At 34.4% G+C, this 461,373-nt stretch carries 392 protein-coding genes and 1 tRNA gene (1 of these 393 cut by a window edge); 152 read left to right on the top strand and 241 right to left on the bottom strand.

The window, feature by feature from the left end; translation table 11 throughout:
• On the bottom strand, positions 1–961 hold the start of the coding sequence (locus Q4566_RS02265) for a glutamine synthetase III (protein ID WP_303417820.1). 1,226 nt of this gene lie to the left of the window's left edge; only the first 961 of its 2,187 coding nucleotides appear in the window; its start codon is at positions 959–961; the stop codon falls past the left edge of the window.
• A gap of 266 nt (positions 962–1,227) precedes the next feature.
• On the opposite strand from Q4566_RS02265, the gene Q4566_RS02260 reads away from it, so the two are divergent.
• A complete protein-coding gene (locus Q4566_RS02260; RefSeq protein ID WP_303417818.1) occupies positions 1,228–2,250 on the top strand; it encodes a glutamine synthetase beta-grasp domain-containing protein in 1,023 nt (340 codons plus the stop codon).
• Between the two features lie 557 nt (positions 2,251–2,807).
• Positions 2,808–4,880 carry a T9SS type A sorting domain-containing protein gene (locus Q4566_RS02255; protein ID WP_303417817.1) on the top strand — a complete coding sequence of 691 codons (2,073 nt, stop codon included), beginning with the start codon at positions 2,808–2,810 and terminating at the stop codon, positions 4,878–4,880.
• Between the two features lie 119 nt (positions 4,881–4,999).
• Here the strand turns inward: Q4566_RS02255 and Q4566_RS02250 are convergent, their stop codons facing one another.
• Complete coding sequence (locus Q4566_RS02250) at positions 5,000–5,944, bottom strand: calcium/sodium antiporter (RefSeq protein ID WP_303417815.1); 945 nt, start codon at positions 5,942–5,944, stop codon at positions 5,000–5,002.
• Between the two features lie 128 nt (positions 5,945–6,072).
• On the opposite strand from Q4566_RS02250, the gene Q4566_RS02245 reads away from it, so the two are divergent.
• Positions 6,073–6,225: an SsrA-binding protein gene (locus tag Q4566_RS02245; protein WP_303417812.1), complete on the top strand. Its 153-nt coding sequence runs from the start codon at positions 6,073–6,075 to the stop codon at positions 6,223–6,225.
• Here the strand turns inward: Q4566_RS02245 and mazG are convergent, their stop codons facing one another.
• The 9 genes from mazG to Q4566_RS02200 form a co-directional block, all read right to left on the bottom strand.
• A complete protein-coding gene (gene mazG, locus Q4566_RS02240; protein ID WP_303417811.1) occupies positions 6,226–6,999 on the bottom strand; it encodes a nucleoside triphosphate pyrophosphohydrolase in 774 nt (257 codons plus the stop codon).
• Between the two features lie 254 nt (positions 7,000–7,253).
• Positions 7,254–9,524, bottom strand: coding sequence for an aconitate hydratase (locus Q4566_RS02235; protein WP_303417809.1), 2,271 nt, complete (start codon positions 9,522–9,524; stop codon positions 7,254–7,256).
• A 190-nt stretch (positions 9,525–9,714) separates the two neighbouring features.
• Positions 9,715–12,075 (bottom strand): penicillin-binding protein 1C, encoded by a 2,361-nt coding sequence (gene pbpC, locus Q4566_RS02230; protein ID WP_303417807.1) that lies wholly within the window; start codon positions 12,073–12,075, stop codon positions 9,715–9,717.
• Between the two features lie 17 nt (positions 12,076–12,092).
• Positions 12,093–17,588: an alpha-2-macroglobulin gene (locus Q4566_RS02225; RefSeq protein WP_303417805.1), complete on the bottom strand. Its 5,496-nt coding sequence runs from the start codon at positions 17,586–17,588 to the stop codon at positions 12,093–12,095.
• 277 nt (positions 17,589–17,865) lie between these two features.
• Positions 17,866–20,643, bottom strand: coding sequence for a bifunctional aconitate hydratase 2/2-methylisocitrate dehydratase (locus Q4566_RS02220; RefSeq protein ID WP_303417803.1), 2,778 nt, complete (start codon positions 20,641–20,643; stop codon positions 17,866–17,868).
• A gap of 418 nt (positions 20,644–21,061) precedes the next feature.
• The gene (locus Q4566_RS02215) at positions 21,062–22,015 is read right to left on the bottom strand and encodes a MoxR family ATPase (protein ID WP_303417801.1); all 954 of its coding nucleotides are present in this window, start codon (positions 22,013–22,015) and stop codon (positions 21,062–21,064) included.
• A 3-nt stretch (positions 22,016–22,018) separates the two neighbouring features.
• Positions 22,019–23,473 (bottom strand): peptidylprolyl isomerase, encoded by a 1,455-nt coding sequence (locus Q4566_RS02210; protein WP_303417799.1) that lies wholly within the window; start codon positions 23,471–23,473, stop codon positions 22,019–22,021.
• The gene (locus Q4566_RS02205) at positions 23,436–24,284 is read right to left on the bottom strand and encodes a peptidyl-prolyl cis-trans isomerase (protein WP_303417797.1); all 849 of its coding nucleotides are present in this window, start codon (positions 24,282–24,284) and stop codon (positions 23,436–23,438) included. Before Q4566_RS02205 ends, Q4566_RS02210 begins: the two co-directional genes overlap by 38 nt.
• A 5-nt stretch (positions 24,285–24,289) precedes the next feature.
• The gene (locus Q4566_RS02200) at positions 24,290–26,245 is read right to left on the bottom strand and encodes a peptidylprolyl isomerase (protein ID WP_303417795.1); all 1,956 of its coding nucleotides are present in this window, start codon (positions 26,243–26,245) and stop codon (positions 24,290–24,292) included.
• 159 nt (positions 26,246–26,404) lie between these two features.
• Between Q4566_RS02200 and Q4566_RS02195 the strand changes: the two genes are divergently transcribed.
• Positions 26,405–26,644, top strand: a complete 240-nt coding sequence (locus Q4566_RS02195; RefSeq protein WP_303417793.1) for a hypothetical protein — start codon at positions 26,405–26,407, stop codon at positions 26,642–26,644.
• 16 nt (positions 26,645–26,660) lie between these two features.
• Here the strand turns inward: Q4566_RS02195 and Q4566_RS02190 are convergent, their stop codons facing one another.
• From Q4566_RS02190 to bshC, 5 genes are all read right to left on the bottom strand, one after another.
• Complete coding sequence (locus tag Q4566_RS02190) at positions 26,661–26,888, bottom strand: DUF3820 family protein (protein WP_216068329.1); 228 nt, start codon at positions 26,886–26,888, stop codon at positions 26,661–26,663.
• Between the two features lie 34 nt (positions 26,889–26,922).
• A complete protein-coding gene (locus Q4566_RS02185; protein ID WP_303417791.1) occupies positions 26,923–28,860 on the bottom strand; it encodes a LysM peptidoglycan-binding domain-containing protein in 1,938 nt (645 codons plus the stop codon).
• A 182-nt stretch (positions 28,861–29,042) separates the two neighbouring features.
• Positions 29,043–30,578, bottom strand: a complete 1,536-nt coding sequence (guaA, locus tag Q4566_RS02180; RefSeq protein ID WP_303417789.1) for a glutamine-hydrolyzing GMP synthase — start codon at positions 30,576–30,578, stop codon at positions 29,043–29,045.
• Between the two features lie 60 nt (positions 30,579–30,638).
• Positions 30,639–32,012, bottom strand: coding sequence for an aminotransferase class V-fold PLP-dependent enzyme (locus Q4566_RS02175; RefSeq protein ID WP_303417787.1), 1,374 nt, complete (start codon positions 32,010–32,012; stop codon positions 30,639–30,641).
• Between the two features lie 180 nt (positions 32,013–32,192).
• Complete coding sequence (bshC, locus tag Q4566_RS02170; protein WP_303417785.1) at positions 32,193–33,794, bottom strand: bacillithiol biosynthesis cysteine-adding enzyme BshC; 1,602 nt, start codon at positions 33,792–33,794, stop codon at positions 32,193–32,195.
• A 326-nt stretch (positions 33,795–34,120) separates the two neighbouring features.
• Here bshC and Q4566_RS02165 point away from each other — a divergent pair, with 326 nt between their 5' ends.
• The gene (locus Q4566_RS02165; RefSeq protein ID WP_303417783.1) at positions 34,121–35,389 is read left to right on the top strand and encodes a carboxypeptidase-like regulatory domain-containing protein; all 1,269 of its coding nucleotides are present in this window, start codon (positions 34,121–34,123) and stop codon (positions 35,387–35,389) included.
• A gap of 239 nt (positions 35,390–35,628) precedes the next feature.
• Here the strand turns inward: Q4566_RS02165 and Q4566_RS02160 are convergent, their stop codons facing one another.
• The 17 genes from Q4566_RS02160 to Q4566_RS02080 all read right to left on the bottom strand — a co-directional run bounded on the left by Q4566_RS02160 (position 35,629) and on the right by Q4566_RS02080 (position 62,693).
• Positions 35,629–36,693: an endonuclease/exonuclease/phosphatase family protein gene (locus tag Q4566_RS02160; protein WP_303417780.1), complete on the bottom strand. Its 1,065-nt coding sequence runs from the start codon at positions 36,691–36,693 to the stop codon at positions 35,629–35,631.
• Between the two features lie 15 nt (positions 36,694–36,708).
• Positions 36,709–39,312, bottom strand: coding sequence for a DNA gyrase/topoisomerase IV subunit A (locus Q4566_RS02155; protein WP_303417778.1), 2,604 nt, complete (start codon positions 39,310–39,312; stop codon positions 36,709–36,711).
• Positions 39,313–39,315: 3 nt separating this feature from the next.
• Entirely contained in the window at positions 39,316–39,459 is a 144-nt protein-coding gene (locus Q4566_RS02150) for a hypothetical protein (RefSeq protein ID WP_303417776.1), read from the bottom strand.
• Between the two features lie 177 nt (positions 39,460–39,636).
• Positions 39,637–41,487 carry a DNA topoisomerase IV subunit B gene (locus Q4566_RS02145; RefSeq protein ID WP_303417775.1) on the bottom strand — a complete coding sequence of 617 codons (1,851 nt, stop codon included), beginning with the start codon at positions 41,485–41,487 and terminating at the stop codon, positions 39,637–39,639.
• Between the two features lie 110 nt (positions 41,488–41,597).
• Positions 41,598–42,509, bottom strand: coding sequence for a DMT family transporter (locus Q4566_RS02140; protein ID WP_303417773.1), 912 nt, complete (start codon positions 42,507–42,509; stop codon positions 41,598–41,600).
• Between the two features lie 323 nt (positions 42,510–42,832).
• On the bottom strand, positions 42,833–44,263 hold the full coding sequence (locus Q4566_RS02135) for a rubredoxin (protein WP_303417772.1): 1,431 nt from the start codon (positions 44,261–44,263) through the stop codon (positions 42,833–42,835).
• Positions 44,263–47,784: a nitrate reductase gene (locus tag Q4566_RS02130; protein ID WP_303417770.1), complete on the bottom strand. Its 3,522-nt coding sequence runs from the start codon at positions 47,782–47,784 to the stop codon at positions 44,263–44,265. The genes Q4566_RS02135 and Q4566_RS02130 overlap by 1 nt, the downstream gene beginning before the upstream one ends.
• Positions 47,785–48,457: 673 nt before the next feature.
• Positions 48,458–49,948, bottom strand: coding sequence for a nitrate/nitrite transporter (locus Q4566_RS02125; RefSeq protein WP_303417768.1), 1,491 nt, complete (start codon positions 49,946–49,948; stop codon positions 48,458–48,460).
• A 437-nt stretch (positions 49,949–50,385) separates the two neighbouring features.
• On the bottom strand, positions 50,386–50,970 hold the full coding sequence (locus tag Q4566_RS02120) for a toxin-antitoxin system YwqK family antitoxin (protein WP_303417766.1): 585 nt from the start codon (positions 50,968–50,970) through the stop codon (positions 50,386–50,388).
• Between the two features lie 193 nt (positions 50,971–51,163).
• Positions 51,164–51,772 carry a toxin-antitoxin system YwqK family antitoxin gene (locus Q4566_RS02115; protein WP_303417764.1) on the bottom strand — a complete coding sequence of 203 codons (609 nt, stop codon included), beginning with the start codon at positions 51,770–51,772 and terminating at the stop codon, positions 51,164–51,166.
• Positions 51,769–53,499, bottom strand: coding sequence for a type VI secretion system tube protein TssD (tssD, locus tag Q4566_RS02110; RefSeq protein WP_303417762.1), 1,731 nt, complete (start codon positions 53,497–53,499; stop codon positions 51,769–51,771). The genes Q4566_RS02115 and tssD overlap by 4 nt, the downstream gene beginning before the upstream one ends.
• 371 nt (positions 53,500–53,870) lie before the next feature.
• Positions 53,871–54,536 (bottom strand): response regulator transcription factor, encoded by a 666-nt coding sequence (locus Q4566_RS02105; RefSeq protein ID WP_303417760.1) that lies wholly within the window; start codon positions 54,534–54,536, stop codon positions 53,871–53,873.
• Between the two features lie 84 nt (positions 54,537–54,620).
• On the bottom strand, positions 54,621–56,435 hold the full coding sequence (locus tag Q4566_RS02100) for an ATP-binding protein (RefSeq protein WP_303417758.1): 1,815 nt from the start codon (positions 56,433–56,435) through the stop codon (positions 54,621–54,623).
• 11 nt (positions 56,436–56,446) lie between these two features.
• Positions 56,447–57,031, bottom strand: a complete 585-nt coding sequence (locus Q4566_RS02095) for a DUF4202 domain-containing protein (RefSeq protein WP_303417756.1) — start codon at positions 57,029–57,031, stop codon at positions 56,447–56,449.
• A 22-nt stretch (positions 57,032–57,053) separates the two neighbouring features.
• Entirely contained in the window at positions 57,054–57,437 is a 384-nt protein-coding gene (nirD, locus tag Q4566_RS02090; RefSeq protein WP_303417754.1) for a nitrite reductase small subunit NirD, read from the bottom strand.
• Positions 57,438–57,722: 285 nt separating this feature from the next.
• Positions 57,723–60,242: a nitrite reductase large subunit NirB gene (gene nirB / locus Q4566_RS02085; protein ID WP_303417753.1), complete on the bottom strand. Its 2,520-nt coding sequence runs from the start codon at positions 60,240–60,242 to the stop codon at positions 57,723–57,725.
• Positions 60,243–60,398: 156 nt separating this feature from the next.
• Entirely contained in the window at positions 60,399–62,693 is a 2,295-nt protein-coding gene (locus Q4566_RS02080) for an FdhF/YdeP family oxidoreductase (protein WP_303417751.1), read from the bottom strand.
• A gap of 124 nt (positions 62,694–62,817) precedes the next feature.
• Between Q4566_RS02080 and Q4566_RS02075 the strand changes: the two genes are divergently transcribed.
• On the top strand, positions 62,818–63,843 hold the full coding sequence (locus tag Q4566_RS02075; protein WP_303417750.1) for a LacI family DNA-binding transcriptional regulator: 1,026 nt from the start codon (positions 62,818–62,820) through the stop codon (positions 63,841–63,843).
• 135 nt (positions 63,844–63,978) lie between these two features.
• Here Q4566_RS02075 and xylE read toward each other — a convergent pair whose 3' ends face one another.
• The 7 genes from xylE to Q4566_RS02040 all read right to left on the bottom strand — a co-directional run bounded on the left by xylE (position 63,979) and on the right by Q4566_RS02040 (position 74,147).
• Positions 63,979–65,361, bottom strand: a complete 1,383-nt coding sequence (gene xylE / locus Q4566_RS02070) for a D-xylose transporter XylE (protein ID WP_303417749.1) — start codon at positions 65,359–65,361, stop codon at positions 63,979–63,981.
• On the bottom strand, positions 65,361–66,686 hold the full coding sequence (gene xylA, locus Q4566_RS02065) for a xylose isomerase (RefSeq protein ID WP_303417748.1): 1,326 nt from the start codon (positions 66,684–66,686) through the stop codon (positions 65,361–65,363). Before xylA ends, xylE begins: the two co-directional genes overlap by 1 nt.
• Before the next feature lie 22 nt (positions 66,687–66,708).
• Complete coding sequence (locus Q4566_RS02060) at positions 66,709–68,193, bottom strand: xylulokinase (protein WP_303418123.1); 1,485 nt, start codon at positions 68,191–68,193, stop codon at positions 66,709–66,711.
• 227 nt (positions 68,194–68,420) lie between these two features.
• Positions 68,421–69,383 (bottom strand): YheT family hydrolase, encoded by a 963-nt coding sequence (locus Q4566_RS02055; protein WP_303417746.1) that lies wholly within the window; start codon positions 69,381–69,383, stop codon positions 68,421–68,423.
• A gap of 190 nt (positions 69,384–69,573) precedes the next feature.
• Positions 69,574–71,205, bottom strand: a complete 1,632-nt coding sequence (gene ade, locus Q4566_RS02050; RefSeq protein WP_303417744.1) for an adenine deaminase — start codon at positions 71,203–71,205, stop codon at positions 69,574–69,576.
• Between the two features lie 217 nt (positions 71,206–71,422).
• On the bottom strand, positions 71,423–72,742 hold the full coding sequence (tilS, locus tag Q4566_RS02045) for a tRNA lysidine(34) synthetase TilS (RefSeq protein WP_303417742.1): 1,320 nt from the start codon (positions 72,740–72,742) through the stop codon (positions 71,423–71,425).
• Positions 72,743–72,848: 106 nt separating this feature from the next.
• The gene (locus tag Q4566_RS02040; protein ID WP_303417740.1) at positions 72,849–74,147 is read right to left on the bottom strand and encodes an anthranilate synthase component I family protein; all 1,299 of its coding nucleotides are present in this window, start codon (positions 74,145–74,147) and stop codon (positions 72,849–72,851) included.
• Between the two features lie 79 nt (positions 74,148–74,226).
• Here Q4566_RS02040 and Q4566_RS02035 point away from each other — a divergent pair, with 79 nt between their 5' ends.
• Together Q4566_RS02035 and Q4566_RS02030 are read left to right on the top strand one after the other, a co-directional pair.
• Positions 74,227–75,117, top strand: a complete 891-nt coding sequence (locus tag Q4566_RS02035; RefSeq protein WP_303417738.1) for an aldose 1-epimerase family protein — start codon at positions 74,227–74,229, stop codon at positions 75,115–75,117.
• A 99-nt stretch (positions 75,118–75,216) separates the two neighbouring features.
• Positions 75,217–76,572, top strand: coding sequence for a DEAD/DEAH box helicase (locus tag Q4566_RS02030; RefSeq protein ID WP_303417736.1), 1,356 nt, complete (start codon positions 75,217–75,219; stop codon positions 76,570–76,572).
• 68 nt (positions 76,573–76,640) lie between these two features.
• Here the strand turns inward: Q4566_RS02030 and lpdA are convergent, their stop codons facing one another.
• Positions 76,641–78,041: a dihydrolipoyl dehydrogenase gene (gene lpdA, locus Q4566_RS02025; protein ID WP_303417735.1), complete on the bottom strand. Its 1,401-nt coding sequence runs from the start codon at positions 78,039–78,041 to the stop codon at positions 76,641–76,643.
• A gap of 304 nt (positions 78,042–78,345) precedes the next feature.
• Here lpdA and Q4566_RS02020 point away from each other — a divergent pair, with 304 nt between their 5' ends.
• The 3 genes from Q4566_RS02020 (at position 78,346) to Q4566_RS02010 (ending at position 79,725) form a co-directional block, all read left to right on the top strand.
• Positions 78,346–78,555 (top strand): dodecin, encoded by a 210-nt coding sequence (locus Q4566_RS02020; RefSeq protein ID WP_303417733.1) that lies wholly within the window; start codon positions 78,346–78,348, stop codon positions 78,553–78,555.
• Positions 78,556–78,639: 84 nt separating this feature from the next.
• Positions 78,640–79,098, top strand: a complete 459-nt coding sequence (gene smpB, locus Q4566_RS02015) for an SsrA-binding protein SmpB (RefSeq protein WP_303417731.1) — start codon at positions 78,640–78,642, stop codon at positions 79,096–79,098.
• Positions 79,099–79,149: 51 nt separating this feature from the next.
• Positions 79,150–79,725 carry a hypothetical protein gene (locus tag Q4566_RS02010; protein WP_303417728.1) on the top strand — a complete coding sequence of 192 codons (576 nt, stop codon included), beginning with the start codon at positions 79,150–79,152 and terminating at the stop codon, positions 79,723–79,725.
• A gap of 142 nt (positions 79,726–79,867) precedes the next feature.
• On the opposite strand, the gene Q4566_RS02005 is transcribed toward Q4566_RS02010, so the two are convergent.
• Entirely contained in the window at positions 79,868–80,509 is a 642-nt protein-coding gene (locus Q4566_RS02005; RefSeq protein ID WP_303417726.1) for a protein-L-isoaspartate(D-aspartate) O-methyltransferase, read from the bottom strand.
• 156 nt (positions 80,510–80,665) lie between these two features.
• Here Q4566_RS02005 and Q4566_RS02000 point away from each other — a divergent pair, with 156 nt between their 5' ends.
• The 8 genes from Q4566_RS02000 to Q4566_RS01965 all read left to right on the top strand — a co-directional run bounded on the left by Q4566_RS02000 (position 80,666) and on the right by Q4566_RS01965 (position 90,887).
• The gene (locus tag Q4566_RS02000) at positions 80,666–81,625 is read left to right on the top strand and encodes a Gfo/Idh/MocA family protein (protein WP_303417724.1); all 960 of its coding nucleotides are present in this window, start codon (positions 80,666–80,668) and stop codon (positions 81,623–81,625) included.
• A complete protein-coding gene (locus Q4566_RS01995) occupies positions 81,626–82,519 on the top strand; it encodes a 3-hydroxyacyl-CoA dehydrogenase family protein (protein ID WP_303417722.1) in 894 nt (297 codons plus the stop codon). It begins immediately after the preceding gene.
• Positions 82,520–82,591: 72 nt separating this feature from the next.
• The gene (locus Q4566_RS01990; RefSeq protein ID WP_303417721.1) at positions 82,592–83,260 is read left to right on the top strand and encodes a YggS family pyridoxal phosphate-dependent enzyme; all 669 of its coding nucleotides are present in this window, start codon (positions 82,592–82,594) and stop codon (positions 83,258–83,260) included.
• Positions 83,261–83,443: 183 nt separating this feature from the next.
• Positions 83,444–84,811, top strand: a complete 1,368-nt coding sequence (locus tag Q4566_RS01985; protein WP_303417720.1) for an exonuclease domain-containing protein — start codon at positions 83,444–83,446, stop codon at positions 84,809–84,811.
• A gap of 35 nt (positions 84,812–84,846) precedes the next feature.
• Positions 84,847–85,695, top strand: a complete 849-nt coding sequence (locus tag Q4566_RS01980; protein WP_303417719.1) for an ion transporter — start codon at positions 84,847–84,849, stop codon at positions 85,693–85,695.
• A 255-nt stretch (positions 85,696–85,950) separates the two neighbouring features.
• Positions 85,951–86,874: a tRNA (adenosine(37)-N6)-dimethylallyltransferase MiaA gene (gene miaA, locus Q4566_RS01975; protein ID WP_303418121.1), complete on the top strand. Its 924-nt coding sequence runs from the start codon at positions 85,951–85,953 to the stop codon at positions 86,872–86,874.
• A 133-nt stretch (positions 86,875–87,007) separates the two neighbouring features.
• Positions 87,008–87,562, top strand: coding sequence for a DUF2911 domain-containing protein (locus tag Q4566_RS01970; protein ID WP_303417718.1), 555 nt, complete (start codon positions 87,008–87,010; stop codon positions 87,560–87,562).
• 154 nt (positions 87,563–87,716) lie between these two features.
• The gene (locus tag Q4566_RS01965) at positions 87,717–90,887 is read left to right on the top strand and encodes a hypothetical protein (RefSeq protein ID WP_303417717.1); all 3,171 of its coding nucleotides are present in this window, start codon (positions 87,717–87,719) and stop codon (positions 90,885–90,887) included.
• 110 nt (positions 90,888–90,997) lie between these two features.
• Here the strand turns inward: Q4566_RS01965 and Q4566_RS01960 are convergent, their stop codons facing one another.
• The 9 genes from Q4566_RS01960 to Q4566_RS01920 form a co-directional block, all read right to left on the bottom strand.
• Complete coding sequence (locus Q4566_RS01960) at positions 90,998–91,576, bottom strand: phosphatase PAP2 family protein (RefSeq protein ID WP_303417716.1); 579 nt, start codon at positions 91,574–91,576, stop codon at positions 90,998–91,000.
• A gap of 10 nt (positions 91,577–91,586) precedes the next feature.
• Positions 91,587–91,814: a hypothetical protein gene (locus Q4566_RS01955; protein ID WP_303417714.1), complete on the bottom strand. Its 228-nt coding sequence runs from the start codon at positions 91,812–91,814 to the stop codon at positions 91,587–91,589.
• Between the two features lie 5 nt (positions 91,815–91,819).
• Positions 91,820–93,202 carry an MATE family efflux transporter gene (locus Q4566_RS01950; RefSeq protein ID WP_303417712.1) on the bottom strand — a complete coding sequence of 461 codons (1,383 nt, stop codon included), beginning with the start codon at positions 93,200–93,202 and terminating at the stop codon, positions 91,820–91,822.
• Positions 93,203–93,272: 70 nt separating this feature from the next.
• Positions 93,273–94,214, bottom strand: coding sequence for a nitronate monooxygenase family protein (locus tag Q4566_RS01945; protein ID WP_303417710.1), 942 nt, complete (start codon positions 94,212–94,214; stop codon positions 93,273–93,275).
• Positions 94,214–95,857: a S8 family serine peptidase gene (locus tag Q4566_RS01940; protein ID WP_303417708.1), complete on the bottom strand. Its 1,644-nt coding sequence runs from the start codon at positions 95,855–95,857 to the stop codon at positions 94,214–94,216. Before Q4566_RS01940 ends, Q4566_RS01945 begins: the two co-directional genes overlap by 1 nt.
• A 25-nt stretch (positions 95,858–95,882) precedes the next feature.
• Positions 95,883–97,070: a tRNA 2-thiouridine(34) synthase MnmA gene (gene mnmA, locus Q4566_RS01935; RefSeq protein ID WP_303417706.1), complete on the bottom strand. Its 1,188-nt coding sequence runs from the start codon at positions 97,068–97,070 to the stop codon at positions 95,883–95,885.
• 453 nt (positions 97,071–97,523) lie between these two features.
• Positions 97,524–98,228 carry a toxin-antitoxin system YwqK family antitoxin gene (locus Q4566_RS01930; RefSeq protein ID WP_303417704.1) on the bottom strand — a complete coding sequence of 235 codons (705 nt, stop codon included), beginning with the start codon at positions 98,226–98,228 and terminating at the stop codon, positions 97,524–97,526.
• A gap of 317 nt (positions 98,229–98,545) precedes the next feature.
• Positions 98,546–100,438: a membrane protein insertase YidC gene (gene yidC / locus Q4566_RS01925; protein WP_303417702.1), complete on the bottom strand. Its 1,893-nt coding sequence runs from the start codon at positions 100,436–100,438 to the stop codon at positions 98,546–98,548.
• Positions 100,439–100,555: 117 nt separating this feature from the next.
• Positions 100,556–102,196 carry a CTP synthase gene (locus tag Q4566_RS01920; RefSeq protein ID WP_303417700.1) on the bottom strand — a complete coding sequence of 547 codons (1,641 nt, stop codon included), beginning with the start codon at positions 102,194–102,196 and terminating at the stop codon, positions 100,556–100,558.
• 221 nt (positions 102,197–102,417) lie between these two features.
• Here Q4566_RS01920 and Q4566_RS01915 point away from each other — a divergent pair, with 221 nt between their 5' ends.
• On the top strand, positions 102,418–102,795 hold the full coding sequence (locus tag Q4566_RS01915; RefSeq protein WP_303417697.1) for a PH domain-containing protein: 378 nt from the start codon (positions 102,418–102,420) through the stop codon (positions 102,793–102,795).
• 1 nt (position 102,796) lies between these two features.
• Here Q4566_RS01915 and Q4566_RS01910 read toward each other — a convergent pair whose 3' ends face one another.
• Together Q4566_RS01910 and folE are read right to left on the bottom strand one after the other, a co-directional pair.
• Positions 102,797–103,066 carry a hypothetical protein gene (locus tag Q4566_RS01910; protein WP_303417695.1) on the bottom strand — a complete coding sequence of 90 codons (270 nt, stop codon included), beginning with the start codon at positions 103,064–103,066 and terminating at the stop codon, positions 102,797–102,799.
• Positions 103,067–103,112: 46 nt separating this feature from the next.
• Positions 103,113–103,700 carry a GTP cyclohydrolase I FolE gene (gene folE, locus Q4566_RS01905; protein ID WP_303417693.1) on the bottom strand — a complete coding sequence of 196 codons (588 nt, stop codon included), beginning with the start codon at positions 103,698–103,700 and terminating at the stop codon, positions 103,113–103,115.
• A gap of 436 nt (positions 103,701–104,136) precedes the next feature.
• Between folE and Q4566_RS01900 the strand changes: the two genes are divergently transcribed.
• Positions 104,137–104,799 carry an ABC transporter ATP-binding protein gene (locus Q4566_RS01900; RefSeq protein WP_303417691.1) on the top strand — a complete coding sequence of 221 codons (663 nt, stop codon included), beginning with the start codon at positions 104,137–104,139 and terminating at the stop codon, positions 104,797–104,799.
• Here Q4566_RS01900 and Q4566_RS01895 read toward each other — a convergent pair.
• The gene (locus Q4566_RS01895) at positions 104,796–105,968 is read right to left on the bottom strand and encodes a nitrate/nitrite transporter (protein ID WP_303417689.1); all 1,173 of its coding nucleotides are present in this window, start codon (positions 105,966–105,968) and stop codon (positions 104,796–104,798) included. The two genes, Q4566_RS01900 and Q4566_RS01895, sit on opposite strands and share 4 nt — an antisense overlap.
• 122 nt (positions 105,969–106,090) lie before the next feature.
• Positions 106,091–106,903 carry a hypothetical protein gene (locus Q4566_RS01890; protein ID WP_303417687.1) on the bottom strand — a complete coding sequence of 271 codons (813 nt, stop codon included), beginning with the start codon at positions 106,901–106,903 and terminating at the stop codon, positions 106,091–106,093.
• 239 nt (positions 106,904–107,142) lie between these two features.
• On the opposite strand from Q4566_RS01890, the gene Q4566_RS01885 reads away from it, so the two are divergent.
• Positions 107,143–107,907 (top strand): TIGR02757 family protein, encoded by a 765-nt coding sequence (locus Q4566_RS01885; RefSeq protein WP_303417685.1) that lies wholly within the window; start codon positions 107,143–107,145, stop codon positions 107,905–107,907.
• Between the two features lie 42 nt (positions 107,908–107,949).
• Positions 107,950–109,443, top strand: coding sequence for a S10 family peptidase (locus Q4566_RS01880; protein WP_303417683.1), 1,494 nt, complete (start codon positions 107,950–107,952; stop codon positions 109,441–109,443).
• Positions 109,444–109,520: 77 nt separating this feature from the next.
• Here the strand turns inward: Q4566_RS01880 and Q4566_RS01875 are convergent, their stop codons facing one another.
• Positions 109,521–111,413: a peptidase M61 gene (locus Q4566_RS01875; RefSeq protein WP_303417681.1), complete on the bottom strand. Its 1,893-nt coding sequence runs from the start codon at positions 111,411–111,413 to the stop codon at positions 109,521–109,523.
• An 83-nt stretch (positions 111,414–111,496) separates the two neighbouring features.
• Here Q4566_RS01875 and Q4566_RS01870 point away from each other — a divergent pair, with 83 nt between their 5' ends.
• The 6 genes from Q4566_RS01870 (at position 111,497) to Q4566_RS01845 (ending at position 117,699) form a co-directional block, all read left to right on the top strand.
• On the top strand, positions 111,497–112,504 hold the full coding sequence (locus tag Q4566_RS01870; RefSeq protein ID WP_303417679.1) for a glycosyltransferase family 2 protein: 1,008 nt from the start codon (positions 111,497–111,499) through the stop codon (positions 112,502–112,504).
• A gap of 41 nt (positions 112,505–112,545) precedes the next feature.
• A complete protein-coding gene (locus tag Q4566_RS01865; protein ID WP_303417677.1) occupies positions 112,546–114,471 on the top strand; it encodes a BatA domain-containing protein in 1,926 nt (641 codons plus the stop codon).
• On the top strand, positions 114,468–115,724 hold the full coding sequence (locus tag Q4566_RS01860; RefSeq protein WP_303417675.1) for a dihydroorotase family protein: 1,257 nt from the start codon (positions 114,468–114,470) through the stop codon (positions 115,722–115,724). The genes Q4566_RS01865 and Q4566_RS01860 overlap by 4 nt, the downstream gene beginning before the upstream one ends.
• A gap of 6 nt (positions 115,725–115,730) precedes the next feature.
• Positions 115,731–116,063 carry a hypothetical protein gene (locus Q4566_RS01855; protein WP_303417673.1) on the top strand — a complete coding sequence of 111 codons (333 nt, stop codon included), beginning with the start codon at positions 115,731–115,733 and terminating at the stop codon, positions 116,061–116,063.
• Between the two features lies 1 nt (position 116,064).
• On the top strand, positions 116,065–116,724 hold the full coding sequence (locus tag Q4566_RS01850) for an alpha/beta hydrolase (RefSeq protein WP_303417671.1): 660 nt from the start codon (positions 116,065–116,067) through the stop codon (positions 116,722–116,724).
• Between the two features lie 99 nt (positions 116,725–116,823).
• Positions 116,824–117,699 (top strand): alpha/beta hydrolase, encoded by an 876-nt coding sequence (locus Q4566_RS01845; protein WP_303417669.1) that lies wholly within the window; start codon positions 116,824–116,826, stop codon positions 117,697–117,699.
• A 249-nt stretch (positions 117,700–117,948) separates the two neighbouring features.
• On the opposite strand, the gene Q4566_RS01840 is transcribed toward Q4566_RS01845, so the two are convergent.
• The gene (locus Q4566_RS01840; RefSeq protein WP_303417668.1) at positions 117,949–118,920 is read right to left on the bottom strand and encodes a type I phosphomannose isomerase catalytic subunit; all 972 of its coding nucleotides are present in this window, start codon (positions 118,918–118,920) and stop codon (positions 117,949–117,951) included.
• A 106-nt stretch (positions 118,921–119,026) separates the two neighbouring features.
• Entirely contained in the window at positions 119,027–121,402 is a 2,376-nt protein-coding gene (locus tag Q4566_RS01835; protein ID WP_303417666.1) for an outer membrane beta-barrel family protein, read from the bottom strand.
• Between the two features lie 238 nt (positions 121,403–121,640).
• On the opposite strand from Q4566_RS01835, the gene Q4566_RS01830 reads away from it, so the two are divergent.
• The gene (locus Q4566_RS01830; protein ID WP_303417664.1) at positions 121,641–122,675 is read left to right on the top strand and encodes a sensor histidine kinase; all 1,035 of its coding nucleotides are present in this window, start codon (positions 121,641–121,643) and stop codon (positions 122,673–122,675) included.
• Positions 122,672–123,358 carry a LytTR family DNA-binding domain-containing protein gene (locus Q4566_RS01825; RefSeq protein ID WP_303417662.1) on the top strand — a complete coding sequence of 229 codons (687 nt, stop codon included), beginning with the start codon at positions 122,672–122,674 and terminating at the stop codon, positions 123,356–123,358. The genes Q4566_RS01830 and Q4566_RS01825 overlap by 4 nt, the downstream gene beginning before the upstream one ends.
• A gap of 438 nt (positions 123,359–123,796) precedes the next feature.
• On the opposite strand, the gene secDF is transcribed toward Q4566_RS01825, so the two are convergent.
• The 3 genes from secDF to Q4566_RS01810 form a co-directional block, all read right to left on the bottom strand.
• Positions 123,797–126,796, bottom strand: a complete 3,000-nt coding sequence (gene secDF, locus Q4566_RS01820; RefSeq protein ID WP_303417660.1) for a protein translocase subunit SecDF — start codon at positions 126,794–126,796, stop codon at positions 123,797–123,799.
• Between the two features lie 187 nt (positions 126,797–126,983).
• Positions 126,984–127,598 (bottom strand): hypothetical protein, encoded by a 615-nt coding sequence (locus Q4566_RS01815; RefSeq protein WP_303417658.1) that lies wholly within the window; start codon positions 127,596–127,598, stop codon positions 126,984–126,986.
• 124 nt (positions 127,599–127,722) lie between these two features.
• Positions 127,723–128,802, bottom strand: coding sequence for an acyltransferase (locus Q4566_RS01810; RefSeq protein ID WP_303417656.1), 1,080 nt, complete (start codon positions 128,800–128,802; stop codon positions 127,723–127,725).
• A 334-nt stretch (positions 128,803–129,136) separates the two neighbouring features.
• Here Q4566_RS01810 and Q4566_RS01805 point away from each other — a divergent pair, with 334 nt between their 5' ends.
• Positions 129,137–133,237 (top strand): LamG-like jellyroll fold domain-containing protein, encoded by a 4,101-nt coding sequence (locus tag Q4566_RS01805; RefSeq protein ID WP_303417654.1) that lies wholly within the window; start codon positions 129,137–129,139, stop codon positions 133,235–133,237.
• A 35-nt stretch (positions 133,238–133,272) separates the two neighbouring features.
• On the opposite strand, the gene hisS is transcribed toward Q4566_RS01805, so the two are convergent.
• The 5 genes from hisS to rpsF form a co-directional block, all read right to left on the bottom strand.
• Positions 133,273–134,655, bottom strand: coding sequence for a histidine--tRNA ligase (hisS, locus tag Q4566_RS01800; protein WP_303417652.1), 1,383 nt, complete (start codon positions 134,653–134,655; stop codon positions 133,273–133,275).
• A gap of 125 nt (positions 134,656–134,780) precedes the next feature.
• Positions 134,781–135,248, bottom strand: a complete 468-nt coding sequence (locus tag Q4566_RS01795; RefSeq protein WP_303417650.1) for a DUF6495 family protein — start codon at positions 135,246–135,248, stop codon at positions 134,781–134,783.
• A 168-nt stretch (positions 135,249–135,416) separates the two neighbouring features.
• Entirely contained in the window at positions 135,417–135,860 is a 444-nt protein-coding gene (rplI, locus tag Q4566_RS01790) for a 50S ribosomal protein L9 (protein ID WP_303417648.1), read from the bottom strand.
• A gap of 13 nt (positions 135,861–135,873) precedes the next feature.
• On the bottom strand, positions 135,874–136,170 hold the full coding sequence (rpsR, locus tag Q4566_RS01785) for a 30S ribosomal protein S18 (RefSeq protein WP_019388303.1): 297 nt from the start codon (positions 136,168–136,170) through the stop codon (positions 135,874–135,876).
• A 2-nt stretch (positions 136,171–136,172) separates the two neighbouring features.
• Positions 136,173–136,511 (bottom strand): 30S ribosomal protein S6, encoded by a 339-nt coding sequence (rpsF, locus tag Q4566_RS01780; protein WP_216068231.1) that lies wholly within the window; start codon positions 136,509–136,511, stop codon positions 136,173–136,175.
• Positions 136,512–136,719: 208 nt separating this feature from the next.
• Between rpsF and Q4566_RS01775 the strand changes: the two genes are divergently transcribed.
• Positions 136,720–137,415 carry a LytTR family DNA-binding domain-containing protein gene (locus Q4566_RS01775; RefSeq protein ID WP_150937514.1) on the top strand — a complete coding sequence of 232 codons (696 nt, stop codon included), beginning with the start codon at positions 136,720–136,722 and terminating at the stop codon, positions 137,413–137,415.
• Between the two features lie 97 nt (positions 137,416–137,512).
• Here Q4566_RS01775 and priA read toward each other — a convergent pair whose 3' ends face one another.
• From priA to nadC, 3 genes are all read right to left on the bottom strand, one after another.
• Entirely contained in the window at positions 137,513–139,966 is a 2,454-nt protein-coding gene (priA, locus tag Q4566_RS01770; RefSeq protein WP_303417643.1) for a primosomal protein N', read from the bottom strand.
• Between the two features lie 3 nt (positions 139,967–139,969).
• On the bottom strand, positions 139,970–140,911 hold the full coding sequence (locus Q4566_RS01765; RefSeq protein ID WP_303417641.1) for a YihY/virulence factor BrkB family protein: 942 nt from the start codon (positions 140,909–140,911) through the stop codon (positions 139,970–139,972).
• 144 nt (positions 140,912–141,055) lie between these two features.
• The gene (gene nadC, locus Q4566_RS01760) at positions 141,056–141,916 is read right to left on the bottom strand and encodes a carboxylating nicotinate-nucleotide diphosphorylase (RefSeq protein WP_303417639.1); all 861 of its coding nucleotides are present in this window, start codon (positions 141,914–141,916) and stop codon (positions 141,056–141,058) included.
• A 126-nt stretch (positions 141,917–142,042) separates the two neighbouring features.
• Between nadC and rlmH the strand changes: the two genes are divergently transcribed.
• Entirely contained in the window at positions 142,043–142,516 is a 474-nt protein-coding gene (gene rlmH, locus Q4566_RS01755; protein WP_303417637.1) for a 23S rRNA (pseudouridine(1915)-N(3))-methyltransferase RlmH, read from the top strand.
• 77 nt (positions 142,517–142,593) lie between these two features.
• Here rlmH and hpf read toward each other — a convergent pair whose 3' ends face one another.
• Entirely contained in the window at positions 142,594–142,893 is a 300-nt protein-coding gene (gene hpf / locus Q4566_RS01750; protein ID WP_303417635.1) for a ribosome hibernation-promoting factor, HPF/YfiA family, read from the bottom strand.
• A 170-nt stretch (positions 142,894–143,063) separates the two neighbouring features.
• Here hpf and Q4566_RS01745 point away from each other — a divergent pair, with 170 nt between their 5' ends.
• The 4 genes from Q4566_RS01745 to Q4566_RS01730 all read left to right on the top strand — a co-directional run bounded on the left by Q4566_RS01745 (position 143,064) and on the right by Q4566_RS01730 (position 147,765).
• Positions 143,064–143,639, top strand: coding sequence for a non-canonical purine NTP diphosphatase (locus Q4566_RS01745; RefSeq protein ID WP_303417634.1), 576 nt, complete (start codon positions 143,064–143,066; stop codon positions 143,637–143,639).
• A gap of 133 nt (positions 143,640–143,772) precedes the next feature.
• Positions 143,773–145,992, top strand: a complete 2,220-nt coding sequence (locus Q4566_RS01740) for a bifunctional (p)ppGpp synthetase/guanosine-3',5'-bis(diphosphate) 3'-pyrophosphohydrolase (protein ID WP_303417632.1) — start codon at positions 143,773–143,775, stop codon at positions 145,990–145,992.
• Positions 145,993–146,020: 28 nt separating this feature from the next.
• Positions 146,021–146,479, top strand: coding sequence for a Fur family transcriptional regulator (locus Q4566_RS01735; RefSeq protein WP_303417630.1), 459 nt, complete (start codon positions 146,021–146,023; stop codon positions 146,477–146,479).
• Positions 146,480–146,487: 8 nt separating this feature from the next.
• A complete protein-coding gene (locus Q4566_RS01730; RefSeq protein WP_303417628.1) occupies positions 146,488–147,765 on the top strand; it encodes an adenylosuccinate synthase in 1,278 nt (425 codons plus the stop codon).
• Between the two features lie 76 nt (positions 147,766–147,841).
• Here the strand turns inward: Q4566_RS01730 and Q4566_RS01725 are convergent, their stop codons facing one another.
• The 4 genes from Q4566_RS01725 to Q4566_RS01710 form a co-directional block, all read right to left on the bottom strand.
• Positions 147,842–148,435: a hypothetical protein gene (locus tag Q4566_RS01725; RefSeq protein ID WP_303417625.1), complete on the bottom strand. Its 594-nt coding sequence runs from the start codon at positions 148,433–148,435 to the stop codon at positions 147,842–147,844.
• 10 nt (positions 148,436–148,445) lie between these two features.
• Positions 148,446–148,925, bottom strand: coding sequence for a hypothetical protein (locus Q4566_RS01720; protein ID WP_303417623.1), 480 nt, complete (start codon positions 148,923–148,925; stop codon positions 148,446–148,448).
• Between the two features lie 95 nt (positions 148,926–149,020).
• Positions 149,021–149,494 (bottom strand): hypothetical protein, encoded by a 474-nt coding sequence (locus tag Q4566_RS01715; protein ID WP_303417621.1) that lies wholly within the window; start codon positions 149,492–149,494, stop codon positions 149,021–149,023.
• Between the two features lie 91 nt (positions 149,495–149,585).
• Positions 149,586–150,446, bottom strand: coding sequence for a DUF4412 domain-containing protein (locus Q4566_RS01710; RefSeq protein ID WP_303417619.1), 861 nt, complete (start codon positions 150,444–150,446; stop codon positions 149,586–149,588).
• Between the two features lie 959 nt (positions 150,447–151,405).
• On the opposite strand from Q4566_RS01710, the gene Q4566_RS01705 reads away from it, so the two are divergent.
• From Q4566_RS01705 to Q4566_RS01665, 9 genes are all read left to right on the top strand, one after another.
• Positions 151,406–152,143 carry a LytTR family DNA-binding domain-containing protein gene (locus tag Q4566_RS01705; RefSeq protein WP_303417617.1) on the top strand — a complete coding sequence of 246 codons (738 nt, stop codon included), beginning with the start codon at positions 151,406–151,408 and terminating at the stop codon, positions 152,141–152,143.
• A gap of 231 nt (positions 152,144–152,374) precedes the next feature.
• Positions 152,375–153,841: a histidine kinase gene (locus Q4566_RS01700; protein ID WP_303417615.1), complete on the top strand. Its 1,467-nt coding sequence runs from the start codon at positions 152,375–152,377 to the stop codon at positions 153,839–153,841.
• Between the two features lie 188 nt (positions 153,842–154,029).
• Complete coding sequence (locus Q4566_RS01695; RefSeq protein WP_303417613.1) at positions 154,030–156,168, top strand: OstA-like protein; 2,139 nt, start codon at positions 154,030–154,032, stop codon at positions 156,166–156,168.
• 11 nt (positions 156,169–156,179) lie between these two features.
• Entirely contained in the window at positions 156,180–157,364 is a 1,185-nt protein-coding gene (locus Q4566_RS01690) for an aspartate aminotransferase family protein (RefSeq protein WP_303417611.1), read from the top strand.
• 156 nt (positions 157,365–157,520) lie between these two features.
• Positions 157,521–158,909 (top strand): tetratricopeptide repeat protein, encoded by a 1,389-nt coding sequence (locus Q4566_RS01685; protein ID WP_303418119.1) that lies wholly within the window; start codon positions 157,521–157,523, stop codon positions 158,907–158,909.
• A gap of 50 nt (positions 158,910–158,959) precedes the next feature.
• Positions 158,960–159,880 (top strand): DUF368 domain-containing protein, encoded by a 921-nt coding sequence (locus tag Q4566_RS01680; RefSeq protein ID WP_303417609.1) that lies wholly within the window; start codon positions 158,960–158,962, stop codon positions 159,878–159,880.
• Positions 159,880–160,896, top strand: coding sequence for a DUF368 domain-containing protein (locus tag Q4566_RS01675; RefSeq protein WP_303417607.1), 1,017 nt, complete (start codon positions 159,880–159,882; stop codon positions 160,894–160,896). The genes Q4566_RS01680 and Q4566_RS01675 overlap by 1 nt, the downstream gene beginning before the upstream one ends.
• Positions 160,893–161,633, top strand: a complete 741-nt coding sequence (locus Q4566_RS01670) for a shikimate dehydrogenase (protein WP_303417605.1) — start codon at positions 160,893–160,895, stop codon at positions 161,631–161,633. Before Q4566_RS01675 ends, Q4566_RS01670 begins: the two co-directional genes overlap by 4 nt.
• 105 nt (positions 161,634–161,738) lie before the next feature.
• Positions 161,739–163,733 carry a DUF349 domain-containing protein gene (locus Q4566_RS01665; RefSeq protein WP_303417603.1) on the top strand — a complete coding sequence of 665 codons (1,995 nt, stop codon included), beginning with the start codon at positions 161,739–161,741 and terminating at the stop codon, positions 163,731–163,733.
• Positions 163,734–164,135: 402 nt separating this feature from the next.
• On the opposite strand, the gene Q4566_RS01660 is transcribed toward Q4566_RS01665, so the two are convergent.
• Complete coding sequence (locus Q4566_RS01660; RefSeq protein ID WP_303417600.1) at positions 164,136–164,738, bottom strand: hypothetical protein; 603 nt, start codon at positions 164,736–164,738, stop codon at positions 164,136–164,138.
• Between the two features lie 975 nt (positions 164,739–165,713).
• Between Q4566_RS01660 and Q4566_RS01655 the strand changes: the two genes are divergently transcribed.
• A complete protein-coding gene (locus Q4566_RS01655) occupies positions 165,714–168,005 on the top strand; it encodes an inorganic phosphate transporter (protein ID WP_303417598.1) in 2,292 nt (763 codons plus the stop codon).
• Positions 168,006–168,039: 34 nt separating this feature from the next.
• On the opposite strand, the gene Q4566_RS01650 is transcribed toward Q4566_RS01655, so the two are convergent.
• The 3 genes from Q4566_RS01650 to Q4566_RS01640 form a co-directional block, all read right to left on the bottom strand.
• Positions 168,040–169,272 (bottom strand): hypothetical protein, encoded by a 1,233-nt coding sequence (locus Q4566_RS01650; protein ID WP_303417596.1) that lies wholly within the window; start codon positions 169,270–169,272, stop codon positions 168,040–168,042.
• A 661-nt stretch (positions 169,273–169,933) separates the two neighbouring features.
• Positions 169,934–170,007: transfer RNA gene (locus tag Q4566_RS01645), tRNA-Arg, on the bottom strand.
• Positions 170,008–170,198: 191 nt separating this feature from the next.
• Positions 170,199–171,827, bottom strand: coding sequence for a sodium/sugar symporter (locus Q4566_RS01640; protein WP_303417594.1), 1,629 nt, complete (start codon positions 171,825–171,827; stop codon positions 170,199–170,201).
• A 126-nt stretch (positions 171,828–171,953) separates the two neighbouring features.
• On the opposite strand from Q4566_RS01640, the gene Q4566_RS01635 reads away from it, so the two are divergent.
• From Q4566_RS01635 to Q4566_RS01595, 9 genes are all read left to right on the top strand, one after another.
• A complete protein-coding gene (locus Q4566_RS01635) occupies positions 171,954–172,946 on the top strand; it encodes a GntR family transcriptional regulator (RefSeq protein WP_303417592.1) in 993 nt (330 codons plus the stop codon).
• A 12-nt stretch (positions 172,947–172,958) separates the two neighbouring features.
• Positions 172,959–173,849 (top strand): aldose 1-epimerase, encoded by an 891-nt coding sequence (locus Q4566_RS01630; RefSeq protein WP_303417590.1) that lies wholly within the window; start codon positions 172,959–172,961, stop codon positions 173,847–173,849.
• A gap of 12 nt (positions 173,850–173,861) precedes the next feature.
• Positions 173,862–175,010: a galactokinase gene (galK, locus tag Q4566_RS01625; RefSeq protein WP_303417588.1), complete on the top strand. Its 1,149-nt coding sequence runs from the start codon at positions 173,862–173,864 to the stop codon at positions 175,008–175,010.
• A gap of 18 nt (positions 175,011–175,028) precedes the next feature.
• A complete protein-coding gene (locus tag Q4566_RS01620) occupies positions 175,029–176,051 on the top strand; it encodes a UDP-glucose--hexose-1-phosphate uridylyltransferase (protein ID WP_303417586.1) in 1,023 nt (340 codons plus the stop codon).
• A 309-nt stretch (positions 176,052–176,360) separates the two neighbouring features.
• Entirely contained in the window at positions 176,361–177,116 is a 756-nt protein-coding gene (locus Q4566_RS01615; protein ID WP_303417584.1) for a hypothetical protein, read from the top strand.
• Positions 177,117–177,201: 85 nt separating this feature from the next.
• Positions 177,202–178,764, top strand: a complete 1,563-nt coding sequence (locus Q4566_RS01610; protein ID WP_303417582.1) for a hypothetical protein — start codon at positions 177,202–177,204, stop codon at positions 178,762–178,764.
• A 103-nt stretch (positions 178,765–178,867) separates the two neighbouring features.
• Positions 178,868–179,746 carry a hypothetical protein gene (locus tag Q4566_RS01605; RefSeq protein ID WP_303417580.1) on the top strand — a complete coding sequence of 293 codons (879 nt, stop codon included), beginning with the start codon at positions 178,868–178,870 and terminating at the stop codon, positions 179,744–179,746.
• A 306-nt stretch (positions 179,747–180,052) separates the two neighbouring features.
• A complete protein-coding gene (locus tag Q4566_RS01600) occupies positions 180,053–180,292 on the top strand; it encodes a type II toxin-antitoxin system ParD family antitoxin (protein ID WP_303417578.1) in 240 nt (79 codons plus the stop codon).
• Positions 180,285–180,572, top strand: coding sequence for a type II toxin-antitoxin system RelE/ParE family toxin (locus Q4566_RS01595; RefSeq protein ID WP_303417576.1), 288 nt, complete (start codon positions 180,285–180,287; stop codon positions 180,570–180,572). Before Q4566_RS01600 ends, Q4566_RS01595 begins: the two co-directional genes overlap by 8 nt.
• Positions 180,573–180,818: 246 nt before the next feature.
• Here the strand turns inward: Q4566_RS01595 and Q4566_RS01590 are convergent, their stop codons facing one another.
• From Q4566_RS01590 to glyA, 7 genes are all read right to left on the bottom strand, one after another.
• The gene (locus tag Q4566_RS01590; RefSeq protein WP_303417574.1) at positions 180,819–181,520 is read right to left on the bottom strand and encodes an aromatic aminobenezylarsenical efflux permease ArsG family transporter; all 702 of its coding nucleotides are present in this window, start codon (positions 181,518–181,520) and stop codon (positions 180,819–180,821) included.
• Entirely contained in the window at positions 181,521–181,961 is a 441-nt protein-coding gene (locus Q4566_RS01585) for a nitrophenyl compound nitroreductase subunit ArsF family protein (RefSeq protein ID WP_303417572.1), read from the bottom strand.
• Positions 181,962–181,981: 20 nt separating this feature from the next.
• Complete coding sequence (locus tag Q4566_RS01580) at positions 181,982–182,956, bottom strand: permease (RefSeq protein ID WP_303417570.1); 975 nt, start codon at positions 182,954–182,956, stop codon at positions 181,982–181,984.
• Between the two features lies 1 nt (position 182,957).
• A complete protein-coding gene (locus Q4566_RS01575) occupies positions 182,958–183,356 on the bottom strand; it encodes an OsmC family protein (protein WP_303417568.1) in 399 nt (132 codons plus the stop codon).
• Between the two features lie 7 nt (positions 183,357–183,363).
• Entirely contained in the window at positions 183,364–183,600 is a 237-nt protein-coding gene (locus tag Q4566_RS01570) for a thioredoxin family protein (RefSeq protein WP_303417566.1), read from the bottom strand.
• Between the two features lie 50 nt (positions 183,601–183,650).
• Entirely contained in the window at positions 183,651–183,956 is a 306-nt protein-coding gene (locus tag Q4566_RS01565) for a helix-turn-helix transcriptional regulator (protein WP_303418117.1), read from the bottom strand.
• A 183-nt stretch (positions 183,957–184,139) separates the two neighbouring features.
• Positions 184,140–185,411 carry a serine hydroxymethyltransferase gene (gene glyA, locus Q4566_RS01560; RefSeq protein WP_303417564.1) on the bottom strand — a complete coding sequence of 424 codons (1,272 nt, stop codon included), beginning with the start codon at positions 185,409–185,411 and terminating at the stop codon, positions 184,140–184,142.
• Between the two features lie 199 nt (positions 185,412–185,610).
• Here glyA and fahA point away from each other — a divergent pair, with 199 nt between their 5' ends.
• Positions 185,611–186,897 carry a fumarylacetoacetase gene (gene fahA, locus Q4566_RS01555; protein WP_303417562.1) on the top strand — a complete coding sequence of 429 codons (1,287 nt, stop codon included), beginning with the start codon at positions 185,611–185,613 and terminating at the stop codon, positions 186,895–186,897.
• A 203-nt stretch (positions 186,898–187,100) separates the two neighbouring features.
• Here the strand turns inward: fahA and Q4566_RS01550 are convergent, their stop codons facing one another.
• From Q4566_RS01550 to Q4566_RS01540, 3 genes are all read right to left on the bottom strand, one after another.
• The gene (locus Q4566_RS01550; protein WP_303417561.1) at positions 187,101–187,514 is read right to left on the bottom strand and encodes a gamma-glutamylcyclotransferase; all 414 of its coding nucleotides are present in this window, start codon (positions 187,512–187,514) and stop codon (positions 187,101–187,103) included.
• 12 nt (positions 187,515–187,526) lie between these two features.
• On the bottom strand, positions 187,527–187,922 hold the full coding sequence (gene ytxJ, locus Q4566_RS01545; RefSeq protein ID WP_303417560.1) for a bacillithiol system redox-active protein YtxJ: 396 nt from the start codon (positions 187,920–187,922) through the stop codon (positions 187,527–187,529).
• Between the two features lie 215 nt (positions 187,923–188,137).
• Entirely contained in the window at positions 188,138–191,170 is a 3,033-nt protein-coding gene (locus tag Q4566_RS01540) for a T9SS type A sorting domain-containing protein (protein WP_303417559.1), read from the bottom strand.
• Positions 191,171–191,542: 372 nt separating this feature from the next.
• Here Q4566_RS01540 and clpB point away from each other — a divergent pair, with 372 nt between their 5' ends.
• From clpB to deoD, 4 genes are all read left to right on the top strand, one after another.
• The gene (clpB, locus tag Q4566_RS01535) at positions 191,543–194,149 is read left to right on the top strand and encodes an ATP-dependent chaperone ClpB (RefSeq protein ID WP_303417558.1); all 2,607 of its coding nucleotides are present in this window, start codon (positions 191,543–191,545) and stop codon (positions 194,147–194,149) included.
• 347 nt (positions 194,150–194,496) lie between these two features.
• On the top strand, positions 194,497–195,255 hold the full coding sequence (deoC, locus tag Q4566_RS01530) for a deoxyribose-phosphate aldolase (protein ID WP_303417556.1): 759 nt from the start codon (positions 194,497–194,499) through the stop codon (positions 195,253–195,255).
• 132 nt (positions 195,256–195,387) lie between these two features.
• Entirely contained in the window at positions 195,388–196,053 is a 666-nt protein-coding gene (gene deoC / locus Q4566_RS01525) for a deoxyribose-phosphate aldolase (protein ID WP_303417553.1), read from the top strand.
• Positions 196,054–196,064: 11 nt separating this feature from the next.
• Positions 196,065–196,763: a purine-nucleoside phosphorylase gene (gene deoD / locus Q4566_RS01520; protein WP_303417551.1), complete on the top strand. Its 699-nt coding sequence runs from the start codon at positions 196,065–196,067 to the stop codon at positions 196,761–196,763.
• 339 nt (positions 196,764–197,102) lie between these two features.
• Here the strand turns inward: deoD and Q4566_RS01515 are convergent, their stop codons facing one another.
• The 6 genes from Q4566_RS01515 to Q4566_RS01490 form a co-directional block, all read right to left on the bottom strand.
• The gene (locus Q4566_RS01515; protein ID WP_303417549.1) at positions 197,103–198,647 is read right to left on the bottom strand and encodes a RagB/SusD family nutrient uptake outer membrane protein; all 1,545 of its coding nucleotides are present in this window, start codon (positions 198,645–198,647) and stop codon (positions 197,103–197,105) included.
• A gap of 25 nt (positions 198,648–198,672) precedes the next feature.
• Positions 198,673–201,747 carry a TonB-dependent receptor gene (locus tag Q4566_RS01510; protein ID WP_303417546.1) on the bottom strand — a complete coding sequence of 1,025 codons (3,075 nt, stop codon included), beginning with the start codon at positions 201,745–201,747 and terminating at the stop codon, positions 198,673–198,675.
• Between the two features lie 538 nt (positions 201,748–202,285).
• The gene (locus Q4566_RS01505) at positions 202,286–203,134 is read right to left on the bottom strand and encodes a biotin-dependent carboxyltransferase family protein (protein WP_303417544.1); all 849 of its coding nucleotides are present in this window, start codon (positions 203,132–203,134) and stop codon (positions 202,286–202,288) included.
• Entirely contained in the window at positions 203,127–203,855 is a 729-nt protein-coding gene (gene pxpB / locus Q4566_RS01500; RefSeq protein ID WP_303417542.1) for a 5-oxoprolinase subunit PxpB, read from the bottom strand. The genes Q4566_RS01505 and pxpB overlap by 8 nt, the downstream gene beginning before the upstream one ends.
• 1 nt (position 203,856) lies before the next feature.
• Complete coding sequence (gene pxpA / locus Q4566_RS01495; RefSeq protein WP_303417540.1) at positions 203,857–204,594, bottom strand: 5-oxoprolinase subunit PxpA; 738 nt, start codon at positions 204,592–204,594, stop codon at positions 203,857–203,859.
• A 62-nt stretch (positions 204,595–204,656) separates the two neighbouring features.
• Positions 204,657–205,775, bottom strand: a complete 1,119-nt coding sequence (locus tag Q4566_RS01490; protein ID WP_303417538.1) for a DUF2891 domain-containing protein — start codon at positions 205,773–205,775, stop codon at positions 204,657–204,659.
• A 246-nt stretch (positions 205,776–206,021) separates the two neighbouring features.
• Between Q4566_RS01490 and Q4566_RS01485 the strand changes: the two genes are divergently transcribed.
• Positions 206,022–206,558: a DUF5004 domain-containing protein gene (locus tag Q4566_RS01485; protein WP_303417535.1), complete on the top strand. Its 537-nt coding sequence runs from the start codon at positions 206,022–206,024 to the stop codon at positions 206,556–206,558.
• Positions 206,559–206,631: 73 nt separating this feature from the next.
• On the opposite strand, the gene Q4566_RS01480 is transcribed toward Q4566_RS01485, so the two are convergent.
• From Q4566_RS01480 to Q4566_RS01375, 22 genes are all read right to left on the bottom strand, one after another.
• Positions 206,632–208,167, bottom strand: a complete 1,536-nt coding sequence (locus Q4566_RS01480; protein WP_303417534.1) for a YifB family Mg chelatase-like AAA ATPase — start codon at positions 208,165–208,167, stop codon at positions 206,632–206,634.
• 72 nt (positions 208,168–208,239) lie between these two features.
• Positions 208,240–210,360, bottom strand: a complete 2,121-nt coding sequence (locus Q4566_RS01475; RefSeq protein ID WP_303417532.1) for an OmpA family protein — start codon at positions 210,358–210,360, stop codon at positions 208,240–208,242.
• A gap of 12 nt (positions 210,361–210,372) precedes the next feature.
• Entirely contained in the window at positions 210,373–211,311 is a 939-nt protein-coding gene (locus Q4566_RS01470) for a type IX secretion system membrane protein PorP/SprF (RefSeq protein WP_303417530.1), read from the bottom strand.
• A 23-nt stretch (positions 211,312–211,334) separates the two neighbouring features.
• On the bottom strand, positions 211,335–215,318 hold the full coding sequence (locus Q4566_RS01465; protein WP_303417528.1) for a gliding motility-associated C-terminal domain-containing protein: 3,984 nt from the start codon (positions 215,316–215,318) through the stop codon (positions 211,335–211,337).
• A 258-nt stretch (positions 215,319–215,576) separates the two neighbouring features.
• Positions 215,577–216,851: an alginate export family protein gene (locus Q4566_RS01460; protein WP_303417526.1), complete on the bottom strand. Its 1,275-nt coding sequence runs from the start codon at positions 216,849–216,851 to the stop codon at positions 215,577–215,579.
• Between the two features lie 159 nt (positions 216,852–217,010).
• Positions 217,011–217,844 carry an ABC transporter ATP-binding protein gene (locus tag Q4566_RS01455; RefSeq protein ID WP_303417523.1) on the bottom strand — a complete coding sequence of 278 codons (834 nt, stop codon included), beginning with the start codon at positions 217,842–217,844 and terminating at the stop codon, positions 217,011–217,013.
• 8 nt (positions 217,845–217,852) lie between these two features.
• Positions 217,853–218,701, bottom strand: coding sequence for an ABC transporter ATP-binding protein (locus Q4566_RS01450; RefSeq protein ID WP_303417521.1), 849 nt, complete (start codon positions 218,699–218,701; stop codon positions 217,853–217,855).
• Positions 218,702–218,777: 76 nt separating this feature from the next.
• Positions 218,778–219,884 (bottom strand): ABC transporter permease, encoded by a 1,107-nt coding sequence (locus Q4566_RS01445; protein ID WP_303417519.1) that lies wholly within the window; start codon positions 219,882–219,884, stop codon positions 218,778–218,780.
• A gap of 79 nt (positions 219,885–219,963) precedes the next feature.
• Entirely contained in the window at positions 219,964–221,358 is a 1,395-nt protein-coding gene (locus Q4566_RS01440) for a CmpA/NrtA family ABC transporter substrate-binding protein (RefSeq protein ID WP_303417517.1), read from the bottom strand.
• Positions 221,359–221,904: 546 nt separating this feature from the next.
• Positions 221,905–222,612, bottom strand: coding sequence for a cytochrome c3 family protein (locus Q4566_RS01435; protein WP_303417515.1), 708 nt, complete (start codon positions 222,610–222,612; stop codon positions 221,905–221,907).
• Between the two features lie 18 nt (positions 222,613–222,630).
• Positions 222,631–223,659 (bottom strand): ferredoxin--NADP reductase, encoded by a 1,029-nt coding sequence (locus Q4566_RS01430; protein WP_303417513.1) that lies wholly within the window; start codon positions 223,657–223,659, stop codon positions 222,631–222,633.
• Positions 223,660–223,666: 7 nt separating this feature from the next.
• Entirely contained in the window at positions 223,667–224,032 is a 366-nt protein-coding gene (locus Q4566_RS01425; RefSeq protein ID WP_303417512.1) for a hypothetical protein, read from the bottom strand.
• 217 nt (positions 224,033–224,249) lie between these two features.
• A complete protein-coding gene (locus tag Q4566_RS01420; RefSeq protein ID WP_303417510.1) occupies positions 224,250–225,065 on the bottom strand; it encodes a DUF3365 domain-containing protein in 816 nt (271 codons plus the stop codon).
• Positions 225,066–225,081: 16 nt separating this feature from the next.
• On the bottom strand, positions 225,082–225,495 hold the full coding sequence (locus tag Q4566_RS01415) for a globin family protein (protein WP_303417508.1): 414 nt from the start codon (positions 225,493–225,495) through the stop codon (positions 225,082–225,084).
• A 191-nt stretch (positions 225,496–225,686) separates the two neighbouring features.
• On the bottom strand, positions 225,687–226,436 hold the full coding sequence (locus tag Q4566_RS01410) for a Crp/Fnr family transcriptional regulator (protein WP_303417506.1): 750 nt from the start codon (positions 226,434–226,436) through the stop codon (positions 225,687–225,689).
• A 142-nt stretch (positions 226,437–226,578) separates the two neighbouring features.
• On the bottom strand, positions 226,579–227,802 hold the full coding sequence (gene dsrP, locus Q4566_RS01405; RefSeq protein WP_303417503.1) for a sulfate reduction electron transfer complex DsrMKJOP subunit DsrP: 1,224 nt from the start codon (positions 227,800–227,802) through the stop codon (positions 226,579–226,581).
• 360 nt (positions 227,803–228,162) lie between these two features.
• On the bottom strand, positions 228,163–229,308 hold the full coding sequence (locus tag Q4566_RS01400; protein WP_303417502.1) for a 4Fe-4S dicluster domain-containing protein: 1,146 nt from the start codon (positions 229,306–229,308) through the stop codon (positions 228,163–228,165).
• Positions 229,309–229,341: 33 nt separating this feature from the next.
• Entirely contained in the window at positions 229,342–229,950 is a 609-nt protein-coding gene (locus tag Q4566_RS01395) for a cytochrome c3 family protein (protein WP_303417500.1), read from the bottom strand.
• 7 nt (positions 229,951–229,957) lie between these two features.
• Entirely contained in the window at positions 229,958–230,656 is a 699-nt protein-coding gene (locus Q4566_RS01390; protein ID WP_303417498.1) for a nitrate reductase cytochrome c-type subunit, read from the bottom strand.
• A 2-nt stretch (positions 230,657–230,658) separates the two neighbouring features.
• Positions 230,659–231,915 (bottom strand): molybdopterin-dependent oxidoreductase, encoded by a 1,257-nt coding sequence (locus Q4566_RS17050; protein ID WP_368506586.1) that lies wholly within the window; start codon positions 231,913–231,915, stop codon positions 230,659–230,661.
• Between the two features lie 18 nt (positions 231,916–231,933).
• Entirely contained in the window at positions 231,934–232,986 is a 1,053-nt protein-coding gene (locus Q4566_RS17045) for a molybdopterin-dependent oxidoreductase (RefSeq protein WP_368506585.1), read from the bottom strand.
• A gap of 2 nt (positions 232,987–232,988) precedes the next feature.
• Entirely contained in the window at positions 232,989–233,228 is a 240-nt protein-coding gene (locus Q4566_RS01375; protein ID WP_150937563.1) for a hypothetical protein, read from the bottom strand.
• A 135-nt stretch (positions 233,229–233,363) separates the two neighbouring features.
• Here Q4566_RS01375 and glp point away from each other — a divergent pair, with 135 nt between their 5' ends.
• The 11 genes from glp to Q4566_RS01320 all read left to right on the top strand — a co-directional run bounded on the left by glp (position 233,364) and on the right by Q4566_RS01320 (position 243,503).
• Positions 233,364–234,542, top strand: coding sequence for a gephyrin-like molybdotransferase Glp (gene glp / locus Q4566_RS01370; protein ID WP_303417491.1), 1,179 nt, complete (start codon positions 233,364–233,366; stop codon positions 234,540–234,542).
• 10 nt (positions 234,543–234,552) lie between these two features.
• Positions 234,553–234,891 (top strand): winged helix-turn-helix domain-containing protein, encoded by a 339-nt coding sequence (locus Q4566_RS01365; RefSeq protein WP_303417489.1) that lies wholly within the window; start codon positions 234,553–234,555, stop codon positions 234,889–234,891.
• Between the two features lie 94 nt (positions 234,892–234,985).
• A complete protein-coding gene (locus tag Q4566_RS01360) occupies positions 234,986–235,726 on the top strand; it encodes a sulfite exporter TauE/SafE family protein (RefSeq protein WP_303417487.1) in 741 nt (246 codons plus the stop codon).
• Positions 235,727–236,341, top strand: a complete 615-nt coding sequence (locus Q4566_RS01355) for a molybdenum cofactor guanylyltransferase (RefSeq protein WP_303417486.1) — start codon at positions 235,727–235,729, stop codon at positions 236,339–236,341. It abuts the gene before it with no gap.
• A 175-nt stretch (positions 236,342–236,516) separates the two neighbouring features.
• Complete coding sequence (locus Q4566_RS01350; RefSeq protein WP_303417484.1) at positions 236,517–236,750, top strand: MoaD/ThiS family protein; 234 nt, start codon at positions 236,517–236,519, stop codon at positions 236,748–236,750.
• Between the two features lie 116 nt (positions 236,751–236,866).
• Positions 236,867–237,952: a HesA/MoeB/ThiF family protein gene (gene moeB / locus Q4566_RS01345; protein ID WP_303417482.1), complete on the top strand. Its 1,086-nt coding sequence runs from the start codon at positions 236,867–236,869 to the stop codon at positions 237,950–237,952.
• 1 nt (position 237,953) lies between these two features.
• The gene (locus Q4566_RS01340; protein WP_303417480.1) at positions 237,954–238,397 is read left to right on the top strand and encodes a molybdenum cofactor biosynthesis protein MoaE; all 444 of its coding nucleotides are present in this window, start codon (positions 237,954–237,956) and stop codon (positions 238,395–238,397) included.
• Between the two features lie 107 nt (positions 238,398–238,504).
• The gene (locus tag Q4566_RS01335) at positions 238,505–238,852 is read left to right on the top strand and encodes a four helix bundle protein (RefSeq protein ID WP_303417478.1); all 348 of its coding nucleotides are present in this window, start codon (positions 238,505–238,507) and stop codon (positions 238,850–238,852) included.
• A gap of 33 nt (positions 238,853–238,885) precedes the next feature.
• Entirely contained in the window at positions 238,886–239,797 is a 912-nt protein-coding gene (moaCB, locus tag Q4566_RS01330; RefSeq protein WP_303417476.1) for a bifunctional molybdenum cofactor biosynthesis protein MoaC/MoaB, read from the top strand.
• A gap of 112 nt (positions 239,798–239,909) precedes the next feature.
• Positions 239,910–240,908 carry a GTP 3',8-cyclase MoaA gene (gene moaA, locus Q4566_RS01325; protein ID WP_303417474.1) on the top strand — a complete coding sequence of 333 codons (999 nt, stop codon included), beginning with the start codon at positions 239,910–239,912 and terminating at the stop codon, positions 240,906–240,908.
• 366 nt (positions 240,909–241,274) lie between these two features.
• Complete coding sequence (locus Q4566_RS01320) at positions 241,275–243,503, top strand: nitric-oxide reductase large subunit (RefSeq protein WP_303417472.1); 2,229 nt, start codon at positions 241,275–241,277, stop codon at positions 243,501–243,503.
• A gap of 191 nt (positions 243,504–243,694) precedes the next feature.
• Here the strand turns inward: Q4566_RS01320 and Q4566_RS01315 are convergent, their stop codons facing one another.
• The 5 genes from Q4566_RS01315 to Q4566_RS01295 form a co-directional block, all read right to left on the bottom strand.
• Positions 243,695–246,730 (bottom strand): ankyrin repeat domain-containing protein, encoded by a 3,036-nt coding sequence (locus Q4566_RS01315; RefSeq protein WP_303417470.1) that lies wholly within the window; start codon positions 246,728–246,730, stop codon positions 243,695–243,697.
• 776 nt (positions 246,731–247,506) lie between these two features.
• Positions 247,507–247,995, bottom strand: coding sequence for an SRPBCC family protein (locus tag Q4566_RS01310; RefSeq protein WP_303417468.1), 489 nt, complete (start codon positions 247,993–247,995; stop codon positions 247,507–247,509).
• A gap of 99 nt (positions 247,996–248,094) precedes the next feature.
• Positions 248,095–249,189, bottom strand: coding sequence for a redox-regulated ATPase YchF (ychF, locus tag Q4566_RS01305; protein ID WP_303417466.1), 1,095 nt, complete (start codon positions 249,187–249,189; stop codon positions 248,095–248,097).
• A 330-nt stretch (positions 249,190–249,519) separates the two neighbouring features.
• Positions 249,520–250,020 carry a hypothetical protein gene (locus Q4566_RS01300; RefSeq protein WP_303417465.1) on the bottom strand — a complete coding sequence of 167 codons (501 nt, stop codon included), beginning with the start codon at positions 250,018–250,020 and terminating at the stop codon, positions 249,520–249,522.
• A 450-nt stretch (positions 250,021–250,470) separates the two neighbouring features.
• Positions 250,471–250,824, bottom strand: coding sequence for a 4Fe-4S dicluster domain-containing protein (locus Q4566_RS01295; RefSeq protein WP_303417463.1), 354 nt, complete (start codon positions 250,822–250,824; stop codon positions 250,471–250,473).
• A gap of 68 nt (positions 250,825–250,892) precedes the next feature.
• Here Q4566_RS01295 and Q4566_RS01290 point away from each other — a divergent pair, with 68 nt between their 5' ends.
• The 7 genes from Q4566_RS01290 (at position 250,893) to Q4566_RS01260 (ending at position 258,566) form a co-directional block, all read left to right on the top strand.
• Positions 250,893–251,951, top strand: a complete 1,059-nt coding sequence (locus Q4566_RS01290; RefSeq protein ID WP_303417461.1) for an acyl-CoA reductase — start codon at positions 250,893–250,895, stop codon at positions 251,949–251,951.
• Positions 251,952–252,027: 76 nt separating this feature from the next.
• Positions 252,028–253,092 (top strand): 3-phosphoserine/phosphohydroxythreonine transaminase, encoded by a 1,065-nt coding sequence (serC, locus tag Q4566_RS01285; protein ID WP_303417459.1) that lies wholly within the window; start codon positions 252,028–252,030, stop codon positions 253,090–253,092.
• A 100-nt stretch (positions 253,093–253,192) separates the two neighbouring features.
• Positions 253,193–254,143 (top strand): D-2-hydroxyacid dehydrogenase, encoded by a 951-nt coding sequence (locus Q4566_RS01280; RefSeq protein WP_303417458.1) that lies wholly within the window; start codon positions 253,193–253,195, stop codon positions 254,141–254,143.
• 190 nt (positions 254,144–254,333) lie between these two features.
• Positions 254,334–254,972 carry a DUF937 domain-containing protein gene (locus Q4566_RS01275; RefSeq protein WP_303417456.1) on the top strand — a complete coding sequence of 213 codons (639 nt, stop codon included), beginning with the start codon at positions 254,334–254,336 and terminating at the stop codon, positions 254,970–254,972.
• Positions 254,973–255,144: 172 nt separating this feature from the next.
• Positions 255,145–255,585 (top strand): DUF6146 family protein, encoded by a 441-nt coding sequence (locus Q4566_RS01270; protein ID WP_303417454.1) that lies wholly within the window; start codon positions 255,145–255,147, stop codon positions 255,583–255,585.
• A gap of 27 nt (positions 255,586–255,612) precedes the next feature.
• Positions 255,613–255,924, top strand: coding sequence for a DUF6787 family protein (locus Q4566_RS01265; protein WP_252723250.1), 312 nt, complete (start codon positions 255,613–255,615; stop codon positions 255,922–255,924).
• Between the two features lie 392 nt (positions 255,925–256,316).
• Positions 256,317–258,566, top strand: coding sequence for a TonB-dependent receptor (locus tag Q4566_RS01260; RefSeq protein ID WP_303417451.1), 2,250 nt, complete (start codon positions 256,317–256,319; stop codon positions 258,564–258,566).
• Between the two features lie 84 nt (positions 258,567–258,650).
• Here the strand turns inward: Q4566_RS01260 and guaB are convergent, their stop codons facing one another.
• The 8 genes from guaB to Q4566_RS01220 form a co-directional block, all read right to left on the bottom strand.
• Positions 258,651–260,123, bottom strand: a complete 1,473-nt coding sequence (guaB, locus tag Q4566_RS01255; protein ID WP_303417449.1) for an IMP dehydrogenase — start codon at positions 260,121–260,123, stop codon at positions 258,651–258,653.
• A 77-nt stretch (positions 260,124–260,200) separates the two neighbouring features.
• Complete coding sequence (locus Q4566_RS01250) at positions 260,201–260,899, bottom strand: Insecticidal toxin complex protein (RefSeq protein ID WP_303417447.1); 699 nt, start codon at positions 260,897–260,899, stop codon at positions 260,201–260,203.
• Between the two features lie 37 nt (positions 260,900–260,936).
• Entirely contained in the window at positions 260,937–263,360 is a 2,424-nt protein-coding gene (locus Q4566_RS01245; protein ID WP_303417446.1) for a TonB-dependent receptor domain-containing protein, read from the bottom strand.
• The gene (locus tag Q4566_RS01240; RefSeq protein WP_303417444.1) at positions 263,341–264,699 is read right to left on the bottom strand and encodes an HTTM domain-containing protein; all 1,359 of its coding nucleotides are present in this window, start codon (positions 264,697–264,699) and stop codon (positions 263,341–263,343) included. Before Q4566_RS01240 ends, Q4566_RS01245 begins: the two co-directional genes overlap by 20 nt.
• Before the next feature lie 76 nt (positions 264,700–264,775).
• Positions 264,776–265,879 carry an imelysin family protein gene (locus tag Q4566_RS01235; protein WP_303417443.1) on the bottom strand — a complete coding sequence of 368 codons (1,104 nt, stop codon included), beginning with the start codon at positions 265,877–265,879 and terminating at the stop codon, positions 264,776–264,778.
• Positions 265,880–265,956: 77 nt separating this feature from the next.
• Positions 265,957–267,165: a DUF4856 domain-containing protein gene (locus Q4566_RS01230; RefSeq protein ID WP_303417441.1), complete on the bottom strand. Its 1,209-nt coding sequence runs from the start codon at positions 267,163–267,165 to the stop codon at positions 265,957–265,959.
• A gap of 130 nt (positions 267,166–267,295) precedes the next feature.
• Entirely contained in the window at positions 267,296–268,159 is an 864-nt protein-coding gene (locus Q4566_RS01225) for a hydroxymethylglutaryl-CoA lyase (protein WP_303417439.1), read from the bottom strand.
• Between the two features lie 188 nt (positions 268,160–268,347).
• Positions 268,348–269,379, bottom strand: coding sequence for a quinone-dependent dihydroorotate dehydrogenase (locus tag Q4566_RS01220; protein WP_303417437.1), 1,032 nt, complete (start codon positions 269,377–269,379; stop codon positions 268,348–268,350).
• Positions 269,380–269,542: 163 nt separating this feature from the next.
• Here Q4566_RS01220 and pepT point away from each other — a divergent pair, with 163 nt between their 5' ends.
• Genes pepT through cysK form a run of 3 tightly spaced genes read left to right on the top strand, consistent with a single transcriptional unit; the run spans position 269,543 to position 272,309 of the window.
• On the top strand, positions 269,543–270,781 hold the full coding sequence (pepT, locus tag Q4566_RS01215; protein ID WP_303417435.1) for a peptidase T: 1,239 nt from the start codon (positions 269,543–269,545) through the stop codon (positions 270,779–270,781).
• 60 nt (positions 270,782–270,841) lie between these two features.
• On the top strand, positions 270,842–271,351 hold the full coding sequence (gene eco, locus Q4566_RS01210) for a serine protease inhibitor ecotin (protein ID WP_303417434.1): 510 nt from the start codon (positions 270,842–270,844) through the stop codon (positions 271,349–271,351).
• A gap of 49 nt (positions 271,352–271,400) precedes the next feature.
• Positions 271,401–272,309, top strand: coding sequence for a cysteine synthase A (gene cysK, locus Q4566_RS01205; RefSeq protein WP_303417432.1), 909 nt, complete (start codon positions 271,401–271,403; stop codon positions 272,307–272,309).
• A gap of 475 nt (positions 272,310–272,784) precedes the next feature.
• Here the strand turns inward: cysK and proB are convergent, their stop codons facing one another.
• From proB to nusB, 6 genes are all read right to left on the bottom strand, one after another.
• Entirely contained in the window at positions 272,785–273,555 is a 771-nt protein-coding gene (proB, locus tag Q4566_RS01200; RefSeq protein ID WP_303417431.1) for a glutamate 5-kinase, read from the bottom strand.
• Positions 273,556–273,559: 4 nt separating this feature from the next.
• Positions 273,560–274,366 (bottom strand): pyrroline-5-carboxylate reductase, encoded by an 807-nt coding sequence (gene proC, locus Q4566_RS01195; protein WP_303417430.1) that lies wholly within the window; start codon positions 274,364–274,366, stop codon positions 273,560–273,562.
• 274 nt (positions 274,367–274,640) lie between these two features.
• Complete coding sequence (locus Q4566_RS01185; RefSeq protein ID WP_303417425.1) at positions 274,641–275,081, bottom strand: GNAT family N-acetyltransferase; 441 nt, start codon at positions 275,079–275,081, stop codon at positions 274,641–274,643.
• A gap of 380 nt (positions 275,082–275,461) precedes the next feature.
• The gene (gene yajC, locus Q4566_RS01180) at positions 275,462–275,752 is read right to left on the bottom strand and encodes a preprotein translocase subunit YajC (RefSeq protein WP_216068892.1); all 291 of its coding nucleotides are present in this window, start codon (positions 275,750–275,752) and stop codon (positions 275,462–275,464) included.
• Positions 275,753–275,782: 30 nt separating this feature from the next.
• The gene (locus Q4566_RS01175; RefSeq protein ID WP_303417419.1) at positions 275,783–276,241 is read right to left on the bottom strand and encodes a DUF1573 domain-containing protein; all 459 of its coding nucleotides are present in this window, start codon (positions 276,239–276,241) and stop codon (positions 275,783–275,785) included.
• Positions 276,242–276,337: 96 nt separating this feature from the next.
• Positions 276,338–277,285 (bottom strand): transcription antitermination factor NusB, encoded by a 948-nt coding sequence (gene nusB, locus Q4566_RS01170; protein WP_303417417.1) that lies wholly within the window; start codon positions 277,283–277,285, stop codon positions 276,338–276,340.
• A 201-nt stretch (positions 277,286–277,486) separates the two neighbouring features.
• Here nusB and Q4566_RS01165 point away from each other — a divergent pair, with 201 nt between their 5' ends.
• Positions 277,487–279,250: an ABC transporter ATP-binding protein gene (locus Q4566_RS01165; protein ID WP_303417416.1), complete on the top strand. Its 1,764-nt coding sequence runs from the start codon at positions 277,487–277,489 to the stop codon at positions 279,248–279,250.
• A gap of 154 nt (positions 279,251–279,404) precedes the next feature.
• Positions 279,405–279,788 carry a PUR family DNA/RNA-binding protein gene (locus tag Q4566_RS01160; RefSeq protein ID WP_303417414.1) on the top strand — a complete coding sequence of 128 codons (384 nt, stop codon included), beginning with the start codon at positions 279,405–279,407 and terminating at the stop codon, positions 279,786–279,788.
• Between the two features lie 56 nt (positions 279,789–279,844).
• On the opposite strand, the gene Q4566_RS01155 is transcribed toward Q4566_RS01160, so the two are convergent.
• Positions 279,845–280,861, bottom strand: a complete 1,017-nt coding sequence (locus Q4566_RS01155; protein WP_303417412.1) for a lysophospholipid acyltransferase family protein — start codon at positions 280,859–280,861, stop codon at positions 279,845–279,847.
• A gap of 76 nt (positions 280,862–280,937) precedes the next feature.
• Positions 280,938–281,273 carry a tRNA-binding protein gene (locus tag Q4566_RS01150; RefSeq protein ID WP_303417410.1) on the bottom strand — a complete coding sequence of 112 codons (336 nt, stop codon included), beginning with the start codon at positions 281,271–281,273 and terminating at the stop codon, positions 280,938–280,940.
• Between the two features lie 1,038 nt (positions 281,274–282,311).
• Here Q4566_RS01150 and Q4566_RS01145 point away from each other — a divergent pair.
• Positions 282,312–286,430 carry an Ig-like domain-containing protein gene (locus Q4566_RS01145; protein WP_303417409.1) on the top strand — a complete coding sequence of 1,373 codons (4,119 nt, stop codon included), beginning with the start codon at positions 282,312–282,314 and terminating at the stop codon, positions 286,428–286,430.
• Between the two features lie 159 nt (positions 286,431–286,589).
• Positions 286,590–287,147, top strand: coding sequence for a thioredoxin family protein (locus Q4566_RS01140; RefSeq protein ID WP_303417407.1), 558 nt, complete (start codon positions 286,590–286,592; stop codon positions 287,145–287,147).
• Here the strand turns inward: Q4566_RS01140 and Q4566_RS01135 are convergent.
• The 4 genes from Q4566_RS01135 to recQ form a co-directional block, all read right to left on the bottom strand.
• Positions 287,144–287,629 carry a GNAT family N-acetyltransferase gene (locus tag Q4566_RS01135; protein ID WP_303417405.1) on the bottom strand — a complete coding sequence of 162 codons (486 nt, stop codon included), beginning with the start codon at positions 287,627–287,629 and terminating at the stop codon, positions 287,144–287,146. The genes Q4566_RS01140 and Q4566_RS01135 overlap by 4 nt on opposite strands.
• 16 nt (positions 287,630–287,645) lie before the next feature.
• Complete coding sequence (locus Q4566_RS01130) at positions 287,646–288,176, bottom strand: YfiT family bacillithiol transferase (protein ID WP_303417403.1); 531 nt, start codon at positions 288,174–288,176, stop codon at positions 287,646–287,648.
• A gap of 116 nt (positions 288,177–288,292) precedes the next feature.
• Positions 288,293–289,225 (bottom strand): peptidylprolyl isomerase, encoded by a 933-nt coding sequence (locus tag Q4566_RS01125; protein ID WP_303417401.1) that lies wholly within the window; start codon positions 289,223–289,225, stop codon positions 288,293–288,295.
• Positions 289,226–289,392: 167 nt separating this feature from the next.
• Positions 289,393–291,597: a DNA helicase RecQ gene (gene recQ / locus Q4566_RS01120; protein WP_303417399.1), complete on the bottom strand. Its 2,205-nt coding sequence runs from the start codon at positions 291,595–291,597 to the stop codon at positions 289,393–289,395.
• 250 nt (positions 291,598–291,847) lie between these two features.
• Between recQ and Q4566_RS01115 the strand changes: the two genes are divergently transcribed.
• The 4 genes from Q4566_RS01115 to lptB all read left to right on the top strand — a co-directional run bounded on the left by Q4566_RS01115 (position 291,848) and on the right by lptB (position 294,744).
• Positions 291,848–292,765: an SIS domain-containing protein gene (locus Q4566_RS01115; RefSeq protein WP_408056940.1), complete on the top strand. Its 918-nt coding sequence runs from the start codon at positions 291,848–291,850 to the stop codon at positions 292,763–292,765.
• Positions 292,765–293,592 carry a twin-arginine translocase subunit TatC gene (tatC, locus tag Q4566_RS01110; RefSeq protein ID WP_303417396.1) on the top strand — a complete coding sequence of 276 codons (828 nt, stop codon included), beginning with the start codon at positions 292,765–292,767 and terminating at the stop codon, positions 293,590–293,592. The genes Q4566_RS01115 and tatC overlap by 1 nt, the downstream gene beginning before the upstream one ends.
• Positions 293,582–293,929, top strand: coding sequence for a carboxymuconolactone decarboxylase family protein (locus Q4566_RS01105; protein WP_303417394.1), 348 nt, complete (start codon positions 293,582–293,584; stop codon positions 293,927–293,929). The genes tatC and Q4566_RS01105 overlap by 11 nt, the downstream gene beginning before the upstream one ends.
• Positions 293,930–294,003: 74 nt before the next feature.
• The gene (gene lptB, locus Q4566_RS01100) at positions 294,004–294,744 is read left to right on the top strand and encodes an LPS export ABC transporter ATP-binding protein (RefSeq protein WP_303417392.1); all 741 of its coding nucleotides are present in this window, start codon (positions 294,004–294,006) and stop codon (positions 294,742–294,744) included.
• 180 nt (positions 294,745–294,924) lie between these two features.
• On the opposite strand, the gene Q4566_RS01095 is transcribed toward lptB, so the two are convergent.
• Together Q4566_RS01095 and Q4566_RS01090 are read right to left on the bottom strand one after the other, a co-directional pair.
• Positions 294,925–295,806 carry a DUF808 domain-containing protein gene (locus Q4566_RS01095; RefSeq protein ID WP_303417391.1) on the bottom strand — a complete coding sequence of 294 codons (882 nt, stop codon included), beginning with the start codon at positions 295,804–295,806 and terminating at the stop codon, positions 294,925–294,927.
• 5 nt (positions 295,807–295,811) lie between these two features.
• A complete protein-coding gene (locus Q4566_RS01090) occupies positions 295,812–296,561 on the bottom strand; it encodes a phosphatidylcholine/phosphatidylserine synthase (protein WP_303417390.1) in 750 nt (249 codons plus the stop codon).
• Between the two features lie 116 nt (positions 296,562–296,677).
• Here Q4566_RS01090 and Q4566_RS01085 point away from each other — a divergent pair, with 116 nt between their 5' ends.
• On the top strand, positions 296,678–297,748 hold the full coding sequence (locus Q4566_RS01085) for a PorV/PorQ family protein (RefSeq protein ID WP_408056939.1): 1,071 nt from the start codon (positions 296,678–296,680) through the stop codon (positions 297,746–297,748).
• Positions 297,745–298,944, top strand: coding sequence for a DUF4105 domain-containing protein (locus Q4566_RS01080; protein WP_303417389.1), 1,200 nt, complete (start codon positions 297,745–297,747; stop codon positions 298,942–298,944). Before Q4566_RS01085 ends, Q4566_RS01080 begins: the two co-directional genes overlap by 4 nt.
• 9 nt (positions 298,945–298,953) lie before the next feature.
• Here the strand turns inward: Q4566_RS01080 and Q4566_RS01075 are convergent, their stop codons facing one another.
• The 44 genes from Q4566_RS01075 to Q4566_RS00860 all read right to left on the bottom strand — a co-directional run bounded on the left by Q4566_RS01075 (position 298,954) and on the right by Q4566_RS00860 (position 349,545).
• Complete coding sequence (locus Q4566_RS01075) at positions 298,954–300,345, bottom strand: exopolysaccharide biosynthesis polyprenyl glycosylphosphotransferase (protein ID WP_303417388.1); 1,392 nt, start codon at positions 300,343–300,345, stop codon at positions 298,954–298,956.
• A 56-nt stretch (positions 300,346–300,401) separates the two neighbouring features.
• Positions 300,402–301,412 (bottom strand): glycosyltransferase family 4 protein, encoded by a 1,011-nt coding sequence (locus tag Q4566_RS01070; protein ID WP_303417387.1) that lies wholly within the window; start codon positions 301,410–301,412, stop codon positions 300,402–300,404.
• 42 nt (positions 301,413–301,454) lie between these two features.
• Positions 301,455–302,813 carry an O-antigen ligase gene (locus Q4566_RS01065; protein ID WP_303417386.1) on the bottom strand — a complete coding sequence of 453 codons (1,359 nt, stop codon included), beginning with the start codon at positions 302,811–302,813 and terminating at the stop codon, positions 301,455–301,457.
• Positions 302,810–303,886 (bottom strand): glycosyltransferase, encoded by a 1,077-nt coding sequence (locus Q4566_RS01060; protein ID WP_303417383.1) that lies wholly within the window; start codon positions 303,884–303,886, stop codon positions 302,810–302,812. Before Q4566_RS01060 ends, Q4566_RS01065 begins: the two co-directional genes overlap by 4 nt.
• 766 nt (positions 303,887–304,652) lie before the next feature.
• Entirely contained in the window at positions 304,653–305,594 is a 942-nt protein-coding gene (locus tag Q4566_RS01055) for a hypothetical protein (RefSeq protein ID WP_303417381.1), read from the bottom strand.
• A 38-nt stretch (positions 305,595–305,632) separates the two neighbouring features.
• Entirely contained in the window at positions 305,633–306,574 is a 942-nt protein-coding gene (locus Q4566_RS01050; protein ID WP_303417379.1) for a hypothetical protein, read from the bottom strand.
• A 79-nt stretch (positions 306,575–306,653) separates the two neighbouring features.
• A complete protein-coding gene (locus tag Q4566_RS01045) occupies positions 306,654–307,487 on the bottom strand; it encodes a hypothetical protein (protein WP_303417378.1) in 834 nt (277 codons plus the stop codon).
• Positions 307,471–311,091: a glycoside hydrolase family protein gene (locus Q4566_RS01040; RefSeq protein WP_303417377.1), complete on the bottom strand. Its 3,621-nt coding sequence runs from the start codon at positions 311,089–311,091 to the stop codon at positions 307,471–307,473. The genes Q4566_RS01045 and Q4566_RS01040 overlap by 17 nt, the downstream gene beginning before the upstream one ends.
• Before the next feature lie 18 nt (positions 311,092–311,109).
• Positions 311,110–311,589, bottom strand: a complete 480-nt coding sequence (locus tag Q4566_RS17040) for a PAAR domain-containing protein (protein WP_368506584.1) — start codon at positions 311,587–311,589, stop codon at positions 311,110–311,112.
• A gap of 609 nt (positions 311,590–312,198) precedes the next feature.
• Positions 312,199–313,311: a glycosyltransferase family 4 protein gene (locus Q4566_RS01030; protein WP_303417375.1), complete on the bottom strand. Its 1,113-nt coding sequence runs from the start codon at positions 313,309–313,311 to the stop codon at positions 312,199–312,201.
• Positions 313,308–314,303 (bottom strand): glycosyltransferase family 2 protein, encoded by a 996-nt coding sequence (locus tag Q4566_RS01025; protein ID WP_303417373.1) that lies wholly within the window; start codon positions 314,301–314,303, stop codon positions 313,308–313,310. The genes Q4566_RS01030 and Q4566_RS01025 overlap by 4 nt, the downstream gene beginning before the upstream one ends.
• 19 nt (positions 314,304–314,322) lie before the next feature.
• Positions 314,323–315,123, bottom strand: coding sequence for a sulfotransferase domain-containing protein (locus Q4566_RS01020; RefSeq protein WP_303417371.1), 801 nt, complete (start codon positions 315,121–315,123; stop codon positions 314,323–314,325).
• Position 315,124: 1 nt separating this feature from the next.
• Positions 315,125–316,654: a glycosyltransferase family 2 protein gene (locus Q4566_RS01015; protein ID WP_303417369.1), complete on the bottom strand. Its 1,530-nt coding sequence runs from the start codon at positions 316,652–316,654 to the stop codon at positions 315,125–315,127.
• Positions 316,651–317,793, bottom strand: a complete 1,143-nt coding sequence (locus tag Q4566_RS01010; protein ID WP_303417367.1) for a glycosyltransferase family 4 protein — start codon at positions 317,791–317,793, stop codon at positions 316,651–316,653. Before Q4566_RS01010 ends, Q4566_RS01015 begins: the two co-directional genes overlap by 4 nt.
• Positions 317,790–318,677 carry a hypothetical protein gene (locus tag Q4566_RS01005; RefSeq protein ID WP_303417364.1) on the bottom strand — a complete coding sequence of 296 codons (888 nt, stop codon included), beginning with the start codon at positions 318,675–318,677 and terminating at the stop codon, positions 317,790–317,792. Before Q4566_RS01005 ends, Q4566_RS01010 begins: the two co-directional genes overlap by 4 nt.
• Positions 318,678–320,111: an MBOAT family protein gene (locus Q4566_RS01000; protein ID WP_303417361.1), complete on the bottom strand. Its 1,434-nt coding sequence runs from the start codon at positions 320,109–320,111 to the stop codon at positions 318,678–318,680. It lies immediately after the preceding gene.
• Positions 320,112–320,116: 5 nt separating this feature from the next.
• Positions 320,117–321,202 carry a glycosyltransferase family 4 protein gene (locus Q4566_RS00995; RefSeq protein WP_303417359.1) on the bottom strand — a complete coding sequence of 362 codons (1,086 nt, stop codon included), beginning with the start codon at positions 321,200–321,202 and terminating at the stop codon, positions 320,117–320,119.
• Positions 321,193–322,578 (bottom strand): CDP-glycerol glycerophosphotransferase family protein, encoded by a 1,386-nt coding sequence (locus tag Q4566_RS00990; protein WP_303417358.1) that lies wholly within the window; start codon positions 322,576–322,578, stop codon positions 321,193–321,195. The genes Q4566_RS00995 and Q4566_RS00990 overlap by 10 nt, the downstream gene beginning before the upstream one ends.
• The gene (neuC, locus tag Q4566_RS00985) at positions 322,575–323,708 is read right to left on the bottom strand and encodes a UDP-N-acetylglucosamine 2-epimerase (RefSeq protein ID WP_303417356.1); all 1,134 of its coding nucleotides are present in this window, start codon (positions 323,706–323,708) and stop codon (positions 322,575–322,577) included. The genes Q4566_RS00990 and neuC overlap by 4 nt, the downstream gene beginning before the upstream one ends.
• A complete protein-coding gene (gene neuB, locus Q4566_RS00980) occupies positions 323,701–324,744 on the bottom strand; it encodes an N-acetylneuraminate synthase (RefSeq protein WP_303417354.1) in 1,044 nt (347 codons plus the stop codon). The genes neuC and neuB overlap by 8 nt, the downstream gene beginning before the upstream one ends.
• Entirely contained in the window at positions 324,737–325,402 is a 666-nt protein-coding gene (locus Q4566_RS00975) for a cytidylyltransferase domain-containing protein (RefSeq protein WP_303417352.1), read from the bottom strand. Before Q4566_RS00975 ends, neuB begins: the two co-directional genes overlap by 8 nt.
• 27 nt (positions 325,403–325,429) lie before the next feature.
• Positions 325,430–326,314, bottom strand: coding sequence for an alpha-1,2-fucosyltransferase (locus Q4566_RS00970; protein ID WP_303417350.1), 885 nt, complete (start codon positions 326,312–326,314; stop codon positions 325,430–325,432).
• A 31-nt stretch (positions 326,315–326,345) separates the two neighbouring features.
• Positions 326,346–327,206, bottom strand: coding sequence for a glycosyltransferase family A protein (locus Q4566_RS00965; RefSeq protein WP_303417348.1), 861 nt, complete (start codon positions 327,204–327,206; stop codon positions 326,346–326,348).
• A 17-nt stretch (positions 327,207–327,223) separates the two neighbouring features.
• Complete coding sequence (locus tag Q4566_RS00960) at positions 327,224–328,126, bottom strand: glycosyltransferase family 2 protein (RefSeq protein WP_303417346.1); 903 nt, start codon at positions 328,124–328,126, stop codon at positions 327,224–327,226.
• 4 nt (positions 328,127–328,130) lie between these two features.
• Positions 328,131–329,141, bottom strand: coding sequence for a glycosyltransferase family A protein (locus Q4566_RS00955; protein WP_303417344.1), 1,011 nt, complete (start codon positions 329,139–329,141; stop codon positions 328,131–328,133).
• 13 nt (positions 329,142–329,154) lie between these two features.
• Positions 329,155–329,916 (bottom strand): hypothetical protein, encoded by a 762-nt coding sequence (locus Q4566_RS00950; RefSeq protein WP_303417343.1) that lies wholly within the window; start codon positions 329,914–329,916, stop codon positions 329,155–329,157.
• Complete coding sequence (locus Q4566_RS00945) at positions 329,913–331,115, bottom strand: hypothetical protein (protein ID WP_303417341.1); 1,203 nt, start codon at positions 331,113–331,115, stop codon at positions 329,913–329,915. The genes Q4566_RS00950 and Q4566_RS00945 overlap by 4 nt, the downstream gene beginning before the upstream one ends.
• Entirely contained in the window at positions 331,112–332,005 is an 894-nt protein-coding gene (locus Q4566_RS00940) for a glycosyltransferase family 2 protein (RefSeq protein WP_303417340.1), read from the bottom strand. Before Q4566_RS00940 ends, Q4566_RS00945 begins: the two co-directional genes overlap by 4 nt.
• Positions 332,006–332,016: 11 nt before the next feature.
• Entirely contained in the window at positions 332,017–332,943 is a 927-nt protein-coding gene (locus tag Q4566_RS00935) for a glycosyltransferase family 2 protein (protein WP_303417338.1), read from the bottom strand.
• 43 nt (positions 332,944–332,986) lie between these two features.
• On the bottom strand, positions 332,987–333,949 hold the full coding sequence (locus tag Q4566_RS00930) for a sulfotransferase domain-containing protein (RefSeq protein WP_303417336.1): 963 nt from the start codon (positions 333,947–333,949) through the stop codon (positions 332,987–332,989).
• Between the two features lie 6 nt (positions 333,950–333,955).
• Positions 333,956–335,197 (bottom strand): glycosyltransferase, encoded by a 1,242-nt coding sequence (locus Q4566_RS00925; RefSeq protein WP_303417334.1) that lies wholly within the window; start codon positions 335,195–335,197, stop codon positions 333,956–333,958.
• Positions 335,198–335,204: 7 nt separating this feature from the next.
• The gene (locus Q4566_RS00920) at positions 335,205–336,227 is read right to left on the bottom strand and encodes an acyltransferase (RefSeq protein WP_303417332.1); all 1,023 of its coding nucleotides are present in this window, start codon (positions 336,225–336,227) and stop codon (positions 335,205–335,207) included.
• Positions 336,224–337,246, bottom strand: coding sequence for a glycosyltransferase (locus Q4566_RS00915; protein ID WP_303417330.1), 1,023 nt, complete (start codon positions 337,244–337,246; stop codon positions 336,224–336,226). The genes Q4566_RS00920 and Q4566_RS00915 overlap by 4 nt, the downstream gene beginning before the upstream one ends.
• On the bottom strand, positions 337,243–338,160 hold the full coding sequence (locus Q4566_RS00910; RefSeq protein WP_303417328.1) for a glycosyltransferase family 2 protein: 918 nt from the start codon (positions 338,158–338,160) through the stop codon (positions 337,243–337,245). The genes Q4566_RS00915 and Q4566_RS00910 overlap by 4 nt, the downstream gene beginning before the upstream one ends.
• Before the next feature lie 236 nt (positions 338,161–338,396).
• On the bottom strand, positions 338,397–339,503 hold the full coding sequence (locus Q4566_RS00905; protein WP_303417326.1) for a glycosyltransferase: 1,107 nt from the start codon (positions 339,501–339,503) through the stop codon (positions 338,397–338,399).
• A 109-nt stretch (positions 339,504–339,612) separates the two neighbouring features.
• Positions 339,613–340,533, bottom strand: a complete 921-nt coding sequence (locus Q4566_RS00900; RefSeq protein WP_303417324.1) for a glycosyltransferase — start codon at positions 340,531–340,533, stop codon at positions 339,613–339,615.
• The gene (locus Q4566_RS00895) at positions 340,524–341,336 is read right to left on the bottom strand and encodes a sulfotransferase domain-containing protein (RefSeq protein WP_303417322.1); all 813 of its coding nucleotides are present in this window, start codon (positions 341,334–341,336) and stop codon (positions 340,524–340,526) included. The genes Q4566_RS00900 and Q4566_RS00895 overlap by 10 nt, the downstream gene beginning before the upstream one ends.
• Positions 341,337–342,020 (bottom strand): WbqC family protein, encoded by a 684-nt coding sequence (locus tag Q4566_RS00890; RefSeq protein ID WP_303417320.1) that lies wholly within the window; start codon positions 342,018–342,020, stop codon positions 341,337–341,339.
• Positions 342,021–342,033: 13 nt separating this feature from the next.
• Complete coding sequence (locus tag Q4566_RS00885) at positions 342,034–343,110, bottom strand: DegT/DnrJ/EryC1/StrS aminotransferase family protein (protein ID WP_303417318.1); 1,077 nt, start codon at positions 343,108–343,110, stop codon at positions 342,034–342,036.
• Positions 343,107–343,751 (bottom strand): sulfotransferase, encoded by a 645-nt coding sequence (locus tag Q4566_RS00880; protein WP_303417316.1) that lies wholly within the window; start codon positions 343,749–343,751, stop codon positions 343,107–343,109. The genes Q4566_RS00885 and Q4566_RS00880 overlap by 4 nt, the downstream gene beginning before the upstream one ends.
• Positions 343,752–343,757: 6 nt before the next feature.
• The gene (locus Q4566_RS00875) at positions 343,758–344,984 is read right to left on the bottom strand and encodes an ABC transporter ATP-binding protein (RefSeq protein ID WP_303417314.1); all 1,227 of its coding nucleotides are present in this window, start codon (positions 344,982–344,984) and stop codon (positions 343,758–343,760) included.
• A gap of 274 nt (positions 344,985–345,258) precedes the next feature.
• Complete coding sequence (locus Q4566_RS00870; protein ID WP_303417312.1) at positions 345,259–346,104, bottom strand: ABC transporter permease; 846 nt, start codon at positions 346,102–346,104, stop codon at positions 345,259–345,261.
• A 161-nt stretch (positions 346,105–346,265) separates the two neighbouring features.
• Positions 346,266–348,734: an exopolysaccharide transport family protein gene (locus Q4566_RS00865; protein WP_303417309.1), complete on the bottom strand. Its 2,469-nt coding sequence runs from the start codon at positions 348,732–348,734 to the stop codon at positions 346,266–346,268.
• Between the two features lie 10 nt (positions 348,735–348,744).
• Positions 348,745–349,545 carry a polysaccharide biosynthesis/export family protein gene (locus tag Q4566_RS00860; protein WP_303417307.1) on the bottom strand — a complete coding sequence of 267 codons (801 nt, stop codon included), beginning with the start codon at positions 349,543–349,545 and terminating at the stop codon, positions 348,745–348,747.
• Positions 349,546–349,646: 101 nt separating this feature from the next.
• Between Q4566_RS00860 and Q4566_RS00855 the strand changes: the two genes are divergently transcribed.
• Positions 349,647–351,509 (top strand): ABC-F family ATP-binding cassette domain-containing protein, encoded by a 1,863-nt coding sequence (locus tag Q4566_RS00855; RefSeq protein ID WP_303417305.1) that lies wholly within the window; start codon positions 349,647–349,649, stop codon positions 351,507–351,509.
• Positions 351,510–351,830: 321 nt separating this feature from the next.
• Entirely contained in the window at positions 351,831–352,604 is a 774-nt protein-coding gene (locus tag Q4566_RS00850) for an O-methyltransferase (RefSeq protein WP_303417303.1), read from the top strand.
• Positions 352,605–352,950: 346 nt separating this feature from the next.
• On the opposite strand, the gene tpiA is transcribed toward Q4566_RS00850, so the two are convergent.
• The 5 genes from tpiA to Q4566_RS00825 all read right to left on the bottom strand — a co-directional run bounded on the left by tpiA (position 352,951) and on the right by Q4566_RS00825 (position 357,046).
• Positions 352,951–353,700 carry a triose-phosphate isomerase gene (gene tpiA / locus Q4566_RS00845; protein ID WP_303417302.1) on the bottom strand — a complete coding sequence of 250 codons (750 nt, stop codon included), beginning with the start codon at positions 353,698–353,700 and terminating at the stop codon, positions 352,951–352,953.
• Positions 353,701–353,732: 32 nt separating this feature from the next.
• Complete coding sequence (locus Q4566_RS00840) at positions 353,733–354,224, bottom strand: TlpA disulfide reductase family protein (protein ID WP_303417300.1); 492 nt, start codon at positions 354,222–354,224, stop codon at positions 353,733–353,735.
• A 67-nt stretch (positions 354,225–354,291) separates the two neighbouring features.
• On the bottom strand, positions 354,292–355,368 hold the full coding sequence (locus Q4566_RS00835; RefSeq protein WP_303417298.1) for an ABC transporter permease: 1,077 nt from the start codon (positions 355,366–355,368) through the stop codon (positions 354,292–354,294).
• 41 nt (positions 355,369–355,409) lie between these two features.
• A complete protein-coding gene (locus Q4566_RS00830) occupies positions 355,410–356,504 on the bottom strand; it encodes a BT_3928 family protein (protein ID WP_303417296.1) in 1,095 nt (364 codons plus the stop codon).
• On the bottom strand, positions 356,501–357,046 hold the full coding sequence (locus tag Q4566_RS00825) for a DUF1599 domain-containing protein (protein WP_303417294.1): 546 nt from the start codon (positions 357,044–357,046) through the stop codon (positions 356,501–356,503). Before Q4566_RS00825 ends, Q4566_RS00830 begins: the two co-directional genes overlap by 4 nt.
• A gap of 104 nt (positions 357,047–357,150) precedes the next feature.
• On the opposite strand from Q4566_RS00825, the gene folP reads away from it, so the two are divergent.
• From folP to cdaA, 3 genes are read left to right on the top strand one after another with little or no spacing between them, the layout of a single operon-like run.
• The gene (gene folP / locus Q4566_RS00820; protein ID WP_303418112.1) at positions 357,151–357,975 is read left to right on the top strand and encodes a dihydropteroate synthase; all 825 of its coding nucleotides are present in this window, start codon (positions 357,151–357,153) and stop codon (positions 357,973–357,975) included.
• A gap of 6 nt (positions 357,976–357,981) precedes the next feature.
• Positions 357,982–358,641, top strand: a complete 660-nt coding sequence (locus Q4566_RS00815; protein WP_303417292.1) for a hypothetical protein — start codon at positions 357,982–357,984, stop codon at positions 358,639–358,641.
• 47 nt (positions 358,642–358,688) lie between these two features.
• A complete protein-coding gene (cdaA, locus tag Q4566_RS00810; protein WP_303417290.1) occupies positions 358,689–359,474 on the top strand; it encodes a diadenylate cyclase CdaA in 786 nt (261 codons plus the stop codon).
• Between the two features lie 142 nt (positions 359,475–359,616).
• Here the strand turns inward: cdaA and Q4566_RS00805 are convergent, their stop codons facing one another.
• From Q4566_RS00805 to truA, 12 genes are all read right to left on the bottom strand, one after another.
• Positions 359,617–359,853: a type II toxin-antitoxin system RelE/ParE family toxin gene (locus Q4566_RS00805; RefSeq protein WP_303417288.1), complete on the bottom strand. Its 237-nt coding sequence runs from the start codon at positions 359,851–359,853 to the stop codon at positions 359,617–359,619.
• A gap of 85 nt (positions 359,854–359,938) precedes the next feature.
• Positions 359,939–360,091 carry a type II toxin-antitoxin system ParD family antitoxin gene (locus Q4566_RS17085; RefSeq protein ID WP_408056938.1) on the bottom strand — a complete coding sequence of 51 codons (153 nt, stop codon included), beginning with the start codon at positions 360,089–360,091 and terminating at the stop codon, positions 359,939–359,941.
• A gap of 57 nt (positions 360,092–360,148) precedes the next feature.
• Positions 360,149–360,562, bottom strand: a complete 414-nt coding sequence (locus Q4566_RS00795; protein ID WP_303417286.1) for a hypothetical protein — start codon at positions 360,560–360,562, stop codon at positions 360,149–360,151.
• 151 nt (positions 360,563–360,713) lie between these two features.
• On the bottom strand, positions 360,714–361,292 hold the full coding sequence (locus Q4566_RS00790) for an NAD(P)H-dependent oxidoreductase (RefSeq protein WP_303417283.1): 579 nt from the start codon (positions 361,290–361,292) through the stop codon (positions 360,714–360,716).
• Between the two features lie 63 nt (positions 361,293–361,355).
• Positions 361,356–361,919, bottom strand: coding sequence for a Crp/Fnr family transcriptional regulator (locus Q4566_RS00785; RefSeq protein ID WP_303417281.1), 564 nt, complete (start codon positions 361,917–361,919; stop codon positions 361,356–361,358).
• 154 nt (positions 361,920–362,073) lie between these two features.
• Positions 362,074–362,529, bottom strand: coding sequence for a GNAT family N-acetyltransferase (locus Q4566_RS00780; RefSeq protein ID WP_303417279.1), 456 nt, complete (start codon positions 362,527–362,529; stop codon positions 362,074–362,076).
• Positions 362,530–362,806: 277 nt separating this feature from the next.
• The gene (locus tag Q4566_RS00775; protein ID WP_303417278.1) at positions 362,807–363,367 is read right to left on the bottom strand and encodes an isochorismatase family protein; all 561 of its coding nucleotides are present in this window, start codon (positions 363,365–363,367) and stop codon (positions 362,807–362,809) included.
• Positions 363,368–363,498: 131 nt separating this feature from the next.
• Positions 363,499–364,152, bottom strand: coding sequence for a sterol desaturase family protein (locus tag Q4566_RS00770; RefSeq protein ID WP_303417276.1), 654 nt, complete (start codon positions 364,150–364,152; stop codon positions 363,499–363,501).
• A gap of 263 nt (positions 364,153–364,415) precedes the next feature.
• On the bottom strand, positions 364,416–364,700 hold the full coding sequence (locus Q4566_RS00765; RefSeq protein ID WP_216068244.1) for an addiction module antidote protein: 285 nt from the start codon (positions 364,698–364,700) through the stop codon (positions 364,416–364,418).
• A 3-nt stretch (positions 364,701–364,703) separates the two neighbouring features.
• Positions 364,704–365,003, bottom strand: coding sequence for a type II toxin-antitoxin system RelE/ParE family toxin (locus Q4566_RS00760; RefSeq protein WP_303417273.1), 300 nt, complete (start codon positions 365,001–365,003; stop codon positions 364,704–364,706).
• Between the two features lie 110 nt (positions 365,004–365,113).
• Positions 365,114–366,883, bottom strand: coding sequence for an ABC transporter ATP-binding protein (locus Q4566_RS00755; protein ID WP_303417271.1), 1,770 nt, complete (start codon positions 366,881–366,883; stop codon positions 365,114–365,116).
• Between the two features lie 8 nt (positions 366,884–366,891).
• Positions 366,892–367,635, bottom strand: coding sequence for a tRNA pseudouridine(38-40) synthase TruA (gene truA, locus Q4566_RS00750; protein ID WP_303417269.1), 744 nt, complete (start codon positions 367,633–367,635; stop codon positions 366,892–366,894).
• Positions 367,636–367,722: 87 nt separating this feature from the next.
• Between truA and Q4566_RS00745 the strand changes: the two genes are divergently transcribed.
• A complete protein-coding gene (locus Q4566_RS00745) occupies positions 367,723–368,229 on the top strand; it encodes a metallophosphoesterase (protein ID WP_303417267.1) in 507 nt (168 codons plus the stop codon).
• A 163-nt stretch (positions 368,230–368,392) separates the two neighbouring features.
• Complete coding sequence (locus Q4566_RS00740) at positions 368,393–368,821, top strand: peptidylprolyl isomerase (RefSeq protein ID WP_216068179.1); 429 nt, start codon at positions 368,393–368,395, stop codon at positions 368,819–368,821.
• A gap of 451 nt (positions 368,822–369,272) precedes the next feature.
• Here the strand turns inward: Q4566_RS00740 and Q4566_RS00735 are convergent, their stop codons facing one another.
• The 6 genes from Q4566_RS00735 to Q4566_RS00710 form a co-directional block, all read right to left on the bottom strand.
• Positions 369,273–370,157 (bottom strand): carbohydrate kinase family protein, encoded by an 885-nt coding sequence (locus tag Q4566_RS00735; protein ID WP_303417263.1) that lies wholly within the window; start codon positions 370,155–370,157, stop codon positions 369,273–369,275.
• 414 nt (positions 370,158–370,571) lie between these two features.
• Positions 370,572–371,846 carry a glycosyltransferase gene (locus tag Q4566_RS00730; RefSeq protein ID WP_303417261.1) on the bottom strand — a complete coding sequence of 425 codons (1,275 nt, stop codon included), beginning with the start codon at positions 371,844–371,846 and terminating at the stop codon, positions 370,572–370,574.
• Between the two features lie 19 nt (positions 371,847–371,865).
• On the bottom strand, positions 371,866–373,962 hold the full coding sequence (locus Q4566_RS00725; RefSeq protein ID WP_303417259.1) for an HAD-IIB family hydrolase: 2,097 nt from the start codon (positions 373,960–373,962) through the stop codon (positions 371,866–371,868).
• 220 nt (positions 373,963–374,182) lie between these two features.
• Positions 374,183–375,640, bottom strand: coding sequence for a magnesium chelatase (locus tag Q4566_RS00720; protein ID WP_303417257.1), 1,458 nt, complete (start codon positions 375,638–375,640; stop codon positions 374,183–374,185).
• A 211-nt stretch (positions 375,641–375,851) separates the two neighbouring features.
• Positions 375,852–376,979, bottom strand: coding sequence for a VWA domain-containing protein (locus Q4566_RS00715; RefSeq protein ID WP_303417255.1), 1,128 nt, complete (start codon positions 376,977–376,979; stop codon positions 375,852–375,854).
• Between the two features lie 465 nt (positions 376,980–377,444).
• On the bottom strand, positions 377,445–378,122 hold the full coding sequence (locus Q4566_RS00710; protein ID WP_303418110.1) for a Crp/Fnr family transcriptional regulator: 678 nt from the start codon (positions 378,120–378,122) through the stop codon (positions 377,445–377,447).
• A 110-nt stretch (positions 378,123–378,232) separates the two neighbouring features.
• Here Q4566_RS00710 and Q4566_RS00705 point away from each other — a divergent pair, with 110 nt between their 5' ends.
• The 14 genes from Q4566_RS00705 to Q4566_RS00640 all read left to right on the top strand — a co-directional run bounded on the left by Q4566_RS00705 (position 378,233) and on the right by Q4566_RS00640 (position 393,029).
• Entirely contained in the window at positions 378,233–380,626 is a 2,394-nt protein-coding gene (locus tag Q4566_RS00705; RefSeq protein ID WP_303417253.1) for a heavy metal translocating P-type ATPase metal-binding domain-containing protein, read from the top strand.
• Between the two features lie 69 nt (positions 380,627–380,695).
• Positions 380,696–380,881, top strand: a complete 186-nt coding sequence (ccoS, locus tag Q4566_RS00700) for a cbb3-type cytochrome oxidase assembly protein CcoS (protein WP_303417250.1) — start codon at positions 380,696–380,698, stop codon at positions 380,879–380,881.
• Positions 380,882–380,890: 9 nt separating this feature from the next.
• Entirely contained in the window at positions 380,891–383,080 is a 2,190-nt protein-coding gene (gene ccoN, locus Q4566_RS00695) for a cytochrome-c oxidase, cbb3-type subunit I (RefSeq protein WP_303417248.1), read from the top strand.
• A 22-nt stretch (positions 383,081–383,102) separates the two neighbouring features.
• Complete coding sequence (locus tag Q4566_RS00690; protein WP_303417247.1) at positions 383,103–383,291, top strand: CcoQ/FixQ family Cbb3-type cytochrome c oxidase assembly chaperone; 189 nt, start codon at positions 383,103–383,105, stop codon at positions 383,289–383,291.
• Positions 383,288–384,295, top strand: coding sequence for a cbb3-type cytochrome c oxidase N-terminal domain-containing protein (locus Q4566_RS00685; RefSeq protein ID WP_303417246.1), 1,008 nt, complete (start codon positions 383,288–383,290; stop codon positions 384,293–384,295). Before Q4566_RS00690 ends, Q4566_RS00685 begins: the two co-directional genes overlap by 4 nt.
• A gap of 73 nt (positions 384,296–384,368) precedes the next feature.
• Positions 384,369–385,793: a cytochrome c oxidase accessory protein CcoG gene (gene ccoG / locus Q4566_RS00680; protein WP_303417245.1), complete on the top strand. Its 1,425-nt coding sequence runs from the start codon at positions 384,369–384,371 to the stop codon at positions 385,791–385,793.
• Between the two features lie 172 nt (positions 385,794–385,965).
• A complete protein-coding gene (locus Q4566_RS00675; protein ID WP_303417243.1) occupies positions 385,966–386,268 on the top strand; it encodes a nucleotidyltransferase family protein in 303 nt (100 codons plus the stop codon).
• The gene (locus Q4566_RS00670; RefSeq protein ID WP_303417241.1) at positions 386,258–386,593 is read left to right on the top strand and encodes a DUF86 domain-containing protein; all 336 of its coding nucleotides are present in this window, start codon (positions 386,258–386,260) and stop codon (positions 386,591–386,593) included. Before Q4566_RS00675 ends, Q4566_RS00670 begins: the two co-directional genes overlap by 11 nt.
• 48 nt (positions 386,594–386,641) lie before the next feature.
• On the top strand, positions 386,642–387,088 hold the full coding sequence (locus Q4566_RS00665; RefSeq protein ID WP_303417239.1) for a FixH family protein: 447 nt from the start codon (positions 386,642–386,644) through the stop codon (positions 387,086–387,088).
• A 1-nt stretch (position 387,089) separates the two neighbouring features.
• Positions 387,090–387,791, top strand: a complete 702-nt coding sequence (locus Q4566_RS00660; RefSeq protein WP_303417237.1) for a sulfite exporter TauE/SafE family protein — start codon at positions 387,090–387,092, stop codon at positions 387,789–387,791.
• A 137-nt stretch (positions 387,792–387,928) separates the two neighbouring features.
• Positions 387,929–388,603 (top strand): TetR/AcrR family transcriptional regulator, encoded by a 675-nt coding sequence (locus Q4566_RS00655; protein ID WP_303417234.1) that lies wholly within the window; start codon positions 387,929–387,931, stop codon positions 388,601–388,603.
• 2 nt (positions 388,604–388,605) lie between these two features.
• Positions 388,606–390,273 (top strand): peptidase domain-containing ABC transporter, encoded by a 1,668-nt coding sequence (locus Q4566_RS00650; RefSeq protein ID WP_303417232.1) that lies wholly within the window; start codon positions 388,606–388,608, stop codon positions 390,271–390,273.
• 3 nt (positions 390,274–390,276) lie between these two features.
• Positions 390,277–391,632, top strand: a complete 1,356-nt coding sequence (locus tag Q4566_RS00645) for an HlyD family secretion protein (protein WP_303417230.1) — start codon at positions 390,277–390,279, stop codon at positions 391,630–391,632.
• Between the two features lie 2 nt (positions 391,633–391,634).
• Positions 391,635–393,029 carry a TolC family protein gene (locus tag Q4566_RS00640; protein WP_303417229.1) on the top strand — a complete coding sequence of 465 codons (1,395 nt, stop codon included), beginning with the start codon at positions 391,635–391,637 and terminating at the stop codon, positions 393,027–393,029.
• A 98-nt stretch (positions 393,030–393,127) separates the two neighbouring features.
• Here Q4566_RS00640 and Q4566_RS00635 read toward each other — a convergent pair whose 3' ends face one another.
• Together Q4566_RS00635 and hemN are read right to left on the bottom strand one after the other, a co-directional pair.
• Entirely contained in the window at positions 393,128–393,961 is an 834-nt protein-coding gene (locus Q4566_RS00635) for a universal stress protein (RefSeq protein WP_303417228.1), read from the bottom strand.
• 206 nt (positions 393,962–394,167) lie between these two features.
• Complete coding sequence (gene hemN / locus Q4566_RS00630) at positions 394,168–395,532, bottom strand: oxygen-independent coproporphyrinogen III oxidase (RefSeq protein ID WP_303417227.1); 1,365 nt, start codon at positions 395,530–395,532, stop codon at positions 394,168–394,170.
• A 192-nt stretch (positions 395,533–395,724) separates the two neighbouring features.
• Here hemN and Q4566_RS00625 point away from each other — a divergent pair, with 192 nt between their 5' ends.
• The 8 genes from Q4566_RS00625 to Q4566_RS00590 all read left to right on the top strand — a co-directional run bounded on the left by Q4566_RS00625 (position 395,725) and on the right by Q4566_RS00590 (position 404,798).
• A complete protein-coding gene (locus Q4566_RS00625; RefSeq protein WP_303417226.1) occupies positions 395,725–396,354 on the top strand; it encodes a YceI family protein in 630 nt (209 codons plus the stop codon).
• A gap of 177 nt (positions 396,355–396,531) precedes the next feature.
• On the top strand, positions 396,532–397,062 hold the full coding sequence (locus Q4566_RS00620; RefSeq protein ID WP_303417224.1) for an RNA polymerase sigma factor: 531 nt from the start codon (positions 396,532–396,534) through the stop codon (positions 397,060–397,062).
• Position 397,063: 1 nt separating this feature from the next.
• Positions 397,064–397,867, top strand: a complete 804-nt coding sequence (locus Q4566_RS00615; protein ID WP_303417222.1) for an anti-sigma factor — start codon at positions 397,064–397,066, stop codon at positions 397,865–397,867.
• Between the two features lie 52 nt (positions 397,868–397,919).
• Positions 397,920–398,882, top strand: coding sequence for a hypothetical protein (locus tag Q4566_RS00610; protein ID WP_303417221.1), 963 nt, complete (start codon positions 397,920–397,922; stop codon positions 398,880–398,882).
• Positions 398,875–400,050 (top strand): hypothetical protein, encoded by a 1,176-nt coding sequence (locus tag Q4566_RS00605; RefSeq protein ID WP_303417220.1) that lies wholly within the window; start codon positions 398,875–398,877, stop codon positions 400,048–400,050. Before Q4566_RS00610 ends, Q4566_RS00605 begins: the two co-directional genes overlap by 8 nt.
• A gap of 82 nt (positions 400,051–400,132) precedes the next feature.
• Positions 400,133–401,503, top strand: coding sequence for an aldehyde dehydrogenase (locus tag Q4566_RS00600; RefSeq protein ID WP_303417218.1), 1,371 nt, complete (start codon positions 400,133–400,135; stop codon positions 401,501–401,503).
• Positions 401,504–401,980: 477 nt separating this feature from the next.
• Positions 401,981–404,032, top strand: a complete 2,052-nt coding sequence (locus tag Q4566_RS00595; RefSeq protein ID WP_408056937.1) for a M3 family metallopeptidase — start codon at positions 401,981–401,983, stop codon at positions 404,030–404,032.
• 112 nt (positions 404,033–404,144) lie between these two features.
• Positions 404,145–404,798: a peroxiredoxin-like family protein gene (locus Q4566_RS00590; protein WP_303417215.1), complete on the top strand. Its 654-nt coding sequence runs from the start codon at positions 404,145–404,147 to the stop codon at positions 404,796–404,798.
• A gap of 17 nt (positions 404,799–404,815) precedes the next feature.
• On the opposite strand, the gene Q4566_RS00585 is transcribed toward Q4566_RS00590, so the two are convergent.
• A complete protein-coding gene (locus Q4566_RS00585; protein ID WP_303417213.1) occupies positions 404,816–405,157 on the bottom strand; it encodes a DUF190 domain-containing protein in 342 nt (113 codons plus the stop codon).
• Positions 405,135–406,457, bottom strand: coding sequence for a voltage-gated chloride channel family protein (locus Q4566_RS00580; RefSeq protein ID WP_303417211.1), 1,323 nt, complete (start codon positions 406,455–406,457; stop codon positions 405,135–405,137). The genes Q4566_RS00585 and Q4566_RS00580 overlap by 23 nt, the downstream gene beginning before the upstream one ends.
• A gap of 271 nt (positions 406,458–406,728) precedes the next feature.
• Between Q4566_RS00580 and Q4566_RS00575 the strand changes: the two genes are divergently transcribed.
• Positions 406,729–407,154, top strand: a complete 426-nt coding sequence (locus Q4566_RS00575; protein WP_303417209.1) for a hypothetical protein — start codon at positions 406,729–406,731, stop codon at positions 407,152–407,154.
• Positions 407,155–407,235: 81 nt separating this feature from the next.
• Positions 407,236–407,589, top strand: a complete 354-nt coding sequence (locus tag Q4566_RS00570) for a DUF1801 domain-containing protein (RefSeq protein ID WP_303417207.1) — start codon at positions 407,236–407,238, stop codon at positions 407,587–407,589.
• Between the two features lie 185 nt (positions 407,590–407,774).
• Here Q4566_RS00570 and Q4566_RS00565 read toward each other — a convergent pair whose 3' ends face one another.
• The 4 genes from Q4566_RS00565 to Q4566_RS00550 all read right to left on the bottom strand — a co-directional run bounded on the left by Q4566_RS00565 (position 407,775) and on the right by Q4566_RS00550 (position 412,639).
• Positions 407,775–410,021, bottom strand: a complete 2,247-nt coding sequence (locus tag Q4566_RS00565) for a TonB-dependent receptor plug domain-containing protein (RefSeq protein WP_303417205.1) — start codon at positions 410,019–410,021, stop codon at positions 407,775–407,777.
• Entirely contained in the window at positions 410,021–411,313 is a 1,293-nt protein-coding gene (locus tag Q4566_RS00560) for a cell surface protein (protein ID WP_303417203.1), read from the bottom strand. Before Q4566_RS00560 ends, Q4566_RS00565 begins: the two co-directional genes overlap by 1 nt.
• Positions 411,314–411,407: 94 nt before the next feature.
• Positions 411,408–411,962 (bottom strand): DUF4331 family protein, encoded by a 555-nt coding sequence (locus tag Q4566_RS00555; protein ID WP_303417201.1) that lies wholly within the window; start codon positions 411,960–411,962, stop codon positions 411,408–411,410.
• A 26-nt stretch (positions 411,963–411,988) separates the two neighbouring features.
• Positions 411,989–412,639 (bottom strand): DUF4331 family protein, encoded by a 651-nt coding sequence (locus Q4566_RS00550; RefSeq protein ID WP_303417199.1) that lies wholly within the window; start codon positions 412,637–412,639, stop codon positions 411,989–411,991.
• A gap of 147 nt (positions 412,640–412,786) precedes the next feature.
• Between Q4566_RS00550 and Q4566_RS00545 the strand changes: the two genes are divergently transcribed.
• Together Q4566_RS00545 and lpxD are read left to right on the top strand one after the other, a co-directional pair.
• Positions 412,787–413,959: an LETM1-related biofilm-associated protein gene (locus tag Q4566_RS00545; RefSeq protein ID WP_303417197.1), complete on the top strand. Its 1,173-nt coding sequence runs from the start codon at positions 412,787–412,789 to the stop codon at positions 413,957–413,959.
• A gap of 61 nt (positions 413,960–414,020) precedes the next feature.
• On the top strand, positions 414,021–415,013 hold the full coding sequence (gene lpxD / locus Q4566_RS00540; protein ID WP_303417194.1) for a UDP-3-O-(3-hydroxymyristoyl)glucosamine N-acyltransferase: 993 nt from the start codon (positions 414,021–414,023) through the stop codon (positions 415,011–415,013).
• 3 nt (positions 415,014–415,016) lie between these two features.
• Here lpxD and Q4566_RS00535 read toward each other — a convergent pair whose 3' ends face one another.
• The 5 genes from Q4566_RS00535 to Q4566_RS00515 all read right to left on the bottom strand — a co-directional run bounded on the left by Q4566_RS00535 (position 415,017) and on the right by Q4566_RS00515 (position 419,162).
• Positions 415,017–415,772, bottom strand: coding sequence for a LytTR family DNA-binding domain-containing protein (locus tag Q4566_RS00535; protein ID WP_303417193.1), 756 nt, complete (start codon positions 415,770–415,772; stop codon positions 415,017–415,019).
• Between the two features lie 197 nt (positions 415,773–415,969).
• Positions 415,970–416,287 carry a 2TM domain-containing protein gene (locus Q4566_RS00530; protein WP_303417191.1) on the bottom strand — a complete coding sequence of 106 codons (318 nt, stop codon included), beginning with the start codon at positions 416,285–416,287 and terminating at the stop codon, positions 415,970–415,972.
• Between the two features lie 2 nt (positions 416,288–416,289).
• On the bottom strand, positions 416,290–416,607 hold the full coding sequence (locus Q4566_RS00525) for a 2TM domain-containing protein (RefSeq protein ID WP_303417190.1): 318 nt from the start codon (positions 416,605–416,607) through the stop codon (positions 416,290–416,292).
• 173 nt (positions 416,608–416,780) lie between these two features.
• Positions 416,781–418,118, bottom strand: coding sequence for a histidine kinase (locus tag Q4566_RS00520; protein ID WP_303417188.1), 1,338 nt, complete (start codon positions 418,116–418,118; stop codon positions 416,781–416,783).
• A 312-nt stretch (positions 418,119–418,430) separates the two neighbouring features.
• Complete coding sequence (locus tag Q4566_RS00515; protein WP_303417186.1) at positions 418,431–419,162, bottom strand: energy transducer TonB; 732 nt, start codon at positions 419,160–419,162, stop codon at positions 418,431–418,433.
• A 488-nt stretch (positions 419,163–419,650) separates the two neighbouring features.
• Here Q4566_RS00515 and Q4566_RS00510 point away from each other — a divergent pair, with 488 nt between their 5' ends.
• Positions 419,651–420,145, top strand: a complete 495-nt coding sequence (locus tag Q4566_RS00510; protein ID WP_303417184.1) for an RNA polymerase sigma factor — start codon at positions 419,651–419,653, stop codon at positions 420,143–420,145.
• 4 nt (positions 420,146–420,149) lie between these two features.
• The gene (locus Q4566_RS00505; protein ID WP_303417182.1) at positions 420,150–420,782 is read left to right on the top strand and encodes a hypothetical protein; all 633 of its coding nucleotides are present in this window, start codon (positions 420,150–420,152) and stop codon (positions 420,780–420,782) included.
• Between the two features lie 59 nt (positions 420,783–420,841).
• Here the strand turns inward: Q4566_RS00505 and Q4566_RS00500 are convergent, their stop codons facing one another.
• Both Q4566_RS00500 and Q4566_RS00495 read right to left on the bottom strand, forming a co-directional pair.
• The gene (locus Q4566_RS00500; protein WP_303417180.1) at positions 420,842–421,462 is read right to left on the bottom strand and encodes a pseudouridine synthase; all 621 of its coding nucleotides are present in this window, start codon (positions 421,460–421,462) and stop codon (positions 420,842–420,844) included.
• Entirely contained in the window at positions 421,449–423,752 is a 2,304-nt protein-coding gene (locus Q4566_RS00495) for a type IA DNA topoisomerase (protein ID WP_303417178.1), read from the bottom strand. The genes Q4566_RS00500 and Q4566_RS00495 overlap by 14 nt, the downstream gene beginning before the upstream one ends.
• A 258-nt stretch (positions 423,753–424,010) precedes the next feature.
• On the opposite strand from Q4566_RS00495, the gene Q4566_RS00490 reads away from it, so the two are divergent.
• From Q4566_RS00490 to Q4566_RS00475, 4 genes are all read left to right on the top strand, one after another.
• Positions 424,011–425,624 carry an arylsulfatase gene (locus tag Q4566_RS00490; protein WP_303417176.1) on the top strand — a complete coding sequence of 538 codons (1,614 nt, stop codon included), beginning with the start codon at positions 424,011–424,013 and terminating at the stop codon, positions 425,622–425,624.
• 317 nt (positions 425,625–425,941) lie between these two features.
• Positions 425,942–427,420, top strand: a complete 1,479-nt coding sequence (locus Q4566_RS00485) for an arylsulfatase (protein ID WP_303417175.1) — start codon at positions 425,942–425,944, stop codon at positions 427,418–427,420.
• 147 nt (positions 427,421–427,567) lie between these two features.
• On the top strand, positions 427,568–429,121 hold the full coding sequence (locus Q4566_RS00480; protein ID WP_303417174.1) for an arylsulfatase: 1,554 nt from the start codon (positions 427,568–427,570) through the stop codon (positions 429,119–429,121).
• A 439-nt stretch (positions 429,122–429,560) separates the two neighbouring features.
• Positions 429,561–429,920, top strand: a complete 360-nt coding sequence (locus Q4566_RS00475; protein WP_303417172.1) for a hypothetical protein — start codon at positions 429,561–429,563, stop codon at positions 429,918–429,920.
• Between the two features lie 57 nt (positions 429,921–429,977).
• Here the strand turns inward: Q4566_RS00475 and Q4566_RS00470 are convergent, their stop codons facing one another.
• From Q4566_RS00470 to Q4566_RS00450, 5 genes are all read right to left on the bottom strand, one after another.
• Complete coding sequence (locus Q4566_RS00470; RefSeq protein WP_303417170.1) at positions 429,978–430,247, bottom strand: hypothetical protein; 270 nt, start codon at positions 430,245–430,247, stop codon at positions 429,978–429,980.
• A 226-nt stretch (positions 430,248–430,473) separates the two neighbouring features.
• The gene (locus Q4566_RS00465) at positions 430,474–430,860 is read right to left on the bottom strand and encodes a rhodanese-like domain-containing protein (RefSeq protein ID WP_303417168.1); all 387 of its coding nucleotides are present in this window, start codon (positions 430,858–430,860) and stop codon (positions 430,474–430,476) included.
• Between the two features lie 8 nt (positions 430,861–430,868).
• On the bottom strand, positions 430,869–431,183 hold the full coding sequence (locus Q4566_RS00460) for a rhodanese-like domain-containing protein (protein ID WP_303417166.1): 315 nt from the start codon (positions 431,181–431,183) through the stop codon (positions 430,869–430,871).
• A gap of 105 nt (positions 431,184–431,288) precedes the next feature.
• On the bottom strand, positions 431,289–431,906 hold the full coding sequence (locus tag Q4566_RS00455) for a thioredoxin family protein (protein ID WP_303417164.1): 618 nt from the start codon (positions 431,904–431,906) through the stop codon (positions 431,289–431,291).
• Between the two features lie 12 nt (positions 431,907–431,918).
• Positions 431,919–432,455, bottom strand: a complete 537-nt coding sequence (locus tag Q4566_RS00450) for a TlpA disulfide reductase family protein (RefSeq protein WP_303417162.1) — start codon at positions 432,453–432,455, stop codon at positions 431,919–431,921.
• 259 nt (positions 432,456–432,714) lie between these two features.
• On the opposite strand from Q4566_RS00450, the gene Q4566_RS00445 reads away from it, so the two are divergent.
• The 12 genes from Q4566_RS00445 to Q4566_RS00390 all read left to right on the top strand — a co-directional run bounded on the left by Q4566_RS00445 (position 432,715) and on the right by Q4566_RS00390 (position 443,260).
• A complete protein-coding gene (locus Q4566_RS00445) occupies positions 432,715–434,121 on the top strand; it encodes an anthranilate synthase component I family protein (protein ID WP_303417160.1) in 1,407 nt (468 codons plus the stop codon).
• A 63-nt stretch (positions 434,122–434,184) separates the two neighbouring features.
• Positions 434,185–434,751, top strand: coding sequence for an aminodeoxychorismate/anthranilate synthase component II (locus Q4566_RS00440; RefSeq protein ID WP_303417158.1), 567 nt, complete (start codon positions 434,185–434,187; stop codon positions 434,749–434,751).
• A gap of 84 nt (positions 434,752–434,835) precedes the next feature.
• Positions 434,836–435,828 carry an anthranilate phosphoribosyltransferase gene (gene trpD / locus Q4566_RS00435; RefSeq protein ID WP_303417156.1) on the top strand — a complete coding sequence of 331 codons (993 nt, stop codon included), beginning with the start codon at positions 434,836–434,838 and terminating at the stop codon, positions 435,826–435,828.
• 77 nt (positions 435,829–435,905) lie between these two features.
• Complete coding sequence (gene trpC / locus Q4566_RS00430; RefSeq protein ID WP_303417154.1) at positions 435,906–436,688, top strand: indole-3-glycerol phosphate synthase TrpC; 783 nt, start codon at positions 435,906–435,908, stop codon at positions 436,686–436,688.
• Between the two features lie 133 nt (positions 436,689–436,821).
• Positions 436,822–437,478 carry a phosphoribosylanthranilate isomerase gene (locus Q4566_RS00425; protein ID WP_303418109.1) on the top strand — a complete coding sequence of 219 codons (657 nt, stop codon included), beginning with the start codon at positions 436,822–436,824 and terminating at the stop codon, positions 437,476–437,478.
• The gene (gene trpB / locus Q4566_RS00420; RefSeq protein ID WP_303417152.1) at positions 437,475–438,656 is read left to right on the top strand and encodes a tryptophan synthase subunit beta; all 1,182 of its coding nucleotides are present in this window, start codon (positions 437,475–437,477) and stop codon (positions 438,654–438,656) included. The genes Q4566_RS00425 and trpB overlap by 4 nt, the downstream gene beginning before the upstream one ends.
• 43 nt (positions 438,657–438,699) lie before the next feature.
• A complete protein-coding gene (locus tag Q4566_RS00415; RefSeq protein WP_303417150.1) occupies positions 438,700–438,984 on the top strand; it encodes a GIY-YIG nuclease family protein in 285 nt (94 codons plus the stop codon).
• A gap of 55 nt (positions 438,985–439,039) precedes the next feature.
• On the top strand, positions 439,040–439,804 hold the full coding sequence (trpA, locus tag Q4566_RS00410; protein ID WP_303417148.1) for a tryptophan synthase subunit alpha: 765 nt from the start codon (positions 439,040–439,042) through the stop codon (positions 439,802–439,804).
• Positions 439,805–439,915: 111 nt separating this feature from the next.
• Positions 439,916–441,079: a hypothetical protein gene (locus tag Q4566_RS00405; RefSeq protein WP_303417146.1), complete on the top strand. Its 1,164-nt coding sequence runs from the start codon at positions 439,916–439,918 to the stop codon at positions 441,077–441,079.
• An 83-nt stretch (positions 441,080–441,162) separates the two neighbouring features.
• Entirely contained in the window at positions 441,163–442,434 is a 1,272-nt protein-coding gene (locus Q4566_RS00400) for an NAD(P)/FAD-dependent oxidoreductase (RefSeq protein ID WP_303417144.1), read from the top strand.
• Positions 442,434–442,883, top strand: coding sequence for a tRNA (cytidine(34)-2'-O)-methyltransferase (locus Q4566_RS00395; protein WP_303417142.1), 450 nt, complete (start codon positions 442,434–442,436; stop codon positions 442,881–442,883). Before Q4566_RS00400 ends, Q4566_RS00395 begins: the two co-directional genes overlap by 1 nt.
• Before the next feature lie 77 nt (positions 442,884–442,960).
• Positions 442,961–443,260 carry a hypothetical protein gene (locus Q4566_RS00390; protein WP_303417140.1) on the top strand — a complete coding sequence of 100 codons (300 nt, stop codon included), beginning with the start codon at positions 442,961–442,963 and terminating at the stop codon, positions 443,258–443,260.
• Positions 443,261–443,394: 134 nt separating this feature from the next.
• Here the strand turns inward: Q4566_RS00390 and Q4566_RS00385 are convergent, their stop codons facing one another.
• Together Q4566_RS00385 and Q4566_RS00380 are read right to left on the bottom strand one after the other, a co-directional pair.
• The gene (locus Q4566_RS00385; protein WP_303417138.1) at positions 443,395–444,369 is read right to left on the bottom strand and encodes an FAD:protein FMN transferase; all 975 of its coding nucleotides are present in this window, start codon (positions 444,367–444,369) and stop codon (positions 443,395–443,397) included.
• Positions 444,370–444,381: 12 nt separating this feature from the next.
• Positions 444,382–444,759, bottom strand: coding sequence for a Na(+)-translocating NADH-quinone reductase subunit F (locus Q4566_RS00380; protein ID WP_303417136.1), 378 nt, complete (start codon positions 444,757–444,759; stop codon positions 444,382–444,384).
• Positions 444,760–445,186: 427 nt separating this feature from the next.
• Between Q4566_RS00380 and Q4566_RS00375 the strand changes: the two genes are divergently transcribed.
• Complete coding sequence (locus tag Q4566_RS00375; RefSeq protein WP_303417134.1) at positions 445,187–445,645, top strand: Na(+)-translocating NADH-quinone reductase subunit F; 459 nt, start codon at positions 445,187–445,189, stop codon at positions 445,643–445,645.
• A 70-nt stretch (positions 445,646–445,715) separates the two neighbouring features.
• Here Q4566_RS00375 and nqrF read toward each other — a convergent pair whose 3' ends face one another.
• The 6 genes from nqrF to Q4566_RS00345 all read right to left on the bottom strand — a co-directional run bounded on the left by nqrF (position 445,716) and on the right by Q4566_RS00345 (position 451,845).
• Entirely contained in the window at positions 445,716–447,023 is a 1,308-nt protein-coding gene (gene nqrF / locus Q4566_RS00370; protein WP_303417132.1) for an NADH:ubiquinone reductase (Na(+)-transporting) subunit F, read from the bottom strand.
• Position 447,024: 1 nt separating this feature from the next.
• Entirely contained in the window at positions 447,025–447,747 is a 723-nt protein-coding gene (gene nqrE / locus Q4566_RS00365; RefSeq protein ID WP_303417130.1) for an NADH:ubiquinone reductase (Na(+)-transporting) subunit E, read from the bottom strand.
• Between the two features lie 73 nt (positions 447,748–447,820).
• On the bottom strand, positions 447,821–448,468 hold the full coding sequence (locus tag Q4566_RS00360) for an NADH:ubiquinone reductase (Na(+)-transporting) subunit D (RefSeq protein ID WP_303417128.1): 648 nt from the start codon (positions 448,466–448,468) through the stop codon (positions 447,821–447,823).
• A gap of 3 nt (positions 448,469–448,471) precedes the next feature.
• The gene (locus Q4566_RS00355) at positions 448,472–449,224 is read right to left on the bottom strand and encodes a Na(+)-translocating NADH-quinone reductase subunit C (protein WP_303417127.1); all 753 of its coding nucleotides are present in this window, start codon (positions 449,222–449,224) and stop codon (positions 448,472–448,474) included.
• 2 nt (positions 449,225–449,226) lie between these two features.
• Positions 449,227–450,453 (bottom strand): NADH:ubiquinone reductase (Na(+)-transporting) subunit B, encoded by a 1,227-nt coding sequence (locus Q4566_RS00350; RefSeq protein WP_303417125.1) that lies wholly within the window; start codon positions 450,451–450,453, stop codon positions 449,227–449,229.
• A 36-nt stretch (positions 450,454–450,489) separates the two neighbouring features.
• Positions 450,490–451,845, bottom strand: a complete 1,356-nt coding sequence (locus tag Q4566_RS00345; RefSeq protein WP_303417123.1) for a Na(+)-translocating NADH-quinone reductase subunit A — start codon at positions 451,843–451,845, stop codon at positions 450,490–450,492.
• A 164-nt stretch (positions 451,846–452,009) separates the two neighbouring features.
• Here Q4566_RS00345 and Q4566_RS00340 point away from each other — a divergent pair, with 164 nt between their 5' ends.
• The 3 genes from Q4566_RS00340 (at position 452,010) to Q4566_RS00330 (ending at position 455,376) form a co-directional block, all read left to right on the top strand.
• The gene (locus Q4566_RS00340; protein WP_303417121.1) at positions 452,010–453,260 is read left to right on the top strand and encodes a DUF5103 domain-containing protein; all 1,251 of its coding nucleotides are present in this window, start codon (positions 452,010–452,012) and stop codon (positions 453,258–453,260) included.
• A gap of 106 nt (positions 453,261–453,366) precedes the next feature.
• Positions 453,367–453,753, top strand: a complete 387-nt coding sequence (gene apaG / locus Q4566_RS00335; RefSeq protein ID WP_303417120.1) for a Co2+/Mg2+ efflux protein ApaG — start codon at positions 453,367–453,369, stop codon at positions 453,751–453,753.
• 129 nt (positions 453,754–453,882) lie between these two features.
• Positions 453,883–455,376 carry a YfcC family protein gene (locus tag Q4566_RS00330; RefSeq protein WP_303417118.1) on the top strand — a complete coding sequence of 498 codons (1,494 nt, stop codon included), beginning with the start codon at positions 453,883–453,885 and terminating at the stop codon, positions 455,374–455,376.
• Here the strand turns inward: Q4566_RS00330 and Q4566_RS00325 are convergent.
• Positions 455,367–456,380, bottom strand: coding sequence for a DUF6695 family protein (locus tag Q4566_RS00325; RefSeq protein WP_303417116.1), 1,014 nt, complete (start codon positions 456,378–456,380; stop codon positions 455,367–455,369). The genes Q4566_RS00330 and Q4566_RS00325 overlap by 10 nt on opposite strands.
• Complete coding sequence (locus tag Q4566_RS00320; protein WP_303417114.1) at positions 456,373–457,101, bottom strand: NRDE family protein; 729 nt, start codon at positions 457,099–457,101, stop codon at positions 456,373–456,375. Before Q4566_RS00320 ends, Q4566_RS00325 begins: the two co-directional genes overlap by 8 nt.
• Before the next feature lie 216 nt (positions 457,102–457,317).
• Between Q4566_RS00320 and Q4566_RS00315 the strand changes: the two genes are divergently transcribed.
• A complete protein-coding gene (locus tag Q4566_RS00315) occupies positions 457,318–458,274 on the top strand; it encodes a tetratricopeptide repeat protein (RefSeq protein ID WP_303417112.1) in 957 nt (318 codons plus the stop codon).
• A 3-nt stretch (positions 458,275–458,277) separates the two neighbouring features.
• Here the strand turns inward: Q4566_RS00315 and rsmG are convergent, their stop codons facing one another.
• Positions 458,278–458,907 carry a 16S rRNA (guanine(527)-N(7))-methyltransferase RsmG gene (rsmG, locus tag Q4566_RS00310; RefSeq protein ID WP_303417110.1) on the bottom strand — a complete coding sequence of 210 codons (630 nt, stop codon included), beginning with the start codon at positions 458,905–458,907 and terminating at the stop codon, positions 458,278–458,280.
• 143 nt (positions 458,908–459,050) lie between these two features.
• On the opposite strand from rsmG, the gene Q4566_RS00305 reads away from it, so the two are divergent.
• Complete coding sequence (locus tag Q4566_RS00305) at positions 459,051–460,145, top strand: acyl-CoA desaturase (protein WP_303417108.1); 1,095 nt, start codon at positions 459,051–459,053, stop codon at positions 460,143–460,145.
• 34 nt (positions 460,146–460,179) lie between these two features.
• Positions 460,180–461,367, top strand: a complete 1,188-nt coding sequence (locus Q4566_RS00300) for a pyridoxal phosphate-dependent aminotransferase (protein ID WP_303417106.1) — start codon at positions 460,180–460,182, stop codon at positions 461,365–461,367.
• Positions 461,368–461,373: the final 6 nt, after the last annotated feature.

Raw genomic sequence — 461,373 nt, 5'->3', positions numbered from 1 at the left:
GCTTGGATGCCACACGCCCCATAATATCCATTAATAAGGAATTATGATCGACAGCTAAATTGGCTTCTTCAAAAATTGGAGCGACTTCAAATTGATTCGGGGCCACTTCATTATGCCTGGTCTTTACAGGTATCCCTAAAAGCATACATTCAATTTCCAACTCTTTCATAAAATTCAACGCCCTGTTAGGAATTGAACCAAAATAATGATCATCAAGTTGTTGCCCTTTTGCTGATGAATGCCCTAATAAAGTACGTCCAGTTAGCATGATGTCTGGACGACTGGCTGCTAACATTTTATCAATTAGAAAATACTCTTGCTCCCAACCCAGTGAAGATGTTACTTTTTTTACATTTTTATCGAAATATTTACAAACCGCAGTAGCAGCTTCATCAACCGCACTCAGCGCACGTAAAAGCGGCGTTTTATAATCTAAAGCTTCCCCTGTATAGGCCACAAAAATTGTTGGAATACAAAGTGTTGTTCCGTAAATAAACGCAGGCGATGTAGGATCCCATGCCGTATACCCTCTGGCTTCAAAGGTATTTCTAATACCTCCGTGAGGGAAACTAGACGCATCAGGTTCTTGCTGAACTAACTGGGAGCCTCCAAATTTTTCAATAGCCAAATCATCACCTATAGTTTCAAAAAAAGCATCATGTTTTTCCGCAGTTGTCCCTGTTAATGGTTGAAACCAATGCGTGTAATGGGTTACATTTTTAGACAAGGCCCAATCTTTCATTGAAGATGCTACTTGATCGGCAATATTTCTGTCAATTTTTTTACCAAACTGAACAGCATTTTGTACGCCAACAAACGCATCTTTTGTTAAATACTGACGCATGGTAGTTAAACTGAATACATTATTTCCAAATAATTCAGATCGACGCCCTACCTCTTCTATTTTTATAGGACTATAAGCTAACGATTCTTTTACAGCATGAAATCTAAGTGTTGACATTTTATTAAAACTTTAATAAATAAATTATAACACAAAAATAGTTAGGTTTTACCAATAAAAAGCCTTCAACTTTGAATTTTATTGTTAACACTTTTTCAGTATTTACATAAAAATTTAAACTTTTTTCTAGATAAGCCGTAAAAAAATAGGGTATAAATAAAAACAAGTCGACCTTAAGTTAAAAGACCCCTATAAATTTCAATTGAAAACATAAAAAATTATATTTGTGATATTATAACTAATATTACATTTATTAAATATTCATTATGGCAAAAATTAAATTAGAATACCTTTGGTTAGATGGTTACTTCCCAACTCAAAACTTGAGAAGTAAAACTAAGGTAGAAGAGCATGAAAACTTTCAAGGAACTTTAGAAGAAATTGGAAACTGGTCTTTTGACGGATCTTCAACAAAACAAGCTGAAGGTGGATCGTCTGACTGTTTATTAGTTCCTGTTGCTATTTACCCTGATCCAGATAGAATCAATGGTTATTTAGTAATGACTGAAGTTATGAATGCTGATGGAACTCCGCACGTTTCTAACGGTAGATCTACGATTGATGATGCGGATGATGATTTCTGGTTTGGTTTTGAACAAGAATACTTTATCATGGATACTGCAACACAATTACCTTTAGGATTCCCTGTAGGTGGTTACCCTGCTCCACAAGGTATGTATTACTGCTCTGTTGGTGGTAAAAACACACATGGTAGAGATTTAGTAGAAGAGCATGCTGATTTATGTATTGATGCTGGTTTAAACTTTGAAGGTATTAACCAAGAAGTTGCTTCTGGACAATGGGAATTCCAATTATTCGCAAAAGGTGCTAAGAAAGCTGGAGACGAAATTTGGATCGCTAGATACTTACTAGACCGTTTAACTGAAAAGTATGGTTACTATATTGAGTACCACCCAAAACCACTTGGTAAGGATATGGACTGGAATGGTTCTGGTATGCACGCAAACTTCTCTAATACAACATTAAGAACTTGTGGAAGTAAAGAAACTTACGCTGCTATTTGTGAGTCTTTCAGACCTTTCGTAAAAGAACATATAGCTGTTTACGGTGAATTTAACGACCAACGTTTAACTGGATTACACGAAACTGCTGCTATTACAGATTTCTCTTGGGGAGTTTCTGATAGAGGCGCGTCAATCCGTATTCCATTAATCGCTGTTGAAAAAGGATACAAAGGATGGTTAGAAGACAGAAGACCTGCTTCTAATGGTGATCCATACAAAATTGCAGCAAGAATTATCAAAACAGTAAAAACTGCTAAGATCTAATTCTTAATGTTATAAAAACATTTTGCTCATAATAAAAGGCTAACATGATATTCATGTTAGCCTTTTATTTTTTATAGAATACCCTGTGATTTTAAGAATCATTCCTAAGTACACTGTTTATGAAAAACAAGTATTAACATATATAGATTTAAGTCCTCATATTAAAACCTCTTTAATTTATAGTAAAAAAACCTCAAGTCAAAATTAATCTGACCTTTATTAAGGTGGCTCCATTTTTATCGCATTACCCCTTCAAATTTTCAAGATAGAAATATTCTACTAGCCATTAATTTTTAATTCTTAGCGCTAGATCACAATAAACAACGTAGTAAAACGTTCAAAGGAAATAAATATTTGTGTAGTATTTTTAACATTAAATTAAAGAGTTTTTTCCCGCGTATCCAGCCCTATATATATCAGAACTGTGAAAACCGACAATACTCCCCTAATAACACCAATATTACCTATTCATTACAACTAAAAGCAACTTCGTTAAACTAATTTTACTATCAAAAAACAACTACAACCATTAAAAAACCCCCTTAAATCATTTTCACATGCTACCAAAAAAACAACCTTCCACAAAACTTGTGAGCCTCATTTTTATTGTTTGCTTACATGTATGCTTCCAACATAGCTATGCTCAGAAAAGCATAGGCGATGCAGGCGTAAGCTTCGACAATTCACTAAACGATCCACTATATCCATTTATGAACGAATGGCAAAAATCAGGCGTTGAAGGCGGAATTCCAGAAAAAAATTCACTACCAATATTATTACATCTAAACCCTACTAATTCGGAAGGTATTCAAAATGCCATTAACCAACTAAACACCAATGGTTCTCCTGGTGTTATTCTATTAAAAAAAGGAACCTACCAAATAGACAAACCCATTCATTTAAAATCGAATGTGATTTTACGGGGTGAAGCCAAAGAAGATGTACACTTACAAGTTACTATTCGTTCGAACGGAACTAACGACGAACAATCTTTTATTTTCTCCAATGTAAATAAATCTGGCTTAGAAGACCTTTTTTTTGAATATATTCCTGAAAGAAATATTACTATATATGACGACAGAAATATGCCCACAAGTTCATACTGTGGAGACCCTTGCTTTAGCAACAGCCCAGATGGCCTGCAAAACATGTATGTTTCCTTTGTTACCATAGAAAACGACTCAAAAAACTGCTGGGTAAACAATTGTATTTTTAAGAATGCTGGCTCCGACCCCTTAGAAATTAGAGGAGACCACAACACCTTTAGAAATAACTTTATCGACGCCTGCTTCAACAAAGGTGGTGGCGGAAATGGCTACTACGACATTCGAGGTAATTACAACCTTTTTTACAATGAAAAAGTTAGAAGAATACGCCATTTTACCATTCAGCAAAAAGCGAAATACAATGTAGTCATAGCTTGCGATTTAGAAGTAGACGTAAATTTCCACAATGGGGATGAAGGCTATAACCTAGTGGAAGCTAATAAAATTCATAGTGATTGGTGGCGTTCTTGGTCTGCTTTTGCAAGCGGTGGCTCCCAATGCGGACACGATAAACCGGGCCCGAATAATATTATTTTTAACAATATCCTTTCCGGAAAAAATAACCCAGAACGTTTTGGTGGAAGCGACAAAGTATTTGTTTTCGATCAATATTCCGAACCTCGATTATTACGCAACACTCCACCAACGGGAAGTACTTTCTACCCTGTAGTATTAACCAGCGACCAACCAGATTCCAGTAACAACAATGAGTGTGTAGTTGTAGAAAACAACGGTGTGGTAGTTGTAGAAGCAGAAAATTATATTAGTCAAACCGAGAATAATACTAGAAAATGGTTTAGACAAGATGGTAACATTACTACCCCAACTCCAGACCCTGACCCTAGCCATGCCTCATCTGCTAGTGGCGGAAGTTATGTAGAAATACTACCAGATACTCGAGTAACACATGCCGACCCTTTACAATCGGGAACTAACTTCTCCAATATTCCTGGCAAACTAGGTGTCTTAGATTACAAAATAAAATTTAATACGCCAGGAAGGTACTTTGTATGGGTACGTAGTTATTCTTCCGGTTCAGAAGACAACGGTATTCATGTTGGTTTAAACGGACAATGGCCTGCTTCCGGACAAAAAATGCAATGGTGCGGAAATAAAAACCAATGGGCTTGGGAAAGCAAACAAAGAACAGATGCGAACCATTGTGGTGAAGTACAGAAAATATACTTAGATATACCATCGGCAGGAATTCATACGGTTTCCTTTTCCATGCGAGAAGATGGTTTTGAGTTCGATAAGTTTATTTTAACACAGACTTACACCAAACCAACGGGCACAGGTCCAAACGAGAGTCGAGAAGGAAATTGTGCTTTCTTATCTACAGCAGATTTAAAACACAAAACTCCTAAAATTAAAATATATCCTAACCCAGCATCCCACATTTTGAACATAGAAAGAACAAATTCTAACGAAGTTCAGGCTAAAATCAGGAATGCCTTAGGTAAAGTAATTTTAGAGACCAAAATAAGTAACAAACTACAACAATTGGACGTATCTCTTTTGCCATCGGGGATTTATATCGTTTCTTTAGATGAAGAAAAATATTTCAGATTTATAAAACGATAAATCATATGGTAAAGTATAAAAAGCTGTTTTAAAAGAAAATTACTATCCAAAGAAATACATACTCTTCAGCTGGTATAATCATCCTTTAAAGCAGTTTTTTTTATAAAAATCAGAAATTATTACTTAGCCGTAAACAACAAAAACATAAACACGCCATAGCCAATTACTAAAACAAGACCTTTTATGCGATTTATTTGATACATTTTTGGCAGGAAAACTAAAGGAATTAAAACGCCAGCAAAGCCTAGCATCCAGTAAATATCATTTGAAAGGATTTCTGAAGCAGTAACTGGAATAGGTTTTATCAAAGCTGTTAACCCCAACACCGAGCCGATGTTAAAAATATTTGAACCAATTAAATTTCCTAACGAAATTGCTTTTTCTTGTTTTGCAGCAGCTATTACTGAAGCTGCTAATTCTGGGACACTTGTTCCAATTGCTATTAGAGAAACTCCTATAACAGCTTCACTAACCCCCATAGATAAGGCTATTTCTTTAGAGCCTTCTACTAACCATTCACTTCCAAAATAAAGTGCTGCTGCCCCGATTAATAGCCAAATAATAATTTTAAAATTTGAAACTACGGCTAAAGAATCATCAACCTCCTCTACCACCGTATCTTTCTTTGCATTTTTAATCAGTACAACTAAAAACAAAATAAGTCCGCCGAATAAAACGGCGCCTTCAACAGCAGATAATACATGGTCATTTTTCAAAAAATAAAATAACACCATCGAAAATAGCATCATGGCTGGCCAATTCAATTTATAAAACGATTTATCAACATCAATAACGCTAACCAGTGCTGTAATTCCCAATACAAGGCCAATATTCGCAATATTAGACCCTATAACATTGTTTATTGCAATTGCGGGAGAACCTGAAAGCGCAGCCTGTAAGCTAACTAATAATTCTGGAGCAGAAGTTGCGAATGACACGACGGTCATTCCAATAACCATTTTAGAAATATTAAATTTAAAAGATAATGCTACTGAAGAACGTACTAAAAACTCGCCTCCTAATACTAATAAAATAAAACCAAGGGCAACCCAAAGTATACTCATAAAATAAATTTTATTGCGAAGATAATATAACACTTACGGTTATACTATGCTCTATTAATTTTTTATATGATCTTAAACCAAATTATTTTAGTCTATTACCCTAGGATAAGTTTTCCTATTTTTGTGATATGAAAAAACAACTTTTTAAGTTATTAGCAAAAATTAATAAGGCTGTACTTCCTAGTTACTCTAAACAGAAATTAGACATTTCTAAAGCGAATAAATTTCAAATGGCTGTAATTGGTTGGCGATGGTATGTGACCAAACGTGCCTTAGATTAATTAAAGCGTTTTAGCCTCTTCCCAAAACACATCCATTTCAGCTAAAGTCATCTCTTTTAATGGTTTATTTAATGATTTTGCTTTCTCTTCAAGGTATTGAAAGCGTTTAGAGAATTTCTTGTTAGTGCGTTCTAAGGCATTTTCAGGATTGATATTTAAAAATCGTGCATAATTCACCATTGAAAAAAGCACATCACCATACTCACTTTCCATAGCATCAGCATCTCCCTTTTCAACCTCGACTTTAAATTCATTCAATTCTTCCTCTACTTTTTCCCAGACTTGATGTGGTGCTTCCCAATCGAAACCAACACCGGCTACTTTTTCCTGAATGCGATTTGCTTTCACTAGAGCAGGTAAACTTTTAGGCACACCTTCTAATACACTTTTTTTCCCTTCTTTAAGCTTTAGGTTTTCCCAATTTCGTTTTACATCTTCTTCATTTTCAACCTTCACATCACCATAAATATGCGGGTGCCTGTGAATTAACTTTTCACAAATACCGTTACAAACATCGGCAATATCGAAATCGCTAGTTTCACTACCTATTTTAGAATAGAATACGATATGTAAAAGCACGTCTCCTAATTCTTTTTTCACTTCCTCTAAATCCTTATCTAAAATCGCATCACCAAGTTCGTAAGTTTCTTCAATGGTTAAATGTCTTAGAGTTTCCATGGTTTGCTTTTTATCCCACGGACATTGCTCACGCAATTCATCCATAATAGTAAGTAAACGATCGAAAGCTTTTAGTTGATTTTCTCTGGTATTCATGTAAAGTGTTTTTGTAAAAATACAATTTTGATGATTTTTAATACCGAATTTGCCTAATAGTTTAAATGCTGCGTTAGGGATTGAACGTTTGTTTGAGCTCTTTTTGTGTTGTTGCACCTATACAACGCAAAAAAGCGAGTCGTGAAAGCCCGACCCTTGTGGTAACGCCAAACAGCGAACTTAAGCATCGGTAAAAATTCAAATAAAAAAATCCAGCCGTGAAAGCTGGATTTTTAATATTTACTGTGAATGGCCTATGATGCGTTTTGCTTCTTAATTAAATTTAATGCAGAACCTTCATTATACCAGGCAATTTGTGCCGCGTTGTATGTGTGATTTAAAGAAATAACATCCTTTGAACCATCGGCATGAACAACCTCTAGTGTTAATGGCTTATCTGGTGCGAATTCGTTTAAATCTGTAAAATTAAAGGTATCATCTTCTTTAATTAAATCATAGTCATCTTCATTATTAAAAGTTAAGCCTAACATCCCTTGCTTTTTAAGGTTTGTTTCGTGAATACGTGCAAAAGATTTCACTATAACTGCTGCAACACCTAAATGTCTTGGCTCCATAGCGGCATGCTCACGAGAAGAACCTTCACCATAATTATGATCACCAACAACTATGGTTGGAATGCCTGCTGCTTTATAAGCTCTTGCTGTATCAGGCACACCAGCATAATCACCAGTAAGCTGATTTTTCACAAAGTTTGTTTTATCATTATATGCATTAACTGCACCAATTAAACAATTGTTAGAAATATTATCTAAATGACCACGGAAACGCAACCAAGGTCCAGCCATAGAAATATGATCTGTCGTACATTTTCCGAATGCTTTAATTAAAAGTTTAGCACCTTCAATTTTGTTTCCTATTGGCTCGAAGGGTGTTAAAAGTTGAAGCCTTTCTGAATCGTCACTTACTTTAACTTCAACATGACTGCCGTCTTTCTCTGGGGCTAAGTATCCGTTATCTTTAACCTCAAAACCTTTTGGAGGCAATTCCCATCCTGTTGGTTCTTCAAACATCACTTCTTGCCCATCTTCATTAATCAATTTATCTGTGATAGGATTGAAATCTAAACGCCCTGCAATAGCTATTGCTGCAGTTATTTCTGGTGAAGCAACAAAGGCATGTGTATTTGGGTTACCATCGGCACGTTTGGCAAAGTTTCTATTAAAAGAATGTACAATACTATTTTTTGGTGCATTTTTAGGGTCACTATATCTAGCCCATTGTCCGATACATGGTCCACAAGCATTGGTAAATATTTTAGCGTCTAACTTCTCGAATATCCCAAGAATACCATCACGATCGGCCGTATAACGTACTTGCTCTGAACCTGGATTAATTCCTAATTCAGATTTCATTTTCAGCCCTTTATCTAAAGCTTGTTGGGCGATCGAGGATGCTCTTGATAAATCTTCATAAGAAGAATTGGTACAAGACCCTATTAATCCCCACTCCACTTTTATTGGCCAATCATTTGCTTTAGCTTTTTCAGTCATTGAAGCCCCAACTTCTGTAGACAAATCTGGTGTAAACGGCCCGTTTAATAAAGGCCCTAGTTCCGTTAAATTGATTTCAATAACTTCATCAAAATATTTTTCTGGATTTGCATAGACTTCATCATCTCCAGTTAAATGCTCTTTAACTTTGTTTGCAGCATCTGCAATATCAGCTCTATCTGTAGAACGTAAATAACGTTCCATAGATTCGTCGTAACCAAATGTTGACGTTGTAGCACCGATTTCAGCACCCATGTTACAAATAGTTCCTTTTCCTGTACAAGACATCGCCGTTGCTCCAGGTCCAAAATATTCTACAATTGCTCCTGTTCCTCCTTTTACAGTAAGAATTTCAGCAACTTTTAAAATCACATCTTTTGGCGCTGTCCAACCCGATAATTTTCCAGTTAACTTAACACCAATTAATTTTGGAAATTTAAGCTCCCAAGCCATTCCGGCCATCACATCTACAGCATCGGCACCACCTACTCCAATGGCCACCATACCTAATCCTCCTGCATTTACAGTATGTGAATCTGTACCAATCATCATCCCTCCTGGGAATGCATAGTTTTCTAATACTACTTGATGAATAATTCCTGCACCAGGTTTCCAAAAGCCGATACCATATTTATTAGAAACAGATTCTAAAAATTGAAACACTTCACTACTAACGCTGTTCGCGTGTTTCAAATCTTTAGCAGCACCTTCTTTTGCTTGAATTAAGTGGTCACAATGTACCGTTGTAGGTACTGCAACCTTAGGTTTACCAGCTTGCATAAATTGCAACAATGCCATTTGGGCTGTTGCATCTTGACAAGCAATTCTATCTGGCGCAAAATCAACGTAGTCTTTTCCTCTGGTGAAAACTTTCGTTGGATTTCCATCCCATAAGTGGGAATATAATATCTTTTCTGAAAGTGTTAGCGGTTTACCTACAATCTCTCGAGCCTTATTTACACGCTCTGCCATATTGCTGTAAAGCCCTTTTATCATATCAATATCAAATGCCATAAAATAAATTTTAAGTTTGTTTAAATAATTAATACAAGGTACGAAATAAAGGAGGATTATAAAAAAAGGTTTTTTGCTCAAATGAAGTTATATTGAGCACTATCGAGAGCCTATTTAGATTTTTTATTGATAATTATCTGAAATTGAAGTAAAAAACACAAAACGAATATTCCTTTTCACAAAACTAACTTTATTTCACATTGAATTTCTTTACGATAGAACGGCCATTTTCATCCAGTGCTGTTACACTATGAAACCCTGAAGTTAAACTGATAGCGATTTCATTAAAGTTTTGAGTAGATTTTAGAAAAGTATCATCCAGATACCAATAAATTTCAGCTTCGGGGTTGGTGTGTGCGATTTTAAAAACAACCTTATTTCTTTCACCTGTAAGTCCCTTGGGTACAATTATAGTATTCGTATTTAAAGGTTCTGTAAATGCCATTACAGGAGTTTCCTCTCCATCACAACCATCTTTTAAAGGTGGTAAATATTTATAATCTGTATTATTACGTTTATAATACCAAGCCATTAAAGGAGGTAAAACGAATTGAGAAGTTTTAATCATATCATCTAACCTTTCACACGAAGCATTCACTCTATATGTTTGGTCTGTATTTAAATAAACCAACTTGTGGTACTGGCATAAATCGGTATCTAACCCTTTTGCAGGCACTTGCTTCATAGTAAACGGACAAATATCTGATGCTAATTGTCCACTTTTTGTACAAATTTTTGTTTCTAACACATCATCTAGTGGCGCTAAAAACCATTCCGATTTTGGCAATACATCGAACAAATCAAACATGACTGGTGCGGCTGCAGAAACACCGGTCATTCCTGGCCTACCCTCACCATCGGCATTGCCTACCCAAACACCAACTACATAATTTGATGTAACGCCAACACTCCAAGCATCACGGTTACCAAAACTGGTGCCGGTTTTCCAGGCTATTTCTTGAGCGGACTCGAAATAACGCCAAGAATTATCAATACCAGGTCGATTTAATTCTTTCATCGCTTCAAAACCAAAATAAATACTTCCCGCATTAAAAATTTCTTTGTCAAAATTAAAGGCTCCTAAATCTGATTGAAAATCACTGGAAAAATCTGCCTTTTGAAATTCTTTAGTATAATACTGACTTGAATTTTCATTAAAATGATTTAAAGTGCTCGCTAGGTTGCTATACGCGTTACATATGTCCCACAAATTGGATTCGCTGCCTCCAAGAATTACCGAAAGGCCGTAATGGTCTGCCCCTTTATTTATATTTGATAATTCTAATTTTTGTAAAATATCGTAAAACCTAGTCATTCCAAAGGTTTTCAACATTCTTACGGCAGGTATATTTAAAGATTTCGCCAGTGCTTCCTTGGCAGATACGGCACCTAAATATTTTAAGGTGAAATTTTCTGGCTTATAATCTCCAATTGTAGTTGGTACATCTGCTAATAACGTTTCTGGCAACAATTCTCCAGCATCCAACATAGCCATGTATAAAAATGGCTTTAAAACGCTCCCAGTACTCCTTGGCGCTAAAATGATATCAACATCTTTTTGATGCTCCTTTGTTGTGTTTGTATTACCGATATAGCTTAATACTTTTTTTCTTTTTACATCTAAAATTAATACCGCCATATTATTAACGCCATTTTCAGCTTGTAGGTTGTGATGCCTGTCAACAATTTGTAACGCTAATTCTTGTAGATGCACATCAATAGAACTTTTAACACGTTTTCCTTTTTGTGTTTTCACTATATTTTGCAGTAAATGCGGCCCTATTTGAGGTAATTTTTCAGGTTTACTAGGTATGCTTTCTTCTATTGATAACTGATAAGTAATTTCATCGATGACTTTCGCTTCTAGCAACTTTTTTAATAGTCTATTTCTTTTTTCTATAAGCGGTTCTACATTTTTACCAGGATAGAGTAAACTAGGTGCGTTAGGTAACACCGCTAATAATGCGCTTTGCCCCCATGACAATTTGTGAGGTGCTATATTAAAATAGCGCCACGATGCGGCCTCCAATCCCACCACGTTTCCTCCATAAGGTGCATTTGAAACATAAGTATTTAAAATTTCTTCTTTTGAATCTCTTAACTCCAAACGGGTGGCTAAAATGATTTCTATAATTTTCTCAAAATAAGACCGTGATTGATTCTTTCTTGATAACCGTATGACTTGCTGCGTAATGGTACTACCACCTCGAACAACTTTCCCTGCTTTTAGATTTGCACTGAAAGCCTTAAACATAGAGGCAGGATTAAAACCAGGATGTTTATAAAAATACCCATCTTCAAATTGTGTGATACAGTGCTTGAACTTATTAGGTACAGAATCTAATGTTGGAAAACGCCATTGACCATCATCTGCAATTAAAGCCCCTATTAACTGACCATCATTACTTTCTAAAATTGTAGATGTTGGCGCATTAAACATCCTATTGGGCAAGCAAAAGGCATAGATAACAACTATAACGAGCAACAAAATCGCTTTAAATTTATTTTTTAATAAATAAAATTTCAAGTGACTAAATATGCCTTTATTCATTGAAGCTATAATTTGATTTATTCGGTTACTTTAACCCATCGCCCTTGATTTCTTACAAAATAATCTTGGTCGTACATCGCTTCCGCCTGAATACCTGGTAAATAATAACTCCCTAAATAAGATGCGTTTAATAATACTTTAAATGATTTTTCTTGACCCGGTGCCATATCGAAATAAAAATTAACCCGATCATCCCTAATATCTTCATGAGTAATCGAACTATTTAAACTAGATCCCGTATTAAACCTCGAATTAACAATCTCCCAACCCGAAGGAAATAGTGCCTTTAAAGCGACATCATTTACTTTAGAACCTGTGTGATTACCCAACACAATATGTGCTACAAAATTTGTTCCTTGACTTAGGTTTGAAACATCTACATATTGTCCTGATTTATCGGTGAAAGCCATATTAACAGTCATATTCTTTTCAATTGTTTTTTCACTTCCAATTGGTAATATCCCTTCATTAATCAGCCTAACATAAATCAGGTTATCATTTTTGTTTTCAATTTTAATGGCATTATGGCCGCTATGCACCTTAAAATCATCAAGGATTACTGCTTTATTGGTTTTAACAGATTGATTTTTGCTTCCGTTAAGGTTATAAACTACGTTAATGCCTTTATTTCCGACGTAAGTCGCATATTTAGACATAGCCAACAGACAATATGAAGTCGTTTGTGTACTCATATAGTTTTTACTGGATAATTCCGAAGCGATTATGTCTGCTATCGTTTTAGCCTTTAAACTTTCTTCTAAAAGCACATAGGTTTCTAAAATCATCGCTAGATTTCGGTGTTTAGAACCATAATTACTAGTACTTGATTCTATGCCTTCTAAATCTACATTAACATCAAAATCGCGTATTAAGTCTTTCGCTACAGATTTTTTACCTGACAAGGCATAAGCTGCAGCTAATCGTAATTTAGCAATATGGTTTAATTTACCTTGATTTGCCAATTCGCGAAACCTATTCATTGAGGATTTATCGGCTTGTTTAGCTAATGCAAGTGTGTACAAACGGTATGCTTGTGCCAATTCATTACTTGAAGCACTCCAACGCTTAGCTTCTATCTCTTGGTATTTTATCCATCTTGTTTTAAAATCGAGCGGTAGAACAAATCCTTTTTTCTCTGCTTCAATTAAAAAATGTCCAACGTAACTAGTTGACCAATCGTTTGCATAATTTTGATTTTGCCAATAAGAAAAACCACCATTAGACTTTTGAAATTTAGCCAACTTATCGATAGCTTGCTGAATGTTTTTCTGAGTTTTATCCTTTTTTTCTTCAGAAATCTTAAAAACATCGTTAATATAAAGCTGAGGAAAAGCGGCAGATGTCGTTTGCTCTACGCAACCATGAGGATAAGCAATTAAATATTCTAACCTACTTGCAAAGTCGATTGAAGGAAAAGCTGAAATTTCTAATTTAGCTCCATTTGTGCCTTCAACACCAAAAGTATCGAAAGAAATGGTTTGTATTCCGTTAGGTTCAACAGCAACATCTGTAGTTTCAAGAGTTTCTGGGTTAGGGTTAAAAGCGTCTAACTCCAACTTATAAGAGGCTTTTTCGCCGTGGCCACTTACATTTATATCAATTTCACCAATACCATCTTTAAGAACTTCTACATCAAAATAGGCCATTTTCTCATCTGGACTAGAAAAATACAAGGATTTAGTAGACTTTCCTATAATCTTAAAAACATCATTAAGCTTAATAGATACATTTACATTTTTAATTTTATTTTCCATAGCAAAAACCGTTACCGGAATTCTAACTTTTTCGCCAGGAGCGACCTTTCTTGCAATAGATGCTAAAACCATTAATGGTTTACGAACCGGAGTAGATTTTTCTGAACTCCCATACGCCTCGATATCTGGATTATGCGCCACGACCATCGTTTTTACAGCGCCAATATATTTTGGTATTTTGATTTTATGTGTTTCTGTTTTTTTAGCATCCAGTTTAAACGGCCCTTGATAAATCACCACAGGTTTAAATCTGTTTGCTTTTTTATTTTTACTAGCATGAAGCATACCATCACCCCCAATACTAAAAACCTGATTAATATTCCCTCCGAAAGCACCAATAACATCATCATAAATATCCCAAGTTTTCACGCCTAAAGCTTCTTTTTGATAAAAAACATCCCAAGGATTAGGTGTTTTAAATCGCGATAAATCCAATAAACCTTCGTCTACGATTGCAATAGAATAGGTCATTGGAATTCCGTTTGCTTCGGACACTTTAATAGTAACATCTTTTTCAGGAGCTAAAACATCAGGCATCCTAATTTCTGGCTGAAGCTTTGTTTCGGGGTTTTCAACATTGATCCCAGCTAAACCAAACATACGTATAGGCAAATCGTTCTTGGTATTATTATGGTTTTGCAATAAACTAATGTTGATATAAACATTAGGCGTCATATCAGTTGTTATTGGCAGCTCAAACTTTGTATCACCTTTACCTGCCTTTACCCATAACGACTTAATAACACCCGAACCATTTTCAACAGTTACTAAAGCTCTACCAGAACCTGACGATGGAAATGTAACAAGGGCTTTCTCACCAACCTTATAATCCGTTTTATCTGTTGAAAAAGAAAGCATGGTTGCCGCTGAAGGATCACCTTTTCTAGCTTTTCCAGCCCAACCTGGCCAGTCTATAAATACTGTTTTCCCTGTTGAATGTCCAGATTCTTTATTATACACATATACTAAATAGCGCCCCCATTCTGGGTATTTTAATTCAAAATCAAAAGTACCTTTACCTTCAGAATTTGTAGAAACTGTTGTTGAGAATGCTTCGTCTCTATCTAAACTGGTATCAAAAGAAGATAAGTTGTCCTCATCTTCATTCCACCACCAATTATAATTCACTTTAAAAATAGTTACTTTTAAATCTTCAACAGCGGTTGGTTTTCCATGAGCATCTACAGTAGCTATTTCGAATTTATGTTTTGTATCGGTTAGCAACATATCTCTTGCAGCATCGCCTTTTGGTGTTAATAGTCCAACATAAGAACTGTATGAGGCATAATTTGCGGAAAAAGCATCTGTACTGAAATCGCCTCCTTCTTCATATACTTTTGAAACAAATGTCGCCTTTAGTAATCCAGGTGCGCTATTACCTGTACTTGGATGAAATGAAAATTTAGCTTTACCGTCGCTATCAATAGTATTGTTAAAAACGGTTTGTTCTTTTCCTGAAAACGTTTTTGTTGGGTCATCAAATTCATAACTAGGAAAAGCTTTAAAGTTTGTTTTTATTGAATTGAATGTTACCGTAACATCAGCCTGTAGATTTTTAGCAACAGCACCATGTAACCATGTTGCTTCGAGATCCCCATTAACCTCCTTATTCGTAATAACCTTATCAGGGATTGAAGTTTTAATTTTTAACCTATTGGGTTTAATAAATTCTATTCTTAATTTTTTAGTAAAAACAGCGCCTCCAACACTAACTTTAGCCATCCAAGACCCTGTATAACTATCGGAATATGTAGGTACTGTAAATTTGTAAAAGTTATTTAACCCATTAGTATTAACGGCTGAAAAATACAAGGAACCAGCAGGTTCAAAAACTTCTAACTTAACGGGGTGATTTTCTGGCAGCTTATTGTTTTTATCATTTAACATAAATGATAAATGCAATGTATCTCCAGGTCTCCAAACACCACGTTCACCATAAATAAAGCCTTTTAAGCCCCGTTTTAATTTGGCTCCATCCACATCAAATTTACTTACAGATAAAGCATTCCCATCATTTAACTTCACATAAGTACTTATGTTGTTTTTTGTAACAACTGCAAAATATGCCTTTGATGATGCCGGAAATGTTAATTTACCTTCAGCATCGGATTTTTGCCTACCTATTAATTGCTGTTGGTAATTATAAAATTTAACCTCGGCATCTGAAATAGGGTTTGTTGTAATAATATCACTAACTGCTATAAAATAATTATTATTACTGCCTTGCTTAACAATAACACCAATGTTTGATGCCAGTATATTGGTACTCACTTTTTTATTCCTATAATAAGAATGCTCACATGGATTCTCTGACGCTCTCCAATTGTATTCATTATCACCTTCACCATAATATGCATTATCCCAATTACTACTCGCAGCTTCTTCTTGATCGTAATTTATAACGGTTTCAATGATTTCACTATCATCTCCATTTTCACATTTAAAATTAGAATATTGCTTATTGAAACTAATCTCCACACGATAGATTGCACCTGGATCTGGATTTATTATTTCTTTTAAATCTACCGCATAGGATCTCCAATTGGATAAATCTGCCTCGTATTTAGATAGATTAATTGTTTTTTTAGCTATTGGTCTGGCCACACGTAAAAGTTCCTCACTACCTTTTAAATCATTATTTTGAAGAAACTGCAATACATTATCTTCAAAAATTTTAATAACAGTAATATCAACAGCCTTTAAATTGACAGCTTCAAAATTAAATTTGAGATTTTCTGAAGTTGGTAATATTGTACCATTTTGCAATAATTTCACCTGAGGTTTAATATCTTCAAATGTAATTTCCTTTCTTAAAGAGCGCTTAAGTTTATAGCCATATAAGTTTATAATACCACTATGTATCGTTAGTGTTTCGCTCTCTTTAATATCTCCAACATACACTCTAACCACATTATTAATAAAAGAAAAGGATAAATTATTTCTATCTCCAATCGTAATAAAACCATCTAAATTAAAGTTCTTCTTAACTGGGTCTGAAAAATTGATTTCTACGTATTTATTTTCATCAAAAACATTGATATCTATGACTTCAAAATTATTTTTTCCTGGTATGTTAAAAGTGTAATCACCTTCTGTATCAATGTCAAAATCACTTCCATCCCACTCTATTTCTATAGGACTATCTTTTTCAAAACGTTGAATACTATCTATTATAAATTTAAAATAATGCCCTTCTACTTGCTCCGTTAGTATTTTTATTGGCAACGATTTTCCTTTTTGTTTTACTGTAATAAGTTTTTCTGCAATAGCCTTCAAAATATTATCGCTAGCGCGTAATGTGCCATTTAAATATTGCCAATCTCTAGAATAGCTTTCTAAATTATTAGTGATGACTTGAAAATCTTGTTTTATGGTTTTTATATCAAAAACAAAGGTTTTATAATCATTGCTAACGTCCTGTACTGCGCCTAGATCTAATTTAAAAGTGTATCTAGTATCTGAATCAAATTTTTTTTCTGGAATAAAAGCTATAGTTCTATTGTTTAATGCGACAACTTTACCGGGTACTTTAGGAGATACTTTTAAGATACTATTATCAAGTTCTACTTCCGATGAGATATCTTTCATAGGACTCATTAAAACAACTTTAATATCTGCTTTTGCAGACACAACCCCAGATGTTACTTCAAAGATATAATCTTTAAATTTTTGAATATTATTAAGGGTGTCATTAGATTCGTCTTTGCACCCTGATAAAACTAGGATTGCTAATATTAAGATTCTTGAGAAATATTTCATGAATTATGGTTAGGTTGGTTGTTAATAGATCAGACAAATAAAAAACAAATAATGTCCTTCTTTATTAAAGCTGGCAAAAATATGAAAAATCTTTTCAACTATAAGATTATAGCTACAAATAATATTTTTAAAAACTGTAAATTAGACAAGTACCATTTTTCCCAAGCATAAAAAACAGAGAACTAGCAAAATAGCAATGAATCCTTACTAACTAAAAGCATAAAAAAAGCCTGAGCAAAAACTCAGGCTTCTAATTTATAATAATATAATCTATGTATTATACTGCTAATAACTTACTTGAAGGTTTAAACTTCGTTAAGTTAATGCCTTTTACTGCAGCTTGATATTCTTCTAAATTAGGTGTTCTTCCTAAAATTGTAGATAAAACTACTACTGGCGTTGAAGATAATAAAGACTCACCTTTTTTCTCACCAGAATCTTTTACAACTCTTCCTTGGAATAAACGTGTAGAAGTAGCCATAACCGTATCACCTGGTTCTGCTTTTTCTTGGTTACCCATACAAAGGTTACAACCAGGACGCTCTAAGTACAACATGTTTTCATATTTAGTACGTGCCGCAGCCTTAGGATCGTTATCGTCAAACTCAAATCCTGAATAGCGTTGTAATACTTCCCAATCGCCTTCAGCTTTCAATTCATCTACAATATTATAAGTTGGAGGAGCCACTACTAACGGCGCCTTAAATTCAACTTTACCTTGTAAAGCTTCAATGTTTTTCAACATTTGAGCTAAGATTTGCATGTCTCCTTTGTGCACCATACAAGATCCGATAAAACCTAAATCTACTTGTTTCGTTCCGCCGTAGAAAGATAATGGTCTAATCGTATCATGCGTATAACGTTTAGAAACGTCATCATTATTTACATCTGGATCAGCAATCATTGGTTCTTCAATCTTTTCAAGATCGATCTCAACTTCAGCAAAATATTTAGCATTCGCATCTGGAGCTAAAGCTGGTTTTTCACCAGATTTAATCTCTGCAATTCGCTTATCTGCAATAGCAATTAAACCTTTAAGAACGTCCAATTTATTGTCCATTCCTTTATCAATCATGATTTGGATTCTGCTCTTAGCAATTTCTAATGATTCGATTAAAGTTTCGTCTTCAGAAATACAGATAGACGCTTTTGCTTTCATCTCTGCTGTCCAATCTGTAAACGTAAATGCTTGATCGGCAGTAAGTGTACCTAAGTGCACTTCAATAATTCTACCTTGGAAAACGTTATCTCCACCAAATTGAGCAAGCATTTGTTGTTGTGTTGCGTGAACCACATCACGGAAATCCATATAAGGCTTCATTTCACCTTTAAAAGTTACTTTAACCGATTGTGGAATTGGCATTGAAGCTTCACCTGTAGCAAGTGCTAAAGCAACCGTTCCTGAATCTGCACCAAAAGCAACACCTTTAGACATTCTTGTATGTGAATCACCACCAATAATAATAGCCCAATCATCTACTGTAATATCATTAAGCACCTTGTGAATTACATCGGTCATTGGTTTGTACTTATGCTCTGGATCACGAGCAGTAATTAAACCAAAGTCATTCATAAATTTCATTAATCTAGGAATGTTTGCTTTCGATTTATTATCCCAAACTGAAGCCGTATGACATCCAGATTGGTAAGCACCATCAACAATTGGAGAAATAATAGTCGCTGCCATCATCTCTAATTCTTGAGAAGTCATTAACCCAGTAGTATCTTGAGAACCTACAATATTAACTTCAACACGAACATCAGACCCCGTATGTAAAACTTTACCAGGTGTTGTTCCAACCGCATTTTTATTGAATATTTTTTCAACAGCAGTAAGTCCTTGTCCTTCAATAGAAATTTCTTTTGAAGGCGCGTAAACTGGTACGACATCAATACCTAATACTTTAGAAGCAAAAGTTTGAAGTTTTTTACCGAAAACTACGGCATAAGACCCACCAGCTTTAATAAATTCAGCTTTTTGAGGTGTTAATGATGCCGAAATATCCATTAATTCCTGATCACCATTATATAATTTTTTCTCTTTTGTATTTACTGTAAGCACCGTTCCAGTTGCAACAGAATATGCTTCTTCTAAAACAGGATCTCCATTTTCATCACGAATTACGTTTCCTTCAGCATCTGTTTTCTTAACCCAGTTTTTAAGGTCAATTCCAATACCTCCAGTTACACCAACGGTTGTTAAGAAAATTGGTGAAATTCCGTTAGTTCCAGCAATAATTGGAGCGATATTAATAAATGGCACATATGGGCTCGCTTTTTTACCAGTCCATAAAGCTACATTGTTCACACCTGACATTCTTGATGAACCAACCCCCATGGTACCTTTCTCGGCAATTAACATCACACGTTTATCTGGATGTTTTGCTTGTAAAGCTTTTAATTCGGCTTGTTGTTCTTTGTTGTGCTCAAAGATACACTGCCCGTGAAGTTCACGATCTGATCTTGAATGCGCATCACCACCTGGAGATAATAAATCTGTAGAGATATCACCTACTCCAGCAATAAATGTTACGATTTCTATTTCCTCTTCAATTTCTGGAAGTTTAGTAAAAAATTCTGCTTTAGCATAACTTTCAATAAGTTCTTTCGCTATTGCACTACCTTCGTTGTATGCTTTTTCTAAACGTGCCATATCGGCTTCATATAAGAAAACTTGAGTCTTTAAAACTTCAGCGGCATCTTTTGCAATAGCAGCGTCATCGCCTAGCGCTAAATCTAAAAGCACCTCAATAGACGGTCCGCCTTTCATGTGTCCTAGTTGCTCAAGAGCAAAAGCAGGAGTGATTTCCTTTACAACCGATTCTCCTAGAATGATTTCTTTTAAAAACTTAGCTTTTACACCAGCAGCACTAGTTGTTCCTGGTAAAACATTATAGATAAAAAAGTTTAGAGAATCTTCTCTATACTGGTTATCTAAATCTTTAATTTGCTCAATAATGTTATTGAGTAATTCAGCACCATCAATAGGCTTAGGGTGAAGACCTTGTTCTTTTCTTTCTTCAATCTCCTTGATGTAATCGTTATAAGTGTTCATATAATAGAATTAATTCTGGTTCGGTATTAAATTTCGCTTAAAGTCCAGTAGATACAGGACTATAATTTTCTCAACTTAACTTTAAAATTTGATAACAACTTTTTGAGTGTTTTACACTAGTTAAGTCATGCGAAATGCCGCAAATAATTTTCGGCTTCGCAAAGTACAAAATTAAAAGCTTATTTTTAAAAGGAATTTGGGTAATACGACGTCTAATAATATCAAATTATTATTGTGACATAATTCCTTAAAATGATTTAATTTTTACTATTTATTTTGAGCTAAAATTGAATATTTGACAAGTCCTTAACTAAAAAATGCCCTTGTGATATATTGAAAACCATTACTAATAAAGGTATTTAACCAAAATAGAATAGTAATCTAAAGAAATATGTAAGTCTTTTCCGTTTTTAGAACACTAAAATAAGCTTCTAATAATTTGTTCTTCGGAAACACCTTCCGCCTCGGCTTTGTAGTTTTTTATGATTCTATGTCTTAAAATACCATAAGCGACCGCTTGAACATTTTCAATGTCTGGAGAAAATTTCCCTTGAATAGCAGCATGTGTTTTTGCTGCAAGAATTAAATTTTGAGACGCTCTTGGTCCTGCCCCCCAATCGATAAATTTTTCAACTAATTCTGGAGCAGTTTCTCCATTTGGTCTTGTTTTTCCAACTAACGACACTGCATATTCGATAACATTATCTGCTACAGGAATTCTTCTAATTAAATGTTGAAAATCAACAATCTGTTGGGCTGAAAACAATGCGTTAACTGTAATATTATTATCGGTAGTTGTTGATTTTACAACCTGAACTTCTTCATCGAAAGTTGGATAATCCAGATTAATCGCAAACATAAAACGATCTAATTGCGCTTCTGGTAAAGGGTATGTTCCTTCCTGCTCAATCGGGTTCTGTGTTGCCAACACAAAATAAGGCAAGTTTAATTTATAATGATTCCCAGCTACAGTAACAGCGCGTTCTTGCATCGCTTCTAATAAAGCTGCTTGGGTTTTTGGAGGCGTTCTATTAATCTCATCTGCTAAAATAATATTTGAAAAAATAGGGCCTTTAATGAATTTAAAACGTCGGTCTTCATCAAGGATCTCACTACCTAAAATATCACTAGGCATTAAATCTGGCGTAAACTGTATGCGTTTAAAATCAAGACCTAAAGCTTGGGCAATGGTATTTACCATTAAGGTTTTTGCTAAACCAGGTACGCCTATTAGTAAGGAATGCCCGCCAGAGAAAATAGAAATTAAAATTTGAGTAACAACTTCATCTTGGCCAATGATAACTTTTCCAATTTCAGTTTTTAAACTCTTAAATTGCTTGACAAATGATTCTATTGCTGCTACGTCTGACATACTTTATTTTTTTAACCAATTTCCTTTAAAATCACAATCCCTATACTTTCCTGTAATTTTAATATAAGTATCTAAAATATGTTCTTTTTGCCATTGATCAATAGCTTTTATTTTTTTCTCGTCAAGCGCTAATTCCTTAATTTTTAAATAATCTCTTCCGTAATCTGCTTTATGCTCGTCAACTCTATCTGTAATTTTTAAAATTTTAAATTTCACTTTCCCAGTTCTATCTTCCTCTCTTAAAACCAAACTAAGCTCATCATCTTTTAGGTTTTGAATTTGAGAATACAATTCAGGATCCATTCTTGTTAGTTCAAAATTATAATCTTGTGTGGTTGGGTTTATTAATTGTCCGCCATCATTTTTAGTTTCCTTTTCATCACTCACTTCTCTTGCTGCATCTGCAAAAGAAATTTCACCATCAATAATCCTTTTTCTCACTTTCTCTAAACGATCTTTTGCTTCAGCAACAGCTTTATCAGAAACTTTAGGTATTAAAAGGATATGTGCCACATCATATTCTTGTCCTCTAATTTTTTCGAGCATAATAATATGGTAACCATAATCGGTTGCAAACGGTTCAGAGATCTGACCTTCCTCTAAAGAAAAAGCCACTTGTCTAAATTCCTTTACCATTTTAGGTTTCTTCTTATTTAAAGTGTACTTCCCTCCTTTACTTGCCGATCCTGGATCATCTGAATACAATACCGCTTTAGAGCGAAAACTTGCACCGTTAATTTCGATATCCGATTTAAACCCGTTTAAACGGTCTATAATTTTTTGCTTTTCTTCTTCGGAAACTTGTGGTTCTGCAACAATTTGCGCCACTTTAAGTTCTGTTCCAAAAGTAGGGCGATCCTCCTCTTCGATGTTATTAAAAAACGTTCTTACCTCTTCTGGGGTAATTTCAACACTTTCAACGATATGAGCTTGCATTTTTTGAGCTAACTCATTCGCCTTATTAATTTCGAACATATCTTCTCTAAAACTTTTCTCATCTTCCTTATTATAGAATTCTAAAAGTTTCTCCATAGAACCATTTGTTTGCTGTAAAAACTGTTCTATTTGATAATCAACATTTCTTCTAATTTCAGCATCAGAAACAGGAATACTATCTTGAATCGCATGGTGCGCATAAAGTTTACGCTCCAACATTAACCCAAACAATTCGCAATCTTCTATTCCATCAACAGAGCCACCAGCGGCCTTAATTTGTTCTCTTTCCTTATTAATATCAGAGTCTAAAACAATATAATTACCAACTACAGCGGCCACACCATCAACTTTCCTTGCATTTTGAGTTTTAATCGTGTCCACTTTTTTAACCACATCCTGCTCCACTTCATCTTCAATGATTTCCTGTGCAGACACTACGCCCACAAAAAAGAACGTCATGCTTAAAACCAATATATGTTTCAAATTATTTATAAATTTCAAATTGTTTATTTTTAATGGCATCTTTTGTGATATCTTTTTCTAACTCTTTTATTAATTCAAGCTTGCGTTTGTTAATTACTATTTGATCAATAGTTGGCTTAACATACTCTAACGGTGCGGTGTTATTACGTAATAACACATCGTTAATTTGCATCAAATATACTCCTAATGAATCTTTGAGTTGTATAAAATTAGATTTTTTTAACAGTTCATCTTTATTTTCAGAATTTACTGCTGGAATTTTATTTATAACCTGACTTAATTTTATCCAGATGGAATCATTTAATGAATAGGATTTAAACTGTATTGATATGGAATCTAACAGGTTTTTATCTTGTCTATCGTACCTCTGAAAACGCTCCTTAATATCGCTATAATTGATAATATTTTCATCAACATTAATGTATCTGAACTTAATAAGTTCTTCATTTAATTTGAAAATATCTTTATTAGTTTTATAATAACTATCAGCTTCTTCTAACGTGACTAAAGTATCTACACTTCGTTTTACCAGTGCTTCAATATAAGCTTTTATGTATAAATCATTTTTATATTGCACAATGAGTTTATTGAAAGCGTCTTGCTTTTCCTGACTTAAATTTAACATCGCACCATCAACCAAAAGCTGTTGTGTTGCCCAACGGTTTATAAAATTATGAACAATTAAGGTACTATCCGTTTTAGAAGCCCCTTCAGGCACTAATCCTTTAATATCATCATGATATAAATAACTAGTATTAACACGTGCCAAAGCATCAATCTCTTCCGATTTATTGAAATAATCGCAGGACACCATTAAACTAACTAATACTATACTAATTACTATACGCACACTTTTTATTTAAGTTGTTCTTTTACTTTTTTGAAAACATCTTGATTCACAGTTACCTCGTATTTTGTCGATAACTCATCAATCCATTTTTCTTCTTTTACGGCCTGATAATCATTAACAACTTGCCCCTGAGCTTCCTCAAAAGTTTTTTGTTTTTCAGGAAACACCTCGTTTACTACAACGACTACATAACCATCATTATGCTTAAATATTTTGGAAACACCTTTCTTAAACTCAAAATCTTTTGGAAGCCCTTGATGATCGGCTTCAACGACATCTGATGTAAAGATAATTTCAATAATATCATTAGTATTAACTTCGGACTTAATAGTTTCTAAATCCTTATTTTCTTCTAATAATTTAGATACTTTTTTTAGTGTTTTTTTCTTGGGTGAAGCTGCTATTATCGCGTCAATACGCTCTGGAAAAAAATAATCTTCTTTATGCGTCTCATAGTAATTTTTAATAGCAACAGAATCTGTTTGGGCTGTGTTCCAAATCGTGCTTTCCATTAGTTCAAACAATAACAAACCGTCCCTATATTCGTGCACTACGGAAGCATATTCTGAATTCTCAGTTTCTAAATTTTCCTCCTGATAAGTTATTAAATTATTTTTCAGAAAAGATTGATACTTTTCATCTACCAAAGTACTAATTGGTATTTGCTTTCTTGATTGACGTTGGGTTTCGAGTAAGTAATCTCCAAAATCCTTATAATTAATTTGTTTTTTACCGATAGTGAGCATTGGTTTTTCTGAAATAAAATCACTTGGTAATTTCCAAGAGTTTTTAAAATAATCGTCATTTAAAATAGACTCAAAATAGGATAACGATAATTGCTCATCACTAATACCATACTTTGCTTTCAAGTTATCCACAAGTGCCTGATCAATTAACTTAGACCTTGAGTCGCGCTGAACTTTGGTAATTAACTCAGGTTTCATAGTTTCAAAATTAGGTACAAGCTTTATATCATATAACTTTACAATATGCCAACCGAATTGCGTTTGAAATGGTTTTGAAATATCTCGAACCTTTTCTAAACTAAAGGCGACATTTTCAAATTCTTGAGCACTTAATTGCCCTCTACTAAAAGCCCTTAATTTACCTCCTTTAGGCGCCGAATTTTTATCTTCTGAAAATTGTTTGGCTAAAGCTTCAAATGCTTCACCTTGATTTATTTTAGCATAGATTTCATTGATTCTTTCTTCTGCTTTATTCACAATTGAATCGTTAGCATCGCTGTTAGCCATAATCATGATATGCCCTACTTCGCGCTCACCTTCAGATTTTCTTTTGTCAATTACATTTAAAATGTGATATCCAAATCGTGTTCTAAACGGCATAGAAATTCCTCCTACAGGTGTATTGTAAGCAACAGATTCAAACTCGTAAACCATTTTGAAACCAGAAAAATAACCTAAAGTTTCTCCATAAACTGTTTTTCCGTTATGAACTTCCTTTCTAACCTCTTCAAATCCTTCGTTTAACGTTCTTTCCCGTAATTTTAAAATTTGATTGTAGGCCGCTATAGTGTCTTGCGGACTAGCATTTTCAGAAACTTTTACTAGGATGTGATTCGCGTTTACATCGTAAGTCATGCGTTCGTAGGCCTCTTCAACCAAGGCATCGGTAACTTTCGAATCTGATAGGTAACTTTTAGCAAGTTGTTTTTTATAACTTTCTAGTTCCTTTTGGTAGCCAGGCTTTTCGTGAAAACCCAAACTTCTGGCCTCTTTAATCTTCAGCTTATAATTGGTAAAAAGCTTTAAATATTCATCTACATCTTTTTGCGATTCGTCTTGAACCAAATCTAAATTCTTCTGATAAACTCTAATAAATTCGGAAGCATACACAGAATCACTCCCTACGGTAAATAAAACAGCTTCTTTTGAAGATTGTGCTACTGCACTAAAAACGACCAATAAAGAAAGAAATGTGAAAAAATGTTTGATTTTCATGGAGTCAAAAATATTTTAAAAGATACAAAAATAGCAATATAAACGTATCTCACAAGTTGTTTAATGAACGTTTGAATACAACTTATATTTCACCTTGTTTTATAAATTCTAAACCTAATATTTATGTACTTTTACCCTGCAATTTAATAAAAGCTTCAGATGCGCAAACTCAAACTTATTTGGGACTTTCATGGGCCTAACGCCGAGAAAACAGCAGAACACCATAACATTCACTTAAAGGACTATATTAAACTGGAAAATCTTGATATTTCAATAACTGGAGTTTCAAACCTTAGTGATATGCATAGCATCGCCTTTTTAGTGGTAAATGAAAGCGAAATGAAACCAATTCGTGACGCCTTAAAACCGCATCGCGGACAAGTTTATTCGGAGGAATAAAACAATTAGGTTTAATTTACTTTGGAAACTGTCGTTTAATATTCCTAATAATATCTTCTAAACCATTAAGTTTTAATTCGTATACCTGTTCTAACATCACGCCAAGTTTCCCTTTAGGAAAACCTTTACTGTGATACCACACCACATAATATTCTGGTAAATCGATTAAGAAACGATCTTTATATTTACCAAAAGGCATTTTTGTATGCGCTAAATCTATAAGAAATTGTTTATCTGGAAGCATCGGTTTATTATTTGAAAGTTAAAATTTAGAAGAATTAATCTCCCACTTTAACAATCGTTAAATTCTCATGCTTTACCAAGTAAGCCGAATCATTATAATACCCTCCCATATACTGCTTTTTATAGGCGAATTTATTCTCTACATATTCAGTTAATGGCGCTTGCATTGTTGACATATATAGATCCTTTGAAGAAGCTAAACGTAGTCCGATGTCCATGGTTAAATCGAAACCTTTTACAGCCCTTTTACTTGGAATGGTTTTATATTGTTTCTTATAAGATTTCACAAAAGAAATGTTATCAGTTTCATTATATTCTTTAGATCCTGAGGCAAAGTGAAATTGTAATTTAGACAAGTGGGTGTTATTAATTTGATCACCCTCAAACGCAGAGTTTATATTGGTTGTCACCAAAATAATTTCAATCCCTTCTTGTTTTAATTCCGGATCTGCTTTACGAATTAAAGACGCCAAAATACTGGTAATATTAGAAGCAAAACCTTCATTATTGGTTTCTAAAAACACAAAGTTTTTCCCTGGTTTTAAACCTTTACTAACCACTTCTCGAGTTGCAAAGAATTCATCTTTTCCTTTTTTGTCTTTTCTAGAATGCACTTCACTTGCCGTAGGAAAATCTTGTTTTAATGAATTGGCTACAGCTGAATTTTTAGAATCTGATACAATAAGCACGTTATAATTAATCGTATCTGATTTCACAAAATTTATGATCTTCTTTTTCAATAATTCATCTGAAGGTCGCGACTGAAATACATTATCTCTTAACTTTAAATTTAAACCAATCGGTGAAACCACAGGAACATGATTTGCATTCAGTTCTGAAGCCACTTTATCAAAACACAGTGATGTTAGCGGCCCAATAACAGCATCCACATCTTTAAAGTTGTTCTTCTGAATTATATTAGAAACTTCTCCAACTGAATTCTTTGTATCATAAACATCTACTTTTAAAGAAATTCCAAGTTTTTTTAGAGAATCGATTGCTACTAAAACACCTGAATAAAAATCTAAAGAAGCATTTAAATAAGGGTCACTACTAATACTCTTTTTTGTATTTGTAATAGAATCAAAGTCAACACGATTTAACCTGAAGGGTAACATAATTGCTAAACGCTTTGTTTTACGATCAGAAATACTATCAACAAGGTTTACTTTTTCAGCGACCGAACCACCAACTATTGCGGGTATATCTTCAGAAAAAGGAATTTTTAAAATCATTCCTGACTTTAACCCTGTTTCAGCTAAACCTGGATTAAGTGCCTCAATTTCAGATTGCTCTAAATTCAGCTTTAATTTCAGCCTATAAAAACCTTCTTTTGGTAAAACTTTGTAATAACTGTATTTTTCATCAATTTCTTTCTCTTCAGAATCCTCTACATTTGGCACATTTAAAACTTGACCTTCTTTTAAAACCTCTCCCATATCTGGGTTTAAAGTTTCCAATTCTTTTAATGTAATGCCAAATTTATAAGCTACTCGCCATTTCCCTTCCTTTGGCAGCACGGTATACGTTTTCGTTGGACTAACTTCCTCTACTACTTTTACTGTTTTATAAACAGGGATATCAATTTTATCACCTTTTCGTAAAGGGCTGGAATACAAAAAAGTGTTATATTTTTTTATATCAGCTTCTTCAACATCATACATTTTGGCTAAACTGTACAAGGTTTCTTTTCGTTTTACACGATGGGGCTTAAGTTTTTCAAATTCCCTGGTAACTGTAGTAGTTGTCTCGGGCTTTTCAGCTTTAGAAATAGGAATAATTAAGATCGTATTCGGTTTTAAACCTTTTTTGGCATCTGGATTTAACTTATAAATTTCTGAAGTTGGAACGTAATAACGTTTTGCTAACCCTTCTACGGTTTCGCCTTCTTTTACGTTATGTGTGCTAAAATTTTGAGCCTTAACACAAGTAAAACTAAACACAAAAACCAGTACTAATAATATTCTATTCATAGTTTGTTATAATCTGCTGAGATAAATATAATAAAACGCTAATAAGTTCGCGGTATTACATTAATTTAAAATAAAAAAAAAGGATGCCATAAACATCCTTTTTCATTTATCATATAGTATGCCAAAACCAAAATTATGTATTTAATCCTTAAACACAAAATTTAATGGTTATAGTCAATATCTTATTCCCATTCAATGGTAGCTGGTGGTTTAGAGCTAATATCGTAAACAACTCTATTAACACCTTTTACCTTATTAATGATGTCATTTGATGTTTTTTGTAAAAACTCATAAGGTAAATTTACCCAGTCGGCAGTCATACCATCAGTACTTTCTACAGCTCTAAGCGCGACACATTTTTCATAGGTACGCTCATCGCCCATAACCCCAACACTGTTTACCGGAAGCAACATCGCCCCAGCTTGCCAAACTTTATCGTATAGCCCCCAAGATTTAAGTCCGTTAATAAAAATAGCATCAACCTCTTGAAGGATACGTACTTTTTCAGCAGTAATATCTCCTAGAATACGAATCCCTAAACCTGGACCAGGAAATGGATGACGCCCTAGCAATTCAGGATCAATTCCTAAAGTGGCTCCAACACGTCTTACCTCATCTTTAAAGATTGCTCTTAAAGGTTCAACGATTTTAAGTTTCATAAAATCTGGTAAGCCCCCTACATTATGGTGACTTTTTATAGTTGCTGAAGGGCCTCCTGTAGCAGAAACACTTTCAATAACATCTGGATAAATGGTTCCTTGAGCTAACCACTTAACATCTTCTAATTTATGGGCCTCATCATCAAAAACTTCAATAAAAGCATTTCCGATAGCCTTACGTTTTAATTCTGGATCTTCAAGTCCTTTTAAAGCTAGGAGAAAACGATCGGAAGCATCTACTCCCTTTACATTAAGTCCCATACCTTCGTATTGCTTTAAAACACTTTCAAATTCGTTTTTACGAAGTAAGCCGTTATTTACGAAAATACAATATAAATTATCGCCAATAGCTTTGTTTAAAAGTACAGCAGCGACGGTAGAATCTACACCTCCTGAAAGTCCTAAAACAACTTTATCACTACCAACTTTTTCTTGAATGGCTTCAACAGTTTCTTCAACAAACGAATCTGGTGTCCAATCTTGCTGAAGTCCAGCAATACTCACTAAAAAGTTTTCTAATAATTGTTTCCCATCTGTAGAGTGATATACTTCTGGGTGAAATTGAATCGCGTAAGTTTCCTCGCCATCAATTCTATATGCTGCATTTTCCACATCGTGAGTACTTGCAATTAAAACACCATTTTCAGGAAGTTTTTTAATCGTATCACTGTGGCTCATCCAAACTTGGCTTCCCGTATGGATATGTGCAAAAAATGGCTCGTTATTTTTGATAAACGATAAGTTAGCACGACCATATTCTCTTGTGTTTGATGGTGCGACTTCCCCGCCTGAAAAATGTGCCAAATATTGTGCGCCATAACAAACAGCTAGCATTGGTTTAACACCTCTAATCTCTGATAATTCAGGATGTAAAGCATCTTCTCCTCTTACTGAGTTTGGGCTACCAGAAAGAATTACAGCTTTGTATTCTTCTAAGTTGCTTGGAATTTTATTAAATGGATGTATTTCGGAGTAAATGTTGAGTTCTCTAACTCGACGAGCAATAAGCTGCGTGTATTGCGATCCGAAGTCTAAAATTAGTACCTTATCATGTTGCATGCGCAAAAATAGGAATTGATTTTTTATTGACGAATTACACGCCACTTTTTTTATATTTTTTTAGGACATTGTCTCTAAAATCATTCGAATATCTTCTTCTGTTGTATCTGGATTAATAAAACAAAAACGTGAAACGGTTTCAAAACTATCACCAGTTTTCCATTTTGTAGGTGTTACTAAAGCAAATCCAGATTCGTGATTCTTGTAAGTCCAATGCTTATAATCATCAGGGTTCCAACCAAGTCGCCTGTACAACACACAAGATAAACTAGGATCTCTAACAAGTTCTACATGTGGCATCGATTCAATTAATCGTCCTGCTATTTGTGCCAATTCAATACCGCGTTCTACAGCTTCTTTATATCTATCTGTACCGTGCATGGCTAATGAAAACCATAAAGGCAGGCCACGAACACGGCGTGTAAGCTGTATTTGGTAATCGGTTGGATTAAATCCGTGCGCACCTTCATCTTTAAAAATATCAAGGTATGACCCTTCTTGAGCATGTGCTTTTTTGGCTAATTCCGGTTTTTTATAAATAACTGCACCACAATCGTAGGGTGAAAACATCCATTTATGCGGATCGATAGTAATACTATCGGCTCTTTCAATACCTTTAAATAAATGCTTCACTGAATCGGCCATTAAAGCACCTCCGCCATAAGCAGCATCGACATGAAACCATAAATCTTCGGCTTCACAAACCTCGGCGATACCTTCCAAATCATCTATAATTCCGGCATTTGTGGTACCTCCTGTTCCAACGACGGCAAATAAACGTTGTTTTTCTACTTCTGTTAAGGCGTTTATCGTTTCTTGAAGTGCCTCCTTTTCTAAACAATCTTCTGTATCTACGAGTACCACATCAATATCTGCTACTTTTGCCATCGCTTTTACAGAAGAATGTGCGCCAATAGAAGTGATTATAAGTCCTTTTTGAGACTGGTGTTTTTCATCGCTATTTCTCCAATTTTCACGAGCTGTAACTATAGCCGATAAGTTAGCGGCAGTTCCTCCACTTGTAAAAACGCCAAAAGCACCATCTGGTAATCCTGTTAAAGACACCATCCAACGCATGGCTTCGTTTTCGCAAAAGATACCACCAGCACCTTCCATCCAATACGCGCCATGAATACTTGAAGCCGAAGTAATTAAATCGAACATGATGGCAGCTCTTGTAGGTGAGGCTGGCACAAATGCCAAATGTCTTGGGTGATCTACAGGTACGTTGGCTACAGCTAAATGTTTACGCCATAACTTAAAAGCATATTCTCCACCAATACCTTTTTCGGTAACAGTTTCACCAACTAAGGCTTTTAATTCTTCTTCTTTTTTAGGTTTTCCTATTTTAGTTGTTGTAGACGAAACTCTATCGATAACATATTTCATGGTATCCATAGTCATTTCTACTAAATCAAAATCAATCTTATGCATTTAAGTTAAATTTAAATATCGATTTCAAAATTAAGCTTATCATTAGAAACCATGAAATTTTAGAAGCAATTAAATTGAAAAGAGAAAACCCTCCAATTGTAAATCTCACCTTTTGATGGTGGTTTCAGGAACTAAATTAATTTAAACTCGCACAATTCTTAACTAAAGTTATAAGTCGCCTTATAAAGTGATTATTGAAAACTCACCACTCAACGGTTCTAGACTCTCAATTAAATTAGGAATGAGTGATTCACCGTATTCCATATAAAACTGTGAAAAATTGGTGTTACGTTCTTGTAAGCTTTTATTTGGAAATAATTCATTTTGAATATCTGTCATGCGCAAAACCTGATCAGATAATTTTCGTTTTTGAGCTTTTAGCAAGCGTTTCTCTAAATTTTCTAAACCTTTTATTTGTTTCACTTCTTGAGCTTTTACAGCGCCTAAAAACGATTTATCGGTTTGCTCGGCAAGTTCATACATCCCTTTAAACTGTTCTTGAAGGTGTTTTTTCTGTTTTGAAAAATCTATATCTATGTTAGAAACGTCTCTAACTTTTTTATTGATAAAAGTACTCTGCTTCAAAAATAAATTTTCAGTTGAAATGTCTAAATTCTCTAATTTTTTAAGCTGATTTTCTGTCTGAATTAATACCGAATTCCTTAATAACAACATCGGAAAAGGCACATCTACTTCATTGAAAAAATCTTTTAACTGAAACCAATACGCTAATTCACCACCGCCACCAATATAACACAGGTTTGGCAAGACCACTTCTTGATATAACGGACGCATAATCACGTTTGGCGAAAAACGTTCAGGGTGATTCTTGAGGTGTTTTATTAAATCGTTTTCGTTCCAAGTGATATTTGAGTTTAAAACTTTGTAAATACCATCTTCAAAAACAATACGTTCTCGTAAATTTTTAGCAATGTAAAACAGGTTGATTTCTCTAGGGTTCACCTGAATTTTATAATCTTCGGATACTTCGGCTAGCTTATCATTCGTTTTTGAAACTGCTTTAAAAGACACTTGATTCAGCAGTTCATTTTCCATGTATGGAACGAACTCCTTTTTCAAGCTGGCATCATTAGCGTCAATAATCACCAAACCATAGTCTTGAAATAAAGCATTGGCTAGAAAACGTGTGGCTTCAGCCAAATTATCATGCTTTAAATAGGCTGCTTCAAACAACTTTTTAATAGCTTCAGCATTTGAGCTATGTCCCAGTTCTTCTGAAAACACTTCAAAAACGGCTTTTAATCCTTCCGTAGATAATTCTCCAACTGCTCCGGCTGCTTCACGATTCCATTGTACTTTCTTTCCGTTGAAATTAAAATAATTTATTTCCTCAAAATCATGATCTTCCGTAGCCATCCAGTACACAGGTACAAAATTACTTTCAGGATATTTCAGCTTTAATTCTTTAGAAAGATTTATAGCTGAAACAATTTTGTACAGAAAATAAAGTGGTCCTGTAAACAAATTAAGCTGATGTCCTGTGGTTACCGTAAAGCTGTTTTCGGCACTTAACAACTCAATATGACTTGAAGTCAATTCTGAAGTTTCAAAATCTTGATATTGATTTTTCAACGCCGAAACTAAAATCGCTCGTGTTTCAACACTAAAAGATTGGCCTTTTTCTTCTATTTGCTTCTGGAAAGCATCAATTTCAGGAAACCTGTTATAAAAAGGTTTCAGTTCTGGTTTTTCAGCTAAATAATCACAAATTAAGGTTGAAAAATAGCCTGTTTTATAGAATGGTAGGGTTTTATGCTGCATATGCCACTTAAAAATCACGTAAATATACTGTTATTCTATTTTAGCAAATCTAAAAATTAAGTTAAGATGTATATCCTGAAATTAACACTCATGTTATTCCATGGTTAAATTGAAATCTGATTTTTCACTTAGAGTCCTAAATCTCACCATGGATAACTTAAATTTATTAGAAGAAGAACTAGAACTTTAGTTGTTTTTATGAAAACCCTTACACAACAACCTAAACAAGCACCTAAACAAGCACCTAAATAGTAAGCGAAAGCACTGATATTTAGGTTTTTATTGCGTTTTTTCGTATATTATAAGTCCATCTAAACTTTTATACTATGAAAAAACAAACCATAATTAGCGCGTTATCCGTGTTCGCTCTATTCTTTATGTGGACGACCATCATTATAGCGCAAGAAAAAACAACTGAAATTTTCCGTGAAATTGAAGGCAAAGTTATTGACGCTGAATCTCATAATGATTTAGTTTTTGCGGATATTGTTATCGAAGATTCAAATATTAGCACAGTAACCAATAGTGATGGGCATTTTGCTTTAAAAATCCCAGAGGCTTACTTGAACGGTACCATTGCAATCTCTTATCTGGGTTATGAAAAAATAACACTACCTGTTTCAGAATTTGAAGACCATATAAAAATTCGTTTACATCCAGTCACTACAGCGCTAGCCGAAGTTAGCATTGTTACGACACCAAAAAACGCCGAAGCCATAGTACGCGAATGTTTAAGCAAAAAGAGTAGTCTTTACAATAATCAAAACACCTTAATGACGGCTTTTTACCGTGAAAGCATAAAGAAACGAAGAAGAAATGCTTCTTTATCTGAAGCCGTTGTTCGTATTCACAAAAAGCCATATGATAATTTAAGCCGTGATTACATCGAACTGGTTAAAGCTCGAAAAACCACAGATTATGACAAACTAGACACCCTAGCTTTAAAATTACAAGGCGGTCCTTTTAGTAATCTCTATACCGATATGATTAAATATCCAGAGTATATATTTAACAACGAATCGATACCTCATTATAATTTTAATTTTGATAGCGCTACAAAAATTAATGATCGTTTAATTTATGTGATTAATTTTAAGCAAAAAGAGCATTTAAACACGCCTTTATACTACGGTAAACTATTTATAGATGCTGAAACCTTAGCATTAACAAACGCAGTTTACAGTTTAAATATATCAAATAGAACACTCTCTAGTGAATACTTTGTTCGCAAAAAACCTCGAAGAGCAGAAGTGTATCCAACAGAAACGGCCTATCGCGTAAATTACAGAACCAAAAATGGAAAATGGCATTACGCCTATAGTAATATTTCACTAACTTTTAAAGTGAATTGGGAAGGCAAACTTTTTAACAGTACCTATACCTTAAATAGTGAAATGGCCGTGACCGATTGGGAAATTAATGAAAACAAACTGACTAAAAATAGAAGTCAGATTTTAAGACCAACCACCATTTTAACTGAAAAAGCTTCAGGATTTTCAGACCCTCGATTTTGGGGTGCCTATAACATTATTGAACCTGAAAAATCCATTCAATCGGCGATTAAGAAGATTCAAAAACAGTTGAAGCGTACTTAAAATAGTGCTTCTGAAGACACCATTCACAACAACATTCTATAAAAAACCACCTAGCATTTAGGTGGTTTTTTTATGACTTATTTTTTGTTGACGGCACGAGCGTGACACTCGCGATAGCGTGGCTTTCTCATTTATTGCTTACTCTTGTAGGCACGGACTAAATGTCCGCGCTATCAACGTTCCGAATTTCGTTAGGAACGATAGCTGACTTTAATCTTGGAACCTTAAACTTTTAATATTTAACTTCTAATATCGTGAACTGTTTTCAATTTTAAATACACAAGTATCGGTTCATGATCAGACAACTTTAAATTAAAATTTTTATGAGCAATGACTTCAAAGTTAGCATCAGGTAGTATATAATCTAGACGCATAGGATAACCTAATAAATTATAAGTTTCACCAAAACCAGAGCCTGCTTCTAAGAACGAATCTTGCCTGTCTTTGCTTATAGTTTTATAGGTTTTAGAAAAAGGCGTCGCATTAAAATCACCACATACAATACTTCTTCCGTTAAATTCTTGAAAACTTTCTTGTAATAGCTCCGTTTGGGCACTTTTCATTTTTTGCCCTTTATCTATTTTAGGGTAAACCGCTTTTAAACCGTTTTCAGTAAAGAAATTAGAATCGATTTCAACACTAAAGGATTGTAAGTGTATACTATAAACCCTTATTATTTCATTTTTATACTGAATATCGGCATACATGGCATTATTTGCCGTATTCGGAAAATCAACATAGCCTTTGTTTACTATAGGAAATTTAGATAAAATAACCTGTATGGATTTTCCAATACCCTTTCTTTGTCCGAGAAATGTATAAGGATAGTTTGGGAAGTCCTTTACATCCGCACTCCAAAACTCTTGAAACATTACTATATCGGCATTTTGATTTTTAACAAATGCTGACATGGTTTCTATCCTCACTTTTCTTTGATCACGATCCCTATCACTCGTATGCCCTGCACCTCCCGCACTTCTTACGTTAAAAGTTAAAATAGACATGGTGTCTACTAACTCAACATTTTCGTTAAAGTTAAAGTTGAATTTAAAAAAAGAAACATGAGTGAAACCATAAACCACTAAAGCTAAAAGCACAAAAACGGCTTGCTTACGCTTTCTCAAGGCTAGATAAATGAAAATAATTACATTTAAAACAACGATACCAGGCAGCCCAACAGATAAAACTAAGGACAGTACATTTTCATAACAGAGGGTTACAAAACAAGCAAAAATCAAGGAAATCGGCACTAAAAAATAGACCAAGCGGCTTAATCCTAAGAAAAATTTTTTAATAAAATTCAAGGGAATCGCTCATTTTTAGAACAAGGTTGGCTGTGAATCGTCATCCCGTTTATCTTCTGAAGACACCTCAGTTTCATCGACAACCTCTACATCATCAGCATGAACTTCATCTGGAGATTCATAAGGCAAAGGATCTAATAAATTTACTTGATTCACTTTGTCTTTTGTCAGTTGGTTTCCTAAAGCACTTATCCCTTTAACAGCAATAAATTCCTCAAGGTTAAGCTCTAAGTTTTCTTTTCTTTCTTTTCCGCGTTCTTTGGCAAAAACCACTTCAGCCATAGGACGCCAGTCGGTAGAAACGATTTCTAATTGTGAATTCGGATCTTCAGGAATAAAACTTTCTTCTTTTCCTTCTTGTTCAATTAAGAAGCGTTTAACGTAATACAATTCTTTTTCACCATTAAAATAAACCACAGAAATTGGTTTTTTAGGCTGCCATTTTTCCATAACAATCATATCGTTATCAAAATGCATGGTCACTTCTGGTGTTACGGTTTTGAGCGTACCCGATTGTGAAATGATGAGTAATTTATCTTCACCTCGAAATTCACCAATGAGTTCGCCACGGCCATCAACATTTAAACGTTGTACCGTATCATCGAACCAAATTTTACGAGGTTTTAAGGTTGAAACCCCTTTTTCTTTAAGTTCTACACGCTTTACAGGGTATTTAGTAACTAAATTCCCTTTGGAAACTCTACCTTTTATAAGAATATCGGCAAAATCTATATCCCATTTAAGCTTTTTAATACTTCCTGCTTGACGTAGTAAGACAGTAACCACTTCTGCTTCTCCGTTAGGGTTTGCCGAAAAATATAAACCAACAGATCCTTTGGTTCCGTTAGTTAAATCGTACTCTCTATCTCGTGTTACGCTGGTAACAGCAAAACGTTTAATATATGAAGGACCGCCTTTACCATCACGATAAATGAAGTTATAAATGGTACGCTTATCTTTTTTCTTGAATACGGAAACATGAATAATGTCTTTACCAATAAAGGTTTTGGCATCGACTTTAGTCACCATCATTTTACCTTCTTTGGTAAAAACGATGATATCATCTATATCACTACAATCGCCAACGTATTCATCACGTCTAAGCGATGTTCCAATAAAACCTTCAGCTCTATTTACGTAAAGCTTCGTGTTACGAATCACTACTTTAGTAGCGTCGACATCATCAAATACTCTTATTTCTGTTTTACGCTCTCTACCTTCACCATAATCCTTTTTAAGTCTCGTGAAATAAGCGATAGCATAATCGATAAGATTAGCCAAGTGATTTTTAATTTCAGCAATCTGTTCTTCTAGAGCATCAATTTTTTGCTGAGCTTTATCGATATCAAATTTTGAAATACGTTTAATTCGAATCTCTGTTAACCGCACAATATCTTCTTCGGTAACAGCGCGTTTTAAATGCTTGATGTGTGGTTGTAGTCCTTTATCGATAGCACTAATAACACCTTCCCAAGTTTCTTCTTCCTCAATATCACGGTAAATTCTATTTTCAATAAAAATACGTTCCAAGGAAGCAAAATGCCACTGTTCTTCAAATTCGCCCAGTTTAATTTCAAGCTCTTGCTTTAATAGCTGAACCGTATTATCTGTAGAACGGCGAAGCATTTCAGTAACACCAACAAATAAAGGCTTGTTATCTTCAATAACACAACCTAACGGCGAAATAGACGACTCACAGCTTGTAAAAGCATATAAAGCATCAATGGTTTTATCTGGCGATAATCCTGCTGGAAGATGTATTAATATTTCAACTTCGGCAGCTGTATTATCCTCAATTTTTTTGACTTTAATTTTACCCTTATCATTCGCCTTTAATATCGAATCAATTAACGACGAGGTTGTTGTACTGAAAGGTAACTCGGTAATCACCAAAGTGTTTTTATCAAGCTGAGAAATTTTAGCACGAACACGTACCTTCCCGCCTCTTAAGCCATCATTATAATTTGAAAAATCGGCAATTCCCGCAGTTGGGAAATCTGGTAATATGGTAAAACGCTTGCCTTGTAAATGTTTTATTGAAGCTTCTATAAGTTCAATAAAATTATGTGGTAATATTTTTGTTGAAAGTCCAACGGCAATACCTTCGCCGCCTTGAGCTAACAACAACGGAAACATAACCGGTAAGTTTACGGGCTCTTTTCTTCGTCCGTCGTAACTGGCTTGCCACTCGGTAATTTTAGGATTAAAAACCACATCAAGCCCGAATTTAGAAATACGAGCTTCAATATAACGTGAAGCAGCGGCTCTGTCTCCCGTTAATATATTTCCCCAGTTTCCCTGGGTATCAATTAATAAGTCTTTCTGGCCAATTTGCACCATGGCATCAGCTATACTGGCATCACCGTGAGGGTGATACTGCATGGTATGACCAACAATATTGGCTACTTTATTGTAACGCCCATCATCCAAATCTTTCATAGAATGCATGATGCGGCGTTGTACGGGTTTAAAACCGTCTTCTATAGCAGGAACGGCACGTTCTAAAATAACGTAAGAAGCATAATCTAAAAACCAATCTTTATACATTCCCGTGATACGGGTAATGGTTTCTTGAGGTTCGTCTTGTTCGTTAATTAAATCGTCTCCGTTTTCAGTCATTAATTACTTTTTTTCTGGTTTTGGTTTGCCATTAAGCATTACTCTACCACGCGCTTGTAGTCTCAATACTTGATCTTTAGCTGGGTGTACATGTAAATACTCGTATGAACGTACTACTTCTAATTCTTCTTTCTTTGCGTATAACATCTTAGTTAAGTTTTGGCTCCCACGAAAGTAGGATGTTTTTCAAATTAATTTATCTATTTTTTTAACGCTGCAAAGTTACGTTTTCAGACAAATTTCTTAACTATTTTTAACTAAAATTTATTACCAATTTACACCTTATTTTTATTCTAAATAAAGTGCCTAAAAAAATTATATTATTTACTCGATGATATCTAATTCAACTTTTAGATTGTCGATGATAAATTCTTGCCTTGAAGGTGTGTTTTTCCCCATATAAAACTCTAGCAATTCTTCTATAGACATGTTATGATCTAACATAATCGGGTCTAATCGAATGTCTTCACCTATAAAATGCTTAAACTCATCTGGAGAAATTTCACCAAGCCCTTTAAATCGTGTGATTTCTGGTTTTGGTTTTAGTTTTTCTATGGCATTTCTTCGTTCTTCTTCTGAATAACAATAAATAGTTTCCTTTTTATTTCTAACACGGAATAGAGGCGTTTGTAAAATATACAAATGCCCTTCCTTAATCACTTCTGGAAAAAACTGAAGAAAGAAAGTAATTAACAATAAACGAATGTGCATACCATCAACATCGGCATCGGTAGCAATCACCACATTATTATAGCGTAAATCCTCTAAAGATTCCTCTATATTTAAAGCGGCTTGAAGCAAATTAAACTCTTCATTCTCGTAAACAATTTTCTTCGTTAAGCCATAACAGTTTAATGGTTTCCCTTTTAAACTAAAAACGGCTTGTGTATTTACGTCTCGTGATTTGGTAATACTACCAGAAGCCGAATCTCCCTCGGTTATAAACAAAGTAGTTTCCAGGTTTCTTGCATTTTTAGTATCACCAAAGTGTACACGACAATCTCGTAATTTTTTATTGTGAAGACTTGCTTTTTTAGCTCGGTCTTTCGCTAATTTTCTAATACCTGAAAGCTCTTTCCTTTCACGTTCGGCCTGAAGTATTTTACGTTGAAGCTTATCAGCTGTTTCTTGATTTTTATGTAAATAGTTATCTAAATAACGCTTTATAAAATCATTAATATAAGTTCGAACCGTAGGCAATTCGCCACCCATATCGGTAGATCCTAATTTCGTTTTCGTCTGACTTTCAAATACAGGCTCCATCACTTTAATGGCGATAGCACTTACTACAGATTTCCTAATATCGGAAGCGTCGTAGTTTTTTCCGTAGAATTCTCTTATGGTTTTTACTATGGACTCCCTAAACGCGTTTAAGTGCGTCCCTCCTTGTGTTGTATTTTGACCGTTAACAAAAGAATGGTATTCTTCGCTGTATTGGGTTTTACTATGTGTAATGGCGATTTCAATATCGTCTCCTCTTAAGTGAATAATAGGATACAAACGATCGGATTCATTAATATTTTCGCTTAATAAATCTTTTAATCCGTTTTCACTGTAATATTTTTCACCGTTAAAAACAATGGTTAAACCAGGGTTTAAGTACACATAATTTTTAAGCATTTTCACTATATATTCACTTCGGAATTTATAGTTTTTGAAAATGATATCATCAGGAATAAACGATACTTTGGTACCTTTTCGACGAGAAGTTTCTTCTAAAAACTCTTCATTTGTAAGGTTACCTTGCTCAAATTCCGCGGAAGCGCTCTTATTATCACGCGTTGATTCTACTCTAAAAAATGAAGACAACGCATTTACTGCTTTGGTACCTACACCATTTAAACCTACTGATTTCTTGAAGGCTTTAGAGTCGTACTTCCCTCCGGTGTTCATTTTAGAAACCACATCGACTACTTTTCCTAAAGGGATACCACGACCGTAATCTCGAACCGTTACTTTGGTACCTTGAATAGAAATTTCGATGGTTTTCCCAGCTCCCATAACATATTCATCAATGGAGTTATCTAGAACTTCTTTAAGTAGAATGTAAATACCATCGTCTGGAGAAGACCCATCACCGAGTTTTCCAATATACATTCCTGGACGCATACGGATATGTTCTTTCCAGTCTAATGAACGAATATTGTCTTCGGTGTAGTTAGAGTTTTCAGCCATTAATAAGAGATGTGGTTAAGATAGGATGCTAATATAGCACAACCTGATAAAAAATGAAACAGCATAGCCACAAAGTAATTAACAATACATATTAATTCATTGTTGAGAACCTAATTAGCTTGCTTTTCCTTCTTAAGAGACACTACCAAAATACCGACAATCACCACTAAAGCTCCAAAAAACTGTAAACCTGTTAAAACTTCATTCAAGAAAATAGAAGCCAAAATTATAGTTGAAATTGGCCCAATTCCTGCCACAATAGCAAAATTTGAAGAGCTAATCATTTTTATAGACGTAGAAACCAAAAAAGAAGGAATCACTGTAGCGAATACCGCGATAATAAACCCTAAAGCATAAACTTCCCATGAAAAACCGAATAAATCCACATCGCTCACGATACTGTAATGAATAAATACACTCACACAAGACACGATCATGGCGTAAGCCGTAAATTTCACAACGCCAAACTTAGGTATTAACCATCCGCTACCAACTAAGTACGTCGCATAAGTTATAGCGCTTAACAACACAAAGGCTCCACCTAAAAAGCTATCACTTCCAGACAAGGCTACTTCATCCCAAAAGGCAATAACAACCCCAATATAGGTTAAAGCAATCGCTAAGGACTGTATTTTGGTTATTGGTCGTTTTAAAAACACGCGATTTAAGATTAAAACGATTGTTGGATATAAAAATAAAATGATACGCTCTAAACTGGCTTTGATGTATTTAAGTCCAACAAAGTCAAAATAACTCGCCAAGTAATAGCCCACGACTCCAAAAAAGATCAACCATAAATAATCGCTTTTGGCAATAACAGCCTCACTTTTTTTCTTACTATACACGAAAGCAATAACCACATAAATTGGAAATGAAAATAGCATACGTAACAACAAGATGCTAATAGGATCGACATTGTAATTGTAAGCTAACTTCACCATAACGGCTTTTGATGAAAAAAGCACCACGCCTAAAACACCAATAAGCACACCATACCAAAATTGTTTTGTATTTGTTTCCATGAAGCTAAAATAAGTGTGTGCTTTCTCACAAACATTAAAAAAAAGCAAATAATACGATGTTCAGAAGTAAAAAAAGTACGCTAAATTTTGTTCGCTTAAAATATGCCAGGTTAGAGATAATCTTAAAGTGACCTATTTATCTTAAAAAAGACTATGGAAACTTAACGACTTATCAAATATCTATAAAAAGTAATGCGATATCTCTAGCACTAGTGTAGATTATTTAAATACAAACCCAAGCATATTTAAAACACATCCAGCGCCTATGAGACATCGCATTCGAGCAAAAGTATTCGCTAATTTCCTTATAAACTCTTGTTTTTTTATTTTACTAAGACCTTCTTTTCAAAACTACTTTTAGAGGCCTCACAAAGTGAACATTCATAAGTAGCTGGCAAATCTACAAAAGGGGTATTTGGCGCAATATCTTGCGTGATATCACCGTAAACTTCGTTGTAAATTGTTAAACATTCTGAACATTGATAAACCTCTTCCTCTGAAGTTTCTTTCTTTACCACTTCAGCTTCTTCCTCTTCACGTTCTGTTCCTAATTGTTCAAAATACAACTGACTTAATTCCATTAACAAACCTGGCAATTCTACCTTATCCACATCTTGAACATGCATGATATATTTCTGCGTGTTCGGATCGAAGTTTTTGGCGTATAAAAGATTGTAAGTGTCCCTTATTTTAAAATCCCCCTTAAGATCAGGTTGTTTATTTTTTTCAATTACGATTGAGGTGAAATTATAAGTATCACTTTCGTAACTTGTAATTCCGAAGGTTAAACCATAGGTACTAATGTCATTCTGGTCAAAATTAGTTACCAAATACTTTTTAAGATTTAAAGCATCAGGATCGTTCACAGGCAGGTGCCAGTTCATTTCCAACATGGAATGACGTACGTTTATACCGTATTTCCCTAGAAACTTCTCCCATTGTAACTTTGATTTCTGCGGAATTCCTTTCACAATAAAAGACTTCCAAGGCGTAATCGAAATTTTACCAATTTTATTTTCTGAACACAATTCACACATCGCCTTCAGAAATTTTAAATCGTAACGGTTATTTCTCCAATATAAACCTAACCAATAACGGTCTGTACCAATTCTATTCATGCCCTCATAGTAAGGAAAAGGATAAAAAGGCACTTCTAAGGTTTTATCAACCGTTCTGTTATTGGTATCTACCGCATCGCTCACCAATTCGAAAACGGTTTCGATAGTTTCTGGCTCTTCCTGTAAAATGTTTTCGATAGCAATTTCTATCTTATCCATATCCCAGCTATAAATAAGCGCCGGATACATAAGTGTTTTTTTCCAACCAGGAAGTCTAACATACAAATACCAATAATCTTCGTGTTCGGAAGCTATAAAATTCACATTCCCCGTAAATAAAGGTACCAACCGTTGTTTTGGGTCTGTGATATTTACTCTTAATTTTAATTTATGTTTAAACTGCTCTAAAATGTACAAATAGCGGTCACTTGTTAACCAAGACGTACTTGGTAAAATTTCAGCAGAAACATAAGACGATGCGATATTTTGAATACCGTCGCGTTTAGGTTTTATAAATTGTATTTTACTAAATTGATCAAACTTGCTTTCATCAATTTGTTCTGGAAAAATAATATCTTGTCGAGAACCGAATGAAATCGCATCTAAACCTAAGCTTTCAGCAGCTTCACAAATGTATTTTAACTCGCCTGGGGATAATACACCTCCGTTAATTTTAATTCTATATGGTTCGTCCATTATGCTAATACTTTTGAATTTTGAAGTATTTCTCTAACTTCAGTTTTACAACTTCCACATCCTAACCCTGCGCCTGTTTTATTACATAATTCTGTAAAATCAACACAACCTTTAGCAATAGCCTCTTCAATGTTTCCTGCACCAACTTGACTACAAGAACATACTAATTTACCTAAAACAGGTGCGTCATTTGAGGACCCTCTTAGCAATGTATTTCGCTTATCGGCCATTTCAATCTTACTTTCAATCATAGTTTTAAATTCGGCGAATTCATTTTTATCACCCATTAAAACCGCACCAACTAATAAGTCATCTTTTACGATACACTTTTTATAATAGCGCTTCTTAAGATCGGTGAATATGATTTCTTCATAACTATCATCATTTTCAGGAACATCAATATCACCAATACTACAAAGATTTAAATCGTTGAATTTCAGTATATTCATTAACACTGAACCATCATATGCACAGCTAATATCTCCTGCAATAAAGTTTGCTAAAATAGTCGCTTGTTCTTCGGCTGCTGAAGTAATTCCGAATAATCTATTATTGTATTCTGCAATTTCACCAATAGCAAAAATATCTTTATGTGAAGATTCCAAATGCTGATTCACTTTAACCCCACGGCTACAAGAAATACCATTTGCTCTAGCAATATCTACATTAGGAATGGTTCCAATAGCATAAACAATCGCATTGGCCGTAATAAACTTACCACTTTTAAGGGTGATATTTAATTCACCAGTATCTTCATCATCAAACACGGTACTTACCTCGTTATCGAAGTAAATTTGAATACCACGTTCTTGAACATCTAAAGCCAATAATTTACTTGACACTTTATCCAATTGACGCTCCATTAAACGTGATGCACGCTGAATAATGGTAATTTTAGCATTTTTATGCTTCATTGCAGCCGCTAACTCTAATCCTAACAACCCTCCACCAACTATAACAACATGTTGTTCTTCTGGAGGTAAATTAGTAGCATCTAGATACGCTTTAAACCTATCAGCATCGCTTTTATTACGCATTGTAAAACGTCCAGGTAAATCAATTTGAACATCTTTAGGAATAAAAGGACGACTTCCTGTTGCTAAAATAAGCTTATCAAAGGTGTGTTCTTCATTATTACTATCGGTAACCTTTTTGTTTTCCTTATCAATTTTTAAAATTGAGCGTTCCGGATGTAAGTGAATATTAAGTTTACTTAACTCCAGTTCTTTAATTTTAAGAAGTTGCTCCCATGATAATTCTTCGGTCACATACTCTGGTAATAAAACCCTATTGTAAAATAAGTTTGGCTCTTTTGAAAATACGTGAATTTCATCCACTTCATTGTATTCTCTATAGTTTTGAACAAAACGGAATGCCGCTGCTCCAGCCCCTACAATAATAATTTTTTCTACCGGTTTTTTATATTTTGAAACGGCTACACGTGTGAATTTAAAATCTGGTTCTTTTGACGTTGGATCAACATGTGTATTTGTTAAATTGTTGGCTCTGTTTAAGTCACTTTGCAATTGCTTACCCCAGTGCATTGGTAAGAAAACCACCCCCTTTTTAATGGTATCGGTAATTTTTGCACGCACTCTAACCATACCATTTTCACCTGAAATCTCGGTAATATCGCCATCTTTAATTTTATTTAAAAAGGCGTCTACAGGGTTAATTTCTAAAACAGGAGTTGGGTAATGTGTTTTTAGACGAGATACTTTCCCTGTTTTGGTCATGGTGTGCCATTGATCACGAACACGACCCGTAGTTAGAATAAGCGGATAATCATCGTTCGGTTGCACCGAAGTGTTTTCAATGGTACTTGGTAGGTTAAATTGTGCCTTTTGCGTTGGCGTATAAAACTTTTTATCTTCAAATAATCTAGGCGTTCCTGGGTGTCTGTATTCTGGAACTGGCCATTGAAAAGTACCTTCGTTTTTTAAACGGTCGTAGTTTAAGAAAGACACATCAATATTGGTTCCTTTGGTCATGGAAGCGTATTCATCATAAATTTCGCTAGCATTGCTGAAGTTAAAACCTCTGAAGCCCATTCGTTGTGCAAAATCACAAAATATTTCAACATCTGGTCTTGCTTCTCCCGGAGCATCAATTTCTTTAGGAAGGTATGAAATACGTCTTTCAGAATTCGTCATGGTTCCTTCTTTCTCTAGCCATCCTGCAGCAGGAAGTACTAAATCGGCAAAATCTACGGTATCTGACTTATGCGAAATATCTTGAACCACAACAAACTTAGCGTTTTTCATAGCACGCTCTATACGGTTTGAGTTTGGCAAACTCACTAAGGGGTTTGTACAAGCAATCCAAACCGCTTTCAGTTTTCCGCTTTCTAGAGCATCAAACATTTCAGTTGCAGTAAGCCCTGGTTTTGGATTGATTTTATCTACACCCCAGAATTGCGCTACTTCACGACGGTGCTCTTCATTCATTAAATCTTTATGCACCGCTAATAAATTAGCCATACCTCCTACTTCACGTCCGCCCATTGCGTTTGGCTGACCAGTAAGTGAAAAAGGACCAGCTCCTGGTTTTCCAACTTGCCCCGTGATAAGTGATAAATTTAAAAGGGATACATTTTTATCGGTACCCACTACACTTTGGTTGAGTCCCATGGCCCACATGGAAATAAATCCTTTTGAAAGCCCGATATATTTTGCTGCTTTTCTAATATCATCTTCAGAAACACCACATAATTTTGAAGCTTTTCTTAAAGAGGTTTGAAAAATTAAGTCTTTATAATCATCAAATCCGTCGGTATGTTCTTTGATAAATTTTTCATCTATTAGTCCGCTTTTATACAAACATCTCGCAATGGCATTGTATAAAATCACATCGGTTCCCGGAAGTAATTGTAAATGCAGATCGGCAAAGTTTGCTGAATCTGTTTTCCTAGGATCTACAACTATAATTTTTACATCTGGGTTCTCTTCTTTTCGTTTTTCAATACGTCTAAAAAGAATGGGATGACACCATGCTGGATTAGCTCCAGAAATTAAAAAAGTATCTGCCAATTCAATATCTGCATAAGAAATAGGTACAGAATCTTCTCCAAATGTTTTCTTGTAACCAACCACTGCAGAACTCATACAAAGGCGAGAGTTGGTATCTATATTATTGGTTCCTAAAAAACCTTTAGTTAGTTTGTTTGCAATGTAATATTCTTCTGTTAAACTCTGTCCAGACACATAAAAAGCAACACTATCTGGGCCATGTTTTTTTATAATAGATTTAAAAACACTTGCTGCACGATCTAAAGCATCGTCCCAACTTACACGCTCTCTTGGGTGTGAGCGACTCCATCGCATTTCTGGGTATAAAATTCTATCGGAGGTATCGTTAGCCACGTAATGCAGGTTCATACCTTTTGAACAAAGCATCCCTCGGTTTACCGGGTGATCTTTATCCCCTTCAACAAGCACCTTGTTATTACTGTCCTTTTTAACAATAATTCCGCAGCCTACACCACAATATGAACACGTTGTTTTAACTTCGTTTTTAATCATTCAGACAAAGATTTTATACTAAATAATACATTATAATTTCAGAAAACAAATACTCCATTCATTATTCTGAATAACACAAAATGGCTACTATATACTTTTATATCAATAAAAAATAGGCCATTTTTTTCGCTTTTTTAGCTAGCTATAACTAACTATCAAGAACTCACTTTTGAATTCCACTAAGCTATCATTTTAACTTCCACAAATAAGGCATTGTTAAAAAAAACTACCGTAGCCACAACCACTATGGCTCCAATTATGAAAAACCATTAGACACTACGGTAGCTAAAACTGCAAATAATACAGCATTACATTATGTCAACAAAACAAACCTTTCGTTGCTATGAATGATAGCACATTTTAACAACTTCTGGTTATACTTTTACATGTCTTAAAGAACAGATCTCACTTATTTTAAAACACTTAAAACTGAAACTGTAATCTTTATTTCATGATGTTTAATGAACTCATTTTATTTTTAATCTACGTAAAATTAAGTATAAATACTTAATTTAAGAATTCATAATTAAGTAATTTAAAATAATTACTAGATTAACAAATAATGATTAGCCATTTTAACGATTTACTAAAAATCGATGCTGCATTATTGCTATAATTACAAAAAAGTGAATTTAACTAAACCACAAGAACTTAAACACTAATCAAACAAGACTTAACCATTCTCGTTCTCGAATTTATTTACTAACTGAGGTGTTGCTTTATCAGCCATTTTTTGAACTACGCGATGCATCCAAATTAAACATACCGCAGACAATACAAGCATTAAAATCCAACAGCTCGACCATAGCCCAGTACCTTCTAATAAGTAACCAAATATGATCGGACAAAAGAAACCTCCCAGTCCACCAAGCACGCCTACCATACCACCAACTACACCAACTTCCTCAGGAAAATAATCTGGAATATGCTTATAAACTGCCGCTTTACCAATACCCCAAATAGATCCAATAATAATCGCTACAATAGCGAAAATCCATAGGTTCGCTTGGAAGAAAATATGTGTATTTCCTTTAGCAATAAGTTGCTTCTTTTTAACCACATCTCCTTTTTGAACAAGTACTTCTTGCCATGATTCTTTCTTTGGAAAAATATGAAAGCCTTCATCTACATTTGCTAGTTCGTCAGTTTTGGCTTTAACAGCATATTTCACACCTTCAACTTCAATATAATTTGGAGTAACATCGGTTACTGTTCCTGAAGCTTTCGCCATAATTCCCTTACCTGCCGCGTAAATATCCATTTTTGGTACAATTAAAATAGCACTAAAAATCAACGAAGACCCTAACACCCAGTACATCACTTTTCTTGCTCCAACTCTATCCGACAACCATCCACCAAAGGCTCTAATAATCCCTGAAGGCAAACTAAAACAAGAGGCTAATATTCCTGCTGTAACTAAATCTAATGCATAAACATTTGTGTAATAAGGAACTAACCAACCTGCAAAAGCTACAAAACAACCAAATACTAAAAAGTAGTACAATCCGAAACGCCATACACGCACACTTTTAAGTGGCACTAGCATCGCTTTTATAGTTTTAGAACTTGAGGCTGGTTTTTTATTTTTTGTAGTTAAGAAAAACACCACCGCCATAAGCACTAAAACTCCAGCGTATATTCTTGGCATATCTCTCCAACCGTCTAAATTTGTTTTATTATCTGTAAGAAAATTTAAAAGTTTTGGCCCAACTAAGGTAGTTATAGCCGCACCAGCGTTACCAGCACCAAAAATCCCTAATGCTACACCTTGCTTTTCTTTAGGAAACCAAATTGAAGAAAAAGCAATACCAACCGCAAAGCTTGCTCCTGCGATTCCAAAACCTAAACTACATAATGCAAAAGACCAAAAATCATTTGCATAAGACAGCAAATACATAGGAATCGCACATAATAGCAACAATCCTGTAAATACAGGCTTACCACCTAATTTATCGGTTAAAACACCTGCTGGCAATCTAAAAATAGCTCCAGTCAATACTGGAATACCTATTAACCAACCTATCTCCACAGCACTCCAAGAAAAAACTTGATTATCTACTAAAAAAGTAACTAATATTCCATTTAACAACCATGCTGCAAAACAGAACGTAAACGCTAAAGTATTTATAAACAGTGTTTTATTTGCTCCTTGTGTTGTATTCATTTCAAATTTATTTAAAATTTATCACACCGATTTGGTGCTTACTAACAAGGCGAAATTAAGTATAAATACTTAATTTTTACATCTAAAAACTACGTAATTAAGTAAAATTATGAGTTTAACAATTATAGATTCATGATTTTGAAGAATTATTAAAAGGATTCATTAATTCTCATATAATTTAATAGAATAGCTAATTTACTTATGCGCAAGAGCACTGTAAATCGCAAAAATAACAAGCATCATTGAAGTATCTTGATATCTCTTTTTGTAACTGTTATTCGTTTTCACTTTTGTCATCCCATAAACTGGAATCACGCTTCCCAAACCCATAGGACTATTTCATCAAGTGAATAAGTAGACACAACCTGAATAATATAATCTGTGATTCACAAAAATTACTTGAATAAACAATTAGTTGCAATTTTTAATGTGGTAATTTACTTTTCTAACGACACACCACTTTCATAGTAAATGGTAGTTATGACATTTCCATCCTTATCATATTCACACCACTTTCCTTCTTTTTTACCATTTTTATAACTGCCTTCCTCTTTTAAAGCACCAGTTTCATAATAGTAATCTTTAAATTTTCCTTCACCTGAATTACCAAATGTTGTTTTGTATAATTCACAGCCTTTAACATCGTAAACAGAGTATTCACCTATAGCAAGCCCTAGTTTCCAGTTTTGAGTTTTTACTAATTTGCTTTTATAGTAAGTTTTCCATAAGCCTGTTTTATAACCTTTTGACATCAACCCTTTTTTTATTAAGCTAGTATGTATATACAAGCCTTTCATATCAGATTCATCATTAGGATAGGTTTCAGTTATATCGAATATTTCTTCAGAATCTAGTGGGCGATTGTTTGATTTTCTTAGATAAACTGTTTTTCCATTTTCATTGTCCTCTTTCTTTATGATTAAATGAGAGAAGGTGAGATTATTTGGTTTTTCAGGTGCAATTCTTTGAGCTAACACTAAAAAAGAATTAATCATTAATAATAAAATTAATATTTTTTTCATTTTTTTTTTTAAGATTTATAAAATTTCAGAATATCATCTTGTAGTGCCTTCCATTGAAATTTCCAGAAAGATTCTCTTGCAACATTATAATCCATAAAATTTTCTGTGGAAGCCTTTTCAAATTTAAATAAGTTTGTTTAGTGAATATTTAGATTACTTCTAACAAAATTATAAAGTTCTCTACTTGAAAAAACTACTTTTCTAAAGGCACACCACTTTCATAGTAAACAGTAGTTATGACATTTCCATCCTTATCATATTTACACCACTTTCCTTCTTTTTTGCCATTTTTATAACTGCCTTCCTCCTTTAAAACACCAGAATCATAATAGTAATCCTTAAATTTACCATCACCTGAATTTCCAAAGGTTGTGTTGTATAATTCATTGCCTTTAGTGCTGTACACGGCATATTTTCCAATAAGTAAGCCTTTTTTATAATTTATGCTTTTTACAAGTTTGTTGTTATAGGTTGTTTTCCATAAGCCATTTTTATGACATAACCTTAAATATCCAGTTGCAATATACCCTGTATGGGTACCTATAGAGAAATCGGACTTAGCTCTTATTATGTCATTTGTTTGGTTTTCTTTAGAATTTGACTTTCTCACTTTATAATAAATCGCATAAAAATTATCACTAATTTCTAAATCTTTATATGTATAACACTCTACCCCCTTAATAATTTCTGAATCTAAGTAAAGTGAATTAATAAAAATCGGTGGTGCTTGAATATTTTTGTTTTGCCCTAAAAGACTAAAACTTAAAAACAAAAAACTTAAGTGTATATATGTATTTCTCATTTATTATAGAATTTTAATACATCTTCTTGTAGACTCTTCCATTGAAACTTCCAAAAAGATTTACCTTTATTATTATAATCCATAAAATTATCAGTTTCAGCCTGTTTAAACTTATACAAGTTTCTATTTAGTGTATATAAAGCCGAATTGATAACTCTCATTTCATCACTATAGGGCTCCCAAAGCTTTCTAATTTCTTCCTTAGTATATCCCCCTGTTTTAATTATTTTATCAAAATAACCGTCAATTTCGGCTTTTCTATAATTATAGGAAATAACTTCTTCTGCTGTCAAATCCTCCTCTTCCTTAAAAGAATGCTCTAAACCTGCAACATGAGCAATTTCATGAGCGAATGTTTCTTTATGCCAAAGATTTGTTTCAAAGATGACTAGATTTTTGGAATCAATATCACCCAAGTTTCCATAACCTCCAGCTCCAGGACTACTATCCTTTTTCACATTTTTTAATGGCGAAAGAAATACTGTAATCCCTCTGTTTTTATATGCTTTTGGATGTTGCTTTTTAAATTCAGCGTCAAACTTATCTAATAAACTACCTTTAAAAGCACAGCCCTCATCAACAATAAGGTCGTCAGAAATCCATTTCTCTTCATCTATAATTACATCATAAACATGACCAATATGACATTGTAATAAGGCTTGGTTTAAAGACTGCTCGTTTAAATATTTCTGTAAGTTTTGTAAATCACCGTTTATATCTTTGTTATTATCTCCAAAACCTTGTGCGTGGTCCATCATATTTTCAATGATTTGCTTGTCTCTTTCAGTAGAAACACCTCTTAAAACACGAACAGGCGTAATATTAAAGTGTAACTGTTCGTGATTAGCATTTTTAAACACATTTAACTTTCCGACTTCATTATTATCTTTATCTAATAATGAAATGACTACATCATTGTTTAACGGTGTTTCACAGACTACGGTTATTTCCTTACAATTAGCTTCAGATAGTTTCAATTCATTAGGTATAAATTTAACCCCGCTTTTGGGAGGTAGTTTTATAATGTCTGTGTCTTTTACATTACCTTCTATTTCCGTAATTACTAAATTTAGCTTTACATTTTCTTGATTAGGAAACATACTTAACCATGGAACAAAGTAATCTTGGTCATGAATTTTGGTTGGGGTGTATTCTTTTTTTAGTTTTTGGTAATTTTCAGATATTACTTCATATTCATCTCGCATCCAATCGAAACCAAACTCACCTTTATAAGTATCTAATCGTTCAAATTTTGCTATAAACTTCAGAGCTAATTCCTCTTCAACTTCTTCTGTTTCTTCTCGTGTTATTAAATTAACATCCTCGCTTGGAAAAGTAGTTCTCCATTTGGCAGAGTATTCCGTTAGAGTTTGAGGATCTTTAACACCTGCTGCAGTAATTTCAAGAGTTTCACTCATCGGCTCACTCCCTATTGATGAAAAATTATTTTTCCAATTTACAAGGTGGCAATCATAGAAATTAATTTTACGTGTTTGCCCACCTAAAACAATAGGATAAATATGCACTTCAATTTGTTTCGCTTGATTGGGAGCAAAAGCCCATTCTTCAAAATCAAGATCCTTTCTAGATTCAACAACTAATTTAAGCCCTGTAAACACGGGGTTCTGAGAAGGTCTTCCGTTATAATCTGCTTCTTGGTTAAAACTAAAAGTAAACCATAGTAGATTTATTTCCTTTCTGTCTATTATTAATTTTGCTTTTACCATTTTTTATTTTTCATTCCTTATATGAATTTGAATGATTTTGAAACCACAAGTTTCATGTAAAATATTTCTTTCAAATATAAGATAAATAGCACAAATAAATAATATTGTTTTTTATGAAGAATTAACTCAGTCCACTTTTAAGGTTGATCTTTTATAAAACTTATTCAAATAATCCGTATTCAAACAATTAGTAAGTGAATGGACTAAGCGCTTTCGTCTGTATCCTTTTGAGAAAAAAAGGAAATTAATATGCTTAGTAAGCTAGTCAAATCATCACCTATTTACCCTGGAATAAAGGCATAAAAAAATCCCAAGACCATTAAAACCTAGGGATTTTCACTTTATTTTTAATAAAAATAAAACAAGGAGAGTTAAACCAAGTCAAACTCTTTAGCCTTATTACTTAGTTCCATTAGATTTTTAACTTCTAATTTTTTCATAAGGTTAAAACGATGTACTTCAGCAGTACGTTTACTTATTTGAAGTTCTTCAGCAATATCTTTATTATTTTTAAGCTGTAATACTAAATTAAGTATTTGTTTTTCACGCTTAGTTAATTTAAACGGATCTTTTTTTATCTGTTTCTCTTCAACAACAGCAGTATTAGTATTGCCGTTTACAAAGTTATTCATGATGATTGCAGAAACGTCTCCCGTAAAATATTTTCCACCAGCAGCGACATTATTCAATGCTTTTAAAAATTCTTCTTTACTGGCACCTTTTAATAAATACCCGTCGGCTCCAGCTTGGATTGCTTTTAAAACATATTCTTCCGAATCATGCATAGACAGTACTAATGTACGAACATCCGAGTACATTTTATTTATCTCCCCTACCACTTCAATACCATTCATTTCTGGCATTCTAATATCCACAATTAAAACATGTGGCTTGTTTTCAGCGATAATCTCTAAAGCCTCTTTTCCGTTCGAAGCTTCAGCAATGACTTTGACTCCAGATTGATCTTCCAAAAGCGCTCTAATCCCATCTCTAACCAATACATGATCGTCTGCAAGCACAACATTAATAATATCCATAAATTCCATTTATAAGTACAAAAATAGTAAAATTAAGTAAAACTACGTATTTATTATTTCAACACTGTTATTTTTATCTAGCCTCTACTTTAACGGAATATTTAAAGTAACACGTGTCCCTTTTCCTATTTCAGAATTTAAAAAGAAACGACCATCAATATACTTGATACGCTCCCTCATAAAAGTCATGCCCATTCCGCCATCTCCATTCTTGACATTCTTGATATTCTTTGGATCGAAACCTTTACCGTTATCATCGATAACAATGCTTAAAATATCTTTACTATGCGATAAAGCGACCAATATATGAGAGGTTTCAGCATATTTAATCGCATTATTAATAGCCTCCTGCGTGATGCGATAAATATTAATTTCTACTAAGGAATCTAAACGCTGATTAAAATCGGTTTTATTAAAAAGCATAATTTGTTTTCCTGTAAGTTTAGCTAATTCTTGGGTTAATTTGGCTATAGCAGGCACAATACCATGATCGGTTAATTCTGGTGGTGCCAAATTAAAAGTAGCTGTTCTAATCCCTTTAATAATATCGCTGGCCAGCACTTTTAGGTTTTCAATTTTAGCAGTGGCCTTTTCAATATTACTCGTATCAATACTCTCTAAATTATATTTTAAACCCGTAAGCATTTGTCCGATACCATCATGCACATCCTTGGCTATCCTATTCTGTTCTTTTTCTTGGTTTTCAATAATTTTACTAGAAATGATCTTTTGCTGATTCATTTTCTCCTCAAAACTCGCCGTTGTCAACCTGTCAATTTCTAACTGAGCTTCCTTTCTGTCTGTAATTTCAGAAGCTATTATAAGCAGTTCCGATCGATCTTCCGTTGGACTATAAGGAATAATAGCCATTTCCAACCAGACATCATCGCCCTCCTTTGTACTAGCCTTCACTTCACCTTGCCAACCTGTTTTCTTATATTTTGTAATCAAGTCCTCAATCATGACTTGCTCAGTTTCTTCTTGAGATAAAACCGTCCAAAACAAACCTATATCAGTCATTTTAGAATACTTAAAAAGGCGAGAAAACTTATTTCCCATATGCACGATATGGCCATTTGGCAAAATTCGAGCAAACAGTAAAGTATCATCCATCGCACGGCTTAAAGCACGTAATTCTTTTATGGACTTCTCTTTTGCCAAACTAAGCTCATCGGCATCGAAAGCCATTTTCTTGGCACGTTTTTCAGCAAATAAGAGTTCCGAAAGAGCTGATTTAACCGATTTTGCTGCAGGCCAAAAAATAAACAAAAACTCTCCTAATAAAATGATTAAAGTTAGCCCAGTAAGCCACATTTCTAACCTTCGTAACCAATCTACTTTTTTAGCAGCTTCAAGATCGTATTGATTCACAATATCATCCATCAGCAATAAAAAATCACTCTCCTTTTCTTTAACTACATCAATTTCTTTCGCAAAATTTGAGATAGGCGCCTCTGGATTTTCTTCTATTATAGAAATAATAGAATTAGAAGCAAAACCTATTTTATCAAAAACCGGATTCAAAATCGAGAATCTAGCACGAATCTCTTCAGTATTTTCAGCCGGAAGCCCTAAACTATCACTTCCGTTTTGAAGTGCGTAATGCGACAGTTTCCAAAGATCAAGTGTTTCTTTAATCTTATTCTTAAGTAAAACTCTGGTTTCTAAACTATTTCCTGTAGACAGTGAAACCACATCTTTTGTCAGTTTCTGACTAAGCATACGTTGTCTTCCCGCCACATTTATGACCGAAGAATCCGTTTCCTGATCGGAAAGGTGGTTACGAATAAGAATTTGGCTAAGAATTACAGAAACCGCAATGGCACTTAATGCAATAATATAAAGCCGGCTTAATTTATCAAACGTTCTTTGGTCTAATGAATTTCCGTGCTTTGTCATATATTACATCATTATGAAATTGCTTTTTTAACGAGCGCTAAACTTTTTTCCGAATAAGGCAATTGTAAAGCAGCCTCATGTCCGTTTTCAGACATCTTAACCCAAGTTTTCTTAAGAATGTCTATAATTTTTTCGTCGTCATGCTTTGCGGCAAACTCATCGAAATAGTAATCTAAAAACACTAAGCAAATCGTGTCTTCTAGAATTTGAGTTTCCTCATTCTTTTTAATCAGTTTTTTATTGACTAACAAAGAAACGCGATCTATAAACTGCTGGTCGAAACCTACTTGTTCCAAGATTTCAGCAGTTATTTCCGCATGCATTTTTTTTAATGTTTCACGCCACTTTAAATACCCTACACGATCCATAGGATATTCGTCTCTTGCTATTTTCCAACGGCAAATATGCTGTGCGCGTGCTGCGATTTGAAGGGCTTTAGACGCATCGGGATAAAACTGTAATAACTTCCTAGTCATACGTTGCGAATACAACAATTCCTTAGGGTATGCCATCCCAGCAACCTGGTATGTATTCGTGTCTTCTGCGTTTTTTTTATCTATTAAAGCTATAGCTGTTTCAAATCTTGTAGGCTTCATATGTGTATTGTATTACTTTTCATTAATCTGAAAAGCCAATATACACATTTCCCTTTTCAATTTTAACAGGATAGGTGGCAATTTTTAAATCTTCGCCAGCCATATTCGAACCATCTTCTAACGAGAAGTTCTTTTTATGCATTGGGCAAGCCACTTTAGGAATACCGTCTTTATCTCCAATCATACCTAGAGAAAGGACCATTTCCATTTTATGCGGACATAAATTTTGAGACGCATACCATTTACCAGTTCTTGTAAAATTATAAACCGCAATTTGCTTTGTTTTATATTTGATACAAGCACCACTATTTTCAGGAAAATCTTCAACCACACCTACTTTAAACCAGTCCTTAACTTGCTCCTCCGACACCGATTGGTATTGATCTAGTATATCTTGCTCTTGCATATCTCTTTATTTTGTTGATTTATTGTTTTTGTTTGTTCGTTTATGTGTTGAATTCTTTAATCGACATTTCTATTACATAATTCAACACCTAAACAAACATAATTTATTTTGGGCGTTACCACAAGGGTCGGGCTTTCCGCTATATCTTTTTTATCGTGCCTCAAAAAAGGATGCCGCTTCAATCCCTAACGCAGTCCAGTTAGCAGTTTTCAGTATCAGTTTTCAGCTGAGTCTAATCCGCAAACAATGAACTTTTCACTTTTCACTTTTCACTTTTAACTTTATTTAGTTCCAAGCTTTAGGCATTTTTTGATCACGCATTGGTACAAAGGCTAAATTATCATCTGTATCATCAGAATTCACGAAATGTTTGAAACGTTTCATCATTTCTGGATCTTCAATCGCTTGTTTCCACTCACACTCATACTTATTAACTAAACCTTGCATCTCAGCATCCAATTCTTCAGCAATCCCTAAAGAATCTTCAATAACCACTTGTTTTAAGTATTCAATACCTCCTTCAAGTTTTTCTAACCAAGGCGCCGTTCTTACTAATGGTCCCGCAGTTCTAATGTAGAACATTAAAAATCTATCTAAGTATTTAATTGCTGTTTCATCATCTAATTGTTCAGCGAATAATATGGCATGTTTTGGAGTTGCTCCACCGTTACCACATACATATAAATTCCATCCACCTTCAACAGCAATTAATCCGAAATCTTTACCTCTAGCTTCAGCACATTCTCTAATACATCCTGAAACACCACCTTTTAATTTATGCGGCGAACGTAATCCTCTATATCTATTTTCAATATCTATAGCAAAGGTTACACTTTCGTGCATGCCGTAACGACACCAAGTCGAACCCACACAACTTTTTACTGTTCTAAGTGATTTACCGTAAGCATGACCACTTTCGAAACCAGCATCAATTAATTCTTTCCAGATTAAAGGTAATTCATGAATTTGTGCTCCGAATAAATCAATACGTTGACCACCCGTTATTTTTGTATATAAATCGTATTTCTTAGCAACCTCACCAATAACAATTAATTGGTCTGGTGTAATTTCTCCACCCGCAACTCTTGGCACTACAGAGTACGTTCCGTTACGTTGGATGTTTGCTAAATACTTATCATTTGTATCTTGAATAGCCACTTGACGGTTTGGAGTTTCCATCGTAATGGTAGCAAAAATAGATGCTAACGCTGGCTTACAAGTCTCACAACCATGACCTTCACCAAATAAGTTTAAGGCTTCGTCATAATCGGCTACTTTATTTACTTTTATTAAATCGTAAAGCTCCTGACGGTTAAAACTAAAGTGCTCACATAAAACTTCTTTAACTTCTTTTCCTTGCGATTTTAAAGTCTCGTTTACTAAATCGACAACCATTGGCTTACAACCACCACAACCCGTAGTCGCTTTCGTTTTAGCAATAACATCACCTAAGTTTTCACAACCTTCTTCAGTTATTGAACAACAAATATCTCCTTTAGTCACACTTTCACAAGAACAAACTTGCGCAGCGTCTGGAATATCTAAAACACTTCCAAAAGAAGAACCTCCTTCACCTCTAGAACCGATTACTAATTCTTCAGCATCTTCAGGAATTGGTAATCCGTTTAAATATATTTGATGGAACATATTATAATCTGAAGCATCTCCAATTAAGATACCTCCTAATAACATTTTACCATCGTGACTAATATTTACACGTTTGTATAAATTCTTAGTTTTATTCTCAAAAATAATTGAATAGCCTTTTTCAACTGGCATAAACGGCTCTCCAAAACTTGCTACATCCACACCAATTAATTTTAATTTGGTAGACATATCAATCTCTTCTTCCATAACGGCCTCGATATTCCCTATAATCTGATTTACAGCAACCTCAGCCATATCATAACCTGGAGCTACTAAACCATAAATCATATTATTATAAAGAGCTACCTCTCCAATGGCGAATATCTCAGGATCCGAAGTTTGCATTTTGTTATTCACAACAATACCACCACGTACGCCCATTTTCAAATCACAGGTTTTCCCTAGCTCATCACGAGGTCTAATCCCTGCAGAAACAACAAGCATCTCTACATCAATCTTATCATATTCACCAAACTCCATCCCTGTAATGCTATCATCACCAAGAATTTTATTAGTAGCTTTAGATAAATGCACGTTAATCCCTAAAGATTCAATTTTCTCTTGCAGTACTTTACTACCACGCGTATCTAACTGTCTCGGCATTAATTTAGGAGCAAACTCAACAACATGAGGTTCAAACCCCATATCTTTAACTGCTTTGGCAGCCTCTAAACCTAATAAACCACCACCAAGAACAGCTGCTTTAACCACTTCTTTGCGGTCTCCTATAATTTCTTTAGCATAAGCAAGCATATCCTCAAGATCTTCAATCGTTCTATAAACGAAAACACCTTTCTTTTCTATACCATTAATATTAGGTACAAATGGTGCCGATCCTGTGGCTAAAACCAAATAATCGTACTTATAATTCTCATCCTTAGTTGTTGTAATTTTCTTTGAAGAACGGTGAATATCCGTAATACGTTCACCGGTTATCAACTCAACACCGTGCTCTTCATACCATGATCTAGGCGCCATCTCTAAAGCCTTAGCATCCTGATTTTCAAAAAATTCACTCAAGTGAACACGATCGTAAGCAGGTCTTGGCTCTTCACCAAAAACTGTTATTTTATAGTTTTTACTTTTAGCTTGCTCTACAAATTTTTCACAAAATTTATAGCCTACCATTCCGTTTCCAACAACAATTATTTGTTTCATAATTACGTATTTGAAAACAAAACTAAGTATTTATACTTATTTTGAACTATCTTTTTCTAAGAATTTTTCACACAATACGTATTATTGCTAATTTCTCAAATTGATTTATGAATAATTGCTTATTACAAAAATTAAGGGTTGAGTTTTAATGAAATCTTAAACATTCTCTATTGTGATAGCGATGCTCTTGGATGCGGGCGTTTTAGCTGTGTGTGCAAAACTATCTAAAGGCACTAAAACATTAGTTTCTGGAAAATACGTAGCGCAGCAATTTTTAGGAATATCGTAACCCACCACTTTAAAACTACTTACTTTTCTAATGGTACCGTTAAACTCAGATTTTAAATTAACTAACTGATGTTCAGCCAACCCGCGTGATTTCATGTCTTCTCGATTCATAAAAATTACCCGTCTTCCATTAAAAACACCACGGTAGCGATCGTCTAACCCATAAATAGTTGTATTAAATTGATCATGGCTACGAATAGTCATCATGATGAGTTCACCGTCCTTTAATTTCCATTCAGGCATCTTGTTAATCGAAAAATTCGCTTTACCTGTTTTCGTATGAAACTTTCTAACACGAGCACCGTTTGGCAGATAAAACCCTGAAGGATTTTTTAATCTTTTATTATAATCTTCAAAACCAGCAACCACTTCTTCAATATCATCACGCACCAAATTGTAATCATCTTTATATTGTAACCAATTAATTTTGGAGCGCTCTTTAAGCGTGGCATGAGCGATACCACATACTACAGCAACTTCACTAAGTAGTGCTGTGGAGCAAGGTTCCAAAACGCCGGCTGTAGAACTTACCACACCCATGGAATTCTCTACGCTTTGTTTTTGCAATCCAGATTTCTGATAATCTTTTTCGGTTCTTCCCAAACAAGGAAATATTAAAGCTTCCTTCCCTGTAACCAGATGCGAACGATTTAACTTCGTACTAACGTGTACCGTTAAATTACAGTTTGATAACGCTTTCGCGGAATAGACCGTATCTGGTACTGCGGATATAAAATTACCCCCAAGACCAAAGAAAACTTTAGCCTTTTTCTCATGCATCGCTTTAATGGCATCAATAACCGAATAACCATGCTTTACACTGGGTTTAAATCCATATTTAGATTCTATTTTATCTAAAAAAGCTTGTGGTGCAGCTTCCCAAATCCCAACAGTACGATCGCCTTGCACATTGGAATGCCCTCTAACCGGACAAGTGCCTGCGCCTTCCTTACCTATGCTTCCTTTTAAAAGTAACAGATTTACCACTTCTCGAATATTATCTACGGCGTTTTCATGCTGCGTCAACCCCATGGCCCAACAGATAATGATTTTCTTTTTATTAAGAATCAAATCAAAAACCTGATCAAATATTGCTCTTGAAATTCCTGAAGCCTCTAAGCAATCTTCAAAATTATAGGTTTTTAAATCCGCTATAAAAGCATCATAACCATCTGTAAATTCATTTATAAAATCTTGATCAAATACATTTCCTTTTTGTTCTTCCGCAGCTAATAATTTCAACAAAACAGCTTTAAAAAAAGCCACATCACCATTAATAGTTACGGGTACAAACACATCGGCCAATTCGGTACCACCGGTTAATAATTTAATTGGGTTTTGCGGATTCGTAAATTTTACTAAACCAACCTCTGGCAACGGATTTATAGCTACAATTTTACCGCCATTATTTTTACATTTTTCTAAGGCTGTTAGCATACGCGGATGGTTTGTTCCTGGGTTTTGCCCAACCACTAAAACCAATTCAGCTTTATACAAATCATCTAAAGTCACCGAGCCTTTACCTATACCTAAGGTTTCCGACAAAGCGCTTCCACTGGCTTCATGACACATATTCGAACAGTCTGGCAAATTAGATGTTCCGTATTCGCGCACAAATAATTGATACAAAAAAGCAGCTTCGTTAGTCGTTCTTCCGGAGGTATAAAAAACCGCTTCATCAGGGTTATCCAAAGCATTTAAATGTGTACCCACTTTATTAAAAGCTTCTTCCCAAGAAATGGGTTTGTAGTGTGTTTCGCCTTGAGAAAGATACATGGGTTCAGCTAATCGCCCAGATTTTCCAATTTCAAAATCTGTCCAACTTGCTAATTCATCTACACTATGCTCTGCAAAAAAATTGGCTCCAATGGTTTTATTCTGGGCTTCTTCAGCAATGGCTTTTATACCGTTTTCGCAAAATTCACCCATAGCAGAACGCTCATCATCGGGATCTGGCCAGGCGCATCCCGGACAATCAAATCCCCCTTTTTGGTTCATTTTTCTACCTAATTTAAAAGCATCAGCAATATTCATATACTTCGAAACCTGACTCATGGCAGCTGTAAGGCCACCAAACCCCACACTGTGTTTAGGTAGTTCAGTGATTTTCAAGTTTTCAAAATCTTCTGGTGTTAGTGCCTTTTTTTCAGCAGTTTTACTCATAATAGTTTGTTTAGTTAGTCCAAATATCGCGTTTTTAAATCAATATGAAAAAACCAAAAGAGCCACCTGTATAGAAAAGAAAAATATTTGTTCTAAATTGTACCCCATTTACTTTGTCAGCCACATGAAAAAAAGAATCACTTTAAAAGATATTGCGCAAACCTTTAATGTATCTATAGCGACCGTATCCAAAGCGTTAAAAGACAGCCATGAAATTAGCGCTAAAACCAAGACTAAAATTCAAGAGTATGCCAAAGAACACCACTACAAACCTAATGTTACAGCGCTTCATCTACTAAATAAAAACACAAAAACAATAGGCGTTGTGATCCCTAATATTTTAAATACTTTTTTTGCCAAAGTATTTATTGGTATTGAACACATTGCGTCTCAAAATGGTTACCATTTGGTATCTTGTATTTCGAATGAATCGTTTGAAAAAGAGGTTAAAACAATCGATTTATTAAAGCATGGCCATTTGGACGGCATCATCATTTCTTTGGCTGAAGAAACACAATTGAAGCAAAATTTCACCCATTTAAAGAATACCTTAAACGAAGGTATTCCAATAGTGATGTTCGATCGTGTTTCAGACGAGTTGGATTGCGACAAGGTGATTGTTAACGATCTTGAGGGCGCATTTCATGCCACAAATCACCTTATTAAATCAGGCTGTAAAAAAGTCGCTTTAATTTCTGTTATTGATAATTTAAGTGTTGGAAAACTACGTGTGGAAGGCTATAGAAAAGCACTAAACCAATGTAACATCCCTATAGATGAACGTATAATTGTGCGTATTGGCAAGTATGAAGATTTCGACACTGCACTTAAAATTATTCTATCTGACAAAAGTATTGATGGTTTATTATGTTTAGAAGAAAGCGCCGCGGTTAATGCCTTAAGTTTAGTAAAAAAGATGGGGTACAACATTCCTGAAGATTTATCTATCGCTTGTTTTACCAACGGAAAGTTGTTACAACATGTTACGCCTTCTATTTCGGCTATTAGTCAGCATGGGAAACACATTGGGGAAACGGCGGTAAAAATGCTTATAGATCGCATTGAAAACGAAGCAAACCCCAAGCCTTTTGAAACCAAAGTGATTAAGACCAGTTTAATTGAACGCGAGACGACAAAACGACTGAATTAGCTTTTTTTCACACACAATACATAGAGCAGCTACAATAGTCAAGACCGAAGTAAAATTTCTTAAATCAAAAAAGCCTCAACACTAAAATCATTGAGGCTTTTTACCAGCTACTAATCTAACTTAACAAAAGTTAACTTACTTTTTCCATAAACTTTCCATCTCTTCAAGAGTTTTCCCTTTTGTTTCAGGTACCATTTTCCAAACAAAAATGGCTGAAAGTATACTCATAATTCCGTAAAACAGATAAGTACCTCCACTACTAAACTCCATCATTGGTGGATACGTAGACGATATAAAGAAATTAGCCGCCCACTGAGCTGCAACCGCAATCGCAATGGCCTGACTACGTATTTTATTTGGGAATATTTCTGATATAAGCACCCAACAGATTGGTCCCCAACTCATCATAAACGATGCGGTATAAATAATAATAAACACCAAAGTCCCCATACCAATAATGTTTTGGAATGCTAATATGGAAATGGCAATCATACCAATGGCCATACCTATTGAACCAGTAATAAGCAGTGGTTTTCTACCCCACCTATCTACAGTCATAATCGCTACCACGGTAAATACCACGTTTATTAGGCCCATGATGATAGTTTGAAGCATCGATGCATCTTTTGCAGCACCCATACTTTCAAAAATTCGTGGTGCATAATATAGTGCTACATTAATACCTACAAATTGCTGAAATACAGATAATAATACACCTATTATAATCACCACTTTTCCGTATGAAAATAATTCCCCCTTAGTTGCTGACCCAACAGAATTTTTAATATCTACCAGAACCTCTTTAGCTTTATCAACACCATTAAACTTTGTAAGTGTCGCTAATGCTTCTGCATCTTTTCCTTGCAAAGCTAAATATCTTGGTGTTTCAGGCATAAAAAACATGAGTATCACAAAAATGGATGCTGGAATGGCTTCGGATAAAAACATGCGTCTCCATCCTATTTCATTAATCCACTCGATGGTTTGTCCGTCGGCAATACCCCAATTCACAAAATAAACCACAAGCATTCCGAAGATGATAGCAAATTGATTAAGTGACACCAGTTTCCCTCGGATGTCTGCAGGAGCAATTTCACCAATATACATCGGGCAAACCGCTGAGGCTAAACCTACACCAATACCACCTACGATTCTATAAAAGTTGAACATCCACAGTAACCCCATAGATGGCACGCCTTTTTCAAAAAATAAAAACTCAGGATTACCAGAACCTAATGCCGATAATAAAAACAAGACACCAGCAATAATTAAGGCTTTTTTTCTACCGAATTTTGAAGATACGAATCCTGAAATTGCACCACCCACAATACAACCAATTAAGGCTGAAGATACCGTTACACCATGTAAAAAAGAACTCAATCCTTGACTATCAATTAAGAACGCTTGAATTGATTTTTCAGCACCAGAAATAACAGCAGTATCATAACCAAATAACAAACCTCCAAGGGTCGCAACTAGGGTCACTACATAAATATAAAATTTATTTTGAGCTGCCATTATATGTATTGATTAATGATATTCTCAAACAATTCTTGTTTACCACTTTGTAAAGACAGCTCACCGTTTTCTTGGGCAATTTTATACAAATCTGTTAACTCTAATTTCCCTTCTTCAAAAGCTTTTCCTTTTCCAGAATCGAATGAACTGTAACGTGCTTCTCTTAATTTTTCATAAGGTGAAGAGGTCATGATTTTATCTGCAATCATTAAAGCACGAGCAAACGTATCAGCACCACCAATATGAGCATGGAAAACATCATCTAAATCGGTTGAATTTCTTCTAATTTTAGCATCAAAATTGATACCTCCACCTTGTAAACCACCAGCTTTTAAGAATACTAGCATAGCTTCAGTCGTTTCTTGAATGTTATTAGGAAACTGATCTGTATCCCATCCGTTTTGGTAGTCGCCACGGTTAGCATCCATACTACCTAACATCCCTGCTTTAGCGGCTACTTCAATTTCATGCTGAAAGGTGTGCTGCGCTAAAGTGGCGTGATTTACTTCTATATTTATTTTGAAATCTTTATCTAAACCATATTCACGCAAGAATCCAATTGCTGTAGCCGAATCAAAATCATATTGATGTTTCATAGGCTCCATAGGTTTTGGTTCAATAAAAAAGTTTCCTTTAAAACCTTGAGCACGGGCATAATCTCTTGCCATACCTAAAAAGCGTCCCATGTGGTCTAATTCACGGCCCATATCGGTGTTCAACAAAGACATATAACCTTCACGACCTCCCCAGAACACATAATTTTCACCACCTAACTTTATAGTGGCATCTAAAGCCAATTTAATCTGACCGCCAGCACGAGCCACCACGTCAAAATCAGGATTAGTAGAAGCACCGTTCATGTATCTCGGATTAGAAAAACAGTTGGCTGTTCCCCAAAGTAATTTTACTCCCGAAGCCGCTTGTTTCTCTTTAATATAATCGGTAATAGCGTCTAACCTACTTTCATGCTCACCAAAGGTAGCCCCTTCACGTACCAAGTCGATATCATGAAAACAGTAGTAATCGAACCCCATTTTCGTGATGAATTCAAAGGCTGCATCAGCCTTTTCTTTTGCTGCTTGAATAGCATCAGTTGGTTGATCCCAAGGAAAGTTAATCGTGCCTGGTCCAAATGGATCACCACCAGTGCCACAGAACGTATGCCAGTAAGAAATGGCAAATCTAAAATGTTCGCGCATTGTTTTACCCGCAACAACTTGCTCTGGGTTGTAATATTTAAATGCTAAAGGATTATCAGAGTCCTTGCCTTCATACTTTATTTCCCCTATACCTTTATAGTATTCTTTGTTTCCTATAGTTGCCATAACTTATTAAGTTTATTTTAGTTTAATTATGATTTAATAAAAGTTCTAATTGTTTTTTCCAGTTTTTATAAGCCTCGATGTAAGGCTCCTTATTCCCTAAAGGCTTGTAAGTCATCACATGGTCATTGTTTGTAATGTGATCTCCAAACGTTTTAAAGTCTCCATTAGTTAATCCAACAGCTCTTGCAGCTCCAATTGCCCCCGTAGTATTATAAATTTCAATATCATGCCCAATTAATGTCGCCACGGTATTTGAAAATATTTCAGACCTAAAAAGATTATCATTTCCTGCTCGAATCACCTTAATTTCAGCATGGTCATTTTTCAGAATTTCCATACCATAAACAAATGAAAAAGCAATCCCTTCAAGCGCAGCTCGACACAAATGGCCTTCATCATGTATATTTAAATTAAGGTTGAAAAAGTGTGTTCCAATGGTTTTGTTATCTAGCATCCGTTCTGCACCATTTCCGAAAGGAATTACGCAAACACCTTCAGACCCTACGGGCACTTCATTAGCCTTCTCATTCATCGCTTCATAAGAGCTTGAAGCTAAATTATCTTTCAACCAACGGTATTGAATCCCTGCGCCGTTAATACACAACAACTTTCCTAAGTTTGCATTCTCACTGGTATAATTTACATGTGCAAAATGATTTATTCGCGAGGCTTCTTTAGATTTTTTCTGATTGGTTACAGCATAAATAACACCTGAAGTCCCACCAGTAGCGGCTACTTCACCATCATTAAAAACGTTTAAAGACAAAGCGTTATTAGGTTGATCGCCAGCACGATAAGTAATAGGAATACCTACAGGAAGCCCTGTTTCTTCAGCGCCTTTTTCATTCACGTGACATTGTGCTGTAAAGTTTTCAACAATATCTGGTGTTAAAGCAGTATCAACCCCATAATATTCTAACAACCAATTGGCAACCTCATCTTTATTATAATCCCATAAAATGCCTTCTGAAAGTCCGTTTTTAGTGGTATTCATCTCTCCGGTTAATTTTAACGCTATAAAATCGCCAGGTAACATGTATTTATAAATTTTTGAATATACTTCTGGCTGATGATCTCTTACCCACTTCAATTTTGAAGCTGTAAAATTTCCTGGAGAATTTAGTAACTCGGAAGTACATTTATCATGACCTAAATCATCAAACGCCTTATTCCCAATTTCTACTGAACGGCTATCACACCAAATAATAGAATTTCTTAACGGTTCTCCAGCTTTATCAACGACAACCAAACCATGCATTTGATAAGAAATACCAATGCCTTGAATTTTTGAAGCATCAATATGAGCCTCTTTTATTGCTCGTTTTGTGGCTATACAAATGTATTCCCACCACATATTTGGGTCTTGCTCGGCCCAATTTAATTCTGGCGCCAAAATTTCCATCTCATTGGAAGGCTCGTTAAGTGAAATTATTTGCTGCCCAGTAGAGGCATCTACTATAGCCACTTTCACTGAAGAGCTTCCTAAATCGTATCCTATATAGTACAAACTATTATGTATTAATTGTTGAAGTCTTCTCAAATTTAGTAATTAGAGTGCCTTATTTAGACAGAAGCATCCAAATTTTAAGGAAATACAACAAAACACAAAACAACATATAATACTGAAAACAAACACTTTACATGATTAAAATACTACACTCAAACGTTTAAGTAAAAAACAGTTATAGCTTTTGTAGTGCTTGTGTTAATAGAGTATCAATCTGAAAATATTGTCTATTTTTCTAAGGAAGAAATAAAGTCTAACGCACGACTTTCATTGTAATAAATATTTTTTTTGGAGATAAAACCCACATGACCACCATATTTTGGCATTTCTAAATGTAAAAAATCATTTTCCTTTGCCTCCTTTACAGGGTAACATTCATGAGACAAAAAGGAATCATTTAACGCATTGATAATCAGGGTTGGTGTTTTAATTTTTGGAAGAAATTGTAAACTACTGGATTTTGTATAATAATCTAAGCCATCTTTAAAACCATGAGCTTGAGCCGTATAAACATTATCAAAATCAAATAATGTTTTTATAGACGCAATGGTATCCTCACTTAAATCTTCTTGAAAGCGTTTTTGCTTATTTTTTAAAGATTCCGAAAGATGTTTTAAAAACCGGTCATGGAATAACTTATTTTTTAAAGTATGTAGTTCTTTAGCTGAACCATGCAAGTAACAAGGTGCCGAAACCGCAATGGCAGCCTTTATTTGCGTCGGAACTCCATCGCGCTCACCTAAATATTTAAGAATCATATTGGCTCCTAAACTGATGCCTTTCAAGTAAATTTCTGCATAGTTTTTTTCTTTTAGAATGTGATTTATCACATCTTCTAAGTCTTCCGTAGCACCAGAATGATAACTTCTATATTTCAAGTTGGTTTCCCCACTACATCCCCGAAAGTTAACGCAAACGGCATCAATACCATTTTCATTGAAGAGTTTGGCTGTACCTGTCATATACGGACGCTTCCCATTACCTTCCAAACCGTGCAGTAAAATGATTAATTTATTTGATTTTTCTTCGGAATAGCTCCAATCTAAATCTAAAAAATCGCCGTCACGCAAGATCATGCGTTCACGCTCTTGTTCTAAATCTACGCGACGCACTAATCCGGAATATACTGTTGAAACAAAGCCGTTGCGGAATAAGAAGAATGGTTTGTATGTGGAATTGAGTATGGGCATGTTTTGACTGTTGACTGTTGACTGTTGACTGTTGACTGTTGACTGTTGACTGTTGACTGTTGACTGTTGAAAAAAACAACTTTTATTTTATACTTCAGCGTTTTAAATTTATTAATTATCAGCTTTTAATCACTAATTATCAACCGAACTCCTCAGCTGGTTAATAAAATTTTTAATTATAACCTTTTAACTATTCATTAAAACCCACTTCCAAATCTGTAAACTTAAAACCTGTTCCATCAAACAGGCCTTTATCACTAAGTTTTAACGATGGAATAACGAGCAAAGCCATAAACGACAGCGTCATATACGGTGCTTTTAAAGTACTTCCTAATGTTTTTGCCATTTCATCGAGTTCGGCGTAAGCGTTCCCGATGGTTTCACCGTCTTGGTCACTCATAATTCCTGCTACGGGAAGCGGGACTATTTTTTCTTCGGAAGAAGACGCCGCACAAACACCACCTTTGTGTTTAATGATTAAATTCACCGCTTTACAAATCGCTTCATCACTCACTCCAACCACCACAATATTATGCGAATCGTGCCCTACGGAAGCCGCAATAGCCCCTTCCTTCAAACCAAAATTCTTGATAAAAGCTAAGGCTGGTGGCTGGTTTTGATAACGGTTTACCACAGCCATTTTAAGAACATCCGTTTCGGTGTTAGAAACTAAATTTCCGTTTTCAATGGTTGCTTTTTCAATTATTGCGTTTGTGATTAACTGGTCTTCTAAGGCTTCAATAACACGTATTTCTTTAGCCGAAGAAGGTATTTCAAATTCAGAAACTGTTTTAGCATCACAATGGAAATTATTCAAGTTTTCAAAAGCAACGGTTTCAATTAAAGATTTTCCTTGGCTAAAAACCAAATCGCCATTCACATAGGTTTGAAGTGTTTTAAAATTCACAAGATCTTCAAGAACTATCAAATCGGCGGCATCACCAACTTTTAGTTGTCCCACATCCAAATTATAGTGTTTTACAGGATTTACACAAGCCATTTTTAAGACTTTAAACAAGTCCACACCCTTTTTAACGGCTCTCGCACATAATTGGTTGATATGTCCGATAAGCAAATCGTCTGGATGCTTATCATCACTACAAAACATCATATTTTCAAAATGCTTTGGCGCTAAATCGATTAAAGCTTCAAAATTTTTGGCGGCACTCCCCTCTCTAATCAAGATTTTCATGCCCTTTTGGAGCTTCTCTTGGCCTTCCTCGAAAGTAAAACTTTCATGATCGGTATAAATCCCTGCGCTAATGTATTTATCGAGTTTTTCGCCAACAACACCTGGGGCGTGACCATCCACAGGTTTATTGAAGTGTTTGGCCCAAGCTATTTTTTTCAGCACTTCGTCATCGTCAAAAATAACGCCTGGGTAATTCATCATTTCCGCGAGGTATTTGATGTCGTCTGACTCTAAAAGGGTTTTAATGTCATCGGAATTAATAGTTGCTCCGGCGGATTCAAAAGTGGTTGCGGGTACGCAGGATGGTGCTCCGAAATTGAATTTAAAAGGTACCTTTTTACCGTTTTCAATCATAAATTTCACACCTTCAACCCCTAAAACATTAGCAATTTCATGCGGATCGGAAACCGTAGAAACCGTACCATGAACCACCGCCATTTTAGCGAACTCGCTAGGCACTAGCATCGAACTTTCTATGTGAATGTGTGCATCTACAAAGCCAGGCAAAATATAATGTTCTACATCATGGTCTTTTTCTGTGATAGAAACTATTTTTCCGTTTTCTACCTGAATTTCTCCTTTGTAAATTCGTTTGTTTTCTATGCCAACAATCTGTCCTTGTAGTTTCAAAATGCTTCGTTTTAATTTTATATAATTGTATTTACTTTTCGTCAAACAGAACTCGGTTTGGTGACACATCATTTCTTTGTTGTCATTCCGAGGAATCGAGGAATCTCATGAATCATTAAGAGATTCTTCAGTCGTACCTCCTTCTGAATGACAAACCATCAATTTGTTATGAGACCCTGAATCAAGTTCAGGGTGACGCAGGACTTCTTTCTTGTCATTACAACTTTTCCAAAACCTCTATTTTCAATATACCTTCAGTGTCTGGCGTCACTTTAAAACGATTATCTGCACGCCTATTCACCACCCATACAATGTCTTCTCCAGAACATAATAACCAAGTATTTTCTTTATCTAAAAGCGATAATTTTTCATCTTTAAAATACTTACTCAACTTCTTTTTTCCAGTCATCCCTAACGGATAAAACACATCGCCTTCTTGTTTTTTACGTAATGTTAAAGGAAACTTCAAAAGTGCTTTATCTACATAAATACAATTAGTATGTGTTTCTGAAATCTCTTCTACTTCAGAAAAAATCAGGGTTCCTAATGCGGTTTCTACCTTTTTCTCTGCTTCTGAAATTTGAATTTCTACTTCAGTTTCAGATTGCATTTCACTCAACAGTAAATGCTCGCGATTTTTCAATAAACGGTATGTATTTGAATAAATTTGTTTGCCTGTTTCAGCATCCAAAAGGTGTAGCACATCATCCCATTCTGTAAATCCGAATTCCTTAAAAGCTTCATACAAATACGGTTTCGGATTTTCTTTTTGTTTGAATTCTGAAATTTTAAACTTCACAATTCCGTTGTCAATGCTTTCTATACTTTTATTTAAAAAACCATCGACGGCGTCCTCCACAATCACCGCTGTATCTTGTAAGTTGTGCAAAGTATTGTCAAAACTCTTTAGTAAACTGGGGTTGATTTCTTTTAAAATCGGAATCACCTCATGACGCAACTTGTTACGTAAATATTTCACCGATTTATTACTGCTATCATCTCGCCATTGGATGCTATGTTCTTTGGCAAAAGCTTCTATATTTTCACTTGAAAACGGCAACAACGGACGCACAAACTTACCGTTTACTTCGGGAATTCCCGTTAAACCTTCTAAACCTGTACCTCTTGTGAAATTGATTAAAAACGTTTCTAAATTATCATCAGCATGATGAGCAGTTAAAATATAATCGTAACCCAATTGTTGCGACAATTCTTCGAACCAATTATACCGCAGTTCGCGGGCTGCCATTTGAATGGAACGTTTATGGTCTTGACTGTATTTTTCGGTGTCAAAATTTTGAACAAACACTTCTAAGCCTAAGTTTTCTGCTAATTTTTGCACAAAACTTTCATCGGCATCACTTTCATCTCCTCGTAAATTAAAATTACAATGTGCTAAGGCGATATTCAGATTTAATTGACGGCATAAATGTGTTAAAACAACGCTATCAATTCCGCCAGAAATAGCAATTAAAAGTTTACTTTCATTTAAGAATTTAAGTCTATTTTCGATATGATTTTTTAAAATTGCTAGCATAGTATCAAATATACAACTTTAGTGAAAATGAGTGTTTTTTAGCGTATCGCTTTTATGACTAAATTCCTGAAATGAGGATTAAAAAACCATTAACACAACTAACCCGTTAGTCTTTTTGCTCCAAAACCTCGCGCATGGCTTTGGCTTTAATGAGACACTCTTCATACTCTTTAAGGGCATCACTTTTGGCTGTAATGGCACTTCCCACAGAATACGACACGTATTTTTTACTAGCATTATACAAAATACTTCTAATCACCACATTAAAATCGAAATCGTTACTCGGGTTAAAATAACCAATCGCCCCTGAATACACACCACGCTTGGTTTCTTCTAAGTTTTCAATAATTTTCATGGCGGAAATTTTAGGCGCGCCAGTCATACTTCCCATTGGGAATGTACTCTTGATAATATCTACAGGATGTGTGTTTTTCTCAACCTTTGATGTGACTGTCGAAATCATTTGGTGGACTTGATCGAAGGTATATATTTTGCATAATTCAGTCACTTTTACACTTCCTTTTATGGCCGTTTTTGATAAATCGTTACGCACCAAATCAACAATCATGATATTTTCGCTACGCTCCTTTTCATCTTTAGCCAAATCAATTTTAAGTTGTTCGTCTTTTTTAGGGTTTTTAGAGCGTTTTGAAGTACCCTTTATAGGTTCGGAAATCATTAACTCACCTTCCTTTTTCAAATAGCGTTCTGGCGAAGCACTCAACACAAACTTATCGCTCATTTTTATAAAAGCAGCAAATGGCGGTTTGGAAATAGCATTTAACCTTTTATATGTTTCTAAAGGGTTTATCTGGGTGTTTTCAGCATAAAATTCCTGACAAAAATTGGCTTCGTAAATCGCACCATGCTGAATGTGTTTAAGCATGGTATTCACCTTTTCGCAATAGGCATCTTTATGAATGCGAAGTTTAATTTTCAGGTCTTCAAAAGGTGTTTCTTCAATATTTTCTTCGGAAGTATTTATCATTTCAATATCAGCTTCCAGTTCATCATCAACCGCATTTAAATACTGAATTTCAACACTATTTCCTATAAAAAGAAACAGTTTTTTCGGCTGAAAAAAGAACAAATCCGGAAACCCTAAACCATCATAGTTTTCAGATTTTAAAACTTCAACATCATTTTTTAAATCGTACGTTAAATATCCGAAAATCCAGTCGTTAACTTGAGATTGATATTCTTTCAGCTTTTCAAAACCATCAAAATAATCTGTTTGAATACTGGTGAAAGCATCTACAGCCAAAACGGCATCGTAACTAGAATAATTCTGAGCATAATTGTTAGAATCTAACCATACGACATCGTCAAATTGCTGACTCCAAAGCAGCGCTTTTTCCTTAAACTGCTGAATATCTTCTAGATTATGAATTTCTTTTGTTCTCAAGCGTACAATTTATGCCGTAAAGTTAGTTAGAATACTTAAAAAAAGACAAGTTTTGTATCTTAGTTTAAAATTTCCTTTCATGTTTACATTAGAAAACGATTTACTTAAAATAGCCGTTAAAAAAAACGGTGCCGAATTATGCCAAATACAGTCTACAAAACATGACACCCAATTTATGTGGGACGCGAATCCTGATGTTTGGGGCAGTTTTGCTCCGAATTTATTTCCAATTATCGGTGCTTTAAAAAATGGTTCATATCATTTTTCAGGTGAATCGTACAGCCTTCCGAAGCATGGCATCATAAGAAACAACACTGATATTGAGCTACATGAGCAAAGCAAAAACAGTTTAACTTTTAAGCTGATTTACAACAATGACACTTTAAAAGTTTATCCTTTTAAATTTGAATTCTATTTAACTTACACGCTTAAAAATTCTACCATAACATTAACACATAGCATTAAAAATGTAGACTCAAAAACCATGTATTTTTCTCTAGGCGGTCACCCCGCTTTTAAATGTCCGCTTAATGCTGATGAAATTTACGAGGACTACCAACTTGAATTTGAACACGAAGAAAACTCTAGCACCCATCTTATAAACATGGAAAACGGTTTGATTTCTTCTGAAACCAAGCCTATTTTCAATGCTAGTAAAACCTTAGCATTAACCCATGATTTATTTAATGCCGATGCCCTTATTTTTAAAGATTTGAAATCTAAAAAAGTGACGCTTAAAAGTAAAAATCATGGCGCCATTTTATCGGTTTCTTATAAAGATTTCCCCTACTTAGGTATTTGGGCAAAACCAACGGGCGACTACGTTTGTATTGAACCGTGGTTGGGTATTGCAGATCATGAAAACACCAATCAGGATTTCAAAACAAAAGAAGGGATCTTGCAATTAGAACTTAACAAAACGTTTGCAGCAAGTTATACTATTGAAATAGACCCAAAGCATTTAACTTAAATAGAATAATAAACGTAACTTTGCCTGCAAAATAGCATACCAAGACTTACTTCTACTAAAAAAGTAGGTCGAAAATTATTCACGGAAACCTCCTTTTTTATGGCTCAATTTCAAGATTTAAATTTAAACACGCCTTTATATAACGCCTTAGACGATTTAGGTTTTACAACGCCAACACCTATTCAAGAACAAGCTTTTAATGTGGTGAGTTCTGGTAAAGATGTGGTAGGAATTGCGCAAACGGGAACAGGTAAAACATTTGCTTACATGTTGCCAATTCTTAGAAACTTGAAGTTTTCGATGCAAGAAAATCCAAGAGTTTTAGTTTTAGTACCTACTCGTGAATTGGTGGTTCAAGTGGTTGATGAAATTGAAAAACTTTCAAAATACATTAATAATCGCGTTTTAGGGGTTTACGGTGGCACCAACATTAATACCCAAAAACAAGCTATCGCTCAAGGCATTGACATTTTAGTAGCCACACCAGGACGCTTATACGATTTAGCTTTAAGCCGTGTTTTACAGCTGAAATCCATTCAGAAATTAGTGATTGATGAAGTTGATGTGATGCTAGATTTAGGATTTAGACACCAATTAATCAATATTTTTGATATCCTACCGGAACGCCGTCAAAACATCATGTTTTCGGCTACAATGACTCAAGATGTTGATTTATTAATAAACGATTTCTTTAAAACTCCAGAGCGCGTTTCTATTGCCATTTCGGGAACGCCTTTAGAAAACATCAATCAGACGCGTTACGATGTACCGAACTTTTACACGAAAGTTAATTTATTAACGCATTTATTGAGAGATGAAGATACCTACAACAAGGTGCTTATTTTCGTGGCGTTTAAACGCATGGCCGATCGCTTATTTGAACAATTAGATGAATTTTTCAAAGAAGAATTATGCGTGATTCACTCTAACAAAACACAGAATTACCGTTTACGTAGTATTGAACAATTTCGAGAAGGTCAAAATCGTATACTAATCGCTACCGATGTGATGGCTCGTGGTTTGGATATTGATAATGTTTCACACGTTATTAATTTTGACACGCCAGAATATCCTGAAAATTATATGCACCGTATTGGTAGAACTGGTCGTGCCGAACGTTTGGGAGAAGCCTTAGTTTTTTCTACAAAAAACGAACAAGAGTCTATTGAAAATATTGAAGCTTTAATGAAAATGGAAATTCCGTTGTTGGAAATTCCTGAAGACGTTCAAATTTCAACAGAACTTATCGAAGAAGAGCGTCCGCAAATAAAAGAGCGAAACAACCCTACTAAACGCAAAGATGAAGATGCTCCTGGCCCGGCTTTTCATGACAAGTCAGAAAAGAATTCTAAGGAAAATTTAGGAGGTTCTTACAAATTCAAAATCGCTGCTAAATACAAAAAGCCTAAAACTAGAGGGGACAAGAATTATAATAAGCGTAATAAAAAGAAGTAATTATTTGCAGAAAATAAAAAAAGAGGCCCAAACAGCCTCTTTTTTTTATACTCAATAAAATGTTATTCTTAGATATGCAAAGCACGATCTTCGGTAGCAGCAAGCGCCGCTTCTTTAATCGCTTCAGTAAATGTTGGGTGAGCGTGAGACATACGCGATACGTCTTCCGCGGAAGCGCGATATTCCATCGCTACTACAGCTTCAGCAATCATATCGGCAGCACGTGCACCAACCATATGTACTCCTAAAATTTCATCGGTCGTTTTATCCGCTAAGATTTTTACAAACCCGTCTAAATCCATACTCGCTCTACTTCTACCTAAAGCACGCATTGGGAAAGACCCCGTTTTGTAAGCTACACCAGCTTCTTTTAACTGCTCTTCAGTTTTACCAACTGTAGCAACTTCTGGCCATGTGTAAACGACACCTGGAATTAAGTTATAATCAATATGTGGTTTTTGACCTGCTAAAGTTTCAGCAACAAAAACGCCTTCTTCTTCAGCTTTATGAGCTAACATCGCGCCTTTAACAACATCACCAATCGCATAAATGTTTGATGCGCTAGTTTGTAAGTGATCGTTAACTTCTACACGACCTCCTTCGTCTAGCTTCACACCAGCTGCTTCAGCATTTAAACCGTCAGTATAAGGGCGACGACCCACAGAAACTAAACAGTAATCACCTTTGATTTCTACTTCTTCGCCTTTTTTATTATCTGCTTTAATTACAACCTCGTCTCCAACAGTTTCAACAGACTTTACTTTATGAGACAAGTTCATTTTAAACTTCGCCTTTTTAAGTACTTTATTTAATTCTTTAGATAAACCAGCATCCATAGTAGGGATGATTCTATCCATATATTCAACAACAGTAACCTCAGCACCTAAACGTTTGTACACTTGACCTAACTCTAAACCAATAACGCCACCACCAATAACCACTAAATGTTTAGGGATTTCTTTTAATTTTAAAGCTTCGGTAGAGGTAATCACACGCTCTTTATCTAATTTGATAAACGGTAAGCTAGATGGCTTACTTCCTGTTGCGATAATGGTATTTTTTGCTTCAATTTCAGTCGACTCTTCGCCTTCAATGGTAATGTGAGTCGCATCTTTAAAACTTCCTAAACCTTGATATACATCAATGTTATTTTTCTTCATAAGGAAGTCGATACCTCCAGTAGTTTGGTCTACAACAGATTGCTTACGTGCAATCATTTTTTCCAAATTCACTTTAATGTCACCTGGAATTTCAATACCATGCTCTTCAAAATGCTTAACCGCATCTTCGTAGTGGTGAGAAGAATCTAAAAGTGCTTTACTTGGGATACATCCCACGTTTAAACAGGTTCCACCCAGCGTTGCATATTTCTCTATAATGGCCGTTTTCATGCCTAATTGCGCGCAACGAATCGCTGCTACATATCCTCCAGGACCCGAGCCAATAACGGCTACATCGTATGAATTCATAATATATTTTTGAAATTATCTTAAATTAATGTCAGAATCAAAAATACGAATGTTTTACGCTTCAACAATAAAAATTAGGGCTTTATAACTTGAATTTATAATTTCTAAATTTAAAGTATGGTATATTCCTAAATATCCTAAAAATCATTCTAAATACAAGTTTTCTTCTATCAAAATCCACATTACATATAGCACCATTATTCTTTATAAAGTTTAAACTATCAGCAAGTAATCACTATAAAACTTATATTATCGTTAACAATTTTGTATTTTATATCAATTAACTTTTAACACCTTTTTTATTATGGAAGATCATATTTATAAAATTATTGAAATTGTTGGCACCTCTAATAAATCCAGTGACGATGCCGTGACGAATGCCTTAAATAAAGCATCAAAATCAATTCAAAACTTAAGATGGTTTGAAGTTACCAATACCCGAGGCAGCATTGAAGACGGAAAAGTGGACCGATGGCAAGTGACTATCAGGCTAGGATTTACCATGAATGGCTAAATTCTAAATAAAGCACAACAAAATTATCAACGAAAACGCAGTTTATAGAAGTCACAAATTAAAAATTGTTTAGTTTTGTGCTTCATGCAAAAGAAAATAAACATACAGAATAAAAAAGCACGGTTTCAATATGAAATTTTAGATAAGTACACGGCGGGCATTGTGCTCACAGGTACCGAAATAAAATCCATTAGAAACAGTCGGGCTTCTATTGCCGAAAGCTTTTGTGAATTTAATGAGAAGGGCGAACTTTTTGTGATTAATATGACCATTGAGGAATACATTTATGGCACCTACTACAACCATAAACCAAAAGCAGAGCGCAAACTTTTACTAAACAAAAAAGAGCTTAAAAAGTTAAATAAGGAAGTTCAAAATACGGGACTCACCATTATTCCGTTACGCATGTTTATTACAGATCGCGGTTTTGCCAAACTAGACATCGCCTTAGCTAAAGGTAAAAAACTCTATGATAAACGTGAATCTATTAAAGATCGTGATAACAAAAGAAACTTAGATCGGGTTAAAAAAATATATAAGTAATTTATAATTTTGGCGTTAAAGTTGATACTTATTGAAAAATCAATTCATACCATGATGTTAAAAAGCCTTACCTTTTTTTTAATTTTTATAACTGTCCTTAATTTAAACGCTCAAGACCAAAAGCAAATAGACACCAGTACTGTTAAAAAAGCAGTTTTTACTGTAGATAAGGAATCGACTTTAACATTAGACAGTACTATAAAGACATATTACAAGGTTGTTTCTGCAAAAAAAGATACCGTAAGAAACTGGAAACAGTTTAAACATTTATTTAAAAAAGACGCGAAACTTATCCCTAGCGGAAAAGATAAAATGGGCGTTTACCACGTAAGTTATTTATCGCCAGACGACTACAAGAAAAAATCTGGTGATTGGTTTAAAGCCAATGGCTTTATTCAAAAAGAAGTCCATCGTAAAACAGAAATTTTCGGAAACATGGCGCAGGTGTTTAGCACCTTTGAAGCCTATCACGATTTGTCTGATGAAGAACCTTTTTTACGTGGTATCAATAGTTTTCAGCTTTTATACGATGAAGAACGCTGGTGGATTATTAATATCTTTTGGACCCACGAAACGTATCGTCACCTCATCCCAAAAGACTACTTACCTAGAAAAGGGAGAAGCTAGTTTTTAATTGAATATTATTATCTAGTTATTGGTTGTTAGTTATTAGTTACTTGAGCTTACTCATAAGTGGTTATTTCAGAGAAACTGACAGCGAGTTTTCTAGACAAAGATTTTCACAGATTATTTTTCGCTTCGCAATTTATTAATTTTTATCCTCTAATAAAGGTACAAACCTAAATTCGCCAAATTCCTCCTGCTCAAATTCTTTAGGTCCCTTTCTGGTAAACATCGTCATAACCTGTACATCATCTCCAACTGGAATAACCAATCGCGCGCCTACTTTAAGTTGCTTCAATAAAGCTTTTGGCACAAAAGGTGCACCGGCCGTTACAATAATACCATCAAAAGGCGCTTCTTCAGCTAAACCTATATAACCATCTCCAAAAATTAATTTTTTAGCACGGTAACCTAATTTTGGTAAAAACCGACTTGTTATTTTAAACAATTCATTTTGACGCTCAATACTGTAAACTCTTGCTCCTAATTCACAAAGTACAGCGGTTTGGTACCCGCTTCCTGTTCCTATTTCTAGAATTTTGTCACCTCTTTTTATTTGAAGTAATTCCGATTGAAAAGCCACCGTATAGGGCTGAGAAATGGTTTGATCGGCTGCAATAGGAAAAGCCTTATCTTGATATGCATGGTCTAAAAAACTGGAATCCATGAATAAATGACGTGGAATATTTCCAATCGCTTTTAAAACGTTTTGATCTTTTATCCCTTTGTTAATTAACACGTTAACAAGTTGCTGTCGTAATCCCTGATGTCTAAATGTATCTTTCAATTTGGCTGGAGGTTTGGCATACAAAAATAAGGCAACCTTTTTAAGAGCACCCCTTTTTTTAAAATTTATTTTTCATTTTATTAAAGGAAAAAATAAGCTTCAAATACACAATATCATGTTTTAATTATCTTATTTTTGTTGAAAACCTAAATAATTATGCTAAAAGCTGGAGTACTAGGTGCGGGACACTTAGGTAAAATTCATTTAAGACTGCTTAATCAATCTGAAAAATACAATCTTATTGGTTTTTATGATGCCGATGAAGAAAACGGTAAAAAGGTTGAAGCCGAATTTGGTTATAAATTTTTCAACTCGATTGACGCCCTAATCGATGCGGTTGATATCGTAGATATTGTTACCCCTACACTTTCGCATTACGATTGTGCAAAACAAGCCATTTCCAAAGGCAAACATATATTTATAGAGAAACCTATTACGAATACCGTTGAAGAAGCCGAACACATTCGTGAACTTCTAGCCGAACATAATTTACGCGGACAAGTAGGACACGTAGAGCGTTTTAACCCGGCGTTTATCGCGATAAAAGACGATATTAAGTCTCCTATGTTTATCGAAACGCATCGTTTGGCTGAATTTAATCCTAGAGGAACCGATGTACCCGTGGTTTTAGATTTAATGATTCACGATATCGACATTATATTAAGTATTGTAAAATCTAAAGTAAAACACGTTTCGGCAAGTGGCGTTTCAGTAATAAGTGAAACACCAGATATTGCCAATGCAAGATTAGAATTTGAAAATGGCTGTGTGGCGAACTTAACTGCCAGTCGTATTTCACTTAAAAAAATGCGTAAAGCACGTTTTTTCCAAAAGGACGCTTATATTTCAGTTGATTTCTTAACTAAGAAATGTGAGGTTGTAAAAATGAAAGACGCTCCTGAAAACCCTGGAGATTTCGATATGATTCTTCAAAATGCTGAAGGCGTAAAAAAACAAATCTATTTTGACAACCCTGAAGTGCCAGACAGCAACTCTATTTTAGATGAATTAGAAACTTTTGCTGACGCGGTGAATAACAACGAAACGCCAATTGTGTCTTTACATGACGGTACCGAGGCACTTCGCGTAGCCACTCAAATTATAAACTGTTTCTAAATGAAAAATGTTGCAGTTATAGGCGCAGGAACTATGGGCAACGGTATTGCGCATACGTTTGCGCAAAGCGGATTTAAGGTGAACCTGATTGATGTCAATAACGATGCTTTAAAAAAAGGCATTCAAACAATTACGACCAACCTGGATCGTATGGTGAACAAAGAAAAGATCACGGAAACGGATAAAACAACCACTTTAAGCCACATAAAAACATTTACCAATTTAAATGAAGGGGTTTCTAACGCTGATTTAATTGTTGAAGCAGCCACAGAAAATTTAGAATTAAAACTTAAGATATTTAAAGACATAGATGAAGCTTGTTCAGATAGCACCATTTTAGCGACAAACACCTCCTCTATCTCTATCACTCAAATTGCAGCAGCCACATCAAAACCAGAACGTGTGATAGGCATGCATTTTATGAATCCGGTGCCCATCATGACATTGGTGGAAATCATTCGAGGCTACAACACCAGTGATGCAGTTACAAATAGTATCATGGCACTTTCTAAAACCTTAGGAAAAGAACCAGTTGAAGTAAACGACTATCCAGGCTTTGTTGCGAATCGCATTTTAATGCCTATGCTAAACGAATCGATTGAAACCTTATACAATGGCGTGGCTGGTGTTTATGAAATCGACACCGTTATGAAACTAGGTATGGCACACCCCATGGGACCTTTACAATTAGCAGATTTTATTGGTTTAGACGTGTGTTTATCGATTCTGAATGTGATGTATGACGGTTTTAAAAACCCGAAATACGCACCCTGCCCCCTATTGGTAAACATGGTTCGCGCAGGAAAATTAGGTGTAAAATCTGGTGAAGGTTTTTATGACTATTCTGAACACAGAAAGGCCGAAAAAATTGCGGCACAATTTCTAAAATCTTAATTTTCATTCCCTCTAATCAAAAATGAAGCTTCTTGTGAGTTTTATAAATTAACAAGAAAAACAAAATATATAATGAGCATTTCAGAAAACCTGAAAAACATAAAATCTACGCTTCCAGATCATGTTACTTTGGTCGCGGTTTCTAAAACCAAACCCGTAAGCGATTTAATGGAAGCTTACAACGCTGGTCAGCGTATTTTTGGAGAGAATAAAATCCAAGAAATGGCCGAAAAACATGAAATCATGCCAAAGGACATTCAGTGGCATATGATTGGTCATGTTCAGCGAAATAAAGTGAAATACATGGCAGAATTTGTGTCGTTAATTCATGGCGTTGATAATTTCAAACTGTTAAAAGAAATTAATAAGCAAGCTGAAAAACACGAAAGAACCATAAACTGTTTGCTTCAGATTAAAATCGCTTCAGAAGATTCTAAATTCGGAATGACATTATCAGAAGCTGAAGCTATCATGCAATCGGAAGACTTTTCAGCATTAAAAAACATTAAAGTAACCGGTGTCATGGGCATGGCAACTTTTACGGAAGATGAAGCTCAAATTAAATCAGAATTTAATAAATTAAAATCTGCTTTTGATAGCTTAAAAAACATAGAACACCTTAACTTTAAACCTGAAACTATAAGCATGGGCATGAGTGGCGATTATAAATTAGCTATAGATTGTGGCAGCACCATGGTTCGTGTGGGAAGTAGTATATTTGGGCATAGGGAGTATCATTGACGGGTGACCTTTGACTGTTGACCTTTGACTGTTGACCTTTGACTGTTGACCTTTGACTATTGACTATTGACTATTGACTATTGAAAAATGATTATTAATATTGATAAGTTAACTTTTAACGACATAACTACTTAACTCCCTAACTACTTTAACTACTTAACTCCAAAACCACAAACTCATATATTGTACGCCATACTAGACATAGAAACCACCGGAGGAAAATTTAACGAAGAAGGCATTACCGAAATAGCTATCTATAAATTTGACGGTCACGAGGTGGTTGATCAGTTTATAAGCTTAATCAATCCTGAGCGTGAAATTCAGCCTTTTGTAGTAAATCTTACAGGTATTAACAGCAATATGCTTAAGAATGCCCCTAAGTTTTATGAGGTTGCGAAGCGTATCGTTGAAATTACCGAAGGCTGTATTTTAGTCGCCCACAACGCACAATTTGATTATAGAATTTTATCTACAGAGTTCCGTCGTTTAGGATTTGATTATGAACGTAAATCCTTATGTACAGTTGAACTTTCTAAAGATTTAATTCCCGGTCAGGCTTCTTACAGCTTAGGAAAACTAGTGCGTTCACTAGGCATTCCTGTTACCGACAGGCACCGTGCTTCTGGTGATGCCTTAGCAACCGTAAAACTATTCAAATTACTGCTAGATAAAGACACGACTAAAACAATCATCAAAAACGCCATTCGTTTAAGTCCGAAACAAAAACTAACCCCAAAACACCTTGATATTATTGCCGAAATGCCTTCTATCACAGGCGTATATTATATGCATCAGGAAGATGGTGATATTATATATATTGGGAAAAGTAACAATATAAAAAAACGTGTTAATCAGCATTTTACGAACAATAGTTCGAAAGGCAAAAAACTTCAATCAAAAGTTTCTGCAGTCACCTACGAAGCTACAGGAAGTGAATTGGTAGCACTTTTAAAAGAAAGCGAAGCTATAAAACGATTAAAACCAAAGTTTAATCGTGCGTTGCGACGCTCTGTCTTCACTTATGCCTTATATAGCTTTGTTGATGAAAAGGGCTATGTAAATTTAAAAGTAGATAAGGCAGACGGACGAAAAAAAGCCATCACGACTTTTAGTAATTTACAAAGTGGTAAAAGTTTTATAACACGAGCAGTTGAAGAATTTCAATTGTGTCAAAAACTTGCTGGCCTTTACAAAACGAAATCCAGTTGTTTTCATTATGATATTAAAACCTGTAATGGTGCTTGTATTCAAAAGGAATCTCCTGAAGACTATAACACGCGTGTTCAATCGCTTATCTCGAAATACAGCTACGCCAACAAAAACATGGTTGTTATCGATCGCGGTCGAGACATTGACGAACGTAGTGCCATACTCATAGAAAACGGGGTTTTTAAAGGTATCGGTTTCTATAATCTTAACTACCAAATCAATAACATAGAAGTTCTGGAATCCATAATAACTCCCATGGAAAACAATCGCGATTCACAACATATTATTCAAAGCTATTTGCGTAAAAATAAACGTTTAAAAATAGTTGAATTAGGCAATTAATAAGTACCAATAATTCTTTTCTTACTTTTGAATTTATGAGCAGTCAAAAAACATCCTGGAAACAAAAACTTCATGAAATTATTTATGAAGCCGACACTCCTGCTGGAAAGCTTTTTGATGTTATTTTACTCATCACCATCATTGCCAGTATCTTATTGGTTATGCTGGAAAGCGTTAAAAGTATCGATGAAGAGTACCATGCCTTTCTAAACATTTCAGAATGGATCATTACCATTCTTTTTACCATAGAATACGTCATTCGTGTAGTTACTGTAAAAAAGCCCATCCGCTATATTTTTAGTTTTTATGGCATCATTGATTTACTGTCAACCATACCAAAATACATTTCACTTTTTTTCGGAGGCATCCATGCTTTGGCGGCTTTAAGAGCCCTTCGCTTACTGCGCGTGTTTAGAATATTAAAACTCGCCCGTTATTTAGGCGCATCTAAAAACCTTGTGAACGCATTAAAGGCTAGCCGTGCCAAAATAGCGGTATTCCTATTTGCGGTAATTATTATTGCTATCATTTTAGGCACTATCATGTATTTAATTGAAGGCGAAGAAAACGGCTTTACAAACATCCCAAGAAGTGTGTATTGGTGTATCGTAACCCTCACCACCGTTGGATTTGGAGATATTGCACCCCAAACCCCTCTAGGTCAATTTATCGCCGCTATAGTAATGGTTTTAGGTTATGGAATTATCGCCGTACCTACAGGAATTGTATCCGCAGAATACACGAGCCAAACCAATAAAAAACCCGAAACTACAGGCCCACCAGAGCCACTCATTCATTTGAATTCTCAGTCCTGCTCTAATTGTACTGCCGAGAAACATAAAGACGGAGCAAAATTTTGCTACCGTTGTGGTGAAAAACTGTAAAAGTATTTGGGCGTTACCACGCTCTGGCGCGGTCAGGCTTTCCGTTGCAATCTTTTTAAAATTCTTTGTTTGATGTTTGTGTTAATTGGTGAACTTATCGCGTTTTTTGAATGTGTATTTTTAAGCTCATGTTTTAAAAAGGATTTCCACTACAATCCTTAACGCAGGCCAACTTTCAAAAGATATTTTTAACTCCAAACATTTGGCTAATCCGTTTTTCAATATAACTTTACAAAATATCTAAAAACGACCATCATAAATTCAGAATCCAAATACCTCATTAGCATTGTTGGGCCTACCGCCATTGGAAAAACAGCACTCAGTATTAAACTGGCGCAACATTTTAATACCGAAATTATTTCAGCCGATTCAAGGCAGTTTTTCAAAGAAATGAGCATTGGTACCGCAGCGCCAACTCTAGAAGAACGCGCTGCTGCCCCACACCATTTTATTCAACATAAATCCATTCAAGAAAATTATAATGTGGGAGCTTTCGAAAAAGACGCACTTGCTTGCTTGGAGGACTTATTCAAAAAACATGATGTTGTGATTATGGTTGGCGGATCAGGACTATATGTTGATGCTGCGGTAAAAGGATTAGATTACTTCCCAGAAGTAGACCCAAAAATACGTGAAGGGTTAAATAATGACTTAGAATCTAAAGGTTTAGAGTATTTACAAAACCAACTTAAGGAATTAGACCCCAAAAGTTACGAAACCATTGCAATTGATAATCCGCATCGCGTAATTAGAGCCTTAGAGATTTGTATAGGTTCAGATAAACCATATTCCTCATTTTTAAATAAAGGCAAAGAAAAGCGGCACTTTAAGACGATAACTGTAGGGTTAAAAGCCGATAGAGAAATCATATACAACCGCATCAACCAGCGCGTAGATATTATGATGGAACAAGGTCTACTAGAAGAAGCAAAAGGTTTAATAGAGTTTCAGAGCTTGAATGCCTTAAATACCGTTGGATACAAAGAAATTTTCAACTATTTAAATGACGAATGGACTTTAGATTTTGCCATTTCCGAAATCAAAAAGAACTCTCGTCGTTTTGCTAAACGTCAACTCACTTGGTTTAAACGAAATGAACACACCTTGTGGTTTGATTATTTGGAAGATTTAGGAAATATTATAAACGCTATAAACGAAAGTATCTCAAAAAATAATTAAGATATTTAGCAAAGCAATTAATATCACTTTAAACTTTAAGGAAATTATAACAATATCAAATAAAATAACATTTGCACCTTAGTAGTTATCTCATTTAATTTATCTTTATCACCTATTTAATTATTCATACCCTATGAACACCTTTTTAAAGCGCGTCTTAATTCTATTATCTATAGTAGCCTTAGGATTATTTTTATATTCTGTTTTTGTTGAAAATATTTTCGCGCCTCGATTGAGTCCAGAGGACACCGTAGAATTTAAATTAAATGATTTAGAACTTGAGGTGTTTTACAACAGACCATACAAAAAAGGACGTGAAATTTTTGGAGCCCTGGTGCCTTATAATCAAGTATGGCGTACTGGTGCAAATGAAGCCACTACTTTTGAAACCAACCAAGATCTAGAAATTAATGGGATGCCATTAGCTCCTGGTAAATATACATTATGGACCGTTCCAAAGGATTCTACTTGGACGGTCATTTTTAATTCAAAACAATACAAATGGGGTGTCAATGCAGAAATGCAACCAATGTGGGACCCTAATTACGATGTGATTACCACCAACGTTCCTGTTCAAAAATTGGATAATGATGTGGAGCAATTCACGATTGCATTCGACAATTCAACAGATAACCTTTTCCTAACGATGGCTTGGGATGATGTTAAAATTAGTCTTCCTTTAAAATAACCTCATAACCAGCTACTTAAAACACAATACGAACTAAATAAAGTTTACGGATAAATATAATTAACAAAAAAACTGCGTAAAACTCAAATAATTCATTTGTAGCTTACGCAGTTTTAATTTTTCAGAAAACCACTCGCTATCAATAATATCATAAATGATTGAATTAACTTCAAAAATACAAGCCGAATTACAAGTCATAATAACCAAAGCTATTGCAGATGGCAAACTAAACAAAGAAACGACCCGCATGGTGATAATTCGCTTTTCTGAATCGTTCAATCATTTATTAGTTTATGCACACGATAGTTGGGACTTAGACTATGATTACTCCGATATTATTGAAGATAGTGAAAAGGAACTGGAGGCACGTTTAGGACATATTAGTATTCAGGAGTGGATAGATATTGCCGATGAAGCTTTTGATAATCAAGATAAACTAGATACCGATTACACCAATCAAGCGCTTACTTTGGCGGAACGGTATGAGGATTTTTGGCCTATCATTCACTTTAATCATCATGAAGATGGTTTGTATAAGTCATTTTTAATTGTTTTGCGCGAGCGTTTACTTGAGCAAATTAATGATGCCGTAGCCGAAGTTGCATGTCAAAACAGCGACACTTTCACCCACTTGGTAGGTTTTGTGATGAATGAGATGATATTTGACGATAGCGATAATAGCAATCATATTTGTGCTTTCACTTTCCCCCAAGCCAAGGCTCCCTTCCACAAAACTCATCTACTCTTGCCAAAAATTAAAATTACGTACCCCTTTGCGAAGGTTGTAGATGATGGCTTTATATTGTTATACCCCAAAGGAAGTGTACTGAATAAAAATAATGAAGAAGAAAGCAATGCCTACTATTTAAAGTTGGCAGACATGGATTTGGTAGTACCTAATAAGCGACAAAAAAATAAGTTTGTTTTTAGACTAAAGACCGAAACCGAGAACTGGGAGTTATCTAACAATTATAGTGAGGGAGAATGGATTAAACCTGCCCTTGAACTTTATGCCGATTTGAATAAAATGGCAGGTGTTCAACCTAAATTAGCACCTAGCGATGAAGTGCCTGACCCGATGCAAGACAAACAAGAATTTGCTACATGGCTTAAACATTTTGTTGATGGCAAAATGAATATGCATTATAAACAAATTAATCAAATATTAACTTTTAAAGAAGCTTCTATTCAGCTTATAGCCGATATGTGTTCAAGCAGCAAGAAACACTACGAAACCATTCTTGAAAAATGGGCCGAAGCAGAACTGGAGAAAGGTAATTATCAAAAATGCATTGATATCTTAAAAAATCATCCCGAAATTGGTGAGTATGAAAATGCGAAATTGGTAGAAAGTTATTACCACCTCGGCGATCAGTCGATGGTTGCTTGTTTTAATGCCATTAAGTTTTACAAGCCTAAAAATGAAGTGTCGGTGTATCATTGGGTAAATGAGGTGAAGCTTCGCCAAGCTGGTGATTCGAGCTTGCGTTCAGAAGAAGAAATGCTTGCTGAGATTGACGCCTTCATTCAAAAATACACCAGTTATGCAATGGAAAGCTCAGGCTACCTAGCTTTGTGTCGTTTATATACCTTGCAGGGTAAAAAGTCCGAGGCTATAAAAGCACTGGCTAATGTTGATTTTTCCACCGCTCGTTACCTTCGTTTTGCACGTACCGAATTTAAAGACGAATCAGATTTAATAAATGTTATTGAAGAATATGAAACGCGTCAGCTAAGTAAGCAGAAAACAGAAGCAACTTTTGAAGCCATTACTGTTTCGGCCCCTCGCGACGAGGATAAATATGAATGCGACCTGCAACCTCAACAACAGCTTAAACAATATGTTGAGAAAGAAGAAGATTTCGACGATATGTCATGCAATTGGATCATGCCACTAAATGAACATCGTTTTGTGACTTTCAACGAAAAAGAAGGGGTGTTTTTAGTAGAAAGAAAAGCCGATGGAGAATTGGTAAAAACAGCTACTGTTACCGAGGAGCTACCACACAACCCATCGCCACCAAGCTATGCCAATGGCGAGTTGTATATTCCTTTCAGGAAAAAGGGCATTGCCAAATACGTATTGCAAGGTGACGAATTTGTATTTGCAGAAATACTACAAAGCCCACAAATATTCGATATTTCGGCCCTATGTGTGTCTGGCGATTATTTATACGCAGTTAATAACGATTTTTTAGAGGTCTATTCCATTAAAAATGGTGAATTTAAATTAATATCTGAGCCGCTATATATTGGTTTAGAATTTGGCATGCACATTTATGGCAATCTTTTAATTATCGATAATTATGCATTGGCGCTTATCGATATCTCAGATGCTACCAAACCTGCATATTTATCACGTATTTCAGATACTACCAAAGGCGAAAATGGCTATGTGGCAGTAATAGATAATTACCTTGTTTGTTCTTCGGTTTTCGATATATCAGATTTAAGTGCACCAAAACATTTGCTATACTTGGGTGATGAAGTAACACCTGTTATTGATTTTACAGGTTCCATTCCAAAAAGTGTTTTTGCATCGGCCAGTTACCCTATGCTAAAGCAATTGGTGGTGGAAAATGGCAAGGTGCAAATAAAAAAATGGATTTCGTGTACAGACGAAGATGGCGAAGATGAAACCTATATAACATCGAATTTAGCTGTTTTTTGCTTTAAAGATCGTATGTTAACATGGACAGATTTTCGAAATACTCACTTTGAGTTGGTGGATGCGCCACCATTGGAGCTTCCAGAAAAAATAAACTTTCAGTCATACGCAAGCTTTGCTATCAACTATATGCTTGAAGACATTCACAAGTCGCAACCCGATTTTTTAATTGGAAAATTTGTACTTGATGCTTTTGATAGTAGTATATCTATACAAATTCATCCATGCTCATCACTTGTAACTATTAGCGATGGTTATACACAAGGAAGAACGATACCTATTTGCAAATTAAGATTTAGCTACTATAATTATTGTAAAGAAATACTTGGAAAACCGTTCGACGAGGATAAAATGCGTTTTGTACTCGATTTAGATGTATTAAAGGAGCAAATTTTAAACAGTGCCTTGTTTAAGAAAATGCAATCGAAGCACATTTATTTAAATATAGGTAAAAGCAGAGAAATAATAACAAATCTCGAAAAACCATGGCAACCATTTATCGCATCTTTTAATAATGATGTAGCAAATCCTGTTATTGAAAACAAGGAACTGAATGCATCTTCATTAGCACATCTTTTAATAGATAACTTTGAGCATGACCATAAATTTGATAGTTCAATAGACTACGAATTTGTTACTCAGCCGAAAATTAGTTAGTATAATTCAATGGTAATTGCCTAAAATACAGATAACACTCACTAGGTTCTAGCTTGCTAACAAAGGTTGCTCTAATTCAATTGGTTGTGTATAAAACATAAACACTAGAATTAAACAACTTTAGGTTTTGCAAAGCGTTTCAACATGTATTTTGCTATAAAGTAAAACAAGGTCCCTCCAAGAACCCCAAAGGTTAATCCGCAAAGGATATCTAACGGGTAGTGCACACCAACATAAATTCTACTATACGCCACAATTAAGCTCCAAAAGATTAAAATAATCATAAGGTATTTGTAGTATGGCTTTAGCATGAGTCCAGCAAAAATGGCTGCTGCCATAGAGTTTGATGCATGACCTGAGAAAAATCCATATTTACCACAACGCACGGCTATAAAACGCACTTGATCGGCGATACTTGGTTCACGACAAGGTCTCAAGCGTTGAAACCCGCGTTTAAAAGCATTGGTAGTTTGATCGGTAAACGTAATCATTAAAGCAATTACAACAACACAAATCAGTAATGACTTAAGTCCAAATTTCTTATAAATTAAGTATAATAAGATCGCGTAAAGCGGAACAAAAGTAAGTTCATCGGTTATTAGTAACCAAAGGCTATCCCAAGTTGAAGATCCTAAGTTATTTAAGTATAAAAATAATTCTGTGTCGTACTTTAATAATTCTTCTATCATATAAAATAAACTAATCTTCGTATTTCGCTACTTCATTATCGTAAAAGTCACTGGCTAATTTAATAGCATTTTCAGTTTCAGACTCTAATTCCTTTTGGTCTTCAGCATCAAAATCTTCAAACCATTCAACCTCATCATTTTCAAGGTTGATTATGAAACGTGGGAATTCGGTATGAATAACATAAATAGCATTAGGGAATTCAGTATTATCACCTAAAATAAACTTTGGAAGACTCATTTTTCTTATGATTTGTTGTTTGACAAAATTAACCTTTTCGTTAAATAATTAAACCTTATATACAATAAAATCGCAGCAGTTGTTAACCCTGCTAAAAGCCCGATCCAAATACCAAAACTACCGTAAGCCTCTTCTTTCCCTAAAAACCAGGAGATTGGAAACCCGATGAGCCAATATGAAATAAAAGTTATTATTGTTGGTATTTTCACATCCTGCAATCCCCGAAGTGCGCCTAAAACCATAACTTGAATACTATCACTTATTTGAAAAATGGCAGCTGCAATTAATAATTTTGAAGCAATACCAACAACTTCTTGGTTGTCTAACAAGTTTTCAGCATCATCATAATCCACATAAATCTTAGGCAATTCCGTATGAAAAATAAAGAATATAATCGCAAAAAGCGTGGCTAATAAAACACTCATTAAAAACAATGAAAAGGCAATACGGCGTAACTCAAAATATGCTTTTAATCCTTTTTGATTTCCTACACGTATCATGGCTGCTACACTTAATCCTGTAGCCACCATAAAAGTCATCGAACTTAAGTTTAAAGCAATCTGATTGGCCGCTTGCGGATTTTTACCCAATAAACCACTAAGCCAAACGGCAGATGTAAAAATAGCAACTTCAAAAAACATTTGCATGGCACTTGGCGCCCCCAAATCAAGAAGTTTTCTAAGCATGAGTTTATCTAAAATAAAGAACTTAATGTGTGTTACATAAGCTTTCGACTTCTCTTTTCCTTTTAACAAATACCATATGTACCAGACCATAACAAATCTAGAGATTAAGGTACCGTAAGCCGCGCCGACAAGTCCGTATTCAGGGAAACCAAATTTCCCAAAAATGAAGAGGTAATTTAAAACGATGTTAATTACGTTACCAAGAAGGGTTGCATACATAGGATATTTGGTCATTGACATGCCATCGCTAAACTGTTTAAACCCCTGAAAAACAACTAAGGGAATCAAAGAAAAAGCGACTAAATCTAAGTATGGAATAGCTAATTCGACAACCTCAACCGGCTGTTTCATTAAATACATTAAAGGTTTCGCAAAGAATACTAATAAAAAAAGTAGAACACCGATAACGGTACACAAAAACAAGCCATTTTTAAAAGCCGATTTCCCTTTAATAAAATCATTAGCAGCATCGTACTCTGCTATTAAAGGCGTTATAGCTGTTGAAAAACCAATGCCTAAAGACATGGCAATAAACATAAAACTATTACCTAAAGAGACTGCTGCAAGCTCGGCTGTTCCCAGTTGCCCCACCATGATATTATCTACAAAACTCACAAAAGTATGTCCCAACATACCCAACATCACCGGTGCAGCGAGTTGCCAATTGTATTTAAATTCTTTGGTGTATTGAGATAATTGCATGCTGCAAAAGTAGCCTTATTTTACGGAAATTTATGGAAAACTATAAAAAGTAAAAAGCCGATTATTTCACTTAATTAATATTCAGATTTTGATTTTTAGCATGATCAAACTCTTCAATAATAGCTTTTACAATTTCTGAAACTGGTTTTATATCATGAATCAACCCTGAAATTTGTCCGATTTCCAATTCCCCTTCAATTAAATCGCCTTCAAACATGCCCTTTTTAGCACGAGCTCTTCCTAAAAGAATTTTAAGATCCTGAACGGTTGGCGATGATTTATACAAATCTTGCACCTGATTGAAGAAATTATTTTTCAACAATCTTACAGGAGCCAATTCTTTTAAAGTGAGTTGCGTATCGCCTTCTTTAGCTTCAACAACAGCGTTTTTAAAGGACTGGTGTGCAGAACTTTCTTCACTAGCTACAAATCGACTGCCAATTTGCACCCCATCGGCTCCTAAAATCATAGTCGCTAACATGGCTTTTCCTGTGGCAATGCCTCCAGCAGCAATTAAAGGGATTTCAACCTGCTCCTTCACCATTGGAATCAAAGTTAATGTGGTTGTTTCATCCCTTCCGTTGTGACCTCCAGCTTCAAAACCTTCGGCAACAATAGCATCAACCCCAGCTTCTTGAGCTTTTAAAGCAAATTTCACACTACTAACTACATGAACAACAGTCACACCACGTTCTTGCAACCAAGACGTCCAGGTTTTAGGGTTTCCTGCGGAAGTAAACACAATTTTCACCCCCTCTTCAATTATAATGTCCATGATTTCCTGAATATTAGGATACAACATAGGTACATTAACCCCAAAAGGTTTATCTGTGGCTTTTTTACATTTCTGAATGTGTTCACGCAGCACTTCAGGGTACATAGACCCTGCGCCTATAAGTCCTAAAACACCGGAGTTACTGGCTGCCGACGCGAGGCGCCAACCACTATTCCAAACCATACCTGCTTGAATGATCGGGTATTTTATGTTGAATAAGTTGGTAATACGATTCATTATTTTTTTATGATTTTGAAGGATCTTGTTTCATTTTCCTTTTGAAGTTTACCCAAATACATGCCTTGTGGCAAATGACTTAATGAAACACCTTTCTTACTATCCACAAAAGTATCTAAAACCAAAACACCTAATACATTATATAACTTCAACTCTGCATTACTTAAACCTGAACCAAATTCAATAAACAGATTTGAGTTTACAGGATTCGGGTATATTTTAAAGGTCAAATAACTCAATTCAGTACTAGACAATCCCTTTTGTAAGGCTTGATATAAATCGGGAATACCATAACCCAATTGAAAATCTGGCATATTAAACTGTGATCCCGATTCTCTAATTAAAGTCATTATTTCTGTATGGGTTTTATTGGGCAGAGCTTGCATTAAACACGCCACACCACCAGCCATTATTGGTGCGCTAAAAGAAGTTCCATTGTTTTGTACCATAATATCATTCCTATCTATAAGGTAAGGTCTGTAACCTCTGGCAACAACATCTGGCTTTTGGGAGGGTTGAATCGTACTTCCAACAGAACTAAAACTTGTATACTGCCCTAAATCATCTACCGCTCCCACAGATAAAACATTAGGAGAGTCTGCCGGAGCACCAACCCCTGAATTACCCGAGTTCCCTGCTGAAGTCACTAAAAGCAAGCCTTTTTCAAAAGCGATATTAGATCCCTTTGTTATAAAAGCGGTGTTACCGTCCATATCGGCACTCGTATAGCTATAATTTGGATAATTAGGGCCGTAATCTTTATATCCTAAAGACGTATTTATGATATCAACACCTAAACTATCTGCACGTTCGGCGGCTTCAACCCAATAACTTTCTTCTACGGGGTTTTCATCCTTTCCATCCTCGGTTCTAAACAAATAATATGTCGCATCTGGAGCCGTACCTACATATTCATCTGTTACAAAACCGGCCATACTGCTTAAAACCTGAGTACCATGGCTAATATTTCCAGGAGCTGGTACGTAAGCATAAACATCAACCGTTCTATCTACAAAATCGTAACCTCCTTTTAAATTGCCGGCTGTTTTTAAACGCTGAAAAGCCGTCATCGTATTTACGTTTGTAAATGCCGCATCCAATACTGCAATGGTAATGCCTTCGCCCGTAAAATCATCTTGATGTAATTGATTGGCAGCAATCATTTCTACTTGATTTTGAGTATTTCCATAAACAAAATCTACCGTTATGTTTTCTAAGCTGAATTTATCTGCTACCTGAGCTGTTTTTGAATATAAACTACGTTTAGCATTTAAACTTTTATCTGCAAAATCAATATAATCTATAAATGAAAATGACGGATTGGAACTTAAATTATCGATGTCTATTTTTAAACCTCTAATGTGAACCGCATTAAACCATTTTGACTTGGCTAAAACCGAAATTCCTGAAGCATTTTTGAGTTGGTCGATGTAGTTCTCATTTACAGGTACATCCCTAAAATCGATAGCAATGCCATCTTTACTTTTTCTATCAATCGCTTTTTGAGAAAGTATGCTTATCGGATTGCTTATAGAAGCCGATACATTTTCCTTATCTACTAAATAAACCCAAGCATCTTGAACCTGTGAGAATACAAGACATTGAAAAAGAAGAACACTTAAACACAGTAACTTTTTTTTCATAGTCAAAATATTAGGTGATGCTAAATTACGAAATTACTCCCGAGCCTATAAGTTCATCTTCTAGGTACCAAGCCACAAACTGCCCTTCGGTAATAGCCGATTGATAGTTTTCGAAAGACACATACATACCGTTTTCAACTTTATAAAGTGTTGCGGATTCTAAAGCTTGTCTGTAACGAATTCTAGCTTGTACTTCCAAAGTTTCGCCATTATTTAGTTCTAAATCTTCACGAACCCAATGCAATTCTTCATTACTTACAAACAGCGCTTTTTTATATAAACCAGGGTGTTCTTTCCCTTGTCCTGTGTAAATGACGTTTTCCTTAACATCGGTATCAATTACGAATAAAGGTTCTACTGTTCCTCCAACACCTAGACCTTTACGTTGTCCTTTAGTAAAATAATGGGCGCCTTGATGTTTTCCAACTATTTTTCCTAAATCAATTTTATAATCAATTTTACGAGATAAATAAGCTAATTTTTCTTCTACGGAATTGAATTCTGGTTCCTCACGATCATAAATACTTTGGTCGCTAGATACTTCAACAATAACACCTTCTTTTGGTTTTAATTGCTGTTGAAGAAAATCAGGGAGTTTTACCTTACCTATGAAGCAAAGTCCTTGTGAGTCCTTTTTATCTGCGGTAACTAAATCTAATTTGGCAGCAATTTCGCGAACCTCTGGTTTTGTGAGCTCACCAATTGGAAATAACGACTTTGCCAATTGCGCTTGTGACAACTGACATAAAAAATACGACTGATCCTTATTACCATCTACACCAGCAAGTAACTGGTAAATAGCTTCACCATCCTTCTGAATGGTTCCTTTTCTACAATAATGTCCTGTTGCTACATAATCTGCACCTAAATCCAAGGCAATTTTCATGAACACATCAAACTTAATTTCACGATTACATAAAACATCTGGATTTGGTGTTCTACCTTTTTCGTATTCATTAAACATGTAATCAACAATACGTTCTTTATACTGCTCGCTTAAATCTACCGTTTGAAATGGAATACCTAATTTTTCTGCGACCAACATCGCATCATTACTATCATCTAACCACGGACATTCATTAGAAATCGTAACAGAATCGTCATGCCAGTTTTTCATAAACAAGCCAATAACTTCATAGCCTTGCTCCATTAAAAGGTATGCTGCGACGCTAGAATCCACGCCACCTGAAAGTCCAATAATTACTCGTTTCATTCTTAAAAAATTAGGGCACAAAGATACATATAATTACAAGATTGGTACACCTAAATTATTATATCAAACACAATAAAAGCTATTATTTTTTAACATTTTAACAAATAAAACACCGATAAAGTTGTTATTTCATATATTAATTGCTATATTTATACGACATCAATAGTAATATTAGAACTACACATTCAAAATATATTAGTTTTTTGCATGTTTTTTCTTACAAATTGATTATCTTTACTTTTAGATGCAAGATTATAATTTAATAAAAGTAAAATAGAACAAGTAAAGCTCACCATAATTTTTGTGGGTCTTTTAAAATAATACAGTAGATGATAATAAATCCCATCTATTGAAAAAGAAAAGTTAGTTAGTTTTGGTTTGTTAGTTTGTAGACAATATTTCATTCTTTCCTTCCTCGGATTATTGTCTATAAAAAAAGAGAACTCCTTAAAATTAAGGAGTTTTTTTTGTGCGTTTAGCTGTGTAAGAAAAGTTCTTTTCGTTAACCAATTTTCCATTTTCATAGAATTTCCAGACTCCTGTTTTCTTTCCTCTTTTAAAAACACCTTCAGATATTATTTGGCCTTTTGGATTATAGGATTTAGAAACACCATGAAGTTCATCATTTTCATACTCACTTTCGGTTAGCACCAAATTGGTATCTGTATAGGTGTAAGAAATACCTTCTAGCTTACCGTTGGAGTACTGTTTTCTTTCCGCAACAGCGCCATTAGGATAATACACTAAACGTTCTCCTATAAGCTCACCATTGCTATTATAAGTTTCTAGAGTTAATATTTCATCTGAATTTTTCTGATAGTATTTCCAAGTACCAATATGTAATTTACCATTCATTTGGCCTTCGCTAATCACTTTTCCGTTGGATGCTAAAAATTTAACATCAGCAATATTAGAGGTGTCATTAAACAATTTTGTAGCCGACAGTACGGCCTGCTTCTTATATTTTTTATAAAACTTAAAAAGTCCTACTTCTTTCCCGTGTTTAAATTGACCTTCATACCTTAAGATATTCGTGTCTTCGAAATATTTTTTCCAAACACCGTCACGCTTACCATCAGCATCAATTTGATTAATGCCTTGAGCAAAAGTTTGTTGACTTATAAATAAAACAACCAATAAACCTAATATCCTTTTCATAATTTAATTTATTTACAACGCTTCCGCGGAAATTATACTTTATAAACCTTTGAACAACTAAATTCTTATCGTATTGAATCTGACAATATTCAGCTCAGCATTGAGCAACATAAAAATTTAGATTTATACCGAATTTGACACACTATCTCATGACTACTTCAAACAAATAACTTATAATGCGACCCTGAAATAAATTCAGCGTGACGCCATGTTCCTTTAATTTTTAACAGATCGATCTGTTAAAAATTAAAGACATTTTTATAACAAAAAAGCTGCCAAAATAAATTTCAGCAGCTTTTAAAATATATCAAATGGTATTATTTACCTTTTTTCTGAGCTTTTTGTTGGGCTTCAGCCTGCTCCATCATATCTGCCATTTTCTTTTGGAAACGGTTTTGCTTCTTAGGCTTTTTCTTATTCTCTTGAATTTGAGCATGAATTTTATCTTCATCAAGAATAAAGTTCTTAATGACTAAGATAATTCCAATACTAATTAAGTTTGAAATGAAATAGTATAAACTCAAACCAGATGCGTAGTTGTTAAAGAAAAACAACATCATAATTGGTGAGAAATACATCATATACTTCATCATTTTAGCCATATCTGGCATACCTTCTTGCTGTGGTTGCGATTGCATATTCTGTCCAGTCGTTAAACGCATGTAGAAGAAAATGGCAATAGAAGCTAAAATTGGAAACAAACTCACGTGACTTCCATAAAAAGGAATCGTAAACGGTAATTCTGCAATAACATCATAAGATGATAAATCGTCTACCCAAAGAAACGGTTTTTGTCTTAAATCAAATGCTGAAGGGAAAAACTGAAATAAAGCATAGAAAACCGGTAATTGCACTAAAGCTGGTAAACATCCTGCCATTGGACTAGCTCCTGCTTTAGTTTGCAATGCCATAGTTTCCTGTTGCGCTTTCATTTTATTGTTCTTGTGCTTTTCACGAATCTCATCCAATTCAGGTTTTAAAATCTTCATTTTAGCCTGTGATAAGAATTGTTTGTATTGCACGAAAGACAATAATATTTTAACCAAAATAGTCATTACCACAATAGCGATACCGTAAGGCATAAACCCTCCAAGGAAACCAAACAATGGCATGAAAATATAGCGGTTAATCCAGCCGAAAATCCCCCATCCAAAAGGTACTAATTCATCAAGATTTCTATCATAAGCATTTAAAACCTTAAAATCATTAGGACCGAAATACCAATCCATTGTTTCGTTAATTTCACCACCTTGTAAAACTAAAGGCATTTTAGCTGCAAAATCTTTTGTGTAAACCGTATCGATATCTTCATCATCAACAAGGTTTTCAGTTTTTATATTAGCTGTTTTAAACGCTTTATCAGTTAATAAAACTGAAGAAAAGAAATGTTGTTTAAAACCAATCCAAGTGACATCTTCAATATCCTTGTCTGCATCTCTAGCGCCAGTATAATTATCTTTTCCATCTTCATATTCGTAATGCACATCGGTATACCTGTTTTCATAGGTGATACTCTTAGCGTGACGGAACCCTTTAATTTTCCAATCCAGATTAATTTCAGACGAACTATTGATAACATTGCTTAATCCTTGAGAACGCACAGCGAAATCAATCATGTAATCGCCTTCTTTAATCTCGTAACGGTACTCTAAAAACTTGCTTTCTGAAACTTTAAGCTTCATAGAAACCACAGTCACATCACCATTTTTAGTCACTTCAGGAATAAACGGTAAATCTTTTGTATTTAAGATGCGACTATCAGTCGTTCCGAAATTAATATTGAAAGATGAATTTTTATCCTGAATTAAATAAATAGGAAGCGAATCGTAATCTACAAACTGCTTTAAACGTACTTCTGAAAGATAACCACCTTTACTGCTGAATTTTAGTTCAAATAAATCACTTTCAACAGTGGTTTCTTCACCTTTAGATTGTATTGCTGAATAAGCAAAAGCACCTAATTTATTTTTTAATTCAATTTGTTGTAGTGAATCTACACCAGAACCTGTAGCATAATCTGAAGCTGTTGTTACGGCTGTTTCTTGATCTACTTTTGCTTTTTGTTCGGCTGCAACATGCTCTTCTTTAGCTTTCTTTTGCGCTTCAATTTCTTCTGGTGTTGGCTGATTTTGCCATAACATGTAACCTAGAATACCGAAAATAAGCACAAAACCTATTATCGAATTAAGATCTAATTTTTTTTCTTCCATATTTTAATTGGTGCCATTTTAATCGTTTTTAAGTTGGATAAATGAGGGTTTATCTGTTTTTAAAATGACAAAGTATTTGTTATAATCTCTATTGGTTAATCAATAAACTATCCAATTTTATTTTTTTGCCATACTGGCACTTCTTTTTCCTCTGCTGTTTGTTAGAGCTGCCTTTACAAAAGCTACAAATAAAGGGTGTGGGTTAGCCACCGTACTCTTGTATTCAGGGTGGTATTGCACACCAACAAACCAAGGGTGTTCTGGAATCTCTACAATCTCAACTAAACCAGTGTCTGGGTTCAATCCAGTTGCTTTCATACCCGCATCTTCCAATTGGTCTTTATATTTTCCGTTGAATTCATAACGGTGTCTATGACGCTCGCTAATACTTTCTGACTTATAAATATCACGAATGACAGAACCTAATTTTAAATCACAAGCCCAAGCTCCTAAACGCATGGTTCCACCTTTATCGGTAATTGTTTTTTGATCTTCCATCAAATCAATTACAGGATTTTTTGTAGTTGAATTCATTTCTGAAGATGCTGCATCTTCAATACCTAGTACGTTTCTAGCGAATTCAATAACCGCCATTTGCATACCTAAACAAATCCCTAAGAAAGGCACATTGTTTTCACGCACATATTGAACGGCATCAATTTTCCCATCGATACCACGCTCTCCAAAACCTGGAGCTACTAAAACACCGTCTAAATGGCCTAGTTTCAAATGCGCATTATCTTTATTTATATACTCTGAATGAACAGATTCTACTTTAACTTTCACTTCATTTTCCGCTCCAGCGTGAATAAAAGCTTCTAAAATCGATTTATAAGAATCTTGTAACTCTACGTACTTACCAATTAATCCGATAGTAATTTCAGATTTCGGATTTTTATGACGGTGTACAAACTGATTCCATCTTTCGATATCTGGAACATCACTTTGAAGTGCTAATTTCTCAAGGACTACTTTATCTAAACCTTCCTCTAGCATTAAGTTAGGTACATCGTAAATAGTAGAAGCGTCAATAGATTGAATAACAGCATTTTCTTTTACGTTACAGAATAACGCCAGTTTACGACGTAAATCTTTTGGTAAGTTATGCTCGGTTCTACAAACTAAAATATCAGCTTGAACTCCACTCTCCATTAAGGTTTTAACACTGTGTTGTGTAGGTTTCGTTTTTAACTCGCCTGCAGCTGATAAAAAGGGTACTAAAGTTAAATGAATAACAATACCGTTATTTTCACCTAAATCCCAACGTAGCTGACGTACTGCTTCAATGTATGGTAAAGACTCAATATCACCAACGGTACCACCAATTTCGGTAATCACGATATCATAATCGCCAGATTTACCTAAAATTTGGATACGTTCTTTAATTTCATCTGTAATATGAGGAACCACCTGAACTGTTTTTCCTAAAAACTCACCACGACGCTCTTTTTCGATAACGCTTTGGTAAATTCTACCAGTAGTGACGTTATTAGCTTGGCTTGTTGCACGGTTCAAAAAACGCTCGTAATGTCCTAAATCTAAATCAGTTTCAGCGCCATCTTCAGTCACATAACATTCGCCATGTTCGTAAGGATTTAATGTGCCCGGATCAACGTTGATATACGGATCTAATTTTTGAATGGTAACTCGGTAACCCTGAGCTTGTAACAGTTTAGCAAGCGATGCTGCTATAATTCCTTTACCTAAGGAAGATGTAACTCCACCGGTTACAAAGATGTATTTTGTAGTACTTGTCATGTTGCGCTTTTAAACGCAGGCAAATTTACGAAATTTTAATAGTTATTTGAGCGGTATTTGTAAACAATATTTTATCCGCCATTTTAAATGATAACTCTCGCAAATTCCTTCAATTGAAAATTTTTCAGCTATTTTAGTGTTATTATTAAAACAACATACAAAAAGGGCGCTATTTAAGCATAGATTTAACTTAAATCACCCACTTTTTAAAATAAAATAACATGGGTTTACTAAATAAACTAATAGGAAATGCAAGTGAAGTTTCTTCTGAAAAACTGAATGAAAAATACGGAAGACTTCTTATTGAAAATGAAGACATTGAATTAGGTTTTAAACTTTTACGTGACACCTTTATGTTTACCACGAAACGTCTAATCATAATTGATGTTCAAGGTATTACTGGCAGCAAAGTGGAATACAAATCGCTACCATATAAAAATATTTCAAGATTTTCTCTTGAAACCGCAGGCACTTTTGATTTGGATGCCGAATTAAAAATTTGGATTTCTAGCGAAAATGAACCTTCAATAAGCAAGAAATTTAATAAAAGTGTAGATGTTTACGAAGTTCAGAAACATTTAGCTTCTAAAGTGATGTAATTTACGCGGTTTTATCTTTTTTAATCACATAGGTATAAAACCACATGATTGTAAAAGTTGGAATAATATCTAATCCAGGCATAGCCTCTTCAACGAATGAAACAACGCCTGCAACACGACCGGCTTTTCCTTTGTACATTTTAGTCATAAGCCAACCCGAAACTGGTGCCCAAATAATATCAGACAACTCACCTACCCCAGGAAAAAAATAAGAGAGACAACCTATCGCATCAAACACAATACTAAGAATGAGTTTTTTATTTTTATTCATTTAGCAACTTTTATTTTATATGCTTTAAACAAGAAACACGCCAAATTTATTTTCCTATCAGTTTTAAGAATTCATTTCGAGTTTCAATTTTTTCAAACTGACCTCTAAAGCCTGATGTGGTTGTTAAAGAATTTTGTTTCTGCACCCCACGCATCATCATACACATGTGAGAAGCTTCTATAACCACAGCAACACCTTGCGGTTTTAGTGTGTCGTTAATACAATCTAAAATCTGTTTTGTTAACCGCTCTTGAACCTGTAAACGTCTTGCAAAAACATCTACAATTCTAGGCAACTTACTTAAACCTACTATTTGTCCGTCGGGAATATAAGCAATATGTGCCTTTCCGAAAAAAGGTAGAATGTGATGTTCACATAAAGAATACAATTCAATATCCTTTACAATAACCATTTCATTATAAGACTCTTTGAACATGGCTCCTTTTAAAATTTCAACGGGATCTTGATCGTAACCCTGGGTTAAAAATTGCATTGCCTTGGCTGCGCGTTCGGGTGTTTTTAGTAAGCCTTCACGCTGGGTATCTTCTCCTAAATCTTCGATAATATGCTTGTAGCGGTTGGTAACACCATCGGTAACCTCATCATTATATTCTTCAAAACTTTTGTAGGCCATATATTAAATATTGACTATTGATTAATTATTATTTATTATTTGGTTGGATATATAAAACATGGATTTTCCTAGAAAATATCCAATAAGGCAAAGAGTAGAAAGTACAACAATGCTTGTCACTAAAATTTTCACGGGTTTATTTGTGTCTTTTCTTAAGACAATTATTCCGTTAAAAATGGGTGAGAAAAATTCCATAAATGGTTAATGGTTAATGGTTAATGGTTAATGGTTAATGGTTAATGGTTAATGAAAGTTGAGGCTTTATTTTCAAACTAAATAAATTAATTATTAACTTTTCACTTTTAATTTTTAACTTTTAACTTCCAACTTTAACTCCCCTAAATATATACCTCTTAAAACAGATAACACAAAAAAAGTAAACTTAATTGTCCATAACGCTTTAAAGTAGTAAATTCACCCCTATTATTTTCTATAGATGATTCAAGCAAAAAACATTCATAAATTTTACGACGATTTACAAGTTTTAAAAGGCGTAGATATTCATATCAAAAAAGGAGAAGTTGTTTCTATAGTTGGTGCTTCTGGTGCAGGAAAGACCACTTTATTGCAAATTTTAGGAACTTTAGATCGTGCTTCTTCGCGAAAACCATTTGAATTACGCATCAATAAAACTAAAATTAATGATTTAAAAGATAAAGCCCTTGCTAAGTTTAGAAACGAGCATATCGGTTTTATTTTTCAGTTTCATCAATTACTACCAGAATTTACAGCTCTTGAAAATGTATGTTTGCCTGCATTTATAAAAGGCACCAATAAAGCTGATGCTGAAAAACGAGGAAAAGAACTCCTAGATTTCTTAGGACTATCACACCGGTACGACCACAAGCCTAACGAACTTTCGGGAGGAGAACAACAACGTGTTGCCGTAGCTAGAGCCCTGATTAATAGCCCAGATTTAATTTTCGCCGATGAACCTTCAGGAAATTTAGATAGCGAATCTGCTGAAAACCTTCATAATTTATTCTTCAAACTTCGTGATGAATTCGGACAAACATTCGTAATAGTAACGCACAATGAAGATTTAGCCAATATGGCCGATAGAAAATTAACCATGGTTGATGGAAATATAACGAGTTAAACCTCTCGCTTTTTGAGTAATGCAGCAACTCCTAAAAGAGGCCCGATAGCAAGTATCACAAAAATATATTCCATTGAAACATAACTACTTAAATTATTTAAAAGCATAATACTTACAATAGTTATACAGTAACCTATACAATTTACTATAGTTAAGGCAGTTCCTTTAAACTCAGGGTTCACCGTTTGCGCTATTAATGTAGAAAACAACGGCGAATCTGCTATAACCACCATACCCCAAAACGCGATAATCGCAATAAAAATTACTTCGGAAGTGATCTGGAAAAACAACGGTGACACCAAACAACAAATTCCTGATAAAATTAAGGCTACTAAAGCAACACGCTTCGTTTGAAACTTCTCAGATAAATAGCCTGATATCACGCAAGCTATTCCGCCTAGAGCGATAATACAGAAACTTAACACCGAAATATTAAAACCTGCGTTGGGATGTGTCTTAACATAAGTTGTTAAAAGCAAGGGTACGAATGCCCAAAACGCATAAAGTTCCCACATATGCCCGAAGTATCCAAAAGCCGCTGAACGAAAATCACCATTTCTAAATATTTTAAACAATACCGATAAATCGATCGCTTTCGCGGATTTTCTAAAAGGGCCGTCGGGAACAAAAACTAAAATTAAAACACCTCCTAATAAAGCTAAAGCTGAAGTAATATAAACTATATTTTGCCAAGCTATAAAATGACTAAACCCTTTTAATAAGTGCGGAAAGGCAGTACCTATAACAAGCGCACCAACTAAAAAGCCAAGAGATTTCCCTAAGCCTTTTTGATAATAATCGGCTGCTATTTTCATGCCTACAGGGTAAATGCCTGCCAAGAAGAACCCCGTTAAGAACCTCAGCACCACCAAAGTATGAATACTATGTCCTTTAAGAACAACCAAACCATTGAAAAATGCTCCTAAAAGCGCACTCACAAAAAAAACTTTTGAAGGTGAAAACCTATCGGTAATCGTAAAAAAAGCAAATAGAAAAGTACCAATGATAAACCCAAACTGCACTGCTGAAGTTAAAAGCCCTAAGGCAGACGGTTCTAAATTAAAGGTAGAAATTAAATCAGTAATAACCCCATTTCCTGCAAACCACAAAGAGGTACAGCAAAATTGAGAAAAAACAATGGTGGGTAGAATTACTTTGGAGTGGTTCAAATTAATGGTTTTGGGAATGTTTTGTCGTGGTTAAACATCAAAGTTAACATTAAAAAATGAACCCTATTAAAAGTAAAGTTTGAACCGCTTAGACACGATTCAAACTTATACTTATAATTTATTTAGTCCACAAAAGGGTAAGTCGTTCCTAAAACAGTAATGGTTTTATCGGCATAATCTAATTTGATATCCTTAAACAAACCAACATCAAGAGATAGAATCCCCGATTTAACTTGGCGCGGCAATAATACAAAGTGAAGTGACTCATCGACAGTCAAGGTATAATCAACGCCTTTTGAACTTTCGCCAGATTGCTTACCATCTAGTAAATATTCATCATCCCAGATATGTAATGGGGTATCGAAACCTGAAACCCACGTTCTCATAGAATCTTCGTTATACTGAATGCTTTCTCCAGTTTCGGTGGTAATTTTTCCATCATTAATGGTAACACCGTATTCTAAAAAGCCATCTGCATTTTCACCTAAATTTTCAGCCACATGCGTTCCTTCAACTTTATAATCTTCATGGTAGTAATTTTCAAATGTAGAAGTGTGTACACTACCCTCTTGACGATACCAGTTTGTAGATACAATAGTCACGATTCCTTTACGCGTAATACCGTCCTCGCATAAAAGTCCTTCGCCAAAATCGACTGTAATTGTTTTTGGAAAAGAAATTAAATCAAAAGGTTCAATAGTAATATCTGGTGAATTTTTAGCTCCAGAAATTTTAGACGTTTGCGAATTTTCAGAAGTTAATACGGCATCTCCGGTATTATTTCCAATATCCTGAAAGATTTGATTCACAAAAGCATATTCTCTAACAGCCTCAATGCTATCATCTGGATTTGCAGCATTTTTCACATCATCTACATCTTCCTGATCACAGGCTATAAAAAGTAATGCTAAAATGGGTACAATTAGTTTTTTCATAAGTTTCTGTGTTTTAGTTTCTAGGGAAATAACGTGTTTTGATTAAAATTTAGTTCATTCAATGAACGAAAAAGCTGTATTTCCAATAAAATACAGCTGTTTATCGACGATTTTTTACCGTTCAAAGATATAAAAACCAATTTACTTTTAAACGAACTGACCACAGCACACTTCTTAAATCATATAATAAACAGTACTTTTGAATTTATAAATTAATGTTGAATCACAATCCTTTTCACTTGAACACTACGGAATTAAAAGAATTTTTAGACGCTAAAGTCATTGAGTACAACAATCCCAAGTTTATTGAAAGTGACCCAATTCAAATTCCGCATCGTTTTTCCCTAAAAGAAGACATCGAAATCTCATCCTTTTTAACAGCAACCATAGCATGGGGAAACCGTAAAATGATAATAAAGAATGCCGATCGTATGATGGAATTACTTGGAAATTCACCTTACGATTTCATCATCAACCATAAAGAAAATGACTTAGATGCTTTTCATGGCTTTGTGCATCGCACCTTTAATTCTGAAGATTTAACCTACTTTATCAAATCTTTAAGGAACATCTATCAAAACCACGGTGGCCTGGAAGCCGTTTTTCTAAAACACCTTACGGAAAACAACATGCAACTGGCTATTCATGAGTTTAAAAAAACCTTCTTCTCTATTGAGCACCCTTCTAGAACATTAAAGCATGTAGGAGATCCTAAAAAAGGTTCGGCAGCTAAAAGATTGAATATGATGTTACGCTGGCTGGTGAGAAACGACCAAGCGGGTGTAGATTTTGGCATCTGGAAAACCATTTCGCCCTCCGAATTATCATGTCCTTTAGATGTACATTCCGGTAATGTTGCTCGAAAATTAGGCTTACTTACCCGAAAGCAGAATGATGCCAAAGCTTTGTTAGAATTAGACACCGCTTTGCGGGAATTAGACTCCAAAGACCCTGTTAAATATGACTTTGCCCTTTTTGGACTAGGTGTTTTTGAAGGATTTTAAAATCCGTTTTCATTACCTTTGAGTTTAAAAACTTGAATACTTATGAAGCGATCACTACTTTTTTTATTTGCCTTATTCTTCTTTTCTGCATTTTCTCAGTCTCGAAAAATTCCTGTTGACACCATGGTTGTAACCACGAATACAACCACAATAAAAGGTCAAAGCATATCCTATAAAGCTACCACAGGAACGCAGCCTGTTTGGAATAAAAAAGGTGATCCCATTGCCACACTTTACTACACCTATTACGAACGCAATAACGTTAAGGATAAAGCCAATCGCCCCTTAGTTTTTTCATTTAATGGCGGACCAGGTTCTGCTTCCGTTTGGATGCATATTGCATATACGGGCCCAAAAGTTATAAACCTCGATGATGAAGGTTATCCAGTACAACCTTACGGCGTAAAAGATAACCCCAACTCTATTTTAGATGTGGCCGATATTGTTTACGTAAATCCTGTAAACACGGGCTATTCAAGAATGATTGCCGATAAAGATGGTAAACTTCCAGAGCGCGATACCTTTTTTGGTATTAACGCTGATATTAAATATCTAGCAGAATGGATGAATACCTTTGTTTCTAGAAAAAGCCGTTGGGAATCTCCTAAATATATTATTGGTGAAAGTTACGGAGGCACTCGAGTTATGGGTTTAGCTAACGAACTACAATCTAACCAATGGATGTATCTTAATGGGGTTATTATGGTTTCTCCTGCCGATTATAAATTATACAGCACTGGTCAGCCTATCTACGCTTCATTAAACTTGCCATATTTTACTGCTGCCGCTTGGTATCATAAAGTATTACCTGCTGAACTGCAACAAAAAGATTTATTAGAAATTCTTCCTGAAGTTGAAAATTATGCCATAAACAACTTCATTCCGGCACTGGCTAAAGGTGGTTCTATTTCGGAAACTGAAAAACAACAAATCGCTAAAAAAGTAGCCTACTACTCAGGTTTATCTGAAAAAGAAATCATTCAACATAATTTAGAAGTACCTAACAGCTATTTCTGGAAAGCATTACTTCGGGATAAAACAGGGCAAACAATCGGGCGTTTAGATTCTAGATATTTAGGCATTGACAAAACAGAATCTGGTAACTCTCCAGATTATAATGCCGAAATCTCTTCATGGTCGCACTCCTTTACACCGGCCATAAATTATTATATAAGAGAACATTTAAATTTTAAAACCGACATAAAATATAACATGTTTGGAGATGTACACCCATGGGATAGAAGAAACGATAATGTAAGAGAAGGGCTAAGAGAAGCTATGGCACAAAACCCGTATTTAAAAGTGCTTGTCCAATCCGGGTATTATGATGGCGCGACAACTTATTTTGCCGCAAAATATACCACGTGGCAAGTCGATCCGAGCGGGAAAATGAAAGACCGTTTTACATTCAAAGGTTACCGTAGCGGACATATGATGTACCTTAGAAAAGACGATTTAATCTCTGCAAACGATGACATTCGTGAGTTTATAAAAAATGCATCAAGCAACGGAAAGGCTGCGAAATACACAAATTAAAACAAAAAAAACGATTGGTGAACACAGTTCACCAATCGTTTTTTTACTTAACTTCTTAACTACTTAGCTCCTAAAAACTACCCTCGCAACCATGCTTCACGCAATGATTTTTGAGCAGCAGTAGCATCAGCCTTTTCGCTAAGGCCTTCACCTGAAACGTATGTCTTGGTCACTTTCGTTTTTATAACTTTCTCTACGCCATCACGAACTACAACAACATCAATATCTTGCCCTACTTCCCAAGTGTAAATTTCTTGTAGAATGGTATTTGCATTTTGAAAAGTCATTGGTTTTCCTCCAACAGTTTTTAGAATATCGTTTGGTAATACACCTTGCTCTACCCAGAAACTATTACCTGCAACCTGCTCGGTAAAAAAGATAACACCTTTTTCAGGATCTCCAGTAACTATAGGTGCTCCGTCCATAATAATATAGTTACCTTCAACTTGACCATCTTTAATTTCAAGGCCTACTTTATCAAAAAACGCGCTATAATCAATTGGAATATCACCAATTACGTGCATTTCAAAAAAATCACCTAAAGAAGGATAAGTCATCGCTACAATTTCATCGAATAATTTATCATCTTCAAATGGTTTGTCTTTACCATATTTATTTGATAATTCTTTCATAAGAGACAAAACACCACGATTACCATCACTTTCTTCGCGCATGATTATATCAATACACATGCCGATTAAAGCCCCCTTATTATACACATTTAAGTACTGATCTTTATAAGGTTCCTTAGTAACGTTTTCACTCATTATGGTAAAACTCATGGTATCATCCATTTGTTTTGAATAACTGATTTTTTCCATAATAGTGTTATAAAATTCCGCCTCATCAACTAAACCTTGATTGATTTGAAATAAAGTGGCAAAATATTCAGTAACTCCTTCATACATCCATAAGTGTTTAGAGAATGTTGGGTTGTTATAATCAAAATATTGAACATCTTCAGAGTGTACACTTAAAGGCGTTACGATATGAAAAAATTCATGTGAAACCACATCAATCATATTTTTAGATAAAGCGGCAGCTGACATATCATCCGGGAAAACCACAACGGTAGATGTATGATGCTCTAAAGCACCAAAACCTTTTGGCGAGTCTTCTTTACCTTCAGATAAATACAAGAAAATATCATATCTAGAAGTCGCATTAATATCACCTAAATACGCTTTTTGAGCTTCCATCATTTTGTAAACCGTTTCTTTTAACGATTTTGCAGAATGTGATTTACTTGGTGAATAAACGCTTAAAACAATTTTTATGTCTCCAACCTGAAATGTTTCAACGTCTAAATCTCCATACATCAATGGGTTGTCGGTAATATCAAAATACTTTTGGGCGATATAACTTGATGTCGTTGTATTTCCGTCTTCGCTCGTTTTAGATCCTACTTCTTGTAAAGCTGCTGAGCGCACAAATTTTGACGGACTTGTAATATCGACTTTATATTGATTCGTTTTTAAAGAATCAAAATACCCAATAAAACCATGTAAATTTAAGACGAAGTTGTTTTCCTCAATATTCGTTCCTGAAGGTGAAAATGGTGTTTCGTGACCAATACCGCCTTCTTCTTCTATATCGAAAGTATCATTTATTAAATAGCTGATCTTATCCAATTCCTTAGCATTAGAAATCGTCCAAGTATTATCATCTACATTTTTAACAGTCATTTCCTTACCATTATAATCGTAGGCTTTGATATCATCCACATACTTTCCAAAATCACTAACAGCATAAGTTCCAGGGACCACTTTAGGCAATCTATAAGTCACTTCATCAACTGTAAAACGTCCTGGATTTACCGTTACTGGAACACGGTCTTCATTAATATGAACCAAGTCCAACGAAGTTTCGATTGGTGTATTTACAGCTAAATCATTTGCTGATGTTTTTTTGGTACCACAACTGGCCAATATTAAGCCTGTAAGGGTTAAGGCTAAAAATCTGTTTTTCATGTATTCTTTTTTTTATTAAAATAGATGCGCAAAATACTATTTATGAACGGGTGCATTCGCTAAGGTTTTGTTAAATTCGCGACATGCAGACACCTCTTGTTAGTATTTTAATTCCGTTTAAAAATACTGAAAATTATATTACGAATTGTCTTACTTCGATAATTAGGCAAAGTTACAGTCATTGGGAATTGCTTATTGTAGACGATCATTCTACAGATAACAGTTTTGATATCGTTGAAAAATTTGCTTCTGAAGACCATCGCATCAAGCTTTTAAAAAATTCAGGAAGCGGCATTATTGATGCTTTAAGACTTGCTTTCCATCATAGTAAAGGCGATTTTATTACTAGAATGGATAGTGATGATGTGATGCGTCCAAATAAAATTGCTGTTTTAGCTGAAAATTTAATGGCCTACGGAAAACAGCATGTCGCCCTAGGAAAAGTGCATTATTTTGCTGAAAATGGTATAAAAGCAGGTTATAAAAGTTATGAGCTTTGGCTGAATGCTTTAACCAAAAAAGGCAGCAACTATTCTGAAATTTATAAAGAATGCGTTATTCCTTCTCCTTGCTGGATGGTACATCGTGAAGATTTAATAGCTTGTGAGGCTTTTTACCCCAATATTTACCCTGAAGATTACGACTTGGCTTTCAGGTTTTACAAGTATAATTTTAAATGCATACCCTGTGACGCCGTTTTACATGATTGGCGCGATTATAGTGATCGTACCTCACGAACTCATGAACATTATGCCGAGAATCATTTTATAGCTATTAAACTGAAATATTTTCTAGAGCTCGACTACCAAAAAGATAAAACTTTAGTGGTTTGGGGTGCTGGTAACAAAGGCAAAACCATCGCAAAAAAACTAACTGCTTTAAATATTCCGTTTGAGTGGATTTGCGATAACCCTAAAAAAATTGGTAAAGATATCTACGGCACGGTTTTGAAACCATTTCGCTTCTTAGAAGACATTGAAAACCCTCAAAGCATTATTAGCGTTGCTAATAAAGATGAGCAAAAAGTCATTTTAGAATACATGAATCAGTTGAAATTAAAAGCCATTGAAGATTATGTTTTCTTTTGTTAATGCCAAAAAATTATGTACGTTTGATTAATCTACAATAAGATATGCAGTTTAAACACCCCGAACTTCTTTACGCCTTATTTTTACTGCTCATTCCTATCATTGTTCACCTATTTCAACTTCGTAAATTTCAGCGTGAAGATTTTACCAATGTGGCCTTTTTAAAGGAAGCCACGCTTCAAACACGAAAAAGTTCGCAAATAAAAAAGTGGCTCATTCTGCTTACTCGCATGCTTTTATTAGCAGCATTAGTTTTTGCATTTGCACAGCCCTATACCTCAAAGAAAAGCAGTTTTAACACTGAAAAAGAAACGATTATCTACCTTGACAATTCCTTTAGCATGCAAGCCAAAGGGAATCAAGGTGCTCTATTAAAACGTGCGGTTCAAGATATTATCACGAACGTTTCAGAAGAAGAAAACATCACTTTAATCACTAATAATCAGGTTTTTAAAAACACCACCATTACTGCGATTAAAAACGATTTATTAAAACTAGATTACGCGGCTACTCAACTCACTTCACAAGCTGCCTTATTAAAAAGTAAAACATTTTTTACTAAGCAAAATGGTACTTTAAAAAATCTGATTTTTATATCCGATTTTCAACAAGATAATTCTGAGTTTAACATTGAACCTGATTCGTTAACCCAAATTCATCTGGTAAAGCTAGAGGCTGTAAATAAAAACAACATTGCTATTGATAGTGCTTTCATTTCTAAAACAAACGCTAATAATTTAGAACTTTCGGTCTCTTTAAAAAACAGTGGAGCAGCCATTGAAAACTTACCCATGTCACTTTTTAATGACGATAAGTTAATCGCAAAAACATCCGTAGCTATAATCAAGGCAAGTGAAACAACATTTACTCTACCCACAAACGCCATTATAAATGGTAAAATCACCATTGAAGATGCCAGTTTGCAGTTTGACAACACCTTATTTTTCAACATTAATAAAGCCTCAAAAATTAATGTACTTGCTATTAATGCTGCAGATGATGTTTTTCTAAAACGTATTTACACTGATGATGAATTCAATTACACTTCAACCACAGAAAAGCAGTTAAACTTTAATCTTATTGACAAACAACATCTTATAATCTTAAATGAATTGGAAGCGGTTTCAACAGCAATGATTTCAGCTTTAAAACTGTTTACAAACCAAGGAGGTTCCCTTGTAGTGATTCCTTCTGAAAATGTTCAACTAAATTCATACAACCAATTATTAAATAATTATGGCGCACAGTTTACAAAACACATTCCTTTAGAAAAGCGCATTACCACAATAAATTATAGCCACCCACTTTATAACAACGGGGTTTTTGAGAAACAAGTTAAAAACTTTCAGTATCCAAAAGTATCCAGTTATTATGGCGTTATTTCTAATGGAGCTTCAAACGCCTTACAATTGGAAGACGGCAAACCGTTTTTAACACAACTGAATCACACCTATGCGTTTTCAGCTCCAATAAACGATGCTAATTCAAGCTTTAAAAACTCACCGCTTATTGTTCCTACCCTATTCAATATGGCGAAGCAAAGTTTTAAAACGCCTCATTTATATTTTACTCTAGACGAGGAAAACACTTTTGATGTCGAAACACAAATGCAACAAGATGCAGTTTTATCATTAGTTAAAGAAGACATTAACCTGATTCCTAGACAACAATATTTTAACAATAAAGTGGTTGTACAAACCTCAGAAGAACCTTCAGTGGCAGGAATTTACACCGTAATGAACAAAGCTGAAGCCATAAAAAACATAAGTTATAATTACAATAGAAGCGAAAGTGCTTTGAATTACCGCAATCTATCCGATTTAAAACAAGTTACCGTGAGCGATTCAGTCACTAAAATTTTCGACACCATAAAAAGTGACACAAAAATTAATGCCCTGTGGAAATGGTTTGTTATTTTTGCACTAGCGTTATTGATTATTGAATTGCTCATCTTAAAATTCTTTAAATGAACATACTTATAAAATCGGCCACGATTATTGATTCTAAAAGCGAATTTCACAATTCCACCCAGGATTTATTAATTGAAAATGGCGTGATTACTAAGATTGCCCAAACCATTAAAAATCCTAATAATTATCAAGAAATCACTCTTGACAACCTTCACATTTCACAAGGTTGGTTTGATAGTGGCGTCAGTTTTGGAGAACCAGGTTGGGAAGAACGAGAAACCATTGCAAACGGACTAAAAACCGCAGCGCTTTCTGGATTTACTACCGTTGCATTAAATGCGAATAGTAGTCCGGTTATTGATTCAAACGCTAACATTACGTTTATAAAATCTAAGTCGTTTAATAACGCGGTAAACCTTTTACCAATTGGTGCTTTAACGGTAGCGAGTAAGGGCGAAGATTTAGCCGAGCTTTATGACATGAGTTCTGCTGGAGCCGTTGCTTTTTACGATTACAAAAAACCTATTTCTAATCCGAATTTAATGAAAATTGCTTTGCAATACGCTAGTAATTTCGGAGGCTTGGTATTTTCTTATCCGCAAGAAAACCGCATTGCAGGAAAAGGTGTTGTCCACGAGCATATTGCTAGCACCCGTTTAGGCTTGAAAGGCATTCCTGCTTTAGCTGAAGAAATGCAAATCGCTAGAGACTTGTTTTTACTAGAATACACCGGTGGAAAACTTCATATTCCAACGGTTTCTACGGAAAAATCAGTGGCGCTTATTCGTGAGGCCAAAAAGAAGAAACTAGACGTGACCTGTAGTGTGGCGATTCATAATTTATACTTTACAGATGAAACGCTTAGCGATTTTAATACACACTTTAAGGTATTACCGCCATTACGTACTCAAACGGATGCCGATGCCTTAATTGAAGGTGTAAAAGATGGCACGATTGATATGGTTACTTCAGACCACAATCCGTTAAATATTGAGCTTAAGAAAATAGAATTTGATTACGCCGATTACGGAACCATTGGTTTAGAAAGTGCCTTTGGAGCTTTGCAAAATTTATTCACCACTAAAAAAACCATCGATATTCTCACCAAAGGCAAAAGTCGCTTTGGCATAGAATCTTCATTAATCGGTGAAGGAAATACGGCAAACCTCTCTCTTTTTAATCCGGACAAAAAAGCTGCGTTTACTAAAAACGACATGGCTTCAAAATCTAAGAATGCCATTTTTGAAAACGAAGTTCTAAAAGGAAGCGTTTATGGCATCATTGCAAATAATCAAGTGGTTTTAAAACCATAATGACACATGACAGAACAAGACATTGAAAAAGGGCGTAAAAACGCCATAATTAGTTATATCACCATATTTGGAGTTATCATCGCCTATTATTTAAATGCTGAAAACAAATCTGCTTTTGCAAGTTTTCACATCAGACAATCATTAGGACTTTGGCTAACGTTCTTTGCTTTAGGCTATATTGTTGGAGCTTTCGACAATTGGCTTATTACCTCTGCCTTTTATTTGTTTTTTGCTGTACTTTTTATTTACGGCTTTTCAAACGCATTGGCGAGAAAAACACGACCAGCACCTTTAGTTGGTGCTTTTTATCAAAAAATATTTTCAAACTTAGGAAAATAATATGGCAAACACATCCCTTTCATTAGAACACGTTATAAGAAAATCAAGTTTAACTGAAAATGCACCGTTATTAATCATGATGCATGGATATGGTAGTGATGAAAATGATTTGTTTTCATTTGCTACAGAGCTTCCAGAAGAACTATTTATCATTTCAGTAAAAGCGCCTTACCCAATGCAACCTTTCGGTAATGCCTGGTATGCCATCAATTTTGATGCTGAAAAAGGCAAATGGAACGATATCGAACAAGCTAAACAATCCCGTGATTTAATCGCGAACTTTATTGATGAAGCTATTGCTGCTTACCCTGTAAACAAGGATAATGTGTCTCTTTTAGGTTTTAGTCAAGGAAGTATTTTGAGTTATGGTGTAGCACTAACATACCCTGAAAAAGTAAAGAATATTGTCGCTTTAAGTGGGTATTTAGTTCACGATATTTTTCCTGAAGATTTAGAAAGTAAAGACTATTCGAATTTAGATTTTTATTGCTCGCATGGTAGCGTAGACCAAGTTATTTCTATTGATTGGGCCAGACAAACGACTCCATTTTTAAACCAACTCAACATTAAAAATCAGTATTCGGAGTTTCCTGTAGGTCATGGCGTAGCGCCTCAGAACTTTTTCGAGTTTAAGGAATGGCTAACAAAGCGTATTGGCTAATTACTTTTCTCATTTAACCTTCGTGGTTTCTATAACTCTATACATTCCATAAAAAGAATCTTATTGTATAATCTGATTAATCAAAATTTAAAGATTCTAATGAAAAGCTTTATTCCTTTAATTATTTTTTTGATCAGTTTTAGTTTTCAGGGCTGTGCTCAAAAACAAAACTTTTCTAAGGTTAAATACCCTGAAGGTTATAAAGCTCAAATTGATGTTGTTTACACCAAGGTCAATGGCTGGGAAGGCCGTATAGATTTATACACCAATCCAAAGGCTACGCAGCCAACGCCTATTGTTATTAACATTCATGGTGGAGGCTGGAATCATGGTAACAAAGAATCTCAAACTGCTTATGGCTCATTTTTTAAAAATGGTTATGCCGTAGCTAATGTAGAATATCGTCTAACTAACGTTGCACCTGCTCCAGCAGCGATTGAAGATGTGAGGTGTGCTTTAATCTACATCCATAAAAATGCCAAATCCTTAAATGTAGACCCAAGTAAAATTGTAGTTATGGGAGGCTCCGCTGGGGCACATTTAGCCCTTATGACTGGATTATTAGGAAATGATACAACTTTTGATTCCAATTGTAAATACAGTGGTAATATAAAAGTAGCCGCGATAATAGATAAATATGCGCCCACAGATTTAACTATTTTACACAAAGTGGGGTCTTCAAAAGAATGGCTAAGTGGGAATTATCTTGACAGGGACTTTGTAGCATCTGTTTCTCCCCTTTATTACATCACAAAAGACAGTCCGCCAATCATTATCGTTCATGGCGATAAAGACCCTACGGTACCTTATTCCCAATCCGTAAAACTTTATAAAAAGTTACAGGAAAATCATGTGAAAAGTGAATTCATTACGATTAAAAATGGAAAACATGGTGGTTTTTCAAAGTCCCAAAAAACATATTTCACTAAAAAATTGTGGGTGTTTTTAAAAGAACTAGGGTTAACGAATGAATAAACTCTTTCTTTTATAGCTGTAAAAAAATAAAAAAAGCCCAAACAATTTGCTTGAGCTTCTAATATTCTAAAATTTTATTTTGTGTATCCGTTTTGTAACCTAAACATTGTATTTACGTCATTCCGAATTTATTTCGGAATCTCATAAAGCTGATAATTAATATATTGTGATGAGAACCTGAAACAAGTTCAGGTTGACGATAACAATTATGTCACATTACGGATAATCAGAAATTTTTCAATGCTAACATTACATAAAAACCTCAATACATTTCGCACCATCAGATTTAAGTGTTACCGAATCAATTGCTGCTGGTAACAATATGGTTTCTCCAGTTTTAATGGTATCATTTGAATTGTTGCAATGAAGTTCCAAAGTCCCTTCTACACATATGTAAATAACGAAGGAATCTAAAGTGCTGTAATCACGATTTAATTCGCCATCAACCTCTATAATATTGGTTTTAAAATATGGAGAATTCACTAAAGTATTAGTCTCGTTTTTACCTATTTCATACGATGTTCTATAGTTATCATGTACTTTATAATCTAAAACATCTATAGCTAAATCGTTATGTAAGTCACGTTTTTCTCCTGTTTTAGCATCTACCCTATCATAATCGTAAATACGGTAAGTTACATCTGAAGTTTGTTGAATTTCGGCTAATAAAACACCCGCACCAATAGCATGCACACGCCCAGTTGGTATATAAAAGGTATCACCACTTTTCACATTTTCATGATGCATAACATCTAAAATAGTATTATTTTCAAGATGTTTTTTATAGTCTTCCTGAGAAACCTCCTGATCAAACCCCACAATAAGCTCTGAGTTTTCATCGGCTTGCATCACGTACCACATTTCATTTTTACCAAATGAATTATGACGTTCTTTAGCGATTTCATTGCTTGGATGCACTTGTATAGAAAGTGGTGTTTTAGCGTCTATAAATTTTATAAGTAGCGGAAAATCATTTCCAAACTCTTTATAAACCTTTTCTCCTACAAAATCACCTTTATATTCTGAAATTAAATCTTTAAGTGTTTTTCCTTGTAAATTTCCTTGAGTAACTTCAGTTTCGTCACCAGGCACATCTGAAATCTCCCAAGATTCACCAATATTCTCTTCTGTATACTCTTTTAGTAATTCGGTTTTCAGTTTCTCACCGCCCCAAATTCTATATTTAAATAATGGTGAAAATTTTAAAGGATATAATTTCATACTAATGTAGGTTTATGTTAAAGTAAGTTGTTTACACAAAATTACATATTTTAAAAAAACCTTTTCATGTGTTTTAGCAGGAAATATCTAATGAATTTATAAAAATCTAGCGTCTTCCACCAGAATACTCCATGGCATCGCCTTTTCCGAAGCCGTAGCTAAATCCGAAGGTTACAAAGCGTCCGCGTTGTCTATGACTATAAGCTTCAAAATCATCTTGAATGGTAACACTTTCATTATATCGTGATTCAAACACATCACGCACACTCATGCTAACAACACCTTTTCCTTTTAAAATCTTTTTACGTAGACCTAAGTCTAAAAAGGCAATAGCGCTCACTTCGCTTTGTAGCGTACGGTAAGCGGAATTATAATTAGAAGTGGCTTCAAAATCAATATCAGCAGGTAATCTTAATTTGGCTAAAATTTTATAATTCCATTGGTTACCTTTAAAATCAAATACTGTTGACTCGTAACTACCCTCACGCGTAAAATGATTGTAATTAAAATCGACATTAAAGCTTAACCAGTTTACAGGAGCAAATTTGGTATTAAACTCAATACCTACTGTACTATTGGTTCCAATATTTTCAGGACGTGTAACAATAACATTATCAACCGACGTTTGTACGCGTTCAATCACCTCTGAGGTATACCTATGGAATAAACCAAAGTTTAAGGATGTCTTACCAACATCAAAAATACTGGTAATCTCATAAGAATCTGTGAATTCTGGCTGTAAATCTGGATTTCCTTGACGAATATTAAAGTTATTTCTTATGTTAAAAAACGGATTTAAATCCCAGAGTCTTGGTCGGTAAATACGGTTAGAATACCCTGCTTGTAACGACACTGCATCTGAAACTTTATAAGAGGTATGAATGCTAGGAAACAGGTTGGAATAATCCTGACTGTTATCTTCATCGGTATCTACTAAGTAAGTATCTACCTGAGTATATTCGTATCTTAACCCAGGTTTAACACCCCATTTTCCATTCTTGTATGCTCCGGTAGCATAAATACCTAGCACATTTTGATCAAACTCAAAAACATTGGTAAGTCCTAAATTCGTTTCATAATTACCATTTATCAAATCCTGAACTTCATAATCGTTGCTTACATCATTAATCACATATTGCGCACCGGTTTCCATACTCCATTTTTCCGAAAACGGCTTGGTATAATCTATTTTAAACGTATACGTATTTTCACCAAACTCGGTTCTGGTTTTTTGAGAAGCATCTCTATCATCTCCAGAAATGGTTTCGTCGGTGAATGTGGAGTTTTGATCCTTGCTAAAAGAACGTCCCGTAGCACTAATTAATAAATCATGATCTTCATGATCTTTAAAATCTCTTTTATATTGCAGTTCGTATTGCCATTTCGGATTAGAAGCTTCAGTTGTTTCAGAACGCTTCCACTCAGAATCTAAGTTATCATTAACATCAAATAACTGGTAATTATTATCAGAAGGCTGATCTTCATCTTCAAAAGCATAATTCCCCGAAAGGGTGAATACATTATCATCATTTAGGTAATAATCAGTTCCTAAGGTGATGGTATAAAATTTCTCGTTTCTATATTCATCACCAATATTATAAAGGGTAGTATTGTTTATTAAATCTTCGTTGATATACTCATTATCTTGTGGTCTTGAACGTCGCCCTAAACCCATTTGTGTAAATAAGTTGAATTTCTCTGAACGTTTATTTAAACTCACACCAACGCTGTTATTATCAGGTACACCCGCATTTAAACTTACCGAACCATTAACCCCTTTACGTTCTTCTTTTTTGATGATAATATTAATAATTCCTGAAGTTCCTTCAGCTTCATATTTTGCAGAAGGGTTTGTAATTACTTCAATTTTTTCAATCATATCGGAAGTAATACTTCCTAAAGAACCAGAATCTTCTGTCAAAATAGAAGGTTTTCCATTGATTAATACCTGAACCCCTTGACTGCCTCGCAAACTGATGTCACCATCAATATTCACACTTACTGAAGGCACATTACCTAACACTTCTAAGGCACTCGCACCTGTGTTACTAATATCTCTTCCTACATTAAAAACACGTTTATCCAGCTTAAATTCGTTTCTTGACACCTCTGCTCTAACGACTACTTCATTCAATTGTTCAGTATCTTCAGTTAAAAGCACCACACCAAGGTTTACTTTGTTGTTCTTTACTTCAAACTGTTTAATAGATTTAGAAATAAAACCCATATAGCTCACTTGAACATAAAAATTACTAACCTCAGTCTCTAACGTAAATTTCCCATTGTCTTCGGTAATAGAACCTGAAAGCGCCTCATTAGTAGCACTGTCTACTACCGCTACAGTTGCAAACGCTAACGGTTGCTTGCTGTTTTCTTCTACAACCTGCCCCTTTATTTGAATATTTTGAGCAGCACTTGTAAAGCCTAATAACAAGGTTAAACTTAATGTTAAAAGCGTTGAAGATGTTTTTAAATGTATCATTCCTAAAGTTTGGTTTGTGCAAAAATGTCCATTTTATTTCGAAAAGTTAGATTGTATTCTGTAAACGACAATTTCTTTCCAGTGAACAGCAGGTACGCACGAAAAATCCCATTGGACTTGGCGTTTATGAGGTCTTAAATCTTTATCTGAATTAAAACCCAATTACGTTTGCATGCTTATTACTGCTGTTTACAGAAACCACTTTTTATTATTGTGGTTTATATTGTAATTTCGGAACATGCTAAAAGAAAGGACTTTTAAAAAAATAACTTTAAGGGAAATACTGTTCCAAATCGTATTACATGCACTTGTGTTTATTTTTTACGCTTACGACGGAAAAACAAGAACATTTGATTTTGAAGCTTACCGTATATCCTCGTTTTTCAATTACGCCTTAGCTGGATTGATGATTAGTTACATTTTAATCCCAACATTTTTTTACAAGAAGAAATATTTAATTTTTAGTTTAAATTTAATTTTAGTCATCGTTATTGTTATTCTTACTGAAGAATTTATACTTGAAAAAATGTTTTTCCCAAATACGAAGCGCTCCAACTCCTTCCCTGGTGTGTTTTATATGCTTGCTGATATTCTACCGATTATCACGATTTTATCGGGCTTTAAATTTACCTGGGATGCTATTGTAAAACAACGTCAGGTTGAAAAATTAACCTCTCACATTCAAGAAAGTGAACTTCAGTTTTTAAAATCGCAAATCAATCCACATTTTCTATTCAATAATCTGAACAATTTATATTCTTACGCCATTGAATCGTCGCCAAAAACACCCGTAATCATTTTAGAGTTAAGCTCTGTTTTAAGGTATATGCTTTATGAATGTAAAGCGCGTTACGTTTCAATCGTCAAGGAAATCGAACATTTAAAAAACTTTACGCAGCTTAATGAGCTTCAAATAGAAGAACGTGGCGTTATTAATTTTTCTTCGGAAAATATTAATTCTCAATATGAAATTGCCCCGCTTATTTTAGTGGTTTTTATTGAAAACGCCTTTAAACACAGTCAGTCAGCGCAATCTGAAAACATTGAAATTGACATTAAAATTTCAATGGAAGACGATCTACTTCATTTTCACTGTAGAAATAATTTCATGCCTTTCAATAAACCAGATAACCTAACACATGGCATTGGTTTAAAAAACGTAAAAAAACGTTTAAATTTACTTTATCCAAATGCTCATGAATTAACAATAAGTGATTCTGATAACGTCTACGATATTCAATTAACTTTAAAGCTTCATAAAATAGCCGAATGATAACTTGTATTATAATTGAAGACCAACCGCCAGCACAACGTATTTTAAAAAAATACATTAGTGACGTGGACTTCCTTACTTTAAAAGGTGTGTTTTCGGATGCGATTCAGGCTATAGAATTTCTAAAAACAGAAGCTATCGATTTGATGTTTCTAGATATTCATTTACCTAAAATTTCTGGTATTGAATTTCTTAAGAGCTCTAACAATGTTCCGCAAGTGATATTAACCACGGCGTTTTCAGAATATGCTTTAGAAAGTTACGAACTTAATGTGGTTGATTATTTATTGAAACCTTTTTCGTTTCAGCGGTTTTTTCAGGCGGTTTCAAAAGTACCTTCAAAAGAACCAGAAAACACATCCGAAGCACCTAAGGAAATCTTTATCAAATCAGGCTACGAGCACATCAAAATCATTATTGATGATATTTTATTTATTGAATCGGACTCAGATTATACTGAAATCATCACTGCTCATAAAAAATACTTATCACACGAACCTTTACGCCATTGGATTGAAGTTCTACCTCAAAATCAATTTTACCGTATACACAAGTCTTATATTTTAAACATTCAGAAAATAGAGAAACTGGTAAGTAATTTGGTGTATTTACAAGGTAATTTTAAAATCCCTATGGGACGTGCTTACAAGGATCACTTCACGAAAAATATATTAAAGCTATAAACTAGTTATTGGTTTTTGGGTGTTGGTTTCTGGATGCTTACTCTTGTTTAGCTATAACACGGAGATGCACAGAGGATTTCACAGAGAGACACCAAGCTTATTTTTGACACGAATTTTCACGAATTCTCACTAATTTTCATGCGCTACACCTTGGCGGCTTAGTGCTTTGGCGAGAAATCATGTTGCTTGTTGGATGCTTACTCTTGCGTGGCTATTACACAGAGCTTCGCTGAGATTTCACAGAGTTACACTGAGGTTTTTTTCGCATCTCAGAACAAATTGAAATGCCTAAATAGTCTTGACCATTTTTAATTATTAATTTTTCACTATTAATTATTACGCCTAGCACCTTGGCGAGAAATTATATTACTTGTTAGAAAATAAAAAAAGCCTGTTAACTTTCGCTAACAGGCTTACAATTTATAAGTATGCTAATTTCTAGCTTTCTAGAACTGCTTTCTTTTTGTTTGATTTATCAACTGTTTCATACATAACAGGAGTTGCGATAAATAATGATGAATACGTACCAACGATAACACCAACTATTAAGGCAAACATAAATCCTCTAATAGAATCTCCACCAAAAATAAAGATGGCTAATAACACGACTAACGTTGTTAAAGAAGTATTTAATGTTCTACTTAAAGTACTACTTAAAGATACATCTACAACCTTATCAAAATGCCATGATGTGTGCTCGTTAAGATATTCACGAACTCTATCGAATACGACCACCGTATCATTTAATGAGTAACCAATTACCGTTAGTATCGCGGCTATAAATGCTTGGTTAATTTCCATGTTAAATGGCATGAATTTGTAAGTTAAAGAGAACACACCCAATACAATAACAACATCGTGGAATACTGCGATTACAGCTCCTAAAGAGAATTGCCATTTCTTAAAACGGAATAAGATGTATAAGAACACAACAATTAATGACCCTAATACAGCCCATAAAGAAGCTTGTTTGATATCATCTGCAATTGTTGGCGATACTTTATAAGTTTCTAATAAACCAACTTGCTTGTTTTCATCATTTAAATCGATGAATTCTTCATATGAAATCCCTTCTAAATATGGTACTAAAGCAGTGTATAGTTTTGATCTAATCTCTTCATCAGCCTCTGTACCAGTTTCATTTACTTTATGTTTTGTCGTAATTTTTAATTGGTTAGAAGAACCAAACGTTTTAGCGTCTGCACTACCAAATACAGCAGGATCAGATAAAACATTTGTAATTTCTGAAGAAGAAACAGCCTGTGCAAAACGTACTTGATACGTTCTACCTCCAACGAAATCGACACCTTGATCTAGACCATTAGTTAATAAAGAACCAATAGATAATACGATTAAAGAACCAGAAATGATGTAAGCAATTTTACGTTTCTTTAAGAATTCAATATTGATATTTCTGAAAAGGTTTTTAGTAAGTCCTGTTGAGAACTCTAATTTACCACCTTTATTTGCGTACCAATCAATTAATAATCTTGTAATAAAGATTGCTGTAAATAAAGACGTTGCGATACCAATTAATAACGTCGTTGCGAAACCTTTAATTGGTCCTGTACCGAATACAAATAAAATCAAGGCTGTTAAACCAGTTGTAATATTCGCATCTAAGATAGAAGATAAAGCATTTCCAAATCCGTCTTTAATAGCTTCTGCTTGCCCCTTACCTTTAGATAATTCTTCTCGAATACGCTCGAAGATAAGTACGTTGGCATCCACAGACATACCAATAGTTAACACGATACCAGCAATACCAGGCAAGGTTAACACGGCGCCTAATCCAGATAATACACCAAAAATTAATAGGATGTTTAATAACATCGCGATATCTGCAAATCCACCAGATTTTCCGTAATAGAAAACCATCCATAATAATACTAATGCTAATGCAATCATGAAAGACATGGTTCCACTTTCAATGGCTTCTTTACCTAAAGAAGGTCCAACAACTTCACTAGAAATAATATCTGCAGAAGCAGGTAATTTACCAGCACGTAATACGTTTGCTAAATCGATCGCTTCGTTTAAACTAAAATCTCCAGAGATAGAAGAACTACCACCTGCAATAGGACCAGTTGTTACACCTGGCGCAGAATATACCACGTTATCTAAAACAATAGCAATCTGACTTCCTTGTGCATATGCGTTTCCGGTCATTTCTTCCCAAATCTTAGCTCCTTTTGCATTCATTTGCATAGAAACTTCAGATTTTCCAACAGCACTAAATTGGTTTCTAGCGTCTGTTACTACATCGCCACTTAATGGTGGAATATTTTCTCTGTTACCAACTAAGGCATATAAATCTACTAACTCACTATTTTTTTCTGGCTTACCAAAAGCGAATCTTACGTAACGTTGTTCTGATGGTAATAAAGCTCTAACTTCTTTTTTGTTTAAGTAATCAAGAACAGTCGCTTTATCTTTAATTTCAAATTTTGCAATAATTGGTCCACCTGGGTAACCTTGACCTCTAATTAAATCGAAAATAGGGTTTACAGCAGCAACTGCAGTAGAATCTGTTTCAGCATCACCTAATAAATCATCAATTTGAGAAGATTGCGCATCTTCTTCATCTTCAGACTTAGCTTCACCTGCATCAGATTTAGGGTTAACAATATCTTTTAATGTTTCGTTAGCTTGTGCTAAAAACGGAAAGAATTGCTCCCCTTTGTAAGCATCCCAAAATTCTAATTGGGCTGTACTTTGTAATAAACTTGTAGCACGTTCAACATCTTTAACCCCTGGTAATTCAACAAGAATACGACCAGATGTCCCTAAACGTTGAATGTTAGGTGACGTTACACCAAACTCATCAATACGCTTACGTAATACTTCGAATGCAGAAACGATAGACTCGTCAATTTTTCTTTCGATAACCACTTTTACATCATCGTCAGACATACTTCCGTCGATTTCACCATCTAGTGCTTTCGTGTAAAAAATATCTGGAGATGCTAATTTTGTATCGCCTTTAATAGCATCAAAAGCTGTAAAGAAATCTTCTAAATAGGTGTTTTGCCCATTTTTTTGAAGTTCTGTAGCATCTTCTAAAGCTTTATTAAAAGTAGGATCGGCTGTATTGTTTGCTAATCCTTTTAAGATGTCATTTACAGAAACTTGAAGAATAACGTTAATACCACCTTTTAAGTCAAGACCTAAATTCATGGCCTTTTGTTTCACTTCGTTATAAGTGAATTTTGCGATACCCATATGATATACGGTATCTGTAGCGATAGATTGCAAGTAGTTAGATTCCTCTTGACTACGTTTCGCGTGATAATTTTCTTCTGAAGATGGAATTTTAGCAGCAGCTAATTCCACAGCTTCTTTTTCAATTTGATTTGCTTTGAATGTGAATGATAATTGATAAATACTTACCAAACCAAACAATAAAGCAAACAATTTTACTAGTCCTTTGTTTTGCATTATATAATTTTTACGTCAATTTTTTAATCGGGCAAATATAGAATTTACCTTAATATTTGACAATGTTTTATGAATTAAGATTTTAGGCTTCAATTTCTAACTTAATGAAGCGTAATTTGAGTTTTAAAAAAGTGAAGAATTCTGTGTATTGTAGTACCTATTAACAAGTGTGACACAGTAAATTCTTTTAACTCAAGGGGCCCGCCCTAACCTCTGGAATCGCATGTAAATCTTCACCTATAGTAAATGTAACATGCTCACGTACTTTATAAGTTGTTTTATAAACCGAACTGGCGTTTATATATTCTAAATCGCCAGAGGATATACTTGTATTTGGATCTAAAAAACGATCACTTTTAGTTTCAACTTGTAATACGATATTACCATCGAAATCCCAACCAGTATCATTAGCCGATTGTATTTCATAGATGTCTAAGTTGTATTTAAGGATTGAATCATCTATAGGCGATTCACCAGAAGGTGTTTCATTATTAGCAAAAGAAAGTGCTAAGTAATCTTCATTAGTAAAAGCCCTTTTTATGCTAGAAACATCGGCATCACTGTAATAGCTTATTTTTAGCTTTCCGTTTTCTTGAGCTTTTACTTTTATATGGCTTCCACCGGCAGCAAGCAATTGATTTTTAACCACCTCAATTGTATGTTGCACCTCATGTGATGTTAATTCAACATCTGTAAACTGCAGTACAATTTCCTGATTAGGCACCGCTATTTGTTGTTGTGAAACAACTCCAAATAAGGTTAAAGTAAAAATTAACGCGCTAACGCACCATCTTGCTCTCATGGCGCCAAATATAAAAAAATAAAGACTTTATTACTACTGTCTTTGAAGAATTATGATTTTAATTGAGAACAATATATCATTTTAATATTTTAAGTGGTTTTCCTGATTTAAGAAAAAATAAAAATCACTTTTTAGTGCCATAACCTATAAGCATCAAAGAATACTTTGGAAAGACCTTGACTATAATTTTGGCTAAAACAACACTTGATACAACAATTAATACGGTAAAAAACACATAAGCCAACCAAGGAAACTTAATATAATGTATAAATGAATCATGAATCACAAATAAAAAATTAAGAATATATCCATGCAAAAAGAAAATAGGAAAACTAATTTTTGCTAATGTGTCTATAAAGGGATGCTTATAATCTTCAAACCTATGCAACCATACCATAAAGAACAAACACATAGCTAGTTTCTGAAATAACATAAGATCTATAGTTCCATTGATTTCATTAAAATCGGCATGATAATTACCTGTATAACCTAAATAGGCCTGATAAATAGCTAAACCTAACACCAACAACAACAAGTACAAATCCCTATTGTTTAACCACTTATAAATATGATCTTTATACTTAGCGCAAAGCATTCCTAATAAATAAATAGGCGTAAAATAAACCAAAGAATGTATAGCTTGATATGCTCTAATTTTTTCATAAGGCCTATGAATAAACATGGCTATTGTTAACAAAACAACTATAATTATAACTTGATAATTCAGTTTTAATTTAATAAACTTTATATGTAAAGGTGATAATAAAAATAACAACATGGCAAACGGTATGTACCAATAGGCTACCATATGTCCGCCACTTATTAAGTATTTAATTATTGAAATTAAATAATGTGCAATAGAATCATTTGCTAAGGTATAATTAAGAAAAGTAGCATTCCAATAATCAGGTTTCAACAATAAATATAGAATTATTGGGACTATCGACAAGAAAAGATATGGCAAAAGAATCCGTTTCACTTTGCTCTTTAAAAACGTTTTAAATTCAAAACGTTGATAAAAAATTGTGTAAAACAAAAACCCAGAAATAAACACAAAATTAATAGTTCCTCCAGACACTAAATTCTTAATTACTTTTTCAAAAAAAGTGTTCGTATGAACTAAAGAAACATCAAAGGCATGTGAAGCAACAACAAAAATAATAGCTAAAGCTCTGTAATGATTTATTGAGTTTATAAACTGCATATTTAAGAATAAAAATATTGAAATAAATATACCCCAAACGCATTGAACACTTTAATTTTATAGACTTAAACCCTAAAAAGACGTTATCTTGAGAAATAAGGCACTTTTTTAGGAAAAAAGATCTCAAAAGTTATCATCCTATTATTTATTCAATAGGTAGTTTATTCAATAGAATTCACCTTAAAGCATGAGCACAAACTCTTCTTACGAACTAAATATGAATATCTTAGCGATATAAAAACAACCTCTGTTTTTCCGGTTTATTTGTTTACAAAGAAATTACACCATATATTGCAATACATAACTAGTCCCCTCGCTACTAACCAACTCTCACATGAATAAAACTACCTTCTACCAAAGGTTGCTATTGCCTTTATTTGTATTCTTTTTTACAGCATATTCATTTTCTCAAAACTCGTCTGGTATTTACGATAGTGACGGCGATGGTATTTATGACAATGTAGATATTGATGACGATAATGACGGGATTCCTGATACTGTTGAGGAAAACGCCTGTAGTCTCGCTAGTGGCTCTAATATAACCGAGTTTATCTTTCTTAATGAAACTTTTGGAACAGGCACAGGACGTGGACAAATAGGTGTGAATTCTCCTTATGTTGCTACGACAGGTTACTGCTATGAAGATGGGGTTAAAACTTCACCTAGTGGGTGTAGTGGCAATAATACAAGTGTAAACGATGGAGAATATACGCTTACGAGCCATATAACTAAAGGTGTAGCCGGTGAGCCTGTTGGACCGAACGATGAAGTTGCAACATGGGCGTGGAATGCCTGGGAACCTATTGAAGATCATACCTTTGGAGATACCAATGGTAGAATGGCACTTTTCAACGCCGAAAATGCACCTGGAAATGTTTTCTATAGAACTGAACTTAATGGACTAATTGCTAGTGTTCCTATAACCTATAGCTTTGCTGCAATTAATGTGGACAAGACAACAGGCACAAGAAGCCAGCCCGAAATAACAGTAAACTTTTACGAATCTAATGGTTCTACATTAATAGCAAGTGAAAATACTGGTAAAATTTTCAGGTGCTCACACTTTACAGATACTAATCAAGATGACTCTTCCTGCAGTATTTCAGAATGGCAAGAATATACCTTTTCCCTAACCACTGGGCAAACCACCATTATCGTAGAGTTTGTAAATACAGCACCTGGAGGACTAGGAAATGATTTAGCCCTAGATGACATTATTGTAAAACAATCACTTTGTGACTCGGATGGTGACGGCATTGCGAATGTTTACGATTTGGATTCGGACAATGATGGTATCCCTGATGTTGTTGAAGGCTACTTGGGTATTGCTTCTTTAAGCAACGGTCAAGGCTTCTTAACACTAACTTCAACCAATGATTCTAATCAAGATGGACTTTTAGATAGTTTGAATGGTTATACTATAAACGAATTAATAAATTCAGACACAGACAATACCCCAAATTATCTAGATTTAGATAGTGATAATGATGGTGTATTTGACGTGGATGAAGCTGGATTTACAAATACTATTGGTAGTATAGACTACCAAAATGGAGACGGCGACAGTAACGGGAATGGTTTTGGTGATGGTACAGATTCAGAAACCTTTCAAGGCTCAGCTCCTGGCTATGGCGATGGTATTTTAGATGTTTTTGATTCTAACCCTGGAGCATACGGTATTACCAATCAAGGAACAGGTTCATTTTACGCCTTAAATTCAGATACTGATGGAATACCAGATTACATGGATCCTACAACTGGCTCAGTTCATGATTATTTAGGTGATGATATTCTAGAACAATTAGCTTATACCAATGGTAGGTTGGACGATACTACCGATAGTGATGGTGATGGTATTGTAGCCTCTAGAGATACAAACGACAATCTATTTGGCTCTCCAAGAAACATAGACGGCAGTTACAGCCTATACTTCGATGGAAGAAACGATTATGTAGAAGATGCATCTGTAGATTTTTCAACCGGAACCGGTGGTACTATCATGGCTTTTATCAAAAAAGAAGGCACGAATACTCAAGGAGACAACCAATTAATTGCTGGTAAAAACAACTTTTATTTAAGAATTGATTCCAGCAATAAAATTATTGGTTTTATCGGTGCAAATCGTCTTGAGTCCACAACAACAATCACCGATGGTATTTGGACACATGTCGCTTTCACAACAAAAGCTAACGAAACCAAACTCTATATAAATGGTATTGAGGAAGCTTCTACAGCATCCTTTAGTGGCGTTGATAATTCTGGTGATTTCACTATTGGCAAAGCTGTAGCCACAGATGATCTTTATTTTAGAGGAGAAATGGATGAAGTTCGTATTTTTAATGAAGCCTTAACTTCTGAAGAAATTAAGCGTATAGTGTATCAAGAATTAGATGATGTAAATAATTTCAACAGTGGTAAAAGCCTACCTTTTGTAATATCTGACAATACTTTAGGTGGAAAACTCATTAAATACTATAAAATGGACACCTATACTGGCGCTATCTTAGACGATAAAAAAACTTCAGGTAGAGATGTTACTGGTGCCATCATGTATAATTTTAAAAATATCTACAACCAAAAAGCACCTCTACCTTACGTTACCAAGGCTGATGGAGACTGGACAAATACGAGCACTTGGTTATATGGTGACGAATGGGATATTCATGGTAAAATGAATGACTCATTAGATGCTTCCATTGTTCACATACAGCATGATGTAATTATGGATGGCACTTACGAAACCCAAGGCACCGCCGGTATCATAGTCGATGCAGGAAAAACACTTGAGGTGCCCAATTCTAAGGGGCTTTACAATAGTTTCTCTCTAGAATTAAATGGTACGATTAATTTAATTGACGAATCACAACTCATCCAAACAGAAGGTAGTTTTATAACACCATTTAGCTCAGGAAAATTAAAACGCATACAATACGGCGCATCCAGTGTTTACGAATATAACTATTGGTCTTCCCCTGTAGGTAATGGAGCTAATACTGTTTTAAACGCTCAATATACAGTTGGTGATATTATAAACAATGTAGCTTTTTCTAGTTCTGGGTACAACGGTAAACCTACCCCGGTGACCGTTGCAGATTATTGGATATGGACTTACCCTAATAAACCTGCAAACAATATCAATCTGTGGGAACATGCAAGAAGTAACGGAACAATAAAAGCTGGTGAAGGTTTCACCATGAAAGGTACTGGAGCAAGTAGTTCAACGCAACCTTACCAATTTGAAGGCTTGCCATTTAATGGTGACATAAGTTTAACTATAGATAAAGGCAATGAATATTTGGTTGGTAACCCTTATGCTTCAGCATTAGATACCCATGCTTTTATTGACGACAATTTAAACCTTTCTAACGGAGGAAATAATACGCAAAACATTATAAACGGTGCCATTTATATTTGGGATCATATTTCTACACATTCTCATCAAACTAAAAAATACGAAGGCGGTTATTCTATAATAACTAAAGCAGGTGAAACTGAAGCCATCTCTAACGATACACGTATTAATGTGACCAATGTAAAAGGCAAAACAGCAAAACGCTATATACCCGTTGGGCAAGGTTTTTTCGTATCAACAATAAATTATACACATAAAGATTTAAAAGACGTTGATATTGACGGTGGAAACCTTATTTTTAAAAATAGCCAACGTGCATTTATAAAAGAAACTAGTCCCGATTCTGAGTTCTTAAAAACGACCGATTCAAAATCAAAAAATAATGATTTAAAAATAAGTTCTGATACTCGAGCCAAAATAAGACTAGGCTTTAATTCGCCAGAAGGTTATGTTCGCGAATTATTATTAGGAACCGACGAAAATGCTTCAATAGCATACGATTTAGGTTATGAAGCACCTCTAATTGAATCCAATAGCGAAGATTTATATTGGATGTTTAGTGACGCTAAACTCATCATACAAGCTATACAAAACTTTGATGATGTTAGTTTAAAGCTTCCTTTAGGATTAAAAATTTCAACGGAAGGATTGGCCACTATTAAAATTGATGCCCTAGAAAATATTAACGATCAAACTGAGGTGTATTTATTTGACAATCATTTAAACACCTATCATGATTTAAAAAGTAACGATTTTGAAGTTTATCTAACACCTGGTGAATACAACGACCGTTTCGAAATCAGTTTCTCAACAGATTCCACTTTAAGCAATGAAACTATCGAAGGAAGTCATATTAGTGTATCTTTCAATAATGATAAAGACCGTTTAGTGATTCATAATCCGAATTCTAAACAAATACAAAGTGTCACATTGTTTAATTTATTAGGACAATCTGTTGGTGATTTAAAAATTTCGGAAGATTCAACTTATAATGAATTCAACATCAAACAGCGTACTGGTGTGTACATTGTAAAATTAAAAACCACAGAAGGGGCCATCTCAAAGAAGATTATTGTAAACTAGATAAAACGAAAATTACTTATAAAAAAAGTCCTGAATTAATTTTCAGGACTTTTTACTTTTAATATTAGGTCTTCGATGGAGACTTTATCTTGTTCCCCTGAAATCATATTTTTTAAGGTAAACTGATTGGCCTTTATTTCTTCATCGCCCACTAAAACCACAAACGGAATTTCACGCTTATTGGCATGATTCATTTGTTTTTTCATTTTTGCCGAATCAGGATATAACTCCGCATTAACTCCATTTTTTCTTAAGGCTTTAATCGCTTTCAAACTGAACAAGGCTTCTTTATCACCAAAGTTTATAAATAAAACTTCAACATTTTTATTAACGGTTTCAGGGAATAATCCGAGTTCTTCTAAAACCAGATAAATACGGTCTAGTCCGAAACTTATTCCAACCCCACTCACATCTTTCAATCCGAATATACCAGTTAAATCGTCGTAACGACCACCGCCACCAATAGAACCCATTTGTACGTTTTCTGGCGCAGACACTTCAAAAATAGCACCTGTGTAATAATTTAAACCTCTAGCTAAAGTCACATCCAATTGTAATTTAGCTGCAGATAAACCTAATTCCGAAATCGCGCCATCGATAAATGCCAATTCTTCAATACCTTTTAAACCTTCTTCGGAAGTACTTAAAATACTTTTTAAACTTTCAATTTGAGATTCAAACGTACCAGAAAGTGTAAATAAAGGCTGAAGTTTAGAAATACCTTCTTCTGAAATACCCTTACCTAACATTTCTTCCTTTACCTTCTCCTCGCCTATTTTATCCAATTTATCCAAAGCTACCGTGAAATCAATAAGTTTATCACTAGCTCCAATGACTTCGGCAATTCCAGAAAGTATTTTTCTGTTGTTGATTTTAATCGTAACACCTTCTAATTTTAAGGCTGAAAAAACAGTATCGTAAAGCTGAATAAACTCAACTTCTTGCCACAATGATTTTGACCCCACCACATCGGCATCGCACTGAAAAAACTCTCTAAAACGCCCTTTTTGAGGCCTATCGGCTCTCCAAACTGGTTGAATTTGGTAACGTTTAAAAGGAAATTCAATCTCGTTTTGGTGTTGCACCACGTAACGTGCAAAAGGTACCGTTAAATCGTAACGCAAGGCCTTTTCTGATATTGAAGGTGTTATTTTAGTAGAATCTTTTTCAGCGTAAGCTTGGGCATTGGCTTTGGCTAAAAAATCTCCAGAATTTAATATTTTAAAAATTAAGCGATCGCCTTCATCACCATATTTCCCCATTAGGGTACTAGAATTTTCAAAGCTTGGCGTTTCAATAGGTTGAAAACCGAAAGATTGAAAAGCTCCTCTTATGGTGTTAAAAATATAGTTTCTCTTAGCGACTTGTTCTGGATTAAAATCTCTTGTGCCTTTTGGTATACTTGGTTTTTGAGCCATACAAATGCCTGCGAAGGCAGGTATCTTTTAATTGTTAATAGTAATATTTTCTTGCCCCCACACACAATCACATTAGTAGCTATATGATGCGGACAAACAAAAATACTGGTTTCGTTTTAAATAGTTTAATTAATTATCTTATCAAAATAATTAAACAAATCCCCCTTCGTGATAACAGCACCTTGTTCAATCATTTTAAATTTATCAAGGTTTTTATCGTCTGTATAATCCTTATCAGCTTGTAAAAACTCAACATTATCGTCCATTAAATTATTACGTAGCCACTCGTAACCTTCGGCCGTTGTAATATCTTGATCATTTTTAATGTTCACAACGATAGCTTGCATGTTCTCAGCACCTAATTTAAATAAATACATATGCTGCGCCGAAATATGCTCCATATATTCAGCAGTATTTAAGACGCCTTCCCAAATTAAATCACTAAACACATCCAATTCCATTTCTGCTAAATCGGGTTTGTTTTCTTTTAAATTGGCCCACTCTTCACCTGTAATAGACTGTGTGGCTAAAAAGTTTATAAATTCTTGTTCCAATTCTTCGAATTGTTCTTTTGTAAGTCTTGAATATTTCATTTAAAAAAATCTATGGATAATACCTCTTAAATATGCCTTGTTTCATAAAACAAACCTATTAAAAAAGGCATGCAAATTTATGAAATATCTCTTAGTTCTTAGAAATTATAAAGCATAAAAAAACCACTCGAAATGAGTGGTTTAATTTTATTGTAAAGCGTTTAGCGATTAAGCTTGAGCAACAACTTCGAATTCTAAATCTACAGTTACTTCTCTGTGTAAACGAATAACGGCAGTATATTTACCTAAACGTTTAACTGTAGTAACAGTGATGAATTTTTTCTCAATTGATTGACCTTCTTTTTCTAAAGCTTCAGCTAAATCGATGTTGTTTACAGAACCAAATAATTTGTCTCCTGTTCCAACTTTAGCTGGTATTTTAATTTCTAATGCTTTAAGTGCATCTGCAATCTTATTAGCATCATCAACTATTTTCTTTTCTTTAAAAGCACGTTGCTTTAAGTTCTCAGCTAACACTTTCTTTGCAGAAATAGTTGCTAAAATTGCCTGACCTTGAGGAATTAAAAAGTTTCTACCATAACCGTTCTTAACTGTTACAACATCGTCTTTAAATCCTAAATTTTCAACGTCTTGTTTTAATATAAGTTCCATTGTTATCGGTATTTTATTTTAATAAATCTGCTACATAAGGCATTAAAGCTAAGTGACGCGCTCTTTTTACAGCTACAGACACTTTTCTTTGATACTTTAATGAAGTTCCTGTTAAACGTCTTGGTAAAATTTTACCTTGCTCGTTTACAAACTTTAATAAGAAATCTGGATCTTTATAATCGATATATTTAATACCAGATTTTTTGAAACGACAATATTTCTTTTGCTTATTTGTTTCAATATTAAGAGGCGTTAAATATCTAATTTCGCCGTCTTTTTTTCCTTTTGATTGTTGTTCTATTGATGACATAATTAAGCTTTTTGTTTAAGTTTTTCTCTTCTTCTCTCTGCCCAAGAAACAGCGTGCTTATCTAAAGCTACTGTTAAATAACGCATAAAACGCTCGTCACGTCTAAACTCTACTTCTAAAGCATCAATTACTTCTCCAGATACAGTGTATTGGAATAAGTGATAAAAACCACTTTTCTTGTTTTGAATTGGGTAGGCTAATTTTTTTAGTCCCCAATCTTCTTTAGCTATCATCTTAGCGCCGTTAGAAACAAGAAAATCTTCGTATTTCTTTACTGTTTCCTTTACCTGATCTTCAGATAAAACGGGATTTAAGATGAAAACAGTTTCATAATGATTCATAAAAATCGTATTTTATTGTTAAAAATTGGCTGCAAAAGTAAATAAATTCTATATATTACACAACAAAATCGGAGCTTTATTTCCCTAACAAATTTTTAGTGTAAAAAAACGATAAAATACTTAACCAACAACGCTTTACCGATGTTTTTTGGTTTTTAACCGAATTTTTTGTATTATTGTCGATACCTTAACCGAAATATAAATTGTTATGACTTTAAACTGTGTAGTGGTAGACGATTCAGCAATACAACGTCTCTCTATTGTTAAATTAGTCGAGAACCACCCCTCTCTCAACCTAATTGCCGAATACAGTAGTGCTTTAGAAACAAAAAATGGTTTAAACACCCATCAAGTAGATTTAATTTTTTTAGACATTGAAATGCCAGTGTTAAACGGATTTGAACTTTTAGACGTATTAAATAATAAGCCGCAAATTATTTTTGTAACTGGTAAAACCGAATACGCCTTTAAAGCTTTCAATTACGACGCAACCGATTATTTACACAAACCAATTACAAGAGAACGTTTTAACACGTCTGTAGACAAAGCTTTAGAGCAACATAGGTTGACTCAAGACTTTAGTGAAGAAGATGGAGAACACATTTTTGTAAAAAGTAATCTTAAAAAACGTAAAGTATACATTAAAGACATTAAGTGGATTGAAGCCCTTGGTGATTATGTAAAACTTGTTACCGAAGAAAACAGTTTAGTTGTACTTTCTACAATGAAATCTTTTGAAGCTGAATTGCCAGAGGGTAAATTCTTAAGGATTCATAAATCGTATATTGTTAATTTGGATAAAATTGACAGATTCAACAGTAAAAACGTTGAAGTTGGCGCTTATGAAATTCCTCTAAGCAGAAACAAGAAAACACAATTAGTAGACGCTTTAAATAATATTTAAAGTTCATACCAATTTTACAATATTATAAATGTGATGAGATCCCAACCTACGTCGGGACTAATTCAATCACAAAATTTGCTAACAAATTTTTATTTCATTAGAAGTTATCGACATTTAAAATTACTCTAACAGATCTAAAATCTTTTACACTAAAGAAGCTATTGTTTATTTTAATGATAGCTTCTTTTGTTTTTGCTAAAGATTGTTGCTTCGGGATTTTCACTAAAATATTTTTATGAAACTGATTCCTTATACGTGCCACAGGTGGTGCTTCTGGCCCCAATACATGCTCCCCAAAAACCTGTCGTAATGATTTAGCAAACCAAATAGAAGCCGTTTCCACACGATTGTAATCTTTATGCTTTAAAGTAATTTTTATCTGTTTAAACACTGGCGGATATTTAAAATTATAACGATCGTTCATTTGTTCTTTAAACATATCGCTATAATTACTAGTAGACACCTGTTGTAAAATATTATGGTGCGGATTGTACGTTTGAATCAACACCTTCCCACGCTCTTCGGTACGCCCTGCTCTACCTGAAACCTGCAACATCAATTGAAAACTACGTTCGTGAGCTCTAAAATCAGGAAAATTCAACATATTATCAGCATTCATAATACCCACCAATTTGACGTTTCTAAAATCTAAACCTTTGGTAAGCATTTGTGTACCCACAAGAATATCAATTTCTTGCTGCTCTAACGCCGTTATAATTTTTTCGTAACCATATTTGCCACGCGTGGTATCTAAATCCATTCGCGCTACTTTATAATCTGGAAACAACACCTTTACCTCTTCTTCAATCTGTTCGGTTCCAAAACCTTTACTATCGATATCTTGTCCGCCACACGCCAAACAATCTTGTATCATGGCCGAATGATAACCACAATAATGACAGCGTAATTGATTTCTATATTGATGAAACGTTAAACTGACATCACAATTAGGGCATTCCGGTGCATGTCCGCAGGTTTTACACTCTACGATTGGCGAAAATCCGCGACGGTTTTGAAACAATATGATTTGATGCCCTTCCGCCAAGGTTTCAGTCATTTCTTCGATAAGTCTATCGCTAAAATGCCCTTTCATACGTTTCTTTTTCTGCTTCTCTTTTATATCTACCAACTCGATGTCTGGCATCAACACATTATTATAACGCACAGACAATTCAACAAAACCATATTTATTTTGTTTCGCGTTATAGAAGCTCTCTAAGCTTGGTGTGGCTGAACCTAACAAGGTTTTTCCTTGATGTAAATGTGATAACACTACAGCAGCATCTCTAGCTTGATAGCGTGGTGCTGGATCAAACTGCTTAAAAGATTGTTCGTGTTCTTCATCAACCACAATGAGCCCTAAATTATTAAAAGGTAAAAAAATAGACGAGCGCGCTCCCAATACAATTTGCGCTTTCGCGGAATTATTAAGCACATGATTCCAAACCTCAACACGTTCTTGAACGGAGTATTTAGAATGAAAAACCGCGACTTGCTCTCCGAAATAATTCTGAAGCCTCGAAATTAATTGTGTTGTTAATGCAATTTCAGGAAGTAGATACAATACTTGTTTTCCTTGGTTAATCACCTCTTCAATAAGCTTCACATAAACTTCAGTTTTCCCTGAAGAGGTTACACCATGTAATAAGGTCACGTTCTGAGTTTCAAAACTGGTTTTTATTTCTTCTAAAGCCAGTTCTTGATGTTCGTTTAAACTTTTTGAAGATTCGGTATCTTCACCAGAATATTCAACACGGTCGGTTTGTATATGATATTCTTCAAGAATACCTTTATCTATAAGCGTCTTTACAATAGACGACGACGCCCCGCTTTCAGCAACTAAATCGGTAACCTTTACTGGTTTTTTAGTTTTTGCCGAAATTGAAAATAACGTTAAAACCACTTCTCGCTGTTTGTGCGCGCGACTTAATTCTTCCATCAATTCATGAAGCGCCCTTTCACTGGTATAACTCATGTGTAGTTTTACATAGCGCACCAATTTAGGCTTGTACTTTTCATAAACTTCTTCCTCTACAGAAATCGCGTCTTTTTCAATAAGCCCTTTTATAACAGGAAGCACATTCTTTTTACCTAGAATATTAGAAATATCATGAATTTTCAATGAAGACTGATGCTGCAGCGCTTCATAAATTAAAAACTCATCATCTTTTAAAATAGATTCATCAATAATATTCACAGTGTTTTTAGAAACAACCGTTTCACTCTCAAGAATAAAAGCACTCGGTAAAGCGGCTCGCATGACATCGCCAAGTGTACACATGTAATAACTCGCTATCCATTGCCAAAATTTTAATTGCTGACTATTAACAACGGGTTTATCATCTAGAATTTGCTGAATATCTTTAGCCTCATAGGCCGCTGGCTCATCCTTATGAATACTAAAAACAATACCTGTATATATTTTAGATTTCCCGAAAGGTACCGCAACACGCATGCCTGGTTTTAAAAAAGCTGCTTCCGCCGGTGTTACCGTATAAGTAAACAGTTTTTTTAAAGGAATAGGAATAATGACATCTATAAAATCTAACATAAACTAATTCGTTTTTCTAAGTTTATTCAAAGACGCATTCAACTCATAACCCAATAATAAAATATTAGAATTTAACCATAAATATAAAAGAAGAATTAAAAGCGCACCGATGGAACCATATAGCTTGTTGTACTGACTAAAATTCTCGATATATACCCCAAATAAAAAGGATGTTATGATAATGAGCAAGGTTGTAAAAAGCGCTCCAGCCGAGAAAAACCGCGATTCTTTTCCTTCTTTGGTTCCAAAATAATAAAGAGTAGAAACCGATAAATACACCATAGTAACAAAGAAAGCAGACTGCACCATTTTGGTCCAAAATACCGCTTTGGCTTCAGCCTCAAAACCGTCACCCCGAAACACACTTAACATTTCTTGAACCACATAAATCTGAACATACCCCAAAATCGCAATTGTAAAGATGAGTAAAAATGCCAAAATTAAAGCAATTCCAAGTGCATATAAATACTGTCTAAATGCTGTTCGTGTGATCTGCTCATGATAAGAACTTTCAAAACCCGTAAATACCGCATTTACACCATTTGCCATTAATAATACCGACAAAAGAAAAACGGAAGAAAGTAAACCGCCTCGTTGCGATTGCTCTATGTTTTCAAAAATATTTTCAAAGAAAAAATCGGATGTTGTTGCAGGTAGAAACGATTCTAAAAAAACTAAAAATTCATGCTTAAAATTATCCACCGGAATGTAAGGGATGATAATTAAAATAAAAAGTAAGAAAGGAAAAATAGCGGTAAAAAAACTAAAAGCAATAGCACTCGCCCGCGTTGTTACGGCACCTTTAATAATTCCTGTAATGTAAAGCTCTATGAGGTCGTAAAGCGTTAAGCCTTCTAAACCTGGAAGCTTTATACGTTTTAGAAACCGAACCAAAAGATTAACAACCGGAATTTTTTCAAGTTTATCTTCAATTGGTTTAGTCATTAATAACTTGCTTTTGTTGATTACACAAAGTTATTAAAATAAAAAGTGTCTTTGAGTAATTAAGCTTACTAATTAAAAGTGAAGGCATCTTGATTTTTAATTTTTCATAAAAATCAAGATGCACGCATTCAAAAAACAATAAAATTACTTTACCGCTTTTAAGCTTAAGTCCATATTATGAACCGAATGCGTTAAAGCACCAGATGAAATGTAATTCACCCCACACTCCGCATAATGTCTAATAGTAGCTTCGTTTATATTTCCAGAAGATTCAGTAAGACATTTATCTCCTATAATTTTTACAGCTTTTCTAGTGTCTTCATAATCGAAGTTATCAAGTAAAATTCTGTAAATCCCATCATTTTGTAGAATTTCTTCAACTTCCATAAGGTTTCTAGCTTCTACCATGATTTGTAAATCCTTTCCAGTTTCCTGCAAGTAGTCTTTAGTCATTTCGATAGCTTTCGTGATGCCACCTGCAAAATCGATGTGATTATCTTTTAGCATAATCATATCATATAAAGCAAATCTATGGTTTTCACCACCACCAATTTTTACAGCCCACTTCTCTAGAACTCGAATACCTGGGGTTGTTTTACGAGTGTCTAAAATTCTAGTTTTAGTCCCTTCTAATAAATCAACAAACATTCTAGTTTTAGTAGCAATAGCACTCATACGCTGCATGGCGTTAAGCACGGTACGCTCTGCTTTTAAGATAGATTGAGTTGGCCCTTCAATGTACATAACGACATCGCCGTAAGTTACCTCTGTACCGTCTTCAATACGAATATCTAATTTCAAGTTTTTATCTACATAAGCAAAGACCTTCTTGGCGAAATTAACACCGCCAATAATACCTTTATCTTTTACTAAAAGCTTAGCTTTCCCTCTAGCATTTTCAGGGATACAGGCTAATGAACTATGATCTCCATCTCCAACATCCTCTCTAATCGCATTAGAAATAATCATTTTCAACTCCGAATCAAACTGCTCTTGTGTAATCATAAATAAATCTTGTTTGCAGCAAAAATAATAAATAGATTCACTTAATTAAATTTTACATTTACGAAATTTTGAATTTATTCTTATTTTAATGCATTATTCATAAAATGCTACAGATATTTTTAACTTATGACGATTAAACTTATTGCGATTGGAAAAACTGATAATAAACAACTTACGTTATTAATTAACGATTATATTAAACGTTTGGGGTTCTACATTAAGTTCAATTTAGAGGTTATTCCTGATATCAAAAATTCTAAGAATTTAAGTGAAGATCAGCAGAAAAAAAAGGAAGGAGAGCTGATTTTGAGCAAGATAAATACTACAGACGCCTTGATCTTATTAGATGAGAACGGAAAACAACATGATTCTGTAGCCTTTTCAAATTACTTACAGAAACATATGAATTCTGGGATTAAGCAAATCGTTTTCGTAATTGGAGGGCCTTATGGTTTTTCGGAAGATGTTTATCAAAAAGCGAATGGGAAAATATCATTATCTAAAATGACATTTTCCCATCAAATGATTCGCCTATTTTTTATTGAACAGCTTTATAGAGGTTTCACTATTTTAAGAAATGAACCTTATCACCACAGATGATTCAGTTTGCAGTCTCAGTTCTCAGTCTCAGCTATAAATAAGCTAAAACTTCTCGAGCATCCTTAAAGCTATTTATATTAATGTGTTTTATAAATTTCTTTTCTCTTTTTCAACTGACGTTCTAAATCTGAAATAGTCTCTCTAACGGATACTTCAAAATTACGTTCATTGGAGGTTGCGAATATTCTTGGTCCTGGCAAACTCAACTCAATATTACAAATTTTACCTGCATCATGATCTTTTTCATCTTGTTTAAAATGTACTTCTGCACTTATAAGAAATTCGTATCTGTTGAATATTTTTTCTAATTTTTCTTTTGTAAACTCTGAAAGTGTTTCACTCACATCTACTCCTACATATTGAAAATTTACTGTCATAATCATGCTCTTTTAATGTTAATAATCTATCCGAAGATACATGATTTTCGAATAATTCAATACAACAATTGTCATAAAAAGGTATTAAAATTTTAACTAGAATCACTTCTTGTCCATTTTCATATTGTCCATTATAATCTTACTTTTGAAAACCTTAATCCTATGATACTATGCAACTCGTTTTCGCTACTAACAATACAAATAAAGTAAAAGAAGTTCAAGCTTTAATTCCGGAACACATTACATTGTTAAGTCTGAAAGATATTGGTTGCTTAGAAGATATTCCCGAAACTCAAGATACCATTGAAGGTAATGCCATTCAAAAAGCCAACTATGTTAAAGCACATTATGGTTACGATTGTTTTGCAGACGACACAGGTCTAGAGGTTGAATCTCTAAATGGCGCTCCAGGAGTTTACTCAGCGCGTTATGCTGGAGAACAAAAAGACGCTACCGATAACATGAATAAGCTTCTCGCTGAACTTGACAATAAAAACAATAGAAAAGCGCAGTTTAAAACAGTTATCGCATTACATGTTAATAACGAATTACAAACCTTTACAGGAATTTGTGAAGGTGAAATTACAACAAGTAAAACTGGCGCCGAAGGTTTTGGTTACGATCCTATCTTTAAACCCCAAGGCTACGCCGAAACTTTTGCCGAAATGCCACTTAGCATAAAAAATAGTATTGGCCACCGTGGGAAAGCCGTTTCTCAACTCGTTGCCTTTTTAAACAAAAAATAACGAAACCGCTATAATTTTCAATTATTGTAGTTCAACTCTGATAATTTCAATTTAGACTCCATTTTTAGCTTAGAATCGTTAAAAAAACAAGGCGCTTGTTGCCTGTTAATATTCTTTATGTTACTTTTAAATTATGACAGAGGAAGCTATTGAAAAAGAGAATGCAACCATTGCAAAGGCCTACAAAGAGCTACTTAAGGTTAGTTACACCACACTTTCTAGTGAGGATAAAAAACTAATTAGAAGTGCTTTTGAAGTCGCTTTGGATGGGCATAAAAACCAACGAAGAAAATCGGGAGAAGCTTACATCTTCCACCCTATCGCTGTGGCCAAAATTGTGGCACAAGAAATTGGATTAGACGCGACTTCTATTGCAGCAGCATTACTTCATGATGTTGTTGAAGATAGCCCCGATTACGAGATAAAAGATATTGAAAACCGCTTTGGAAAAACCATTGCTAGGATTGTTGAAGGCCTTACTAAAATTTCATCGCTTAGTAAAGAGAAAGACATGGACGTGTCTTTACAGGCAGAAAATTTCCGTAAGATGCTATTGACGCTTAATGATGATGTTCGCGTAATCATTATAAAAATAGCAGACAGATTGCATAATATGCAAACCATGGATTCGATGCGCCCTGATAAACAGGACAAAATTGCTTCTGAAACCTTATATATTTATGCACCGCTTGCACACCGTATTGGTTTATACAATATAAAAACGCAACTCGAGGATTTAAGTTTAAAATACACCGAACCAGATGTATACAACGATATTCTTCATAAAATAAAAGAAAGCAAAGAAGAGCAGGATCTTTACATCGAACAGTTTAGTGACGTCGTAAAGAAAGCTCTGGATAAAGAAAACTTTGAATATTCTATAAAAGGACGGCCAAAATCTATTTTCTCAATTAGAAAGAAAATGATGAATCAAGGTGTTTCCTTTGATGAAGTCTACGATAAATTCGCCATTAGAATTATCTATAAAAGTGAGTTGAGCGATGAAAAATTCCAAGCTTGGAAAATATACTCGATCGTAACGGATCACTTTAGACCTAATCCAATGCGTTTACGCGACTGGATTACTTCCCCTAAAACAACGGGATACGAAGCACTGCATATTACTGTCATGGGCCCTAAAGGCCGTTGGGTTGAAGTTCAGGTGCGTAGTGAACGTATGAATGAAATTGCTGAAAAAGGTTATGCTGCTCACTACAAATACAAGCACGATAAAGAAAAAGAAGATAGCCTTGAGAGCTGGATTAACAGATTACAAGAAGCGCTAGAAAGCCCTGAAATTAACGCTGTTGATTTTGTTGAGCAGTTTAAACTCAACTTATATTCACAAGAAATATTTGTATTTACTCCAAACGGAGATTTAAAATCGCTTCCTAAAGGTGCGACTTCTTTAGATTTTGCTTTTAGTATTCATACCGAAATAGGTATGAAGACCAGAGGTGCTAAAGTTAATGGTAAACTAGTGCCTTTAAGCCATGTTTTGGAAACTGGCGATCAGGTGGAAATCTTAACTTCCGAAAGCGCTAAACCAAATCCGAACTGGTTGGATTATTCCACAACGGCTAGAGCACGAGGAAAAATTAAATCAGCTCTAAAAGAAGATAGAAAACGTATTGGCGAAGATGGAAAAGAGATTTTACGTCGTAAATTAAAGCAGTTAAAAATTACGCTTAATGAACGAACTATTAATGAATTGGTTAAGTACTTTAAACTAAAAACCAGTTTAGACCTTTTCTATCGTGTTGGCATAGGTTCTATTGATAACGTGATGATTAAAAACTTTGCAGCCTCGCGTAGCAATGCTTTAATGTCTTTTATCAAAAGTAAAATCACCAGAAAAGCAACGATTCCGAAAGAAGAACTGGATCGAAACGAAGTTACTACAAATTTTGACTCCTTAGTTTTTGGAAAGGAATCTGAAAAACTAGATTACAAACTGGCCAATTGCTGCAACCCCATTCCAGGCGATCATGTTTTTGGCTTTTTAACAGTTTCCGAAGGCATTAAAGTACATAAAAAGAACTGTCCGAATGCTTTAAGTTTACAGTCAAACTACGCATACCGTATCATGACAGCGCGTTGGGTAGATTCTTCTCAGCAAGAGTTTATGGCGCAGATTAAATTAACGGGTATCGACCATATCGGACTTGTAAATGAAATCACAACCATCGTTTCAGAAAACATGCATGTTAATATGAAAAGCATTAGTTTTGAAAGTGATGATGGTTTATTCTCTGGAAAAATCAATGTTGTTGTGAAAAATAATACCATAATTAAAAAGCTTTTAGAAAAACTTAAAAAAATTAATGGTATAGATAAGGTTACTAGAGTGTAAAAAATGTGTAAATTTGCCCACGGAAATTATGAATGCAAAAACCGATACAAAGAATCAAGACATCGTAAAGAGTGTATTTACTAGCTTTTTAGAAAACAAAGGGCACCGTAAAACACCAGAACGTTACGCTATCTTACAGGAAATTTATAATAGTGAAGAGCATTTCGATATAGAATCTCTATATCTTAATATGAAAAATAAAAAGTACCGCGTATCTCGCGCAACACTTTACAACACTATAGAATTGCTTTTAGAATGTGGTTTGGTAAGAAAGCACCAATTTGGTCAAAACCAAGCACATTACGAGAAATCTTACTTCGACAGACAACACGACCACGTTATTCTTACAGACACCGGTGAAGTTATAGAGTTTTGCGACCCTAGAATTGAATCGATCAAAAAAACAATTGAAGAAGTTTTCGATATAAAAATTAACAACCACTCGCTCTATTTTTACGGAAATAGAAAATCAGAAACAAATAACTAATATTCACAATGGCAGTAGACTTACTACTAGGATTACAATGGGGAGACGAAGGCAAAGGAAAAATTGTTGACGTCCTTACCAAAGACTATAATATCATAGCACGTTTTCAAGGCGGGCCAAATGCAGGTCACACTTTAGTTTTCAACGGTAAAAAACACGTATTACATACCATTCCTTCTGGAATTTTTCATGATGATGCTACGAATTTAGTAGGAAACGGTGTTGTTATAGATCCTGTGATTTTTAAAGGTGAACTAGACAAACTTGAAGAGCAAAATGTAGATTATAGAAAATCTTTACACATTTCAAGAAAAGCACATATTATCTTACCAACGCACCGTTTATTAGATGCGGCAAGTGAAGCCTCAAAAGGGAAAGCGAAAATTGGATCAACACTTAAAGGTATTGGCCCAACTTATATGGATAAAACCGGAAGAAACGGAATTCGTGTAGGTGATTTAGAACTTAGCGATTGGAAAGAACGTTATAGAGCATTAGCCGATAAACATGAGGCGATGATTAAATTCTATAATGTAGAAATTGAATACAACTTAGCAGAATTAGAGGTTGAATTTTTTAAAGCAGTAGACGTTTTAAAATCTTTAAAATTAATTGATTCTGAAGAATATATTTATCAAGCACAAAAGTCTGGGCAAACCATTCTTGCTGAAGGAGCTCAAGGCTCTTTATTAGATATTGATTTTGGAACGTATCCATTTGTAACGTCTAGTAACACGACTGCTGCAGGAGCTTGTACTGGTTTAGGTGTTGCGCCTAATCAAATTGGCGAAGTTTTCGGGATTTTCAAAGCTTACACTACACGTGTTGGTTCTGGCCCATTCCCAACCGAACTTTTTGATGAAGACGGTGCGACTATGGCTAAAGTTGGTAACGAATTCGGTGCGACTACTGGAAGACCAAGACGTTGTGGTTGGTTAGACCTTGTTGCCTTGAGATACGCTTGTCAAGTTAATGGTGTAACACAATTAATGATGATGAAAGGTGATGTACTTTCTGGTTTTAAAACCTTAAAAGTATGTACATCATATAAATATAAAGGCGAAGAAATCACACATCTTCCTTACAACATCGAACCAGAAAACTTGGAACCTGTTTATTCTGAATTTAGCGGATGGAACGAAGATTTAACAGAAATGTCTGAAGCTTCTCAAATGCCAAAAGCTTTAAACGGTTATATCGAATTTTTAGAAAAAGAATTAGAAATCCCTATTACTATTGTTTCTGTTGGACCAGACAGAAAGCAAACTATTTTTAGAAAGAAGTAATATTTTTTTAATAAAAAGAAGAGGCTGCCTGAAAAGACAGCCTCTTCTTTTTTAAGGCAGTTTGAGAGACACTACTTTATTTTATTTCAGCATCTTTCATCCAAAAATAACCTTCCACTGTTAATTTCTCTCCCATATTATTTAGCACATACCCTTTGACCTCAACCAATAAACCAAAATTTTCATTATTAACCGAAAGATTCGATTGAGTAATTATCTTCCCTGTGACATTTATGTATGGATCAAATTCATCATTACTACCTTTAGAGTCAAACCATAATTCAGGCTCTAAATCTTGTAAATCACCAGTATCATCCAAAAAAATTCGATCCACAGTAAGATCGTGTTCACCATCAATAACTTCCCTCCATTTTAAATTTTCAGGTACACTGTATCTAAAATCGAAACGTAAATTTTCATTCCCACCGTACAAACCGATTCTATAATCGCTGTCTAACCATGCGCCATAAGCAAGACCAAAAACAGAGGTTCCTGTTTCTTTAACTGTTTTTCCGTCAGGATAGGTAAATTCAAAATTAAAACCATTATCTGTGTTTAATTGAGATGCGTAATCAAAAACTTGATCATTTGAGTCATCACCATCATCTTTATCACAAGATATGACAGTTATCAATAGGGACAGGAATACAATAAATTTTAGATATTTCATCTTCTTAAATTTATTTTACGTTAAACTTCATATTAAATGGCCTAATACTCCCCTTAACTTTTTGTCCTGAGGATGGTGTTAATTGAAATGTAATTTCATAGCTACCTTTTTTAAAAGAACGCCCATTATCTGATAATTTTTGTAAAACAGGAATCGCATCAAAAGCCTCTATAGGTACAAACATATCACCTGGTAACCATGGCCAATTGGCTCGTGATGTTGTAGAAACTGTTTTACCATTGTATTTTACCACAGTTTTCATATCGAACAGCACAAACTGATCTGGTTTAGCGTTGCTTTTGAAATTAAAATTAATGGTATACACTCCCGTTTTAAAAGCTTTAAATAACTCAACTGGAGAATTTTGTTTTATACTACTGGTTTTCGACACACCTTTCACTGAAAGATTCCCCTCAATAGATTGTGAAAAAGAAATCACTGAACATAACATACATGCTGTAACAAGCACTCTTAACTTTACTAGTTTCATAATTTTTATTTTTTAAAATTTAATTATTATTTAATTTATTGATCTATCCTTATCTAGTCTAGTTGTACATTTTTTTTTAGAGACAAGGTATCAAACTATAAGTCTGCTAGAATTTTTTTTGCTGCTTTAATGGTAAGGTCTTTATACTCACCTTTAACGTGTCCCAAATCTTTAGAGATTGTTAGGTGAATAAGATTTTTATTAGCATAAGTAGATACCTGACCTGTGTTTGGCATATAAAAAGCTTCTTCTCCAAGCCCCTGTATGCGTTCCTTATTTTTAAGATAACTCATAGATGTTTCAAAATTCTTGGCTTTTCCAGCCCCCAATACAACAACAAGCATTGCCCTAGACTCAACATCACCAATATTAAATTTATAAAAACAAGTAGGATAAGAAGAGCCACTAGTTTCTTTACGAAAATTGTTTGCTTCAGGTATTAGCGCTTTTATATAAGCTTCCGTGAGATAATTGCACGGATCAATTTCGGATGAATTTTGGTCTCTTTTTTTATCATTTCCACAAGAGAATATGGTTATAAAAAAAGTAATGGCGAATAGTGTTTTCATGTTATTAATTTTTAATATTCATTATCATTTTGTTTAAATTAAATTTTAGTTCTAAGTCATTAATCTAAACGGAACACCTTTTGTTGTAAGGCTAGTCGTTTGGCGAATTCATAGTCCCCACATTCATAAATTGATAATCGCTCACAGCGATATCTTTTGATTCTTCCTCAAAACCAACACACTCCATTTTAAAAGTATCTTTAGACTTCTTTTTACTCATGTAAACCATTTCCATTACCATGCCTTTTTCTATATTTTTAAGCAACTTAGGATCGAAACCATTTGGTATATTTTTTTGAGAGGAACTAAAGTTAAAATCAAAACTCACAGGCGAATTTTCATAAATATAAAGTTCTATATCCGCCTCATCGCTTTCAATTTTATAACCTTGACAATGATGTCCTAAGATTTTCTTTTTGCCAATTTTATTATAAGTAAATTTATTTTCAGTGTCTACCTCATCGTCAACCACATCCACAATATCCATGTTATCCATTGAAGTAACAGAGCCCATTTTGCTAGCTCCAGAATCCATAAACATGACATTTACATTTAGTTCACTGTCCAATACCATAAACATATTCATACTGGAGTCATTGGGGTTTGGATTCACCCCTAGAGCTTCCCCAGCCTCCATTAAATAATAATCTATGAGCATGTCACCTTTGTCGGTAATCATTTTTAAAGAATATCTCCAATTAAAAGAATAGGTTTCTGGTAGTATCGAAGCATCTTCCATTTTTACAGATTTTCCGTTTCCTTTAAAATTGACATCAAATATTTTATCAACACCCTCGCTTGATTTTTCAGCAACCCTTTCAGCTGTTCTATCAAGAACAGTTTCTTCTGCAGCAGCTTCTACACGAGCTTTTAATTTTCTAAGAAACTGAGCTTCACTCCTGGTTGGTAGTAAAAAGATTACTATTACAAATAATAAGATTTGATTTTTCATTTTAGTAAAATTTAATGTTAGTGTTCCATTTACTTAAACCATTACATCGATATAAATTTTGAGAACTAGTAGTATCGCCAGGAGCAGGATTTAGTAACTAAGCGCTACCTCTAAAAGAGAATTTAATTCAATTTCGCTCATATCTTTTCTACTCTCTCCGAGTATTCTATCCATTCGGCTTTGCTTCCAGTTGGCACACATTTTCCGTTTTTGACTATAGTATCTATATACTCATTCACAGCTTTTTTTTACCACAACACAGTTTTCCGATGTTGGTTTGGAGGCATTAACCTCTATGGCACCTAAATAAGCATTAAGTTCTGTGTTTATTTCCGTCACCCAATTGGTACCGCATTCATTCGATGAAATTGAATCACCATACAATCCTACGCAACTACTTCACACCATAACATGGGTTAAACACGAGATTACCATTAGTTCATTAAATGTTTTGTTTTTAAATTTTGTCTGTTGTTTTTGGTTTATAACATCAAATTTACATTAGGAAAGTATCCTTTTTTTATAGAATTTTATAGTTGGTTAGAAATACTGTATAGTTGTAATTACAACTCGTAAACCTTGTTAAACATCTCATAATGTAAACATTGAAACATAAACACATCATCAAGGTTATAGCGAATACCTTTAATAATATTTTTGTTAGCACTCGACAGCGCTATCCTTACTATTTTTATTTTCTGAACCCTTGCAGTAACTCGAATAATTACATTTTAACAACTGAATACGATTTACTTCAAAGTATAAAAACGAAATCATGGTCGATCATTTTAACTTCTATGTAATAAATTTTGTAAATTGAATCTTTCACGCTAATTACCATAGGTTTACAATTGATACACTCATTCATGTAATTGGTACTTTAAATGGTACCAATTATAAGGTTTGAATACATAAATTACTGTAAGCTTACTATATTTAGTAATCAAACCGAATTCAAAATGATAAAAGCTATTATTGTTGATGACGAACTTAATGCCATCAAAAGCCTTCAATGGGAAATAGAGAATTTTTGCCAGGGCATAGAGATATGTGATAGTTTTACGGACCCAATTGAAGCTATTTCGGCTATAAATTATTTAAAGCCTGATTGTGTTTTTCTCGATATTGAAATGCCTGAAATGGATGGGTTTCAATTGTTACAAAATTTAAAATATAGAAATTTCGACTTAATAATTACCACGGCTTTTGATAATTATGCCATTAAAGCATTTAAAGAATCGGCCATTGATTACCTACTAAAACCAATAGATTCTGACGATTTACAAAACGCAGTTGCTCGAATTAAGGTTAACAAAAACAAAAACCTCCTTGGACAGGAATTAAAAAGTGTTTTGAAAAATTTTATGTCGAATAACTCTAAAATAGCTTTACCACTCGCAGGCAAAACCATTTTTATAAATGCAGATGATATTTGTTATTGTAAGGCAGATGGTAATTACTGCGAAATTTATTTTAAAGATGACACTTCCAAAATGTTATCAAAAAAAATTAAAGAAGTTGAAGAACTTATTAATAGCATTGCATTTTTTAGAGTTCATAATTCCTATCTAGTTAACCTAACACATGTTAAAGAATTTATAAAAAGTGATGGCCAATATTTGGTTTTAGAAAACGGGAATTCCATACCCGTAGCACGATCCAAAAAAGAAACTTTATTAAAGAGATTAAGTCATTAACATCTCTTTAGTCAATAAAAACTCGATATGGCTCTTTACTTACTTTTCTAAAGATACCGAAATGGTCATTTTTATATTAATCATATTATTTGTACTTTCTATTTATCATATTTTACTTTATTTTCAACATAAAAACAGTAACAGTTATTACAAGATAGGATTTGAAAATTTATATAATGAAAATAGGTTTTCCACTGATACAAACTGTAATTCTAAAACTAGATTACTAAAATGATTCCTTTTAAAGAGTTTACAGTATTATTTTCAGGGTTTTTAATCACCTTGTCTGTATATCATTTTCTATTGTATTTTCAGCATAAAGATAAAGTTTACCTCTACTACAGCCTGTACACCTTTTTAATTTTCACGGCCAATTACCCTAACACCGAAAACTCGGCTTTTTTAGATGCCACGAACGATAATGACCCATACATGCAACTCCTTATAATCCCTCGAGAATGGATATATAATACACTCTATTTAATGTTTGCCAAAGCATTAGTAGAGTTACACATCTATAAAAAAAACTGGAATAAGGTTTTAAATATTAGCATGTTTGTTTTCTTTATATCCTTATTTATTTTGGTGATATACGCGGTATTAACTAAAAATTATTACGTTGTTGGCTTTGCATTTTCTTACTTCTTCTCACCCGTTATTGCAGTATTAGCTTTAATTAGTTTTTATATACTTTATGGCTTAAAAACCCCCTTAAAATACTATGTACTTATAGGGTCTTTTATATATCTAGTTACAGCTGAATATGCTTTTTTCTTTGCAAGTGGTTATAAAATGGTTACCATTATATTTTCCATTGGCGTAATAATTGAAAACATCCTATTCTCTTTAGCATTGGGGCATAAACAAAAACTAATTTTAGAAGAAAAAAATGTATCGCAACTCAAATTAATCGGTCAACTTAAAGAGAATGAAAATTTACGAGACAAAGTACAGGATCAATTAGTACAAGATTTAATTTTATTTAAAGAAAAAGCCAAAAACGAAAAACTATTAACACTAAAAGAAAAATGGAGTAAGGAAATAGCAGAATTAAAAATAACTTCACTTAGAAGTCAGATGAATCCTCATTTTATTTTTAACTCACTAAATTCTATTAAAATGTATATTATTAATAATGAGAAAGAAAATGCGGTATATTACCTCAATAAATTCTCAAAACTTATTAGAAAAATATTAAGCTCTACCCAGGAAAAAGAAATTAGTTTGGCTGATGAAATTGAAACTATGGAATTGTACGTCAATATAGAAAACATCCGATTTAACAATGAAATAAATTTCGTTTTAGAAATAGAAGAAAACCTAAACCTAGACACTATTAAAATTCCTGCGCTTATATTACAACCTTTTATTGAAAATGCAATCTGGCATGGCCTTGCTTCCAAAAAAGAGGATAAAAAACTATTTATCATGGTTAAAAAATCAGGTTTATCACATTTAAATATTTCAATTGCTGATAATGGAATAGGCCGAAAAAAATCAGCTAAAATAAAAGAAAAGAAAATTTACAAAAGTGAATCTTTAGGAATCAAACTTACAGAAGAGCGCCTTTCTAATTTTGCTAAGGAACATAATGGCAATTATTCTATAATTTTCACAGACTTGTATCATGACAATACCAACTCGCCTGGCACCAAAGTTGTTTTAAAAGTTCCACTTACAAAAGTAAGTCCGTTATAATATTAAGTCATATTAAAATACTTCAATAAAAACAAAAAGTAGCCAAATCAAAAAACTATAACATAGTTACAATTATTAAGGTTTAACTAATAAATTTAATCACTTACTTAAAGCTTGAATTATTTAGGTCTAAACAATATCATAAAACATTATTTTTATCGTTATTTTTGCCTCAAATTTTTTACACTTTGAACAAACTTCAAGTTTTACTATTAATCTTTGTTATAGGTTTTGTTTCAGTTAACGGCGCTCAAGAAAAACGAAAAATTCAAATTGAGTACGCGGGAAAACTCACTATTGATGAAGAAAACTATCCAGGCGCGAAGGTTCTAACACGCGACGATAAGCAGCAAGTACATATTATTCATGGCGGTTCAAACATGTGGTGCGACAAAGCCATTCATTATGGTGAAGAAAATTTCGTTGAAGCCTATGGTAATGTATCTGTGAAACAAGGAGACACCATTAATATGACTTCTAAATATGTAGAATATAGTGGTATCACAGAATTAGCTTTTGCCAGTGGCGATGTGGTTTTAACAGACCCCCACTCTACCATTTCTTCAGACACCCTATACTTTGATCGTGTAAAACAACAAGCTTTTTATAGAAACGGCGGTAAGGTTGTAAAAGATTCTTCAGGCACTATTACAAGTAAAATTGGTCGTTATTACATGGATATTAAAAAATATCAGTTTGTAAACGATGTGGTTTTAGTTAACAAAGAATCAACCATAAATTCAGATTTTTTTGATTTTTACTCCGATTCTGGTTTTGCTTACCTATTCGGACCATCAACCATCACTACCGAAACTAGCAAAACCTATTGTGAAAAAGGGTTTTACGACACCAAATTAGAGGTTGGTTATGCGCTAAAAAATGCTAAAATAGATTACGACAACCGTATCGTTGAAGGTGATAGTTTGTTTTTTGATAACAATAAAAGTTTCGCTTCAGCAACCAATAACATCAAGGTTACCGATACGCTTAATAACAGTATAATTAAAGGGCACTATGCCGAAGTTTTTAAAGAAAAAGATTCGCTATTCATCACAAAACGCGCCTTAGCGATTACCGTACAGGAAAAGGATTCTGTTTTTATGCATGCCGATAAAATTATGGTTACTGGCAAACCAGATAATCGCATTATTAACGCCTATTACAACGCGAAAATATTTAAATCGGATATTACGGGGAAATCAGATTCTATCCACGCGAACCAAAAAACAGGTCTCACCAAGTTAATAAACATTCCACGTTTATCTGCAGGTGATAAATTTTCAACAGCAAGAAAACCGATTCTTTGGAATTTTGAAAACCAAATGACTGGAGACACCATTCACCTGATTTCAAACAGTAAAACGGAAAAAATAGACTCACTCTTGGTTTTTAATCATTCCTTTATCATTAGTAAAGATACCTTAAGTGACAACGGTTATAATCAAATTTATGGTTTACGATTGGTCGGACTTTTTAATGACGAGAATGCGCTACGAGAGGTTAATATCATTAAAAATGCAGAATCAATTTTTTATGCAAGAAACGAAAAACAAGAACTCATAGGAATAGACAAAGCTAAATCTGGTAGCATTAAAATTTTATTTGCTGAAGGCGATATTGAAGAGTACTCTAGATTTAATCAAGTAGATGGTGATTTAATTCCTGAATCTAAATACCCTAAAAAAGATAAATTTTTAAAAGGTTTTGATTGGCGGGAAGATGAACGCCCAACAAGTGTGGAAGATTTATTTAGTGACGATCCTCCTTTAGAACTCCCTGTTATAAAAGGCTTAGATGATTATATCCCTTCAGGCGAATTCTTTGATGAGGCTATGCAGGAACGCATAAAATTAGCAGGAAAAGGTGAACCTCACAAAAATAAAGCGGCTCGTAATATTCCGAAGAAAACAGAAAACTTATTAGAATTCCCTAATGAATTTAGCCACTCAAAATGGCTAAAAAATGGCATCAATGCAGATATTAGCCCTATGAAAACCCCTAATAATGACGTATCCGATCTTATCAAGGGAACAGGAACAGGTGACGGTCACATTTTCCAAATTATTAATAAAACATATGGCACATTCAAATTTTCAGTTTGGATGAAGGGAAAAGGAAAAACGAGACTTAGATTGCAACGTGCTGATACAAACTATGCCGTTTATGCAACATTACCAATAACAGTAACCAATGAATGGAAGGAATACACATTAATTGGACATAAAAGTAACGATGGCAGTAAGCTTAGATGTTTAATTAGTGATCTTCAAACAGATGACTCCATCTATGTTTGGGGCGCTAAACTTATTGAAGTTTTAGAGGAATAAATCAAAAGCGAATGACTTCAGATTTTCTTAAATATCAAGCACAAACAACTACACATCCCTTAGCGATGGAAGTTTCTCATGCCAATGGTTCGTATATTTATGATACCAATAACAAGAGGTATTTAGATTTTGTAGCAGGAGTTTCTGCTTGTCCCTTAGGTCATAACCACCCTAAAGTTATCGATGCCATAAAAACCCAGCTTGACAAATACATGCATGTTATGGTGTATGGCGAGTACGCGCAACAACCAGCTGTAGAACTCACAAAACTCATCGCAAGTCACTTACCTGCACCTTTTGAAAAAACATACTTAACAAACTCTGGAACAGAAGCCATTGAAGGCGCCTTAAAATTAGCCAAACGTGCTACTGGGCGTACCGAAATAATAGCTGCAAACCATGCCTATCATGGTAATACCATGGGCGCTATGAGTGTTATGGGGTACGAAGAGCGAAAACGTGCTTTTAGACCATTATTACCAGATGTACGCTTTATTAACTTTAATAATGAAGAGGACTTAAAGCTAATAACGAAAAATACAGCTTGTGTAATTTTAGAAACCATACAAGGAGGGGCTGGCTTTATAGAACCCACAAATGATTATTTAACAAAAGTTAAAGCGCAGTGTACTAAAGTTGGTGCGCTTTTAATTTTAGACGAAATACAACCAGGTATAGGTCGAACAGGGAAACTTTTCGGATTTGAAAACTACAATTGTATTCCAGATATTATTGTTACAGGAAAAGGACTAGGCGGTGGCATGCCTATTGGCGCTTTTACAGCTTCCAGTGCGCTCATGGATTTATTACAAGACAATCCCAAACTTGGCCATATCACAACCTTTGGCGGGCATCCTGTCATTGCAGCTTCAGCATTAGCAACATTAAAAGAAATTACCGAGTCCAATTTAATGTCACAAGCATTAGAAAAAGAAGCCCTTTTTAGAAAGCTTCTTGTGCACCCTTTAATCTCAGAAATACGCGGAAAAGGCCTGATGCTGGCGTTGATTTTACCCGATTTAGATAAGGTAAACCAACTCATTTTAACAGCACAAGATCAAGGTTTAATCTTATTCTGGCTCTTATTTGAGCCTAAAGCAGTAAGAATTACCCCGCCATTAACCATTTCAAACAGTGAAATTACCGAAGGTTGTCAAGTTATTTTAAGTATTCTTGACGAAATCCTTGATGTCTAACAAAAATTTAACTTATTGATTATCAGTAAAAAACAAATAAATACTCGACGAAACACTACTTTTGTTGATTACTTTGTTGAAAACATTTAGTCGAATTACGACTAACCTTTAAATAGAATAGTAACTTTAATAAAGTTGAACCTCACAAATGTGCTTATGGAGTTTAGTCATGATGACAACAAAAATTTGCCGCTTACCAAGTTTGAATCGATGTTAAAAACAAACCATGTTTTATTCTTTGATTCAGAAGAATTTGAAAACATCATTCATCATTACCTGAACCAAGGTAAAATAGCTCTAGCAAAAAAAGCTATAAAATTAGGATTAGATCAACACCCTTCTTCAATTAACTTAAGACTTTTTAAAGTTGAAATATTTGTTTTTGAAGATAAGTTAGATGAAGCTGATAACTTATTAAGTGAGTTATATAGTTTGGATCCTAATAATGAGGAAATTTACATTCAGAAAGCTAATATCTATTCTAAAAAAGACGATCATGAACAAGCTATAGTTGTACTTAAACAGGCACTGAAGCTAACAGACGATGTGGTTGATCTATATTCCTTAATTGGAATGGAGTATTTATTTCTAGACAATTTTGAAGAAGCTAAAACCTACTTCATGAAATGTCTCGAAACAGATTTAGACGACTACTCTGCCCTTTACAACATTATTTACTGCTTTGAATTTTTAGAGCAGCACGAAGATGCGATTTCATATTTAAACTTATTTTTAGATAAAAATCCATACTGCGAAGTGGCTTGGCATCAATTGGGAAAACAATATTACCTTTTAAAAGATTACAAAAAAGCCTTAGCGGCTTACGATTTTGCAATCATTTCAGATGATACTTTTGTTGGTGCTTACTTGGAGCGTGGTAAAGTTCTAGAAAAACTAAAACGCTACAAAGACGCGATTGAAAATTATACCATAACCTTAAGCTTAGACGATCCAACCTCTTTTGCGTTATTGCGCATTGGTAATTGTCATGAAAAATTAGGGGATCTTGAATTGGCTTTACAATATTATGATAGAACCGTTCATGAAGATCCTTTATTAGACAAAGGCTGGATTGCCATAACAAAATTTCACAACAAAAAACACGATTTTCAAAAAGCACTATATTATATCAATAAAGCGATTAATATAGATTCTGAAAATGTTATTTATTGGAAATTATACTCGCAAATTAATCACCGGTTAAGTTTATTTGAAGAAGCCGAACGTGGTTACAAGAAAACCTTAGAGCTAGGGAATTACGAATTAAACACCTGGTTATCACGTGGAGATTTATTAATTAAATTAGGTGAAGCTGAAGCTGCCATTTATAATTTTGAACAAGCGATTGAATTTTATCCTGAAAATGCTGAAATTGAATACCGCTTAGCAGGACTTTACTTTCAGTTAAATGAAAATGACAAAGGGACTTTTCATTTAAAAAACGGACTTAAATACAACGAAGAATACTATTTCATTATTGATGAACTTTTCCCGAAAATTTCTAACAAAAGGTTAGTTAAAAAGATTCTAAAAACAAATCTGTAACAAAACGTTTAATTAATTTGTATACCTTTGGTTTTGTTAAAAAATCAAGCATGCAAAGACGTTTAAGTGATTATTTAATCATTACTTTTAAAGGGCTAGCCATGGGAGCTGCCGATGCTGTTCCAGGTGTTTCTGGCGGTACGATAGCTTTTATATCTGGAATCTATGAAGAATTAATTTCAACCATAAGTAATATTAATGGCGCACTATTTAAAACACTTTTCAATAAAGGTTTTAAAGATTTCTGGACGCAGCTAAATGGTAATTTCATATTGGCGCTCATGACTGGTATTATCATCAGTTTTGTAACCTTTATGAAACTCGCCAGTTACCTGCTCATTCATCATCCTGTTTTAATATGGTCCTTCTTTTTCGGACTCATAGTTGCTAGTATTTATTTTGTTGGAAAACAAATTACAAAATGGAATACAGCCACAATTGTATCATTAATTATAGGCGCCGCTGTGGCTTTTTATATTAGCAAACTACCTTCACTAGGAACAAATGAAAGTTCATGGTTTTTATGCATTGCTGGAGCTATTGCCATTTGCGCCATGATACTCCCAGGCATCTCAGGATCATTTATCCTTATCATTCTTGGGGCTTATAAAACCCTAAGTGATGCCTTTCATGATCTCGATATAAAAAAAATTGCCATTTTTGCTATTGGTGCACTAGTTGGTCTTTTAAGTTTTAGCCATGTCTTAAAATGGCTTTTTAAAAATTATCACAACATCACCCTAGCGGTTTTAACAGGATTTATTTTTGGTTCGTTAAACAAAGTTTGGCCTTGGAAAAACACCTTAACTTGGCACACCAATTCAAAAGGTATTAAAACACCACTATTACAGGAAAGTATTTCACCATTAAATTTTGAAGGTGATAACCATTTGCTTTATGCAATAGCTTTAATAATTTTAGGTTTTTTAACTATTTTTATACTTGAAAAGTTAGGCTCGAAAAAACAATAATGCAAAGTACCCGAACACTTACCGATAAACTTTTTCTAGTTCTAAAAGGATTAGGCATGGGTGCTGCGAATAAAGTCCCTGGAGTTTCTGGTGGTGTGGTTGCTTTTGTTGCTGGTTTCTATGAAGAATTCATATACTCGCTAAAAAAAGTTAACAAAAAAGCCTTCGCATTACTACTAAACGGCCGCTTTAAAAGTTTTTATCATTACATAAACGGACGCTTTTTAAGCCTCTTATTCCTAGGTATGGTGATTAGTTACTTTAGTATTTCTAAAGTACTCGATTACTTAATCCAACACCATGAACTTTACGTTTGGAGTGTTTTCTTCGGAATGATTATCGGCTCCATCTACTACATTCATAAAGACTTTGACGATTGGAACCCTAAAACATATCTATCGCTAACCATTGGTATACTATTAGGGTTAAGCATTAGTTTCTTAAACCCTGCTACCGAAAACAGTAACTTATGGTTTGTTTTTTTCTGCGGAATTATTAGCGTATCGGGAATGACACTTCCAGGGTTTTCAGGCTCGTTCATTTTAATGCTTTTAGGTAATTATGTGTTACTATTAGTAGACTCGGTAAACGCACTGTACGATACCATGTCAGAAATTTTTGTAGGTGATTTTAGTTTTACGGAAAATACCCAGCGCATTCAAATGCTAAAAATATTAGTAGTTTTCACTTTAGGGTCTATTACTGGATTGGTAACTTTCTCTCACATGTTAAGCTATATTTTAAAGCATTATAAAAGCATTACTTTGTCTTCTATAATAGGGTTTATCGTGGGTTCTTTAGGCGTTGTTTGGCCATGGAAAAAAACTATTTTTAAAACGCATGAAAGTGGCAACCTTTTATTAGATTCTCGTGGACAAAGAATAATTCATAATTACGAACGTTTTATTCCCGAACTAAACACCGAAACATCTATCGCTATTGGCTTCATCATCATTGGCATTGCCATGGTGTTGGTGTTGCAGTGGTACGGACAAAAAACTAAAAAAACAGCATGAACAAATTAGGACTTCTAGGTAAAAATATTTCATACTCCTTTTCAAGAGCATACTTTAAAGAGAAATTCGAAAAAGAACACATTGAAAACACCTCATACGAAAACTTCGATATTGAAAACATCAACAAGTTTCAGGATATTATAAAGCAAACTGAAGGCTTAAAAGGTTTAAATGTGACCATTCCATACAAAGAAGCCGTGATGCCTTACCTCGATGAAATAAACGAACAAGCCAAAGCCATTGGCGCGGTGAACACCATTAAAATCACCAAAAAAGGCAAATTAGTGGGCTACAATACCGATTGCTACGGGTTTAAAAAGACCATTGAACCGTTCATTAAACCGCACCATAAAAAAGCCTTGATTTTAGGTACAGGTGGCGCAAGTAAAGCAGTGATTTACAGCTTAAAAGAACTGGGGTTAACTTGCCATTATGTATCTAGAAAACTATCGGAACATGTTCAATTTTCTTATGATACCTTAACCCAAGAAGACGTTAAAAATCATGAAGTTATAGTAAACTGTACACCACTTGGCACCTTCCCCGATATTGAAGACTGCCCTAATATTCCTTACGAAGGTATTACAGATAAACATTTACTTTTCGACTTAATTTACAATCCTGAGGAAACAGCATTTTTAAGTGCTGGGAAAAGAAATGGAGCCACAATAGTGAATGGCGCTAACATGTTAAAACTACAAGCAGAAAAATCTTGGTCTATTTGGGACCTTTATTAAAACCTTTATAAATAAGTTAAAACACTTGCTAGTACTTTGTTTATACTATACTTGTTAGTATCTTTAAAGTCGAAAATAATTAATTGAACCTTAACATTTTTAAAAATGTCTGACAACGAGAAATCACAAAAAGTAGAAGAAGTGGATGCTAATAATTCTAATGAAAATTCAGTAGAGTTAAATGAAAATCAAAACATAGAATCAACATCCAATGAGGTAGATGAAACTGAAAAACCTGTTGTTGACACCCCTGAAAATACAGAATCGAAAGAAGATGACTCATCTACTTCAAATGAAGAACAAGATGAATTACTTAACGAAATAGACGAATCTAACGCCGAGGATGCCGAAGATGAAGGCAATAAGGATCGTCATAAAATTGAAGTCAAAGAATACGACTCGATGTCTTTAGAAGCCTTAGCCATTGAATTAGAAAGGCTTCTAGAAACTGAGAAAATTCAAGCGATTCGCACGCATGTGAACAGCATAAATAACGAGTTTAAATTAAAATTACAGTCTATTATAGATGAAAAGAAAGAAGATTTCTTGAATGATGGCGGTAATGAAATTGACTTCTATTATTCTTCTCCTGTTCAAAAACGCTATAAAGATGCTTACAAAGTTTACAGAACGAAACTGAATAACCATTATCAGAGTTTAGAAAAAAACCTGAAGCAAAATCTTGAAGACAAACTTGAAATTATTGAAGAATTAAAAGGCTTAATTAATGTTGAAGAAAACATTAACACAACCTATAAACACTTTAAAGATTTACAAGAACGTTGGAGAAAAACGGGCCCTATTCCTCGAGATAAATATAATAATGCTTGGAACAGTTACCACCACCACGTGGAATTGTTTTACGATTTTCTACACTTAAATAGAGATTTACGTGATTTAGATTTTAAACATAATCTAGAGAAGAAATTATTAATTATTGAACGTGCCGAAGAGTTATCGAAAGATGATAATGTGATGCGTGCTTTTAGAGAACTACAAGAGTTACACAAAATGTGGAAAGAAGAACTCGGTCCTGTAGGATTAGAGCATCGCGAAGCTATCTGGGAACGCTTTAAAGCGGCTACAAAAATTATAAATGACAAACGCCACAGCTATTATCAAGAAATAGATAAAGTTTACGAAAAAAACCTAGAGAAAAAACTAGAGATCATTGCAAACATTGAGGCAGTAAGTGCCCAAGGTGCAAAGTCACACGGTGGTTTACAAAAGAAAATAAAGCAAATTGAAGCATTGCGCGAAGATTTTTTTAATGCCGGAAAAGTACCTTTAAAAGTTAACGAAGCCACATGGGCTAAGTTCAAAGAGGCTGTTAGAACGTTCAACAGACAAAAAAACAGCTTTTACAAAGACTTAAAGAAAGAGCAATATAAAAACCTTCAGTTAAAATTAGATTTAATCCAGGTTGCCGAAGATAATAAAGAAAGTGACGATTTTGAAACTGTAACACCGTTGATGAAAAAAATTCAAGGTGATTGGAAGAAAATTGGTCATGTGCCAAGAAAGGATAGTGACAAAATTTGGAAACAATTTAAAGCTGCTTGCAATTTTTATTTTGATAGAATTCACGCGAAACGAAATGCTGCAAGTGCAGAGCAGACCGAAGCTTACACCAAGAAAAATGAGCTACTAAATAGCTTAAAAACACTTGAATTACCAAAGGACAAGGAAGCGGGAATTGAGGCCATAAAAGAACAAATTAAGACTTGGCAAGAGCTTGGGCGTGTTCCTCAAGACAAACGCTATATTGATGGTAAGTTTCAAAAGAGTATTGACCAGTTGCTTGCCACATTAGACCTAGATAAGAATGAAGCTGAAATCATTAAGTACGAAAATAAATTAGAAGTACTTAATGCTGCCGATGATGATAATAGAAACCTAGACAACGAACGTATTTTTATTAGAAAGAAAATAGACGAAGTGAAAGGTCAGATCAACCAGTTGGAAAACAATTTACAGTTTTTCACTAATGTTGAAGATGATAATCCGCTTGTGAAAGAAGTTCACAACAATATCAAAATTCACGAGGATTCTTTAGAATTGTGGAAAACGAAACTTAAAAAAATTAAAGACCTTTACTAGTAGCAAAGTCTATTTTAAAACAGTTATAAGAAACCGAAAACCCTGTGAATGCTTAAAATTCACAGGGTTTTACTATATATAATGATCTACTTGGGCATATTTGAATTTTCATAAGGTTTTCTTAAAGAGGATTAACTGCTGCAGGTAACCACACCTGCAGCAGATCCATTAATCCTTAAAAATCAAACTAACTTTATGAAAAAATGTAATCTGTTATAATTACATTACAAATTTACGCCGGATTTAGAAACTTTATAGCGACATGCGGTGTCGGTGTTTTAATAAAGCTAAACATAGTCCCTCGAGTCTAGCCTATTCGATTTGTTTAGGCTATAAAATGATTGGTATAAAAAAAGGTGACCTCTTTTAGGGTCACCTTTTTCAAATATACTAATTTAAGGTTTATATGTTTTTTTCAACTGTTCTACCTGCAGAGTTCAATACGATTTTATATCTACCTTGTCCCAAATCCTCTAATTTATAGACTTTTTCTATATTATTAGTGCTTTTAATTTTTTCAGAAACAACAAGTTGAGAATTCATACTATTGTTCTTAGTAAAATAAATATTAACGTCTAAATCTTCATTATCAAGATTTAACTTACTTATATAAACTAAATCATTCGAAACTCTAAGGAAAGGCTTGTAAACAACTTTTTCTTCGTTCTTGTTAAAAACGGCAACTCCAGAATTTAACGTAAATGGAATTTCATTAATTTCAAGATCTTTATCAACCTCAAATAGATAGTTTCCGTCAGGTAAAAAGGTTAAATCAAAGTTTTTCTTATATCTACCAGTAGTTTCAATAGTTTCAGTATAAAGCACAGAACCATTCGTATCTTTAATTGATACAGCACTACCTTGTTTTGCGTAATTCAAAGTTAAGGTGGTGTTGTTCCCTTCAACAATAATACCGTCTGCAGGAGCATCAGCAAAACTTGCCATAGTACCAAATAAAGCTAGCATTAAAAATCCTTTTCTCGTGTTTTTCAAAATGTTATTCATAATATATAATTTACTTATTTAATTAATTACAGTCTTAAAAATTATAATTTGTTTTAATTACACTACAAATTTACATCTAGAGCAAAGCTTGTATGGCGACATGACGTGTCGGTATTGGATTACATAATCTCAAACTCTTAGCTACAAGGAACAAGAATCACTTATAGATCCTACTTTAAGCCGTATTTTAGAGACATAGAAATAAACTGAAACAGAATTCTAAAAACAATATAAAGTTTAAGATAGAAAATGATATTCATGAGAACTCAAGAACATCTTCCGAAGTCAACTGCAAATAAAACTGAAGATTAACTTTTACATTTCACCCCCTTAACTAGGCAAAACTCTATTTATAGAGAAACTATTAAAAACCGAAAACCCTACAGAAACAAAATTTCTACAGGGTTTTACTATATATAATGATCTACTTGGGCGTATTTGAATTTTCATAAGTTATTTTAAAAAAGATTAACTGCTGCAGGTAACCACACCTACAGCAGCTCCATTAATCTTTTAAAAACCAAACTAAACTAACTTTATGAAAAAATGTAATCTGTTATAATTACAGGACAAATTTACGCCAGGTTTAGAGGTTTCATGGCGACATATGGTGTCGTATTAATAAAAACAGAATTAATATGCCTTAACCTAAAAACAACACCAACACAACCAATTAACAACATAAAAATCAAACAATTATGATTAATAACATTTATAATTGTTATATTTAAACAGCGGTTAATTTCTTCTGAGTTTCAATATAAATACCCCTCTATAATAATGAGAAATTTAAATGTATCATTCTTGTTCTTATTTATTTTAATCAAATTCACACTCACATTAGTTACAAATAAAAAACAAATAGAAACCGACACGTCTTCAAATTACCATTCAATTAAAATTTTAATGAATTCATTTTTTAGGGCTCCCACTCATGACCAAAACTCATAACCAGAGAAAACACAAAGTATTATAATGGAAAACCTATATTTATTTATCGTAATCATTCTATTTGTTTTGGCCATCACCGACCTTATTATTGGTGTGAGTAATGATGCCGTAAACTTTCTCACCTCAGCTCTAGGGTCAAAGGCAGGCTCTTTCAAAATGATTATGATTATTGCCACATTAGGCATCATGTTTGGCTCGGTTTTTTCTGGAGGCATGATGGAAATCGCTAGAAGTGGTGTTTTTAATCCGTCCTACTTTAGCATGGAAGAAGTGATGTACCTCTTTGCTGCAGTCATGATAACTGATATTATCCTCCTTGACTTCTTTAATACGGTAGCCATGCCAACCTCAACTACGGTATCAATAGTTTTTAATTTATTAGGAGCGGCTATAGGCATTTCGTTTTTTTCAGTCTTAAATAAAGATGGTTCTTTAGCCTCATGGGGAGATTACATAAACGCTGCTGGGGCCTTAACCATTATAATCGGCATCTTCCTATCTGTTGCTATTGCTTTTGTTGTTGGATGGTTTGTACAATATGTTACTAGGGTTATTGTTTCCTTCGATTACGGAAAAACGATGAGGAGTTTTGCTTCTGTTTTCGGTTCAATTTCTGTTGCGCTCATTTCAAATTTTATAATCATAAAAGGACTAACAGGTATCCCTGGGGTTAATCAAAACGTTGTTGAAACTATTCAAGAGCATTCAGGTCTTGTTAGTATTCTAGCATTTATATTATCTTTCTTAGTTTTTCGGATTATTCTACGCGTTAGCAAAGGATTTAACATCTATAGATTTATTGTGTTACTGGGTACTTTCGCTCTAGCTATGGCTTTTGCTAGTAACGATCTAGTTAATTTTATTGGTGTACCCATTGCTGGTTACGATGTCTATTTAAATTGGCTAAATTCTGGAGTGCCTGCGAACGAATATCAAATGACATCCTTATCTGAACCTGTAAAATCTAATCCGTTATTTCTAGTAGGGGCTGGTATTATCATGTCACTAACCTTATGGTTTTCAAAAAAGGCAAAATCTGTAGTGAAAACCGCAGTCGATTTAGGGCGCCAAGAGGAAGGTCAAGAACGTTTTGAAGGCAATGAGCTTTCTAGAAGTATTGTTTCTAGAATTTCAAAAATGGCAAACACGGCAGCTAAAATAATCCCAGACCATACCTGGCAAAAAATCAATAAAAGATTTGTAGATAATACGCCGTCGCCCCATTATGAGTTAGCAAGTGATCGTCCTGCTTTCGATATGGTAAGAGCCGCAGTAAACCTCATTGTAGCTGCAGGTCTTATTTTAGTGGCGACATCCTTTAAATTACCGCTTTCAACAACTTTTGTATCTTTTATGGTTTTAATGGGGACTTCGCTTGCCGATAAAGCTTGGTCACAAGGCAGCTCTGTGTATCGTGTTTCTGGAGTACTAAGTGTTGTGGGCGGATGGTTTTTAACAGCAGTAATGGCTTTGACCGCTTCTATTATAACTGCTTCTTTACTCATCAATTTTAAATTATGGGCTCTTATTCCATTATTAATTATTACCATTATTTTACTTTTTAAAAGCTTAATATTTTACCGAAATAATAGATTAAAAGCCGAAATAAACCTTGAAATGGCAGATGTTTGGTTTAAATCTGATTTCTTTAAAATTGAACATGAAATCAGAAATAAACTTAGTTTTATAATGAAACGCATAGATAAGTCCTATCATGAAATGATTGATGCACTTATAAATTCAGATTTAAAAAAAATTAAAAGGCAAGCCATGTTATTAGAAGACATAAAAGCTACTAACGAAAATTACAAGTTTAAACTTACACAACAAATAAAATCGGTTCCCAAAGAATTTCGGGAAGGCGGGAAGGCTTTGCTTTACATTCATGAATTGCAAGAATCTATGTTAGAAAATTTTGAAAGCATTTCTACAAGCGTTAAAAAGCACATACAAAATTTACATCCTAAATTAGAAGCCGAACAAACTATTTTACTGACTTCAAGCAAAGAACAAATAAGACTCTATTTAAATCAAATAATAATTTGCCTTGAACATGACCGTATAACGGAAGCAGATTATATTCAGTTTAAAACCGTTAAAAATGATATTGTTAAAAATCTTGATATGGCTATATCAAATCAAATTTCTTGGGCTACAGATAAAAAGTTAAGCGGAAAAAATAGCGAATTAATTCTAACCATTCTATTTGAAAATAAGAACTTAATTCAAGAACTTTCAAAAGTCGTTAAACTGTTTTACAAACTAAAATCGGGTGATTATAATAATTTAATTGGTAAGGTATTATCTGAAACTTAAATTAACAAGCTCATACCTTAAAATATCATAACCTTTAAAAGAAAAACATAAACCCAAAACTAATACGTAAAGCATCACGTTTTTGGGTTTGATCAAAAGGTGTCGTTCCAACATCTCCATTCATATTGAGAGATTTCACGCCATAATCCATTTCTAAACCAATAGTCATTCTGTCGTAAGCATCATACATCATGTTTAAAATACCATAATACTGCTTGTGGTTGAAATCACCTGCCACATCAATCAACTCATCTCTTAAATCATCTACAATCACATATCTTTCAGAATCAGATAAGGTGAAATTAGTCATTCCAAACACGGCATTGGCGTGCCATTTTTCAGTGATAAAATATTCATAAGCCATCCAACCCCCAAAGGCAGGTGTTGCTTTAAATTCGTTATTTACAGCAGGGTAACCGTCGTAACCAAAACCAGCAATGGTGGTTAAGTAAGAGGAAATACCTTTTCCGCCTACTAATTGATATTGAAAACTATTCCGATTAGGTTTATAAATACCACTTAAAGTGAGTCCGTAACCTATAAAATTATCTTCATCACCATCAAGTTTATAATTGATACTACGTAAAAGCGAAGCCGCTCTAAGGTGTCCCCATGGCTTCTTATAAGTTACCGCAAATGTCACATCGGGTGTACTTTGTCGTGCTTCTTCAATGAAAGGTTGGAGCTCTTCATAAGCATAAAAATCATCTTGAGGGGCTTCTAAACTTATTTCATATTTCCAATCTGTATTTTTAAAAGTGTTCATGTACTTTATGTGTGGATTACGAAGCCATATTCCAGAAGGCGGCCCCTCCCACTCCATGATATTGGGCCAAAGATCTTCATCTCCAAAATTATTCCAGTTCTGCCCTATTTGCCAATGCTCAGTTTCTACATAAGCCTTTCTTAGTCTTAAACGCCCATCGCCTCCCCAAAAATCCGATTCAACAATCGCTTTTATTTTTTTCCCATTCGGCATCACCACCAAAGTTTCCCATTTGATTTGCGTCTGATACAAATCGACATTCAAGCTATTAGCATCATCACTGCCAAATACATTTATTTTCCCAACATTAAAAGTATCTGAATCTTGCAAACCTCCAAAGACATCAAAATACCCGTTAAGTTTCATATTAACCCCCAAACTACTTTTAAAGCGCGGGGCTTCATTGACAGAATCTTTAGAAGTCACCGTTAAAAAGCGCTCCTGAGCTGAAGCAGAAATAAGGAAGAAGAGGAAAAATAAATAAGGGTACAACTGCTTCATGAACAAATATTTAAAATTTAACTTTAAAAAATAAAAGACTCACTATTAAATGATTATAACTTAATACCTCTTTCAAATATAATTAAAAATTAGTTTAGTTGAATTCTTCATCTTAGATGAGATGTCAATATAAGTAAAACTGATTGCCCTTTCACTAAAAAAACGGCTTCAGGCTGTCCTAATATACAAGCCTCAATAAATAAAATCGAGATAGGCTAAGTTATTTCTTAATAAAAAGATTAAGATTAGAGTTATCGCATGTGTGTGTGTTTCAATATCCATGTCAATAACTACACCTTGCTCTAATTTACCAAAACGATATATAGGATAAAGCCACTTATTCTTCGATCTCTTATTAGGTAAAGTTACCTCGTATTCTACTACGGCATTATTATTTTTCTCTTTAATATTACATGGAGTCTCCTTAATATTGGGTCGTGTTGAAAGAAACAGTTATAAAATATGTTTTATAACTGTTTCATAATTATTTAATATAATTCCACTTCGAATCTAGTAACCAATTGTATATCCAGACGATAGCAAAAGTGATTAGGCATTTCATTCTAACTTTCAGAAAGAAAGCTGTTGATATTTTTCATGGGGGCTAGTTCAAAATAGAGATAAAACAAAAAAGCTCCACTATTTCTAGTGAAGCTTTTCGTGAGCCCTTCAGGATTCGAACCTGAGACCGCCTCCTTAGAAGGGAGGTGCTCTATCCAGCTGAGCTAAGAGCCCTAAAGAAAATCAATTTTGATTTCCGGTGTGCAAATATAAAATTAACTATATATCTAACCAAAAAAAAGTTGATAATTTTCATTAAAAAGTTTAATTTATAAAAACATCTTGATTTCCTGAACATTAAAGAAACCTAAAAAGCACAAAGGCACCATTAAACGGTGCCTTTGTGCTTTTACTTAAAAAAATATCTACCAAAATAACGCATACAACACGGTTAAAATGATACAAACTACAAATGAGCCTATATTAAAGCCTGGTGATGTTTTAAATAATTCCTTAGACAATTCAATTCCTTTTGGATCATCTGCCCCCTTATTTTGCAAGTAACTTAATAACATGATAATTGCCATCGTTAATAAAGCGGTTATTCCCATTTGGTGCATCCAAGGCTCCAATATTGGAATCGGTAAAAACTTAAGAGCTAATGCAATTGGAATTGACGCAATCGCTCCCCAAATAGCAGCATTGTTTGTTGTTTTTTTCCAGAATAGCCCCAACATGAATACCGCTAAGATACCCGGACTCACAATTCCGGTATATTCTTGGATGAATTGAAAAGCTTGATCGATACCACCTAATAATGGCGCTACAATTACAGCTATTATTAATGCTACAGCAGCAGAAATACGTCCCACGTTTACAGTTTCCTTATCGTTAGCATTCTTATTGATGTACTGCTTATAGATATCCATAGTAAATATAGTGGATGTTGAATTTAACATAGATGCTAAAGAAGAAACAACTGCCGCTGCTAAAGCCGCAAAAGCAACACCTTTAAGACCTACTGGTAAAAACTGCAATAACCAAGGGTAAGCTTTATCTGCTTGTTCTGCAGATGGTACATTTAACATAGCATCTTGCCCTAAATTAGCCATGATCTCAGGATCATTTACCATAACGTAAGCTGCAATACCAGGAATCACTACAATTAGAGGAATAATTAACTTTAAAAATGCCGCTAAAAGAATACCTTTTTGAGATTCTCTTAACGATTTTGCTGCTAGAGTTCGTTGAATAATATATTGGTTAAAACCCCAATAGTATAAATTCGCAACCCAAAGTCCGCCGACTAATACCCAAATACCAGGTAAATTATTATAATTATCATTGGTTTCATCAAGAATCATATGAAACTTTTCTGGAGCCGCTTCCAAAACTTTTGAAAAACCGGCTATCATACCTTCTCCTCCAGAAACTGTATTTAAAGCCAAATAAGTCGTTGCCAAACCTCCAAGCACTAAAAATACAACTTGAATGACATCAGTCCATGCCACTGCCGATAATCCTCCATATAACGAATAGGCTGCTGCAAATAATGCCAAACCAATAATGGCATACATCATATCAACCCCCATAATAGTTTCAATGGCCAAACCACCCAAATAAAGTACAGAAGCTAAATTCACAAAAATGTAAAGTGCCAGCCAAAATACCGCTAAAATGGTTTTTAGGTTTGTAGAAAATCGTTTTTCCACAAATTCGGGAATGGTATAAAGTCCTTTCTCAATAAAAATGGGTAAAAAATACTTACCTACAATAATTAAAGTTAAAGCTGCCATCCATTCATAAGACGCAATTGCAATACCTAGAGCAAATCCAGATCCAGACATTCCAATAAATTGTTCTGCTGAAATATTTGCCGCAATAAGCGAAGTTCCTATAGCCCACCATGGTAGGGATTTACTTGCCAAGAAGTAATCTTCGGCATTTTTTTGATGGCCTTCTTTATCTCTAGAAACCCAAAGACCGACGCCTAAAATTAATACGGCATAAGCAATAAAGACTACATAGTCCCAGAAATGAAATCCTGCTGTCATAATTAGTTAGTTTATTAGTTAAGTTGGCTCCAAATATAGAGATTTATTTATAAAAACCTTATAAGAAATTAAAAAAACCCAACTAGTAGGGTCTAGTAGGTTTTTTTTATATCTTTGTAAAATACCATGATAGAAATAAAGAAAAATATAAGTATTCCTAAATACAAGCAAATCATTAATGCTATCGAGCAAGCTATAGCTAAAGGTCAACTAAAAAAAAACGACCAACTACCATCGATAAATAGCATCAAGGATTCTCAAAAATTGTCGAGAGACACCGTTTTAATGGCTTATAACGACTTAAGAAACAGAGGTATCATTCAATCTGTAGTGGGTAAAGGCTACTTTGTTTCAAGTGAGCATATTAATATTCAACAAAAAATATTTTTACTTTTTGATGAATTAAACCCTTTTAAGGAGGATCTTTATAATTCTTTTTTAAGTCATTTAGGTAGGCACGTCCAAGTTGATATTTTCTTTCATCATTTTAACGAAAAAAGTTTTGCTAAACTTATTAATGACCATGCTGGTGACTACAATTATTACGTGATTATGCCAGCGCTGTTAAAAAACACAAGTAAAGCCATTAAAACACTTTCTAAGGAGGAAGTTTATATTTTAGATCAAGTGCATGATGATTTATTGGATTACAATGCCATATATCAAGATTTTGAGGAGGATATTTTAAGCAATCTCAATAAAGCTCAACATCTAATCAAAAAATATAAACGATTAATATTAGTCTTCAATGCTAAAAAACAACCAGAAGGTATGCGCGTTGGTTTTATTAAGTTTTGTAAACAACACCAAATAGCTTTTGATGTTATCAACTATTTTGAAGCCGAAACATTAGAAAAGTCTACTTTATATATTACTCCAGATGATCGCAGTCTACTAAGTATCATTAAAAGCTCGAAAAAACAAAACTTAAAGCTCGCAAAAGACATTGGTGTGATTTCCTATAATGAAACGCTTTTAAAAGAAGTTGTTGAAGACGGAATAACAACGATTTCAACCGATTTTAATTTCATGGGAAAACGTTTAGCTGAAATGATCTTAAACAAAGAACATATTCAATTAAAAAACCCAAATAATATCATAATTAGAAACTCATTATAACTCCGTAAACTCGTGTATAAAATAAAACATAATAAAGAACTAAATATTTTAGAATTTGATAATTCAGATTCTAAAACTTATGCTAAAATTAACCTAAATGAAGGAGCGTCATTACAAGTTTTTACATTTAAGGGTCTTGAAATTATTAAAGATTTAGCACCATTAACCTATAAGGACACTTATGCTTCGGCTATTCTTTTTCCGTTTGCAAATAGAATTAAAGACGGTTCTTACACCTTTAATGACAAACCCTTTCAGTTTAACATTAACCAAATAGAAGAAAACAATGCCCTTCACGGTTTGGTTTACGACAAAACTTTTCAAATTCTAGAAACTAACTCAGATGCCGATTCTGCAACTGTAATACTAGAATACACAGAAGAAAAAGAATCCGTTGGTTTTCCTTATTCGTTTAGTGTAACACTTAAATATACTTTTAATAAAAATGGCTTAAGTCTCGAGTTTTCAGCCAAAAACACAAGCGATAAACCTTTTCCTTTTACGCTTGGCTGGCACCCTTATTTTTCTTGCGAAGACTTACATAACAGTACGCTTTATTTTGACAGCACTAAGAAACTCATTATCGGGGATAGAAATATTGGTACTGGTATCGAAAACATTGAAGCTGTTGACGGATTCCAAATAAAAGATCAACAACTTGATGATTGTTGGATACTCAATAAAGGGGACGTTGTTTATAAAACACCTAACTATCAATTTGAGTTAACATCAAGCGTTAAAAACAACTTTTTACAAGCCTATACACCGCCATCAAAAAATGTGATAGCTATTGAACCCACTACAGGTGTTTCCGATAGTTTTAACAATAAAATCGGCCTTCAAACATTAGCTCCAAATTCTAAATACAATATTATTTGGACTCTTAAAATCGACAACAACTAAAAGCACACTATAATGAGTAATTCACTAATTAATGATGTAAAAAAAGTTTACATCGACACGTTTAATAAAGAGCCTTTATTGATATTCTCTCCTGGGCGTATTAATATTATAGGTGAGCACACCGATTATAATGATGGTTTTGTATTTCCAGCAGCAGTAAATAAGGGCATAGTCGCTGGCATAGAAAAAAGTGACTCAAACATATCAACGGCTTATGCTTTAGATAAGGACAGTAAAATTGAATTTAAATTGGATGAACTAAAACCTTCTAAGGAAGGCAGTTGGCAGAACTATGTATTTGGTGTCATTGCCGAAATCCAAAACCGAAATAAAACTATAGGAAACTTTAATATAGCTTTTAAAGGAGATATTCCTGGTGGCGCAGGCATGTCCTCTTCTGCTGCCTTAGAGAACTCTGTAGCCTTTGGTTTAAATGAACTCTTCAACTTAGGGCTATCTAAGGAAGATATGATTTTTATTTCGCAAAAAGCCGAACATAACTATGTTGGTGTTAACTGTGGAATCATGGACCAATACGCTAGTATGTTTGGTATAAAGGATAATGCTCTGCATTTGGATTGTAGAACCATAAAAGCACAACCGTACAAAATTGATTTTAAAGACCATCAACTGATGTTAATTAATACCAATGTAAAACATAGCTTATCGGACAGTGCTTATAACGACCGCCGTTCTGCCTGCGAAAGTGTATCAGAACTATTAGGCATCAAAGCTTTAAGAGATGCTACTGAAGCTGATTTGGAAACTATTAAAGACCAAGTAGCACCAGAGAATTACCAAAAAGCATTGTTTGTTATTCAAGAAAACAAAAGAACTCAACAAGCCGCTAAAGCCATTGAAAATGATGACTTAGAAAGCTTAGGGAAATTAATTTATGCGTCACACGATGGTTTACAAAACCAATATAAAGTGAGTTGCGAGGAATTAGATTTTCTAGTTAATCAAGCAAAAGGAAATAAACATGTTCTAGGTGCTAGAATGATGGGTGGGGGCTTTGGTGGTTGCACCATTAATTTAGTGGCAAAATCTGAAGCTAAAGCTTTTTCTGAAACAGCTTCAATCGCTTATAAAAAAGAATTCAATAAAGATTGTTCTGTTTACTTCATAGAACTTTCTGAAGGCACACACCTTATAAAATAAAAATAATATTCTTTCAAAATGAAAAATACAGACTTACAAGATTATTCACATAAACGTTATAACATCCTAACCGGCGAATGGGTTTTGGTATCGCCACACCGTGCTAAGCGTCCGTGGCAAGGGCAAAACGAAGCTGTTTCTAATGAAAAACGTCCGAGTTACGACGATTCTTGTTATTTATGTGCAGGAAACACAAGAATTAATGGTGAAGTTAACCCAGATTACAAAGACGTTTTTGTTTTTACTAATGATTTTGCGGCACTTCAAAAAGATTCTAAAACTTTTGATGTAAATGACGGTTTACTAGTAGCACAAAGTGAAACTGGTATTTGTAAGGTGATTTGCTTTAGTCCTGACCACTCCAAGAGTTTGGCTGACATGACGCCTTCTGAAATTCAGAAAGTGGTTTTTGCATGGCAAAACGAGTTTAAAGATTTAGCCGAAAAACCAGATATTAATTACGTACAAATATTTGAAAACAAGGGCGCAGTAATGGGCTGTAGCAATCCGCATCCACACGGCCAAATCTGGAGCCAGTCAACACTTCCAAACGAAGTAGACAAAAAAAACACACAACAGCTTAATTATTACAACAAAAATAAGCGCAGTTTATTAGGTGATTATTTAACTCAAGAATTAGAGAAACAAGAGCGCATCATTTTTGAAAATGATGGCTTTGTTGTGCTAGTCCCTTTTTGGGCTGTTTGGCCATTTGAGACCATGATAGTTCCTAAAAAACCACAAGCTAATATTCTTGACATGAACGATCAAGAAACTTTACAGTATGCAGAAGCTATTGCTGTCATCACTAAGGCTTATGATAAACTATTCAACACCTCATTCCCATACTCTAGTGGTATACATCAATCGCCAACCGACGGCAATGAAAACAAACACTGGCATTGGCACATGAGTTTTTACCCACCACTTTTAAGAAGTGCTTCAGTTAAAAAATTCATGGTTGGTTATGAAATGTTTGGTTCGCCACAACGCGACATTACCGCTGAAACCGCCGTAAAAATGCTTCGCGAATTGCTTTAAATTAAAAATCCACAACTACTTATACCAATTTAATTATATAATGTCGTATTCTTAATTTAAATTATTTTTTGTTCAGATGAAATAGAAAATTCAAGCATAGCCTTAGCTACGGTTTTATTTTATATTGAAATATGGGCGAAAAAGAAACAAATTATATGCGACATTATATGGTTCAATTGGTCTTATTACTACCTTAAACCCTTGATGTTAACGCATCAAGGGTTTATAATTTAATAATGTTAATTCTTCATTAAAACGAACGTTAAAGTCTCTTAATAAAATACTTTCAAAAGTGATAATAGACTTAATTTGAGTAACCAATCATTACCAACTATCGTGAAAAAACTCAACTGGCTACTATTACTTTTCCCTTTAACAATGGTATCTCAACAAATAAATGGTAAAGTATACGACAGTGAAACTACAGTAAAAGGGATTGCCGTTTATAATCTTAGTGAATTTTCAAAAGCTTTTACAGACGATTATGGCAACTTTACCCTTAAAGCATCAGTAAACGATACCATATCCTTCCACTCTACTTTTCATAACAAAAAGATCGTCATTTTAAAAGAAGAAGATTTTGGTCGAGTTATGGTTATTGAGCTTCAGAAAACAATTAATGCACTTAAAGAAATATTAATTTCAAACAACAGTAACCATAAACCCTTTAATGAAGATAAAGCTGAAAAAACCATAAAAGAAGAAATCACTAAAGACTCTAAAGCGAATCCGCACTTATACGGTACCTCTTCAAATTATGGTCTTGATTTTGTACGCTTGTATAAATTATTGTTCAAACCTGAAAAGTCTAAAAATCAACCAGAGGTTATTAATGCTAAAAATTTAGATTCTCTTTTTCAGCATGATGATTTTTTCAACAAAAAACTATTAAATGAAGATCTTAAAATCCCCGAAAGTTTGTCTCAGCAATTTTTCGATTACACAGAAGCTCAAGCTATCGATAAAAAACTACTTACGCCTTCCAACAAGCTTCTACTTTTAGATCAACTTTATACTTTCAGCACATCCTATTTAAAAATACTCGAAGAAGCAAGGAAAAACTAACGTTGTTTTATATAATTTACTGCATTTCATACTAAATCATAGCTTCAAAAGTTATATTTTTAGCCATCCAAAACTTACGCTTTTAATGAAACGTTATTTATATTTTTTTATCACTCTTACCTTTTTAACCCTTTGGAGCTCTTGCCGTAAAGATTTTGAATTTTCACCAAGCACCGGAAGTTTGCATTTTTCAAAAGACACCGTGTATTTGGACACCGTTTTTACAAATATTGGATCCAGTACTTATAATTTAAAGGTTTACAACAACAGTGATGACGATATCTCTATCCCAACCGTGAAACTTGCTTTAGGAGATGCTTCAAATTACAGATTAAGCGTGGATGGTATTACTGGAAAAACCTTTGAAGACATAGAGATTCAAGCGAACGATAGCTTATTTATTTTTGTAGAATCTACCATTGATATTAATAGTCTACCCAGTTTAGATGGCACTTTTCTATACACCGATCAAATTGAATTTGATGCTGGTTCAAACCTTCAAAAAGTAGAATTGGTGACTCTTGTTCAAGATGCCGTTTTTATTTATCCAGATCGTGACAATACCACTAAAGTCATTGAAACTTTAAAATTAAACATTGATGGTGAAATTGTGGAAACCAACATTGAAGGTCGTGAACTTTTACCTTCGGAGCTTACTTTTACAAACGAAAAACCGTACGTTATTTATGGTTTTGCCGCCGTTCCGGAAAGTGAAACATTAACCATTGAGGCTGGCGCTCGCATACATTTTCATGAAAACTCTGGAATTATGGTGCTTAATGAAGCTTCGATAAATGTAAATGGCGCTTATAGCAACGATCAAGATCTATTAGAAAACGAAGTCATTTTTGAAGGCGACCGTTTAGAGCCAGATTTCTCTGAAGTTCCAGGCCAATGGAGTGCTATTTGGCTTTTTGATGGCAGTAAAAATAACAGTATCAATTATGCAACCATAAAGAATGCTACTGCCGGAATTATTAGTGATGGCAACCCATTAGAGGCTAACGATAAACTTAAAATCACAAACAGTAAAATATACAACTCAAGTAGCTACGGGATATTAGGACGTAATACTTCCATAAACGCCGAAAATGTAGTGATTAATAATTCAGGTTTATCATCTTTTGCTGGAACTATTGGCGGAAAATACAATTTCACCCACAGTACACTAGCTAATTACTGGAACTATGGGTTTAGACAATTCCCAACGGTTTTACTTAATAATTACACGTTTGATGAAGATGGTAATATTCTTGCAGCCGATTTAACCGAAGCAAATTTTAACAATTGCATAATCTATGGCGATGAAAATATCGAGTTTTTAGTAGATGAAGTTGAAGACGACCAGGTTGAATTCAACTTTAAATTCACAAACTGCTTGGTGCGTTTTAATGATAGCAATGACGAATTTGATGGTGAAAATTATGATTTTACAAACACCACGCATTACGAAAATAACCTGTTTAACGAAGATCCTAATTTTAAAGATACCGATTTAAACCTAATGATTATTGGCGATGAATCTGCAGCTATTAATAAGGGCAATGCGAGTTTTGCTTCACAAGTTCCTTTTGATATATTAAATGTGAATAGAACAGCTACTCCCGATTTAGGCGCTTATCAGCATGTTACTTTTGAGAAAGAGTAGATTTGATATCTTGGTTTTAAAGGAAATATGAATATTGATGAATTTAGCGGTTGGCTTAAGGGGTTATATATCCTATAGTTATGTTTCATAAATAAAGACACTTTTGAAAATCAATTATAAAAAGATAGCATCAGCACTACCAATTATTGGAGCGATCCTTCTAATGATAATTATCCGATTAATTCCTGAAAAGTATTCCTTGGATTTCTTATTGATTTCCATTGTCCTACTTTGTAGCATTGGAATATATCTTTATGCATCCAAAACACACTATAAAACATTATTAAGAGTATTTGCGGTCTATATTTTTATAAATTTTTTAATATTTCCCTTATTATACCTTTCGTTACTAAAAGTAAACCCTGAAAGTTTTAAGATTGAAAATTCTATTTCGAAATCTGAACAAACTATTTCTATAACTGATTTAGAAAACAGTTACAGTCCAAAGAATTTAAAATCTAATTTACTTGTAGTAAATAGCCTTCTTGAAGAAACTGGAGCAGAACTTGATGTAAATATTTCGGTCTTAAATAACGGGAACACTATAAAAACAAAGTTGTATTTACTATCTAAAGACTGTCATTCAGTTAAAGCAAGAAGGCCAATGTACAAGGCTTGCTTAAATATATGTGACTTTGCTGGAAACAAAATTACATCTATTCTAGACAAAAATGAAGGATGTTTATTAAACCCAAAACAAGTAACTGTTCGTGAATTCATAAATCTAGAAAAGGACAAAATCAATAAACGAATAAAACAGTTTGATAAAGAGCATAAGGAAATCACAGAAAAAGGAAATTACTGGACTTATAACCAGTTACTTTCATATAGTATTAATACGTTTTCAACAGGAAACTTTATCCCTATAAGTAAACTTGCAAACATTCTATTTTATTTACATTTCTTCATAGGAAATGGGATACTACTTACTATATTAATTGCCTTTATTCAAAAAACGCTGGAAAAAGGAAAAGAAACATAACACTATATATAGCAAATAGGGCGATTAATACTTAATCTAAAAGTTCTTGTCTAATTACAAAGTCGCCAAATCTTTTGATTTGGTATTAAAAAAGAAAAATTAAAACAAAATAAAAAGATTTGACTTGTGCCTATACTGAAAATATCCGCTTGTTTTCTACCCAACTTGCCATATATTTAACGTTAGCAACAATCTAACCCCTCCTGAATAAAGGCTACATAATTTTACGTTAGTCAGAATTTGGTAGTTGTCAATAATTTTGAGACGATTCATATTTGATGTATATTTACACCAAATAATAAAATTATGTCAAGACAAAGCATATCATTTACAAAACCGAATGACGAATGGTTAAAAGCTCAAGTAGACAACAAAGAATATTCAAGCAAAAGTGAATTAGTTAATGACTTGATTAGACAAGCTAGAAAACAACAGGTTCAAATTGACTGGATTAGAGCAAAACTTGAAAAAGCTGAAAATAGTGGATTTACGGACGATACCAAAGAAAGTATTTTAGCGCAATCAAAGTCCTTCCTTAATGGCTAAATACAAGCTAACCAACGAAGCAAAAAATGACTTGATTAGGATTCATCATTATGGTGTTAAAAAGTTTGGAATGACCCAAGCTGACAAATATTTCGAATCCTTATTTGAATATTTTGACATTATTTCCGAACGTCCTTTTTCATTCGAATCAGTTGACTATATAAAAAAAGATTATCGACGTTGCGTATGCGGTGTTGATAGTATTTACTATAAAATAAATGAAAATATTGTCGAAATAATGGCAATCGTCGGAAGACAAGATATAAAAAACTACAGTTGATAACACCATGTGTAAAACATAGCTAAATTAGACTTCTCCAGAGTTTTTTTCTTATTTTCCGAGTCCGCTAAATTTTATCCTTAAAAATATTCCCTTTTTACACACTACGTTCCATATACATAATCCGTTAACTAGCATTCCAGTAATACACCATAAAATAAGAAACAGTTTACCTATTCTGATTAGAGTATTTTTATTAAATCTCATAAAACAAAGGATAACGACTCTCTAAATATTGTTATTCAATTAGATAAAAAATATAAACATATAATAGACCCCTGTGATTATAAAAACCACACCTGCAATAACACGCATTACTGATTCTATTTTTGCTATTTTCTCGTAAAACACACCAATTTTCCCTGCTGCAAAAGCCAAAAGATATGTAAAAAGTATAACAGGTAAACCGGTGCCAAATGCAAATACTACAGGCAAATACAAGCCATCTACAGATGCTATAGTCATTGGTATAAGCATTCCAAAAAATAAAGCTCCGCTATATGGACAAAACGCTAGAGCAAAAATTACACCTATAACAAACGCTCCTAGCAGCCCTTTATCCTTAAACTTTTCAGATAATTTTTCTAGAAAATTGGATTTACCTAAAAAATGTAGCTTGATAATATTAAGCATAATTAAACCAATTATAATTAGTAGCGGCCCTAAAAACTTTTCACCATTCTGGTTAAAAAATCGTGCTATTTGAAACTTACTCGCTCCAAAATAAAGTATTAAACCTATGGCAGTATAACTAAACCCTCTTCCTAAAGAATACATTAATCCGCTTAAAAAGACTTTTCGTTTACTTGAAATGTTTTTAGAAATAAATGCTGTCGCGGTAATATTGGTTGCTAGAGGACACGGACTAATGGCTGTCATTAGTCCGAGTATTAATGCTGAAAAAACCGGGCTATTATAGTGCTCTAAAAGCGATTGCAAAAAATCCATTTAAAGCTTTTTTAGTTCAGCATCAATTTTTGCTTTTAAGCCTTTTGAAAAATCAGCTTGATCGTTACCATTCATAAAAGCAAATTGCGTTAAATCCATTTGTGCTTCCTTTCCGTTTATTATGACGTTTAAAAACAAAGAAGTTCCAGAAGCTTCAAATTTATTAACAATATTACTATTAATTTCATCGTCTATATTTATAACTTTCAATTCAATTTTATCTTCTTGAAGCGCTTTTGAAAAATAAGTGTTTAATGTATATCTCGTATTCGCTTCAATAGCATTACAGGTCATACATCTATTTGTAGAATGAAAATCAATCACTTCAATTTTTGAAACCGATTGATCTAATGAAGTTAGTTCTTTTTTAGGCTGATGGTTGCAAGCTGATAAAAAGAATCCGAGAGCTAAAACTACTAAAATTTTGATATTCTTATACATGAGTTTAAATGATTATGGGGTTATAATATGAGATTGAATACATATCCAGAAATGATAATACAGAGTGTTACCACAGCAAAAAAGATGGCAATTAATTTTAACGACATTACTTTTTTAAGTAAAGTAGCTTCAGGAATTGATAAACCTACAGTCGCCATCATAAAAGCGATGGCGGTACCTAATGGCACACCTTTAGCCACAAAAACCTGAATAACCGGAACAATTCCAGCCGCATTGGCATACATGGGTACTGCTATGATTACCGCAAGCGGAACCGTCCACCATTCTCCACCTCCTAAATACTGATTAAAAAAGTTTTCAGGCACATAACCATGCATAGCTGCACCAATGGCAATACCTATAATAACATACACTAATACATTTTTGACAATATCCCAAGCTCCGTTAACTATTTCAGGTAGTCTTTGGGTAAACGTTCTATTTTCTTCCTTATAGGCCGCTTGATTCAGTTTATTATCAAGAATCTTTTTAACCCAATCGGATAGTAGAGGTTCTAACTTAAACTTCCCAAGAACCCACCCGCCTAGAGTTCCTAATAAAACACCAGATCCTACATAAATTAAAGTAGCCTTTAAACCAAACATCCCTAGAAACATGGCTATAGCAACTTCGTTTACTAATGGGGATGTTATTAGAAAAGAAAAAGTAACCCCTAAAGGAATCCCGCCTTGCACAAACCCAATAAATAAAGGTACTGACGAGCAAGAACAAAACGGTGTAATGGCTCCAAAAATTGAAGACAAAAAATATTCTAGGCCGTAAAGCTTCTTTTTATTTAGATAGTTTTTTAGCTTTTCAATAGGGAAATAAGTATTTACAATACCCATTATAAACACTACAAGAAACAATAGGATAAGAATTTTTATGGTGTCAAACACAAAAAAATTCAAAGCAGTTCCTAAATGTGTTTCTGCACCTATATTAAAAGCCGAATATATAAGCCAATCAGCAAAATTTTGTAACCATTGAAACATTTTATAATTTATTTACTTGTCCAGAAATCGATGAAGATAATTTCACTGTATTGTATATGGTACCATGTTTCTCAAGATTCTTTTTTAAGAGGTCTGTATTCAGTTTCTCATCACTACTGTGAATGACTAAATTGTAAATAATATCATCCATTCTTGGCGGATTTTCCAGCCGTTTAGCACTCACTTCAAGTGCTGCCTTGGTATAACTAAATTTCATCATTGAAGAAAAACGTTCTACATTTTTTAACATACAAGCCGCAAACGCTCCAAGAAACAATTCTGCTGGGTTTGGTAAAATGTCAGCAGTTTTTGATGTGGTACCAAATTTAATTTTTGACTCTTTAATATCAATTTCAGCATCCTGCTTCGATACCGAAGAAGCTTGAATTTTATAATGCATGATTATTTTAATTTAAAAGTTCTAATACTTCAGTTTTTGAAGGCACTCTCCCTTTAATTGTAACCACGTCATCTATAACCAATGCTGGTGTTGACATGACATTGAACTTCATAATTTCCATGATGTCTTCAACTTTCTCTATGGTTGCATCAATATTATTCTCTTGAACTACGGTTTTTACGACACCTGTCATAGTTTGACATTTTGGACAACCAGTGCCTAATATTTTAATTGATTTACTCATGATTTTAAAATTTGTTAATCGCCAATAAGCGATAATGTTATTAAAATATATTAATCGAAAAATTGCTTAAACAACATTTGAGCAAGACTCCAATTTTCTTTATTAATACAATATTTTATTTTAGGAGGTTTTAATTCACCTTGAATAAGGCCAGCATTCTTTAACTCCTTAAGATGCTGAGAAATTGTAGATTGAGCCAAGGGAAAAACTTCAACTAAATCACCAGTAAAACAACACGATTGATTTTCTAAATGTTTCAAAATAGCCAATCGCGTAGGGTGACTTAAAGCTTTAGCGAATTTCGCTAAGCTCACTGTTTCATCTTCGTACACTATGGATTCTAAACTTCTTTGCATCACAGACTACTTCTTATTGCTTATCGCAAATTTACGATAGGCTTTTCGTTAAAAACATGATATATATCAGTTCACAATGAAAAAGACGCACACTTTGTAAAACAAAAAAATCCTGCTTCACGCAGGATTTTTTATTATCAGCTCAAAAAATATTCAAGCTCTATTATTATATTTTAAAGTGCATTACACGAATAAAGGCTGATCCTTCATCATGTCATTTACCTTTACTTTTACAGCTTCTAAAACCGCTTCATCTTCAAAATTGGTGATCACTTCATCAATTAATTCAACAATAACTTTCATGTCTTCTTCTTTTAAACCACGTGATGTTACTGCAGCAGTTCCTAATCGAATACCTGAAGTTACAAATGGTGACTTATCATCAAAAGGCACCATGTTTTTGTTTACGGTAATATCAGCTTTTACTAAAGCTTGTTCAGCATCTTTACCAGATAAGTTTTTATTACGTAAATCAATCAACATACAGTGGTTATCTGTTCCGTCTGAAATGATTTTATAATCTTTAGCCACTAAACCATCAGCAAGAGTTGCAGCATTTTGCTTCACTTGTAATTGGTAGTGTAAAAAATCGTCTGTTAAAGCTTCACCAAAAGCAATTGCTTTAGCAGCGATGATGTGCTCTAATGGTCCACCTTGATTTCCTGGGAAAACCGCAGAATCTAATAAAGAAGACATTTTACGTAAGTTTCCGTTTTTAAGTGTAATTCCGAAAGGGTTATCAAAATCTTGCCCCATCATAATCATTCCACCTCTAGGACCTCTTAAAGTCTTGTGCGTTGTTGTTGTTACAATATGACAGTGTGGTAAAGGATCATTTAAAATACCTTTAGCAATAAGTCCTGCAGGGTGTGAAATATCTGCCATTAAAATAGCACCAACGCTATCAGCAATCACTCTAAAACGTTTAAAATCGATATCACGAGAGTAAGCAGAAGCACCAGCAATAATTAATTTTGGCTGCTCTTTAGTTGCAATCTCTTGAATTTTATCATAGTTTAAAACACCTGTTTCTTGTTCTACACCGTAAAACACAGGGTTATAAAGTTTACCAGAAAAGTTTACTGGCGAACCGTGAGTTAGGTGACCACCGTGAGATAAATCGAAACCTAATATCTTATCACCTGGATTTAAACAAGCGTGATAAACGGCTGTGTTTGCTTGACTTCCAGAGTGCGGTTGCACATTTACATATGCCGCTCCGAATAGTGCCTTAGCACGATCTATTGCAATTTGTTCTACTTCATCAACAACTTCACAACCTCCATAATAACGCTTTCCAGGATACCCTTCGGCGTATTTGTTAGTTAGCACAGATCCTGCAGCTTCCATCACTTGTGGGCTTACAAAGTTTTCTGATGCAATAAGTTCTAAACCATGTAATTGGCGTTCTTTTTCAGCTTGAATAAGTTCAAAAATTTGTTCGTCGCGTTGCATAAAATTATATTCTGATTAAATGTTCGGCAAAAATAGCAAATAGATAGTTAAAAGCATTAAAAAACATAGATTTACTTGTAAGTTTTTAAACATCTTATTAACTGTTAAAGCTTACTTATATTTTATTCAATTTTTCCTTTTAAAATAAAAAAAATGTGTAGGTTTGATAAGAATACAATAACATTTAAAAAATTAGGTTATGCCATTAACAGCTAACAACCCAGATAGAAAATCGTGGTTACACGTAGATAAAAATTCCGATTTCCCAATTCAGAATATTCCGTTTGGTGTGTTTTTAACACGCGACGACATCATTACTATAGGTACCCGAATTGGTGATACCGCAATAGATTTAGGGGCTTTACATCAATTAGGATATTTTAGTGATATCCCTTTAACCGATGATATCTTTCTACAAGATTCTTTAAATGATTTTATTGCCGACGGCAGAAAAACATGGCGTGCTGTAAGAAACAGAATTGCTGAAGTTTTTGATGCTGAAAATGACACGCTTAAAAACAACTCGAAACATAAGGAAACCATTCTTTTTAGATTGGATGAGATTGAAATGCAATTGCCTGTTCAAATTGGCGATTACACCGATTTTTACTCAAGCATGGAGCACGCTACGAACGTAGGTTTAATGTTTAGAGATCAAGATCATGCGTTATTACCAAACTGGCTACATATTCCTATTGGATATCACGGTAGAAGTTCTTCTATCATTCCGTCTGGGATTCCTGTACACAGACCCAAAGGACAAATACTACCAGAAGGCTCTGACCAACCTATTTTAGCTGCGAGTAATTCGGTAGATTTTGAATTAGAAATGGCTTTTATCACAACAGATGCCAACGATTTAGGTGAATCGATTCCAACGAAGGAAGCTGAAGAATATATTTTCGGATTGGTTTTATTCAACGATTGGAGCGCTAGAGACATTCAAAAGTGGGAATACATTCCATTAGGACCATTTTTAGCAAAGAACTTCGCTTCTTCAATATCACCATGGATTGTCACTTTGGATGCCTTGGAACCTTACCGTGTTGAGAGTCCGAAACCTATTAAGCCACAATTAGATTATTTAAAATACGAAGGAAAGAAGAGTTACGATATTAATTTAGAAGTGGCGATTCAACCTAAAGGTGCTAAAGAAACTGTAGTTAGTAAATCCAATTTCAAATATATGTATTGGAATATGGTACAGCAGTTAGCACACCACACCATTAACGGTTGCCCTATTAATTCAGGTGATATGATGGGTAGTGGAACTATTTCTGGCCCTTCGGAAGACAGTTTTGGCTCTATGTTAGAACTCACTAAAAATGGCGAAAAACCATTAAAAATGAAAGACGGCAGTACTAGAAAATACATTAATGATAATGATACCGTTATCATGCGTGGACACTGTGAAAAAGACGGCACTAGAATTGGTTTTGGAGAAGTTTCTACAAAACTACTTCCTGTTTACAAGAAGAAAAAATAGATTTTGTGTTTTAAACAGGCATAAATCATATTAAAAAAAGGCTATTCATAAATTACTGAATAGCCTTTTTTTGCACTTTATTCTGAAGGTGTTTCAGAATCTGATCGTATTGATGTCTTATCTTTAAGAGAACCTGAAATCGAAGATTCAAAGCAGTGAATCAAGTTCAGGTTGACGAAGTATTTACTTTACAGACAGTCTTTTTATTTCCCACAATTTTTAAGAAAATCACCAGAGACAATTTGCTCTAGGTCTTCAACGCTATGGTTATAAAAATATACCCAAGCCTTCACCACAGAACCATCTTCAATATATATTGGTACTACGCTTCTTTCAAACAAATTAGGTTCACGGGAATTCATATCAATACCTTCATAGGCGTCTAATGCCTTAAAAACAATATCAAAATCGTAAATCTTAAAAAGGGAACCGTAGACCTTATCAGTGTCGTTTTTACTTTCAACAGCCCCCGGGAACCAAGAAATGCGATACAGCTTACCATGAAAATAACCGCTACCAACTAACTCAGAATACATAGCCAAGAATTTAGACTTATTATTATCTACATCCTTTAACAAGGTTCCGTAAACAAAAATATATTGAGATTCTGCGGCCATAGTTCCTATGAATTAGACAAAAGCTCCTAAATCAACACTGCTAATCGCGCCATGAGATTCATGAGCCACCACTTCCCCATTTTTAATCACTAACAGCTGTGGTGATTCATGACGCACCTGAAACTTGTAACCTGTTTCGTTAGACACTTCTCTATAATTTAATAAATCTAGATAGTATAAATCTAAATCGTCCTCGGTTAAACCATATGCAGAAACAAATTGCTTCATCGACATCCTACTAATTCCACAGGTTGTAGAATGTTTAAATATAACCTGTGTCTTTGTTTTAGATTTTTCCTCGATCTCATCTAACTGTGACACATTTACTAAAGGAATCCATGGTAAAACCTTTTCTTCCTTTTTCTCTTTCCCTTCAGATGACCCGAATAATTTATTTAATAAACTCATAATCAATCGTTTTAAAAAATTCCGCGTAAGCGAAAATTTGAATATTATTTTCTAATTTCACAGTAAGTCGTTAACTTATATAAATCTTACATCTAGAAAACGGCAGCTAAAAATATACATTTAGGATACTTTTTTATAATTAAGTTATAATTCATTTCGCTAATCTTACAAATTATACGAAAGTTATTTCACTAATATTAAAACGCTGAAGGCCTCTAATATTTTAAAAACTTAGCAGTGTTTTTATTGTTTTTTGTATTTACATTAAGAATGTAGAAACCATCATTAAATTTAGATATATCTATTCTATTAGAATCGAAAGTTTTAAGCTTCAACACTTCTTGACCAACAGAATTATAAATGGATATAGATTGCACATCATTTAAAACATTGGTATTATTTATAACTAAGTCTTTCGTCTTGGTATCATAAAAAACTGACAGGTTTTGGTTTTCGTACTCCTCTGTTGCTAAACTATTGTTTTCCTGAAATGCAATAACATATTGATCTTCGTAGCTGTTTTTTTGTAAAAACAATTCCGCAGTCTCATCTTTTAAATTATAATAAGAGTTCGTGTAATTATCTTTCAAGAAAACGTTTAAATCTTCCGGAACATTTTCCATTTTACTAATAGCAAATTTATATAAACCACCATCCGTTACTTTAATAGTGACTGGTAACTCATCTTCAATGTTAATATTAGATAAAGCTTGAATGACTAATTTTTCATCATTTAATACCCAATACATCTCATTATCTTTCTCTTCGTATAATTTACCATCATACCCTTTATCATATCCAGTAGTTCCGTTTTCAGAGTCGTACCCTAACCCTAAAAAGCTTTGAAAATGATTAGGATCTGTAAAAGATAACCACATTTTTGGTCTTAGATCGGTACTATTAGATGTTTTTGCTGATTTACTATTTGTGTTTTTATAGAATATAGGCGCATCTGATGCATCTGATTCTTTAGCAAATATTCTTTGTTGGTTATTGAAAACAATATTCCCTGTATTGTCAATAGGCACAAAGAAACCTTGGGCTACAGCAATATTACCCGTAGGTGCCCCTTTTGCAGCAAAACTAGTCCCACTAGTAAGCCCCGACATATCAGCTGTTGCAGCGGCGGTTCCCATTAATGAATTGTAAGTGGCATATCCACCTATATATTTAACTAGATAATGACTATTATTTGTTGTTGCCTGTTCCCAGAAATATAAAGTCCCTTCTATAACCGAAGTATTGTCAGCTATAAATTGATTTGCATTTAAAGCCGAAGAGTACGGATTTCCTATTAAAATCTCATTACCAGCAGTAACAGATATAGAATAATTACCATCGTTAGGCGTGCCTTTAAACACATATTCTTGTTCAGGATCTGAAGTCCCAGACCCCTTCATACTATAGCCAATACCTGGAAATAAACTAGTAGTTGCTGTAATTTTTTGCCATGCGGTATACGTATTTATCAATCCATTATACTTGTATAACCACCTCGTACTAAGCGTTATTGGAGATGTGCTTGCATCAGCATCATGGCTACTACTAAAATTGATTACCCCAGTGGCATCTTCTAAATTTTCAATTTGCCAAGCTCCACCAGTATTTACTGGAGCACTCCAATAATTATAACTAAACAAATTGTTTGTTCCTTGTTGCCTTTTTACTAAAACGCCTGCACCTGAGTTAGATGTTGTACTAGAATGGTTTTGAATAAGTTGTGCTTCACCTAATAAATCGATAACACCATCAACAACAACTTGGTTATCCACTTCTAGTAACTCTCCATCAGCAACATGTAACGTCCCTCCAGATTCCACTTCTACTTCACGTACATAAGCATGAGAAGAAAGTGTACCAGGTGCACCAGATTTTACTGTTAATTTTAAACATTGATCCGTAGTATTATTTGGAACATTCCCTGCACCAGAACCATTAAAAAACGACGTGCCATCCCAAACAATTTGGTCTAAATACCTAAGCGTAAAATAATCTCCATTACTAAAATCTACCCCAGTTATGGTAACTGTAGTGCCAGGGCTACTACCTAAGTCATACACCGTAGTAGGTGAAGAAAAATCAATATCATCATCAATAACAAATTCTAAGTTTTGACAACTTTGTTTACCTGACAAATCGATACCTGATAAATCTAAAGTAACAGTTACAGTACCCAAATCACCTATTTTATTAACACCCCATATAGAGTTTAGCTGTTCTTTATATGTTGAAGTATTAGTAGAAAACGAATAATCCTTAGTGTTTTCACCCCAAAATAAATAATCACCATTAGAAAGCGCAGAAGCATTATTTATTCTAACAATACCTGTACCCTGAGAATCGGTATGCAAATTAGAGCCATCAACACGACCTATACCAGCTACATTATGATCACAATTTCCATTCGCAGCATCATCTTGTGTATATAAATCGTTGTCAGTAAGTGTGGTACCGTATTTAGCAGAAACATAATTGTTAATAATAATAAATTCAGCCTCATTAATTTCTCTATCAAACACTATAATTTCGCACATGTCGCCATTATAATAGTTACTAGGAACACGATTAGCACCCAACCAAGCAACTATATTATTAGTGTTTACAGTACGAGTGACCCCAGCTAGACTAGCTGGAATTACAAGCCCGCCATTATTATAAAACACAAACTCATTTGAACTTGAGCCACCTATAGGAAAAACAACAGCTCCTACACGTAAAGCTGTAGAAGATGGCAAAGTCCTCCCATACCTTTGGCCATTTACAGCGACACTAATTTCATTAGTATTATTAGTTAAATTAATTCGCTGTCCAGAGGTTGAAATATCATTAACATCATTTCCATGATAAAGCAGATTTTGACTTCCAGAATTAGACCCTTCACCTACAAATATATAGGTTCTGTCTTTGCTACCAGATGGCAAATTACTATGGTCAGAAATATTCATGTACTCACTAGTTACACTTGTAAAATGTACAGCAGGATAACCATTGTGTTGGGCCGTTTCATAACTAGGCGCATTAACTGAAATAGCATCATTATTATCACCACTTTGATCAAGCCAGGAAGACACATTTTCTCCATTTAAAGCATCAACACCTGTAGAAGATTCAACTCCAGCATCAGCACGTAGCCAAAGCATTAAATTTGCGGCTCCATCACCTACGCCGCCTGGGCCCGTTTGAGAATTAACATTTAAAAAAAAGGCAAAGCATACCAATAATGGTAATAGGTTTTTGGGGCAGGACATAATTTATAGGTTGAGAGTTGGTATTTTTATATTATCATGATAATATGCAGCACAATTTACATATTAATATCAATATTCCTATTATTAGACGCCTTTTCAACACACTAAACATTATATACTCGAATAAAAAAATAACACTTTAATCTAAAAACAATGCAATACCTCACAAAAAACCATATTGTTTTCTAATGTGAAGTTAAGCCCCTATGGAAATACAAGCGTTTAAAAAAGACAAAAAGTCAGCTAAAAATTAGTGATAAGCGACATATTGTCGGATAAATCCTATTGGTAGGATTATTGACATTATGTGATTGTAAATGAAAAAGAATTAAGATTTCCGTCTTCGCGGAAATGTAAAAAAATAATAATCAAATGAATTTAAACAATTATACCATAAAATCGCAAGAGGCCATACAGCAAGCGCAGCAAATCGCGCAGGGTTTCGGGCATCAGCAAATTGAAAACGAACACATCTTCAAAGGTATTTTTGAAGTTGATGAAAACGTTTTACCATTCTTATTAAAAAAATTGAATGTAAATGTTTCTATTTTAGAACAAGCCTTAGACAAGCAAGTTGAAAGTTTTTCGAAAGTTTCAGGAGGAGAACTGATGCTTTCTCGTGAGGCTGGAAAAACCTTAAACGAAGCAGCAATCATCGCTAAAAAAATGAAAGATGATTATGTTTCCGTAGAACATTTAATCCTTGCTGTTTTAAAATCTAACAGCAAAATTTCACAAATGTTGAAAGATCAAGGCGTAACTGAAAAAGGCCTAACTGCTGCTATAATCGAATTACGTCAAGGTGAAAATGTAACATCTCAAAGTCAGGAAGACACTTATAATTCACTTAACAAATACGCTAAAAACTTAAATCAGTTAGCCAAAGACGGAAAACTAGACCCAGTCATTGGTCGTGATGAAGAAATTAGACGAATACTTCAAATTTTATCACGTAGAACAAAAAATAACCCGATTCTAGTAGGTGAACCTGGTACAGGTAAAACAGCTATTGCTGAAGGTTTAGCGCATCGTATTATCGATGGTGACATCCCTGAAAACCTAAAAGACAAACAAATTTTCGCCTTAGATATGGGTGCGCTTATTGCTGGCGCCAAATATAAAGGTGAATTTGAAGAGCGTTTAAAAGCCGTGATCAAGGAAGTAACAACAAGTAATGGTGATATCGTACTATTTATTGACGAAATTCACACGCTTGTGGGCGCTGGTGGCGGACAAGGCGCTATGGATGCTGCAAATATTTTAAAACCAGCTTTAGCCCGTGGTGAACTGCGCGCTATTGGAGCCACAACATTAGATGAATACCAAAAATACTTTGAAAAAGACAAAGCCTTAGAGCGTCGTTTCCAAAAAGTGATGGTTGATGAACCAGACAACGAAAGTGCGATTTCAATTCTTCGTGGTATTAAAGAAAAATATGAAACACACCATAAAGTTCGTATCAAAGATGAAGCAATTATTGGTGCTGTAGAGTTATCTTCTAGATACATTACGAACCGATTTTTACCAGACAAAGCAATCGACTTAATGGATGAGGCTGCATCAAAACTACGCATGGAAATTAATTCTAAACCTGAAGAATTGGATGTTTTAGACCGTAAAATCATGCAACTTGAAATTGAAATAGAAGCTATTAAACGCGAAAAGGACGAAACAAAATTAAAGTCTTTACGTGCTGATTTAGCCAATATTAAAGAATCAAGAAATGAAATAAATGCGAAATGGAAGAGTGAAAAAGAAGTTGTTGACAACATCCAAAACACGAAGCAAGATATTGAAAACTTTAAATTAGAAGCTGAAAGAGCTGAGCGTGAAGGTGATTATGGAAAAGTAGCCGAGTTACGCTACGGAAAAATAAAAGAAGCTCAAGAACAACTTGAAATTTTACAAGAAAAACTAAAAGAACAGGCTGAAACTTCATTAATTAAAGAGGAAGTGACTTATGATGATATTGCTGAAGTGGTTGCTAAATGGACCGGTATTCCAGTAACTAAGATGCTGCAAAGTGAACGTGAAAAACTTCTTAAATTGGAAGATGAACTTCACAAGCGTGTAGTTGGTCAAGAAGAAGCGATTGAAGCCGTGAGTGATGCCGTGCGTAGGAGCCGTGCCGGATTACAAAATCCCCATAAACCTATCGGAACGTTTTTATTCTTAGGAACCACAGGTGTTGGTAAAACAGAACTCGCTAAAGCTCTGGCCGAATACCTCTTTGATGATGAAAACGCCATGACAAGAATTGACATGAGTGAATATCAAGAGCGTCATGCCGTAAGTCGTTTAGTTGGTGCACCTCCAGGGTACGTAGGTTATGATGAGGGCGGACAATTAACTGAAGCCGTAAGACGAAAACCTTATTCTGTAGTACTTCTTGATGAGATTGAAAAAGCGCACCCTGATACCTTTAATATTTTATTACAGGTTTTAGATGAAGGCCACTTAACAGACAATAAGGGTCGTGTGGCTGATTTCAAAAACACGATTATCATCATGACCTCTAACATGGGTAGTCAAATTATTCAAGAACGTTTTGAGGCTGTTAAAGACATTGAAACTGCCATTGAAGGTGCGAAAGTTGATGTGTTAGCCTTATTAAAACAAACGGTTAGACCAGAATTTTTAAATCGTATTGACGACACCGTGATGTTTACGCCTTTAAGTAAGGAAAATATTGTCGAGATTGTAGGTTTACAACTTAAAGGCATCACTAAAATGATTGGTGAACAAGGCATAACATTTGACGCCACACAAGAAGCTATTAATTATTTAGCTGAAAAAGGATATAATCCTGAATACGGAGCACGACCTGTAAAACGTGTGATACAGAAAGAAGTATTAAATGCTTTGAGTAAAGAAATTCTAGCAGGAAAAGTAACCACAGACAGTGTCATTCTGCTAGACGCTTTTGATGACGAACTTGTATTTAGAAATCAAGGAGATTTAGTTCAAGAAGAATTCTAAAAAAAATCATAATTTAACAAGAAAAAAAGCACATAACCCTCTTAATTCTAAGCAATTAACAACAAAAGCAACAGGAATATTATTGTATTATTCTTGTTGCTTTTTACTTTTTACAACCATATTCTTAATTATTTAGTAAAAAAAACTTAAATAATAAAATTTTGAAGGATGTTTTCTACGATTTACACATCCACTTTACCGTTAATCTAAAATACATATAAAAAGGATTAATTAATTTGATTTATACCCTAGATTAGCCTTATAATTTACCCCTAAAAGCTTTTTTATTTCTATGATAACTTGTTATCCTCAAGAAATAGATTACTAAAAAACTAATTATAAGCTAAATGAACATTAATGCCCACCTAGATTACACGCTCTTAGAATCAACAACTACAGAACGTGAAATAATAGATCTATGCAATAAAGCTAGAGAGAATAACTATTTTGGTATTTGCGTTAACGGGTCCTATGTATCATTAGTAAAGCAATTTTTAATAGATACCGATATTAAAGTATCGACTGTTGTGGGTTTTCCATTAGGCTGCTCCACTACAAAATCAAAAATTTATGAAGCCCAACAAGCTTTAGAAGATGGTGCTGAAGAAATTGGAATGGTAGTAAATTTGGGTTATGTAAAAAGCAAAAACTATGTTTCTGTTTTAAAAGACATCAGTGATGTAAAAATGGCTATAGGAGACACGCCATTAAAAGTCATTATCGAGATTTCAGAATTAAACAAAAATGAAATTGTTAGAGTTAGTGAAATCTGTATAGATGCTAGAGCTGACTTTATAGAAACTTCTACTGGATTTTCAAAAAGTGGCGCGACACTTACCGCTATAAAAATCATCAAAAAAACCATTAAAGATGCTGCTCAGATAAAAGCATCAGGCGATATTCTTGATTATGAATCGGCCGTAAAATATCTAGAAGTTGGCGCCGATCGCTTAGGCATTTCAACCTCATTTAAGGGTCTGAACAATAATACGCGTCAGCAAAGAAACAGTAAAATCTACAAGCAGTACTTAGAATCGGCAGCAAAAAAATCTGAAGGAGCCGACCTAAATACAAGTTCTAAAGAAACAACAATCAATAAGCTTTAATAAATTTCTTCACCCCCTATTTATCACAGGAATTGTGCTTAACTAGAAAAATGTTAATACCTTTGGAATAACAGGTACTATTTATGCATTTCAATGCTTGAATGACAATCCTTTTCATCCAAAAGTTAAGACATGAATCCTTTTAGTCAATACATCGACCACACCCTTCTTAAAGCAACAGCATCAACATTAGACATTATTAAGCTCTGTGAAGAAGCTAAACAATATCAGTTTTTCTCAGTTTGCGTTAACAGTTGCTATGTAAGTTTAGCAAAAGCATCATTATCTGAAAGTCAAGTAAAGGTATGCTCAGTAATCGGGTTTCCTTTGGGAGCTATGTCTACTGCAACTAAAGTATCTGAAACAGCTCAAGCTTTAAAGGATGGAGCCGATGAAATTGATATGGTTATAAATGTAGGTTTCCTTAAAAGTAAAGCTTTTGATACTGTTGAAAAAGAGATAAAAGCTATCAAAAGTATCATGCCTAATAAAGTTTTAAAAGTTATTCTAGAGACTTGTTATTTAGATGATTCCGAAATATTAAAAGCCAGCGAAATAGCTATAAAAGCAGGAGCTGATTTTATAAAAACATCCACAGGATTTGGAACCCGTGGGGCAAGTACGCATGATATAAAAATCATGAAAAGCGCCCTAAAAGGTGATGTAAAAATAAAAGCTTCAGGAGGCATTCGCGATGCAGAAACCGCTTTAGAATATATAAATTTAGGCGTTAAACGACTTGGAACTTCTTCAGGAATCGCCATTGTAAATGGCACAACATCAAAATCTGACTATTAAAAAGAAAGACTATGAGCGTACATATAGAAGCAAAACAAGGAGACATCGCAGAAACGATTCTATTACCAGGAGACCCCTTGCGTGCCAAATGGATTGCTGAAACTTTTTTAAAAAACCCCGTTTGCTTTAATAAAGTGCGTAATATGTTTGGTTACACCGGCAGCTACAAAGGCAAAAAAGTATCAGTCATGGGCACTGGCATGGGAATTCCATCTATATCTATATATGCACACGAACTGATTAGTGATTACGGTGTAAAAAACTTAATTCGCGTTGGTAGTGCGGGGTCTTACCAAAAAGAAGTCAAAATTAGAGATATTGTCTTTGCTATGGCCGCTTCTTCAAATTCTGGTTTAAACGAATTGCGCTTTAATGGTGCCGACTACGCGCCTACAGCAAATTTCGAGCTCTTTCAAAAAGCATTAGACGCCGCTAAAGAAAAGAATATTCCTGTAAAAGCGGGTAATATTTTTAGTTCGGATGAATTTTATGCCGATGATTTTGAATCTTATAAAAAATGGTCAAAATTCGGTGTGCTTTGTGTAGAAATGGAAACCGCTGGTTTATATACGGTTGCCGCAAAGCACAATGTGAAAGCGCTTTCTATATTAACCATATCAGACTCTTTAGTAACTGGGGAACGCACCACTAGTTTAGAACGCGAAACAACCTTTAAAGATATGGTTGATATTGCTTTGGAATTAGCTTAAGCAGATCTTCAAATAAACATTCTACAAATCCTAATACAACCTAAATACACCATGCGAGTGCGTTGCACTTTTTATGGTACTCTTTCTTCATGTCCTATAATTGCATTATTTAGGTATTCGTCTTTATATTTTTGAAATACACAAATTACAGCGTAGTATAAATCCACCTATAAACACTTTCACCATATCAAATACTCATCAACATTTCACGCAAAACTCATATTATTAATTCGATCGAAACTTCGTTTTAAAAATCTTAATATAAAAACAAAAAAAAAGCTGGCCTAAAATAGACCAGCTTTTAAAAAACTTAATTATAAATTTAAGTTATACCCTTACTTAGTTTGTTAAGTTAGGATTTCTCTGAATTTCATCTTGAGGAATTGGAGTATCATAATCAACACTAGCATTCCAGTCTGGCTTAGCACCTTCAAGACCAGAAGGTCCAAATACCACATCACCTAAGTCTCTACGTTTGATGTCATACCATCTTTTACACTCAAAAGCTAATTCAATTCTACGTTCTTCAATAACATCTGCAATAGTTGCAGTTCCAGAAAAATCTGCAGGTACAGCACTAGCAGCTATTGTTTCAGGCACATAACCTCCATTTGTTGTAGCCCCACCTTTTCTAGCTCTTTCTCTCACTTCATTAATATACTTTACTGCATTCGCATTATCTCCTGCCTCAACAGCACACTCAGCAGCAATTAATAAAATCTCTGCATAACGCATCATAGGGTATTTGATACTTGTTGCACGCTTATCTCCTCTAGCAAAAGGTCCTGGGAAACGTGTATACTTAGCAATATATGGCACGTTAGCTGCATGTTCATGACCACTAATTGTAAAGTTTGTATAATCTACAGTGAACTTATCTTCACCTACAGTAATAGTAGCTTCTGTTTGAAAACTTACACGTGTTCTGTAATCAGCAGGATCAAAAGAATTATAAACTTCTAATTTTGGTACAGCAACAGACCAAGCTTCATCACCTCTAATACCAGTCATTGGTGCTACTTGATCATATGCATTATCATCAGCTTCAACAGCATTATAATCTAAAGTAAAGATCATTTCAGGAGAATTACCAGCTTCATCACCATCAAATAAATTTTGGAAATTATTATCTAAAGAATAAACACCACTATCAATAACCTTTTTTGCATAAGTATTTGCCGTAGCAAAATCGTTAGCAGAACCAAAATCTGATGTTGCTCTTGTTAAATATACTAGTGCTAAATAAGAACTTGCAGCTCCATTAGAAGGAATTCCTGATGCAGCAGTAGCTTCTGGCAACCATTGCTCAGCATATTCTAAATCGGCAATAATCTTCTCATAAACCTCAGCTTCCGGTGTACAACCAATACTTCTATAAAATTCAGCATTTGTTCCATCAATCGGTTCATCAATGTAAGGCACATCACCAAATAAACGTACTAAGTGAAAATAATACCATGCTCTAATAAAATAAGCTTGAGCTGTAACAGGATTTTTTAAAGCATCATCTGCATCAACATCTTCAGCACCAGCAATGGCATTATTAGCAGCTGCAATACCTAAATAAATTCTTCTCCATGGATCGTAAACCATTTCGTTGTTACCAGAAATAGAATGCATATCCTGTTCTAACCTTACTGTTTGACCTGATTGCAGGTTAACCATATCAGAACGTAACATTAATGCCACTGATAATTTTCTACCCCAAATTTCTTCGTTAATCGCATGCGTCATTGCACCATCAACTGCAATTTGAATGTCGTCTGGTGTGTTAAAGAATCCATCAGGAGATAATAACCCAACTGGTTCCTCTTCCAAATCCGAACATCCCATTATTGATAATCCCATTACCAATAACCATATTATATATTTCGTATTTTTCATTATTTATAATTTTTTAAAATGATTCTTAAAATGTTAAGTTTAAGCTGAAACTGTAAGATCTAACTGTTGGATAAGATCCAAAATCAAAACCTCTCGTTGTATTTCTTGCTTGGTCATTTCCATTGGTACCACCTTGAGCTCCAAAGTAGCTTACTTCAGGATCTAAACCAGAGTAGTCTGTCCATGTAAATAAATTTTGACCACTTACAGATAATCTTAATCTTTCAATACCAATGTTTTCTAAAACTTGAGAAGATAAGTTGTATCCTATAGCTAAGTTTTTTAAACGAACGTAGCTTCCATCCTCAACAAAACGAGAAGAAATTTCTCTAAAACTCGCATTACCTACACGTGGCTCATTAGTGTCAGTATTTGTAGGAGTCCAAGCATTGTTATAATAATCGTAAGTTGTATTCGCATCACCATTATTTAACTGAACTTGAGTCATGTTAAAGATTTCATTTCCTTGAGACCCTTGGAAAAAGATATTTGCATCCCAGTTTTTATACGTAAAGTTGTTTGTGAAACCCCATGTAAAATCTGGATTTGGATTACCAATCATAGTTCTATCCGCATCATCGATTTCTCCATCCGCTTCTAAATCTCTAAATAGAGGCTCACCAGGAACTGGATTTCCAGAACCATCTTTAGAAGCTGGAATCACTGCAGTACCTTCAGGAAGTGCTCCACCTTGGTAAACACCAGCATAATCAAATCCCCAGAATTGTCCAACTTCTTCTCCTTCTCTTAACACGTAAGTATCATTAACACTAAAGTAATTAGGTGCACCATTACCGAACCAATCATCTCCATTAATTAAAGACGTTACTTTATTTACGTTTTTAGAGAATACAAAATCAGTCGACCAAGTAAAGTTATCGTTAGTAATGTTATTAGAAGTTAAGAAAACTTCAAAACCAGTATTATTCATAGTTCCAACATTCACTAAAGATTCGTTGTTGTAGAAACCTAAATAATCAGGTTGCCCTCTATTAACCATAATTAAATCTTCCGTATCAATATTATAGTAATCTAAAGAAAGCGTAATTCTATTATTTAAAAATCCGAAATCTAAACCGAAATTAGTTTGAATAGAAGTTTCCCATTTTAAATTTGGGTTTGCCATTTGGTATGGTGTAATCGCAGCTACAGTAGAACCTGCACTTGAAGCATATATAACTTCAGCACTTGCTAAAGATTGGTATGGTGCAATAGAAGGGTTACCCGTTTCACCATAACTTGCTCTAAACTTTAAGTTAGAAATAGCGTTGCTATCCTTTAAAAAGTTTTCATTAGAAATTTTCCAACCTAAGGCCGCTGATGGGAAATTTGCATATTTTTTGTTCTCTGCGAAGTTAGAAGCTCCATCACGTCTTAAAGTTGCAGTAAGTAAGTACTTATCTTTGATATCAAAGTTTAATCTACCAAATACCGACTGAATCGTACGTTCATTAGTATAAATTTGTCCAGAAGTTGGTTGAATCAAACTAGTTGCAGTATATAAACCATAGTAAGAGAATGAATCTGAGATAGTACCAATACCTTCGTTATAAGAACTTTGGTTTGTATTCTTTTGGTAAGAGTAACCTCCTAATAAAGTTAATACACTCTCCCCTATCTCCCTGTTGTAAGTCAAATAGTTTTCACTTAGGATACTCTTTGATTTCCAATTTTGCATAATAGCACGACCTTGCTCTGTACCAGCTGTTATTTCTAAGCTACGAGGCATATAAATTCCTCTGAAAGTGTTTTCATCACTAACACCAAAAGTAGTTTTGAAGTTTAAACCTTCTAATATATCGTAACTAGCATATAAATTTGCTCTAAAGTTTTCGATTTCAGTATCGTCATCTCTTTGTGTTGCAACAGCATATGGATTATCTACCTCGTCACCAATAGCATTATTTGTCGAGAAAGAACCATCACCTTCATACACACCTTTATCTGGAGCAAAACGCATCGCTAAAGTAACCACATCATCACCACCAACAGTTACCGAACCGTTAGACTGTGTACTTACACCACTCTTTTGGCTTGCACCACCTACTAAATTCACTCCTACTTTTAATTTATCAGTAACTTGAGCATCTAAGTTTGATAAGAAAGTAAGTCTTTCATAATCAGAATTTACTAAAATACCATCTTGAGCATAGTATGTTGTAGATGCATAATATCTTACTTTTTCAGTACCACCTGAAACAGCTAATTGATGGTTTGCAACGCTACCATTTCTGTAAATCATATCTTGCCAATCAGTATCATATTCTCCTTGTGGATACGCATTAGAGTTTCCTTGATTTGCACGAATATCATTTTGGTAAGCAGCAAAATCATTTGCATTTAATAAATCTAATCTATTAGAAGTGTTTTGTACTTGGTAAGTTGAGTTAAAGTCGATATTTAATTTACCTACTTTACCTTTCTTAGTTGTTACTAATACCACACCATTAGCACCTTGCGAACCATAAATCGCAGTGGCTGATGCATCTTTTAAGATTTGCATAGACTCAATATCACCCGCTTGTGGCATTGTACCTCCTACGAATCCATCAACAACGATAAGCGGAGCACTACTTGCATTAATAGAAGTATTACCTCTAATTTTAATACTGATAGGAGCACCTGGCTCACCACCGTTATTAGATTGTACATCTACACCTGCAGCACGACCTTGTAATGCTTGAGAAGCATCTAACACAGGAAATGCTGTTAATTCTTCTTGTTTTACTGAAGAAACAGCTCCTGTAACGTCACTCTTTTTACGAGCTCCATATCCTACTACAACAACTTCCTCAAGTTGACTAGCGTCTTCAACCATAACTACGTTTATAGACTTTTGACCTGTAACAGTTATAGATTGTTTAACATAACCGATGTAAGAAAACTGAAGCACATCTCCTGGCTTTACGTCTAATGTGAAACCTCCATCAAAGTCTGTTGCCGTTCCGGTGGTAGTTTTGGCAATAATCACATTAATACCCGGAATAGGCGTGTTGTTTTCATCTGTTACAGTACCGGACAACTGGTATCCGTCCTGTGCAAACAATGATATATTGAATATCATCATTAACATTAATGTTAGTTTAGTTTTTAAATTCATTTGTTAATTTTTTTTGTTAATAAAATAATTAGTCTATGGTAAACCAATCTGGTTTTTTAAACTGGTCCACCAATTTAGCGTTGCTAATATATGTTATTAATATGTTAAAATCACAATCATTGTAGCAGAAATCTAAAAATCATGGCAAAAAAATCTCGATATGATAAATAAACCCCTTAAAATTTTAGATATAGATAGTTTCTTTTTTATGTTATTTTAACTAAAATATATGAAATATTAACCCTTAAAATAATTATAGGTTTCAATTTGAAAGCATTATCACTAAATTCAAATAATTTAAAATAAATAAAATGAATATTATTTATACTAAATCTAAACCTAGACTTACTAAATATTACCAAATAGTTAATGATTTTTAACCAAACTGTTAAGCTACTGAAACCGTAAATTCATTAAGCGTGATTATACACAACTACTAATCAATACATTATATAAAACATCATATAATTCAGTAACTACCAGAGATTTCACAACCACTTGTAAAAAGGAAATTTTAATAAAAAAAAGAAAAGTTAATTTAATGATCCAGTTTAAAATTACATGTCTGACCAGTATACTTTTGAGAAAGCAATTCTATACTACTAGATTTTAATTGCAAGACTCTAGGATAACCACCTGTAGTTTGGCAGTCGCGCATTAAAACTATTAATTTTCCAGAAGGAGTTAACTGGACAGTTCCAGGTAGAACTGGAGATGTAATAATGGCTTCTAAGGAATTCTCTAGTAGTTCCTCCAATTGATAAGCCATTCTATTATTATGACTAGAAATACTAAACTCAAAAGAAGTTAATTTTTTTTGCTGTGCTTTAGACAGCAAATCAAACTCCGGACCTTTATTAACCAGTAATTCTGTTTTATTAAAGTATTCATGATTCACTTTTAATACTGCATGATGATTAAAATTATTATCAATGTAGGTATGAATGGATAATTCGTCTCCATTTTTAATCACAGCGCTTGGAGTTACACCTAGATACATACTACGACTACCTAAAACCACCTCACCCTGAAAACCACCTTTTACCGCTAAATAAGTTCTAAAACCAATTTTTGGTGCCGAAAAACTTAAAATATCACCAGCATTTATTTTTAACAACTTATAAGTTGGGACTTTCTTTCTATTCACTTTTGGCTGCATAGAGGCTCCAGAAATACAAATAAAGGTATCGCATTGAAATTCTAGCTGTGCACCAACCATAGTCATTTCAAGAACAGCTGAATTTTCATCATTCCCTAAAAGCGCATTGGCTAATTTTAAAGCTTGAGGGTCCATAGCTCCAGAATACGGGACACCAAATTCTTGAACACCAAATCGCCCTAAATCTTGAATTGTAGAATAAAACCCGTGTTTTAAAACTTTAATCATGGCGTACCTCGCTTTCTATTTGATATACTTCTGCATCTACCAAAATTTTGATATCGTTATATTCTTTTAAACTGACGCCATAAAATTGAATGCGGTCGCCGGATTTTGCAAAACATGGCGGTTTCAAATTTGGGTTAAAAAAATCAACGGGTGTTTGCCCAATAATATTCCAACCTCCCGGACTTTGAGAAGGGTAAATCCCTGTTTGGTTACCCCCAATGGCTACAGCCCCTTTTTCAATAACCATCCTTGGCATAGCTTTTCTAGGTGTGCTTAATGTTTCATCTAAACCTCCCAAATATAAAAACCCTGGTAAAAACCCAATAAAATAAACCGTATACAATACTTGAGTGTGTCGCTTTACAATTTCAGATTTTGACAAATTTTTAGTTTCCGACAGATCATTTAAATCCAAACCAAACACATCATCATAACAGACTGGAACACGCCAAATATTAGATTTTATTTCTGAAACAATTTCTTCTGAATTATAAATACTTTTTAAAACAACCACTTCGGTTTCAAATGAAATCGTATCGTTGAATACAATTAAAAGTGATTGATAGGCAGAACGTACTTCTTGAATATTTTCTACATCAGAAACATTAATCTTTTCTTTAAACCCTAGAACATCCTCAAGGATAGTTTCCAAAATCTGTTTTGGCCATTCTACCAAAATTGCTTGTTCTCCAAAAGATTTATATGAGAGTTTAAACGACATTTTAAATTATTTGAATCCCTTTAGACTTTAAGCGCTTTGTTAAGGATGAAATTAAAGCATAAGCATCAGGGTTATCACCGTGCACACAAATGGTGTCTGCTTTTATATTAGCAAACTCACCTGCAATTGTTTTTACTTTTTCAGCTGAAATCATATTAAAAACATGATCAAACATGGTATCAGAATCTTTTATAAGCGCATTAGCTTCTGTTCTTGAAACCAAAGTTAAATCTGAATTATAATTACGATCTGCAAAAGCTTCATACATGATTGGAATTTGATTCTCAATCGCCAATTTAGCAATCACAGAATTGTAAGGCACATAAAGCCGAACACGCAACATTAAACTCTTCATTACTTCTATAATGACATGAGCTATTTTTTCATCGACAGCTGCTAAATTATACAAAGCACCATGTGGTTTTACATGATGCAAACGCAAATGTTCTTTATCTAAAACGCTTATTAGATCTTTAATTTGATTTTTTATAGACGTATACAAGGCAATGCAAGGCATTTCAACAGCTTTTCTTCCAAAGTTTTCCATATCGGGAAATGAAGGATGCGCACCAATTTTCACACCATGTTTTTTAGCCAATTTCGAAACCGCTTTCATAGTTTCCAAATCGCCTGCATGACCGCCGCAAGCAATATTACATGAAGATATGTATGGCATGAGTTCGGCCTCATTTCCAATTCCCTCTCCTATATCTGCATTAATGTCTATGCGTGTTTCCATGTATTATTATTTTTGTAGAGCGTCCATTATTGTAGACCCAAACAATAACAAGATACTAATAATTAATTTTCTTCTGATGCGTGTAATGCATAAATAGCAAAACTCCCTAGCCAATGTCCGCCTTCATAACTGTCTTCAAAAATACTTGGCAACGAATAGTTAATACTGTGATTAGCTATATTTTTTAAATGATTAAACTCTGGCAAACCTTCGGCTATCTTATAAAAATTCCAGGCTCTAGAAAAATTAACACCGTCTAAGTGCACTAAATGACCATCTGTTCTATCTGAAACTTTTCCTGGTTCTAATTTGTAATTTTTATCCTTTAATTGTGGTAAAAACTTATTTATCCATGTTAGAAATTCTTGTTTTGAAAGCAAACGTTTCATTAATGCCGCCTCTTCAAGACATGGAGATAAAAAATCACTTCCGCTAGGTTCCCAGCTTATTGGACAATTTTCGTCTAACAAATAGAAGTGTTTAGCGCGAGTAGTAATAGCTCCTTTAAGAGCTTCATTATTTACAGTAGTAGCATAATCGTAAGCAAAAGACAATCCGAAAGCTGTGTTGGTGTGCGTTCCTACACGTAAAGGATAATTTAATTTAGGTAAAAAATCAATATATTTTTCAACAATTAAAAGAGTTAGAGGCTCTAAATTTTCTTCTAAATCTCTAGCCGTGGAATCATCCCAGCTATGTAGTTCTTCTGCTAATTTTAAAAGCCATGCCCAGCCATAGGTACGCTCATAATTTTTATTATGCTTTCCTTTAAAATACGCTACTTCAGCTTGAATATTTTCTTTAGACATATTGTGTAGAAGCCGCTTCTTTATAGTATCGGCATTTTCTAAATTTGGAAAAGATTTTAATAAACACACCAAACTCCAATGGCCATGTACTGCAGAATGCCAATCGAAACAACCATAAAATGCAGGGTGTAATACATGAGGTGTTTGTAAATCTTCATCAGCTCCTAATGTTTGTGATAAGCGGTTTGGATATTCTATATTAATGCAATGCATTGGTAATTCTGCCAACTTATTCGCATGAGCTAAATCTAACTTAGGGATTTCCGCTATAGCTACAGTCTCTAATTCATCAGGTTTTAAAGCCTGCTTTTTCTTTGACTGATTACAACTAGAAATGATGACAACTAAAAAAAATAAAAAATAATTTTTCATAATATTTGAACAAAAGTAGGATTCCGAAAAGCAATTAATTACACATACAAAACTAAAGCATTAAACGAATTATTCTTCATCTCCTCATCTTTTTTATTCATTATCCAATACAACACAACGCACAACCGACTGAATAACAAAACACTATACTCTTCAAATCCTTAAAACTAAAAAAACTCATTTTATTAACGCAACTATTCTCATCGGCCAGCATCTTATTGATAACAAATTAAAAACCCAAGTACAATGAACAAATCAATTTTAGTATTAAGGAGCATCCTTACTTTAACTTTTCTAAGTGTATTAACAGTAAGCTGTAGCGATGACAATGACGATGATATTTGTAATGATCCAATAGTGGGTGAGCTTACAGAATATGAAGCCGATTTTTCAGGTTACTGGACATTGAAAAGTATCGTTGTAGATGAAGAAATTGACTTGACTGATGATGACATAGACAATCCAAGTTCAGATGTTTACTCGCAATATGATGAGTGCCTACAAGACACTGCTTACGAATTTAGCAGCGATAGAGCATATAGTTTTGAGCAAGGTAAAAATGCTGATGACTGCGAGGTACAGAACGAGACAAATGGTACATGGAAACTAGGTCAAGACAATATACTAACTATTGTTTCAAACTGTTTAACAGGTAACACTGTTCTTGACTTAAATGATGATCTTACAGAATTCTCATTTAAAAGCTCATTACCATACGAAGATGTAAACGGCAATAAATTAAATCTTAACACCGTATCAACTTACGAAAAAACATCAAATTAATTAATACCATTAACCCTTAAAGACATTCAAAAAAGGTCGTCTAAACATTTGTTTTTTAGACGACCTCTTTATTTTATCCCAACCAACCTTCACGGTCTAAGCTTCTGTACTGAATAGCTTCACTAATATGGGTGCCATTTATATCTTTAGAACCTTCTAAATCTGCAATGGTTCTAGATACTTTTAAAATTCTATCATACGCTCTTGCGGAAAGGTTTAAGCGTTCCATAGCTGTTTTTAGTAAGTTTTTTGAAACATCATCTAAAGCACAATGTTTACGAATTTGCTTCGTATTCATTTGAGCATTATAATGCACGGTTTCTGAATCTGAAAAACGCTCCGTTTGAATTTCTCGAGCTTTCGTTACGCGTTCCCTTATAGCTACAGACGTTTCGCTTTTTCGTTCATCTGAAAGTTTTTCAAAAGGGACTGGTGTGACTTCAATATGAATATCAATTCTGTCAAGCAAAGGTCCAGAAACCTTACTTAAATACCGCTGCATTTCAGCTGGGCTAGAGGTTACTGGCGCACTAGGATCATTAAAATATCCTCCCGGACTCGGATTCATACTCGCCACCAACATAAACGACGACGGGTAAGTTACCGTAAATTTCGCCCTAGAAATAGTGACTTCGCGATCTTCAAGCGGTTGACGCATCACCTCTAAAACCTCTCGTTTAAATTCTGGCAATTCATCAAGAAATAAAACACCGTTATGTGACAAAGAAATTTCGCCAGGTTGTGGGTAACTTCCGCCGCCAACAAGTGCGACGTTCGAAATTGTGTGATGCGGACTCCTAAAAGGCCGTTGCGCCATCAACCCGGTGTCTTTTACACGCCCTACTACCGAGTGTATTTTAGTGGTTTCCAAGGCTTCATGAAGCGTCATTGGAGGTAAAATACTAGGCAAGCGTTTGGCTAACATGGTTTTTCCTGCCCCTGGCGGACCAATTAAAATGATATTATGGCCACCGGCTGCTGCAATTTCCATACAACGTTTAATGCCTTCTTGACCTTTAACGTCGCTGAAGTCAAATTCAGGAAAATTTAAACTTTTATTGAATTCTTCACGTGTATTAATAATGGTTTGTTCTAACGGCTCTCCTTTGTCAAAAAAATCAATAACTTGTTTGATATTATCAACTCCAAAAACCTCTAAATTATCAACAATAGCAGCTTCTTTAGCATTAGAATGAGGAAGTATGAATCCTTTAAAACCTTCCTCCCTAGCCTTCACCGCTATAGGTAAAGCGCCTTTTATGGGGTGAATACTACCATCTAAAGACAATTCACCCATAATTAAATAGTGGTCTAAATTTTCAGCTTTAATTTGCTTGGAAGCAGTTAAAATTCCAATAGCCAAGGTTAAATCGTAAGCACTACCTTCTTTTCTTAAGTCGGCAGGTGCCATATTAATCGTTATTTTCTTCCCTGGAATTTTATAACCGTTATTTTGAAGCGCTGCCGCAATACGAAAGTTACTTTCCTTAATCGCATTATCTGGCAAACCTACCAAATGATAACCAATTCCGCTATCTACATTGACCTCAACAGTAATTGTGGACGCCTCAACACCAAAAACGGCGCTGGCAAAAACTTTTTTAAGCATAAATATTATTTATGCAATAAATGTAAGAAAAGTAATTACATTAAAGAAAGAAATAACATAAGTTAAATCTAATTATAATAATTCCTTAATTACGAATTCCGATCTTCTATTAATTTCGTGTTGTTCTTCACTACAAGCATCTTCTGTGATACACTTTTGCAAAGGCTGGGATTCACCGTATCCTACCGCCACGATACGTGAGGCCTCAATACCTTTTGAAACTAAATATTCTTTGGTTGATGTGGCTCTTTTTTGAGATAAATCTTTGTTATAAGCTTCATTACCTCGAATATCGGTGTGCGAACCTATTTCAATTTTCATATTCGGGTATTTCGTCATTAAATCTACTACCGGCTGCACTATTTTTTTAACTTCCTTACGGATGTACCAAAGCTTATAATCAAAATTTATATCGTCCGTTTCAATAACAAGCTTATTCGTTTTATCATCCTTTTTAATACGAGGTTCTGATGCTATAATGTCTTGATAGCGTTCCGCTTTCTTTTTAGTCTCTAACCTAATATTTTCTTGTAATTCCCTTTGCCTTGCTTGTTCTAACTGCATTTCTCTTTCTACTTCTTTTTTCTTAATTGCAGCTAAGGATTCCAGTACTAAAGACACATCGGTTGTTGCATTGCGCTCATCTCCTATTTTTATTTTACGTGAGGCTTCTTGGTATCCTTCTGCAGTTGCTTTAACAACGATCGTAATTTCACAACTAATCTCATCTTTAAATGCACCATCTTCCTGGGTTGTATGATCTCCAATAACGGTACTGCTATCCCTAGAAACCAAGGTAATCGTTACCGTGGCGTTGCTAATAAATGCTTCGGTATCTTTATCGGTTACAATACCTTTTAGATATTGCTTACAATTTTCTATGATTAAGGGTTTAGACTCTTCAAAACTATAAATATCATCACTTCCATTACCTTCCGGTCTATTTGATGAAACATATCCTTTTTTAAATGTTTCATCTAGAAAAAATGCAAAATCGTCATAACCTGAGTTAAGCGGTAATCCTAAATTATCAGGTGCTTCAAAGGCTCCTCCCTTTTGTTTTGCCCAAAACACATCTAAACCACCAAAACCGAATTGCCCGTTTGATGAAAAATATAAATCACCATTAGCGGCTATATAAGGAAATTGTTCGCGGTGTTCAGTATTTATATTTGCACCTAAATTAACTGGATTTCCATAAGTATCATCTTCATTAATATCGACATAAAACAAATCGAATTCACCCAAAGTTCCAGGCATGTCTGAAGCAAAATACAAACGTTTTCCGTCAGGACTTAACGCAGGATGTTCCACTGAAAAATCATCACCATTAAATGGCAACGCAACAATATCACCCCATACACCATCAATTAATCTGGCTTTAAATAATTTTAAATGTGTTACTAATTCATCATCTTTAACCTCTTTGCCTTTACTGTAGTTATTTCTAGTAAAATACATGGTTTTAAGATCTTTAGTAAAAGCCACTGTACCTTCATGCAGTTTGGTATTCACCTTATCGGAAATACTTTTAGAAGCCGTGTCCCCCTTCAATATACTGTCCTTTGGAATGCTATAAATATCTAAAAACGGTTGATTATTCCAGCCGTAGTAATCACTAAAAATATTCCTTTTACTAACTTTCTTTTTTGCAGCAGCAAACACTAAATAATCGTTATAAGGCATCATTCCAAATTCTGAATATTCAGAATTAATCGCCAAATTTTTCAAAATATATCGATTACCAATAGCTATGATATTTTCCTGTTTTATAACCTCTTTATCAAATAAGGTTATCCCTAACGTATCGCCTTTTTCGACAAGAAACTCTCTATTAACACTATTTGCATCTGCATAGTTTCCAGAAGCTTTAAGGGCTTGAACATATTTAAATACATGCGCATCTATTTTATGCCCACGTTTGCTATTTACTAAATAACCATAAAGTCTGGCAGACGCCTTGAGATCGCCAACATTATAGTAGCATGTTGCCAAGTTTTCAATAACTTCAGGAATTCTTTGTTTGCTATTTATTTCTTCATAAAGCGGAATGGCTTTAGCAAAATGTGAGCGCTCAAAATAAGCGTTCGCTTTTCTTAGGTCACTATTAAAAATCTTTTTTGAAGCTTGTTTTTCCTGAGAAAACCCAGAAAGCATAAGCAATAATGTAAATATTGGTAGTAATTTTTTCATCAATAATTTTTTTTAGAAAAATCTTGGAGACTTTTTATAACCTGCATTCAAATCAAACAGAGAAACATCAAACAATAACACAATTTCATGAGAACCATTATTATAATTAGAAAACTCGGAAACCGTAGCATCATACGAATAAGCCACTTTAAATGAAGGCGTAACTCTAAACCCAACGAGCGCACTAATAGCGTCATCTAAACGATAGGAAAGCCCCGCTTCAACACGGTCATACATCAAGGCACTAACAGACAAATCCACATTTACTGGTGCGCCTTTTACGGCCCTTACCATAAATGAAGGTTTCAATTTAAAATTATCGTTTATAGGAAACACATAACCACCTATCATGTAAAAATGTATTTCCTCTTTTCCTTGATTCGTAACCACTATAGCATCATCAGAATGACTGGTACGTAAAAAGTTTGGAGCAGACACTCCAACATAATAACTATCTGTAAAATAGTAAGCTCCAGCTCCTATGGTTGGATACACCTCATTAACATCATTAGTAAATGTTGGATCGTTAGGATCTATTAACATGCCCGTAAAAGCGGTATCATAAAGGGTAAAACCAGCTTTCAATCCCAATGATAGTTTGGAGTTATCACTTATATCCAAAACATAAGCAAAATCTGCATTAATATTATTTTCATTTATTTCGATAACATCTTCTCCGATTTGATCGGAAGTAAAGGTGATTCCCATTTCAATCTTTTCACTAAAAGGAGTATGTGCAAAAAAGGATAATGTTCTTGGGCTTCCTATAGAATTCACCCACTGCTTACGGTAATTAGCTCCTAAATTTACAACGCCTAAATTACTCGTCGCATAGGCAGGATTTACAACACTCATATTCGTGGTGTATTGTGTAAATTGTGTGTCTTGCTGTGCCATTGTTACATGACATAACAATAGAAAAAACAAAACAGATTTTATATATTTTGACATTTGCAGGTTGGTATTACGAATGGTTATAGTTTTAAATAAACTTGTCCTTGATATGGTTTTGTATCAAATCGATTAAAATTAATGACATAGAAATAAACGCCAGATGGCAGTACTTTTCCGCTTAAAAACCCAGATTGGTTACTTTCACCATCCCAGAAACCAACTTCTATATCGCCTTTAAAAACAACTCGTCCATATCTGTTATAGATTTCTATTTTATAATCTGGGTAAACAAATTCTATATTTTTCAATTCAAAAGTATCATTGATGCGATCTCCGTTGGGAGAAAAAGCATCTGGAATCACTAATTCACTAGGGTCACAAATGGTTAAATCAACCGTAATTGGAGTTGCACTACTTTCACAGATAATGCTTTCTTCTGAGAACGATGCATTCAATTCATAAACAGCATAATAAACACCATTTTCTAAAACAGTATCGTTATCAAGGCGGTTTCTAGTAGAAACATCATCAGAGTCATACCAAACCAAAGTATGGTTTTCAGGTATTGTAAATGACATATTTCCAGAATCGTCCTCAGCTAAATCTGAAATTACTTTTTCTTCAATACCACAAAATTCAATAATTTCTGAATTTGGTACAGGTGTTTCAACATCAACTAGAGCAATAACCACCTCTAACATGGGACTTAAACAAGAGTCTACCTCAATCATTGAAAAATAAGAAACACCATCTTGAAGACTTTCTGTTCCTGATAAAGGATTATTATTTTCATCAAACCACAATACGATTTCTCCTCCCAAATACACATCATTCAAAGTTGGTGAGCTACTACTGCAATGAAGTTGTTTAAAATCGCTAATAGAAAGTGTTGGTGCAATTAAAGTGTAATTTACTAAAGTCCTCTCAACACTTTCACAGCCTCGTATTACAGCTTGTGAAGCGTAAAGGTTTCCTGAAATTGAAGACAGTTCAATAGTACCATCCATAGGAGTTGCAATAGTTTCATCTTCATAAATTAAAATAGTGCTTGAGGTTTGAGTCTCTAAAACATCTACTAAGTTTTGAACGGTAGGATTACTCTCCGAACAAAATGTTACAGCTGAAATCACAGGTTTTGAAGCACTATCTTGAAGCGAGAAATTAACCGCGATTATATCACTAGCACAAGTCCCTCCTATAATTTGCTGCACATAAACGGGGCTACTTACATTTTTAAGAAGTTCTGTTGAAGCTAAAACGTTTGTTCCTGAAGCATCTGAAAAATACGAAAGCACGCCTTCTCGATAAATCGATGAAGCTTCAAAAGTTAAATCTTCTAAAGTATAAACCGATCCTCCTGCTGTACAAAACGTATTGGTTAGAGGTTCTGGGTTTGGAGCCACATTGCTTATCGTAAAAACAACTTGAACACGAGCGCTCTCACACCCCTCACTTGTTGATTGCGTTACCCAGTATTCTTTTGTTTCATCTAAGGCTAATGCTGTACTCGTGTATTCTGGTCCGGTTTCAGAAGTAAACCATTCAAGCATGGCATCAACTTCTGTTTCTACCGCTAAATCACTTATAGTTGGCGTAGCTGAAGCACAAAATTGATTAGATAATGGTGTTGGTGTGACTGACTGATCTACAAAAGTAATTTCAGCAGCTGTTCTACTTGCACTTACACAACCACCAGGAATTGTGATCTCTGCCCAATATGAATTAGTTGCATCTATAACATCTGATGTGTTATAAGCTACACCTCCTGTTTCAGAGTCATACCAAATAATATCTTGATCTGAAGTATCTAAATCTGAAACCGTATGAGTCACTAGGTTACAAAAAACATTAGCTTGTAAAACTAATGAAGAAGCATTGGTTGTTTCTGAAACCGTTATGTCTTCTGTTCCTAAATCGCAACCTGTGATAGTGCTTTTCATTAGCGCTTTAAAAGTCTCATCTCCAGTTAGCTCATAAGTATCGGCTAATACAACGTCATTTAAATCTGTTATTACAATATCAACATCTGAACCTGCAGAAATTGACAAATCACCCAATGTTACTGGGCCATTTAATAAGCAAAATTCAAAATTATTTTTAATCAATTTAGTAGGTTCCGGCGTTCCTATTCTAAATATTAATCGTGCATCAAAAATATGAGTAGTCCCCATTTTGGTCAATCCAATATCGATACCTTGAGCCGCATAATTATCCAATTCAGCTTGACTTAAGCCTCTACAAAGCGCATTATCATTTTGCTCACTATGTATCACAAATACATAATCACCATCAGGAAGCAAACTCACATCGTTGGCGTTTGAAATATTGATATCTATACCATCTCCCTGTGTATTATTTATTAAAGAAACACTAGGGTTTCTTGGAGCGAATTGCTGCGGCTCACTGCCATACTGATAGATATCAAAAGTTACTGGGTTATAGTCAATAAACTCGTTTGGAGGGCTATTAAAACCAAATTGCACGCTTGAAGCATCACATATATTATCTGGCACAATACTAAAAACAGGGTTTTCAGGTGCTGGAATATTTAGCGAAAAAAGCACGTTAATCGGATTACAATGCACAAAACTATTCGTATTGTAAAATACCAATTGATTATCACCCAACATAAAACGATTGCCTGAAACATGCGCTATCCCATTTCCGTTGGAAAAGGTGACCTCATCTGTATAATTTACTGCATTTATAGCGTATGAAACGTTATGCACCCCTTCTAAAGGCACAAAATTAGAATCGACTGCATCTAAATAAGTGATTAACACATCGTCAAGCTCACAGCCTGTTGTAGAACTTACCGATATGGGTGGATCTAAAAACATATCAAATGCTTTAGAAGGTACTACAATTTCCGATGCACAAAGAAGTCCGAAACCACAAGGTGGCTTTATCAATGTTATGTCGTTCAAGACGATAGTTAATTGTTCACTTGCCACCAAACTAAGTTCTGGATAAAGGCTAAAATCTGCCCTGCCATTAACAAAATCTACACCTTTTATATTGTTTTGTGTTCCTAAACTATTTCCTGAAACCGTATAGGCCAGATTGTAAGTACCATTGCTTAAAAGAGAACTATCATAATTTATAACAACATCACCAGTACACGCAACATCCAGATTTCCATGCAACACAAGTTGCTTTTCAATACACAATGTAAAAACACTCGTTTGTTCTTCGCAAATAGGATGCTCAGGTAACACCCGATAAGAAAACTTGTAAATTCCTGGTCCGAAATTATTATAAATATTCTCTACATCAATTTCAAAATCAGTTCCGCTAGTAATTTCTCCTGTAGAAACAAGATTAGCATCCTGCCATTCTCCATTTGAATCCGCATTCAATAACCTTGAAAAAAGATTTAGATCTCGCAAGCCAGACATATCATCTGTTTCACAAAGCAACAAATCTATAGGCGCCCCGGGACTGGGAGATCTTCTTACTTCCACATCTATAGTTGCAGAACTTGAAGCACAGCCATTAACTTCTGGTACAGTATAAGTAAAAGTATAAGTTCCAATAGGCACCTCACCGAAATTAAAAAACTCACCAGACAATACGCCATTGGCAATATTCCCAGGATCTTCCGTCCAAGTACCTCCAGTATCTGGCTCAACCAAAACATTTACAGTATCAATAAAAATGAATAAATCTATAATATTAGCATCATCGTCATCATCGGTTTTTAAAACTTGACAAACATTATTTCTTCCAGGGTTTTGGTTACTTTCCCCTGGATAGCCTCCTAAATGTATAGTTACTGTAGCTTTACTGGAATCGCAAGCAGAATTCCTATAAGTAAATTGATGCGCTCCAAACCTATTAATACTCCAAAGATTTAACTCCCCTGTAGTCGTATTTAAAGCATTAGAATTAAAATTACTCTCAGAAACCCACGTTCCTCCTGGTGTTTCTCCTGATAATAAATCGAAAAGATTGTAAGCTTGTAAACTTGGGTCTGTTTCTTTATCACAAATTGTAATTTCTGAACCAGTACCAGCACATTGAGCTATAGCAGAAAATGAACTTAGAAAAATGATGCTAATCAAAATGCAGCGAAATCTATAGCAAAAAAAAGTATTCATTCTATATAAAATTATGTTAAAAAACGCGCAATATATATAAAAACAATTAACAAACTGCTGTTTTCTTAACTATAAGCGTATTTCTCAATATATTTTACGATGAACGGTAAACTTCTAATCTTTTTTATTTTCAAACAAAAAATCCCGCCGAAGCGGGATTCTAGTAAACTCGTTTTGAAACTAATAATCAGTTTACATAATGTCATTCTTTTAATCAATGTTTTAGTTTAAAAATTTAGGTTTAAATACTAACATCGCCCATGCCCAGTTTTGAATGTTATCAGCATCTGCTTCTGGAACGCCTTTTAACTCATACATACCATCGGCAGCAAACATTTGAGAGTAACCTATTTGCAAAGCATAGCCTTTAAATTGCTTAGCGAAAACTAAATCTAACTCTGTACCCAATGCTTTATCACCGCTAGGTAATTCCTGTTGTCCACTAAAGTTTAATGCTTTTACTAAAAGGCTAGTAGTTTCGTTGAATTTAAAATTGGCACTAACATGAATATCAACTAAACCAATAGAATTCGCATGGTTTCCTACGTAGAAATAATCCATAAAACCATTGAATTTATGATTGGTTCCGTATAATGGGAAGAAAGCACTAGTATTAGCGACATCACTTTCACCGTTACCACTAATAATTTCACCACCAAGACCTAAAGTAATTTTATCAGAAGCTTTAAATCCGAAATCTAAACTAGATAAATAACCACCTTTTACATCTTTGTATGAAGTACCGTAAATAGCTTCACCGGTTTGCAAGTATAAATTAGCTGCTAAAGAAAATGCATTTTTCCCATATTTTAAATGCACACCCATAGTTTGTAAATTAGCAACATCATTTAAACCTGCAGCATCATCTTGAAACCCGTTATTCATTAATAATAAGCTTCCTGAAAACGCCCCCCATTTCTGACTTAAATGCGCCATATACATGGTTTTATAAGAGAAAAACCCTGAAGTATTGTATTCGTTTCCTTCTGAAATAAACCCTGTTGGATTTGAGTAATCTTGGTTAAAGGCTAAAGCCACATCTAAAGCAAAGTCATTTTTCTTATATGTGATTAATCCTGCATCGTGGTTACGACCTTGTTGTGCCCAGTCTAAGCCACCTAAAATACGTTGATCATCATAAGACAAAACCTGACGTCCTAATTTTGTATTCCAACCTGAACCTAATTTTATTTCAGCCCAAGCTTCAAAAATTCCAAATGAATTGTTTTGATCGTAAGGCAAAATTTGTCTGTTTTCACCCCAAACAAATACATCTTGTAAACTAATATACGCCTTATAAGTCTCCGACTCATACCCCGCATTTAAACGCACTCTGGTAGAAATTCCGTAACCCGGTTCTGAAGCTTCTGGAATTAATGTACCAAAACCGTTACGGTATTCTGTTCTTGGTCTTAATTGTCCGTCTATAGAAAATTGTGCTTGTGCAAATTGAATCGCAGCAAAAAGTAGCGCAAAAAGTAAGTATTGTTTTCTCATGTTGTTTTTTTTAAGTTTGATTGTTTGTTATTTTTTGTTATTTTTTGTTATGGTTTATTTATAAAATTCACCAAATATAAAAGTACGAAAATACATAGAGCATGACAATTATCATGTCGTATTAAATATTAAAATCGCAATCTATATAGGGTATTTTTATTAATGCTCTAGAAAATCAATTAAATGTTTTCTGTATTTGTAATAATCGTCATGTTCTAAAACTGACTTTCTGGTTCTAGGTCTCTCGAAATCAATGTTTAAAATATCACCAATTTTAGCTTTAGGACCACTCGTCATCATCACCACGCGATCAGCTAAGAATATCGCTTCATCAACATCGTGGGTAATCATCACGGCCGTAATTTTTTCTTTGTTCCAGATCTCAATTAGAATATCTTGAAGTTCTCCTCTGGTTAAAGAATCTAACATTCCAAAAGGCTCATCCAGAAGTAATACTTTTGGTTTAATAGCAAATGCTCTTGCAATACCTACACGTTGCTGCATCCCTTGAGACAAATCACTGGCTTTTTTATGAAAAGCATCTTCCAAACCTACTTTTTGCAAATAATATTTGGCTACATCTTGACGTTGGGCTTTAGTAGCATGTGGAAAAACTTGATCGACACCTAATAAAACATTTTGAAGTGCGGTCATCCAAGGCATTAAACTTGGCGATTGAAAAATCACACCACGATCTGGTCCAGGACCTTGAATGTGCTTGCTTAATACTGAAATACTTCCTCCTGAAATCGGATTTAAACCTGCAATCATAGAGAGCATAGTCGTCTTTCCACATCCTGAATGCCCAATAATCGTTACAAATTCTTCCTTTTTTATTTGAAGATTTAGGTCTTCTAACACCACATAATCGCCTTTAGATGTTGGATACACTTTCTTTAAATCTTTTAAATCTAGCATGACTTCAGATGAAGGAAAAACTTCTGGTTGCGTAATCACACGTTTCGGGGTATTTTCTATAATATTTGTAGTCATTTTTCTAATTATTTAAAGCGTCCAACAAAACTTTTAGGTTCTAATTCTGGTAATTCAAAAACTTCTTGAGCTTCTGATTTACGGTCATTTCCGATCTCCATTAAGTATTCAATAATGGAGTTTCTAGTTTCCTTAAAACTCTCGTTATCGTTTAATTCGGTTTTATCACGAGGGCGTTCAATATCAATTTTAAATTCTGGTCCTAAAGTGGCTTTTGGCCCTGGTTTTAAAGGAATAATACGGTCTGCCATATAAATTCCTTCATCAACATCGTTAGTAATTAGTAAGGCTGTACGCTTATCTTTTCCCCAGATATTTAAAATTTCATCTTGAAGATTTCCACGAGTTAAAGCATCTAGCGCTCCTAAAGGCTCATCCATAATAATCATCTCTGGTTTCATAGCTAAAGCTCTAGCTACAGCAACACGCTGGCGCATCCCTCCGGACAATTCATTGGGGCGTTTGTTAATCGCATGTGATAAGCCTACCATTTCAACATAATCCTTAACGATCTCATTTAACTCTTTTTTGCTCTTCTTCGGAAAGGCTTCTTTCACAGCCATATATATATTTTGAGCTACAGTTAACCAAGGTAACAGTGAGTAATTCTGAAAAATCACACCACGTTCGTGACTCGTTCCAACTACGGGTTCTCCTTTAAATAAAACCTCACCACTTGTTGGTTGTATGAGTCCGTTTATAAGATTAACTAAAGTTGTTTTTCCACTTCCTGTGAACCCTACGATCGCTACAAACTCACCTTCCTCGATGGTTAAATTGATGTTTGAAAGTACTTCGGTTTCGTTTTCACCCTGACCGTAAGATTTATATATATTTTTTAATTCTAAATAAGCCATTTCTCTAATGTTTAATTGTTGATTCGTTTATTTGTTGAATTGCTAATCGTTTTACTGATTAAAAATTTCAACTCAATTATATCGCATCTGATTTATTAAACGATACCCAGTTTTGAATGGTAAGCATGATGCGATCTAATAAGAATCCGATGATACCGATAACAAACATGGCTACGATAATTTTTGAATTTGAATCGTTGGCTCCGTTTTGAAATTCCTCCCAAACAAACAACCCTAAACCTGGACTCTGTGCTAATAATTCAATGGCAATTAAAACCATCCATGCTACTGATAACGTAATCTTTAAACCTGTAAATATTAATGGTAAAGACGAGGGCAAGATCACTTTAAAAACTTTTTGCATCGGTCCTAATTTCAAGACTTTGGCCACGTTGATATAATCTTTATCTACTGAGGCTACACCCATAGCTGTATTTACTAAAGTTGCCCACATCGAACAGAATCCAACACTAATAAAGGAGATAATGAACGAGCTATCTTCGGTAGAATCAATTAAAATGGTTTTTACAATCATGAACACTAACAAGTACCAAACTACAGGCGATACAGGCTTAAAAATTTGAATAAACCAGTTGAAAGCACTTTTTAACGTCGGACTTAATCCTATAAATATTCCTATTGGTATTGCTATAATTAAGGCTAATAAAAATCCTGCGAATACCGTTTTTAAACTCATCACGATTTGATCGATAAAAGAAGGTCTACCTGTATAAGTAATCGGGTCTTTACCCGCAGCAATACGTTTTTCGTTTAAAGCCGCTGTTTTTTCAATAAACGCTGCTTTATCAGCTCTAATAATGTTGTGATCTCTAATTAAAGACTGGTAAGAATCCCAAACTTGACCAGGAGATGGTAAAGTGTTTGGCTGGCAGCTAATATCTCCAGAAGCGATACATGTGCGCATAGCCTCAGCAGCTTCTGGCCCTTGATCAACTAACGCCGTTTGAATTTTATAATTAGCTTCTCTTTCATATAAGGCTCTTGACCCCAATTGCCACAGTCCGATAAATAAAAGAATAGAAGCAAGCGGTACAACTACTTTACGTAAAAATTTTACAAAATCTTCTTTCTCTAACTTCCCCGTGAATAGATCCTTTAAGGTGGTTAAAAAACCGAATCCCATAAATTTGGATACTTTTTCTAATGTTATACTTTGCTTCATAACTCTTATTTATTTGATTAGTGATTATCTAATAAGGAACTTCTTAACTCCTAAACTTCTATGCTTCTTAATTTTTTAATTACTGTACTGCTTCGTCTTTGTTTCCTATCTTGAAACTGTTGATGTATGATATTGGATCTTTACCATCATAAGTAGTTCCGTCTATAAAGTCTGCTGTTGCTGGCTTGTAACCGTCTGTTGTTGGAATATCTCCTGCAGGAATGTTTCCTTCTTCTACTAAAAGCTTAGCCGCTTTAGTCCAGATATCTGGTCTGTAAATATCTTTGATCGTTTCAGCATACCAATTTGCTGGTTTCGCTTCAGGAATTTGTCCCCATCTACGCATTTGCGTTAAGAACCAAATACCATCTGAATAGAAAGGATAGGTTGCGTTGTATTTGTAGAATACGTTGAAATCTGCCATATCACGCTTATCACCTTTTTCAAATTCGAATGTTCCTGTCATAGAGTTTGCAATTACTGCTTCATCAGCTCCAACATATTGAGACATTGATAAGATTTTCACTGCTTCTGCTCTATTTCCTGGCTCATCTAACCATTTTCCCGCTCTAATTAAGGCTTTTGTAACAGCGATAGCTGTATTAGGATTTTCTTCAACAAACTTCTCAGTCATTACAAACACTTTCTCTGGGTTGTTTTTCCAGATGTCTAAGTTGGTTACTACAGGTACGCCAATACCTTTAAAAACAGCTTGTTGATTCCATGGCTCACCTACACAATATCCGTGAATTGTTCCTGCTTCAAGGGTCGCTGGCATTTGTGGCGGAGGCGTAACAGATAGTAAAACATCAGCATCAATTTGTCCTTGAACATTATCAGCTGTATACATACCAGGATTAATTCCTGCAGCAGCTAACCAATATCTAATTTCGTAGTTGTGTGTAGATACTGGAAATACCATACCCATTTTAAAAGGTTTCCCTGAATTTTTATATTCTGTAATTACTGGCTTTAAAGCATCGGCCTTAATTGGATGAACGGGTTTTCCATCAGATCCATTTGGTACGTTAGGCTTCATTTTTGACCAAACATCGTTTGAAACTGTAATCGCGTTTCCGTTTAAGTCCATTGAAAAAGCTGTTACTAATTTTGCTTGTCTTCCAAAACCTGCACCTGCTGCAATTGGCTGACCGGCTAACATGTGTGAACCATCTAACTGACCATCAATGACACGGTCTAATACGTTTTTCCAGTTTGATTGTGCTTCCACAGAAACAAATAAACCTTCATCCTCAAAAAATCCTTTTTCCTTAGCAATTGCTAAAGGCGCCATATCTGTTAATTTGATAAAACCAAAAGTTAATTGTGGTTTTTCTATTTCTAATGATTTTGTTTTTGAAGTTTCAGGAACTACATTTTCAGCTATAGTTTCCTTTTTTTCTTTATTACCACAAGAAAACAGCAATGCCGCTACTGGTAAGATTAAAGTTGATTTTTTGAATAGTGATTTCATGTTGTTTGATTTTGATTAAACTAAGTATTAATACTTATACATGGCAAATATATAAGTAGTACTGCTTTTAACTTATGGATATAACCATAAACAAACCTCTTTTTAAACCACATTAAAACATGCCATAAAACATATTTTAAACATAAAACACTAATAAACAGTATTGTAAATTAAATTCAACATACTTAATTGCCATCCTCACCACATACGTAGAACACTTAGTTTTTAAAATTTTAATCCGTTTTTTAAGTATTTTTTTCAATAAAATATCTAAACAAAGACTCTTGAAACGAATAAAATACGTAGTTATCTTAAAAACAGTCTCAATTACACATGCGGCATTAGCAAATCATTACAAAAACAATTCAACTATTTTACTTTCACATGACACACTTAACCTTCATTCAATAAAAATCATCACACCTAACACATATAGTTTTAAGCAAACGAATTATTAGTCCATAAAAAAACCAGCCTTTAATTTATAAAGACTGGTTAATAACCTTGTTTTGAACACAAAGCTCTAATTCATTTTAGCAACAAGATTTACTTATCTAAACTTTCAAGCCAAGCTTCCTGAGAAAGTGCCTTATATTTTTTATGATCTCCATAAGGGTCTTTTCCACCATCAAAATAGGCCTTAATGTATTTCATAGGTATGGTATCTTTTAACTTTTCAGGTACATCATACTTATGATTTCCATGAAAATCATGACATTGAATACAAGTATTCCAGGCTTCTTGAGCAATTAATTTTTGATGAGAAACATCTAAAGGGTCATCTTCTACCTCTAAATCTTGATGACAGTTCATGCAATAATTAATATTCGCTACCGAAACACGCTCGTTGCCATGTTCGGAATGACAAGTGATACAAGTTGTCGCATCAATATGTGTAATCGCTTCCTTAAATCGAGGTTCAGAAAACCGATACGTCGGATGCCTATCGTTAGCACGGTCGTGACATTGTAAACAGTTATCTACTGTAACATCTTGCGTCCCAAATTCAACACCATGTTCTCTAGCGCCTACAGCATGAGAGATATTAGACTGTACTTGTTGCAATAAGTTTCCTTTAGCATCGGCGTGACAAGCAAAACAGTTAAGTTCCTGGTGCCCGGTATTCATTGGACCAATAGACACATACGACTCTGTAGAGTCTAAAGTTAAAATATAAAACAATGCCCCGCCCAGCACCAAACCAATGATACTTCCTAAAACTTGTCTTTTTCGTAACGGACTTACTTTAAACATTTAATTACAGACTTTAATTTATAATTCAATTACTACTTTTTCAGACACAGGATAACTCACACAGGTTAAAATTGCACCACTTGCCACCTCACTTTCAGGCAACAAATGCCCTTCAACCATTTGAACTTCGCCTTCCACGCATTGTGCTTTACAAGTGGAACACATGCCGGAGCGGCATGAATATGGAATAACGATATTCTTAGACATGGCTTGCTGCAGAATAGACTGATCTCCCCTAACTTTTAACTCATGGGTTTTACCATCATGTTTTAAACTCACTTCACAGAGCAAATTTTTCCCTGAAACTTTTACCGTAGGACTTTTAAATACCTCTAATTTTATTTTTTCTCGAGTTACACCATTTACATAGAGTATCTCTTTAATTTTTTCCATATAACCAGAGGGACCACAAATCATATATTCATGATTTTCATAACTCAAACCATGTTTAGAAAAAAGCGCATCTATTAGCACCGTTGTAGCTAAGCCTGTATGGTAATTACCCCCACCTTGAGCATTAAAAGATATAATATGTTCTACAGCAAATTTTTCAGGATAAGAAGCCTCTAAAACTTTAATTTCTTCATGAAAAATTATAGAACCCATGTTTTGATTGGCGTAGATTAATAGCACTTTAGAATTTTTCTCCTGAGTAAGTATGGATTTTACAATAGAAAACATAGGGGTTATACCGCTACCGCCTGCAAACAACACATACTGCTTTTTAGCTTTAGCATCTGGCTCAACACAGAACGTACCAGCTGGAGGACCGACTTCAATTTTATCGCCTGCACTTAAAAAATCGTGTACATAATTTGAAATTAAACCTTCCTCGACGCGCTTGATGGTTATTTTCAAGTCCTTATCGGTATAAGGGTTGCTACTAAAAGAATATGCACGATTATGTTTGACGCCTTCAATTGGAATCTTTATGGTTAAAAACTGCCCCGGCTTGTACTTTAACTTCCTAAAAAAGTTTCCGTTTTTAAAACAAATACTTACCGCATCGTCTGTTTCTTTAATTATATCTTTTATTAATAGCTTCATTCTTCATTTATTTATAATAAAACACCATAACCACATGAAACAACAGCAATATACTCACCATCATAGACAGAGCGACATGAGTTATCATCCAGCCTTTAAACCAAGCATCACTACGACTCTTAATCACATCTAGATTGAGGTAACCTAGCAAGGTATTTGAGAAAAACACATATGAAAGCAGCAATAAATAACCGTAACCTAATGCCAAACTATGGAAGTAAAAAAACAACGGACTTATTGCGCCTAACCACTTGTGAATGATTTGCATGGTCATCGCGTGTTTACGCCATTTTACAACCGTCCGCGTTAGCGTAAGCATCCATTGAAAGCAAATAAACAGCGCCAAAACCAAGCCAGACCAGCGTTTATACATTTGGTCCTGCTGCAATAACTCCAGCCATTCCCATGAAAGTCCTAAAAAGTATTGCAGAAAGTAAGCGCAAAGCAACAGCAATCCCAATACCGTGGATTTATTCGTACTTAATACCATAAATAGTTATGATTGTTTGTTTGTTGTCATTGAAAAACACAACCTTTTAATTTTATAATAAAACCTTACGGAAGGCTGCGTTAATCTTATTGATTTCTTTTTACTCAGAAGTTACTACCAAATGCTTCACCGTTTCGTATGAAGACAGCTTTTTCACGCTATCTAAAAACACTTCAGCTGAAGGCAAATAGAAGCCTTCTTCTGGCCATTTATCACCTATCTCTGGTTTTTCACTTGATTTAAAATTTTCAATTTCATCTAAGTATTCCATGTAAACATCTACTGTCCCTTTAGCATAAGAACTCAGTACATCCACCGTTTCCTTATAGGTTAAAGAGTCTTTTGGGTATTGCCAAGTTGTGGCTCCCATGACATCACCTAATTTCCAATCAGATTTGGTCGTTTGCGGGTGCTTATTGTGACAGGTTACGCAGGCATCTGCACTGGCTAAATCTGCAAACATGGCCGTATGCAATTTCTGGTCTTCATCAAAGAAAAACTGCGGTTTGTGGTCTTTTTTAATTTGAGTAAAAAGTTCGGCTTGTTTGCCTTCAAACTTATTCGCGGCGTTCACCGGAAAATCAGAACCCAAATACAAGCCTAAAGGCACTGGGCTCTTTCTAAGGCTCGTTGCGACACCACGTAAAAATAATGCTGGTAAGGGCCCCGCTTCTACGTCGTCTTTTCTCCAATCTTCATCAAACTTCATCCCTTGAATTTTTCCTTTACCAACAATGGCTTTGGTGTATAGAGTTCTAGTTACATCATTTTCTTTAGAGACCATTTCTAACACCTCTTCTACCGAAAAAGCATTTTCAACAGTAGCCGTATCCGCTTTATCTTCCGGTACACCCCCGCAAGAATGTAACATACAAATACTCGTTCCTAATAAAATGGTTTTTAATAGTATTCTCATAATTACTTAGTTTTAATTAATATGCAGCTTCAATCATCACACTTGACATGGTTCCATAAACCTCAGCCCAAGCGTCTTTAACTTCAGGTGTAAAATCATCACCCAAGCCTGCGGCAAGCGTACCCAATAATGCAGCACCTACAGTCTCGTAATGTGAAGGCTCTACCTTATAGGCTACATGGCGCTTACCTAAATCTTTTAAAACTGGAATTAATGCATCTAAATTATTAAGGCCAGCAACGGCCGCTCCAAGCATAGTCATTAACTTATTACCTTGAGTTTTCATCGCATCATCGTCGCTAGGAAACAAAGGCTTTAATTTAGGATCGAGTTCGAATAGTTTTGTATAGAATATTTCTGCGGCAGCAGGTGCTATAGGTTTTACTTTTTCAAAAGAGTCTTGTACAAGAGTAACTGTTTTTGCTTCCATAAATTATAAATGTTTTAGGTTTGATTAGGTTTTTAATAAGTATTAATACTTACCTAAAACAAATGTAAAATGTATATGGCTAACCAATTATGAAATAAAGCAGACTTAAAGAAGCTTTTATTCCATATTAAAACATGTTAAAACGCAGAAGTTAAAAAAAGAGCAAAAAAAAAGGGTCTAAGCCCAAAACATTAAATATCTAGAAAATAATTATGGTCGTTAATCTCTTGTTTGAGCAAGCGCACATCTGGAATTCCAATTTTTTTCCCTTTTGCTGAAATAAGATTTTCCTTTTTTAGAGCTGAAAAAATGCGAATCACCTGTTCTTCCGTAGTTCCTGCATAATCTGCATATTCCTTACGGCTTAAAGGTAATTTTAAGAAACCATTTAAATCACCAAACTTGCGATGTAAATATAGTAAGGTATCAATAACACGTTCGCGCACCGTCATTTGAGAAATAGACTTGACTTTATTTTCACTTCTATTGAGTTCATTAGCATAAAACAACATCATATTATAAGCAAACTGCGGATTTTCAAGTAAGGCTTCCTGAAGTTCGTCTTTTGAAAAATAACACAATACCGTATCCTGTAACGCAATGGCTCCAATAGAATAATACTCTTCGGTACCAAAACCACGATGCCCGATAATCTCACCTTCTTTAGCAAAACGAACAATTTGCTCTCTTCCGTTAATTCCCGTTCTAAATACTTTAACGGTTCCTTTAAGTATAAAAAAGAGTCCATTTACAGGAGCGCCCTCCATAATAAACTGCTGTCCTTTTTTACATTTTAAAGTGTTTTTGCTTTTTACGAAAGTAGAATCTAATGCCGTAGACAAACTGCTTTTTATTAAACAGTTTTGATTTAGGCAAGCTTCACAAGACACATCGTTTAACGATTTGTTTCTTGAATTGGAATGTAAAGCTGATAAAGGCATAAAAGTGATATCTTTTTCAAAATTAAGTAATAATACTTAGTTTTAAAAACTATTACTTATTTTTAGGAGTCTAATAAAAAACACCAATTGAAATTATTCAATTGATGTTTTGCAGCCTTTATATTCAGAAATCAGGAAGAGACTAAGCTTCCTTCTTGTATCTCAAATTACCTAATTCGATACCTATGGCTGTTTTAGCAAGTATCGTAAACACAAAAGCACCCATAGCCCAAATACCTAGAGTCACGCCTATTTCTATACCTGTAGGTGTGTATTCAACAATTTTACCATAAGGCCCTGGAATAAAACCAGGCACAATTAATCCGAAACCTTTTTCAATCCAAATAGCCACAAACAAGAGGAAACAACAAAAGAAAAGCACTCTAAAATTATTTCTTAATTTATGAAAGGTTAACAACACAGTAGCCAATACATTCATAGGAATAGCCGTCCAAATCCATGGTAGTAAAGCATCCTTTCCGTGTAAACCAAAATACAAATAATAAGCACTTTCACTGTGATGCGTGGGCGCATAAAACTCTTTGAATAACTCTGAAACTAACATAATTAAGTTAATTTGTGCGGCTACAGTAACTACCATAGCGATTTTTCTAAGGGTTTTATCTTGAACCTTAAATTCGGTAAAGTTTCTAATAATAGCTAAAACTAATATGATTAACGCGGGACCGGCAGCAAATGCAGAAGCCAGGAAACGCGGACCTAATAAGGCATTATTCCAAAACGGACGCGCCTGTAAACCTTGATACAAAAAGGCGGTAACCAAGTGAATACCAACTGCCCAAAACACCGATAGAATAGCTCCAGGAACATAAACACTAGACTTCGCTTCTTTACCTTGATAATGTCTAAAAAGTATATACAACGGAATGGTTATATTCAAAAACAGATAACCATTAAGCACTAAAACATCCCAAGTTAGCATGGAATTGGGAAAATTAAACACCCCTATTCCAGGCAACATGTGCCATAACACCGAAGGACCACCCATATCAGCTACCACAAAGGCTAAACACATGAGTAAGGCCGCCACTGCGAGCCCTTCACCTATTAAAACAGCTTGTTTAAAATCTACATCATGCAAAACATAGGTGGGCATAACAAGCATTACGGCAGCCGCTGCAACCCCAACTAAAAATGTGAAATTAGAGATATAAAGTCCCCAACTCACACGATCGGTCATTCCAGTAACACTTAAACCTTCATTCAATTGAATGGAATAACAATACATTCCCACCAACATGATAAAAGTTAACGCACCCATCCAAATATGATACCTCAAAGAACCGCGCGTTATCGTAGCTAAACTGTCCTTAACCAAACTTCTAAAAACTTTAAATGTACTCATGTTGTAAATTATTCTTTTTATTTTGGATGATCTATTTTATACTTTTTGTGCGTTACCACAAGGGTCGGGCTTTACGTTGCAATCTTTTTAAAACCGATGTCTTTAAAACTTTACAGACATCATACTATTCTTAAACTTCTGAACTTCCACACATACTTTCTCGCCTTTTAAAAAGGATTTCCACTACAATCCCTAACGCCGGTACCGTATGACTGTTTAATCGTTTATTTGTTTATTCATTTAACCGATCTACCTTTTCAACGTTTCAACTCAACTATTCCTAGTTGAAGTTTATTATTTTATCCGGTTCGCCCGATTAAACATTTCAACGATTAAACGCATAAACAATTCAACAACATTCTAATCCATAAAATACCAGAACTTAGGCTCTGTACCTAAATCTTCCTTCAGTCTAAATACTTTCTTATTCTCTAAAACCCACCTAATCGTACTTTTAGGGTCTAATAAATTCCCAAAAATTCGTGCACCTGTTGGGCAAGCTTCAACGCAAGCAGGATTTTTACCCGCTCTTGAACGCTGCACGCAGAACGTACATTTTTCCATTACCCCTTTCTTACGCATGCGGTTTCCTAAGTAATGCTGGTTGTGATTAATTTCCTTTTCAGGAACTTCAGGTTTACTCCAATTAAAGCGTCGGCCATCATAAGGACAAGCCGCCATACAATAACGACAGCCTACGCACCAATCATAATCAACTACTACGAGGCCATCATCTTCACGCCAGGTCGCTTGCACCGGACAAACCTCAACACAAGGTGGATTATCACAATGAAAACACTGGGTTCCCATGTAAAAATGACCTTCCGCAGGGACTTCATGGTAATAATTATCATCAGCTTCATTGAAATTAAAACCTTGGCCGTCTTTCATCTCATGAATTCTAATGTATTGCATTTCAGAATTGCGGTCTTGGTTATTCTCCTCAACACAAGCATTCACGCAATCCATATAACCTTGACACTTCGAAATATTAAAAGCATAACCAAACAAGACATCTTCCTCTGCATTTTGCGAAGACATACTTAAATTTTTCCCTGTTCTTAATTCGTAAGAGCGCATTAAACGATCAACCGTAGCACCTTTTTCATCATCAGACATCAATTTATAGTTCCCCTTAAATTGTTCTTCCCAATCTATTTGCGCTTTTTCTTTACTTTCATCACCACCAATTACACTACATGATGTACTCACAGCTCCTGCTCCAATAAGTAAACTCGCTGTTAATTTCTTAAACGCCGTACGCCTGTCCATTTTCACATCAAAAACCTGATCGAAGCCATCCTTTTTGGTTTCTTCGCCTATAGAAGCATTGATAGCCGCTTCAGCAAACTCGGCATCGGTCATTTGATACCCATCAGAATCAACGGTATCAGGCTTAGCGTGCGAACCACAACCACCCGAGGTTTTTCCGCAGCCACAAGACCCAGACCCCGAAGGTGTTTCGTTATTTCTACCAAAATTTAAAGAAAACCACTTTTTACTCATGCCTTAAATGTTTTAAAATCTTCGTACTATTTTCTATTTTCTTTCTTCTTCTGTAACCGTGTTAAATCGTGCCGGCCATCTCGACTCAAAGCCTGGTTGGTGTGGATTATGACAGTTCACACAAGTCATTGCCGCTCGTGGCGGCGCCCAGCCCCCAATACGTTTACCATGTGCCCCACCTTTCCAATCTTCAAATTGTTTGCTATGACACTGGCTACACAATTGATAACTCTTATTAAAATCTATATCATTGCCTGTCAAGCTTTTTAATTCGTTCATGTTATTGGGGTTATGGCAAGTCACACAATTCATAGCATTTTCATTGGCGTGTACCAATTTCATATCCCAATGTGCCTTCTGCACCCCTTCAGTATGCATATCACTTAATGGTTTCGAATGACATTCGGTGCAAGCATAGGATCTGATTTCACTTTTTCGTTCCGGAATTAAAAACGTATGACCACCTTCGGTGATTTCAATCATTTTCATGTCCTCTAAATATTTTTCAGACGAAATAGAAGTCCCTTGATAATTTTCACCCTCAGCATTAATCTTTTCAATAACGCCATGGTACTCGCCTTCTCCATGTTTGCATGAAAAAAAACTTATCAAGATAATAAAGCCATAAATTATTCTATTCATAATATATCTATTGCACTTCATTGGTATGCATTCTTTTAAAAGTTCCTATATCGGTCATTTCCTTATTATTAGGCACATGACATTGACGGCAATTAATACGTTCAGGATGTGTTACCCTAATTTCCTTTGGCGCAGCAGGTCCCGCATGGCAGGCCAAACAATTTTCATGCAATTGAATTTGATGCGGAATAATTGGCGGACTCGTTAAAAGGGCATTGTTCACACCTGCTTCTGGCGCTTTCATCTTCTTGAAATTGTTAGCTACAAACAATTTATCGGTTTGTTCTGGCACGTGACATTGTCTACAGTTTACAAGCTCCGGATGAGGCGTTACTGGTGCATAAGCACTAAACTTATCTACAAAGCCACCATTTTGATGACATTTTAAACACACATTCTCCCCCATACTACGCTCATTAGCCACAGGATGCGGAATACTTGGCGGTGCACCATGAAACGCTCTATTATCATAGTACGTATCTAAAGACCTCTGGTGCGCTTCATCAATTGGCATATTGCCATAATCCCAAGCATATTCAGCACGTTTAAAAACACCAGACTCCGATGGAATTGCGGAAATATGTTCATTAGTTTCAAGTGGAATATAGGCTTCCTCAAGTCCTTCTTGATAACTATAACCCCAAATAAGAATGAAAGCTATAAAAAGCACTACAAAAAACGATATGATACCCATTCTCTTTTTCATCCTTATACTTTTTCAACTTTAACAGCACATTTTTTATAATCGGGTTCTTTAGAAATCGGACAAAAAGCATCTAAGGTCACATCATTAATTAGCATATTTTCATCAAAGAAAGGCACAAAAACCTGCCCTTTAGTTGGTAAACCTCTTTCGTTAATTGATGCAGGCAACACACAAGACCCTCGTCTTGAAGTTACTTTTATCTTTTCCCCATTTACAATTCCTAAACTTACCGCATCATCAGGATGAAATTCCACATAAGCATGTGGCATCGCTTTATGAAGCACCGGAATTCTTCGCGTCATAGACCCAGTATGCCAATGTTCTATCACACGTCCTGTATTTAGCCAGAATGGATATTCGGCATCAGGAACTTCGGGAGCAGGCTCGTAAGGACGTTGCCAAATTACAGCCCGACCATCTGGTTTTCCGTAAAAATGAAAGGCTTTATCGTTAGTACATGCTGGATCATATTTTGCATTAAAACGCCATTGCGTAGATTTCCCATTCACATAAGGCCAAATAACACCAGACTCCTTTTTAAGAACCTCTAAAGGCGCCATACCATGTTTTGCCCCTTCATGAAATTGGCGGTACTCGTTAAAAATTTCTTCCACGTGATTTTCTCTAGAATATGGAAATAATTCACCATAACCCATGCGTTTGGCTACTTCAATAAACATCCAGGCATCTGGCATGGTATCTCCTGGTCCTTCAACCATTTGTTGCCAATACTGGGTTCTACGTTCGGAATTTCCGTATAATCCACCTTTTTCGATATGCCAAGATGCAGGTAATATCACGTCAGCCACATCAGAAGTTGGCGTAGGAAACACATCTGAAACCACCACAAAACAAGAATCTTTTTGCATTCCCGGACGGTAACGACTTGTTTTAGGCAAGGATACTAATGGGTTCGTAGCTTGTGTCCATATAAATTTTATATCACCACGATCTACTGCTCGAAACATTTCGGTAGCGTGATAAGTTGGTTTAGAAGGAATACGCTCCACGGGTACTTTCCATATTTTAGCCGCCATTTCACGATCCTTAGCGTTTGTTACAACACCGTGAGGTAATTTATGCGTAAAAGTCCCAACTTCCCTAGCTGTTCCGCAAGCAGACGGTTGTCCCGTTAAAGAAAATGGTCCGTTACCAGGTTGCGAAATCTTACCAGTTAATAGGTGAATATTATAAACTAAATTGTTAATCCAAGTTCCTCGTGTATGCTGATTCATACCCATACACCAATACGAAACCACTTTTGTGTTTGGGTTTCCTTAAATTTCGGCCAGGTATTTAATATCTTTCACAGATACTCCTGAGTATTTTGATACTTTTTCTGGTGTATAATCTTCTAAAAAGTCTTTATAAGCTTCAAAATCAATTGGAGTAGGTTTATCTTCAAAGGCATAATTATCTTCCAAACCATAACCCATATCTGTTAAACCCTTATTGAAATTCACATGGTTTTCAACAAAAGATTTATTCACCCAACCATTATTGATGATTTCATAACAAATGGCATTGGCGACCGCCAAATCTGTTTGTGGTTCAAATAAAATCGATTTATTTGAAGCCATACTCGAACGCGTGGTTCTAGTTGCAAAGTCGATGATTTTAGCCCCTCTTCTATTCTTTTGCTCTAACATTCTAGAGAATAAAACCGGGTGCATTTCAGCCATATTATTACCCCAAGTGATAAAATAATCAGCGTGGTCAATATCCTCGTAGCAGCCCATAGGCTCATCGGCACCAAAACTGGTTAAAAAACCTGTTACCGCACTTGCCATACACAAACGGGCATTACAATCTAAGTTATTGGTTCCAATAGCCCCCTTCATTAATTTAGAAGCCACATAACCTTCAGGAATCGTGGACTGCCCAGAGGTATACATGGCTACCGAATCTTTACCATGAGTATCCATGGTTTCTTTCATTTTATTAGCCACAATATCCAGGGCCTCACTAATGGGTGTTTGTACGTATTTGCCGTTTTTCTTAACCAAGGCGTGCGTTAAACGGTCTTCCGCTTGAATACACATAATTTGGTGATAGCCTTTAACACAAAGCAGCCCCTTATTCACCGAAGAATTAGGATCCCCCTTAACCGCAACCGCCTTTCCTTTATCCACGCCAATTAAGACACCACAACCGACACCACAAAAACGACAAGGGCCTTTTTTCCAGTCCAAGTCGCCGCCATTAGGTAAATCACGCTCCTGTTCATCTGCAAATATGATTCCTGGAAACATGGTTGCTGCAGCCGTCATCGCCGACATGATGGCCATTTTTTTTATAAAACTACGTCTGTTGGTTAACGAGGTATACATACTTAATTGCTTTTAGGTGTATCAAATCCAGAAACCATTGCCAACAGTTTTAAACTGGCAATAGATTCTATCTGTTCTTTTAAATTTTTATCTTCGGAAATATCGTTGGTATCAGTAACCACTATAAGTAAATCTTCATTCTCTGCAGGAATAACTTCGCAGTGACTTAAATTAGTTAAAGCTGCATGTAGTTCAGCCTTTTTACCGTCTTGTGGATGTGCTAAATAGCTTTTTATTGGCATATTCTTAGTTTCACTATTGGTTTTCTAAATTTATGATAAAATTATGTTAAATAAAAATAAATAAACTGACATTTATCATGTTTCAAAAGAAAATGAATTCGCTATATTTGTACAGACATAACGAATCCAAACACCATGATTTCTATTTCCGAAGCGATTTCTATAGTGAAAAATGATAGAAAACAACTTATAAAAAAATGCACTAAACCTGTTGACAAGGCTGGAGGATACCTGCTTTTTGAAGATGTAAAATCTCCTATTAATATGCCCCCATTCAGACAGTCGGCTATGGATGGTTATGCATTAAATCGTCATGATAAATTATCTTATAAATTAATAGGAGAAATTAAAGCTGGTGATGCCGTTCGTCTAAAATTAAACCCAGGAGAAGCTGTTCGTATATTCACGGGCGCTGCAGTTCCAGATTCTGCCAATGCGGTGATGATGCAAGAAAAGGTGCAAAATCATGGCGAAACCATAGACATTGAACATCAAATTGATTTGGAACTCAATATTCGTCCGCTAGGCGAGCAAGTTAAAACCGGAGATATTGCTTTAAAAAAAGGCACAAAACTCACTCCTGCGGCTATTGGCTACCTCCTATCTTTAGGAATCACTGAAGTTTCAGTTTATAAAAAACCAAACATTGCTCTGGTTACAACAGGTAACGAACTTGTAGAACCCGGACTAGAACTTACCCACGGGAAAATTTACGAAAGTAATTCAAGAATGCTTCTAAGCGCGCTTTATAACTTGAAGTTTTACGACATCACTTTATATAAAGTTGAAGATGATTACAATAAAACCGTTTCAACCCTAGAAACAGCTATAAATGATAATGACTTGGTTCTCATAACAGGAGGTATTTCCGTTGGAGATTACGATTTTGTTGGAAAAGCATTAAGTGAATTACATGTTGAAGAACTTTTTTACAAGGTGAAACAAAAGCCTGGAAAACCTTTATTCTACGGAAAGAAAGAAGACACGCAAATTTTTGCCCTTCCGGGGAATCCTGCTGCGGCGCTCACCTGTTTCTACGTGTATGTTTACATTGCTTTGCAAAACTTGATGGGTCGCGACGACACAGAGCTTCCAAGAATTCCGGCAACTTCTACTTCGTCATTTAAGAAGCGTGGCGATCGTCCGCAATTTTTAAAAGCCATTTATCAAAATGATACCGTTGAAATTTTAGAAGGACAAAATTCATCCATGCTACAAACATTTGCGCTTTCAAACGCATTGGTACACATGCCTGGTGAAGTTTCTGAAATAAATGAAGGGGATACTGTTGAAGTCATCATACTTCCGCAATAAAAAACAAACTATGGGATACAAAATTAAAAGTCGCATTTGGATAGAATCAGACGATAATGTACTTCTCGGTGAAGGTCGCGTGCATTTGCTAAAAGCCATTCACGAAACCGGTTCGCTCTCAAAAGGCGCAAAATCACTGAACATTTCATACAAAAAAGCTTGGGGTCTCTTAGATTCTGTAAACAAATCGGCTAAAGAACCCGTAACCATCAATTCTGTCGGCGGCAAAGGCGGCGGCGGTGTACAACTTACAGATTACGGCAAATCATTAATTGAAACTTTTGATGAGATTAATAAAAACTGCTGGAAGTTCTTGGATGAGCAGGTAGCTAAATTTGAAACCTTGTAACAATGAAGTGCCTAAAATTAATAGTACTTAAAGTGTACTAAAGTTTAAGACAATCACGCTCAACCTGAAAGCTCAAACTTGAAACCTGAAAAAAATGTTGGAAACCGAAAACATATACTTCTTCTTAGCAATCTTACCTATCGTATCCTTCCTCTACGCGAGTGTTGGTCATGGTGGTGCGAGTGGTTATTTGGCACTTATGGCGCTGTTTTCCTTTGCTCCTGAATCTATGAAACCCACAGCTTTATTGCTGAATTTATTCGTGGCAGGCATATCGTTTTACTATTATTATAAAGCTGGCTATTTTAATAAAAAACTGTTTTTATACTTTGCTATCGCTTCCATTCCGTTAGCTTTTTTAGGCGGCACTATTGAAGTCGATGCTTCTATTTACAAAAAGATTTTAGCCGTTTTATTGATATTCGCCATTTTAAAAATGCTGAATGTTTTCGGAAAAGAAAGTGACAAAATAAAAGACGTTAAACTCTGGCAAGGACTAATCGTTGGCGGTATTATTGGTTTCTTTTCGGGACTTATTGGCATTGGTGGCGGTATTATTTTAACCCCTATAATTTTACTTTTACACTGGGGAAAAATGAAAGAAGCCGCAGCGGTTTCTGCACTGTTTATTTGGGTGAATTCGGCAGCGGGGTTAATCGGACAAATAAGTAGTGGTGTGACCATTGAAAAAGAGAGTTTTCTTTTAGTTGCCATTGCGCTCGTAGGCGGAATTTTAGGTGGTTACTACGGAAGCAAAAAAATAAACAACAAGATACTACGATACATATTAGCCTTTGTACTTAGTATAGCATGTGCTAAATTATTTTTCACATAAATGATAGATAAAAAAGACATCACAGGCATCATTTTATCTGGCGGAAAAAGTAGCCGCATGGGTTCCGATAAAGGTTTTTTACACCTTAACGGAAAAGCATTTGTGCAATACAGTATAGATGCCCTTAAACCTTTAGTTTCTGAAATCATCATCGTTTCCGACCATACCGAATATGATAAATTTGGATACCGAAGAATTACAGACACTATTAAAAATGCAGGGCCTGTGGCAGGAATTTCAGCAGGTTTGGAAGCTTCTAAAACAGCATATAATCTTGTTTTGAGTTGTGATATTCCACTGATTACTTCTGAAATTTTAGAAAAACTGATCCAAAATGCCGATGCTGAACATGACATCATTCAAATAGAAAGTCAAGGAAAAACCATGCCTTTGATTGCATTATATAAAAAATCGTGTGGTTCTATTTTTAGAAAATTAGTTGAACAAGATGAAAGACGTTTGCGTGTTGCCGTGAACTCCTGTAAGGTGAAAAATGTGGTTTTAGAATCGAAATATGAAAAAACGACGATGAATGTGAATACCCAAGAAGAATTAAAACAATTGAGCGTTGCCTTTAGCCACTCACTGGATTGTACCAATAAAACGAATAAATAACTATAAAAATGAGCAGGTTATACAAAAAGAATTAGAGTACGTCATTCTAAACTTGATTCAGAATCGCATCATATTGATAAACAATCATTATGAGAACCTGAAATCGAAGATTCTACGAAGTTAATCAAGTTCAGGTTGACGACAACTTTACTTTTTAGACAGCCTCTATTGAAAGATGCTATTAAACATTAAATATTTCGGACAAATTGCTGAAGTCTCGCAAAAAGATGAAGAGCGTTTAGAGTTTTCAGGAAAGTCTATCTCTGAGCTTTTAGAACTTTTATATTCAAAATATGAAGGCCTGAAAACAAAAGATTTTCAAATAGCCCAAAATCAAGAATTGGTTTCTGAAGCGACAAAAATCACAGGAGCAGAAATTGCTTTGTTACCGCCTTTTGCGGGAGGATAATTTATAATTGTTTAACAGTTAATTTGTTTAATCGGCTAAACGATTAAACGGTTCAACGCATAAACAAAAGTACAACTATAAAGGAGGAGATTCCTGCCTTCGCAGGAATAAAATTTATGAGATACAACAGACATATCATTTTATCTGAAATTGGTCAAGAAGGCCAGGATAAGATTTCTAAAGCCAAAGTATTAGCTATTGGTGCTGGTGGACTCGGGTGTCCGATTTTGCAATATCTCGCTGCGGCTGGGGTTGGTACACTTGGTATTATAGATTTTGATACGGTAGACCTTTCTAACCTTCAGCGTCAGGTTTTATTCGGAACGGCTTCCTTAAGCAAAAACAAAGCCCTTGCTGCCAAAGAACGTTTGGCCGATTTAAACGGCGACATCACCATTATCACCTACCCTGAAAAATTAACACATAAAAACGCCATCGCTTTATTCGAACAATACGATATTATTGTTGATGGTTCCGATAATTTTGAAACGCGCTATTTGGTCAACGATGCCTGCGTTATCACCAATAAACCGCTTGTTTTTGGCTCGATTTACAAGTTTGAAGGTCAGGTTTCGGTGTTTAACTATCAAAATGGTCCTTCGTACCGCTGTTTGTTCCCAAGTCCTCCAGAACAAGGTGCCGTACCCAACTGTTCAGAAATTGGAGTTTTAGGGGTGCTTCCGGGTATTATAGGTACCATGCAAGCCAATGAAGTTTTAAAAATTATTTTGGGCATTGGTCAAGTGCTTTCTGGCAAATTACTATGCTATAATGCCTTAACCCTTCAAAACCTCATTTTAAAAATTCAACGCTCGGAAGAAGCGATTCAATCAGTTTTAAAAGACAAAGCAAATTTTCACAACAAGCATGTTGAAACTGTAAATTGTGCATTAGAACCCGATTCTGTTTCTATTGCAGACATTAAATTAGACGAAAACATACAGTTTGTAGACGTTCGCGAAGCTCATGAGCAACCTAAAGTTGAAGGCGTTTCAGTAATTGATATTCCTTTAAGTGAACTGGAAGACGAGTACATCAACATAGACCCCTCTAAAAAAACCTATGTGTTTTGCCAAGCGGGAATACGTAGTCAGAGAGCCGTTGAAATCCTTGAGGAAATTGGCGTCCCAAACTGTTTCAGCATCGAAGAAGGCGCTTCAGAAATAAAATATTATTTAGAAAAACATCATAAACTTTCATAACATGGAAACCAAAAAACCTAAAAACGTCTTTAGAGACGGCGCGATTTCCTCAGATTTCATAGGAAATTCCATTTACAAACACCAAACTAAAACAAGTATTGGTGCCCATAATATTTTCTTAGGACAAGTGCGTGCCGATGACATTGACGGAAAAACCGTTGCCGCTATAGAATACACAGCCTATGAAGACATGGCTAACCAGAAATTCCACGACATACGCGAATCTGCTTTCGAGAAATTCGACTTAACGTGTATGCACATTTACCATAGTTTAGGTACGGTAAAAGCTGGTGAAATTTGCTTATTCGTATTCGTTTCTTCACCAAGACGAAAAGTGGTTTTTGAAGCCCTAGAATATATTGTAGAAGCGATAAAGGCTGATGTTCCTGTTTTTGGAAAGGAGATTTTTGAAGATGACAGCCACACTTGGAAGGTTAATAATTGATTATTTTTTATTGACTATTGATTATTACCTAGCAACCTCTTGAAATTTAATAGTGATTATTTTTTAATGATTATTAATTAGCAGAAACTTAAAAAAATTGATTATTCATGAAAGAAGCCTTAAAAGTGAGAACTAAAGTTTTTGCTCACAATTGTGTTAAAACAACAGGACAGTTTCCCAATAGCTATTTAGCCAATCACATCAAAGGACAATTAATTAGATGCTCCACCTCGGTCGCTGCGAATTATCGTGCAACTTGTGTCGCTCAATCAAAAGCCAGTTTTATTGCAAAAATCAGCATCGTTATTGAGGAGGTTGATGAGTCAAATTTTTGGATAGAATTTGCCATTGATGAAAATATCATCCAAAAAGAAAGCGTTGCTCATATCTTGCAAGAATCTCGAGAGTTAACCTCAATCTTCATGGCTTCAAGAAAAACAGCAAGTACCAAATAATAAATTATCAATAATAAATAATAAATTTCAAAAATGGTCGACATCACCCACAAAAACACCACACTACGCATCGCAACCGCACAAGCTGTGGTAAAAGTTAGTAAACAAGAAACTATTGAAGCAATTAAAAACGATACGGTTCCTAAAGGAAATGTCTTTGCCATGAGTAAAGCAGCTGGACTTTTAGGTGTAAAACGCACACCAGATATTTTACCCGATTGCCACCCCCTACCAATTGAATTTACCGGTGTGGAATACGAAATAAACGACTTAGAGATTTCAGTGATATTTACGGTAAAAACCATATATAAAACTGGCGTTGAGGTAGAAGCTATGCATGGCGCGAGTGTTGTGGCTTTAAACATGTATGACATGCTTAAACCTATTGATAAAGGCATCGAAATTCACGCTATTAAATTGCTAAATAAAAAAGGTGGTAAATCGGACTTTAATGACAAATTCAGAAAAGATTTAACCGCTGCGGTTGTGGTTTGCAGCGATACCATTTCTGCAGGACACAAAGAAGATAAAGCAGGAAAAGCAATTATTGCTAAACTCGAATCATGTGGTGTAAAAATTTCTGAATACGTGATTATCCCTGATGAAAAAGATGTGATTCAGCAAAAAGCAAAAAGTTACCAAGCACAAGGTATCGATATGGTGATTTACACAGGTGGGACCGGACTTTCAGGTCGAGATGTGACCCCCGAAGCCTTAATTCCGATTTTAGATAGACGTATTCCTGGTATTGAGGAAGCTATTCGCAGCTACGGACAAGAACGCACGCCATTTTCTATGCTATCAAGAAGTGTTGCAGGTACTATTGAAGACACACTAATTTTAGCCTTACCAGGTTCAACAAACGGCGCAAAAGAATCAATGGATGCTATTTTTCCAGGGGTTTTACATAGTTTTCGTATTTTAAAAGGAGCGAGACATGATTAAAGTTGGTTATTAGTTGTTGGTTGTTAGTTACTTGATTATAAACATCTAACTACTTTAACTTCTTAACTACTTAACTATTTAATTTCTTAACTCCTTAACAACAAAAAAAAAAATGAAAAACATACTACAAGATTCCCACGGCAGAGACCACGCCTACCTGCGTATCTCTCTAATTGAACGCTGTAATTTAAGGTGTACCTACTGCATGCCCGAGGAAGGTGTTAAACTCTCTCCGAAAAGTAATTTAATGACATACGAGGAGATTTACCAAATCGCCAAAACTTTCGTAGATCATGGGGTTACAAAAATCAGATTAACAGGCGGCGAACCTTTAATTCGGAAAGATATTCCAGTAATTTTGGAGAAACTGGCAACGCTTCCGGTGGAATTATCCATCACCTCAAATGCGGTGATTATCGATAAGTTTATTCCAGTTTTAAAAAAATATGGCGTTATGAAAATAAACGTAAGTTTAGACTCTTTAGATGAAAGTAAGTTTAAACACATCACCCGTCGCCATGAGTTTAAACGTGTTTATGACAACATTCTACTTTTAGTTAAAGAAGGTTTTACGGTAAAAATCAATGCGGTTTTAATGAAGGATTTCAATGAAAACGAAATCATTGATTTTATTAACTTCACTAAAGATTTACCAGTTTCGGTACGTTTTATAGAATTCATGCCTTTTGATGGCAACAAGTGGGATATGAGTAAAATGGTGTCTTATGCCGATGTCATGAAACTCGTACATGCCTCATTTGAAGAACACCAAGTAGAACGCTTGCAAGATGCGCCTAATGACACCTCTAAAAACTATAAAATATCAGGTTACCAAGGTTCTTTTGCTATTATTAGCTCGGTAAGTAATCCATTTTGTGATTCTTGTAACCGGTTACGTTTAACGGCTAACGGACAATTAAAAAACTGTTTGTTCTCCTCTACAGAGTCTGATTTATTAACCACGCTTCGCGAAGGAAAATCTATAGAACCAGTTATAAAAAAAGCGGTGTTAGCCAAATTTAAAGTCCGTGGCGGTATGGATACCCTAAAAAAACTTCAAGAGCCTGAATTACATACAAAAAACAGGAGTATGACTGCTATTGGTGGGTAGACTGTTTGTTGTTGAAATGTTTAGTTGCTTAATCGTCTAAATTTGATAGAGCTAGCTTGTCGCTAGTGGCTATTAATTCACAGCTATACGCAAATCAATAAAAACTCTACACCTCTCTCATAACTTTCTTGTTATTTAATTAAATAAGCCCTCCTCTTTCTCTTTTTACTCCATTTTTTCAAAATAAAAAATCTTAAAATTTTAATTAGGATAAATTTGTCCTTTATTGGTTTTAATTCTAAATTTGCTCCAATACAATGAGTCTTCTAAATGTAAATCGTTTAAAGAAACCTCAACAAAAACACACTGAAAATCTTTATCAAAACTGCTTAACAATCAATAATAAACCATATAAATAAATTTAAAATGAAAAAAACATGGATTGCATTTATTAGTGTCGTTGTTTTATCCTTCATCACACTAATTTGGATTGGTACCGAGGTGTATCAAACCCAGCCCCCTATACCTGATCAGGTTATTGTGAAAGAAACCAATGCCGTTTTATACACCAAAGCAGATATTCAAACCGGACAAAATGTTTGGGAATCTATTGGTGGTATGGAAGTCGGTTCTATTTGGGGACACGGAAGTTACGTAGCACCCGATTGGACGGCCGATTGGATTCACAGAGAAGCCGTTTACATGTTAAATACTTGGGCTCAAGCCGATTTTAATAAAAGTTACGACAACTTAGGTGTTGAACAAAAAGCTGCTATAAAAGCACGTTTAATTAAAGATATTAGAACAAATACTTTTAATGAAACAGACAAATCGATTACTATTTCTAAAGCACGACTAGAAGCTGTTCAGGAAAACATTAAACATTACACATCTATATTTTCTGAAGGAAAAGCAGAATATGCCATTCCTAAAGGCGCTTTAACTAATCCTGAAAAGTTAGAACAACTTAACGCCTTTTTATTTTGGACTTCTTGGGCTGCAAGTACCAACCGTCCTGAAAAAGATTACACCTACACGTCTAACTGGCCACACGAACCTTTAATAGATAATAACATTACAGATGATTCTGTAATCTGGTCGGGGTTATCAATTGTATTGTTGTTATTATTCATAGGAATTCTTACCTACTACTACTTATTAAACCATGAAAAAGGAGAGCTTATTGACAAGCCTGAAACCGATCCTTTAACAGGATTGAAGCTTTTTAAATCACAAAAAACCATCTTAAAATACTTTATTGTTATTTCGTTATTAATAGCCTTACAGGTTATTTTAGGTGCTGCGACTGTACATTATACGGTTGAAGGTCAGGCGTTTTTTGGTTTCGAATTATCGCAATACTTACCTTATTCTATTACAAGAACATGGCACACACAATTGGCTGTATTCTGGATTGCCGCAACTTGGCTAGCCACAGGATTATTTTTAGCGCCTATGATTTCTGGTAAGGAAATGAAATACCAACGGTTTGGGGTTAATTTCTTATTCTTTGCATTGCTAATCATTGTTTTAGGCTCTATGGCTGGCGAATGGTTAGGTGTACATCAATTTTTAGATTTAACAACCAATTTCTTCTTTGGCCACCAAGGTTATGAATACATGGACTTAGGTCGTTTCTGGCAAATATTCTTAGGTATCGGATTAATCCTTTGGGTAATTATGGTAAGTCGTCACATTATTTATGCGATTCGTAAAAATGATCCTTCAAAACATTTATTAATCATCTTATTAATATCTGTAATGGCTATTGGGATGTTCTTTTTCAGCGGATTGATGTATGGTGAAAACAGTAGCTTACCAGTTATTAATTACTGGAGATGGTGGTTGGTTCACCTTTGGGTAGAAGGTTTCTTTGAAGTTTTTGCTACCGTAGTGATTGCATACATTTTTTCTCAAATGAAAATCATTTCAGCTAAAACTGCGGGGCGTGTTTCTGTTGCCTCTGCTTCAATCTTTTTAGCTGGTGGAATTATTGGAACGTTACACCACCTTTATTACTCTGGAACTCCGGTACAAGCCATTGCTTTAGGAGCGACATTTAGTGCTTTAGAAGTAGTACCATTAACGCTGATGGGCTTCGAAATTAGAGAAAGCTGGAGTCATTTAAAAAGCACCCCATGGATGCAAAAATACAAATGGCCTATATTTTTCTTTATAGCCGTTTCATTCTGGAACTTTGTAGGTGCAGGTGTCTTCGGGTTCTTAATTAATCCCCCAATTGCCTTGTATTATATTCAAGGATTAAACACGACTGCAGTACATGCACACACCGCTTTATTTGGGGTGTATGGTATGCTTGGTATGGGATTCATTTTAATCTGTTTACGTTTTTATTCTGATAGAGTTTGGCAAAGTAAAAAACTCAAACGTGCCTTCTGGTTTTTAAATATTGGATTGGTTGCCATGGTGGTTTTCAGCTTACTTCCTATTGGCGTTATTCAAGCGTATACCTCGATAACTCAAGGTTATTCATTTGCTAGAGATTCAGATTTATTATATGCTGAACCTATACAAACTTTAAAATGGATGCGTATTATTGGTGATATCATCTTCTCTGTTGGTATCTTCTACTTCTGTTGGTTTACTATTGAAGAAACGATTTACAACTTCAAAAGGAAACAAGTAAATAAATAAGTGTTTTTTTTAGAAAAAATGCTGAAATAAAAAATCAGTATCGAATAACAATCTAGCGTTATTTGGTACTGATTTTTTTGTTTAGAATTGTATGATTAAAACTAAAATCATACAATTCATTTTTGCGAATATCAATAAAAAACCTCAGATTGCTCTAAGGTTTATAACTACGATACTTATACGTCTGTTATTTAGTGAATAATACCGCTAAACTCCCATTTTATAACCTCATCAGGATCATTATCTATAAGGTGCTTAGCAACATTACGGTGTAAAATAATGGTTGGTAAATGTTCTTTTAATCGAAATAACAAGTTATCATTAACTTTTTCTGTATCAATAGCTAATTCGCAACGAATACCATGTTTAGGGCCGTTCTCTTTAAATATAGAAGCCGGGAAGGCCCCGCAAGCAACAGCGTCTAGAATATTTATCGCAAAATAGTTCTCCCAAACGGTTTTGTCTTTTTCGCTTTTAATAATTACAGGAAACGTTTGCAATGTAGTTACGCCTGCTTCTTCAAGCATATCGATAAACCTTTTAGACATTACCAGAATTTTACCATTATAAAAATCAAGTAGTGTGTCTCCAGATTTTGCATTAGTAGTAAATGCAAGAGGTTCTACGGCTGCTGTTATTTTAGTTCCAGATATAAAATCAAGCGTACTAGTTACTCCTTTTGGAGCTTTTAAACTAAAATTAGAATCATCCTCTTTTAATATAAAATACATGTTTTTATCTTCAAGAGACATCTTTTTTCGTTTATTAAAAAAGACCGTTAAAGCTTGTGCTTTAGACTCGTATAATCGTCTGCTTTCTTTTTTATCTCCACCAATAATACCTGTTTGATAACTATATTCATGATCTTCATTTTCAAACGAGAATGATCCTGTATTGTAAAAGGCTTTTACCTCTAGCTTTATAAATGAGTTTGCTTCGGTATCTTCTACATATTCTTCTAATTCTATGTTTTTTTTATGATCCTGATTTAGGATAAATAAAAACAATTCATTGTCATGAAAGTTTGCAAAATCGTTATCATTAAGAAAATCTGCTTTGGTATATTCTCGTTCTAACGCATTTATAACATAAGGCAACATTTCATGTATATCATTTAATAATGCATACATACAAGCAATATTAAAACTCATAACACCTCTAGCACTTCTAGATTCTTCAACTTTACTAAAATACGGACTTAAAACCTCAAGACCTTCTTTTAATTGACCGCTAACACAGTAAGCCATAACAAGATTACCGATAATATTATCTGCCAACATTCTGTTTGGTTTGAAAGATTCTTTATGATCTAAAAACACATCGATGGTTTTTTGTACCTGACCGAGTCTTATTAAACTCATAATAAGAATATTTAAAGAATTGTTATTTGCTTTTAATACCAAGGCACGGTTTGCATAAACAGCTGCTTCGGAATAATTTGATTTAAAGAAATAATGCGCCTCCGCTAATCGTAAAATCACTGTAAAATCATCTGGATATGCTAAAGTGATAGCCGCTTCCATATCTATAATTTGCTCCCATGCTTTCTGTGCTCCATATCTTAAAAATTTGATTTTAAGCAATTCATGCTCTGGAGCCGTGGCACCTGTTTGAATAAGTAAATCAATTAAGGTATTATCATCTGCTTTATGTGCTAAAATTAATGGATTATCGCCATTTTTTCGCTTGGCATTTACATCTGCGGAAGCATTAATTAACAATTTAGAAATTTGAATAGCTTTGTTTTCTACAGCATAATGTAATGGCATTGTTCCTTCTTCCCAACCTGTATTAATAATGCAAGAGTTCGGATTTGCATGATACTCCAAAAGTAGTTTTACAACTGCGATATACTTTTCGTTGTCTCCTCTAGCATAAGAGCATACTCGATCTAAAATGGTATGGCCGTCGTTATCGCTATGGTTTACATCGATTCCTTTTTTTAGTAATATTTCTAGAAGATTTTTTTCTTCGGAAACAAAAAATAATAAGTTTTTATTTGATTCTGTATTAATGTAATTAATATCTACAAGATCAGATTGAATGCACTCTATTAAAACATCGACATTATTTTCTGCTTTATTAAAAAGTGCTTCAGTATCATATAGAATGCCTTTGCTTTTGCATAATTTAAGCACCGATAAATCTTTCTTTTCTAATGCGTTTTCGGTAATGCTTTGAATAATAGAAGCGTCTGGTATTAGTCCTTCATTTAGAAGATTCTCAATAAGTTCAAGATCTGTATTACTAATAGCTTCTAATAAAGCGGCTCTGTGTTCTTTTCTGTTTATTAATTGATTAATACCTTTTTTAACAGATTCAGAAGCAGATTCTAAAATCGCATCCAATAGTTCTTCAAAATACCCTTCCTCTACATAGCCTTCCTCCTCATACTCTGTTTTATAAGCCTCAAGAACTTTTAGTATGTTTTGTTGAATATTAGAATCTTCGGTATGGTGTAAAGCTGGTGCAAAAAGTTCGTCCATTTCATCGCCTCCGTCTTTATTAAGCATATCGCCAGAAGCTTTTTCTAATAATTTTAATAAAGATTCAGATTCGAAATTAGGGAAATAATCATCTATTAAATTATCAAGCGTGGTATTACCCCAAAATCGGTGACCCGCATCATAATACTCGCAAGCTTCATAAAATTGATCTACAATAGCAAGCTGTGCAGCGACATCTTTTCTTTTAATAATTTCTTCAGCAACTAAACCTGTCGCTTGAAAATTAAAATAGATATTCTGTAATGTCATCTGAAAAACAGAAACCAATGTCGTAGATGATATATTATCTATATGTTTTAGAAGATATTCGTCTAGTACCTCCACGGCTACCAAACTTTCGTCTTTCATTTTCACACCAAGATACCGTGTAAAAGGGTGGTTATCTCTTGAAGAATAAGCATCTACTAGTGTTTTTAAGGTAAGTAGGTTTTTCTCGAAAACAGAAACATCTTCCGTTTTTAACTGTTCCATAGCAATGGAAAAAACAGAAAGGTGATCTGGTTTCTCTGCTTCTTTGTACTCTGCTTCTAATTTAGCCTTAATAACCATGTTTATTTCCTGTTCTGCTGCTGCTTCACTTTCAAAATGAGTGATTTCGATCGAAGGTGTTGCTTCAGATACACCATGAACTACAATACTGTAATTCTTTATTAATGTTATCAGAACATATTGATTTTTTGTATCTCTATTTTGAATGAAATATTTTTCTGTTGGATTCATGAAAATGATGTTTGTATAGCTAAAAGTCTGTTTTATTTCTGCTGCAAAATACATTTATTTTAAACTTTTTTTTACCCTGTATTCAGGGTTTTTAGCAGCTATACAAGAAAAGTGTAGAACACCTTTTAACATGTAAAAGGGTGTGATTTACTCTACAAAACCAGTAATAGCAATAGATTTGTAATAATCGTAGTATTCAAACACCCTTCAGGTTTTTAAAACCTGAAGGGTGTTTTCCTCCGATAGCACCGACTTATAATCTGTGACTAAATAAATACTCTACAACACTCATTTACCACAAATGCTCTTCAAAGCTTAAAACTAAATACAGAACTATTAAATTCAACTGAAAAACACTTTCCTTTCTTTAAACTTCCTGATGACTATATAGGTTAAATAAAAACTGCTCCAAATAGTGTCTAACTTTTTGGGCATCTCCAATCTCTATTAAGGCTTTCTCATTTATTGCTTACTCTTGTGAGCACGGACCACAAGTCCGAGCTATCAACGTTTCTTTTATTGTTGTTCGAGCCATCGGGAATCTGATTTATTAACCACGCTACGTGAAGGAAAATCTATAGAACCCGTTATTCAAAAAGCGGTGTTAGCCAAATTTAAAGTCCGTGGCGGCATGGATACACTTAAAAAACTTCAAGAACCCGAATTACATAGTAAAAATTGGAGTATGACTGCTATTGGTGGGTAAATATAATTGTTAAAGCTTTTATTTATTTAATCGTGTAATTGCACAACCTTGCTTCGAACTTTTGCAGTTGCTAAATAGCCAAATAGGGCGAGGTATAATCGTCAGCACTTTCACTTTCTGCTATAAATTTTAAAGTTTTAATGCGTGATTTTAAAAGCTTGGTAATATAACGCTTCAGAAACAACCAATCTACTAGTTTCCCTAAGATGCCGTAAGGTGATTCAAAAATAAACCTATGAGTCATGAGGGTTATACCGTTTATTTCCTCAAAAATATGTTCGTGACGATAAGACTTAAACACGCCTAAAACCATTTCATTTACAAAATAATTCGGACGATCAAAGGCGACAATTTTAGTAGTGAGATGCTGAGCGACCCCAAAATGATTGGCTTCCCAGCTGATCCACTCCCCTTTCTCAATGAGTCCAGATGTTTTACCAGCAATAGGAGTCTCATTGGTACGTTTAAGAGACTCTTTAAGAATCGTAATATTTCGGGATAAGTCGAAACATGTTTTTATATCAGAATTGATTTCTGACTCTAAAAGGATTGTAGCCATTTTTTAGGTTAAGGTTGGACTAGTTTGGTGCACAAACTTAATCAAAATCCCTTTCCAACAAAATTTAACTTACATTTAACATAAAACTTAACATTAAATTTACACATTAAATAAGAAATGCATTACATCTCCATCTTTTACGATGTAATTCTTGCCTTCAACACGCATTTTCCCTGCTTCTTTAACTTTAGCCTCGCTACCTAATTCAACATAGTCATTGTAAGCGATAACTTCTGCACGGATAAACCCTTTTTCGAAATCGGTATGAATAACACCGGCTGCCTGTGGTGCCGTAGCTCCAATATCAACAGTCCAAGCGCGAACCTCCTTAACGCCAGCAGTAAAGTAAGTTTGCTGATTTAATAATTTATAAGCACCACGAATTAATTTTGCGGAACCTGCTTCTTCTAATCCGATGTCTTGAAGAAACATTTGACGCTCTTCGTAATCTTCTAATTCGTTAATATCAGCTTCAGTTCCAACCGCTAAAACAATCACTTCTGCATTTTCATCTTTAACAGCTTCCTTAACTTGCTCTACATAATCATTTCCGGAAACAGCAGCACCTTCATCTACATTACAAACATACATTACTGGTTTATCTGTAATAAACTGTGATGGCACAACAAACTCTTCATAATCATCTTCTGAAAACTCTAAAGCTCTTACTGAAACTCCTGCTTCTAACCCTGCTTTAATTTTTAATAAAACAGCTTCTTCCTTTTGAGCTTCTTTATTTCCTGTTTTTGCAGCACGTTTAACTTTTTCTAATTTCTTATCGGCAGTTTCAAGGTCTTTCAATTGAAGTTCCATATCTATCGTTTCCTTGTCACGAATCGGATTTACATTACCATCAACGTGCACGATATTATCGTTATCGAAACAACGTAAAACATGTAAAATAGCATCTGTTTCACGAATATTTGCTAAGAATTGATTTCCTAAACCTTCACCTTTACTGGCTCCTTTTACTAATCCCGCAATATCAACAATTTCAACAGTTGCAGGTAAAACACGCTCTGGATTTACCAAAGATTCTAATTTCTCTAAACGCGGATCTGGAACGTTTACCACACCAATATTTGGTTCTATGGTACAAAACGGAAAGTTAGCACTCTGCGCTTTGGCATTTGATAAACAATTGAATAACGTTGATTTTCCTACGTTTGGTAACCCGACTATACCTGCTTTCATGTGATATATTTTTTTTCATTTCCGTGTAAACGGAAATCTTTTAATAACAAAATTTAAAAAGATTCCTACTTTCGTTGGAATTCATTTTGCGAGCCTGCCTTTTCGGTAGACGGGTGCAAATGTAGTTAATTCCTTTATTATTTTTTGTAACAATTTTAAGCTTTAATTACTGAATCTTTAAATTCTAGTTTAATGAAAACTATATATCTTATGATTATTGAATTCACTCATTAACGATAATGAACTAAACCCGCTTCAATCGGAATAAAAAAAATCCTAAGTGCTAAACCCAGAATTTTATGATAATGATTATAAAACAAAAATAACGCTTTATATAAATAGCATTATTAGCGTTAACACCACTCCAAAAGCTGTAAAATACATGCCTTTTTTAAAGATTTTAGTTTTGGGCAGAAACATCCAAAAAGATGATATAGCGAAAAAGAAAAGCGACACCCCAGAAAACACATTCAACCAAAACAAAGGCTCTTGTGATGTGGCTTTATGTAAATGGGTCATTCTATTTAGTACATAAGGTAATTCTGCTTTAGTATATTTAGCAACACCTGTGGTTTTATTATATTGACCGTTTTTAAACAAAATTAAATCGCCTTCAGTTTTTTCTGCTTTAAAACGTTTAATTTTTAAAGCGCGACCAAGTGCTTCGCCTCTTAAATTTGGTTTGATTGTTTTTTCTACTTCAATTTTATTTTTTAAGAAATCGGTGTTTCTAAAGATTAAAATAACACCACTTAAAGAGTAAACAATCATCACTCCTATTAAGAAAAAGCCTAAATAACGATGTATTATACGCATCCATTTACTTGTCATACTATATTTTTTTGGGGTTAGACTAAACGATTTTGCAATAGTTTAATCAAGATTAAAAAAAATATCCCAAGCAAAAGCTCAGGATATTTTAATCAAATATAAGTTTTATTTTAAATAGCTGCCTCTTGTGTTTTTATAAATTCCCCTACAGCATCTTTTTTAGTTAATGATACTCCAAAACTAAAACCATTTAAGTCCATAAAAACATACTATAAGCAAGTCCGTGACTAACCACGTTGACCGCTATCACATTGTCATAGTTAATTATAATTTTGAAAAAATAAACGTAAAAAAGGCTGGTAGTACGGTAACTAGTAAAGTAACTAAGTGTTTCTTTAAGCGTTGGTTTGCTGAATATGTAAATATTTTTTTTTGACTGAATACTACTAGAAACAAAAAAAGACCACCATTTCCGGCAGTCTTTCTTCAAATATATTAAAAGATCTTTAATTATCCATCAGGATGCATAAATTTCTGTTTTGCTAATAATTCCTCTTCAGTTTCTACATGATCATCATCAGGAACACAACAATCTACTGGGCATACCGCCGCACATTGAGGTTCGTCATGGAAACCTTTACACTCTGTACATTTATCTGGTACGATGTAGTAAAGCTCGTCACTAATAGGTTCTTGAGCTTCATCAGCATCAACTTCAGTTCCATTTGTTAATACTACTGTTCCGTCCAAACTTGTACCATCTTTGTAGCGCCAATCATCTGCACCTTCATAAATTGCCGTATTCGGGCATTCCGGTTCACATGCACCACAATTTATACATTCGTCTGTTATTATAATTGCCATAGCGTTTTTTTCTTTCTAAATTTGCAATAGCAAAAATAACGCCTAAACCTTTCATAACCAAATTCAGAATGCAATTACAAGAAAGAATTAATGCTTTTATAAAATTAGGAGATTTTTTAAGGCAATTTTCTAACGAAGTTGTCCAAAAGGATGATATTGTTGAACACAATGATATTTTCTTCGATGGCTTTAAACATCAGTTAAAATTAGCAGAAGAACATAACGGCTGGTTTACTCAAGAAAACATGCGCTTTGCATTAAAATCATGGTCTGACGCCTTAACGCTTGAGAATCTGAACACTTGGTTAAAACCTTATCAAGTTGAAAAGTTGAATCCGAAAACTGTCGCCATAATAATGGCCGGAAACATACCACTTGTAGGGTTTCACGATTTTTTATCGGTTCTAATTACGGGACATCATGTTTTGGTGAAGCAGTCTTCAAACGACAAACACCTACTACCCTATCTGGCTAAATATTTGGAATTTGTGGAGCCTCAGTTTAAAGGTAAAATTAACTTTACGGAAGGGAAAGTAGAAAATTTTGATGCTGTTATCGCCACAGGAAGCAATAATACGGCACGTTATTTTGAATATTATTTTAAAGATAAACCTTCCATTATAAGAAATAACAGAAATTCAGTCGCTGTTTTAACTGGTGATGAATCTGAAGCTGACCTAAAAAACCTATCGGAAGACATTTTTAGATACTACGGATTAGGCTGCCGAAACGTTTCGAAACTCTACCTACCAAAAAATTACAATTTCGATGCGTTCTTTGAAGGCATGTACCACTGGCATCCTATTATCAATAAAGCCAAATACGCGAATAATTACGACTACAATAAAGCGGTCTATTTAATGAGTGAATTTGACATGCTAGAAAACGGCTTTTTCATGATTAAAGAAGACGAAAGTTTAGCCTCGCCTATTGCTACTGTTTTCTATGAATATTATGAAAATAAAACGCAATTAGAAGAAAAACTAAAAGCAAATAAACAGCAAATTCAATGCATTGTGTCTAACGGATTTACAAAAAGCGAAATCGCTTTTGGAGCCACTCAAAAACCTCAACTTTGGGAATATGCAGATGACGTGGATTCTGTTGAATTTTTATTAGCGATTTGACAAAACTTTTAAAGAATTTTTAATTAAAAATCAGGAATTAATTAAGACCTTTACATCTTAATTTTTACCAAGAAAAATGAAAAAACATAACTTTAGTGCAGGACCTAGTATTTTACCACAAGAAGTTTTATTAAAAGCTTCAGGGGCAATTGTAGATTATAATAACAGTGGATTATCCTTAATTGAAATCTCTCACAGAAGTAAAGATTTTGTAGAGATTATGGAAAACGCTAGAGCGTTAGCTTTAGAGCTTTTAGGTTTAGAAGGAAAAGGTTATACAGCTTTATTTTTACAAGGTGGTGCTAGTACGCAGTTTTTAATGACAGCATTAAATCTTTTAGAGAAAAAAGCAGGTTATATAAATACAGGTGCTTGGAGTGGAAAAGCGATTAAAGAAGCTAAGAAAGTAGGAGAAATTATCGACGTAGCTTCTTCTGCCGATGCGAACTTTAATTACATCCCTAAAGGATTTGAAATTCCTTCAGATTTAGATTACTTACACTATACTTCAAACAACACTATTTTCGGAACCCAGTTTAAGGATATCCCTCAAACAGATGTGTCTTTAGTATGTGATATGAGTAGTGATATTTTCTCAACGACTTTAGATTATTCAAAATTCGCTTTAATATATGCAGGTGCTCAAAAAAATATGGGGCAAGCAGGTACAACGCTTGTTGTTGTAAAAGACGAAATTTTAGGTAAAGTATCTCGTGACATCCCATCAATCTTAGATTACCAATTACACATCAAAGCAGGCAGTATGTATAACACGCCTCCTGTATTCCCAGTATACACTTCTATGTTAACTTTAGAGTGGTTAAAAGGACTAGGTGGTATTGCTGGAATTCAAGAAGAAAACGAAAAGAAAGCAACTTTAATGTATTCTGAAATTGATTTAAATCCATTGTTCAAAGGATTTGCTGCAAAAGAAGATCGTTCAACAATGAATGCAACATTTAACTTAACAAACGAAAGTTTAAAAGATACTTTTGATGCTATGCTTAAGGAAGCAGGAATTAGTGGTGTAAACGGGCACAGAAGTGTTGGTGGCTACAGAGCATCTATGTACAACGCTTTACCTTTAGACAGCGTAAAAGCGTTAGTAGAAGTGATGAATGAATTAGAAGCTAAAGCATAAATAGTTTTTTTATTTCCACGAAAGTGGAAATCTTATAAAGCTACCTATAAATTAAACATAAAAGATTTTCGCTTTCGCGGAAAAAATAAATAACAAAACAATGAAAGTATTAGCAAACGACGGTATTTCACAAAGTGGTATCGATGCCTTAGAAAAAGCAGGATACGAAGTAATCACTACTACCGTAGCACAAGAGCAATTAATCAATTATATCAACGAAAAAGACATCGCTGTTTTATTAGTTAGAAGTGCAACTACTGTACGTCAAGACTTAATCGACGCTTGTCCAGGATTAAAAATCATTGGACGTGGTGGTGTTGGTATGGATAATATCGATGTAGCCTACGCCAGAGAAAAAGGACTTAGCGTTATTAACACGCCAGCAGCTTCTTCGCACTCTGTTGCCGAGTTAGTATTTGGTCACTTTTTTGGATTAGCACGTTTCTTACATAACTCAAACAGAGATATGCCGTTAGAAGGTGATCAAAACTTTAAAGGTTTAAAGAAAGCTTACGCTAAAGGAACAGAATTAAAAGGTAAGACTTTAGGTGTTTTAGGTTTTGGTCGTATTGGTCAAGCAACTGCTAAGGTAGCTTTAGGAGCAGGTATGAAAGTTGTAGCTTTCGATCCTTTCTTAGAAAAAGCGAACCTAGAATTAAATTTCTTTGACGGACAAAAAGTAAGTTTTGAAATTGAAACGATTTCTAAAGAAGAAGTTTTAAAACAAGCTGATTTCATCTCATTACACGTTCCAGCACAAGATGGTTACGTTATTGATGAAGCAGAATTTAACATCATGAAAGACGGTGTAATCATCGCTAACGCAGCACGTGGCGGTGTAGTTAACGAAGTTGCCCTTGTAAAAGCCTTAGAAAGTGGTAAAGTTTCTAGAGCAGCTTTAGATGTTTTTGAAAAAGAACCTAAACCAGAAATTCAGTTATTAATGAACCCAGCTTTATCTTTAACACCTCATACTGGTGCAGCAACTAACGAAGCACAAGATAGAATTGGTACTGAATTAGCAGAACAAATTATTAGTATTCTTGGATAAGATTTTTATTGAAGCTTCGTGCTTCAGTAAACTTGGGTAGTTGGTTACTTTGACCACAAGCTGTTCGATGTAGTCCATAGCTACCAAAACATTCAAATTGAGATATTTAAAAGTCCTAGCATGAAAATGTTAGGACTTTTTTTGTACCTTAAACCTTCATTTAAAATTTAATTAATTAAACCTAAAAATCATGTCTGGAATATTAGATTTATTAAACAGCGACCTCGGAAAATCCATTGTTAGTGGTGTTGCTGGTCAAACCAATCAACCTCAAAATAAAACGCAAGACGTTTTAACCATGGCGCTCCCTTTATTAACAGCTGCTATGAAACGTAACGCCAACTCACCTCAAGGAGCTGAGGGCCTTATGAATGCTTTAAACAGCAAACACGATGGTAGCATATTAGACAACCTGGGAGGCTTTTTTGAAGGCGGTGTAGATTCTAACGTCATCAACGATGGCGGAAACATTCTTGGTCATGTATTAGGCTCAAAACAACAACATATTGAAAACACTTTAGGTGCCAAATCTGGTATGGATGCCAATTCGGTAAGCCAAATGCTAAAAATAGCAGCGCCGCTCCTGTTAGGCGTTTTAGGTAAACAAAGCAGACAAAACAACGTAAGCAGCACTAACGACTTAGGAAACCTTTTAGGAGGACTTGTGAGTGGTAATTCAGCGGGACAAGAGCAAAACTTTTTGGAAACCTTATTAGATGCCGATGGTGATGGAAGCGTTATTGACGATGTCGCAGGCATGATGTTAGGTGGCGACAAAAGTAAAAACGATCTTGGTGGTATGCTAGGCAGTTTGTTTGGCGGAAAATAACCGAGAAATATAAGATAAATAATGAGCCTGTGTTTGAATTGAAATTTTAACACAGGCTCTTTTTATACATGACGACAAATTCAAGTTTATTTTGTTTTTTGTATCTTAATATTTCATATTAAAATTGTGGCTATAATTCTAAACGCGTCAATTAAAATAACCTAATCATTTCATGAAGTATATTCTTTATTTTTTACTTATTGTTGGATTTATACTCAGTTGTAAAACTTCAAAACCTTCAACAGCGTCTAAAAAAGATGAAAACCTTGAAGCCCTGAAACAAAATGACACAGTCACTATTGCTAACAAAGAAGAAGAATACGAGATCATCATTATCGAACCCGGATTTAATTATTGGGTAGCTAGCCAAGCCCAACCTAGAGGGTTTTATTCTCAAACTTTTTTAGAAAATAGAAACCAGTTATACGTTATAGAATGGAATCAACGTGTTTTACAACCACAACGGTATCCTCCAAATTTATATGAATTACAAATTAATTACGACCAAGGTACCGACTATGGTTACGAAGTAAACTACCTCCTTTATAATTATTTTATATATTTTCAACTCACCTACAAACAAAGATTAGGGCCTTTTGTTCCTAGGATTTAATTAAGATTTAATTACTTTTGCAGCCAAATGAAATTTGTGGAAAAACTAAAAGCACGTTGGGATATTGAACATAACTGGGAAATCATAGTTATTTTGATTGTGTTCTCAGTAACGGGTTCGACAGCATCCTACATAGGAAAACCTATATTACGCTATCTAAGTATTACTACCGAAAACTTCGGAACTTTTGGGTATTGGGTGATTCGTATTCTTTTGTTATTCGTCATGTATCAATTCATGCTTGTCTTTTTTGGATGGCTATTTGGACAACATAAATTTTTCTGGAATTTCGAAAAGAAAATGCTACGCAGAATTGGGTTAAAGCGATTTGTAGATTAATGATTCCTTTTCAGGAACATATAATTTTTAGAATACTTACTTTATGCTTGGTCTCAACTTTAATGTTTCCTGCTGCAACAAAGCTTGCTCATATATTCGAACACCAGAATCACGAAGTTTGTGAAGGTGATAATACGACACATTTTCATCAAGTTGACTTAGATTGTGAGTTTCAAAAGTTTCAAATAATCCATAATATAAAGGCCTCAAACAACCATTTCGAACTTGTTCCACTTAAAGAAAAACAAGAAAAAATGGCTGATTCATATCTCTTTTTAAGTAAGTTTCAAAGGCTCCACTTTTCACTTCGAGGCCCACCTTCACTAACTTAATATACGATCAATTACTGACACTCATTCAGTAAAATTCATTATTAATTTAAGTGAATAGCTATGAAATTACTATTAAATACCCTGCTATTATTAGCAATAACGAGTATCTATGCTCAAAATAACATACAAGGTGTTGTTACAGATACTAATACCAACGAAAAATTAGAACTAGTAAATATTTACATTTCTGAACTTGAAAAAGGTACGACTACCGATGTTCAAGGCCATTTCACTTTAGAGGATTTACCTTCAGGAAACTACAATGTTGTTTTTTCAATGATTGGCTATGAAAAACAATCTGTAAAAGTAAAACTCCCTCAAAATAACGGCTTAGAAATTAGCTTAAAGGCATCCGCTATTGAGATGGAAAGCGTAATTATTTCTACGCCATTTCATAAACTACAACGTGATAATGTCATGAAGGTAGAACATGAAACAGTTGAAAACTTAAAAGCCAATGGTGCGCTCACTTTAGCTGAAGGAATTTCTAATATCGCTGGTGTTGAAAGCGTAACCACAGGGCTGGGTATTGGAAAACCTGTAATTAGAGGCTTAAGCTCTAACCGTGTTCTAGTGTTTACACAAGGGGTGCGTTTGGAGAATCAACAATTCGGTGGTGAGCACGGCTTAGGAATTAATGATGCTGGTATTGAAAGTGTTGAAGTTATTAAAGGCCCAGCTTCCCTACTTTACGGTAGTGATGCTCTTGGTGGTGTTTTATATTTAAACCCTGAAAAATTCGCTGCTCAAGATTCGGTTGAAGGTGATGTTGGTGCTAATTATTTCAGCAATACACAAGGGTACAACACCAATGTTGGTTATAAATCGTCAGCTAATAATTTTAAATTTTTAGTACGAGGAAGTGTTGCTGAGCATTCAGATTATGAAACTGCCAATTACCGTGCGACAAACACACGTTTTAAAGAAAAAGATTTTAAAGCAGGAATTGGCTATCAAGTGAATACCTTTAAAACGGAATTTCGCTACAATGTAAATAGTGCCGTATTAGGAATTCCTGAAGGTATTGGTGAACAATCTACGAACAAAACCCCCTTACTTCCGTATCAAGATATTACCAATCATGTATTTAGTTCGAAATCGACTGTGTTTTTTGAAAATTCAAAATTAGACATCAATTTAGGGTACATCTATAACGATAGAAAAGAGTTTGAAGATGAACACGATCACGATGATCACAATCACGATCACGATGATCACGATCACGATCATGATGATCATGATGATGACGATGAGCATGAGCATGAAGAAGCGGCACTCCATATGAAATTGAAAACTGCCAATTACGATATCAAATACCACTTGCCTACTTTAGGAAAATTTGAAACTATTGTGGGTGTTCAAGGTATGAATCAACTAAACACAAACTATGGTGAGGAGGTATTAATTCCAGATGCAACTACAAACGATTTTGGGGTTCTTGGTGTTTCTCACATTCACTTTAAAAAAGCCGATGTACAACTAGGACTGCGTTTTGACCACAGAAATATTAACACCCTAGATGGTTTAAACCGAAATTTCAATAGCATTAACGGCGCTTTAGGCGTTAAAACAAACCTTACAGACAATATTACAGCGAGAGTAAATGTTGCTACTGGATTTAGAGCTCCTAATTTATCTGAATTGACTTCAGATGGTGTTCACCATGGTACTAACCGTTATGAGATTGGTAATGCAGATTTAGACAGCGAGCAAAACATTCAAACTGATATTGCTTTAGAATATAAAAGTGAACATTTTGAGTTATTTGCAAATGGTTTTTACAACCTCGTTAACAACTACATTTTCTTATCTCCTACAGGAACCGAAATAGATCACACCGCTGTTTATGAATATGCTCAGGATGATGCCGCCTTATATGGTGGTGAATTTGGATTACACATTCACCCACATCCTTTAGATTGGCTACATTTTGAAAGCAGTTTTGAAATGGTTACCGGAAAACAACGTAATGATGATTATTTACCATTAATCCCTGCCAATTCCTTAACGAATGTTATAAGGGCTGAATTTGAAAAACCTTGGTTCCAAAAAGGTTATACTTTTATTAAACTAAGAACCACTTTCGATCAAAATAACGTAAGCCAATTTGAAACACCAACACTTGGTTACAACTTATTAAGTGCAGGTATCGGCGGAAGTTTCTCTTTGTTTAGTAAAGAACTTTCAGTGGTAATTTCAGGAAACAACTTAACCAATAAAACCTATTTTGACCACCTATCACGTTTAAAATCTGAAGGTATTTATAATATGGGAAGAAACATTACTGTTGGATTTACTTATCATTTATAGATAAATAAACAAAAACCTTTATAAAACAAAAAAAGCTATACATATCTCGTATAGCTTTTTTTTATGCATATAATAAATTAGACTCTACCTAGAATAATTAGGAGCCTCCTTAGTAATTGTAACATCATGTGGGTGACTTTCAGCAATACCCGAAGCTGTTATTTTTACAAAAGCTGAGTTGTTTTTCTGATCTTCAATAGTTGCAGCACCACAATAGCCCATACCTGCTCTTAATCCACCAATAAATTGATGCATCGTCGCATACAGTTCTCCTTTATAAGGAACACGTCCTTCAATACCTTCTGGAACTAATTTTAAGCTATCATCTTCTTTGCCTTGAAAGTAACGGTCTTTTGAACCGTTTTTCATAGCCTCTACAGAGCCCATGCCGCGGTAAGATTTAAAACGACGTCCGTTAAATAGAATAACCTCTCCTGGTGCTTCTTTAGTTCCTGCTAGCAAAGAACCTAACATGATAGAATCTGCCCCAGCAGCAATCGCTTTAGGAATGTCTCCTGTAAAACGAATACCACCATCTGCAATTACAGGAACTCCAGATCCCTTTAAGGCTTCTGCTACATTTAGTACGGCCGATAATTGTGGGTATCCTACACCCGCAACGACACGTGTTGTACAAATTGATCCTGGACCAATACCTACTTTTACCGCATCTGCTCCAGCTGCTACTAAATCTAACGCTGCTTTTTCAGTAACAATATTACCTGCAACCACGTCTAAATTTGGAAATTCAGCTTTTACTTCTTTTAATTTATTTAATATATTAATAGAGTGACCGTGAGCAGAATCTAACACTACGGCATCAACGCCAGCAGCAACCAACGCTCTTACACGATCTATACAGTCTGGTGTTACACCTATAGCAGCTGCAACCCTCAACCTTCCATATTCATCTTTATTAGCACTAGGGTTTTCTCTAACTTTAATAATATCTCTAAAAGTTATTAAACCTACCAACTTATTGTTTGCATTAACAACAGGTAGTTTTTCTACCTTATTATCTTGCAATATATCTTCAGCTTGTTTTAATGAAGTCCCTTCCTTTACTGTAATTAAGCCTTTAGAAGTCATCACTTCAGAAATTAATCGCTTTTCGTTTCTTTCGAATCTTAAATCACGATTTGTAACAATCCCAACTAATTCATTTTCAGAATCTATTACAGGAATACCACCAATTTTATGTTCAGCCATCAAATTATTGGCATCTAAAACCGTATCGGTAGCTTTGATCGTCACAGGTTCTAAAATCATTCCGGCTTCCGAACGTTTTACTTTCTTAACCTCTAAGGCCTGCTCTTCAATGGACATGTTTTTATGTAAAACACCGATTCCTCCTTCACGAGCCATAGCTATAGCCATTGCAGACTCCGTTACCGTATCCATTGCAGCAGATATGATTGGTGTATTTAAAGGAATATTTCTTGAGAATTTCGAAGTGATATTTACCGTGTTTGGTAACACTTCTGAATAGGCTGGTACTAAAAGTACGTCATCGTAAGTAAGACCTTCTCCTAGAATTTTGTTTTGATGTGAAATCATGATGCAATTACAGTTTAATTGCGTGCAAATATACGTTATTTAATCACATTAAACTTTGATGCAACGTTAAAATATTACTAATCATTTTTACAGTAATCTCTTAACACATGAAGCGCGTAATAATATCTGTTATCTGTTTCACTGATATCAGATTTAAAGCGAATCTCTTTAGGTACTAAAACTTTATAAAAACCTTTACCTTTTGCCATGCGCTCTATCGTACGAAGTCCTTTTTCATCAATACCTTCATAAATGCTCTTTAACCAAATATATTGTTCTTTATGGATTATGGCTTCGTCCCATTTCAAAGCGGTATCAGATTTTAAAACGTCTTCATCTAAATACAAGGACTTCAAAGTTTCGAAAGCATGGTTAAAAACGGTTTCACTGCCCTGGTATGCATAAGATTTGACACTTTTTGTTGTAAATATGCAAAAAGGAAAAGCATTTATTAGACGTAATTTATTTGATATGAAATACGCCATTTTAGGCCAAACGACCTCACACCCTCTTTCTTCCATCGTTGTAAAATACCATACGTAAAAATCGCGACGCTCCTTTATGGTTTTATATTCTGAAAAATAATTGTGCTGTAGGTTATAAATATTAGCATTCTGCCAAACCTGAGTATTGTGTTTACGGTCAGATTTTAACCAGTCTGAAGCACTTAAATCACTTTTGCCGTTTACTTTTTCAAAGGCATTAATTGATTTCCATTCTTTAGCATGCCCCAAAAAACATAACAAAAGAAAGCCTACTGAAAAGATGTATCGCATGACATATGGGTTTAAGACTTAAAAATACGAGTTATTTTTAAATTTTTATTTCCAAAGTAGCATACCAGTTTCTAGGTGCTGAAGGAATAATACCAGGCCCCGGGTAACCCGTTGCACGGCGTGTAAAGTAACTGTTGTCTAAAACATTGTTTAAACCCGTTTCTAATTTAAATCTTTTATAGCTATAAGACAGTGAGATATCTAAAACATCGTAAGCTGGGATTTCACCAATAACCCCGCTTAAACTTGGAGTTACAGAATTTGTTGCATCGGTAAATTGACTTCCTAAATAGGTATACTGAATACTTCCTAATACGTTTTTATAACCACCACGTAAGCCTGTTTTTAAATTTAAATCTGGCACAAACTCCACTTTATTCCCTTGAACTCCTAATTGCTCTGAATGTGTATATTCTGAAGCTATTATAGAAGTATTGATAAAATAATTCAGTTTAAAATCGCTATTTAATCCAACAATAGATTTCAAATTAAAATCGAATAAAGATTCTACGCCATACATCACAGCATCACCAATATTGCCACGTTCAGCAACAATTCGCCCATCGGGAAGCACGGTTTGGACGAAACCAATTCTATCCTTATAAAACAAGCCAAAAACACCCAAATCGTAAGATAGAAAGCTTTTGTAAGTACCACGTATGCCCATATCTGCAGTAAAACCACTTTCATCGCTAATATCTGGATTAATAGTAAATGCGGGATTAGTTACATTAATATCTGAAAATGTTACCGAACGGTAATTCTGTGAAATATTCCCATAAAATTCTAAGTTCGCATTAGCTTTATAACTTAAACCCAAACCTAATAAAACAAAGGCGCGTTCATAATTTTGATCTTCTTCAACAGTTTCTTCAAAAATGACGTTTCCTGCATTATCCAAATTAAAATTCTTATAATAACCATCACTTTGGGTTTTGATATATTCAAAACGGAATCCTGGTGTCACAGAAAATTTATCGGTCACATAGAATATATTTTCACCAAAAACTGATACATTAAAATTCGGTAAATCAAATTGAGATTGGTTCGTATAATACGGAAAATCATCAGTTGCTACATCAAAATCAGGACCAATACCATCACTACCCGGCCCTTGCTCTTGGAAGTTATTAGCTTTATAAAACTTGGTTCCTATTAAAAACGTGGCATCCTTATCGGAAATTTGATATTTACTTAATAATCGTGATTCAAATCCGAAATTATTAAAATCACCAACAATTAAATCACGAACACCTCCAGGATCAGCTTGATTCACTCGATTGGTACGAAAACCTAAGGCCTTCCTAGATGCTTGTAAGCCGAAAAAATTAAAGGTGAAATTGGTGTTTTCTGTAAATTCGTGCGCCAATTTCAAATTATAAAGCAACCAATTCACTTTAAACCAGTTTCTTTCTCTATTACTTTGTAGCGGATCTTCTTCAAACATGTCGTCGGTTAAACCACCTGCTTGTTGCGCCAAATAATGTAGATAAGAAACATCACCTGTTAATGCCGTTTTATTATTAAACTGATACCCTATTTGAGCGAAAACATTTTTTGATTCAAACTCGGAATTCGGTCGAAACCCATCCCCTTTTTTATAATTAAAATAACTGTAGTAACTCCATTTATCTTTAGTACCACTTAAACTGGTAAAATTCGTGTACAAACCGAAGCTTCCAACCGTGTTTCTAGTAATGACCTCAATGGGTTTATTTGGATTGGGCTCCTTCATTTTGAAGTTTATCAAACCTCCAAATTGTGTTCCGTATTGTAAAGAAGCAGCTCCACGAATGACTTGAATTTCGGCTAAACCTTCTGATGCTGGGGTATAATAACTCTCTGGATACCCCAAAACATCGGCACTGATGTCATAACCGTTTTGGCGGGTATTAAAATTGGCTGTACGATTCGGGTCTAAACCACGACCACCAACATTTAACTGCAATCCCGCATCATCATTTTGGTAAATATTTAAACCTGCAACCTGACTGAAAATTTGACGCGCATTGTTAGAAGCTAGATTCGCCATAGATTGATCGACTAGAACCACTTCGGTCTTTTTTCCTGCGTAAATAGCGGTTTCTTCAACATCATTTAGGCGTTGCATCTCAAAAATCTTTTCTTTTCTAGCGGTAATTTCAACTTCGGAAAGTTTTGTGGTTAGATCATGTAATTCAATCTTTAAATTTTCGGCTTCTGAAGTGTTTATTGTGATTTCTTGCGTTTCATATTCAAAAGAAAAAAATACTAAGGTTAGTTCTTTTTTAGCGGTTTGAAAACTAAAATGCCCTATGACATCTGAAACAGCCATTTCACCTGAGGCCTTATCGTATACCTGAACATCGGCAACAGGTTTTTGAGTTTTTGAAAACACAACAACCCCGTTTACTGGGTTTTGTGCATAGAGAGAGATGCTAAAAATTAGCGAAAAAATTAACTTATAAGCCTTTAATGTCATCGTTAAAAGGTAAAATCCAGTGCTTGGGTTTAAATGATTCTTTTTCTTGGTACAAATCTACTGTTTTATCTATATATGGCGCGCTTAATCTGCCATTTAATGCCACATAACTTTCAACAAAAACTTGTACATTTTTATGGCCTTGTGCTGTAAAATGATCGCCTAAATAATGGGCGTATTCTAAAATAAAATCAGGTTGAGATCCCATTTGCTTTTCCTGAAAAGGAGTTAAAAAGTCCTTATTATCTACATAAAAAAAGTTGCCTGTTTTAGCATCAACAATTTTGAAGGTTGACATGCCCAATTTTTCCATAAGCATGACGCGCCATGAAAAACGGTAACCTTCTTCGGTCCAAAAAAGCTCCCCGGGGTATAATAAATACCGAAACGGAAACGCCAATTGAAAAACGAAAAACAACCCGATAAAAGCAATAAGCGGCCTTTTGAACCTGTATTTATAATAGGGTTTGGCTGAAACAAGAGTTGAAGGCGTAATATTCTGAAATAAATCTTTTATGAGATTAATAATCTTTTTATGAAATCCTGCTTCAAAGAAAATTAATGTAGAGGCAATCATCACAAAAGGAAACATCCCTATAGGAAACAAAACACGCGTAAATACATGAAATACGACTACCAATAAAAAAGCGAATTTTCGCGTGGGTTTATAAAGTAACAAAAAGGGAATGGCTAAATCATATAGCATCCCGCTCCAACTCATGGCGTATTGAAACCAAGTTTGATGCATTAAGGTATCGCCTATTAACGGTAGATCGTATTTAGAGGGCAACCAAATTTTTAAAGGCATCGCCTTAAATAACCAATCACTATTTAATTTAGCCAATCCCGCATAAAAATACACAATACCTAAAAGTAGTTTTACGGCATCAATAGTCCATTTTGGGATGTTTTGATAAGATCGTTTTCTGATTAAGTTATCTATTGAAAGCTGAGCATTAGCAGGTAATAAAATCATTAAAAACCCCATTAAACTAATAAAATAATAATGATTGAGGTAGGTGGTTTTATCCATCAATTCAATGTAAGTAAAACTGATAAAAAACGTAATGATTGCGAATCTGTATTTCAAACCAATCGCCACAAAAATGGCTGAAACCATGCAAATTATAAAAAGCAAGTAAGTATAATCTCCAAGCGGTTTTACCCACTCAAAACCATAATAAGAAAAGTGAAATTTTGGCTGAATGTATAAGGTTTCTATCCAACCGTGGTACCAAAACCGAATCATGCCATAGCACATCATAAAACCAAAAAGCATACGAAACACCGCTAGTGGTGCTGCATTCGTGTACTGATTAAAATATGATTTTAAAGTCATAGCCTTAAATGTGAAAAAGCTATCTACAAAGATTTTTACTTTATAGATAGCTTTAAAATATGAGTTTTATATGATACTAATCACCATCAGCATCAACGTAATCTACGCTAACATCAAAAGCTTGAAGCATATCTACTTTTAAAGAAACTACTATTAACTGTAAAGCATCATAAGCTTCGGTCATTTTAGTGTTATCTGTGTTTATTTGATCATAAAAATTGGCATTTAAGCCATTTAATTTTGTTTTAGCATCACTAAATTGCGTCGTGATTTTTGAAACTAAATCGTTACGATCTAAAAATTCTAAATAAGTTTTAAAACTTTCACCTATTGTTGTTGAAGCATAAGGCTTTCCGTTAAAAACATCTAATGATGCTGAAAGTGCGTCTTCAGCTAATTCTTGAGAATAGATTTTACTGTATAAACCTTCTACCGTATCAGGTAAGGGTGTGCTTGAAAAATTGCCAGCAGGGATTCCTATTTTATTAGCGCGAAGTCCTTTTTCAAAATAAAACACATAATCATTAGTCATTTTATTCAATGCACTTGTTGCTGTATTTCCGGTTTCTGAAACAAAGGTATCTCGGTAAGAAGACGTCCAATCGTTTAACACGATTTCTGTTAACGCTTGCATCTGATCAATAACATCAGATAAATACGTTTGATATTTCGCGTCTGTGTATTTTGTAACAATAGCAGCATCATCAACTGCAACCCCATATAATAAATAATCTACCGCAGGAAAACCTACTGCATCAATATTATGTGGATGTGCTAAATCGTATGAACCATTAGTGATATTGGCTTCAACTTCCTGAATTGAAGTTGGATACACATTCATTTGAGAACCATAAAGTAAGGATTCGGCTTTACCAATATTAAACATTTCAACAGATTGCCACACTTTATAAGCGGCGAACCAAGAACCTCTTAAAGTTTCCAAGTTCGTTTGATCTGGAATCGCAATAAAATTATCCTTATCAGTCTGTAGTGTTTTAAGTTTTGAGTTTAAATCTTGAAAAGCAGGAATGATAATATTATCAGCTAAATTCACTAATAATTCACCTCTATCATAGGAATCCGTTCCGCTAGTAGGGTTATCATCTGAAGAAGATGAACTACAAGCATTAAATAATATAACGATGGTTAGGGCTAGAAAAACTTTTCTCAATGTAAACATATCTTAAAATATTGGCAAAAATAGCAAAAACAGCAAATGTATCATTAAAATACATTTGCTGTTTATAAAAATCTCTTTTAGTTAGATGCGTCAGCTGCAGCTTCAGTTGTGAAACCAAATCTTGCAGAAATATCATCAGATAATTCATCTAAAGTAGCTTCTGAAACTCCCCAAAAACCATTGTCCCCCATTAAATCAGCTAGCATCCCATCAACTTCAGCCTTTGTAAAATAAGGGCCATCGGTTGCGATATCTCTAGTAAACTGTAAACTATAAATAAACCCGTAAGCTTCAGATAAGGCGTGAAACGCAGAACCTTTATCGGCTGCTAAATTATTTTTTCCAGCTTGTAAATAGTAAACGGCACGCACAGCAGGAACCAAAGAAATACTTTCTCTTAAAATTTCAACTTGCTCATCACGTACAGTATACTCTCCTTCTGTAATGGCGGCTCTACCTAATTTAAAAGCGTTGTAAACATCCACATCTAAACCTTCAAAATCAGGATCTGAACTTACACGGTCTAAATATTCGCTTAAAAATTGGTCTGCACCTAATTCTGGTACAGCAGGATTAGCTTCGTTTCCAAATAAATAACCATAAGCTTCATCCCATTTGTGCTCCATGGTTGTATAATTTTTACCAGATTCTAAAACTTCAGCATCGTTATTTTCGATATTTTCCCCTGCATCTAAAACAGAAGTACTTAAGTAGTTATTTAAAATTTGGTCTATCATTAAACCTCCTATAAGCCCTTTAGCAAATGCTTGGTTATATTCTAATCCTTCGGCGTTTACGTAACGTATAGTTGTACCGTTTGCTTGCAAGATTGCACCTGCTTTACCTTCAGCAGCTACATCATTCCAGCTTTGAAATACAACATCAACTTGTTCTGAAATCCAAGTATCAAAATCATCTTTAATCGCATTAGCTTCTGTACTATTTGCAGAGAAATAATCTGTAGACGCAGCCACTTTACTTCTCACGCTTTTATCTGAAGCATTCAAATCTGAATTTGAAAAATCATCTCCATTTTCAACATGGGCAAACATAGCGTCAATTTGAGCTTCTGTAGAACCATTATCTTTTAATGCAGTAACAATTTCTTCTGCCATTTGAATTCTAGTAGTTTGACCTGAGAAGCTTACTGTTGAACTTCCTTCTCTTTCAAACACATAAGTTGCAGGAGCAACAACATTGTTTCCATTATCTCCACTGTCATCATCACTTGAACATGATTGAAATAAAGCAGATACTACAAATAGACTTAAAACTAATTTTTTCATTATAAACTAAATATTGGTTTTTATTCTTATTTAGACTGACTTGTAATAGTCGTCCGTTTTCGGCCACAAATATATAACTGAAATTCAGCTACACAAAATTTATTTAGATTAGATTTAAATAAATATTGAATTAATAATAAAACTTGAAAATTTTTGAAGCTTCATTAAAGGCGCTCTCAAAACTAAGGGCATTCAGGTTATTTTTATGTTTAGTAGTAAAGTAAGAGAGTAATTTTTCAGTGGGCATGTTGCCAATAAGTTCATCTTTAGCCATGGGACAGCCTCCAAAACCTTGAATGGCGCCATCAAATCGTGTACAACCGGCGTTGTGCGCGGCATCAATTTTTTCAAACCAAGTTTTTGGGTTCGTATGCAGGTGTGCACCAAATTCTATTTGAGAATATTCAGGAATTAAATTAGAAAATAAATAATCAATCGTTTCTGGTGTTGAAGTCCCTACCGTATCACTTAATGATAATATTTTCACGCCCATTTTGGCTAATTTTTCGGTCCACTCGCCTACAATATCAACATTCCAAGGGTCTCCATACGGATTTCCAAATCCCATTGAAATATAAACGACCACTTCTTTATTGGCCCGATCGGCGATTTCTAAAATTTCTGAAAGGGTCACTACAGATTGTGCGATGGTTTTATGCGTATTCCGCATTTGGAAGTTTTCTGAAATTGAAAACGGATAGCCTAAATAATCAATTTCTTTATGCTGACTCGCATCTACAGCACCACGAGTATTGGCAATAATAGCCAAAAGTTTACTGCTTGTCTTACTTAAATCTAATTGCGATAAAACTTCAGCAGTATCAACCATTTGCGGAATAGCCTTTGGTGACACGAAGCTTCCGAAGTCAATGGCATCATAACCAACACGTAATAATGACTGGATATATTGAACCTTTTGAGCTGTTGGAATAAATTGTTTTATGCCCTGCATGGCATCTCTAGGGCATTCAATAATTTTTATTGGTGCAGACATAAACTTCTTAATGGAAGATAAAAGTAATATTTATTATTTAATAATTTGAAAACGCTAAACACATCTCTTTAAAATACGTGTAAGTAAAAGCAAAAGATAGCATATCGTCACCCTGAATTTAATTCAAGGCGCTTCATAAATCGTATTATCAATATAATGAGATACCAAATCGCGTTCGGCATGACGCGTTATTGCTTTAAAACCGCCTTATTAATTTCCTTAATCAAACCAGGGCCTTCATAAATAAATCCTGTATAAATTTGAACTAAATCAGCTCCTGCTTCTAACTTTTCAAGGGCATCTTTTCCTGAATGCACACCGCCTACACCTATTATTGGGAAAGCTTTATTACTTTTTTCCGAAAGGTATTTAATAACAGCTGTACTTTTTTCTTTAACCGGTTGTCCACTTAAACCACCGTTTCCTATAGATTCTAACAATTCATCTGAAGCTTTTAAACCACTCCTATCCGTAGACGTGTTACTAGCAATAACGCCATCAAGTTGTGTTTCATTAACCAATTCGATGATTTCATCCAACTGCACATTATTTAAATCTGGAGCAATTTTTAGGACAATCGGTTTTTGCTTCTCAAACGTTTTGTTTGCTGTTTGCACGGCACCAATTAATTCTAACAGATAATCTTTATCATTTAATTTGGCGTGACTCCCTACGTTAGGGCAGCTTACATTAAGTACAAAATAATCAACATAAGGATGTAGCGCGTTAAAACACTCTAAATAATCTTTGGTATAATCTTCAGGCTGTGTCGTCGTATTTTTTCCAATATTACCTCCAATAATGAGTTTGCCTTGATTATTCTTCAACTGAGAAATAGCAGCCTCTAAACCTTCATTATTAAAACCCATACGATTGATAATCCCTTGGTCTTCTTTTAATCTGAACAAGCGTTTCTTCGGATTTCCTTCTTGACCTTTAGGTGTTACGGTTCCTATTTCAATAAAACCAAATCCGAAATTAGCCAATTCATTATAAAGCACGGCGTTTTTATCAAATCCTGCTGCTAACCCCACTGGGTTTTTAAATGTTAATCCGAATAATTTTCGTTCCAGACGCTTGTCGTCAATAACATATAAACTTCTAAAAATAGCTGAAACACCAGGGATTTTAGAAGTGATTTTAATTAAAGAAAAGGTAAAATGATGAATTTTTTCAGGATCGAACAAGAAAAATAACGGGCGAAGTAAAAGTTTGTACATCTTTATTATTTGTGCAAAAATACCGCTAATTAATCTAAATAAAAAATCAACCAATTGTTAAGCCCAAAAAAATTAATATTCGTAATTTAGAACTTCAATTTTCAAACAATTATAACCCTGAAAACCAATAGGTTTACAAGTTAATCCCTTAATTTATTATAGAATGATATCAAAAGAACACATCATAAAACGTTTTATTAGCTATGTAACCATAGATACTGAATCTGATCCAACCTCAAATACCACACCGAGCACCGAAAAGCAATGGGATTTAGCCAATAAACTGGTTGAAGAATTAAAAACCATTGGCCTATCTGATGTTAGTATTGATGAAAATGCCTATATCATGGCCACCTTGCCTAGCAATGTCGATCATGAGGTTCCAACTATTGGCTTTGTATCGCACTTTGATACCTCTCCAGATTTTACGGGAGCTCACGTAAATCCGCAAATTATAGATAAGTATGACGGTAAAGATATTGTACTAAACGAAGCTGAAAATATCGTGTTATCGCCAGATTATTTTGAGGATTTAAATCTTTATGTAGGACAGACCTTAATTACAACAGACGGCACCACACTTTTAGGCGCCGATGATAAAGCTGGAATTTGTGAAATTATTTCGGCTATGGAGTACTTAATTAATCATCCCGAAATTAAACATGGTGCAATTAAAGTTGGTTTCACACCAGATGAAGAAATTGGTAGAGGAGCTCACAAATTTGATGTCAAAAAATTTGGAGCAGACTGGGCTTACACCATGGATGGCAGCCAAATTGGCGAGCTGGAATATGAAAATTTTAATGCTGCAGGCGCTGTTGTAAAAGTAAAAGGGAAGATTGTTCATCCAGGTTATGCTAAAGGTAAAATGATAAATTCGATGTACATCGCTACCGAGTTTATTAATTCCTTACCTAGACTGGAGACTCCAGAGCATACTGAAGAATACCAAGGTTTTTTCCATTTACATAATATGAAAGGTGAAGTTGAAGAAACCGTATTAGAGTATATCATTCGTGATCATGATAAAGGGCATTTTGAAGCGCGAAAAGAAATGATGCTGAAACTTACGAATGAGCTCAATTCGCAATATGGTTATGAGGTGGTTTCTACTGAAATTAAAGATCAATATTTCAACATGCTTGAAAAAATTGAACCCGTAATGCATATTGTAGATATTGCTGAAGAAGCCATGAAGCAAGTTGGCATAAAGCCACTTATAAAAGCCATTCGTGGCGGAACTGACGGCGCACAATTAAGCTATATGGGCTTACCTTGCCCAAATATTTTTGCTGGCGGACATAATTTTCATGGCCGCTACGAGTACGTTCCTGTGAAAAGCATGATAAAAGCCACAGAAGTGATTTGTAAAATCGCAGAGCTTACCGCTAAAAAGGAATAGTTATTGTAAAGTTGACAGTCTAATAACCTAGAATGGGTGCATTCTATAAAAACAAAAATTATGAAATTTAATATTTTAATCCTTTCCATAGTACTATTGGTTTGCAGCTGTAAAGCACAAAACCCAACAAATAAAAATGAAACGAATATGTCTAAACCTGAAACAACCACTCACGATATTAGTATGTATCCCGAAGCGAGCGACAACCAACTTAGACATATTATAAATCTTCCAAAAACAGATGATGATTTTGGTTATAAAGTAGAAATCTATGCTGGAAAAATGGCCGAAGTAGATTGTAATCAAAGTTCGCTATCAGCCTCTTTTACCAAAGAAACAGTATCTGGTTGGGGGTATTCATATTATAACCTTGATACGAATGGCCAAGTTATAAGTACAAGACGCATGTGCCCAGATAATTCAAAACATCAAGCCTTTGTACAAACACCTGGTGAAATTATACGTTATAACAGCAAATTACCTATTGTAATTTACACGCCTAAAGGTTATGAAGTGCGTTATAAAATTTGGTCAAGAAACACAACTGAAAAAACAGCTATCGTCCAGTAATTTAAAACAAGATCCTATTAAATAAGTCATCAATACTATAAAATATATCATGAAAATTAATAACATATTAGAAAGTATAGGCAATACACCCGTTGTACGCTTAAGTAAATTGTTTCCCGAAGCAAACGTTTGGATGAAACTTGAAAAGGCAAATCCTGGAGGTAGTATTAAAGATAGAATTGCACTTTCTATGATTGAAGATGCTGAAAAGAAAAACCTTTTAAGCAAAGACACACAAATTATTGAGCCTACGTCTGGAAATACTGGTGTTGGTTTAGCTATGGTTTGTGCTATAAAAGGCTACCAACTTACTTTGGTGATGCCAGAATCGATGTCTATTGAAAGACGTGCCTTAATGGCGGCTTACGGCGCTAATTTAGTTTTAACACCTAAAGAAGAAGGTTTAGGGGGCACTATTGCTAAAGCTAACGAATTGGCTGAAACCACTAAAAATTCATGGATGCCATCGCAATTTACCAATCCATCAAACCCTGAAATTCATAGAAAAACAACGGCTTTAGAAATCGCTAAAGATTTCCCTGATGGTTTAGACTATTTCATCACTGGTGTTGGAACCGGTGGTCATATTACAGGAATTGCAGAGGTGTTGAAAAAAGAATATGCTAATTTAAAAGTCCTTGCCGTAGAACCTGATGATTCGCCAATTATTTCTGGAGGCGAAGCTGGGCCGCATCCTTTACAGGGTATCGGACCAGGTTTTTTCCCTGAAGTATTCAATAAGGAGGCCATAGATGGAGCCGTTAGAATCACTAAAGAAGAAGCTTTCGCTGAAGTTAAAAAGATTGCTAAAACTGAAGGTGTTTTGGTTGGAATCTCTACAGGAGCTTCCTTAGCAGCAGTTAGAAAACAATTATCTAATTTCAAAGAAGGCGATGTTGTTCTAACTATGAATTATGACACGGGTGAACGCTACCTTTCTATTGAAGGTTTGTTGTAACCCCTCATCTTTCAAAAACTAAAAAGATACGTACTGTTCAAAACCCACTCAGTATTTTTTTTACAAAACGAAGATATTAAAGTGATTGATATTTAACCTTGAAGACCCTTCAGGTTTTTGAAACCTGAAGGGTCTGATTACATTAATAACATTGCGATTAAAAACTTATCAATATTAGTAAAAATCAATCTCACCTGCGCCTGTCTAGCGATAGGCAAGCTCGATTTGAGAAACTACTAAAAAACTAAAAAAGCTTCCTCTAACGGGAAGCTTTTTTAATACCAATTTAATTGTATAATGTCGTATTTTTAATTTGAATTATTTTTTGTTCAGATGAAATAGAAAATTCAAGCATAGCAGTAGCTACGGTTTTATTTTATATTGAAATATGGACGAAAAAGAAACAAATTATATGCGATATTATATGGTTGAAATGGTATAATATCAGACAATATATAAATAGTGTCTACATGATTTATAAAGATACCTTAGTACCTACATCTTTTCCATCGATAATATCGATAATGGTATTTGGATTTGTACCATTTGCAATATAGGTTGGAATATTTTTAGCTGCAGCAGCTTGGGCATAATCTAATTTAGATCCCATTCCGCCTCGGCCTTCACCTTCAGCTTTGTTACTACTTTTAATATAGCGTCCTAAATCATCATCAGGATCTACATTAGATATTAAATTACTTTCTTCAGATTCTGGATGCCCTGAGTAAAGTCCGTCGATATCCGTTAAAATAATAAGTTTATCAGCTTGAATTAATTGTGCAATTAAACTTGCCAATTCATCATTATCTGAGAACATCGAATTTCTTACTGATACAGCATCATCTTCATTTGCAATTGGAACGACACCTTCTTGCATTAAGCCTTCTACGCAGTTAATCATATTTTCTCTATGAACTCCAGGAGAAAAATCACGCTTAGTAGGTAACACCTGCGCACATTTAATTCCGTAATCATAAAAAATATTATAATACAAACGCATCATTCTTGGTTGTCCTATTGAAGAATACACTTGACGGCGCTGTGCCTTATTTTTTATTTTAGATTTACCTAATACCTCTTTACCTGCAATTACAGATCCTGAGGATACTAAAATTACCATGATATCTCTTTCGTAAAGCTCGGCAATTTGTCTAACTAAATTTCTTAATACTGGTCTAACAATTCTGTTATCCTTGTTGGTCATCACATTGGTACCAACTTTAATTACTACTCTTTCCTTATACATCTTATTAATGTTCTTCTCCTAATTCTATTGCACGATTAAATGCAGCATAAGCAGCATCCCTAATTAACACATCTACTTTATTGTCTTCCAAAGAATTCAATGCCGCTCTAGTTGTTCCTCCTTTAGAGGCCACACGGTCCATCCACTCTCTCGGTGTAATATCCGATTGACTAAAAAGCTCTACAGCTCCGGCAAAAGTTTGTGTCACTAATGTGGTGCCGTCCTCTTTTGAAAAGCCCATCTCTGCAGCAGCCTTCATCATGCTTTCCATAAAAAAGAAAACATATGCTGGACCACTTCCAGAAATACCTGTTGAAGCATCTATAAAGTTTTCATTAGATACTTTAAGCGATTTCCCTGTAGTACTTAACAACGTTTCTACTGCTGAAGCTTCGTCACTTGATACTTCGGCTGAAGCCACAAACGACGTTAACCCCTTACCTATTTGTGCAGGTAAATTAGGCATGGCTCTTACAACCTTGTCTAAACCAGACATTTTTTGCATGGCAGCTATTGTAACACCCGCCATTACCGACACAATGATTTGTTCCTTATTAGTGTAAGGCTTAATATTTTCAAAAACGCTTTCGGCGTGAAATGGTTTAACGGCAATAAAAATAATATCTGCCGATGGCACACATTCTTTTAAATCTCTATGAGCATCAAAATATGGAATTTCATCAAGTTCCTTTAGCTTTTCTTCGCTATTATCAAGAACCATAATGTTATTATTATTTAGAAGTTTTGACTTCGACATGCCCTCGGCATAGGTTAATCCCATATTTCCGGCTCCGATTACTAGTACTTTCATGTGTTTTTTAACTTATTTTATTTAATTAATAGCTTGTATTTTATTTAGTTTTAGACGAACAGCATGTGATTGTTTTGATCTTTTACTTCCTTATAATAAGTCTCCTTATTCGTACGAAGTGTTTTAACGGGCATTCCAAAAAGATACTTTTTAATAGAAGTAACTTTGGTTATTAATTGACCCATTTTTATGCTATATCGTTTTTCGTATTCTGTTTGACGTTTAATATATAAAATTTTCATGTATTAGGTTTTAAATTTAATGCAATTAATCTTTATTTTCTAGTTAATCGCATTTCAATATTACGAGCCTCAAACCCCTCATCTTCAAATAACTTAATCATAGGGTTATCTTTATTAATATGTATTGCTATGGCTCCTCTGCAATACCTTTTGGTATGTTTTATCAATTCAGAGGTTATTCCTTGTCCTCTATACTCCTCTTTAACAGCTATATAAACTAAAATATTTTCAGATAAATATTCGTTCATACCTGTTTTATTTACAACTACTGCTCCTACAATATTGTTTTCATGCTCCATTATAAACACATACCCTCCAAGCCCTGCTATTTCTTTAGCGGCATATAGCAAAGACTTCCTAATGGCGCTTTTAGAATCTCTAAAATCACCAGAATTAGCATAAATAAAATTAGCCGTTCGGTTAATATCGTTAATTGACAACCTTGTAAAGGCATCAAATGTTTTTATTGTCATTGACTTGGTTTCGGACATAAAAATAGGTTACATCTAAGTTATAGATACAACAAGACGTGTTTTAAAATAAAATTTACCTATTAAATAGCACTGAAATAGAATCAAGCGCATCTAAAAGGTAATCATTTAAAAGTGAATTTGATAATGAAAAGTGACGCTAACGTGAAGGTGGAATGAATTTGTCAGATTGGTTTCTAAAAACTAGAAAGTTGAAGTTAAATATTCTGCAATTCTTTTCATTTATTCCTTTTCTCATTGTCCAAATTTACGTAAATATACCCCTAATAGCAAATTTGAAACGTTAAGAAATTTTAACAGGAAAAGTATGATGCAAAAAAAAGCCCCCAAATTGGGAGCTTTTTCAAACATTTAAAAAATGATTATTTTTTTTCTGGAGCATTCAATTTTGTACTCATCTCCATTGAAATTGCAGATTTATCAAATTTCAATTTTCCAGACATGGTTTCTAAAACACAACTTCCGTCTTTATCATTTAATTCTAAAACTTTAGCATGTAAACCACTTTTTGTGATTACTTTATCGCCGCGTTTTAAATCTGCTGCAAATTTCTTTTCTTTTTTTGCGCGTTTCATTTGCGGTGCAATCATAAAGAAATACACAACCACAAACATTAATACAAATGGCAGTAAACTACCTATACCTTCACTCATTATTTATAGATTTAGCTGTTAAGCTGTTATTTAACTTTTGGCAGCTTCTGGTTTCACAAAGGCAGAAATTTTAACAACTTCAGTTCCTTTTTCAGTATTAGCTGTAACAGTAATTGATTTAGTGATTTTATTAGATCCGCTACCGTTAAATTTTACTGTAAATTTTCCGCTAGCTCCTGGTGCTAATGGTTCTCTACTCCAATCCTCAGGCACAGTACAACCACAAGAACTTTTAATATCGGTAATTACTAAAGGTGCATCACCAGTATTTGTATAACTAAAAACAGTTTCAACAGGTGTTTTAGCTTCTATTTCACCAAAATCATGCTCTGTCTTATCAAATTCTAATACTGGAAAATTTGAAGCGACAGCATCACGTTCGGCAGCTGCTGCTACGTTCGTTTCATCAATTTTTGCTGCTGCATTATCTTTACAAGATGTAAATGCGATTAAACATAACGTGCTCAATCCTAAAATTATTTTTTTCATTTTCCTTCTCTTTTTGGGTTTGGTGCGTAAAAATAGTAATTATTTATACTATTAAAAATTTTTGCAATTTTCTTAACAGATATTATAAGTAACACCTTACATCAAGCCTCGACCAATTTTATTTAAAGTGCCCTCTGCCTCATATTCCTTGACTAGCTTATCTAAAATACCATTAATGAATATGCTACTTTTTGGTGTTGAATACTCTTTAGATATTTCCAAATACTCGTTCATCGTTACTTTCACTGGGATCGATGGGAAGTTTTTAATCTCAGAAATGGCCATTTGCAATAGTACATAATCCACATTTGCAATACGTTCTGCATCCCAGTTTTGGGTTTTAAGCTCGATTTCCTTATTTATTGCCGATCTATTTAATAAAGTCTTTTTGAATAAGGTTGTCGCAAACTGCTTATCTTCAATATCTTTATATAATTTTGGTGTAAAATGCTTTTCAGGAGAAGTAACTTTAGCTTTTCTAAGCAACTTTAAAATGGTCGTGTTTACAGTTGGCAAATCATCTAACCATGTTAAATTTTTATCTTCTATATATTCGTATAACTTTTCGTTTGGTGCAATGATATCCTTAAATACATCTACAATAAAAGTACGATCTTCTTTAAAGTCTGATACACGCGTTCTCATGTACTCTGCATATAAATCGCTTGACGTGATGGCTTTAAAAACAACATCAACATACTCATTATCCAATGCCCAATTAATATGCGCATTGCCTTTAATCTCGTCTTCTAATTGAATATTGTCTTTTAAGAGTTTTAAAAGTTCGTTATTTACAAACTTTCGGTTCGGATCTTTATCCTCTTTAGTTGCAAGATGCTTGTTTTGTTTCTTCTGTAAATCGTCTTCAGCTCTTTTTTGTACTTCAATCAATAAAGAAATGATTAAAAGGTACAAATTGTACATGTTTTCAATACTGTAGATTAGAAACTTTTGATCTTTACTAAAATCATCACTTTCACTTCCTTTGAATGCATACATGGTTTGCATTACTTTTACACGAATATGTCTTCTGCTTAACATCATTACAAAGAACTTTAATTTAAAAAGGTGAAGCTTTTTATTGTTTTTACGCCGCAAAAATAACACTATATTTAAAAACAAATACAGTAATTTATGTTTTATTATCATAAAATAGCTTTAACGATATTTAACAATTAGCCCAAAACTAGAAAGACGTTAATTATCATTTATACCCTATATTTGCGCTACTATTTTAAAGATTAAATGAAAGAATTACAGCACCTAAATAAATACTTTTTTAAATACAAATCACATCTATTAATAGGTATTGTAATTACAATTATTGCTAGGATTTTTCTGCTTTTTACGCCGCGTTACGTCAAAGAAATCTTTGTAATTATAGAGAATTATTTAAAAGGTGGTGTTTCTGAAGCCTCTATTAAAGCCGATTTAACCGAAGTGATTTTATACATTGTTGGAGCAGCCATTATTGGAGGTATTCTTACTTTCTTTATGAGGCAAACCATTATTAATGTATCTCGTTATATTGAGTACGATTTAAAAAATGAAATTTACGAGCAATACCAAAAACTCTCTTTAAACTTCTATAAGAAAAACAGAACTGGTGATTTAATGAACCGCATTACAGAAGATGTTGGTCGTGTGCGCATGTATGCAGGCCCTGCTATCATGTATAGTATCAACACGGTAGCACTTTTCGTTATTGTGATTATTTACATGTTTAACGCGTCACCAAAACTAACGCTTTACACCATTTTACCCTTACCTATTTTATCGGTTATTATTTATAAACTGAGTAAAGAAATCCACAAACGCAGTACGATAGTTCAAGAATACTTATCTAAACTTTCAACCTTTACACAAGAATCTTTTAGCGGAATTTCAGTAATAAAAGCCTATGGTATGGAACCGCAAACTGCTGAAAATTTCAATACACTTGCTAAGGAAAGCAAAGACAAACAAATAGATTTAACTAAAGTGCAGGCATGGTTTTTTCCTATGATGATTTTACTTATAGGCGTGAGTAACTTACTCGTTATTTATATTGGAGGTATGCAATATATAGATGGTGAGATTGAAAGCATTGGTACCATAGCGGAGTTTATCATTTATGTGAATATGCTAACCTGGCCGGTGGCAACTGTAGGTTGGGTCACTTCAATTGTACAGCAAGCTGAAGCTTCTCAAAAACGAATTAATGAGTTCTTAAACATTGAACCTGAAATTAGAAACCATACCGATCATCATACCGAAATAATTGGAAATATTGATTTCAAAGACGTACATTTCACTTACGACGATACGAATATTAAAGCTTTAAAAGGCATTAACTTTAATATTAAAGAAGGAGAAACTCTTGCGATTCTAGGTAAAACGGGCTCTGGAAAATCAACGGTGCTAGATTTAGTAGGGCGCCTTTACGATATTGATAAAGGATCTATTCTGATTAACGGTACTGAAATTGATAAACTTAATTTAAATGATCTAAGAAATAGTATCGGCTATGTACCACAGGATGCTTTTCTTTTTTCCGATAGTATAAAAACAAATATCAAATTTGGGAACCAAGCCGCTAGCGATGAAGATGTTATTGAAGCTGCCAAAAACGCACAGGTTCATAAAAACATTATCAAATTCAACAAAGGTTATGACACTGTTTTAGGCGAGCGGGGCATTACGCTATCTGGCGGACAAAAACAGCGTGTTTCCATAGCCAGAGCGATTATAAAATCTCCAAAAATATTATTGTTCGACGATTGCTTATCTGCCGTAGATACCGAAACGGAAGAGAAAATACTAAAGAATATTAATAAACTTTCTAAAGGAAGAACGAGTATTATTGTGAGTCACCGTGTATCATCAGCGAAAAATGCAGATAAAATTATTGTACTGGAAGATGGTAAAATTGTTCAAGAAGGCACACATGAGAGTTTAATAAATGTAGAAGGCTATTACAATCATCTTTATTTAAAACAACTTAGCGAAAATACTGCTAACCCACTGTAAATCTTTCAAGTAAAATAGCCACCTCAACCATATCATTTAATTAAACGCAAAGAAATAGGACAATTCAAAAAGAAACCTCAAAATTTGTTGCTTAGTAACGGTTTTTTTTAGATTTTTGATACAATTATGATTATAAATAAATTTCAATTCAATTATGAATAATAACGGTATGATGGAGAAAGAGGAAATTTTTTCAAAAGTTTTAAGAGCAGGAAGACGCACTTATTTTTTTGATGTAAGAGCTACTAAAGCAGATGATTACTACTTAACAATCACAGAAAGTAAAAAGTTCACAAACGACGACGGATCATTTCATTACAAAAAACATAAAATTTATATTTATAAGGAAGATTTTTCAGAATTTAAAGAGATTTTAACTGAAATGACGGATTATATCATCAATGAAAAAGGTGATGAAGTTATTAGCGAACGTCACCAAAAAGACTTCAAGAAAGACTACGACCCTACAAGTCGTGTTACTGAAGATGAATTAAAAACACCAGACAGCTTTACAGATATTAGCTTTGACGATATTTAATATGAAAGCATCATAAAATTCAAAACCGTTAAACTTAGTTTAGCGGTTTTTTTATGCTATAATTTCACCGCTAACAATACGACAGCCAAACTGGCCAAAACGTAAGCCAAAGCTATATAAAATCCAAAAAACAGACCTACAACTAACGCTGTTAACAATAACCATAGTGGTCCTAAAACAATAGTGACTGCAAAACGGAAAGTGGCTACAAATTCAAGTTCCTTAATTTTTGGCTGGGCATAATACTTCCAAACCGCATAGGGCATAATAAAGTTGCAAATCAGTAAAAAACGAAAAAACTTTTTTATAGCTACGAAGCTATCCTTTGGTTTCGTTACTGGCGCTTTAAAATCATTTTTTATACAAGCATTCACGGCTTGTGGTTTTAGGAAATCTACATTTAAAGCTTCTAATTTACTAAGTGTTTCAGCATAATTATCAATAGGAATATTAGCTGTTAGCTCAGAAAGTTCTGATTGAATTCTAGATTTTAACTGTACCACATCTTTGTTACGTTCTCCAGTATAAAAGTCTTTAGCATTTACAGGTTCTCCAAAATATATAGAAGCACTATCAGGAAACTTTAAGGGGCTTTCATAATTTAAACCCATAGGAATTAACTGCAAATCGGTTTTTGGGTGTTTCTCTAAAGTATCTAATACAATTCTTGTAAACCCCTTACTTAACGGCCGAACCGTGCGTCTTAAATCATGTCCACCTTCAGGAAATATTACCACTGTTTCTCCTCTACTTAGTAGTTTGGTACAGTTTTCAAAAATTGCATTGTTATTGGTTAGATTCCCCCAACCATCACGAATACGGTACACTGGAAGCATTTGAAAAACATGAAATAATTTCGCTAATAATGGTTTTGTAAATACCCCGGCTCGTGTTAAAAAATAGAAAAAACGCTTAAACCGTACTGCTACTAAAAGCGGGTCTATTAAACCATTTTGGTGATTGCCTAAAATAAGAACAGGTTTGTCTTTAGGTACACGTTCCTTATTGTAAACGGTTATTTTTTTGAAATAGAAAAACATCCCTAAATTCATATAGCCTCTTACAATACTCAAAAAAAAATACTTCAAACTACTTTTGCTTCTAACGGTTATTTATTGAACCCCAATAATATGGAGTTTTCAATTAAAATTAATTCACGGGAGTTCCGTTTTTAACTTTAGTTTCAGGGTTTAAAAGTAATACATCTTTACCATTAACAACACCAATTACCAAACAATCACTCATGAATTTAGCAATTTGCTTCCTAGGAAAATTAACCACAGCAACAATTTGTCGGTTAATCAAATCTTCTTTATTGTAAAGTGTTGTGATTTGTGCTGAAGTTTTTTTTAATCCCAATTCTCCAAAATCAATGTATAATTGATAAGCGGGATTTCTAGCCTCAGGAAAATCATGTACTTCTAAAATGGTCCCTATACGTAGGTCTACTTTTGTAAAATCATCAAAAGTTATTAGGTCTTTCATTTTTTAAAAATACAAATATTGAAAAGTTGATTCACTATTTTTTTAAAATTATATACACACACCCATAAAATCATGCAAACGATCTGAAAAACATCGCTTGTCATATATTAAATTCAGTAGTATTTCCACAAAATTTCATAGCAACCTTCGTCTTAAAAAACGCAACATATTAGCTATAAACAGATAGTAAGCAAGTTGGTAATTTTATTGACTAAAAAAACAAGTAAACATCTTCCTACAGCAAAAAAATTAAACATAAAAGCGTGTATCAAGTTTTTGTCTAGTCGAATTCCCAAAAAAACTAACTGTTTATCGGTGCGGTTTATTTTTGTCGAGTTATAATCTAGTTTAAAACCATTGATTAACAGGTGTTTACAAATAATTTTGAATTCGGATAGTTAACCACATCCAGAATACCCTAACTACTAAATAAATACATTATGAAAAAAACGAACGTGTTATTAGCCTATTTTGGCATGAAAACCCAAATTCTAAAAGAAAAATTTCTTATATCATTTCGCATTTCAGCATCAAGCGAAGAAAACTATTCACCCATATTAATCCCCAAAAGCTGAGCGCTTATTTTACTATCCCCTAAAACTTATTTGATAAATATTTAGGACCTGCATAGTGAAACATGACTTACTCAAAATCAATGTCTTTCATAAGCTAACCTGTCTGCTTCTAACATTTTACACATCGATTTTACAAAAAGTAAATACTTAGAATTTATTCAGATATTAACTTACATAGACATGCAATACCAAATAAACCTAGGATCAATACAGCACAAAACCAACTCGGCAAAATAATTTGCCATCCAATTTCTTCAAGCATTTAAAGTCTAAAAAAGATAAAAAACACCTATCACCACTAAGTGTTCTTAAAATCAGACATTCAAAAGCAAGAATTTTGGATCATTTCTAACTAAATAATACCTAAACAATGAAAAACAAAAACAAATGGATACTGGGTATAGGCCTCCTATATTACAGTACGGGATTTTCCCAAAATGTTAACGTCGACGTTAACTTAAACATGAAACACTCCGTGGATAATGTGTCTGACTTCGGTCGAGAACGACACATGACTATCCATTCTACCCCCTTTGAAAACGATTGGAACGGAGAAGAAGACAAGCTGGATTACTTAATTAATGATTTAGGAGTTTACTTTGGAAGAGAAACCGGATCGGCAACTTGGAAAATGCAAGGTGTAGAAGAAGACCCAAACAACCCAGGATGGGCAAATGAAGCCCAAATGGTCGAACATTCTAACGGCTTGAAAGCATGGGAATCATCAGCAGATTTCATTTCAAGACAACAGTATGTAAGTAAAACCAACAACATGATTATGGGAATTAACGATACCAGCCCAATGTACTCAAACCTATCTTGGTTTCCAGGATTTGGTAAGGGAAAAGATGGCTGGTTTGTTAAGGATGTAGATGCTGCAGCAGATTGGGTAGGTAAATACATGGATCATTATTTTGCAAAATCTCCAGGAGCTCCGGGAAATAAACTTCCTAAATACTGGGAATGTTATAACGAGCCAGACATGAATTTCATGAACCCCTCTTTTGGTATGATTGTCTCTAGTTTGGAAAAAAACTGGGAGTATCACAAGCTAGTAGCACAAGAGGTTCGTGATAGACTAGGAAGCCAAGCGCCATTAATTGGAGGTATGACGCAAGGACAGCACGACTTTTTCAAACAAGATGGTATTCCTTCCCGTACCGATGGACAGTTTTGGTACGACAACTCTAGCCCAGAAGCCAATGCATTATACGACAACATGCTTTCTGGTGTAAACGGTTGGCCTAAAGCATGGGACAGAAGAGGTGACGATTGGTGGCAATGGGATTATCTATGGCAAGGATTTATCGATTATGCTGGTGCCGATATGGATTTCTACGGCGTACATATTTACGACTGGCCAAATGCAACAGATGCGCAAGCAACGACAAGATCAGGAGGACATACAGCAGCGATGTTAGATTTACTAGAATGGTATGATAACAATCAGTTTGGATCAAAAAAAGATATTGTTTTATCAGAATTTGGAGCTGTAAACACTTCGTACATCAATAGTCTTCCAGATAGACGTCGTGATTGGGAATTTTTAAAACCTTTCAACCAAATGTTTATGCAGTTTTTAGAGCGTCCTTCTCATGTAGTGATGAGTATGCCATTTGCACCTGCAAAAGCAGTCTGGGGAGCACATTTTAAAAACGCTACAACCGTACAACGTTATGATGGTGCCACACTTTTTGAACCAAAAGGTCAATGGACAGGAGATCAAGCTACTTGGACTATGAATGAACCAACAGGTGGTTGGGACTGGAGTCCTATCATTTATTATTTCCAACTATGGAAAGATGTTGAAGGTACACGTATTGATACCAAATCTAACAACCTTGATGTTCAAGTCGATGCTTATGTAAAAGACAAACATGTTTACTTAATTCTGAATAATGCTGAAGCAGATTCTAAAACTATAAACTTAAATACTTTTAATACAGCTGCAGCAAATAGCGTAACAAATGTAGAAATGCGTCACTTATTTTTCAACCCAAACCTTGGAAGCCAAGGGGAACCTGATTATGTGATCGCGAATTTAACTGATGCACCAACACAAGTGACATTAAAACCAAATTCTACAATTGTTTTAGACTATACTTACTCAAATAACGTGGTAATAGACAAAGAATCGAAAGAAACAAAATACATGTCTGTGCCGCTTACTACAGCGAAAAACTCTAGAGGTACGCAATTATGTCGATTGGAAGGGGTTAACAACTTTACAACTACAATCCCTAATGTTGCAAAACCATCAAAAGGGGAAGCTGTCGTTAGAATTGGTGGGTTTTTCTATAACCCTACCGATGGCTCAACTGGTATTGGAGGTACTATGAAAGTACATTCTTTATTGGTAAATGGCAATGAAGTGGTTCAAAATGGCCCGATGCTCGTTAACCCTCGTGGTTATGTTAAAGGTGGCTGGAAAGGTGGCTGGTTTGGTGTATTAGAAATAGATGTACCAGCAGACTACTTAGTTGATGGTGAAAATACCATTTATTTTAGACGTCAACAACAAGCAGATTTCACTTCAGTAATGTTGCAAGTTTGGGATATGGATGAAGATCCAGGACGTACTGATGCAGCAAACATAGATTTAGTGTCTATCGATTTAGGTAGTGATACCGAATCCTTAATGAATGGAAACAATTTAGCTATCGTACCAACTTTCACTCCGGAAGATGCAACAAATAAAGCATTAGTTTGGACTTCGTCTGATACAAGTGTTGCTACCGTAGATGAAAATGGTATTGTTACAGCAGTTGCCGATTCAGGTACGGCTATAATCACAGCCACAAGCACACAATCGGCTAGCATTCTTGATACGAAAACTATTGAGGTGATGCCTTACCAGGAATCAGAGGTGACTTCCATAGAAATTCTAGAAGGTGATGCCATCACAACAGATCACTATGTAAATACACCACTAACTTTACAATTAAACCCTGCTCCTAACAATGCTCCTGAAATTGAATGGACTTCAAGTAACGAAAATATTGTTGAAGTACTTCCTTCAGGAAAAGTTGTTGGTAAAGTCATTGGATCTTCAGCAATAATCACAGCTAAAGTTAAAGGAACCAATATTTCTGATGCGATTACAGTTAGTGTTCGTATTGCAGGAAATGAAACGGTATTTACCAATGCTTTACCTGATTTTATTCGTCCGTTTACTACGGCCGCTGTAGATGTTCCTATTTCAGCTATGGGAGCGCGTACCGTTATGGTGGAGTTATTAAATGGCTCAACAGTTTTAGGTTCTGGAACTGAAAACGTAAACGTCATGGGTGATGATACTGTGTCTGTGACTTATAATTTAGCTAGCGCTCCTGCTGCGGGAACCGGGTATGCCTTTAGAGTAAGTCTAAAAGATGGAAACACCGTTTTAGACACCAAAACGAAAGATATCGAAATTAAAGATCATATTGGTGTTGCTTCCGTGACTATTGAAGATGGACTACCAGCTGTTGAAACTGGAAAAATGATTACACGATCTGCGACTGTTTTACCAAGCGACGCTTTTAATAAAGACATTATCTGGAGTTCTAGTAACACGGCAGTTGCCACAGTCGATTCAAGTACAGGTGAAATTACAGGAATGTCAGCAGGTGATGCTACGATTAGAGCAACCTCAGCAGAATCAAATACGATTTATGATGAAGTTTTAATTACAGTACAGTCTGATGAAGTTTCGGTTCCTGTAACTTCAATTGATTTACCAGCAACAGCACACTTATTCCCTGACGGAAACAAAACACTAACCGCTACCCTTAATCCTTCTTTCACTACAGAAAAGGATGTTGTTTGGTTTTCAAATAATAGTACGGTATCGGTAGACCAAAACGGAGTGATTACCGCTGGATTAACAGACGGAACAGCAATTATAACAGCGACATCAGCTTCAAATTCTAGTATCTCTGCGACATGTACAGTTTCGGTTTCTAAAACCATTTATATTGAAGCTGAAACTTTAGTAAATACTGATGGAGCCTCTAGTGGAATGGTTGTTAGTCCTAACGGATTTAACAACAATACTTCTGGAGACTGGGCAGATTACACCGTAGACATTCCGGCAAGCGGATCGTATTCTATTAAATATCATGTTGGTTCACCTAATACCACAGGAATTGGTGTAAACATCTACGTTGATGGTGTACTATTAAACACAACATCACTTTCAGGAACGGGTGATTGGGATACCTATGTAACCCAAGACGGATCGGGAGATGTCGATATCTCTAGCGGCACACGCACCATTCGTTTTGAATCGACCGGGGCGACAGAATGGCAATGGAATGCCGATTGGTTTAGCTTAACATTCAATGGAACGCTTTCGGTTGGAGATAAAAAACTAGACAATATTTCTGTTTACCCGAATCCTACTCATGGCAACGTGGTTATAGAAGGGGTGAATACGACATCTACTGTAGAAATATTCAATATTCAGGGAAGTTTAATTAAAAGAATAAACGTTCTAGAGAGCCGTGTTAACATCGATCTAACAGGTTATCAAAACGGACTCTATTTAATTCGAGTTACCGATGAAGGTGTGAGTGATTTATTTAAAATCATTAAAAAATAAACATATTAAAATACATTTTGTTACTATTAATTAGTTAAGTACAAGGAGGTTGCTTTTATAGCAGCCTCTTTGTCATTTATAACGATCTCTAAAAAGAAATTAAGTACATCATTTTACAAAAACACAAATATTCACGAACTTTGGATAAACATTTTTATCATGGCAGACACACCTTCAAACATGTTACCCTTGGGCACAGAAGCCCCATTTTTTGAACTTCCAGATACTGTAAGCGGCAATGCTTTAAGTTTAAATGCTTTAAAAGGCGCAAAAGGAACCGTTATCATGTTTATTTGTAACCATTGTCCGTTTGTTATTCATATTAATAAAGAAATTGTAAATATAGCGAACGCTTACGCGGAAAAAGGCATTGGTTTTATTGCTATTTCAAGTAATGATGCGGTTAATTATCCTCAAGATGGCCCTGAAAAAATGCATGTACATGCGAAAAATGCAAACTATCCATTTCCGTATTTGTACGATGAAACCCAGCGTGTAGCAAAAGCCTATGATGCCGCTTGTACCCCTGACTTTTATCTGTTCGATCAAGATTTAAAACTTTCCTATCGGGGACAATTAGACGACTCCAGACCAGGAAACGCCAAAGCTGTTACAGGGAAAGATTTAAAGCAGGCCTTAGACTGTTTACTAGACGCTAAAAAAAATACAGCCACTCAAAAACCAAGTATTGGTTGTAGTATTAAGTGGAAAAATTAATTAAGCTTTAATTGCCAAATGCCAACATGCTGCCAAGTATCAAATTTATAACCAACCTCTTTTAAGTGGGCTACTTTTTCGAAACCAAATTTCTCATGCAGTTTGACACTCGCCTCATTAGGAATGGTAAGCACTCCTAATACCGTATGAAAATCACGTTCAATTAATTGGGCTATCAATTCAGCATATAGTTTAGTACCTATTTCCTTACCATGTGTATCATGTTTCACATAAACTGTGGATTCAACCACATCGTTGTAAGCCGCCTTCGGACGAAATCGGCTACCATAAGCATAGCCTAAAATCTCGTTATTTTCTTCAAACACGATAAAGGGGTAATCTTTATAAATGTTATTTATTTTGTCCTGAAACTCTTCTAATGTTAATGCATCAATATCAAAAGTAGCTACGGAATTTAAAACATAATAATTGTATATATCTAATATTTCTTGAGTGTCTTGTTTCTTGAGGGATCTTATCATTTTAATTATTTTCTTTTCATTTTAAAACATTTTCAATATGTGCATAATGGTGGTCACTATGCCAGGCATAATTACCTATTTGATAATTGAGTTTTACCTCACTGTTTGTTTCAGGATGAATAAAGCTTTTGTTTAAATCTACTTCCGTTAAGGTTTTCAATAAGTATACCAACTTAAAATGTATAGCTTTTATATGTTGCAAAGACATTTCAATTGGTGCCGATTTAGAATCTATAAGTTCTGCCCAAAGTTCTTCAAAATAGGTTTTTATCACAGGTTTATCTTCAGTAAGTGCCCATTTAAATCTTGTATAGCTATGATGGTGACTATCGGAAATATGGTGAACCACCTGCCTAATCGTCCAACCGTTCGGTCTATAAACGGTATCTAATTGGTCGTCGCTTAACCCGCTAACTAACTTTTCCAACCGATTTGGAAATACTTCTAAAACAGAAATCCAATTTTTAATAATTTCTTCGGAAATGTTTTCAGGACATTCAAAATGACCAATAGGATATTTTAGTTTCTCCAAATCTTGATTTGTCATATAGGATTCTTCTTTCAAAATAGAAACATGAAGTTACATAATTAAAATGTACCACAAAAAAAAGCTGCTTAAAAATTGATTTTAAACAGCCCTTTATTATTTATAATTAAAACGCCTTACTTAACGTCCATTAATTCTACATCAAAAACTAAAGTAGCATCAGCGGGAATAACGCCTCCTGCCCCTCTACTTCCGTATCCTAAATGACTTGGAATAACAAAACGTGCTTTATCACCTACATTCAATAGTTGAATACCTTCATCCCAACCTGAGATTACTTGTCCCATTCCTAAAGGAAAATCGATTGGCGCATTACGCTTGTATGAAGAATCGAAAACGGTTCCATCAGATAACTGTCCTTTATAATGCACAGAAACTGTTTTACCTTTTTCAGCCTTGGCACCATCACCCTTTTGAATGATTTGGTAACGTAATCCGCTATCCGTTTTATTAAAACCTGTCGCTAGTTTATCTAATTCTGCTTCTGCAGCAGCTTTTGCTTCAGCCAAACGTTTTTCTCTAGAACCTTCAAAAGTTCTAAAAGCTTCAACAGCTTTAAACGCTTCCGCTTCGGCTCCAACACGGATAATTTCTAAAGAATCGATTTTATCACCTTGAGCAATAGCATCAACCACATCTTGTCCTTCAACAACTTTACCAAAAACGGTATGTTTATTATCTAACCAAGACGTTTCAACATGTGTTATAAAAAACTGACTTCCATTCGTTCCAGGACCTGCATTGGCCATAGATAAAACACCTGGGCCATCATGTTTTAAATCTGGATGAAACTCATCGTCAAATTGATATCCAGGGTTTCCAGAACCAGAACCTTGTGGGCATCCACCTTGAACCATAAAATCAGGAATTACTCTATGGAATTTTAAACCATCGTAGTATTTTGTTCCTTGAGGTTTTACTGAATTTTCTAAGTTTCCTTCTGCTAAAGCAACAAAGTTACCAACTGTACCTGGTGTTTTTTGAAACTCTAAAGCAACAAGAATTTCTCCTTTTGTTGTATTAAATTTTGCGTATAATCCGTCTTGCATTGTTCTATTTTTTAAGAAAGCACAAAGATAGTGATTGCATTAAGATTAATAAATTTAGAAAAGCTTTTTTTAACGACTAAAATCTACTTAACTACTTTAAAAAAACACCTTAACTCCTATACTACTTAACTCCTATACTACTTAACTACTATTAACTCCTAAACTACTTAATTCGCCACTTCACTAATAAACTTAATACGATACAACCTCAATTCTTCATCATCATAATCACCATCAAACTCATCGATAGCTGCAGTAATATTATCAGATTCCGATTCCATGAAATAATCATGAATTTCCTCTTGCTGGTCTTCATCTAAAATATCATGAATCCAGTAATCGATATTTAGCTTAGTACCTGAATAAACGATGGCTTCCATTTCCTTAATAAAATCTTCCATCGACATCCCTTTAGAGGATGCAATATCATCAAGCGGTAGTTTTCTATCGATATTCTGAATGATATAGAGTTTATTTGCTGAATTTGTTCCTGTCGATTTTACAACCAAATCATCTGGTCTTGTGATCTCGTTTTCTTCAACATATTTGGCGATGAGCTCCACAAAGCTTTTTCCATACTTTTTTGCTTTACCGTCACCAACACCGTGAACATTAGCCAATTCTGCTAAAGTTATTGGGTATTTTAAGGCCATATCTTCTAACGAAGGGTCTTGAAAAATCACGAAAGGTGGTACACCAAGTTTCTTGGCGTTCTTTTTACGTAAATCTTTAAGCATGCCCATAAGGGTTTCGTCGGCAACAGCACCACTAGCTTTTTGAGCGGTAATGATACTACCATCTTCCTGTTCGCCTTCAAAAATGTGATCTTCGGTCATTATAAACGAGTTCGGATTTTCGATAAAATCACGTCCAGCATCAGTCAGTTTTATAACACCATAAGTTTCAATGTCTTTTTTAAGATAACCAGCCACTAGAGCTTGTCTTAAAAGTGCCATCCAATATTTCTTATCGTGATTTTTTCCTGTACCAAAAAATGGTTGCTCGTTCGTTTTATGTGAGTTGATTAAAGCGTTTTCCTGACCAACAATAACGTTTACTAAGTCTTTCGACTTGTATTTCGCGTTGGTATCACGAATCACTTCAAGTAATAATTTAGCTTCAGTTTGCGCTTCAGTTTTCTTTTTAGGATGTCTTACGTTATCATCCATATCACCACCTTCACCGGTTTCATTGTCAAATTCTTCACCAAAATAATGAAGAATAAATTTTCTACGCGAAATAGATGTTTCCGCGAAAGCGACCACCTCTTGCAATAGGGCTTGTCCGATTTCTTGCTCGGCCACTGGCTTTCCAGACATGAATTTTTCTAACTTCTCGATATCTTTATAAGCATAATAAGCCAAACAATGGCCTTCGCCACCATCACGACCAGCACGACCAGTTTCTTGGTAATAACTTTCTATACTTTTTGGAATATCATGGTGAATTACAAAACGCACATCTGGTTTATCGATCCCCATTCCGAAAGCAATAGTTGCGACCACCACATCAACATCTTCCATAAGGAATTTATCTTGATGGCTCGAACGTGTTTTGGCGTCTAACCCTGCGTGATAAGGCACCGCATTGATTCCGTTTACTTGTAGAACTTGCGCTAATTCTTCAACGCGTTTTCTACTTAAACAGTAAACAATACCAGATTTACCGTCATTTTGTTTTATGAAACGAATGATATCGGCATCAACATTTTTAGTTTTTGGCCGTACCTCATAATATAAATTAGGTCTATTAAAAGATGCTTTAAAAGTATTTGCATCATGAATACCTAAATTTTTAATAATATCTTCTTGAACTTTAGGCGTTGCCGTAGCTGTTAAACCAATAATCGGAATATTATCGCCAATACGTTTAATAATATGACGTAAATTCCTGTATTCGGGTCTAAAATCATGTCCCCATTCACTAATACAATGGGCTTCATCAATGGCCATGAAAGAAATTTTCACAGACCTTAGAAATTCAACATTTTCCTCCTTAGTTAAGGATTCTGGCGCGACATATAACAACTTGGTTACCCCGTTGGTGATATCCTCTTTTACCTGTTTAATTTCTGTTTTGTTTAATGAAGAGTTTAAAACATGGGCAATTCCTTCTTCTTTGGAAACACCACGAATGGCATCAACTTGATTTTTCATTAAAGCAATTAAAGGCGACACCACAATGGCTGTTCCTTCTTGCATTAATGCTGGTAATTGGTAACATAGAGATTTACCACCACCAGTTGGCATGATCACAAAAGTGTGGTGCCCTGATAATATACTTTCTACAACTCCTTCTTGTAGCCCTTTGAATTGATTAAATCCAAAATACTTTTTTAAAGCTGCATGTAAGTCTTCTTTTGCTATTGACATCAATTTAAAATAATTAATTTACTTGCTTCTTCTTTTTAAAATAACTAAAATCAAAGAACTAATTTATTTAATGTAATTAAAGATCCCTCATTTATTTTTTCGTTAGTTTTGTAACGAAAATTCAAATTACATTTAAAATTCAATTCTGATTATTACTTAAAGATACTAAAATCTTTAAAAATCAACTCAAAAATACGAAATTTTGAAAGACAAACAGTCTATTATTAATATTGCGAAGCAGACCATTGAAATGCAAAGTCAGGCTATTTTAAACTTATCTAGCCTTGTAACCGATGAGTTTGCTAACGCCGTTGATCTTGTATATAACTCCAAAGGTCGTGTTATTATTACAGGGATAGGAAAAAGTGCCATTATAGGAAACAAAATTGTAGCGACTTTAAACTCTACAGGAACCCCTGCTGTTTTTATGCATGCTGCCGATGCCATTCATGGTGATTTAGGTCTTATCCTAAAAGATGACGTTGTTATATGCCTATCTAAAAGTGGAAATACTCCTGAAATTAAGGTAATTGTTCCGCTAATAAAACGCGCTAAAAACAAATTAATCGCCATTACTGGAAATAAAGATTCTTTTTTAGGACAACATTCCGATTATGTACTAAATGCCTATACCGAAAAAGAAGCTTGCCCTAATAATTTAGCGCCTACTACAAGTACCACTGCCCAATTAGTGGTTGGTGATGCTTTAGCGATTTGCTTGCTCGAATTAAGAGGATTTACAAGTAACGATTTTGCTAAATACCACCCAGGAGGTGCCTTAGGAAAGAAATTATATTTAACCGTTCGTGATATTTCTTCGGTGAACGAAAAGCCACAAATTGGCCCGAATACGAGTATTAAGGAGGTGATTATTGAAATTACCGAAAAAATGCTTGGGGTAACTGCCGTTGTTGAAAACAACAAAATTATAGGTATTATTACCGATGGTGATTTACGTAGAATGTTAACCAAAGTAGACGACTTTTCAAATTTAACAGCAAAAGATATTATGGGTGCAAACCCAAAACGTATTGAAGCCAAAGCCATGGCTATTGAAGCTTTAGAAGTTATGGAAAGTAATGAAATTTCACAATTACTTGTGGAAGACGAAGGCAATTATGCAGGTGTTGTTCATCTACATGATTTAATAAAAGAAGGCATCATATAATGGCGAAAAAAAATATTAACGAGATGTCTTTTCTAGATCATCTTGAAGATTTAAGATGGCATCTTATTCGAATTTGTGGCGCTGTTATACTCATTGGGACTCTGGCTTTTATTTTTAGCCGATTTATTTTTAACGAGATTATTTTCGCGCCTTTAAACATGAGTTTCCCGACTTATGATTTTCTGTGTAAAACAGCAAATTTTCTAGGGTTAGACACGACCTTCTGTAATGAAAAAATCCCACTAATTCTACAAAACAGAACCATGGCTGGGCAGTTTTCCGCAGATATCTGGACCGCCATTTTGGGTGGTTTTATCATATCATTCCCTTATATTATTTATCAATTATGGAAGTTTGTAAGCCCTGGTTTGCACAGTAGCGAGCGTAAACATTCTAGAGGATTTATTATTATTTCATCCGTATTATTCTTTATAGGTGTCCTTTTTGGCTACTACATTGTAACACCTTTATCGATTAACTTTTTGGCGAATTATAGCATTTCCGAAATGGTAGATAATCAAATTGATATCAGTTCTTACATTGCTTTGGTAAGGTCTTCAGCCTTAGCCTCCGGACTTATATTTGAACTACCAATCATCATTTATTTCTTTACTAAAATAGGTTTAGTCACACCAGAAATATTAAAGAAATATAGAAAATACGCTTTGGTTATTGTTTTAATTCTTTCTGCAATTATTACACCACCAGATATTGCCAGTCAGGTTATTGTAGCCATTCCGATATTAATTTTATATCAAGTAAGCATACTTATTTCTAGAATTGTAGTTAGAAATCAAAAACGAAAAGAAAAGCAGCATGTCAAATAAAGTTCAGGAATTCAACGACTACCGTGCTAAAATGAACGACAAAATTTTAGCCGATAATAATAAAATTATAAAACGCATCTTTAACCTAGATACTAACGCTTTCGCGGAAGGTGCCTTAGATGTGAAAACAAAAGAATTACTAGGTTTGGTGGCTTCTACCGTTTTACGCTGCGACGACTGTGTGAAATACCACTTGGAAACAGCTTATAATTTAGGTTTGAAAAAGGAAGAAGTTGTTGAAGCTTTAGGCATTGCAACTTTGGTTGGAGGAACAATAGTTATTCCACACTTACGACGTGCTTATGAGTTTTGGGACGACCTAGAATCTCAAAGTTAAACAAAATATAAATCCGAAATTTGCTTATTTAGTCTGTATCATTTTACTATTTTTAGCGTTCAGTATATAACATTATGATTTTAAAAGCTCAAAATTTAATGAAGTCCTATAGCGGACGAAAAGTTGTTAAAGACGTCTCCCTTGAGGTAAGGCAAGGTGAAATTGTTGGTCTTTTAGGCCCTAACGGTGCTGGAAAAACAACTTCTTTTTACATGATAGTAGGCTTGATAAAACCTAATGGCGGACATATATACTTAGAAGATACTGAAATCACCAAATACCCCATGTATAAACGTGCCCAAAACGGTATTGGTTACTTAGCTCAAGAAGCTTCAGTATTTAGAAAATTAAGTATTGAAGATAATATTTTAAGCGTACTGCAACTTACTAAATTGAGTAAAAAAGAGCAGCTACACAAAATGGAATCGCTTATTGAAGAGTTTAGTTTACAACACATTCGTAAAAGCCGTGGCGATTTATTATCTGGTGGCGAGCGTAGACGTACAGAAATTGCACGTGCCTTAGCAACCGATCCTAATTTTATATTATTGGATGAACCTTTCGCAGGGGTTGACCCTGTTGCCGTTGAAGATATTCAGCGTATTGTAGCGCAACTTACCAAAAAGAACATTGGTATTCTTATTACCGACCACAACGTACAAGAAACCCTTGCTATTACCGACAGAACCTATTTAATGTTTGAAGGTAGCATCCTTAAAGCAGGAAAACCTGAAGAATTAGCCAGCGATGAAATGGTACGTAAAGTATATTTAGGTCAGAATTTTGAATTGCGTAAAAAGAAGATTCGCGAGTAAATAAGCATGTTGATTCATTGTGACGGAAGACAGATGACGGGAGATTACCATTGAAAAAAAAAATCTACTGGCGTTGGAAATTTGTTGATTTTTTGAATTGGGGATTTTGACGGGAGACGGGAGATGAATGACCTTTGACCTTTGACTCTTGACTCTTGACAAATTATTCACTTTTAATTATTAATTTTTAATTAACGTAAGAATTCGCTTAAAACCTTCAATCACTAAAAACGCTGCTAAACCAATTAAAAGTCCTAAAATAAACTCTCTAACAAAACCTGGTAACACATCTAAAAAGTGATGAAACATATCTATGTTGTGTGCAAAAATACCTCCTGCAACAAGTAACAAGGCAATCGTTCCAATTATAGACAGGCCTTTAATTACCCAGGGTAACGTTTTTATAAGCAGATTTCCAGTAACATAGGACACACTTTTTTTGTTATCGTTTAGACTAATCAACTTAAAGCCAAAATCGTCCATTCTTACAATCAATGCAACAATACCATAAACACCAATGGTAGCTAAAAAAGCAATAACTGAAACCACAAGAATTTGAGATAGTAGGGGCTCTCCAACCACTGATCCAAGAGCAATTATCACAATTTCAACAGATAAAATAAAATCGGTTACTATAGCTGCTTTCACTTTCTTTTTTTCAACCGCAAGTTGTTCTGCTTCAGTAAGATTTACTTTTGTAATTACAGGTCTTTCGTGTTCACTTTTATGAGGAAAGACATAATGAATAACCTTTTCAACCCCTTCAAAAGCTAAATAAACCCCTCCTAAAATTAAAGCTAAAGTGACGCCCCAAGGCGCAAAAGCACTTAACAAAAAGGCAATCGGTAAAATGATTAACTTATTTAATGCAGAGCCTTTGGTAATCGCCCATAAAACAGGAAGTTCTCGAGAAGCGAGAAAACCCGTTGCCTTTTCCGCATTCACGGCTAAATCATCTCCTAAAATCCCTGCTGTTTTTTTAGCTGAAATTTTACTCATCACTACCACATCGTCCATTAAACTAGCGATATCATCCAATAATGCAAAAAAACCTGAAGCCATTTATTCTATTTTGAAGTTGAATTATCTATAACCGACATGATAATGTAAAACAAAATAATTACCGGTATGGCGATATATTTTAAAACCACCATAAACACCAAACTTAATATTAAAAACACATAACGAATGGCATTTCCTTTAAAGCGGAAATCCTTAAACTTTAAAGCAAATAGTTTCATACTCATGTTTAACAGGTAACAACTTAAAATGGTAAGCCCTATTAAAAACCATTTGTTTAAAATGATTGCATTGATAAAATCGTTATTCTGATATTCTAAAATTAAAGGTAGACCTAAAATTAGTATGGTATTTGCAGGTGTAGGCAAACCTTTAAAGTAAGACTGTTGCTCGGTATCGATATTAAATTTAGCCAAACGGTACGCCGAACCAAGCGTGATTAGGAGTCCGAAAAACGGCAAAAGCATTTCGAATTCTAAATTAGAAAGACTAAACCCAGTAGTTTCCACGGCATCCAAATCATTCCAAGCAGGAATAGACAATTCCAATAGCTTATACATGACAATTCCTGGCACTAAACCACTGGTTACCATATCGGCTAAAGAATCTAACTGTAAGCCCAATTCACTAGAAACTTTAAGTTTTCGAGCTGCAAAACCATCAAAGAAATCAAAGAATATTCCTAAAAACACAAAAAAAGCAGCGCTTACTAAATTATCATTCACTGCTAAAATTACGGCAACACTTCCACTCAATAGGTTTAAAAGCGTTAATGCATTTGGAATATGTTTCTTCATTTCTAAATTCTAATTTTCAGTAAAAATAACAAACAATTTGAGTCTTTAACAATATCTATATCAATTTGCAGTTTATAGGTTTATAAATAATGTGCATCTTTGTAAAAAATTCGCGATTGAAAGCCTACATTACCACATTTTTTTGTGTGATAACTTTTTCTTTATTCAGCCAAACCGTTAGAAAATACTCCAACGAGTTTATGAATATTGGTGTTGATGCCGCTGCTTTAGGTATGAGTAATGCCGTAACTTCGCATTCAGCCGACGTGAATTCAGGCTATTGGAATCCCGCAGGACTTTTAAAATTAGAAGACAGTCAAGCGTCACTCATGCACTCCAGCTATTTTGCGAATATTGCAAACTACGATTATGCTGCTTTTGCTATGCCTATAGACGACAGAAGTGCCGTTGGTTTTTCACTTATCCGTTTTGCAGTAGATGACATTTTAAACACTACTCAACTTATAGACGCTCAAGGAAACATTAACTACGACCGTATTAGTTTATTTTCAACAGCCGATTACGGATTAACATTTTCTTACGCCAGACACATGCCTGTTCAAGGTCTGAATTACGGTGTTAATGCAAAAGTGATAAGACGAATTATTGGCGATTTTGCCACTTCTTGGGGTTTCGGACTCGATTTCGGAATGCAATTTGAAACCAATAACAATTGGAAATTTGGTGTAATGGCACGAGATATCACCACCACTTTTAATGCTTGGGCTATTGATGAAGAGGAATTTAAAACCATTAGTGATGCCATTCCTGGTCAGAATCAAGAATTACCGGAAACCACTGAAATTACGATACCAAAACTACAGGTTGGTGTTTCCAAAAAAGTGAATTTTAATTATGATTATAGCTTGCTTACTTCGGTAAATTTGAATGTACGCTTTGAAGAAAATAACGATATCATATCCACAGAAGTAGCTAGTATTAACCCAGCGCTTGGTTTTGAGTTTGGCTATATCGATATGGTTTACTTACGCGGTGGGATGGGTAATTTTCAAAATGAATTGCAAATAGATAATTCTGAACAGGTAAGTTTTCAACCTACTTTTGGTGTCGGGTTTCAATATAAAGGCATTCAAGTGGATTATGCTTTTACAGATATTGGCGACCAAAGTGTGGCTTTATACTCTAACGTTTTTTCTTTAAAACTTGACTTTAGTATTTTTAGATGATGCAAAAAACACTAAGCTTTCTACTCTTCCTCTTAACAATTCAATTTTCTTTCGGGCAACACGATCAACTGTCTGAAACCGCTACGGTAAGCGTGCTTACTGTAGGACCTGGAAAACATTTAAACGATGCTTTTGGCCATAGTGGCTTTAGAATTAAAGATCGTTTATCTGGACTTGATGTGGTTTATGGCTATGGAGAATACGACTTCGACTCACCTAACTTTTATTTAAAATTTGCCCAAGGCAAACTAAATTATTTAATAAGTAAAACAGAATTCAATCGGTTTTATCAAACCTACCGCTACTACGACCGCTCGATTGACGAGCAAGTTTTAAATCTTTCGCAAGCGGAAAAACAAAAATTATACGATTTTCTAATCAACAATTACAAACCTGAAAACCGCGGGTATTTGTATGATTTCTTTTTTGATAATTGCGCCACTAAAATCAAAGATGTTACTAACCTTGCTGTAAACAACAGTATTAGCTTCAACAAACCTGACGATTTTAAGGATGCTACCTTCCGTACTTTAATTCAAGATGAATTGGTTAAAAACTCTTGGGGCAGCTTGGGTATTGATATTTGTTTAGGTTCAGTGATTGATAGAACAGCATCTCCTGAGGATCATATGTTTCTGCCTAAAAACATTTACAAATTCTTTGAGAATGCAACCATTCACAATAACAAAACACCTCTTGTTGCTGAAAGCCGAAATTTGTATACTCAGAAAGATTCAACAAAAGACAATTCTTTTTTTAGCAGTCCCCTATTCATTTTAGGTTTGATAAGTTGCTTCATTATTTTTATTACTTACAAAGATTATACAAACAAAAAACAAAGCAAGTGGTTAGACATTACTTTGTTTAGCATTACTGGCATAATAGGCATACTTATTCTCCTACTTTGGTTTGCAACAGACCATAAAGGCACGCACCAAAACTACAACCTACTTTGGGCTTTTGCTCTTAATATTTTCGTAATCGGACAGTTTTTTAAGGACAAGCCTGCATCATGGTTCGTAAAATACGTGAAGCTGTTAATTATCCTTTTATGCCTCATGATACTGCATTGGATTATAGGTGTTCAAGTTTTTGCTATCGGGCTTATTCCTGTGGTGATTGCTCTGTTGGTTCGGTATGTTTTTTTAGTAGTAGGAGTAGTTCAGGAGTTAAGGAGTTCAGGAGTTAAGGAGTGAGCGAGTTTACTATTGTCCTCTTAGAAACACTACAGTACTCATGGTTTTTACTAATATGATAAAGTCTAGGAAAAATCCGCGATGCTTGATGTAGTATAAATCATACTGAAGTTTTAATAAACTATCATCTAAAGAAGACCCGTAGCGCGTTTTAACTTGTGCCCAGCCTGTAAGTCCTGGCTTTACAATATGTCTTGTTTCGTAAAAAGGCAATTCTTTCGATAATTCATCTACAAAAACAGCACGTTCTGGTCTTGGGCCAATAAAACTCATTTCTCCTTTTAAAACGTTGATGAATTGCGGAAACTCATCTAACCTCGTATGCCTCATAAATTTACCAAAGGAAGTAATACGACTATCTCCTTTTTTTGACCAAACTGGACCTGAACTTTCAGCGTTTTTAATCATCGTTCGGTACTTAATAATTTTAAACACCTTTCCATTTTTTCCAATACGCTCTTGCACATAGAAAAGTGGCCCCCGATTCCCTAAAAGGTTTCCAACTAAAATGAGGGGAAGAAAAAGTAACCCAATAGAAATTCCAGAAATAGACAATAACAAATCGAATACTCGTCTGAAAAACAAGTACAATTTATTTTGATTGTTTCTACTGAAAGGAAAGTATTTGTAAAAATCTTTACCCACAAACTGAACAGGCACCCGTTGCGTCATTTCCTCATACACATTGGTGTATTCGTTAATAGGAAAACCAGCCTCTAACAAGGTTATAAGGGTACTATAAACTTCAGTGGTAATAGCTTCAGAATTATAACTGGCTACTATAACTTCCGAAATACCTTCAGATTGAATGATATTTTCTATCTCTTCAGGAGGATATTCATTAACGCCATCGAGCGTTATTTCATTTTGTTTCTGTATATCACAGTTCACAAAAGCGACAATCTTATAATTCGGATCGGTTTCATTAAAGGCGTCTATAATCTTCTCAATAGTACCAACTTCACCAATAATTAAAACTTTTTTATGAAATCTTGGGGAGGCAATAAACACGATGTAAGCCCACCTCCAAACAAAAAGCGCTACGACTATAGAGAAATAAAAAACGAGAATTTGAAGTCTGTTATTAGGTAAAACAGGCGTGTAAAACGGTGTTAATAAATAAAACAACACCGTTACAGAAGCTGTTATACCAATTCCAAAAGAAATTTTTTCAATTTTACTAGATTTCTGTAAATCGTAAAGTTCGAAAACAGATCCGAAAATAGAAATGTATAAAACCAATACAAAAACCCATGTCCAATTCTCCTTATTTATGGTAAAATAATCAAAATGAAGCACATGACTTACTAAATACAATACACCGAGTACAGAAAGTATATCAAAAAGACGTAATAATATTTTACGTTCAGAGATATTAAAATGTATATTACTTTTAGGCATGGATTAAGCTTTTGAGGGGCCATAAAGATAACAAGTATATTTAACTAGGCCTTGTTTTAGCTAAAGACTTTAAGCCAGTGTTTTTCAACTTGCTCCCAATCGTACTGTTCCATATCTTGACGCGCCTTTTGGGTCATCTTTTCTACTTTAGAAGGATGAACCACTACCCTTGAAATAACTTTAACCAAAGCATCTACAGAATTTGGCGCTACCAAAACACCATTTTCTTCATTTTTAATAAGGAAAGGCATGCCTCCAACATTTGTAGAAACCACAAATAAACCTAAGGCCATAGCTTCAATGACACTAACGGGCATATTATCAACATTCGTGGTATTAATAAAAACATTGTAGTCTTTTGACAAGGCAATCCATTCTGGTTTCGATAACTTCCCAGTAAAGGTAACGGCAACACCTAAACTTTCAGCATGATTTTTGGTTTTCTGAAAACTCCCATCAACATCTGGGCCCACCATACATAATTCGGCCGCTATGTTTTCATCGTTTAAAGCTTTTAAAAGATCTACTGCCAACATGGGATTATAAATTTCTGAAAAAGAACGTACCCAAAGTAACTTGACTTTATCAAAACATCGCGATTCAAACGGATAATTTTTTAGCTCGATCGTATTAGGTATACAGATGATATTATGATACCCTAAAGCTTCAAAATTTGATTTAGTATAATTGGACGGTGCTACATTCACATAAGCATTTTTAAACAATGTTTTAGATAAGTTAGGCGATTTTTTTAAACGATTAGGTAGATTTCCACCGTGTAAAATAGGGATGTATTTCAAGTTAAGTTTTGAACACAATTTAGCACACAAATAAGCATAGTAGAAATTTTGTGTGCTGTAAGTGTCTATTAATACATAATCAAGCGATTTTCTATATTTCCAAACATGCCCTAACATATCTAATAACCTCGCCAACTTATTTTCTTTTTTTGATGCTGTGATTACCTTAAAACCAGAATTTCCTAATAACCGACTTAAGGTATCAACAGTCGTTACCGTCTTATTCTTAGTGGCCAATTGGTTACCTATGTATAAAATTGTTTTCATAAACGTTCTATCGCGTTGGTATGAAGTGGGTATACCATTTCACTAAGATACTGGTTTCAGTTCGGAATTTTTTGGGTTTTTAGACTTATACGTAATGTTTAAAAGTGATAGCGCATAAATAAAACCTGGAGCAGCAATGCGCATCGCCGAATGATTAATCGTTAGGAACCAGAAAAAGTAGAATGAAAAGAAAAATAAATTTTGCCTGTTTCTGATTCTATAAAGTAATGGCGTAAATAGTAAAATGGCAAATGCAATAAGTCCAAACAAACCATGTTCGGCCACAATACGACTCATCTCGTTATGAGAAGCTGCCTCTACACCGGTTTCATTTAAACGTATTTCCTTTATTTTCCCTACTCCAACGCCTAGAAAAGGATGATCCATAAATTCACTAAATTCCTGAGTCAATAAATCGGCACGTCCTGTTGTTACATCTTCCTTTTCTCTACCTGCTGCATCTTGGTTAGCATAACGTTTATCTAAAAATCCACTGGTTTGAATCGAACTCACCAACCAAATAAAAATGATGGCTCCAGAAAAGATAAGGGATAAAAATTTAATTCTGAATTTCGTTTTTAAGTTACCCTTTAAATAATACAGACCTAAAAAACTTAAAATCATAACCACCCCAGTGATTACCCCACCCCTACTAAAGGTAGCCAAAGCTCGAAAGCTCATCAAACCTAAAAGAAATAAGTCGAAGCCTTTGTGTGCTAATCCCTCCTTAGATAAAAAGAAACGTACGGCTAATACAAAAATGCCTATTCCTAAAACTGATGCTACTTGATTTGGTCCAAACCCACCTGAGGCCGCGAAATTAGATCCTGTACTGGTAATCACCTCCTTTAAGTCGGGCGTATACAAAAACAGATAAGTAGTGGTACTTATTAGTGGTAATAAAAACGCCCATAAAATAATTTTCATCTGCTCCATAGTCACCGTACGCCGGTAGCAAAAAATTGCTGCAACCCCCAAGCTTACTGGTCCGCTTAAATTAAAGGCAATAGCTTTTCTAATATTCGTTTCAAAGCCCATCTCGGAAACAGCTACAAAAATACCAGGAATCAGTAAAAAGATATACACTACATAAATTAAAGACTGCCTTGAAAACCCATTACTTAAAATGCCCATTACAGAAAACACAATAACCAAGTATTTACTCGCCTCATAGAATACGGTTCCTCCATTCATCCTCAAAAACACCTCAACACCAACCACATAGGCACAAGCGATTAAAACATAAAATGATTTATATTTTGCTGAAGCTTTTAAAATTTTATAACTAAAAAAAGCTGTTGTAAATAAAAAGTACAGTAGAGCTAGTGGCCTAAAGAGATAGACTCCAATAGCCAAAACTATATGAAAACCGAGCAGTTTGTAAAATAAGTTCAGTTTCATGGTTTATTTGAATTATAAATGGTGATTAAAACTTCTATAACACCGGTTTCTGAAAACTCACTTAACACTTTGGCGTTTAAATTTTCAGCTGCGACCACTCTTAAATTTTCATTTTCAATATAAGTTGCAATAGCTTGAGCTAAAGCTTCGGGATGCTTAGGGGCTACTAAAAGTCCTTCGTCTTCCGTTGAAATTACTTTATGGCAGTCTCCCACTTGAGTAGCCACCACAGCTAGTTTTGCTAAACCGTATTCTAACAGCGCCAAAGGTAAGCCTTCAGACTTTGAAGCCAACACACCAATATCGCCCTGCCTTAAAATATGGTTAACATCTGTACAACTTCCGTAAAGGAAAATATTTTCCTCTAAATTATTTTTCGAAATAAAACCTTTAATTTCAGTAGCATAATCATCTTGAAAATCTTTCCCGAGTAAATGTAGCGTCCATTCTGAGTGTTTTTTCAAAACCTTCTTAAAGGCTTTTAATAAATTTAAATGGTCTTTTTGCGGACGTAAATTTGCTAAACAAACGATACGCTTATTTTTTACACCTTTTAGCGTTGTTTGCTGTTTACTACTAGTCACTTGAGCAAAATTAGGCAAATATGCCACCGGTGTATTAAGTAAATTATTTTTGGCCCAAGCTTCCAAATTAGTATTCACTGTAATGATATAATTAAACCATCTCGAGCACTTTTTTAACACAAATAGCGGACGGTTTTCTAAAAACTCACTGTTTCCATAATGGTCATGCCAAACTAAAACTAATTTCGGATTCAGTATTTTGACTAAGGTTGCTAAAAAGAAAGATGTCGCATGGGCATGAATCACATCAATATGATGCTCTTTTACAAAAGTACTTAAACGTTTTATCGCAGTGATATCGATGGTTTTCTTTCTGTTTAAAAACAAATACTCAACATCTTTGGAAATACTTGCTTTAAGCAGTCCTTCTTTACGTGTCGCGCATAAAAACGAACCCTCCAAACGCGTTGCTAAAGCATTGGCATAATTCACTGCCATACGTTCAGCACCCCCTGCATTTAAAGAATCTATTAGTTGTAATACCCGCACACCTGCTTTTTAGGGTTTAAATATAATTGTATTATTGGTAAGGGCATGGGTTATGGGTAGTTTTTTGTTCGATTGGTTGTTTATTAGGGTTGTCGGTTTCTAGTTATTGGTTTTTGGTTGCTTACTCTTGAGAAGTTATTACGCGGAGATACTCTGATATTTCACAGAGGGGCACTGAGGAGTAACCAGACACAGATTGCACTGATTTGCACAGATTTATTCACGTTTCAGATTGAAGCCTTCTTGATGTAATTTATGCCTATCAGAAAGGTTCTCGACTCCAATTAAAATGGCTTCTTCTTTCGTCAGGAATGAAAACTTGAAACATGAAACTTGAAACCTAGTACAGAGATTAGATGTCTCATTTAAATACCTCCCGCCGACTAAACAGTTAAACAAATATACGATTAAACAACCAGCCTGAATTTAGACACGAATTTCACTAATTATCACTAATTTTTTCGTGCTACACCTTGCGACTTTGTGCCTTTGCGAGATACTATTACGCGGAGATGCATGGAGAGTTCACAGAGTGACACGGAGGGTTGTATTGAATATTGAATAATTATTATTGATTATTTGGGGTTTTGTTACTTGAGGAGAGGTTTATTTGTTTAATCGTTGAATTGTTTAACCGTGATTGGGATGTTATATAACTACACATCTGTAAAAGAAAAGCCTATAGTTAGACCAACTTTTGGATGAATGTATGCAATTAAAATTTTACACCTCATAATTCACCTAGGACTTTGATTATCTAAAGTGCTTAATTTTTCAGGATACACATTTTACTTTCTGAAATCTTCTCAGGGATCGTTTTTAATTGTTCAAATCCTTCTCCTGATGGAATTTTTTTCATATCAATTCCCTGCTTAATGTTACACTCATAAGTTTTAGCTTCTTGCCAGTTTGTTTTTTGAAATAGGGTTTTATCTAGCTCCCAGTTTTTATCCCCAGTAAATTTAATGTAATGGAACGCTTGAAAATTTCCGCCATCAGGAAATACAGTATGTAAAACAAATGTATTTTTATCCTCTTTTGAAGGGTAAATGTCCTTAATTATATTTCCTCCGTCCTCTGAAAAATTAACACTTTTCAAAGCAAACACATAGCTATTGTTTTCTTTACAGAAGAAATATAACTCATTTCCCTTATAAGGCTTATTACTCACCACTTTATCCTGAATACCATCATTATTAATGTCTATATCTTTAATAAAAAAGTCCTTATTATTTTTAAAGACCGTGAGTGATTTGACCTCACTATTTAATTTTGAGTAATAATCTATCAGTGAATATTTTAAAGGTTTTCCCTTAACATAATCTATAATAAACCAGGGATCTTTAAAGCCTTTCTTGTTTATTGTAATACCTTCTTTATCGAAAGAAAAACTGTTTTTTGAAGAAAACACAACATCTTTAACATTCAGAATCTTCGTGATTTCCGCCATATAAAAACTAGCATCATCAGCTATTGTGTAAAAGTTATCAGCTCCGTGTTTCTTTTTTAACATTTCTATTTCTGCCTTATTTGGCATGACGAAAATGACAGTAGGTTCGGCAATTATAGTATCGTTGAACGCATTGGAGTAAGCTCTTTTATTTAAGGCTAGACTAGCTGGTTTAGTATTTATAGTTTTTGTCTTTTCTTGTAAGCAAGAAAAGAAAACACAAACTGGTAGAATTAATAATATTATAAGTTTTTTCATTTTTTAAACCTCAGTAACTGTATTACAATTGCCCCAATTTATCTAACCCAATTAAGATTCGTATTATCATACTCCTTAAATGAAACCTCACCAAACTGCTCTTGGGTAAATATTTTTTCTGGTAATTCTTTATTCGGGTTTCTTCTATCGGTATAATTTAAAACCTGTTTGTACAGGTATATATCTTGAGTAGGTTTAGCATACTTAAATGTTATGCTGTTAGCAACAAACAACCATCCATCACATAAAGACTCTTCAATTGTAAAAGAATTGTTTTTAAAAGTGATGTTACTGAAACCTTCCGCAGGGCACCCGCTTGCTTCTACATTAGAAATGATATTATTACTTTGTTTCCATATATTAAAATCACCATTCTCATTAATTAAAATAGACAACAAATAATCATTAGATTGCTTCTCCTTAAAGACAAGAAAAGCATCGTTTTCTCCATCATTATTTATATCGTACACATATTCTTCAAGTAGTAAAAAACCTATTTTATTATAATCTTCAATTTGGGCTTTTATAGTGATTTTTTCATGATTATAATCCTCCTTTACAGTTATGTAGTTTTCAATGTTTTTTGTAGAAATCACTTCAAAATCATCAGGCAAGTACCATGTACCTGTATCGGAATATAATTTTAAGCTAATATTTTCTATTTCTTGATTAAAAAACTTAACACCTTCAAAGGTAACATCACCTTCTTTTTCTTTAAAGGAACTGTAGGTATAGCTTAGGGTTTCAATGCCATAATTAACGGTTATAGTACGCTCTTCATCATTTACAGAAATAGTAGTATTTAGGACATCACAAGGTGAATAAATAATAAATTCTTCTTGTGCATTTTCTGTTAATTTATGCCATACTCCGAATAAAGCTAATTCAGATGTTTTTATATTATCAATATTCGATTCTGTTTTATTTTTAGTTTCACAAGAAACAAGAACAAAAACTACAATTATTAATAGTGGTTTCATATTTTATTTTCATCTTCAGTTTCACTGGTCACTTTCAGTCAATCAAAACCCATGAACTAAAGTTTGAGCTTCAAAATTATCATCCTGGAAAAACATGTTTCTCTAAAACTATCTTTCCCCCTTCCTGTTTTAAAATAAATTCAAAACCACCGTTCTCTTGGGAAATATAAATACGCACTCGATTTTCTTCAATTTTATAATCCGTACTGAAGGTTTCAGAATCTGTATGAATCAAAGATTTTTCCGGGAAATTACTTAAGAGAAATCCCTCGAGATTTGTTTCAGTTTTATATATAGCTTCATAAACTTCTTCAAAAGACATATTTGTGAATCGGCATGTCAATTGCAAAGAATCTTCATAAATAGATTTTCCACTATTATTTTCTTCACAAGAACAGTTTATTGAATACAAACAAGATGAACCAGACTTCTGTTTATCTAAGCTTTCAAAGTGCTCCTTTTTAGATTCTAATTCACTCTTTCTAAGTTCAGCATATTTTGGAGCAAAAATATCACCTTGTGATTCTGTAATGTTCCATACTAGAGCATTACCTTTTTTGAAAAGTACTGCTTTCCCTGTAGCACTTTGATCATAATGGCCAACAAAATCAACAAAAATAGTATCACCTTTAACGGTTCCATTTATATTATTTGTTTTATCTCTATAATAACAATCAATTCTAGCTCCATTTTTAACAATAGCACAGTATTTTCCTGTCAATACATTTCCTGTTTGAATCAAATCAAGAGTAAACACTCTATTCAAATAAGAATTATCTTCAGCTGAATATTGCCAACTCCATGATCCTGTTGATTCTATATTATTTTTGTCAGAGTTCATTTTACACCCCCCACAAAAAGATAATACAACAAGTAATATTGAATAGATTTTAATATTAAGGTTTTGATTCATATATGTTATTTTTAAAAATATTAATTTCGGCTTGTCTCCTCCTGGTTAACCCAAAAACGCCACCATTATTAACATCTATCATTTCATTTGCGCCTTCAATATACTTTTTTTGATTAATATTCTGTTTAATTTTCGTATCACCTTTATTTACTCCTCCTACACTTAAAAATGATTTTCCAGTATTGAATAGTAAACTTACTAGTGCGTCAAACTCATGTTGATATAATGGAACTTTAATTTCTTCTTTTACAGCTTGCTCAAAAGGCTCTAAATCTTCATTGAAGATTAATTCCGCTTCACTTTTAGTAATTCCATTTTTAAACTGATCAGGTAACTCAAATGACTCGCATTTCGCTTTTTTAATTAAATGCCCATAACCAATTGTACAATAGTCTTCTGAGTCATTATATGCTTCTAACTTCAAATTCTCCCATTTCTTTATAAAGTCAATTCCTTTTTGACTTATTTTTAACTCATCTATGTCTTTTCTAGGTACTTCTATAATTGATTCAAATGTATCTTTGTATGCCAGTTTTAAGATATCTAGACCATCAATCAAATCCTCTCTTCTTTTAAACGGCAATATAGAATTTGATAGTTGTTTATTTAAATTAAACCCTCTCGAACCATCATATATTTCTAAATGAAGCATATATACTTCGTATCCCGATATTATAGATTTATACCATGTTCTTAAATTTCCAGTTTTACCTAAAAATTGAGCTTTTTTTATGATATCTCCCTTTTTTAAGTTTACAGTAGAATTTTCGACCTCTCCATACCTAGCAATAAACTTTTTACCTAACTTACTTTCATGCAATATAGTTATTGCACCAGTGCCATCAGCAAAACTAGTTGAAATACTTAACACCACTCCCTCACACATTGATATAACATCAGAATAGGGATGAGTATATAAATCTCTACCAGCATGTTTCCTATTCCCATTATCCCTATTTGATTTAAAAGTTGCTTGATGCCCCTCAGCTTTATCCCCCCAATAAAATTTTTTATGAATCCCCAATTTATCATTAGTCGGCCTATTTCTCAAAGGAAAAATCACATCTGCATCAATTAATTTACCCTGTAAATACATCCCCCGCATCTGCCGTACAAAACTATTCACATTAAAATGCCATAGCATGTCTGAACTTGGTAAACGGCGGGTTTCGGGCGCTTTGTATTTCCCTTTTTTGTATTCTTGGTCTAAAGCATCTTTTTGAGCATCTAAATCGGCTTGTTTTTTTTCTTTTTCTACGCCTTCAGGCATATCTTTAGGATGAACAAAAGGCTTTGTGTCTATTTTGGCTTTTTTGTTTTCATATTCCTTGTCCTTTTCCGTCGTTTTAGGCGTGTAGGTCGTATTTTGTAGTTCTTGCCAAAACATGAGGTTTTGGGTTTTCTCCACCAAATGCTCTAATTCAGCATCACGTTTTTGCTCTAGAAGCTTCTTTTTATTGAGGTCTTTTTCTAAATCAATGCCCAGTTTATAAAACTCTTCGGCTTCCGATTTAATCGCTTCTGGGGTGTAGCTCCACTCACTTTTGTGCTTGACTACCATTTTCCCCATACGCTCCGATTTCTGCGGGTCATGTTGTGCGCATAAGAACTCCATAGGTGTGAGTACCCCGTTGCCATCTTCGTCTACCATTTTCCAAGCTTCATCAATGAAGACATCGGTTTTTGGAGATTTATGATAATCCTTCATCGCATAAACATACTCACTACCGGCATCGTAAGTTTCAAAACCAAAATTTCGCCATATAAAAGGGTTGATATCCTCTATATCCACATCATCAGCCTTTATCCACCCGGTATGCTGATAATGTGCTTTTTCATATTCATAACTTTCCTTTACGAAGTACCATTGTTGTCCGTCATCATCAGTAATGGTGATTTCTGGTTTCCCTTTAAGTTCTATGTCTTTTTTAAAGGTATTCCCGCTTTCGTGAGGTATAAGAGGTTCTTTAATATAAATATGACAACTATCCGAATCCAAAATGGTTTCTAACCCAGAAGTAACTGTCTCACCTGCTTTTAATTTTAATAATGATTTATCTATCCAAAATTCTTGATTCCAAAAAGGCGGTTCTATAATAATTTGTCTAAGATTACCTGTATCGGTGTCGTGAAAATAAACAAAATCACCTTTGGTTAACAGACCATTAAATTGCTTATTGACATACTCAAAACTACCCGCATCAATTTCATATCTGGTTCTGCTATGATTACATATTCTATCTTTGATATAGACTATCTTTCCTTTAGAATTTTTACCTAAATGTTTAGCAGAGAGGTATTTCTCTTTATCAATAACACGAATAAGACTTTTAACCTTTACTTGCACATAGTCTCCTTTGGCTTGGGTAACACGAACCGGTGTCCCAGCCTTGAGTTCCTTTTTGCTTTTTAAATAAGGTTCTAAAGTTGTCCCTGACAATAGCTTATAACGCAGGAAATTATCTTCACCATCACCGGCACAATTATCTAATAAGGCAGAGACATCGGTATCATCAGCATCAGTAAAAAGCTCCACGTGACTGGCATATTTTTTTTCATGCTTTCGGAAACCAAATACCCCCACATAAGCCACCGTTTGCCCTGCTTTCACAGGAATATCGCAAGCTATTATTTTATCGGTATCCATGGAGCTATCCACTATTTTATGCTCTTCAAAATCACGAACTTGTACATAACCTCGGTATGCCCTTTCTGAGCTCTTGACCTTTACCCATTTCTTGTCTTCAGATTCTGAATTTTCGATAATTGTAACCTCGGTACCTTTTGGAATCACGTCAATACAAGTCCCGATGTCTGATTTTTCAATAGAACTAGTCTTTATATCATAGCATAATGCACCAATTTTTAGTGTTTTGTTTAAAGGAGTGCCCTGCTTTTTGCTCCCACCAGTAGTGGTATTCGTCTCTTTATCATAAGTTATTTTATACTTAGCTGATTCTCCTGGAACCAACTTTAAACAATTGGAATGAATATGAATGTCTTTATAAATGGTATTTGTAAAAGGATCGGTGTAGCTATAGCTATAATATTTTTTTTCTTCAGAAGTTTTTTTTGAGTTATACGCAATAGCCCAATCAGCTAATAAAGATTCACTATTACGAGTAACAATATGATTTTTGGGTATGAGCACGATTTCCGGACCGCGTGTTTTTCCTTTTTCAGCAGAAGCCGATCGCCCCCTCACCCCTTTTGGTGTATTGGAGGATTTAATTTTGGTCACTTTTTCACTAAGGAAGTCTGGTATCTCCAGATGATTAGTTTCGATATCAAACTGACTCGCTATATGATGGTACAGACTGTAAAAAGTCATTTCATGTCCTTTCGCACTCTTATACTCATGTTGTAAGAGCACAAACCCATTGGAATAGATTTCAGGGCGCTCATGTTCACTTTTTAAATACTCCGACGGTAATTTGAAAGCAATAATTCGCGCATCGCTTATAGCAACTAAGGCTGCCAATGGGGTTTCAACATGCACGCCACCGTGCCAAGTATTGTAACTACTTAGTGGGTAATTACCAAAAGCACTTGATGTTTTACGTTGATCTAGGTTGCTGTCTTTTTGGGGATATAAAAATTTCAATGGGTGACTTCGTAAGGGTTAAACACTAAAACTGAAATCACCTAAAAAGCCGTTTTCTTTAGCTTCTTCTTGGTTTTTCTGCTGTTGTTTTGTGGCTTCTGTCACAAGTTTTCCTTGACCTGTAAGCACCGACAATGCACGTTCTGAAAGTTTAATTTCTGGATGCTCTATCCGATCCACCGGTGCCAGGCTAGACGGTGTGCCTGTACCCGCATTCACCAGTACGTTAGACTCTCCAATGGTTATGGTACCTCCATGAGCCGTACCACTCCCAAGTGTCGCTACTGGCATGCCGTTAATAAACACATTAGACTCACCGCTAATGATAACGTCTGGTGGCCCTACACAAACGCAGGTACTTCCCACAGTAGCTACGGGTTTTCCGTTTACAAAAACATTTGCAATTCCTTGTGATACGGGGCCTCCAACATGAGGCACCGTCCCTGAGCACATCGGGCAAACATGCATACTCCCCATGGTGGCGATTGGTCCAGGCATAATTTTTTTGTTTAGTTGGTTATTTTTTTATTGAACTAGAAATTTAACTTTGTAGTTAATAATTTTCACAAATGTAGGAAAATATTTCTTATATTGGGTGGTGATTTAGTTAGTACACGGAGATTCGCAGGGATACACGGAGATTCACTGAGTTTTTTTAGATACAGATTGCACTGATTTGCACTGATTTTACTTCGAAACTTTATTTTTGACACGAATTTCACTAATTATCACTAATTTTTAAGTGCTACACATTGGCGAATTTTTGCCTTTACGAGATACTATTATTTTAGTTACTTGATATTAGTTTTTGGTTTTTGGTCGCATACTCTTGAGAGGTTACGACTTCGTCTGTCTGCCGGTATGCACGCTCGAACACCAGTTCTATTGATAGTTCGTGACGGCCTGTGTAACTGTTCAACTAAAAACTCCAATTAAAATGGCTTCTTCTTTCGTCAGGAATGAAAACATGAAACTTAAAAACTGAGACTGGGACTGAGACTGAGACTGAGACTGAGACTGGGACTGGGACTGGGACCGAAACTAGATGTCACATTTAAACACCTAACCTCGATTAAACGATTCAACAAATAAACAATTCAACACCCATTACAGTAACTTAACAATCTCCTCATCAAAGCGATCTAAAGTGTATTGCTGTGACCAACTGGCTGCGGCTTGCGACATCTCCTGTAGAACATGCTCGGCATTTAATAATGCTAGTATTTTTGCACAATCCGCGCTTAAATCGTTTTCTAATAAAATACCTCTAATTCCTTCATCTAACATGTAGGGCACACAGGAAACCGATGTTGCGATAGGTATGGCGCCAAAAAACATGGCTTCTGCTAGGGCTTTGGGCCAGCCTTCTGATTTGGAAGGTAAAATAGAAAAATGTGCAGTTTTTATGGCTTCTTTAACTGTACTTTGCGGTTGATTGCCATGAAGGATAGCGATATGCTCTAAATTATGGTCTGCGATATAACTTTCTAGACTTTCTCTTAAAACACCTTCACCATAAAGATCTAAGGTTACTAGTTTGCCATGCTTACGTAAGGCTTCCACCAACTGAATCGCTACCAAAGGTTGTTTTCCCTGGGCTAAAGTACCCACAAATACAAATTTTAGATTATTTGAATAATCTCTAACCATTGGCTTTTCTATTTCTAAATTTTTATAAGAAGCCGTAAAAAACGGTTTGATATTTTTACTTTGGTTAGGCCAATCCCCATAAACCAACACCTGCATGTTTTTAGTAAAAACCGTGTTGCTTAAAATCCATTTTTGAAGGTTATAACTTAAGGGTTGTTTGGCTTTGGGATCCCAATTGCCTGCGTATTTAGCGGTTTTTGGTTTCTTTGGAAATAAAATTTGTACTAGGCAACCTAGTAAACCTATGTTTCCAGGGCATCTTAGGTGGATGTGGTCTGTTTTACGCATGACCCGATAAATCATTAGTAATATTTTTGGAATAACAAAAAACGACCGTATCACATTATTAAGCGAGGTCACATCAAAGTTTGGAATTTCAACAATTTTAATATTGGAATGTATATATGCCGTTTCTATAGGTAATAAATCTTCATTAGACACTGGCGCTAAAATGACTATTTCGTCAACATGCTTAGCCCATAAATTCATTTCCCGAACATAAGGCGCGTAGGCATAGAGCTGACCTCCTTCCTTTTTATGTATGGCATGGGTTATAACACTAAATGTCATCGCTTAACTTTTGGCGGATTGAAAAGTAAAGATAACCAACCCACAACTCTCCCAAAACTTTCTGTTAGAGCTTCTTGTTTTTTATTGGTGGTTAGCACATTTGTAAATCGAATGGCTGTTAATACAAAAGCAGTGGCGTGCCACTTAAATTTGGCTTTTAATGTAGGTTTTGGGTACTTCACCCGCCAGACATACCAGCCATTCCGAAGCACCATTTTTCCATATTTGTATTGGTTTGGGCGACCTGAAGCATCGTGGTAATGCGATAATTTAGCCTGAGTATTCACAAATAATTTGCCCTTTTTAGCTAAACGTAGAGAAAAATCAGCATCTTCATAGAGTCCGTAGCCTTCAAAATAATTAGAAAAATTTTGAGTATAAAAAACGGCTTTCCGATAAGAAGCAACCCCGCCCATAATAAGCTCCACGGGATATATATTTCCTGATGGTGGTAAAAAACCAATGGAACGCCCGTGTGAAAATGTAGGCATAAAACCAGGTGGCACATCTGGTAAGAGTCCGAAAGGTTTTCTAATTTTAAAACGCGCCGGTTCGGTTCGCATCCAGCCATCATAATAGAACTTATGGTCTTGATTTAAATGATCTGATTTATTCCAGTCTACCTCATTAACAATATAGCCACCAACCGCTAGAGCCTCTTGTTTTTCATTATAAGTCCCTATGAGCTTTTCAAAGTAATCTATCTCTAAAACCGTATCATCATCCAAAAAACAAACCACCTCCATAGCTTTACTTACCTTAGTAATACCAAAATTACGCTGTTTGGTGAGTCCGCGATGCGTGTCATCGACCTTAAAATATTGTAAGTTTTTAAAGGAATTGGACTCCAGCATGTTTTGCGTTGCGGTATCTAATGAGCCATCAATGATTAAAATTTCATTTGGATACAGGCTTTGCTCCTTCACCGAATCTAATAATTTCAGTAAGGGTTCTGGGCGCATGTAGGTGCAGATGATTAGGCTGAAGTTCATTTTTATCAGAATTGTTATTTTAAATATATCCCATTTTTTTTCTTAAAGGATAGGCCCCCCACTTAACACCTAACCTTTGCAAAATATTAAAATTTCCACTTCTGTTAATTGGATTAAATTTACCTGTTTGTGGTTGGGCATCCCATATATTTTTTCCCAATGTTTCTTCTTTATAAAAAGATGTATTAATAACTTTTACTTCATCCATCTTTTTTAAAACAACATTTATATCCGCTTCAGAATTAAAAAAGATCATTAAATTCTTCAGTGTTTTTCTATCACGCTTTACCAAATCTTCATAACGCATAAGGTAAAACTCTTCCAAATCAGGCAACTCTTTTAATACTTTTTTGGCATATTTTCTAGAATACGTGTACTGATATACCCCAAAAGGAAGAATAAATCGCTTAAATTTAGTCTTAAAATCAGACTTCCTTAAATTCATACCTTTAAACAAAGAGAACAAACAATCTTTTGGATCTCTAAAAGAAATTACATGATAATCATTTGGAAACAAATTCAAACAGTCTGAAGCCCCTGAAAAACTCGTGTATTTTATAAGCTTGGAAAGATTTGAATCTGTTAGTTTTTCACGTAAGCCTCCAATAAATAAATTATCTAAAAACACTGAAGCTCGATTACTCTTATAGTTTTGGTTACGTGATGAAATATAACTCTTCAAGATAGGGGCAAAAGGAATTTCACTACGAAGACCTAATGGAGTCTCACTTTCTTTTATACTCCTGATAACCTCAGCTATAAAATTATGTCCTGAACGAGGAGATTGAGAATATAAAAATATAATTTTTTTATCTTCCATATTAAAAGTTATGTTTAATCTTTTCTACCCAATACAAACTTCTTGTCCAACGCTTTTTAAACACTTTATGGTACTTTATAGGGTTTTTAATAGACTGTTTAGTGTAGAACTTGATAAATAGTAAAGTCTTATACCCCAAAATTTGCTCCTTCGTTTGATGCTTTATCATACTATACAGTACTGTTGGAGAAGGCTTAGGTTGCAACGCATCCTCTGTCCAAGGTTGCTTAAAAGTGGTTCTAAATCCCCCAACAGGCGCTTTTAAATGCAATATCTTTAAGTTTGGGTGATAAATGATGTCAGCTCCCGCTTTCCTAAGTTGCATCCCAAAATCTACATCCTCTCCATAACCATGTTCTAAAGCTAGGTCAAATTTTACAGATTTTAATAGTTCTGAACTTATGATACTGCAACCACCACCAAAGGTAGGCCACTGGACTGTTGTTTCTATTTTTTCAATTTCATCTTTTTGTAAATAAGACATGGAAAGTGTAGAGGTACCGCTAACCTGAATAAAATTTAATGCGTTTTGAATTAAATTGGCTTCAAAAACATTATCATCATCTGCTAAATATACAAATTCGGAAGTCACACTTTTTAATGCTAAATTCCGAGCATTACATACTCCTGTTTGTTGTATAAAATGGTGTTTAATTTGAAAAGGCCACTCCTCTTCTTGAATAAAAGGCAATTGGGTGTTATCACCTGGCTCTGGATTTTGCTCCACCACAATCACTTTTTTCGGTAAAACTGTTTGTTTAGTCAAATCTTTTAAAACATTATACAGGTAATTGGCCCGTCCTATGGTAGGAATGATGACATCGATACTAGGTGGTTCTAGACTAGACTTTAGTTCTAGGGGAGTATCATTGATTTTAAATTTTGATAATCTTCTTTTTAAGCTAAGCGCTCCTAAAACACTAAAAAGTGTCCATTGTTTTTCATAAATGAGCAGGTTTAAGAATAATAAGCCTACCCAAACACTTTTATAATGCTGTTTTACAAATTTAAAAAGGTTTTTTATGGAACTCATTTCTTCTGAAATAACCACATCACTTTGAACCAATTTAGGGTCTGAATAACACCATAAACCCTGAGGCATGGCTAGTTTAGCTATGGAACATAAGGCATAGCTAAAATTAGTATCATTCACGACATATTGAAATTGTAGCAGGTTGCTTGCTTTGATACAGCCTACTTGTCCAGACATTTGCCAGGTGGGATAACATACTTTTTTGTTTACAGCAATAAATGGGGACTGTTCTACATAACCAATTTGTGGTGGTAAAAAGGCATTCGAACTAAAGGACAGCACTTTTTTATGAATAGCTGGAATGTTGGCGATATAATCCAAATCCAATTGTTCTGCTAAAGACTCATGCTGCCAAACCAATAAAGACTCTGGATTTTGACTAGCAAAAGCATAAAGCACTTCTATTATAGATTGCTTTGGAGAAAAGTCCAAAACCGTTTGCTTCGCTTCAGAAAAGACACGAAGTACTTGTTGGTTGTTATGAGTAACAATAATCATGAATTTAAAATCTTTTTATAAAATTCAACCGACTGCCGTGCTACCAATTCATGGCTAAAAACTTGTACAACTTTTTTTCTTGCTGATTGACCAAAATTGACACGAAGATTATCATCTTCTAGAAGCTCTAAGATTCGCTTAGCATAATCCTGGTATTCCGTCGGGTGGACCAAAAAACCTTCCAGGGCATCTTCAATCATTTCATTGGCCCAGCCTATGTTTGATGCTACTATGGCTTTTTCCATGGCCATGGCCTCTAACCAAGATACTGGAAGTGCTTCCGCAAAGGTAGGAAATACACAAACTGTAGCTTCTTGAATTAAATTTTGCATTTCAGAATACGGCACAGCACCTAAATAACGGACTTTCTGCATAGCAGAACTATTAAATAAGGGTTGCATGAGTGCCCAAGTAGAATGATATCCTGTTTGAATATCTCCACTATCTTTTCCTACCAAAAGAAGCTCTACCTCTTTATTTTTTTTATGCACCTGATTAAATATTTCCGGAAGCTCTAAAAGCCCTTTTTTTCTAATGAGTGTTCCAAAATAGAGTATGGTCTCTTTTTTTAAACTAGAAGCACTCGGTGTAAAACGTTTTATATCAATACCATTCGGGATTACCGTAAAATCTCTATTTAGACCGAAAAGCTTGTTGGTAAGATTTCCTGTATATTCACTCACACTAATGAGCCCATCAGCTTTCTTTAAGGCGCGTCTTTCTAAAAACTTGTTTTTAAGCTTCACCTTACGTTTATCATGGTGACAAAAATAAGTATCGCTTCCATTTTGGCGAATAACAAGAGGACATTTAGGCTGCACAAAACTCGTAAACCCGGTCCAATCTGGCGCTTCTACAAGGTCTATTTTTTTTTCAGCATATAAATTATTGATTAAGCGTTCTACTTTTTTTTGCGTTAAGAACAAGGAAAGCCCCTTTACTTTAATATTTTTAATTTTAAAAAAATGTATGCCAGCGTCCTCAAAATAATCATCTTGATCTTGTCCATAAACTAAAATAGATACTCGGTGCCCTTGTTCAACTAAAGCTTTAGCCAAACTTACAATACTGGTACCAATACCACCAGCTGAACCTGTTTTAGGGTGCGGGTATTCTGGGGTTAGAAAGGCAATGTTCATAAATTCAATCTTTTAATCAACAAATTGGTAAAAACTAAAGCGCCCTCTTCATTTAAATGACTACAATTTTGAAATAATGAATGTTCTGGTATAGCTTTTGAAAAATCAACAAAATTTGGAAGTTTCCGTTTTAATTTTAAAATATAACTACTAGTCTTATAACCTGAACAAAAAGGAGCACAAAAATAGGTGACTTCAATATTGTTAGCCTTACATATAGCATCAATTTCAATAATATTTTTATTAGATTCTGCAATTGTTTTTGGCAAACCTCCTACAACACCATTTCTTCTCATTATTCCATTTAGAGGTACAAAGCCATCTTCAAAATTAATATTGGACTTTTTATCTATAGCACTAGCAATAACTTCTCGAAAACCTATTCGATAATCATTTGTAACATACCTGTAAAATGGTATATAGTAATTTTTGTGAAAATCGGCATCTACTCTTTTTAAATAATCTTTTATCACGGAGTTGTTGCGTATGTAGGGTAGTGACTGAGAACGAACGATATCGGAATTAGATTCAAAATTATAGATATAATCTACCTGAACAAATAGTCGTTCTATTTTAACTTTATTTTCAACCAAAAGTCTCAAAAAAATAGTCATATCATCTAACTTGGCTCCTTGTGTACCCAAGTTTAATGTACGCCTTCCGGTTTGATTTTCAATTTCAGAGCTTATAACAAAATTTTCAACTCTAGAGCTCCCTAAAAACACATAATCCAATTTTTCATTTTCATCCAAACTTAATATATACTGTGTTTTATTTCTTGGGAAAGCATTTTTATAAACCTCTGTATAAAGTAAATCCAGTAAGCATAACAAGAGGATAATGCTAATCAAAATAAACAAGCAATATTTTAAAAATTTAGTCATTTAAAATTGAAAATATATAAAATCGGAATGTGTAGAATAAACACCTAAAACAATAATAGCTAAAATAGTTAAACCTAAATTGAAAGAACAAAGCTTCCCGAAAAAAGGCGTTTCCCGTTTCTTAGAAAACCATTCTGCGAACACAAAACTAGACAGCAACAATAAAGCTTCTACAGCGTACCGTTCTATTGACAAATATTGTATTGTAAAAATTTGGTTCGTTACTAAATGTTCTAAATAAGCAAAAGCATCATTAATTGTATTAGCTCGAAAAAAAACCCAAGCCAATGCAACCAATAAAAATGTAAAGATGATATTAACGCCCTGTATGAGTCCGTTTTTATTCAAACTCAATGAAACCGTATCTAAGTACTCTCTGTTTTTATTAAACAACAATAAGGGTAAAAAATACAGCGCATGTAAAAAGCCCCAAAATACGAAAGTCCAATTCGCACCATGCCAAAACCCACTTACTGCAAAAATGATAAAAACATTACGTATGGTAAGCGCTAAAGATCCTCTACTTCCTCCTAAAGGAATATATAAGTAATCACGAAACCAAGTAGAGAGTGATATGTGCCATTTCCTCCAAAATTCGGCAATATTTCTAGAGAAATAAGGGTAATTAAAATTCTGTTTCAAATCAAACCCAAGTAACCTAGAAACTCCGATTGCTATATCTGAGTACCCTGAAAAATCACCATAAATTTGAAAAGAAAAATATACCGCTCCTAATAACAAACTCAATGAATTCATGTTATGATAATCATCGAAAATAACATTCACATAAGTCGCACAAGTATCAGCTATTACAATTTTCTTAAATAAACCCCATACTATCAAATGTGAACCAGAAACAGCTGTATTATAGTCAAACACTCTTTTTTTTGAAAACTGAGGTAGTAAATGTGATGCTCTTTCAATCGGTCCCGCCACGAGTTGCGGAAAAAAAGAAACAAAAGCAGCGAAATTTATAAATGAATGTGTTGGCTCTATTTTATTTCGATACACATCAATAGTATAACTCATAGTCTGAAAGGTATAAAACGAAATACCCACGGGTAAAATAATTTTCACAGAATATAAATTAACATGTACCCCCATTTCACTCCACAGCTCCACCCAACTTTCGATAAAAAAATTATAATACTTGAAAAAGCCCAATAAACCCAAATTAACAACAAGGCTGATGCCTAAAATTAATTTTCTTTTTGCTTGTTTTTTTTCTGCTCCTAAATACTTTCCACAATAAAAGTCAACAACCGTACTAAAGGCTATGAGCGTAAGAAACCTCCAATCCCACCAACCGTAGAACACATAGCTAGCCAGTAACAAGAAAATATTTTGCTTATTAATATTTCGCTTTAAAGGAAACCAATAAACAAAAAACACGACGCTAAAAAATAAAAGAAAAGTAAAAGAATTAAAAAACATAATTATTAATCTAATAACTTTATATAATTCTCTACCATTGTACTGATTGAAAATCTATTTACAATTAAAGGTCTTGTATCTCCTATAATTCGTTTCTTTCCAGACACAACCTCTTCTAATAAACAAGCTAATGCTCGCTGATTTTTTGTTTCAAAAATAAAACCATTTTTTAAATGCTCTATTGCTTCCAGGTTTCCGCCTACAGGTGTCGTAATTACCGGAACATTAGCTGCTAAACTTTCTAAAATAGACAAACTAAAACATTCCATATGGGTGGGCTGTAAGAGGTAATCATAATTCTTATATAAAGCTTTTAAGTTCGATTGACTCCCTTTAAAACTAAATACACGCTCTATATTTTTATCAGATACTAAAGTAAGTAATTCTTCTTTGTAAGGCCCATCACCATACACATCAATATTTAATTGATTTTTTATTGATTTTGGCAATAAGTAAACGGCACGTATCAAATCCTGAATCCCTTTCGACTCTCTTAAGTGAGATACAACTAAAAAACTAGGGTTCATTAGATTTCTTTCTGCTGTTTTGGGTATGATATTATCTATTAGCACACCGTTATAAATGGTTTGCGTTTTTAATTTTAAAAACTGCCCAAAATCATTTATAATAGCCTCACTCGTATAATTAGAAACTCCAATAAAAACATCTATATTTTTAGAATATAATAGCCCTTTTAGACGTTTTTTAATACGCTTTTTTAAAGGATAGCCATCTATCGGTCTAGGGTTATGATCTATCGTAATTATTTTTGATTTTTGCAGTTTTTTAACCGTACTAAAAAACGAAGTACATAATTCCACAAAATGCGTCATTATATGCGTGTAACAAACATCATTTTTATTAATGTAGCTAATAAAACTGGACTCTAAGTTTATATGGTTTGCTGGAATAATATGAAAACGATCATAGTCGCCATAACTAGCCGAATTAGGAAAAAACCAATCGACTATAATGTTACTCTCTTGACAAGCCTTTTGAAAGGCCCAAAAAAAATAATCCATACCACCAACCCTGTCTTCCAAAAGTTCGTAATTACAAATTACGGCGATATGTTTCGGTTTTATGTCCATGATTTTAAACTAGAAACTAATCGTTTATTTGTTTCACCCAAGGAGACACCAACTTGTTGTTGAATAAAGTTTTTTCGATTTAAATAATCTTTATCATTATTTAAATAATCAGAAATTGCTTGAATTAACTCTTTCGTGTTTTTTACAATCTTTGAAGACTTACTATTTACTAAATGTTGAATATGCGCGTACCCTAAAAAGCGTTGATCATCATATAATTCGTTATTCTCATTTCCAAAAACAGGATTAATTACAGGTTTATCAAACAACATAAAATCTAAACTCATTGTTGAAAGCATATTAATATTCAAATCTGAATACTCCAATAAGGCTCTTAATTGTCTAACATCATCAATCGTTGGTATGCGCTGCGACCAAGATTCTTGATGATTCGCACGTACCTGAATCCATTTTGGAAAATTCCACTTGATAAATGGAAACTTTTCAACAAGGTTTTGAAAACGAATTGGGTCTTCGGCAGGAGATGTTCTTACAATAAAATTAACTAATGTAATGTCCTTTTTAACAATGGCCGATGCAATAGTTTCTATATAAAGTTCATCATTTTTACTAGTTGAAATATCACCACAACTAAAACAAATGGTTTTTAAATTTGTATCTAAATTGAAGTATTTAATAAACTCTGATTTAGAAACCTTATAATTTGACATTACATAAGGCACAAATTGCGGGGTTCCAACTTCCTTTATTTGTTCTGCTTTAATAGCTGAATAGAACTGTAGTAAATCCTGTTTCATTAAATTACTCCAAACCAAATAATAATCGAAATTTGCAGCCATCCTGCCTTTTGAAGCTAAGTTATCCCAACTAAAAATAAAAGCAGCTGTTTTTATTCTTATTTTTTGTGTTGCATATACTAAAGGGGCGATATAAGGTGGTCTTTGATGTGTAAAAAACAATAAATTAAATTGTTCTTTCTCTAATAAACTAATATAATCTTTTGTGATTACGTGATTACTAAACGTAGCATTTTGAAATTTTTGAAGCCTTTGGATACTTTTTTCTGAATACCAAACCGTAGTTAACTTATAAATAATACGTGTTGCATAGCCACGTGTTGTTCTAAATTTAGAATAATTCGTCTTTAAATTATCTTGAATACCTAAGTTTCCATTTTGATGTAATTTAAGGTGGGCTATCTCTTTCGCTTTTCTGAAAAACCAAGTTTTAAAAGTTTCTTCAAAAACATCTAGCTCAATAACTCTTGTACTTGTATGGTCTTTATAAGTTTCCTTAGGCAAGCATGACAAAATAACCACTTCGTCAAAACTTTCTTTCGCATAAAGTAGAAAATCACTCAAAATAAAATTTCTAAAGCCTACACCGTCAGTAATTACCAATCCTAATTTCTTCATAAAAACGCTCTAAATTGTTTTTGATGATTTGTATTCCAAAGCGAATCTGATTTTATAACTTTTAAAAACTCCTCAGCACTATTACCTGTTCCGAAATTGTTGGATTCACACGACGTTTTATATTTTTTTACTTGCTTAATACTATTTACAATATTAGCAACAGTATAATCTGAATTTATAATTGTACTTGAAAACACTCTATTATTTTGACGGGTACCAATATTTATTGTAGGAATCCCATAATAGGGCGCTTCACGAACCCCCGCACTACTATTCCCTATTATAAACTCAGCGTTTTTTAATAAAGTTAAAAAATACTCAAACCGAATAGAAGGAAATACTTTAAAACTTGACTGACCATAAAGTTTTTGGTAAGCATTTAAAATAGCTTGACTTCCCATATCATTATTAGGAAAAACAACTACATAATTTTTCTGACTGTCAATTAATGCCTCTACAAAATAATTAGCATATTCCGCCATCTGTTGATGTTCAGTAGTTACTGGGTGAAACATGGCAACCGCATAGGTTTCAAAAGGAATCTCGTAATACGATTTAACAGTATTTAAATCTGGTAAGGTATTAGAAAACATGATATCTACATCAGGAGAACCAATACTATAAATAGATTCAGGCAACTCCCCCATTTGCTCTAATAGCAATTTCGCTTTATCATTGGCTACAAAGTGAATATGACTCATTTTACTGGTAGCATGACGCAACAACTCATCTATAGTTCCCGATAATTCACCACCTTCTACATGAGCTACTAAAATATTATTTAAACTACCTACTATAGCACCTGCCAAAGCTTCAACCCTGTCCCCATGAATGACGATTAAATCGGGTTCTATTTTTTTAACAAATTCTGAAAACCCAGTTATTGTTTTGGCCAAAGTTAAGTCCATGCTGGCTTCATTCGTATCATTTTTAAATGTAGAAATATTTTTAAAGCCACAACGTTCTACCTCAATAAGGGTGTAACCATAAGTTTCTAGGAGATGCATACCGGTAACAAAAATATGAGCTTCAAAATCACAATGGCTTTCGGTAATTTCAATAAGCGGCTTCATTTTACCAAAATCGGCACGGGTCCCCGTTAAAAATGCTATTTTTTTTACTTTATTCAATATCCTCCCATGTTAATTGCTCATCTTTCTCTATAGTTCGAGTTGCTTTTTTTCCTATAATACTTTCAAAATTTTCTGCTAAAATTTCACCTGTACCTGGTCGTTTTACCCAAATATTGTTTTTTGTAAAAATAGCACCTTTTTTAATATTTGAGATGCTACAAACCGTTGCGAAAGCAAAATCGATAGTAACCTGCTCTTCTTTAGCCGGTTGTTTAGTTCCTCCTCGCATTAAGGCCATTTCATGACTATCTACAATAAGGTTTTTACAAGCGCTTTCGTCCATACTACAGATAATATCTGGCCCTTGACGTTGCATATGGTCGGTAAAATGGCGCTCTAAAACAGAAGCTCCTAAAGCTACGGCACCTAGACAGGCATTATTATTTAAGGTATGATCACTTAATCCAAACACTTTATCTGGAAAAGCCTTATGCAATTCCAACATAGCTCCAAAACGTACTAAATGCGTTGGCGTCGGATAAAGATTAGTAGTATGAAGAAGTGCCACAGGCACACTATACTTATCAAAAATAGCTACTGCTTTTTTTACGCTTTCAATGGTATTCATTCCAGTACTCAAGATGACCGGCTTGCCAAATTGAGCAATATGTTCTAACAACGGATAGTTATTACATTCTCCAGAACCAATTTTATAAGCAGACACCCCAAATTTCTCTAAGCGTTCTGCTGCTGCACGTGAAAATGGTGTAGAAATAAAAATTATACCTTTACTTTCTACATACTTTTTAAGTTCTAATTCATCGGATTCGTTAAGAGCGCAGCGTTCCATGATTTCATATATGGAAATTTCTGCATTCCCAGGAATCACTTGTTTGGCTACCGCACTCATTTCATCTTCAACAATGTGAGTTTGGTGTTTTATAACCTCTACACCAGCTCTATGAGCAGCATCAACCATTTCTTTAGCAACTTGCAAGGAACCTTCATGATTGATACCTATTTCTGCTATAACCAATGGTGGAAAATCTTGACCTATTTTACGCCCAGCGATTTCTATAAATGGATTACTCATTTTTATATTTTTGAAGCATAAACTCCGCCATATCAAAATCAATTTGCGTATCAATATCAATAGATGCAAAAGGGTGATTAACGATTAGCGGGTATGCATTTTTTGTAATTATTATATTTTCAAATATGTGTTTTGATTTTGTAATATACAACAAACCATTTTCAAAAAACAATGGCTCTAAATCTTGACTACGTTGCCCTACATTATAATTGTACGGTAAGAATTCATCATTTTTAATCTTTCCAAATTTGTGATAATTTCTAGATACCGTAAATAAACTATCACAGTTTCTATCATTGAATTGTTGAAAAGCTATGCGCAACAAATCTTTTGGACGCAAGGGGTTCGTAGGTTGTAATAAAATCACATTTTCAATAGCACTTTCTATAGATTCTAACACGTGTTTTATTGCTGTAACTGTGGGCTCAAAATCTCCAGCTAAATGTTCCGGTCTATCGATAACAAAAGCACCATGATCAATAGCTATATCTTTTATTTGTTTATCATCTGTAGAAACATAAACAGCATCTATAAATTCATGTTGTTTAGCAAAATTTATACTATGAACTAACAAAGGAATACCTCCCAATAATTTAATGTTTTTATGAGGTAATCGTTTGGAGTTTCCTCTTGCTGGGATTATGGCTATAGTTTTCAATTTAATTATTTTCTTCCTATTAATTTTTTAATTATTTTTTTTTGTTTTTTTAACTGAAACCTTCTGAAAATATTTAATACTGTCTTGAGTCTTACCCAATTCTCCTTTACAAATAAGTGACCAATACTTTAATTTTATTTTTTCTTTTTCAGCATTAAAAACCTCCCATCGTTCAGGATAATAATCTTTATCATCGTTCTGTATCCTAAATTTACCTCTAAAATTTTGAACTGGCCTAACAACTCGCTTTTCTTCTTTCTCCCCTAACCAAGCGAGCCACCATGAAAAAGTAGAATTACTTATAACAAAATCATCACATAAACTCCCCAGAGCAAGCTGTTCTATCACTGTAGAATTTTCTACAAATATTGCATTTGGCAAAAAATCAAAGTGTTTTTTACAATAAGCAATATCATCGCTAGTAAAAATCAATATTCTTTCTTTCCAATCCTTAAAGTTCTTTGTTATACCTAGAAAGTAGTATTTATAATCTAATTGATAATAATAAGGATGGTTTACAAAATCACCTCGTCTAACAGAAATTAAAATATTCTTTTTTGATAATACCTTGTTGTATTTCTCTTTTACCTTCTTAATAATTTCAGGTTGAATTTTAAGACAGTTTTTAACAACCTCGATATCAAAATATTTTTCAGATTGAAACCAGCCATTTAAATCGTAATTACCATCTTTTACTACAATATCAGAATAATAATAGCCTTGTTCTTTAACAGTTTGATAATTTCTGTGTGGGTCGTACAAGTTGAAATCAAATTTAAAACAAGAGGCGTACTTCCATTTTGGAAAAGCAAACGCATGACCATTTTTAGTTGCTATACTGATGGTTGAAGCTATTTGAAATAATTGATTACCAAAGTTCCCTTTGTTACCTAATCTAGAATAAATTATCATAAAATATTTCTTAATCGACTTTATACAGGACTCACCTTTTTACCTTCCTCCTTACTCTTCTAATCAAAGAAAAAACATCTAATAAAGCTGAATCTAAAAGCAATAAAAATAATTTCTTAGTTGTCAAATAAATTAATGGATTTCTAATTTTATTTTTTAAATGAAAATTTTCAAAACACAAGTCATAGTCATTTAATGCTTTGTATTTATTTTTATGCTTATTAAATATATATAACCTCGAATCATATCCGTAATTGTCCTTTACAACTGTTCTGTTTAAAGAAAATTCTTTTATTCTATAAAAAAAATGACAGCTGTCTAATTTTACAACATCTCCTCCTTTTTTTAAAAGATTAATCCAAAACTCCCAGTCCTCCAATCCCTTTTTCAGGTTGATATCATATCCTCCAATTTCATTCCAATCGTCCTTCTTAAATACAGCTGAACAATGAATCATATTCTGATATAGTAAATTTTCATAATTATAAACACCTAAATTCCAACTTTTTTTTGGTTTATTTAAAAGATATGAACTTCCGTATACGACTTTAACATTTATATTCGAGCTAATAATCTTATAACATTCTTCTAAATAATTGCCGCTTATCATATCATCTGCATCAAGTGGTAAAATATACTTACTTTGACTAAGAGATATAGCTTTATTCCTTGCCGAACTAACACCCGAATTTTCTTGATAATAATATATAAATCGTGCATCCTTTTTTATCCATTGATTAATTACATCCTTAGAATTATCCGTGCTTCCATCATCCACAATAATGCACTCAAAATCTTCTAAAGATTGTAATGAAACCGATTCTAAGGCATCTGTCACATATTCCGAATAGTTAAAACATGTAATAATAACTGAAATTTTAGTTTTTTTCATCTGAATAATTTAAAGCCCTAAGATTTCCAATATATTTTAGTCTGAGCAATGTTTTGATATAATTTATATTCGTTTTGAGTTAATCTATTTACACTTTTTGTTAATTGTAACATATTAACTAGAACATCCCCCAAGGCCTGTAAAACAGCTAACAACGCTTTAAAATCCCCTTTAAAGACTTTTAATTTCAACTGCATCCAAAGGGTATAAACCAATTTTCTAGGGATTTCTTGTAAAGGATAAAACAAAATATACAAATACCAACCCGACCTTAAAGAACGTCTTAGTCTAACTGTATAATCTTTTTGTTTTTTTCTTGCTTTCACATTTACCCGATGATGCACTAAAACATCTGGAACAAACCAGACTTCCCAATTATTTTTAAATAATTGAAAACTTGCAAACTCTTCCTCGCCATAAAAAACAAACCAATCTGGATAATTTGGTATACTTCTCCAGGCAGCCATACGCCAAACATGACCGCACCCAACAAATCCTTTTACCCTTTTATTTACTAATTTATGACTCACGTTATCAGGCAGTATTTCTCCCCAAAAGATTCTAAAAGCAATTACTGCACATTTTTTATTAGATTCAAATACACTCTTTATTTTTTGCAAAGAATTTTTAGACACTATATGAGCGTCATCATCTAAGGTTATCGCGTATTTGGCCCTAGTCAGGTTTAGCAGTCGGTTTCTACTAAAAATAAGCCCTTTAGATTTTTTGTTTTTAATTAAGTGAATGGATTTATAATTACTTTTTATAAATTCTGAAGTCCCATCAGAAGAACCATCATCGCAAATAATAAACTCCACATATCTGTTTTCAATAAAATCAGCTAACCCCTTAAGGGTTTCCTTTAAATCTGGAAGCCTGTTTTTAGTAGTTATTAAGATGGAAAAATCTGGGAGGTTCATATACTTAGTATCTATCTATCATTTCTTTTGGCAGACTCTTCCATTTTAAAAATATTTTATAAAAAAAAGGAATAGAAATAAATTTAACGAACAATCTATTTTTAAAAAAGAACATAATTTTATTTGACTTTTTATTTGTTCTAAAATTAGAATTAATATCCTCGTCAAACTGCTCTTTTTTATACGGGACTACCATCCAATCTTCCACCGTGTTACCCATGTGATAAGCAAAGTTGTCTTGCGTTGTTAAACGCCAATACCCTTTAGCTAATGGAGTTTTATCTAGGTATGCTTCACTAATTCCTCCTAATTTAAAACCTAAATAAGAGGTGATTTCTGAAAACATATCTTTTTTATAAGTTGCCACAAAGTGTCCTGAACCGACCAATACACTTAAGCCTTTACTTAACTCCAATCCTAAACTATATTTTAAATAATCTTGATTATAGTTTCTTTTCCAGCCAATACTATCATAGAACATTTCTAAGCCTTTTGGGTTTTTAACTGGTAAAAATTTTAATTTAGAATTAAAAAGATTATCATAAATGACATTACCACAATGAGCTTCAAACATTTTAAATTGAGGCACCAGACCAACAACACCAGCTTTAGGCGCCTTACTGAAAACCTTAATTGTTTCTTGCTGCCAATTTGGTAGAAATAAAACATCAGCATCTGAAATAGTTACTAATTCAATATTATTTCCTACCAAGCCCTTTAAAATAGCATTTAATTTCCCTATGTTTTCCGTATGAATAAGTTCTTGAATGACTTTAGCATCAAATAACGCCCCTAAATACTCTTGAACCACCTGACTGCTACCATTATTTACAATAGTTATAAAAGTTCTACCATGAATAGTTTTTAACAGGGATTCAATACATAATTTAAAAACTTCAAAACTATCTTTAAAATAACCTTCATGATTTGGTATATAAACGGGAATAATTACCTGGTGAAGATAACCAGAGGACTTGATTGAAGTGTCTTTATTTGGATTTAATCCTATGCGCATAAAACTACTACCTTTAGTTTGCCTTTAAATTAGTTGTGACACCAACACGGGAATAAAACCCTTCCTGAGGGGAGAATGTAATGTTAAAAAACTCAAACATAGTTTTATATGTTTCAATAACATTCAAATTATCATTTTCCAATTCAAAATATTTTATTTTCGGGTACTTATTTTTAAACTTTCTTGCTTGCAAATCACTTTCTTTAACATACCATTTTAAATAATTAATTTCTTTTTCTATAAAATATTTTGGTTTTCCGAATTTAAAAATCTTTTTATTGTATTTACTTTTAAACAACCTATTTAAAAAAAATAATACTCTATATTCTAATTTAAATATTAAAGACAGACTTGTTTCTGGTTTTTCCATTAAAGGCGTATACATCCAATTTTTTCCGTTAAAATTTAGAGGCGTGGTGTCTATTCTATGAAAGCTTTTTACAATATCGTCTAAATTTCTCTTTAAGTAAATAACACCTATTTCAGAATGAGGAACTCTATTCACAATTTCCCAGGCAAAACCTTTAATAAAAGCATGATTTGTTTCAAAATAAACCTCTCCGTAATTAACGGATTCTTGTATTACTTCTATTTTTTCATGAAGTAAAGTCAACAAAAGATTTTTATTCCCTTTTAAATATTCAAACATTGGCTTGCCATTCATTACTGGGTGGGGTTCATGGTAAGCCCTTACATTATTACAACAATTCAAAATATTTGCTAAATAATGAGACCCTGACCTGCCGGTATTTATACAAAAAACATATTTTATCATGAAAGCATAATATTTAAAGCTTTTTTAAAATTGTCATCACTAAAATAATCACCAAAAGGATTTACGGGTTGATTTGAATTTATTCTATCTTTTATCAAATTTAGGAGTTTGACTTTCAAATCATCTAAATCATTCATATCTGCAATAAATTTATCATCTGTAATGATATTACGCAATTCACTCTTCTCTGGTGACACACAAAGAACTGGTTTATGATAATTAGCCAAGAAAGCAGATTTACCGACTAAAATATTACAATAATAAGGACCATTTTCTAAAATGATTACGATATCACTTTCATGAACCTGTTCATATGATGAATTTGAAAAACCAATAGTTTCTAAAATATGAATATTAGAAACACCTTTAAATCTTGATTTTAAATCTTTCAATCCGTCACCTTTGGCTCTTATAATGAATTCTGTTAGCTCCTTATATTCCGAGTTTTCTTGTATTATACACTCATAAGCCAACAGTAAATTCATTAAATTTCTACCATACATCAATGCTCCATGGTATGAAATACTTATTTTTTTTTGCTTTTTTCTTACTTGACTCTCATCTGACATATCAAAAACAGAAGTGTCAAACTGATGCGGCAACGTATGAAACTTTTTTTTAGAAGCAAATAAATGCTGTAAATCGTGAGACATAAATTTTGCTGTACTAGCACAGGATTTAGATTGTTCCACGACCTCCATCACCTGCTTTAAGCGAAATAAATCTAATTTTGAAGGTGTTTTATTTGCTCCAACATACCATGCTAAGGGGTAGGGGTCGTGAAAAATTAAGGTTGCGCGTTTCAGAATAGGAAGATTATGAGTAGCCAAAATAGATTCATGTTCTGTGCCAGAGCTTGTTATTAAAATATGATCATAACTATCATGATTTATTGAGGCAATAAATTTTCCATATTGCTTTTGGATATAACGCTCATTCAAAGAAACATGAAACAACCTCCAGTAAAACCAGTTGATGAAAGTTACATAAAATGGTCTTATATTATTTACAATATGCTTATTCACACTATTAACAGGCAATAAATCTAAAGCATCTTCTGTGTCTCTATGAATGATGTAGCAAACATCAATGATGGCTTCTGGGTAGGCCATTCGTAATTTTACTATTAAGGATCTAGTTACTATTCCAGCACTTGTACCACTAACTCTTAAGTCTTGTGCTATTACTAAAAACCTCATACAATACTTCTTTTAATCTTCGAAAATAACGATAAAAACCTAGGATATTTAGAAAAACGAATATATAAAACAATGAGTTTTAACCACCGTCCAGGTGTCTTTTTATTATTGCACTGCACTTTTTCAAGTCGTTCAAACAAAGTATTGACTAAATTAACAGGGTATTTCTTTCCATAATTCTCAAGCAAATACACATAAAATTTAAACCAAGCTTCATTTTTATCAAGTGAGTCAACCTGGCCGGTAATATTTATATCACTTAATCTAAAGTACATAAACGCTTCGTTAATGCTATAAATATTTTTACCCCTTGAAAATTCAACAACTGCTAATGTATCACTAGACCAAGCCAAGGGAAAATTTTTAAACCTAATAGCATTCACTACCTCTTTTTTAAAAATATATTCACTTAGTGAACTTCTAGTTCCCCCTTTATATTTTCGCTTTAAAAAATCAACAGCCGTTTCTAAATTTGGATGAATGTATTGTTTAGAAACCTGTTCACCTTTAGTATTCACTACAACAGATGCATATCTAATAACACTAATTTTTAATTGATTTATTTCGTCTATATGCTTATAAAAAGCTTCAACAAAATTATCACTAATTGTATCGTCATCACCTAAAATCATCACCCAAGTTTCACCTTGTACCATTTCTAAACAACGTTCCCATTGTTGGGTAAGTGATATACCTCCTAAATTAGAATCGAATCGTTTATACTGATAAGCTAACTTCCCCTTGTATTTTTCTAGTAGATTTTTAGGGTTTTCTGAGCTAGCATCATCACCTATGTACACCGTAAAGGCTTTATTCGTCTGGTTTTGTAACGACAGTAAAGTCGATTCGAAAAAAGCATATTTATAATAAGGTATGACTATGGCGAGCATATTTTATTTGCTTATTCTATTTTGGATTTGAATTTCAAAAAAAACGGAAATAATTTTCTAGAGATTTTTAACAACCCTAAAATTTTCAGTGTTTTTTTTATCATTAACCCTGTTTGATAAGGGTATGATGATTTTACTATTTGTAATCTTGCTTTTAAGGCCTTTTGTTCGACGTAATATCTTGAGATCAAAACTTTTGAAAGCCCATAAAATTCATCTTTATTTAAGATGGTTTTAAACATATCAAAAGCTATCATTTGATCAGGAAGTAAGCTGCGAGATTTTGTTCTTCCTTCTGGGTTTCTCCTATACAAAGCTAGTGGTTTATCTACAAAATAAACCAATGGATTCAATTTAAATATTTGAACCCACACAATCCAATCTTCTTGTGCTGTTAAATTTGTAGGAAAGTGAATTTCATCAAATAACGAAGTTTCAAATATAGCACAATGTATAGGAATCGAGAAGGAGGCATTCCATTCATACAGCAAACTTTCAAACGTAAAAAGGTCTTTTCTTAAAAAGCAATAGGGGCCGGTTGTTTTATTGGTATTAAGCAAAAACATTCTAAAATTTGACAATACAAGCTGTTTATTATCATTAGGTAACAGTTCAAGAGCATTCAATGATAATTCAAGCTTTTTTGAGTCTAAAAAATCATCTGCATCTAAAAATTGAATATAATTTCCTTTTACTTTTTCTATTGCAAAATTCCTAGCGGAACTTACACCTCCATTTTTCTTATGAAAATATTTAAACCTGTCATCTTTATAAACCCATTCTTGAGCAATCTTTTCTGAATCATCTGTACTACCATCATTAATAATAAGACATTCCCAATTTTGATAGGTTTGATTATAAACTGAAAGTAAAGACTCGTTTAAATATTTTCCTTGATTATAACAGGGGATAATTATGGAAATTAAAGGGCTACTCATTTACTATATTTGTAAATTAAATTATTGTTTCTTGTTAGAGAATTTAGCTAACGTTTAGTTCTTTATCAATTCTGGGATATGCTTCAAAAGCAGAATATACAGTAAAATTAAAGTAATCGAAAATATTCTGAATTCTAAGTAGCTCTTCTTTTGAAAACTTACTAAAAAAAGATTCTAACTGTAAATTAGCATCATCCTGATAATCTTTATTGAAATTAGAATGACTTGGTTTTTTAAAGTTAAAATTTCTCAATTTTTCAATATTAAAATCAATGTTAATCGCTTTAAGTAGTTTAGTCACCTCATAAAATACTATTATCCACCCACAAGGGTATTCATTAAAAATTAAATTAGCATTATTTATACACCACATGGCTATCTGCCGTTCTAACCTAGTGTTTAATGAATTTATATACGATTCATGTTTTTTAAATCGTTCGTTAAAAATTACTTTAGGAACAATAAACTTTTCTGAATTATCAAGAGGTTTAAATAAGTCTTTGTCCTTTATATTATGAAACGTTTTTAATTGAGATATACAGGTGGTAATCGGGTGCCTTACTAAATATACGGGTTTAAACTTTAATTCATCACCAAACTTATCAACTAGCCATGGTAATAATTGATTAGCTAACACAAATTTTGTGACTACTATTTTAGCACATAGTATTTTTTTTACACTTACAAAACTCGTTGTCCATTTGTTATAAATTTTTAGTGTAAGAATATTAAAAAATAGATTTTCAAATTGCAAATTAGAATATTCCTTTGGCAAGTACGGGAACCAACCTAATTTATTCTTTTTTGAAACAACGCCTGAATTCACATGAAGTGGCTCCAAATTAACTATTGTATAGGGTAAAGCATTAAAAATCTCCATTAACCAAGTACTACCTCCTCTAGGGTCACTACATATAATTATAGTATTCTTTAAAGCAAACTGCTTGCAATTCAATATCGAAGTAAGAATTACATATCTAAACTTTTTTTTTATTCTTTTTATCATATATACTTATAATGCTTTTTCGTAAATATACTTCCACTTTTCATCAACAATTTTTTGGGAATAATTTTTATTTACAAACTTTATGGCTTCAACTCCCATTTTTTCAAGAATTTTAGGATTCTCAATTAAATACTTCACCTTATTAAACACACAATTAACGTCATATTCGTTGCAAAGAAAACCTGAAACACTATCTTCAAAAGTATATTTAATACCTCCTGAATCAAATCCTATCACTGGCAACCCGCAGGACATAGCCTCTAAAGTCGCTAAACCCTGCGTTTCAGTGCTTTTGCCCTGATATTTTGATACTGAAGTAAATAAAAACAAATGGCTTTCTCTAAGTAATGTAATTATTTCCTTCGAAGTTCTAGATCCCATTAATTTTACATTAGCACTTAAATTATTTTGATCGATATAATTTTGAAGCGCTCCTTTTTCTGGACCATCACCTATTATTTTAAATTCCACTCTATGTCCAGAAACAATTAATTTTTTGAGAACTTCCAGCGCATAGATTTGACCTTTAACAATATTTAAACGACCAACGGTAATTAATTTCAATGTATTCCCAATAGCGTATTTCTCATTTTTTCTAAAAAAACGTTCCGTATCAACACCAACAGGAACAAGTTCAATTTTATTTTTTTGACACCCCAACCTTAATAGTTGATTTCGTAAATATGGTGTGTTAGCTGTAACTATGTCAGCATAATGAAATAAATTATCATAGTAGCCATTATTCTCAATATAACCGTACAATGGAAAAAAAGCGTCATGACCATGAAATGTTACTATAACTTTAGGCTTAAAAAAACCTGTTTTTTTTAATAGGTCAACCGGATACTTGTATGTACCATATTGTATATGAAATATTGTAGCTTCATCAAATTGATAATAAAAAACCCACTGATAGAGCCATGTTAAACTAAACTTTTCATGTTGTTTAAAATAACCATATATATAGCGAAATTGCTTTAAATAAAAAACGAATAATAGGCACCATTTTAAAACCCTAACAAATTTATTTTTTGGAACCTTATAGTCATCTATAATAATTTTATTTAACAATTGATAATCTTCAACTAAATGAATGTTATTGGTTATAATTTTTCTTGTTATAATTCTAACGTCGTAACCTAATTTAATAGCTGTTAGGATTTGCGCTACCAGAAACGTTTCCGAAAAATGCGGGAATTCAGGGATTTTAAAAACTATTTTTTTTCTATTTTCTTCTATTTCTTTCATATCGTTCTTAAGTCATTAAATATCCTATTTTTAAGCTTTTAAGACAATAAATTATGATAAAGCTAAGTAAGAAACATAACAATACTATTAATACAATAGCGATGGCTGGGTTTAATCCATTCAGATTAAATCCATTTAAGATAAAAACCTTTAGAACTAATGGATGAATAAGATAGATGCCAAAACAACATTGGTTTAACTTTAAAAGTAGTTCCTTTAATCTATCGTTTGTAACATTTATTTTATTAAAAAAAAGAAAAACACCAAGAGCAACCAACAATGTATTTAGATTTAAATACTCATAGAAATATGGGTAAAATGTAGAATTCTTAAGAGTAAAGTAAGATGTTCCAACAATGGTTATAAAAGCTCCAAAAGCAATAGCCAAAATAGCAAACTTTTGTCTGTTGCCAGCAAACTGTTTTAAGAAATAACCTAACACAAAATAACCTATGAAACCTGTAAAATAAGAAAGGTTTATTTTAGGAAAATAATTGTTAAAACCAGGGATACCAATTATTAAAGTAAATAACCAAATAATTAAAACATACAAAATTTCATTTTGAGAAGCATTTTTAATCCATTTTCTAATAATAGGAGTTATCAAATAAATCCCCATTAAAGCATATACAAACCACAAGTGATATTCACTACCATAAAATATATCCCTTATCACTTTATCAACGCGAAAAATCTCACTATTGAACACATATCTATTTAAAAGACTATATATTAAGGACCAAAATAAAAATGGTGGAATAATTTTTCCGAATCTCTTTTTTATAAAATAATATAACTTGTAATCTTTACTTAATAATAATGCTCCACTGATCATAAAAAACATTGGAACAGAATACCTGCTTAAGCCGTCAAAAATATTTGCAATATACCAATCCATCAAAGGTATTTCTCCAAACTTTACAACCAACGGGCCTGAAACATGAATTAAAATAACAGAAAAGGTTGAAACTATTCTTAAAATTGAAATACCGAGTTGTTGGTTTGTATTTATATTCTCATTATTAATCATTTTTGAAAAAAAGTTTTTTTAATTTCCCTTCCTTTTACACTTGTTACGAAAAGTATTTCTCTCATAGGTAATTTAAAAAACAATTGTTTCCTCATTTTTTTATCAACACCGACCGCTTTCTTTTTAAAATATAAATAAAACACTAAAATCCTAAGTATGCTTCGTAGAACAGGCACTAATTCTTTCTGAGAGTATACTTTATATTTCTTATTCAATTTACTTAATTCCTTAAGCCAATTGATGAACAACGAAACTTCTTTAACCTCAATAGTTTTATTCAATAATAGCATTTTAGTTATTAACTCATCAGAATAAGCCTTTGTGTTATAATTAAGCTTTTTAAATAAAATCAACTTTATCGGAATATCGGCTTTGATCTGATGCTCCCTATAAATATTAGTAACTTGAGTTTTATGAACTCTATAATAATATAAGACCTCTTGAATATTATAAAACTTACAATGCCAAGCAATTCTTACCCAAAAATCATAATCTTCAACATGAGTTTTGTTTTGGTTAAATTTATAATTTTTAACTGCATTTCTTTCAAACATTACGGCCCCTATATTCATTGAACAGTGCAGTAGCATTCTAGCTACAATTTCATCATGAAATTCTTTATGTTTTAATACTCTATTAACTTCACCAAATTGTTGCAACCAACACCCACAAGCATTAATTCCATTATTAGATTCTAAAATTTTTAACTGTTTTTCAAATCTAGTCAACACATTAATATCATCACCGTCAACTCTAGCAATATACTTACCTTTAGCTTCCTTAAACCCTATGTTTAAACTATCAACAAGCCCTTTATTTTTTGTTTTTTTTATAATTCTAATTCTGGTATCTTTATAAGATTCAACAACAACTAAGGTATTATCAGTAGAACAATCGTCAATAACAATAATTTCAAAATCTTGTATGGTTTGACTTAATATAGAATCCATACATTCTTTAATGTATTTTTCAACATTAAAAACTGGTAATACAACTGAAATTAAGGGCTTACCTCTCATATTCTTCTCAAGATTAAAACAACTAGACTTTTTATTTTAAAGGAAGTCCTGTGCATCGGGTTCGCACCGATGGCCTTAAATAGTAAGTAATACTGTGACCATTTTTTCTTTGAAAACTTTAAGCGTTCAAATCTTTTTAAGTAATAATTAGAGGCAAATTCCTCAATATATTGCTTTGTGAAATTATCAATTTTAGTCTGATTTTTTTTTCGTCGCTTATACGCTTTCAACTTGGCATAAAAATGCCAATATTCTGCTTTAAAAAGATTCTTGTTATTTGATATGCTATTTTTATGCACCCTATAACGATAAAGAACCTCTTCTAAAAACATATGAGAACCTTGCTCTTCTAGCTTATAATACAAATCCTGATCAACCGCGCGTTTCATAATGGGATTTATTCCTCCCGAACTTTGATAGCTTACTTTTTTAAACGTAGCAAAATGGGTTAAAGCACCTTTACCATAAGTTAAATAGGACTTTCCTTTTGGTATACTACTTCCATGAACGCCTAATTTGGTGAAATTCATTTCTAAATCAACAAATTCATATTTTGAAGTGACAATCGCAATATCTTTATCTGAGAGATGTGCTTGAACCATACAATCTAAAGCTTCTGGAACCAAAGTATCATCAGGATCTAAAAACCCAAGCACCTCGCCCTTTGCCAATGTAGCACACCTATGCTTTGTATAACCACAACCTTTATTTATTTCGTTTTGAAATATTTTAAACCTTGTATCATTCTTAATCAAATCTTTAATAACACTAACAGAATCATTTGTAGAGGCATCATCTACAATAATAACTTCCCAATTATAATATGTTTGGTTAATAATACTTTGATAGCAGTCCTTAAAAAAATGGCCGTTATTATAATTTGCAACAAGTATTGAAAAGATAGGTTTACTCATTATTAACATTAAGTATGGCTAAAATATAAATTTAGATGTGAGCTACTCAATTATTTTGTAAATTTAACGGAGAAACAATTGGAAATTTAATTTATTGAAAGACTCTTTAACCTTTTTAAATAGATAGAAACAGCCAGTTGTGAGATGATACATACTAATCCACTAGTCTATAAAGACTACTTGAATGTGTTACCTGGATAATATTTACTTTATTTCTCAGAGAAACAGACTTCTTATTAATCGTTACCTATAGCCTTTTGCAACTTCTCCAAATGCTTTTGTAAATTAAACTGTTCTAGAATACGTTGCTTTCCAGCGGCTCCTAACTGTTTGGCAAAATCCAAATCATCCAAAACTCGCAACATATTTGCAGACATGGTTTCTACATCGTGTTCATCGGATAGTAATCCTGTTTCGTTATGAACAATAACATCCGGAATACCAGCATGCTTTGTTGCAATTACTGGTAAACCTGCTACACTCGCTTCTAAAACGGCTAAGGGAGTCCCTTCCATATCACCTATTTTAGCTGTAATGGAATGTTGTACAAAAGCCAAAGAGGTTTCTAATAAAGCGACGTAGTCATTTGGAGAGATGACTCCTAAAAGCTCAATATTCTCTTCTAAATTAAAATATTTTATTAAGTTTTCACAGGTATTCAATAACTCTCCAATTCCTGCTATAAGCAACTGTGCATCTGGATGCTTTTTCAAAATAGCTTTAAAAGCTAAAATGGTATAATAAGGTGCTTTTTTATCTGTAAAACGACCAATCGCTACAAATTGTTTTTTACTGAATTTAGGCTTTACAGTTTCAAATAGAGATTGTGGACCATAAACATTATAAATTAATTTGGCTTTAGGGCAGCCCAATTTTAATAAGCTATCATACATTACTGTTGAAACGGCTATGACATTTTTTGCCACAGCAAATACTTCTTTGTATGCGCCACAACTTGTAATTACATGGTTTATGCTAGCGTCATAACCATGAAAATGAACCGTAACAGGTAACTTAGCCACTTTTAAAACTGGCAATAAGTGATGGGCATGCGTGCCATACTCCACTAATATCGTATCAATTTTATGCTTCTTTAAGTTATATAGCACTTTTTGTGTCCATAAGTAGCGGCTTCCTTTCCTGAAAAATTTAGCATTTATACGGTGTAATTTATACAAAATATAAGGCATTAATTTTTTTTCGCCCTCTAGCTTAATTTCTAGACCGGTACCGAAGTAATAAAACACATTTCCCTTTAACCCATTTTTATGGGCTTGAATAAAGGTCTCTGAATATGGATTCTGACTTGGTGAAAAAATAGCGATATTCAAAGTTTTACTCATTTGGTTGCGGTTCCATACAATATTGTTTCCTTTTGTTTCCTGAGAAGATTAATTTCATCAATAATAATTATTTTCTCTGTTTTAATTTACAATATAAGTTAAGACGTAATTAAAAAGCTAATTTCTTTAAAAGTTTATATAACATCGGATACTTAATCTTATACAACTCTTCTTTATGATAATTTATAAGTTTTTTTGCTTGTTGCCTATACTTATAGTTAAAATATTTATTTAGAGCTTTATTTAAAACAACTCTATTCTTATGGTAGTTTATTAACGACTCATTTGAAGTAACACCTCCTTCGTTTTTTCTGTAAACAGACATAAACTCGTTTAACAACTTAAGTTTGCCATATTTTGAAATAAGACCCAACAAATACATATCCCCACTGGTTATTCTTTTATTTGCTAAATTCTTATAATCTATATTTAAATTTCGAAAAAAATAAGAACTTGTATGAAAAAGCGAAGTCTTCCTAATTGTATCTTCGGCTGTAAACACATCCTTATTATAGGTTCGCCAAGGTTTAGGCATATAATTAGGTACACGTTCATCTATATAAGAAGTGTTATGAAACACTCCTACAAATGCTTCATTAGCCTCCAAAAAATCAACCTGCTTTTGTAATTTTAAAGGATCTGTCCAATAGTCATCGCCCTCACAAAGTGCTATATATTTACCTTGGGCTGCATATAAATTGTACAAAAAAATAAATCGCCCTGTTGGTTGGTTGTTAATTTTTATGTTATTTTCTCTATGATGTAAAAACAATCTTATTTTATCTGGGAACTTCTTTGCGTATAACTCACAAATTTTACGAGTTCCATCAATAGAAGCATCGTCTCCCAATAAAATCTCAAAATCAAAGTTCGTTTTCTGTATAAGAATACTATCCAAGCATTCTTGGATATACTCTTTATGTTGATAGGTTTGAATACAAACTGATACCGTTACGGTACTTGATACCTGATTCGGACACGGATTTACTATTACCTTTTCAAATTTTTTCTTGAATGACACTATGTCCATTGAAATTTTTCATTTAAGATTTGATATTCTTTATCTCCTTTAATATCTTCAATAATATTTTTTGGTAATTCTTCCTTCCAATCTTCATCATGTTTTTTTATTTTAAAAACTGAATACGCATCCTTATCGTTTTTTTTACTAGAATTTTCTAAAAAACCCAAGGTTTGCTCATGTATTTCCAAATCTGAAAATGAAAAAAGTTTTTCTATTTGCACTTTTTTGTTTGAAATTAAATCTTCATACTCCAAAAGGTAGAATTGCTCAGGGAATTTTTGTTTTAATTTTAAAAACAAAAACACTACTTCTTTCCATTTTTCAAACCCATTGAACTCTTCAACTTTTCCTTTATTTTTTTTAGGTGCCCAACGCCACTCCTCATCGACAACCCAACCTAATTCTTTTTTAAACTCCTTTGGAGCTTTTAACCATGAACTAATTACAGAAAAAGGATTTCGAATAAGACCAATAACTTTAAGCTCTTTATCCTTTTCTAATAAGTTTTTAAGTACATTATGATAACGTACTTCTTTATAAAGTATATGACTTATTTCATCCTTTTCGAATCTTGGAATAATTCCTCTTAACTTTGAATCACGTTGCAATACAAATTCATCCTCTGTATTATAAATATCAGCAAAAAAAGCATTAATCTCATACAAATTAGCCTGTTCGCCTATTTGTCCTTTATGTGTATATGAAAAGAGTGGCTGTAACCTATAAGCAACATGGGGTGAGGAATCGAATATACTTCCCAGCCAACTAGACCCACTTCTAGGAACACTATGTATAGCTATACGTTTCATTTAAGATAGCTTATAATTTAACAGCATTTTCTGAACATCTACTTTTGAATTAAACATTAACACATCTATTATTGATAGATTAGGAACAAACGTATTAGCAAATTGGGCGTATTTTATTTCTCCTGTTTTCAAAAAGTCTAACTTGATCGATTCATTTAAAAATTCCTGTTTATCGTACAAAGCGATACCTCCTATGGCATTAAAATAATGACTAGATCGTTCTTGTTTACAAATATCAAAAATTCGCTCCTTACCCTTTAATTCTTTATTTTCATAAATTTTTGAACTATTAATAATCTCTGTTTCAATATCTAAATAATTGCAAACTTGAACTATTCCTTGTTTCAAAAATCCTGAAAGACACTCTTCTTTATTAAGTATGATTTTTTCAATTAAATTATATATGACATCAAATTGCGGCGCTTTAGAATAGCTTTGAGATATCTGCTTTAATAGTTTCTTTTGCCAATTTATTTGATTATTGATAGTTATTTCATTAATTTTTTTAAACGAGGATGCTTTTTTTAACATGACATTTATCCGTAATGATTTGTTTCCCAACAATATACTATTCCTATTAACAAAACCTCCCTTAATAAAATTCACATCATCATAAAACACAAATTTATCAACCGTATTGATTAACTGAAAATAACCTATATAGGGAAAAAAATAAGGTTGCATGATAGCTATTTTCTTAACGGTCATCATTTTTAATTTGATTAATAATTCGTTCTACCCAAACATTTTCTAAGCCTACAAACAAAGGCAAACACAATACCCTTTCACTTATAGATTCACTTATTGTGCAAGTGTTACTCCCATTTAAATAATCAATTGTATTTAAACTTGGGTAAAAATAGCGTCTTGGAAAAACATCAATTTTATTTAATCTTTCTTTAGCCAAAAGTAAATCTTCTTCTGTTTTAAAAATAACAGGAAAATAATGATAATTCCATTCTGTGCTTTCTCTTATTTTCAAGAACTTAAAATCTGAATCATCTAATAACTCTTGATATAATTGGACTATTTTTTTTCTACTTTCGAAAATCTCATTAAGATGATTAAACACAGCTAAACCCATAGCCGCTTGAGGCTCACTCATTTTTGCATTAATTCCTAAACCTTGAAATTTCTCTGGCCCATCATGTCCAAAATTATGTTTTGAATACATCGTTTCAAAGTATTCTGAATTACAAAACAAAGCGCCACCTTCACCGGTGTGAAACAGTTTAGTTGCATGAAAGCTACAAGTACTCACATCCCCATAATTAAATAACGATTGGCCTTTATACTTCACCCCAAAACAATGGGCGGCATCATATATAATCTTTAAGTCATGTTTCTTCGCTATCTTTTCAATTACTTCTACATCACAAGGATTACCAAACACATGAGTTGCCAAAATAGCTGAAGTTTTACTGGTAATAGCAGCTTCAATTTTAGTTTCATCAATAGTTAGATATTCAGGATGAATATCCACAAAAACTGGTGTACAGCCCTCCCAAATGATACTTGAGGTTGTCGCCACATAGCTAAAAGGCGTGGTTATTATTTCTCCCGTTAAACCTAAAGCTTTAATAGCGATTTGCAAAGGTAAAGTGCCATTGGTCATCGCAATAATATTAGGGACTTGTAGATAATCCTTTAATTTCACTTCTAACTCCTTTACCAAAACACCACGGTTAGTCATCCACCCTGTATCCCAAGCGCGTTTTAATATGGCTTGGTATTCTTCTTGTGGCGGTAGAAATGTTTTGGTTACGTTAATCATTGTGTTTTATTAAGATGAGGAAACTCTTGATGTAGCATCTTTTTATTTAAAAAATCAGCTAGTTCCTTATAACTTCCTTTTTTCGTAACATCTATACATAAAAAGTTAGAGTTATCCTTAAAAAAGTGTATAACATCTTCATTATGCCTAATATAGTTTCTAATAAACATTTCTTTGTTATACACATCATTTTCTGGAGTTTTCCATACAGCTCTACTTGTTTCCCAAACAAAACCTTCATATCTATAATTCGCATTTAATAAATCTTCTTTATTAGGTATTCTTTCTCCATTGGCAAATATTTTAGAATGAAAACGCGTAATAGATTCATACCAGGATTCCGTATCTCTTATAGTAAGTATGAATTTGGCTTTAGGATAGGCATTATATAAAAACAACCATGTATACGGCCATGAAAATGGAGCGTCTTGAAATGCCTCTGCACTTTCACAAAAGTTGGTTATTTCACCCCAATCTTTATTAGCATAAGCTTTGACCAACATCTCTCCTTCAATTTGATCACCTAACTTATAACCAAATTCTCCTAACACACTCTCTAAACTAGTTGTTCCTGTTTTGTTTCTTCCTATACAGAATATTTTTTCTTTATGCTTTCTAACTTTACCCCTTCTAAATAACATCATAATCTAATTTTCAGTATAATAATGAGTATCTAATAAAAATGGCTGCCAAACCTGATGCTCACTGAGCACCTGAAAATCTATAACTCCATTTATTCTTAAGAACGGTTCTTTAGTATTTGAATCATTTACCGATACATTTAACGTATAAATACCTTTAGATAATTGCAGTTTTTTATGTATAATTTTAAATGTAATAACACTATCATTAAATAAAATAGCTGCATTCGATGTATTCGGCTTTAAAATAGCCACAGGTCTTTGCTCCTTATCAAAAATTACAAATTGAAAAACTGGTAGCTCTTTTAATTTGTGATTTTTAAATTTAAAGCTAAGCTCCATGTTACTGCCCCATTCCAAGTGAGAAATACCTTCTTTTTTAACTGTATTATTTATTTCAACTTTTTCTAATTCAATACTTCCATCATCAAAAATAACATTAGTTTCATTATTAGAAAATCTAGTATAATATAAGTCAATCGCTTCACTAACGTTATCCCCCTGAAACTGCGTCCTACCATGCTCCATCAAAATAATCTGGCTACAAATACGAGATACCATGGGCATACTATGACTTACAAATACTATAGCGGTTTTTGGTAAGATAGTATCAATCGTTTTAAAACACTTTAATATAAACCCCAAATCCCCCACAGCCAAAACCTCATCAATAATCAAGACATCAGGTTCCATTTGAGCGGCTACGGCGAAACCTAAACGAACTTTCATCCCTGAGCTGTAATTTTGCACGGGCATATCAATAAACTCGCGTATTTCGGAGAAATCGATAATGTCCTCCACCTTTTCGTCTATTTCCTTTTTACTAAAGCCTAAAATGGCACCGTTGTTATAAATATTTTCACGTCCGCTCAAAATGGGGTTAAATCCGGCACCTAACTCGATTAGCGCCCCTACACGTCCTTTTATAGTGACTTTACCCGCATCTGGGTTTATTAGGCCATTCAATATTTTAAGCAAGGTAGATTTTCCGGCACCATTATGCCCAATAAGGCCTAGACATTCACCACGACGCAGTTCAAAATTAATATCTTTTACAGCCCAAAATTCTTGATCGCGAAGCTCACGGTCATTTTTATTACCAAAGACATTTGAGGTCAAATCTTTGATACCATACCACAAACTGGTTTTTAAATCCTTGCAGAACTTTTTGCTGAGGCCTTCTACCTTAACAAGAACCTCATTATTTGTTTGTATGTTTTTTTCTTCTTTCATTTTTTTTGCTCATTAGCCTGGGTAGGCGTGAAACGGGTTTCGTGAAACGGGTTTCGAGCTTATTAACCTAAACACTTAGTTATACGTAAATTTCCTCTCACGTTTCACGATCTACGTTTTACGATTCACATTTCATATTTCAACGTTTTCACCTTTAATTCCAAACTCATACGTAAATCGCGTTTCACGGCTCACGTTTCACGATTTACGAAAAACGCTTCACTAAAGACGTTTCACGAGACTCCACAAACAACTTCCCGTTTCACAAACACCCCTACGCATTAGACCTTTCTACTAGAATAGGAATGGATATACGGTAAAAAACCAGCGCCACAGAAAACAAGAGCAAACTCCCTACAAAGATGCCTATAAAATAATTAAAAAAAGCTGGAGTATTCCCCAAAATCAAGTCTCTTGCTGTTAAAATAAGTGGAGTTAAGGGATTTATTTCCATAATGGTTTTCATGATACCTGTTTTAGGAATCACATAAACTACAGGTGTCACGTACATTAAAAAACTGAGTCCTACACTAATAATCTTACCTACATCACTATACAACATACCAATAGGGGTTAAAAACAATCCTATGGTGGTACCAAATAAAATAGCTACCAAAATTGCAAGTGGAAATAGCAACTGTGTAGCATGAAAGCCTACGCCATAAAAAAATATGAAAAACAATAATAATATGCATTTAATGCCTGTATTAAACAACAGTTTATATACTCCTGAAAGTATAAGTGCTTCTTTAGGGAAATTTATTTTAGACATAATCCCCTTGGCACTTTTGGTGCTCGCTGTGGGCGCATTAATAGATTCGGTGATGATAGACCAGATTAAAGTTCCCGTAAAAGCAAATACCGGATATGGCGCCCCAGTATCAGTTAAAGTAACCGTTCCTGAACGTGATAGAAAAACCCAAACAAATGCAGTAAATAAAGGCGTAATAAATGCCCATAAAATCCCCAAATAACTTTGTCGATATTGAGCTTTAATATCGCGAACCGCCAATTGCTTTGCTAAAAAACGTGAACTAATTAAATCCTTAAAGCTGGCTCTAAACATGTGGCCCAGTCGTAACTGATTTTCCTTTTGATATATTCTCGTTTCTAATGCCATTGATGTTTGTAATTCTTAGGCTTATTTTTTGTTTCTAGTGAGATCCTGAAACACCTACCTCCGGTAGGTAAAAATTCAGAATGACACTACGACTTAGATTGATAATGAGATACCGAATTACCTACCTCTTACAGATAAAAGTTCAGAATGAAGTCAAAAAACTAAGCCCTTTTATTCTTCTTAAAAAATCGCTTTATTTTATAAAAAACACCTTGTTTTTTATCCTCATCATGATAGCCGTTAGCATAGTTTCCGTAGCCATAGCCGTAACCATAACCGTAGCCATAACCGTAACCATATTTGGCCTTTTGGTCGTAACCATTATAGACTAAACTGAGGTTTTTTATTTGTTTTGATTTATACTTTTCATTAATAAAATTAAGCATGCCTTTTTTAGTATAATCTTGGCGCACAACGTAAATGGAGGCATCAACAAAATCTAAAAGCTCTAAGGCATCGGCTACTAAACCTACTGGAGGGGTATCTAATACAATGTAATCATACTCTTTTTTCAGTTCATTAATTAAGGTTTTCATGTTTTCCCCAATCAATAGTTCTGAAGGGTTTGGCGGAATGGGCCCAGAAACAATCAAATCTAAATGGTCGATACCACTATTTTGAACCACTTCTTCCAATGTTGATTGTCCGATTAGGTAATTCACCACCCCTAAATCATTCTTAATCTTAAAATCTCCGAAAATTTTTGGTTTCCTAAGGTCTAAGCCTAGTAAAATGGTTTTCTTTCCGCTTAAAGCGAAAACCGTAGCCATATTAATAGAACAGAATGTTTTTCCTTCACCACTTACCGAAGAAGTTACCATGAGTGTTTTGGCACCATTAACGTCTTTGGTTTTATAATAATACTGTAAATTACTTCGAATAGCTCTAAAAGACTCCGCTACTGCCGATTTTGGTTTTCTATGGACTACTAAATTGTCTTCCAAAGTGTTTTTGCCAACCACCCCTAACAGCGGAATGGTAGATAGTTTTTCAATGTCCATCGGACTATGAATATTGTTATCTAAAAAGGTTAAAACAAAGGCGATGATTAAAGGAAACAGTAAAGCAGCAAAAAAAGCAAAAACGTAACGAACATTTAAATTTCTTCCTAATACGGTAGCTCCTGTGTTTTTAGCCGGGTCGACCACTAAGATGTCTGACACATTGGACGCTTTTATAATTTCAGCTTCACCACGCTTGGCCAAAAATACATTATAGGTTTTCTCGCTTAAGGTATATTGGCGCTTTATGGTTAGCATTTTTTGCTGATCTTCAGGCAACTTACTGAATTCTGACTCTACTCTACGTAGATTAGAATAAACCATTTCTAAATCCCTTCTTAAAACACTAGTCACCGAACTAATATTCTCCAAAAGCACGTTTTTCAAACCTTCTATTTGTCGGTTTAAATCGCTAAAAATAGATGCGTCATTTTTAACAGAATACTGTAATTTCGATTTCTCAACCGAAAGCTCATTAATTTTGGACACATTTGCCAAGATATTTGGGTCACCAACTCCTGAAATAGAAGGCGCAGGAACATCTGTAAATGTGTTACTTGTTAATAGATAGTTTTTAAGACTTGAATAATAGTCTAACTGCCTATTTATCGCTTCCTTTTCTTCTTCATACTTAGACAATTTCTCATTCAGTAAAGTGCCGTCGCTATCCAGTTGATAAATTTTATTTTCTTTTCGGTAATCGTTGAGTTCCTCAGCATTATCCGTCATCTCCACTTTTACACGGGCTATTTGCTCGTCTATAAATTTAATAGCGTTCGTGGCGTATTGATTTTTTCGATTTAATTGATCTTCACTTAAAACATCGACTACCATATTTAAGTAATCCACGATCTTCTCGGTATTTTTATCAATTAAAGTAAGATCTAAAATAGGTGAACTACTTGAATTTGCTACGTTCATTCTAGAGTTGTAACTAGCAACGACGCCATCAAAATTATTGAATTGAATAAAGAACACGGATCCTTGTGCTGCTTTTCGGTTTTCAGCCAATCGAACAATCCCTTTTAAAAAAGGTAATGTAATAGATTCTCCCAATTTAAAAGTTTCTTTAAATACCCCTACCGGCACATCAACTCTGGAAATTTCCTTGGTATTAAAGTTTTGAACTGCTACAGTCGTTCCTGTAAACTCAGTACTTAGCTCAAAAGTATCCTGCTCTAAAAACGTAATTTTAATGGGGGTTCCAATAAGTTGTGCAAAGTCGTTATCTTGATAAAACCGAAATGGTGCAGCTTTATAAATGTCTTGCTTTCTAAAACGGCCTTCTTTTAAGTAGGTTTTATAAAACTCTAAACGGTCTACAACTTTTTCATGATGCGATCGCGACTTCAAGGTCACAATCATGGTTTGTACTTTTGAAGTCACCCCTCCCCAGTTAAAAGTTAAACTGGCATTTGATGTGAATAACGGATTGCTATCATCCTCAATAGATATCTTGGTCCCTAAGCGATACGAAAACTCTTCTCTGATATTTTTTTGATATACTAAAAAAACACCTATTGCTAGAAGCAATACGAACAACTTCCAATAGCTCAAGGCTCGAAATAAAAATTTTTTTATATCAAAGCTTGAGGCCGATGATTCTGAAGCTTCAAATTCTTCCGTCACAGTTTCAAAATTATAAACTATTTGTTAACACATATATGGACGTAATTCCTGCTAGAATTGACATAATTGCAGCAAAATTTTGGATCACCGTTTGTCCGGCACCAATTACTTTACGCTTTAATGGTTTTACTAATATGATATCGTTTGGTTGAATATAATAATACGGCGAATTCATTGCACTTATATCGGTTAAATCGATATGATGAATGCGTTGTCCGTCTGGGTATTGCCTTACAATTAAAATATCCTTTCTATTTGCAGTAAGCATGACATCACCAGCATTGGCTAGGGCATCAATAATATTTACACGATCTTCAAAAATGGTATAAATCCCTGTACCATTAACCTCTCCTGTAACCGTATAAGTTACACCAGGAAGTCGCACCGTAACAAACAACTCAGCCGTTTCTTTAAAATATTGTTCTAACAATTCTTTCTTAACTAACTCCTCTATTTCGATAGTCGTATAGCCCAATACGGTAATTTCACCAAGTATAGGAAACTTAATTTTCCCGTGGTCATCTACCGTAAAGCCATTAAAATATAAATTCGACTGGTTTTGACCATTAGCATTGTTATTGTTAGTTTCTACTGGATTAAAAATCTTAGTCAACTCCTCATCCAAAGCCTTTACATTAATACTTAAAAGGTCGTTAACCTGAACTTTATAAGGTTTCGGAAGCTCTCGTAATACTGGAATCGTATCGTTTTCATCCCTATGATCTTGTAAGTACACCACATCTTTATTAGTGATACAGGACACAAAAACCGTGTTTACCACCACTAAAACTACAAGAAACCATTTATTCATATAAGGTTATTTTTCTGTACAAATATAACTGTTCGACTTTAACCATGAAACTTATGCCATATTTTTTTTTTTACGTTCTTTACAAAAAAAATAGATAGACTTTGAATTATTTAACTGTTGAAAACATATCAAAATCATACGGCGAGCATGTCCTTTTTGAAGACATTTCGTTTAGTGTTCATAAAGATCAGAAAATTGCCTTCGTAGCCAAAAACGGCACCGGAAAAACCTCCATTTTAAATATTCTTTCTGGTGATGACCAAGCCGATTCGGGAAATGTAATTTATCGAAAAGATATTAAAGTGTCCTTCCTGTCGCAAGACCCGAAATTCGATCCTGCTTTAACGGTTGAAGAAACTATTTTTGCTAGCGACAGCCCTATTTTAAAAGTGATTGCCAATTATGAAAAATCGCTTTTAAACCCAGAAGATACCGATGCTTACCAAGCCGCTTTTGAAGCCATGGAGCGCCATCAAGCTTGGGATTTTGAAACCTTATACAAACAAATTCTTTTCAAATTAAAACTTGAAAAGCTGGACATGAAAGTTAGTGTGCTTTCGGGCGGACAAAAAAAACGTTTGGCTTTAGCGAATGCTTTAATCAATAAACCTGACCTTTTAATTTTAGATGAACCTACCAACCATTTGGATCTTGAAATGATTGAATGGCTGGAAGCTTTTTTTGCTAAGGAAAACATCACCCTTTTTATGGTCACGCACGACCGCTATTTTTTAGAGCGTGTTTGTAATGAAATTATTGAGTTGGATGAAGGCCAGATGTATAGCTACAAAGGGAACTATTCTTACTACCTTGAAAAACGTGAAGCTCGTATTGAACGTGAAGCCGTTGAAACCGGTAAAGCCAAGCAACTCTTTAAAAAGGAATTGGACTGGATGCGTCGACAACCAAAAGCGCGAACCACCAAGTCTAAGTCTAGAATTGACGACTTTGCCGATATTAAACACCGCGCGCACCAACGTAGAAACGATCATGAAGTGCAACTGGAACTTAACATGGAACGCATAGGAAGTAAAATCCTTGAGTTTCACAAAGTAGGCAAAGCTTTTAAAGACAAAGTCATTCTTGATAATTTTGAATACAACTTTAAAAAAGGGGAACGCATTGGTATTATAGGGAAAAATGGCACGGGAAAAACTACCTTTTTAAATATTCTAACCCAAACCGCTGAACCAGATTCTGGAAAAGTTGTTAAAGGTGAAACCGTTAAATTTGGTTACTACACCCAAAACGGCATCACTATAAAGCCTGAACAAAAGGTTATAGATGTGATTCGTGAATTTGGTGATTACATTCCTCTAAAAAAAGGACGCCAAATTAGTGCGCAACAACTTTTAGAGCGTTTTTTATTCAGCAGAAAAAAGCAATACGATTTTGTTGAAAAACTAAGTGGTGGCGAACGCAAACGCCTCTATTTATGTACGGTTTTAATTCAGAATCCGAATTTTTTAATTCTCGATGAGCCTACCAACGATTTAGATATTGTTACGCTAAACGTTCTTGAGAGTTTCTTATTAGATTTTCCTGGTTGCATTATCGTCGTGTCTCACGACCGTTATTTCATGGATAAAGTTGTCGATCACTTATTCGTTTTTAGAGGCGAAGGTGTTATTGAAGATTTCCCTGGAAACTACACCGATTACCGTGTTTATGAAGATAGTCAGCCAGCGGTTTCAGCAATCACCGAAGAGAAAAAAGACAACAAATCGCAGAAACAAAACGAAATTGCTAAACTGTCTTATAATGAAGAAAAAGAGCTTAAAAACATTGAAAGCAAGCTTAAATCTCTCACTTATGATAAAAAAGAACTGGAAAACAAATTCAACAACCCCGATTTAACACAGGAACAAATCAATAAACTGTCTGATGAACTACAGAAAATTATTGATACCATGGACGAAAAAGAAGAACGATGGTTTGAGTTGTCGGCGAAGTTGGAGGGGTAGACTGTTGGCCTTTGACTTTTGACTGTTGACTGTTGACTGTTGACTGTTGACTGTTGACTGTTGACCTTTGACTGTTGACTGTTGACCTTTGACTGTTGACTGTTGACCTTTGACTTTTGACTGTTGACTTTTGACTGTTGACTGTTGACCTTTGACTTTTGACTTTTGACCTTTGACTGTTGACTGTTGACCGTTGACTTTTGACTTTGAAGTGTCTAGAAAATGAACGCTAGAGTAATTGACCAGTAACTAACAACTAAATGTAAAATATCATTTTTTTAAGTAGATTTGTGCCGCAACCCCGACTTTCGAAATACAACCATGCTATACCAAGCAACCAAATACATTAAATTCCTTTTAAAATCTAGCAATCAGCACGGGGTGCACTCGCCTTTTGTTTATAATTTGGTGACCAAATGTTTTTATGATCGAAATCCGCACGATGCTTATAAAACCATTCAAAATTATAAAAAAAACCTGCTTCAAGATAAAGGTAGTATCAAGGTTACTGATTTAGGCGCTGGCTCACAAGTGATGAAACAACAAGAACGCCTAGTCTGCAATATGGCTAAGAACGCAGGAACCACGCTTAAACGCGCTAAATTATTGTACCGCCTTAGTGCTTATTTCAAACCTAAAAACATCCTTGAACTTGGCACCTCTCTAGGCATCGCTACGCAGGCCTTAAGTTTAGGAAATCCGGAGTCACACATCACCACTATTGAAGGATGTCCGAATATTTCAGAATTTTCAAAAAGGCGTTTTAAAGACGAAAAACTTAATAATATCGAAAGCGTTCAAGGTGATTTTTCTTCTGAAATCAAAAAAATAACCTCTAATAACTACGACCTAATTTTTTTTGATGGCAATCACCAAAAAGCATCCACTTTAGAATATTTTGAGACTTTACTACAATCAGCGACTAACGATTCTGTATTTATTTTTGATGATATTTACTGGTCTGAAGGCATGACTGAAGCTTGGGAAATCATAAAACAACACCCCAAAGTAACGGTAAGTATTGATACTTTTTTCTGGGGATTAATCTTTTTTAGAAAAGAACAGGTTAAGGAACATTTTATGATTCGTTGTTAATTTTGTTTCGCAGAATTCAAATAAATCCTTTTAATAGAGGTCGGTAGCTAGTTACATACTTTTAGACGGCACTCCTTTAGGCTGGCGCATTGTTAGCATCTTTAAAATTTAAAAGTATACAACTAAATACTAGGCTGTAGAACTAATTATTTAGCGAATGGATTCTCAATCAAGTGTAGAATAACGTAAGGACGTGGTACCCGCGTTAGCGATTGAAGTGGCATCCTTTTTTGAGGTACGAGAAAAAGATATAACGTAAAGCGCGACCCCGATTTTTCATCGGGGTAACGCCCAAATTATTTTAATACCTTTCCGGATTAACGAAAATGGGTTATTTTATTAGAGTTTAAAACGCATTTACGATACCAAAGAAATCTTCGGCGTTAAGTGCAGCACCACCAATTAAACCACCATCTACGTCTGGTTTAGAGAAAATCTCTTCGGCGTTTGCTGGTTTTACACTTCCTCCGTAAAGGATTGAAACGTCTTCTGCAATATCGTTACCGTATTTATCGGCTAAAGTCTTTCTAATGAAGGCGTGCATGTCTTGTGCTTGGTCTGCAGTAGCTGTTTCACCTGTTCCGATGGCCCAAACTGGCTCGTATGCTAAAACGATATTTTGAAAATCGGCAGCTGCCAAATGAAATAGTGCATTTTTAATCTGACTTCCAACAACAGCTTCTTCGTTTCCTGCTTTTCTATCGGCTAACTCTTCACCAAAACAAAAGATAATACGCATACCTTTAGCTAAAGCCGCATCTACTTTTTTAGCTAGAGTTTCGTCGGTTTCATTGAAATACTCACGACGCTCACTATGTCCTAAAATAACCGTATTTATACCGATACTTTTTAGCATTGCAGCACTAACTTCACCTGTATAAGCGCCATTTTCAGCGAAATGCATATTTTGAGCAATTACCTCAATACCTGTACCTTTTGTACTGTTGTAGGCATGCCATAAGTTGGTTGCAGTAGGCGCAATCATGACTTCTGCATTTGTAGTTTTTGTCTGTGCTTTCAACTTTGTTATTAACGTTTCTGTTTGCGCTAAATCGTTGTTCATTTTCCAGTTTCCGGCTACAATTTGTTTTCTCATGGTAGTTTTACCTTGTTTTATCAAGGATTTTATTAGTTGTTTAAAATGTGTTCTATATTCTTGTCATCGGCCTCAACGGCTTTAAATAACTTTATGTTCCCTTCTGCATCAACCACCATATAGCGTGGTATCCAATCTATATTTACAAAATCTCCAAAGGCGCTTTTTTTACCGTTCTCTAAGTAATAATGTTCGCCTTCAACTTTGTACTTTTTAATGCCATTTTTCCAAGCATCTAATTTTCGGTCTAAAGATAAAAATACATAGGCAACATCGGGGTGTTTTTCTTGTAAAGCTTTTACTTTTGGCATGCCTTTTATACAATCGCTACACCAAGAGGCCCAAATATCGATAACGACGTCCTTGCCTTGGTGTGCTTTTAAAATATCTTTAAGAGCCACAGATTTCCCTTCTAAACTAAGAAAAGTATCGTTTAATGCGGCTTGGGTAAATTTTGTTGGGGTTTGTGCGTTACACGATGTAAAACTTAATAAGATAACAAGTAGGTAAACTATTTTTTTCATTTTAATGATGATTTATTATTAAACTAATCGGTCTTATTTTCTGCTTGAAACTAACACAAACAACACTTTATTCTAACTTCACTTTGGGATCTAACCAAACGTAAATAAGGTCTACAAAAATATTTATAATGATAAACAGCAACGCGATAATAAGCACAGCGCCCATAATTACGGGTAAATCTAAAGTGTTTAACGCGTTTACTATTTCTTTTCCTAGTCCGTTCCAACCAAAAATATACTCCACAAAAACGGCACCGGCCAACATGGAAGCAAACCAACCTGAAATAGCTGTAACCACAGGGTTCAAGGCATTTTTAATCGCGTGTCTATTTATAATTTGAAACTCACTTAAACCTTTAGCTCTTGCTGTTCTGATATAATCTTGATTAAATACTTCTAATAAGGAATTACGCATGAGCTGAATAACGACAGCTAGCGGACGAATACCCAACACTATGGCTGGTAGTATTAAGTTTTTCCAACGGATGTGCATGCCTTCTCCAAAATCGTCCAATTCATATAAGCTTCCTGTCATTTCCAAATTAGTATATTCATGCAAAACAAAACCAAAAAACCAGGCGAATAGAATAGCACTAAAAAAGGATGGTACACTCATACCAAAGGTACTTATTATTTGAATTAATTTATCCAACCAAGTATCCTTATTTAACGCTGAAATAACACCTAGAAACACACCTAAAAGCATCGCAATTACAATGGCTGTAATAGCCAAAACAAAGGTGTTTGGCAACGTTTCACTTAAAACCTGGCTCACCAACTTACCTTGTTTTGTAAAGGATTCTCTTAAATAAGGGAGTTTTAATACCGTGGTGGTGTTTCCAATAGAAAACAATTGCGTTTCATGATACTTTCCTGCTCTTAAAAAGGTATAGTCGTTAGAATTATTAGAGTGAAAGGATAAAGGTGATAAATCGTTGATGTAGTATAAATACTGGGTACTTATTGGTTTATCGAAACCATACTTTTGCTTTACCAGTGCTAACTGTTCACTGTCTTCATTTTGACCCAACATCATTTGTGCTGGATCACCAGGAAGCACATTAAATAAAAAGAATATCACCGTAACCACCCCAAAGAGAGTGAGTATAGCATATAAAATTTTATTTAATAAATAGCCTATCAAATAGATTATGGTTTATTTGTTAACGTTTAATAAGTCTAAAATTATAATTTTAAATCTTCAATATCGTTCCAATGTACTTTTTGCATCACCGTCCCTTTGTCTAACTCTATAATTCCAGGGTTTGATCGCACCACGGTTTTTAACGCCTTTTCATCACAAAGATAGAATTCAAAATCGATACTATAAGCTTCTTTTATGCGTTGTTTAGCAGCTTCTCCAGAAGCCGTTAATCCTATAATTTTAAAACCATTTTGTCTGGCTCTATCTTGCAGTGCTTTTAATTTCACAGCACCACCTTTTTCTATCTTTTCAAGACTGTAAGATACCACAACAATCAATTTTTCTTCTGCTAAAAACTGCGCTGTTAGATCTTCTTCCTCGCTTTCTATGGAGAAATCGTAAATTGGTGGTACGTAGCCTTCTTGAATCACTTTGGTTTCAACACTTACGTATTCACCATCTACAGACGGATAAGAACCATTGGTTTTTATCACTTTTTCTTCTCCATTCACCTTGAATGTCCAACTGTATTCTTGAACCGGTTTTGGCGCATTTTCAGGAACTGTCATGCCTTCAGTGATATTGGCACCAATTTTATAGGCTCTAAAATCTATAGCTGGTAGGTGTTCTAAAACATGAAAACCAAACCATAAACTTAAGATAAAACTAAGCAACGCAAAAATGGTAGTTTGTAATTTCCCAAAAACAGGATGAATGTATTTTACACCTACAAATAGGATGAGAATAAATACCAGTAGTACTAAATCTTTAGTAAAACTTTCCCATGGTGTTAATTTTAGGGCATCACCAAAGCAACCGCAGTCTTTAACTTTATCGAAATATGCTGAATAGAAGGTTAGGAATGTGAAAAAGACAATCATTAAAAGTAAGCTCCAAACCGTGAATTTCGGCTTGTACCCTATTAATAAAAACACCCCTAAAACCACTTCGAAAACAACTACTAATATTGAAATCCCTAGCGCATAAGGTATTAAGACTTCAATATTCAATACATCGGCACCAAAATATTCTTGTAATTTATATGAAAACCCTAGCGGATCATTCAGTTTAATAAATCCGGAAATAATAAATAGGACACCAACAAAAATTCTTGAAATAGCAACTAATAGTCTCATGCGTTATCTGCGTTTAAGTGGATCATTGCGAAGATCGCGTAATTAATCATGTCTTGATAATTGGCATCAATGCCTTCGCTAACAATGGTTTTTCCTTTATTATCTTCAATTTGCTTTACACGTAGTAACTTTTGCAAGATTAAATCGGTTAAACTACTCACGCGCATATCCCGCCAGGCTTCACCATAATCATGGTTTTTATCCTCCATAAGTTTTTTCGTTACAGCGGCCATTTTTGTGTATAATTCGGTCGCTTCTTCAGTAGATAAATCGGGTTGTTCTACCACGCCTTTTTCTAACTGAATTAAGGCCATAATACTGTAATTTATAATCCCGATAAACTCACTAACCTCTCCTTCATCAACCTTTCTCACCTCATTTTGTTGCAAACCTCTAATACGTTGTGCCTTGATAAAAATCTGATCGGTAAGCGATGGTAATCTTAAAATTCGCCATGCACTTCCGTAATCACTCATTTTCTTAATAAATAAACTTTTACAGGTATCTATTACGGCATCGTATTGTTTTGAAGTATCTTGCATGAATAAATTGAATTTTGCGTAAATTTCGCATAAATTATTAGAAAGTTCAAAGGTTTAAGTCTTAAAGTTCAATTAATATGGCTAGACCACACAAAACCATATCAATGACCATAAATTGTAAAGGACAACTCATCGATTTAGCATCACCAAAAGTGATGGGCATATTAAACATGACACCAGATTCGTTTTATGATGGCGGCGTTCATAAAAATGAAAAAGAAACCCTTTTGGTAGTAGAAAAAATGCTAAAAGATGGCGCTACTTTTATTGATGTTGGCGCTTATAGTTCACGCCCCAATGCCGATCATGTGAGTGAAACCGAAGAGTTAAATCGTATGCTTCCCATTGTAAAATCTCTTGTAAAAAACTTTCCTGATATTTTATTATCTATTGATACGTTTAGAAGTGAAGTTGCCAAACAAAGTATTGAAGCAGGCGCGGCATTGATTAACGATATTTCGTCTGGAAAATTAGATGATAATATGTTGCAAACGGTGGCCGACTTAAAAGTACCTTACATCATGATGCACATGCGTGGCACGCCTAAAACCATGCAACAACAAACCGATTATAACGATTTACTAAAAGACGTATTATTTTATTTTTCTGAACGGATTGCTGCCGCTAAAGCCCTAGGAATCATTGATATTATTGTAGACCCAGGTTTTGGTTTCGCGAAAACTTTAGAACAAAATTTTGAGCTACTCAATAAATTGGAACTCTTAAAAATGACCGATAAACCTTTGCTGGCAGGCATTTCAAGAAAATCTATGATTTATAAAACCTTAGAAACTACTGCTGACAAGGCCTTAAACGGCACGTCAATTTTAAACACCATTGCCTTACAAAAAGGAGCTTCTATTTTACGCGTTCACGATGTGAAAGAAGCTGTTGAAACGATTAAACTTGTTGAAGCTTTAAAACAATAAACCGTCATGAGATACTTTATTTTACTATTAATGACGCTTCTATTGTGTGCCTGCGGAAATGAAAAAGTAATTCAACTTCCAGAAATAGACCATTCTGAAATTACAGAAATTAACGATGTTTCAGCGGCTTATTTATTTTACGATGAAACACAAAAAGATAGTGTTGAACTTAACCGAAAAAACCTCATCGTTTCAACCAATTGGCTTATTAATGTTGATAAACGCCTATCACTGAAACAAGTAGTTCCTCACATTCAGTTTTTGCAAGAAAAAAAAGAGAATTCGAGTCATAAAAATGAAAACGCAAAAAACTACTACACCTGTAACGATATAAGTCGAAAAGATTTGGGCTTTATTGAATTTACCGATATTGTTTATAGCAATGACTCCGACCAATTAACTCCCGAAGACACCTATTTTATTGCAACTTTTGACTTGAATCAAATTATTGTTTTTGGACTAAATGGTACTGAACATAAAACAGACATTAAAGATTTAGTAAATACTGTAATGAAAACAACTTCTCAGGCTAAAGAAGCAGGCTCTATAGGTTTATCTTTCTATGATAAACTTCCTTTTGAAGATTATATTACTTTTAAATCTGAACTATCAAAACTCAATTTAAAAAATATAAAGATTTCAAATAACGAATTTATTTTTAATTAGAACGCGTTCTCATATTTCACTAAATTTACAAAAAATCACTTTTATCATTGGAAATATTTAAAGACATCCTAAACTTTACTGTAGTAGATATTATCGATGTTATTCTTGTTGCGGTACTGCTTTACTACCTATATCGATTAGTTAAAGGCACCGTAGCCATCAATATATTTATTGGAATCATTATTATTTACGGGGCTTGGCGATTAACCGACTTCCTTAACATGGAACTCCTCACTGGAATTTTTGGAGGCTTTATGAAAGTAGGTATTATTGCCTTGATTGTCGTTTTTCAACCTGAAATCAGGAAGTTCCTATTGATGGTAGGCTCTACAAATATTGGACGACGTGGAAAACTATTCAAGCAATTAAACTTTTTAAAATCTGAAGCAAGCAACGAAACCGATGTAGATGCTATAATTTCGGCTTGTAATAAAATGGCTCAAACTAAAACTGGAGCCTTAATTGTTTTTGAACGTAATAACAACCTCGATTTTTTATCGGAATCTGGTGATGAAATGAACATAAAAGTCACCCAACCCATTATTGAAAGCATCTTTTTTAAGAATAGTCCGCTACACGATGGCGCCATCGTTATAAATAACAATACAGTAAAAGCGACCCGCGTTATTTTACCTGTAAACAACGAAAAAAACATCCCTAAACGTTTTGGCTTACGCCATAGAGCAGGTATTGGAGTTTCCGAAAAAACAGATGCTATTGCTTTAGTGGTTAGTGAAGAAACAGGTCATATTTCCTGTTTTAAAGATGGTGAGTTTGTGGTTTATGATGATTTAAATGAATTGAAGAATCTTATTAAACGTGAGTTGGTTTAGGTTGTTGTAAAGCCTGAAATAAATGTATATTATATTTTCAGCTGGTCGAAAGTTTGCAACCGTTAGTGCGAATATTTATTTCAATCCTTTTTTAACATCCATTCTTTGCTGCAAAACTCTAACGATTTCAACCAAGCCACCTTCAACTTTTTTTGTAAAAAATGAGATGTGATTTAATTTTCGTTACTCTATAATCCTTTCGAGTTTGTTCTGCCGATTTCCCTACGAGATAATGATCTGCTATAAATTCGATTTCTCCAATTATTAAATCGTAATATCTATCAGCTTGCTCTTTTGACCATTTAAGAAAAGTATAAACCCAAATATCATTTAAATCAGCAATAGCTTGTTTACTTATTCGATATTTGTTTTTACTCATAAGTGTTTACCGTGCAATTTAGACAGATTTTCTTTTGGATTAAAATCTTCAACAAAACCACTATTTTCACCTACTTTTAGGGCTTTTATGAGTTCCCTTTCTTTTTTTCTTCGCGCTCCAACAAACGTAATGCCGAACGAATGACTACGCTAACAGAACCATATCTATCAGAATTTACTTCCTTTCTGATGAAATCTTCAAAATGATTCCCAAGTGATATTGATGTGTTTTTTCCCATTTCGAATACTATTTAATCCAAAATCACTAAACATTGGTAACATAAACAAGCCATTAGCTATACATACTGCTGAAGTTCATTTTTCATATTCATTCTTTTGAAGGAGAATGTCTGTGAGTTTTCATTCAGAAAATCAATCATCACAATAGCGTTTGCTGCTAGCTTATTTTTATAACAACCTACTTCAGAATCCACCGATAACGAATCCTTCAAAACTAGATAAATCAATTCAGCGATCTTATCTGTATGAGATGCTTCTATTTCTGAAAGTTGCTTTATTAATTCCGAAGCTTTCATTTCAGAAATATTATTTAATGACATATTAAATTCATTATTTAAAACGGCATTCAACTCCTCTATTCTACTTTTATAATCATCTGGGTTTCTTCCTCCTATTTTTTCAATTAAACCTGTCAGTAATAAATTCAGTTTTTGTATTTCTCGTTTTATGAGGTCTTTTTCTATTGCCATTTATAAATTTTAAGGGTTGGCACTTTTAAGGAGTACCATTCTGGATTTTTTAATTACTTTTCTAAATCTGTAATGAAATTAGGTTTAATGCTTAATCATTAAACCTTTATAGCTTGAGTCATCAACCAATTTCAAACGCTATTAATCATAGTTATTGTATACTTTCTCCTAACAAAGCTATTTTTTCCAACCATTTTTTTCTAAAAACGGAACTTGAACTTTTAATTGTTGAAATATAAGTGACTTTAACGGGGTTTATTCCGCAAAATTGTAAAGTTCCTTTTTTAAATTGGTTTATTGCTGGTCTTTTCATAATTAAAAAATCGTACCATTTAGGAGTGTCTGCTGTAATAATCAATCGTGCCGATTTACCTTTCAAGAGTTTTTCTGGAAATGGTTTCCCATCAATGAGTTGGTAAGTAATCCCAGGCAGAAATGTTCTATCAATAAACCCTTTCATTAATGCAGGGTAGCTATACCACCACACTGGAAATACCCACACGATATGGTCAGCTTGTTTTATTTTATCAATAGCATCAACTAAATCGGGTTCCAATGCTGTTCTTTTTCGGTAACCAAATTGCAGATTAGGGTTAAACTCCAATTCCGCGATGTTAATTTGGCTCAGTATTGAATCTGTTTTATTTACACCTTTCTTGTAAGCCTCAGATAACGCATAATTAAAACTCTCTTTATCTGGATGCCCATTAATAATCAGTACGTGTTTCATATTTGTTCTATGTTTTTTTTTACAAAGAACTGTGTCATCAAGCTTCTTTAAAAGGACATTTGTCTAATTCGAAATCGCCTTTCTTATTCGGCTTAAATGTCTTTGAGTAATCCCTAAATATGAAGAAAGGAAGTTAAGAGGTATTAATTGCAAAAATTCTGGATGATTTTCGAGTAAATCTCGATACCTTTTTTCAGCAGATTCCTTTTGCAACAGGAATATCCTTTTTTCCATTTTGATATATTCTTGTTCTGCGATGAGTTTAAAAAACTTCAACCAATTGGTACTTGATTCCTCCAATTTTAAAATATCACGCCTAGATATCGTTAAAATTTCAGTATCGGTTAGGGCTTGAATATTCTCAACAGTTTTATTTTGAGATAAAAACGAAGAATATGCACTCACAAATGTATTTGAAAAAGTAAAACAATAGGTTACTTCTTCTTCTAATGATGAATAATAAAATGACCTGAATAATCCAGAAGTTACAAAACCAACTTCAGTAGATGTTTGACCTTCTTTAATAAAAAATTCGCCCTTTTTCAATTTTTTAAGAACGACCTTCTTTTCTAATAAATCAATATCTTCGGTGGTGAGTATTCCAAATGTTTCTAGATAGTTCCTCATTTTATGTATTTACTGCTAGCATTTTTATATATGATTTGTTGCGTGGTTTACCCCGTAATTTAACAAATAAAACTAATAGAATCCTGATTGCTATCGGGACGGGAGAATTTTCGCAAGTAGGCTAGAGCTATCATTAAATTATACGGAGTAGGCATTAGTTTTTTTCTTCGCTATAAACATTTGAATTATGCTTTTCCATATAAAATTCAGGATTAGATAACTCCCTAAATTCGAATTTTTTATAAAGCCATTCTGCTGTATTGGTTAATAAAATCCAACGTCTTAATCCTTGAAGATTTGGATGTTCCATTATTTCTTTTATCAACCATTTACTTAATCCTTTTCCTCTATATTCCTTTAGAATATATACATCTCCTAAATATGCAATTGTTGAATAGTCTGAAATTATTCTAGCAAAACCAATTTGTTTGTTTTCGCAGTAAAGCCCAAAATTCAAAGAGTTTTCAATTGATGTTTTCAAAGTATTGATTGGAATTCCATTAGCCCAATCAGTTTCTTTTGCAAGGAAGTTGTGGATACTCAAAACATCTAATTTATTCTTATCGGTCGAAATGGTATATTCATCTCTATGTATTTCTCTAATCTCCATTTTCAGTTTTTTAAATTAACACCAAGTTTATGTATGAGACTAGCTACGTGATTAAAGGCCTAATTTAGACAAAATGAAACGAAACATAAGAAAACTCATAGTGTTTTCTAAGTAGATGGAAACTAGTTAATTATTTTTCCATGGAGAACGTTCTGCTATACTTTGTAGGGGATTTAAAAGTAGTTAATTTCCTAATAAGCACTTAGCCAAATCAAAAGGTTTTGTGGACTTAGTAAATACATACTAACTTTTGAATTAAACACCAAACCCTAATTAATTATAGGTATAGTTGGTGTAACGTTTTTATTTCTTCCGCTTTTTCTACTTTGATCTTCCCTTTTGTCGGTATCATATTTCTCCAAACCCAGTTATAATGCTCAATTACTTGTCTAGCATTTAAGTGTGGTCTTTCCCCTGTTGTATGTCCATCTTCAACAACAGTTATATTGTAATCCTTTATTAGTGCGGATTGGATAGTAGATTCTACACAAAAATCAGTTGCGCAGCCGGTAATAACTAATTCATTTACATTTAATTTTTTAAGCATTAACTGAAGTTGCGATCTGTAAAAGACATCATTTGCATATTTATCAATTCGAACATCATTAGCTAATATGATTAAATCATCCAAAATTTGCCAATCGGTACTATACTTTTCAAATTCACCGGTTCCTGTTCCGTCGTGTTGGATACAAATAACGGGAAAGTTTAATTTGCGAAATAATTCTGAAAGAATGTTGATTCGCCTAATAACTCCAGTTGTGTCAAATCTTGGTTTTTTTGGCGTGAAAGAGCCTTTTTGCATATCAATTACTAATAAAGCTTTTCTATTTTTCATTAATATTTTGCTTTTATTTTATCTTATAAATACACCAAGTTTTATATTTAGTGGACTTCACTTATAAACAAAGACCTTTGGAGTTAACACAAAAGCCATGTGTTTTTTTATACATTGTTAGCAAACGCATTTCATCTTTTCGCCTCTGTTTTAAATAATTTATCCCAAAAAAATGTATAAAATCCAAAATTCCCATTATTAAGCTTATGATGAGCTTTATGAAATGTATTTGTTGTGAAGATAAATAAGAAAGGTTTGTAGGTGTTCCCATTTAAATGTGTTATTAAACCATACAGCCAATTGAAAAATAAAAATAAAATAAAACCATAAATATTAAACTGAAACAAAACAGTTATCAAAGTTAGTAATAATCCGAAAAATATAGCTTCCCAAGGAGACATATGATATAAACTAACAGAATTAAATTTATCTGAATGTTCGTGATGTTTTGAGTGAATTTTTTTTAATAAACTTAAACGATGAGATAGATAGTGTAAAGCATACATTAAAAAATCCATTAACAAGAATACAGCAACAAAAGAGAACCAAATATTGTATTCAGAAAATATAATTAAATCATTAACCCATAATATATAGCCAGGTATGGCTATTATAATATTTATACACAAAATAAGTATTGAACCTATTATTTCCTTTTTAAGCAGATCTTCTTGATAATTGTATATTTTATTCCACAACTTACTAATTGCAATAGTTAATATATAGGTGAAAATATTCGCTATTATTAGTAGTGAAAAAAAAGTAATTGGATTTTTTAACTCCATAATATATTCAATATTTCTTTATTGTAAGATGTTTGACTGATCATGTTATTATGTGTTTACAACGTTCTCAGCTATGCTTAGTACGGGATTTAAAAGTAATAACTTTTCAGTTTAAACACTTAGCCAAATCTTTTTATTTTGTTTTATCTTTTTTAGAAATAAAGCCAAATCAAAAGATATGGCGGACTTTGCAAATACAAACTAAACTTTTGATTAAGCACCAAAACCCGTATTAAGTATAGGCATTGTTGTGGTGCGTTATTTTAAGCAGACGCAGGATTTATCTGTATTTGTCCTCCTATTGCTTTTAATACTTTCATAATCGTTGCGAATTGAGGTTTCGCTCCCTCAGATAGTGCTTTATATAAACTTGGTCTACTTAACCCAGTTTCCTCCGCAATTTTTGTCATTCCGATAGCCTTTGCAATATGTCCGATTGCGTTGATTATATCTGCATTATTACCTTCTTCCAAAACAGTGTTAAGATATTCCGCAATCATTTCTTTACTGTCCAAATAATCAGCTATTTCAAATCTTGAAGTTCCCATTTTCTATTTATTTAATTTTTTCCAAATCACTTTTGCTTTCTCGATGTCCTTTTGTTGTGTTGATTTATCTCCACCAATCAGAAGAATAATTATTTTACCATCCTTTTCTTTGAAGTAAACTCTGTAGCCTTTTGCAAAATTTATTCGCATTTCCCGAATTCCTTCGCCAATAGTTTTGCAATCGCCGAAGTGTTCATTAGTCTCTAATTTTTGAATTCTGAATAAAATTTTGGCTTTTGCTTTAAAGTCTTTTAGCTTTCTCAGCCATTTGTCAAATTCATTTGTTTTCTCAATAAAGAACATAAAAACTGTATCTACCTGGATACAAAGTTAAGAAAAAATATTTAAATAATTTAGATTCAGAATTAGTTTTCGGCTGAGTGTGTTAATGAACAACAATAAATAACCCTCCTCTAAGCCACATGTTCCTTCAAAAACTGCACTTCATACAAGTTTTTGTAGTAACCGTTTTCTTTTTTGAGTAATTGCTCGTGCGTGCCTTGTTCTACAATTTCACCAGCATCCATAACAAGAATTTTATCTGCTTTTTGAATGGTTGCTAAACGATGGGCAATCACGATGGAAGTTCTGCCTTTGGTGATTTTATCGGTTGCTGTTTGAATGAGTTGTTCTGAATAGGAATCAACCGATGATGTTGCTTCATCCAATACTAAAATACTTGGATTGGTGACATAAGCACGTAAAAAGGAAATGAGTTGACGCTGCCCCGAAGACAACATGACACCACGTTCTTTCACATTATAATTATAACCATTTGGAAGGGACATAATAAAATCGTGAATTCCAATATCTTTCGCCGCTTGAAACACTTGCTCTTCAGTAATTTCTGGGTGATTTAAGGTTATGTTATTCATAATGGTATCTGCAAACAAAAATACATCTTGCAATACCACAGCTATTTGCGTTCTTAAGGAAGCTAAAGTTACTTGTTTTATATCGACACCATCAACAGAAATAACGCCCGATTTAATTTCATAAAAACGGTTTAGTAAATTTATAATGGTTGATTTCCCTGCTCCAGTTGCTCCAACAATAGCAATGGTTTCACCTGCTTTCACATCAAAGGAAATCCCTTTTAAAACGGTTTCATCTTCAACGTAATTAAAATAAACCTTATCAAAAGCAATCGCACCTTTAAAATTATCGGCAACATGTGTACCATGGTCATCAATTTGAGAGGTGGTATCAATCACTTTAAAAACTCTGTTAGCGGCTACCATCCCCATTTGAAGGGTATTAAATTTATCGGCTATTTGTCGTAAAGGCCTAAAAAGCATGGGTACGAACATTATGAAGGCTACTAAATCACCTTGAGAGACAGTGCTATCTTCCATAACAACGTTTAATCCACCATACCAAGCTACTAAACCAATAGTAATTGACGCTGATAAATCGGCCAAGGGAAAGAAAATAGAGTTATACCAAACGGTTTTTAACCAGCCTTTTTTATGACGTTCGTTAATGGCTTTGAAATTTTTATATTCTATATCTTCACGCGTAAAAAGTTGCAAAATTTTCATTCCAGTTAAACGCTCTTGCACAAAGGAATTTAAATTTGAGACTTCATTTCGTACTTCTTCAAAAGCCTTTTTCATATACTTCTGAAACACACGTGTCGCGTATAACAACAGTGGTAACATGGCAAAAACAATCAAACTTAGCTGAAAATTGATATACACCATAACCCCAAAAACAACAAGCATAGTCAATAAATCACGAACAATCATAAATAATCCCTGACCAAAAATATCTGCAATACGTTCCATATCGGTTACTGCTCTGGTGATTAAAACCCCTACCGAAGAATTATCGTAATACTTCATTTTAAACCGCAGTAAATGGTTGAATAATTTTATACGCACATCAACCACTAAATTCTGACCTAACCATGTGGCGTAATAGATAAATAACAACTGAAGGACGGTTGAAATTAAAAGTACCGCCAGCATGATAACCACATAAAACAAAAAGTCTCTCTCTTCCTTTTTGGTGATACTTTCATCTATGGCATATTTGGTTAAATAAGGTGTTGCTGCACTAAAAATTGCCAACAAAATCACACATACAATAAGACCATAAAAAACCGTTCTATAAGGTTTTATATAGTCAAAAAGCCGCTTAAAAAGCTGAAAGTCAAATAAATTTTCTTTTGGTTTACTCATCTAAAGTCTTAATATCTTATATCTTCTGGGTATTCAATATGCGTTAAAAACAAACCGTGTGCTGGTACCGAAAAACCGGCTTCACACCTACTTTTAGATTTGATAATATCATGTAATGCTTCAACTTCCATTTTCCCTAATCCGATGTTGATCATAGTTCCAACAATCGCACGTACCATGTTACGCAAAAAACGATCGGCTTTGATAATAAAATGAAGCTCATCATCTTTATAAAACCATTCTGCTTTCATGATGTCACAATTATAAGTTTTCACATCGGTATTACTTTTTGAAAAGCATTGAAAATCCTTGTATTGAAATAACACCTGACACGCAGCATTCATTTTATCAATATCTAAAGGCTTCTTTACGAAATACGTATTTTGGTATTGAAATACATTTTTTTTGGTCGTAATACGATACAAATACTGTCTACTTAACGCATTAAATCGCGTATGGGCTTCGGGCTTAACCTTAAAAACATCATGAACTGCAATATCTATTGGCAAATATGAATTAAGCTTATAAAGTAAATTGCTGTTTTCAAAAACAACATCGGTATCAAAATGTGCAAACATTTGCGAAGCATGTACACCAGCATCTGTTCTGCCCGCACCCATGATTGAAATAGCTTCTCCCAGAATAGTTGATAAGGCCTTTTCTAAAACCTCTTGCACTGAAATCGCATTGGGCTGATTTTGCCAACCGTGATAAGGTTTTCCGTTATAAGAAAGTTCTAAAAAATATCTCAATTTTAATACATTTGTTCAATCAACAAAGATAGGCAGTTTTATGCTTCTTAAGAAGTCTGCATCTTAATTCTATATTAAAAGATTTTCATGACTAAAATCCTACTGCTTTCCGATACGCACAGCTATATGGACGCTGATATTTTAAAATATGTAAAACAAGCAGATGAAGTTTGGCATGCTGGTGACATAGGTGATTTACAAGTGACCGATGCTATTAAAAAGCTAAAGCCGCTTCGGGGTGTTTACGGCAATATTGATGACGCTGAAATTCGCGTAGAATTTCCAGAACACAACCGTTTTATGTGTGAAGGTGTTGATGTTTGGATCACCCACATTGGTGGCTACCCACCTAAATATAATGTGAGAGTAATAGATGAAATTAAAGTCAACCCTCCTCGTTTATTCATTTGTGGGCACTCCCATATTCTAAAGGTGATGCCAGACAAAAAGCTGAACTTAATTCATATGAATCCTGGAGCTGTTGGTAAACACGGATTTCACAAAGTGAGAACCATGCTGCGCTTTACTATAGATGGCCAGAAAATTGATAATTTAGAAGTGATTGAATTCCCCGTAAGGCATCCTAAACCTTAAAACCTTCATTTATTTACATACAAGGACTTAGTAATGTCTTCTACAGAAACCTAAGCATCACAAAGTCAACAATTAACAGTATTTAACGTATAAAACTGTGACGTTCAATTCATAAATTGTAGCTTTGCCCTTCGATTTATTAAAACAGTAAACATAATTATTTATGAGTCAAGTAAAAGAAAATGATACCGTAAAAGTTCATTACACAGGAAAATTAGGAAATGGTCAAGTTTTTGACAGCTCTTTGGAAAGAGAACCTTTAGAAGTAACTCTAGGTCAAGGTATGCTTATTCCTGGTTTTGAAGCAGGTATTATTGACATGAAAGTAAACGAGAAAAAGACAGTTAACATTCCTGTTGCTGAAGCTTACGGAGATGTGCGTCAAGAATTATTATATGAAGTAAAAAAAGAACAATTACCTCAAGATATGGCTCCTGAAGTTGGGATGGGCTTAGCATCTAAAGATCCTGATGGTAGAGAAGTTCAATTTAGAGTTGCTGAAGTACATGATGAATACATCATCGTTGATGCAAATCACCCTTTAGCTGGTCAAGATTTAACATTCGATTTAGAGCTTGTAGAGATCAAATAATTTCTAATTACAAGTTAATAATATAAAAAGTCTGGACTTCGGTTCAGACTTTTTTGGTTTAAATAAATAGATTTTAGGCTATTCTGAATTCATCTGGATTAAGATATTTTTTAGTAACAAAAGACCCTTCAGGTTTTAAAAACCTGAAGGGTCTGCAAAGTCATTTCATCTGTGAAAATCTGTGAAATCTGTGTCTAAAAAAATCTGAGTGAGTCACTGTGAATTCTCTGTATACCTCCGTGTTATAATCTCGAAAGAGTAAGCTTCAAAAACTAAAAACTAACATAATTTCTTGCGAAGACGCTAAGCCGCAAAAATTTAACACGTAAAATTCGTGAGCATTAGTGAAATTCGTGTCAAAAAGAAAGCTTAGCGCGCCTCTGTGAAATCCTCTGTGATTCTCTGCGTAATAATATTTTTTAGTTGTAACCTCAGCCTTATAACTAAGCAGCTACTTCGGATTAATAAACGTCTCAATATCAAAAGTAGATAACTTAGGATTAGCCCCTTCTCTTTCCGCGACAAGCGCACCAACCGCACTTGCAAAGTTAATTGCCATTTGCGGTTCTATATTATTTAATAGCTGACTCACTAGCGATGCTAAAAAAGAATCGCCTGCACCAACCGTATCTTTCACTTCTATTTGATAACCACTATTATAGTATAATTGGTTATCGTATAACAAAACGGCACCATGCGAACCTTTGGTAACACAAATATGCTTCGTGTTTGTTTTTTCAGCAATAAGCATTAAATTTTGTTCCAATCCGTTGAATTTAGACCCTAGATAAGCGCTCACTTCAAAAAGTTCATCATCGTTAAACTTAATAAAATCAGCTTTATTCATGAGATAAATTAAAATATCGATGTTATAAAATGGCGGACGCAAATTGAGATCGAAAATTTTATACGAAGCCACTTCGATTAAGTCATAAAGCGTTTGTTTAGAAATAGCATCACGAGTGGCTAAACTACCAAAAACAAAAGCATCTGCATTTTTAACGGTTAATACTGCAGCATCTACCACGGTAATTTTATCCCATGCACGTGGATATTCAATGGTGTAACTGGCAGAACCTTTATCACTTAAAACCACTTGAACATCGCCAGTTTTAAAGTCTTCTAACTTTTGAACATGCTCTGTATTTATATTATTTTCTTCAACAAATTTCAACAAAGTCGTACCAAGCTCATCATGACCAACGGCACTAATCATCGAAACGTTGTGTTCAAACGACGCCAATCTTAAAGCTACATTTAATGGCGCTCCTCCTATTTTTTTATGCTCTGGAAAAACATCCCAGAGTACTTCTCCAAAACAAACAATATTGGACATGTCTTAATTTTTATTAATTTTCGTTATACTGAACTTGTTTCAGCATTTCAACTTTATTATTTCTTTAATTGTTTTCTGAAATCAGAAATTTATAAGCCAATAAAATTAAGCGCTAGGTTAGGCGTCAGATCGAGGCATCCTACAAAAATTTTGTAAAACGGTGATATTGATGTGATTTATTTTTTGGTTTGCAGACCCTTCAGGTTTCAAAAACCTGAAGGGTCTTATCACTCAATGATAGTAGAGTCGATATTGAATTCAGTTTTATAGTATCAATGTTCTCGACTCCGCTCGAACACCGTCTTACTCAGAAACGCTTTCGACTGTGCTCAACAAGCTGACAATAGTCTGCTAAAACTGACAACAATCGGCTCAAGCTAATGACCATAATCTCTATACCCCACGTGATGCTTTTTAATAAATATTCGATTCCATGGTTTGCTGATTAATAGAGTTTTTAAATATTTCTAAAATACGTTTAGCAATACCCGTCCACCCAAAATTACGTCGTGCAAAACGAGCTCCTTCCACAGACAGTTCATTTCTTAAATTCGGATATAATAAAGGCATTGACATCATCGCTCCAAATTCAACCGGACGATGCGGATCGGCAAACAAAGCTTGATTTCCAAAATCAATTAAATCATACAAACCACCGTGAACAGTCACCACACTTGGTGTTCCGCAAGCCATGGCTTCAATAGCTACCATTCCGAAAGGTTCATACCTAGAAGGCATGGCAAAAATATTTGCCGAACGGTAAACGTTTGCTAAATCTTCATCTGCAATATAATTTTTCCATTTAATTTTATCGGCAACCCCTAATTCTGTGGCTAACTTAACCAAATTTTCAACCCCTTGCTTATCTTGTTTAGAGTCTCCACCAACAGCCGCAACTAATCGTGCTTCAGGACAAAGATCAAAAACAGTTGGCAAGGCCTTAATTAACAAGTCGTAACCCTTATTATGAGCCATACGCCCTAATGCCAAAATATCGGTAGGATGAATGTCATATTTGAGTCGTATTTTATCATTCTCCTTTGTTGGAACGGGATAAAAGCGGTTTTCATCAATTCCTGGAGGAATCATGCCACAGTTACGCGCTAAAACATCATACTGCTGGGTTAACAAATCAACCTGAGGTAAAGTAGTTGCAATCACATAATTACACATTTGATACACGAAATATTCTTTTCGAATACGCTCTTTGAAACGGTAGGTTTTCTCCATTTCCTTTTCATCCATATCACTTCCCATAGAGTGCTGTTTCCACCATCCTAAGGAATGCGGCGTGTGTACGTGCGAAATCCCTAATTCTTCAGCAATTTTTTGTCCGGCCCATCCTGCATCCCAATAATGAGAATACACGATATCATATTTTTTGCGTTCCTTTTTAATCGCCGCTAAAGTATTTGTAACAAAGGCTTTAAGATGATCATGCATATCTTCTTTTCTGATGAATTTTTTTCCACCGAAAGGGATACGCCAAACATTATAATTTTCATTAACCTCATCATATTCAGGCTGATCTTCAAACTGACGCGTTACTAAATCGACATTACGTCCTAAACGACTAAAACGTTCTGCGAGCTCTAAAACATAAACTACTTGTCCGCCGGTATCTGGTTTTCCTAATTCTGGGTTTGCTGCAACATATCCGTGCAACGAGATCATTAATATTGACTTCATGTATTCTATTTTTTAGTTTTTATTTAGTTATTTTTAAATCGTGACAAGCTGAAATGTACTGCGCCGCAGACCAAGCTTGGTAGGCTTTCCCCATTGGTTTTCCGGTAACACCATGTGCCCATTCTGTGAATTCCCATTCTTCACTCATCCCTTCTTTATTAATTAAAGCGAGTTTATACAGTTCTGAAATAGCCATTTCTTTTTGACCTAATTTATTCACAAACTTCACCCAAAAACCACCTACGAATGGCCAAATACCACCATTATGATAATGATTTGGTAAGTTTAAAAGGTTTACGGTGTAGTAAGGACGCCAATCGGGATCTCCTGGCATAACCACCGGATACACATTAGCCACAGGGAACGGATCATTCACTCCAGCTCCTAACATAAATCGAAAGGTTTGATGAGCCTTTTCTGAATCTACCGTACCATGTAAGAATGCTAGGATGTTTCCTAAGGTATCACAGCGCCAGCTAAAATCAAAAGGTGTGGTTTGTGCAATTAAATAAGAGGTATCTCCTAAGGTGAATTGTTTTTCGGCAAAAGACACCGAATTAAACATTTGCTGTTTCGTAGAGGGCCAGAAATTCTGAACGATTTCCTTTTTTATCACCTGTGACCACCTAATGTATTCACCGGCCTGTTCTGAATCGCCTAACATTTCCAACATGCGCCCGAAACACACATTAGAACGGTACCATAAAATTTCATCATAAAGAATGTTATAACTTCTTCCGAATAAATCTGTCCAATCTCCAGCTTCAGGAATTTCTAATAAGGCATCATTATTACTATCGTGAGCGCCCAACCAATTCATGGTTTTCTTTATATCTTCAATATGGGTTCTTAAGAACTCAATGTCTTTAGTTACATTTACGTATTCATATAAGGCTATAATTACCCAAATACCACTGTCTATAGAACATATCCCTCCTACTCCTGAGTAGTCAGGAACATTGTCTTTAATACGCACATTCGATGGAATTTGACCATTTCTAGAAATGTGTTCTAATAATGTTAAAAGGGTTTGACGCTGGCATTTATGAATTTCTTCATCGTGAATAAGCGGTAGAGAACCAATCACAGTAATAGCACCGTCTCGAGCCCAAACACTATGATAATTGACATCGGTTCCGTGTGTAATATTATCTACAATAGAACATGCAGAAAACCCTAGAGGCGTAATGTTTTTCTTTAGAGCTTCAACTGCTTTTTCATAGCCTACCTTAATAAGTGCTATTTTTTCATCTTCATCTTCAGTAGCCATATTATTCAATTCCTGCTGAACAAAAAAATCATCGGTATGATCAACGTCTACGGCACAATTTGCTTCTTCTGATAACACCGCATAAAAAACCAGACCTTCAACAATACCATCACCTTGTTCCTTTTCAGAATGATAAACTTTACGGTGTTTGGTATATGCATAAAGTTCTTCATGGGCATTAGCCACAACAATACCTTTAACATCCTTTAAATCGAACATAGCCGAATCATTTCCGCTATCGCCCGCCACTACAACGTTGCAAGAATCTATATCTAGATTTCTGAGCAACCACTGTAAAGCGTTTCCTTTATTCGCCCATTTAGGTAAAACATCCAAATATTGTTCACCAGAATACACCACATTAATGTCCATATTGGCATTGATAAAATCTTGCTCAATACTTTCAATTAAAGCAGGTGTAGCATCATGAAAAAAGTAACTTCTTTTGTAGGCATGCTGAAACCTTGCAGGTTGGTCGCTTATGGGGTGCGTGATTCCTTTTATAACTTTTTCAACAGCATCTAAGTTCCAGCCATCATCCAGAATATCATTAAATTCCTTAACAACACTTTGGGTATTATAGTTATAAATGTGCGTTCCTACACCAGAAATGATATAATCAGGCTCTGGCAAAACTTTAGTTTTTATAAGATTTAAAACATCATCAATAAGCCGCCCGGTGTTATAGGTTAATAACACATCATCTGATGGCTTATACTGTTCCCAAATTTTACGAAAATTACTTTTGTAAGTGTGAAAATCTATTAACGTGTTGTCAATATCGAAAGACAAGAGCTTAATAGTGCTCTTATTAACAGGGTTTGTATCCATATATAAGAAAGACATTTTTTAAGCATTTTCGATTGTTTTCACTCAAAAACAACCAAAAAAAACATGTTTATTGGCTTAAATTAAGCAAAAAAAGCCATAAAAGCGTCCTCAATCAGATTGGATATGAACTGCTGAATTTATTTTTACTGAAATAAAAATATTACATACTTGAAAATATGTATTTAAAAATATATACTCCTTATACCATGAATATGGAAATTACCTAAAAATAAACTTAAATTCCACTTATAAAACTCCCATAAGGATCTTTAAACTGCATCCCTTCTGTAAACCTATGTTTGCTTAATTGTTTGAATTCCACCAGAGCCCAAAGCACAAATTCCTTAACGAAATAACTGTCTTCTAAAGATAAATTCGGTTGATGTTTTCCTAACAAATCATCTAAAGGAGAAATACCACTTAATAACCTTTTATAATCTTTGTCTTTGGAATCGTCTAACAACTCAAAACCTTCCTTCTGATTAAAAAACCAGGATACAATATCGTCATATTCCCCATCATCTTCTTGCTTTTGAAGTTTTTCAATTTTTGGAAAATATTCTACAAACATGGTTTTTACAGCCTCACCTATTAAATTGTAAGCCACTAGCGCAGCACCTTCCTGCTCACCTTCATAAACCAATTCGACTTTCCCGGTAATAGACGGAATGATTCCAACAAAATCAGATAAACGCACCGTTGTTTGTTCATCGCCTGCCAATAAAGCACGACGCTCGGCTGTACTTAATAGATTCTCTAGAGCCGTAATACTTAAACGTGCACTTACACCACTCTTTGCATCAATGTATTCGCTTTCACGGGCTTCAAAAACAATTTGTTCTAACAAATCACGAGCTAAATTTGGAACGACTACTGAAGATTTTTGTGCCTCTACCAGTTTCGCTTCTTGTTGAGTAATTTGTCTTGCTGTTTCAACATTTATTGGGTAATGCGTTAAAATTTGCGAACCAATTCTATCTTTTAAAGGTGTTACGATACTTCCTCTATTGGTATAATCTTCAGGGTTTGCAGTAAATAAAAACTGAATATCTAAAGGCAATCGCAGTTTAAACCCTCTAATTTGAATATCGCCTTCCTGTAAAATATTGAATAAAGCCACTTGAATACGTGCCTGTAAATCGGGCAACTCGTTAATAACAAATATGCAACGGTTTGCTCTTGGTATCATCCCGTAGTGAATCACGCGATCATCGGCATAACTTAATTTTAAATTGGCGGCTTTAATAGGATCTACGTCACCAATAATATCGGCTACCGTCACGTCGGGCGTGGCTAACTTTTCGGCAAAACGTTCGCTTCGATGTAACCAAGCAATAGGTGTATCATCTCCTTTTTCTTTTATCAGCTCTATAGCAAATCTGGAAATTGGTTGTAACGGATCGTCATTAATTTCTGAACCTTCCACATAGGGAATATATTCATCTAAAAGATTTAGCATCAATCGCGCTAAACGCGTTTTTGCTTGTCCGCGTAGTCCTAGCAAATTAATATTATGACGTGATAAAATGGCGCGTTCCAATTCGGGAATCACCGTATTTTCATAACCATGAACCCCTTCAAAAGTAGTTTCTTTATTTTTTATTTTCTGAATGAGATTATGTCGCAATTCGTCTTTTATCGACTGACTCTTATATCCTGATGCTTTAAGTGCTCCTAAAGTTTTTATGTTCATTACTTTTTTGTTTATTCGTTTATTTGATTATTCGTTGAATCGGCACTTCCATTGTTAATTTCCAATAGCAAATGGCCTACTACCATAGCTTACAGCTCTTTTCTAAATTAAAGGATTCCTCCTAACGTCGGAATGACATAAATTCAAATTCATAACTCTTAACTTATTAATTGTTTAACTGAAAACTGCGACTGCGACTGACAACTTCTATCTACCCCCTAATCCGTTTCTTCCTATTCGTTTCATAATCCTCAAAAATCATTTCGCCTAGACCTTTAATACCGGTATAAAAGGCTTTTCCTTGATTGGCATGTGTAAACTCCCTAACAAACTGTCGTAAATAAGCGTCTTGAGCAATCATAAACGTTGTTATGGGAATATGTAAACGGCGCGCCTGTTGCGCCATAGCATAACATTTATTGACGATATGCGCATCTAAGCCCATGCTGTTTTTATAATATTCACCGTCGGGAAGTCTTAAACAACTTGGTTTGCCATCGGTTATCATAAAAATTTGTTTGTTGGTGTTTCGTTTTCGGCGTAGCAAGTCCATGGCCAATTGCAATCCCGCCACCGTGTTTGTGTGATAAGGTCCTACTTTTAAATAAGGCAGATCCTTAATTTCAATTTGCCATGCGTCGTTTCCAAAAACCAAAATATCTAAAGTGTCTTTTGGATAGCGTGTGGTAATTAATTCGGCAAGTGCCATAGCCACTTTTTTGGCTGGTGTGATACGATCTTCGCCATATAAGATCATACTATGGCTAATATCAATCATGAGCACTGTACTCATTTGCGACTTATGCAAGGTTTCTTCAACTACCAAATCGTCTTCCGAAAGGATAAAATCACCAATACCATGACTTATTTGCGCATTTTTTAAACTTTCGGTCATAGAGACTTTATCGAGCGCATCACCAAACTGGTAATTTCTAAAATCACCAGTATGTTCATCGCCAGATCCTGGGGTTTTACTTTTATGATTCCCTTGTCCGCTGCGCTTGATATTCCCAAAAATACGATCTAGTGCTTGCTGCCTAATGGCGCGTTCAGTTTTCGCAGTAATAGCCGTACCTCCTTTTCCGTCTGGTTTAATTTCATCGCGTATATAGCCTTTCTTTTTAAGATCTTCAATAAAATCGTCTATGGTATATTCTGGGGTGGTTAATTTGTATTCCACATCCAATTCACGCAACCAATCTATGGCTTCATCAAAATCACCTGAAGTATGCGTGATAAGTTCTTTGAAAATCTCAAAAAGTTTATCAAAAGGCGATTGATAAGGCGCTTCGAAGGTTTTGAAAACAAAGCCTTTCCGTAGTGTCTTTTTATTTTTCATAGCTCCATAAAAATACTATAATTTTCTAGAAATATGAAAATGGGGTGATTAGTTTTTGGTTATTGGATGCTTACTCTTGCGAAAAATTATTACACGGAGCTACGCTGAGATTTCACAGAGGGGCACAGAGGGTTATTAATGTTTCATACAGAAGTGTAACTGTTCAACTAAAAACTCCAATTGAAAAGACTTCTTCTTTCGTCAGGAATGAAAACTTGAAACTTGAAACCCAGGACTAGATTTCCTCCCGCCGATTCAACAGTTAAACAAATAAACGATTAAACAACCTACCTGAATTTAGACACAGATTTCACAGATTCCCACAGATTGTTATTAGACTTATTACTCCTTTCAACTGGCCAATTTTTAATTATTCCTTTTTAATTATTAATTGCCCTTTGTTTATTTGTTTAATCGTTGAACCGACAACTGAGACTGAAAACTGTAACTGAGTACTTCTAGAAATTACTCCACACGCTCCAGACCTGCGAAGTCAATAATTTTTATATACTTCCCTACGGCTTCAATTAAACCTTCTTTTTTAAACTGAGAAAGCACACGAATAGCAGATTCGGTTGCGGTTCCTACGATACCAGCATAATCTTCACGAGATAAAAGCACGCTTAAAGTATCATCAGGATTGGTTCCGAAGTTTTCATGAATATATATTAAGGTTTCCGCCAAGCGCTGACGTACTGATTTCTGCGCCATGTTCACAATAATATCGTCTGAGTCTCTTAAATCGTGCGCCATATCTTTGAGCACTTCGAATGAAAACTTAGGATTCTTCTGCAAATCGGCAAAAATTTCACTTTTAGGAATAAAGCAAACTTCCATATCATTTAAGGCCGTAGCTTGCAAGTTTGAACTCTCTTCACTAATTAAAGAACGCTGACCTAAAAGTTGCCCTTTTACAACCATTTTCACAATTTGATCCTTGCCGTTTTCACTGAGCTTAGATAGTTTACAAATGCCATCTTTTATACAATAAACACCGTTTAAAACCTCTCCTTCTTCAAAAATAACTGCTCCTTTTTTAATGGTATGCGATGTTTTGCACGAAGAAATACGCACCAACTCATCCTTAGTTAAAGCTTTTAAAGAATTAAACTGTTTAATTATACATTGTTCACACTTGCTCATACCTATTATTTTGTATTTTGTAAAAATAAATAAATCATGACAATTATCATGTGTATTGATTTGTTCATTTTTCATTTTTGTTAATTGACAAAAAAACAAGCAAAATTTTTATGGAACATAACACATGTTTCCACTGTGGGCTAGATTCAACAGCTTCGGAAATCATTTATGATGAAAAATCTTTTTGTTGTAACGGTTGTAAAACGGTATACGAGATCTTTTCGGCAAACGATTTGACTTCATATTACGATTTACAACAAGCTCCCGGTGCTACACCTATAGAAACTGAAGGCAAATACAATTTTTTAGACAATGCTAAAATTGTAGAAACCCTGCTTGAGTTTAACGATGAGCACACGCAAATTGTTACACTTTATATTCCACATATTCACTGCAGTTCTTGTATTTGGGTTCTTGAAAACTTAAACAAATTGAACCCTGGCATTACGGCTTCCATCGTTAATTTCGGAAAGAAAACAGTTCGTGTCACTTATAATTCTGAAAGTATTTCCATAAAAGCATTAGTCAAATTACTTAGCAGCATTGGTTACGAACCTTTTATCAGCCTAGATGACTATTCGGTTGGAAAAAAGAATGTAGACCGGTCGCTTATTTACAAATTAGGCGTTGCAGGTTTTGCCTTCGGAAACATCATGTTTCTATCATTTCCTGAATATTTTCAAGTCGGTGAGTTTTGGCTCGAACAGTTTAAACCATTGTTTAGATGGCTCATGTTTACCTTTTCACTGCCTGTAATTTTTTATTCGGCTCAAGATTATTTTATTTCAGCATATAAAGGTCTAAAATCAGGTATTTTAAATATTGACGTACCTATAGCTTTGGGTGCGGCCGTTTTATTTATTAGAAGTACAGCCGAAATCGTTCTAGATTTAGGAACCGGATTTTTTGATAGCCTCGCGGGATTAATATTTTTTCTTCTTCTCGGAAAATTTTTTCAGCAGAAAACCTACAGCTTTCTATCTTTTGAACGCGATTATAAATCTTATTTCCCTATCGGAATCACTAAAATAACTGCTGAAGGTGACGAAGAATCCATTCAAGTTTATGACATTCAAAAAGGTGACCGACTCCTAATTAGAAACGAAGAATTAATTCCTGTTGATTGTATTTTAATTAACGGAAGAGCTCGCATTGATTATAGTTTTGTTACCGGTGAATCTGAAGCGGTTTCAAAGCAATCTGGCGATAAATTATACGCCGGTGGCAAACAAGTTGAAGGCAGTATTGAAGTTGATGTTTTAAAAAGTGTTGAACAAAGTTATTTAACCCAGCTTTGGAGCAACGATGTGTTCAATAAAAATAAAGAAGATGCTTTTACAACTTTAACGAATACTATTAGTAAACGATTTACCATTGCTATTTTAAGCATTGCATTTGTCGCTACGGCATATTGGCTATTAAACGACAGCTCTAAAGCCTTGAATGTTTTTACTGCGGTACTTATTATTGCTTGCCCATGTGCTATTGCACTTGCAGCTCCTTTCACTCTAGGAAATATGCTTCGTATTTTTGGCAGGCAGAAATTCTATGCTAAAAACGCTTCGGTAATTGAGCAATTATCACAAATAAACACCATTATTTTTGATAAAACAGGAACGATTACGGCTAATAAAGAAACCACAATCGCCTATGAAGGTTCAAAATTATCAACAAATGAAGAGGCTTTTCTAAAAAGCACCTTAAGAAACTCTAATCACCCCTTAAGCAGATCACTTTATGCGCTTTTAAACAAACATGATATTGTTACCATTGAAAACTACGAAGAACATATTGGTAAAGGTATTGAAGCGCAATCTAATCAAGATTCGATAAAAATTGGTTCTGGCGCTTTTGTTGGTTATACTTCAGAAACAGAAACCTTAAACACGGCGGTACATGTAAGCACAAACAATCAATATAAAGGCCGATTTACTTTTTATAACCGCTACCGCAAAGGCCTTTCTAAACTTTTTAATCAGTTAAAAAAGGAGTACGATTTAGTTATTCTTTCAGGGGACAATTCTGGAGAACAAGAAAACCTCACCAAATTACTTCCTGCAAAAACGAAGTTGCTTTTTAATCAGAAACCAGAAGATAAACTGGAATACATTAAGCATCATCAAACTTCAGGCGCCAAGGTCTTAATGATAGGCGACGGACTAAACGATGCTGGTGCTTTAGCACAAAGTGATGTAGGTATTGCCATTTCTGAAAATGTGAATGTTTTTTCTCCGGCTTGCGACGCTATTTTAGATGCTTCTAGCTTTAATCAGCTATACAACTTCATAAAAGCCTCAAAATCGGCTATTAAAATCATAAAATGGAGCTTTGCTTTATCGTTAATTTATAACTGCATCGGACTCTATTTTGCAGTTACAGGCCAATTAGCACCAGTAATTGCAGCCATTTTAATGCCTTTAAGTTCCATAAGCATTGTTGTATTTACGACAATTAGCACTAACTTCGTAGGAAAAAAAATTCGTGATAAGGTTGAAAAAACATGATAAATGTCATATTTTAGAATGCCGTATCAAAATATATTTGAACACTAAACAACAATTCAGAACTACCAAATGAGTGTGATATACATCTTATTAGCAATCAGCATCATAGTTGCCGTTGGCTTCTTTATTGCCTTTGTAGTCGCAGTAAGAAGCGGACAATATGACGATAGCTATACCCCTTCTGTTCGTATGTTGTTTGAAGACGAACTCGTAAAAGAAAAACCCAAAAAATCAATTCTAACCAAAAAAGACTAATTCTCAACTATGGAAATGCAACAGTTTCATTACGATAATAAAATCGTAACCAAATTTATCTACGCTACAATAGTTTTTGGTGTGGTGGGCATGGCAGTAGGTTTACTACTTGCCTTTTTGTTTTTATTCCCAAATCTAACCGATGGCATTTCATGGCTTAGTTTTGGGCGATTAAGACCATTACACACCAACGCCGTTATTTTTGCCTTCGTAGGTAATGCCATGTTTGCGGGTATTTATTATTCCCTGCAGCGTTTGCTAAAAGCACGTATGGCTAGTGATTTACTAAGTAATATTAACTTCTGGGGTTGGCAACTTATAATAGTTTCTGCCGTTATTTCACTTCCTTTAGGTTACACCTCTTCAAAAGAATACGCCGAATTAGAATGGCCTATTGATATCGCTATTGCCGTAATTTGGGTCGTTTTTGGTATTAATATGATTTGGACGATTTTAAAACGTAGACAACGTCATTTATACGTAGCTATCTGGTTCTATATTGCCACTTTTGTTACCGTTGCGGTACTTCATATTTTCAACAGTTTAGAATTGCCAGTGAGTGCGATGAAAAGTTACTCGGTATACGCAGGAGTTCAAGATGCCTTAGTACAATGGTGGTATGGACACAACGCTGTGGCCTTCTTTTTAACCACACCGTTTTTAGGATTGATGTATTACTTCGTACCCAAAGCAGCAAACAGACCTGTTTATTCTTACAGACTTTCTATTGTACACTTTTGGTCGTTAATCTTTATCTATATCTGGGCAGGACCGCACCACTTATTATATACCGCTTTACCAGAATGGGCACAAAATTTAGGTGTCGCCTTCTCTATCATGTTATTAATGCCTTCTTGGGGTGGTATGATAAACGGACTCCTAACTCTTCGTGGTGCTTGGGATAAAGTTCGTACCGATCCTGTTTTAAAATTTTTAGTTGTTGCCATTACAGGTTATGGTATGGCTACTTTTGAAGGTCCAATGTTATCATTAAAAAACGTAAATGCTGTTGCCCACTTTACCGATTGGATCATTGCTCACGTACACGTTGGTGCTTTAGCATGGAACGGATTTATGGCCTTTGGAATTATTTACTATTTAATTCCGAGGTTATTTAAAACAAAATTATATTCTTTGGCCTTAGCTAATTTACACTTTTGGTTAGGCACTTTAGGGATTATCATGTACGCCTTACCATTATATGTTGCTGGATTTACGCAATACTCCATGTGGCAACAATTTAATCCAGACGGTACTTTAGTTTACGGAAACTTTCTAGAAACCGTAACGGAAATCATGCCAATGTACTGGATGCGTGCTATTGGAGGATCCTTATATATCATAGGAATGTTCGTTTTAGTTTATAACGTGATTGCCACGGTTAAACAAGGAACACCTGTTGAAGACGAATTGGCTGAAGCTGCGGCTTTAGAAAAAGTAACAAACAAACGTACTGCTTCTGAAGGATGGCATACCTGGTTAGAGCGTAGACCAATTCAATTAACCATTTTAGCAACTGTTGCTATACTAATTGGTGGTGTCATCCAGATTGTACCAACCATTATGGTAAAATCGAATATTCCAACCATTGCTAGTGTAAAACCATACACACCTTTAGAATTAGAAGGTCGTGATATTTACATTAGAGAAGGTTGTGTTGGATGTCACTCACAAATGATTAGACCTTTTAGACATGAGGTTGAACGTTACGGCGAGTACTCTAAAGCTGGGGAATATGTTTACGATCATCCATTTTTATGGGGTAGTAAACGTACCGGGCCAGACTTACACCGTGTGGGACAGAAATATTCAGACAACTGGCACTTTAACCACATGTACGATCCGCAAAGTACCTCTTCGGGTTCTATCATGCCGCGTTACCCATGGTTAATTACTGGAGAAAGTAGCCGATTAGACAAATCGATGACTGAAGCTAAAATGGAAGCCATGGTAAGCCTAGGTGTTCCTTATACAGATGAAGAAATCGCCAATGCACAGCAAAGTATGGATGCTCAAGGTGCTCAAATTGAGAAGAATTTATATTCAGATCCTGATTTTGTAGCTGCATATGAATCTGATAAAAAGGCAGCTGCTGCAAACGGTGAAGATTTCATTGAAATGAAAGACAGAGAAATCGTTGCAATAATTGCTTATTTACAGCGATTAGGAACAGATATTAAAGTGGAAACCGCACAATAATAACCACCTAAAAACTGCAAACATGTTAAAATATATAAAAAACCACATGGAGAGTATCGCTGGGATAGAAATATACCCGATCATCTCCTTATTAATCTTTTTCATCTTTTTTGTAGCCTTATTTTGGTGGGTAGTTACCGCTAAAAAAGATTACATCGATAGAGTAAGTAATTTACCATTAGACAACCACCAAAACGACGACATATCATGAGAAACTTAATTCCATCTTGGATTCGTGTTCCGGTCCTGTTTTTTATCATTCTAGGAACGGTCGAATTTTTTGTAGATTCTGGAAATCAACCCGCTTTTGTAAAATATCCAGCCGTATTGCTGTTCTTACTATTAGTGCTATTTATTTTAATTTCTATCGAAGGTATTGTTGGTTCTCTAGAAAATGTCATGTTTCAAAAATTAGATCCTGAAGCAAAAGCAAAGTTTATTGCCGACAGAAATAAATCAGTACAACTGGATTGGTTAAAGAAAACCTACATTAAATTATTAGGATCTAAACCTCTCGAAAAAGAAGACGAAATCATTTTAGACCATAGTTATGATGGTATAAAAGAATTAGACAACGACTTACCGCCCTGGTGGAAATATGCTTTTTACATCTCCATTGTATTCGCTGTCGTTTACCTTTTAAGATTTGAAGTTTTTAGCGGTCAAAATCAAATTGAAGAGTTTGACACTGAACTTGCTGAAGCTAAAGTAGCGATAGACGCTTATAAGAAAACAGCTAAAGGATTGGTAGATGTTAATTCGGTAACGCAATTAACAGAAACAGCCGATTTAGCTGCGGGTAAAAACATATTCAACACCAACTGTGTGGCCTGTCATATGGCTGACGGTGGCGGTGGTATTGGTCCGAATTTAACAGACACGCACTGGATTTTAGGCGGGGATATTAAAAGTATTTTCCATACGGTTTCGGAAGGTGGTCGTTCAGGAAAAGGGATGATTGCTTGGAAAGCACAATTAAAACCTTTAGAGATTGCACAGGTTGCAAGTTACGTTATGACGTTTCAAGGCACAACACCTGCAAATCCTAAAGCTGCTGAAGGTGACATTATCGTAGATCCCAATGCAGGTACTGAAGGTTCTGAAGCAACAACTGATGCTGATGCCGTAACTACTGAATCAACAGAAGAAACTGCTGAAACACAAATAGACACGACATTACAAGCAGAAACACCTGCTGAAGATATAAACGAATAAGACTAGATTATCACACATTAAACTAAATTGACCTCTTGAGTTACCAGCTCAAGGGGTCTAAATTCAAAAAATATTGGAAACACCGGACAACGAAACATTTAGAGATTCTATTGGTACGGTTACCAAAGACGGAAAGCGCGCCTGGGTATTTCCTAAAAAACCTAGCGGAAGATTATACAAATACCGCAAATACGTTAGCTACCTATTATTAGCATTCCTATTAACTGCACCTTTTATAAAAGTAAACGGCAATCAGTTTTTAATGTTCAATGTACTAGAACGTCGTTTTAATATATTCGGATTCCCTTTCTGGCCTCAAGATTTTTATTTATTTGTAATTTCCATGCTTATTGGCGTTATTTTTATTGCGCTTTTTACTGTAGCTTTTGGTAGAATATTTTGTGGATGGATTTGTCCGCAAACCATTTTCATGGAAATGGTATTCCGTCGTATTGAGTATTGGATTGAAGGCGATCGCGGCAAACAAATGCGTTTAGCGAAACAACCTTGGAACGCCGAAAAAATAAGAAAAAAAGGACTAAAACTCTTCATATTTTTACTCATCTCATTCATAATAGCAAACGTCTTTCTTGCTTATTTGATAGGCAGTGATAAACTCATACAATACATAAAAGATGGCCCGAGTAATCATTTGAGCACCCTAGTTTCACTCGTAATTTTTACAGCCGTTTTTTACTTTGTTTTCGCCTGGTTTAGAGAGCAAGTCTGTATAATCGCTTGTCCTTACGGAAGGCTACAAGGCGTGCTTCTAGATACAAAATCGATTGTTGTTGCCTACGACCACAAAAGAGGTGAAGCCGAAAATGGACGAAAAAAGTACAAGAAAAACGAAGACCGCGAGGCTCTTGGCCATGGTGATTGTATTGATTGTAAGCAATGTGTAAATGTTTGTCCTACAGGAATAGACATTCGTAACGGGACACAATTAGAATGCGTAAACTGTACCGCCTGTATTGATGAATGCGACCATATTATGGAAAGCATCAACTTACCAAAAGGTTTGATACGTTACGCTAGTGAGGAAGAAATTGAAAAGAAAGCCAAGTTTAAATTCACACCTCGTTTAAAAGGTTACACCGCCGTTTTAGTTATTCTTACTGGATTATTAACCGGTATGTTGTTCTTAAGAAACGATATTGAAGCGAATGTTTTAAGACTTCCGGGGCAACTTTATGAGCACAAAGACAACAACATTATTAGTAATGTATTTACTTATAAATTGGTAAATAAAACCACACGCGATTTTGATGATGTCACGCTTAAATTACTATCACATAAAGGCATGCTTAAAATTGTTGCGACTAATGATAAACTTCATGTGCCAAGTCAAGGCTTAGCAGAGGGTACTTTATTTGTTGAAATTAATAATTCGGCATTATCAGGTGACCGAAATAAAATAGAAATTGGCGTTTACGAAGGTGATAACTTGATTGAAACGACTGCCGCTAACTTTTTGGGGCCTCGAAGTTTTAAATAGTTAATGAATAATTAAAAATTAAAAAGGAATAGTTCTCAGACCTTATCGCTAAAACATGAAAAAAATTATAATATATTCTTATACCCGATTTAATATCTCGCAAAAAATTTATTGAAACAAAACAAGATTCATGTAAAATCAAACACACTAGAAATTTGACTATTTTTGAAATATGAATATAAATGACAAAAATATATATCGGATTAAAAAACTTTGTGAACAATACAAAGTTAGAAGCTTCGCTGCTTTTGGATCTGTAACTAGAGATGATTTTAACGATGAATCAGATTATGATTTTGTTGTAGATTTTGATGAAAATGACCCATTTGAATACACTAATTTATACTTTGAACTGAAAGACAAACTAGAAAAATTATTAAAACGTCAGATTGACCTCATTGAACACCGTGCCATAAAAAATAAATATTTCAAAAAGGAACTTGATGAAACAAAAATCCTGATTTATGGACAATAGAATTAATTCATGGCTTGAGGATGTCGAAAGGTCGATTGATGAAATTTATGATTTCTTACCTGAGAATCTTGATTTTTCTGAGTACCAAAAAGATTTAAAAACAAAAAAAGCAATTGAACGAAATATTGAAATAATAGGAGAAGCGATTAACAGAATTTTAAAATATAAACATTCAGGTATCACTATTAAAAATGCAAAAAAAATAATTGGAACAAGAAACCGAATCGCTCATGAATATGATAGTATTTCAGATGAGGTAATTTGGACAATCATTTTAAAAGAACTTCCCAACTTAAGGAAGGAAATTATTGCATTAAAAAAATAAAACACAGATTCCCGTTTTCACGGGAATTAAAAAAACACAAAAATAGCAATGAAAATAAACTGGGGTACAAGCATAGTATTAGCGTTTGTGGGATTTATTTCCTTCATCATGTATTTTATTATCACCATGAATGTGGATAAAGCATACGATCATGAGTTGGTAACAGAAGATTATTATGGTGTAGAATTAGCCTACCAAAATGATATTGACAGACTAAACAATGCCAATACGCTTTCAGAAAATGTTAGCTATAAGAAAACCAAAGACGGTCTAGTTATTACTTTTCCAAAGGGTCTAGACTACAAAACCATTGAAGGCAAAGTAATTTTATACAGACCATCAAGTAAAAAATTAGATTTTGAAACCCCTATTTCACTAACTGATTCTGAATTACTTATCAAAGACAAACGCTTACTTGATGGCCGTTGGGATCTTAGAATAGAATGGGAATACCAAGGAAAACCATATTTGTTTAAGGAAGAAATACACCTTTAACATGCTCGTTTCGGCATTCATATTAGGCTTATTAGGCAGTTTTCATTGTGTGGGTATGTGCGGCCCCATTGCCTTTATGCTTCCTGTTGATCGCTCGAATCAAATAAAAAAAGTATCGCAAATATTTATTTACCACTTAGGGCGCTTACTCGCCTATAGTATCATTGGTTTAGTTTTTGGTTTTATAGGGAAGCAATTGTACTTGTTCGGTTTTCAGCAGCAGCTCTCTATCATTATTGGAATTTTAATGATTCTTATGGTTTTAATTCCGCAGAAAACCTTTAATAAATACAATTTCTCTAAGCCTATTTACAAAGTCATTTCTAAAGTGAAATCAGCTTTAGGAAAAGCCCTTAAGAAGAAGACCTACGATACCTTTTTAACGATTGGTTTTTTAAATGGTTTTTTACCGTGCGGATTAGTTTATATGGCCGTTTTTGCCGCTATTGCTAGTGGAAATACACTTTCTGGAAGCTTATATATGGCCGTTTTTGGTTTAGGCACCATTCCTTTAATGACCACTGCTATTTATTTTAGTCAGTTTTTAAAAGGCACAGCCAGACAACGCATTCAAAATTTAATTCCTGTATTTATAGTTATTATTGGTGCATTATTCATCGTCCGCGGTTTAGGTTTAGGCATCCCATACCTCTCTCCTGCTCCAGTTTACGATACCATTTCAACAGAAATTGATTGCCATTAACACCCTTTTTTAAAGTCAATTTTTGATTTTAAAATTTCATCCACATAGATTTTATTGATTACTTATAAAAAGAAATAATAGCGTTGATTTCACCCTTAATAGTTTTACTATTACATTTGAAATCAAATTAGTTACTGATGCGTAATTTACTTTCAAATCTTAAAATTTCAGTTCCTGACATCATTTACGTTAAAGATCCCGAATCTTCAACCTTAGGCAAACGCATCATTGAAAACAGCATTATTTTAATTAATGAAATTGGTTTTGAATCTTTTACGTTTAAAAAACTAGGGATTAAAATAGGTTCTAATGAAAGTTCTATTTATCGTTATTTCGAAAATAAGCATAAATTATTATTGTATCTATCGTCTTGGTATTGGGCTTGGTTAGAGTATCAAATGGTGTTTGAAACCTACAGTATTCATGACAAAAAAGAAAAACTAGAAAAAGCGATTTATATTTTATGCAGAACCACCAAAGAAGATTCAAATTTTTCACATATCAATGAAGTTATTTTAAATAACATTATTATTAACGAAAATTCAAAATCCTTTTTAACCAAAGAAGTTGACCAAGAAAACAAGGCTGGTTACTTTGTAATTTACAAACGTTTGATCGCACGATTAAGTGATATGATTACTGAAGCCGCCCCAGATTACGCCTTTGCATCTTCGTTAGCAAGTACCATTATTGAAGGCAGTTTACATCAGCATTTTCTAAAAGATCATTTACCAAAAATGACTAATTGCAATGAAAACATATTACCTTCATGTTTCTTTATTAACCTAACATTAAACACCTTAAAACTATAACAATGGCGGAACCAACAATGACACCATGGCAACGTTTTCTAGGACTAATAGAGCTTGAAAAAAGAGATATTTTACAAATATTCTATTATGCTATATTTTCGGGTGTTATTTCCTTAACGCTCCCTCTAGGAATCCAGGCCATTATCAACCTAATTCAAGGTGCCCAGGTATCTACATCATGGATTGTACTAGTTGTTTTAGTAACTGTTGGTGTGGCTTTCGCTGGCGGCTTACAAATTATGCAATTACGTATTTTAGAAACCATTCAGCAGCGCGTTTTTATGCGCTCATCGTTTGAGTTAAGCTACCGGTTTCCAAAAATAAAAATGGCAGAACTTCGTAATTATCATCCACCAGAATTAGCAAATCGCTTTTTTGATACCATAACATTTCAAAAAAGTTTATCAAAAATTCTTATTGATGTTCCTACAGCTGTTTTACAAACCATTTTTGCTTTAATTCTACTTTCTTTTTACCATTCATTCTTTATTATTTTTGGTGTTTTACTACTGATTCTAATATTTGTTATTTTCAAGTTTACAGCAGAAAAAGGACTGAACACCAGTTTAAAAGAATCTAAAAACAAATATAAAGTTGCGCACTGGATTCAAGAGATTGCCAGAACGGTAACCAGTTTTAAACTGTCTGGAAGCACGAGTTTAGGCTTGAGTAAAAATGATGAATTGGTTAGTGAGTATTTAAAATCGAGAGAAAGTCACTTTAAAATACTCATGTTACAATTTATTCAAATGATAAGCTTTAAAGTGATTGTTACCGCCAGTCTTTTACTTATCGGCGGTGCTTTGGTTTTAAATCAGGAAATGAATATTGGTCAGTTTGTAGCTGCAGAAATCATCATTTTATTGATTATAGGTTCAGTTGAAAAATTGATCCTTGGCTTGGAATCCTTTTACGATGCCCTAACTTCAATAGAGAAAATAGGTCAAATCGTTGATAAAGAAATGGAAAGTCAAGAAGGCGATATGCCCGTTTTTAAAAATGGCTTAACCATTGAATTAGACCAAGTTTCTTATTCAGTTTCCGATAAAAGTAAACCCATTTTAAACAACATTTCTTTAAAAATCAAAAAAGATAGTCGTATTCTCATAACTGGCGAAAGCGGAAGCGGAAAATCAACATTATTACGACTTATTGCAGGTGTAAATGAAGCCACTTCTGGTGCGGTATATGTAAACGACATGTCGATAAGCAGTTTAAATTTGAACCATTTCCGTTCTCAAGTTGGCGTTTCCTTTTCTGAAGAAACTCCTTTTGACGGCAGTATTAGAGAGAATTTAACTTTTGGAAATCCAGCGATAACCGACGAAAAAATATTTGAGATTATCGACAAAGTAGGTTTGAGATCATTTATTAAAGAACAACCACAAGGTTTGAATACCATCATTCAAGCGGAAGGCAATCAATTGTCATTTACTGTTTCGAAGAAAATTATTTTAGCGCGAGCAGTTTTAAAGTCTCCAAAAATATTAATTCTTGAAAAACCTTTAAACAAGTCCTCCAAAGAAGAATCCTTAGAAATTATAGAGTTTTTAACTAACAAGTCAAATCCATGGTCGGTAATCGTGATTAGCAATGATAAAAACTGGGCGGAAAACTGTACTGAACTATTGACTTTAGAAAATGGTAACGCAACCCTTCAAAACCTATAAATCATGCTAAATATATCTAATAATAAATTAAACAAAAAGGTAGATTTAACACGTTATAAGTCTAGCAAGGACATTTTCAATAAAGACTATTATAAGCAATTCAACAAGTTTTTAATAGCACTTGCCATAATTATAGTGATTATACTTTTTCTGCCGTGGACTCAAAACATTACGGGAAACGGTACGGTAACCACCTTAAAACCAAACCAGCGACCGCAACATATCATGTCGCAAATTCCTGGACGCATTGAAGAATGGTTTGTACAAGAAGGCGACTATGTAAAAAAAGGAGATACAATTCTTAGAATTTCTGAAGTGAAAAGTGACTACTTTGATGATAAATTGGTGGAAAGAACAAACCAACAGATAGAAGCAAAAACATCATCGGTAAATGCTTATGAAGGCAAAGTGAATGCATTAAATAGACAAATTGGCGCCATACTTAACGAGCAAAAATTAAAGTTTAAACAAACTGAAAATAAATTAATCCAGGCGAAATTAAAGGTAAAAAGTGATAGCATTGATTTAGAAGCTGCCAAAACCAATTTAACCATCGCCGAACGTCAATTTGAACGTATTGAAACACTTCAAGAAGAAGGTTTAAAAGCTGTGAAGGATGTTGAGGAAAAACGATTGAAACTACAGGAAACTCAGGCGAAATTAATTTCACAAGAAAACAAATATATCGCCAGCCAAAACGAAGTTTTAAATGCGCAACTTGAACTTTCAAGAATTAGTGCTTCTTATGCCGATAAAATCTCTAAAGCACAAAGTGATATGTATACGGCGCAATCTAGCGGATTTGACGCTCAAGCTCAAGTTACTAAGCTTGAAAACGCACATTCCAACTACAAAATTCGTAACAGTTTGCTATTTGTAACCGCTCCCCAAGACGGCTATATAAACAGAGCGTATACAGGAGGTATTGGTGTTACATTTAAAGAAGGCCAAGACTTGGTAAGTATCATGCCTGCACAATATGATTTAGCCGTTGAAACCTATGCGAGCCCAATCGATTTACCATTGCTTCATATCGGCGAAAAAGTACGAGTACAATTTGACGGCTGGCCAGCCATAGTTTTTAGCGGATGGCCAAACGCATCTTACGGAACATACGGCGCTAGAGTTGTAGCTATTGAAAACTTTATAAGCACCAACGGTAAATACCGTGTATTACTGGCTCCCGACGAAGAAGATTACAAATGGCCTGAAGCCATTAGAGTGGGGTCTGGAGCACGTACCATTGCTTTACTAGAAGATGTGCCAATTTGGTTCGAATTGTGGCGACAAATCAATAGTTTCCCTCCTAATTACTACCAACCTAATAAAAACCAAAAAGACGCCTCTAAAAAAACATAAAAATGAAAGCATTATTTTTTCATATCATATTGTTTACTAGCGCTTTGCTCCATGCTCAAGACAGCACAAAAGTGATTAGCCTACCTGAATATTTAGGTTTTGTAAAATCGTTTCACCCCGTTGTTAAACAAGCCAATCTGGTTATTAATGAAAGTGAAGCGAAATTAATGAAAGCTAGAGGTGCCTTTGACCCTAAACTGGAAGTAGATTACGGAAGAAAAAAGTTTAAAGACACCGAATATTATGATAAGCTAAATGCAGCTTTTAAGATACCAACTTGGTATGGCATTGAACTAAAGGGTAATTTTGAAGAAAATACGGGCTATTATTTGAACCCTGAAAACAACACCCCTGACGACGGATTATATAGCGTTGGAGTCTCCGTCTCTGTTGCAAAAGGTTTGCTTATCAATAAGCGTATGGCCATGCTAAAACAATCTAAATTATTTGTAAACCAAGCCAAAGCCGACAGGCAATTACTAGTCAACAATATTCTTTACGAAGCCACCATAAGTTATTTTAACTGGCTTAAAACCTACAATGAAAAACAAGTTTACGAAGATTTTTTAGAGAATGCTCAAATACGTTTTAACGGTGTAAAAAAGAGTTATGAAGTTGGCGACGTACCAGCAATTGATACTTTAGAAGCTAGAATTGCACTTAACAACAGAAAATTAAATTTAGAGAAATCACGGGTTAAATACATGAAATCGTCATTAGAGCTCTCTAATTATTTATGGCTGAATGAAAACACGCCTATTGAAATAAAAGAGGACATTACCCCAGACACAAATACTTTAAACACGATTGACAACACCCTGAACACCTCGGTTTTAGATATTGAAAATTTTGACTTTGACGAACATCCAAAACTACAATCTTTAGACTACAAATACCAAAGTTTAAACGTAGAAAAACGATTAAAAACTAATAACTTACTACCACAAATAGATTTGCAGTACAATTTCTTATCGCAAACACCAGGTGTAGCACGGTCGTTTAGTACTTCAGACTACAAAAGTGGTGTTAATATTAGTTTTCCTTTGTTTTTAAGAAAGGAACGTGCCGATCTCAAGCTTGCTAAGCTAAAAATAATGGATACTAAATTTGAAATACAAACCACGAAAGTTTCATTAAAGAATAAAGTAAATGCCATTAACCAAGAGTTAACCTCTTTCAGTTTACAAAACAAATACACCGCCGAAATTGTAAACGACTATAATAAAATGCTTGAAGCAGAAGAGCGTAAATTCTTTTTAGGTGAAAGTTCACTCTTTTTAGTAAACTCCAGAGAATCAAAACTTATTGATGCCAAACTAAAAGCCATTGCTTTAGAAAATGATTTTTTTAAAACTAAAGCCAACTTATTTAATATAATTGCAGCATCTATTTTATAAAAAAAAGCAGCTAAAAATTTAGCTACCTATTCCAAGTAATTGCATCATCACAGTTACAGCTACTTTCACGCTCTCTTTCTTCTATGCTTTTAATCTCGTTATATTTTAAATGTCATAACTGGTAGTGTCGCATGGTTTGCAACATCTTCACCTACGCTACCTTCAAAAAAATGAGCTAAGCCTTTTTTACCATGAGTTGGAAGCGCAATCAAATCGGCTCCTATTTTATTGGAAAAATTTAAAACACCTTCCTCAACACTATAATGCGATACATAATGAACATCCTTCATTCGTCTTAAATTACCGCAGGCTTTTATGAAAAAATCAGCAACACGTTTTTCTATTTCTACAGAGCTTTTAAATTTATCATTAGGCAAATTAACATAAACCAAATACATTTTAGAATTCATGCTTTCGAACAAAACAAGCGCTTTTAAATAAGCTGGAATACATTCTTCCGAGAAATCGCACGCAAAAGTAATCACTTCAAAACTAACATCCACGACCTCTTTTTTAACAGCTAAAACAGGAATTTCCGCATAGCGAATAACCCGTTCAGTATTAGATCCCATAAACATTTCTTTGAAACCACTAGCGCCTTGGGTTCCCATAACAATAAGGTCGGCGCCATTTTCTATAGCGACATCATTTACTTCACTAAACATCTTAAAATGCTTAATAATTGGGGTTACTTTTAATCCAAATAAAAAATCTTTATCAAGTAGTTTCTCAAATTTTTGCTCTGTTAAACGTAATAAAAAACCAGCTTTTTCATTTTGCTTTTTACCAGTTGATGTCAATACCATTTCGGGCATTTCCAACATATGAAGCACTAACAGCTCTGCTTGATACCTTTTAGCTAATTTTGCAGCTGTTTGTAAAGCATACTCTGAATGTTCAGAAAAATCTACAGGAACAATAATTTTTTCCATGGTACTTATATTTATATCTTTTCTAATTCCCTTGAAAACGGGAATCTGTTTTTCTAACCTTTGACATCTCCTTTGATTTCGTCATGCCGAACTTGATTCGGTATCCCATGAAACTGCTCAGTCAACATTTTATGATGAGACCTTGAAATAAATTTAAGGTGACGGGCACTACTATGAGTATTTACAAATATGCAAATAGCCTTTTTTTATATCGTCATAGAAAACAACTGCGTTTGCGGCTGTTTCCGTTGTAATAACACATCAAATGCCATACAAATATTACGCACAAAAGGTTGTCCTTTTTGAGTGACTTCTACACTGTTTTTAGTCCTAATCAGCAAGCCATCTTTTTCCATTTCTTGCAGCTTCACAAGCACATCTGGCAATTCCTTAAAATAGAGTTGATCTGCTGTCCACGATGTTTTAAAGCGGCACATTAAGTTGAGTATGTGCTTACGAATAATAAGGTCTTCTTCATTTAAAATATGTCCGCGATAAACAGGAATTGTATCTTCTTCCAGCAGTTTATAGTACGCTTCAATAGACTTCACGTTTTGAGAGAATCCATACCAACTATCGCTTATAGACGATACGCCTAGTCCAATCATAGCCTGAGTTTTTGAAGCGGTATAGCCCATAAAATTCCGATGTAAATCACCAGAAATCATAGATTTATAAAGCGAATCTGATTTTAGAGAAAAATGATCCATACCAATTTCCTCGTACCCTACTTCTGCTAACAATTGTTTTCCTAGCTCGTACTGTTTTCTTTTTAATTCCCCGGAAGGTAAATCGGAATCCTTAAATCCGCGTTGCCCATTGCCTTTAATCCATGGCACATGCGCATAACTGTAAAATGCCAATCGATCGGGAAGCAATGCCTTTGTTTTTAAAATGGTTTCCTGAACGTGCTCAATGGTTTGAAACGGCAATCCGAAAATAATATCGTGCCCCACCGACGTATAACCAATGGCTCGCGCCATTTCGGTAGCTTGTTTTACATTTTCAAAAGGCTGAATTCTATGTATCGCCTTTTGCACGGTTTCGTTGTAATCTTGAACGCCATAACTTACGCGTCTAAAACCAACATCGTACAAGGCTTGTAAATGTTCTTTTGTGGTATTATTGGGGTGGCCTTCAAAACTAAATTCATAATTTTCAGCACGAATAGCATCTTTTAAAAGTCCATTTATAAGCATGGTCAAGTGCTCTGGCCTAAAAAATGTTGGGGTACCACCTCCAAGATGTAATTCTTTGATAATTGGCTTCTGGTCAAACAATTCTATATACAACTGCCATTCTTTTAAAACCGCGGTTATATATGGCGATTCCACACTATGCTGCTTAGTAATACGCTTATTACAACCACAAAAAGTGCACAAACTTTCACAAAAAGGCAAATGAATGTAAAGGCTAACACCTTCTTTCTCATTGCTTTCCGCAAAGGATTTTTGTAATGATGTTTTCCATTTTTCTAATGAAAAAGTCCCGCTATCCCAATAAGGAACCGTAGGATAACTGGTGTATCTAGGTCCTGGGATATTGTATTTATTTACTAGTTCGTTTAACATGACAAAAGGATCAATACACAAAAATAGCTGTAAACAACATTTTAAAACATGATATTTGTCATAGTGACTATTTGCGTTTCCTTTATTATTCACTAACTTTCCGCTTGATTAAGAACTTAAAGGTTTTAAATCAATCTTTAAAAAATCAAACTCCAATTACTAAAAGAATTTTTTATTCCTAAATTATTAAAAATGAAAAAATTAAGCTTATTATTTATCGCGATCACCTTAAGTTTAGCTTCTTGTAAGCAAGAAAAAAAGGAGACAAAAACTGAGGACGCTACTGAAGTTTCATCTGAAGCAAAATTTGTTGTAAAACCAGAAGCCACTAAAGTAAAATTTACCGCTTACAAAACCACTGACAAAGTTGGCGTTGGCGGGGAATTCACTACCGTTAAGTTTGATGAAAAATCGGGAGCAACACCAGAAGAAGCTTTAAATAATTTAGATTTTTCAATTCCTGTAAGTAGTTTATTTACTAATGATGCGACGAATACACGTGATGCTAAAATTATAGCTTCTTTTTTCGGCGCTATGCTAGATACCGATTTAATTACAGGTACTATAAAATTCGTAAATGGTTCTGCAGTTGCTGAAGTTACTATGAATGGGGAAACACAAAATTTACCAATGGATGTTACCATTACCGATGAAAGACGTGTGACTTTAACAGGTACTATGAATTTAGCAAATTGGAAAGCCTTAGACGCCTTAGCATCATTAAACAAAGCCTGTGAAGCTTTACATACTGGAGCTGATGGTGTTAGTAAAACGTGGGAAGATGTCGCTATTGAAGTAAGCACATTTTTACGTGATAACTAAGCATTAAAACCTTATTTATAAGGCCAGGAAAAGCATATTTTAGTTGTCAGGTTGCGTTTGTTCAATAACTTTAAACTACAAACAAAAAGTAGTTTATACAAACCCAACCTGACAATTTATATTAAAACCTATTGAAATACGCCTTCACAACCAAACATTGTAAACATTCGCAACTTTATGGATTTAGACCTTCTTGTTGAAAATTTCAAGAAAAAAGACGAAAAAGCTTTTGAAACTTTATACCACATGTACAAAGACAGCATGCATGGTGTTATTTTCAACATAGTAAGAGACCATGATATCGCCGAGGAGGTGATGCAAGATGTATTCGTAAAAGCTTGGCATAAAGCAGATACTTATTCTAGTAAAAAAGGCCGTTTTTTCACATGGATTTTAAATATATCTCGTAATGCCGCCATTGATAAAACGCGTTCTAAAAGTTTTAAAAAATCCAAACAAAACCTCAACTCTAATTTTTTCGTAGATATACTTGAAACCAGTGAAAGCCTAGACAAATCTACCGATGCGATTGGGATTAAAAAATACGTAAGCAAGCTTGCTAAAAAGTGTATAGAAGTTATTGAACTGCTCTATTTTAAAGGGTATACACAAAGTGAAGCCTCTGAAGCACTAGACATGCCCATTGGCACCATTAAAACACGAAACAGGAATTGTATTAACGAACTTAGAAGCATGGTTTTAAACTAATATGGACATTAACACCTACATAGAATCTGGAATTTTAGAGCTTTACGTGGCTGGCGCACTTTCTGAACAAGAAAATGCAGATATCCATAAGCTTTTACAGAAACACCCTGAATTACTTCAGGAGGTTTTAGAAATTGAAGCTGCCATCATGAAACTAACAGCTTCAACATCTCAAAGAAGTAACAATCATATTTATAATATCATAAAACAACGTTTAGGTTTTAATAACGGAGATTCAAAAGTGATATCAATCGTAAAACCTAAATACAACTGGATTACCTATACTGGTTGGGCAGCATCCATTATTTTTGGAGCTGGCTTATTATGGACGCTTAACCAAAACAAGCAGCTACAAACGGACATTCAAGTTGCCGAAACACAACAATCTTTGTTAGAGACTCAAATTGAAAACTCCAAAAACAGTTTAGAAGAAGCCAATACCTTAATTAGCGTAATGCGTGATGATAATATTACCCGAATTCCGCTTAACGGTCAAGGAAATTTCTCAAACACCTATGCTAAAGTATACTGGGATAAAAACGCTAACCGCATATTTTTAGATGCTCAAGGCTTACCAGAACCACCAGAAGGCAAAGTTTACCAGGTGTGGTCGTTAACGTTAAGTCCTTTAACACCTACAAGTTTAGGAACTATTGACAACTTTATTTCAGATACCAATAAAATATTTGAAATCGAAAATGCTAATGCCAGTGAAGCTTTTGGTATCACTTTAGAGCCAACTGGAGGAAGTGAATCACCAACCATGGAAATGCTTTATACATTGGGTGTTGTTAGTGCGGGGTGATGAAGTTAAACTCAAACCAATGAATTACTTTATTGCTAACCAACCTTCTTAAATGAACAACATATATAAGCTTCTATTCGAGCAAAAACACATTACAGAAAAGCAATTTACTTTCTTAGAATCTATTAGAAAAGAAGAAATAATTTCCCTTTATTACGAGCTACGAACTGTGCTCTATATTGGCATTCTACTTTTTACAGGTGGCATTGGCTATTTAATTTATGAAAACATTGGGTCGCTTGGCCATATATTACTGATGCTACTTCTGGGCACACTCATTATAACTGGGTTTTACTACATCTCTAAATTCGCAAAACCATATGCTCATGATTTGGTTACTGTAAAACTGGTATACTTTGACTACCTACTGATTCTTGTATCGCTTTTAATTATTGGGCTGTTTACGTACATACAAGTTTATTTTGAAATAGTAGCTATTTTAGCAAGTTGGAGCTCATACCTTAGTGCTTCGCTATTCTTTTTTATGGCTTATAGGTATGATAACCGGGCCTTGTTAGCTATGGGGATTACCGCCCTTGCCGCCGCTTTAGGCTTTACCTTTACGCCTATCGCTTGGACTGCAAACGATGGGGTATCTACGAATTACACTCACATTATCGCCATCCTTTTAGGAGTATCCCTTTACGTTTCTGGTTATCTTTCCGAAAAGGAAAATATCAAACCTCATTTTAAATTCACTTATCAAAACTTCGGATTGATCACTTTTTATTTGGGGTGTCTCTCCGGAATATTCTATACCGCTTTTGATATACCATACACTTTAGTAGCACTCGGATCGGCTGTATTCATGTCATTTTACACTTGGAAAACAAAAGCGTTTCTTTTCTTTTTATATTCGAATATTTCAGCATATATCGCATTTAGCTATTTGTTTTTCGAATTAGTTTCCAACACAAGTGATGGTTATATCCTTCTGATTTATTACTTCCCTTGTACCTGTATTGGTTACATCGTATTTTTAGTTAAGAAGAAATCACATTTTGCTCATGAATAAGTCATTTATCGCTTACGACATAATTGCATTAGAAAAGAAAAAAATCCTTTCTACATCTCAATCGCTATATAAAAGTAAATTGATAAGTGAAAAACAATGGGATGGCATCCGTGAGGCGTTTAACACGAACCTTTATTCTCCTTCGGTATTTATGAGGGTATTACTGTTTATTCTTTCATACATAGGTTTTTCAACGGCAGCAGTACCATTTGGGTTTATTTTTATGGATTTAGATAATATTGGGTTTCAAATATTATTTACAATCGTTGGCATACTTCTTTTATTTCTCACTGAAAAAGTTTTGATTCAAAACAAACACCATTACCTATCTGGTGTTACCGAAGCTGGACTATTTTCGGGGTTTTCATTTATTGCTTTAGGCATATTATTCAATGAGCCAGAAAATATCTTAGTTTACCCAATTGTTCTGTTTATCCTCTCTGCGTTGGCATCAATACGATATCTTAACCGAGTAACACTCCTTTTATCCATAGCGTTTTTGGGGTGGATTATCTTTCAAACCTTAGTAGATATTGGCGGCTATGCTAAAGCGGTTATTCCGTTTGCTTTTATGCTGTATTTCGGATTACTCTTTCTAGGTACTTTAAAGCTTGAAAAGACATTTACAAACATCATTTTTAATGATTTTTACAGCATTCTAAAAGCCGTTTCATTAACTTGTTTTTACGTTGCAGGCAATTACTTTGTCGTTCGTGAATTAAGTATTGACCTCATGGGCATTAACCTGACAGAAGACGAAGACATTCCTTTTGCTTACCTGTTTTATGCATTCACCTTACTCATTCCTTTAGGCTATATCTATTGGGGCATCAAAAAGAAAAGGATTTTATTTTTACGTGTGGGGTTAATGACAACCGCTTTAAGTGTGATGACGTTCATATATTACTTCAGTACAATAACTCCCGTAGTTGTGGTCACCATTTCCGGAGCATTATTAATTATAAGTGCTCTAATTCTATTGAATTACTTAAAAAAGCCACGTCATGGTTTTACCAGAGAAAACATGATATTAAACGAAACACATTCCAAAGATTTAACCGCTTTTATAGCTTCACAAACATTAGGAGGAAACTCAACACCGACTGAAGATGAAAGTTATTTTGGTGGCGGTGGCTTTGGCGGCGGCGGTGCTAACTCCAATTGGTAAATAACGAGAAAGATAAAATTTAAATAACCGAAACAGGAACAACATAGAACAATCATAATTAGCAATTAACATTCTAAAAACCATGGATATTAACGACTTGTTACAACAACAAAAAGTGTTTTTTAATTCCAATGAAACTAAAAGTGTTGCTTTTAGAATTGAACAATTAAAAAAGCTTAAAAGTATTCTAAAATCTAATGAAGACAGTTTATACCAAGCCATTTATGAAGACTTCGGAAAATCTGAATTTGAAACCTATGTTACCGAGCTATCACTAGTTTATCATGAAATTTCCAACTACATAAAAAACATCCCGAAGTGGTCTAAACGGAAAAGGGTAGGGACTAATCTTGTTAACTTTCCAGCGAAAAGCTACATCATCCCCGAACCCTTAGGAAACACTTTAGTGATTGGCGCCTGGAACTACCCTTATCAATTATCTTTGTTACCAGCTATAACAGCTTTGGCTGCAGGAAATACGGTGATACTAAAACCTAGCGAACTTCCTAAGGAGACGGCAGCTTTAATGGCAGAGCTCATCAACTCCAATTTCCCTAAAAACTATTTCCATGTTGTTGAAGGCGGCGTTGATATTACCACCGAACTTTTAAATCACCGCTTTGATAAAATATTTTTTACCGGAAGTACTAAGGTTGGAAAAATAGTTTACCAAGCCGCTGCGAAACACTTAACACCAGTAACTCTTGAATTAGGTGGTAAAAGTCCAACTTTTGTGCTAGATGATACAAACGTCAAAATGACGGCCAAGCGTATCGTTTGGGCAAAATTTCTCAACGCCGGACAAACTTGTGTCGCTCCAGATTATATTTTAGTTGAAAAAACTATTGAAACGCGTTTTCTTGAAGCTTTAAAAGCTGAAATTGAAAACCATTATGATCAAAATTATACGGACGCGCCTAATTATTTACAAATCATAAACACGACTAATTTCGAACGCTTGGTTAAACTTATTAACCAAGACAAGCTTTATTTTGGCGGACAAACCAATAAGGATGCTCGTTTTATTAGTCCGACCATCTTAAACAAGGTCTCTTTTGAAGATGAAGTGATGAAAGATGAAATTTTTGGTCCTATCCTACCCGTTATTTCTTTTAGTAACCTTGATGACGCCATTCAAAAGGTAAAAGATCAACCTAGCCCTTTATCCTGTTATATTTACTCAAAAAGTAATACAACAATTAAAAAGATTTTAAAAGAAGTGTCTTTTGGTGGTGGCGCTGTTAATGATAGTTTAATGCATTTATCAAACAGCAAACTGCCCTTTGGCGGGGTTGGATTAAGTGGTATAGGCGCTTATCATGGAAAAACTGGCTTTGATGCTTTTTCACATCAAAAAAGTATTTTACACAAATCGTTTTGGCTGGAACCTAATTTGAAATATAGTCCGTATTCTAATATGAAGTTGCGTATTATTAAATGGCTTATGGGGTAGATTTTTCTATGACACGGAGCTACGCAGAGGTTTCGCAGAGATTCACCGAGGACTATTTTTAGACACAGATTTCACTGATTATTGTATACCACATATTTTTCTTCAGAAATGACACCCAACTTGAAACTTGAAACCTGAAACTTCTAACTTCCAAATTAACTTCCAAACTAGCGCTCATTAGCAACAATACCAATCAAAAACATACAAACAAAAACCGAACTTCATACAGCTTATCAATTTCAAGAAAAACTCAACACACACACTACAATACCAAACACAAACCCCCAAAACCTCTTAAAATTAAAATACAAATCAAGCAAATTTATGTATATTGCATACTTTTGACACTATTTTCATTTTGTTTCAATTTCAATATCTTTATTCATGATTTCTAATAGCATTAAAACAATTATTTTTTGCAGCTTAATCTCAATAACCGCTTGTAAAAAAGACACTTCTAACGAAACTAAAAAAACAATGAGTGACAACGTACTCCTTCAAGAGTGGAATGGTCTTTATGGCGGTGTTCCTGCCTTCGATAAACTTTCTATTGAAGCTATAAAACCAGCCATGGAGGAAGCTATGGCTCTCAATCTTGACGAAATTGAAACCATAGCTAATAATACCGAAGCTCCTACTTTTGAAAACACTATTGTTGCCATGGAAAGTGCTGGTAAAACCTTAGATCGCGTATCGACCTACTATGGTATTCTAAGCAGCAACCTATCGTCTCCACAATTTAGAACCATACAATCAGAACTTGCTCCAGAACTTTCTGAATTCAGATCTAAAATTTCACAAAATGAAAAGCTTTTTAAACGCATAAAAACGGTTTACGAGGCTTCACTTACAACCCCTTTAGAGCCCCAAGCGCAACGTACTGTATTTCTAACCTACAAAAGATTTGAAATGAATGGTGCTAATCTCGATGCTGAAAAGAAAAAGCGCTATGCTGAAATCAACAAAGAATTGTCTTCTCTTTACACCGATTTTGCTAATAATGTTTTACACGACGAAGAAAACTACATCACCTATTTAACGGAAGACCAACTCGACGGTTTATCTGATGGGTTTATTAAATCGGCTGCGAAAATTGCAAACGACAAAGGCCAATCAGGTAAATATGCCATTACAAATACACGATCTTCGATGGATCCTTTCTTAACCTTTTCTGAAAACCGTGAATTAAGAAAACAAGTTTGGGAAAACTATTATTCAAGAGGCGATAATAATGACGAATACGACAATAAAGCCACTATAGCCAAAATACTAAAACTTCGTAAAGAACGTGTTGGTCTTATGGGCTATAAAAATTATGCGGAATGGCGTTTACAAGACCGCATGGCAAAAACACCAGAAAACGCTATGCAACTCATGATGGCGGTTTGGCCGGCTGCCATTGCAAGGGTTGAAGAAGAAGTTACCGATATGCAAGACGTAGCCAATACCCTTGGCGATAACATCACTATAGAACCTTGGGATTACAGATTTTATGCTGAAAAAGTGCGTAAAAAGAAATATGATTTAGATAGCGAGGAAGTAAAACAATATTTACAACTCGACAAACTTACCGAAGCCATGTTTTTTGTTGCAGGCGAAATTTTCAATTATAACTTTACGCCGGTTCCTGAAGGTTCTGTCCCTGTTTTTCAGGAAGATGTCAAAGTTTGGGAAGTTACCGTTAAAGACACTGAAAATCATATCGGTTTATGGTATTTAGATCCTTATGCTCGCCAAGGAAAACGTTCTGGGGCTTGGGCTACGACTTACAGAAGCTCTTCTTCATTTGAAGGAGAAACCAATGTGTTAGCTTCTAACAATTCTAATTTTGTAAAACCTGCGCCTGGTGAAGCCGTTTTGGTTTCCTGGGATGACGCGACAACTTTTTTCCATGAGTTCGGACATGCCCTGCATTTTTTCTCTGCAGATGTAAAATACCCAACGCTGAATGGAGGCGTTAGAGACTACACCGAATTCCAATCGCAACTTTTAGAGCGTTGGTTATCTACTGATAAGGTAATCAACAACTATTTGGTGCATTACAAAACCGGTGAACCAATGCCGAAAAGTTTAGTGGAAAAAATAAAAAATGCAGCAACATTCAATCAAGGTTTCAAAACAACAGAGTATTTAGCTTCAGCTTTAATAGATATGAAAATTCATCTTGCCAACCCAGAAAACATAGATGTGGCAACGTTTGAACGTGAAACCTTAAAAGAGCTAGGTATTCCTAAAGAAATTCCTATGCGTCACCGCACACCACAGTTTAGTCACGTATTTTCAGGAGAAGGTTACGCTACGGCATATTACGGTTATATGTGGGCCGATGTTTTAACCAGTGATGCTTCGGAAGCTTTTGCTGAAGCTCCAGACGGTTTTTACGATAAAAACGTAGGAAGTAAATTAGTAAAATATCTATTCGCGCCACGAAATGCTATGGATCCTGCTGAAGCCTACAAACAATTTAGAGGTCGTGATGCAACTATTGATGCCTTAATGCGTGATCGTGGTTTTCCTGTAAAGAAATAATAGAGTTTTTAGGAGAACACGTTCTTAAAAATTATATTTATACAACAAAAACCCTTCAGGTTTCAAAAAACTGAAGGGTTTGCTTTATGAACAAAATTCAAAAACAAGCCAAATGAAAACATTAAAAGCACAAACCGAAGCTAAAATTGCTGCTGGCCGTCAAGCCAAACCAGAATTCATGCAAGGCGTTGATGACATCATAAATGAAGCAAAAGCGCTTCAACAAGGTGAAAAAGCCCTAAAAGTTAACCAAAAAGCACCAAATTTCAAGCTTCCAAATGCTGAAGGTACTTTAATAAATTTAGAAGGCTTACTTGATAAAGGCCCTGTGGTTGTCACTTTTTACCGTGGTGATTGGTGTCCTTATTGCAACTTACAGCTTCGAGCTCTACAAAGTAAGCTTTCTGAAATCCACGAACTCGGAGCAACCTTAGTTGCTGTGAGTCCGCAGGTACCTGATGACTCTTTATCTGAATCAGAAATTAACGACATGGAGTTTACCGTCTTATCCGATCAAGATGCTAAAGTAGCTACCCAATACGGTGTCGCCTGGAAAGTTCCTGAATTTTTAGCCGAGCACATGCGCGTAGACCGTAATTTGGATTTGGATAAAATCAACAATGGTGATGGCAGTATTTTACCAATTCCTGCAACTTTTATATTAGATACTCACGGTATTGTAGTATGGCGTTACGTAGATGTGGATTATAGAACACGCTCTGAACCAGATGATATTATTGAAGCTCTGAAAAGCGTATCTAAATGATTAAATTTTATAAAAAATCACCTCAACAAAACTTCACCCTTAACCATTAAAATTTTAGTATTTTGAAGCAGCAGTTTTTCTTCGTCTAAAAAAGCATTAATTTTTTCTTCGGAATCTAGGATTTCAATCAGATGTGGGTGTTTATGGTTTCGGATTTCATGTTGCCCCCAGTTTACACTCTGGTCATTCAAATACCCTTTACTCACATTAAGATGAAGTACTTGATGCAATCCAAAGTTTTTGGCACGTTTCATCAAGACTTCCGAAAAATCTGAACCATATAATTTCTTCCAAAAAGAATTATTCTCAATTTTTTGTCCGTACTCAAAATAGATTCTAATCGTTATCAGGTGCTTCATGTTTGGTTCTTTTATCTTTAATTTCAGAGAGATGTAACCCTTTTTCACGAAGGAAAGAGTTGTTTTTCGGACTTCCAATAATTTGAGACGAATATACCCCTGAATGCCCTGAAAACACATAGGCTGTCGAACAGGCTAAGGCAATAAAAACACCCGATTCAATCCCAAAAAGCTCTATACCCATAACCGTACAGGCAATCGGTGTATTGGTAGCACCGGCAAAAACCGCCACAAATCCCATACCTGCAAGTAAGCCCATGGGTAAAGGGATAAACCATATTAACACATTCCCTAAGGCTGCACCAATAAAGAATAAGGGTGTTACTTCGCCGCCTTTAAACCCGGCTCCTAGCGTAAATGAAGTGAATAATAATTTCAGAATAAAATCGTATGAGTTAAGCTCAACACTAAAAGCATCAACAATCATTGGGATACCTAAACCAATGTATTTTGTAGTACCCATCAAATAAATAGTCACCGCCAATATCACACCACCAACCACAGGTCGCAACGGCGGATATTTAATAAACTTCCCAAATAGATGTCCCCAAAAGTGTGTGGATTTAGAAAAAAGCATGGCTACGAGTCCGAAAATAATTCCTGCCAACAAACACCACAATACATTTACCGGTGTCATTTCAGCCACAGTACTAATCGTATAATGGGTATGTGATACATTCCAAATATGGCAAAAGTAATTGGCAAAAACAGCTGCCAAAAAACTAGGAATAATGGCATCGAGACGTATTCTTCCAAGGATGAGGACTTCCAAAGCAAAGATACCTCCCGCTAAAGGGGTTCCGAACACTGAGGCAAAACCAGCACTGATACCAGCGATTAAAAGAATTTTCCGGTCGCGATTCTTTAATTTTAAAATCTTAGTGAATCTATCGGCAATCGCCCCTCCCATTTGCACTGCCGTACCCTCTCGACCGGCCGAACCACCAAATAAATGGGTTAAAACTGTACCAAACAACACCAGTGGTACCATTCTAAAAGGAATAATTTTTTTCGGTGAATGAAATTCTTCGAGCAACAAATTATTGCCTTTAACCACACTATTACCGTATAAGTGATAAGAGAGCCCTATTATGAATCCGCCAATTGGTAAGAGCCAAATAATCCATTGGTTGGACTCGCGATAATCTGTAGCCCACTCTAAACTTATTAAGAAAAATGCTGAAACACTACCTACAATAGCCCCTAAAACCGCACAAATTAAAGTCCATTTTAAAAGGTACAATAACGAAGGGATTTGCTCAATAGAAAATAAAAAATCTTTGGTTTTGGTTTTAGTCATATAGCCTTAATAAACGCTTCTAAATTAGCAATTAATTATTTAGAAAACGCAGGTGGTTCTAATTGAAACGGTATAAGGCAGCGTACACTACCATACTTTCTTCACAAATATAAATTAAAAAATACTGACAGATACTTTTTCAAAATTCAAACGCATTCTAAAAATCTCAAAGTTTAATTTTATATTTTATTTAACTAACATATTAAGAGCTATTTAACACCTGCAATGTCAGAATAAGATTAAGTTTGTCTAATAAACCAACATTTTTATTATGAAATCAATACTTTTATTTTTATATCTATTTGCAATTATAGGTTCAGCTCAACAAAGTATTATTTCAAACCAAGAAGAGCCACCAATCCAAATAAAAGACAATCTCTTCAGTGCTAGTTTTTTGAGCAACATTCCGCTATCAAAAAAATTGACACTTCAAAATGGTATTTCATATAGAAAAGGGTTTTATTTTAATACTTTAGAAATTCCGGTTTTGATTAAATATAACATTTCAGAAAGATGGTCAACATCTTTAGGGGCACAATCGAGAAAAGTGGAGCGTAGAAACCTTCAAATGCTAAACATTGAAGAACCTTCAAAGTACTACATGACAACTGGAACAGAATATAAGTTCAAAAATAATACTACTGGAAATTTAACTATTGGATTTCCTTTTGATGTAAATTTAGGGTTGAAATTTTAGTAGCTTTAACTGAAAAAAAACGTTATTTAATAAGCTTGTACTTTAACATGACACCCTCCAACATTAAAACCATCTTCAACCATGCCTAACAACGACACATTCTATTTCAAAAAAGAAGAACCTATTAAAAGTTGTGTGCTGGCCATGCGTGATATTTTGCTTCAATTTGATGAAAATATTACAGAAACTACAAAATACGGTATGCCTTGCTTTTGTTATAAAGGAAAAATGTTCTGCTATATCTGGACGGACAAAAAAACACTAGAACCTTATTATTTAATTGTTGATGGTAACCGTATTGAACATCCGCAATTAGAAACAGGAAGTCGTTCGCGAATGAAAATCTTCAGAATAAACCCTAATGAAGATCTTCCAATCGATACCATAAAAACCATTTTAAATTTGGCTCTAGATTTATATAAAACTAATTCTTAATAAACAACAAACTAATCGTCATTTTGGGACTTTTTTTAGAATCACCTCATAGAAACCAATCATTATGAGAAACTGAAATAAGTTCAGTTTGACGAAAATCTACTCTTAAAAAAAATAAGCGCCCAATTAATTAAAACTGAACGCTTACAAACTCGACGTAAAACCTAAAAGTCAAGTCATTTTTTTTAAAATCTGTACGAAATCGTTCCTTTAGCAAAAAACGGGGTTCCTGGTGTAAAATGTATTTCAGTCACTGATTGGGGTTCGTTTTGTAATCGCGACTCTGTAGCAAATTGAGTTTCATTCCATTCGGTATCAAACAGGTTCTCAATAGCAACACCTAAAGTCACTTGACCAATGGTGTAATTCAGATTAAAATCTGTAACAAAATAACCTTCAGCGATGATGCTATTATCTTCATTTGCTGGTCTATCATCAATAAAACGGTAGCGCAATCCTCCTGAAAATCCTTTCCAATTATTAAGAGCCAAACCTCCTGTTAAGGTGAAGCTTGGCGCTAACGGGATGTAATCTTCTCCGCTAGGTTCATCAACACTTCTGGCCTTTGTTAGAGTCGCATCGGTATCAAAAAACAACCAATCATTTAGCTGATAACGCAGTCCTAAATCTAATCCGAAACGCTCCGTTTTTCCACTAGGCTCAACAATTCCTGCATCACCCACGTAAACGAATTCTTGTTCTAAAAACAAATACCACAATGCGGTGTTCACAACCAATTTAGAAGTCGGTTTCCAAATATTCCCCACATCTACACCGTAAGCTCTAGGTAAAATATCATCAATTTGATTATCTAAAACCACACGAGCATCATTTGAATGAAAGCCTATCCCCGATTTCACATACAGTTGTAAATTATCTTTTGCTGCATAGAAAAAATTCAGTTTTGGAGATACAATAGTTTTCGTTTGCGCTAAAGTCTCGTACTCGGATTGCAATTTGTCATTATACATAAACTTAAAATAATCCAATCGTAACCCAGGAGCCACGGTCAATTTTCCAAATTCAAAATCTGCATTTGCAAACCCATTAATATTAGTTTGATTAATATCTCCCAATTGCACAAATTCTAAAGTTGTTGTTCTGTTCAGCGTTTTTGACAACTCGGTATCGTTCGTGATATCTTGTCTAAAACCTAATCCAGATGTTATTTTTACTTCTGTATCACCCAATCGTGTATCGTGAGTTAACATGCTATTTAAGCCAAAGATATCACGATTTTCTTTTTGTTTGATTTGATCACCGTTAATAGGATCTTCAAGAAAAAACGTAAAATTTGAATACAATTCAAATTGATTTTTCACATAAAAAGCGTTTGTTTTTAACAACGATTTCTCGGAAACTTGCTTGGCATATTCAACATTCAAATTGGTACGTTGGGTATTTCCGCCTTCGGTATCATCAATAGCTCCAAAACGTGTGATGTTTCCGTTATCCACTTCACGTTGTGGAATTTGCCCTGAAGCATCCCAACGGCTTGTAAAGTGCGAAACCGTTAAAGAGAGTTTATCATTTTCAGGAGAAAACATCACGTATTTACCAAACATGTTTAGCCTATTAAAATTTTGAGGCGATTCAAAAGGCCCGTCAGTCGCAATATATTCTACTGCGGCATAGGCATTCTGATTTGGAGTGTTTTCTAATAAATCGAACATACCTAAAGTTCGTAAGGAATTAAACTGACCAACTGACAAGGCCACCGTACTCTCTCCTAAATAATCTTTTGTAGAAAAATCGATATACCCCGCCGTATCAAAATCACCTTTATGGGCATAATAAGGCCCTTTGCCAAAATCGATATTGTTTACCGTTTCTGGAATTATAAAGTGCAAATCACTATACCCTTGTCCGTGCGCATGAGATACCATATTGACTGGCATACCATCAACTTGAATAGCCACATCGGTACCGTGATCGATATCAAATCCTCTTAAAAAAATTTGTTCTGCTTTTCCGCCACCGGCATGCTGACCAATAATTAATCCCGGTACTTTTCTTAAAATTTCTTGAGATGAATTTACCGGTGAGGTGCTTAAATCTAATCTGGCGATCGTATTTAAGGGGTTTAGCGTTTCACGGATAACCAATTCGTCAAGCTGAAAAATTTTCTCCTTTAAAGTAACGCTTAATTTCGATTCAAAATTTGAGCCTGTTAAAACTAAAATTTGGTTTTCATACCCCAATAATCCTAATTTTATGGAATCTCCTACTTTGCTATTCTCTAAAGCAAACAAACCACTTTCAGAAGAATGCGCATGTACTTTTGAGTTTAAATTATAAACATAAACAGCTTCTAAGGGCTGATTCGCCTGGCTTACAACAACACCTTTAAGGTCTTGCCCTTGCAAAGTAGTTACAAACAAACACAGTATCAAAAAAGTAAACTGACTGATGTAATTCATAGACCTGCTCATTAAATTCTGTTTATTTGTTGTTCTGCTAATGGACCTAATTCAAAAGTGCTTTCTAGTAATTCTTTTTTTAATTCTTCAGCTTTCTCTACCTTTCCATTCGCCTTGTAAATCTCAGATAAATGCAACAAAACATCAGGTTCCGATGTTTTACCCACCACATGAGTTTCGGCAATTTTTAGAGCTTGTTTGTAATCACCAGATTTGAAGTACGTCCATGCCAATAAATCGTAAGATGCTGGCGTTGGTCTATTTTCAATTTCTTCTAATGAAATTTTTAAGGCATCGGCCGTTTTCTTTTCATCTTCAGCATATAGTAAGGCATTGTATTTATTGTACATGGCACCATATTTAGGGTTTTCAACAGCCATGGTGTATAAATTGAAATATTTAATCTTGGCATCTAAATCACCTTGAAACTCGGCGATTTCAGATTTTAATAAATAAATATCTGGTGATTTATAGTTTTGTGAAATACGATTTAAAATGCGCAGGGCTTCATTCGGATTTTTTTCATGAGAATACACAATCCATGCAATACCTTTTTTAGCATAAGCATCGTTAGGGTCAATGTCTAAAGCCTTTAAGTAATAATTATATGACGTTTTTATTTCACCTGCATGTCCATAGTAATCGGCCAAATTGGTATAAACCCATTGCTTCTTACTAGGTAAATTTGATAAATCTGCAATCACTTTAGCTTTTTCAAGGTATTTTATCGCAGCATTTAAATCGCCTCTATGGTCCGACCATTTTGAAAGGCGTATGAGATAATCGAAATCTTCGTCTTTTCTAATTTTTTCTAAATACGCTTTCGCGGAATCGTAATCGCCCAATTCAAGACAGACATCGAAAAGCATTTTTTCTGTACCCTTCAAGCCTTCGCCATTGGCTTCAGCTTTTTTTAATAAATCTAATGCAGCTTTGAATTTATGCTGAGAAATGTAGTTTCTGGCTAGGGCTTTTAAGTACCCTGATTTTTCGTAGTTTGTTGATTTATTAACTTCTATTAAATAGTTTTCAGCTTTAATTAAAGCATCAATACGGCCTGTGCTATTAAAAATTTGCGTTTGAGAAGCCGCAGCTTTTGCTAAGTAAGGAAACTGATTAGGTGTTTTTTGCAGTTTTTCATCCCAAAAATTAAAATCGGCCAGTGCTAATTCTAGTTTTTCGTTCTCGGTAATTTCTAAAGTGCTATTGTAATCTTGCGTACTGGTTATTTGTTTTGATGTTTTCGTACAACTAACTTGAACTACCAATAAACAAATAAATGCTATGTATTTAAATGGTTTCATAATGTTTGAGTTTTTAGGTTTTTTTTGAGTTTAAAAATCTCCAGGAGAAAGGCATGTGCCTTAATCCCGGAGAGAGAGGTTGAGAGAGAACCGCTTAATGTGGTGATGCTAGGTAAGGAAATGAGGTCAAAAAGGCTTTATCATTGGCATCAACGTTATCGTTAGATAATCCTGGGTTTTCAGTGAAATCTTCACCACCAAAAATCAGTAACAATTCTACTGTAATCACGTCATCTGCTAGGGCACGTCCTGTTAAAACGTTGGTGCCATCATAAAACGTAGTGGTACCATCCAAGGAAACGTTAAGTACATCGGTAGCTAATAATCCTGTGAATGCTGCAGCATCTTGCCCTAAAGCATTCATGTCACCTGCATTTGCAAATGCTGGACTTAAAGCCATTAAATTGGTTTGAAATTTACTTTGAAACGCCGCATCTTGATTTGAAGGTACCGTAACGTTAAACGCGTCTTTATCGGCTGAAGCCACAAAAACTGTATTTACTGCTGGCCTACCCATTTGATCTTCCTGCATGTAAGTTCCAGAAAAATCTGGGCCTGTTATTATAACTTGATTATCGTCGTCGTTAGAACAGTTAAATGCTACTAATGAAACGGCTAGCATAACTAATATTTTATTTAAAGTTTTCATTTGATTCTATTTTTAAGTTGTTGTTATTATTTTCTTTTAGATTCTACCCAAGTATTGATGGTTCCTGAAGTACCAATCATAGATTTTGGAACTTCTACTACAATAGACATCACGTTAGTCCCTTTAAAAGTATCTGCCCCTGGCATATTGAAGCTCCCTGCATTACCAGCTATAATTTCTGAATACTGAGCGAAATCCATGAAAAACGGATCATCACGTGGGCCAGCAAAAAATTTCATACCGTCGTAAGATGCTGTTTTCGGACTGTCGCCATAAGCTGAAATATCTACAGCGCCACCTACCATCGCGTCAGATTGAATGGTGCTTTCCAAACCAGTTTGAGAAGGTGCTACAGGACCGAAGAAGTACATTTTACCATCTCTAGGAATGGCTTGAATCACTAAATCTTCCATGTTGTCTTGATCGGTATCGATATTAAATTCCACCAACACATTTTCATCAAATAATGCTGCTCCTGTAGCCGACGGACTTAATAAGCCTTGAAGGTTCGCTACAAAAACTAAATTATCTGTGTTTTCGCCTTGAAAGGCATAAAAATCGGTAATATCACTATTACCACCTTGTACTGCAGGCGCGTCAATGTGATCGGCTGCAACAATGAAGAAAGCCGCTAATGCGATCACTCCAATTCCTAATACTGCTTTAAAATTTTTCATAATGTTTGAGATTTTGTTTAAGTTATTTTTTGACTCTCACCCATACCTACGAAAAAAAGAAAATAGCGGTTTTGTTAAAGTTTTGTTAAAGGAATTGTTAGCGATTTCATTATTGAAAACATTACTTTTGCACCATAATCCATAACTATGAATCCATCGGCTGCAGGTTGGATAAACAAGCTGCTTAAAGAACTTTATAACTTCAACCTCTTTTTAAAATACAGTGAGGAAGAATTTTATATCACCCTAAGACATTGCGGTTTTATATATGGCAACAACCTAGATGTTGTTGCGCAAAGCTTACCAAAAAGTGATCTTACTGAAGAAGAAATATGCAAAACCAACCTGGTTTTAGCCTTGCTATACGCACACGAGAACTCAAAAAGCAAAGTACATTTTAGTGAAAGTGTTATCAATTTTTATACGAACATAAACGAAATTAAAACATCTCTTTTCCAGGATATCTTAGGAGGAAAAAAGTCTAGTGAACAACTTGAAAAAATCATTCAAAAGCGTGTTCATATTAATGATAATATCCTCACAAAAAACTTCAATTACTTTGTTATTAACGCCTTACTTTATGTTGATGTTTTAGCGTATGCTGAATATTTAAAACAACAAAGCATCTCAAAAGATTACCTAAAAAACATTGAAGCGTCTATTGTTTCGATCACCTTAGGGGTTTTAAACTCTAAAGACATTAAAAATCAATACGAAGACAGTTTAATTAAACTCTTTGAAGCCTCTCTACGTTATAGTGACCGTAGTTATATAAATTACGACCAAGCCCTAACCTATTTAAAAAGCCCGTTTGAAAAGCAATATATTTTAGACTTAGCTTGCATGGCGACTTGGGGCGACCGCATGATTGATACCGATGAGCATCAGTTTTTAGAAAAATTAGGCTTAGACATGGGTTTAAATCTGATTACCATCCACCAGTCTATAAAATCGGTAAATCGGTTTTATACAATAAATGAGAAAAGCATTGCGCTTTTAAGTTCATCAAATATTGTACAGACCTTTTACAACAATTCTAGTAAAATGGTTTTTAAACTCATTACGAGAAACAGCAAACGCTTGTACTCTGAGATAAAAGAAAGTAAAGAACTTATGGTGTTAATATCGCAATCTACAAAGCGAGAATTAACCAAAGCAGAGCAGAAAAAGGTACAAGAACAGCTGTTAGATATTTTTAAATCCATTCCGAGTTTAGCCATATTTTTACTTCCTGGTGGCGCTATTTTACTGCCACTAGTGATAAAATTTATACCAAATCTTTTGCCTTCTGCCTTTGATGAAAACAGGATTGATGACTAAATAAAAGGATAATTGTTATTTTTCTATTAGCTTTACGGCAATAAGTAAACTAAACAACTCCATGGCTTCATATACAATTCAAGAAATTAATGATATTTTAAAAGGTGAATTAATAGGTAATACCGATGTACTTATTGAAGGTCCTGAACAATTAAAAAACGCAAAAAACAATCATATTACTTTTATTGGAAGTGCCAAATACAGTAAACTTTGGGAAACCACCCAAGCTTGTGCTGCTGTTATAAACAACAATATTCAACTTGAACCGGGAGAAAATAAAGCTTTAATTAAAGTGCCCAACGCCGATTTGGCCATGGCTAGCATTTTAGAAATGTTTAGTCCGCCAGCTCCAGAGTTTGAAGTTGAAATGCACCCAACTGCGGTAATACATGAAACGGTAAAAATTGGTTCCGATTGTAAAATTGGTGCTAACTGTTATATCGGGCCAAATGTTGTTCTTGGCGATGGTGTGACGCTATACCCTAATGTTTGTGTTTATGACGAAACGATTATTGGTGATTACACCACAGTTTGGTCTGGAACAATAATTAGAGAACGTTGTATTATTGGTAGTCATTGTATTTTCCATACTAATGTGAGCATTGGTGCAGACGGGTTTGGTTACCGCCCTAGCGATGATGGTCGTGGCTTGGTTAAAATCCCGCAAATAGGAAACGTGATTATTGGACATTATGTAGAAATTGGTGCGAACTCTTGTGTGGATCGAGCTAAATTTAGTTCGACCATTATTGGAGATGGATGTAAAATTGACAACCTGGTTCAAATCGCGCACAACAGTGTTATGGGACGTTCTTGTATTATGGCTGGACACAGTGGTTTAGCTGGTTCTGTAACCTTAGGTGATGGTGTTATTATTGGCGGAAGTGCTTCTATTAAAGACCATACCACTATTGAATCTGGAGCTACTGTAGGTGCAGGATCTGGTGTTATTGGAGATATAAAAGCCGGACAAACCGTATTGGGTTACCCTGCGCAAGATTCTAGAGAAATGCTCAAACAATGGGTTGCACTAAAGCGATTAACGAAGAAGTAATAATTACTCCAACCAGGCTTTAAAATCTTTTACACGCTCGCGAGCAACGATAACGTCTTGCTCCTTATAACTGTTTAATTTTATTTGTAAACGGGAATTGGTATAACTTACCATGTCTTTAATGGCATTAATATTTACAAAGAATTTACGGTTGATGCGGAAAAAGGTTTCAGGTTCTAGTTCGTTTTCCAAAAAATCTAAAGTGGCGTCTAACAAATAATTTCTTCCTTCGGAAGTATGAATATAGGTGCCTTTATTTTCGCTGTACACACATTCAATATCTTCAATATTAATGAGTTTTAAATGTTGCCCTACTTTTACTGAAAAGCGTTTTTTATAGGCGCGGTCAATTGGATTTACAAGCAGTTTTTTAATATCTTCGAAATCTAAAGTCACTCCTTGGGGCAGCGGTGCGCGTTCTTTAAATTTTTCTACAGCTGTAGCTAGCTCGTCTTCGTCTATGGGTTTTAGCAAATAATCAATGCTGTTTAATTTGAAGGCTTTAAGCGCGTATTCGTCATAAGCTGTGGTGAAAATTATGGCCGACTTCACTTCTATAGCTTCAAAAATCTCGAATGAGAGTCCGTCGCTAAGTTGAATGTCTAAAAATATTAAATCAGGATGGGTGTTGGTTTTAAACCAGTTTATAGATTCTTCTACCGAATGTAGCATGACTTCGGTTTCGAGGTTTAAAGTTGTTAACATCCGTTGTAAGCGTCTTGCTGATGGTTTTTCGTCTTCTATAATTATGACATTCATTTTTTTCTATAAGTTTAATTAGAAACGGGCTTTGCGTTAGGGATTGCAGTGAAAATCCTTTTTTTTATTTGTGAACTTGCTTTTGTTTTGAGGCTTTCGACGACCTTTTAAAGCCGAAAAAACCACTTGAATTTGCCTAAAAAAAGATTGCAACGGAAAGCCCGACCCTTGTGGTAACGCCCAAATATTTATTATTTTTATTCCCAACGTGAAGTCTGGTTTTCGGCATCCATAAATTTTCGTAATTTCTCGTCTTCCCAACGTTTCTTGAAAAATAACCGGCCTTTAAACACATTCCAAGCATGGTAGGAAATAAAGATCGTCCACCCAACGAGAATACTAATATCAAACCATTGAAAAAACGGTTTATGTGGTCCTGACATAATATATAAATTATAGCAAAGTAATAGCACTACAATGAGATAGCCCACAAAATGGATGTAGAATATCTTTAGGTCTTTTACTTTTTTCTTAGCTTCAATATATAGCTGATGTTTCTTTTCTTCTGTTTCCATGACTATTGAAAATTTTCTTGTTCCTTTTCCATGTATTCTTTTATTTTTCGCTCTTCCCACGATTTTCCAAAAACGAAATCTTTACCGAAGATACATAACCCATGAAATGCTAAACCTATACCCCAAAAAAGCGGCGTTGCAAAGGTGCCAAAGTTCCAAAATTGCCCTCCGTTGAATACGATCATACCGGTGATAAAAATGTTGACGGCCACATACCAAAAGGCATGCCAGTAGAAACCTTTGAGTTCTTTTAAGCGTTTTTCGGCTCTTAAATACGCTTCTTCCTTTTGATAATTTTCGTGATTATAATCTGATTCCATGATGTTATATTTATACCAATTTAACTGTATAATGTCGTGTTTTTAATTTGAATTATTTTTTGTTCAAATGAGATAGAAAATTCAAGCATAGCATGAGCTACGGTTTTATTTTATATTGAAATATGGGCGAAAAAGAAACAAATTATATGCGACATTATATGGTTAAAATGGTATTAGTTCCATTTGCTTTTTTCTTCTTTCATAAATTGTTCAAGTTTGCGTTTTTCCCAGTTTCGGCCAAAAGCACCGTCGTCTACAAAAACGCGGAAGGCTTGAATAACAAGGCCTAAACCCCAGCCAAACATAGGAAACCAAAACCACTGGAAGCCCCAAAAGGTTTTATAGTTTACAAAAATTAAAAATGGAATGACTACCCAATAGGATGCTAAGCTGTAATAAAAGCCTTTTAATTCTTCTACGTGTTTGCGTGCGCGTACGTAACTATCGTCTAAATGTGTATGTGATGTTGTTCTCATAATTGATATTTTTTTAGTAAGCATAGGGATTGACACAGCAAAACGCTTTGCTTCTTTGGTTATATTGACTTTACGATTGGTGAGTAAATTATAGCGTTGGTTAATATTATTTAAACCTACTCCACTACTCTTTTTTACTATTTGTTTGGGCTGAAAATTGTTTTCAACCACTAAATTATGTCCTTCTTCATATATGGTGATGTGCAATGGCTTGCTGGAGGTCACCATATTATGTTTTACGGCGTTTTCTAATAAAAGCTGTAATGATAGCGGCACGACCTTACTTTCTGGATTAGAAGCCTGCTCTGGCATCGTGAACACGATACTGTCTTCAAAACGCATTTTTAGTAAGGACATGTAAGTTTTTGCGAACTGCAATTCTTCATCTACCGTAACTAACTCTTTACTTTTTTGTTCTAAAACATAGCGGTACACTTTTGATAATCCAGTGGTGAATTTTTGTGCGTTTTTAGGATTTTCTTCAATTAAACTGGTTAATACATTTAAACTGTTAAACAGAAAATGCGGGTCTAATTGATTTTTTAAGGCGTCAAACTTTGCACTGGCGGTCCCTGCAATAACTTTTTGCTCTTTTAACTTGTTTTGCTGATATCTATTGTAATAATAAATAACATGAAATATGGCTACAATGGTAAGGGTAATCCAGAGTCCGAATTGATAATATTCAATCTTCTCACGACTTAAGAAAGTATTAAAGTCCATGTCATAATAAACCATTGCCGAGGCTGAACGCAAGACAAACAATCCTACTAAAGTGATGACTATCGACCCGAAAACACCGATTATAATTCGTTTGGCATAGGCCTTTTTCTTCCAATTTAAACCATTCAAATACTTAAAGAAATACATATTTGAATACCCTAACACGAAACCATACAATTGATAAAACACAAAATCTATGAGGAGTGTGTTTGCATTTCTAGCTTCAAATCCACCGTTAATTAAGGTCCCTATTACAAAAGCAATACAGGCTACAACAAATAATATGATGCTATTTTTAGCAGATTTTGACATAAGGGTTCGAAAGTTAGAAGTTAAAAGTTAAATTTAGTGAAAAGTTTTTCGGTGGAGGTTACGGTTGTTTTTTAGATTCCCGTTTTCACGGGAATGAAGTTTAAGGTGATAGTCTTGATTTTTCATAATGATACGTTTTAAGATTAATGATGAAGCAAATATCTAACAGAAGAACTGATTTTGAAAAACAGTTTGACTGAACTGTAGAAACTATGAGATGAAATGTAGAAACCAGGTATAAACGTAAAGGAGACGGTTTGAAAAGTAAGGTATTCAAACCGCCTCTAATTTTTTAATTCAACTATAATTTACTCAACGCTCTTCAAATTTAAAGAATATAGGCACAGCATAAGAAACTTTTACGGGTTTTCCGCGTTGCTTGCCTGGGGTCATATTAGGCAGTAAACTTATAATGCGTTCTGCTTCTTTTTCTAAAATTTTATCTGGGCCTCTTGATTTTATTGATGAAATTTTTCCAGTAGTATCAATTATAAATACTACAGACACACGACCTTGGGTACCTAAATCTAAAGCAGCTTGCGGATATTTAAAATGCTTAGAAATGTGCGCCTTCATTTTTTCTTGAAAACAAGCAATCTTCTCTTGATTAGAGCCTTGTTCGCAACCAGGAAATACAGGCACATGTTCTATAACAGCAAACGGCACTTGAACATCTTCTTCAACTTCTTCAACTTCTACAGCTTCAACAGCTACAGGAATTGGCGCAACAATAGCATCTTCTAGTCCGATTTCAGAACTTTCAATAACCGTTTCTTCAATTTCAACCACATCTTCAATAATCTTGATAGACTCTTGAACAGATGCAGGAGGTGGCGGTGGGGGTGGCGTATTTACGTTCACAATTGGAATTTCTTCTTCATATTGTTTTTCCATATTGATAATTTCAACAAGGTCTTGGTCTACTTCATAGGTTTTAATTTCTAAAGCCTGCCAAGTAAAAAACAACATGATATTTAATCCAATAGCAAAATATATACTGCTATTTCTCCCAATGTCTACTACGGGATTTTTCTTAGCTTTCATGATGATATATTTTAGAACTGATTAATATTCTAAAACTAAGAAATTTAACTCAAAAAAAATATGACAATTATCATAACAAACAACTCATTTAAAGATATTTACCTATAATATTTCACTCAAAAAAATGAACTCACCAGAAGCCTTTTTAGTAATTAATAAACACATGGACCTATGAAATTTTTCAATTATATTTTTTTCATATATTAGCCCTTCTAATAATCAATTATTTAAGTTTTTCACCACCATAGATTTTATCTATCATTAATATTTAAAAACCTAAAAACCAGATAATTATAAAATCACCCTAAACTTTTACTTCAATAATAAATAAATCTTAAAAACCTCAACTATAAACCGCTCTAAATCTTTAATTTACAGTCTTATTTCCCATATCCTTTTAGAAAACCAAGCAGTATTATTAAAAAAAATCTACAGAAGTGTAACAATTTAAAACTTTGGAACACTTACATCATAACTAATCCAACCCCTTGAATAAAGAGTTAGAACATAATTTTGTTGAATTACTTGAAAAGCACCAAAATATCGTGCACAAGGTCTGTCGTTTGTACACCAATAATTACGATGCGCATAACGACTTGTTTCAAGAAATCACCATTCAGTTATGGAAAGCGTATCCGAAATTTAGAGGAGATGCCAAGTTTAGTACCTGGATGTATCGTGTGGGATTAAATACCGCCATTACGCTTTATAGAAAATCTAAACGCACCATTAGCACACAAGATTTTGAAGGTGTCTCATTTAAAATAAGTGCTGAAGAGTACGACGATACCCAGGAGCAACAATTAAAAGTACTTTACCAAGCCGTACATCAATTAAATGATATCGAAAAAGCTTTAGTGTTTCTGTATTTAGAAGACAAAGACTATAGAGAAATAAGTGAAACTTTGGGAATTAGTGAAGTGAATGCCCGCGTGAAGATGAATAGAATTAAAACGAAACTTAAAACCATTTTAAATCCGTAACCCTATGGATGAATTAGATTTATTAAAGAAAGATTGGAATCAAAGTTCCGACAATCATAAGGTTTCTGCGAAATCTATTTATGCCATGCTGCATAAAAAATCGTCTTCTATAGTAAAGACGCTGTTTTATATCAGTATTGCTGAGCTTGTTTTTTGGATTCTAATTAATGTTTTACCTACTTTCTTTTCGAAATCATACAACGAGCAACTAGACCTTGTTTACTCTAACAAAACAGTTTTGGTGCTTATCAATGTGGTTTCATATGCTATTATCCTACTTTTTGTTTATCTGTTGTTTAAATCACAGAAGGCCATTTCGGTTACCGATAATGCTAAAAAACTCATGGAAAGCATCCTAAAAACACGTAAAATCATAAAGTACTACGTGCTATACAACCTCATCGTACTTTTTATTTCAATCATACTCGGTTTATATTTCGGCATTAAACACTCTACTGAAGCTTCTAACATGCTCACCAACGCTAGCACTTCAGAAATGTTAGTATTCTATGGTGTCTGCTTTGTTATGGCGCTGTTTTTCTTGCTTTGTTTTTGGTTGTTTTACAAGCTGTTATACGGTTTATTATTAAAACGTTTAAACAGAAATTATAGAGAGCTTAAGAAATTGGAGGTTTGATTTTTGCGGAATTGTGAGCAGCTTGCAAGCTCGCCAACACCTCCCTAACTCTCCTCGAGTTATAAAACACCTCCCCGGCCCTCCTCAAGGAGGGAGCTTAAATTGGGGATTTCAACGACTTCGCCAGGTTGCATGTTATTTAACTTGATATCTCCTACTCTAACGCGTACCAAACGCAAAGTAGGAAAGCCCACTGCTGAAGTCATTTTTCGTACTTGTCTAAATTTACCTTCTTTTAAAGTCACCGAAATCCATGGTGCCGGACCATGACGTTCATCTCTAATTTTTTTCGATCGGGTTGGTAAATCTGGTAACGTTTCTAAAGCAAAGGCTTTACAGGGTTTGGTTTGGTACTTTTTACCATTAAAACCTATCTCTACTCCTGATTTTAATTGTGCTATCGCTTCCGCGGAAATTGCTCCATCTACTTGCGCGTAATATTCCTTCTCTACTTTCCGACTGTTTACATAATCGCTCATTTTTCCATCGGTGGTTAATAACAATAAACCTTCAGATTTTTCATCCAGGCGACCAATAGACATTATGCCTTCAGGGAAATCATGTAGAGACCCCAGAAAATTTTTAGATTGTTGCTTGGAGTCATGACTTTTAAACTGACTCAAAAAACCATACGGCTTGTAAATTATAAAGTGCCTGTGTATCGTTTTAAACGCTTCCATTTAATATTTGATGCACCAATGCTTTGGTAGGTTTTTGTCCGTTCATAGCGCTTCTCACGGCATCGAAGGTCATTTTAAAATCGCAGCCCGATTTATAGGCGCTGCATCCGTAGGCCGTTTTTCCTTTTAGTACGGTACCTTTTTTACATTTCGGACAAGCCAAAGCATCAGAAGTTGGTTTTTCTATCGCTTTCGCGGAAGTCTTTTTCGGTTCTAACTTTAATTGGAATTCATCATCAAAACGCAACAAGCCTTCAACAGTTCCTGCTTCCGTTTTAAAGCCTTTCAAGTTTACGGTAGAACCTTTCTGAAGCAAACGAATAAATTGCTTTTCAGATATTTTTTTATCAGCAAAACTAAAAGGCAGGACAAAATCACAACCCGCTTTATAGGCACTACACCCATAGGCTGTTTTTCCTTTTAATAGTTTTCCCTTTTTACATTTCGGACAGCTTTCATTTAAAATCCCCGCAACCTTTTTAGTCTCAGCCTTCGCCGCACGCTGTTTTTGCACCGTTTCATAAGAAATATTAGCGCGTTTGGTTTCGCTGCGTACTTCATAAACCAAGGCATCAACCATGTGTTTCATATTTTTAATAAACGCAGCGGCACTAAATTCTCCTTTTTCGATATCTTTTAACTGTTTTTCCCAAGACCCCGTTAACTCGGCAGATTTCAGTAAATCATTCTGAATCGTATCAATCAACTGAATACCTGTAACTGTGGGTAAAACCTGTTTTTTATTTCGTTTTATGTACTTTCTTCTAAAAAGCGTTTCAATAATATTGGCTCGTGTCGATGGTCGTCCAATACCGTTTTCTTTCATTAAATCACGTAACTCTTCATCATCAACTTGCTTACCTGCCGTTTCCATGGCTCGTAGTAAGGAAGCTTCAGTAAATTGATTAGGCGGCTTGGTTTCCTTTTCTAAAAACGACGGTTCATGTGGCCCTTTTTCTCCTTTAACAAAAGTTGGTAAGATGCCAGATTCCTTTTCCTTAGCATGTGGGTTTTCAAAAACAACACGCCATCCTTTTTCTAAAATTTCCTTTCCTGTGGTTTTAAACACAATTTTAGCAGCATTTCCTAAAACGGTGGTATTTGACACGGTACAATCATCATAAAAGACCGCAATAAAACGCTTTACAATAATATCGTAAACCTGTTGTTGCGCAGCCTGTAAGTGCGTTTGCATACCCGTTGGTATAATGGCATGGTGATCGGTTACTTTTTTATCGTTAAAAACGCGAGACGATTTTTTAATTTTCTTACCCAAAAGCGGCTGTGTTAAGGTCCCGTAATTGGTAAGTTTTTGAAGAATACCTGAAACTTTCGGATAAATATCATTTGGTAAAAAAGTGGTATCTACTCTTGGGTAAGTCACGACTTTTCGTTCGTATAATGCTTGTACTATTTTAAGCGTTTCGTCTGCCGAAAAGCCAAACTTAGTATTACAATACACCTGTAAACCCGTTAAATCAAATAATTTTGGCGCGTATTCTTTACCTTTTTTCTTGGTAATCGAATCAATTTCAAATTCGCTTTCCTTGACTTTATTCGCTAAAGCCTCTCCATCTGCTTTCTTTAAAAAACGCCCTTCTTCATAACTAAAAAGCGTATCACGATATTGGGTTTGCAACTCCCAGTAAGGTTGTGGCTTAAAATTTTCTATTTCCTTAAAACGATTCACCACCATAGCTAAAGTTGGCGTTTGCACACGTCCAACAGAAAGCACTTGTTTATAACCACCGTGTTTTACAGTGTATAATCGTGTGGCGTTCATACCTAACAACCAATCGCCAATCGCTCTAGAAAAACCAGCATAATACAGGTTATCGTAATCTGCAGAAGGTTTCAAACTTTCAAAACCTTCTTTAATAGCTTCGGTAGTTAAGGAAGAAATCCATAAGCGCTGAACCTCGCCCTTATAATTAGCTTCATTCAACACCCAACGCTGAATGAGTTCTCCTTCTTGCCCGGCATCCCCGCAGTTTATAACCACTTCGGCCTTATCAAATAAACTTTTTACAATTTTAAATTGCTTCTGAATCCCTGAATTTGAAACCACTTTAGTTTCAAATTTCTCTGGAAGCATAGGTAAATTATTCAGATCCCAACTTTTCCAATAAGGTTTATAATCATTGGGTTCCTTTAAGGTGCATAAATGTCCGAAGGTATAAGTTACCGCGTAACCGTTGCCTTCATAATAGCCATCGCGCTGCGTATTAGCTCCTAGAACAGAAGCAATCTCACGCGCAACACTGGGTTTTTCGGCTATACAGACTTTCATTTATACATTTTAAAACAGGCTTGCAAAATAGAACTTTAATATAGCTTTTAAAAAGGTTATTATGAGTAGTTATTAACGTTTAAAAAAAAGTAGAATCTTAAGAAACAAAAACATTATTATATAATCCTATGGATTTAAAACAATTAACACTACCCATAATTAAACCTAAAATAATAATCCTATAGCTCAAATTATTTTGTATATTTAATATCTTATATTAAACTATTTACTCTTAATTAATCTAAAAATCAACCCTTTATGAAAAAAAATCAATTTTTTAATCTTTTATTCTTTTGCATGGCAACTACATTTGTTTTTGCACAAGACAAACCCAATATCTTAGTGATTTGGGGAGACGACATTGGATACTGGAATGTCGGAGCGTATACCCATGGAATGATGGGGAGAACTCCTAATATCGATAAATTAGCGAAAGACGGTATGTTATTTACAGACCATTATGGACAACCAAGTTGTACTGCAGGTCGTGCAGCATTTATCATGGGGCAAATGCCAATACGAACTGGAATGACGACTATTGGAATACCAGGATCTAAACAAGGTATTCAAAAAGAAGACCCAACTTTAGCCGAAGTTTTAAAAACACAAGGCTATAATACAGCCCAATTTGGTAAAAACCATTTAGGAGATCGTAACGAATTTTTACCAACTATGCATGGGTTTGATGAATGGTTTGGTAACCTTTATCATCTAAATGCTGAAGAAGAGCCTGAAGAATTAGATTACCCTGGACAAAAAAATCCAGCGTATAAAGAGAAATTTGGGCCAAGAGGTGTTTTACATGCTTGGGCTACAGATAAGGATGATTCTACAGAAGACCCTAAATTTGGTCGAGTTGGTAAGCAACGTATTGAAGATACAGGACCACTTACACGTAAACGTATGGAAACTATGGATTCTGAGGTAACCGATGTTGCTTTAGATTATTTAGATCGTGTAGGTAAAGATGACAAACCATTTTTTATGTGGTACAACACAACTGCAACACATATCTGGTCTCACAGTACTAATAAATATATCCAAGCTGCTGTAGATGAAGGTCGCGCAGAAGAAGATGTCGTTCGTGCAAAAATGATAGAACACGACGAATTAATAGGTAAAATTCTCCAAAAACTAAAAGATTTAGGTATTGAAGATAATACTATTGTCGTTTATAGTACAGATAACGGAAACGAATTGATGTACTGGCCTGATGGTGGTTACGCACCTTTTAGAGGTGAGAAAGGAACCACTTGGGAAGGTGGCCTTAGAGTACCAATGATTGTTAAGTGGCCAGGACACATACCTGCAGGAACATCTTCTAATGGTATACAGAGTCATGAGGATTTATACGTAACTTTAGCTGCAGCTGCAGGATTACCAAACTTAAAAGAAGACTTTTTAAATGGTAAAAAAGTGGGTAATATTTCTGCTAAAAAACACTTAGATGGTTATAACAACCTGCCGTTATGGACAGGAAAAACAGATAAATCTGCCCGAAGAGAAATATTCTATTACGACGAATCAGACCTAATGGCTGTACGTATTGATGCTTGGAAAATGCATATTGGTGTTAAGCATAATGGCAGTTGGTTCGATGAAAAATCGTATCCAAGTGTGCCATATATAATCAATTTATTAATGGATCCTATGGAAAAAATGACGCCAGATTCTGAAGAGTGGGGTTATGCTGGAAAGAAATTTGTTGCTCAAAAATTATGGGCACCAACAGCCGCTGTTCCTTTTCTGCAAGCGCATTTAAAATCTTTAGCAGAGTACCCTCCTAGTCAAGGCGGAGAATCGCTAAGTATGAAAAAATCTATTGAAACAGCTATGAAAATGATGGAACAGCCTACCGGAGGCCAAAATTAAATATTCATATAATAGTATAATTAAAAACAGGTTGTCTATGGTATTTGGACAGCCTGTTTTTTTTGTTTAAATTCATGATTAGTATTTTTATAATTCATGTTTCTAGACTTAATTGAATTTAACCCTAATACCTAAATTAGGAAACTATTCTTAAACAAATAAAAAACGTTATCGTTGATTATTTTAAAATAAACTCGAAGAAATTACTTATATAATTTTGTATATTTATAACGTATAAATACAATTACAACTTTAATTAATCTTAAAATCAAACCTTTATGAAAAAAAATCATTTTTTTAATCTGTTATTTTTTTGCATGGCGACCTCCCTCGCGTTTGCACAAGATAAACCCAACATTGTAGTCTTTTGGGGAGACGATGTTGGAATGTGGAACATTAGCGCCTACCACAATGGTATGATGGGTGGAACAACACCTAATATTGATCGAATCGCTAAAGAGGGTGCTATATTTACCGATCACTACGCGCAACAATCTTGTACTGCTGGTCGTGCGTCTTTTATTTTAGGACAACATCCGTTTAGAACAGGATTATTAACTATTGGTATGCCTGGATCAGAGCATGGTATTAATGCAGCCGATCCTACTATAGCCGAATTATTAAAACCATTAGGTTACACTAGTGGACAATTTGGTAAAAACCACCTTGGTGATCGCGATGAGCATTTACCAACAAACCATGGTTTCGATGAATTCTTCGGAAACCTTTATCACTTAAATGCTGAAGAAGAGCCTGAAACTGAATTTTATCCAAAAGACCCTGAGTTCCACAAAAAATATGGACCAAGAGGTGTGTTAAAATCAACTGCAGATGGTAAAGTCGAAGATACGGGACCATTAACAACAAAACGTATGGAAACTGCAGATTCAGAATTTATTGATGCTGCCTTAAGTTTTATTGATAAAAACGCTAAAGACGACAAACCTTTCTTTACATGGATAAACTCTACAAGAACACACGTTTGGACACACTTATCTGACAAATATTTACATAAATCTGGTTATGGTTTATATGCTGATGCCATGATGGAATTAGATGATGGTGTAGGTCGTGTATTAGATAAATTAGATGAGCTAGGTATTACAGAAAACACAATTATTATCTTTTCTACAGATAACGGTGCTGAGAAATTTACTTTCCCTGATGGTGGAACCATTCCATTTAGAGGTGAAAAAGGAACAACTTGGGAAGGTGGATTTAGAGTACCTGCCATGGTAAGATGGCCAGGTCATATTGAAGCAGGAACTGTTATTAATGATATCTTCTCTCATGAAGATTGGATGCCTACGCTTTTAGCTGCAGCCGGTAACCCTAACGTAAAAGAGGAATTACTAAAAGGTAAAAGCTACTCTGGAAAAACTTTTAAAGCACATTTAGATGGTTATAACCAATTAGACTTATTAACCGGTAAAACTAAAAAAGGCGAAGGAGCAAGAAAAGAAATTTTCTATTTTGATGCTGCTGGACACTTAAACGCATTAAGATATCAAGACTGGAAATTACACTTCTCTATCATGGAAGGATCTATTAATGAAGCTTATAGAAAATCACCATCTTGGCCAATAATCTTAAACTTAAGAAATGACCCTTTTGAAGTTTCTATGGATGCCGCACTATATATTAGAAATTATGCGGATCAAATGTGGATGATGGTACCAGCACAAAACTATGTTGGTAAATTTTTAGGTACGTTCAAAGAATTCCCTTCAAGAAAAGGTAGTTCTTTAAGTGTGGATCAAGTTTTAGAAACTTTAAAAACACCTTCTAGAAATTAATTTTTCTGAAACAAAAGAGTAAAATAAAAAAGACTGCCCGAAAGGGTGGTCTTTTTTTTTGCCTAACAATAGCAAAACATTAATTATTAAAAGTTAAAAAAAAAACATACCTTTAAATACATTAATTAATCTTAACATCAAGTATTTATGAAGAAAACACAACTCCTTGGCACGTTATTACTGTGCTTTATTTCTGTTGTTGCTTTTGCACAGAAGAAACCCAATATTGTTGTTATCATGGGCGACGATATCGGCTATTGGAACCTAAGTTACAATAACCAAGGTATGATGGGGTATAAAACTCCTAACCTTGATAAATTAGCTTCCGAAGGAACTATTTTTACAGACTACTACGCAGAGCAATCCTGTACTGCTGGTAGGGCAGCTTTTATTACAGGACAAATGCCGATACGTACGGGAATGACTAAAGTAGGAGCAGCTGGTGCTACTTTAGGGATACAACCCGAAGATCCAACATTGGCAGAGCTTTTAAAGCCACTTGGTTATGCAACAGGACAATTTGGTAAAAATCACCTTGGTGATCGTGATGAATTTTTACCAACTAATCATGGTTTCGATGAATTTTTTGGTAATTTATATCACTTAAATGCAGAAGAAACACCAGAATTAGCCGAATACCCTCAAAACCCAGAATTTCGTAAAAAATTTGGACCTCGTGGCGTTATTCATAGTACGGCAGATGGTAAAATTGAAGATACAGGCCCTTTAACCAAAAAACGTATGGAAACTGTAGATGCCGAATTTATGGCAGCTGCAACAAAGTTTGTTGATAAGCAGGTTGATGCTGATAAGCCATTCTTCTTATGGTTTAATACAACACGTATGCATTATGTAACCCATGTTCCAGAGGAAGAGCAAGGAAAAACAGGTTTAGGTACGTATGCAGACGGTATGAGACAGCATGATAATCAGGTTGGTCAACTGTTAGAACACTTGAAAGCAAAAGGTATCGAGGATAATACCATAATAGTGTATACAACAGATAATGGACCACACTTTAATATGTGGCCAGATGGTGGTATTACACCGTTTAGAGGTGAGAAAAACACAAACTGGGAAGGTGGATACCGTGTACCTTGTATTGTAAAATGGCCAAATAAAATTCCTGCAGGAACAGTTATGAACGAAATCGTTGCTGGTAATGACTGGTTGCCAACTTTAATGGCTGCTGCTGGAGAACCTAATATTAAAGAGAAATTATTAACAGGTTATAAAGGTGCTAAACGTACTTTTAAAGTGCATTTAGATGGGTATAATATATTACCTTATTTAACAGGTGAAAAAGAAGCTGGAAAAGATAAGTATGGTGATACTACCTTTCCAAGAAAAGAATTTTATTACTGGAGTGATGATGGTCAATTAGTAGCTATGCGTTACCAACGTTGGAAGTTAGTTTTTATGGAGCAGCAATCTTCTAAATTTGGTGTTTGGATGTATCCTTTTGTTAAGTTGAGAATTCCTTTAATTTTTGATTTACGTATGGATCCCTTTGAACGTGCACAGCATAATTCAAATGTTTACTATCAATGGATGGAAGAGCAAGTACAATGGATAGTAGTACCTTCCCAAACTGTTGCAGGGAAGATGATATCTACGTTTAAAGATTTTCCTCCAAGACAAAAACCAGCTTCATTTAATTTAGATGAAGTGATGGCTTCGTTTACGGCCGGTGGTCATTAATTAGACATATAAATTACAAGTTTTTAAAGGAGGTCGCCTAAAAAGTAATTTTTAGGCGATTTTCTTTTTGTGTACGCATATATCTTTTACATATAAACGAAATTGCTCCTAAAGGCAGTATCTCATAAACTGTGTAAGTTTTAAAATCTCAGGTTAAAAATTAATCTGAGATTTTTTTCATATAAAGCACTGAACGTATTTAGATTAACAGTTGCTCCCTATTAGTTTTATAGTTTGAATTGTCGACGCTTATAAAGCCTCTTTTTGAGAGCTAAATCGTTACCACGTAAATAGACAATGGTTCTTGCCGTTAGAACTTTATAAAAGATATCAAATTATTTTTTTTAATTCTACAAAAGCTTTTCGAAATATATTGGATTAAATTCTTTATAATTACGCCAAACTCCATTTTTTTAGAGTGAAATTCATAACACAAAACATGACAATTCAAGATTTAGTTGGTAATTATTCTATTGTAGGCAGCAATCAAGACAGCGAAAAAAACACCTATAAAGGTTCTTTAAATTTAAGTCTTGATCATCACAATAGAATTAAAGCGGAATGGTACATTAATAATATCCAAACACAATTAGGTCAAGGCTTTTTTAAAGACAATATTCTGGTAATAAATTTTCAGTACAAGGGAGAAAATCACGAGACATTTTATGGTGTCGTTGTTTACAAATGTCTTTCTAAGAATGTTTTAGAAGGCTTTTGGTCTGAGGAATATGGCGACCCAGCCTACCTTGGTTCTGAACAATGTATCAGAATTAATACTCAGGATGAGTTTTTGAATTAAAAAAAGCCCATATAACTTAGTTACATGGGCTTTTTTTAGATTGAAACACAAATAATTTTAACTCACTTTTTGTGCTGTTTTCATATCTTTTAATAATTTCAACTCACGCTGAATTTCTTCTCTTCTTGCTGCCACCTTATTTACTTTCTCATCTATGATTGCCTGATGTCTAAGCCGACTTTGACGCCTCTCTTCTTCTTTATCTTTACGCACTTGTCTTTCTTTCATTAACTTTGCTCTCTCTTGAGCAACAGATAAATATGAATATCCATACATGCTTATAAATAATAAAGCAACAATTCCTAGTACTACAAAACCGTATTCCATTTTAAACGCTATTAATTATGTTCTTTTTTTTGCCTTAAAATTATTGAATCATCAATATTTTAGCAAACTTGTAATTAAAGGTATAAAAAAGAGCCCCTTGAATTAAAATAAAAAAGATGAATGGCTTAAATTTTAGATAAACGTTTAATTATTCGTTTTATACTAACGTTTAGTCGTTGAAAATCAGTAAATAGGTAACAAAAAACTGTTTTCCGAATTAGTAAACTTATTTAACTACAGGAAGATCTTTTGCCTTCCAAGCAAGGATACCGCCCTTTAAATTATAGATTGTAGTAAAACCAACTTTTTTAAAATAGGAAACACTTTTTTTACTACGGTTTCCTGAGCGACAATAAATATATACAGGCTTATCGGAATTTAATTTTTCAATATTATCTGTAAAATCACTGGATTTGAAATCAACGTTAATAGCGTTCTCTAAGTGGCCTTCTTTAAATTCTTCAGGCGTTCGAACATCTATAAGTTGAACAAAGTCATGACTTACATCCGTTTTAAATTGTTTTACGCTCATATCCATATAATCATCAGATGCAGATTGGTTACAACTTGCAAAAGCAAAAAATATAAATAAACAATGTATACAATACTTCATACAACCTATTACTTTTCAACAACATCACCGGTCCATTCTAACATTCCACCTTCTAAGTTATATGCATTTTCAAAACCTAGTTGCTCCATAATTTGGCAGGCTTTACCCGAACGGTTTCCAGAACGGCAGTACACATAGTAGTTTTTAGACTTATCTAATTCCTCAATTTCGTTTACAAACTCTTGTCCTTTGTAAATATCTATATGAATTGCATTCTCGATAATCCCTTCAGCAACTTCAGCATCGGTTCTTACATCCAAAACAACAGCGTTTTCATCATTCGCTAATTGTTCTACCCATTCTTCTTGTGTTAAATCTTCCATGTTTAATTATATATGTGTTCTACAAAATTAAGATTTCTAATAGTATAGACGAAAAAAAATCCGAAGAATTACTGCTTCGGACTTTTACTTACCATTATTTATAAGTTATACTTTGATAGAGCAACCTATCGCTTTAGTTTCAGATTCAGGAACTTCTTTGCCTTTTAGTAAGGCATCTACAGCGGCTTCAACATATTTTGTATTTACCGCAGCAGCATCCTTATAATTATCATCAATGGCACCAATATACTTAACCACATTCCCTTTACTTGTTTTCTCTAAAACAAACATATGCGGTGTTTTTGTGGCTCCGAATTTCGGAAATACATTTTGAGATTCATCAATTAAATACGGAAAATTAAAACCTTTCTCCCCTGCCCTTTTTTTCATTTCTGGTAAAGCATCACCTGGCTTCACCTCAACATTATTAGGCATAATAGCTATAACTGGATAACCTTTAGGGGCATATTTCTTGTTCAATTCTATAATTCTATCTTCATACATAACCGCATATGGACAAGTATTACAGGTAAAAGTTATTATGAACCCCTTGGCGTCTTTATAATCGGCCATAGATACCATTTTACCGTCAATGTTTTTTAAGGAAAAATCCTCTGCAACATCTCCAATTTTATAGCCCTTATTAATTGTATTATTTACTGTAAATGCACTAATCAAAAGCACTAACAAGCCTCCTGATATTATTTTAATTGCTTTTTTCATTTTGTGATCGTTTTAGTTTAAAAATTGTTTGACCTCTTTTTCCAATTCGTCGAAAGTAAAGGACTGCTCAAAAAACACACTTTTGTTTTTATTATAAATTACAGTTGCCGGAATGGAGCCTGACCAAGCTTCGTTAACTTTAGGAATCCACGTGTTCATATCAGGATCATCCAAAGCCACTACTTTCGATTTTAATTTTCTATCCTTAATAAAAGGTTTCAATTTGCTATCGTACATATGCGGAAAATCTAAACTCACTAAAAGCACTTCAACATTTTCATCTTTATAAGTATCATTTAATTGTTCAAAATACGGCAATTCCTTGACACACGGCGCACACCAAGTTGCCCAAAAATTTACGACATGAATCTTATCATCTTTCTGATTTAGAAATTTTTCAAAACCATTAAAATCATAGACTTCAAGTGGCGTCTCTTTTTCTTTAGTTGTTTCAACTTCTTTAGTAGTTTCAGTACCGCTTTCTTGCTTTTTATTTTTTGCACAACTTGCCATTATCAAAACAGCAACAAATAACACTTTTAATTTCATAAGCATAAAACTAAATAATACTTCATTGAATATCTTTTAGTTTAACAAACTTTTAATTAAAAAAGTGATCTAAAGTTTTGCGCAATCGCTTATCATTTTTATATTTGGCCAGATAAAATTTACAAAATGAAAACTATTTTAAATAATTCTTGGTGGTGGTGCTTTCGAAACTAAACTTCGTGAAGTAAAATCCTAGTATATTTAAAAATTAAAATATCAAAAGGCTTGTCATTCACGACAAGCCTTTTTTATGTTATATATGAAAAAATTTAGCCTATACACCCATAACAAAAGAATATTAACCGACACCATAACACCTGTTACGGTATACTACAAAATTCGTGATAAACACCCGAATAGTATACTGTTAGAGAGTGGTGACTACCATAGAAGTCATAAAAACTTCTCGTACATCTGTTTCAATCCTATTGCAACAATAAAAGTTGAAAACGAGGTGATTTATGAAACCTATCCTGACGGAAGTTCAACAGCGATAGACATTACAGATGATGTGAATGTTGTTGATGAAATATACAAATTCACCAAGCGTTTTGATACGAATTCAGATGAAGACTTCAAGTTTATAAACAATGGTATTTTCGGTTATACAGCTTATGATGCTGTACGTTACTTTGAAGATATTCAAATAAGCAAAAAAGATGATTCTGTGACGGTTCCAGATATATATTATGCCGTTTACAAGAACATTATTGCCATCAATCATTATAAAAATGAAGCTTATATTTTCGCACATTGTTACGAAGATCAAGAAAACAATATTGATGCGATTGATAAACTGATAAATACTCAGAATTTTGCTGAATACGATTTCAGTTCAAAAGGTCCTATTCAATCGAATTTAACCGATGATGAATTTAGAGAACAAGTTGCCGTAGCCAAAAAGCATGCAGGTCGTGGCGACATCTTTCAGCTTGTATTATCGAGACGTTTTTCTCAAGAATTTACTGGTGATGACTTTAATGTGTATCGTGCCTTGCGAAGCATCAATCCGTCGCCATACTTATTTTATTTTGATTATGGTGATTTTAGAATTTTTGGTAGTTCGCCAGAAGCGCAGCTTGTTGTGGATGATGGTTTAGCTGAAATTCATCCGATCGCCGGAACTTTTAAGCGTACCGGAAACGACGAACAAGATGAAAAACTTGCTGAAGCTTTAAAAGCAGACGACAAAGAAAATGCAGAACACGTGATGCTTGTAGATTTAGCACGAAACGATTTAAGCCGCCACGGAAGCAATGTGAAAGTGGTTACTTATCGTGAGGTTCAATTCTTTTCTCACGTAATTCACTTAGTAAGTAAGGTTATTGGAAAAAAACATGAGACCACTTCAACGATGCAGGTTGTTGCCGATACGTTTCCTGCTGGAACATTAAGCGGTGCTCCAAAACACATGGCGATGCAGCTTATTGAAAAATACGAAAAAACAAGTCGTGGCTACTATGGTGGCGCGATTGGTTTTATGGATTTTGATGGCAACTTTAATCATGCCATCATGATACGTACTTTTTTAAGTAAAAACTACAAATTAAATTGGCAAGCTGGCGCCGGAATGGTTTCAAAATCGGATGCTGAAAGTGAATTACAAGAGGTATTTAATAAACTAGGCGCTTTAACTAAAGCCATCACTCTAGCTGAAGATATTTAGTTAGTTGAAAAAAGAGATAAAGTATAACTTAAAATAGATTCCTATTGACCTAGGAATAAAGCGATGAAAAAAATATTAGTTATAGATAATTACGACAGTTTCACTTACAATCTGGTTCATTATTTAGAAGATTTAGATTGTGATGTTACCGTGGTAAGAAACGATAAATTAACTTTAGAAGACGTTGAACCTTTCGATAAAATTGTGTTATCTCCAGGCCCTGGAATTCCAGATGAAGCTGGATTATTAAAAGCCATTATCGAAAAATACGCCCCAACAAAAAGTATTTTCGGCGTGTGTTTAGGGCAACAAGCCATAGGTGAAGTTTTTGGAGGTACTCTAGAAAATTTAGACGATGTTTATCATGGGGTTGCAACTCCTGTAGAAACATGTGTAGATGACGAAGTTCTTTTTAATGGCTTAACAAAAAACTTTAATGTTGGACGTTACCATTCATGGGTGGTTAACGCTAATTTACCAGATTGCCTCGAAGCAACATCTTATGATTCAAACGGACAAATAATGTCGTTAAGACATAAAGTTTACGATGTTAGAGGCGTTCAATACCATCCCGAATCGGTTTTAACACCTGACGGAAAGCAAATTTTGAAAAACTGGGTTAATGGTTAATGGTTAATGGTTAATGGTTAATGGTTAATGGTTAAAATAAAAAAGCCATCGCTAGGAACCAAAAACTAAGTAAAAATTAAAGTAATGAAAGACATTTTAAACAGATTATTAAACCACGAAACATTGTCTAGCGAAGAAGCGAAACAAGTTTTGGTGAACATATCAAACGGTACGTACAACCAAAGTCAGATTGTTTGTTTTCTTTCCGTTTATATGATGCGCAGCATAACTTTAGAGGAGTTAAGCGGGTTTAGAAATGCACTTCTAGATTTATGTATCGCTGTAGATTTAAACGAATTTAATCCCATCGACCTTTGCGGAACTGGTGGTGATGGCAAAGACACGTTTAATATATCAACTCTAGCTTCGTTCATTACAGCTGGAGCGGGTGTAAATGTTACCAAACATGGAAATTATGGCGTATCTTCCTCTTGTGGTTCATCAAATGTTATGGAATATTTAGGTATTAAATTCTCAAACGATATTGATTTTTTAAAACGCTCGATAGACCAAACAGGAATCTGCGTATTACACGCGCCTTTATTTCACCCGGCTATGAAAGAAGTTGGCCCGATTCGTAAAGAGTTAGGCGTGAAAACATTTTTTAATATGTTAGGCCCAATGGTAAATCCTGCCTTTCCTAAAAACCAAATGGTTGGTGTTTTCAACTTAGAACTACAACGTTTATACGGCTATCTTTATCAACAAACCGATAAAAACTATAGCATCATTCATGCTTTAGATGGTTACGATGAAATATCGCTAACAGGTAAAGCAAAAATCATTTCAAATAATGCCGAAACCTTGTTTACACCAGAGCATTTAGGTTTATCAAGCATAAAACAAGAAGCTATTTTCGGAGGTAGTACGGTAGAAGAATCGGCTAAAATATTCGTAAAAGTGATAAATGGCGAAGGTACCGAAGCCCAACATAACGTGGTTTGTGCCAATGCCGGTTTAGCCATTGCGACAACCAATCAAATTTCGCATCAAGAAGGTTTTGAAATGGCTAAAGAATCATTGTTTTCAGGAAAAGCAAAGGCTAGTTTGGAGAAGCTGATTGTGTTAAGCAAGTAAAAAGTTTTCAGTCTCAGTTTTCAGTTAGCAAGTTTGCGCTCTAAAAACCAACAACTAAAAACCACAAACGAATTAAAATGAATATACTAGATAAAATAACCTTAGATAAACGTAACGAAGTGGCACTTCGTAAAAGTTTAATTCCTGTATCTCAATTAGAACAATCGGTTTTATTTGAAAGACCAACAGTTTCATTAGCAAACAACCTAAGACAAAGCCAATCAGGCATAATCGCTGAACACAAGCGTCGTTCACCTTCAAAGTCTGTTATAAATAACACATTAAACGTTCAAGATGTCGCTAAAGGCTACGAAGAAGCGGGTGTTTGCGGTATATCTGTCTTAACTGATGGTAAGTATTTTGGTGGGTCTTTAGACGATTTATTAACCGCTAGAGCCAGTTGCAATTTACCTTTATTACGAAAAGAATTCATTATTGACGAATATCAACTGCTAGAAGCTAAAGCTTATGGTGCTGATGTTATTCTTTTAATTGCTGCGATTCTATCACGCGATGAAATCAAAAAATATTCAGAATTTGCTAAAAGTTTAAATTTAGATGTACTCCTAGAAGTTCATAATGAAGAAGAACTACATAAATCCATCATGCCAAGTTTAGACATGTTAGGTGTAAATAATCGAAATTTAAAAACTTTTGATGTTAGTCTAGATACCAGTAAAACCTTAAGCACTTTAATTCCTGATGATTTTGTAAAAGTTTCAGAAAGTGGCATCAGCAATATTGAAGCCATTAAAGAACTTCAACCTTACGGATATCAAGGTTTTTTAATTGGAGAAAACTTCATGAAAACCGATAACCCTGGAGCTAGTGCTACAACATTTATAAAAAACTTACTGTAAGCCTCCTCCATCGGAGGAGAACGCTTACTCAAACGATAATAGTATAGTAATGAATAAGGACAAAAACACTTCGCAATCCATTCCCTCCCCTTCGGGGAGGGTTAGGGAGGGGCTTCACCTCAAAGTATGTGGTATGAAATTCGAAGATAATATAGAAGCCCTTGCAGCTTTGCAACCGGATTATCTCGGATTTATATTTTTTGAAGATTCTGAACGTGATTTTGGAACCAACAGCATTCCTGAATTGCCGTCTTCAATAAAAAAAGTTGGTGTTTTTGTTGATGCCGATATCAATTTTGTTATTGAAAAAGTAAACAGTTTATCTTTACAAGCCGTGCAACTACACGGTATAGAATCACCTGAATATTGTGATGCTTTAAAACATACACAATTCATTTCAGAAGAAAATGACATGCCTTTTAATATCGAAATCATTAAAGTATTTTCTATAAAAGACAGCTTCAATTTTGAAGTTTTAAAACCTTATGAAGCCGTTTGCGATTACTTTCTATTTGATACCAAAGGCAAATTACCTGGAGGCAACGGTTATACTTTCGACTGGAATGTTTTAAACGATTATCCTTCCGAAAAACCCTTCTTTTTAAGTGGGGGCATTGGAGTAGATCAAATTTCAGATATTAAAAAATTTCAGAACAGCAGCGCTTCAAAATACTGCTATGCTCTGGATGTCAATAGTAAATTCGAGGTGAAACCCGGATTAAAAAATATAGAATTACTAAAAGAATTTAAACAAAACGTTTTTACGAACAACGAAAATAAAAGTTCATGAATTATAACGTAAACGACAAAGGATACTACGGCGAATTTGGTGGTGCATACATTCCAGAAATGTTATACCCAAACGTAGAAGAGTTACGCCAAAACTACTTAAAAGTGATGGCCGAACCTGATTTTAAAGCAGAATTCGACAAGCTTTTAAAAGATTATGTTGGTCGCCCCTCCCCGCTTTATTTTGCAAAGCGTCTTTCAGAAAAATACAACACCAAAATATATTTAAAGCGTGAGGATTTAAATCACACAGGGGCTCACAAAATAAACAATACTATTGGTCAGATTTTAATGGCTAAACGTTTAGGCAAGGCTCGTATTATTGCTGAAACAGGTGCTGGGCAACACGGTGTGGCCACAGCTACAGTTTGTGCACTAATGGGGCTTGAATGTATTGTATACATGGGAGAAATTGATATTGCTAGACAAGCACCAAACGTGGCTAGAATGAAAATGTTAGGCGCCAGTGTAGTTCCAGCAAAATCTGGTAGCCGTACACTTAAAGATGCTACAAATGAGGCGATTCGCGATTGGATTAACAATCCTGTAGATACGCATTACATTATTGGTTCAGCTATTGGTCCGCACCCCTACCCTGATATGGTGACCCGATTTCAGGCGGTGATTTCCGAAGAAATCAAATGGCAATTAAAAGAGCAAGAAGGTCGTGAAAATCCAGATTACGTTGTGGCTTGTATTGGTGGCGGAAGTAATGCTGCTGGAACTTATTACCATTATTTACACGAAGAAGATGTGAATATTATCGCTGTAGAAGCTGCTGGACACGGTGTGGATTCAGGCGAAAGCGCGGCAACTTCTATTTTAGGAAAAGAAGGCATCATTCACGGTTGTAAAACTTTGTTGATGCAAACTAACGACGGACAAATTACCGAGCCGTATTCTATTTCAGCTGGATTAGATTACCCAGGTGTTGGTCCAATGCATGCCCATTTATGTAAATCAGGACGTGCCGAATTCATGGCCATGACCGATGACCAAGCTATGAAAGCAGGTTTAGACTTATGTAAATTAGAAGGCATCATTCCAGCTATAGAAAGCTCACATGCCCTAGCTATTTTTGAAGAAAAGACCTTTAAACCAGACGATGTGGTTGTCGTGAGTTTATCAGGTCGTGGTGATAAAGATTTACAGAATTATATTGAGTATTTCAAAATCTAAAATTTTCTAATTTCCGCGAAGGCGGAAATCTCACCCATTTTTTATGGATCTTTATTATGTGTACATATTAACCAATAAAAACCATACCGTTCTATATATAGGTCGTACAAAACAATTAAAAACAAGATTAATTCAACATAAAAACAACAGTATAAAAACCTTTACGGGAAGATATAATGTAGATAAATTAGTCTATTTTGAAACAACGAAATATATAAATAACGCTATAAAAAGAGAACACCAATTAAAAAAATGGAACCGAGAATGGAAAATAAATTTAATTAATGGATTGAATCCTGATTGGAAAGATCTTTCAGAATATATTTAAAATAATTATTAAAAGATTCCCTCCTTCGAGGGAATGAAAAAACTATTCATTTACAATGAACAGAATAAATAAAAAACTAAGCGAAGACAAAAAGCTACTGTCTATATATTTCACAGCAGGCTACCCTAATATTAACGATACGGTTTCTATCATACAAGATTTAGAAAAAAACGGTGTTGATATTATTGAAATAGGTTTACCTTTTAGCGACCCATTAGCCGATGGCCCAACCATTCAGGCCAGCTCAACACAGGCTTTAAAAAATGGTATGACTACCGAAGTGCTTTTCAATCAGTTAAAAGACATCCGTAAAACGGTAAACATTCCATTAATCATCATGGGCTATTTTAACCCGATGTTTCAATATGGTGTAGAAGCCTTCTGTAAAAAATGTCAGGAAATAGGCATTGACGGCTTAATCATTCCTGATTTACCTGTAGATGTGTATCATGAGCAATATCAAGCCATCTTTGAGCAATACGGACTGAGAAATATCTTCTTAATTACTCCACAAACTAATGATGAGCGTATTCGTTATATCGATTCTATTTCAAACGGTTTTATATACATGGTGAGTAGTGCGAGTACTACGGGTTCACAATCTGGTTTTGGCGATGAACAAACCCAATATTTTAAACGCATTGCTGATATGAACCTTAAAAACCCACAAGTTATAGGTTTTGGTATTAGCAATAACGAAACCTTCATACAAGCCACACAATACGCCAAAGGTGCTATTATTGGTAGTGCTTTTGTAAAACATGTTTCTAATCATGGGATTAATACCATTAAAGAATTTACAGATTCTATTTTAGAGTAGTTATATAAATATAAAGCGGTTTCAAAAAGGAAAATAATAATTTTAGGAGTTGGTTTTAATGGCTTAAGATTTAATAAATCACCCTAATTATGATATTTGTAAATAATAAAAATGACAGATTCAAATAGTTATAAACACAAAATAAGAGAAGAGTTATCTTCTTTTTCAAATTCTAAAGACTTCAGCTTTACTTCAATTTTCGATAAAATATACCAATATAAATACAGCGATTACACCGAAAATTATAGTGAATTTAACCAGTTCAAAATAGAACAGAGTGATATTTATTTTAAGCTTGCCATAAATGAATATAAAAAATCACATCATGCTAACTTAAAAAAAGAAATTCAGCATATTGCCTTGAACGACAGCTATAAAAGGTATGATATTCTAATCGAATTGGACGATAAAGAATCTTTTGATATCGTATTAAAAAATGCTGAAGACTTTTTAAAAGGTGATGACTATCTGAATGAGTTTGGATATCGCTATGAAGACGGACAAGTGTTATTTGATTTAATTAAAGCCTATTACAATCCTTCCCGAAAAGAGGAAGTGACTTTATTCTTTAATCAAGCTTTTAATTTTGCGAAAAAATACGCCAGAGAAAATAAAGAATGGGATTATTTAAGTGGTGACCCAAGTGGCACTATTTTATTAGTTATTTCTCAAGCCATTTCTTGCCTAAACGCGGAAGATCGAGAAGAATTTTCAAACTTAATATTCGACATTTATACTTTCTGTTCTTCCGATGAGAAAAGTTATGAATTAAATCAAGCTTCAGGTTTCATCGCTTTACTATTATTATACTACAATAAACAAATCGACATCCAAGTATTAGAAAACGCCATTAATATTACAGGAGAACATTATAAAAACAATGTTTTCGTCCATCAAACGCTTTATGCTAAGTGGCTGTTAACCAATGACAGTGAAAGTGCATTATCGTATCTCAAATCAGAAGAAGATGGAAAGGGGATCATTTTTGCTATTATGGCATTAGCTGATCTTAACTGTAAAAAAGCGCTTCCTGATCTTGAATCAAGATTAAAAGAGGAAAAAAACCCCATATTTATTGAAATTTATAAAGAAGCTATTCAAAGATTAAGTACTCAAAATATGATTCCCGAAATAGAGCATAGAATGATTAACTTAAATGGAAGCTTAACCCCTACTCAAAGAGCACTTGGCACAAAATCAAATAACATTTTTGAAAAAAGAGCCCAGGAAAAAATAGACTTAGATAACAATGTCTATGAAACAGATGATGACTAAGATATCTTTAATAACATTAATTTATTAAAGATATTATACCTTCAAATTTAGAATAGATATTTCAACCTAAACAACTACCAAACATGGAAAAAATCATAATTGTTGGAGCTGGTTTTGCAGGCTTAAGATTAGCCCAAGACTTAATGAACAACCCCTATTATCAGATTTATTTAATTGACAAACAAAACTACCACCAGTTTCAACCTTTAATGTATCAGGTCGCTTCGGCGAGATTGGAGCCTGCGAGTATCTCTTTTCCGTTAAGGAAAGTATTTCAAAAGGCAAAAAACGTAAAAATACGTATCGCTGAAGTTAAGGGTATCAACTTCGATCAGAAAAACATCACCACAACCATTGGGGATTTTGATTACGATCACTTGGTGATGTCTATTGGGTGTACTACCAATTATTTTGGCAATCAGAATCTCAAAGATTACGCTTACCCGATGAAAACCATTCCGGAGGCTATTCAGCTTAGGAATCGTATTTTACAAACCTTTGAAAACGCACTAAACACTACCGACCAAGATGAGCTTCAAGCTTTATTAAACTTCGTTATTGTTGGTGGAGGTCCAACCGGTGTAGAATTAGCTGGGGCTTTAGCTGAAATGAAACAACATATTCTCCCTAAAGATTACCCAGACAAAGACTTTTCTAAGTTACAAATATATCTTTTAGAAGGTTCACCAAACACTTTGAGTCCGATGAGTAAAGGGTCTCAAAAGATGTCTCAAAAATATTTAGAAGATTTAGGCGTAGTGGTAAAAACCAATACCTTCGTAAAAGACTACGATAGTGAAGTGGTTACTCTAAACTCAGGCGAACAAATAAATTCTAAAAATGTTATTTGGGCTGCTGGAGTTATTGGTAATAAAGTTGATGGCTTTAAAGAAGAAACCATAGCTCGAGGCAACCGCCTTATTGTAGATGAAGTTAACGAGGTTAAAGGTCTAAATCAAGTTTATGCCTTAGGTGATATTGCTTATATGGAAACTAAGGACTACCCGCATGGGCATCCTCAGGTGGCTAGTGTCGCTCTTCAACAGGCGGCTCTTTTAGCAAAAAACTTCAAAAGAAAAACTGAGAAGAAAACTCTTAAACCATTCAAGTATACTGAAAAAGGTTCGATGGCTACCATTGGAAAACGAAAGGCTGTCGTTGACATGCCTAAATTCAGTTTCCAAGGAAAAATGGCCTGGTTTACTTGGATGTTTATACATCTCATGCTCATTTTAAGTATTAAAAACAAACTACTTATCTTTATGAATTGGATGATTAGTTATTTTAATAATGACAGTACTCTAAGAATTATAATGAAGCCTGTTGCTAATCGTGTAAAAACAAAAAAAACCTGATGCCTTTAAATATTGTTTTAATAGAACCTGAAATACCTAATAACACAGGGAATATAGGACGGTTAGCTTTGGGTTCAGGCTCACATTTACATTTGGTTAAACCTTTTGGGTTTGAAATTGATGATACCCGATTAAAACGAGCTGGTTTAGATTATTGGAAACACCTTTCGGTTACTTACTATGAAAGTGTAGAGGAATTTTTCAGAATTAATAAGGAGAAAAAGATGGCCTTTCTTTCTAGTAAAGGTGAAAAAAATCATTGGGACATTCCCTTTGAAGATGATCTGTTTTTAATCTTCGGAAAGGAATCTGTAGGCTTAGCTCCAGAAATCGTAAACCAACATGCTGATAAACTTTATAAGATTCCACTTTATAGCGAACATGTGCGCAGTTTAAACCTTGCCAACGCAGTGAGTATCGTGGTTTATGAGGGTTTAAAAAATATTTAATTCTGAATTAAACTTTGTTTGAAAATTGGAGTCTAAACACTCAGAATTATTCAACAAAACAATTAAAACAAAATAAGATGACTTTAAAAACTTTAAAATTCGGAATTGCAGCCTTAGCTTTATTTACTATTTCCTTTTCAGCGCAAGCTCAAGAAAAAAAGGAACCAGACTTTGAAAAAATGATGAAGCGTTTTGATGCCGACAAAAACAGCACGATTTCTCTTGAAGAATTCAAATCTGCTAAGAGAAAAAAAGAAGTGCCTACAGAAAAATTAGAAAAACAATTTACTAAACTGGATAGTGATTCTAGTGGTGAAGTTACTATAGATGAGTTAAAAACAAACTGGAGTAAAGGAAAAAAGAAAAAGAAACAATAATAGTGTGTTGTAAACGCTAAGTTATTTTAGTAAGGCTGTCAAAATTCAATAAGGTTTAGACAGCCTTTTTATTTGCATCAAATTTAGATTTTAATAAAATTGGATATCGACTGCGATCTGAGATTCTGTTAAAATTAATTTTTAGGAAAACCATTAAGCGCTAAAGTTTCTAATTCTTGATTATCGTTTTCAAAAATCAAGTATACTTTAAGTTCCGGATGATCCTTTGCAAAGTTCTTTACTTTTTCTAAGCCCATAGCCTTAAAAGCTGTGGCATAAGCATCAGCTGTCATACAGTTTTCATGAATCACCGAAATACTTAATAAGTTAGTTCTACTTGGAAAGCCCGTTTTTGGGTCGATAATATGCGCATAGCGCTTACCTTCTTTATCAATTTTAAATTTACGATAAGTTCCAGATGTGGCCATAGCTTCATCCATAAGTTCTACAACATCTAAAATGGAGTGCTCACCTTCAAAATTCGGACTCTCAATGCCCACTTTCCAACCGTGTTCTTTTTCAGCATTTATACCGCTTGTTCTAATTTCTCCACCAATTTCTACTAGATAATCATTCACGTTACGTGATTCTAGGTATTCCCCAATCATATCAACACCATAACCTTTTGCGATAGCATTAAAATCTAAGAAAGTCCCCTTCGGCTTTACAATTTTTTTATCAAGTCGCGTAACCTGTTTTAAACCAACAGACCGCATAAGCCAATCAATTTTAAGAGTATCTAACTCCTTTATTTCGCCTTTAGGACCAAAATCCCAAGCATTCACCACGGCTCCAATTGTTGGGTCAAAAGCGCCATCAGTTTCTTCATAAATGGTTTTAGAAGCTTCAAAAACCGTTATAAAATGATCATCAACTTCAACCAATTCATTTTCATTCAATTTAGATATGATAGAATTATCTTGATAGGTAGACATGGAATTATTAATCACAGCAAATAAGCTATCGAATTGCGGTTTATAATTAACTTCAGAATTATAGGTAACCGCATAAGTCGTTCCGAAAACACTCCCTACTAACTTCGTGTTCTTAATCTCCTTTTTACAAGAAACTGTCACCAGAAGTATGATAATTAGTGCTATGTTCTTCATAGGTGTTATGATTTAATTTAAATTTGTTTCCAAAAACTGAATACCATTATATTCTAACAAATAATCTCTGTTTAAATAAATTGGTTCTTTTTCGCCTTCAAGACTGCCAATCCCTACACCTGCATAAAGTACTTTAGCGTCCTGTTCTCTTGCATGGTTTTTAAAAGATTCCATCCAAACAACATCATAATTATTAGGGTTTTCAGGTAAAACTACAGCCCGAACAATTACAAAAAAGTACTGCTTGTTTTTATCAATGCAAACAAATTGCGGATGCTTTTTCAGTTTACTATTAATAGCTATAAATTCGAAACCACGTTCTTCTAAATCCTTTCCAACATGGTTCATGGCTAGATTATGTAATTCTTGTTCTGTAAGCGGTTTACTCATATTCTAAATTTATATTCACTAAGCAAACTTAATAATATTTTGATTATTTGAGGACAAACCACCACTATATTCAACTATTGCATCCCTTAAATCAAATCGGTTCAAATCTAAATTGAAGATTATAGTATAGTAATGTTCTTTGTATATCCGTTTTGTAACCTAAATATTGTATTTACGTCATTCCGAATTTATTTCGGAATCTAATAAAGCTGATAATTAATATATTGTGATGAGAACCTGAAACAAGTAGAGGTTGACGATAACAATTATGTCACATTACGGATAATCAGTAATGTTCTCTTTTTATATTTAAAACACATCGTTCACAATGAATTCAAAACACATAAAACACTGAAAACAATCACTTTGTAATTTAATGAAGATTAAATATTTATGATTTTTTATTATCTTAGAAAGAAAAAAACTGATGAAAACAACTTTGCGTTTTGATTTGGCCATAAACAAATTATACAAGGCCTTTCATAATAACACTCTTAATCCGGAGTGTTGTAAGCAATGTGCCGTAGGAAATATTTTAGACCAAACTGACGGTTGGAAACATCTTTCAGACCACCATGGAAGCCTTCAATTGAATTACGTTGGAAAAGTACACCAAAGCCTAAACAGAAAATTTAACGGTTATACACCTAGCCAATTATTACAAATAGAGCATACCTTTTTAGAAGCTTGTGGCTTTAAAACACCATTACATCATACAAATCGGAAACCTAAAAACATTTCCGATAAGGCTATTTTATTCCAGGGTTTATATGCCGTCGTGACTTTGCTATGTGGATTAGATAAAATTCAAAATGTGATGGATTATACCAAACTTTTTGAAGCTCATACCGTAAACATAAAATTACCTTCTGAAATGAAGTCATAAAAAAACCGACACTTTAGTATCGGTTTTTATATAAATATAATCTTCTTGAGATTTCTGCTTTTGCTGAAATTTATCCTCCGAAGTCATCAAATCTAATATGCTCATCTGGGATTCCAAAATCTTCACCCATTTTCTGAACGGCATTGTTCATTAATGGTGGTCCACAGAAATACAATTCAATATCTTCAGGAGCTTCATGTTTGCTTAAGTAATTATCTATTACACAATTGTGAATAAACCCAACAAAACCATCTCCAGGAGCATCGATATCTTCTTTTACCTGCCAGTTATCCTCTGGTAAAGGTTCAGATAAGGCTAAGTAAAATTTAAAATTAGGGAAATCTCTTTCTAATTCACGGAAGTGCTCTAAGTAGAATAACTCACGTTTTGAACGTCCACCGTACCAATACGTTACTTTTCTTCCCGTTTTTAATGTTTTGAATAAGTGGTATAAGTGCGAACGCATTGGCGCCATACCTGCTCCACCACCAACGTAAAGCATTTCACTATCAGACTCGTTGATGAAGAATTCACCGTAAGGTCCTGAAATGGTCACTTTATCTCCTGGTTTCTGATTAAAAATAAACGATGAAGCTACACCTGGATTTACATCCATCCATCCGTTTTTAGCACGATCCCATGGCGGACAAGCCACACGAACGTTCAACATGATTTCACGTCCTTCAGCAGGGTAAGAAGCCATAGAATAAGCTCTTTCTACTGTTTCGGTGTTTTTCATTACTAATGGCCATAATCCGAATTTATCCCATTCTGCTTGAAACTTATCAGGCGTTTCATGTTCCTCAGGGTGTGCTGTAATATCCATTTCAGAATATTTCACTTCACATGGTGGAATTTCAATTTGAATATATCCACCTGCTTTGTAGCCCATATCTTCTGGAATTTCAACTACAAATTCTTTAATGAAAGATGCTACGTTATAATTACGAACTACAGTAGCTTCCCACTTTTTAATTCCGAAAACTTCTTCTGGAATCGTAATATTCATGTCTTGTTTCACTTTTACCTGACAAGATAAACGTGCTCCATGAGCTAATTCTTTTCTAGTAAAGTGAGGAATCTCAGTTGGTAATGCTTCACCACCACCTTCTAATACGTGACACTCACATTGAATACAAGTTCCACCTCCACCACACGCCGATGGTAAAAATATTTTCGCATTACCTAATGTTGAAAGTAAACTTCCTCCTGAAGCTACTTCAATTTCTTTTTCACCATTTATGGTAATTTTTACCGGTCCTGATGGTGATAATTTTTGTTTTACAAATAATAGTAAAGTAACCAATGATAATGTAATAATTAAAAACGCTATTACGGTTACTAAAATAGTTCCTGTTGTACTTGCTGCTAAAATCATATTACTCGGTTACTTTTATGTTGTTAGCGATCACTTTATTGTTTTCTGAATCAGCTTGAGGCTTTTCAACTTTAGCAGTTTTAGTTTCCTTAGCACCTTCATCATCACCTCCTGTTAACATCCCTCCAAAACTCATGAAACCAATGGCCATTAATCCTGTAATGATAAATGTGATTCCTAGTCCTCTTAATGCCGGTGGTACGTTAGAGTATCTAATTTTCTCACGAATGGCAGCAATAGCAAGAATAGCTAAAAACCATCCAATTCCAGAACCTACTCCGTAAGTTGTTGCTAATCCTAATGAAGGAATTTCACGAGATTGCATGAATAAAGACCCTCCTAAGATGGCACAGTTTACCGCAATTAGTGGTAAGAAAATACCAAGTGAGTTATATAATGATGGTGAAAATTTTTCAACCACAATTTCAACTAATTGTACCATGGTTGCAATAGTTGCAATAAACATGATAAAAGATAAGAAGCTTAAATCGTAATCGGCATACTCAGCACCTAACCATTTTAAAGCACCTGGTTGTAATAAATACTGATCCAACAACCAGTTTAAAGGCACTGTTATAGCTAATACAAAGATTACTGCAGCACCAAGACCAACAGCTGTACTCACTTTTTTAGATACAGCTAGGTAAGAACACATCCCTAAGAACGTGGCAAATACCATGTTATCTATAAATATTGATTTTAAAAATAATTCTAAATGTTCCATATGTTTTTAGTTTTCAGTCTCAGTCTCAGTTTACAGTAAATTACTGTTCTCTGTGACTGCAAACTGCGACTTATTAATGATCTTCTACTAAAGCTTTGTTTCTTGAACGTTGTACCCAAATGATGATACCCACAACGATTAAGGCCATTGGTGATAATAACATAAATCCGTTATTTTCATAGCCAATTGAGTATAATCCAGTTTTTGTAATTGGATCTCCTAAAACAGGAAAACCTAATAATGTTCCAGAACCTAATAACTCTCTAAAGAAACCAACTATAATAAGAATAACGCCGTATCCTAAAGAGTTTCCAATACCATCAAGGAAAGATTTCCAAGGGCCATTCGCTAGAGCAAAAGCCTCAAAACGTCCCATAATAATACAGTTTGTAATAATTAAACCAATGAAAACTGAAAGTGTTTTACTCAATTCGTAAGCAAAAGCTTTTAGCACTTGATCTACAATAATTACTAAAGCAGCAACTACAGTTAACTGTACTATAATTCTAATTTTAGAAGGTATAATGTTACGCATTAATGAAATAATAACATTACCAAACCCTAGTACGAATAATACTGAAATAGACATTACAATAGAAGCTTTAAGCTCTGCTGTAATCGCTAATGCTGAACAAATACCTAATACCTGAATGGTAATTGGATTATTATCTGCTAATGGGTCTGTGATTAACTTTGTGTCTTTTTTTGATAAAAGTCCCATAAATTAATTATTTTTTAAATTATCGAAATAAGGCTTGTAAAGTTTTAGATCACTTTTAATCATTGCTGTAACACCATCACCTGTGATAGTAGCTCCTGCAATAGCATCAACCTCGTTATCTGTTTTATCTTCGTTTGTTGGATCTGCATTTCCTTTAGCTACAGTCACCCCTTTAAAGTTTCCATTATCATCTAAAAGGTGTTCTCCAATAAAATCGTCCATGAAGTAACGTTGCTTGATATTTGCACCTAAACCAGGCGTTTCTCCTTTGTGGTCAAAATAAGCCCCTTTGATTACCATGTTTTCATCTACAGAAACATAGGCCCAAATCGCATCCCATAAACCTTTTCCGTAAATAGGAATTATGTAATACGTTACACCATCTTTTTCTCCGATAAATAAAGGCAAGTTACGCTTTGAAGGATCGCCTCCAGCAGCGGCTTTGTCTTTTTTAAGGTCAATTAAATAGGCTTTATCGTTTTCTTCAGGTGTTCCGTTTTTTATCACTAACTGCTTCGAGATATACTTGTCAAATAATTCAGGCGCATCCTTTGTAGAAACAAACACTGCACTGCCTTCATCATTATCATTAACTCCCATCGCATATAGAATATTCTGTTGCTTTTCTATACGTTGATTTTCAGAAATCTTCGGTTTTAAAGAAGAAGCTGTAAATGCTAATAATGCACCAACCACGATAACCATGGCAATGGCAAATATTATAGTATATGAATTTTTATCCGTTTTGTTTTCCATTGTTAAGCCGTTTTTACTTTTAAACGTTTCTTTCTTTTCTTCACATTACCTTGAATCACGTAATAGTCGATTGTTGGTGCGAAAACATTCATTAATAGAATCGCTAACATCACACCCTCTGGGTAAGCCGGGTTGAATACACGTATTAAAATAGAAAGTAATCCTATTAAGAAACCGTAGTACCATTTCCCTTTATTTGTTTGTGAAGCCGTTACAGGGTCGGTTGCCATAAACACCGTACCAAAAGCAAAACCTCCAATAAGTAGGTGGTGCCAGAATGGTGTGCTCATTAATCCGTAAAACTTGCTTGTTTCTGTTATAACACCAGCGTCAACAATTTGGTTAAAAATTAAGCCCATAACTATAGCCCCAAGTGCTGAAGACAACATGATTCTCCAACTTCCTATTTTAGCGAATATTAAAAATAAACCACCTAAAATGATTAAAAGTGTAGAGGTTTCCCCGATAGAACCTGGTATAAACCCAAGGAACATATCGGCTGCTGAATGCGCAACTTCTTTACCTTGTGCTAAAGTTCCTAAAATGGTTTCTCCTGAAACAGCATCTAAGTTTTGACCAGAAGCAATTGCTTGATCTCTGGCTACAGCACCTTCAACCCATACTTTATCTCCAGACATCCATGTTGGATATGCGAAGAATAAAAAGGCACGAATAGTTAATGCTGGATTAAGAATGTTCATTCCTGTACCACCAAAAACTTCTTTACCAATTACAACTCCAAAAATAACAGCTACTGAAAGCATCCATAATGGAATATCAATAGGCACAATAAGTGGCACTAACATTCCCGTTACCAGGTAACCTTCTTCAACTTCATGTCCTTTGATAATTGCAAATATGAACTCAATACCTAAACCAACACCGTAAGACACGAGTACTAGTGGTATGATTTTCCAAAAACCAACAGTGAAGTTGTCTAGAGTCCAAAATTCTGGACTAAAAAATCCTCCTGATACGGCTTGAATACCATCAAAAGCTAAGTGATGCTGATATCCTGCGTTAAACATACCAAAGATTAAACATGGTACCATAGCCATAATTACAGTATTCATGGTACGTTTTAAATCGTCGGCTGCTTTTATATGAGTTCCATTATGTGTGGTCTCATTAGGTAAAAATAAAAAGGTATGAATGGCTGAAAAAGCAGGTAACCACTTCTTCCCTTTATTTTTAACTTTAAAATTATGTAAATTCTCTTTTAAACCCATCTTGTAATATTTTTCATTTCGTTTCTCAATGAATAATTATCCAATTTCTTTTAGCATTAAGTCTAAACCTTCTCTAATTATTTTTTGATGTGGTTGCTTAGACACACAAACAAATTCAGTTAGAGCAAAATCTTCAGGAGCAACTTCGTACATCCCTAAAGCTTCCATTTCATCTAAATCTTTATACATACAAGCTTTTAAGATTTGTAATGGATAAATATCTAAAGGAAAGACCTCTTCATAAGTTCCTGTGGTTACAAAAGCTCTGTGTTCACCGTTTGTATTGGTATTCAAATCGTAAGCTTTGTTAGGTGTTAACCATGAGAAAGTTAATGCTCTTGAAGTAGAAACCTTGTTAAAAATAGGTTTATTCCATCCGAAAAACTCATAATCATCACCTTCTGGAATCACAGAGATCACGTTATCGTAATACCCTAAACTACCGTCTGCTTTGATTTCTTTTCCCGTTAAAACATTACCAGAAATCACACGGTCATGACCTGATCTATCGATACCTTTATCAAATATGATAGTTGCCACTTCGCTTCCGATAAGTGTTTTGAAATATCTTGGTTTTTGAACAGAAGACCCGACTAAAGCAACAATACGCTGTGCGTTGAACTTTCCTGTCAACAACAACTCACCCATTATGACTAGGTCCTGCGGATTTACCGTCCAAACCACTTCACCTTTGTTTACTGGATCAATTTTATTGATTTGTGTTCCCACATTCCCTGATGGGTGTGGTCCAGAAACTTTATGTAAAGTAATACCGTTTAAACCTGAAAGTGGAGAATTTGCATTCTTACCAACAGAAACATGTACCTTACCTTCGGTTAGCTTTCCTAGAGCAGTAATAGCCGCTTGCAATTCAGCTTCTTTACCTTTTAAAGTAAAATCTAAATCGGCCGCTAATGGTGCGCTGGCATATGCAGAAATAAAGATCGCTTTAGGCGCCTTATCTGGGTTTGCAACAACATCATACGGACGCTGTTTTACAAATGGCCAACACCCTGAAGCAAGTAAATGTGCTTTTAGGTCCTCTGGTTTTGCAGTTTCAACATTAACCTGTCCAAAATCCTTGTGAGATTGTGTTTTATCGGCTTCTATTTTAATGGCATCGATACGCCTTTTTGGTCCACGAACAACCTCAACTACTTTCCCTGATACAGGAGAAGCAAACTTAACAGCTTCGTTAGATTTATCGAAAAATAAAGTATCTCCAGCTTGGACTGTAGCACCCTCTTTTGCAATAAGTTTTGGAATAATTCCGTGGAAGTCTTCTGGCCTTATGGTGCAGTAGTTACTGATCACTGCTTGCTCAACAGTTTTTTCAGCCTCACCCTTAAGTTTAATGTCCAGACCTTTTTTAATACGAATGTCGTTTGACATATTTATATTTATTGAAATTAGTTGTCTAAAAATCGCAGCAAAAATACGTATAAATTATGAAATTCGCACTTTAAAAGAAAGCTTGATATTATTTATACTGATTCTTAATAACTGAATTAGTCAACCTTTATAATTTAACTATATTTACCCAAAATAAACCCCAAATGAGACTAAAACTCACATTAAACATCATCGCTTTCTTACTTCCTGTGTTCCTTTTTGCTCAAGTTGAAGAAACAAATCCGCCTGACTATATAAAAACTATCAATTTTAGAAGTGGCACAAACGAAAATCAATTGCCTATTTTAAATATGAGCGATCCTATTATTTTAGAATTTGATGCTTTAAATGGTAATGAAGACGACTTTTACTATAAAATAAAATATTATAACCGCGATTGGACACCTTCCGTTTTAGTACAGTCAGAATACCTAGATGGTTTCGACAACCAACGTATACGAGAATACGAAAACTCCTTTAATACCTATCAAATATTTTCTCACTACAAACTTACCATTCCAAACGACCAAACAAGAGGTCTAAAAGTGTCTGGAAATTACATGATTTTCATTTACGACAACAACAGTGAACTTGTTTTTTCACGTAAATTTATGCTTTATGAAAACATAGCTAATGTTGGTGTTGTTGTAAAACGAACCAGAGACATGGAAAGCATTGAAGCTAAGCAACGTGTAGAACTTATTGTAGATTCTAACCGAATTCAGTTTAACAACCCATTGCAAACTGTTAATGCTGTGATTATCCAAAATAATAATCTTAAAACAGCTATTACAGATATCAGGCCTCAATATACTTTAGGCAATCAGTTAATATACAAATACGATTCAGAAACTAGTTTTTGGGGTGGAAACGAATACTTCTTTTTTGAAAACAAAGATGTTCGTGGCGCGAATAACAACATACAATTTATAGACTTACAAGATTTATATCATAATTATATGTACACCAATGTGAGTCGTGTCAGCCAACCCTACACCTATAACCCGGATATCAACGGTAATTATGTAATAAACAATTTAGATGCCACAAACCCAGATATTGAAGCAGATTATGTTTGGATGCATTTTTCATTAAAAGCGGATAACACCATAAAAGACAAAAATATACATGTTTATGGTAGCTTTAATAATTATGCCATTGAAGAAGCTACCAAGATGTCATACGATGCTTCAAAAAACATTTTCAGTAGCTCCCTTTTGTTGAAACAAGGATTTTACAATTATAAATATGTTGTTGTCAATGCAGATGGTGAAATAGATGAAGGGTATATAAGTGGAAATCATTGGCAAACCGAAAATAGCTACAAAGTATTAGTATATTACAGAGATTTAGGAGCTCGATATGATAGAATTATAGGCTATAACGAAGGGAGTTCTGTAAATATTAGCAACTAAAACTGCAAATTATCTAATTTTTGTACCAATCACGTTAAAATTTGTGACAGACATTTATATTTTGTTACATTAGCAGCTATAAACACATGGTATATCTATAGTTAACATGGTTCAACAGGTTACAAAAGGCATAAAGATTTCCGTAAAAACCACTTACGAGGGCTCGTTTTATAAAAATTATAAAATACAATACGCCTTTGGCTATACCATTACTATAGAAAACCAAAGTAAAGATTCAGTTCAACTTTTTGCACGTCATTGGGAGATATTAGATGCCTTAAACAATATTGAAACCGTTTCTGGGGAAGGTGTTGTTGGAAAAAAACCCGTTCTTAAACCAGGTGAATCACACACTTACTCTTCTGGATGTTTACTAACCTCACCATTCGGTGCCATGCAGGGCCACTACAGTATGGTCAACTTTACTACAACTAAAAAGTTTCAAGTCACCATTCCTAACTTTAAACTTAGCGCACCTTTTGCTATAAACTAATTCTATTGCACTAGTTGGTAGAAAACTACTACTGCTACATGTATCTACAAGGAAGTATTGTAATTTAAAATTCATTATTTTTAACCAAATTACGGCAATACCAGTTATTACTTGGTTTTAATATTGGATATGAAAAAACTAAAATTCCCTTCAGCACAAACCATACTTATTATTATTGCAGGTCTTGTTGCGCTTCTAACTTGGATTATTCCAGCAGGAAAATATGACAGCCTCACTTATAACGCTTCAAACAACAGTTTTACCGTAGTCAGTTTAAAGAAAACCACCGAACTCCCTGCAACGACAGAAACCCTAAACGACCTCAACATTAAAATTCCACTGGAAAAATTCACTAGTGGCGCTATTTATAAACCCATTGGCATCCCAAATTCTTATAAAGAACTCGAACCAAATTCTCAAGGTTTTGGTGACTTATTAAAATCGCCTATAAAAGGTACTATTGCGGCTTCAGATATTATTTTTCTAATTCTGATTATTGGCGGCTTAATAGGTATAATGAATATTACTGGTGCTTTTGATGCAGGTATTGCTTGGATGGCTCAGTCTTTAAAGGAAAGAGAATACCTTTTAATTATCGTAGTCACTACGCTTATTGCTGCTGGCGGAACTACTTTTGGTCTCGCCGAAGAAACCATGGCTTTTTATCCGATTTTAATCCCCGTTTTTTTAGCAGCGAAATACGATGCTATCGTTGGTGTGAGTTGTATTTTTCTAGGCTCTGCTATTGGTACGATGTGCTCAACTATAAATCCGTTTTCAACCATTATCGCCTCTGATGCTGCAGGGATTAGTTGGACCACAGGTTTACAAAGCCGCATTCTCATGCTCATGCTATGTTTAACCATTACCATATTTTATATACTTCGATATGCCAAACGCGTTAAAAGCGATCCTTCAAAATCCATAGTATATGATCAAAAAGAAGCTATTGAATCGCTTTTCAAGCTGAATACGGATGCAAATATAAAATTCACACCAAGATTAAAGCTTATCACTTTTGTTTTTACGCTTTGTTTTATCGTGATGATTATTGGTGTTTCTTTTTTAGATTGGTGGTTTGTTGAAATGACCACAACATTTTTAATAGGCGCCATAATTATCGGGTTTATTGCTAAAATAAACGAAAGTGTATTTATAGAAAACTTCGCAAAAGGTGCTGGCGATTTATTAAGTGTCGCCTTTATTGTTGGTATTGCTAGAGGTGTTACCATTATAATGGAAGACGGACTTATAAGCGACACCTTACTCTTTTACGCTAGTAACATCACTGCCGGTATGCCCAAAGGCCTTTTTACTAATTTTATGCTTTTTATATATGCAGGCCTATCCTTCTTCATGCCATCATCTTCAGGAATGGCAGTTTTAACCATGCCTATCATGTCTCCTTTGGCAGACACTGTAAACTTAGGACGCGAAGTTATTGTGAACACGTACCAATATGGTATGGGATTGCTTTATTTAATAAGTCCAACCGGACTAATACTAGCAGCTTTAGCTATTGTGAAAATTGGATTTGACAAGTGGCTGAAATTTATAACGCCCCTACTCCTTATTTTAATTATTACAACAATGGTATTTCTAACGGTTTCCGTTTACTTGTAAATTTCTTCAGAAGAAACAACCTGATTAAAATTAAAAACGGTACCATCTTGTTCTATCTGAAAACTTTTACAATTAGAAAAAGGCAAAAATCTAAAGTCTGAATTAAAACAAAAGTCTTTTTTATCTACCGAAAATTCAGCATCACAATCTACTGTTCCATATGGAGACACGCGTCTAAATCTGAAATCGGATTCACTTTCAGTTTTATCTAACAAAAACCAAGCACCACTGCCTATTCCAGGCAGCCATTGCGCTTCTTCGGGTAAACCAGAAACCGTTTTGGGCTTCAAATTTCCTTCTAAATTAGGTTTATAACCTTTCAACCGATCTAAAAAACATCGTAAATTTTCACTTTTTTGAGATCCATTGAATTCTGAAATAACCCCTTGCTCGGAAACTTCATAAACCAACTTTTCAGTATTTCCTAATAACACATTCCCCACCGTGCTCGGTGTAAACCTTTTCGATTTTAGTAAATTTTTTTTAATCGTTTCATCTGTTACTGAAGCTATCAATACATCAGTCACAAAACGCGCACAGTTTGAAGCTTTTTTAATAAATGCTGCATATCTAACAGACTTTTGACTTTGTAATTCCAAAATAAAAGTACTGGCTTTATCATAGTCAATCGCATGGCATAACGAAGCTAACATTTTTCCATCGCCATGAGTTATTTTTGGATGCGTGGTTAAATACACTAAAATATCATCCATATTTTGCACTGAACCATCTACAATTTTAGCTTTTAACGGTAAAGTTAATTCAGGATCAGTTTCTTGACTTCGAACACGTCCATAAGGCTCTGGCACGATATAGCGTCCGAAATCATAATATGCTAAACCTCCTGTTTTTTCGTCTATTAAAACCAAAGCAGCATGACCAGCGCGTATGTAGTTTTTGGTTCCCATTCCCACGAAACGCATAAATGGTGCATACCATTCTTTAGGCCCTCTAACTATGGTATCGGGATAAGCTAGAATTAAAACAATACCGTTTCTACTCATTTACCAAAGTTTCTTTGAAATTTAGCTTTTCAACATAAACCTTTTGATTTTCAACACTTTCAAAACGCATAGTAACTGTATCCTCCTGCTTTTCAACCTGTGTTATACTCGTAGTTTTCACAAAACCGCGATCCATAATTACACCATAATTTGTGTTTTCTTTACCAGTAGTTTTATGAAACTTAAGAATGTTGGTAGCGTTCAAATGATTAACAGTTTGAAAGATTTTAAACCAATCTTGACGTTCTTTTTTCATCGCTTCAGTATATAACGTAGAAGATGACCAAATTTTAGGTTCTAAAGGTAGTTCTGAAAGATGCGCTTGTTCTCCATCCCAAACCAATTCATAAAATTTTAAACTGAAATTCCAATCGGCAATAATAATTGTAAAAGGTTCGATATCACTAAAATCATAATTATTTATTTCTGAAGAAATAGTATCTGCAAGCATCAAGTCTTTCGCAACAATACCACGACTCTTTCTGTAAGAAGCTTTACGTTCATGAAGAACGTAGCCTCCATTCAACACACATATTAATCGCTTCTTTTCACTCACACCAATCCAAGTCCCTCCGGATAATTCATCTTTTGGATACATCAGTTTTACGCCATTTACATCATAAACCTTTGGAGCCAAAGCCACACGATCTGATGCCTCATCACGGTTAGATGTTAAAACAAAATTTTGATTATCGGTAGGAATAATAGTTACGGTACACATAGAAATTTAGTCTGCTAAACACCATGGCAACTTACAAAAATTCTTAATATAGCGCTTATCTTCATTTAAAGAGACTTTATAATATTTTAATCCATGAAATATCATCATAGAAACCAATAGAACTAAATATTCAATTCTAAGAGATTAATCAAATCTTAAAAATTATCATTAACTTTATTCTTTAAAACGGCATATTTTTTGCTCATATAAATCTTGATGAAAAATTTACTACTTACTCTATGTGTTGCATTGCCTTTATTGACCTTCGGGCAAGCAAACAAACTTTACAGACAAGCCTTAAGAACAACCGATTTAGAAGAAAGAATCTCAATGCTAAATGACGTTATTGATTTAGAACCCAATAACCTAGACGCCTATTTTCAGCGTGGATTAGCAAAAAATAATTCGGAAGATTTTTATGGAGCTATTGTAGACTATTCTAAAATTATAGTAGAAAATCCAGACGCCGACACCTACTATAATCGAGGAAATTCCAGATACAGTGTTCAAGATTACACGGAAGCAAAAGAAGATTATGCGAAAGCCTATATTTTAGATGATAAATTTATAGATGCCTTATATAGTTTAGCTTGTGTTCGTCTAGAATTAGGCGAGTATGAAAAAGCCATAAGCGATTTCGATAAAGTAATAAAATCGGTTCCTGGCCAACCAAAAACATACACATTAAGAGCTTCAGCGTATCATGCATTGGAAAATTATCAAAAAGCCCATATTGATTATTCAACAGCTATACTTATTGAAAAAAGTTCTGAGAACTACTATAACAGAGGTGTGTTTTTCATGGAAATAACCCGTTATCAAGATGCTAAAAACGACTTTAATAATGCGCTATTTCTTGACAAGAGCAATGCTTTTGCTTATTTCTTTAGAGGAGCTTCAAGTTTATTTTTAGGCGAAGATGCTGAAGCTATTTCAGATTTTGAACAGGTTTTAGAATTTGATTCAACAGATTTCGATGCCGAATTAGGCTTGGCCATTGCATATATTAATTTAAACGATAACGTTAAAGCTAAACATCATTTTGATCGTGCTAATAATATTTTATCAATTGGATCAAACGTAACAAGTATTCTACAATACAATGAAACCTATTGGTTTCAGCATCAATACTTCTTTTTCAATAAAGCCATCAATGCGTTGGTTAAGTTGTAATACTTAACCTCGATACTTTAAAGGTAAATGCACCACTTTTTTAGTTTCGTAAAAATCTTCAGTAAAATAATCACTTAAATTATAAACAGTAGTTGTTCTATAATCTTGTAGTTCTTCGGTTAAATCACCACCTTTTAAGTAAAGGATACCATTCTTAAGCTCATGCATCTGATCTTTCGCTATTTTACCTTTAACCCAATGCACAAAAGTTGGCATAATCGCTACCGCTCGACTCACGATAAAATCAAAATGATCGTTAATTTCTTCCACGCGACTGTGGGTTGTTTTCACGTTTGTTAAACCTAAACCTTCAACAACTTCATTAACCACCTTAAGTTTCTTACCTATACTATCTACCAAATGGAAAGAACATTCAGGAAACATGATAGCCAGTGGAATACCCGGAAAACCACCACCTGTTCCAACGTCTAAAATTTTGCTTCCATCCTTAAAAGAAATCACTTTAGCAATACCTAATGAATGTAGAACATGACGTAAATACAATTCATCAATATCCTTTCTTGACACCACATTGATTTTCAAATTCCAATCTTTGTATAGCGATTCTAACTGTGTAAATTTGTTTATCTGGTCTTCGGTAAGCTCAGGAAAGTACTTTAAGATGAGTTCCATTATTGTTAAATTTTCAACAAAAATATACTTTTTAAACCCATTTTTTTACAAAAAATTGGGATTACTTAACTTTGTTTATTCCTATCTTTGCGCAGAATATGGTAGAATGAAAATTTCAGCACCATATTAATATTGATTATAGCATGACAAAACAAGCATTAACATTCTCTAGAACAGATTCGGCAAAATTTTTCCGTACACTAAATAAACGCGTTAACGAATATTTCAAAGAAAATAACATTAAACGTACCGGTAACTGGAAACTCTATTTAAAAGCAGTGATTATGTTTGCTTTACTTATTGTACCTGTTGCTCTAGTTTTAACAATCGACTTACCTTGGTGGGCTCAAATTTTATGTATGATTACTACTGGTGTTGGTATGGCTGGTGTTGGTATGAATGTGATGCATGACGCCAATCACGGTTCTTTTTCTAGTAAAAAATGGGTTAACAAACTCATGGGAAGCAGCATCTATGTTTTAGCTGGTAACGATTACAATTGGAAAGTACAACACAATGTTTTACACCATACCTATACAAACATTCAAGGTCACGATGAAGATATAGATGCAGGTAGAATTATCCGTTTTTCAAAACACACTAAATGGTTAAGAATTCACAAATACCAACGTTTTTATGCTTTCTTTTTATATGGTTTATTGACTGCAAACTGGGCAATTACAACCGATTTTATTCAAAGTTATAAATATTTAAAAAGAAAATTAGCCTACGGCAAAATGCCCCACCCAGCAACGCAGTGGACGAAGCTAATTATTGGTAAAATTATTTATTATCTCATTTGGATTGTTTTACCATTATCATTAGGCTTTGCTTGGTGGCAAGTTTTAATTGGTTTCTTTGTGATGCACTATACCGCAGGAATCATTTTAAGTGTTGTTTTTCAATTAGCACACGTGATGCCTAATACAGAAATGCCTGAGCCAGACGAAAATGGTAACATGAAAAACACTTGGGCGATTCACCAACTGTACACGACTTCAAATTTTTCACCTAAAAGCTGGTTAGCAGAATTTTACACAGGTGGATTAAACAGACAAGTAGAACATCATTTGTTTGCACATATTAGTCACATTCACTACAGCAAATTAGCTAAAATCGTTAAAGCAACCGCTAAAGAATGCAGCTTACCTTACAATGAATATTCTTCATTTTGGAAAGCTGTTTCCGAACATTACAACCAACTAAAAGTATTGGGACAAAAACCTAACTACGCATAAACTATTAAAATTTACAATTAACAAATAATTTTACATGCAATTACTATCTGATAGAATTTTAAACATGGCTACGTCTGCAACGTTAGCAATGGCAGCAAAAGCAAGAGAACTTAGAGGCGAAGGAAAAGATATTATTGGACTAAGTCTTGGTGAGCCAGACTTTAACACGCCAGATTTCATTAAAGATGCAGCAATTCAGGCTATTAATGAAAATTACAATTCTTATTCTCCAGTTGATGGCTATGCTGATTTAAAAGAAGCTGTTATTACTAAATTTAAACGTGATAACAATTTAACTTATACGCCAGCTCAAATTGTAGTTTCTACAGGAGCAAAACAATCTTTAGCAAATATCGCTGGAGTGATGTTAAATGCTGGTGATGAAGTTATTTTACCTTGTCCTTACTGGGTAAGTTATTCTGATATCGTTAAATTAAATGACGGTGTACCTGTAGAAGTTAAAACGACTATAGACACTGACTTTAAAATGACTCCAGCGCAACTTGAAGCAGCTATCACACCAAATACTAAAATGATCTGGTTCAGCTCTCCTTGTAACCCAAGTGGATCGGTTTATAGCAGATCTGAATTAAGAGCTTTAGCCGATGTATTAGTAAAGCATCCAAATATTTACGTAGTTTCAGATGAAATTTACGAACACATTAACTACGGTGAAGGTCATACAAGTATGGCTGAATTTGAAGATATGTACAACAATACCATTACTGTAAACGGGGTTTCTAAAGCCTTTGCAATGACAGGATGGCGTGTTGGTTACATTGGAGGACCAGAAAAAATTGCTCGTGCATGTAACAAACTTCAAGGACAAATTACAAGTGGAACAAACTGTATCGCGCAACGTGCGGTAATTACTGCTTTAAACGAAGCTCCATCTCGTGTGCAATACATGATTGACGAGTTTAAAGTACGTCGTGATTTAATCTTAGACTTATTAAACGATGTTGAAGGTTTCAAAACAAATACGCCTGAAGGTGCATTTTATGTTTTCCCTAACGTAACACATTACTTCGGAAAAACTTTAAGAGGTAAAAAGATTAACAATGCTACAGATTTCTCTTTATACTTATTAGAAGAAGCGCTTGTTGCTACAGTTACAGGTGAAGCTTTTGGAAATCCGGATTGTATTCGTATTTCTTATGCTGCTTCACAAGAACAAATCATTGAAGCGATTAAAAGAATAAAAGCTGCTGTTACTGAATAATCACTT

This window comes from Tamlana sp. 2_MG-2023, assembly GCF_030548465.1.
GTDB lineage: Bacteria > Bacteroidota > Bacteroidia > Flavobacteriales > Flavobacteriaceae > Pseudotamlana.
The sequence above is the reverse complement of the archived record's forward strand: the minus strand, read 5'-3'. Positions and strand labels throughout refer to the sequence as shown.

Excerpts from the sequence above, each read along its gene's own strand:
- Q4566_RS01930 (WP_303417704.1), bottom strand. The coding sequence starts at position 98,228 with ATGAAAAGGATATTAGGTTTATTGGTTGTTTTATTTATAAGTCAACAA.
- Q4566_RS01300 (WP_303417465.1), bottom strand. The coding sequence starts at position 250,020 with ATGACAAGTAAATGGATGCGTATAATACATCGTTATTTAGGCTTTTTC.
- Q4566_RS00595 (WP_408056937.1), top strand. The coding sequence starts at position 401,981 with ATGAGTGACAACGTACTCCTTCAAGAGTGGAATGGTCTTTATGGCGGT.
- recQ (WP_303417399.1), bottom strand. The coding sequence starts at position 291,597 with ATGTCAATAGCAAAAGAAGACTTACATGCAGCTTTAAAAAAGTATTTT.
- moeB (WP_303417482.1), top strand. The coding sequence starts at position 236,867 with ATGAGATACAACAGACATATCATTTTATCTGAAATTGGTCAAGAAGGC.
- Q4566_RS00495 (WP_303417178.1), bottom strand. The coding sequence starts at position 423,752 with ATGAAAGTCTGTATAGCCGAAAAACCCAGTGTTGCGCGTGAGATTGCT.
- Q4566_RS00405 (WP_303417146.1), top strand. The coding sequence starts at position 439,916 with ATGACAGATTCAAATAGTTATAAACACAAAATAAGAGAAGAGTTATCT.
- Q4566_RS17045 (WP_368506585.1), bottom strand. The coding sequence starts at position 232,986 with ATGTATACCTCGTTAACCAACAGACGTAGTTTTATAAAAAAAATGGCC.
- Q4566_RS01815 (WP_303417658.1), bottom strand. The coding sequence starts at position 127,598 with ATGAGAGCAAGATGGTGCGTTAGCGCGTTAATTTTTACTTTAACCTTA.
- Q4566_RS01650 (WP_303417596.1), bottom strand. The coding sequence starts at position 169,272 with ATGAAGCAGTTGTACCCTTATTTATTTTTCCTCTTCTTCCTTATTTCT.
- Q4566_RS01080 (WP_303417389.1), top strand. The coding sequence starts at position 297,745 with ATGATGCAAAAAACACTAAGCTTTCTACTCTTCCTCTTAACAATTCAA.
- Q4566_RS00690 (WP_303417247.1), top strand. The coding sequence starts at position 383,103 with ATGTTAAAATATATAAAAAACCACATGGAGAGTATCGCTGGGATAGAA.
- Q4566_RS01675 (WP_303417607.1), top strand. The coding sequence starts at position 159,880 with ATGCAAAGTACCCGAACACTTACCGATAAACTTTTTCTAGTTCTAAAA.
- Q4566_RS01335 (WP_303417478.1), top strand. The coding sequence starts at position 238,505 with ATGAAAGAAGCCTTAAAAGTGAGAACTAAAGTTTTTGCTCACAATTGT.
- secDF (WP_303417660.1), bottom strand. The coding sequence starts at position 126,796 with ATGCAAAACAAAGGACTAGTAAAATTGTTTGCTTTATTGTTTGGTTTG.
- Q4566_RS02055 (WP_303417746.1), bottom strand. The coding sequence starts at position 69,383 with ATGCCCATACTCAATTCCACATACAAACCATTCTTCTTATTCCGCAAC.
- Q4566_RS02125 (WP_303417768.1), bottom strand. The coding sequence starts at position 49,948 with ATGAATACAACACAAGGAGCAAATAAAACACTGTTTATAAATACTTTA.
- Q4566_RS01375 (WP_150937563.1), bottom strand. The coding sequence starts at position 233,228 with ATGCCAATAAAAAGCTATTTAGCACATCCACAAGACGGTAAAAAGGCT.
- Q4566_RS01160 (WP_303417414.1), top strand. The coding sequence starts at position 279,405 with ATGAATAATAACGGTATGATGGAGAAAGAGGAAATTTTTTCAAAAGTT.
- Q4566_RS00675 (WP_303417243.1), top strand. The coding sequence starts at position 385,966 with ATGAATATAAATGACAAAAATATATATCGGATTAAAAAACTTTGTGAA.
- Q4566_RS01485 (WP_303417535.1), top strand. The coding sequence starts at position 206,022 with ATGAACAAATCAATTTTAGTATTAAGGAGCATCCTTACTTTAACTTTT.
- Q4566_RS01020 (WP_303417371.1), bottom strand. The coding sequence starts at position 315,123 with ATGGAAGATAAAAAAATTATATTTTTATATTCTCAATCTCCTCGTTCA.
- Q4566_RS01125 (WP_303417401.1), bottom strand. The coding sequence starts at position 289,225 with ATGCAAGACGGATTATACGCAAAATTTAATACAACAAAAGGAGAAATT.
- Q4566_RS00605 (WP_303417220.1), top strand. The coding sequence starts at position 398,875 with ATGAATAAGTCATTTATCGCTTACGACATAATTGCATTAGAAAAGAAA.
- proB (WP_303417431.1), bottom strand. The coding sequence starts at position 273,555 with ATGTATAAGGAAAGAGTAGTAATTAAAGTTGGTACCAATGTGATGACC.
- Q4566_RS01360 (WP_303417487.1), top strand. The coding sequence starts at position 234,986 with ATGTTGGAAACCGAAAACATATACTTCTTCTTAGCAATCTTACCTATC.
- Q4566_RS01900 (WP_303417691.1), top strand. The coding sequence starts at position 104,137 with ATGATTCAAGCAAAAAACATTCATAAATTTTACGACGATTTACAAGTT.
- Q4566_RS00330 (WP_303417118.1), top strand. The coding sequence starts at position 453,883 with ATGAAAAAACTAAAATTCCCTTCAGCACAAACCATACTTATTATTATT.
- Q4566_RS01025 (WP_303417373.1), bottom strand. The coding sequence starts at position 314,303 with ATGAACTTCAGCCTAATCATCTGCACCTACATGCGCCCAGAACCCTTA.
- ccoS (WP_303417250.1), top strand. The coding sequence starts at position 380,696 with ATGAGTGTGATATACATCTTATTAGCAATCAGCATCATAGTTGCCGTT.
- galK (WP_303417588.1), top strand. The coding sequence starts at position 173,862 with ATGAGTAATTCACTAATTAATGATGTAAAAAAAGTTTACATCGACACG.
- Q4566_RS00665 (WP_303417239.1), top strand. The coding sequence starts at position 386,642 with ATGAAAATAAACTGGGGTACAAGCATAGTATTAGCGTTTGTGGGATTT.
- Q4566_RS01105 (WP_303417394.1), top strand. The coding sequence starts at position 293,582 with ATGTCAAATAAAGTTCAGGAATTCAACGACTACCGTGCTAAAATGAAC.
- Q4566_RS00455 (WP_303417164.1), bottom strand. The coding sequence starts at position 431,906 with ATGAAAAAAGCAATTAAAATAATATCAGGAGGCTTGTTAGTGCTTTTG.
- Q4566_RS00645 (WP_303417230.1), top strand. The coding sequence starts at position 390,277 with ATGCTAAATATATCTAATAATAAATTAAACAAAAAGGTAGATTTAACA.
- Q4566_RS02095 (WP_303417756.1), bottom strand. The coding sequence starts at position 57,031 with ATGAAGCCTACAAGATTTGAAACAGCTATAGCTTTAATAGATAAAAAA.
- Q4566_RS01065 (WP_303417386.1), bottom strand. The coding sequence starts at position 302,813 with ATGAAACTGAACTTATTTTACAAACTGCTCGGTTTTCATATAGTTTTG.
- Q4566_RS00485 (WP_303417175.1), top strand. The coding sequence starts at position 425,942 with ATGGCGACCTCCCTCGCGTTTGCACAAGATAAACCCAACATTGTAGTC.
- Q4566_RS00720 (WP_303417257.1), bottom strand. The coding sequence starts at position 375,640 with ATGAACATAAAAACTTTAGGAGCACTTAAAGCATCAGGATATAAGAGT.
- Q4566_RS00300 (WP_303417106.1), top strand. The coding sequence starts at position 460,180 with ATGCAATTACTATCTGATAGAATTTTAAACATGGCTACGTCTGCAACG.
- pxpA (WP_303417540.1), bottom strand. The coding sequence starts at position 204,594 with ATGGAAACACGCATAGACATTAATGCAGATATAGGAGAGGGAATTGGA.
- Q4566_RS01565 (WP_303418117.1), bottom strand. The coding sequence starts at position 183,956 with ATGCAAAGAAGTTTAGAATCCATAGTGTACGAAGATGAAACAGTGAGC.
- Q4566_RS01775 (WP_150937514.1), top strand. The coding sequence starts at position 136,720 with ATGACTTTAAACTGTGTAGTGGTAGACGATTCAGCAATACAACGTCTC.
- Q4566_RS01955 (WP_303417714.1), bottom strand. The coding sequence starts at position 91,814 with ATGAGTCTTCCAAAGTTTATTTTAGGTGATAATACTGAATTCCCTAAT.
- Q4566_RS00790 (WP_303417283.1), bottom strand. The coding sequence starts at position 361,292 with ATGAAACACGTACTGATTATTAATGGGCATCCAGATAAAGAGAGTTTT.
- proC (WP_303417430.1), bottom strand. The coding sequence starts at position 274,366 with ATGAAAGTACTAGTAATCGGAGCCGGAAATATGGGATTAACCTATGCC.
- Q4566_RS00600 (WP_303417218.1), top strand. The coding sequence starts at position 400,133 with ATGGATATTAACGACTTGTTACAACAACAAAAAGTGTTTTTTAATTCC.
- Q4566_RS00570 (WP_303417207.1), top strand. The coding sequence starts at position 407,236 with ATGCCTAACAACGACACATTCTATTTCAAAAAAGAAGAACCTATTAAA.
- guaB (WP_303417449.1), bottom strand. The coding sequence starts at position 260,123 with ATGATTTCACATCAAAACAAAATTCTAGGAGAAGGTCTTACTTACGAT.
- Q4566_RS01690 (WP_303417611.1), top strand. The coding sequence starts at position 156,180 with ATGACTTCAGATTTTCTTAAATATCAAGCACAAACAACTACACATCCC.
- Q4566_RS01640 (WP_303417594.1), bottom strand. The coding sequence starts at position 171,827 with ATGACAGCAGGATTTCATTTCTGGGACTATGTAGTCTTTATTGCTTAT.
- Q4566_RS01185 (WP_303417425.1), bottom strand. The coding sequence starts at position 275,081 with ATGACAATAAAAACATTTGATGCCTTTACAAGGTTGTCAATTAACGAT.
- Q4566_RS02145 (WP_303417775.1), bottom strand. The coding sequence starts at position 41,487 with ATGGCTGAAAACTCTAACTACACCGAAGACAATATTCGTTCATTAGAC.
- ychF (WP_303417466.1), bottom strand. The coding sequence starts at position 249,189 with ATGAAAGCAGGTATAGTCGGGTTACCAAACGTAGGAAAATCAACGTTA.
- Q4566_RS01965 (WP_303417717.1), top strand. The coding sequence starts at position 87,717 with ATGATTGAATTAACTTCAAAAATACAAGCCGAATTACAAGTCATAATA.
- Q4566_RS01365 (WP_303417489.1), top strand. The coding sequence starts at position 234,553 with ATGGGATACAAAATTAAAAGTCGCATTTGGATAGAATCAGACGATAAT.
- Q4566_RS00960 (WP_303417346.1), bottom strand. The coding sequence starts at position 328,126 with ATGAACCTCCCAGATTTTTCCATCTTAATAACTACTAAAAACAGGCTT.
- Q4566_RS01860 (WP_303417675.1), top strand. The coding sequence starts at position 114,468 with ATGAACATACTTATAAAATCGGCCACGATTATTGATTCTAAAAGCGAA.
- Q4566_RS00710 (WP_303418110.1), bottom strand. The coding sequence starts at position 378,122 with ATGAGCAAGTGTGAACAATGTATAATTAAACAGTTTAATTCTTTAAAA.
- Q4566_RS00930 (WP_303417336.1), bottom strand. The coding sequence starts at position 333,949 with ATGATAAAAAGAATAAAAAAAAAGTTTAGATATGTAATTCTTACTTCG.
- Q4566_RS00515 (WP_303417186.1), bottom strand. The coding sequence starts at position 419,162 with ATGAAAGCTAAGAAAAATCCCGTAGTAGACATTGGGAGAAATAGCAGT.
- Q4566_RS00615 (WP_303417222.1), top strand. The coding sequence starts at position 397,064 with ATGGACATTAACACCTACATAGAATCTGGAATTTTAGAGCTTTACGTG.
- Q4566_RS01475 (WP_303417532.1), bottom strand. The coding sequence starts at position 210,360 with ATGAAAAAATTACTACCAATATTTACATTATTGCTTATGCTTTCTGGG.
- Q4566_RS01540 (WP_303417559.1), bottom strand. The coding sequence starts at position 191,170 with ATGTCCTGCCCCAAAAACCTATTACCATTATTGGTATGCTTTGCCTTT.
- Q4566_RS00580 (WP_303417211.1), bottom strand. The coding sequence starts at position 406,457 with ATGACTAAAACCAAAACCAAAGATTTTTTATTTTCTATTGAGCAAATC.
- Q4566_RS00905 (WP_303417326.1), bottom strand. The coding sequence starts at position 339,503 with ATGAGTAAAACTTTGAATATCGCTATTTTTTCACCAAGTCAGAATCCA.
- Q4566_RS01870 (WP_303417679.1), top strand. The coding sequence starts at position 111,497 with ATGCAGACACCTCTTGTTAGTATTTTAATTCCGTTTAAAAATACTGAA.
- Q4566_RS00760 (WP_303417273.1), bottom strand. The coding sequence starts at position 365,003 with ATGTTCTTTATTGAGAAAACAAATGAATTTGACAAATGGCTGAGAAAG.
- Q4566_RS01665 (WP_303417603.1), top strand. The coding sequence starts at position 161,739 with ATGTCTGACAACGAGAAATCACAAAAAGTAGAAGAAGTGGATGCTAAT.
- Q4566_RS02020 (WP_303417733.1), top strand. The coding sequence starts at position 78,346 with ATGGAAGATCATATTTATAAAATTATTGAAATTGTTGGCACCTCTAAT.
- Q4566_RS17085 (WP_408056938.1), bottom strand. The coding sequence starts at position 360,091 with ATGGGAAAAAACACATCAATATCACTTGGGAATCATTTTGAAGATTTC.
- Q4566_RS01515 (WP_303417549.1), bottom strand. The coding sequence starts at position 198,647 with ATGAAAAATACGAAATATATAATATGGTTATTGGTAATGGGATTATCA.
- Q4566_RS00715 (WP_303417255.1), bottom strand. The coding sequence starts at position 376,979 with ATGAAAAATAAAAAGACACTACGGAAAGGCTTTGTTTTCAAAACCTTC.
- Q4566_RS00830 (WP_303417296.1), bottom strand. The coding sequence starts at position 356,504 with ATGAGACTATTAGTTGCTATTTCAAGAATTTTTGTTGGTGTCCTATTT.
- Q4566_RS01460 (WP_303417526.1), bottom strand. The coding sequence starts at position 216,851 with ATGAGAAAACAATACTTACTTTTTGCGCTACTTTTTGCTGCGATTCAA.
- Q4566_RS01290 (WP_303417461.1), top strand. The coding sequence starts at position 250,893 with ATGCAATTACAAGAAAGAATTAATGCTTTTATAAAATTAGGAGATTTT.
- Q4566_RS00755 (WP_303417271.1), bottom strand. The coding sequence starts at position 366,883 with ATGAGTAAACCAAAAGAAAATTTATTTGACTTTCAGCTTTTTAAGCGG.
- Q4566_RS17040 (WP_368506584.1), bottom strand. The coding sequence starts at position 311,589 with ATGCCTGGACCAATCGCCACCATGGGGAGTATGCATGTTTGCCCGATG.
- Q4566_RS01350 (WP_303417484.1), top strand. The coding sequence starts at position 236,517 with ATGCTATTAAACATTAAATATTTCGGACAAATTGCTGAAGTCTCGCAA.
- lptB (WP_303417392.1), top strand. The coding sequence starts at position 294,004 with ATGATTTTAAAAGCTCAAAATTTAATGAAGTCCTATAGCGGACGAAAA.
- Q4566_RS01340 (WP_303417480.1), top strand. The coding sequence starts at position 237,954 with ATGGAAACCAAAAAACCTAAAAACGTCTTTAGAGACGGCGCGATTTCC.
- Q4566_RS01715 (WP_303417621.1), bottom strand. The coding sequence starts at position 149,494 with ATGAAAACACTATTCGCCATTACTTTTTTTATAACCATATTCTCTTGT.
- Q4566_RS00970 (WP_303417350.1), bottom strand. The coding sequence starts at position 326,314 with ATGATAATTTATTCTAGATTAGGTAACAAAGGGAACTTTGGTAATCAA.
- Q4566_RS00730 (WP_303417261.1), bottom strand. The coding sequence starts at position 371,846 with ATGAAGTCAATATTAATGATCTCGTTGCACGGATATGTTGCAGCAAAC.
- Q4566_RS01245 (WP_303417446.1), bottom strand. The coding sequence starts at position 263,360 with ATGACATTAAAGGCTTATAAGTTAATTTTTTCGCTAATTTTTAGCATC.
- Q4566_RS01915 (WP_303417697.1), top strand. The coding sequence starts at position 102,418 with ATGGGTTTACTAAATAAACTAATAGGAAATGCAAGTGAAGTTTCTTCT.
- nqrF (WP_303417132.1), bottom strand. The coding sequence starts at position 447,023 with ATGATTTTAGCAGCAAGTACAACAGGAACTATTTTAGTAACCGTAATA.
- glp (WP_303417491.1), top strand. The coding sequence starts at position 233,364 with ATGATTTCTATTTCCGAAGCGATTTCTATAGTGAAAAATGATAGAAAA.
- Q4566_RS00785 (WP_303417281.1), bottom strand. The coding sequence starts at position 361,919 with ATGAGGAACTATCTAGAAACATTTGGAATACTCACCACCGAAGATATT.
- Q4566_RS01660 (WP_303417600.1), bottom strand. The coding sequence starts at position 164,738 with ATGAATAACATTTTGAAAAACACGAGAAAAGGATTTTTAATGCTAGCT.
- Q4566_RS01850 (WP_303417671.1), top strand. The coding sequence starts at position 116,065 with ATGGCAAACACATCCCTTTCATTAGAACACGTTATAAGAAAATCAAGT.
- Q4566_RS01280 (WP_303417458.1), top strand. The coding sequence starts at position 253,193 with ATGAAAGTATTAGCAAACGACGGTATTTCACAAAGTGGTATCGATGCC.
- Q4566_RS01225 (WP_303417439.1), bottom strand. The coding sequence starts at position 268,159 with ATGTCTGCACCAATAAAAATTATTGAATGCCCTAGAGATGCCATGCAG.
- Q4566_RS00655 (WP_303417234.1), top strand. The coding sequence starts at position 387,929 with ATGCGTAATTTACTTTCAAATCTTAAAATTTCAGTTCCTGACATCATT.
- cysK (WP_303417432.1), top strand. The coding sequence starts at position 271,401 with ATGAAAATTAATAACATATTAGAAAGTATAGGCAATACACCCGTTGTA.
- Q4566_RS00910 (WP_303417328.1), bottom strand. The coding sequence starts at position 338,160 with ATGAGTAAACCTATCTTTTCAATACTTGTTGCAAATTATAATAACGGC.
- Q4566_RS02115 (WP_303417764.1), bottom strand. The coding sequence starts at position 51,772 with ATGAGAAATACATATATACACTTAAGTTTTTTGTTTTTAAGTTTTAGT.
- Q4566_RS00315 (WP_303417112.1), top strand. The coding sequence starts at position 457,318 with ATGAAAAATTTACTACTTACTCTATGTGTTGCATTGCCTTTATTGACC.
- Q4566_RS00640 (WP_303417229.1), top strand. The coding sequence starts at position 391,635 with ATGAAAGCATTATTTTTTCATATCATATTGTTTACTAGCGCTTTGCTC.
- Q4566_RS00995 (WP_303417359.1), bottom strand. The coding sequence starts at position 321,202 with ATGGACATAAAACCGAAACATATCGCCGTAATTTGTAATTACGAACTT.
- Q4566_RS00875 (WP_303417314.1), bottom strand. The coding sequence starts at position 344,984 with ATGAAAGAAGAAAAAAACATACAAACAAATAATGAGGTTCTTGTTAAG.
- Q4566_RS01510 (WP_303417546.1), bottom strand. The coding sequence starts at position 201,747 with ATGAATTTAAAAACTAAACTAACATTAATGTTAATGATGATATTCAAT.
- Q4566_RS00425 (WP_303418109.1), top strand. The coding sequence starts at position 436,822 with ATGAAATTCGAAGATAATATAGAAGCCCTTGCAGCTTTGCAACCGGAT.
- Q4566_RS00440 (WP_303417158.1), top strand. The coding sequence starts at position 434,185 with ATGAAAAAAATATTAGTTATAGATAATTACGACAGTTTCACTTACAAT.
- Q4566_RS01230 (WP_303417441.1), bottom strand. The coding sequence starts at position 267,165 with ATGAAAAAATTAGTTTTAAGTCTATTTGTAGTATCTGCTTTATTTCAA.
- Q4566_RS00575 (WP_303417209.1), top strand. The coding sequence starts at position 406,729 with ATGAAATCAATACTTTTATTTTTATATCTATTTGCAATTATAGGTTCA.
- Q4566_RS00840 (WP_303417300.1), bottom strand. The coding sequence starts at position 354,224 with ATGAAAAAAATAGTTTACCTACTTGTTATCTTATTAAGTTTTACATCG.
- Q4566_RS01145 (WP_303417409.1), top strand. The coding sequence starts at position 282,312 with ATGAAACACTCCGTGGATAATGTGTCTGACTTCGGTCGAGAACGACAC.
- deoC (WP_303417553.1), top strand. The coding sequence starts at position 195,388 with ATGAATCCTTTTAGTCAATACATCGACCACACCCTTCTTAAAGCAACA.
- Q4566_RS00500 (WP_303417180.1), bottom strand. The coding sequence starts at position 421,462 with ATGGAAGCGTTTAAAACGATACACAGGCACTTTATAATTTACAAGCCG.
- Q4566_RS02215 (WP_303417801.1), bottom strand. The coding sequence starts at position 22,015 with ATGTCAGACGTAGCAGCAATAGAATCATTTGTCAAGCAATTTAAGAGT.
- deoD (WP_303417551.1), top strand. The coding sequence starts at position 196,065 with ATGAGCGTACATATAGAAGCAAAACAAGGAGACATCGCAGAAACGATT.
- Q4566_RS01855 (WP_303417673.1), top strand. The coding sequence starts at position 115,731 with ATGACAGAACAAGACATTGAAAAAGGGCGTAAAAACGCCATAATTAGT.
- Q4566_RS02225 (WP_303417805.1), bottom strand. The coding sequence starts at position 17,588 with ATGAAATATTTCTCAAGAATCTTAATATTAGCAATCCTAGTTTTATCA.
- Q4566_RS02155 (WP_303417778.1), bottom strand. The coding sequence starts at position 39,312 with ATGACTGAAAACGGAGACGATTTAATTAACGAACAAGACGAACCTCAA.
- Q4566_RS01970 (WP_303417718.1), top strand. The coding sequence starts at position 87,008 with ATGAACACCTTTTTAAAGCGCGTCTTAATTCTATTATCTATAGTAGCC.
- Q4566_RS01980 (WP_303417719.1), top strand. The coding sequence starts at position 84,847 with ATGAGCAGTCAAAAAACATCCTGGAAACAAAAACTTCATGAAATTATT.
- Q4566_RS01940 (WP_303417708.1), bottom strand. The coding sequence starts at position 95,857 with ATGAAAAAAAAGTTACTGTGTTTAAGTGTTCTTCTTTTTCAATGTCTT.
- Q4566_RS01830 (WP_303417664.1), top strand. The coding sequence starts at position 121,641 with ATGCTAAAAGAAAGGACTTTTAAAAAAATAACTTTAAGGGAAATACTG.
- Q4566_RS02140 (WP_303417773.1), bottom strand. The coding sequence starts at position 42,509 with ATGGAAACAAATACAAAACAATTTTGGTATGGTGTGCTTATTGGTGTT.
- Q4566_RS01590 (WP_303417574.1), bottom strand. The coding sequence starts at position 181,520 with ATGGATTTTTTGCAATCGCTTTTAGAGCACTATAATAGCCCGGTTTTT.
- Q4566_RS01620 (WP_303417586.1), top strand. The coding sequence starts at position 175,029 with ATGAAAAATACAGACTTACAAGATTATTCACATAAACGTTATAACATC.
- yajC (WP_216068892.1), bottom strand. The coding sequence starts at position 275,752 with ATGAGTGAAGGTATAGGTAGTTTACTGCCATTTGTATTAATGTTTGTG.
- Q4566_RS01910 (WP_303417695.1), bottom strand. The coding sequence starts at position 103,066 with ATGAATAAAAATAAAAAACTCATTCTTAGTATTGTGTTTGATGCGATA.
- Q4566_RS00765 (WP_216068244.1), bottom strand. The coding sequence starts at position 364,700 with ATGGGAACTTCAAGATTTGAAATAGCTGATTATTTGGACAGTAAAGAA.
- Q4566_RS01550 (WP_303417561.1), bottom strand. The coding sequence starts at position 187,514 with ATGGCCGCAGAATCTCAATATATTTTTGTTTACGGAACCTTGTTAAAG.
- Q4566_RS00535 (WP_303417193.1), bottom strand. The coding sequence starts at position 415,772 with ATGAATGTCATAATTATAGAAGACGAAAAACCATCAGCAAGACGCTTA.
- xylA (WP_303417748.1), bottom strand. The coding sequence starts at position 66,686 with ATGGCAACTATAGGAAACAAAGAATACTATAAAGGTATAGGGGAAATA.
- Q4566_RS00945 (WP_303417341.1), bottom strand. The coding sequence starts at position 331,115 with ATGAGGTTTTTAGTAATAGCACAAGACTTAAGAGTTAGTGGTACAAGT.
- Q4566_RS00555 (WP_303417201.1), bottom strand. The coding sequence starts at position 411,962 with ATGAAAACTTTAAATAAAATATTAGTTATGCTAGCCGTTTCATTAGTA.
- Q4566_RS01270 (WP_303417454.1), top strand. The coding sequence starts at position 255,145 with ATGAAGTATATTCTTTATTTTTTACTTATTGTTGGATTTATACTCAGT.
- pepT (WP_303417435.1), top strand. The coding sequence starts at position 269,543 with ATGATATCAAAAGAACACATCATAAAACGTTTTATTAGCTATGTAACC.
- Q4566_RS00965 (WP_303417348.1), bottom strand. The coding sequence starts at position 327,206 with ATGAAAAAAACTAAAATTTCAGTTATTATTACATGTTTTAACTATTCG.
- hisS (WP_303417652.1), bottom strand. The coding sequence starts at position 134,655 with ATGGCTCAAAAACCAAGTATACCAAAAGGCACAAGAGATTTTAATCCA.
- tssD (WP_303417762.1), bottom strand. The coding sequence starts at position 53,499 with ATGGTAAAAGCAAAATTAATAATAGACAGAAAGGAAATAAATCTACTA.
- bshC (WP_303417785.1), bottom strand. The coding sequence starts at position 33,794 with ATGCAGCATAAAACCCTACCATTCTATAAAACAGGCTATTTTTCAACC.
- Q4566_RS00815 (WP_303417292.1), top strand. The coding sequence starts at position 357,982 with ATGAGATACTTTATTTTACTATTAATGACGCTTCTATTGTGTGCCTGC.
- rlmH (WP_303417637.1), top strand. The coding sequence starts at position 142,043 with ATGACGATTAAACTTATTGCGATTGGAAAAACTGATAATAAACAACTT.
- Q4566_RS02165 (WP_303417783.1), top strand. The coding sequence starts at position 34,121 with ATGAAAAAACAAACCATAATTAGCGCGTTATCCGTGTTCGCTCTATTC.
- Q4566_RS01235 (WP_303417443.1), bottom strand. The coding sequence starts at position 265,879 with ATGTTTACATTGAGAAAAGTTTTTCTAGCCCTAACCATCGTTATATTA.
- Q4566_RS00740 (WP_216068179.1), top strand. The coding sequence starts at position 368,393 with ATGAGTCAAGTAAAAGAAAATGATACCGTAAAAGTTCATTACACAGGA.
- Q4566_RS00780 (WP_303417279.1), bottom strand. The coding sequence starts at position 362,529 with ATGGAGATTAGAGAAATACATAGAGATGAATATACCATTTCGACCGAT.
- pxpB (WP_303417542.1), bottom strand. The coding sequence starts at position 203,855 with ATGTCGTTTAAACTCTCATATAAATCTTTTGGAGAACAAGCAATTTTG.
- Q4566_RS00380 (WP_303417136.1), bottom strand. The coding sequence starts at position 444,759 with ATGAGTAAACCGCTTACAGAACAAGAATTACATAATCTAGCCATGAAC.
- Q4566_RS00885 (WP_303417318.1), bottom strand. The coding sequence starts at position 343,110 with ATGATTAACGTAACCAAAACATTTCTACCGCCACAAGAAGAATACCAA.
- priA (WP_303417643.1), bottom strand. The coding sequence starts at position 139,966 with ATGTTAGATTTTATAGATGTCATTATTCCTATTCCTTTAAAAAAACTG.
- Q4566_RS00400 (WP_303417144.1), top strand. The coding sequence starts at position 441,163 with ATGGAAAAAATCATAATTGTTGGAGCTGGTTTTGCAGGCTTAAGATTA.
- Q4566_RS01150 (WP_303417410.1), bottom strand. The coding sequence starts at position 281,273 with ATGAAAGACCTAATAACTTTTGATGATTTTACAAAAGTAGACCTACGT.
- guaA (WP_303417789.1), bottom strand. The coding sequence starts at position 30,578 with ATGCAACATGATAAGGTACTAATTTTAGACTTCGGATCGCAATACACG.
- Q4566_RS01015 (WP_303417369.1), bottom strand. The coding sequence starts at position 316,654 with ATGATTATTGTTACTCATAACAACCAACAAGTACTTCGTGTCTTTTCT.
- Q4566_RS00565 (WP_303417205.1), bottom strand. The coding sequence starts at position 410,021 with ATGAGCAGGTCTATGAATTACATCAGTCAGTTTACTTTTTTGATACTG.
- Q4566_RS01000 (WP_303417361.1), bottom strand. The coding sequence starts at position 320,111 with ATGTTTTTTAATTCTTTTACTTTTCTTTTATTTTTTAGCGTCGTGTTT.
- Q4566_RS00920 (WP_303417332.1), bottom strand. The coding sequence starts at position 336,227 with ATGATTAATAATGAGAATATAAATACAAACCAACAACTCGGTATTTCA.
- Q4566_RS01090 (WP_303417390.1), bottom strand. The coding sequence starts at position 296,561 with ATGAAGAAACATATTCCAAATGCATTAACGCTTTTAAACCTATTGAGT.
- Q4566_RS01275 (WP_303417456.1), top strand. The coding sequence starts at position 254,334 with ATGTCTGGAATATTAGATTTATTAAACAGCGACCTCGGAAAATCCATT.
- Q4566_RS00385 (WP_303417138.1), bottom strand. The coding sequence starts at position 444,369 with ATGAAGAACATAGCACTAATTATCATACTTCTGGTGACAGTTTCTTGT.
- Q4566_RS00950 (WP_303417343.1), bottom strand. The coding sequence starts at position 329,916 with ATGATAAAATATGTTTTTTGTATAAATACCGGCAGGTCAGGGTCTCAT.
- Q4566_RS01470 (WP_303417530.1), bottom strand. The coding sequence starts at position 211,311 with ATGTCAAAATATATAAAATCTGTTTTGTTTTTTCTATTGTTATGTCAT.
- Q4566_RS00705 (WP_303417253.1), top strand. The coding sequence starts at position 378,233 with ATGGAACATAACACATGTTTCCACTGTGGGCTAGATTCAACAGCTTCG.
- tatC (WP_303417396.1), top strand. The coding sequence starts at position 292,765 with ATGGCGAAAAAAAATATTAACGAGATGTCTTTTCTAGATCATCTTGAA.
- Q4566_RS02075 (WP_303417750.1), top strand. The coding sequence starts at position 62,818 with ATGAAAAAAAGAATCACTTTAAAAGATATTGCGCAAACCTTTAATGTA.
- Q4566_RS00990 (WP_303417358.1), bottom strand. The coding sequence starts at position 322,578 with ATGAAGAAATTAGGATTGGTAATTACTGACGGTGTAGGCTTTAGAAAT.
- Q4566_RS01580 (WP_303417570.1), bottom strand. The coding sequence starts at position 182,956 with ATGTTTCAATGGTTACAAAATTTTGCTGATTGGCTTATATATTCGGCT.
- Q4566_RS00415 (WP_303417150.1), top strand. The coding sequence starts at position 438,700 with ATGGATCTTTATTATGTGTACATATTAACCAATAAAAACCATACCGTT.
- Q4566_RS00345 (WP_303417123.1), bottom strand. The coding sequence starts at position 451,845 with ATGTCAAACGACATTCGTATTAAAAAAGGTCTGGACATTAAACTTAAG.
- Q4566_RS01720 (WP_303417623.1), bottom strand. The coding sequence starts at position 148,925 with ATGAAACTAGTAAAGTTAAGAGTGCTTGTTACAGCATGTATGTTATGT.
- Q4566_RS02195 (WP_303417793.1), top strand. The coding sequence starts at position 26,405 with ATGCGCAAACTCAAACTTATTTGGGACTTTCATGGGCCTAACGCCGAG.
- lpdA (WP_303417735.1), bottom strand. The coding sequence starts at position 78,041 with ATGAATTCATACGATGTAGCCGTTATTGGCTCGGGTCCTGGAGGATAT.
- Q4566_RS01835 (WP_303417666.1), bottom strand. The coding sequence starts at position 121,402 with ATGATACATTTAAAAACATCTTCAACGCTTTTAACATTAAGTTTAACC.
- folP (WP_303418112.1), top strand. The coding sequence starts at position 357,151 with ATGACCATAAATTGTAAAGGACAACTCATCGATTTAGCATCACCAAAA.
- Q4566_RS00325 (WP_303417116.1), bottom strand. The coding sequence starts at position 456,380 with ATGAGTAGAAACGGTATTGTTTTAATTCTAGCTTATCCCGATACCATA.
- Q4566_RS02210 (WP_303417799.1), bottom strand. The coding sequence starts at position 23,473 with ATGCCATTAAAAATAAACAATTTGAAATTTATAAATAATTTGAAACAT.
- Q4566_RS01250 (WP_303417447.1), bottom strand. The coding sequence starts at position 260,899 with ATGCGATACATCTTTTCAGTAGGCTTTCTTTTGTTATGTTTTTTGGGG.
- Q4566_RS00900 (WP_303417324.1), bottom strand. The coding sequence starts at position 340,533 with ATGGACATAGTGTCATTCAAGAAAAAATTTGAAAAGGTAATAGTAAAT.
- Q4566_RS01450 (WP_303417521.1), bottom strand. The coding sequence starts at position 218,701 with ATGGCTTATTTAGAATTAAAAAATATATATAAATCTTACGGTCAGGGT.
- Q4566_RS01740 (WP_303417632.1), top strand. The coding sequence starts at position 143,773 with ATGACAGAGGAAGCTATTGAAAAAGAGAATGCAACCATTGCAAAGGCC.
- Q4566_RS02135 (WP_303417772.1), bottom strand. The coding sequence starts at position 44,263 with ATGGACGAACCATATAGAATTAAAATTAACGGAGGTGTATTATCCCCA.
- Q4566_RS01960 (WP_303417716.1), bottom strand. The coding sequence starts at position 91,576 with ATGATAGAAGAATTATTAAAGTACGACACAGAATTATTTTTATACTTA.
- Q4566_RS01990 (WP_303417721.1), top strand. The coding sequence starts at position 82,592 with ATGAGCATTTCAGAAAACCTGAAAAACATAAAATCTACGCTTCCAGAT.
- Q4566_RS01825 (WP_303417662.1), top strand. The coding sequence starts at position 122,672 with ATGATAACTTGTATTATAATTGAAGACCAACCGCCAGCACAACGTATT.
- smpB (WP_303417731.1), top strand. The coding sequence starts at position 78,640 with ATGCAAAAGAAAATAAACATACAGAATAAAAAAGCACGGTTTCAATAT.
- Q4566_RS00610 (WP_303417221.1), top strand. The coding sequence starts at position 397,920 with ATGAACAACATATATAAGCTTCTATTCGAGCAAAAACACATTACAGAA.
- Q4566_RS01765 (WP_303417641.1), bottom strand. The coding sequence starts at position 140,911 with ATGACTAAACCAATTGAAGATAAACTTGAAAAAATTCCGGTTGTTAAT.
- nqrE (WP_303417130.1), bottom strand. The coding sequence starts at position 447,747 with ATGGAACATTTAGAATTATTTTTAAAATCAATATTTATAGATAACATG.
- Q4566_RS00735 (WP_303417263.1), bottom strand. The coding sequence starts at position 370,157 with ATGTCCAATATTGTTTGTTTTGGAGAAGTACTCTGGGATGTTTTTCCA.
- Q4566_RS00725 (WP_303417259.1), bottom strand. The coding sequence starts at position 373,962 with ATGTCTTTCTTATATATGGATACAAACCCTGTTAATAAGAGCACTATT.
- mazG (WP_303417811.1), bottom strand. The coding sequence starts at position 6,999 with ATGAATACCAGAGAAAATCAACTAAAAGCTTTCGATCGTTTACTTACT.
- Q4566_RS00450 (WP_303417162.1), bottom strand. The coding sequence starts at position 432,455 with ATGAAATTAAAAGTGTTATTTGTTGCTGTTTTGATAATGGCAAGTTGT.
- Q4566_RS02130 (WP_303417770.1), bottom strand. The coding sequence starts at position 47,784 with ATGATTAAAAACGAAGTTAAAACAACGTGTTCATATTGTGGTGTAGGC.
- Q4566_RS01735 (WP_303417630.1), top strand. The coding sequence starts at position 146,021 with ATGAATGCAAAAACCGATACAAAGAATCAAGACATCGTAAAGAGTGTA.
- Q4566_RS00915 (WP_303417330.1), bottom strand. The coding sequence starts at position 337,246 with ATGAGAGGTAAGCCCTTAATTTCAGTTGTATTACCAGTTTTTAATGTT.
- hpf (WP_303417635.1), bottom strand. The coding sequence starts at position 142,893 with ATGACAGTAAATTTTCAATATGTAGGAGTAGATGTGAGTGAAACACTT.
- Q4566_RS01920 (WP_303417700.1), bottom strand. The coding sequence starts at position 102,196 with ATGACAAGTACTACAAAATACATCTTTGTAACCGGTGGAGTTACATCT.
- Q4566_RS01995 (WP_303417722.1), top strand. The coding sequence starts at position 81,626 with ATGAAAAATGTTGCAGTTATAGGCGCAGGAACTATGGGCAACGGTATT.
- Q4566_RS00465 (WP_303417168.1), bottom strand. The coding sequence starts at position 430,860 with ATGAAGTATTGTATACATTGTTTATTTATATTTTTTGCTTTTGCAAGT.
- Q4566_RS00620 (WP_303417224.1), top strand. The coding sequence starts at position 396,532 with ATGGATTTAGACCTTCTTGTTGAAAATTTCAAGAAAAAAGACGAAAAA.
- Q4566_RS00870 (WP_303417312.1), bottom strand. The coding sequence starts at position 346,104 with ATGGCATTAGAAACGAGAATATATCAAAAGGAAAATCAGTTACGACTG.
- Q4566_RS01030 (WP_303417375.1), bottom strand. The coding sequence starts at position 313,311 with ATGACATTTAGTGTTATAACCCATGCCATACATAAAAAGGAAGGAGGT.
- eco (WP_303417434.1), top strand. The coding sequence starts at position 270,842 with ATGAAATTTAATATTTTAATCCTTTCCATAGTACTATTGGTTTGCAGC.
- Q4566_RS02200 (WP_303417795.1), bottom strand. The coding sequence starts at position 26,245 with ATGAAAATCAAACATTTTTTCACATTTCTTTCTTTATTGGTCGTTTTT.
- glyA (WP_303417564.1), bottom strand. The coding sequence starts at position 185,411 with ATGCAACGCGACGAACAAATTTTTGAACTTATTCAAGCTGAAAAAGAA.
- Q4566_RS00305 (WP_303417108.1), top strand. The coding sequence starts at position 459,051 with ATGACAAAACAAGCATTAACATTCTCTAGAACAGATTCGGCAAAATTT.
- pbpC (WP_303417807.1), bottom strand. The coding sequence starts at position 12,075 with ATGAATAAAGGCATATTTAGTCACTTGAAATTTTATTTATTAAAAAAT.
- nirD (WP_303417754.1), bottom strand. The coding sequence starts at position 57,437 with ATGCAAGAGCAAGATATACTAGATCAATACCAATCGGTGTCGGAGGAG.
- Q4566_RS00825 (WP_303417294.1), bottom strand. The coding sequence starts at position 357,046 with ATGCAAGATACTTCAAAACAATACGATGCCGTAATAGATACCTGTAAA.
- Q4566_RS02105 (WP_303417760.1), bottom strand. The coding sequence starts at position 54,536 with ATGGATATTATTAATGTTGTGCTTGCAGACGATCATGTATTGGTTAGA.
- Q4566_RS01875 (WP_303417681.1), bottom strand. The coding sequence starts at position 111,413 with ATGAAAAACAGATTTTTAGCCTTAACCCTTACAGGCTTAATATTGGCC.
- clpB (WP_303417558.1), top strand. The coding sequence starts at position 191,543 with ATGAATTTAAACAATTATACCATAAAATCGCAAGAGGCCATACAGCAA.
- Q4566_RS01655 (WP_303417598.1), top strand. The coding sequence starts at position 165,714 with ATGGAAAACCTATATTTATTTATCGTAATCATTCTATTTGTTTTGGCC.
- nirB (WP_303417753.1), bottom strand. The coding sequence starts at position 60,242 with ATGAAACAAATAATTGTTGTTGGAAACGGAATGGTAGGCTATAAATTT.
- Q4566_RS00525 (WP_303417190.1), bottom strand. The coding sequence starts at position 416,607 with ATGGAATCAGATTATAATCACGAAAATTATCAAAAGGAAGAAGCGTAT.
- Q4566_RS01005 (WP_303417364.1), bottom strand. The coding sequence starts at position 318,677 with ATGACTAAATTTTTAAAATATTGCTTGTTTATTTTGATTAGCATTATC.
- Q4566_RS01845 (WP_303417669.1), top strand. The coding sequence starts at position 116,824 with ATGAAAAGCTTTATTCCTTTAATTATTTTTTTGATCAGTTTTAGTTTT.
- Q4566_RS00480 (WP_303417174.1), top strand. The coding sequence starts at position 427,568 with ATGAAGAAAACACAACTCCTTGGCACGTTATTACTGTGCTTTATTTCT.
- xylE (WP_303417749.1), bottom strand. The coding sequence starts at position 65,361 with ATGGCAGCTCAAAATAAATTTTATATTTATGTAGTGACCCTAGTTGCG.
- Q4566_RS01175 (WP_303417419.1), bottom strand. The coding sequence starts at position 276,241 with ATGAAAAAAATAATTTTAGGATTGAGCACGTTATGTTTAATCGCATTT.
- Q4566_RS02235 (WP_303417809.1), bottom strand. The coding sequence starts at position 9,524 with ATGGCATTTGATATTGATATGATAAAAGGGCTTTACAGCAATATGGCA.
- Q4566_RS00320 (WP_303417114.1), bottom strand. The coding sequence starts at position 457,101 with ATGTGTACCGTAACTATTATTCCTACCGATAATCAAAATTTTGTTTTA.
- Q4566_RS02250 (WP_303417815.1), bottom strand. The coding sequence starts at position 5,944 with ATGAGTATACTTTGGGTTGCCCTTGGTTTTATTTTATTAGTATTAGGA.
- Q4566_RS00355 (WP_303417127.1), bottom strand. The coding sequence starts at position 449,224 with ATGGAAAACAAAACGGATAAAAATTCATATACTATAATATTTGCCATT.
- Q4566_RS01070 (WP_303417387.1), bottom strand. The coding sequence starts at position 301,412 with ATGAAAACAATTTTATACATAGGTAACCAATTGGCCACTAAGAATAAG.
- trpC (WP_303417154.1), top strand. The coding sequence starts at position 435,906 with ATGAATATACTAGATAAAATAACCTTAGATAAACGTAACGAAGTGGCA.
- Q4566_RS01390 (WP_303417498.1), bottom strand. The coding sequence starts at position 230,656 with ATGAAAAAGAGAATGGGTATCATATCGTTTTTTGTAGTGCTTTTTATA.
- Q4566_RS02100 (WP_303417758.1), bottom strand. The coding sequence starts at position 56,435 with ATGACAAAGCACGGAAATTCATTAGACCAAAGAACGTTTGATAAATTA.
- Q4566_RS01440 (WP_303417517.1), bottom strand. The coding sequence starts at position 221,358 with ATGAAATCACTATTCAAAAAATCAACTTTAATCTTACCAGTAGCGGCA.
- Q4566_RS01295 (WP_303417463.1), bottom strand. The coding sequence starts at position 250,824 with ATGGCAATTATAATAACAGACGAATGTATAAATTGTGGTGCATGTGAA.
- moaA (WP_303417474.1), top strand. The coding sequence starts at position 239,910 with ATGAAAAACATACTACAAGATTCCCACGGCAGAGACCACGCCTACCTG.
- Q4566_RS00390 (WP_303417140.1), top strand. The coding sequence starts at position 442,961 with ATGACTTTAAAAACTTTAAAATTCGGAATTGCAGCCTTAGCTTTATTT.
- Q4566_RS00685 (WP_303417246.1), top strand. The coding sequence starts at position 383,288 with ATGAGAAACTTAATTCCATCTTGGATTCGTGTTCCGGTCCTGTTTTTT.
- Q4566_RS01165 (WP_303417416.1), top strand. The coding sequence starts at position 277,487 with ATGAAAGAATTACAGCACCTAAATAAATACTTTTTTAAATACAAATCA.
- Q4566_RS00940 (WP_303417340.1), bottom strand. The coding sequence starts at position 332,005 with ATGCTCGCCATAGTCATACCTTATTATAAATATGCTTTTTTCGAATCG.
- Q4566_RS01140 (WP_303417407.1), top strand. The coding sequence starts at position 286,590 with ATGGCAGACACACCTTCAAACATGTTACCCTTGGGCACAGAAGCCCCA.
- tilS (WP_303417742.1), bottom strand. The coding sequence starts at position 72,742 with ATGCTAGCAATTTTAAAAAATCATATCGAAAATAGACTTAAATTCTTA.
- Q4566_RS01435 (WP_303417515.1), bottom strand. The coding sequence starts at position 222,612 with ATGTTTAAAGTAAGTCCGTTACGAAAAAGACAAGTTTTAGGAAGTATC.
- apaG (WP_303417120.1), top strand. The coding sequence starts at position 453,367 with ATGGTTCAACAGGTTACAAAAGGCATAAAGATTTCCGTAAAAACCACT.
- Q4566_RS01400 (WP_303417502.1), bottom strand. The coding sequence starts at position 229,308 with ATGAGTAAAAAGTGGTTTTCTTTAAATTTTGGTAGAAATAACGAAACA.
- Q4566_RS00635 (WP_303417228.1), bottom strand. The coding sequence starts at position 393,961 with ATGGAAAAAATTATTGTTCCTGTAGATTTTTCTGAACATTCAGAGTAT.
- Q4566_RS01570 (WP_303417566.1), bottom strand. The coding sequence starts at position 183,600 with ATGAGTAAATCAATTAAAATATTAGGCACTGGTTGTCCAAAATGTCAA.
- Q4566_RS00340 (WP_303417121.1), top strand. The coding sequence starts at position 452,010 with ATGAGACTAAAACTCACATTAAACATCATCGCTTTCTTACTTCCTGTG.
- Q4566_RS02030 (WP_303417736.1), top strand. The coding sequence starts at position 75,217 with ATGGCTCAATTTCAAGATTTAAATTTAAACACGCCTTTATATAACGCC.
- Q4566_RS00490 (WP_303417176.1), top strand. The coding sequence starts at position 424,011 with ATGAAAAAAAATCAATTTTTTAATCTTTTATTCTTTTGCATGGCAACT.
- trpB (WP_303417152.1), top strand. The coding sequence starts at position 437,475 with ATGAATTATAACGTAAACGACAAAGGATACTACGGCGAATTTGGTGGT.
- Q4566_RS00770 (WP_303417276.1), bottom strand. The coding sequence starts at position 364,152 with ATGGAGTTAAAAAATCCAATTACTTTTTTTTCACTACTAATAATAGCG.
- Q4566_RS02260 (WP_303417818.1), top strand. The coding sequence starts at position 1,228 with ATGGCAAAAATTAAATTAGAATACCTTTGGTTAGATGGTTACTTCCCA.
- Q4566_RS01585 (WP_303417572.1), bottom strand. The coding sequence starts at position 181,961 with ATGTATAAGAATATCAAAATTTTAGTAGTTTTAGCTCTCGGATTCTTT.
- Q4566_RS01395 (WP_303417500.1), bottom strand. The coding sequence starts at position 229,950 with ATGAATAGAATAATTTATGGCTTTATTATCTTGATAAGTTTTTTTTCA.
- Q4566_RS02010 (WP_303417728.1), top strand. The coding sequence starts at position 79,150 with ATGATGTTAAAAAGCCTTACCTTTTTTTTAATTTTTATAACTGTCCTT.
- Q4566_RS01055 (WP_303417381.1), bottom strand. The coding sequence starts at position 305,594 with ATGAAAAAACTTATAATATTATTAATTCTACCAGTTTGTGTTTTCTTT.
- Q4566_RS01805 (WP_303417654.1), top strand. The coding sequence starts at position 129,137 with ATGAATAAAACTACCTTCTACCAAAGGTTGCTATTGCCTTTATTTGTA.
- Q4566_RS00460 (WP_303417166.1), bottom strand. The coding sequence starts at position 431,183 with ATGGAAGATTTAACACAAGAAGAATGGGTAGAACAATTAGCGAATGAT.
- Q4566_RS01320 (WP_303417472.1), top strand. The coding sequence starts at position 241,275 with ATGAAAAAAACATGGATTGCATTTATTAGTGTCGTTGTTTTATCCTTC.
- dsrP (WP_303417503.1), bottom strand. The coding sequence starts at position 227,802 with ATGAGTACATTTAAAGTTTTTAGAAGTTTGGTTAAGGACAGTTTAGCT.
- nadC (WP_303417639.1), bottom strand. The coding sequence starts at position 141,916 with ATGATTACACAAGAGCAGTTTGATTCGGAGTTGAAAATGATTATTTCT.
- Q4566_RS01480 (WP_303417534.1), bottom strand. The coding sequence starts at position 208,167 with ATGCTTAAAAAAGTTTTTGCCAGCGCCGTTTTTGGTGTTGAGGCGTCC.
- rplI (WP_303417648.1), bottom strand. The coding sequence starts at position 135,860 with ATGGAACTTATATTAAAACAAGACGTTGAAAATTTAGGATTTAAAGAC.
- trpA (WP_303417148.1), top strand. The coding sequence starts at position 439,040 with ATGAACAGAATAAATAAAAAACTAAGCGAAGACAAAAAGCTACTGTCT.
- Q4566_RS01635 (WP_303417592.1), top strand. The coding sequence starts at position 171,954 with ATGATAGAAATAAAGAAAAATATAAGTATTCCTAAATACAAGCAAATC.
- Q4566_RS00475 (WP_303417172.1), top strand. The coding sequence starts at position 429,561 with ATGACAATTCAAGATTTAGTTGGTAATTATTCTATTGTAGGCAGCAAT.
- Q4566_RS00625 (WP_303417226.1), top strand. The coding sequence starts at position 395,725 with ATGAAAAAATTAAGCTTATTATTTATCGCGATCACCTTAAGTTTAGCT.
- Q4566_RS00935 (WP_303417338.1), bottom strand. The coding sequence starts at position 332,943 with ATGAGTAGCCCTTTAATTTCCATAATTATCCCCTGTTATAATCAAGGA.
- Q4566_RS01890 (WP_303417687.1), bottom strand. The coding sequence starts at position 106,903 with ATGAAAAAACTAATTGTACCCATTTTAGCATTACTTTTTATAGCCTGT.
- Q4566_RS00375 (WP_303417134.1), top strand. The coding sequence starts at position 445,187 with ATGAAAACAACTTTGCGTTTTGATTTGGCCATAAACAAATTATACAAG.
- Q4566_RS02000 (WP_303417724.1), top strand. The coding sequence starts at position 80,666 with ATGCTAAAAGCTGGAGTACTAGGTGCGGGACACTTAGGTAAAATTCAT.
- Q4566_RS00650 (WP_303417232.1), top strand. The coding sequence starts at position 388,606 with ATGGCGGAACCAACAATGACACCATGGCAACGTTTTCTAGGACTAATA.
- Q4566_RS00545 (WP_303417197.1), top strand. The coding sequence starts at position 412,787 with ATGAATCCATCGGCTGCAGGTTGGATAAACAAGCTGCTTAAAGAACTT.
- Q4566_RS01795 (WP_303417650.1), bottom strand. The coding sequence starts at position 135,248 with ATGAAATATTCAAGACTTACAAAAGAACAATTCGAAGAATTGGAACAA.
- Q4566_RS00955 (WP_303417344.1), bottom strand. The coding sequence starts at position 329,141 with ATGCGCATAGGATTAAATCCAAATAAAGACACTTCAATCAAGTCCTCT.
- Q4566_RS01050 (WP_303417379.1), bottom strand. The coding sequence starts at position 306,574 with ATGAAACCACTATTAATAATTGTAGTTTTTGTTCTTGTTTCTTGTGAA.
- Q4566_RS01265 (WP_252723250.1), top strand. The coding sequence starts at position 255,613 with ATGAAATTTGTGGAAAAACTAAAAGCACGTTGGGATATTGAACATAAC.
- fahA (WP_303417562.1), top strand. The coding sequence starts at position 185,611 with ATGCCATTAACAGCTAACAACCCAGATAGAAAATCGTGGTTACACGTA.
- Q4566_RS01575 (WP_303417568.1), bottom strand. The coding sequence starts at position 183,356 with ATGCATTATAAAATTCAAGCTTCTTCGGTATCGAAGCAGGATGCTGAA.
- Q4566_RS02120 (WP_303417766.1), bottom strand. The coding sequence starts at position 50,970 with ATGAAAAAAATATTAATTTTATTATTAATGATTAATTCTTTTTTAGTG.
- Q4566_RS01095 (WP_303417391.1), bottom strand. The coding sequence starts at position 295,806 with ATGGCTTCAGGTTTTTTTGCATTATTGGATGATATCGCTAGTTTAATG.
- Q4566_RS00850 (WP_303417303.1), top strand. The coding sequence starts at position 351,831 with ATGCTATACCAAGCAACCAAATACATTAAATTCCTTTTAAAATCTAGC.
- Q4566_RS02080 (WP_303417751.1), bottom strand. The coding sequence starts at position 62,693 with ATGAGTAAAACTGCTGAAAAAAAGGCACTAACACCAGAAGATTTTGAA.
- yidC (WP_303417702.1), bottom strand. The coding sequence starts at position 100,438 with ATGGAAGAAAAAAAATTAGATCTTAATTCGATAATAGGTTTTGTGCTT.
- Q4566_RS01220 (WP_303417437.1), bottom strand. The coding sequence starts at position 269,379 with ATGTACAAACTTTTACTTCGCCCGTTATTTTTCTTGTTCGATCCTGAA.
- Q4566_RS01315 (WP_303417470.1), bottom strand. The coding sequence starts at position 246,730 with ATGAATCCAACAGAAAAATATTTCATTCAAAATAGAGATACAAAAAAT.
- Q4566_RS00860 (WP_303417307.1), bottom strand. The coding sequence starts at position 349,545 with ATGAATAAATGGTTTCTTGTAGTTTTAGTGGTGGTAAACACGGTTTTT.
- neuB (WP_303417354.1), bottom strand. The coding sequence starts at position 324,744 with ATGAGTAATCCATTTATAGAAATCGCTGGGCGTAAAATAGGTCAAGAT.
- Q4566_RS00505 (WP_303417182.1), top strand. The coding sequence starts at position 420,150 with ATGGATGAATTAGATTTATTAAAGAAAGATTGGAATCAAAGTTCCGAC.
- Q4566_RS00890 (WP_303417320.1), bottom strand. The coding sequence starts at position 342,020 with ATGCAACCTTATTTTTTTCCCTATATAGGTTATTTTCAGTTAATCAAT.
- Q4566_RS00795 (WP_303417286.1), bottom strand. The coding sequence starts at position 360,562 with ATGGCAATAGAAAAAGACCTCATAAAACGAGAAATACAAAAACTGAAT.
- Q4566_RS01410 (WP_303417506.1), bottom strand. The coding sequence starts at position 226,436 with ATGCCTTTATCAGCTTTACATTCCAATTCAAGAAACAAATCGTTAAAC.
- Q4566_RS00530 (WP_303417191.1), bottom strand. The coding sequence starts at position 416,287 with ATGGAAACAGAAGAAAAGAAACATCAGCTATATATTGAAGCTAAGAAA.
- Q4566_RS00395 (WP_303417142.1), top strand. The coding sequence starts at position 442,434 with ATGCCTTTAAATATTGTTTTAATAGAACCTGAAATACCTAATAACACA.
- rpsF (WP_216068231.1), bottom strand. The coding sequence starts at position 136,511 with ATGAATCATTATGAAACTGTTTTCATCTTAAATCCCGTTTTATCTGAA.
- Q4566_RS01045 (WP_303417378.1), bottom strand. The coding sequence starts at position 307,487 with ATGAATCAAAACCTTAATATTAAAATCTATTCAATATTACTTGTTGTA.
- Q4566_RS01595 (WP_303417576.1), top strand. The coding sequence starts at position 180,285 with ATGGCTAAATACAAGCTAACCAACGAAGCAAAAAATGACTTGATTAGG.
- Q4566_RS01880 (WP_303417683.1), top strand. The coding sequence starts at position 107,950 with ATGAAGCGATCACTACTTTTTTTATTTGCCTTATTCTTCTTTTCTGCA.
- Q4566_RS01600 (WP_303417578.1), top strand. The coding sequence starts at position 180,053 with ATGTCAAGACAAAGCATATCATTTACAAAACCGAATGACGAATGGTTA.
- Q4566_RS00560 (WP_303417203.1), bottom strand. The coding sequence starts at position 411,313 with ATGAAACCATTTAAATACATAGCATTTATTTGTTTATTGGTAGTTCAA.
- Q4566_RS01745 (WP_303417634.1), top strand. The coding sequence starts at position 143,064 with ATGCAACTCGTTTTCGCTACTAACAATACAAATAAAGTAAAAGAAGTT.
- Q4566_RS01680 (WP_303417609.1), top strand. The coding sequence starts at position 158,960 with ATGCAAAGACGTTTAAGTGATTATTTAATCATTACTTTTAAAGGGCTA.
- Q4566_RS01945 (WP_303417710.1), bottom strand. The coding sequence starts at position 94,214 with ATGAATCGTATTACCAACTTATTCAACATAAAATACCCGATCATTCAA.
- Q4566_RS01455 (WP_303417523.1), bottom strand. The coding sequence starts at position 217,844 with ATGACTACAAATATTATAGAAAATACCCCGAAACGTGTGATTACGCAA.
- Q4566_RS01240 (WP_303417444.1), bottom strand. The coding sequence starts at position 264,699 with ATGACTTTAAAATCATATTTTAATCAGTACACGAATGCAGCACCACTA.
- Q4566_RS00350 (WP_303417125.1), bottom strand. The coding sequence starts at position 450,453 with ATGGGTTTAAAAGAGAATTTACATAATTTTAAAGTTAAAAATAAAGGG.
- serC (WP_303417459.1), top strand. The coding sequence starts at position 252,028 with ATGAAAAAACATAACTTTAGTGCAGGACCTAGTATTTTACCACAAGAA.
- nusB (WP_303417417.1), bottom strand. The coding sequence starts at position 277,285 with ATGATGTTAAGCAGAAGACATATTCGTGTAAAAGTAATGCAAACCATG.
- Q4566_RS00805 (WP_303417288.1), bottom strand. The coding sequence starts at position 359,853 with ATGAGTAAAAACAAATATCGAATAAGTAAACAAGCTATTGCTGATTTA.
- Q4566_RS02255 (WP_303417817.1), top strand. The coding sequence starts at position 2,808 with ATGCTACCAAAAAAACAACCTTCCACAAAACTTGTGAGCCTCATTTTT.
- deoC (WP_303417556.1), top strand. The coding sequence starts at position 194,497 with ATGAACATTAATGCCCACCTAGATTACACGCTCTTAGAATCAACAACT.
- Q4566_RS01705 (WP_303417617.1), top strand. The coding sequence starts at position 151,406 with ATGATAAAAGCTATTATTGTTGATGACGAACTTAATGCCATCAAAAGC.
- Q4566_RS00520 (WP_303417188.1), bottom strand. The coding sequence starts at position 418,118 with ATGTCAAAATCTGCTAAAAATAGCATCATATTATTTGTTGTAGCCTGT.
- rpsR (WP_019388303.1), bottom strand. The coding sequence starts at position 136,170 with ATGTCATCAATAGAACAACAATCAAAAGGAAAAAAAGACGGCGAAATT.
- Q4566_RS01950 (WP_303417712.1), bottom strand. The coding sequence starts at position 93,202 with ATGCAATTATCTCAATACACCAAAGAATTTAAATACAATTGGCAACTC.
- moaCB (WP_303417476.1), top strand. The coding sequence starts at position 238,886 with ATGGTCGACATCACCCACAAAAACACCACACTACGCATCGCAACCGCA.
- Q4566_RS00550 (WP_303417199.1), bottom strand. The coding sequence starts at position 412,639 with ATGAAAAATTTTAAAGCAGTATTAGGAATTGGAGTGATCGCATTAGCG.
- Q4566_RS01130 (WP_303417403.1), bottom strand. The coding sequence starts at position 288,176 with ATGACAAATCAAGATTTGGAGAAACTAAAATATCCTATTGGTCATTTT.
- Q4566_RS00585 (WP_303417213.1), bottom strand. The coding sequence starts at position 405,157 with ATGAAGCACCTGATAACGATTAGAATCTATTTTGAGTACGGACAAAAA.
- rsmG (WP_303417110.1), bottom strand. The coding sequence starts at position 458,907 with ATGGAACTCATCTTAAAGTACTTTCCTGAGCTTACCGAAGACCAGATA.
- Q4566_RS01115 (WP_408056940.1), top strand. The coding sequence starts at position 291,848 with ATGCAAAGTCAGGCTATTTTAAACTTATCTAGCCTTGTAACCGATGAG.
- Q4566_RS01355 (WP_303417486.1), top strand. The coding sequence starts at position 235,727 with ATGATAGATAAAAAAGACATCACAGGCATCATTTTATCTGGCGGAAAA.
- Q4566_RS00775 (WP_303417278.1), bottom strand. The coding sequence starts at position 363,367 with ATGAAAAATAGAAAAGCTTTATTAGTAATTGATATGCAAAAAGGCTCT.
- ccoN (WP_303417248.1), top strand. The coding sequence starts at position 380,891 with ATGGAAATGCAACAGTTTCATTACGATAATAAAATCGTAACCAAATTT.
- Q4566_RS02185 (WP_303417791.1), bottom strand. The coding sequence starts at position 28,860 with ATGAATAGAATATTATTAGTACTGGTTTTTGTGTTTAGTTTTACTTGT.
- Q4566_RS01425 (WP_303417512.1), bottom strand. The coding sequence starts at position 224,032 with ATGTATAAACGCTGGTCTGGCTTGGTTTTGGCGCTGTTTATTTGCTTT.
- lpxD (WP_303417194.1), top strand. The coding sequence starts at position 414,021 with ATGGCTTCATATACAATTCAAGAAATTAATGATATTTTAAAAGGTGAA.
- Q4566_RS01420 (WP_303417510.1), bottom strand. The coding sequence starts at position 225,065 with ATGAGAATACTATTAAAAACCATTTTATTAGGAACGAGTATTTGTATG.
- Q4566_RS00670 (WP_303417241.1), top strand. The coding sequence starts at position 386,258 with ATGGACAATAGAATTAATTCATGGCTTGAGGATGTCGAAAGGTCGATT.
- Q4566_RS00445 (WP_303417160.1), top strand. The coding sequence starts at position 432,715 with ATGAAAAAATTTAGCCTATACACCCATAACAAAAGAATATTAACCGAC.
- Q4566_RS00880 (WP_303417316.1), bottom strand. The coding sequence starts at position 343,751 with ATGTTATTTAGAAGGGGTAAAGTTAGAAAGCATAAAGAAAAAATATTC.
- Q4566_RS01810 (WP_303417656.1), bottom strand. The coding sequence starts at position 128,802 with ATGCAGTTTATAAACTCAATAAATCATTACAGAGCTTTAGCTATTATT.
- Q4566_RS01260 (WP_303417451.1), top strand. The coding sequence starts at position 256,317 with ATGAAATTACTATTAAATACCCTGCTATTATTAGCAATAACGAGTATC.
- Q4566_RS01310 (WP_303417468.1), bottom strand. The coding sequence starts at position 247,995 with ATGGCTACAATCCTTTTAGAGTCAGAAATCAATTCTGATATAAAAACA.
- Q4566_RS01725 (WP_303417625.1), bottom strand. The coding sequence starts at position 148,435 with ATGAAATATCTAAAATTTATTGTATTCCTGTCCCTATTGATAACTGTC.
- Q4566_RS00360 (WP_303417128.1), bottom strand. The coding sequence starts at position 448,468 with ATGGGACTTTTATCAAAAAAAGACACAAAGTTAATCACAGACCCATTA.
- Q4566_RS01685 (WP_303418119.1), top strand. The coding sequence starts at position 157,521 with ATGGAGTTTAGTCATGATGACAACAAAAATTTGCCGCTTACCAAGTTT.
- Q4566_RS01700 (WP_303417615.1), top strand. The coding sequence starts at position 152,375 with ATGATTCCTTTTAAAGAGTTTACAGTATTATTTTCAGGGTTTTTAATC.
- Q4566_RS00590 (WP_303417215.1), top strand. The coding sequence starts at position 404,145 with ATGAAAACATTAAAAGCACAAACCGAAGCTAAAATTGCTGCTGGCCGT.
- Q4566_RS01490 (WP_303417538.1), bottom strand. The coding sequence starts at position 205,775 with ATGAAAAATTATTTTTTATTTTTTTTAGTTGTCATCATTTCTAGTTGT.
- Q4566_RS01840 (WP_303417668.1), bottom strand. The coding sequence starts at position 118,920 with ATGAAATTATATCCTTTAAAATTTTCACCATTATTTAAATATAGAATT.
- Q4566_RS01865 (WP_303417677.1), top strand. The coding sequence starts at position 112,546 with ATGCAGTTTAAACACCCCGAACTTCTTTACGCCTTATTTTTACTGCTC.
- Q4566_RS01730 (WP_303417628.1), top strand. The coding sequence starts at position 146,488 with ATGGCAGTAGACTTACTACTAGGATTACAATGGGGAGACGAAGGCAAA.
- Q4566_RS01415 (WP_303417508.1), bottom strand. The coding sequence starts at position 225,495 with ATGGAAGCAAAAACAGTTACTCTTGTACAAGACTCTTTTGAAAAAGTA.
- ytxJ (WP_303417560.1), bottom strand. The coding sequence starts at position 187,922 with ATGAGTTTATTAAATAAATTATTCGGGTCATCTGAAGGGAAAGAGAAA.
- mnmA (WP_303417706.1), bottom strand. The coding sequence starts at position 97,070 with ATGAAACGAGTAATTATTGGACTTTCAGGTGGCGTGGATTCTAGCGTC.
- Q4566_RS01610 (WP_303417582.1), top strand. The coding sequence starts at position 177,202 with ATGAAACGTTATTTATATTTTTTTATCACTCTTACCTTTTTAACCCTT.
- Q4566_RS02190 (WP_216068329.1), bottom strand. The coding sequence starts at position 26,888 with ATGCTTCCAGATAAACAATTTCTTATAGATTTAGCGCATACAAAAATG.
- Q4566_RS02220 (WP_303417803.1), bottom strand. The coding sequence starts at position 20,643 with ATGAACACTTATAACGATTACATCAAGGAGATTGAAGAAAGAAAAGAA.
- Q4566_RS00895 (WP_303417322.1), bottom strand. The coding sequence starts at position 341,336 with ATGAAACGTATAGCTATACATAGTGTTCCTAGAAGTGGGTCTAGTTGG.
- hemN (WP_303417227.1), bottom strand. The coding sequence starts at position 395,532 with ATGTTAAACGAACTAGTAAATAAATACAATATCCCAGGACCTAGATAC.
- Q4566_RS00745 (WP_303417267.1), top strand. The coding sequence starts at position 367,723 with ATGACTAAAATCCTACTGCTTTCCGATACGCACAGCTATATGGACGCT.
- Q4566_RS02150 (WP_303417776.1), bottom strand. The coding sequence starts at position 39,459 with ATGTTATACGCAAAGAAAGAAGAATTAGAAGTAGTACGTTCATACGAG.
- trpD (WP_303417156.1), top strand. The coding sequence starts at position 434,836 with ATGAAAGACATTTTAAACAGATTATTAAACCACGAAACATTGTCTAGC.
- Q4566_RS01010 (WP_303417367.1), bottom strand. The coding sequence starts at position 317,793 with ATGAACATTGCCTTTCTAACCCCAGAATACCCGCACCCTAAAACAGGT.
- Q4566_RS01430 (WP_303417513.1), bottom strand. The coding sequence starts at position 223,659 with ATGAAGCTATTAATAAAAGATATAATTAAAGAAACAGACGATGCGGTA.
- Q4566_RS02175 (WP_303417787.1), bottom strand. The coding sequence starts at position 32,012 with ATGCATAAGATTGATTTTGATTTAGTAGAAATGACTATGGATACCATG.
- folE (WP_303417693.1), bottom strand. The coding sequence starts at position 103,700 with ATGGCCTACAAAAGTTTTGAAGAATATAATGATGAGGTTACCGATGGT.
- Q4566_RS01075 (WP_303417388.1), bottom strand. The coding sequence starts at position 300,345 with ATGCCTAAAAGTAATATACATTTTAATATCTCTGAACGTAAAATATTA.
- Q4566_RS00660 (WP_303417237.1), top strand. The coding sequence starts at position 387,090 with ATGCTCGTTTCGGCATTCATATTAGGCTTATTAGGCAGTTTTCATTGT.
- tpiA (WP_303417302.1), bottom strand. The coding sequence starts at position 353,700 with ATGAGAAAACAAATTGTAGCCGGAAACTGGAAAATGAACAACGATTTA.
- Q4566_RS02035 (WP_303417738.1), top strand. The coding sequence starts at position 74,227 with ATGTTTACATTAGAAAACGATTTACTTAAAATAGCCGTTAAAAAAAAC.
- Q4566_RS01670 (WP_303417605.1), top strand. The coding sequence starts at position 160,893 with ATGAACAAATTAGGACTTCTAGGTAAAAATATTTCATACTCCTTTTCA.
- Q4566_RS01710 (WP_303417619.1), bottom strand. The coding sequence starts at position 150,446 with ATGAAAAATCAAATCTTATTATTTGTAATAGTAATCTTTTTACTACCA.
- Q4566_RS01135 (WP_303417405.1), bottom strand. The coding sequence starts at position 287,629 with ATGATAAGATCCCTCAAGAAACAAGACACTCAAGAAATATTAGATATA.
- Q4566_RS01505 (WP_303417544.1), bottom strand. The coding sequence starts at position 203,134 with ATGATTAAAGTTTTAAAACACGGGTTTTATTCTACAATTCAAGATTTA.
- Q4566_RS00925 (WP_303417334.1), bottom strand. The coding sequence starts at position 335,197 with ATGAAAGAAATAGAAGAAAATAGAAAAAAAATAGTTTTTAAAATCCCT.
- Q4566_RS01445 (WP_303417519.1), bottom strand. The coding sequence starts at position 219,884 with ATGAAGCAAAGTATAACATTAGAAAAAGTATCCAAATTTATGGGATTC.
- Q4566_RS02245 (WP_303417812.1), top strand. The coding sequence starts at position 6,073 with ATGAAAAAACAACTTTTTAAGTTATTAGCAAAAATTAATAAGGCTGTA.
- Q4566_RS00470 (WP_303417170.1), bottom strand. The coding sequence starts at position 430,247 with ATGGAATACGGTTTTGTAGTACTAGGAATTGTTGCTTTATTATTTATA.